Origin of the sequence: Mesorhizobium sp. C395A (genome assembly GCF_030323205.1) — a bacterium.
In the GTDB taxonomy this organism is placed as follows: domain Bacteria; phylum Pseudomonadota; class Alphaproteobacteria; order Rhizobiales; family Rhizobiaceae; genus Mesorhizobium.
Window position 1 is genome coordinate 1,802,001 of record NZ_CP100473.1, and the last position, 444,660, is coordinate 2,246,660.

General features: G+C 62.1%; 445 protein-coding genes, 9 tRNA genes, 5 pseudogenes and 1 riboswitch (2 of these 460 running past the window's edge). Of the genes and pseudogenes, 173 read left to right on the forward strand and 286 right to left on the reverse strand.

Features of this window, described 5'->3' with window-relative positions; genetic code table 11:
• Nucleotides 1–64, reverse strand: the start of a protein-coding gene (locus tag NLY37_RS08870; RefSeq protein ID WP_023738834.1) for a Crp/Fnr family transcriptional regulator. Its footprint begins 623 nt before the window's first position; the window shows 64 of its 687 coding nt (coding positions 1–64); its start codon is at nt 62–64; its stop codon lies off the left edge, out of view.
• A gap of 509 nt (nt 65–573) precedes the next feature.
• Here NLY37_RS08870 and NLY37_RS08875 point away from each other — a divergent pair.
• Together NLY37_RS08875 and NLY37_RS08880 are read left to right on the forward strand one after the other, a co-directional pair.
• A complete protein-coding gene (locus NLY37_RS08875; RefSeq protein WP_286442145.1) occupies nt 574–2,838 on the forward strand; it encodes a DNA/RNA non-specific endonuclease in 2,265 nt (754 codons plus the stop codon).
• A gap of 190 nt (nt 2,839–3,028) precedes the next feature.
• The gene (locus NLY37_RS08880; RefSeq protein ID WP_023741215.1) at nt 3,029–3,358 is read left to right on the forward strand and encodes a hypothetical protein; all 330 of its coding nucleotides are present in this window, start codon (nt 3,029–3,031) and stop codon (nt 3,356–3,358) included.
• Nucleotides 3,359–3,396: 38 nt separating this feature from the next.
• Here NLY37_RS08880 and NLY37_RS08885 read toward each other — a convergent pair.
• A tRNA-Val gene (locus NLY37_RS08885) sits at nt 3,397–3,471 on the reverse strand.
• 128 nt (nt 3,472–3,599) lie between these two features.
• Nucleotides 3,600–4,283 carry a phosphoglycolate phosphatase gene (locus NLY37_RS08890; protein ID WP_023741216.1) on the reverse strand — a complete coding sequence of 228 codons (684 nt, stop codon included), beginning with the start codon at nt 4,281–4,283 and terminating at the stop codon, nt 3,600–3,602.
• A gap of 155 nt (nt 4,284–4,438) precedes the next feature.
• On the opposite strand from NLY37_RS08890, the gene rpiA reads away from it, so the two are divergent.
• From rpiA to gor, 3 genes are all read left to right on the forward strand, one after another.
• Nucleotides 4,439–5,170 carry a ribose-5-phosphate isomerase RpiA gene (rpiA, locus tag NLY37_RS08895; RefSeq protein WP_023741217.1) on the forward strand — a complete coding sequence of 244 codons (732 nt, stop codon included), beginning with the start codon at nt 4,439–4,441 and terminating at the stop codon, nt 5,168–5,170.
• Entirely contained in the window at nt 5,157–5,774 is a 618-nt protein-coding gene (locus NLY37_RS08900) for a DUF2059 domain-containing protein (protein ID WP_023668979.1), read from the forward strand. The genes rpiA and NLY37_RS08900 overlap by 14 nt, the downstream gene beginning before the upstream one ends.
• A gap of 124 nt (nt 5,775–5,898) precedes the next feature.
• Nucleotides 5,899–7,290 (forward strand): glutathione-disulfide reductase, encoded by a 1,392-nt coding sequence (gene gor, locus NLY37_RS08905; RefSeq protein ID WP_023691326.1) that lies wholly within the window; start codon nt 5,899–5,901, stop codon nt 7,288–7,290.
• 74 nt (nt 7,291–7,364) lie between these two features.
• Here gor and mgtE read toward each other — a convergent pair whose 3' ends face one another.
• Together mgtE and NLY37_RS08915 are read right to left on the reverse strand one after the other, a co-directional pair.
• The gene (gene mgtE / locus NLY37_RS08910; protein ID WP_023741218.1) at nt 7,365–8,732 is read right to left on the reverse strand and encodes a magnesium transporter; all 1,368 of its coding nucleotides are present in this window, start codon (nt 8,730–8,732) and stop codon (nt 7,365–7,367) included.
• Between the two features lie 290 nt (nt 8,733–9,022).
• Complete coding sequence (locus NLY37_RS08915) at nt 9,023–10,909, reverse strand: ABC transporter ATP-binding protein/permease (protein WP_023741219.1); 1,887 nt, start codon at nt 10,907–10,909, stop codon at nt 9,023–9,025.
• A 633-nt stretch (nt 10,910–11,542) separates the two neighbouring features.
• Between NLY37_RS08915 and NLY37_RS08920 the strand changes: the two genes are divergently transcribed.
• Complete coding sequence (locus tag NLY37_RS08920; RefSeq protein ID WP_198024927.1) at nt 11,543–11,950, forward strand: hypothetical protein; 408 nt, start codon at nt 11,543–11,545, stop codon at nt 11,948–11,950.
• Nucleotides 11,951–11,956: 6 nt separating this feature from the next.
• On the opposite strand, the gene NLY37_RS08925 is transcribed toward NLY37_RS08920, so the two are convergent.
• Nucleotides 11,957–12,637, reverse strand: a complete 681-nt coding sequence (locus tag NLY37_RS08925; protein ID WP_023702256.1) for a DsbA family oxidoreductase — start codon at nt 12,635–12,637, stop codon at nt 11,957–11,959.
• Nucleotides 12,638–12,686: 49 nt separating this feature from the next.
• A complete protein-coding gene (locus NLY37_RS08930) occupies nt 12,687–14,507 on the reverse strand; it encodes an extracellular solute-binding protein (protein WP_023726575.1) in 1,821 nt (606 codons plus the stop codon).
• 260 nt (nt 14,508–14,767) lie between these two features.
• Here NLY37_RS08930 and NLY37_RS08935 point away from each other — a divergent pair, with 260 nt between their 5' ends.
• Nucleotides 14,768–15,391, forward strand: coding sequence for an invasion associated locus B family protein (locus tag NLY37_RS08935; protein WP_023668972.1), 624 nt, complete (start codon nt 14,768–14,770; stop codon nt 15,389–15,391).
• 81 nt (nt 15,392–15,472) lie between these two features.
• Here the strand turns inward: NLY37_RS08935 and hspQ are convergent, their stop codons facing one another.
• On the reverse strand, nt 15,473–15,796 hold the full coding sequence (gene hspQ, locus NLY37_RS08940; protein ID WP_023668971.1) for a heat shock protein HspQ: 324 nt from the start codon (nt 15,794–15,796) through the stop codon (nt 15,473–15,475).
• A gap of 224 nt (nt 15,797–16,020) precedes the next feature.
• Between hspQ and NLY37_RS08945 the strand changes: the two genes are divergently transcribed.
• Complete coding sequence (locus NLY37_RS08945; protein WP_023741221.1) at nt 16,021–16,983, forward strand: AEC family transporter; 963 nt, start codon at nt 16,021–16,023, stop codon at nt 16,981–16,983.
• Here NLY37_RS08945 and NLY37_RS08950 read toward each other — a convergent pair.
• A complete protein-coding gene (locus NLY37_RS08950; protein ID WP_023741222.1) occupies nt 16,960–18,171 on the reverse strand; it encodes a UbiH/UbiF family hydroxylase in 1,212 nt (403 codons plus the stop codon). The two genes, NLY37_RS08945 and NLY37_RS08950, sit on opposite strands and share 24 nt — an antisense overlap.
• A 95-nt stretch (nt 18,172–18,266) precedes the next feature.
• Here NLY37_RS08950 and NLY37_RS08955 point away from each other — a divergent pair, with 95 nt between their 5' ends.
• From NLY37_RS08955 to NLY37_RS08990, 8 genes are all read left to right on the forward strand, one after another.
• Nucleotides 18,267–19,154, forward strand: coding sequence for a DUF2182 domain-containing protein (locus tag NLY37_RS08955; protein WP_023741223.1), 888 nt, complete (start codon nt 18,267–18,269; stop codon nt 19,152–19,154).
• A gap of 14 nt (nt 19,155–19,168) precedes the next feature.
• Nucleotides 19,169–19,783 carry a DUF1326 domain-containing protein gene (locus tag NLY37_RS08960; protein WP_023706821.1) on the forward strand — a complete coding sequence of 205 codons (615 nt, stop codon included), beginning with the start codon at nt 19,169–19,171 and terminating at the stop codon, nt 19,781–19,783.
• A complete protein-coding gene (gene pcsA / locus NLY37_RS08965) occupies nt 19,780–20,610 on the forward strand; it encodes a phosphatidylcholine synthase (protein WP_023682522.1) in 831 nt (276 codons plus the stop codon). Before NLY37_RS08960 ends, pcsA begins: the two co-directional genes overlap by 4 nt.
• 18 nt (nt 20,611–20,628) lie before the next feature.
• Complete coding sequence (locus NLY37_RS08970; protein WP_023741224.1) at nt 20,629–21,606, forward strand: quinone oxidoreductase family protein; 978 nt, start codon at nt 20,629–20,631, stop codon at nt 21,604–21,606.
• Between the two features lie 214 nt (nt 21,607–21,820).
• Nucleotides 21,821–23,398 (forward strand): ABC transporter ATP-binding protein, encoded by a 1,578-nt coding sequence (locus NLY37_RS08975; RefSeq protein WP_023741225.1) that lies wholly within the window; start codon nt 21,821–21,823, stop codon nt 23,396–23,398.
• A complete protein-coding gene (locus NLY37_RS08980; protein WP_031246009.1) occupies nt 23,395–24,519 on the forward strand; it encodes an ABC transporter permease in 1,125 nt (374 codons plus the stop codon). Before NLY37_RS08975 ends, NLY37_RS08980 begins: the two co-directional genes overlap by 4 nt.
• Nucleotides 24,519–25,439, forward strand: a complete 921-nt coding sequence (locus NLY37_RS08985) for an ABC transporter permease (protein ID WP_031246010.1) — start codon at nt 24,519–24,521, stop codon at nt 25,437–25,439. The genes NLY37_RS08980 and NLY37_RS08985 overlap by 1 nt, the downstream gene beginning before the upstream one ends.
• Nucleotides 25,440–25,489: 50 nt before the next feature.
• Nucleotides 25,490–26,557: a BMP family ABC transporter substrate-binding protein gene (locus NLY37_RS08990; protein ID WP_023682527.1), complete on the forward strand. Its 1,068-nt coding sequence runs from the start codon at nt 25,490–25,492 to the stop codon at nt 26,555–26,557.
• Nucleotides 26,558–26,695: 138 nt separating this feature from the next.
• On the opposite strand, the gene rimO is transcribed toward NLY37_RS08990, so the two are convergent.
• The 6 genes from rimO to NLY37_RS09020 all read right to left on the reverse strand — a co-directional run bounded on the left by rimO (nt 26,696) and on the right by NLY37_RS09020 (nt 32,193).
• The gene (rimO, locus tag NLY37_RS08995; protein WP_023691314.1) at nt 26,696–28,009 is read right to left on the reverse strand and encodes a 30S ribosomal protein S12 methylthiotransferase RimO; all 1,314 of its coding nucleotides are present in this window, start codon (nt 28,007–28,009) and stop codon (nt 26,696–26,698) included.
• A 139-nt stretch (nt 28,010–28,148) separates the two neighbouring features.
• Nucleotides 28,149–28,808 (reverse strand): TerC family protein, encoded by a 660-nt coding sequence (locus tag NLY37_RS09000; protein WP_023741228.1) that lies wholly within the window; start codon nt 28,806–28,808, stop codon nt 28,149–28,151.
• A gap of 278 nt (nt 28,809–29,086) precedes the next feature.
• Nucleotides 29,087–29,494, reverse strand: coding sequence for a DUF930 domain-containing protein (locus tag NLY37_RS09005; RefSeq protein ID WP_032889884.1), 408 nt, complete (start codon nt 29,492–29,494; stop codon nt 29,087–29,089).
• Between the two features lie 119 nt (nt 29,495–29,613).
• A complete protein-coding gene (locus NLY37_RS09010) occupies nt 29,614–30,540 on the reverse strand; it encodes a glycosyltransferase family 2 protein (RefSeq protein WP_023741229.1) in 927 nt (308 codons plus the stop codon).
• Nucleotides 30,540–31,760, reverse strand: coding sequence for an FAD-dependent oxidoreductase (locus NLY37_RS09015; RefSeq protein ID WP_198024928.1), 1,221 nt, complete (start codon nt 31,758–31,760; stop codon nt 30,540–30,542). Before NLY37_RS09015 ends, NLY37_RS09010 begins: the two co-directional genes overlap by 1 nt.
• 43 nt (nt 31,761–31,803) lie before the next feature.
• Nucleotides 31,804–32,193, reverse strand: a complete 390-nt coding sequence (locus NLY37_RS09020; protein ID WP_023741231.1) for a sugar 3,4-ketoisomerase — start codon at nt 32,191–32,193, stop codon at nt 31,804–31,806.
• A 431-nt stretch (nt 32,194–32,624) separates the two neighbouring features.
• Between NLY37_RS09020 and NLY37_RS09025 the strand changes: the two genes are divergently transcribed.
• Nucleotides 32,625–33,350 (forward strand): hypothetical protein, encoded by a 726-nt coding sequence (locus tag NLY37_RS09025; protein WP_286442159.1) that lies wholly within the window; start codon nt 32,625–32,627, stop codon nt 33,348–33,350.
• Between the two features lie 347 nt (nt 33,351–33,697).
• Here NLY37_RS09025 and NLY37_RS09030 read toward each other — a convergent pair whose 3' ends face one another.
• Nucleotides 33,698–33,889 (reverse strand): DUF3606 domain-containing protein, encoded by a 192-nt coding sequence (locus NLY37_RS09030; protein WP_023668952.1) that lies wholly within the window; start codon nt 33,887–33,889, stop codon nt 33,698–33,700.
• 186 nt (nt 33,890–34,075) lie between these two features.
• Here NLY37_RS09030 and NLY37_RS09035 point away from each other — a divergent pair, with 186 nt between their 5' ends.
• On the forward strand, nt 34,076–34,237 hold the full coding sequence (locus NLY37_RS09035; protein WP_023691300.1) for a hypothetical protein: 162 nt from the start codon (nt 34,076–34,078) through the stop codon (nt 34,235–34,237).
• Nucleotides 34,238–34,374: 137 nt separating this feature from the next.
• On the opposite strand, the gene NLY37_RS09040 is transcribed toward NLY37_RS09035, so the two are convergent.
• Both NLY37_RS09040 and NLY37_RS09045 read right to left on the reverse strand, forming a co-directional pair.
• Nucleotides 34,375–34,464, reverse strand: a tRNA-Ser gene (locus NLY37_RS09040).
• A gap of 209 nt (nt 34,465–34,673) precedes the next feature.
• Nucleotides 34,674–35,204, reverse strand: a complete 531-nt coding sequence (locus NLY37_RS09045) for an MgtC/SapB family protein (protein WP_502882103.1) — start codon at nt 35,202–35,204, stop codon at nt 34,674–34,676.
• Between the two features lie 244 nt (nt 35,205–35,448).
• On the opposite strand from NLY37_RS09045, the gene NLY37_RS09050 reads away from it, so the two are divergent.
• The 7 genes from NLY37_RS09050 (at nt 35,449) to NLY37_RS09080 (ending at nt 42,964) form a co-directional block, all read left to right on the forward strand.
• Complete coding sequence (locus tag NLY37_RS09050) at nt 35,449–36,654, forward strand: septal ring lytic transglycosylase RlpA family protein (RefSeq protein WP_023701721.1); 1,206 nt, start codon at nt 35,449–35,451, stop codon at nt 36,652–36,654.
• Nucleotides 36,655–36,756: 102 nt separating this feature from the next.
• Nucleotides 36,757–37,923 carry a D-alanyl-D-alanine carboxypeptidase family protein gene (locus NLY37_RS09055; protein WP_023741232.1) on the forward strand — a complete coding sequence of 389 codons (1,167 nt, stop codon included), beginning with the start codon at nt 36,757–36,759 and terminating at the stop codon, nt 37,921–37,923.
• A 72-nt stretch (nt 37,924–37,995) separates the two neighbouring features.
• Nucleotides 37,996–38,670: a dTMP kinase gene (gene tmk / locus NLY37_RS09060; RefSeq protein ID WP_023741233.1), complete on the forward strand. Its 675-nt coding sequence runs from the start codon at nt 37,996–37,998 to the stop codon at nt 38,668–38,670.
• Nucleotides 38,667–39,722 carry a DNA polymerase III subunit delta' gene (locus NLY37_RS09065; RefSeq protein WP_023730621.1) on the forward strand — a complete coding sequence of 352 codons (1,056 nt, stop codon included), beginning with the start codon at nt 38,667–38,669 and terminating at the stop codon, nt 39,720–39,722. The genes tmk and NLY37_RS09065 overlap by 4 nt, the downstream gene beginning before the upstream one ends.
• 90 nt (nt 39,723–39,812) lie before the next feature.
• Nucleotides 39,813–41,363, forward strand: coding sequence for a methionine--tRNA ligase (metG, locus tag NLY37_RS09070; RefSeq protein WP_023730622.1), 1,551 nt, complete (start codon nt 39,813–39,815; stop codon nt 41,361–41,363).
• Nucleotides 41,363–42,151, forward strand: a complete 789-nt coding sequence (locus NLY37_RS09075) for a TatD family hydrolase (protein WP_023734018.1) — start codon at nt 41,363–41,365, stop codon at nt 42,149–42,151. Before metG ends, NLY37_RS09075 begins: the two co-directional genes overlap by 1 nt.
• Nucleotides 42,152–42,154: 3 nt before the next feature.
• A complete protein-coding gene (locus tag NLY37_RS09080; RefSeq protein ID WP_023741234.1) occupies nt 42,155–42,964 on the forward strand; it encodes an MBL fold metallo-hydrolase in 810 nt (269 codons plus the stop codon).
• A gap of 23 nt (nt 42,965–42,987) precedes the next feature.
• Here the strand turns inward: NLY37_RS09080 and NLY37_RS09085 are convergent, their stop codons facing one another.
• From NLY37_RS09085 to NLY37_RS09135, 11 genes are all read right to left on the reverse strand, one after another.
• Nucleotides 42,988–43,263, reverse strand: a complete 276-nt coding sequence (locus NLY37_RS09085; RefSeq protein WP_245270798.1) for a GNAT family N-acetyltransferase — start codon at nt 43,261–43,263, stop codon at nt 42,988–42,990.
• Between the two features lie 85 nt (nt 43,264–43,348).
• Nucleotides 43,349–43,633 carry a hypothetical protein gene (locus NLY37_RS09090; protein WP_245270801.1) on the reverse strand — a complete coding sequence of 95 codons (285 nt, stop codon included), beginning with the start codon at nt 43,631–43,633 and terminating at the stop codon, nt 43,349–43,351.
• A 446-nt stretch (nt 43,634–44,079) separates the two neighbouring features.
• Nucleotides 44,080–44,409 (reverse strand): hypothetical protein, encoded by a 330-nt coding sequence (locus tag NLY37_RS09095; RefSeq protein ID WP_023668943.1) that lies wholly within the window; start codon nt 44,407–44,409, stop codon nt 44,080–44,082.
• Complete coding sequence (locus tag NLY37_RS09100; RefSeq protein WP_023741235.1) at nt 44,406–44,555, reverse strand: hypothetical protein; 150 nt, start codon at nt 44,553–44,555, stop codon at nt 44,406–44,408. The genes NLY37_RS09095 and NLY37_RS09100 overlap by 4 nt, the downstream gene beginning before the upstream one ends.
• 44 nt (nt 44,556–44,599) lie before the next feature.
• Entirely contained in the window at nt 44,600–45,520 is a 921-nt protein-coding gene (locus NLY37_RS09105; protein WP_050594108.1) for an alpha/beta fold hydrolase, read from the reverse strand.
• A 52-nt stretch (nt 45,521–45,572) separates the two neighbouring features.
• Nucleotides 45,573–46,349 (reverse strand): DUF8605 domain-containing protein, encoded by a 777-nt coding sequence (locus NLY37_RS09110; RefSeq protein WP_245270815.1) that lies wholly within the window; start codon nt 46,347–46,349, stop codon nt 45,573–45,575.
• A gap of 106 nt (nt 46,350–46,455) precedes the next feature.
• Complete coding sequence (locus NLY37_RS09115; RefSeq protein WP_023728025.1) at nt 46,456–47,232, reverse strand: pyrroline-5-carboxylate reductase; 777 nt, start codon at nt 47,230–47,232, stop codon at nt 46,456–46,458.
• A gap of 23 nt (nt 47,233–47,255) precedes the next feature.
• Entirely contained in the window at nt 47,256–48,134 is an 879-nt protein-coding gene (locus tag NLY37_RS09120; RefSeq protein ID WP_023741238.1) for an aldose 1-epimerase family protein, read from the reverse strand.
• 174 nt (nt 48,135–48,308) lie between these two features.
• The gene (locus tag NLY37_RS09125) at nt 48,309–49,025 is read right to left on the reverse strand and encodes a Bax inhibitor-1/YccA family protein (protein ID WP_023741239.1); all 717 of its coding nucleotides are present in this window, start codon (nt 49,023–49,025) and stop codon (nt 48,309–48,311) included.
• Nucleotides 49,026–49,063: 38 nt separating this feature from the next.
• Nucleotides 49,064–49,840: an anti-sigma factor family protein gene (locus tag NLY37_RS09130; protein WP_023741240.1), complete on the reverse strand. Its 777-nt coding sequence runs from the start codon at nt 49,838–49,840 to the stop codon at nt 49,064–49,066.
• Nucleotides 49,837–50,370, reverse strand: a complete 534-nt coding sequence (locus NLY37_RS09135) for a sigma-70 family RNA polymerase sigma factor (protein ID WP_023741241.1) — start codon at nt 50,368–50,370, stop codon at nt 49,837–49,839. Before NLY37_RS09135 ends, NLY37_RS09130 begins: the two co-directional genes overlap by 4 nt.
• A gap of 175 nt (nt 50,371–50,545) precedes the next feature.
• Between NLY37_RS09135 and NLY37_RS09140 the strand changes: the two genes are divergently transcribed.
• The 3 genes from NLY37_RS09140 to mazG all read left to right on the forward strand — a co-directional run bounded on the left by NLY37_RS09140 (nt 50,546) and on the right by mazG (nt 53,198).
• Entirely contained in the window at nt 50,546–50,983 is a 438-nt protein-coding gene (locus tag NLY37_RS09140; protein WP_196813731.1) for a DUF3592 domain-containing protein, read from the forward strand.
• Between the two features lie 129 nt (nt 50,984–51,112).
• Complete coding sequence (locus NLY37_RS09145) at nt 51,113–52,297, forward strand: amino acid aminotransferase (protein ID WP_023741242.1); 1,185 nt, start codon at nt 51,113–51,115, stop codon at nt 52,295–52,297.
• Nucleotides 52,298–52,373: 76 nt separating this feature from the next.
• A complete protein-coding gene (gene mazG / locus NLY37_RS09150; protein ID WP_023688462.1) occupies nt 52,374–53,198 on the forward strand; it encodes a nucleoside triphosphate pyrophosphohydrolase in 825 nt (274 codons plus the stop codon).
• A 6-nt stretch (nt 53,199–53,204) separates the two neighbouring features.
• On the opposite strand, the gene hflX is transcribed toward mazG, so the two are convergent.
• The 8 genes from hflX to dusB all read right to left on the reverse strand — a co-directional run bounded on the left by hflX (nt 53,205) and on the right by dusB (nt 63,353).
• A complete protein-coding gene (gene hflX, locus NLY37_RS09155; RefSeq protein ID WP_023688461.1) occupies nt 53,205–54,596 on the reverse strand; it encodes a GTPase HflX in 1,392 nt (463 codons plus the stop codon).
• Nucleotides 54,597–54,842 carry an RNA chaperone Hfq gene (hfq, locus tag NLY37_RS09160; protein ID WP_006202172.1) on the reverse strand — a complete coding sequence of 82 codons (246 nt, stop codon included), beginning with the start codon at nt 54,840–54,842 and terminating at the stop codon, nt 54,597–54,599.
• A gap of 145 nt (nt 54,843–54,987) precedes the next feature.
• A complete protein-coding gene (locus NLY37_RS09165) occupies nt 54,988–55,848 on the reverse strand; it encodes a D-amino-acid transaminase (RefSeq protein ID WP_023710527.1) in 861 nt (286 codons plus the stop codon).
• A gap of 102 nt (nt 55,849–55,950) precedes the next feature.
• Entirely contained in the window at nt 55,951–57,312 is a 1,362-nt protein-coding gene (ntrX, locus tag NLY37_RS09170; RefSeq protein ID WP_023668929.1) for a nitrogen assimilation response regulator NtrX, read from the reverse strand.
• The gene (locus tag NLY37_RS09175) at nt 57,302–59,590 is read right to left on the reverse strand and encodes a sensor histidine kinase NtrY-like (protein ID WP_023741243.1); all 2,289 of its coding nucleotides are present in this window, start codon (nt 59,588–59,590) and stop codon (nt 57,302–57,304) included. The genes ntrX and NLY37_RS09175 overlap by 11 nt, the downstream gene beginning before the upstream one ends.
• A 144-nt stretch (nt 59,591–59,734) precedes the next feature.
• Nucleotides 59,735–61,192, reverse strand: a complete 1,458-nt coding sequence (ntrC, locus tag NLY37_RS09180; protein WP_023701735.1) for a nitrogen regulation protein NR(I) — start codon at nt 61,190–61,192, stop codon at nt 59,735–59,737.
• Complete coding sequence (locus NLY37_RS09185; protein ID WP_023706549.1) at nt 61,189–62,334, reverse strand: two-component system sensor histidine kinase NtrB; 1,146 nt, start codon at nt 62,332–62,334, stop codon at nt 61,189–61,191. Before NLY37_RS09185 ends, ntrC begins: the two co-directional genes overlap by 4 nt.
• Nucleotides 62,331–63,353, reverse strand: a complete 1,023-nt coding sequence (gene dusB, locus NLY37_RS09190; RefSeq protein ID WP_023741244.1) for a tRNA dihydrouridine synthase DusB — start codon at nt 63,351–63,353, stop codon at nt 62,331–62,333. Before dusB ends, NLY37_RS09185 begins: the two co-directional genes overlap by 4 nt.
• A gap of 139 nt (nt 63,354–63,492) precedes the next feature.
• Here dusB and NLY37_RS09195 point away from each other — a divergent pair, with 139 nt between their 5' ends.
• Both NLY37_RS09195 and NLY37_RS09200 read left to right on the forward strand, forming a co-directional pair.
• Entirely contained in the window at nt 63,493–64,716 is a 1,224-nt protein-coding gene (locus NLY37_RS09195; protein WP_023741245.1) for a bifunctional 2-C-methyl-D-erythritol 4-phosphate cytidylyltransferase/2-C-methyl-D-erythritol 2,4-cyclodiphosphate synthase, read from the forward strand.
• Nucleotides 64,713–65,222, forward strand: coding sequence for a CinA family protein (locus NLY37_RS09200; protein WP_023696095.1), 510 nt, complete (start codon nt 64,713–64,715; stop codon nt 65,220–65,222). The genes NLY37_RS09195 and NLY37_RS09200 overlap by 4 nt, the downstream gene beginning before the upstream one ends.
• On the opposite strand, the gene NLY37_RS09205 is transcribed toward NLY37_RS09200, so the two are convergent.
• From NLY37_RS09205 to eno, 11 genes and pseudogenes are all read right to left on the reverse strand, one after another.
• On the reverse strand, nt 65,198–65,659 hold the full coding sequence (locus NLY37_RS09205) for a type II toxin-antitoxin system RatA family toxin (RefSeq protein WP_023710532.1): 462 nt from the start codon (nt 65,657–65,659) through the stop codon (nt 65,198–65,200). The two genes, NLY37_RS09200 and NLY37_RS09205, sit on opposite strands and share 25 nt — an antisense overlap.
• 19 nt (nt 65,660–65,678) lie before the next feature.
• Nucleotides 65,679–66,635: pseudogene (lipA, locus tag NLY37_RS09210) on the reverse strand (lipoyl synthase); the annotation flags it as partial.
• Between the two features lie 126 nt (nt 66,636–66,761).
• Nucleotides 66,762–67,019 carry a GlsB/YeaQ/YmgE family stress response membrane protein gene (locus tag NLY37_RS09215; RefSeq protein ID WP_023668920.1) on the reverse strand — a complete coding sequence of 86 codons (258 nt, stop codon included), beginning with the start codon at nt 67,017–67,019 and terminating at the stop codon, nt 66,762–66,764.
• Nucleotides 67,020–67,121: 102 nt separating this feature from the next.
• Nucleotides 67,122–68,570: a dihydrolipoyl dehydrogenase gene (gene lpdA, locus NLY37_RS09220; RefSeq protein ID WP_023741246.1), complete on the reverse strand. Its 1,449-nt coding sequence runs from the start codon at nt 68,568–68,570 to the stop codon at nt 67,122–67,124.
• Nucleotides 68,571–68,592: 22 nt separating this feature from the next.
• Nucleotides 68,593–69,234 (reverse strand): SGNH/GDSL hydrolase family protein, encoded by a 642-nt coding sequence (locus NLY37_RS09225; protein ID WP_023741247.1) that lies wholly within the window; start codon nt 69,232–69,234, stop codon nt 68,593–68,595.
• Nucleotides 69,231–69,650: a hypothetical protein gene (locus NLY37_RS09230; protein ID WP_023668917.1), complete on the reverse strand. Its 420-nt coding sequence runs from the start codon at nt 69,648–69,650 to the stop codon at nt 69,231–69,233. The genes NLY37_RS09225 and NLY37_RS09230 overlap by 4 nt, the downstream gene beginning before the upstream one ends.
• A 14-nt stretch (nt 69,651–69,664) precedes the next feature.
• Nucleotides 69,665–71,086: a pyruvate dehydrogenase complex dihydrolipoamide acetyltransferase gene (locus NLY37_RS09235; protein ID WP_023741248.1), complete on the reverse strand. Its 1,422-nt coding sequence runs from the start codon at nt 71,084–71,086 to the stop codon at nt 69,665–69,667.
• 18 nt (nt 71,087–71,104) lie between these two features.
• Nucleotides 71,105–72,526, reverse strand: coding sequence for a pyruvate dehydrogenase complex E1 component subunit beta (locus tag NLY37_RS09240; RefSeq protein WP_023696091.1), 1,422 nt, complete (start codon nt 72,524–72,526; stop codon nt 71,105–71,107).
• Nucleotides 72,527–72,541: 15 nt separating this feature from the next.
• Nucleotides 72,542–73,588: a pyruvate dehydrogenase (acetyl-transferring) E1 component subunit alpha gene (gene pdhA, locus NLY37_RS09245; RefSeq protein ID WP_023682559.1), complete on the reverse strand. Its 1,047-nt coding sequence runs from the start codon at nt 73,586–73,588 to the stop codon at nt 72,542–72,544.
• Between the two features lie 195 nt (nt 73,589–73,783).
• On the reverse strand, nt 73,784–74,107 hold the full coding sequence (locus NLY37_RS09250) for an FtsB family cell division protein (RefSeq protein ID WP_023706543.1): 324 nt from the start codon (nt 74,105–74,107) through the stop codon (nt 73,784–73,786).
• A 138-nt stretch (nt 74,108–74,245) separates the two neighbouring features.
• Nucleotides 74,246–75,520: a phosphopyruvate hydratase gene (gene eno, locus NLY37_RS09255; protein ID WP_023706542.1), complete on the reverse strand. Its 1,275-nt coding sequence runs from the start codon at nt 75,518–75,520 to the stop codon at nt 74,246–74,248.
• Nucleotides 75,521–75,829: 309 nt separating this feature from the next.
• Between eno and NLY37_RS09260 the strand changes: the two genes are divergently transcribed.
• Entirely contained in the window at nt 75,830–77,197 is a 1,368-nt protein-coding gene (locus NLY37_RS09260) for a glycoside hydrolase family 19 protein (RefSeq protein ID WP_198020369.1), read from the forward strand.
• Nucleotides 77,198–77,306: 109 nt separating this feature from the next.
• The gene (locus NLY37_RS09265; RefSeq protein WP_023668910.1) at nt 77,307–77,429 is read left to right on the forward strand and encodes a hypothetical protein; all 123 of its coding nucleotides are present in this window, start codon (nt 77,307–77,309) and stop codon (nt 77,427–77,429) included.
• A 66-nt stretch (nt 77,430–77,495) separates the two neighbouring features.
• Here NLY37_RS09265 and NLY37_RS09270 read toward each other — a convergent pair.
• The 7 genes from NLY37_RS09270 to NLY37_RS09300 form a co-directional block, all read right to left on the reverse strand.
• A protein-coding gene (locus NLY37_RS09270) for an IS3 family transposase (protein ID WP_502882082.1) occupies nt 77,496–78,850 on the reverse strand; the annotation gives its coding sequence in 2 pieces (ribosomal slippage) (nt 77,496–78,371 and nt 78,374–78,850; 1,353 coding nt in all).
• A 90-nt stretch (nt 78,851–78,940) separates the two neighbouring features.
• Entirely contained in the window at nt 78,941–79,306 is a 366-nt protein-coding gene (locus NLY37_RS09275) for a PRC-barrel domain-containing protein (RefSeq protein ID WP_023668909.1), read from the reverse strand.
• An 84-nt stretch (nt 79,307–79,390) separates the two neighbouring features.
• Complete coding sequence (locus NLY37_RS09280; RefSeq protein ID WP_023668908.1) at nt 79,391–79,594, reverse strand: dodecin family protein; 204 nt, start codon at nt 79,592–79,594, stop codon at nt 79,391–79,393.
• Between the two features lie 97 nt (nt 79,595–79,691).
• Nucleotides 79,692–80,570: a 3-deoxy-8-phosphooctulonate synthase gene (gene kdsA / locus NLY37_RS09285; RefSeq protein WP_023706540.1), complete on the reverse strand. Its 879-nt coding sequence runs from the start codon at nt 80,568–80,570 to the stop codon at nt 79,692–79,694.
• Nucleotides 80,567–81,439 (reverse strand): VOC family protein, encoded by an 873-nt coding sequence (locus tag NLY37_RS09290; protein ID WP_023743027.1) that lies wholly within the window; start codon nt 81,437–81,439, stop codon nt 80,567–80,569. Before NLY37_RS09290 ends, kdsA begins: the two co-directional genes overlap by 4 nt.
• A 55-nt stretch (nt 81,440–81,494) precedes the next feature.
• Nucleotides 81,495–81,785, reverse strand: coding sequence for a Dabb family protein (locus NLY37_RS09295; protein WP_023696086.1), 291 nt, complete (start codon nt 81,783–81,785; stop codon nt 81,495–81,497).
• Nucleotides 81,786–81,899: 114 nt separating this feature from the next.
• A complete protein-coding gene (locus NLY37_RS09300; RefSeq protein WP_023688440.1) occupies nt 81,900–82,034 on the reverse strand; it encodes a hypothetical protein in 135 nt (44 codons plus the stop codon).
• Nucleotides 82,035–82,293: 259 nt separating this feature from the next.
• Between NLY37_RS09300 and NLY37_RS09305 the strand changes: the two genes are divergently transcribed.
• Complete coding sequence (locus NLY37_RS09305) at nt 82,294–83,544, forward strand: SAM-dependent methyltransferase (protein ID WP_023743028.1); 1,251 nt, start codon at nt 82,294–82,296, stop codon at nt 83,542–83,544.
• 60 nt (nt 83,545–83,604) lie between these two features.
• Here NLY37_RS09305 and NLY37_RS09310 read toward each other — a convergent pair whose 3' ends face one another.
• Nucleotides 83,605–85,584 carry a bifunctional 2',3'-cyclic-nucleotide 2'-phosphodiesterase/3'-nucleotidase gene (locus NLY37_RS09310; protein ID WP_023743029.1) on the reverse strand — a complete coding sequence of 660 codons (1,980 nt, stop codon included), beginning with the start codon at nt 85,582–85,584 and terminating at the stop codon, nt 83,605–83,607.
• A gap of 141 nt (nt 85,585–85,725) precedes the next feature.
• Nucleotides 85,726–86,991 (reverse strand): NAD(P)/FAD-dependent oxidoreductase, encoded by a 1,266-nt coding sequence (locus tag NLY37_RS09315; RefSeq protein ID WP_023743030.1) that lies wholly within the window; start codon nt 86,989–86,991, stop codon nt 85,726–85,728.
• 181 nt (nt 86,992–87,172) lie between these two features.
• Here NLY37_RS09315 and NLY37_RS09320 point away from each other — a divergent pair, with 181 nt between their 5' ends.
• A complete protein-coding gene (locus NLY37_RS09320; RefSeq protein ID WP_023743031.1) occupies nt 87,173–87,838 on the forward strand; it encodes a 5-formyltetrahydrofolate cyclo-ligase in 666 nt (221 codons plus the stop codon).
• Here the strand turns inward: NLY37_RS09320 and NLY37_RS09325 are convergent.
• Nucleotides 87,835–88,308, reverse strand: a complete 474-nt coding sequence (locus NLY37_RS09325) for an Lrp/AsnC family transcriptional regulator (protein ID WP_023668897.1) — start codon at nt 88,306–88,308, stop codon at nt 87,835–87,837. The genes NLY37_RS09320 and NLY37_RS09325 overlap by 4 nt on opposite strands.
• 155 nt (nt 88,309–88,463) lie before the next feature.
• On the opposite strand from NLY37_RS09325, the gene ald reads away from it, so the two are divergent.
• Together ald and NLY37_RS09335 are read left to right on the forward strand one after the other, a co-directional pair.
• The gene (ald, locus tag NLY37_RS09330) at nt 88,464–89,579 is read left to right on the forward strand and encodes an alanine dehydrogenase (protein ID WP_023688436.1); all 1,116 of its coding nucleotides are present in this window, start codon (nt 88,464–88,466) and stop codon (nt 89,577–89,579) included.
• A gap of 274 nt (nt 89,580–89,853) precedes the next feature.
• Nucleotides 89,854–91,089 (forward strand): outer membrane protein, encoded by a 1,236-nt coding sequence (locus NLY37_RS09335; protein ID WP_286442187.1) that lies wholly within the window; start codon nt 89,854–89,856, stop codon nt 91,087–91,089.
• A gap of 388 nt (nt 91,090–91,477) precedes the next feature.
• Here NLY37_RS09335 and NLY37_RS09340 read toward each other — a convergent pair whose 3' ends face one another.
• The 5 genes from NLY37_RS09340 to NLY37_RS09365 all read right to left on the reverse strand — a co-directional run bounded on the left by NLY37_RS09340 (nt 91,478) and on the right by NLY37_RS09365 (nt 95,497).
• Nucleotides 91,478–91,945 carry a DUF1203 domain-containing protein gene (locus NLY37_RS09340; RefSeq protein WP_023743033.1) on the reverse strand — a complete coding sequence of 156 codons (468 nt, stop codon included), beginning with the start codon at nt 91,943–91,945 and terminating at the stop codon, nt 91,478–91,480.
• Between the two features lie 258 nt (nt 91,946–92,203).
• A complete protein-coding gene (locus NLY37_RS09350) occupies nt 92,204–92,767 on the reverse strand; it encodes a GNAT family N-acetyltransferase (protein ID WP_023682574.1) in 564 nt (187 codons plus the stop codon).
• A 5-nt stretch (nt 92,768–92,772) separates the two neighbouring features.
• A complete protein-coding gene (sseA, locus tag NLY37_RS09355) occupies nt 92,773–93,624 on the reverse strand; it encodes a 3-mercaptopyruvate sulfurtransferase (RefSeq protein ID WP_023691267.1) in 852 nt (283 codons plus the stop codon).
• Between the two features lie 95 nt (nt 93,625–93,719).
• On the reverse strand, nt 93,720–94,463 hold the full coding sequence (locus NLY37_RS09360) for an alanyl-tRNA editing protein (protein WP_023743034.1): 744 nt from the start codon (nt 94,461–94,463) through the stop codon (nt 93,720–93,722).
• Nucleotides 94,463–95,497, reverse strand: coding sequence for a cysteine synthase A (locus NLY37_RS09365; RefSeq protein ID WP_023672785.1), 1,035 nt, complete (start codon nt 95,495–95,497; stop codon nt 94,463–94,465). The genes NLY37_RS09360 and NLY37_RS09365 overlap by 1 nt, the downstream gene beginning before the upstream one ends.
• 214 nt (nt 95,498–95,711) lie before the next feature.
• Between NLY37_RS09365 and NLY37_RS09370 the strand changes: the two genes are divergently transcribed.
• Together NLY37_RS09370 and NLY37_RS09375 are read left to right on the forward strand one after the other, a co-directional pair.
• Nucleotides 95,712–96,533, forward strand: a complete 822-nt coding sequence (locus NLY37_RS09370; protein WP_023743035.1) for an SDR family oxidoreductase — start codon at nt 95,712–95,714, stop codon at nt 96,531–96,533.
• Nucleotides 96,534–96,602: 69 nt separating this feature from the next.
• The gene (locus tag NLY37_RS09375) at nt 96,603–97,583 is read left to right on the forward strand and encodes an alpha/beta hydrolase (RefSeq protein ID WP_023743036.1); all 981 of its coding nucleotides are present in this window, start codon (nt 96,603–96,605) and stop codon (nt 97,581–97,583) included.
• 94 nt (nt 97,584–97,677) lie between these two features.
• Here NLY37_RS09375 and NLY37_RS09380 read toward each other — a convergent pair whose 3' ends face one another.
• Nucleotides 97,678–99,114: a DEAD/DEAH box helicase gene (locus tag NLY37_RS09380; RefSeq protein WP_502882104.1), complete on the reverse strand. Its 1,437-nt coding sequence runs from the start codon at nt 99,112–99,114 to the stop codon at nt 97,678–97,680.
• Between the two features lie 406 nt (nt 99,115–99,520).
• Between NLY37_RS09380 and NLY37_RS09385 the strand changes: the two genes are divergently transcribed.
• Together NLY37_RS09385 and NLY37_RS09390 are read left to right on the forward strand one after the other, a co-directional pair.
• Complete coding sequence (locus NLY37_RS09385; RefSeq protein ID WP_023743038.1) at nt 99,521–101,053, forward strand: acyl-CoA carboxylase subunit beta; 1,533 nt, start codon at nt 99,521–99,523, stop codon at nt 101,051–101,053.
• Nucleotides 101,054–101,059: 6 nt separating this feature from the next.
• Nucleotides 101,060–102,130: a M48 family metallopeptidase gene (locus tag NLY37_RS09390; protein ID WP_023743039.1), complete on the forward strand. Its 1,071-nt coding sequence runs from the start codon at nt 101,060–101,062 to the stop codon at nt 102,128–102,130.
• A gap of 25 nt (nt 102,131–102,155) precedes the next feature.
• Here NLY37_RS09390 and NLY37_RS09395 read toward each other — a convergent pair whose 3' ends face one another.
• Both NLY37_RS09395 and NLY37_RS09400 read right to left on the reverse strand, forming a co-directional pair.
• Complete coding sequence (locus NLY37_RS09395; RefSeq protein ID WP_023714168.1) at nt 102,156–104,156, reverse strand: hypothetical protein; 2,001 nt, start codon at nt 104,154–104,156, stop codon at nt 102,156–102,158.
• The gene (locus NLY37_RS09400; protein ID WP_023743040.1) at nt 104,153–105,706 is read right to left on the reverse strand and encodes a bifunctional ADP-dependent NAD(P)H-hydrate dehydratase/NAD(P)H-hydrate epimerase; all 1,554 of its coding nucleotides are present in this window, start codon (nt 105,704–105,706) and stop codon (nt 104,153–104,155) included. Before NLY37_RS09400 ends, NLY37_RS09395 begins: the two co-directional genes overlap by 4 nt.
• Before the next feature lie 384 nt (nt 105,707–106,090).
• On the opposite strand from NLY37_RS09400, the gene NLY37_RS09405 reads away from it, so the two are divergent.
• Nucleotides 106,091–106,429 carry a P-II family nitrogen regulator gene (locus tag NLY37_RS09405; protein WP_006205430.1) on the forward strand — a complete coding sequence of 113 codons (339 nt, stop codon included), beginning with the start codon at nt 106,091–106,093 and terminating at the stop codon, nt 106,427–106,429.
• 58 nt (nt 106,430–106,487) lie between these two features.
• Nucleotides 106,488–107,897, forward strand: a complete 1,410-nt coding sequence (glnA, locus tag NLY37_RS09410; protein ID WP_023672775.1) for a type I glutamate--ammonia ligase — start codon at nt 106,488–106,490, stop codon at nt 107,895–107,897.
• Nucleotides 107,898–108,034: 137 nt separating this feature from the next.
• Here the strand turns inward: glnA and NLY37_RS09415 are convergent, their stop codons facing one another.
• The gene (locus NLY37_RS09415) at nt 108,035–109,075 is read right to left on the reverse strand and encodes a glutamine synthetase beta-grasp domain-containing protein (RefSeq protein ID WP_023743041.1); all 1,041 of its coding nucleotides are present in this window, start codon (nt 109,073–109,075) and stop codon (nt 108,035–108,037) included.
• Between the two features lie 316 nt (nt 109,076–109,391).
• Here NLY37_RS09415 and NLY37_RS09420 point away from each other — a divergent pair, with 316 nt between their 5' ends.
• Nucleotides 109,392–109,589: a DUF2735 domain-containing protein gene (locus tag NLY37_RS09420; protein WP_023743042.1), complete on the forward strand. Its 198-nt coding sequence runs from the start codon at nt 109,392–109,394 to the stop codon at nt 109,587–109,589.
• Nucleotides 109,590–109,683: 94 nt separating this feature from the next.
• On the opposite strand, the gene NLY37_RS09425 is transcribed toward NLY37_RS09420, so the two are convergent.
• The 39 genes from NLY37_RS09425 to rpsL all read right to left on the reverse strand — a co-directional run bounded on the left by NLY37_RS09425 (nt 109,684) and on the right by rpsL (nt 138,138).
• On the reverse strand, nt 109,684–111,570 hold the full coding sequence (locus tag NLY37_RS09425) for an MFS transporter (RefSeq protein WP_023743043.1): 1,887 nt from the start codon (nt 111,568–111,570) through the stop codon (nt 109,684–109,686).
• Between the two features lie 178 nt (nt 111,571–111,748).
• On the reverse strand, nt 111,749–112,540 hold the full coding sequence (locus NLY37_RS09430) for an ATP12 family chaperone protein (RefSeq protein ID WP_023743044.1): 792 nt from the start codon (nt 112,538–112,540) through the stop codon (nt 111,749–111,751).
• A gap of 11 nt (nt 112,541–112,551) precedes the next feature.
• Complete coding sequence (locus NLY37_RS09435) at nt 112,552–113,409, reverse strand: DMT family transporter (protein ID WP_084559035.1); 858 nt, start codon at nt 113,407–113,409, stop codon at nt 112,552–112,554.
• 62 nt (nt 113,410–113,471) lie between these two features.
• On the reverse strand, nt 113,472–114,452 hold the full coding sequence (locus NLY37_RS09440) for an RluA family pseudouridine synthase (protein WP_023672769.1): 981 nt from the start codon (nt 114,450–114,452) through the stop codon (nt 113,472–113,474).
• Between the two features lie 133 nt (nt 114,453–114,585).
• Nucleotides 114,586–114,960 carry a fluoride efflux transporter CrcB gene (gene crcB, locus NLY37_RS09445; RefSeq protein WP_023688419.1) on the reverse strand — a complete coding sequence of 125 codons (375 nt, stop codon included), beginning with the start codon at nt 114,958–114,960 and terminating at the stop codon, nt 114,586–114,588.
• 24 nt (nt 114,961–114,984) lie between these two features.
• A complete protein-coding gene (locus NLY37_RS09450) occupies nt 114,985–115,815 on the reverse strand; it encodes an aspartyl/asparaginyl beta-hydroxylase domain-containing protein (RefSeq protein WP_023743046.1) in 831 nt (276 codons plus the stop codon).
• A gap of 182 nt (nt 115,816–115,997) precedes the next feature.
• Nucleotides 115,998–117,308 (reverse strand): replication-associated recombination protein A, encoded by a 1,311-nt coding sequence (locus tag NLY37_RS09455; RefSeq protein WP_023714163.1) that lies wholly within the window; start codon nt 117,306–117,308, stop codon nt 115,998–116,000.
• 47 nt (nt 117,309–117,355) lie between these two features.
• A complete protein-coding gene (locus tag NLY37_RS09460) occupies nt 117,356–118,849 on the reverse strand; it encodes a DegQ family serine endoprotease (protein WP_023743047.1) in 1,494 nt (497 codons plus the stop codon).
• Nucleotides 118,850–119,047: 198 nt separating this feature from the next.
• Nucleotides 119,048–119,479, reverse strand: coding sequence for a 50S ribosomal protein L17 (rplQ, locus tag NLY37_RS09465; RefSeq protein WP_023691248.1), 432 nt, complete (start codon nt 119,477–119,479; stop codon nt 119,048–119,050).
• 101 nt (nt 119,480–119,580) lie between these two features.
• A complete protein-coding gene (locus NLY37_RS09470; protein ID WP_023682599.1) occupies nt 119,581–120,591 on the reverse strand; it encodes a DNA-directed RNA polymerase subunit alpha in 1,011 nt (336 codons plus the stop codon).
• 102 nt (nt 120,592–120,693) lie between these two features.
• Nucleotides 120,694–121,083: a 30S ribosomal protein S11 gene (gene rpsK, locus NLY37_RS09475; protein WP_006205444.1), complete on the reverse strand. Its 390-nt coding sequence runs from the start codon at nt 121,081–121,083 to the stop codon at nt 120,694–120,696.
• A 127-nt stretch (nt 121,084–121,210) separates the two neighbouring features.
• On the reverse strand, nt 121,211–121,579 hold the full coding sequence (gene rpsM / locus NLY37_RS09480) for a 30S ribosomal protein S13 (RefSeq protein WP_006205445.1): 369 nt from the start codon (nt 121,577–121,579) through the stop codon (nt 121,211–121,213).
• 211 nt (nt 121,580–121,790) lie between these two features.
• Nucleotides 121,791–122,399, reverse strand: a complete 609-nt coding sequence (locus NLY37_RS09485; protein ID WP_023714162.1) for an adenylate kinase — start codon at nt 122,397–122,399, stop codon at nt 121,791–121,793.
• Nucleotides 122,396–123,736 carry a preprotein translocase subunit SecY gene (secY, locus tag NLY37_RS09490; RefSeq protein WP_023672761.1) on the reverse strand — a complete coding sequence of 447 codons (1,341 nt, stop codon included), beginning with the start codon at nt 123,734–123,736 and terminating at the stop codon, nt 122,396–122,398. Before secY ends, NLY37_RS09485 begins: the two co-directional genes overlap by 4 nt.
• A 257-nt stretch (nt 123,737–123,993) precedes the next feature.
• Nucleotides 123,994–124,464, reverse strand: a complete 471-nt coding sequence (gene rplO / locus NLY37_RS09495) for a 50S ribosomal protein L15 (protein ID WP_023672760.1) — start codon at nt 124,462–124,464, stop codon at nt 123,994–123,996.
• Nucleotides 124,465–124,486: 22 nt separating this feature from the next.
• On the reverse strand, nt 124,487–124,684 hold the full coding sequence (gene rpmD / locus NLY37_RS09500) for a 50S ribosomal protein L30 (RefSeq protein ID WP_006205449.1): 198 nt from the start codon (nt 124,682–124,684) through the stop codon (nt 124,487–124,489).
• Between the two features lie 24 nt (nt 124,685–124,708).
• Nucleotides 124,709–125,272, reverse strand: coding sequence for a 30S ribosomal protein S5 (gene rpsE / locus NLY37_RS09505; RefSeq protein WP_006333394.1), 564 nt, complete (start codon nt 125,270–125,272; stop codon nt 124,709–124,711).
• A 154-nt stretch (nt 125,273–125,426) separates the two neighbouring features.
• Complete coding sequence (rplR, locus tag NLY37_RS09510; protein WP_023682602.1) at nt 125,427–125,786, reverse strand: 50S ribosomal protein L18; 360 nt, start codon at nt 125,784–125,786, stop codon at nt 125,427–125,429.
• Between the two features lie 140 nt (nt 125,787–125,926).
• Nucleotides 125,927–126,460, reverse strand: coding sequence for a 50S ribosomal protein L6 (gene rplF / locus NLY37_RS09515; protein WP_023682603.1), 534 nt, complete (start codon nt 126,458–126,460; stop codon nt 125,927–125,929).
• A gap of 41 nt (nt 126,461–126,501) precedes the next feature.
• Nucleotides 126,502–126,900 carry a 30S ribosomal protein S8 gene (gene rpsH / locus NLY37_RS09520; protein WP_006205453.1) on the reverse strand — a complete coding sequence of 133 codons (399 nt, stop codon included), beginning with the start codon at nt 126,898–126,900 and terminating at the stop codon, nt 126,502–126,504.
• A 12-nt stretch (nt 126,901–126,912) separates the two neighbouring features.
• Nucleotides 126,913–127,218 (reverse strand): 30S ribosomal protein S14, encoded by a 306-nt coding sequence (gene rpsN / locus NLY37_RS09525; RefSeq protein WP_010909282.1) that lies wholly within the window; start codon nt 127,216–127,218, stop codon nt 126,913–126,915.
• Nucleotides 127,219–127,245: 27 nt separating this feature from the next.
• On the reverse strand, nt 127,246–127,845 hold the full coding sequence (gene rplE, locus NLY37_RS09530) for a 50S ribosomal protein L5 (RefSeq protein WP_023672755.1): 600 nt from the start codon (nt 127,843–127,845) through the stop codon (nt 127,246–127,248).
• Nucleotides 127,838–128,152: a 50S ribosomal protein L24 gene (gene rplX / locus NLY37_RS09535; RefSeq protein ID WP_013531428.1), complete on the reverse strand. Its 315-nt coding sequence runs from the start codon at nt 128,150–128,152 to the stop codon at nt 127,838–127,840. The genes rplE and rplX overlap by 8 nt, the downstream gene beginning before the upstream one ends.
• Before the next feature lie 12 nt (nt 128,153–128,164).
• Complete coding sequence (rplN, locus tag NLY37_RS09540; RefSeq protein WP_006205457.1) at nt 128,165–128,533, reverse strand: 50S ribosomal protein L14; 369 nt, start codon at nt 128,531–128,533, stop codon at nt 128,165–128,167.
• A gap of 72 nt (nt 128,534–128,605) precedes the next feature.
• The gene (gene rpsQ / locus NLY37_RS09545; protein ID WP_010909280.1) at nt 128,606–128,845 is read right to left on the reverse strand and encodes a 30S ribosomal protein S17; all 240 of its coding nucleotides are present in this window, start codon (nt 128,843–128,845) and stop codon (nt 128,606–128,608) included.
• An 11-nt stretch (nt 128,846–128,856) separates the two neighbouring features.
• On the reverse strand, nt 128,857–129,057 hold the full coding sequence (rpmC, locus tag NLY37_RS09550; RefSeq protein ID WP_006205459.1) for a 50S ribosomal protein L29: 201 nt from the start codon (nt 129,055–129,057) through the stop codon (nt 128,857–128,859).
• 13 nt (nt 129,058–129,070) lie between these two features.
• On the reverse strand, nt 129,071–129,484 hold the full coding sequence (gene rplP / locus NLY37_RS09555) for a 50S ribosomal protein L16 (protein ID WP_006205460.1): 414 nt from the start codon (nt 129,482–129,484) through the stop codon (nt 129,071–129,073).
• A gap of 26 nt (nt 129,485–129,510) precedes the next feature.
• Complete coding sequence (rpsC, locus tag NLY37_RS09560) at nt 129,511–130,236, reverse strand: 30S ribosomal protein S3 (RefSeq protein ID WP_023672753.1); 726 nt, start codon at nt 130,234–130,236, stop codon at nt 129,511–129,513.
• Nucleotides 130,236–130,625, reverse strand: coding sequence for a 50S ribosomal protein L22 (gene rplV, locus NLY37_RS09565; RefSeq protein ID WP_006205462.1), 390 nt, complete (start codon nt 130,623–130,625; stop codon nt 130,236–130,238). Before rplV ends, rpsC begins: the two co-directional genes overlap by 1 nt.
• A gap of 2 nt (nt 130,626–130,627) precedes the next feature.
• Complete coding sequence (rpsS, locus tag NLY37_RS09570; RefSeq protein ID WP_006205463.1) at nt 130,628–130,906, reverse strand: 30S ribosomal protein S19; 279 nt, start codon at nt 130,904–130,906, stop codon at nt 130,628–130,630.
• A gap of 16 nt (nt 130,907–130,922) precedes the next feature.
• Nucleotides 130,923–131,756 carry a 50S ribosomal protein L2 gene (rplB, locus tag NLY37_RS09575; protein ID WP_023706515.1) on the reverse strand — a complete coding sequence of 278 codons (834 nt, stop codon included), beginning with the start codon at nt 131,754–131,756 and terminating at the stop codon, nt 130,923–130,925.
• Between the two features lie 23 nt (nt 131,757–131,779).
• Nucleotides 131,780–132,073, reverse strand: coding sequence for a 50S ribosomal protein L23 (locus tag NLY37_RS09580; RefSeq protein WP_023672751.1), 294 nt, complete (start codon nt 132,071–132,073; stop codon nt 131,780–131,782).
• Nucleotides 132,070–132,690 (reverse strand): 50S ribosomal protein L4, encoded by a 621-nt coding sequence (gene rplD, locus NLY37_RS09585; RefSeq protein ID WP_023672750.1) that lies wholly within the window; start codon nt 132,688–132,690, stop codon nt 132,070–132,072. Before rplD ends, NLY37_RS09580 begins: the two co-directional genes overlap by 4 nt.
• Entirely contained in the window at nt 132,690–133,418 is a 729-nt protein-coding gene (gene rplC, locus NLY37_RS09590; protein WP_023682606.1) for a 50S ribosomal protein L3, read from the reverse strand. The genes rplD and rplC overlap by 1 nt, the downstream gene beginning before the upstream one ends.
• Before the next feature lie 61 nt (nt 133,419–133,479).
• Complete coding sequence (gene rpsJ, locus NLY37_RS09595; protein ID WP_010909272.1) at nt 133,480–133,788, reverse strand: 30S ribosomal protein S10; 309 nt, start codon at nt 133,786–133,788, stop codon at nt 133,480–133,482.
• A 69-nt stretch (nt 133,789–133,857) separates the two neighbouring features.
• Nucleotides 133,858–135,033: an elongation factor Tu gene (gene tuf / locus NLY37_RS09600; protein ID WP_023723394.1), complete on the reverse strand. Its 1,176-nt coding sequence runs from the start codon at nt 135,031–135,033 to the stop codon at nt 133,858–133,860.
• A 65-nt stretch (nt 135,034–135,098) separates the two neighbouring features.
• Nucleotides 135,099–137,189, reverse strand: coding sequence for an elongation factor G (gene fusA / locus NLY37_RS09605; RefSeq protein WP_023667430.1), 2,091 nt, complete (start codon nt 137,187–137,189; stop codon nt 135,099–135,101).
• Between the two features lie 30 nt (nt 137,190–137,219).
• The gene (gene rpsG / locus NLY37_RS09610) at nt 137,220–137,690 is read right to left on the reverse strand and encodes a 30S ribosomal protein S7 (protein WP_008875664.1); all 471 of its coding nucleotides are present in this window, start codon (nt 137,688–137,690) and stop codon (nt 137,220–137,222) included.
• Between the two features lie 76 nt (nt 137,691–137,766).
• Nucleotides 137,767–138,138, reverse strand: coding sequence for a 30S ribosomal protein S12 (gene rpsL / locus NLY37_RS09615; RefSeq protein WP_006333356.1), 372 nt, complete (start codon nt 138,136–138,138; stop codon nt 137,767–137,769).
• A gap of 484 nt (nt 138,139–138,622) precedes the next feature.
• Here rpsL and NLY37_RS09620 point away from each other — a divergent pair, with 484 nt between their 5' ends.
• Entirely contained in the window at nt 138,623–138,904 is a 282-nt protein-coding gene (locus NLY37_RS09620) for a transcriptional regulator (RefSeq protein WP_023713029.1), read from the forward strand.
• Between the two features lie 106 nt (nt 138,905–139,010).
• A complete protein-coding gene (locus tag NLY37_RS09625; RefSeq protein ID WP_023713030.1) occupies nt 139,011–139,946 on the forward strand; it encodes a Gfo/Idh/MocA family protein in 936 nt (311 codons plus the stop codon).
• A 46-nt stretch (nt 139,947–139,992) separates the two neighbouring features.
• On the opposite strand, the gene NLY37_RS09630 is transcribed toward NLY37_RS09625, so the two are convergent.
• From NLY37_RS09630 to tuf (NLY37_RS09705), 16 genes are all read right to left on the reverse strand, one after another.
• The gene (locus tag NLY37_RS09630; RefSeq protein WP_023743050.1) at nt 139,993–140,658 is read right to left on the reverse strand and encodes an O-methyltransferase; all 666 of its coding nucleotides are present in this window, start codon (nt 140,656–140,658) and stop codon (nt 139,993–139,995) included.
• Between the two features lie 78 nt (nt 140,659–140,736).
• Nucleotides 140,737–144,933, reverse strand: a complete 4,197-nt coding sequence (rpoC, locus tag NLY37_RS09635) for a DNA-directed RNA polymerase subunit beta' (RefSeq protein WP_023667434.1) — start codon at nt 144,931–144,933, stop codon at nt 140,737–140,739.
• 147 nt (nt 144,934–145,080) lie between these two features.
• Nucleotides 145,081–149,217 (reverse strand): DNA-directed RNA polymerase subunit beta, encoded by a 4,137-nt coding sequence (gene rpoB / locus NLY37_RS09640; RefSeq protein ID WP_023686024.1) that lies wholly within the window; start codon nt 149,215–149,217, stop codon nt 145,081–145,083.
• Nucleotides 149,218–149,465: 248 nt separating this feature from the next.
• Nucleotides 149,466–149,843 carry a 50S ribosomal protein L7/L12 gene (gene rplL / locus NLY37_RS09645; RefSeq protein WP_023667436.1) on the reverse strand — a complete coding sequence of 126 codons (378 nt, stop codon included), beginning with the start codon at nt 149,841–149,843 and terminating at the stop codon, nt 149,466–149,468.
• A gap of 54 nt (nt 149,844–149,897) precedes the next feature.
• Nucleotides 149,898–150,416: a 50S ribosomal protein L10 gene (gene rplJ / locus NLY37_RS09650; protein WP_023667437.1), complete on the reverse strand. Its 519-nt coding sequence runs from the start codon at nt 150,414–150,416 to the stop codon at nt 149,898–149,900.
• A gap of 374 nt (nt 150,417–150,790) precedes the next feature.
• A complete protein-coding gene (gene rplA / locus NLY37_RS09655) occupies nt 150,791–151,489 on the reverse strand; it encodes a 50S ribosomal protein L1 (RefSeq protein ID WP_023667438.1) in 699 nt (232 codons plus the stop codon).
• Nucleotides 151,490–151,493: 4 nt separating this feature from the next.
• Nucleotides 151,494–151,922: a 50S ribosomal protein L11 gene (rplK, locus tag NLY37_RS09660; RefSeq protein ID WP_006333334.1), complete on the reverse strand. Its 429-nt coding sequence runs from the start codon at nt 151,920–151,922 to the stop codon at nt 151,494–151,496.
• 172 nt (nt 151,923–152,094) lie between these two features.
• A complete protein-coding gene (gene nusG, locus NLY37_RS09665; RefSeq protein ID WP_006333333.1) occupies nt 152,095–152,622 on the reverse strand; it encodes a transcription termination/antitermination protein NusG in 528 nt (175 codons plus the stop codon).
• A 27-nt stretch (nt 152,623–152,649) separates the two neighbouring features.
• The gene (secE, locus tag NLY37_RS09670; protein WP_023667439.1) at nt 152,650–152,853 is read right to left on the reverse strand and encodes a preprotein translocase subunit SecE; all 204 of its coding nucleotides are present in this window, start codon (nt 152,851–152,853) and stop codon (nt 152,650–152,652) included.
• 491 nt (nt 152,854–153,344) lie between these two features.
• The gene (locus NLY37_RS09675; protein ID WP_050588468.1) at nt 153,345–153,812 is read right to left on the reverse strand and encodes a hypothetical protein; all 468 of its coding nucleotides are present in this window, start codon (nt 153,810–153,812) and stop codon (nt 153,345–153,347) included.
• Between the two features lie 73 nt (nt 153,813–153,885).
• On the reverse strand, nt 153,886–154,347 hold the full coding sequence (locus NLY37_RS09680) for an Hsp20 family protein (RefSeq protein WP_023667441.1): 462 nt from the start codon (nt 154,345–154,347) through the stop codon (nt 153,886–153,888).
• A 125-nt stretch (nt 154,348–154,472) separates the two neighbouring features.
• Complete coding sequence (locus NLY37_RS09685; RefSeq protein ID WP_155924168.1) at nt 154,473–154,655, reverse strand: hypothetical protein; 183 nt, start codon at nt 154,653–154,655, stop codon at nt 154,473–154,475.
• Nucleotides 154,656–154,774: 119 nt separating this feature from the next.
• A tRNA-Trp gene (locus NLY37_RS09690) sits at nt 154,775–154,850 on the reverse strand.
• 160 nt (nt 154,851–155,010) lie between these two features.
• Nucleotides 155,011–155,493 (reverse strand): group II truncated hemoglobin, encoded by a 483-nt coding sequence (locus tag NLY37_RS09695; protein WP_023743052.1) that lies wholly within the window; start codon nt 155,491–155,493, stop codon nt 155,011–155,013.
• 198 nt (nt 155,494–155,691) lie between these two features.
• Nucleotides 155,692–157,326, reverse strand: coding sequence for a COG3904 family protein (locus NLY37_RS09700; protein ID WP_023743053.1), 1,635 nt, complete (start codon nt 157,324–157,326; stop codon nt 155,692–155,694).
• Between the two features lie 148 nt (nt 157,327–157,474).
• On the reverse strand, nt 157,475–158,650 hold the full coding sequence (gene tuf / locus NLY37_RS09705) for an elongation factor Tu (protein WP_023723394.1): 1,176 nt from the start codon (nt 158,648–158,650) through the stop codon (nt 157,475–157,477).
• Nucleotides 158,651–158,962: 312 nt separating this feature from the next.
• Here tuf (NLY37_RS09705) and NLY37_RS09710 point away from each other — a divergent pair, with 312 nt between their 5' ends.
• Complete coding sequence (locus NLY37_RS09710) at nt 158,963–159,850, forward strand: DMT family transporter (protein WP_023681464.1); 888 nt, start codon at nt 158,963–158,965, stop codon at nt 159,848–159,850.
• A 65-nt stretch (nt 159,851–159,915) separates the two neighbouring features.
• Here the strand turns inward: NLY37_RS09710 and NLY37_RS09715 are convergent, their stop codons facing one another.
• Entirely contained in the window at nt 159,916–160,173 is a 258-nt protein-coding gene (locus NLY37_RS09715; RefSeq protein WP_023688411.1) for a GlsB/YeaQ/YmgE family stress response membrane protein, read from the reverse strand.
• Nucleotides 160,174–160,303: 130 nt separating this feature from the next.
• Here NLY37_RS09715 and NLY37_RS09720 point away from each other — a divergent pair, with 130 nt between their 5' ends.
• Complete coding sequence (locus NLY37_RS09720; protein WP_023741371.1) at nt 160,304–160,780, forward strand: YidB family protein; 477 nt, start codon at nt 160,304–160,306, stop codon at nt 160,778–160,780.
• Here the strand turns inward: NLY37_RS09720 and NLY37_RS09725 are convergent.
• Entirely contained in the window at nt 160,777–161,664 is an 888-nt protein-coding gene (locus NLY37_RS09725) for a helix-turn-helix transcriptional regulator (RefSeq protein WP_023741372.1), read from the reverse strand. The genes NLY37_RS09720 and NLY37_RS09725 overlap by 4 nt on opposite strands.
• Nucleotides 161,665–161,762: 98 nt before the next feature.
• Between NLY37_RS09725 and NLY37_RS09730 the strand changes: the two genes are divergently transcribed.
• The gene (locus NLY37_RS09730) at nt 161,763–162,152 is read left to right on the forward strand and encodes a VOC family protein (protein ID WP_023688409.1); all 390 of its coding nucleotides are present in this window, start codon (nt 161,763–161,765) and stop codon (nt 162,150–162,152) included.
• A 16-nt stretch (nt 162,153–162,168) separates the two neighbouring features.
• On the opposite strand, the gene NLY37_RS09735 is transcribed toward NLY37_RS09730, so the two are convergent.
• A tRNA-Gly gene (locus tag NLY37_RS09735) sits at nt 162,169–162,242 on the reverse strand.
• 28 nt (nt 162,243–162,270) lie between these two features.
• Nucleotides 162,271–162,355 (reverse strand) — tRNA-Tyr (locus NLY37_RS09740).
• Between the two features lie 210 nt (nt 162,356–162,565).
• On the opposite strand from NLY37_RS09740, the gene rlmB reads away from it, so the two are divergent.
• Nucleotides 162,566–163,417 (forward strand): 23S rRNA (guanosine(2251)-2'-O)-methyltransferase RlmB, encoded by an 852-nt coding sequence (rlmB, locus tag NLY37_RS09745; protein WP_023681467.1) that lies wholly within the window; start codon nt 162,566–162,568, stop codon nt 163,415–163,417.
• Nucleotides 163,418–163,460: 43 nt separating this feature from the next.
• On the opposite strand, the gene NLY37_RS09750 is transcribed toward rlmB, so the two are convergent.
• From NLY37_RS09750 to gcl, 3 genes are all read right to left on the reverse strand, one after another.
• The gene (locus NLY37_RS09750) at nt 163,461–164,348 is read right to left on the reverse strand and encodes a 2-hydroxy-3-oxopropionate reductase (protein WP_023741373.1); all 888 of its coding nucleotides are present in this window, start codon (nt 164,346–164,348) and stop codon (nt 163,461–163,463) included.
• Between the two features lie 199 nt (nt 164,349–164,547).
• A complete protein-coding gene (gene hyi, locus NLY37_RS09755; RefSeq protein ID WP_023741374.1) occupies nt 164,548–165,345 on the reverse strand; it encodes a hydroxypyruvate isomerase in 798 nt (265 codons plus the stop codon).
• 26 nt (nt 165,346–165,371) lie between these two features.
• Nucleotides 165,372–167,153 carry a glyoxylate carboligase gene (gene gcl, locus NLY37_RS09760; RefSeq protein WP_286442218.1) on the reverse strand — a complete coding sequence of 594 codons (1,782 nt, stop codon included), beginning with the start codon at nt 167,151–167,153 and terminating at the stop codon, nt 165,372–165,374.
• Between the two features lie 204 nt (nt 167,154–167,357).
• Here gcl and bhcR point away from each other — a divergent pair, with 204 nt between their 5' ends.
• Together bhcR and NLY37_RS09770 are read left to right on the forward strand one after the other, a co-directional pair.
• Complete coding sequence (gene bhcR / locus NLY37_RS09765) at nt 167,358–168,176, forward strand: HTH-type transcriptional regulator BhcR (RefSeq protein ID WP_023681470.1); 819 nt, start codon at nt 167,358–167,360, stop codon at nt 168,174–168,176.
• A gap of 47 nt (nt 168,177–168,223) precedes the next feature.
• Nucleotides 168,224–168,586, forward strand: a complete 363-nt coding sequence (locus NLY37_RS09770; RefSeq protein ID WP_245270859.1) for a hypothetical protein — start codon at nt 168,224–168,226, stop codon at nt 168,584–168,586.
• A 76-nt stretch (nt 168,587–168,662) separates the two neighbouring features.
• On the opposite strand, the gene NLY37_RS09775 is transcribed toward NLY37_RS09770, so the two are convergent.
• The 3 genes from NLY37_RS09775 to NLY37_RS09785 form a co-directional block, all read right to left on the reverse strand.
• Nucleotides 168,663–168,971 (reverse strand): BA14K family protein, encoded by a 309-nt coding sequence (locus NLY37_RS09775; protein WP_023667455.1) that lies wholly within the window; start codon nt 168,969–168,971, stop codon nt 168,663–168,665.
• A 202-nt stretch (nt 168,972–169,173) separates the two neighbouring features.
• Nucleotides 169,174–169,386 carry a hypothetical protein gene (locus NLY37_RS09780; protein ID WP_023741376.1) on the reverse strand — a complete coding sequence of 71 codons (213 nt, stop codon included), beginning with the start codon at nt 169,384–169,386 and terminating at the stop codon, nt 169,174–169,176.
• 127 nt (nt 169,387–169,513) lie between these two features.
• A complete protein-coding gene (locus NLY37_RS09785; RefSeq protein WP_023695307.1) occupies nt 169,514–169,681 on the reverse strand; it encodes a hypothetical protein in 168 nt (55 codons plus the stop codon).
• 158 nt (nt 169,682–169,839) lie between these two features.
• Between NLY37_RS09785 and NLY37_RS09790 the strand changes: the two genes are divergently transcribed.
• A tRNA-Thr gene (locus NLY37_RS09790) sits at nt 169,840–169,915 on the forward strand.
• Between the two features lie 152 nt (nt 169,916–170,067).
• On the opposite strand, the gene NLY37_RS09795 is transcribed toward NLY37_RS09790, so the two are convergent.
• The 3 genes from NLY37_RS09795 to NLY37_RS09805 all read right to left on the reverse strand — a co-directional run bounded on the left by NLY37_RS09795 (nt 170,068) and on the right by NLY37_RS09805 (nt 171,208).
• Nucleotides 170,068–170,394: a hypothetical protein gene (locus NLY37_RS09795; protein WP_023706971.1), complete on the reverse strand. Its 327-nt coding sequence runs from the start codon at nt 170,392–170,394 to the stop codon at nt 170,068–170,070.
• Between the two features lie 75 nt (nt 170,395–170,469).
• On the reverse strand, nt 170,470–170,688 hold the full coding sequence (locus NLY37_RS09800) for a hypothetical protein (RefSeq protein WP_023741377.1): 219 nt from the start codon (nt 170,686–170,688) through the stop codon (nt 170,470–170,472).
• 331 nt (nt 170,689–171,019) lie between these two features.
• Nucleotides 171,020–171,208 (reverse strand): hypothetical protein, encoded by a 189-nt coding sequence (locus NLY37_RS09805; RefSeq protein ID WP_031246063.1) that lies wholly within the window; start codon nt 171,206–171,208, stop codon nt 171,020–171,022.
• Nucleotides 171,209–171,374: 166 nt separating this feature from the next.
• On the opposite strand from NLY37_RS09805, the gene NLY37_RS09810 reads away from it, so the two are divergent.
• A complete protein-coding gene (locus NLY37_RS09810) occupies nt 171,375–172,025 on the forward strand; it encodes a hypothetical protein (RefSeq protein ID WP_023741379.1) in 651 nt (216 codons plus the stop codon).
• 147 nt (nt 172,026–172,172) lie between these two features.
• On the opposite strand, the gene NLY37_RS09815 is transcribed toward NLY37_RS09810, so the two are convergent.
• A complete protein-coding gene (locus tag NLY37_RS09815) occupies nt 172,173–172,394 on the reverse strand; it encodes a DUF768 domain-containing protein (RefSeq protein WP_023741380.1) in 222 nt (73 codons plus the stop codon).
• A 74-nt stretch (nt 172,395–172,468) separates the two neighbouring features.
• Between NLY37_RS09815 and NLY37_RS09820 the strand changes: the two genes are divergently transcribed.
• The 5 genes from NLY37_RS09820 (at nt 172,469) to NLY37_RS09840 (ending at nt 175,602) form a co-directional block, all read left to right on the forward strand.
• The gene (locus NLY37_RS09820; RefSeq protein WP_031246066.1) at nt 172,469–172,732 is read left to right on the forward strand and encodes a hypothetical protein; all 264 of its coding nucleotides are present in this window, start codon (nt 172,469–172,471) and stop codon (nt 172,730–172,732) included.
• A gap of 221 nt (nt 172,733–172,953) precedes the next feature.
• Nucleotides 172,954–173,187: a hypothetical protein gene (locus NLY37_RS09825; protein WP_033003015.1), complete on the forward strand. Its 234-nt coding sequence runs from the start codon at nt 172,954–172,956 to the stop codon at nt 173,185–173,187.
• 284 nt (nt 173,188–173,471) lie between these two features.
• A complete protein-coding gene (locus tag NLY37_RS09830) occupies nt 173,472–174,005 on the forward strand; it encodes a J domain-containing protein (protein ID WP_023740342.1) in 534 nt (177 codons plus the stop codon).
• Nucleotides 174,006–174,237: 232 nt separating this feature from the next.
• Nucleotides 174,238–174,486: a hypothetical protein gene (locus NLY37_RS09835; RefSeq protein ID WP_023740341.1), complete on the forward strand. Its 249-nt coding sequence runs from the start codon at nt 174,238–174,240 to the stop codon at nt 174,484–174,486.
• A 372-nt stretch (nt 174,487–174,858) separates the two neighbouring features.
• A complete protein-coding gene (locus NLY37_RS09840) occupies nt 174,859–175,602 on the forward strand; it encodes a hypothetical protein (RefSeq protein WP_156933915.1) in 744 nt (247 codons plus the stop codon).
• Between the two features lie 166 nt (nt 175,603–175,768).
• On the opposite strand, the gene NLY37_RS09845 is transcribed toward NLY37_RS09840, so the two are convergent.
• Nucleotides 175,769–176,074: a hypothetical protein gene (locus NLY37_RS09845; RefSeq protein WP_023741382.1), complete on the reverse strand. Its 306-nt coding sequence runs from the start codon at nt 176,072–176,074 to the stop codon at nt 175,769–175,771.
• A gap of 456 nt (nt 176,075–176,530) precedes the next feature.
• Nucleotides 176,531–177,397 carry an ATP-dependent DNA ligase gene (locus NLY37_RS09850; RefSeq protein WP_023741383.1) on the reverse strand — a complete coding sequence of 289 codons (867 nt, stop codon included), beginning with the start codon at nt 177,395–177,397 and terminating at the stop codon, nt 176,531–176,533.
• Between the two features lie 115 nt (nt 177,398–177,512).
• On the opposite strand from NLY37_RS09850, the gene NLY37_RS09855 reads away from it, so the two are divergent.
• The 3 genes from NLY37_RS09855 (at nt 177,513) to NLY37_RS09865 (ending at nt 178,228) form a co-directional block, all read left to right on the forward strand.
• Entirely contained in the window at nt 177,513–177,701 is a 189-nt protein-coding gene (locus tag NLY37_RS09855) for a DUF3606 domain-containing protein (RefSeq protein WP_023708231.1), read from the forward strand.
• 110 nt (nt 177,702–177,811) lie between these two features.
• The gene (locus NLY37_RS09860) at nt 177,812–177,958 is read left to right on the forward strand and encodes a hypothetical protein (RefSeq protein WP_023740336.1); all 147 of its coding nucleotides are present in this window, start codon (nt 177,812–177,814) and stop codon (nt 177,956–177,958) included.
• Between the two features lie 57 nt (nt 177,959–178,015).
• On the forward strand, nt 178,016–178,228 hold the full coding sequence (locus tag NLY37_RS09865; protein WP_245270923.1) for a KTSC domain-containing protein: 213 nt from the start codon (nt 178,016–178,018) through the stop codon (nt 178,226–178,228).
• A gap of 256 nt (nt 178,229–178,484) precedes the next feature.
• Here NLY37_RS09865 and NLY37_RS09870 read toward each other — a convergent pair whose 3' ends face one another.
• Together NLY37_RS09870 and NLY37_RS30760 are read right to left on the reverse strand one after the other, a co-directional pair.
• Complete coding sequence (locus NLY37_RS09870; RefSeq protein WP_023741384.1) at nt 178,485–179,240, reverse strand: Crp/Fnr family transcriptional regulator; 756 nt, start codon at nt 179,238–179,240, stop codon at nt 178,485–178,487.
• A 781-nt stretch (nt 179,241–180,021) separates the two neighbouring features.
• Nucleotides 180,022–180,255 (reverse strand): glycosyl hydrolase 108 family protein, encoded by a 234-nt coding sequence (locus NLY37_RS30760; RefSeq protein ID WP_348626549.1) that lies wholly within the window; start codon nt 180,253–180,255, stop codon nt 180,022–180,024.
• On the opposite strand from NLY37_RS30760, the gene NLY37_RS09880 reads away from it, so the two are divergent.
• A complete protein-coding gene (locus NLY37_RS09880) occupies nt 180,198–180,470 on the forward strand; it encodes a hypothetical protein (RefSeq protein WP_023741386.1) in 273 nt (90 codons plus the stop codon). The genes NLY37_RS30760 and NLY37_RS09880 overlap by 58 nt on opposite strands.
• 660 nt (nt 180,471–181,130) lie before the next feature.
• On the opposite strand, the gene NLY37_RS09885 is transcribed toward NLY37_RS09880, so the two are convergent.
• From NLY37_RS09885 to NLY37_RS09920, 8 genes and pseudogenes are all read right to left on the reverse strand, one after another.
• Complete coding sequence (locus tag NLY37_RS09885) at nt 181,131–181,505, reverse strand: VanZ family protein (protein WP_023709574.1); 375 nt, start codon at nt 181,503–181,505, stop codon at nt 181,131–181,133.
• A gap of 734 nt (nt 181,506–182,239) precedes the next feature.
• On the reverse strand, nt 182,240–182,482 hold the full coding sequence (locus NLY37_RS09890; protein ID WP_156933916.1) for a hypothetical protein: 243 nt from the start codon (nt 182,480–182,482) through the stop codon (nt 182,240–182,242).
• Nucleotides 182,483–183,897: 1,415 nt separating this feature from the next.
• Nucleotides 183,898–184,308, reverse strand: a complete 411-nt coding sequence (locus tag NLY37_RS09895; protein ID WP_023741388.1) for a TadE/TadG family type IV pilus assembly protein — start codon at nt 184,306–184,308, stop codon at nt 183,898–183,900.
• Complete coding sequence (locus NLY37_RS09900; protein WP_031246067.1) at nt 184,298–184,738, reverse strand: TadE/TadG family type IV pilus assembly protein; 441 nt, start codon at nt 184,736–184,738, stop codon at nt 184,298–184,300. The genes NLY37_RS09895 and NLY37_RS09900 overlap by 11 nt, the downstream gene beginning before the upstream one ends.
• 4 nt (nt 184,739–184,742) lie before the next feature.
• Nucleotides 184,743–185,948, reverse strand: coding sequence for a pilus assembly protein TadG-related protein (locus NLY37_RS09905; RefSeq protein WP_348626550.1), 1,206 nt, complete (start codon nt 185,946–185,948; stop codon nt 184,743–184,745).
• A gap of 607 nt (nt 185,949–186,555) precedes the next feature.
• Complete coding sequence (locus NLY37_RS09910; RefSeq protein ID WP_031246068.1) at nt 186,556–186,747, reverse strand: hypothetical protein; 192 nt, start codon at nt 186,745–186,747, stop codon at nt 186,556–186,558.
• A gap of 1,313 nt (nt 186,748–188,060) precedes the next feature.
• Nucleotides 188,061–188,150, reverse strand: a pseudogene (locus tag NLY37_RS09915) (KTSC domain-containing protein); the annotation flags it as partial.
• 444 nt (nt 188,151–188,594) lie between these two features.
• Nucleotides 188,595–189,326, reverse strand: coding sequence for a hypothetical protein (locus NLY37_RS09920; RefSeq protein ID WP_023741392.1), 732 nt, complete (start codon nt 189,324–189,326; stop codon nt 188,595–188,597).
• Nucleotides 189,327–190,371: 1,045 nt separating this feature from the next.
• On the opposite strand from NLY37_RS09920, the gene NLY37_RS09925 reads away from it, so the two are divergent.
• The gene (locus tag NLY37_RS09925; protein WP_023741393.1) at nt 190,372–190,941 is read left to right on the forward strand and encodes a recombinase family protein; all 570 of its coding nucleotides are present in this window, start codon (nt 190,372–190,374) and stop codon (nt 190,939–190,941) included.
• A gap of 22 nt (nt 190,942–190,963) precedes the next feature.
• Here NLY37_RS09925 and NLY37_RS09930 read toward each other — a convergent pair whose 3' ends face one another.
• Nucleotides 190,964–192,493: an anti-phage dCTP deaminase gene (locus tag NLY37_RS09930; RefSeq protein ID WP_033003016.1), complete on the reverse strand. Its 1,530-nt coding sequence runs from the start codon at nt 192,491–192,493 to the stop codon at nt 190,964–190,966.
• Nucleotides 192,494–192,546: 53 nt separating this feature from the next.
• On the opposite strand from NLY37_RS09930, the gene NLY37_RS09935 reads away from it, so the two are divergent.
• Both NLY37_RS09935 and NLY37_RS30765 read left to right on the forward strand, forming a co-directional pair.
• Nucleotides 192,547–192,723, forward strand: coding sequence for a hypothetical protein (locus NLY37_RS09935; protein WP_156933918.1), 177 nt, complete (start codon nt 192,547–192,549; stop codon nt 192,721–192,723).
• A 292-nt stretch (nt 192,724–193,015) separates the two neighbouring features.
• A complete protein-coding gene (locus NLY37_RS30765; protein ID WP_198024935.1) occupies nt 193,016–193,462 on the forward strand; it encodes an NUDIX hydrolase in 447 nt (148 codons plus the stop codon).
• Here NLY37_RS30765 and NLY37_RS09940 read toward each other — a convergent pair.
• The 16 genes from NLY37_RS09940 to NLY37_RS10010 all read right to left on the reverse strand — a co-directional run bounded on the left by NLY37_RS09940 (nt 193,409) and on the right by NLY37_RS10010 (nt 206,028).
• Nucleotides 193,409–193,954, reverse strand: a complete 546-nt coding sequence (locus NLY37_RS09940; RefSeq protein ID WP_023741395.1) for an AAA family ATPase — start codon at nt 193,952–193,954, stop codon at nt 193,409–193,411. The genes NLY37_RS30765 and NLY37_RS09940 overlap by 54 nt on opposite strands.
• Entirely contained in the window at nt 193,948–194,286 is a 339-nt protein-coding gene (locus NLY37_RS30770) for a DUF3850 domain-containing protein (protein WP_084558935.1), read from the reverse strand. The genes NLY37_RS09940 and NLY37_RS30770 overlap by 7 nt, the downstream gene beginning before the upstream one ends.
• Entirely contained in the window at nt 194,276–196,417 is a 2,142-nt protein-coding gene (locus tag NLY37_RS09945) for an NAD(P)-binding protein (RefSeq protein WP_198024937.1), read from the reverse strand. The genes NLY37_RS30770 and NLY37_RS09945 overlap by 11 nt, the downstream gene beginning before the upstream one ends.
• A gap of 323 nt (nt 196,418–196,740) precedes the next feature.
• Nucleotides 196,741–197,319 carry a hypothetical protein gene (locus NLY37_RS09950; protein WP_286442238.1) on the reverse strand — a complete coding sequence of 193 codons (579 nt, stop codon included), beginning with the start codon at nt 197,317–197,319 and terminating at the stop codon, nt 196,741–196,743.
• Nucleotides 197,320–197,347: 28 nt separating this feature from the next.
• Complete coding sequence (locus NLY37_RS09955; RefSeq protein ID WP_084558936.1) at nt 197,348–197,593, reverse strand: HGGxSTG domain-containing protein; 246 nt, start codon at nt 197,591–197,593, stop codon at nt 197,348–197,350.
• The gene (locus NLY37_RS09960) at nt 197,502–198,125 is read right to left on the reverse strand and encodes a hypothetical protein (RefSeq protein WP_023741398.1); all 624 of its coding nucleotides are present in this window, start codon (nt 198,123–198,125) and stop codon (nt 197,502–197,504) included. Before NLY37_RS09960 ends, NLY37_RS09955 begins: the two co-directional genes overlap by 92 nt.
• A gap of 29 nt (nt 198,126–198,154) precedes the next feature.
• A complete protein-coding gene (locus tag NLY37_RS09965) occupies nt 198,155–198,394 on the reverse strand; it encodes a DUF6074 family protein (protein ID WP_156933920.1) in 240 nt (79 codons plus the stop codon).
• A 129-nt stretch (nt 198,395–198,523) separates the two neighbouring features.
• On the reverse strand, nt 198,524–198,700 hold the full coding sequence (locus tag NLY37_RS09970; protein WP_023741400.1) for a hypothetical protein: 177 nt from the start codon (nt 198,698–198,700) through the stop codon (nt 198,524–198,526).
• Nucleotides 198,697–199,602 carry a helix-turn-helix domain-containing protein gene (locus NLY37_RS09975; protein WP_023741401.1) on the reverse strand — a complete coding sequence of 302 codons (906 nt, stop codon included), beginning with the start codon at nt 199,600–199,602 and terminating at the stop codon, nt 198,697–198,699. The genes NLY37_RS09970 and NLY37_RS09975 overlap by 4 nt, the downstream gene beginning before the upstream one ends.
• Nucleotides 199,603–199,794: a hypothetical protein gene (locus NLY37_RS09980; protein ID WP_023741402.1), complete on the reverse strand. Its 192-nt coding sequence runs from the start codon at nt 199,792–199,794 to the stop codon at nt 199,603–199,605.
• On the reverse strand, nt 199,791–200,030 hold the full coding sequence (locus NLY37_RS09985; RefSeq protein ID WP_023741403.1) for a helix-turn-helix transcriptional regulator: 240 nt from the start codon (nt 200,028–200,030) through the stop codon (nt 199,791–199,793). Before NLY37_RS09985 ends, NLY37_RS09980 begins: the two co-directional genes overlap by 4 nt.
• Nucleotides 200,031–200,329: 299 nt before the next feature.
• Nucleotides 200,330–201,673, reverse strand: a complete 1,344-nt coding sequence (locus NLY37_RS09990; protein ID WP_023741404.1) for a tyrosine-type recombinase/integrase — start codon at nt 201,671–201,673, stop codon at nt 200,330–200,332.
• A 338-nt stretch (nt 201,674–202,011) separates the two neighbouring features.
• Nucleotides 202,012–202,539, reverse strand: a complete 528-nt coding sequence (locus NLY37_RS09995) for a DUF2569 family protein (RefSeq protein ID WP_245270208.1) — start codon at nt 202,537–202,539, stop codon at nt 202,012–202,014.
• Nucleotides 202,540–202,706: 167 nt separating this feature from the next.
• Complete coding sequence (locus NLY37_RS10000; RefSeq protein WP_023741406.1) at nt 202,707–203,399, reverse strand: TetR/AcrR family transcriptional regulator; 693 nt, start codon at nt 203,397–203,399, stop codon at nt 202,707–202,709.
• Between the two features lie 69 nt (nt 203,400–203,468).
• Complete coding sequence (locus tag NLY37_RS10005; RefSeq protein WP_023741407.1) at nt 203,469–204,896, reverse strand: amidase; 1,428 nt, start codon at nt 204,894–204,896, stop codon at nt 203,469–203,471.
• A gap of 97 nt (nt 204,897–204,993) precedes the next feature.
• Nucleotides 204,994–206,028 carry an extracellular solute-binding protein gene (locus tag NLY37_RS10010; protein ID WP_023741408.1) on the reverse strand — a complete coding sequence of 345 codons (1,035 nt, stop codon included), beginning with the start codon at nt 206,026–206,028 and terminating at the stop codon, nt 204,994–204,996.
• A 285-nt stretch (nt 206,029–206,313) separates the two neighbouring features.
• Between NLY37_RS10010 and NLY37_RS10015 the strand changes: the two genes are divergently transcribed.
• From NLY37_RS10015 to NLY37_RS10025, 3 genes are all read left to right on the forward strand, one after another.
• The gene (locus NLY37_RS10015) at nt 206,314–209,289 is read left to right on the forward strand and encodes a caspase family protein (protein WP_156933921.1); all 2,976 of its coding nucleotides are present in this window, start codon (nt 206,314–206,316) and stop codon (nt 209,287–209,289) included.
• Nucleotides 209,290–209,733: 444 nt separating this feature from the next.
• Nucleotides 209,734–210,501 carry an NAD kinase gene (locus tag NLY37_RS10020; protein WP_023681482.1) on the forward strand — a complete coding sequence of 256 codons (768 nt, stop codon included), beginning with the start codon at nt 209,734–209,736 and terminating at the stop codon, nt 210,499–210,501.
• A 192-nt stretch (nt 210,502–210,693) separates the two neighbouring features.
• Nucleotides 210,694–212,307 carry a DEAD/DEAH box helicase gene (locus NLY37_RS10025; protein ID WP_031196539.1) on the forward strand — a complete coding sequence of 538 codons (1,614 nt, stop codon included), beginning with the start codon at nt 210,694–210,696 and terminating at the stop codon, nt 212,305–212,307.
• Nucleotides 212,308–212,473: 166 nt separating this feature from the next.
• Here the strand turns inward: NLY37_RS10025 and NLY37_RS10030 are convergent, their stop codons facing one another.
• Nucleotides 212,474–213,367 (reverse strand): LysR family transcriptional regulator, encoded by an 894-nt coding sequence (locus tag NLY37_RS10030; protein ID WP_023715781.1) that lies wholly within the window; start codon nt 213,365–213,367, stop codon nt 212,474–212,476.
• Nucleotides 213,368–213,486: 119 nt separating this feature from the next.
• On the opposite strand from NLY37_RS10030, the gene NLY37_RS10035 reads away from it, so the two are divergent.
• The gene (locus NLY37_RS10035; RefSeq protein ID WP_023741410.1) at nt 213,487–214,371 is read left to right on the forward strand and encodes an NmrA/HSCARG family protein; all 885 of its coding nucleotides are present in this window, start codon (nt 213,487–213,489) and stop codon (nt 214,369–214,371) included.
• A gap of 47 nt (nt 214,372–214,418) precedes the next feature.
• Entirely contained in the window at nt 214,419–214,688 is a 270-nt protein-coding gene (locus tag NLY37_RS10040) for a DUF2798 domain-containing protein (protein WP_023667468.1), read from the forward strand.
• A 237-nt stretch (nt 214,689–214,925) separates the two neighbouring features.
• Here the strand turns inward: NLY37_RS10040 and NLY37_RS10045 are convergent, their stop codons facing one another.
• The 4 genes from NLY37_RS10045 to NLY37_RS10060 all read right to left on the reverse strand — a co-directional run bounded on the left by NLY37_RS10045 (nt 214,926) and on the right by NLY37_RS10060 (nt 217,977).
• Nucleotides 214,926–215,534 (reverse strand): hypothetical protein, encoded by a 609-nt coding sequence (locus tag NLY37_RS10045; RefSeq protein ID WP_023715783.1) that lies wholly within the window; start codon nt 215,532–215,534, stop codon nt 214,926–214,928.
• A 235-nt stretch (nt 215,535–215,769) separates the two neighbouring features.
• Nucleotides 215,770–216,420: a YiaD family glycine zipper/OmpA-like lipoprotein gene (locus NLY37_RS10050; RefSeq protein WP_023667470.1), complete on the reverse strand. Its 651-nt coding sequence runs from the start codon at nt 216,418–216,420 to the stop codon at nt 215,770–215,772.
• Nucleotides 216,421–216,570: 150 nt separating this feature from the next.
• On the reverse strand, nt 216,571–216,939 hold the full coding sequence (locus NLY37_RS10055; RefSeq protein WP_023667471.1) for a GFA family protein: 369 nt from the start codon (nt 216,937–216,939) through the stop codon (nt 216,571–216,573).
• 147 nt (nt 216,940–217,086) lie between these two features.
• Nucleotides 217,087–217,977 carry a LysR family transcriptional regulator gene (locus NLY37_RS10060; RefSeq protein ID WP_023741411.1) on the reverse strand — a complete coding sequence of 297 codons (891 nt, stop codon included), beginning with the start codon at nt 217,975–217,977 and terminating at the stop codon, nt 217,087–217,089.
• A 103-nt stretch (nt 217,978–218,080) separates the two neighbouring features.
• Here NLY37_RS10060 and NLY37_RS10065 point away from each other — a divergent pair, with 103 nt between their 5' ends.
• Complete coding sequence (locus tag NLY37_RS10065) at nt 218,081–218,950, forward strand: NmrA/HSCARG family protein (protein WP_023741412.1); 870 nt, start codon at nt 218,081–218,083, stop codon at nt 218,948–218,950.
• A 54-nt stretch (nt 218,951–219,004) separates the two neighbouring features.
• On the opposite strand, the gene NLY37_RS10070 is transcribed toward NLY37_RS10065, so the two are convergent.
• The 5 genes from NLY37_RS10070 to NLY37_RS10090 form a co-directional block, all read right to left on the reverse strand.
• Nucleotides 219,005–219,400 carry a hypothetical protein gene (locus NLY37_RS10070; RefSeq protein WP_023667474.1) on the reverse strand — a complete coding sequence of 132 codons (396 nt, stop codon included), beginning with the start codon at nt 219,398–219,400 and terminating at the stop codon, nt 219,005–219,007.
• 287 nt (nt 219,401–219,687) lie between these two features.
• The gene (locus tag NLY37_RS10075) at nt 219,688–220,107 is read right to left on the reverse strand and encodes a GFA family protein (RefSeq protein WP_023738930.1); all 420 of its coding nucleotides are present in this window, start codon (nt 220,105–220,107) and stop codon (nt 219,688–219,690) included.
• A 117-nt stretch (nt 220,108–220,224) separates the two neighbouring features.
• Nucleotides 220,225–221,356, reverse strand: a protein-coding gene (gene prfB / locus NLY37_RS10080) for a peptide chain release factor 2 (protein ID WP_155922402.1) whose coding sequence is annotated in 2 segments (ribosomal slippage) — nt 220,225–221,289 and nt 221,291–221,356 — 1,131 coding nt in all. Because the reading frame shifts where the segments join, the coding sequence is not laid out codon by codon here.
• Nucleotides 221,357–221,486: 130 nt separating this feature from the next.
• Nucleotides 221,487–223,943, reverse strand: coding sequence for a penicillin-binding protein 1A (locus NLY37_RS10085; protein WP_023805260.1), 2,457 nt, complete (start codon nt 223,941–223,943; stop codon nt 221,487–221,489).
• 213 nt (nt 223,944–224,156) lie between these two features.
• Nucleotides 224,157–225,416 carry an N-acetylmuramoyl-L-alanine amidase gene (locus NLY37_RS10090; RefSeq protein ID WP_023741413.1) on the reverse strand — a complete coding sequence of 420 codons (1,260 nt, stop codon included), beginning with the start codon at nt 225,414–225,416 and terminating at the stop codon, nt 224,157–224,159.
• 647 nt (nt 225,417–226,063) lie between these two features.
• Between NLY37_RS10090 and NLY37_RS10095 the strand changes: the two genes are divergently transcribed.
• Entirely contained in the window at nt 226,064–228,982 is a 2,919-nt protein-coding gene (locus NLY37_RS10095; protein ID WP_023715788.1) for a ribonuclease E/G, read from the forward strand.
• Nucleotides 228,983–229,075: 93 nt separating this feature from the next.
• Here NLY37_RS10095 and NLY37_RS10100 read toward each other — a convergent pair whose 3' ends face one another.
• Entirely contained in the window at nt 229,076–230,005 is a 930-nt protein-coding gene (locus NLY37_RS10100; protein ID WP_023715789.1) for a glutaminase, read from the reverse strand.
• Nucleotides 230,006–230,016: 11 nt separating this feature from the next.
• Nucleotides 230,017–231,165 carry a pyridoxal phosphate-dependent aminotransferase gene (locus NLY37_RS10105; RefSeq protein WP_023715790.1) on the reverse strand — a complete coding sequence of 383 codons (1,149 nt, stop codon included), beginning with the start codon at nt 231,163–231,165 and terminating at the stop codon, nt 230,017–230,019.
• A gap of 152 nt (nt 231,166–231,317) precedes the next feature.
• Here NLY37_RS10105 and NLY37_RS10110 point away from each other — a divergent pair, with 152 nt between their 5' ends.
• The 6 genes from NLY37_RS10110 (at nt 231,318) to aat (ending at nt 236,667) form a co-directional block, all read left to right on the forward strand.
• Nucleotides 231,318–232,730 (forward strand): M48 family metalloprotease, encoded by a 1,413-nt coding sequence (locus tag NLY37_RS10110; RefSeq protein ID WP_023691221.1) that lies wholly within the window; start codon nt 231,318–231,320, stop codon nt 232,728–232,730.
• A 58-nt stretch (nt 232,731–232,788) separates the two neighbouring features.
• On the forward strand, nt 232,789–233,592 hold the full coding sequence (locus NLY37_RS10115) for a DsbA family protein (RefSeq protein ID WP_023667484.1): 804 nt from the start codon (nt 232,789–232,791) through the stop codon (nt 233,590–233,592).
• A 150-nt stretch (nt 233,593–233,742) separates the two neighbouring features.
• On the forward strand, nt 233,743–234,177 hold the full coding sequence (gene aroQ, locus NLY37_RS10120; RefSeq protein WP_023667485.1) for a type II 3-dehydroquinate dehydratase: 435 nt from the start codon (nt 233,743–233,745) through the stop codon (nt 234,175–234,177).
• 26 nt (nt 234,178–234,203) lie between these two features.
• Complete coding sequence (gene accB / locus NLY37_RS10125; RefSeq protein ID WP_023681496.1) at nt 234,204–234,668, forward strand: acetyl-CoA carboxylase biotin carboxyl carrier protein; 465 nt, start codon at nt 234,204–234,206, stop codon at nt 234,666–234,668.
• Nucleotides 234,669–234,678: 10 nt separating this feature from the next.
• A complete protein-coding gene (gene accC, locus NLY37_RS10130) occupies nt 234,679–236,022 on the forward strand; it encodes an acetyl-CoA carboxylase biotin carboxylase subunit (protein ID WP_023681497.1) in 1,344 nt (447 codons plus the stop codon).
• Nucleotides 236,023–236,049: 27 nt separating this feature from the next.
• A complete protein-coding gene (gene aat / locus NLY37_RS10135; RefSeq protein WP_023688381.1) occupies nt 236,050–236,667 on the forward strand; it encodes a leucyl/phenylalanyl-tRNA--protein transferase in 618 nt (205 codons plus the stop codon).
• A gap of 42 nt (nt 236,668–236,709) precedes the next feature.
• On the opposite strand, the gene NLY37_RS10140 is transcribed toward aat, so the two are convergent.
• From NLY37_RS10140 to NLY37_RS10150, 3 genes are all read right to left on the reverse strand, one after another.
• Complete coding sequence (locus NLY37_RS10140) at nt 236,710–237,093, reverse strand: hypothetical protein (RefSeq protein ID WP_023667489.1); 384 nt, start codon at nt 237,091–237,093, stop codon at nt 236,710–236,712.
• 75 nt (nt 237,094–237,168) lie between these two features.
• Complete coding sequence (locus tag NLY37_RS10145) at nt 237,169–237,720, reverse strand: DUF2155 domain-containing protein (RefSeq protein WP_023741414.1); 552 nt, start codon at nt 237,718–237,720, stop codon at nt 237,169–237,171.
• A gap of 115 nt (nt 237,721–237,835) precedes the next feature.
• Nucleotides 237,836–238,234, reverse strand: a complete 399-nt coding sequence (locus tag NLY37_RS10150) for an NADH:ubiquinone oxidoreductase subunit NDUFA12 (RefSeq protein ID WP_023667491.1) — start codon at nt 238,232–238,234, stop codon at nt 237,836–237,838.
• A gap of 323 nt (nt 238,235–238,557) precedes the next feature.
• On the opposite strand from NLY37_RS10150, the gene panB reads away from it, so the two are divergent.
• The 4 genes from panB to NLY37_RS10170 all read left to right on the forward strand — a co-directional run bounded on the left by panB (nt 238,558) and on the right by NLY37_RS10170 (nt 243,225).
• Nucleotides 238,558–239,388 (forward strand): 3-methyl-2-oxobutanoate hydroxymethyltransferase, encoded by an 831-nt coding sequence (panB, locus tag NLY37_RS10155; RefSeq protein ID WP_023741415.1) that lies wholly within the window; start codon nt 238,558–238,560, stop codon nt 239,386–239,388.
• 11 nt (nt 239,389–239,399) lie between these two features.
• Nucleotides 239,400–240,257: a pantoate--beta-alanine ligase gene (panC, locus tag NLY37_RS10160; RefSeq protein ID WP_023741416.1), complete on the forward strand. Its 858-nt coding sequence runs from the start codon at nt 239,400–239,402 to the stop codon at nt 240,255–240,257.
• Nucleotides 240,258–240,481: 224 nt separating this feature from the next.
• The gene (locus tag NLY37_RS10165; protein ID WP_023741417.1) at nt 240,482–241,642 is read left to right on the forward strand and encodes a helix-turn-helix transcriptional regulator; all 1,161 of its coding nucleotides are present in this window, start codon (nt 240,482–240,484) and stop codon (nt 241,640–241,642) included.
• A 182-nt stretch (nt 241,643–241,824) separates the two neighbouring features.
• Nucleotides 241,825–243,225, forward strand: coding sequence for an ArnT family glycosyltransferase (locus NLY37_RS10170; RefSeq protein ID WP_023741418.1), 1,401 nt, complete (start codon nt 241,825–241,827; stop codon nt 243,223–243,225).
• 16 nt (nt 243,226–243,241) lie between these two features.
• On the opposite strand, the gene NLY37_RS10175 is transcribed toward NLY37_RS10170, so the two are convergent.
• The 4 genes from NLY37_RS10175 to NLY37_RS10190 all read right to left on the reverse strand — a co-directional run bounded on the left by NLY37_RS10175 (nt 243,242) and on the right by NLY37_RS10190 (nt 246,776).
• The gene (locus NLY37_RS10175; protein ID WP_023741419.1) at nt 243,242–243,730 is read right to left on the reverse strand and encodes a GNAT family N-acetyltransferase; all 489 of its coding nucleotides are present in this window, start codon (nt 243,728–243,730) and stop codon (nt 243,242–243,244) included.
• A 4-nt stretch (nt 243,731–243,734) separates the two neighbouring features.
• The gene (gene gatB / locus NLY37_RS10180) at nt 243,735–245,234 is read right to left on the reverse strand and encodes an Asp-tRNA(Asn)/Glu-tRNA(Gln) amidotransferase subunit GatB (protein ID WP_023715796.1); all 1,500 of its coding nucleotides are present in this window, start codon (nt 245,232–245,234) and stop codon (nt 243,735–243,737) included.
• A gap of 204 nt (nt 245,235–245,438) precedes the next feature.
• Nucleotides 245,439–245,870 (reverse strand): CBS domain-containing protein, encoded by a 432-nt coding sequence (locus tag NLY37_RS10185; protein WP_023667498.1) that lies wholly within the window; start codon nt 245,868–245,870, stop codon nt 245,439–245,441.
• Between the two features lie 138 nt (nt 245,871–246,008).
• Nucleotides 246,009–246,776 (reverse strand): rhomboid family intramembrane serine protease, encoded by a 768-nt coding sequence (locus NLY37_RS10190; protein WP_023741420.1) that lies wholly within the window; start codon nt 246,774–246,776, stop codon nt 246,009–246,011.
• Between the two features lie 400 nt (nt 246,777–247,176).
• Here NLY37_RS10190 and NLY37_RS10195 point away from each other — a divergent pair, with 400 nt between their 5' ends.
• The 3 genes from NLY37_RS10195 (at nt 247,177) to NLY37_RS10205 (ending at nt 249,451) form a co-directional block, all read left to right on the forward strand.
• Nucleotides 247,177–247,812: a PAS domain-containing protein gene (locus NLY37_RS10195; RefSeq protein WP_023741421.1), complete on the forward strand. Its 636-nt coding sequence runs from the start codon at nt 247,177–247,179 to the stop codon at nt 247,810–247,812.
• A gap of 124 nt (nt 247,813–247,936) precedes the next feature.
• Nucleotides 247,937–248,554 carry a PilZ domain-containing protein gene (locus NLY37_RS10200; protein ID WP_023667501.1) on the forward strand — a complete coding sequence of 206 codons (618 nt, stop codon included), beginning with the start codon at nt 247,937–247,939 and terminating at the stop codon, nt 248,552–248,554.
• Between the two features lie 288 nt (nt 248,555–248,842).
• Entirely contained in the window at nt 248,843–249,451 is a 609-nt protein-coding gene (locus NLY37_RS10205; protein WP_023681509.1) for a transglutaminase-like cysteine peptidase, read from the forward strand.
• 244 nt (nt 249,452–249,695) lie between these two features.
• Here NLY37_RS10205 and NLY37_RS10210 read toward each other — a convergent pair whose 3' ends face one another.
• Nucleotides 249,696–250,223 (reverse strand): gamma carbonic anhydrase family protein, encoded by a 528-nt coding sequence (locus NLY37_RS10210; RefSeq protein ID WP_023741422.1) that lies wholly within the window; start codon nt 250,221–250,223, stop codon nt 249,696–249,698.
• Nucleotides 250,224–250,308: 85 nt separating this feature from the next.
• Entirely contained in the window at nt 250,309–250,677 is a 369-nt protein-coding gene (locus NLY37_RS10215; RefSeq protein WP_023741423.1) for a DUF6949 family protein, read from the reverse strand.
• Nucleotides 250,678–250,787: 110 nt separating this feature from the next.
• On the opposite strand from NLY37_RS10215, the gene NLY37_RS10220 reads away from it, so the two are divergent.
• Entirely contained in the window at nt 250,788–251,513 is a 726-nt protein-coding gene (locus NLY37_RS10220; protein WP_023741424.1) for a hypothetical protein, read from the forward strand.
• 289 nt (nt 251,514–251,802) lie between these two features.
• On the opposite strand, the gene NLY37_RS10225 is transcribed toward NLY37_RS10220, so the two are convergent.
• Together NLY37_RS10225 and cysE are read right to left on the reverse strand one after the other, a co-directional pair.
• Nucleotides 251,803–252,006: a DUF3126 family protein gene (locus NLY37_RS10225; RefSeq protein ID WP_006200852.1), complete on the reverse strand. Its 204-nt coding sequence runs from the start codon at nt 252,004–252,006 to the stop codon at nt 251,803–251,805.
• A gap of 256 nt (nt 252,007–252,262) precedes the next feature.
• Nucleotides 252,263–253,111 (reverse strand): serine O-acetyltransferase, encoded by an 849-nt coding sequence (gene cysE, locus NLY37_RS10230; RefSeq protein WP_023667506.1) that lies wholly within the window; start codon nt 253,109–253,111, stop codon nt 252,263–252,265.
• A gap of 133 nt (nt 253,112–253,244) precedes the next feature.
• Here cysE and NLY37_RS10235 point away from each other — a divergent pair, with 133 nt between their 5' ends.
• The gene (locus NLY37_RS10235) at nt 253,245–253,859 is read left to right on the forward strand and encodes an HD domain-containing protein (protein ID WP_023741425.1); all 615 of its coding nucleotides are present in this window, start codon (nt 253,245–253,247) and stop codon (nt 253,857–253,859) included.
• Here NLY37_RS10235 and NLY37_RS10240 read toward each other — a convergent pair.
• The 6 genes from NLY37_RS10240 to NLY37_RS10265 form a co-directional block, all read right to left on the reverse strand.
• Nucleotides 253,856–254,356 (reverse strand): GNAT family N-acetyltransferase, encoded by a 501-nt coding sequence (locus NLY37_RS10240; protein WP_023741426.1) that lies wholly within the window; start codon nt 254,354–254,356, stop codon nt 253,856–253,858. The genes NLY37_RS10235 and NLY37_RS10240 overlap by 4 nt on opposite strands.
• Nucleotides 254,357–254,395: 39 nt before the next feature.
• On the reverse strand, nt 254,396–254,737 hold the full coding sequence (locus tag NLY37_RS10245; protein WP_023741427.1) for a hypothetical protein: 342 nt from the start codon (nt 254,735–254,737) through the stop codon (nt 254,396–254,398).
• 43 nt (nt 254,738–254,780) lie between these two features.
• Entirely contained in the window at nt 254,781–255,152 is a 372-nt protein-coding gene (locus tag NLY37_RS10250) for a hypothetical protein (RefSeq protein ID WP_023741428.1), read from the reverse strand.
• 56 nt (nt 255,153–255,208) lie between these two features.
• Nucleotides 255,209–255,976: an alpha/beta fold hydrolase gene (locus NLY37_RS10255; RefSeq protein ID WP_023741429.1), complete on the reverse strand. Its 768-nt coding sequence runs from the start codon at nt 255,974–255,976 to the stop codon at nt 255,209–255,211.
• 10 nt (nt 255,977–255,986) lie between these two features.
• Entirely contained in the window at nt 255,987–256,559 is a 573-nt protein-coding gene (locus NLY37_RS10260) for a DUF192 domain-containing protein (protein WP_023691205.1), read from the reverse strand.
• 113 nt (nt 256,560–256,672) lie between these two features.
• The gene (locus NLY37_RS10265; protein ID WP_031193130.1) at nt 256,673–257,269 is read right to left on the reverse strand and encodes a cold-shock protein; all 597 of its coding nucleotides are present in this window, start codon (nt 257,267–257,269) and stop codon (nt 256,673–256,675) included.
• A gap of 357 nt (nt 257,270–257,626) precedes the next feature.
• On the opposite strand from NLY37_RS10265, the gene NLY37_RS10270 reads away from it, so the two are divergent.
• Nucleotides 257,627–258,067, forward strand: coding sequence for a VOC family protein (locus tag NLY37_RS10270; RefSeq protein ID WP_023667513.1), 441 nt, complete (start codon nt 257,627–257,629; stop codon nt 258,065–258,067).
• A gap of 133 nt (nt 258,068–258,200) precedes the next feature.
• The gene (locus NLY37_RS10275) at nt 258,201–258,494 is read left to right on the forward strand and encodes a DUF2218 domain-containing protein (RefSeq protein ID WP_023681521.1); all 294 of its coding nucleotides are present in this window, start codon (nt 258,201–258,203) and stop codon (nt 258,492–258,494) included.
• Nucleotides 258,495–258,599: 105 nt separating this feature from the next.
• Here the strand turns inward: NLY37_RS10275 and NLY37_RS10280 are convergent, their stop codons facing one another.
• The 3 genes from NLY37_RS10280 to ilvA all read right to left on the reverse strand — a co-directional run bounded on the left by NLY37_RS10280 (nt 258,600) and on the right by ilvA (nt 261,252).
• Complete coding sequence (locus tag NLY37_RS10280; RefSeq protein WP_023706612.1) at nt 258,600–259,304, reverse strand: outer membrane protein; 705 nt, start codon at nt 259,302–259,304, stop codon at nt 258,600–258,602.
• Between the two features lie 149 nt (nt 259,305–259,453).
• The gene (locus NLY37_RS10285; protein ID WP_023715802.1) at nt 259,454–259,999 is read right to left on the reverse strand and encodes a DUF1697 domain-containing protein; all 546 of its coding nucleotides are present in this window, start codon (nt 259,997–259,999) and stop codon (nt 259,454–259,456) included.
• Nucleotides 259,996–261,252 (reverse strand): threonine ammonia-lyase IlvA, encoded by a 1,257-nt coding sequence (gene ilvA / locus NLY37_RS10290; RefSeq protein ID WP_023715803.1) that lies wholly within the window; start codon nt 261,250–261,252, stop codon nt 259,996–259,998. The genes NLY37_RS10285 and ilvA overlap by 4 nt, the downstream gene beginning before the upstream one ends.
• Before the next feature lie 124 nt (nt 261,253–261,376).
• Here ilvA and NLY37_RS10295 point away from each other — a divergent pair, with 124 nt between their 5' ends.
• The 3 genes from NLY37_RS10295 (at nt 261,377) to NLY37_RS10305 (ending at nt 265,250) form a co-directional block, all read left to right on the forward strand.
• The gene (locus NLY37_RS10295; protein WP_031203691.1) at nt 261,377–262,780 is read left to right on the forward strand and encodes an aminopeptidase P family N-terminal domain-containing protein; all 1,404 of its coding nucleotides are present in this window, start codon (nt 261,377–261,379) and stop codon (nt 262,778–262,780) included.
• A 99-nt stretch (nt 262,781–262,879) separates the two neighbouring features.
• The gene (locus NLY37_RS10300; RefSeq protein WP_023681526.1) at nt 262,880–263,953 is read left to right on the forward strand and encodes an alpha/beta hydrolase; all 1,074 of its coding nucleotides are present in this window, start codon (nt 262,880–262,882) and stop codon (nt 263,951–263,953) included.
• A 133-nt stretch (nt 263,954–264,086) separates the two neighbouring features.
• Nucleotides 264,087–265,250 (forward strand): alpha/beta hydrolase, encoded by a 1,164-nt coding sequence (locus NLY37_RS10305; RefSeq protein WP_023714234.1) that lies wholly within the window; start codon nt 264,087–264,089, stop codon nt 265,248–265,250.
• A 22-nt stretch (nt 265,251–265,272) separates the two neighbouring features.
• On the opposite strand, the gene ade is transcribed toward NLY37_RS10305, so the two are convergent.
• Nucleotides 265,273–267,084: an adenine deaminase gene (gene ade, locus NLY37_RS10310; protein WP_023741430.1), complete on the reverse strand. Its 1,812-nt coding sequence runs from the start codon at nt 267,082–267,084 to the stop codon at nt 265,273–265,275.
• A gap of 261 nt (nt 267,085–267,345) precedes the next feature.
• Between ade and NLY37_RS10315 the strand changes: the two genes are divergently transcribed.
• The 5 genes from NLY37_RS10315 to NLY37_RS10335 all read left to right on the forward strand — a co-directional run bounded on the left by NLY37_RS10315 (nt 267,346) and on the right by NLY37_RS10335 (nt 271,333).
• Complete coding sequence (locus NLY37_RS10315) at nt 267,346–268,197, forward strand: alpha/beta fold hydrolase (protein WP_023681529.1); 852 nt, start codon at nt 267,346–267,348, stop codon at nt 268,195–268,197.
• Between the two features lie 127 nt (nt 268,198–268,324).
• Complete coding sequence (locus NLY37_RS10320; RefSeq protein WP_023681530.1) at nt 268,325–268,987, forward strand: outer membrane protein; 663 nt, start codon at nt 268,325–268,327, stop codon at nt 268,985–268,987.
• A 128-nt stretch (nt 268,988–269,115) separates the two neighbouring features.
• Nucleotides 269,116–269,201, forward strand: a tRNA-Leu gene (locus tag NLY37_RS10325).
• A 747-nt stretch (nt 269,202–269,948) separates the two neighbouring features.
• Nucleotides 269,949–270,140, forward strand: coding sequence for a hypothetical protein (locus NLY37_RS10330; protein ID WP_023667524.1), 192 nt, complete (start codon nt 269,949–269,951; stop codon nt 270,138–270,140).
• Between the two features lie 944 nt (nt 270,141–271,084).
• The gene (locus NLY37_RS10335) at nt 271,085–271,333 is read left to right on the forward strand and encodes a hypothetical protein (RefSeq protein WP_023695401.1); all 249 of its coding nucleotides are present in this window, start codon (nt 271,085–271,087) and stop codon (nt 271,331–271,333) included.
• On the opposite strand, the gene NLY37_RS10340 is transcribed toward NLY37_RS10335, so the two are convergent.
• The gene (locus tag NLY37_RS10340) at nt 271,330–272,193 is read right to left on the reverse strand and encodes an ATP-dependent DNA ligase (RefSeq protein WP_023667527.1); all 864 of its coding nucleotides are present in this window, start codon (nt 272,191–272,193) and stop codon (nt 271,330–271,332) included. The two genes, NLY37_RS10335 and NLY37_RS10340, sit on opposite strands and share 4 nt — an antisense overlap.
• Nucleotides 272,194–272,279: 86 nt before the next feature.
• Here NLY37_RS10340 and NLY37_RS10345 point away from each other — a divergent pair, with 86 nt between their 5' ends.
• Together NLY37_RS10345 and NLY37_RS10350 are read left to right on the forward strand one after the other, a co-directional pair.
• Nucleotides 272,280–272,501 (forward strand): hypothetical protein, encoded by a 222-nt coding sequence (locus NLY37_RS10345; RefSeq protein WP_023681532.1) that lies wholly within the window; start codon nt 272,280–272,282, stop codon nt 272,499–272,501.
• Between the two features lie 724 nt (nt 272,502–273,225).
• Nucleotides 273,226–273,414, forward strand: a complete 189-nt coding sequence (locus NLY37_RS10350; RefSeq protein ID WP_023688348.1) for a hypothetical protein — start codon at nt 273,226–273,228, stop codon at nt 273,412–273,414.
• A gap of 372 nt (nt 273,415–273,786) precedes the next feature.
• Here the strand turns inward: NLY37_RS10350 and NLY37_RS10355 are convergent, their stop codons facing one another.
• The gene (locus tag NLY37_RS10355; protein WP_023741432.1) at nt 273,787–274,758 is read right to left on the reverse strand and encodes an ATP-grasp fold amidoligase family protein; all 972 of its coding nucleotides are present in this window, start codon (nt 274,756–274,758) and stop codon (nt 273,787–273,789) included.
• 90 nt (nt 274,759–274,848) lie between these two features.
• Nucleotides 274,849–275,427 (reverse strand): NUDIX domain-containing protein, encoded by a 579-nt coding sequence (locus tag NLY37_RS10360; RefSeq protein WP_023741433.1) that lies wholly within the window; start codon nt 275,425–275,427, stop codon nt 274,849–274,851.
• 144 nt (nt 275,428–275,571) lie between these two features.
• Here NLY37_RS10360 and NLY37_RS10365 point away from each other — a divergent pair, with 144 nt between their 5' ends.
• The 4 genes from NLY37_RS10365 (at nt 275,572) to NLY37_RS10380 (ending at nt 277,715) form a co-directional block, all read left to right on the forward strand.
• Nucleotides 275,572–276,669: an NADH:flavin oxidoreductase/NADH oxidase gene (locus tag NLY37_RS10365; protein WP_023734433.1), complete on the forward strand. Its 1,098-nt coding sequence runs from the start codon at nt 275,572–275,574 to the stop codon at nt 276,667–276,669.
• A gap of 16 nt (nt 276,670–276,685) precedes the next feature.
• Entirely contained in the window at nt 276,686–276,961 is a 276-nt protein-coding gene (locus tag NLY37_RS10370; protein WP_023734434.1) for an SH3 domain-containing protein, read from the forward strand.
• A gap of 176 nt (nt 276,962–277,137) precedes the next feature.
• Nucleotides 277,138–277,416: a DUF982 domain-containing protein gene (locus NLY37_RS10375; RefSeq protein WP_033003030.1), complete on the forward strand. Its 279-nt coding sequence runs from the start codon at nt 277,138–277,140 to the stop codon at nt 277,414–277,416.
• 59 nt (nt 277,417–277,475) lie between these two features.
• On the forward strand, nt 277,476–277,715 hold the full coding sequence (locus NLY37_RS10380; protein ID WP_023667535.1) for a DUF2188 domain-containing protein: 240 nt from the start codon (nt 277,476–277,478) through the stop codon (nt 277,713–277,715).
• Nucleotides 277,716–277,832: 117 nt separating this feature from the next.
• Here NLY37_RS10380 and NLY37_RS10385 read toward each other — a convergent pair whose 3' ends face one another.
• Together NLY37_RS10385 and NLY37_RS10390 are read right to left on the reverse strand one after the other, a co-directional pair.
• The gene (locus NLY37_RS10385; protein ID WP_023734436.1) at nt 277,833–278,105 is read right to left on the reverse strand and encodes a hypothetical protein; all 273 of its coding nucleotides are present in this window, start codon (nt 278,103–278,105) and stop codon (nt 277,833–277,835) included.
• A gap of 4 nt (nt 278,106–278,109) precedes the next feature.
• Entirely contained in the window at nt 278,110–279,171 is a 1,062-nt protein-coding gene (locus tag NLY37_RS10390; RefSeq protein WP_023741434.1) for an alpha/beta fold hydrolase, read from the reverse strand.
• A 173-nt stretch (nt 279,172–279,344) separates the two neighbouring features.
• On the opposite strand from NLY37_RS10390, the gene NLY37_RS10395 reads away from it, so the two are divergent.
• The 7 genes from NLY37_RS10395 to NLY37_RS10425 all read left to right on the forward strand — a co-directional run bounded on the left by NLY37_RS10395 (nt 279,345) and on the right by NLY37_RS10425 (nt 283,710).
• Nucleotides 279,345–280,085 carry a competence/damage-inducible protein A gene (locus NLY37_RS10395; protein ID WP_023734438.1) on the forward strand — a complete coding sequence of 247 codons (741 nt, stop codon included), beginning with the start codon at nt 279,345–279,347 and terminating at the stop codon, nt 280,083–280,085.
• A gap of 98 nt (nt 280,086–280,183) precedes the next feature.
• Complete coding sequence (locus tag NLY37_RS10400) at nt 280,184–281,017, forward strand: universal stress protein (protein WP_023741435.1); 834 nt, start codon at nt 280,184–280,186, stop codon at nt 281,015–281,017.
• A gap of 87 nt (nt 281,018–281,104) precedes the next feature.
• Nucleotides 281,105–281,605, forward strand: a complete 501-nt coding sequence (gpt, locus tag NLY37_RS10405; RefSeq protein ID WP_023667540.1) for a xanthine phosphoribosyltransferase — start codon at nt 281,105–281,107, stop codon at nt 281,603–281,605.
• Between the two features lie 206 nt (nt 281,606–281,811).
• Nucleotides 281,812–282,309, forward strand: a complete 498-nt coding sequence (locus NLY37_RS10410) for an NUDIX hydrolase (protein ID WP_023667541.1) — start codon at nt 281,812–281,814, stop codon at nt 282,307–282,309.
• A 185-nt stretch (nt 282,310–282,494) separates the two neighbouring features.
• A complete protein-coding gene (locus NLY37_RS10415; RefSeq protein WP_023741436.1) occupies nt 282,495–282,815 on the forward strand; it encodes an ArsR/SmtB family transcription factor in 321 nt (106 codons plus the stop codon).
• Nucleotides 282,812–283,276, forward strand: coding sequence for an SRPBCC family protein (locus tag NLY37_RS10420; RefSeq protein ID WP_023688339.1), 465 nt, complete (start codon nt 282,812–282,814; stop codon nt 283,274–283,276). The genes NLY37_RS10415 and NLY37_RS10420 overlap by 4 nt, the downstream gene beginning before the upstream one ends.
• A 20-nt stretch (nt 283,277–283,296) precedes the next feature.
• Complete coding sequence (locus NLY37_RS10425) at nt 283,297–283,710, forward strand: GFA family protein (protein ID WP_023741437.1); 414 nt, start codon at nt 283,297–283,299, stop codon at nt 283,708–283,710.
• A gap of 43 nt (nt 283,711–283,753) precedes the next feature.
• Here the strand turns inward: NLY37_RS10425 and NLY37_RS10430 are convergent.
• The 6 genes and pseudogenes from NLY37_RS10430 to NLY37_RS10455 form a co-directional block, all read right to left on the reverse strand.
• Nucleotides 283,754–285,560: pseudogene (locus tag NLY37_RS10430) on the reverse strand (ABC transporter ATP-binding protein).
• A 388-nt stretch (nt 285,561–285,948) separates the two neighbouring features.
• Complete coding sequence (locus NLY37_RS10435; protein WP_023741438.1) at nt 285,949–286,359, reverse strand: GNAT family N-acetyltransferase; 411 nt, start codon at nt 286,357–286,359, stop codon at nt 285,949–285,951.
• Nucleotides 286,360–286,429: 70 nt separating this feature from the next.
• A complete protein-coding gene (locus NLY37_RS10440) occupies nt 286,430–287,380 on the reverse strand; it encodes a diacylglycerol kinase catalytic domain-containing protein (RefSeq protein ID WP_023741439.1) in 951 nt (316 codons plus the stop codon).
• A 13-nt stretch (nt 287,381–287,393) separates the two neighbouring features.
• A complete protein-coding gene (locus NLY37_RS10445; RefSeq protein ID WP_023741440.1) occupies nt 287,394–288,278 on the reverse strand; it encodes an SPFH domain-containing protein in 885 nt (294 codons plus the stop codon).
• 32 nt (nt 288,279–288,310) lie between these two features.
• Nucleotides 288,311–289,990, reverse strand: a complete 1,680-nt coding sequence (locus NLY37_RS10450; protein WP_023741441.1) for an NAD+ synthase — start codon at nt 289,988–289,990, stop codon at nt 288,311–288,313.
• Between the two features lie 117 nt (nt 289,991–290,107).
• Entirely contained in the window at nt 290,108–290,809 is a 702-nt protein-coding gene (locus NLY37_RS10455; RefSeq protein ID WP_023741442.1) for a DNA-3-methyladenine glycosylase I, read from the reverse strand.
• A 91-nt stretch (nt 290,810–290,900) separates the two neighbouring features.
• Here NLY37_RS10455 and NLY37_RS10460 point away from each other — a divergent pair, with 91 nt between their 5' ends.
• Both NLY37_RS10460 and NLY37_RS10465 read left to right on the forward strand, forming a co-directional pair.
• A complete protein-coding gene (locus NLY37_RS10460; protein ID WP_023691179.1) occupies nt 290,901–291,464 on the forward strand; it encodes a DUF1003 domain-containing protein in 564 nt (187 codons plus the stop codon).
• Nucleotides 291,461–292,069: a DedA family protein gene (locus NLY37_RS10465; RefSeq protein ID WP_023741443.1), complete on the forward strand. Its 609-nt coding sequence runs from the start codon at nt 291,461–291,463 to the stop codon at nt 292,067–292,069. The genes NLY37_RS10460 and NLY37_RS10465 overlap by 4 nt, the downstream gene beginning before the upstream one ends.
• Before the next feature lie 3 nt (nt 292,070–292,072).
• Here NLY37_RS10465 and NLY37_RS10470 read toward each other — a convergent pair whose 3' ends face one another.
• The 3 genes from NLY37_RS10470 to NLY37_RS10480 all read right to left on the reverse strand — a co-directional run bounded on the left by NLY37_RS10470 (nt 292,073) and on the right by NLY37_RS10480 (nt 293,558).
• Nucleotides 292,073–292,660: a hemerythrin domain-containing protein gene (locus NLY37_RS10470; protein ID WP_023741444.1), complete on the reverse strand. Its 588-nt coding sequence runs from the start codon at nt 292,658–292,660 to the stop codon at nt 292,073–292,075.
• A 43-nt stretch (nt 292,661–292,703) separates the two neighbouring features.
• Entirely contained in the window at nt 292,704–293,063 is a 360-nt protein-coding gene (locus NLY37_RS10475) for a diacylglycerol kinase (protein ID WP_023741445.1), read from the reverse strand.
• Between the two features lie 75 nt (nt 293,064–293,138).
• Complete coding sequence (locus NLY37_RS10480) at nt 293,139–293,558, reverse strand: GFA family protein (protein WP_023741446.1); 420 nt, start codon at nt 293,556–293,558, stop codon at nt 293,139–293,141.
• Nucleotides 293,559–293,895: 337 nt separating this feature from the next.
• Between NLY37_RS10480 and NLY37_RS10485 the strand changes: the two genes are divergently transcribed.
• From NLY37_RS10485 to NLY37_RS10495, 3 genes are all read left to right on the forward strand, one after another.
• A complete protein-coding gene (locus tag NLY37_RS10485; RefSeq protein WP_023741447.1) occupies nt 293,896–294,966 on the forward strand; it encodes a GGDEF domain-containing protein in 1,071 nt (356 codons plus the stop codon).
• A gap of 104 nt (nt 294,967–295,070) precedes the next feature.
• A complete protein-coding gene (locus tag NLY37_RS10490) occupies nt 295,071–295,469 on the forward strand; it encodes an MbcA/ParS/Xre antitoxin family protein (RefSeq protein WP_023681556.1) in 399 nt (132 codons plus the stop codon).
• A complete protein-coding gene (locus tag NLY37_RS10495) occupies nt 295,429–296,199 on the forward strand; it encodes an RES family NAD+ phosphorylase (RefSeq protein WP_023741448.1) in 771 nt (256 codons plus the stop codon). The genes NLY37_RS10490 and NLY37_RS10495 overlap by 41 nt, the downstream gene beginning before the upstream one ends.
• A gap of 59 nt (nt 296,200–296,258) precedes the next feature.
• Here NLY37_RS10495 and NLY37_RS10500 read toward each other — a convergent pair whose 3' ends face one another.
• Nucleotides 296,259–297,632 (reverse strand): class II 3-deoxy-7-phosphoheptulonate synthase, encoded by a 1,374-nt coding sequence (locus NLY37_RS10500; RefSeq protein ID WP_023741449.1) that lies wholly within the window; start codon nt 297,630–297,632, stop codon nt 296,259–296,261.
• A 272-nt stretch (nt 297,633–297,904) separates the two neighbouring features.
• Here NLY37_RS10500 and NLY37_RS10505 point away from each other — a divergent pair, with 272 nt between their 5' ends.
• The gene (locus NLY37_RS10505) at nt 297,905–298,513 is read left to right on the forward strand and encodes a hypothetical protein (protein ID WP_198024938.1); all 609 of its coding nucleotides are present in this window, start codon (nt 297,905–297,907) and stop codon (nt 298,511–298,513) included.
• Here the strand turns inward: NLY37_RS10505 and mfd are convergent.
• Together mfd and NLY37_RS10515 are read right to left on the reverse strand one after the other, a co-directional pair.
• A complete protein-coding gene (mfd, locus tag NLY37_RS10510) occupies nt 298,510–302,001 on the reverse strand; it encodes a transcription-repair coupling factor (protein WP_023741451.1) in 3,492 nt (1,163 codons plus the stop codon). The genes NLY37_RS10505 and mfd overlap by 4 nt on opposite strands.
• Nucleotides 302,002–302,011: 10 nt before the next feature.
• Nucleotides 302,012–302,299, reverse strand: a complete 288-nt coding sequence (locus tag NLY37_RS10515; RefSeq protein ID WP_023735327.1) for an FAD assembly factor SdhE — start codon at nt 302,297–302,299, stop codon at nt 302,012–302,014.
• A gap of 313 nt (nt 302,300–302,612) precedes the next feature.
• Between NLY37_RS10515 and recG the strand changes: the two genes are divergently transcribed.
• Entirely contained in the window at nt 302,613–304,721 is a 2,109-nt protein-coding gene (gene recG, locus NLY37_RS10520) for an ATP-dependent DNA helicase RecG (RefSeq protein ID WP_023741452.1), read from the forward strand.
• Here the strand turns inward: recG and NLY37_RS10525 are convergent.
• The 4 genes from NLY37_RS10525 to NLY37_RS10540 all read right to left on the reverse strand — a co-directional run bounded on the left by NLY37_RS10525 (nt 304,673) and on the right by NLY37_RS10540 (nt 310,457).
• Nucleotides 304,673–305,431 (reverse strand): DUF502 domain-containing protein, encoded by a 759-nt coding sequence (locus tag NLY37_RS10525; RefSeq protein ID WP_027050381.1) that lies wholly within the window; start codon nt 305,429–305,431, stop codon nt 304,673–304,675. The two genes, recG and NLY37_RS10525, sit on opposite strands and share 49 nt — an antisense overlap.
• A gap of 92 nt (nt 305,432–305,523) precedes the next feature.
• Nucleotides 305,524–307,347 carry a glutamine--fructose-6-phosphate transaminase (isomerizing) gene (glmS, locus tag NLY37_RS10530; RefSeq protein WP_023729847.1) on the reverse strand — a complete coding sequence of 608 codons (1,824 nt, stop codon included), beginning with the start codon at nt 307,345–307,347 and terminating at the stop codon, nt 305,524–305,526.
• 195 nt (nt 307,348–307,542) lie between these two features.
• Entirely contained in the window at nt 307,543–308,916 is a 1,374-nt protein-coding gene (gene glmU / locus NLY37_RS10535; RefSeq protein ID WP_023710620.1) for a bifunctional UDP-N-acetylglucosamine diphosphorylase/glucosamine-1-phosphate N-acetyltransferase GlmU, read from the reverse strand.
• Between the two features lie 791 nt (nt 308,917–309,707).
• On the reverse strand, nt 309,708–310,457 hold the full coding sequence (locus tag NLY37_RS10540; protein ID WP_023710621.1) for a cytochrome c biogenesis CcdA family protein: 750 nt from the start codon (nt 310,455–310,457) through the stop codon (nt 309,708–309,710).
• 218 nt (nt 310,458–310,675) lie between these two features.
• Here NLY37_RS10540 and NLY37_RS10545 point away from each other — a divergent pair, with 218 nt between their 5' ends.
• The 8 genes from NLY37_RS10545 to rpmG all read left to right on the forward strand — a co-directional run bounded on the left by NLY37_RS10545 (nt 310,676) and on the right by rpmG (nt 320,041).
• A complete protein-coding gene (locus NLY37_RS10545; RefSeq protein WP_023704549.1) occupies nt 310,676–311,053 on the forward strand; it encodes a COG4315 family predicted lipoprotein in 378 nt (125 codons plus the stop codon).
• A 316-nt stretch (nt 311,054–311,369) separates the two neighbouring features.
• Nucleotides 311,370–314,033, forward strand: coding sequence for a type I DNA topoisomerase (gene topA / locus NLY37_RS10550; protein ID WP_023741453.1), 2,664 nt, complete (start codon nt 311,370–311,372; stop codon nt 314,031–314,033).
• 4 nt (nt 314,034–314,037) lie between these two features.
• Nucleotides 314,038–316,344, forward strand: a complete 2,307-nt coding sequence (gene rnr, locus NLY37_RS10555) for a ribonuclease R (RefSeq protein ID WP_023741454.1) — start codon at nt 314,038–314,040, stop codon at nt 316,342–316,344.
• On the forward strand, nt 316,344–316,796 hold the full coding sequence (locus NLY37_RS10560; RefSeq protein WP_031194788.1) for a DUF983 domain-containing protein: 453 nt from the start codon (nt 316,344–316,346) through the stop codon (nt 316,794–316,796). The genes rnr and NLY37_RS10560 overlap by 1 nt, the downstream gene beginning before the upstream one ends.
• Nucleotides 316,797–316,883: 87 nt before the next feature.
• Complete coding sequence (locus NLY37_RS10565; RefSeq protein ID WP_023741455.1) at nt 316,884–317,624, forward strand: NUDIX hydrolase; 741 nt, start codon at nt 316,884–316,886, stop codon at nt 317,622–317,624.
• A gap of 79 nt (nt 317,625–317,703) precedes the next feature.
• Nucleotides 317,704–318,879, forward strand: a complete 1,176-nt coding sequence (locus tag NLY37_RS10570; protein WP_023681570.1) for an MFS transporter — start codon at nt 317,704–317,706, stop codon at nt 318,877–318,879.
• Between the two features lie 116 nt (nt 318,880–318,995).
• Complete coding sequence (locus tag NLY37_RS10575; protein WP_023741456.1) at nt 318,996–319,451, forward strand: YqfO family protein; 456 nt, start codon at nt 318,996–318,998, stop codon at nt 319,449–319,451.
• A gap of 422 nt (nt 319,452–319,873) precedes the next feature.
• Entirely contained in the window at nt 319,874–320,041 is a 168-nt protein-coding gene (rpmG, locus tag NLY37_RS10580) for a 50S ribosomal protein L33 (protein ID WP_006201775.1), read from the forward strand.
• 409 nt (nt 320,042–320,450) lie between these two features.
• On the opposite strand, the gene NLY37_RS10585 is transcribed toward rpmG, so the two are convergent.
• Both NLY37_RS10585 and NLY37_RS10590 read right to left on the reverse strand, forming a co-directional pair.
• Nucleotides 320,451–321,824 (reverse strand): PleD family two-component system response regulator, encoded by a 1,374-nt coding sequence (locus NLY37_RS10585; RefSeq protein ID WP_023741457.1) that lies wholly within the window; start codon nt 321,822–321,824, stop codon nt 320,451–320,453.
• Nucleotides 321,825–321,848: 24 nt separating this feature from the next.
• A complete protein-coding gene (locus NLY37_RS10590; protein ID WP_023667574.1) occupies nt 321,849–322,220 on the reverse strand; it encodes a response regulator in 372 nt (123 codons plus the stop codon).
• A 239-nt stretch (nt 322,221–322,459) separates the two neighbouring features.
• Between NLY37_RS10590 and NLY37_RS10595 the strand changes: the two genes are divergently transcribed.
• Complete coding sequence (locus NLY37_RS10595) at nt 322,460–322,759, forward strand: DUF3572 domain-containing protein (protein WP_023681573.1); 300 nt, start codon at nt 322,460–322,462, stop codon at nt 322,757–322,759.
• Entirely contained in the window at nt 322,756–323,409 is a 654-nt protein-coding gene (locus tag NLY37_RS10600; protein ID WP_023741458.1) for a hypothetical protein, read from the forward strand. Before NLY37_RS10595 ends, NLY37_RS10600 begins: the two co-directional genes overlap by 4 nt.
• A 25-nt stretch (nt 323,410–323,434) precedes the next feature.
• Here NLY37_RS10600 and NLY37_RS10605 read toward each other — a convergent pair whose 3' ends face one another.
• Nucleotides 323,435–324,964, reverse strand: coding sequence for a DUF2125 domain-containing protein (locus tag NLY37_RS10605; protein ID WP_023741459.1), 1,530 nt, complete (start codon nt 324,962–324,964; stop codon nt 323,435–323,437).
• Nucleotides 324,965–325,062: 98 nt separating this feature from the next.
• A complete protein-coding gene (locus NLY37_RS10610; protein WP_023710630.1) occupies nt 325,063–325,638 on the reverse strand; it encodes a GNAT family N-acetyltransferase in 576 nt (191 codons plus the stop codon).
• A gap of 67 nt (nt 325,639–325,705) precedes the next feature.
• On the opposite strand from NLY37_RS10610, the gene NLY37_RS10615 reads away from it, so the two are divergent.
• The gene (locus NLY37_RS10615) at nt 325,706–327,034 is read left to right on the forward strand and encodes a DNA polymerase IV (RefSeq protein WP_023741460.1); all 1,329 of its coding nucleotides are present in this window, start codon (nt 325,706–325,708) and stop codon (nt 327,032–327,034) included.
• A 6-nt stretch (nt 327,035–327,040) separates the two neighbouring features.
• Here the strand turns inward: NLY37_RS10615 and NLY37_RS10620 are convergent, their stop codons facing one another.
• The gene (locus NLY37_RS10620) at nt 327,041–327,547 is read right to left on the reverse strand and encodes a hypothetical protein (RefSeq protein ID WP_023741461.1); all 507 of its coding nucleotides are present in this window, start codon (nt 327,545–327,547) and stop codon (nt 327,041–327,043) included.
• A 181-nt stretch (nt 327,548–327,728) separates the two neighbouring features.
• On the opposite strand from NLY37_RS10620, the gene NLY37_RS10625 reads away from it, so the two are divergent.
• Nucleotides 327,729–328,610: a DMT family transporter gene (locus tag NLY37_RS10625; RefSeq protein WP_023741462.1), complete on the forward strand. Its 882-nt coding sequence runs from the start codon at nt 327,729–327,731 to the stop codon at nt 328,608–328,610.
• Nucleotides 328,611–328,617: 7 nt separating this feature from the next.
• On the opposite strand, the gene NLY37_RS10630 is transcribed toward NLY37_RS10625, so the two are convergent.
• From NLY37_RS10630 to NLY37_RS10645, 4 genes are all read right to left on the reverse strand, one after another.
• On the reverse strand, nt 328,618–329,421 hold the full coding sequence (locus NLY37_RS10630) for a potassium channel family protein (protein ID WP_023741463.1): 804 nt from the start codon (nt 329,419–329,421) through the stop codon (nt 328,618–328,620).
• A 153-nt stretch (nt 329,422–329,574) separates the two neighbouring features.
• Nucleotides 329,575–329,973: a nuclear transport factor 2 family protein gene (locus NLY37_RS10635; RefSeq protein WP_023741464.1), complete on the reverse strand. Its 399-nt coding sequence runs from the start codon at nt 329,971–329,973 to the stop codon at nt 329,575–329,577.
• A gap of 169 nt (nt 329,974–330,142) precedes the next feature.
• Complete coding sequence (dnaE, locus tag NLY37_RS10640) at nt 330,143–333,670, reverse strand: DNA polymerase III subunit alpha (protein ID WP_023741465.1); 3,528 nt, start codon at nt 333,668–333,670, stop codon at nt 330,143–330,145.
• Between the two features lie 262 nt (nt 333,671–333,932).
• Nucleotides 333,933–335,945: an acetyl-CoA carboxylase biotin carboxylase subunit gene (locus tag NLY37_RS10645; protein WP_023741466.1), complete on the reverse strand. Its 2,013-nt coding sequence runs from the start codon at nt 335,943–335,945 to the stop codon at nt 333,933–333,935.
• A 237-nt stretch (nt 335,946–336,182) separates the two neighbouring features.
• Here NLY37_RS10645 and NLY37_RS10650 point away from each other — a divergent pair, with 237 nt between their 5' ends.
• The 6 genes and pseudogenes from NLY37_RS10650 (at nt 336,183) to NLY37_RS10675 (ending at nt 341,057) form a co-directional block, all read left to right on the forward strand.
• On the forward strand, nt 336,183–337,310 hold the full coding sequence (locus NLY37_RS10650; protein ID WP_023681583.1) for an S-(hydroxymethyl)glutathione dehydrogenase/class III alcohol dehydrogenase: 1,128 nt from the start codon (nt 336,183–336,185) through the stop codon (nt 337,308–337,310).
• Between the two features lie 122 nt (nt 337,311–337,432).
• Nucleotides 337,433–338,001: pseudogene (gfa, locus tag NLY37_RS10655) on the forward strand (S-(hydroxymethyl)glutathione synthase).
• Between the two features lie 64 nt (nt 338,002–338,065).
• The gene (locus tag NLY37_RS10660) at nt 338,066–338,539 is read left to right on the forward strand and encodes a YaiI/YqxD family protein (protein ID WP_023695438.1); all 474 of its coding nucleotides are present in this window, start codon (nt 338,066–338,068) and stop codon (nt 338,537–338,539) included.
• Nucleotides 338,540–338,559: 20 nt separating this feature from the next.
• Nucleotides 338,560–339,252, forward strand: coding sequence for a DUF1345 domain-containing protein (locus tag NLY37_RS10665; protein WP_023741467.1), 693 nt, complete (start codon nt 338,560–338,562; stop codon nt 339,250–339,252).
• Nucleotides 339,253–339,388: 136 nt separating this feature from the next.
• Entirely contained in the window at nt 339,389–340,264 is an 876-nt protein-coding gene (locus tag NLY37_RS10670) for a cytochrome b/b6 domain-containing protein (RefSeq protein WP_023691148.1), read from the forward strand.
• A 1-nt stretch (nt 340,265) separates the two neighbouring features.
• The gene (locus NLY37_RS10675; protein ID WP_023667591.1) at nt 340,266–341,057 is read left to right on the forward strand and encodes a molybdopterin-binding protein; all 792 of its coding nucleotides are present in this window, start codon (nt 340,266–340,268) and stop codon (nt 341,055–341,057) included.
• A gap of 151 nt (nt 341,058–341,208) precedes the next feature.
• Here NLY37_RS10675 and NLY37_RS10680 read toward each other — a convergent pair whose 3' ends face one another.
• A complete protein-coding gene (locus tag NLY37_RS10680; protein WP_023710640.1) occupies nt 341,209–342,210 on the reverse strand; it encodes a hypothetical protein in 1,002 nt (333 codons plus the stop codon).
• A 199-nt stretch (nt 342,211–342,409) separates the two neighbouring features.
• A riboswitch (glycine riboswitch) is annotated at nt 342,410–342,496 on the forward strand.
• A 149-nt stretch (nt 342,497–342,645) separates the two neighbouring features.
• Here NLY37_RS10680 and gcvT point away from each other — a divergent pair.
• From gcvT to gcvP, 3 genes are read left to right on the forward strand one after another with little or no spacing between them, the layout of a single operon-like run.
• Nucleotides 342,646–343,746 (forward strand): glycine cleavage system aminomethyltransferase GcvT, encoded by a 1,101-nt coding sequence (gene gcvT, locus NLY37_RS10685; RefSeq protein ID WP_023741468.1) that lies wholly within the window; start codon nt 342,646–342,648, stop codon nt 343,744–343,746.
• Nucleotides 343,747–343,751: 5 nt separating this feature from the next.
• Nucleotides 343,752–344,120, forward strand: coding sequence for a glycine cleavage system protein GcvH (gene gcvH, locus NLY37_RS10690; RefSeq protein ID WP_023688297.1), 369 nt, complete (start codon nt 343,752–343,754; stop codon nt 344,118–344,120).
• 17 nt (nt 344,121–344,137) lie between these two features.
• A complete protein-coding gene (gcvP, locus tag NLY37_RS10695; protein ID WP_023741469.1) occupies nt 344,138–346,948 on the forward strand; it encodes an aminomethyl-transferring glycine dehydrogenase in 2,811 nt (936 codons plus the stop codon).
• A gap of 12 nt (nt 346,949–346,960) precedes the next feature.
• On the opposite strand, the gene NLY37_RS10700 is transcribed toward gcvP, so the two are convergent.
• From NLY37_RS10700 to cpaB, 11 genes are all read right to left on the reverse strand, one after another.
• Entirely contained in the window at nt 346,961–347,728 is a 768-nt protein-coding gene (locus NLY37_RS10700) for a GGDEF domain-containing protein (protein WP_245270869.1), read from the reverse strand.
• An 8-nt stretch (nt 347,729–347,736) separates the two neighbouring features.
• The gene (locus NLY37_RS10705) at nt 347,737–348,129 is read right to left on the reverse strand and encodes a hypothetical protein (RefSeq protein ID WP_245270871.1); all 393 of its coding nucleotides are present in this window, start codon (nt 348,127–348,129) and stop codon (nt 347,737–347,739) included.
• Nucleotides 348,130–348,270: 141 nt separating this feature from the next.
• The gene (locus NLY37_RS10710; RefSeq protein ID WP_023681594.1) at nt 348,271–348,741 is read right to left on the reverse strand and encodes a hypothetical protein; all 471 of its coding nucleotides are present in this window, start codon (nt 348,739–348,741) and stop codon (nt 348,271–348,273) included.
• A gap of 132 nt (nt 348,742–348,873) precedes the next feature.
• The gene (locus NLY37_RS10715) at nt 348,874–349,704 is read right to left on the reverse strand and encodes a PA3715 family protein (protein ID WP_031246090.1); all 831 of its coding nucleotides are present in this window, start codon (nt 349,702–349,704) and stop codon (nt 348,874–348,876) included.
• 131 nt (nt 349,705–349,835) lie between these two features.
• On the reverse strand, nt 349,836–350,801 hold the full coding sequence (locus NLY37_RS10720; protein WP_023681595.1) for a type II secretion system F family protein: 966 nt from the start codon (nt 350,799–350,801) through the stop codon (nt 349,836–349,838).
• Nucleotide 350,802: 1 nt separating this feature from the next.
• A complete protein-coding gene (locus NLY37_RS10725; RefSeq protein WP_023704530.1) occupies nt 350,803–351,768 on the reverse strand; it encodes a type II secretion system F family protein in 966 nt (321 codons plus the stop codon).
• A 4-nt stretch (nt 351,769–351,772) separates the two neighbouring features.
• The gene (locus NLY37_RS10730; RefSeq protein ID WP_286442322.1) at nt 351,773–353,194 is read right to left on the reverse strand and encodes a TadA family conjugal transfer-associated ATPase; all 1,422 of its coding nucleotides are present in this window, start codon (nt 353,192–353,194) and stop codon (nt 351,773–351,775) included.
• Nucleotides 353,191–354,405 (reverse strand): CpaE/TadZ family protein, encoded by a 1,215-nt coding sequence (locus NLY37_RS10735; protein WP_023667601.1) that lies wholly within the window; start codon nt 354,403–354,405, stop codon nt 353,191–353,193. The genes NLY37_RS10730 and NLY37_RS10735 overlap by 4 nt, the downstream gene beginning before the upstream one ends.
• A 44-nt stretch (nt 354,406–354,449) precedes the next feature.
• Nucleotides 354,450–354,716 (reverse strand): hypothetical protein, encoded by a 267-nt coding sequence (locus tag NLY37_RS10740; RefSeq protein ID WP_023741470.1) that lies wholly within the window; start codon nt 354,714–354,716, stop codon nt 354,450–354,452.
• A 4-nt stretch (nt 354,717–354,720) separates the two neighbouring features.
• Complete coding sequence (locus tag NLY37_RS10745; protein WP_502882105.1) at nt 354,721–356,166, reverse strand: type II and III secretion system protein family protein; 1,446 nt, start codon at nt 356,164–356,166, stop codon at nt 354,721–354,723.
• Nucleotides 356,167–356,199: 33 nt separating this feature from the next.
• A complete protein-coding gene (gene cpaB, locus NLY37_RS10750) occupies nt 356,200–357,105 on the reverse strand; it encodes a Flp pilus assembly protein CpaB (protein WP_023681601.1) in 906 nt (301 codons plus the stop codon).
• 257 nt (nt 357,106–357,362) lie between these two features.
• Between cpaB and parE the strand changes: the two genes are divergently transcribed.
• Together parE and NLY37_RS10760 are read left to right on the forward strand one after the other, a co-directional pair.
• Nucleotides 357,363–359,417 (forward strand): DNA topoisomerase IV subunit B, encoded by a 2,055-nt coding sequence (gene parE, locus NLY37_RS10755; RefSeq protein ID WP_023741472.1) that lies wholly within the window; start codon nt 357,363–357,365, stop codon nt 359,415–359,417.
• Between the two features lie 101 nt (nt 359,418–359,518).
• On the forward strand, nt 359,519–361,588 hold the full coding sequence (locus tag NLY37_RS10760) for an FUSC family protein (RefSeq protein ID WP_023741473.1): 2,070 nt from the start codon (nt 359,519–359,521) through the stop codon (nt 361,586–361,588).
• Nucleotides 361,589–361,592: 4 nt separating this feature from the next.
• Here NLY37_RS10760 and NLY37_RS10765 read toward each other — a convergent pair whose 3' ends face one another.
• Nucleotides 361,593–362,714, reverse strand: coding sequence for a DUF2336 domain-containing protein (locus tag NLY37_RS10765; RefSeq protein ID WP_023741474.1), 1,122 nt, complete (start codon nt 362,712–362,714; stop codon nt 361,593–361,595).
• 109 nt (nt 362,715–362,823) lie between these two features.
• Here NLY37_RS10765 and NLY37_RS10770 point away from each other — a divergent pair, with 109 nt between their 5' ends.
• Nucleotides 362,824–363,318, forward strand: a complete 495-nt coding sequence (locus tag NLY37_RS10770) for a MaoC family dehydratase (RefSeq protein ID WP_502882106.1) — start codon at nt 362,824–362,826, stop codon at nt 363,316–363,318.
• Complete coding sequence (locus NLY37_RS10775; RefSeq protein ID WP_023741476.1) at nt 363,318–364,193, forward strand: HpcH/HpaI aldolase/citrate lyase family protein; 876 nt, start codon at nt 363,318–363,320, stop codon at nt 364,191–364,193. Before NLY37_RS10770 ends, NLY37_RS10775 begins: the two co-directional genes overlap by 1 nt.
• Here the strand turns inward: NLY37_RS10775 and NLY37_RS10780 are convergent.
• Together NLY37_RS10780 and NLY37_RS10785 are read right to left on the reverse strand one after the other, a co-directional pair.
• Nucleotides 364,190–366,091, reverse strand: coding sequence for a CASTOR/POLLUX-related putative ion channel (locus tag NLY37_RS10780; protein WP_023741477.1), 1,902 nt, complete (start codon nt 366,089–366,091; stop codon nt 364,190–364,192). The genes NLY37_RS10775 and NLY37_RS10780 overlap by 4 nt on opposite strands.
• A gap of 108 nt (nt 366,092–366,199) precedes the next feature.
• Nucleotides 366,200–366,784 carry a nitroreductase family protein gene (locus NLY37_RS10785; RefSeq protein WP_023741478.1) on the reverse strand — a complete coding sequence of 195 codons (585 nt, stop codon included), beginning with the start codon at nt 366,782–366,784 and terminating at the stop codon, nt 366,200–366,202.
• A 165-nt stretch (nt 366,785–366,949) separates the two neighbouring features.
• On the opposite strand from NLY37_RS10785, the gene NLY37_RS10790 reads away from it, so the two are divergent.
• Together NLY37_RS10790 and NLY37_RS10795 are read left to right on the forward strand one after the other, a co-directional pair.
• Nucleotides 366,950–367,912 carry an RgsD C-terminal domain-containing protein gene (locus NLY37_RS10790; RefSeq protein ID WP_023735302.1) on the forward strand — a complete coding sequence of 321 codons (963 nt, stop codon included), beginning with the start codon at nt 366,950–366,952 and terminating at the stop codon, nt 367,910–367,912.
• Nucleotides 367,913–368,068: 156 nt separating this feature from the next.
• Nucleotides 368,069–368,959, forward strand: coding sequence for an ankyrin repeat domain-containing protein (locus NLY37_RS10795; RefSeq protein WP_023741479.1), 891 nt, complete (start codon nt 368,069–368,071; stop codon nt 368,957–368,959).
• 84 nt (nt 368,960–369,043) lie between these two features.
• Here the strand turns inward: NLY37_RS10795 and NLY37_RS10800 are convergent.
• Nucleotides 369,044–369,981, reverse strand: a pseudogene (locus NLY37_RS10800) (lysophospholipid acyltransferase family protein).
• Between the two features lie 85 nt (nt 369,982–370,066).
• Complete coding sequence (gene thrS / locus NLY37_RS10805) at nt 370,067–372,040, reverse strand: threonine--tRNA ligase (protein ID WP_023667614.1); 1,974 nt, start codon at nt 372,038–372,040, stop codon at nt 370,067–370,069.
• A gap of 207 nt (nt 372,041–372,247) precedes the next feature.
• On the opposite strand from thrS, the gene NLY37_RS10810 reads away from it, so the two are divergent.
• Nucleotides 372,248–373,084, forward strand: a complete 837-nt coding sequence (locus NLY37_RS10810) for an SAM-dependent methyltransferase (protein ID WP_023741480.1) — start codon at nt 372,248–372,250, stop codon at nt 373,082–373,084.
• Nucleotides 373,085–373,097: 13 nt separating this feature from the next.
• Here NLY37_RS10810 and blaOXA read toward each other — a convergent pair whose 3' ends face one another.
• Both blaOXA and yidD read right to left on the reverse strand, forming a co-directional pair.
• Nucleotides 373,098–373,913 (reverse strand): class D beta-lactamase, encoded by an 816-nt coding sequence (gene blaOXA / locus NLY37_RS10815; RefSeq protein ID WP_023695454.1) that lies wholly within the window; start codon nt 373,911–373,913, stop codon nt 373,098–373,100.
• Between the two features lie 158 nt (nt 373,914–374,071).
• Nucleotides 374,072–374,440: a membrane protein insertion efficiency factor YidD gene (gene yidD, locus NLY37_RS10820; RefSeq protein WP_023695455.1), complete on the reverse strand. Its 369-nt coding sequence runs from the start codon at nt 374,438–374,440 to the stop codon at nt 374,072–374,074.
• A gap of 371 nt (nt 374,441–374,811) precedes the next feature.
• On the opposite strand from yidD, the gene NLY37_RS10825 reads away from it, so the two are divergent.
• Nucleotides 374,812–375,747, forward strand: coding sequence for a LysR substrate-binding domain-containing protein (locus NLY37_RS10825; RefSeq protein ID WP_023710655.1), 936 nt, complete (start codon nt 374,812–374,814; stop codon nt 375,745–375,747).
• On the opposite strand, the gene tolA is transcribed toward NLY37_RS10825, so the two are convergent.
• Entirely contained in the window at nt 375,744–376,139 is a 396-nt protein-coding gene (tolA, locus tag NLY37_RS10830; RefSeq protein WP_156933737.1) for a cell envelope integrity protein TolA, read from the reverse strand. The genes NLY37_RS10825 and tolA overlap by 4 nt on opposite strands.
• A gap of 60 nt (nt 376,140–376,199) precedes the next feature.
• Complete coding sequence (locus tag NLY37_RS10835; protein ID WP_023741481.1) at nt 376,200–376,646, reverse strand: iron-sulfur cluster assembly scaffold protein; 447 nt, start codon at nt 376,644–376,646, stop codon at nt 376,200–376,202.
• A gap of 241 nt (nt 376,647–376,887) precedes the next feature.
• Between NLY37_RS10835 and folE the strand changes: the two genes are divergently transcribed.
• The 3 genes from folE to NLY37_RS10850 all read left to right on the forward strand — a co-directional run bounded on the left by folE (nt 376,888) and on the right by NLY37_RS10850 (nt 379,073).
• Nucleotides 376,888–377,523 carry a GTP cyclohydrolase I FolE gene (gene folE, locus NLY37_RS10840; protein ID WP_023667622.1) on the forward strand — a complete coding sequence of 212 codons (636 nt, stop codon included), beginning with the start codon at nt 376,888–376,890 and terminating at the stop codon, nt 377,521–377,523.
• Between the two features lie 35 nt (nt 377,524–377,558).
• Nucleotides 377,559–378,017: a phosphoribosyl-AMP cyclohydrolase gene (gene hisI, locus NLY37_RS10845; protein ID WP_023741482.1), complete on the forward strand. Its 459-nt coding sequence runs from the start codon at nt 377,559–377,561 to the stop codon at nt 378,015–378,017.
• An 84-nt stretch (nt 378,018–378,101) separates the two neighbouring features.
• The gene (locus tag NLY37_RS10850) at nt 378,102–379,073 is read left to right on the forward strand and encodes a patatin family protein (RefSeq protein ID WP_023667624.1); all 972 of its coding nucleotides are present in this window, start codon (nt 378,102–378,104) and stop codon (nt 379,071–379,073) included.
• 15 nt (nt 379,074–379,088) lie between these two features.
• On the opposite strand, the gene recJ is transcribed toward NLY37_RS10850, so the two are convergent.
• From recJ to NLY37_RS10870, 4 genes are all read right to left on the reverse strand, one after another.
• Entirely contained in the window at nt 379,089–380,873 is a 1,785-nt protein-coding gene (gene recJ, locus NLY37_RS10855) for a single-stranded-DNA-specific exonuclease RecJ (protein WP_023741483.1), read from the reverse strand.
• A gap of 249 nt (nt 380,874–381,122) precedes the next feature.
• Complete coding sequence (locus NLY37_RS10860; RefSeq protein ID WP_023695460.1) at nt 381,123–382,436, reverse strand: homoserine dehydrogenase; 1,314 nt, start codon at nt 382,434–382,436, stop codon at nt 381,123–381,125.
• Between the two features lie 50 nt (nt 382,437–382,486).
• Nucleotides 382,487–383,704 (reverse strand): LL-diaminopimelate aminotransferase, encoded by a 1,218-nt coding sequence (locus NLY37_RS10865; RefSeq protein ID WP_023741484.1) that lies wholly within the window; start codon nt 383,702–383,704, stop codon nt 382,487–382,489.
• A gap of 90 nt (nt 383,705–383,794) precedes the next feature.
• The gene (locus NLY37_RS10870; RefSeq protein ID WP_023681616.1) at nt 383,795–384,205 is read right to left on the reverse strand and encodes a hypothetical protein; all 411 of its coding nucleotides are present in this window, start codon (nt 384,203–384,205) and stop codon (nt 383,795–383,797) included.
• A 97-nt stretch (nt 384,206–384,302) separates the two neighbouring features.
• Between NLY37_RS10870 and phaC the strand changes: the two genes are divergently transcribed.
• From phaC to NLY37_RS10885, 3 genes are all read left to right on the forward strand, one after another.
• The gene (phaC, locus tag NLY37_RS10875; RefSeq protein WP_023741485.1) at nt 384,303–386,138 is read left to right on the forward strand and encodes a class I poly(R)-hydroxyalkanoic acid synthase; all 1,836 of its coding nucleotides are present in this window, start codon (nt 384,303–384,305) and stop codon (nt 386,136–386,138) included.
• A gap of 360 nt (nt 386,139–386,498) precedes the next feature.
• Complete coding sequence (locus tag NLY37_RS10880) at nt 386,499–387,620, forward strand: D-Ala-D-Ala carboxypeptidase family metallohydrolase (protein WP_245261149.1); 1,122 nt, start codon at nt 386,499–386,501, stop codon at nt 387,618–387,620.
• Between the two features lie 324 nt (nt 387,621–387,944).
• Nucleotides 387,945–388,019: transfer RNA gene (locus NLY37_RS10885), tRNA-Glu, on the forward strand.
• A gap of 145 nt (nt 388,020–388,164) precedes the next feature.
• On the opposite strand, the gene NLY37_RS10890 is transcribed toward NLY37_RS10885, so the two are convergent.
• From NLY37_RS10890 to NLY37_RS10900, 3 genes are all read right to left on the reverse strand, one after another.
• Nucleotides 388,165–388,833, reverse strand: a complete 669-nt coding sequence (locus NLY37_RS10890) for a DUF2161 domain-containing phosphodiesterase (RefSeq protein WP_023705981.1) — start codon at nt 388,831–388,833, stop codon at nt 388,165–388,167.
• Nucleotides 388,834–389,165: 332 nt separating this feature from the next.
• A complete protein-coding gene (locus NLY37_RS10895; protein ID WP_023681621.1) occupies nt 389,166–389,441 on the reverse strand; it encodes a DUF6074 family protein in 276 nt (91 codons plus the stop codon).
• A gap of 146 nt (nt 389,442–389,587) precedes the next feature.
• The gene (locus tag NLY37_RS10900; protein WP_023688240.1) at nt 389,588–389,884 is read right to left on the reverse strand and encodes a DUF982 domain-containing protein; all 297 of its coding nucleotides are present in this window, start codon (nt 389,882–389,884) and stop codon (nt 389,588–389,590) included.
• 279 nt (nt 389,885–390,163) lie between these two features.
• On the opposite strand from NLY37_RS10900, the gene map reads away from it, so the two are divergent.
• The 4 genes from map to NLY37_RS10920 all read left to right on the forward strand — a co-directional run bounded on the left by map (nt 390,164) and on the right by NLY37_RS10920 (nt 393,258).
• A complete protein-coding gene (gene map / locus NLY37_RS10905; protein WP_023681623.1) occupies nt 390,164–390,997 on the forward strand; it encodes a type I methionyl aminopeptidase in 834 nt (277 codons plus the stop codon).
• A gap of 113 nt (nt 390,998–391,110) precedes the next feature.
• On the forward strand, nt 391,111–391,878 hold the full coding sequence (radC, locus tag NLY37_RS10910; protein WP_023741486.1) for a RadC family protein: 768 nt from the start codon (nt 391,111–391,113) through the stop codon (nt 391,876–391,878).
• Nucleotides 391,879–392,067: 189 nt separating this feature from the next.
• Entirely contained in the window at nt 392,068–392,466 is a 399-nt protein-coding gene (locus tag NLY37_RS10915) for a RidA family protein (protein WP_023705984.1), read from the forward strand.
• A 171-nt stretch (nt 392,467–392,637) separates the two neighbouring features.
• Nucleotides 392,638–393,258 (forward strand): isochorismatase family protein, encoded by a 621-nt coding sequence (locus tag NLY37_RS10920; RefSeq protein WP_023705985.1) that lies wholly within the window; start codon nt 392,638–392,640, stop codon nt 393,256–393,258.
• A gap of 25 nt (nt 393,259–393,283) precedes the next feature.
• Here NLY37_RS10920 and NLY37_RS10925 read toward each other — a convergent pair whose 3' ends face one another.
• Entirely contained in the window at nt 393,284–394,198 is a 915-nt protein-coding gene (locus NLY37_RS10925; RefSeq protein ID WP_023667658.1) for a LysR family transcriptional regulator, read from the reverse strand.
• Nucleotides 394,199–394,358: 160 nt separating this feature from the next.
• Here NLY37_RS10925 and NLY37_RS10930 point away from each other — a divergent pair, with 160 nt between their 5' ends.
• The 7 genes from NLY37_RS10930 (at nt 394,359) to NLY37_RS10960 (ending at nt 400,807) form a co-directional block, all read left to right on the forward strand.
• Nucleotides 394,359–395,000, forward strand: a complete 642-nt coding sequence (locus NLY37_RS10930) for a glutathione S-transferase family protein (RefSeq protein WP_031246092.1) — start codon at nt 394,359–394,361, stop codon at nt 394,998–395,000.
• Nucleotides 395,001–395,132: 132 nt separating this feature from the next.
• Nucleotides 395,133–396,059, forward strand: a complete 927-nt coding sequence (locus tag NLY37_RS10935; protein ID WP_023705987.1) for a DMT family transporter — start codon at nt 395,133–395,135, stop codon at nt 396,057–396,059.
• 226 nt (nt 396,060–396,285) lie between these two features.
• Nucleotides 396,286–397,170: a cytochrome c oxidase subunit II gene (locus NLY37_RS10940; RefSeq protein WP_023667661.1), complete on the forward strand. Its 885-nt coding sequence runs from the start codon at nt 396,286–396,288 to the stop codon at nt 397,168–397,170.
• A 22-nt stretch (nt 397,171–397,192) separates the two neighbouring features.
• Nucleotides 397,193–398,962, forward strand: a complete 1,770-nt coding sequence (gene ctaD / locus NLY37_RS10945; RefSeq protein ID WP_023741488.1) for a cytochrome c oxidase subunit I — start codon at nt 397,193–397,195, stop codon at nt 398,960–398,962.
• Nucleotides 398,959–399,663 carry a cytochrome c oxidase subunit 3 gene (locus NLY37_RS10950; protein WP_023741489.1) on the forward strand — a complete coding sequence of 235 codons (705 nt, stop codon included), beginning with the start codon at nt 398,959–398,961 and terminating at the stop codon, nt 399,661–399,663. The genes ctaD and NLY37_RS10950 overlap by 4 nt, the downstream gene beginning before the upstream one ends.
• A 13-nt stretch (nt 399,664–399,676) precedes the next feature.
• Nucleotides 399,677–400,399, forward strand: a complete 723-nt coding sequence (locus NLY37_RS10955) for a heme-copper oxidase subunit III family protein (protein ID WP_023667664.1) — start codon at nt 399,677–399,679, stop codon at nt 400,397–400,399.
• A 9-nt stretch (nt 400,400–400,408) separates the two neighbouring features.
• The gene (locus NLY37_RS10960; RefSeq protein WP_023741490.1) at nt 400,409–400,807 is read left to right on the forward strand and encodes a cytochrome C oxidase subunit IV family protein; all 399 of its coding nucleotides are present in this window, start codon (nt 400,409–400,411) and stop codon (nt 400,805–400,807) included.
• Nucleotides 400,808–400,869: 62 nt separating this feature from the next.
• On the opposite strand, the gene NLY37_RS10965 is transcribed toward NLY37_RS10960, so the two are convergent.
• The 3 genes from NLY37_RS10965 to NLY37_RS10975 form a co-directional block, all read right to left on the reverse strand.
• A complete protein-coding gene (locus tag NLY37_RS10965) occupies nt 400,870–401,691 on the reverse strand; it encodes a DUF2189 domain-containing protein (RefSeq protein ID WP_023741491.1) in 822 nt (273 codons plus the stop codon).
• A gap of 179 nt (nt 401,692–401,870) precedes the next feature.
• On the reverse strand, nt 401,871–402,803 hold the full coding sequence (locus NLY37_RS10970; protein ID WP_023741492.1) for a heme o synthase: 933 nt from the start codon (nt 402,801–402,803) through the stop codon (nt 401,871–401,873).
• Between the two features lie 152 nt (nt 402,804–402,955).
• Complete coding sequence (locus tag NLY37_RS10975) at nt 402,956–403,336, reverse strand: c-type cytochrome (protein WP_023667668.1); 381 nt, start codon at nt 403,334–403,336, stop codon at nt 402,956–402,958.
• 271 nt (nt 403,337–403,607) lie between these two features.
• Here NLY37_RS10975 and NLY37_RS10980 point away from each other — a divergent pair.
• Nucleotides 403,608–404,947, forward strand: a protein-coding gene (locus NLY37_RS10980) for an IS3 family transposase (RefSeq protein ID WP_502882107.1) whose coding sequence is annotated in 2 segments (ribosomal slippage) — nt 403,608–404,084 and nt 404,087–404,947 — 1,338 coding nt in all. Because the reading frame shifts where the segments join, the coding sequence is not laid out codon by codon here.
• A gap of 64 nt (nt 404,948–405,011) precedes the next feature.
• On the opposite strand, the gene tig is transcribed toward NLY37_RS10980, so the two are convergent.
• Nucleotides 405,012–406,487 (reverse strand): trigger factor, encoded by a 1,476-nt coding sequence (gene tig, locus NLY37_RS10985; RefSeq protein WP_023741495.1) that lies wholly within the window; start codon nt 406,485–406,487, stop codon nt 405,012–405,014.
• 350 nt (nt 406,488–406,837) lie between these two features.
• Here tig and NLY37_RS10990 point away from each other — a divergent pair.
• Nucleotides 406,838–406,920 (forward strand) — tRNA-Leu (locus NLY37_RS10990).
• A 101-nt stretch (nt 406,921–407,021) separates the two neighbouring features.
• On the opposite strand, the gene NLY37_RS10995 is transcribed toward NLY37_RS10990, so the two are convergent.
• From NLY37_RS10995 to NLY37_RS11005, 3 genes are all read right to left on the reverse strand, one after another.
• Entirely contained in the window at nt 407,022–408,470 is a 1,449-nt protein-coding gene (locus NLY37_RS10995; RefSeq protein WP_023741496.1) for an aromatic amino acid lyase, read from the reverse strand.
• A gap of 75 nt (nt 408,471–408,545) precedes the next feature.
• Entirely contained in the window at nt 408,546–409,127 is a 582-nt protein-coding gene (locus tag NLY37_RS11000) for a GDYXXLXY domain-containing protein (RefSeq protein WP_023741497.1), read from the reverse strand.
• The gene (locus NLY37_RS11005) at nt 409,124–410,236 is read right to left on the reverse strand and encodes a DUF2157 domain-containing protein (RefSeq protein ID WP_023741498.1); all 1,113 of its coding nucleotides are present in this window, start codon (nt 410,234–410,236) and stop codon (nt 409,124–409,126) included. The genes NLY37_RS11000 and NLY37_RS11005 overlap by 4 nt, the downstream gene beginning before the upstream one ends.
• A gap of 234 nt (nt 410,237–410,470) precedes the next feature.
• Between NLY37_RS11005 and NLY37_RS11010 the strand changes: the two genes are divergently transcribed.
• The 3 genes from NLY37_RS11010 to trmFO all read left to right on the forward strand — a co-directional run bounded on the left by NLY37_RS11010 (nt 410,471) and on the right by trmFO (nt 412,734).
• Entirely contained in the window at nt 410,471–410,611 is a 141-nt protein-coding gene (locus NLY37_RS11010) for a DUF1127 domain-containing protein (RefSeq protein WP_006335194.1), read from the forward strand.
• A 51-nt stretch (nt 410,612–410,662) separates the two neighbouring features.
• The gene (locus NLY37_RS11015) at nt 410,663–410,806 is read left to right on the forward strand and encodes a DUF1127 domain-containing protein (RefSeq protein ID WP_023667673.1); all 144 of its coding nucleotides are present in this window, start codon (nt 410,663–410,665) and stop codon (nt 410,804–410,806) included.
• Between the two features lie 515 nt (nt 410,807–411,321).
• Nucleotides 411,322–412,734, forward strand: a complete 1,413-nt coding sequence (trmFO, locus tag NLY37_RS11020) for a methylenetetrahydrofolate--tRNA-(uracil(54)-C(5))-methyltransferase (FADH(2)-oxidizing) TrmFO (RefSeq protein WP_023741499.1) — start codon at nt 411,322–411,324, stop codon at nt 412,732–412,734.
• Nucleotides 412,735–412,762: 28 nt separating this feature from the next.
• On the opposite strand, the gene NLY37_RS11025 is transcribed toward trmFO, so the two are convergent.
• The 5 genes from NLY37_RS11025 to yajC all read right to left on the reverse strand — a co-directional run bounded on the left by NLY37_RS11025 (nt 412,763) and on the right by yajC (nt 418,176).
• Nucleotides 412,763–413,581: a phytoene/squalene synthase family protein gene (locus tag NLY37_RS11025; protein ID WP_023741500.1), complete on the reverse strand. Its 819-nt coding sequence runs from the start codon at nt 413,579–413,581 to the stop codon at nt 412,763–412,765.
• 25 nt (nt 413,582–413,606) lie between these two features.
• A complete protein-coding gene (locus NLY37_RS11030) occupies nt 413,607–413,996 on the reverse strand; it encodes an Mth938-like domain-containing protein (RefSeq protein WP_023667676.1) in 390 nt (129 codons plus the stop codon).
• Nucleotides 413,997–414,007: 11 nt separating this feature from the next.
• The gene (gene secDF / locus NLY37_RS11035; RefSeq protein WP_023741501.1) at nt 414,008–416,560 is read right to left on the reverse strand and encodes a protein translocase subunit SecDF; all 2,553 of its coding nucleotides are present in this window, start codon (nt 416,558–416,560) and stop codon (nt 414,008–414,010) included.
• Between the two features lie 218 nt (nt 416,561–416,778).
• Nucleotides 416,779–417,774 (reverse strand): SecDF P1 head subdomain-containing protein, encoded by a 996-nt coding sequence (locus NLY37_RS11040; protein ID WP_023741502.1) that lies wholly within the window; start codon nt 417,772–417,774, stop codon nt 416,779–416,781.
• 54 nt (nt 417,775–417,828) lie between these two features.
• On the reverse strand, nt 417,829–418,176 hold the full coding sequence (gene yajC / locus NLY37_RS11045) for a preprotein translocase subunit YajC (RefSeq protein ID WP_023741503.1): 348 nt from the start codon (nt 418,174–418,176) through the stop codon (nt 417,829–417,831).
• 271 nt (nt 418,177–418,447) lie between these two features.
• Here yajC and NLY37_RS11050 point away from each other — a divergent pair, with 271 nt between their 5' ends.
• Nucleotides 418,448–419,323: an ATP-binding protein gene (locus NLY37_RS11050; protein WP_023741504.1), complete on the forward strand. Its 876-nt coding sequence runs from the start codon at nt 418,448–418,450 to the stop codon at nt 419,321–419,323.
• Between the two features lie 100 nt (nt 419,324–419,423).
• Here the strand turns inward: NLY37_RS11050 and NLY37_RS11055 are convergent, their stop codons facing one another.
• From NLY37_RS11055 to NLY37_RS11115, 13 genes are all read right to left on the reverse strand, one after another.
• Nucleotides 419,424–420,923, reverse strand: a complete 1,500-nt coding sequence (locus tag NLY37_RS11055; RefSeq protein ID WP_023667682.1) for a peptidoglycan DD-metalloendopeptidase family protein — start codon at nt 420,921–420,923, stop codon at nt 419,424–419,426.
• Nucleotides 420,924–421,247: 324 nt separating this feature from the next.
• Nucleotides 421,248–421,901, reverse strand: coding sequence for a protein-L-isoaspartate(D-aspartate) O-methyltransferase (locus tag NLY37_RS11060; RefSeq protein ID WP_023667683.1), 654 nt, complete (start codon nt 421,899–421,901; stop codon nt 421,248–421,250).
• Between the two features lie 26 nt (nt 421,902–421,927).
• Entirely contained in the window at nt 421,928–422,689 is a 762-nt protein-coding gene (gene surE / locus NLY37_RS11065; RefSeq protein ID WP_023710683.1) for a 5'/3'-nucleotidase SurE, read from the reverse strand.
• Nucleotides 422,689–423,993, reverse strand: coding sequence for a serine--tRNA ligase (gene serS / locus NLY37_RS11070; protein WP_023667685.1), 1,305 nt, complete (start codon nt 423,991–423,993; stop codon nt 422,689–422,691). The genes surE and serS overlap by 1 nt, the downstream gene beginning before the upstream one ends.
• Nucleotides 423,994–424,102: 109 nt before the next feature.
• Entirely contained in the window at nt 424,103–424,978 is an 876-nt protein-coding gene (tatC, locus tag NLY37_RS11075; protein ID WP_023688219.1) for a twin-arginine translocase subunit TatC, read from the reverse strand.
• A complete protein-coding gene (tatB, locus tag NLY37_RS11080) occupies nt 424,975–425,715 on the reverse strand; it encodes a Sec-independent protein translocase protein TatB (protein WP_023741506.1) in 741 nt (246 codons plus the stop codon). The genes tatC and tatB overlap by 4 nt, the downstream gene beginning before the upstream one ends.
• Before the next feature lie 86 nt (nt 425,716–425,801).
• Nucleotides 425,802–426,023: a twin-arginine translocase TatA/TatE family subunit gene (locus NLY37_RS11085; RefSeq protein ID WP_023681650.1), complete on the reverse strand. Its 222-nt coding sequence runs from the start codon at nt 426,021–426,023 to the stop codon at nt 425,802–425,804.
• Nucleotides 426,024–426,203: 180 nt separating this feature from the next.
• Nucleotides 426,204–426,971 (reverse strand): SMC-Scp complex subunit ScpB, encoded by a 768-nt coding sequence (gene scpB, locus NLY37_RS11090; protein WP_023667689.1) that lies wholly within the window; start codon nt 426,969–426,971, stop codon nt 426,204–426,206.
• A complete protein-coding gene (locus tag NLY37_RS11095) occupies nt 426,968–427,768 on the reverse strand; it encodes a segregation and condensation protein A (RefSeq protein ID WP_023667690.1) in 801 nt (266 codons plus the stop codon). The genes scpB and NLY37_RS11095 overlap by 4 nt, the downstream gene beginning before the upstream one ends.
• Before the next feature lie 174 nt (nt 427,769–427,942).
• Nucleotides 427,943–428,962: a beta-N-acetylhexosaminidase gene (nagZ, locus tag NLY37_RS11100; protein ID WP_023741507.1), complete on the reverse strand. Its 1,020-nt coding sequence runs from the start codon at nt 428,960–428,962 to the stop codon at nt 427,943–427,945.
• Nucleotides 428,963–429,095: 133 nt separating this feature from the next.
• A complete protein-coding gene (locus tag NLY37_RS11105) occupies nt 429,096–432,506 on the reverse strand; it encodes an SPOR domain-containing protein (RefSeq protein WP_023741508.1) in 3,411 nt (1,136 codons plus the stop codon).
• 103 nt (nt 432,507–432,609) lie between these two features.
• A complete protein-coding gene (gene argS / locus NLY37_RS11110; protein ID WP_023739016.1) occupies nt 432,610–434,373 on the reverse strand; it encodes an arginine--tRNA ligase in 1,764 nt (587 codons plus the stop codon).
• 62 nt (nt 434,374–434,435) lie between these two features.
• Nucleotides 434,436–435,650, reverse strand: a complete 1,215-nt coding sequence (locus NLY37_RS11115) for a deoxyguanosinetriphosphate triphosphohydrolase (RefSeq protein ID WP_023716245.1) — start codon at nt 435,648–435,650, stop codon at nt 434,436–434,438.
• A gap of 76 nt (nt 435,651–435,726) precedes the next feature.
• On the opposite strand from NLY37_RS11115, the gene erpA reads away from it, so the two are divergent.
• The 4 genes from erpA to NLY37_RS11135 all read left to right on the forward strand — a co-directional run bounded on the left by erpA (nt 435,727) and on the right by NLY37_RS11135 (nt 437,645).
• Nucleotides 435,727–436,074, forward strand: coding sequence for an iron-sulfur cluster insertion protein ErpA (erpA, locus tag NLY37_RS11120; protein WP_027050337.1), 348 nt, complete (start codon nt 435,727–435,729; stop codon nt 436,072–436,074).
• Nucleotides 436,075–436,078: 4 nt separating this feature from the next.
• Nucleotides 436,079–436,471: a VOC family protein gene (locus NLY37_RS11125; RefSeq protein WP_023681658.1), complete on the forward strand. Its 393-nt coding sequence runs from the start codon at nt 436,079–436,081 to the stop codon at nt 436,469–436,471.
• Nucleotides 436,472–436,479: 8 nt separating this feature from the next.
• Nucleotides 436,480–437,274, forward strand: coding sequence for an exodeoxyribonuclease III (gene xth / locus NLY37_RS11130; protein ID WP_023688213.1), 795 nt, complete (start codon nt 436,480–436,482; stop codon nt 437,272–437,274).
• Between the two features lie 71 nt (nt 437,275–437,345).
• Nucleotides 437,346–437,645: a hypothetical protein gene (locus tag NLY37_RS11135; protein ID WP_023741509.1), complete on the forward strand. Its 300-nt coding sequence runs from the start codon at nt 437,346–437,348 to the stop codon at nt 437,643–437,645.
• 199 nt (nt 437,646–437,844) lie between these two features.
• Here the strand turns inward: NLY37_RS11135 and NLY37_RS11140 are convergent, their stop codons facing one another.
• The 4 genes from NLY37_RS11140 to NLY37_RS11155 form a co-directional block, all read right to left on the reverse strand.
• Nucleotides 437,845–438,669 carry a tetratricopeptide repeat protein gene (locus tag NLY37_RS11140; RefSeq protein ID WP_023714413.1) on the reverse strand — a complete coding sequence of 275 codons (825 nt, stop codon included), beginning with the start codon at nt 438,667–438,669 and terminating at the stop codon, nt 437,845–437,847.
• Nucleotides 438,656–440,380, reverse strand: a complete 1,725-nt coding sequence (ilvD, locus tag NLY37_RS11145; RefSeq protein ID WP_023741510.1) for a dihydroxy-acid dehydratase — start codon at nt 440,378–440,380, stop codon at nt 438,656–438,658. Before ilvD ends, NLY37_RS11140 begins: the two co-directional genes overlap by 14 nt.
• Nucleotides 440,381–440,648: 268 nt before the next feature.
• Nucleotides 440,649–441,902 carry an OmpP1/FadL family transporter gene (locus NLY37_RS11150; protein ID WP_023741511.1) on the reverse strand — a complete coding sequence of 418 codons (1,254 nt, stop codon included), beginning with the start codon at nt 441,900–441,902 and terminating at the stop codon, nt 440,649–440,651.
• Nucleotides 441,903–442,262: 360 nt separating this feature from the next.
• Nucleotides 442,263–444,660, reverse strand: the 3' portion of a protein-coding gene (locus NLY37_RS11155; RefSeq protein ID WP_023741512.1) for a valine--tRNA ligase. 386 nt of this gene lie beyond the right edge of the window; 2,398 of the gene's 2,784 nt are visible here — the last part of the coding sequence; the start codon falls outside the window, past its right edge; the stop codon is at nt 442,263–442,265.

A 444,660-nucleotide genomic window follows, 5' to 3' on the forward strand; every position in this document is an offset into this window, starting at 1 on the left:
GCTTTGGATCGATGCGTGCCAGGCGCGGCAGATCGTTTCTGTCGTTAGGGCCGCCAAAAGCCATGTTCCAAATTCCCAATTGCCGCAATCGGCGAAGTTTAAGGCCCGAAGTCTAAGGCAAGAGTGCACCGCGTCAAAGGCCGGCGTTCATCCCTTGCGATTACGCCTTGTAAAGGCTTGGCGCCGTGGTCGCGCCCAGTGCCTGGCTCGTGCCGGGCGGAAAGCCGCCTGCACGCGCGGCGAGAGGAGCCGCGCGTGCAGGCGCCAACTGATAAAAATGGATAGGTGATAAAATTTCTGTAAAACCGAGCGGCCGCAATGCCCTTCCACCCGTTGCGATAGGTGGGCGCAAACAGCGTGAGCGTCTGTGACGGAGATCACATACGGCATCGCTGAAATAATGCGAACGTCATACATCGCGCGAGCGACTGCCGGCAAAGAGACATGCCGACGTTGCGCTCCGGTCATCTTCGACGCAAATTGATTTGTTTCTTTGCCTGCCGGTCAGAATTGCGCCGGTCTAAAATCTGGCAATACAGTTCTTTTACTTCGACAGGACCTTTGGGGGCGACTATGCCGGTCAGCAGAGAGCAGCGAATCCGTCAATATCTCGATCTCGTCACCGGGGGCGAGGGGACTGAATCGGTCCTCGGCAACATGGAGAAGATGGCAGGCGGCGCTCTGGAATCCCTTGCGCCTGCGGAAGCCGGCAAGACGGAGGCGGCGTTTGAATCGGCGCGCGCTGGCATGGAGAGCCTCGCGCGCGGCGCCGAAGTCGCGCCCGAGCAGCTTTCCGATCTGGAAGCCATAATCATCCCGGAGTTGCGGCCGGTCTATGACATCAAGGATGGCACCTTTACGACGCTGACTTTCGACGGCGCTCCGACACCTGGCCATTCCCTGTGGACGAAGCTTACCAGCGAGGCCGCATTGAAGCAGCGCATCGAAGCCGCCCTGCCGGCGATCGGGCGTATCGAACTGTTGTGGAACACCAATATCCCTTACGGCGGCACGGGCTTCGTCGTCGGCCGCAACCTGCTGATGACCAACCGTCATGTGGCGCAGATATTTGCGGACGGCCTTGGCGACCGCAATCTGCAATTCATCAACGGCCGCGCCGCCGGCATCGACTTCAAGCGCGATTCGGCGGCGGGAAACGTCTTCAAGATCCGCAATGTCCGGATGATCCATCCCTATTGGGACATGGCGATCTTCGAAGTCGAAGGCCTGCCCGACAACATCACGCCGCTGTCGCTCGCGGTCGCCGACGCGCGCGATATGCTGCGCCAGGAAGTCGTCGCCATCGGCTATCCCGCGTTCGACAATCGCAACGCGGTCGATGTCCAGAACGAGCTCATGCGCAATCGTTTCCAGGTCAAGCGCCTGCAACCGGGCATGCTGCAGGGCGGCTTCGATACGGAGAGTTTCGGCAAGATCGTCAGCGCGGCGACACATGATTGCTCGACCACTGGCGGCAACTCCGGCACCGCCATGATCAACCTCGCCACCGGCGAGGTCGTGGCGCTGCATTTCGCCGGCCGCTATCTCGAGCGCAACTACGCCGTGCCCACCGGCGCGCTCGCCAAGGACCAGCGTGTCGTCGACCTCGGCCTCAATTTCGCCGGCGCCGCCAGCGGCGGCCCAAACGATTGGGGCGCATGGTGGAACAAGGCGGACAGCGGGTCGCCGGCCGAGGGCGTAAACCTGGTTGAAGTCGGCGGCGTCCAGCAGATCCCGGGCGTCGCCACCCAGACGCCTCCATCCGGAGGCGTCGTCGTTTCGCCGGGCGGCAGCGTCACCTTCGAAGTGCCGTTGCGCATCACCGTCTCGCTCGGCGCAACGCCTGCCCATGAAGCGGTCACGGAATCGGTCGAGCTCGAAGCGGCCAAGCCGACCCCTCCAGGCGGCGCATTCGTTCCCAAAACGGTCGCGGACTATGCCGGCTATAAGGGCTACGATGAGAAATTTCTCTCTGGCGGCACCAAACTCGCGCCGGTCGTTGTGCCCATGCCTGAGGCCACCGACCTCTCCGTGCTGGCGCCGCTCAAGGCCGGCGGCACGCAACTCGACTACCAGAATTTTTCGCTCAAGATGCACGCCAAGCGGCGGCTGGCGCTGTTCACCGCCTCCAACGTCACCGAGGAGAGCAATCTGCGCGAGCCGGAAAAGGGCCGCAACTATTCGCGCGGCGGCCTGTTCAGCGAGCGCTGGTTCCCGGATCTGCGGCTCGACGACAAGTACCAGATCCCCGACGTCTTCTACACCCAGGATCAGGGCGCCTTCGACAAGGGTCATATCGTCAGGCGCGATGACGTGGCCTGGGGCAGCACCTTCGAGCTGCTGCTCAGGGGCAATGTCTGCTCCTTCCATGTCACCAACTGCTCGCCCCAGGTCGAAGGCTACAACCGCTCCGACAGCGGCGAGAAGAACTGGGGCGATCTTGAGAACCACGTCCTGTCGGAGGCGGCGAGCGAGCGGCTTTGCGTCTTCGCCGGGCCGGTCCTCGCCAAAGACGACCGGACCTTTGCCGGCAAGGGTCCCAAAGGCACCAGTCTTCGCGCGCTAGTGCCGCGCCGCTTCTGGAAGGTGGTGGTCGCCCGCGTCAGTGACGGCATCGCCAGTTATGGCTTCGTGCTCGAACAGGATCTGTCAGACACGGAGCTGGAGTTTGCCGTCTCCGACGAGTTCATCGGCGCCATGTACCCGCTAACCGAAATCTCCGAAATGACCGGCATCACCTTCGACAAATCGATTGTCGACGCCGACCAGTACGAAACGGTTCGTGGCGGCGAAATTGCAACGCGGGCGGGATCACGGAGACGAAAGAAGAAGGCTTAGGCTCGCGCGGCGCTGCGATGTCTTGCAGGGAACACCATGACCGAATGGACGCAATCCAAGCCGACCTCCCTGCTGCCGGCCACGCGCCCCCGAGCGGTACCAATTAGCGCCAACACAGCGGAGATCTGGATCAGCACATAGCTGACGGCGAGCCGGGCACCGGAAAGAAGTCGTTCGTCAAAAAGCCGTGATGCAGCGCTTCAAGATAGCGGCAATAATACGGGCTGGTTTTCATCGGGGTTTTTACATGCCCACACGTCACGCCATCATGCTTGCACTTGCAGCGCTTTCCATTCCTGCCGTCTCAATGCCGCCGCAGAAGGCGCAGGCACTGGAGCCTGAAAAATACACTGTCTACTGCGCCAACGACCACATCGAGGTCTCATTCTGGGAGATTGAGCAGATGAAGGTGCGGAACGGATCCGATGTCTGCCAATTCCAGAGCTACACGAGCTACTCAAGCGCGTTGAACTTTGCGCAGAAGAATTTTGGTGGGGAAGGGGCGAGTTGCAGCTGCTAGGAGTGCTGGCTTGGAGTGTGCTGTTCCGGGAAAGAAAATGGTGGGCGATGCAGGGATTGAACCTGCGACCCCACCCGTGTGAAGGGTGTGCTCTCCCGCTGAGCTAATCGCCCGCTCGTTGCCCGAAGGCCAAGCGAGCCGCGATATAAGAGAGGCATGCGGTTGAAGTCAAGGCGATGCGCCTGCCTTCTACGCCTGAAATAGGCAAGGGCGGACGCTGCCGCGCAATCGCCCGTTTCGCTCAGCCGGCCGCAGCTGCAATCAGCCGTTCCGCCAGGTCGAGCGTCAGCGCGTCGAAATGCGAAATCACCGCCGACGGCTCGAATTCTCTGACATGGCGGTCGGTGTAGCCGAAATCGACGGCGACCACCGGAATGCCGGCGGCCTTGGCGGTGTCGATGTCGGTCTGCGAATCGCCGACCATCAGCGCATGATGCGGATCGCCGCCGGCGAGCCGGATGGTCTCGGTCAGATGGCGCGGGGCGGGCTTGCAGAAGGCGAACGTGTCCTGGCCGGCGATCGCGGCGAAATGCTTTGTCAGGCCGAGCGCCTCGATCAGCGCTTTCGAATTCGCCTCGTATTTGTTGGTGCAGATGGCAAGTAGATAGCCGGCCGCCTCGAAACGGGCGATCGCCTCGACCACGCCGGGGTAGGGGCGCGACTTGCCGGGGATGTTGAGCGTGTAGTGGTCGAGGAACAGCTTGAGCAGCCGGTCGTGCTCCTCCACCGCCAGCGACTTCTGCTGCGCGGTATGCGCGCGCTCGATCATCACCCGTCCGCCCTGGCCGACAAAACGCCGGAAGCCGGCCTCGTCGACAGCGGCAAGCTCGCTGGCGGCAAGGCTGTGGTTGAGGCTGTCGAGCAGGTCCGGCGCCGTGTCGATCAGCGTCCCGTCGAGGTCGAACACGATGATCGGTTGGGTCATGGCCTGTCCTGTGGCTGATGCATTGCAGGCAGGCGATAGCGGCTGCGCTTCTTTCAGGCAAGCCGGTGCGAGCCAAAGTCTTTGACCCTGCGGGCAAAAGTGCTAGGAGCGCGCATCCAGAAAAATCAGAACCAAGCCAAATCCCCGGGGCGAGCATGGATGCGAGGCAGTTGAAGGTCGAGGCCGCGCGGGCTGCCCTTGCCCATGTCAGCGACGGCATGCGCATCGGCATCGGCACCGGGACGACGGCCGACGAATTCGTGCGGCTGCTGGCCGAAAAGATCGCCGCGGGCTTGACCGTCATCGGCGTGCCGACGTCGGAGCGCACTGCAGCCCTTTGCCGCGAACTCGGCGTGCCGCTGTCGACGCTTGAGGAAACGCCCGAGCTCGACCTCACCGTCGACGGCGCCGACGAGATCGACGCGGCGCTGACGCTGATCAAGGGTGGCGGCGGCGCGCTGCTGCGCGAGAAGATCGTCGCGGCGGCATCTCAGCGCATGATCGTCATTGCCGATCGCTCGAAGATGGTCGACACCCTTGGCCGGTTTCCCTTGCCGATCGAAGTCAACCGGTTCGGCCTGTGCGCGACCGAAATCGCGGTCGCGGCAGCGGCCAAAAGTCTCGGCCTTTCCGGCCCGGTTACATTGAGGATGACGGGGGGCCAGCCTTTTGTTACAGACGGCGGCCATTTTATCCTCGATGCATCTTTTGGCCGCATTCCGGATACAAGAGCGCTTTCTAATGCTCTCCATGCCATTCCTGGTGTGGTCGAGCATGGTCTTTTCATCGGGCTGGCGTCAGCGGCCATCATCGCCGGCGGCGACGGCATCCAAACCGTCCATGCCGCCCGAAAACCAGGGAGTTCTACCGATCATGATGTTGCATAACCGGGTTCGCAATCTTTGCGCCGTTCTGGCGGCTTCGGCCGTTTTCGCCTTCTCCTCCCCGGCGTTCTCGCAGGAGATCACGGAATCGCATCTGAAGGCGGCACGGGCGGCGGTCACGGCAATCCACGCGACCGACTCGTTCGACAACATCCTGCCGCAAGCGGCGGCCTCGCTCGAGCAGCAGCTTATCCAGAAGAACCCTGATATGCAGGAGCTGATCGGCAAGACCGTCAGCGAAAAGGCACTGGCGCTGGCCTCGCGCCGTGCCGATCTGGAGAAGGAAGCAGCGCTCGCCTATGCCAAGGTGTTCTCCGAGAAGGATCTCACCGACATCGCCGCCTTCTACAATTCCGATGCCGGCAAGAAGCTGCTCGACAACGGCCCCAACGTGACGCGCGAACTGGTCAAGGCCGCCGACATCTGGCAGAACGGCCTGGCGCGCGATCTCGCCCAGCAGGTCGGCGAAACGCTGGCAGCCGCCGCGAAGGCCGCTGCTCCGGCCGCGCCTGCGCCGGATAACGCAACTGCCCCCGCCGATGGCGCTGCACCTGCCGACGGCGATGCGCCCGCAGACGGTGACCAGCCGGAAGCGCCGAAGAACTAAGACGTCTGATTTCGCCACCGGCATCCTTGCCGCTGGACCAGAAAGCCCGGTGGAAACCGGGCTTTTCTTTTGGCTTCATGCAGCCTACCTGTCTCAAACATTTCTTGGGGCAAGGAACAGCAGCATGGCCGGTTACGACTACGATCTCTTCGTCATCGGCGGCGGCTCCGGCGGGGTGAGGGCGGCGCGCGTGGCGGCAGCGCTCGGCAAGCGTGTCGGCATCGCCGAGGAATACCGCTATGGCGGCACCTGCGTCATCCGTGGCTGCGTGCCGAAAAAACTCTATGTCTATGCCTCGCAATTTCCCGAGCATTTTGCCGACGCCGCCGGCTATGGCTGGACGGTGCCGGAGGCGAGCTTCGACTGGCCGACGCTGGTCGCCAACAAGGACCGCGAGATCGCCCGTCTGGAAGCGATCTACGAAAAGAACGTGAAAGGCGCCGGCGGCGAGACGTTCCACTCGCGCGCCATGCTGGTCGACCCGCATGTCGTGCATCTCCTGGGCGATGACCGCACCGTCACCGCCGACCAGATCCTGATCGCCACCGGCGGCCGGCCGGCGCCGCACCCGGCGCTGCCCGGTCACGAGCATTGCATCTTTTCCAATGAGGTTTTCGACCTCAAGCAACTGCCGAAGGCGATCATGATCGAGGGCGGCGGCTACATCGCCGTCGAATTCGCCAATATCTTCCATGGCTTGGGCGTCGACACCACGCTGGTCTATCGCGGCAAGGAGATACTGTCGCGCTTCGACATGGACCTGCGGCACATGCTGCACGAAACCATGGAAAAGAAGGGGATCAAGATCCTCTGCCACGCCGTGTCGGAATGGGTCCGCAAACGGCCGGACGGCAGGCTGGATGCGTTGGTCACCGGCGGCAAGGTGCTGACGATCGACCAGGTCATGCTCGCCATCGGCCGCCTCCCAAACACCGAGAATATGGGCCTGGAAGGCGTCGGTATCGAGCTCGGCATAACCGGCGCCATCGTTGTCGACCAGTATTCCCGCACCAACATCGACAACATCTGGGCGATCGGCGACGTCACCAACCGCGTGCAGTTGACGCCTGTGGCGATCCACGAAGCCATGTGCTTCATCGAGACCGCATTCAAGGGCAATCCGACCGCGCCCGACCACGACACCATTCCGACCGCCGTCTTCTCACAGCCGGAGATCGGCACCGTCGGGCTGTCCGAGGACGATGCCGTCAAGCGCTACTCCGATATCGAAATCTACCGCGCCACATTCCGGCCGATGCGGCACACGCTGTCGGGCCGCGACGAAAAGATGCTGACGAAGCTGGTGGTCGATGGCGCCACGCGAAAAGTGCTCGGCGCGCACATCCTCGGGCCGGACGCCGGCGAGATGGCGCAGTTGCTCGGCATTCCGCTGAAGGCCGGCGTCACCAAGGATGATTTCGACCGCACCATGGCCGTCCACCCGACGGCAGCGGAGGAACTGGTCACCATGTACAAGCCCACCTACCGCGTGAAGAACGGCGTGCGGGTCGATTGACGCCCGCGCGCTCGATCTTGAAGAACCCCCCATGGCAGCCGCTGTTGCCACCGCGATGGGAGGCCTGAAGCTTATTACAACAAAGTGCCGCGCAGGATGACCAGCGCCACCGAAAAATAGATCACCAGGCCGGTGACATCGACCAGCGTGGCGACGAACGGCGCCGAGGCGCTCGCCGGATCGAAGCCGATCCGTTTCAGCGCGAACGGCAGCATCGACCCCGACAGCGAGCCGAAGGTGACGATGCCGACAAGGGCTGCCCCCACGGTCGCCGCGATCAGCGGCCAATGCGGCCCATAATCGTAGAAGCCCATATACTGCCAGAGCGCGATGCGGCAGATGCCGACCACGCCAAGCATGGCGCCGAGTACCAGGCCGGTTGGCAATTCGCGCAACGCCACCCGCCACCAGTCGCGAACGCCGATCTCGCGCAGCGCCAGCGCGCGAATGACGAGCGAGGTCGCCTGCGAACCGGAATTGCCGCCCGAGCTCATGATCAGCGGGATGAACAGAGTGAGCACGATCGCTTTTTCCAGTTCGCCTTCATAGCTTTGCATGGCATTGGCGGTCAGCATCTCCGAGATGAACAGCGCGCACAGCCAACCGCCGCGCTTCTTGATCATGGCGAGAAAGCTCATCTTCATGTAGGGCTCGTCGAGCGCCTCCATGCCGCCGAAGCGATGCGCGTCCTCGGTCGTCTCCTCGATCATGGTGTCGATGATGTCGTCGATGGTGACGATGCCGAGGATCTTGCCATCGTCGACGACGGGAACCGCGAGCAGGTCGTATTTGGAGATCGTCTGCGCCAGTGTTTCGCGATCGGTCAGCGGCGTCACCGTCACCGGGGCGCGATCCGGCGCCACCGACAGGATCGGATCGTCCGGCTCGCCGGTGATCAGCCGGCGCAGGCCGGTCGAGCGCACCAGCACATGCGTGTCTGGATCGACGATGTAGATGGCGTAGACGGTCTCCCGCGTCCGCTCCACCTTGCGGATGTAGTCGAGCGTGAGCCCGACGGACCAGTCCGACGGCACGCTGACGAATTCGGTCGTCATGATCGAGGCGGCGCTGCCTTCGGGATAGCCGAGAATGGAAAGCAGCGTTGCCCGCAGCGGCGGGACCAACCCGCCGAGCAGCTCGGAGCGCGCCGGTTCGTCCAGTTCGCGCAGGATATCGGCGGCGCGGTCGACCGACATGGCGGTCAGGAGCTTGCACGCCTTGGCGCGCGGCAGCGCCTCGGCCAGATCGGAGGCGCCGTCGAGTTTAGGCTGGTCGAAGATCTCGACCAGCCGCTCGAACGGCATTTCGCAAAGCAGTTCTATCGCGGTATCGCGAGATTCCCGGTTCAGGGCCTCGACGACATCGGCGACGTGATCATTGGCAAGGATACGCGCGATAGCGACGGCATCGTCGCTTGCTACGACGGGGGTAAATTCGTTCATGGCTCACTCCTCGCCGTCCGGCGGGACGTGAGCCGTTAGAGGTCACATCGAGGCGGACGGCGGTTGCGTTCGACTACTGTCGCCAGGCATGGCGCGGTGACCTTTCTGCTCGCGGGTTCGAGTTGGAATTCAGCGAGCGGGCGCAACATAGGAGCGCATCTTGGCGAGTCAATCGCGGGAGTGGCGGAAAACAGCCGGGAGCCGGCCCAATCGCGAGACTGTGATGATTATTGAAGGGGGAGGGAGCGAGTGCCCCGCCGCCAGTGGCGGAACGCGCTTCGGCGTGGCTGCTATTTCTGCTTCAGCCGGCGTGAAAAACGCATCCATTTGTCCTCGACCGGCCGCGGCTGCGTAAGGATGGTGGTGAGCTCGCGCGGAAGGTTCGGAACAAGCGGCCTCTTGGTGGCGACGCCGTCGGCGATCGCGACCACGCTGTGATAGAATTCCTCGCCCGAGGCCGAACGTGGCGGCACCGCCTCGTGCATGATGCTGATCACCGTGACATCGGGGCAATTGTCCTTGATCGCCTGGTGGAAGGCGATCTTGCCTTCGGGGTCGAGCGCGCCGGTCGCTTCGTCGAGGAACAACAGTCCCGGTTGCTGCAGCACGATGCGGGCCACAACCAGCTTCTGCTTCTGGCCGCCGGACAGCAGCTGCTCCCAGATCTTTCCCTCGCGGCTTTCATCGGCCATGTGTTCGATGAAATCGCCAAGGCCGGCCTTATGCAGGGCTGCCGCGACCTGCGCATCGCCATAGTCGTCCTCGGAGCCGGGCAGGCACACCAGCTGCTTCAGCGACACCTGCTGCAGCTTGACCTCCTGGGCGGCATAGAAGCTCCTCACACCGTCAGGGAAGACGATGGTGCCGCGGCCATAAGGCCACAAGCCGTTGATCGCCTTGATCAGCGAAGTCTTGCCGCAGCCGGATTCGCCCTTGAGGAATGCCCACTCGCCGCGCCGAAAGCGCAGATTGGCTGCGCTCAGGAACGGCGTGGCGTCTTCACCCTGATGCGCCAGTTCAAGCTTCTGGATGGTCAGGCCGAAGACCGGGTTCTGGCTGGCATAGTGGAAGTCGGAACGGCCGGTCTGGCTGTAGAATTCCTGCGGCTGTTGGACGTTTTCAATGGCGTGCGCCAACTCGATGACGCGCTGGCTGTTGGCCCGCAAGGTGGCGAGACTCGGCATGACATGGATGAACCAGGAACATTTGCTGATCAGCGCGTTGACCTGCTCGGAACCGGTTATGTAGCCCTTGAGGTCGACGCCGTTGTGGATGAACGGCACCAGACCAGGTCCGTAGGCGACAACTTTGGCCCCGACGAAATTATAGACCGATTCGAATCCCGCATAGAGGGTGTTGACGATGTTGAGCTTCGACCAGGTGGTATCGATATCGAGATAGAGCCGTCCATGTATCGTCTTTTGCACGTCTTCGCCTTGCGACGCCGACACATGGAAACTGCGGCGCAACAAAGTGATCAGCTCGCTGCGATAGGTGCCTTCGGCCTTCTGCATCCTGACGTTGAGCCACTCCAGCATTCCGCCGAGTTTGATCGCGATCCAGGTATTGACGGGCACGTAGATGGCAACCGCCAGCAGAGCGAGGACGGCGCTGCCATAGCTGCCGAGGGCATCCAGACCTTTTACCTCCACGGAATTCGCCAGCAAAGCGCCGCCGACAAAATAAAGTGAGGTGAAGACGCCGAAGACACCTTGGGCAAGCCCGATGGCGCCGCCCGCCATGTCTTTGATGGATTCCTGCACGCGCTGATCGATGTTGTCGGGCGCTGGCGCATCTGGCGAGCCATTCTGAGCGTGGTAGTGAGTATGGTTGGTATCAAGCAGCGCCGCATTGAAACGCGCGTTCAACCAGGCGCGCCATTTGCGATGCAATGTCGCCGATACAAATTTGCAGGCGCCTATGATTCCGATGTCCTTGAACACGACCAGCAGCACAAGCAGGCCGGCATTGGTAAGCACTGATTCAAGGGGCGTGGTATTCGCGGCGTCGTGGAAAAAAGCGATTGAGGCTGCCAGTTCGCCCGCCAACACGGTAAACCAGACGTCGGCCTTGCTCGACAGGGCTATGATGAGTGCGAGGACGACGGTGAGAGCCCAGGCCTCTCTCCACCGGTCCGAGAACCAGTAGGCCCGCATCAGTCCCCAGAAGGTCCGCATCGACGATACTGGCGTCAGGGGCGACGGCCCGGCGGGGGCGTCGCGGTTCCAAAGTGCCGATATTGAACGTCGCGGTCTGTCGACCCGAATCACAATCCCGCCCAAACCTTTTTTAGTTTTGTTACGGATAGTAACACCAATTGATCATTTTCTATGAATTTTATCCCGGCGAATGTGAAGCAGCCCACCGGCCGTTGCCATGAGGCAACAGTTGGTGCTGCGAGATCGCCGTCGTTGGGTCAAATTTGTCCTTTGTTTCAATGTGTTGCGAGAACGCTCAGATGTGCGAATATATTCCACTGAGGGAAAGCTCATACACGGCTTTGTGACCAAAAGGCCTGCCCGTCGGCCGGTTTTCCCACCGCGCGCTAACCGGATCGCCCGAAAAATTGCCGTCCGTGATCGCCCCAGGCCGCCCGAATCATTTCACCGGCCATCATGGTTGGGCACGCAAGATCGTCGCTCCTGCACGGCGACTGCTCATGAGTTGGCCCACGCTTTTTAGCTGCAGCTGAACACCGTTTGACAATCAAGCGCACTGGAATGAACCTTGCCGGGCACTGTCGGCACCGATGCATGTCCGGTCCCCAACAAGGAAGCTCCCCAATGCTTGCACGCGCAGCCGTTCCCGCAATGGTGACGCTCTTTGCCTGGCTGCCTCTTGCGCATGCCGTCAGCCAGACCATTCCGGCAAGCGCCGAAGGGCAAATTGAGTTCAATGGGCCGTCCGGCAACATCGGCTGCATCTACACGCCGAAGGGCGGCACCAGCACCTACGAGCCACAGGATGGCGGTCCGGAACTGAGCTGTTCGCGAGTCGAGCCCAGCTACGTCACCGTGATCCTTGGGCCGAACGGCCCGGCGACATTGATCAAGAATCCGGGAGAGCAGGGCTGCTGCAGCGATGTCGCGAAGCTGGCCTATGGCAACAGCTGGAGCAAAGGGCCGTTTACCTGCCAGTCGTCAACCAAGGGACTGACCTGCACGGGCAGCAACGGGCATGGCTTCTTCCTCAGCAAAGCCAAGGTGACGGTGAAATAACTTCGGTCAGCCGGCCTTTTCCAGCTCGCCCTTGGCCTTTGCAGCCGCGACCTGGCGGATGGCATCAGTCAGCGTCTCGGCGTCCTGCGCGCCCATGACGGCGTATTTGCCTTCGAGCAGGAAACACGGCACGCCGGTGATCCCCATCCGCGATGCCGTGGCGATTTCTGTGCGCACCTCCTCGACGTCGGCATCGGTCGGCAACAGCGTTTCGACCACGGCAGCGTCCATGCCTGCCTCGCGGGCGGCATCGACCAGCACGGCGTGGTCGCCAATATTGCCGCCTTCCTCGAAATACAGCTGGAACAGCCGGCGCACGAGCCGGTTCTGCACGGCTTCACCGGCGGCACCGGCCCAGCGGATGACACGATGCGCGTCCAGCGTGTTGGCGGCGACCTTGATGGCGTCGAAAGCGAAATCGATGCCTTCGGCTTCGCCGAGCGGCTCTATGCGGGCATGCATCTGACGGATGCGCTCGTCGCTGCCGAATTTGGCCAGCATGTATTCGCGCCGGTCCTTGCCCTCGAGCGGGATGGTCGGGTCGAGCTGGAACGGCCGCCAGCGCACATGAACCTCAACGTCGCCGGCAGCGGCAATCGCTTTATCCAGCCGCTTCTGGCCGACGAAGCACCAGGGGCAGACGACGTCGGAAACCACGTCGACCGTAATGGAATTGTCATCGCTCATCTTGATCTCCTGCAGCCGAGCGTTTTACCGAGCATGATCTCGGCTACGCTCAGTTCGGCTTGCGCCACCATGTCGGCCATTGATAACCGAATATGGGTGTCTTTTTGGGATGATCCAGGTAATTCCAGTAAGCGAGCCATTGCTGCGCGTTGTACTGCATCGGCACCATGTAATTGCCGGAGATCAGCAATCGGTCGAGCACGCGCACGGCGGCGACATAGTCTTCCTTGGTCCGTGCTCTCAGCATCGCGTCGATCGCCGCGTCGACCGCCGGATCGGCGACGCCGGCCAGATTGAATGAACCTTCTCTTTTGGCCTCTGAAGAACCCCAGCGAAGGTTCTGCTCCATACCGGGAGACAGCGAGTTGCTGAACCCGCTCGACCCGACAAGAACCTCAAAGTCGAAACGCTGCTTGCGCGACTGGATCTGGTCGGCCTCGAGGCTGCGGATGGTCACCGCGATGCCGATCTTTTCCAGCGAGCGCTGATAGATGGCGGCAAAGCGTTCCTCGTCCTGCGAGGCCGTCAGGATCTCGAAACCGAACGGGTTTCCCTTTGGGTCCAGCAGGACCCCGTCCTTGACGGTGTAGCCCTGGCTCTTCAGCAGGTCGAACGCCACCTTCAGCACCTTACGGTCCTGGCCGGTGCCGTCATTCACCGGCGGGCGCCAGCTGCCGTCCATGACATCGGCCGGCACGCGGCCGGGGTAGGGCGCCAGCAGCGCCTTTTCCCTGTCGCTGGCGGGATGGCCGAGCGCGGAAAGTTCGGAATTCTGCCAGTAGCTCATCGTGCGCGTGTACTTACCGCCGAACAGGTTCTTGTTGGCCCATTCGAAGTCGTAGAGCATGCCGAGCGCGCGCCGCACCTCCGGATTGGAAAACTTCTCCAGCCGCGTGTTGAACAGGAACCCGGTCACCACGGGCGGTATGCCGGTGTCGAAGGTCTCGGCGATCACCTCGCCGCGATGAAAGGCGGGAAAATCGATATCGCGCTCGCGCTTGACCGGATCGCCCTCATCGTAAATGGCGCAGATGCCTTTCTTGAACGCTTCCGTCTTGGCATTGGCGTTGAGGAAGTACTCGATGGTGATCTGGTCGTAATTGTCGAAGCCGCGCTTGGAAGGGATGTCCTTGCCCCAGTAATTCGGATTGCGCTTGAAGACGATGCGCTGTCCCGGCTGCACCTTGTCGATGGTGTAGGGACCGCTGCCGATCACCGGCTTCAGCGTCGTCTTGTCGAAGGTATCCTTGTTGAAGGCGTGCTTTGGGATGATCGGCGTCAGCGCGATGATCAAGGGGGTCTCGCGATTGGCCTTGTCGTTGAAGGTAAAGCGCACGCTGTGATCGCCGGTCTTTTCGAGCTTGGCGATCAGGCTCATGCGATCCCTGTAGGGCGGGCGGCCCTTGTCGGTGAAGACATCGTAGGTGAACAGCACGTCATCCGGCGTCACCGGCTCACCGTCCGACCACTTCGCATTTGGATTAAGGTGGAATTCGATCGATTTGCGCTCCAGGTCCATATCGGCGCTGTCTGCGAGCAGGCCATAGAGGGTGAAGGCCTCGTCGTAGTTGCGCATCATCAACGGCTCGAAGACGAGATTGCCGAAAATGAGGTCCTGCATGCCGCGCGCCGTGGTGCGCAGGCTCTTCAGGATGAACGGGTTCAGATTGTCGAAGCTGCCGACGACGCAGTAAGTGATGTTGCCGCCCTTGGGCGCATCGGGATTGACGTAGTCGAAATGCTGGTAGTCGGCTGGCAGCGCCGGCTCGCCCTGCATGGCGATGGCATGTTTCGGTTCCGACATCGCCACGCCGGGTGCAAAGGCGAAGAACGAGATTGCGGCGATCAGCCAAACAAGAATGCGGCCCATGACCGTCTCCTTACTGGGCGGCTTGATGATTCGGAGTGCACCCTAACATGGCGCCGCGGCGCTCCGGCCAGATACATCAATCCAAATCGCACGACCCAAATTGCGAGGCCAAGAATTGCAGGCGGCGGGCTGGATTCGGCTGCTCATGCAGTGTAACACGCGCTCCGAAGTCATTCTGTTGCCTCAATTCGGCAACAGGTAGCAGGACCACACGGCGCGAAGAAGCCGGTCCCGGGATCATTTGAGAGGAAATGCACGACATGACGAGCCTGAACAGCAACGCATACCGCCTTTCGGTCCTGGCCGCGGGCGTGGTCGGCTTTCTGGGCGCCGGACTTCCCACCGCTTCGGCACAGCAACAGATTCCGCAGGGTTGGTTCAAGGCCTGCACCAAGCAGGAAGATGTCGACATCTGCAATGTCCAGAACATCATCACTGCCGGCAACGGCCAGTTCGTCACCGGCGTCAGCCTGATTGAGTTGAAGGGCAAGGTAAACCGCAAGGTCTTCCAGGTCACGGTTCCCCCAGGTCGCCTGGTGCCCCCCGGCATCGCCCTGCAAATAGACGCCGGCAAGGCGACGAAGCTGGATTATGTCATTTGCTTCGCCGACCGTTGCGTTGCCGAAGTGCCGCTGACCGACGCGCTCGTCGCTTCCTTCAAGAAGGGACAGGCGATCACGCTGACCTCGATCAACTTCCAGAGTCAGCCAAATCCAATCAAGGTTGCCTTGACCGGCTTCAGCGGCGCCTTTGACGGCGCGCCGCTGCAGCAGTCGGACATCGAGGACCGGCAGAAAAAACTTCAGGATTTCGTCGTCAAGAACAACCAGGACTTCGCCAAGAAGCTCAAGGACGAGCAGGCCAAGGCCAAAGCCGCCAACTAATCGCCGGGACAGATACCGGAGCGACAAAAAGCGGGGTCATGCCCCGCTTTTTTGTTGTCGTCACGTCGATGCAAGGTGATGTCAGTGTCTCGACTGGCGTTTCGGCTCGTAGCGTCCATCCGGCCGCTTGTCGAACATCTCGCCGATCTGCGGATGACGGACCGGCTCACCTGATTGGTCCTCGAGCAGGTTCTGCTCGGAGACATAGGCGATGTATTCGGTTTCCGAATTCTCGGCGAGCAGATGGTAGAACGGCTGGTCCTTGCGCGGCCGCACGTCGGCCGGGATGGCTTCGTACCATTCGTCGGTGTTGGCGAATTGCGGATCGACATCGAAAATGATGCCGCGGAACGGAAACAGCCGATGACGAACCACCTGTCCGATCGAAAATTTGGCCGTTTTCATCATACTCACCACTAAGCCTCTAGAGCGCCCGGCGTCCCCTCCAATGTGCGAAGAGCGCTCTAAGGCTTTGAATTTACACACACCGTGGCCCAAAATCGAGCCCGACTTAGGTCTGGGATCAGGCTTTATTTGGCGCAGATGGCGTGTCAGTTCAATGCCGAAGCGCTTGACGCCCGATGAAGCTACGGGCTAGCCCGGTCCCGGGGTTTCGGGCCAGGGCAAAAATGTCTGACATTGTCGGTCTTGTTCTTCCGTTCTTCGGGCTGATTTTCATCGGCTTTCTGGTCGCGCGCATGACCAGGCAGCCGCTGGAAGCGCTTGGCTGGATGAACACCTTCATCGTCTATGTCGCGCTTCCTGCCCTGTTCTTCCAATTGCTGGCCCGCACGCCGTTCGAACAGTTGACCGAATGGCGCTTCATCTTCGGCTCGGTATTTTCCACCTACACGATCTTCTCGATCATGTTCGTATGGTCGGTGACGGCGTCGCGCGGCGAGATCGCCCAGTCGACGATCAAGGCGCTGGCCGCGGCCTACGGCAATATCGGCTATATGGGGCCGGGGCTGGCGCTGCTCGCCTTCGGCGAACAAGCGGCGGTTCCCGTCGCGCTGATCTTCTGCTTCGAAAATATCATGCATTTCGCCATCGCGCCGATGATGATGGCGCTGTCGGGCGACGACAAGACATCGCCGTGGCGGCTCATCCTCGGCGTAGTCAGGAAAATCGTCCTGCACCCGTTCATCATCGCGACCGCGCTTGGCGTCGGCGCCGCCTATCTCGGCTTTCACCCACCGCAGCCGGTGGATCGCCTGCTTGAATATCTTTCGCGGGCAGCCGCCCCTTGCGCCCTGTTTGCCATGGGCGTGACGCTTGCGCTCCGGCCGCTCAACCGCGTGCCGCATGAGCTGGCGTCGATCGCGGCGCTGAAGCTGATCCTGCATCCATCGCTCTGCTACGTCGTGCTGAGCTGGATCGGGAACTTTTCCGAAATCTGGGTTTTTTCAGCCGTGCTTTTGGCGGCATTACCGACCGCAACCAACGTCTTCGTCATCGCCCAGCAATATGGCGTCTGGGTGCAACGCGCCTCGGCCAGCGTGCTGATCACCACCTGCCTCTCGGTGCTGACGGTGACCGGGCTGCTCTACATGATCCGCCACGGCATCTTACCGCCGGACCTGTTTCCCTGAACCGCCGGTAAGCGCCGCAAAGCCGCTGCCCGGCCTCAAGCCTTCGCGCATGAAAAAGGCGCGCAGCCGCGCGAAACTGCCGAGCACATTGAGGCCGGCGCTGCGTGCCATCTGCGCCGGCAGCATGTCCGAAAGCAGCGACATGTTGAGCAGATTGACCGCGCCGGAACGCGCCAGAATGTCGGGACGGCGCCTGGAATCATAGGCGGCCAGGGCCTTCGCGGCGCCGGGGTCGCCGCGATTTTCACCAGCGATTCCAATCAGATCCTCGATGTCCCTGATGCCGAGGTTGAGACCTTGGGCTCCGATCGGCGGGAACACATGTGCAGCCTCGCCGACCAGCGCCACCCGGTTTTGCGCGAAGCGCCCCGGTGATGCCGCTGAAAGCGGGTAAATTTGTCGGCCGGGCTCGACCGACACCCGGCCCAGCATCGACTGCATCTGCTGCTCGACGCGCTCGGAAAGTGTCACGTCATCGAGTGCGGCGAGGTCCTTCGCCGTCTCCGGTTTCACCACCCAGACGAGGCTGGAGCGGTTGCCGGGCAACGGCACCTGGGTGAACGGCCCGGTCTCTGTGTGGAACTCGGTCGAGGTGAAGCCGTGTTCGCTGCGATGGCCAAAATTCAGCACCAGCGCCGCTTGGCGGTAGGATCGCACCGAGGCCACTATGCCTGCCGCCTCGCGCGCCGGCGACAGGCGCCCATCGGCAGCGACCGCAAGCGCGGCCGAGACTTCGCGACCATCAGTCAAGACGGCATGCGCCTGATCGGCGTCCAGACGCCAACTCTCGACCATCGACGTCAGCCATTCGATGCCGGGATGCGCCGCGACAGACTTGGCCAGCGTCGGGTTCAGCGCACTGTTGGGCAGGTTGAGCCCGAACTGCTCCTCGCCGATCTCTATGGCGCGAAAAGTCACCACCGGGCTGCGGATCAGCCGGCTGGTCGCATCAACGATGCGCATGACCTTCAGCGGCGCGGCCTTCGGCGCAAGTTCGGCCAGCACGCCCAGCCGATCGAGAACCTTGAGAGCAGGGTTCATCAGCGCCGTGGTCCGGCCATCGGGCCCGCCTGCTTCGGGTCCGACCAAGGTTACCGGAAAGCCCGCCTCGGCGAAACCGAGCGCCGCGATCAGTCCGGCAGGGCCGCTGCCGGCTACCAGTATCCGTGCTGTCTCGAGATGATCCAAATTGGACTTCCAGTTTGCGATGCAGGTGTCTACCCATGGATATAGGTCAGACCATGCGGCTTGATCAACGCGGCGATTAGGCTCATTCGGTTGTCATGACCGGCCAGCAGGACGATTTCAGCCATCTCGACCGCGCCGGCCGCGCCACGGCAAGCCTGGCCCGCAGCCCCCGCCTGACGGTCAACATCGCCATCGCCGGCGGCATTCTGCTCGCCTGGTTCATTCTCGGCGCCATGGCGATCCGCGGCGCCGAAGGCCGGCTCCCCGGCGTACCAGGCGATGTGGTCCTGCGATATCTGCCGCAACTGCCGCTGCCGGATGTCCTCGACCGCTTCTTCGGCATGTGCCTGACGCCCGCACCACTTGATGCCGGCGGCGCACCGGTTCTGGCGCTGATCGTAATGTGGTTTTTGATGGCCGTGGCGACGATGCTGCCGTCGGCGGCGCCGATGATCCGTACCTATTGTGAAATCACCGACACCGCCCGCATCAAGGGCGAGCCGGTGGCCCACCCGCTGGTCCTGGTCGCCGGCTACCTCTCGACATGGCTTGTCGCCTCTATCGGATTCGCGGTGCTGACATTGATCGTCCACGCATTTGCGTCTTCCGGGCGATTGCTCGATCCGGTGAGCGGCCTTGCCGCGGCGGCCGCGCTGCTGGTTGCCGGCCTCTACCAGTTCAGCAGCCTCAAGCAGGCCTGCCTGACAAAATGCCGGAACCCGTTCTCGACACTGTTTTCCAACTGGAGCGCGGAGCCGGGTGGCATCTTCCGGCTAGGGCTGAAGCAGGGCCTGTGGTGCCTCGGCTGCTGCTGGGCGCTGATGCTGGTGATGTTTGCCGTCGGCGCGATGAACGTGTTCTGGATGGCGCTGATCGGCCTGTTCACCTTGATCGAAAAACAGACCACCGGCAGCCTTCCAACCCGAGCGGCCGGTGCGATACTGCTTGTCTGGGCAGTCGCCCTGCTAGTAGTCTCGGCATGACGGGGGATAATTCTATGGCAGAGCAAGGCTGGGCAATGAAAGGAGAGCTCGTACTCTCCTGCAATTGCACGGTTTTTTGTCCTTGCGTACTGTCGCTTGGCAGCCATCCGCCGACGGAGGGTTATTGTCAGACCTGGGCGGGCTTCCGCATCGACGCAGGCCATTTCGGCGAGGTCGACCTGTCCGGCCTCAATCTCGGTCTGGTCATGGAAATCCCCGGCTATATGAGCCGCGGCAACTGGACCGCAGGCCTGTTCATCGACAAGCAAGCCTCCGTCTATGCGGTGAAAGCGCTGACCAGGATCTTCACCGGGAAGGCCGGCGGAACCACCGCGCTGTTGTCGATCCTTGTCGGCAAGTTCCTCGGCGTCGAGCAGGTGCCGATCACCTACGAGACGCGTGACAAGACCCGTATTTTCCAGATACCGAAGATCATCGACGGGGCGGTCACACCGATTCCCGGCAAGGATCGCGAGAAGGATACCGTGATCGGCAACTCGGAATACTGGATCGCGCCGGAGATCATCGTGGCCAGGTCCGACAAGAGCAAGATGCGGGCTTTCGGCCGCAACTGGAACTTTGCCGGCCGCTCGGCCGAAATCTGCAAACTGGATTGGCGGGGCCCGTGAGCAAGAACACAACGGCCAGAAACGCCGCCAAAAAGATCACCGACCGGATTCCGAGGCCGAAGAAAAAGGTCACCTGGCCGCAGGCGCGGGCATTCTCGGTGCATCTGTTGACCGCGTCTGGCTCGTTCCTGGCCTTCCTGTCGCTGGTGGCGGCAAGCGAGCAACGCTGGACGGCGATGTTCTGGTGGCTGGGGCTGGCGCTGTTCGTCGACGGCATAGACGGGCCGATCGCCCGCAAGCTCGAGGTCAAGGAGATTTTGCCGACCTGGTCGGGCGAACTCCTCGACAACATCATCGACTATGTCACCTACGTGCTGATCCCGGCCTTCGCACTCTACCAGCGCGGCTTCATGGGCGAAGGGCTGTCGTTCCTGTCGGCGGCCATCATCGTGGTGTCCAGCGCCATCTATTATGCCGACACCGGAATGAAGACGAAGGAGAACTTCTTCAAAGGCTTTCCGGTCGTCTGGAATATGGTCGTGTTCACGCTGTTCGTCATCGAGCCCGGACAGTGGGTGTCCTTCGGCGTCGTCGTGGCGGCCGGCATCCTGACCTTCGTGCCGATCAACTTCATCCATCCCGTGCGGGTGGTGCGGCTGCGGCCAATCAATCTTGGCATGACGCTGCTCTGGTGCGCTTTCGGTGCGCTGGCGCTGGCGCAGGCGGCCCTTGCCGCCTTCTACGACCAGATCGGCGTTTTGGGCGAACAGGTCGGCGTCTTTACCAAGGTCGGCATCACCATCACCGGACTTTACCTCGCCTGCATCGGCGGTATCATGCAGTTCTTCCCCAAACTCGGCGCCAAGCCGGACACTAAGAAAGCCTGACCGCAGGAAAGCCCACAAATGTCCAAAGCAATCCGTATCCACGCCCATGGCGGTCCGGAAGTCCTGACCTATGAAGACGCCGATCCGGGACAACCCGGCGCCGGGCAGATCCTGGTCAGGCACACCGCGATCGGCCTCAATTTCATCGATGTCTATCACCGCATCGGCCTCTATCCGCCGCCCGGCGGCTTCCCGCTGATCCCGGGCGGCGAGGCGGCAGGTGTGGTTCTCGAGGTCGGCGCAGGCATCGACTGGCTGAAGCCGGGCGACCGCATCGCCTATGCCGTCAATGTCGGTGCCTATGCCGAACAGCGCATTGTCGCCGCCGACCGCGTGGTCAAGGTACCGGACCGCATCAGCGACGAACAGGCCGCCGGCATGATGCTTAAAGGCATGACGGCGGAGTATCTGTTGCGCCGGACCTTCAAGGTGAAGGCAGGCGACACCATCCTGTTTCATGCCGCCGCCGGCGGCGTCGGGCTGATCCTGGGACAATGGGCAAAACATCTCGGCGCCACCGTGATCGGCACGGCAAGCTCAACCGACAAGATCGAGCTCGCCAAGGCGCATGGCTTCGACCATGTCATCAACTACAAGGAGCAGGATTTCGTCGCCGGCGTCGCCGCCATCACCGGCGGCAAGAAATGTGACGTCGTCTACGATTCGGTCGGCAACGACACATTCCCGGCCTCGCTCGACTGTCTGAAGCCGCTCGGCATGTTCGTCTCTTTCGGTCAGTCCTCTGGACCGATCCCGCCATTTTCGATGTCGCTGCTGGCGCAGAAGGGCTCGCTGTTCGCTACCAGGCCGACGCTGTTCGTCTACAACGCCAAGCGTGAAGACCTCGAAATCTCCGCCGCGGCATTGTTCGATGTGGTGTTGAGCGGCGCGGTCGAGATCAAGATCAACCAGCGCTATGCGCTGAAGGACGCCGGCAAGGCGCAAGCCGATCTCGAAGGGCGCAAGACCACGGGTACGACAATACTGATCCCCTGACGGAGGTTTGCCTTCCTTTCAGTGCTTTGCCGCGGCGCCCACGCACTGTTTGCACGAAAACCGGTCGGTCGGTTTGTTGTGCGAAACGGGCCTATCTTTACCCCTTGAGTTTCCGCTGAAATTCTTGAAGCTCTTTCAAGGTGGGTGCTGCTTTCGCACGAGAGCGGCCAGCGCATACGATGTTGGCGGGAACACAGAACATATCCGGAACCGGATGGGAGGCACTGTGAGTGCAGATCATGACGGAGCGAACCTGCTTGAGGTTCGTGGCCTGACCAAGATATTCGGCACGCTGACGGCGTGCGATCATATCGACCTCAACATCGCCAAAGGCGAGATACACGCGCTGCTCGGCGAAAACGGCGCCGGCAAGTCGACGCTGGTCAAGATGCTGTTCGGTTCGCTGGAGCCCAATTCCGGCGAGATATTCTGGAACGGCGAAGCGGTGCGGATCACCAGTCCGGGCATGGCGAAGAAGCTCGGCATCGGCATGGTGTTTCAGCACTTTTCGCTGTTCGAGGCGCTGACCGCGGCCGAGAATATCGCTCTGTCTCTGGATGACGGCTCACCGATCAGCTCGATCGCGGCCAAGGCGAGGGCGCTTTCCTTCAGCTATGGCCTGCCGCTCGATCCGGACTCGCTTGTCGGCGATCTCTCGGTCGGCGAACGCCAGCGCATCGAGATCATCCGCTGCCTCTTGCAGACGCCGCAGCTCATCATCCTCGACGAGCCGACCTCGGTGCTGACGCCGCAGGAAGCCGACAAGCTGTTCGAGACGCTGGAGCGCCTGCGCTCCGAGGGCAAATCCATCCTCTACATTTCGCACCGGCTGGAAGAGGTCAAACGCATCTGCGACCGCGCCACCGTGCTGCGTCACGGCAAGGTCGTCGGCCATTGCAATCCGCGCGAGGAAACCGCTTCGTCGCTGGCCCGCATGATGGTCGGCACCGAGGTGAAAGCCGTGGTGCGCGCGCCTGCCGAAGGCATCGAGACTGCAGCGCCGCTGCTTGAGATCCGCGCGCTCAGCCGCAAGCCGGCGACGCCGTTCTCGATCCCGTTAAAGGCCATCAATCTCACCGTGCGCGCCGGCGAGGTCATCGGCATTGCCGGTGTGGCCGGCAACGGCCAGGGCGAGTTCTTCGAATCCGTCTCCGGCGAGGTGCTGCAGCAGGACGCCGCTTCGGTGCGCATTCGCGCCAAGGATGCCGGCGCGCTCTCGATCACCGGCCGGCGGCTGATGGGCGCCGCCTTCGTGCCGGAAGAACGTCTCGGCCATGGCGCGGCACCGCGCATGAGGCTTTCGGAAAACCTGCTCCTGTCGCGCCACGCCACCGACGGCAAGGTCTTCGTCGGTACCGGCGGCGCGGTCAAAAGCGCGGCGGTCTATGCCGCCGCCCAGCGCATCATCGTGGCGATGGATGTGCGCAAGAGCGCGCCCGATCCGGAAGCCGCAGCCCTTTCGGGCGGCAATCTGCAGAAATTCATCGTCGGCCGCGAACTCGACCGCAGTCCTGCTGTCATGGTGGTCAACCAGCCGACCTGGGGCGTCGACGCCGGTGCCGCTGCCCACATCCGCCAGGCGCTGATCGAGCTGGCGCGCAGCGGCTCGGCTGTGCTGGTCATCAGCCAGGACCTCGACGAGCTGTTCGAAATCTCGGACGCGATCGCGGTTATGCACAATGGCGAATTGTCGAAGCCGCTGCCGATCGCCGACGCCACCTTCGAAAAGATCGGCCTGTTGATGGGCGGCGCCGAGCCCGGCCACGCCGAACATGTTCTGGAGACCGCATGATGCGCCTCGAACTCGTCAAACGCCCGCAGCGCTCAATGCTGTTTTCAGCGCTGTCGCCCTTCATCGCCTTCGGCCTGACGATCATCGCCGGCGCCATCATGTTCGCGCTGCTCGGCGTCAACCCGTTGAATGCATTCCAGATCTATTTCATCGAGCCGATCAGCCAGGTCTGGCAGCTGCATGAACTGGCGATCAAGGCCGCACCGCTGATCCTGATCGCGGTCGGCTTGTCGGTCTGCTACAAGGCCAACATCTGGAACATCGGCGCCGAAGGCCAGTTCATCCTCGGCGGTATTTTTGGCTCGGCCATTCCGGTGCTGTTCCCTGGCTTCGAAGGCCCGTTGGTGCTGCCGCTGATGCTGTTGTTCGGCATGGTCGGCGGCGCCGCCTACGCAGCAATCCCGGCTCTGCTGAAGACACGCTTCGGCACCAACGAGATCCTGACCAGCCTGATGCTGGTCTATGTCGCCCAGCTCTTCCTCGACTGGCTGGTGCGCGGCCCCTGGCGCGACCCTCAGGGCCATGGTTTTCCGCAGACGATCCAGTTCAACGACTCGGCCGTCCTGCCGGAACTGATGCCGGATGCCGGCCGCGCCAATTGGGGTTTTGTCTTCGCGCTTATCGCAGCCGTGCTGATCTGGGTGCTGATGAGCCGCTTGCTCAAAGGTTTTGAAGTCCGCGTGCTCGGTTCCAGCCCGAGGGCAGGGCGCTTCGCCGGCTTCGGCCTCAACCGCATGGTGTTCTTCGCCTTCCTGCTCTCGGGTGCCCTGGCCGGGCTTGCCGGCATCTCGGAAGTCTCCGGCGCCATCGGCCAGCTGCAGCCGGTCATTTCGCCCGGCTACGGCTTCACCGCCATCATCGTGGCGTTCCTCGGCCGGCTCAATCCGCTTGGCATTGTTGCCGCCGGCCTGGTGCTGGCGCTGACCTATCTCGGCGGCGAGGCGGTGCAGAGCGCGCTGGGTATCTCCGACAAGGTGGCGCGCGTGTTCCAGGGCATGCTTCTGTTCTTCGTGCTCGGCTGCGACACGCTCATCCACTACCGAATTCGCCTGGTCGGCGTTGCGCTGGCAAACGGCGCGGCGAAACTCAACGCTGCGCCGAAGTTGAAGGAAGCCCGCTGATGGACATCACCGTCAACATCCTTTTGACCATCGCTACGGCGGCGACGCCGCTTTTGATCGCGGCCATCGGCGAACTTGTGGTCGAGCGCTCCGGCGTACTTAACCTCGGCGTCGAAGGCATGATGATCATGGGCGCCGTCGGCGGTTTCGGCGCCGGCTATCTCACCGGATCGCCGTGGATCGGGTTGCTCGCGGCAATCGCCATGGGAGCGGTGTTCTCGCTGCTCTTTGCGGTGATGACGCTGTCGCTCGCCACCAACCAGGTGGCGACCGGCTTGTCGCTGACGCTGCTTGGCCTCGGCCTGTCCGGCATGATGGGCACCGGCTTTGTCGGCCAGCCCGGTGAAAGACTGCCAAACCTGTACATTCCGGTGCTGACCGACATTCCCGTGGTCGGCCGGCTGCTGTTCGGCCAGGATCCGATCTTCTACATCTCGATCGCGCTGACGGCGGCCGTCATGTGGTTTCTGTTCAAGACCCGCACCGGGTTGACGCTGCGTTCGATCGGCGACAGCCACACATCGGCGCATGCGCTCGGCATCAAGGTCATCCGCTACCGTTATCTCTCAGTGATCTTCGGCGGCGCCTGCGCCGGACTTGCTGGCGGCCACCTGTCGCTGGTCTACACGCCGCAATGGGTGGAGAACATGTCCGCCGGCCGTGGCTGGATCGCGCTGGCGCTGGTCGTCTTCGCCTCGTGGCGGCCATGGCGGGTGCTGGCCGGCGCCTACATCTTCGGCGCGGTCTGGATCGGCCAGCTTCATGCACAGGCATTTGGCATTCCGGTGCCTTCGCAGCTGCTTTCTTCTCTGCCCTATCTGGCAACTGTCGTGGTTCTCGTTCTAATCTCGCGCAACAAGCGTCTGACGATGATGAACACGCCGGCTTCCTTGGGGCAGCCATTCGTTCCGGATCGTTGACAACAAAAACAAACGGGAAGCTCCAAGGCTAAACTCAGAGAGGTAACACAATGAAAAAACTGCTTATTGCCCTGATGACCACGACCGCCGCCATGTCACTGGCGGCGTCCGCGCAGGCCGCCGACAAGTTGAAGGCGTGCTGGGTCTACACCGGCCCGATCGGCGATTTCGGCTATTCCTACCAGCATGACCAGGGCCGCCTCGAGGTGGAAAAGGCGCTCGGCGACAAGGTCGAAACCGCTTACCTCGAGAATGTCTCGGAAGGTCCCGATGCCGACCGTGCTTTCGAACGTCTGGCGCGCGAAGGCTGCAAGATCATCTTCGGCACTTCCTTCGGCTTCATGGATCCGGAAGTGAAGGTCGCCAAGAAGTTCCCCAAAGTGATGTTCGAGCACGCCACCGGCTACAAGACCGCTGACAATCTCGGCATCTACAATGCGCGCTTCTATGAAGGCCGCTACGTGCTCGGCCAGATCGCCGCCAAGGAATCGAAGGCAGGGGTCGCCGGCTATATCGTTTCCTTCCCGATCCCCGAAGTGGTGATGGGCATCAACTCCTTCATGCTCGGCGCGCAGTCGGTCAACCCGAACTTCAAGGCCAAGATCGTCTGGGTGAACTCCTGGTTCGATCCGGGCAAGGAAGCTGACGCGGCCAAGGCACTGTTCGATCAGGGCGCCGACATCATCGTTCAGCACACCGATTCCACCGCTGCCTTGCAGGTGGCGGAAGAGCGCAAGCTGCACGGCTTCGGCCAGTCCTCCGACATGATCAAGTTCGCGCCGAACGCGCAGCTGACCTCGCTGACGGACGAATGGGGGCCGTACTACATCAGCCGCGTTCAGGCAGCGCTCGACGGCACCTGGAAGCCGGACAATGTCTGGCTCGGCATCAAGGACGGCGCCGTCAAGCTGGCGCCCTTCACCAACATGCCGGACGATGTGAAGGCGATGGCCGAGGCAACCGCCAAGAAAATCGCAGATGGCTGGAACCCCTTCACCGGACCGGTCGCCAAGCAGGACGGCACGCCGTGGCTCAAGGACGGCGAAGTCGCCGACGACGGCACGCTGCTCGGCATGAACTTCTATGTGAAGGGCGTCGACGACAAGTTGCCGCAGTAAATATCGGAAACGCAAAGGAGAAGGGGCGCCGCGCGGCGCCCTTTTTCATTTCGCGGGCTGCACGCTTCGACTGCGAAACCGCGCCGAGGGCTGTGCCAAAAATCCGAGGGCGCCGGGAGGCGCCCTTTTTGGTAATTTCTAAACCGCCGAGCCGTAAAGGTCGTAGGCGTCGGCGCGGTCGATCTTGACCGTGACGATGTCGCCTTGGCGCAGCGGGCGGCGCGACTGGATATGCACCGAACCGTCGATCTCGGGCGCGTCGTATTTTGTCCGGCCCTTGGCAGACGTGCCATGCGCCTCGTCGATCAGCACCGGCAGGCGCTTGCCGACCTTCTTGGCCAGCTGCGTCGCCGAGATCTTCTGCTGGCGCTGCATGAAGCGATGCCAGCGCGCTTCCTTGATCTCCTGCGGCACCTGTTCGAGGCCGAGATCGTTGGAGCGGGCGCCGCGGACCGGCTCGTATTTAAAGCAGCCGGCGCGATCGATCCTGGCCTCGTCCAGCCAGTCGAGCAGCATCTCGAAATCCTCGTCGGTCTCGCCGGGGAAACCGACGATGAATGTCGAGCGTATCGCCAGATCCGGGCACACCTCGCGCCAGCCGCGAATGCGCTCCAGCGTCTTTTCGCCATGGGCTGGACGGCGCATGTTCTTCAGCACCTGCGGCGAGGCGTGCTGGAAGGGGATGTCCAGATAGGGAAGGATTTTTCCATCCGCCATTAGCGGGATGACATCGGCGACATGCGGGTAGGGGTAGACATAGTGCATGCGTACCCAGATGCCGAGCTTGCCCAGCTCCTCCGAAAGGTCGAGGAATTTCGCCCGCACTTCGCGGTCGCCGAACATCGACGTCTGGTACTTGATGTCGATGCCGTAGGCGCTGGTGTCCTGCGAGATGACCAGCAGTTCCTTGACGCCGGCCTTGGCCAGCTTCTCGGCCTCGCGCAGCACATCGGCCGCCGGGCGCGAGACGAGGTCGCCGCGCAGTGCCGGAATGATGCAGAAGGTGCAGCGGTTGTTGCAGCCTTCGGAAATCTTGAGATAGGCGTAGTGGCGCGGCGTCAGCTTGACGCCTTGCGGCGGCAGAAGGTCGATATAGGGATCGTGGCTGGGCGGCGCCGCCTCATGCACCGCGGCCATCACGCTCTCATAGGCCTGCGGGCCGGTGATGGCGAGGACGTTGGGGTGCTTCTCTCGTATGACGTCCGGCTCGGCGCCGAGGCAGCCGGTGACGATCACCCGGCCGTTTTCCGAAAGCGCCGAACCAATGGCGTTGAGCGATTCGTCGCGGGCCGAATCGAGAAAGCCGCAGGTGTTGACGACGACAAGGTCCGCGCCGTCATGCTTGCGCGCGATCTCATAGCCTTCGGCGCGCAGGCGCGTGATGATGCGCTCGGAATCCACAAGCGCCTTCGGGCATCCAAGGCTGACGAAACTGACGCGAGGCGCAGACATGAGAAACATTCCGGGTTTTTCGGGATCGGCGGCCAGTACCACACTTATTGCGGCATTGGTATGGGCAGCGGCTGCGGCGAACGCGACCACTGCCTCCGGCAGATACCCGTAGTATACAGAAGCTGTAGGACCGGCAGAGTCAGCTCACCACAGGACTGACATGCGGCCAGACCTCGACAACGCCGCGATAGACCATATCGATCGCGACGTAGAGAATGATCAGCAGGCCGACATAAGCGATCCAGCGGTGGCGGTGCAGCAGCTTGGCAATGAAGCTCGCGGCCAAGCCCATCAAGGCGATCGACAGCACCAGGCCTATGACAAGCACCGGAAAATGATCGCGCGCCGCACCGGCGACCGCCAGCACATTGTCCAGCGACATCGAAACATCGGCGACGACGATCTGCAGGGCCGCCTGGCCGAGCGTCTTGCGCGGCGCCTTGCCACCCACCGTTCTGTCGCCGTTGAGGTCGGAATCGGACAGCGCCTCGGTCGCCTCGAACTCGTCGGCATGCGACGTCCGCAGCTCGCGCCACATCTTCCAGCACACCCACAACAAAAGGATGCCGCCGGCCAGCAGCAGGCCGACAATGGCAAGAAGCTTGACGGTGACGGCGGCAAACAGGATGCGCAGCACAGTCGCCGCCAACACGCCGATCAGGATGGCTTTCTTGCGCTGCTCGACCGGCAGACCGGCGGCGGCAAGGCCGATGACGATGGCATTGTCGCCGGCAAGCACCAGATCGATGGCGATGACCTGGAGGAGGGCCGTCATGCTTGCAGCGCTGAAAATGTCCATCGACCGGAGCCCCTTGCTGTATCGGCGTGTTCGTCGTCGGATATGCCGACGCCCTAACGTGTATGGTTCCCGCGCGTCAAGAGACTGCCGGCGCAATTCCAGGAAAAGTGCGTAGCGGTTTTCCGTCCGGAATCATGCAAAAACAAAGAGTTAGAGTGGGTCAGCTGCTCTATAAGTCAGCTGCTCTATAAAAAGCTGAACCGCTCTAACGGCCGACGCTGAAAGCCACGGGAATAGGGAAGGTCGTTCTGCCTGAGAGAATTCTGGTCGCAGCGAATTCAGTCGTAGAGATTGTACTTCGCCCAGTCGGCTTCCGGAATCTCGTCGCCGATGCGGTAACGGAACTGCAGGACCTCCATATGGTCAGGCGCCGTCTCGCATTTGAACTTCAGCCGGTACCACTGCCCCTTGCTGCGGAAGGCAGCGCCCGGGCTGCGGATGGCATCGGCCTTCATTTCCGGCGTCGCGAAGGCGTAGGCGACGACGCGGTCTGCCTTGTACTTGTGGTCGTCATGGCTGATGCGGTCGAGCACTTCGGCGTCGCATCTCTGCTCCAGCCGGGTCTCCGGGTCGAGTTTCAGCAGGCCGGCGCGCAGGGCGGCGTCCATCGCGTGGGCGGGCCAGGCCAGCGTCACCGAGGCCAGAGCCGCAAGGAATAGTTTTTTCATGGGCGGGAGAACGACCATAACTCGCGTGAAAAATCAACCGGAGTGCCATTTTGGGGCAGCCGGATATGCGCGGAAATCGCCGTTGGCCGGGCAGGGTGTTTTGACGCAGCCGCTTTGATACGTCGCCGGCGCCATTCTTATTTGTCCGGGCTGCCATGCACCGATTGCCTGTTTCGCCATCTTTGCGCTTCTCGCGATCGCGGCACCCACCGCCACGGCCGCAAGGCGATATAGACAGCGAGGAAGGCTCTTTGTGCAAGGCCGGCCTCGCTGTGCCAGACCTCCCTTATCCCCGCCGCCCGCAAGGCCCTTCGTTGGGTGCTGTTGCGGTCCCAGCGCCGGCTGATGCTGCCCGCCCGGTAGTATTTGTGGCAGAGCACTTGCGGCACGCGGACAAAGCCGCCGAGCAGCGACAGATGCAGAAGCCAGGTCCAGTCGGCGCTGAATTCGCCTTGGGTGTTGGGCTTGATCCCGCCGCTACGGTGGAACGCCCAGGCCCTGAATATCCCACGATTGGGAACCCACCATCCATGCGGCTGGCGCGCCATCGCCCGGCCACGCGCGAAACCGTCCTGCAAGCCCTCCAGCAGGTCGAACTTCCACGTGGCACTTTCGCCGCTTACTTCGATCACTTCGACATCGCTGAACGACAGTACGGCCTCGGGATTGGCATCGAGCGCCCGCACCAACGCCTCGATATAGGTTGGATCGATGACGTCGTCATGGAAGGCAAAGAACATCAATTCGCCGCTGGCATTGGCCATCAGATCGTTGGAATTCTTCAGCCATCCCAGGTTTTTGTCCCGGCGCAGGATACGGACATCGTCGCGGCCGCCGGCGAAGGCCGAAACGATCTCGAATGTCGCGTCGGTCGAATTGTCCTCGCCGACCAGGATCTCGATATTGTCCCAGGTCTGCGCGGCGAGGCTGTCCAGCGTACGCGAAATGAATGCCGCCGAATTGTAGCATGGCACCAGCGCGGTGACCTTCGGCCGCCAGCCGGATCGAAGCTGGACTTGTTTCTGCGCTACCTGCTTCGCGCCGCCCTGTTCTGTCTCACCCATCATTCGATCCCGCAGATTTGCCGCGCCAGCCTGTCGGCAAGCCACGGCGCCGTCGAATATTTACCTGTGTCGACCGAGATGTAGTTGCCCAGGCGGTTGACCCCGAATTGGTCGCGGCGATGGATCGTGGCTTTCGGGTCGCTGAGCGAACCACGCCCTTGCGCAAACACGAAGCCGCCGCGCGCCTCAAGCTCCTCGGCATCGTCGAACATGCTGGAAACACTGGGCACCAACCGGGCGAGCGTGGCGCGAAGGTCGCCGATGAACCGCTGTCGTGCGTCGGCATCGAGCGCTTGCGGCGTTTCGATCGACAATTCGCCACTCTCCGCAAGCAACCCGCTCGGGTACCAGGAGAGATAGAAGTTGCGCCCGTCATAGTTTTTTATGTCGCCGAACGGGCCAAGGGCGACGACCGCGCACGGCACATCGACAGGCTGGCTGGTGCGGCCGAACAGGCAAAGCCGGTAGCGGTGCGACCATCCGGGAACCGGCTCGATGCCGGCCGTGCGGTCGACAGCCAGCCGCCCCTCCCATAGGCAATTGACGACGATGTCGAACGCCTCGCTTTTCTCGCCTGCGACCGCCACGCGCCATTTCCCGTCAATTGCATCCACCGGCTGTGCCGACAGGACTTTGGCCGCCATTCGCAAGCTGATGTTGGGTTCACTCCGAAGCACGGCGCAAAGCCGGTCGGCAACCCATCGCGTGTTGACGGATCGCTCCGGCACCTGGAAGCCGCCGACGATCTGGTCCGAGTTGGTGACATCGGCCAATTCAGTTTTGGAAAGCCGATTCGATCGCGCCGCCGATACGTCGGCAAGGTAGCTGGTGGCGTCAGCGTGGCTGCGCACCAATACATCCACACTTTCAAAGATCGCCCCCAGCGCCTCGACAGCGACGATCGAGTTGCGATGGACCAGATAAAGATCTTCCGAAAAGGTCGTGTGCGTTTCCAGATTGCTTCCGATCAACTCGGAAACAAGCCTGCCGAAACGCAGTCCTCCCGAAAGCAGATGCCGGGCGGTCAGCAACGAGGGATCGTTCCCGTAGAGATAGCCGAGATGAATCTTGCCCTCGTTCCAACGGCTGGCGCAGGCCATCGGCTCGCTCTCCTTGTCGAAGAGGGACACCGCGTAGCCTCTGCGGGCCATCATGAGAGCGAGGCTGGCGCCCATGATGCCGGCGCCGAGAATAGCCATTCTGCCGCGAGGCGCTGTCATGTCCTGGCGCGCATCGCGGCCTCTCCTTTCGCGATGAGTGTCATCAGGGGTTCGATACGTAGTCTTCAGGGTCGTATTCGGTATCGCAGAAAACCAGCAAAGCCGGGTTCTCGCCTTCATAGGTCTGCAGCGCCCACACCGCGGCATCGACCAGCACCGCGCGGTTCGATGCGGTGAGCGTCAGCCGTTCGACCTGTTCCTGGTAGCGAAATTCGATGCCGATCTCGCCCGACAGCTGCATCATCAATTGCCGGCCCGAGCCGTGTGCATGTCCGCCCCGCGACGTGCCGCGCGGCGCGGTGACGATGAACGCCCGCACGGCTTGGAAATTGTAACCGCTGAACTCGATAGCGGTCAGCATTCCCCTGGGATCGCTATGTAACGAAGTGGGGATCTCGGTGACCTTGCCGCCAAAGAACGTTCGATGCTGCATAACGTAAGCCCGCCAGATGCCGGTCGAAATTTTACCTCAGACTAGCGCTTATATCAAAAGACAGGGAATACAACCACTTAGGCGGTGTTTGGGAACACTGCAGCGGATCGATGTCGAGCTCGGCCTCAGGCCGATAGGTGCCGACTACCGAAGGTCGCCGCGCCGTCACGACTTCTGAGTCGCGGCCGAAACCACGGCTTAAGACCTTGGTCCGAGCGGTCTAGGACCTTTGAGTTCGGAAGGCCGGCCGGTTCCAAGGAGGGTGATCTACTTCAGCAATTTCAAAGAGTTATGCTGGTTGGCGTTTCGCCGGCCGGCCGCTTCGTTCTCGCAATGAAAACACATCTATATCTAAGTTTACCCTTTGTGTTAGCGATTCCTCATGTTGCCCGCTATAGCGGTTAGTGGCGGTGGCAATCTCGGAGGTAGTTATGACATCCCGAAAGACCCTTTTTGCTGCATTTGCGGTGTTCTCGCTTCTGGTGTCGCCGGCCCTGGCTGCTGCTGGTGGCAACGGCCATGGTAACGGCCATGGCAATGGTAACGGCAATGGCAATAGCGGAGGAAACGGTAATGCTGGCGGCAATGGCGGAGGCGGCGGTTCGGTCGGCAAGTCGGCATCCGCCAAGGGCCAGGCCCCTAAGGGCCAGGTCGCCAAGGCCGCTACCCCTTCTGTGTCCAAGGAAAAGAATATCCATGCCAAGCTCGGCCGGTTGAACTCGCTGCAGCGCAACGCCAACGCCTTTATGCACTCCAAGAGCAAGAACTTCGCTGGCGTGCAGGCTTTTGTGACACAGTCGGCAATAGCCAAGAACGCTCAATCGGAGCTCGATGCTGCTAATCAGGCGGTTACCGACGCCAAAGCGGCGCTCGACGCGCTGAATGCGAAAGCGGCTGACCCGAATACCCTGCCCGAAGATGTCCCGACGCAGGCCGACCTCGATGCAGCACAGGCAGCGCTCGATGACGCCACCCAGGATGCGGCCGCTGCTCAGACCGCCGCCACAGCTGCCGCTGCCAACGTCCCATCGATCGATGCAGCCCTTGCCCAAATGGCCAACAAGCCCGTTGACCCTGAGGTGACAGATTGGGCCAATAACGTACTTGCCGACAAGATCGACCAAGTAGCCGCCAAGCTGGCGCCGGCCGCGCCTTAAGGCCCTATGCGGCGGCAGCGATCCAATCGACGATAAGCCGTCGGGTCCGCCCGGCGGCTGCACCTTTCTCGCCTATCTGCAGCGTTGGTCCCAATGCAGGTCCGAGATTCTGGTCATGGCTATTTTGCGAAATCTCCAGCCGGGCCGCCGTCCTCAAGGCTGAATTCATGCGTGCTTCGCGCATCTTCATCGACCACACGAAACCAATGCTCCTGAAGCGCTCTAGGCGACACCCTTTGGCCCGTGACCTTCTCTACCGCAGATAACGGATCATCGGCGCTCGTGGCCTGAGTTGAGACACACTCCTCTCCATGCCACTCTTCCACCTGGTACTCTGGCATGCCGGCCTACCTACCGCTCCCCAGAGCCTTCGCTTCCCGCTCCAGCGTCTCGCGTCGGTTGCCGTGCTTCGCGATCAATTCCTTGACCTGCTGCGGGGTGATGCCGGCCTTGGTGGCGAAATACTCGACTTCATAATCCTCATCGGCAGAGACGCGGTCCCGATCGCGGAAGTCCGTCTTCGTTTTGTCGTCGGCCATTTGCTTTGCTCCTGGTTGAATGATCAACCGCAACGTGCAGCCGCAGCCTTTTGTTGCAGCGGAGCCCGGATTTCCGAAACGGTCACATGGGAAAACGGCCCTCAGTCGCAGGAGGTGCTGGTGTTGCTGTAACTTTGAACGGAACGGTTCTTCTCCTTGACGGTTGTGACGTGAAGGAGATGCCTCATGTTTGAAAGTGTGATGTGGTTGATCGTCGTTGCTGGTGGGCCACTGTTGCTGGCCCTATTGATGGCATACGTTCTTATGACCCGACGCCACCGTGGTCCTGCAGAACGCATGGAAAGCGACCGCGCGACCAAACGGCTCTATCGCCAGGACGAACGTTGATCCTGAGGCTGGCGCAACGTTTGCGCTCACGCTGGTCCGCTGCCTCGCGGTGGCAGGCTTCTTCGTTTTAGGAAGTTTGGAATAACTAGGGAAAGATTTGGCCCTCTTTGAAAATACAGACACGGTAGCCAAATATCTGGCGGAGGGAGTGGGATTCGAACCCACGGTGGGCTTGCACCCACGCCGGTTTTCAAGACCGGTGCCTTAAACCGCTCGGCCATCCCTCCAACGTGACTTTTCAATCATCTAGGAACATCAACCGACCCAGTGAACGACAGTTGGTATCGAATGATACCTATCCTTCCGGACCAGCTTGCGGTTCATTTCTCTAGAGCGTTGCCCATCGCCAAGTCAACCATCGGCGCTGCCATGGATAATAGGGGGTGGCGTTCGTACCCGAACGGAGCTGCGAACCCGTTTTCGAAGGAGCCGGGATCTAATTGCGATCCTTGCTGCCGACCTGCACAAGTTGCAGAAGACCCAGCACGACAAGTGCGAGCAAGGTAGCCAAAGCCGCGATCTGCCAGAACCCGAGCCCAACCGCCAGGCCTATGGCGCCTGCCAGCCACATGCCCGCCCCAGTGGTAAGCCCTTGAACCTCGCCCTTGGAGAAGAAGATCAAGCCCGCGGCCAGAAATGCCACGCCGGCAGTCGTGGCTTCGATCAAGCGGATAGGATCAATGGCGATTTCCTGACCATCGAAGACGTGAAGATGAGTAATCTCGATCGTGAGGATGGCAATTAGAGCCGTCGCAACACAGACCAGGGTGTGTGTCCTCAATCCGGCCGGTCGGTTACGCCATTCGCGTTCGATCCCAACGATGGAGCCAAGGACGGCCGCGAGCAAAAGCCTGGCTGAAATTACGGAAAAGGGCAGCCACGTCTGTTGCCCGAAACGTTCAATGAATTCATCCATGAGGCGCAGAACGTATCTCGGGTCGGTCGGTTCCAGGCAGCCGCGCTTCATGCCACAGGTTCACTTCCAGACTCCAAAGGACAGAGGTCTCGGATGCCTCCTCACAGGCGCCCGGCCAGCCCGGGACCTGGCCGCCACATTCCTGCCCGGTTCCGGACACAATCGATTAATACGCTGATAAACAATTCCTGCGCACAAGGGATGGGGATTGGCGCGTCGCAGGCATTGCTCATCTGGCTCCGCCGAAATTCTAGAAGCGGCGCCTGTGTCGAGACGGTAGGGGACATCGGAAAACATGCAGACCACGACGCATCGGCGTCTTCGTCGCGCTCCTGCTTTGGTGTTGTGCGCTCTTTCGGCTGCGTTGCTGGCCGCGTGCGCGTCACCGCAGTCCGAGCCGAAAGCCATGGTCTACAAGAAGCCTCGCTCGAAGGAATATTTTGCCGAGACCGAGTACGGTGTGAAGGCCAGCCCGCGCGTTCAGTACATGCGGCGCGGCGGCGGCCGCGACCAGTTGGGCAAGCCTTATCAGGTGCGCGGCAAGTGGTATTACCCCAAGGAAGACAAGCGCTACGCCAAGGTCGGTCTCGCCTCCTGGTATGGCGATGCCTTCCACGGTCGTCTCACAGCCAATGGCGAAGTCTACGACATGACCCATCTGACCGCGGCGCATCCGACCATGCCGCTGCCGAGCTATGCCCGTGTCACCAACACCGAGACCGGAAGCTCGGTCATCGTGCGCGTCAACGACCGCGGCCCCTATCACGAGGGACGCATCATCGATGTCTCGGAACGCGCCGCGCAAATGCTCGACTATGCCAAGGTCGGCACGGCCAGGGTCAAGGTGGAATATATTGGCCGCGCACCGCTCGACGGCGACGACGACCAATATCTGGTCGCCTCCTACCGCCCGGGCAACCGCCCGGACCCGTCCGATGGCTTGCCGACCGGCGTCATGGTGGCGATGAACGGACCTTCGCCGAGCCTATCTGTTGGCGCACCCCCTGCCGTAGTGCCGTTTCCTGGTCAGTTGACGAATTCCGACACACAGCCAGTGATGTCGATGCAGGCACCGGCCTCAAGCGATGTGACGCTGCCTGAATTCGGGCCGATCGTGCCTCAGCGCCCGGAATCGCCCTTTGCCGTGGCTTCGCTCTCCTATGCGGATGAGCGCGTACAGCGCGCCGACGTCTTTGCAGCGCTTGACGACCAGGGCATGTCGCCAGCCGACATCCTGCAATCGTGGAAGAAATCCAACCCGCAGGCATCGCCTGCCGTTTCCGACTATGTCGCCGCCGGATCCTTCGACGATGCTGCCGAGGCAAAGCGGGTGGCTGCGGCTCTCGAACCGTTCGGCAGGACCGAAATCCAGAGCACCGAACTCGACGGCAATGACTGGTACGCGGTCAATCTCTATCCGGATGGCCATGGCAATGTTGACGACCTCTTGCGCGCGGCATGGTCGCATGGCGCGCCGGACGCGCTGGCTGTGCGCAACTGACCAACAAAGGCACGCCGGTTTTGTCATTGCGCGGTTGATCCGCCGGGAAGAAGCCTGATAGCGTTGCGGCAAGTTTCTGCCGGCTAACAGTCGAGCCTCTTCATGCGATTTCGCCTTTTCCACCCTTTTGCCGGGCTTTTTGGCCTTGGCTTCTTGCTTGCCGCGCTGGTTCCGGCCAACGCGCAGCTTTTCGAGACCAAGGCGACGCAGGCTTTCATGATCGATGCCGAAACCGGCACGGTGCTGTTTTCCAAGGATGCCGACCAACCGATCCCGCCGGCCTCGATGGCCAAGCTGATGACGATGGAGATGGTCTTCAACGCCATCAAGTCGAAGCGCATGAGCCTCGACGACACCTTCGTGGTTTCGGAAAATGCCTGGCGCAAGGGCGGTGCGCCTTCGGGAACGTCGACCATGTTTGCCAAGCTCAAATCGGCGATCCGGGTCGAGGATCTGATCCAGGGGGTCACCATACAGGCCGCCAATGACGGCTGCATGGTGCTGGCCGAAGGCATGGCCGGTTCGGAAGAGAATTTCGCGGCGCAGATGAACGATCGCGCGCGCCAGATCGGGCTGCCGAAATCGACATTTGTCAATTCCACCGGCCTGCCGGCCGACGGCCAGCAGACGACGGTGCGCGAACTGGCGCAGCTTGGCCTGCATATATGGCGCGAATATCCGGATCTCTATCTCTATTACGGCCGGCCCGATTTCACCTGGAACAAGATCTCGCAAAAGAACCGCAACCCGTTGCTGGCCATGGGCATCGGCGCCGACGGAATGGCGGTCGGGTCGAGCGAGACGGGCGGTTTCGGCATTGTCGGCTCGGTCAGCCATGACGGGACGCGGGTGATCGCCGCGATGAGCGGATTGGCGAACGATCGCGAGCGGGCCGAGGAAGCGCGCAAGCTGCTCGAATGGGGCGTCCGCTCCTTCGAGAAGACCGAGATTTTCGCCAGCAACGAAGTGGTCGGCGAGGCCCAGGTGTTCGGCGGCGCCAAATCCAGCGTAGCGCTGAAGGCAAAGGCGCCGATCGACGTCCTGCTGCCGATCGCCAACCGCGACAAGCTGACCGCCAGGATCGTCTATCAGGGGCCGGTATCGGCGCCGGTGGAGGAGGGGCAACCCGTCGGCGCGCTGCGCGTCTGGATCGGCGATACGCTGAGCCAGGAAACGCCGCTTTTCGCCGCCGAATCGGTTGGCGTCGGCACACTGCCGCAACGCGCGTTTGATGCCGCCAGGGAACTGGCCGTAGGCTGGCTGCGTTGAACTCCTGCGGCGTGGACCTTTTCTCAGGCGCGGACTAAGACACCAGCGCAAAGCAGGACAAAGGCCTTTCGATTGGCAAGCGGATTTTTCATCACCTTCGAAGGCGGCGAGGGCGCCGGCAAGTCGACGCAGATCGTGCGGCTGGCCCAGAAGATGCGCGCCAAGAAATACGATGTCCTCCTCACCCGCGAACCCGGGGGGTCACCCGGCGCCGAGGCGGTCAGGCATGTGCTCCTGTCCGGCGCCGCCGAGCCGTTCGGGCCGAAGATGGAGGCGCTGCTGTTTGCCGCCGCGCGCTCCGACCATGTCGAGCAGGTCATCCGGCCGGCGGTGGAGCGCGGCTCCATCGTGCTTTGCGACCGTTTCCTCGATTCGTCGCGCGTCTATCAGGGCGTCACCGGCGGCCTCGATCCGGCTTTCATGGAAGCTCTGGAGGAGGTCGCCATCAACGGCATGATGCCGGACATGACGCTGATCCTTGACATTGACCCTGCCGAGGGCTTGCGGCGCGCCGCCGCGCGGCGTGGCGCCGAGGACGGTCCGGACCGCTTCGAAAAGGAGACGCTGGATATCCACCAGCGCCGCCGTGACGCCTTCCTGGCGATCGCAGCCGCCGAGCCGGACCGCTGCATCGTGATCGACGCGTCGGCGCCTCCCGCTACGGTGGAGGATGCCATCACCGCGGTGGTGTTCGCCGCACTTGAGGCGAGGGCGCCCGCGCGCAACCGACAGGCGGCGCCCGCATGATCTTCGAACGCATCGCTCCCGAGCAGCACGACACGCTGGACGGTGTACCGGAGCCGTCCGAGACGCTGCGCCTGGTCGGCCATGAGCAGGCGGCCGCGATGCTCGCTGCCGCCTATCGCTCGGGAAAACTGCCGCATGCGTTGATCTTTGCCGGGCCGGTCGGCATCGGCAAGGCGACGCTTGCCTTTCACTTGGCGCACCATCTGTTGAAGCATCCGGCCTTCGACCAGGCGCCGGATGTGTTTGCCGTTCCCGATCCGGCCTCACCGCTGTTTCGCCAGATCGCCACCGGGGCGCATCCCGGCGTGCTGCATCTGACCAGGCCGCTGAACGACAAGACCAAGAGCTTCAAGACGGTCGTCACCGTCGACGAGATCCGCAAGGTCAACCGCTTCCTGTCGCTGACCTCGCATGACGGCAGCTACCGGGTGGTGATCGTCGATCCGGCCGACGACATGAACACCAACGCCGCCAATGCCTTGCTGAAGAACCTTGAGGAGCCGCCGAGCCGCACGCTGTTCATCCTCATCGTGCATGCGCCGGGCAGCCTTTTGCCGACCATCCGCTCGCGCTGCCAGATGGTGCGGCTGACGCCGCTCGATGCCGGCAGCCTGATGAGCGTTCTGGAAACCGTCGAGCCGCCGCCACCTTCCGATCCTGCCGCGCGCGCGGCACTGGCGGAACGGGCAGGGGGCAGCGCCCGCAATGCGATCCTTCTGACCCAATATGGCGGGCTGGAGATTGCCGGCACGCTCGACGCCCTGGTCACGTCGGGCAAGAGCGACATCGCCGGCGCCTATCGCCTTGCCGAGGCCGTCGCCGGCCGCGACCAGGCGATCCAGTTCGACATCTTCAACCGCCGCGCGCTCGATCTGCTCTCCACCGGCGCCAGTGAAGCCGCGCTGGCTGGGGATCTCGCGCGGGCGAAAACGCTGTCCGACACTTGGCACGAGGCGCTGAACGCCATATCTGAGACCGATACCTACAATCTTGACAAGAAGCAGCACGCCTTGACCATGATCGACCGCCTGAATTCCGCAATGCGAATGTGACCGGTTTCGGCATTGGGGCGGGATGGCAATCGCCGTCTCGATGCGATATCCACCGCTCACATTCATTCGGCCATTCATGACGGTTAATTCATGTCACGCGACACATTCTACATCACGACACCAATTTTCTATCCGAACGGCAAGCCGCATATCGGCCACGCCTATACGGTCATTGCGACCGACGCGCTGGCCCGCTTCCAGCGCCTGGACGGCAAGGACGTGCTCTTCCTCACCGGCACTGACGAACACGGCCTCAAGATGCAGCAGACGGCCGAGAAGGAAGGCATAACGCCACTCGCGCTTGCCGACCGCAACTCGGCGATCTTCCGTTCGATGACAGAGGTCCTGGGCGGCTCGAATGATGATTACATCCGCACGACGGAACCACGCCACTACGAGTCGTGCCAGGCGATCTGGAAGGCGATGGCGGCCAATGGCGACATCTATCTCGACCGCTACAGTGGCTGGTATTCGGTCCGCCAGGAAGCCTATTTCGAAGAGAGCGAAACCACCCTCGGCGACGACGGCGTGCGCCGCGAGCCGCTTGGCTCGCCGGTCGAATGGAATGAGGAGGAAAGCTACTTCTTCAGGCTTTCCGCCTATCAGGACAAATTGCTTGCGCTGTACGAAAGCCAGCCCGATTTCGTCGGTCCGGCCGAGCGCCGAAATGAGGTGATGAGCTTCGTCAGGTCCGGCCTCAAGGACATCTCGGTCTCGCGCACGACCTTCAATTGGGGCGTGCCGGTGCCGGGCGACGACAAGCATGTGATGTATGTCTGGGTCGATGCCCTGACCAACTACATCACCGCTGCCGGCTATCCCGACACCAAGGCCGAGCAATGGCGCTACTGGCCGGCCACGCACATTATCGGCAAGGACATCGTCCGCTTCCATGCCGTCTACTGGCCGGCTTTCCTGATGTCGGCCGGCATCGAACTGCCGAAGCGCGTCTTCGCGCATGGCTTCCTGTTCAACCGCGGCGAGAAAATGTCGAAGTCGGTCGGCAATGTCGTAGACCCCTTCACCATGGTCGAGCATTACGGCCTCGACCAGGTGCGCTATTTCTTCTTGCGTGAGGTGCCATTCGGCCAGGACGGCAGCTACAGCCATGACGCGATCGTCAACCGCACAAATGCCGATCTCGCCAACGGTCTCGGCAATCTGGCGCAGCGCTCGCTGTCGATGATCGCCAAGAACTGCGGCGGCGTGGTGCCGCATCGCGGCGAGCTGACCGAAGCCGACAGCGCGATCCTCGACCAGGCGGTGGAAGCGCTGGGTACCGCGCGCCAGGCGATGGCGGAACAGGGCATCCATCTCGCGTTGGCGGCGATCTTCGGCGTTGTGGCGGAAGCGGATCGCTACTTCGCCTCGCAGGCGCCCTGGGCGCTGAAGAAGACCGATCCGGCGCGCATGGAAACAGTGCTGTGGACGACCGCCGAACTGGTGCGGCGCGTGGCATTGCTGTGCCAGCCCTACATTCCGGGGTCGGCCGGCAAGCTGCTCGATCTGCTGGTGGTGCCGGCGGACAAGCGTGACTTCGCGCATGTCCATGCCGACTATGCGCTGGTGCCCGGCACGGCGCTGCCCGCGCCGGAGGGCGTGTTTCCGCGTTATGTCGAAAACCCTGAGGCGAGCGCCTGATGCTCGTCGACAGCCATTGCCATCTCGACTTTCCGGATTTCACCGAGGAGCGGGCGGCCATCGTCGCCCGCGCAAAGGCTGCCGGTATAGGTCACATGGTGACCATCTCGACCCGCGTGAAGCGGTTTGCGCAAGTGCTTGAGATTGCCGAGAGTTTCGACGAAATCTATTGCTCGGTCGGCACCCATCCTCACAATGCCGGCGAAGAGCTGGATGTGACGGCTGAGGACCTTGTGCGCCTGTCCGCGCACCCGAAGGTGGTGGCGATCGGCGAGGCCGGGCTCGACTATTTTTACGACAAGGCGCCACGCGATGCGCAGGCGCAGGGTTTTCGCACTCATATAGCAGCTGCGCGCGAGACCGGGCTGCCGCTGGTAATCCATTCGCGCGATGCCGATGACGACATGGCTGCCATCCTCGAAGACGAAACAGGGAAGGGCGCCTTCCCCTTCATCCTGCATTGTTTTTCGTCGGGGCGACGGCTGGCAGAGGTCGGCGTGGCGCTTGGTGGCTATGTGTCCTTCTCGGGCATACTGACCTTCAAGAACTCCGCCGATTTACGAGCCATCGCAGCCGATGTGCCGCATGACCGGCTGCTGGTCGAGACCGACGCGCCGTATCTGGCGCCGGTGCCGTTCCGCGGCAAACGCAACGAGCCGGCCTACGTCGCGCATACAGCCAAGGTGCTGGCGGAGACGGTCGGCGTTGGCGAAGCCGAGATCGCGACGCTGACGACGGCGAACTTCTTCCGGCTGTTCGGCAAGATGCCGCGGCCCGCCGGGCTCTGACGCATGAGCGACCGGCTGCGCCTCACCATCCTCGGCTGCGGCTCGTCACCTGGCACGCCGCGCATCACCGGCGATTGGGGCAATTGCGCCCCGGCCAATCCGAAAAACCGGCGTACACGCTCAGCCGCGCTCGTCGAGCGGATAGCAGCCAACGGCGCCAGAACCACGGTCGTCATCGACACCGGGCCTGATTTCCGTGAGCAGATGCTGATGGCGGCCGTCCGGCGCATCGACGCCGTCGTCTATACGCATCCGCACGCCGACCACATCCACGGCATCGACGATCTGCGCGGCTACGTGCTGGAGCAGCGCCATTTGATCGATGTCCATGCCGACCAGCCGACCATGCTCAGGCTGCGCGAAGCGTTCGGCTATTGCTTCGAGACGCCGTTTGGCAGTTCCTATCCGCCGATCGTCAGGCCGCACATCATCGATCACCTAAGGGCGGTGACGATCGAAGGCGAGGGCGGTGCCCTCACCCTCGAGCCGCTGCCGCAGATCCATGGCGACATCATTTCGCTCGGCTTCCGCATCGGCGGGCTGGCCTACTGCCCCGATATAAGCGACTTCCCGGATGCCACCGCCGAGCGGCTGCGCGGCCTGGAAATGCTGGTCATCGATGCCTTGCAGTACCATACCCATCCCAGTCATCTGTCGCTCGGTCAGGCGCTTGGCTGGATTGAAAAACTGGCGCCGAAACAGGCCGTGCTGACGCATATGCATGTGCCGCTCGACTATGCCACGGTGAAGGCCGAGGTGCCGGCCAACGTCACTCCGGCCTATGACGGCATGGTGATCGAAATTCCTTTATGAGACAGCATGATACGAGCAGATCTTTATAAGGACGTTCGGTTCTTCGGCGCGAAGATCAGCAGCGTTCCAATCCGCTCATAGCCCATGCGGGGATAAAGCAGCGCTCCGGCACGCCTCGCCAACAGCATCGAGCGCCGCGACCCATGCGCTTTGTCGTCATGCAGCATTTTGGCCATCAGCGCCTGGCCGATGCCTCGACGCCGGTGCGAAGGCTCGACAAACATTGCCGAGCACCATGTGGCGCCGACGGCGTCTATGCTGCGCACACGCCCGACGATGGCGTCGCCATCGAGCGCCACATACTGGCGAAACGGCGCATCGTCGCCGAGTTGATCGTCTGGAAGTGGCCGCCTGCGTATGACCTTTCCCAGTTGTGCAGCGCGTTCAGCCCGTCCTCACGCGTTCGATAGAGACGATTGCTGGCGGGTCTGGAATTTGGCGCAGCGACTGGACGAAAAAGCCTTCCGTCCGCAGCAGCCGGTAGCCGAGCGCCTTGTAGGCAGTTCGCGTCGGTTCGTCCTGGCCGTCATTCGCGATCACGACCGAAACGGCAAAGCTTGGCCGCGCATGCTGCCGCACGATGGCATCGGCTTCCTCGGCGGCGACGTCATGGACGATCCATTCTTCGCCACGGTAGTCGCGTGCATTCTTGCGCTCGGCATCGCGCATCAGCCACAAGGGTCCGACGCGGCTGGCCTCGTAGGGAAAGGAACGTGTCGGTGCTGAAGCCGTGCACGAACACTTCGATCGCCGCTTCGATGTCACGCTTTCCTGTCGTCATCGACTCAGCGTAGCGTTGGCCATCGGCTCAAGGCAACACGCGTCGATCATGCCTGAAATCCGCGTCATTTCCCAGCTGCAACCTTGATGCATAAGTTCCATAATCTATCTTATGCGACTTTCATATGTGGCTGCTGCTTCCATTAGGGGCGTGCCAATATACGCCCTGCTGACTGAGATGCGGGCCGGCGGCTCTGATTGCTTGGCGGGAAGAACGTTGACGAAGCAGTGGCGAAATGAGTTGGCGTGGTCTTCATTTCTCAAGGGATGGCGCCTTTCGCAAAGGCCTCGACTTCCTGCTCGACCGGCCCGCGCCGGGATAACGAACAGGAGCGTCATCCCGAAAAGCTTTCCAGGAGGCCGCTGAAGGCTGCTGCGATTGCAACAAGATGGAAGACGCCAAGGGCCAGCCATCTGGAGCCGCCGGCGCCCGCAACAAATGCCCCATAGGCAGGAAACTGCAGCGCAGCCAATCCGATGGAAAGGCTGGTGATCGTTGTGTTGGTCAAAAGCGTTGCCAGCATGGGGACCGGATAGAGAAGTCGCGCCAGCACATAGTCGCCATGCCCGGCCCCGGCCGAATAGAGCGCCAGGAAAAAGGCGACCGGCGTGACGCCGAGGCCGACAAGGAACCCTGCCCGCGAGGAGAATTTTGGCGACGTCATCTGGCCATGGCCATGGCGGCCGGTGGGTCGCGGTCGTCAGGCGCGAGCTTGGACGAAGTGACAAGCAGCTTCTCCTGATCGGCCCGCGACTTCGGCTCGATCGCGATTTGCAGCAGAGGCCAGGGCGCGGCAGACTTTTCCATCATGACGCCATGGTTGCAGATCGATCCGATGACCGCAACGGAGGGGTCTACGCCCGGCCGGCCGCCCTGCCCGTCCCTTTCGCTTCCTGACTGTGGACGCGCGCCAGAAAATCGCGCACCAGCGGAAGCGCCTCATCGAAATGGGTTTCGAGCAACCAGTGGCCGGCGCCGCCGATGAGATGAAGTTCTGCTTCCGGCAAATCGCGCTGGTAGGCATGCGCCGATTGCGCCGGCATGTAACCATCCTCGGGACCCCAAACGATGAGCGTCGGAGGTTGGTGCTCGCGCAGAAAGCTCTGATAGCGGGGGAACCAGCCGAGGTTCGCCTCCAACTTCTCCATCAGGTTGACCGCGAGCCGCCGGCGGATCGGCGTGTCCATCAAAGGCCAGTGGAGTTTCCAAAGATCGGGAGGCACGCGCTCGGCTACAGCGTCATCCACCTCTCCGACAAACTCGTGCCGGAAGCCCTCCTCGCTTACCGCCTCTTCCAACGGCCGATGCTTTTCGGGCGTCTTCTCATTCCAATAGGCTTTTATGGCGGCGTATTTCGGCCCGAGAACGTCCTCGTAGATGTCACCGTTCTGGATAATGAGTGCGGCGATGCGCTCGGGATGTGCGATGGCGTGGCGCAGTCCGATCTGAGAGCCATAATCGTGCAGCCAGAGCGCATAGCGCGACGTGCCGAGCGCATCGGCGAAAGCTGTCAGAAGCCCGGCATAGGCATCGAAATCATAGCCAAAGTCCGACATTTCGGGCGTGCCGCTGTAGCCAAAGCCGGGAAAGTCCGGCGCGAATGTATGCCAGCGATCGGCAAGTGCCGGCATCAACCTTCGGAATTGATAGGACGAGCACGGATAGCCGTGCGGCAGCAGGAGGACGGGAGCATCAGGCGGGCCGTCTTCGCGATAGAAGATGCTGTTTCCGTCAACGTCGATCCGGCGATGTTGCAATTCTACCTCCTTGCTCAAAGCTTGCCCGCCACTTTGTTTACGGCGCTCCGGCAAGAAGGTTCCCTTGAAGTCAGGGCGTGACGGCTTCCGGCTCTCCATTGCCCGACAGGATCTGCAGCGTTCCGCGCGTGGCGTTGCGGAACGCATCGTCGAAACTGACGCCACGTACCTGCCAGCGATAGTCCTTGTCCTTGAAGCTGAGCCGCCAGTCGCCGACCCAACCCAGCGCTTCCTGGCGCCATGCCAAAGTGCCGGCAAGCAGGGCGTCCCCATCCAGCGTGTTGGCCACGTCGGCGAGCGCGACGTCGGACGGCCGAGGCAACTCCAGCGGCAAACCGGTCCGGTGCGCCGCGTCCGCCAGCGCAACGCGCATATCCGCCGCAAGCTCGCCGCCGCCATCGCGCACCAGCGTGAAGCCGTCGCCTTTCATCGGCCTTACATCCAGCAGTGCGACGATTTTTGGCCGCGGCACCGCCCACGGTTTGCGCCCGAGCGACGCCAGCAAGGCATCGATCTTGTCCGGGTCGAAATCGGCGGTGATGTAATGCGGCCGGTCATGGGTGCCCTGCTCGTCATGCGGCGGACGGTTGTTGAGCAGGTCGCGGTAGCCGACACCAGTGACATAGTCGCTTGCGTGCCGACTCATGTCCGCAACACGCGGGTCGCCGATCAGCCGCGGGTCGCCGGAAACCTTGACCAGCACCTCTTCAAGGCACGGCGCCAGGCCCCACGCCCGGTTCTCCTCGCCAGTGCCGCTGGTCACCGATTGCGCGCGGTAGAGGCTGGCGCGGTCGATGTCGGCGGCAGCGACCGGAAAGACGATCAGCATAGCCAGCACCGCTGTCACAAAGCCCAATTTCAAGCATCCATGCATCCTCCGACCCTCCCGAACGGTCCGGAACATCCGGTGGAGCCATACTCCTGATCATCAGGGAATTTCAAGGTACCGCCCATCAAGGCGTATCGCCGACGATGCGCCGGTGTACGCCGTCCAGGCTCTCGGTGAGCGCCTCGAACACGTTTCGCGCCGTGAGTTCGCGAAGAACTTGTTCGTTGATGCCGCCGCGCGTCGCATAGTCCTGCGCCAGATGCATGAAGTCGGCATCCGGCGACATATCAGGAGCGCATCCCAAGGCTTTGAAAAGCGAGGCGATGTAATCGCGCCCCTTCCCTTCCTCCACGCCATTCCTCTTGAGCCAGCTGTTAATCGTATCGAGATATCTAAAGTAGCTGGCATAGGTTGCGGTGGCCACGCTCAACGCGTTGAATTCGGCTGGGTTCTCGACCTCGATCACTTTCCCCAGATTGCCGAACAAGGCAGCGACAGTGGCATCCGGCGGGCAGATGATCGTTGCCCCCAGCCGGTGGGCGATCATCGGCATGGGCAGCGCTTTCGTCACCTGGTGCGCGGGTGCGGTCAAGCGGGCAATCTCCTCGCGCGGCAGCGTGGCGATCAAGCTGATGAGGTGATGCTCGCGCCGAAACCGCAAACCCGGCAGGACGTCATGCGCAATTTGCGGCCGGACAGCCAGCATGACCAGGTCGCATTGATCGAGAACCGCCTGATTGTCATCAGCGATACGCACATCCGGATAACGGGCTGCCAGCTCTGCGGCGATCTCTTCATTGCGCGGCGACAGCAGCACGGAGACGGAGTTATCCGCGACGGATTTGAGCCCGCTGACAATGGCCGCTGTAAGGGCACCCGTGCCGATGAAGCCAAGTTTCATCGCGCCTGTCTCTGGTTCATCGGTCACAGCGGCGCATGCTCGAGCCGTACCTGATAGCTCAGCACGCGCTTTTCACCGGGCGCGATCAGCATCACGCCCGGCTTGTCAGCGAACTCGCCATCGAAATCCACGGGGCTGGCAAGCCCGTGCCAGGGTTCGATGCACAGGAACGGAGCGCCGCCCGGCTTCGACCAGATGCCCAATTCCTTAAAACCCTGCCACGACATCTCGATCGCCGCACCGTTCGCGGCGGCATAGCGCACGCTGGTGCTGGCCGGCCGGTCGAGGATCACGGCGTCTGCCTCGAACAGCTGTTCGGAAAGCGCCAGCGTTTTGCCTTCGATGGGCGTCGGCTGTGGTGCAGCCACCACCAGGCCATCCTTCAGCCGGCGGATCGGCGCCGGCTCGTCCTGGGCAAAGGTCAGGTGGTAGTCGGTCTTGGCGAGCCCCGGCTGCAATGGCCAATTGAAAGCCGGATGTGCACCGATGGAGGCTGGCAGCGTCTCGTCGCCGGCGTTGTCAATCTCGAAGCTCACACCAAGTTCGCGACGCTCGAGCGTGTAGGTGATGGCAAGGCGAAAGGCGAACGGATAGCGCGTGCGTGTATCGGCATCGTCGGTCAACACCAGCGTGCAGGATCGGGGGCTCGCGTCAGCCCACACAAACGGCTTGTCGCGCGCAAATCCGTGCTGCGTCAGGGGATAGACCTGGCCCCGATGGCGGAGCTGGTCGCCCGCCAGCCGGCCGACGATCGGAAACAGCACCGGCGAATGCCGCCGCCATTCCGGCCCGGCCTGCCACAAAAACTCCAGACCCTCGGCATTGCGCAAGGAGACGAGCTCGGCCCCCTGCCCGACAATGGTTGCCGAGATGCCGTCGCCGTGAAGCGTCACTTGTTCCATGCATTCTCGCGGAAAGCTGCGTGCGAGCGGCAGGTTAGCAAAAGCCCGCATGGACTCAAGGGCGCAGCGACATCGCGCTGATAGCGGAGCGATGTCTCCACGCCAAAACGACAGTGGCCGGAGATTCTCCTCCGGCCACTGCGAGATCGAGATTGTTGCCTTGCTACGGTTCGACTATTCGCGTTCGCCGGTGAAGTTCAGCAGCAGCTGGAAGATGTTGACGAAGTTCAGGTAGAGCGACAGCGCGCCGAAGACGGCGAGCTTCTGCTGCGATTCCGCGTCGAAATTCTCAGCATACTGTTCCTTGATCGTCTGCGTGTCCCAGGCGGTCAGGCCAACGAACACCGCGATGCCGATCACCGAAATGGCGAACTGCAGCGCGGTCGAGCCAAGGAAGATGTTGACGACGCTGGCGATCACCACGCCGATCAGGCCCATGATCAGGAAGGACGAGAACTGGGTCAGATCGCGCTTGGTCGTGTAGCCGTAGAGGCTGGTGGCGCCGAACATGGTGGCGGTGATGAAGAAGGTGCGCGCGATGCTGGTGCCGGTGAAGACCAGGAACACCGAAGCCAGCGACAGGCCCATCACCGCGCAGAAGGCCCAGAACATCGCCTGGGCGCTCGCCGCCGACATCGTCTGCATCTTGAACGAGAACAGCAGCACGAAGGCGAGCGGCGCCAGCATTACCACCCATTTCAGCGGGCTGGAAAAGATCGGCACGTAGAGGGCCGGCGTCGAAGCGACCACCATGGCGACGATGCCGGTGACGACGAGGCCGATGCCCATGTAGTTATAGACACGCAGCATGTGGCTGCGCAGGCCCTCGTCATAGACGGTGCCGGCGCGCGCGCCAGTGCCCATGCGGTATCCGAGGTCAGGGGTATTCATGCGGGTTCTCCTTATGTGGTCTCAGTAAAGCGTCTGGATCAGTAAAGTGTCTTGGCAAGCGTCTCGGCGGCGCGGTCGAGGTCGTGGACATCGCTGCGCGCGACGACCGCGTACGCGACCTCGCCGATCTGGAAATAGGCAGAGGAGATGTCGCCGGAGGGCGCGATGGCAGGCTTGACCACGTCGAAGGTTCCGGGCCGGATCGCAAACAGCGAGACCAGCCCCATATCCTTCGTCTCCAGCGCCACCTCGACGCTCGGCCCGAAGCGCGACGGATAGATCTGCACGTCGCGGACCTTCCAGTCCTTGGGCAGCGATGGCATGACGATTGCGGTGGCGGCGCGGATTTCGTCGCCATTGTAGTTGGGCGCCTCCAGCTGCGAGGGCATCGCCTCGCGCATGAGCGTCGTCTTGTGCGCCCGGATCGCTTCTTCGACATAGGCGGGCGGCGGCGGCGAAGCCACGACCTTGGTCACCAGCAGCGGCCCGAAGAGGCCGTTCGCCAGCCAGCCGGCAGCGACAAAGACGGCGACCGCGGCCGCCCGCTGCAGCACGGCGAAGACGCGGCGACTGGCCAGCCCCCTGCCCAGCCGGCGCGCGACTTCAGTCGTCGCCGGCCGCGCCATGCCTGTGGAAGCAGCCAGCGCCAGGCGCAGTTCGTCGCGCGTCCTCAAGTCGGACATCACCCGCGCCGCAGCCTCCGGACGAGCCGACAGGAACGCCTCGACCTCGATGCGGCGCGCGACATCCAGCTGGTCGTCGACATAGGCGTCGAGATCGGTATCGGTCACCGGGTCCCGCAACAGGTCGGTCATGACGGGTCTCCCACGATCCTCAGATGGCTTTTGGCCGGCGAAGGTGCAGCGTTTTCCATCTCGCGCAGTGCTGCGCGCGCCCTGCCGATGCGCGACATCAGCGTGCCCAGCGGCACCTCGCTGGCGTCGGCGGCCTGCTGGTAGGAAAGGCCCTCGATGGCGACCAGATGCAGCGCCGAACGCTGCTGCTCCGGCAGACTGAAAAAGGCCTCGCGCACCTGCGCCAGTCGCACGGAATGTTCCTGAGGCGCCGGGGTGCTGGCATCGGTGAGATAGCCGGCCTGCTCGACACGCGCTGCTTCCGACCGGCGCGAGCGCATCTTGTCGATGAAAGCGTTGTGGACGATCGACAGCAACCATGCCCGCAGATTGCCGCCCGAGCGGAATGTGTCGCGCCGCTCGTAGGCGCGCACCAGCGCATCGTGCACCAGATCCTCGGCGTCAGTGCCGTCGCGCGTCAGCGAGCGTGCGTAGCGCCTGAGCGAACCCAGCTGTCCGACAATATCGAAGCGTGGCATCGACCGTTTCATGCCCCGTTTACGAAACAGGCGGGGATCTTAATCCATCGCCACCAAAACTTTTTTGCGTCGCCACAATAGGCATCATGCAATCAGAAGTCCGCTGCGCACTTACCCATCTCCCGTGCGGCAGATGTTTGCTTTATGGATGAAGTCTAGCCTTATCCGTCTGTCCCAGGAGCAAAAGATGGCCAATGGTAGTCGTGTAACGGGTTTTGCAGCGTTGCCGGTCGTCGGCAGGGTGTTCATCATCTTTGGCATTGTCGGACTGATCGCTTCCGGCGTGCTGGCCATCGTCGAGATGTACGGCCCTCGTACCGCTTCGGCGACAGGCAGGATTGTCGCCGCCGAATACAATCCCCGCATCGAGTTCTCGACCGCCGACGGCACCGTCATCCGCTTCAACAATGCCGTCCACAGCTCGTTCTGGGGTGATGGCGACAGCGTCCCTGTCGCTTACGACCCAACCAATCCGCAAAATGCCTCCGTCGACAGCTTCGCCGGACGCTGGTTCCTTGCCGGGCTGGCCGGCATGCTCGGCGGTTTCTCCCTGCTGACCGGCATCGGTCTCGCCGTGATTGGACGGGTGCTTATCCGGCGGATTGGAATGAACCCGTCGCCATAGCCGCCGACCCCTGCCGTACAGACAAAGCTTGGCGTAACGGTCCAGTAAGCTAGCGGACTGGCGCAGATGGAAGCACTGGCGAAACGCGGCCGCTTTGCGTATTACTCCGCCGCCATTGGAGCCGTATTGATGTTCGAGACCCTGCAACCTGCCCCGGCTGACAAGATCATCGCCTTGATCGGCCTCTATCGCGCCGATCCGCGCCCCGGCAAGATCGATCTCGGCGTCGGCGTCTACAAGGACCGCGACGGCAGGACGCCGGTCATGCGCGCCCTGCGCGAGTCCGAGAAGAGGTTGCTGCAGGACCAGGACACCAAGACCTATCTCGGCCTTGCCGGCGACACCGGCTTCAACACGGCGATGGTCAAGCTGGCCTTCGGCCCCGCCGCCGACATGACGCGCATCCGCGCCGCGCAAGCGCCGGGCGGTTCGGGCGCGCTGCGGCTGGTGGCGGAGCTGTTGAAGCGGACCCGCCCCGACGCAACCGTCTGGCTGTCGGACCCGACATGGCCGAACCACCCGCCGGTGATGCGCGGGGCCGGCCTCAAGGTGCGCGATTATCCCTATTTCGATGCCGCTTCCGGCGCGGTGCGCTTCGACGACATGCTGGCAACGCTTGGCGCAGCCGAGCCCGGCGATATCGTGCTGCTGCATGGCTGCTGCCATAACCCGACCGGCGCCAATCTCGATATCGCGCAATGGGCCAGCGTCGCCGATCTTGTCGTCGAGCGCGGGCTGTTGCCCTTTGTCGACATTGCCTATCAGGGCTTTGGCGAAGGCCTCGACGCCGATGCCGCCGGCTTGCGCCTTCTCGCGGCCAAGGTGCCTGAAATGGTCGTTGCCTCGAGCTGCTCGAAGAACTTTGCCGTCTACCGCGACCGCGTCGGCGCGGCGATGATCCTGGCGAAGGATAGCGCGCAAGCCGATGTCGCGATGAGCCAGATGCTGGCGGCGGCGCGCGCCATGTATTCGATGCCGCCGGACCACGGCGCCGCCGCCGTGCGCATGGTGCTGGCAGATGATGGCCTTCGCGCCGACTGGGAGGCGGAGCTGGAGGAGATGCGGCTGCGCATGCTGAGGCTGCGGGTGCAGTTCGCCGACGCGCTGCGCCGGCAGTCCAACTCCGACCGCTTCGACTTCATCGCCAGCCATCGCGGCATGTTTTCCAGGCTTGGCCTGACCGAGGCGCAAGTCGAGCGGCTGCGTGCCGAGTATGGCGTCTACATGGTCGGCGACAGCCGCATCAACGTCGCCGGCCTGCCCGAGGACGGCATGGATGACCTCGCCAAGGCGGTTGTGTCGGTACTCGGCTGAAGCTCGCTGTGGACAATCTCCCCTTTCCGGCTGACGCCGTTGGCCGCACGACAGGCAGCGGGATAGCATTCGCCGCATGAAACCTTCGCGCGACATTTCCCGGCTGATCGAGATCATGGCGGCGCTCAGGGCGCCGAAGACCGGTTGTCCCTGGGACATCGAGCAGGATTTCTCGACCATCGCACCCTATACGATCGAGGAAGCCTACGAGGTGGCAGACGCCATTGCGCGCGGCGATCTCGACGATCTGCGCGACGAATTAGGCGATCTCCTGCTGCAGGTCGTCTACCACGCGCAGATGGCTGAGGAAGCCGGCGATTTTGCCTTCGGTGATGTGGTCGAGGCCATCACCACCAAGATGATCCGGCGCCATCCGCATGTCTTCGGCGACGAGAAGGCGCGCAGCGCCGGCATGGCAAAGGGCATGTGGGAAAAGATCAAGGCTGAGGAAAAAGCCGAAAAGCGAAGTGCGCGCCTCGCCCGCGGCCTCGACCCCGAAGACCATGGCAAGGGTTTCCTGGACAGCGTGCCCGTCGCCCTGCCCGCTTTGACTCGTGCGCTGAAGCTGCAGGAAAAGGCAGCGCGTGTCGGTTTCGACTGGAGCGAGGCAGCACCCATCCTCGACAAGATCGAGGAAGAGATCGGCGAGCTGCGCGAGGCACTGGCTAAGGGCGAAACGGCTGAGATCAAGGACGAATTCGGCGACATGCTGTTTGCCGTCGTCAATCTGGGGCGTCACCTCAAGCTCGATTCGGAAGCGGCGCTTAGCGGCACCAACGAAAAGTTCCGCTCGCGCTTCCACTATGTCGAGCGCGCGATCGATGCATCGGGAAGCACGCTCGAAAAAGCCACGCTGGACGAGATGGAAGTGCTCTGGCAGCAGGCCAAGGGCGTGAAATAATCAGGCTTACTGCCTGTTTTTGCGGTGCAATCGGCTTTCGATCTCTTGCCGGGCGGTGTGCGTGGCCTTGAGTGCGATGGTCGCGCTGCCATCCTCATTGTCTACCCGCGAAACGACGTCGCCATTGCGGTATAGCCAGTCGACAAGGCCGAACTGCGGCGGTTCGATCGTCACCGTCAATTCCTCGAGTTCGCCCGACATCCTGGTCTCGATCAGCGCCTTCAGCGCATCGATGCCTTCGCCGGTGACCGCCGAGATGGCGATCGGCGGCGCCTTGTTGGCGTCAGTGCCGTCGGCGAGCAGGCGCTCCCGGTTGCCGTCGTCGAGAAGGTCGACCTTGTTCCACACTTCGACGACGCGCTTGGCATCGCCGGCATCGACGCCGAGATCGGCGAGAATGCGCTCGACGTCCTCGGCTTGCGCTGCGGTATCCGGATCCGAAATATCGCGCAGGTGGATGACCAGATCGGCCTCGACGACCTCTTCCAGCGTGGCGCGGAAGGCGGCGACCAGATGCGTCGGCAGGTCCGAAATGAAGCCGACTGTGTCCGACAGGATGATCGGCGTGCCGTGCGGCAGGCGCACGCGGCGCAGCGTCGGGTCGAGCGTTGCAAACAGCATGTCTTCGGCCAGCACGTCGGCCCCGGTCAGCCGGTTGAACAGCGTCGACTTTCCGGCATTGGTGTAGCCGACAATCGCCACCACCGGGAACGGCACCTTCTTGCGCTTGGCGCGGTGCAGGTCGCGGGTGCGGCGCACCGTTTCCAGCTCATGCTTGAGCTTGATGATTTTTTCCTGCAGCTGCCGCCGGTCCGACTCGATCTGGGTTTCGCCGGGGCCGCCGAGGAAGCCGGCTCCGCCGCGCTGGCGTTCAAGGTGGGTCCAGCTCCGCACCAGGCGGCCCTTCTGGTAGTTGAGATGGGCAAGTTCGACCTGCAGCGTGCCCTCCTTGGTCCGCGCGCGCTCGCCAAAAATCTCCAGGATCAATCCGGTGCGGTCGAGCACCTTGGCATTCATTTCTTTTTCGAGATTGCGCTGCTGCACCGGCGTCAGCGGATGGTCGACGATGACCACCTCCGCGTGACCCTCTTTGACGATCTCGGCGAATTCCGCGACCTTGCCGCTGCCGAGCAAGGTTGCCGGGCGTGGATCGTTGACGGTGACCACCGCCGTGTGGATCAGATCCAGGTTGATGGCGCGGGCAAGGCCGACAGCTTCGTCGTGGCGCGCATCCGCCGAACGCGTCAGCCGTGGACGGTTCGTTTCGTCATCGTTGCGCTGATGCCGGGTAAGCACCGGCACAATGACAACCGCCCGGGTCGGACCTGTGGCTTCCGTCCCGGAATTATGTGCTGGTTTCCCGCGGACGCCGCGGTCCGCGTCTTTTTCACGTGCCAATCAGGCGCCCTGGCTTTCCTCGCCATCGAACATCTGAACCGGCTGGCTCGGCATGATCGTGGAAATGGCATGCTTGTAGACGAGCTGGGAGTGGCCGTCACGGCGCAGCAGAACACAAAAATTGTCGAAGGAAGTGACCACGCCGGTCAGCTTGACGCCGTTGATGAGAAAGATGGTGAGTGGATTTTTGCTCTTGCGAACAGAATTCAGGAACAGGTCCTGAAGGTTTTGCGATCGTTCCGCCATTGTTCTTGTCTTTCGCCGATCCCCTTCGGTTTGCAGGCTAATGCGCCAAATTAGCGGGCACATGTCAAGCTTGCAAACACCCCCTTGCCGTCAGTAGCGACAAGCAGAACGAGATATATTGATGTGCAGTCCGTCTGTGCGGTTATCAGGCTGGACTTTTTTCCGCAACGTCAAAAAAGGCTTGCCGCAATGAAAGTGTTATCGAACCGGGGTGCCCATTGGCGACCGCGGCACCGTCGATTGCCACGACCGGCATGGCGATTGTCGTTGCCGAACTGATGAAAGCTTCTCGCGCAGCCTTGGCTTCAGTGACTGAAAAACCGCGCTCCTCGATCGTCAACCCGAGCTTTGCCGCCACTTCGAACATGGTCGTGCGGGTGATGCCGCGCAGGATGCCATGCTCCGCCGGCCGGGTGACCAGAACGCCGTCCCTTGTAACGATCCAGGCGTTGGACGAGCCGCCCTCCTTGACGTTGCCATCGGTGTCGACGAACCAGGCCTCCTGGGCGCCGGCCTCCTTGGCCTTCTGCTTGGCCAGTACGTTGGGCAGCAGGCCGGTGCTCTTGATGTCGACCCGGTCCCAACGGTTTTCCGGCACGGTGATGACCTTGATGCCCGCCTCGGCTCGCTTGGCGGCCGCCGCCGGGTCGGCCTTTCTGGCCGTAATCACCAGCGATGACGGTGTATCGGCGGGGAAAACGAAGTCGCGGCTGGCAACACCGCGCGTAACCTGGACATAGACCAGGCCGTTGACGACGTGGTTGCGCCGGACGATTTCGCGCAGAAGAAGCGGCAGCACACCCCTGGTGACCGGCCAGTCGATCGACAATTCGCTAAGGGAGCGGCTCAGCCGGGCAAGATGGCGCGGCATGTCGACGATAAAGCCCTGCGCCACCTCGCAGACCTCGTAGACGCCGTCGGCGAATTGATAGCCGCGATCCTCGATATGCACGGCAGCGTCGGCATGGGCGACATAGCGCCCGTTCACATAGGCAATGCGCGGCATGGGTTATCCCTCAGAACAGTCTCGCTATTTCTAGGCGATTCCGCCGCTGCCGTAACCGGCAATTGCACGGGCCACGGCCCGCTGGACCAACAACAATGGGGATCAGACCCCCAGCGACTTCAGTTTCCGGTGCAGCGCCGAGCGCTCCATGCCGATGAATTCCGCCGTCTTCGAGATGTTGCCGCCGAAACGGTTGATCTGGGCGATCAGATAGTCCTTCTCGAACTGTTCGCGCGCCTCGCGCAGCGGCAGCGCCATGATGTGCTGGTCGGACTGGTTCGGCGTGCGCGGCATGACATCGCCGATCTCCGACGGCAACAGGTCGGCGGTGATCGGCGCATCGATATCGTCGCCACGCGCCAGGATCATCAGCCGTTCGACATTGTTGCGCAGCTGGCGGACATTGCCCGGCCAGTTGTGCGCCTGCAGCACGGCAAGCGCATCGTCGCCGATGCGGCGCGGCTTGATGCCGGCCTGGCGAGCGATCTGCTTCATGAAATTGTCGACGAGATAGGGAATGTCCTCTCGCCGCTCGGCCAGGCCCGGCACCATGACCGGAACCACCGCCAGGCGGTGATAGAGGTCTTCGCGAAAACGGCCGTCGGCGATCATCGCCTCCAGGTTCTGCGAGGTCGAGGAGATGATGCGGACGTCGACCTTGACCCGCTTGGTGCCGCCGACCCGCTCGAACTGCTGTTCGACCAGCACGCGCAAAATCTTGTTCTGCGTCTCGCGCGGCATGTCGGCCACTTCGTCGATGTAGAGAATGCCGCGGTGCGCCTCTTCAAGCGCGCCGACCTTGCGCTCGGTGCCGTTCGATTCGGTACCGAACAGCTCGATCTCCATGCGCTCGGGCGTGATGTTGGCCGCGCTCAGCGTCACGAAGGGCGCGCCCTTGCGCGTCGACAGCGTGTGGATGGCGCGCGCGGCGAGCTCCTTGCCCGAGCCGGACGGACCGATGATCATGACGCGGCTGTTGGTCGGCGCCACGCGCTCGATGGTCTGGCGCAGCTGGCTCATCGCCGACGACATGCCGATCAGGTCGAAGGTTTCGCCGCTGCGCTGCTTGAGGTCGGACACCTCGCGCCGCAATTTCGAGGTTTCGAGCGCCCGCTCGGCGATCAGGATCAGCCTGTCGGCCTTGAACGGCTTCTCGATGAAATCATAGGCGCCGCGGCGGATGGCCGACACCGCTGTCTCGATATTGCCGTGGCCGGAGATCATCACCACCGGCAGGCTCGGATGCATCGTCTTGATCTCGTCGAGCAGCGCCAGCCCGTCGAGGCGCGAGCCCTGCAACCAGATGTCGAGGAAAATCAGCCGCGGCGCCCGGTCGGCGATTGCCGCGAGCGCGCTGTCGGCATCGAATGCCGTGCGGGTTTCATGCCCTTCGTCGCTCAATATGCCCGCGACGAGTTCACGGATGTCTTCCTCGTCATCGACGATGAGAATATCAGACGCCATTACCGACCTTTTCAGTTTCTCGTTCGTGTTCCGTTTCGCCTTGACCGCGTGGCGGCGCGGTTGCGGCAGCTGGCGGCAGGATGATCGAGATCATCGCGCCGCGTCCACCGTGGAAATCCGCGGGCGCATCGTGCAATTCGAGCCGCCCGCCATGGTCCTCCACGATCTTCTTGACGATGGCGAGACCGAGCCCGGTGCCCTTCTCGCGCGTCGTCATGTAGGGCTCGAGCAGCCTTTGGCGGTTCTCGCGCGGCAAGCCTTTGCCATTGTCGATGACGTCGATTCTGATCGCGCCATTCTGCCGGGCAGCTTGAATCCGGATTATGCCGTGCGAACCGTCCTTTTGTTCCAGCCCGTCAATCGCCTCGGCCGCGTTCTTGATGACGTTGCCGAAAGCCTGCGCCATCAATCGGCTATCGAACGTGCCCTTGAGCGGCTCGTTGCCGAACACGCGTTCGAAAGCAATGTCGGCGCGACTGACTTCGACCAGGAACGACGCCTCGCGCAGCGATTCACGCAGATCGATGGCTTTCATCTCGGGCTTGGGCATGCGGGCGAAAGCCGAGAACTCGTCGACCATGCGGCCGATATCCTCGACCTGCCGGATGATTGTGTCGGTGCACTGGTCGAAAATCTCGCGGTCCTCGGTGATGACCTTGCCGAAGCGTCGCTTGATGCGCTCGGCCGAGAGCTGGATCGGCGTCAGCGGGTTCTTGATTTCATGTGCGATACGCCGCGCCACATCCGCCCAGGCAGACGAGCGCTGTGCCTGGACCAGATCGGTGATGTCGTCGACCGTCACGACGTAGGATTTCTCCTCCTCGCCGTCGTCGCCGGCCTCGATGGTGATCTGCACGTTGAAGGTACGCTCGGCGCCGGTGCGATAGAAGGTGACCTGCTCGCGATAGACCGGCTTGCCGGATTTGCGGCCGATCTCGAAGACACGGCCGACATGCGGCAGCACGGCGGACAGGTTCTGCCCCAGCGCCGCCGTGGCCGATATGGCCAGCATCGTTTCGGCCGATTTGTTGACGATGGAGACGATGCCGTAGGGATCGACGCCGATGACGCCGGCGGTGACGCCGGCCAGCACCGCTTCCGAGAAACGACGCCGTTCGTCGATCAAATCCTTGGCCGACAGGATCTCGTTGCGCTGCGATTTAAGCTCCAGCAGCATCTTGTTGAACGTATCGCCAAGCGAGGCGACATCGCCGTCGGAAGGCCGTACCGGCACGGCGACATCGAGATTGCCGGTCGCAACCTCGTCAGCCGCGCCGATGAGCTGACGGATGGGCCGCACCAGACGGTCGGCCACCGCTATGCCGGTCCAGATGGCCGACAGGATGATGATCAGCGTCAGCGACAGATAGGGCAGCGCAAACGCCACCTGCGACGTCCGCCTGTTGTCTTCCAGGCCGCGATATTCCGCGGTATTGGATTGGACGATCGCCCGTGCCTTGATCACTTCGGGGTCGACGAGGCGATTGGTGTAGAGATAGAGGCCTTCGATCTCGCGCAGCTTGATGATGGCGCCCATGATGTTGCGCGTCTTCGGCTCGATCAGCACCGGCTTGCCGTCGGCCGCACTCGCCACCGCGCCCTCGGGCGGTGCCGGCATGGCGAAATTGGCATCGGTCTGGGCACTCACGACAAAGGAGCCGTCTTCCCTGACCAGCGCCGCATGCACCAGGCTTCTGCCGACGGCTTCCTTGTTCATCAAGTCGAGAAAGCCGGTTCGATCGAGGCCATAAAGCGTGCGCGAGGCGTCGAGATCGTAGGCCATCGACAGCGTCGTGCCCTGAAGATTGCGAGCGTTTTCCTGCACATAGGCGTCAGCGATCGACAGCGACGAGTTGACGATCGCCTTGGTGCGGATCTCGAACCAGCGGTCGAGGCCGATATCGAGCGTGATCGAGGCAATGATGGCCACCATGATGGCGGGGATGGCGGCGACCAGCGCAAACATCGTCACGATGCGCACATGCAGCCGCGAGGCCGCCTTGCCGTGCCGGCGCGCCATGGTGATGCGATGCACCTCGCGGCCGACGAGGGCAATCAGCGCCAGCACAAATAAGGCATTGGCCGCAATCAGCGTCAGCGTTGTGTTTGCGTCTGGCGTGATCGGCGTGGCGCCGACAAGAATCGCAAACGAGATTGCCGCCGTAACCAGCGCGCCGGCAATTGCCACAACGCCAGGCAACGCAAGCAGCCGCCGTCCATCCCTCTGGCCGGATCTGCTGAAAAGCGGTTCGTTTGATGTCAGAGCTTGCGAAGCCATGTCGCCGTCTAAGAGCCAGTGATTGCGTTGGATGTATGCAACGCATTGTGGCGATTATGCAACAAGTGTGGCCGTGACGGAAATCTTTCGGCCGCCGATCCCCTGAAAAGGGGATGACCTCGCGTCACTTCGGGCAGCAGGCGCTCATGGTCTCGACGATTTGTAGACGTTGACGCCCAGCTCGCGAATCTTCTTGCGCAACGTGTTGCGATTCAAGCCGAGCAATTCGGCCGCCTTGATCTGGTTGCCGCGCGTTGCCGTCATGGAAGCGAGCACCAGCGGATATTCGACCTCCGACAAGATGCGTTGATAGAGACCTGCCGGCGGCAAATCACCGGCGAAAGAGGCGAAATAGCGCTGCAGGAAGTGCTCCACCGCCTGGCCGATGGACAGATCGTCCGGGATCAAATTGCCGCCGCCGGGAACGACCGGCCTTTCGCCTGTCTTCAGTTCGGCTTCGATGATTTCGGCTGATATTTCGTCCTGCGAATAGAGCGCCGCAAGCCGGCGCACCAGGTTTTCCAGCTCGCGCACGTTTCCCGGCCACGGATAGCGCTTCATCAATTCGATACCGCCGGTCGAAATGCGCTTGGTCTGCAAGCCTTCGCTGGCGCCGATCTTGAAGAAATGCCGCACCAGATCGGGAATGTCTTCCGACCTCTCACGCAAACCCGGCAGCCGAAGCGGCACGACGTTCAGGCGATAGAACAGATCCTCGCGGAAAAGCCCCTGGTTGATCAGCGTGCGCAGATCCTTGTTGGTGGCGGCGACGATGCGCACATCGGTCTTGATCGGCGTGCGCCCGCCGACCGTGGTGTATTCGCCCTGCTGCAGCACGCGCAGCAGCCGCGTCTGCGCCTCCATCGGCATGTCGCCGATCTCGTCGAGGAACAGCGTGCCGCCCTCGGCCTGCTCGAAGCGGCCTGTCGAGCGGTTCTGTGCGCCGGTGAAGGCACCCTTCTCATGACCGAACAGTTCCGATTCGATGAGGTCGCGCGGGATTGCCGCCATGTTGATGGCGACGAACGGACCGCCTCGGCGGCGGCCATATTCGTGCAGCGCGCGCGCCACCAATTCCTTGCCGGTGCCGGACTCGCCCGAGATCATCACCGTCAGATCGGTCTGCATCATGCGCGCCAGCATGCGGTAGATGTCCTGCATGGCGGCCGAGCGGCCGACCAGCGGCATGGCGTCAGGCTGTTCTTCCGGTCGCGTATCGATCTTCGGTCGGCGCGGCTCTGACAGCGCACGATTGACGATGTTGAGCAGCTCGGTCAGGTCGAACGGCTTCGGCAGATATTCATAAGCACCTGTTTCGGAAGCACGAATCGCCGTCATGAAAGTGTTTTGCGCGCTCATCACGATGACCGGCAGCTCCGGCCGGGCCTTCTTGATGCGGGGCAGCATGTCGAAGGCGTTCTCGTCCGGCATGACAACGTCGGTGATCACCAGATCGCCCTCGCCCGCCGCCACCCAGCGCCACAGCGTCGAGGCGTTGGAGGTCACGCGCACCTCATGGCCGACGCGCGACAGCGCCTGATTGAGCACGGTGCGGATGGCCGCATCGTCGTCGGCGACGAGAATATTGCCGCGAACCGTCATTTGCGGTCTCCTTCGCCTTCATCATCGGCAGTGTCGATGGGTGTTTCTTTCCAGGCCGGCATCAGGATTCGGAAGGTGGTGCCGCGCGGCGTCGAATCGCATTCGATGATGCCGCCATGCTCGCCGACGATTTTCGCCACCAGCGCCAGGCCGAGCCCCGAGCCGTTCGGCTTGGTGGTGATGAACGGATCGAACAGGATCGGCAGAATGTCTTCCGAAACGCCCGAACCATTGTCGCGCACGCAGAATTCAAGCGGCAGCGACACGCGGTCCTGGGTTCCGGGAACGGACACGCGGATGCCCGGCCTGAACGCGGTCGACAGCACGATCTCCCCCTGTGGGTCGCCGCCGATCGCCTCGGCAGCGTTCTTGACCAGGTTGAGAAACACCTGGATCAGTTGGTCGCGGTTGGCGAAAACCGGAGGCAATGATGGATCATAGTCCTCCAATATCCTGATTCTCTTGGCAAAACCGTTCTTCGCGATTGCCTTCACATGGTCCAGCACGACATGGATGTTGACAGGATAGCGGTCAATCGGCCGCTCGTCGGAAAACACTTCCATGCGGTCGACGAGGGAGACGATACGATCGGTCTCGTCGGTGATGAGGCGGGTCAGCGCGCGATCCTCGTCGGACGCCGAGAGTTCGAGCAGCTGTGCGGCGCCACGTATGCCGGACAGCGGGTTCTTGATCTCATGTGCCAGCATGGCGGCAAGGCCGGTGACCGAACGCGCGGCACCCCTGTGTGTCATCTGCCGGTCGATCTTGTCGGCCATCGAGCGTTCCTGGAACATCACCACGATCGAGCCTGGGAATTCCGGCACCGGCGCGACATAGAGATCGACGACCTTCTCGATGCCGAGACGCGGCGACGACACGTCGACACGGTATTCGTTGACCGGCGCACGGCGCTCGCGCACTTGGTCGACCAGCTGCAGCAACGGGCTGCCGAACGGGATCAGCTTGGAGAGTGTGTTGCGGGCAAGCATGTTGGCGCTGGAGCGGAAGAAGTCTTCCGCGTCGGCATTGGCGTAGGTGATGAACCCGTCCGGATCGACCATGATGACCGGACGGCGGATGGTGTTCAGCACGATACTGGCGGCATCCGCCATGTCGGAGCTCGGTGTGACGGTGGCGTTCATGCGGCGCTCCGCAAGGGCGTGGCTTCGCCGGAAAACACCTCATGCAGCAAGGCAATGACGCGGGCGGGTTCGAAAGAGGTGAGGATGGCTTTCCGCCGCTCATCGGAAACGCCAGCAGAGTGGCGGTCGAGATACCAGCCGAGATGCTTGCGCGCCTGGCGCAAGCCGCTTTCGACGCCGTAAAGCGTCAGCATGTCTTCGTAGTGGGAAACGATGTAGTCCGCCATGGCTTGCGGGCTTTCCGGCACGCCGGAGGGCGCGTCGCCCGCAGCCGTTGCCGCGATGTGGCCCGCCGTCCATGGCGCGCCATAATGCGCGCGGCCGATCATCACCGCGTCGGCGCCCGACTGTTCAAGGATTTCGGCGGCCTCCGCGGGCGAGCCCACATCGCCATTGGCGACGACCGGGATCGAGACGACGTCCTTGATGCGGGCGATGGCGCCCCAATCGGCCTTGCCTTGATAAAACTGGCAGCGCGTGCGCCCATGCACGGTCACCATTTTAACACCGGCCTCTTCGGCGCGGCGCGCCAAGACGGGTGCATTGAGCGCATTGTCGTCCCAGCCGAGCCGCATCTTGACCGTGACCGGCACCTGGACCGCGCCGATCACCGCTTCGATCAGCGACAGCGCGTGGTCGAGATCGCGCATCAGCGCCGAGCCGGCATAGCCGCCGGTCACCTTCTTGGCCGGGCAGCCCATATTGATGTCGATGATGTCGGCGCCCTCGCCGGCAGCGATGCGCGCGCCCTCGGCCATGTGCTCGGCCTCGCGGCCGGCAAGCTGGACCATATGGACGGGCAGCCCGGAATGACGGATGCGCAGGTCGCAGCCGGCCCTGCCCTTGGCAAGCTCGCCGCTCGCCACCATTTCCGACACGACCAGGCCCGCGCCATGCGCGTAGGTGCGCTGCCGGAACGGCTCGTCCGTTATTCCCGACATGGGCGCGAGGAAGACGCGGTTGCGGATCGTCACGCCGCCAATGTCGAGCGGCGAAGCCAATTTTGTCACTTCAGGCATGCACAAAAACCAAGCATATCGGATTGCTGCACATTCTCTAGCCATAAGAAAGGCATTGTGCAACGCGCAATGACGTCACATTGCGGCGCATTTGGGAAAATGCTGGCCTTCGCCATAAGCCGCGACTAAGCCTCTCGGCATGACAGACGCAAGCGAAAAACCGGCCGAGGCGACGACCGACAAGGTCGGCTTGGTCATCGTTGCAGCCGGCCGCGGCGCGCGTGCCGGACAGGCCGACGGGCCGAAGCAATATCAGCGCATCGGTGGCCGTGCCGTCATCGCGCGCACGCTGGAGACTTTCCTGGCGCATCCCGGAATTGGCCCCGTCGTCGTCGCCATCCATGCCGATGACCGCGCGCTTTTCGACAAGGCAGCCGGCCTGTTCGCCGAGCGGGTTACCGCCGCGGTCGGTGGCGAGTCGCGCCAGGCATCGGTCCGGCTCGGCCTGCTTGCGCTGAGGGACCGTGCGCCCGGCCGTGTCCTTATCCATGACGCGGTGCGGCCCTTTGTCGACGCGGCCCTGATCGACCGTACCATCGCCGCCATTGGCGAGCGCCAGGGCGCGCTGCCCGCTTTGCCCGTCGCCGATACGCTGAAGCGCGAGTCGGCGACCGGCATGATCGAGGAGACGGTGCCAAGGGCCGGCCTTCATGCCGCGCAGACGCCGCAAGGCTTTCCGTTCTGGCCGTTGCTCGCCGCGCACGAAAAGGCCCATCATCTCGGCAAGACGGATTTTACCGACGATGCCGCGATCGCCGAATGGGCGCATATTCCGGTGAAAATCGTTCAGGGGTCGCCGGACAACGTCAAACTGACCTGGGCAAGGGATATTGCGATGGCGGATCAGCGGCTTACTGGCGAGCGTTTTCCAGACATTCGCACCGGCAATGGCTATGACGTGCACGCTTTCGAGGCCGGCGACCATGTCACCCTGTGCGGCGTCGCCATTCCGCACGGCAAGAAGCTTTCCGGCCATTCGGATGCCGATGTCGGCCTGCACGCGCTGACCGATGCGCTGCTCGCCACTTGCGGCGCCGGCGACATCGGCACGCATTTCCCGCCTTCCGATCCGCAATGGAAGGGCGCGGCGTCAAAGATCTTCGTCGAGCATGCGGCCAGGTTGGTGCGCGAACGCGGCGGCCGCATCGCCAATGCCGACATCACGCTGATCTGCGAGGCGCCGCGCGTCGGCCCGCATCGCGAGGCCATGACCAACGCGTTGTCGGCGATGCTGGGCATTTCCAGCGATCGCATCTCGATCAAGGCGACGACGAACGAGAAACTCGGCTTTGTCGGCCGCGAGGAAGGCATCGCCGCCATCGCCACCGCCAGTGTCGTCTTCCCCGGGGAGGTTCCCGCATGAACAACAGCGATCTTGCCAACGCCCTGCTCCAGGTCTGCCAGCAACGCGGCATCATGCTGGCGACGGCCGAGAGTTGCACCGGCGGCATGATCATCTCGGCACTGACCGACATTGCCGGCTCGTCCGCTGTCGTCGATCGCGGCCTCATCACCTATTCCGATGAAGCAAAGATGGAGATGCTCGGCGTCTCGCCCGCCACACTCGAGGCGCATGGCGCCGTCTCGCGCGAAACGGTTCTGGAGATGGCGGAGGGCGCTCTGGCCCGCTCGCGCGCCGGGCTTGCGCTTGCCGTCACCGGCATTGCCGGCCCAGGCGGCGGCTCGCCGGAAAAACCGGTCGGCCTCGTCTGGTTCGGAGTTGCCCTAAGAGGTGGGCCGGTGGCTGCCGAGCTCAATATGTTTGCCGACAATGGCCGCGACTTCATCCGCCGCGAGACGGTCAAGCATGCGCTGGAGATCGGCCTGCGCGCGCTGGGCGACACTCATGAGATGGGCGTCGTTCCGTAGATGACGTCCGCACGTTTTTCGAACGCTTCGGAAAACATGCGGAAGGCGCGATCGAACATTGTGCCCATCAACACGCCGAGGATACGGCTCTTGAACTCGTAGTCGATGAAGAAGCGAACGTTGCAGCCGCCGCCGTCGGCCGGCTCGAAGCGCCAGATATTGCTTAGATATTTGAACGGCCCATCGATGTATTTGACGTCGATTGTGTTCTCGTCCGGCTTCAACAGAACCTGCGTCGTAAAGGTCTCGCGGATCGCCTTGTAGCCAATGCTCATATCGGCGAGGAGAATGGTGCGGCCATCACGCTCCTTGCGAGAGCGCACCGTCAGCGCCTCGCAAAGCGGCAGAAATTGCGGATAGGTCTCGATATCGGCGACCAGCGCAAACATCTGCTCCGGCGTGTGGGCAACGCGGCGTGTGGCTTCGAATTTCGGCATTGAAGCAGGATTTAACTGGCTTTTTGAGCTGCGCCTCACGCGCCGCCCGCAGCCTGGCGAAATCGTCACCGGCATGATGCGAGGAGCGCGTCAGCGGGCTCGACGCCACCAGCAGGAAACCCTTGGTCTTGCCGATCGTCGCGAAGGAGTTGAACTCCTCCGGCGTGACGAAGCGGATCACCGGGTGGTGTTTCTTCGACGGCTGCAGATACTGGCCAATGGTCATGAAGTCGACATTGGCCGAGCGCAGGTCGTCCATCAGTTGCAGGATCTCGTTGCGCTCTTCGCCGAGGCCGACCATGATGCCGGACTTCGTGAAGATCGACGGGTCGAGCTCCTTGACCCGCTGCAACAGCCGGATCGAGTGGAAATAGCGAGCACCCGGCCGCACCGTCAGGTAGTTCGACGGCACGGTTTCGAGATTGTGGTTGAAGACATCGGGCTTGGCCGCCACGACGATCTCCAGCGCGCCCTCCTTGCGCAGGAAATCGGGCGTCAGGATTTCGATCGTGGTCAAGGGCGTCGCTGCTCGGATCGCCCGGATAACCTCGGCGAAATGCTGCGCGCCGCCATCGGCGAGATCGTCGCGGTCGACCGAGGTGATGACGACATGGGTCAGCCCCATCTGCTTTACGGCATGCGCGACACGCGCCGGCTCATCGGCATCGAGCGCGGTCGGAATGCCGGTGGCAACATTGCAGAACGCGCAGGCGCGCGTGCAGATCTCGCCCATGATCATGAAGGTGGCGTGCTTCTTTTCCCAGCACTCGCCGATATTGGGGCAGCCGGCCTCTTCGCACACCGTGACCAGCTTGTGCGACTTCACGATCTCGCGGGTTTCGGCATAGCCCTTGGACATCGGCGCCTTGACGCGGATCCAGTCGGGTTTGCGCAGCACGTCCTGATCAGGCTTGTGCGCCTTCTCGGGGTGCCGCAGGCGCGGCGCGTTGGCGATCGTGTCGAGGACGGTGACCATCTCAAACCTGACTTGTTGCGTCTGCCCGTCGGCATTCGCCCTTCTGACGTCATCTAGGACTTTTCGGTGCAAAGAAAAAGGCCGCGGCGGCGCATGCCGCCACAGCCTTTTTCGCATAGCGGTAGTCTAGCGGCGTATCAGCCGCCCGGCAAAGATCAGCAGGCAGGCGCCGATGAAGCCGGTGATCAGGTAGGCGAGCCAGCCGACACCGAAGGGTTCGATGTTGAGCGCCCTGAGAATTGCGTTCAGCACCACCGCGCCGACAATGCCCATAATGATGTTCATCAAGACGCCGGTATTGCTCTTCATGACCATCTCGGCCAGCCACCCGGCCAAACCGCCGATGATGATGGCCGCAATCCAGCCCACGCCATTCACGTCCATATGCCAACTCCTCCAGTGTCAGGTGAAAATGCATCCGGAAACGAACTATCTTGCCGTAAGGTTCCTCCGGCCCATGCGTCTGAGTCTCGCGGCAGCAATTTATCACGCGTTGAGCGCACGGCCATAGGCATCGAGCACGCTTTCCTTCATCATCTCCGACAGCGTCGGATGCGGGAAGATGGTGTGCATCAGTTCTTCCTCGGTGGTCTCCAGGTTCATCGCCACGACAAAGCCCTGGATCAGCTCCGTCACCTCGGCGCCGACCATATGCGCGCCGAGCAGCTGGCCGGTCTTCTTGTCGAAGATGGTCTTGATGAAGCCCTGGTCCTCGCCAAGCGCGATCGCCTTGCCGTTGGCGCCGAACTGGAAGCGGCCGACACGAATGTCCTTGCCTTCGGCCTTGGCCTTGGCTTCGGTCAGGCCAAGCGAGGCGACCTGCGGGTTGCAATAGGTGCAGCCCGGGATCTTCAGCTTGTCTGTCGCATGCACGCCGGGGAAACTGGCGATCTTCTCGATGCAGACCACGCCCTCATGCTCAGCCTTGTGAGCCAGCATAGGCGGCCCGGCGACATCGCCGATGGCGTAGATGCCGGGCACATTGGTCTTGCCGTAACCGTCAATGACGACACAGCCGCGATCCGTCTTCACGCCGAGCGTCTCGAGGCCGAGATTCTCGATATTGCCTTGCACGCCGACGGCCGAGATCATGCGGTCGGCGGTGATCTTCTCGACCTTGCCGTCCTTCATCTCGACATGTGCGGTAACCGAGTTGGTGCCCTTCTCGACCTTGGTCACCTTGGCCTCGAGGATGATTTTCATGCCCTGCTTCTCGAACTGCTTCTGCGCGAATTTCGAGACCTCGGCATCCTCGACCGGCATCACCGCCGGCAAAAGCTCGACCACCGTCACCTCGGCGCCCATGGTGCGGTAGAAGGAGGCGAACTCGATGCCGATGGCGCCCGAACCCATGACCAGCAGCGATTTCGGCATCTCCTTCGGCACCATCGCCTCGAAATAGGTCCAGATCAGTTTGCCGTCCGGCTCGATGCCGGGCAGCGCGCGCGGCCGGGCGCCGGTGGCGAGAATGATGTGCTTGGCGGTATAGGTCCCCTCGCCCTTGACGCCCTTCGGCACCGGCGGCTGCGGCTCCATCGGTTTCTTGGCGGTCTTGGAAACGACGATCTCACCGGGCTTGGAGAGCTTCGCCTCGCCCCAGATGACGTCGACCTTGTTCTTCTTCATCAGGAAGGCGACGCCGCCATTGAGCCTCAACGACACTTTGCGCGAGCGGTCGACGACAGCGGCCGCGTCGGCGCTGACCTTGCCGCCTTCGAGCTTCAGGCCGTAGTCCTTCAGATGGTCGGAATAGTGCATGATCTCGGCCGAGCGCAGCAGCGCCTTGGTCGGGATGCAGCCCCAGTTGAGGCAGATGCCGCCGAGATGCTCGCGCTCGACGATGGCCGTCTTGAAGCCGAGCTGGGCGGAGCGCACCGCCGTAACATAGCCGCCGGGGCCTGAGCCGATGATTATGACGTCGTAGGATTCAGCCACGGGGTTTCTCCCTGATTTTTCTCTAGAGTTCCAGCATCACGCGCACCAATGGCGCCAATGCCTCACCTATATTGCGCGTGTTTTCCGTGTCGAGATGGACCCCATCGATCGGTGTGGTCTCGGCTACGGTGCCGGCATCGAAAAAGCCGCAGCCGGCCTCGTCGGCGAGCGCGGAATATTGCGGCGCCAGCCGCTTCGAGGCCTCGTCGCCGCCGGCAAACATTTCCTTGAATTCGGCATTGTCGGTGCGGCTGACCGCGGGTGGCGCAACGATCAGGATTTGCGGCGCGGCCCAGTCGAACGGATAATCGTGGCCGCGTACGATGTCGATCAGCCGCTGCACGCCTTGCTTGGCCGCGACCGGATTGCCGTGGATCCAGGGCTTCATGTCGTTGGCGCCAAGCATGATGATGATCAGGTCGAGCGGCGCATGGCTGGTCAGGATCGTCGGCAGCACCTTGGCGCCATTGCGGTCCGCACCAGCCAGGTGATCGTCGAAAGCCGTGGTGCGGCCGTTCAGACCTTCGGCAATGACTTCGATATCATCGTCGCCCAACGCCGCCTTGAGCACGCTCGGCCAGCGATCTTCCAGCGCATGACGCCCGAGGCTCGCCGCGTCATAGCCCCAGGTCAGGGAATCGCCGTAGCAGAGGATCGTCTTCATGCACCCGCACCCGCCTCCGCCCTAAGCCCGCGCCGCACGCGCCATCCCACGAACAGCCACTGCACGATAACCGTGGCGATGCTTGGCAAAAACAGACCGGCGACAACGGGGAGATCGCCCGACCACTGGGCTTTGCCAGGCGGCTGCGAGAAGGTCCAGGCAATCAGCCCGATTCCGGCCAGCACGAACAACGAAACCCCAACAAGCCCCGTCAGGTTTATCGCCCTTTGCGGGTTTGGCACGAACTGCGCGATGAAAAACGCCACGGTCGCAACGATGGTGACCAGCGCCGAAACCATGAAGACCAGGATGTATTCGGAATTCGCATTGGTGACGATTGCCAGCCACAGCGCCACCAGCCCGCCGGCCAGGCCGGAAAGGATCAGGGCGAAAAGGCTGGTGACGAATTTCCGCACAGCCTTTTTCCTTCCTAGACCAGCATGCCCATTGGATTTTCGATCATGCGCTTGAAGGCGACCAGAAGTTCGGCGCCGAGCGCACCGTCGACGGCGCGGTGATCGGTCGACAGCGTCACCGACATGATATTGGCGATTCTGATCTCGCCATTCTTGACCACCGGCCGCTGCTCGCCGGCACCCACCGCCAGGATCGTCGCATGCGGCGGGTTGATGACGGCGGCAAAGTCCTTGATGCCGAACATGCCGAGATTGGAGACAGCCGTCGTGCCGCCCTGATATTCCTCAGGCTTCAGCTTGCGGCTGCGGGCACGGCTCGCCAGATCCTTCATCTCGTTGGAGATAGTGGACAGTGTCTTTTCGTCGGCGTGGCGGATGATCGGCGTGATCAGGCCGCCGGGGATCGACACGGCAACGCCGACATCGGCGTGCTTGTGCTTGACCATGGCGCTTTCGGTCCACGACGCATTGGCATCCGGCACCGCCATCAGCGCCATCGCCATCGCCTTGATCACCATGTCGTTGACAGACAGCTTGTAGACGGGCACTTCGCCCTTGTCGGTCTTCTTCATCGGAGCCGCCGCATTGATCTGTGTGCGCAGCGCCAGCAGCGCATCGAGCTCGCAGTCGAGCGTCAGGTAGAAATGCGGGATGGTTGTCTTGGCCTCGACCAGGCGGCGCGCAATGGTCTTGCGCATATTGTCGTGCGGGACGAGCTCATAGGACCCTTCGGCAAACAGCTTCAGCACCTGTTCGTCCGACATCGCCTTGGGTGCCGCAGCCGGAGCCGCAGGTGCCGGAGCGCCGGCAGGTGCGGCTTTCGCGGCCGGTGCAGCCTTGGCGCCACCGCCGGCAATCGCCGCCTCGACATCGGCCTTGACGACACGGCCATGCGGGCCGGTGCCGGTTACGGCGGACACGTCGACTCCGGCATCCTTGGCGATGCGACGAGCCAGCGGCGAAGCGAAGGTGCGCTCGCCTGACGATTGGCTGATCTCCCCCTTTGTGGGGGAGATGGCCGGCAGGCCAGAGGGGGGCGCGACAGACTGAGAGGTCGGCGGGGCAGCGCCCCCCTCTGTCGACTTCGTCGACATCTCCCCCACGGGTGGGGAGATTGACGCCTTATCCTGCTTGGCATCGGCTTTCGCGGGCGCGGCATCGCCGCCGCCCTTTGCCGCTGCACCTGCATCCTCGCCTTCGCCGGCGAGAATGGCGATCAGCGCATTGACCTTCACGCCTTCGGTGCCGGCCGGAACGACCAGCTTGGCGACCGTGCCCTCATCGACGGCCTCGACTTCCATCGTCGCCTTGTCGGTCTCGATCTCGGCGATCACGTCGCCCGGCGAAACCCTGTCGCCTTCCTTGACCAGCCACTTGGAAAGATTGCCCTCTTCCATCGTGGGCGACAGCGCCGGCATGGTGATGTTGATTGGCATGATGTCCTCCCGACCGGCTCAGCGATACGTGACGGCTTTGACCGCCTCGATGACCTCGCCGACATTGGGCAAGGCCAGCTTTTCGAGGTTCGCCGCATAAGGCATCGGCACGTCCTTGCCGGCGATGGTGATGACCGGCGCATCGAGGAAGTCGAAGGCGCGCTGCGAAACCTGGTTGGCGATGTGGTCGCCGACCGAACTTTGCGGGAAACCTTCTTCGACCACGATCAAGCGGTTGGTCTTCTTCACCGAGGCAATGACGGTGTCGAGGTCGAGCGGACGGATGGTCCTGAGATCGATGATCTCGGCATCGATGCCCATGCCGCGCAGCTCGGCTTCCGCCTTGATGGCATAGGTCATGCCGATGCCGAACGAGACGATGGTGACGTCCTTGCCCTGCTTGTGAATGCGGGCCTTGCCGATCGGCAGCACGAAATCGTCAAGCTTCGGCACGTCGAAGGACTGGCCGTAGAGGATTTCGTTTTCGAGGAAGATGACCGGGTTCGGATCGCGGATCGCTGCCTTGAGCAGGCCCTTGGCGTCGGCCGCCGTATACGGCATCACCACCTTTAGCCCGGGAATATGGCTGTACCAGGCGGCATAGCACTGCGAATGCTGGGCGCCGACGCGGGCGGCAGCCCCGTTCGGTCCGCGGAACACGATCGGTGCGCCCATCTGGCCGCCCGACATATAGAGCGTCTTGGCGGCGGAGTTGATGATCTGGTCGATCGCCTGCATGGCGAAGTTGAAGGTCATGAATTCGACGATCGGCTTCAGGCCCGCCATCGCCGCACCGACGCCGACGCCGGCAAAGCCATGCTCGGTGATCGGCGTGTCGACCACGCGGCGCGGCCCGAATTCCTGCAGCAGGCCTTGCGTGATCTTGTAGGCGCCCTGGTATTCCGCGACCTCCTCGCCCATGACGAAGACATCGCCGTCGCGGCGCATTTCCTCGGCCATGGCATCGCGCAAGGCCTCGCGCACCGTGGTCGAGACCATCTCGGTGCCGGCGGGAATATCGGGATCGGCCGCAGGTTTGGCCGCCGGAGCGGCGGGAACTGCCTTCGGAGCCTCGCCGGCATCCTGGGGAGCCGCTTTCGAACCTTCCTCGGCTGCATCGGTCCGCTGACCGCCAGCGGAAACGGCATCCTGGGTGGAGGCAGGCTTGCCGCTCTTTTCGACATCGCCTGCACTTTCGCCGTCCTGCAGCAACACGGCGATCACCGCATTGACCTTGACGCCTTCGGTGCCGGCGGGAACCACGATCTTGCCGATCGTGCCTTCATCGACGGCCTCGACTTCCATCGTCGCCTTGTCGGTTTCGATCTCGGCGATGACATCACCGGCGACGACCTTGTCGCCCTCGTTCTTCAACCACTTGGAAAGATTGCCCTCTTCCATGGTCGGCGAGAGAGCGGGCATGAGAATTTCGATCGGCATGTCCTTGCCCTCCCGTTACAATACGATGTCGGTCCAGAGCTCGGACGGATCCGGCTCTGCGTCGTGCTGGGCAAATTCGGCAGCGTCGGCGACGATGTCGCGGACTTCCTTGTCGATGTTCTTAAGCTCGTCCTCGGTCGCCCACTTCTTGGCCGTCAGCCGCGCCTTGACCTGCTCGATCGGATCATGATCCGAGCGCATCTTCTGCACTTCTTCCTTGGAGCGGTATTTCGCGGGATCCGACATCGAGTGACCGCGATAGCGATAGGTCTGCATCTCGAGGATGATCGGACCGTTGCCGGCACGGCACCATTCGGTCGCCTGATCGCCGGCGGATTTGACCGCACGCACATCCATGCCGTCGACCTGAATGCCGGGAATCTTGAACGAGGCGCCGCGATGCGAAAAATTGGTTTCGGCCGACGAGCGCGACACCGAAGTGCCCATGGCGTAGCGGTTGTTCTCGATGATGTAGATCACCGGCAGCTTCCACAGCGAGGCCATGTTGAAGCTTTCATAGACCTGACCCTGATTGGCAGCGCCATCGCCGAAATAGGTCAGCGACACATTGTTGTTGTCGCGGTAGCGGTTGGCGAAGGCGAGACCGGTGCCGAGCGAGACCTGCGCGCCGACAATGCCGTGGCCGCCGTAAAAATGCTTCTCCTTGGAGAACATGTGCATGGAGCCGCCCTTGCCCCTCGACAGGCCACCACGGCGCCCGGTCAGCTCGGCCATGACGCCGCGCGGGGAAAGTTCCATCGCCAGCATGTGGCCATGGTCGCGATAGGCGGTGATCATCTGGTCGCCGTTGATCAGCGACATCTTCATGCCGGTGACGACCGCTTCCTGGCCGATATAGAGGTGGCAGAAGCCGCCGATAAAGCCCATGCCGTAGAGCTGGCCGGCCTTTTCCTCGAAGCGGCGGATAAGCAGCATGTGCCGGTAGGCGGCAAGCTCCTCGTCCTTGGTGAAGTCAGCCGGCTTGGGGGCGGAAAGCCCCGTTGATTTGGCGGACGTCGATTTAACGGATTTGGCAGGCGCTTTTTTGGCGGCGGTGGCCATGCATCACTCCCTGTTGGCGTCTCTTTGCGGACACTAAAGCAGACCATGTCTGCTCCGGGGAGGATCAGCTCCTCCCCACCGATTGGAGGGAAGCTAACATGCGAGACCGCGTTTCGCCATGCAGAAAAATGCATGGCTGGCATGCGCCTAAACGCCCAGAATCATTAGAGATAACAGCGATTAACTGAAACTTGGTTATTTCGAATTGGCCGGCAGCATGACGGTGATTTCATCGGGCTGGGACAGATTGAGCGCCCGGCGTGCCTGCTCGTCGAGCATATCCTTTTCAAGCGTACCCTCATGCATCAGCTGGACACGCCGCTCCAGATCGACCCGGCGCGCCTTGATGGCATCGTACTTGGCCTGCAATTCGATGGTCTGCGCTTCGAGCTGATATTTGGAATTGATGCCGAACTCGCCATGATAGGCATGGAAGCCGAAATAGGCCAGGAACGCCACGCAAAGGGACGGGATGATCAGCCGGCCGGTGTTTCTCTGCTTGTGCTGGCGTGTCCACATGGTCGCAATCCTTTGACCGCCATTTGTCGCTCGATTGTGCTTAATGGACGGTTACGGACAGGTGCATTAGCCAGCGGCCGCAACGAAAAAGGGCGGGAAAATCCCGCCCTTCCATCGTTTTCGCCAGTTCGGCAGAATTTAGGCTTTGACCACCGACTTGCCAGCGTAGCGCGCCTGCTTGCCGAGCTCTTCCTCGATGCGGATCAGCTGGTTGTACTTGGCCATGCGATCCGAGCGCGACAGCGAACCGGTCTTGATCTGCCCGCAATTGGTGGCGACGGCGAGGTCGGCGATGGTCGAATCCTCGGTTTCGCCCGAACGGTGCGACATGACTGCGGTGTAGCCTGCCTTATGCGCGGTCTCGACAGCGTCGAGCGTTTCGGTAAGCGAGCCGATCTGGTTGACCTTGACCAGGATCGAATTGGCGACACCCATGCGGATGCCGTCGCGCAGCCGCGCCGTGTTGGTGACGAAGAGGTCGTCGCCAACCAGCTGCGTCTTGTTGCCGATCAGGTCGGTCAGGTACTTCCAGCCCTCCCAGTCGTCCTCGGCCAGGCCGTCCTCGATCGAGATGATCGGATAGTCGGCGGCAAGCTTGGCCAGGTACTTGGCCTGCGCCTTGGGATCGCGGGTCCTCTTCTCGCCCTCATAGACGTAATTGCCGTCCTTGAAGAATTCGGTCGCCGCACAGTCGAGACCAAGCGCGATCTCCTCGCCCGGCTTGAAGCCGGCCTTCTCGATCGATTCCATGATGAAATCGAGCGCCACCGGCGCACTCTTCAGATTGGGCGCGAAGCCGCCTTCGTCGCCGACATTGGTGTTGTGGCCGGCATCCTTCAGCTTCTTGCGCAGCGTGTGGAAGATTTCGGAGCCCCAGCGCACGCCTTCGCGCAGCGTCGGCGCGCCGACCGGCAGGATCATGAATTCCTGGAAATCGATCGGATTGTCGGCATGCGCGCCGCCGTTGATGATGTTCATCATGGGCACCGGCAGCAAATGCGCCTTGGTGCCGCCGACATAGCGGTAGAGTGGCAGGCCGGCGGCTTCCGCTGCTGCCTTGGCGACCGCCAGCGAAACGCCGAGAATGGCGTTGGCTCCGAGCCGGCTCTTGTTGGGCGTGCCGTCGAGCTCGATCATGGTCTGGTCGATGTGGATCTGGTTTTCGGCTTCCATGCCGCCGATCGCCTCGAACAGCTCGCCATTGACGGCCTCGACCGCCTTGAGCACGCCCTTGCCGAGATAGCGGGCGCCACCGTCGCGCAGTTCGACGGCCTCATGCGCGCCGGTCGACGCGCCCGACGGCACGGCGGCGCGGCCCATCGAGCCGTCTTCGAGAACGACGTCGACCTCGACGGTCGGATTTCCACGGCTGTCCAGGATTTCACGCCCGACAATGTCGATGATGGCGGTCATTGCGATGTCCCCGATTGATCGATTGAAAGCGTCGCGCCCCTCTTAGCCAAAGTGCCGCAAAAGGCAATCAGGAATGGCATGAAATAATAGTGACGATCGCCCCATGCGCTCAGGCCGTGGGGCATGGGCGACGCCATCTGAACGCAAACAGCCCGCCCAGACGTCATATGTCTGGCGCGGCATGGGGTGGGTGCCCCGCCCCTGCGGCAATGCCTTTGTCACGAAACCAGGCGGCACACAAACTCCACCCGATGCTTCAAAAGAGGCTACCGCCAACGTGACAAACTTCACAATGCAGAGAATTCGAAGATGTTAGGGTCACATCTACAACGCGAACTATTTGGCGACCACAGTGAAATCAACAAACTTGAACTCTTTGGGGAGGCGGCAATGGCAGCGATTTCAGGTACTGGCTGGGAACTTCTTATTAGTCGCCAAGTCGAGCATACGAGGGGCACCAGACGCAGGACAGTTGGTACCTATAAAGTCTTTCACAACGGCACGGCAGTAACGGGTCTATCGGGGTTCGTGTGTGAATCTCGCGGCCCAGGCGACAATTCCAAAGAAGACAATGGCAGGCGCATCGAGCCCGGCACCTATCCACTGGCGACGCAGGCCGGAGGCAAATATGTGACCATCGGCTACACTGGCGGCAAGACGCCACCCAAACCTGGACTCGAACTGCTGAAGACCAACAAGCGCACCGAAATCCTGATCCATCCGGGCGTCAATTTCCTGTCCAGCGTCGGATGCATCAACCCGACGAAGAAGGTGAGCGGTCCTCTTTCCGACATGGATTTCACGGAGAGCCGGACACGCGTAATCGCCCTCATCGACGATCTGAAAACCTTTGCCGGCGGTGGCTTCCCGAAAAGCAACGGCAAGCGAATTCCCAATGCTTCGGTGGTCGTCGAAGGCGAACCGGTGCTGTCGACCGAGAGTGTCGAGAGCGTGCTCGAAGCCGTTGCGGGCGATCCGAGCAAGGGTTTGCCAGCAGCGGTCTTCCAGAAATTCTCGCCCAGACCGGCAAGCGGTTCCAAGCGAACAATCTATGACGGTTACATCGGCGCCTTTACCTCCGAAAAAGGCCTCAAGACACTTGGCGATCATGGGGTGTGCAACAACTATGATCGGCTGATGCATTTCTTCGCTCAAGCGGCGATGGAAACCGGTGGCTTCACCCTCATTCGCGAATCCCTGACCTACACGACCGTGGCGGCAATCCGGAACGCATGGAGGTCGCGAGCCGCGGGCAAGACCGATCAGTGGATCGGGGACAACCTGCTGCGCAAGCCGCAAGCCCTGGGCGACTGGGCCTATGGCGGCCGCATGGGCAATGTGAAAGGAACGTTGGACGGCTTCAATTTCCGCGGCGGCGGCACGTTCCAGACCACCGGGCGCGACGCGTACACGGCCAAGGGCAAGCTCGCCAAGGTTGACCTCGCCAATCATCCTGAACTGATCGAGGATCCGCAGACTTCGCTGCTCGCAGCTTGCGCCGAATGGAAAGGGTCAGGCTGCAATGCCTTTGCCGATGCCGGCCTGATCAAAAAGATCTCGCGCGCGATCAACGTCGGCAACGCCAATTCCGCCACGCAGGCCAATGGCGAAGCGGATCGGATCGCCTGGCACGAAAAGGTTTTCAAGGCGGTGAAGAATGCCGGACTCCTCGGCTGAGCATGCCTCGGATCACGTTCGACAACACCACGTCATCATAATTCAGAGATAACAATCTCTGTGTCGACTAGGATGGTGATGCGCGGGGCGAAACAGGAGGAGTTTCGCCATGTCCGAGTTGAGCGGTATCGTGAGTTTGTTCCTGATCGCGGCGGCGTTCCTGACGTCCTGCGATACGCAGCAGCCGCCAAGGGCGGCGACGCAGCTGTCCACGTTTCATGCGGCAGAATAATTTAGAAACTGTCGGGTTGCACTGAAAAGGCCCCCGTTTTGAACTGACCCCATAAAGTTGGACGGTTCATTGAGCTGGTAGGTTTAAGGGCTGGTTCCTGTATTGCACAGGGGCCAGCCCTTTCAGTTTCAGTTTGATGCGGCGGTGGTTGTAGTAGTCGATGTAGTCCGTGATGGCGTCGTCCAGGCTTTGAACGGTGTCGAAGGTTCCGGGATGGAAGAGCTCGGATTTGAGGATGGCAAAGAAGCTCTCCATTGGGGCGTTGTCGAGGCAATTGCCTTTGCGTGACATGCTCTGTTGAAGGCCTCTGGCTTCCAGCCTGCGTTGGAATGCCGACATTTGATACTGCCATCCCTGATCGGAATGCAGGATCGGCCGTTCGTCCTCACCAAGCCGGGCGAGGGCTTTGGTCAGCATATTGTCCACCAGTTTGAAGCGTGGCCGCCGCGCCGTCTCGAACGCGACGATCTCGCCATTGTAGAGGTCCATGACCGGGGACAGGTAGAGCTTGTCGCCGGCCAGGCTGAACTCCGTCACGTCGGTCACCCATTTGCGGTTAGCCCGGTCGGCGCCGAACTTGCGCTGCAACAGATCGGGAGCGGTCCGCCCAGCCTCGCCCCTGTAGGAGCGATACTTCTTCGGCCTGACCAGCGACTTCAATCCCATCCCGGCCATCAGGCTCTGGACGGTCTTGTGGTTGACGCGCCGGCCCAACCGGTGCAGTTGCGCAGTCACCCGGCGATAGCCGTAGCGACCCTTGTGGCTGTCGAAGATGGCCTTGATCGCCGCCTTCAGCGCCGCATGGCGGTCCGAGCGCTTCGCTGCTTTCTGTCTGTAATAGAACGTGCTGCGCGCAAGCTTCGCCAGCTCGAGCAGCCCCTCAAGCGAATGCAACGGCCTTAACGCCTGGACGGCTTGCGCTTTTTGGGCGCATGTCCCTGCGTTAAGGCCTCCAGTTTTTTTAGGTAGTCGTTCTCCATCCGCAGATGCTTCAGCTCAGCCAGCAGTTCTTCGCGGCTTTTGGCCTCGTCACTGGCTGCAACAGGCACTGCGGGGGACGGCGGCTTTGACATGGGTCGTCCTCTGGGACGTGGGCCGAGCGCCTCTATCCCGCCCGCATGATAGCGCTTCTCCCAGCCCGTCAGGCAACTGGCATTGCGGATATTGAACAATGCAGCCGTCTGCCGATACGACAGACCTTCCTCCCACATCCGCTCAAGCACCGACAGCCTGAACGCCGCGTCATAACGATCGTACTTGGCAGATAGCCCGGCATCTCCATGGGCCTGGTACAACGCAACCCACTTGCGAACAGTGGCCGCATCAACGCCATGCATTGACGCCGCGCTCGCGTAGCCCTCATCCTCGCCTAAATAGATGTCGACAACCGAGCGCTTGAAACTCTCGCTGTATTTGGACATGCAAAACCCCCGAAGGTTGTGTCCAACTTTCGGGGGTCAGTTCATTTCGGAATTCGGGGGCCTTTTCACGTCAGGCGTCAGCGCAGCTGATCAATGCCAATACGGCGTGACCTTGTAGTAATCATAGGAAGCATCACGCGCGGCCTCGCCATCGGCGCCGGCCAGTTCATTGATCGAATAGGCGGGTGCTGCCTTCAGCTGCTCCTTCGAGAACGGCACGACATAGCCGCCCTTGTCCTCGTCATAGTCGAGGCTCGCCCACGGAATGGCGTGATACTTCTCGCCAATGCCGAGAAATCCACCGAACCCGATAACCGCGAACATGATGCCGTTCGACGTCTTGTCGAGCATGATGTCCTCGATGCTGCCGATGCTCGTGCCTTCGGTGTTGTAGACCGACGTGCCGATGACGCGCGAAGCGGCGATGGCTTCGGTGTGGCCTGTCTGGGTGGTCATGGCTGCTGCTCCTCATGTCGTTGATCGATACTTTGACAATGAGGGGCGCGGGCGAAAGTTCCCGTTTTTTCGAGCGGCGGGCGGTTACTCCGCGAGGATGAACGTCACCTTCATGTTGACGCGATAGGCCGCGATCCTGCCGTCCTCGACGACGATCTTCTGGTCCTGGATCCAGGCGCCTTCCACGTTCTTCAGGGTCTTTGAGGCGCGCTCAATCCCCTTCTCGATGGCGTCCTGAAAGCTCTTTTTCGACGACGACGTGATTTCGGTGACGCGGGCGACGGACATGGCTTCCTCCTGCCAAGACGCTCATTTGCAGCAGCGAGCCTACAGCCGGCTTATGCCTTCCACAAGCAGGGCAGCGCGCGCGCCATCGCCGAATCCATCAGCCTCGGTTCAGGTCAGCAGCATTCTTGGCGATGCGGTCGAATGCCATCAGTCTTTCGAGCAGCGCCGGCATGTCCTTCAGCGGCAGCATGTTGGGCCCGTCGGAGGAGGTCGAATTGTCGGGATCCTGGTGGGTCTCTATGAACACGCCGGCGACGCCGACGGCAACGGCAGCCCGCGCCAGCGTCTCGACAAAGCGGCGCTCGCCACCGGAGGAACCGCCCTGCCCGCCCGGCTGCTGCACCGAATGGGTGGCGTCGAAAATCACCGGCGCGCCGATCTCGGCCATCACGGGCAAAGCCCGCATGTCCGACACCAGCGTGTTGTAGCCGAAGGAAGCGCCGCGCTCGGTGGTCAGCACATTGGGGTTGCCGGAGCCGGTGATCTTGGCCACCACGTTCTTCATGTCCCAGGGCGCCAGGAACTGCCCCTTCTTGACGTTGATCACCTTGCCGGTCTTGGCCGCGGCGACCAGCATGTCGGTCTGGCGCGACAGGAAGGCCGGAATCTGCAGCACATCGACATGGTGCGCTACGATCGCGCACTGCTCCTCGGTGTGGACATCGGTCAGAATGGGAAGCGAAAACGCCTTGCGCAACTCGTCGAACACCGGAAGCGCCGCGTCCATGCCGGCGCCGCGCGTTGCCGACAGCGAGGTGCGGTTGGCCTTGTCGTAGCTGGTCTTGTAGACGAGGCCGATGCCGAGCTTGCCGGTCAGTTCCTTCAGCGCGCCGGCCATGTCGAAAGCGTGCTGGCGCGATTCGAACTGGCACGGGCCGGCGATCAACGCCAAGGGCCCGCTGTTGTCGAAGACGACGTTGCCGACGGTTACCGACGAATTCGGCGCCATCGAATTAGGCCCTTGCGGCTTGCTCATGGGGTCTCCCGGAAGGTGAAAGCCGCGCCCTGTCCGGATGCCGGCTGCACGACGATTTCGTTGCCCGCTATATCGTGCCCGACGGCGTTGTCTGCAAGCAGCCTCGCGACAGCGCCGACACTGCGGGCCGAAAAGACGATCGCGGCGAAGCGAAGGTCCGTCGGCGCGCCAGCCGACATGCCGAAGCGCTCAGCGAAAGCCGCGGGCTTGAGAACGCTCAAACGCGCGTTCGCCAGGTCGAACGCCGTGCTGCTCCTCTGCCTCGAACCCGTCGCTGTCTCGATCAGGTGGCGCTTTTCGGATGGCACGCCGCTGACCGCAACGATTTCGGCAATGCCGGTCACGCCATTGGCATGAGCCTGCAGCGCCGCACGGTCGATTTGAGGGGCGTTGATCCGCTCGCAAGCGAACAGAAAGGCGTCCATCGTCTCGGCGCCGGCGGCGAAAGCCAGTTTGAACGAGGCCATGTCGCTCTTTCCGGCCGTGTCGGTGAAGGCGCGGGAAAAGCTCAGTACGTCTCCCGCCGACAGGCCGGCTTTGATAAAGCGCGCATGGTCCGCATCGGCATCGTCGGTGGCCAGCACCACGGCGGAAAAGCCCTCATCGCCCAGCCTGGCGCGATAGAGCCGGTCGCGCGCGACAAAGACATTGCCGCCGGCGATCGCACTCGCTGCCAGCTGTTCGTTCCCAACCGCCAGCGGTTCGAGATAGGTGCCGTCGGCAAGGAAGACGCAGCAATTTTCGGTGCCGAAGGGATGAATGCCGGTTGGCGCGACGATGAAGCCAAGCGATGTCAGCCGCGCCCGCGCCACGGCGAGGCTCGCCGTCGGCAGCACCAGATGGTCAAGCGGATGGGTCGTGCTGGTCATGCCGGCGCGGTGTGCATCATTCCCGAAATTGGTTCAAGGCCTCTTGCCGGCCCGATCAGGCCGTCGCCACGATATCGGCCGAATAGCGCAATTCGCGCAAGGGTTTGACCCGGCTGGTCGTCTCGGCATAGAGCGGGTGCGCCTTGTATGCGGCAAGCGCGGCATCGTCCTCGAACTCGGCATAGACGACCACGTCGATCGCATCCGACAGCGGATCGACCTTGGTGTTGAGCGTCACCTCGAAGAGGCTTGAATGCGGGATCTTGCCCAGTGTGAGCAAGCCCGTGCGCACGGCCTCGACATCGTCCTTGCGCCGCGCGCTGAAGAAAACGATATGCCGGATCACGCCTGCCTCCACGTTCGATTTGCGGCATGTTTTGTGTGAGCGGGACCGTCGCGTCAACCGCCACGATGTCGCGCCCGGCAATGCCGGCAGGCGACTTTGCAGAGGCGCAAAAAGCTAGGCTTTGCCGGTGACGTAGCGCACGACGCGCGACATCTCCCTGACCGTCGTGTCGAGATAGCGGCCCTGATTGTAGAGGCCGTCCCAGATCAGGAAAAAGGCGATGGCGACGATGACGATGACATAACGCATGGCTGAAACTAACGTATGTGGCTGTTCGTAACCATAGCGATTTCGCCGAGGGCCGCGCTCTCCCGCGGATTCTGGCCTCAGGCCGGCAAGCTGGGCCAGCGCCGCACGAAGCTTGCCTCTTGAAGTTTCGGCCAATGCCATGGAAGATTGTGGCGAAAATTCACGCGGGCAGCGGCATTCGCGCCTGGCGAATGAAAAGTGGAGGATGTGGGGGCCGGCAGATCTTGCGCCGCCCCGCGGAAGTCCAGGGGGGTGTGAGATGGCTGTCAGGGAATACAAAGGCATCGGCGACGCCATCAGGCTGGACGAACTCAATTTCGCCGAGATGGTCAAGGGCCTGCCGGCCAAGGCGCGCATGGTGCTGTCGGCGGCGATGAAATTGCCGCGCGGTTCGCTGAAGGTGAGGATGCCGGATGGCCGGGCGGTGCTTGTCGGCGGCAATGGACCCGGGCCGGATGCCGAACTGGTGTTGAAGAACTGGCGCCTGCCCGGCCGTGCCTTTTCCGGCGGCACCATCGGCGTTGCCGAATCCTACATGGACGGCGACTGGGAAAGCCCTGATGTAACCAGCTTCCTCGAATTGTTCGTCGTCAACTCGGCCGTTGGCGAACGCATTGCCGGCGGCGCCAGCTGGCTCATCAACACGGTCCAGCGCATCCGCCACTGGTTCAACGAAAACACCCGCACAGGCTCGAAGCGCAACATCTCGGCGCATTACGATCTCGGCAACGCCTTCTACAAGCAATGGCTCGATCCCAGCATGACCTATTCGTCGGCGCTCTATGCGACCGGCGCCAACGACCTGGAAAGCGCTCAGGCCGCCAAATACCGCGCGCTGGCCAAGGATACGGGTATCGGCAAGAAGGACCATGTGCTCGAGATCGGCTGCGGCTGGGGCGGTTTTGCCGAATTTGCCGCGCGCGAGATCGGCTGCCGCGTCACCGGCCTGACCATCAGCCGCGAACAGCACGATTTCGCCAAGGCGCGCATCCAGAAGGCGGGACTGTCTGACAAGGTCGACATCAAGCTGCAGGATTACCGAGACGAAACGGGCACTTACGACCGCATCGCCTCGATCGAGATGTTCGAGGCGGTCGGCGAAAAATATTGGCCGGTATTTTTCGGCAAGATGAAGGCATGCCTGAGGCCCGGCGGCACCGCCGGCCTGCAGATCATCACCATCAACGAGGCCGCCTACGACACCTATCGGGCGCGGCCGGATTTCATCCAGCGCTATGTCTTCCCAGGCGGCATGCTGCCGACGCCGTCGATCCTGAAGACGCTGGGCAGCGACCATGGCCTTGCCCATCTGCGCGAGCGCGTCTTTCCGGACGACTATGCCCGCACGCTTGCCGAATGGCGCAACCGCTTCTGGGCGTCGTGGGAAAAGATCGTCCCGCTCGGCTTCGACGACCGCTTCAAGAAGCTTTGGGAATTTTATCTCCACTATTGCGAAGCCGGCTTTAGAGCCAGCTACATCGACGTGCGCCAAGTGGTCTACAAAGCCTGATCCGAAGCGTGATTGAGCGGGCGTATGCCCGCTCGTTTTCCCTGTTAGCTGCACGTTGCCTCAAAGCAGGATGCGATACTTCGCAAACCCGGATTCGCCCTCGCCGGCCGGCTCGATCTTGAGCGATTTCACCCCAGATATGAAATCCTTCGCTTTGGGGCCGGTCTCGAACACGACGCTGGTGCCGGGCAGCGGCGTGAACGACCAATTGTCGTCGGCCGAGGGGTTGATCGTGCCTTCGCTGACGACGTAGCGCACGATCACGTCGCGGTTGGTGTCCGGCGCCTCGTAGATGATCTTCGAGGCATTGATGTCGGGGAAATTGCCGCCACCGCCGGCGCGGTAATTGTTGGTGGCGACGACGAATTTCGCTGCCGGATCAATAGGCTTGCCGTCGAAGCTGAGGCCGACGATGCGGTTCGAGCCGGCATTGGCGACGCCACCCTTGGCATCGTATTTCGGCGGCTGCGACAGGTCTATTCCGTAGCTGACGCCATCGATCACATCGAAATTGTAGGACGGGAATTCGGTGTCGATGAGCGCCTGGTCGGCCTTGCCCGGCTCGATCTTCCTGAAAATGCCGGCCGACATTTCCAGCCATTCCTTCACTTGCGCGCCGGTGATTTCGACGGCGCGCACCGTGTTCGGATAGAGATAGAGGTCGGCGACGTTCTTGATGGCGATGTCGCCCACCGGCACGTCGGTATAGTAGTCGGCGCCGTTGCGCCCGCCGGCCTTGAAGGGTGCTGCCGCCGACAGCAGCGGCACATCCTTCCACTGCGTGCTTTTTAATATGTCCTTGAGGTACCAGCTCTGCGCCTGGTTGACGATCTGCACCGACGGATCGTCGGCGACCAGCGCGAAATAGGAATAGAGCGGCGCCGAGGTCTTGCCGACCGGTCGGCGGACATAGGCAAGTGTCGCCTCATGGTCCGCCTTGAGCGCATCGACGACGCGCTGGTCGTCCGCCACCGTCGGCTTGTTTGCCTTGTCGACGCGCTCGTAGATCGGCCTTGCCTCAGATGTGGCCGAGGCTACGCGCCATTTCGATCCGTCCCGTTCCAGAAGCAGATCGATCAGTCCCATATGCGAGCCCCAGAAACCGCCCATCACGGCGGGCTTGCCCTGCAGCGTGCCTTTCTCGGTGTCGACGCCTTCGAGCGCCTGAAAATCCTTCTTGCCGGGGAAGACCAAATGCTGATGGCCGGTGAACACCGCATCGATGCCTTCGACGCCGGCGACGAAGAAGGAGGCGTTCTCCATGCCGTCGCCCTGCTTGATATCGATGCCGGAATGCGAGAGCGCGATGACGATGTCGGCGCCCTCCTCCTTGATCTGCGGCACCCATGCCCTGGCCGCCTCGACGATGTCGCGCGTCCTGACATTGCCTTCCAGGTTCTTCAGGTCCCAGACCATGATCTGCGGCGGCACGAAGCCGATGATGCCGATCTTGATCGGCTGCTCGACGCCCGACCCGTCCTTGATCTTCTTGTCGAGGATGACATAGGGCTTGAGGTAGAGCTTGTCGTCGCGCGGGTTGGCGGCAAGCTCGGTGCCGCGGATCAGATTGGCGCAGACGAAGGGGAAATTGGCTCCGCCCAGCACCTTGTCGAGGAACGACAGGCCGTAATTGAACTCGTGATTGCCGAGCGTCGAGCATTCATAGCCCAGCAGGTTCATGCCCTTCATGATCGGATGCAGATCGCCTTCCTTGAGGCCCTTCTCATAGGCGATGTAATCGCCCATCGGATTGCCCTGCAAAAGATCGCCATTGTCGATCAGCATCGCATTGGTGGCTTCCTTGCGCACCGCCGCGATCAGTGAGGCCGTCCGCGACAGGCCCATCGTGTCGTTGGCTTTGTCTGCGTAGTAGTCGTAAGGCAGCACATTCACATGGATGTCGGTGGTCTCCATGATCCTCAGATGCGCCTGATTGGCCTGCGCGCGGGCGGAAAACGGATGGAGCATGATCAGCGCCCCGCTGGCGGCCGTACCGGCAAGAAAACTACGGCGGGAGACGGGGTAATTGAGATGCGGCATTGGTTTTCCTTCCCAGCGACGTGACAAGATCCCAGCCCCGAGCGGAAGCTTCGCGCCGAAAACCGGCCATGTCCATCGGGAAGTCAGTCGATCAGCTAAAGGTGACGGTTGGATGAATATCCTTGGCCGCGGTTGAGAACCTCAGCCCTTGTCATCGTCGCCCTGGGTGATCAGCCGCGCGCTGCGCTGGCCGGTGAAATAGATCCATAGCCAGCTAAGCGACACCGAGAGCCGGTTGCGAAAACCGATCAGGAAGTAGATATGCGCCACGCCCCACAGCCACCAGGCAAGCCATCCCGTGAGCTTGATCGAGCCGAAATCGATCGCGGCTGCCCACTTGCCGATCGTCGCCAGGTCGCCGGCATGTTTGTAGCGGAAAGGGCGCGGCGCGCTATCGCCGGCCAGCCGCGCCCTGATCGTCGCGGCAACATGCTTGCCCTCCTGCTTGGCCGAGGGCGCCACGCCGGGCACCGGTTTGCCGTCCGGCCGCAAGACATGCGCGGTGTCTCCGATGACGAAGATTTCAGGACTGTTCGGCACGGTCAGATCGGGCTCGACCATTGCCCTGCCCGCCCGGTCCACCGGCGCGCCCAGCCACTCTCCCGCGGGTGAAGCCGCCACGCCGGCGGCCCACAGGATGGTTCGCGCCGGCAGATGCGTATCGCCAAAGACGACGCCTTCGGCATCGAGGCGCGTGACGGCGCGGCCAAGCTCGACCGTGACGCCCCGCCGCTCCAGCGCCTTGCGCGCATAGTCGGACAGCTTTGGCGCGAAATTGGCTAGGATCCTGTCTCCGGCCTCGACCAGCACCACACGCGCCTCACGCGTGTCGATGTTGCGGAATTCGCCGCGCAGCGTTTCATGCGCGAGTTCGACAATGGTGCCGGCAAGCTCCACGCCGGTCGGGCCGCCGCCGACGATGACCAGTGTCAGCAGTGCCTGGCGCTTGGCCGGATCGGTCTCGCGCTCGGCCTGCTCGAAGGCGAGCAGGATGCGCCGGCGAATGGTGGTTGCATCTTCAAGCGTCTTCAGCCCGGGCGCGAAAGGCTCCCATTCGTCGTGGCCGAAATAAGCATGACGCGCGCCGGTGGCGAGCACCAGCGTGTCGTAGGGAACAGAACTGCCGTCCTCAAGCAGCACGCATTTGCCTGGACGGTCGACGCCGGTGACGTTGCCGAGCAGGGTCGTCACGTCCTTGCGCTTGCGCAGCAGATGACGGATCGGCCAGGCAACTTCCGAGGTCGCCAGCGAGGTGGTCGCCACCTGGTAGAGCAGCGGCTGGAAAAGGTGATGGTTGCGCTGGTCGATCATGGTGATGCGCACGGGTGCGCCGGCCAGCGCCCGGGTGAGTTCGAGACCGCCGAACCCTGCGCCGACGACAACGACATGATGGCTGGTTTCACTCATCGCATTCACCCCTGTTTGTCTCCCTTTATCTAGTGATTTTTGTGCACCGCAACAATGTCGCGGCGCGCTAGACTGCCGCGCGTAAGGCTGCCCAGGACTCGTCGCCGGATGTCGCGAATGCCTATGTCGGCAAGCCTGGACGGGTATAGCCTTGCAGGGGCTGGAACCACGGGAGTGAAGCATGGCCAACGACGATGACAAAGATGGCAAAGGGCGGGCGCAATATTCTTCGCCGCCTTGCTTCATGCACGAACTCGATCCGGAATTTCGCGCGCCATTGACCGACTGGACCGATGTGCGCCGTTGGCGCAAGGCCGAGCGCGAGCGTCTGATCGCGGCACGGTTGGCGGTTTCGGCCGATGCGCGGGTGGCGATGTCGCGGGCTATCACCGAAGGCCTCGACGCGGCAATCGGCGACATTGCCGGCCGCATGGTCAGCCTCTACTGGCCGTTTCGCGGCGAGCCGGACCTGCGGTCGTGGATGGCGTCGATCAACCAGCGCGGCGGCCGCACGGCACTGCCCATCGTGATCGAGAAAGGCCAGCCGCTGATCTTCCGCGCTTATGTGCCTGGCGACCGGCTGGAAAAAGGCGTCTGGAACATCCCTATCCCCGCCGAAGGCGACCCGGTGCTGCCCGACATCGTCATCTCGCCGATCGTCGGCATCGACCCGCGAAACTACCGCCTGGGCTATGGCGGCGGCTTCTTCGACCGCACGCTGGCTGCCATGCCGTTCAAGCCATTGGTCATCGGCGTCGGCTACGAACTGCAGCGCATAGCCACCATCTACCCGCAGCCGCACGATATTCCGATGGATAGGCTGGTGACCGAGGCTGCTCAGGGCTAGGCCAGTTCCGGCTTCATGCCCATCGCCGTGCGATCGACGATCTCGCGCAGGGCAAACGACGAATTGATCTTGGTCACGTGCGGCATCGCCGACAGCCACTCCTTGTGGATGCGCTCATAGTCGACCAGATCCTTGGCGGCGATGCGCAGGATATAGTCGTATTCGCCCGACATCAGGTGGCAGGACAGCACATTGGGGCAGCGCTTGATCGCCGCCTCGAAATCCGACAGCGTCTTTTCGAATTGTCCCGACAGCGATATGTGCACGATCGCCGTCATCTGGTGGCCGAGCGCTGCATTCGAAAGCCGGGCGTGATAGCCGCGGATGGTGCCGGATTTCTCCAGATTGTCGAGCCGGCGCGAACAGGCCGACTGCGACAGGCCGACCCTTTCGGCGAGCGCCGCATTGGGTATGCGGCCATCCTTCTGCAGTGCCTCGAGAATGGCGATATCGATCCTGTCGAGCGGCATTGCTCGTGATTCCTGCGAAACTTCCTTGATTTCGCGCAACGATTATCGAAACGCGTGACCCCGCGCAAGCGCATTCGCAAACACCTGCGCAACGATTCGTGGTTCACTCGCTTGATACAGGGAACGAGCCCGAAGGGCCGGATCAGGAGAAGACTATGCGCGTCGGCTGCCCCAAGGAAATCAAGAACCACGAATACCGAGTCGGCCTGACGCCGGGCTCCGTCCGCGAATATGTCGCGCATGGCCATGAAGTGCTGGTCGAAAGCGGCGCCGGCGCCGGCATCGGCGCCGATGACAATGCCTACCGCGCCGCCGGCGCCACCATCGCCAGGACCGCCGCCGACGTGTTCGCCAAGTCGGACATGATCGTCAAGGTCAAGGAGCCGCAGCCCAACGAATGGGCGCAGCTGCGCGACGGTCAGATCCTCTACACCTATCTGCACCTGGCCCCCGATCCGGAGCAGACCAAGGGCCTGCTCGCGTCCGGCGTCACCGCAATCGCCTATGAGACCGTAACCGACGACCGCGGCGGCCTGCCGCTCTTGGCGCCGATGTCGGAAGTTGCCGGCCGCCTGTCGATCCAGGCCGGCGCGACCGCGCTGCAGAAGGCCAATGGTGGCCGCGGCGTGCTGCTCGGCGGCGTGCCCGGCGTACTGCCCGGCAAGGTCACGGTGCTCGGCGGCGGCGTCGTCGGCCTGCATGCCGCCCGCATGGCGGTCGGCCTCGGCGCCGACGTCACCATCATCGACCGCTCGATCCCGCGCCTGCGCCAGCTGGACGACCTCTTTACCGGCCGCGTCCACACCCGCTACTCCACAGTCGAGGCGCTTGAGGAAGAATGCTTCTCGGCCGACATCGTCGTCGGCGCCGTGCTCATCCCGGGTGCTGCTGCACCCAAGCTGGTCACTCGCGAAATGCTGTCGGGCATGAAGAAGGGCTCGGTGCTGGTCGACGTCGCTATCGACCAGGGCGGCTGCTTCGAGACTTCGCACGCCACCACCCATGCCGAGCCGACCTATGAGGTCGACGGCGTGATCCATTACTGCGTCGCCAACATGCCGGGCGCCGTGCCGGTGACCTCGGCGCACGCGCTCAACAACGCGACGCTGCATTATGGCCTGCAGCTGGCCGACAAGGGCCTGAAAGCGCTGGTCGACGACCACCATTTGCGCAACGGCCTCAATGTCCACAGGGGCAAGATCACCAATCGCGCCGTCGCCGAAGCACTCGGCTATGAGCTGGTCGAACCGAAAGTGGTTCTGGCTGCCTGACAGACGCCTTAATCGACTCAAGCAGTTCTGCCTCCCTCACCCGCCGGTTGCGCCGGCGGGTTTTTTATTGGCCGCGTGCTCACAAATTGCGGGCTCTAAGGCAACATCACGGCGAAACGGCCCGGCTTGGCGGTGCTTTTGCCTGCCGATGTGGCATTTTTGTCATTCCAATATTGGCGAGCGTCCTGTTAGAACACGGACGGGTTTGTTCTTATGCTAAGGGGCTAAAATGTTCATCTCTGCTAAATCCGTTCTTCTCGGGGCCGTTTCGGCAATGGCTTTGATATCGGTAGCGCATGCCGCCGATGTTGTGCAGCCGGTGGAAGAACCTGCCGGTTTCAACTGGAGCGGCGCCTATGTCGGCATCGGCGGCGGCTTCGGCGCCACCGTGCATCGCATCAGCGTCGACCCGGTGATCGACTTCAACGGGATCGGCGGCAACGGCGTGTTTGGCGAAATCACCGCCGGCTACGACTATATGGTCTCCGAGCGCTTCCTGCTCGGTGGCTTCATCGACGCCAACATCGGGAATATCGGTCCGTCGATCAGCCTTCCGGGCGCTGATATCGACCTGACGAACGCTTATGGCTTCGACGTCGGCTTGCGCGCCGGCTATCTCTTGAACCCCGATACGCTCGGCTATGTGCTCGGCGGCTACACCTGGAACCATTTCAAGCTCGAGGGTTCGGGCTTTGCCGACGGTCTCGATTTCACGGAGAACCGTGGCGGCTATGTCGTCGGCGTTGGCATGGAAACCGTGCTGCGCGGCAACTGGACGATTAAGACCGAGTACCGCTACGCCAACTATGGCGACGACTCGGTGGCTGACCTCGGCATTATTGGCGGCCCGGGAACCTCTCTGGATGTCGAGCCATCCAGCCACACCTTCCACATCGCGGCCAACTACCGCTTCGGCGCCCAGAATGGCGGCGGGGCCTCGTTTGCTGCTCCGACCTACAACTGGACCGGCTTCTATGTCGGCGGCGCGCTTGGTGCCGGCACCGTGGTGCATGACCTGACGCTCGCCAGCGCCCTCGAATTGGATGGCATCGGCGGCGAAGGCGTGTTCGGCGAGGCGAGCATCGGTTACGACCATGATTTCGGCGGCTGGGTCGCCGGCGTTCTGGTCGACGCCCGCTATTCCGGCATACGCTCGAAGCTGGACATTCCGGGTGGGTCGATCAAGGGCGATGCCGACTATGGCTTCGATGCCCTGGCCCGCATCGGCGCCAAGGTCAACGAATCGACGCTGGCCTATGTCCTCGGCGGTTACAGCTGGCAGCATTTCGACCTGCATGCCTCCTCGCCCGTTGGCGACATCGTCGACTGGGGATCGAGCGGCTTCTCGGTCGGTGGCGGCCTGGAAACGGCCGTTTCCAGCAACATGACGCTTGGTCTCGAATACCGCTATTCGCAGTATGAGAAAGAAGATTTCGGCTCGGGCGGCTTCCTCACCGACGAGCCTTCCTTCCAGACCGTTCGCGTCGGCGCGAAGTATAAATTCAACTAAACGCCGCACACACACGGCGAAGGCCCGTCGGTCAATTCCGGCGGGCTTTTTCTTTGCGCAAAATTCCTGGCGCCGGAATTGAACAGGCTGGCGGACATCAAAAAAGCGGAGCCAAAGCCCCGCTTCCTCGGTCATCGAGATCCCCGCCGGTTCATCCGCGGTCGGCAATCCATCGACGCTGGTCTTTTACCGAGAGAATGCGACGGGAGTACGACAAGTCCCAACCGCCATCGGCGTGCGTCGCCATGCCGGCGAGGATCGCGATGCTGTGTGAAGTGCTTCACATCCGCAATTCGAAAAGCATGCGCAGACAGGGATGCCAACTTGACGGATCGAGCCGTCACACGGTTCCCAACTGCCCGCCAGACCACCGGCGGGCATCTTTTTGTCAGAAACGCTCGATGCGGCACTGATAACAATTGTTGCGCGCCGAGCGGACGTGGACATAGGCGATGTCAGCGCGCTCAAACAGCGTCTCTGCCCGCGCCGCAATGCCGCCAGTCGGAATGACGCCGCCGCTGCCATAGACGATGCGGTCATCCGCACCATAGCCGCGCACGATATAGTCGCTGCTCTCAAGCATCTCTGGAAGCGCTTCTGTCTCGGCTGCGCGTTCGCATTCCTGCGCATGCAGGAAGATCGGTCCTGTCTCGGCGTAAGGCTGCAACGCCGGAAACGGCCGATAGGCCATGATCAGATAGCCATCGCCTTCGGCGACGTTTCTCAGGCAATGCCGGCACGGCACCCCGTCGCCATCTGAAACGTTCCGCTCCGGCGTTTGCCCGTAGGCGTCCGGCCCGCCGCGCTGCAGCGCTCTCACATCTTCTGTCGGCAAGGCTTTGAACTGGACGGTCATGGCTAAATCTCCGGTGTGGTTGACCGGAAATTATGCCCCCGCCGAGGTGCTTCCCACCCGATTCCTGTCAACTGTCAGCAGCCCGGCCAGTCTCAGGCCGGACTGCTTCGGCATTGGGCAGGTCCCGCGCCGGCTCAGCGGATGAAATCGTCGAAGCGGCGCAGCATCACCCGGCGCCTGCGCCAGTTCTCGTCCTGGGTCCGCACGAGCAGGAATTCCTCGCCATGAACGGTCGGTTCGGCCTTCAGTCGGAGAAAGTCACGGCCGCATGACGCTGGCCGAGCGCTCGGCGAACGACAGCGGATGCACGGTCTCCTTCTTTTGCGCCACCGGCGCAAAACCGAGCTTCTGGTAGAGCGGCAAGGCAGCCGGATGGTCGAGCGTGCAGGTCTGCACCGTTACCCGTTTCGGCCCATACGACCATGCTGCGGCAATCGCCGCACCGAGGAACCAACGGCCGATGCCTTGCCCGGTCGCATGTTCCATCATGCCGAAATAGGCGAGCTCGACTTCCTCTGGCAAATGCGGCTTGAGGTCGAAGAAACCGGCCGGCGCGCCGTCGAGATAAAGCACCCTGATGTCGCGGTCCTCGCGGTGGATCCCGGCGGCAAGCTCGTCATCGTCCAGCCTCAGCACATTGACCCAATGCCATTTGCGCCCGACCCGATCCATCAGATAGCGATAGAAATGCAGCGGAATGTCCTTGGTCCTGAGCAGCGCGATCTGCCTGTTGTAGGGCAAGGGCGGCGAATAGGCCGGCGGCACATGCATTTCCAGAAACGTGACCGTGACCTCGATGTCGTCCAGCGCGCCATTTTCCATCGCCATCATTCCTTGCCCGTCACCACGGGCGTGTCTGCCAGCCCGCCCCATTCCGTCCATGAGCCGTCGTAGAGCCGGTTGTCGGTGTGGCCGAGCGTCTCCAGCGCCAGAGTGACGACAGCCGCCGTGATGCCGGAACCGCAAGAGGTGACGACCGGTTTCGACAGATCGATACCGGCATCCTCAACGGCCTTGCGCAACTGGTCCTTCGACAACAGCGCGCCATCCTGTGACAGCGCCGAATAAGGCAAATTGTGCGCGCCGGGCATGTGGCCGGAGCGAACACCCGCGCGGGGCTCTGGCTCGGCGCCGGTGAAGCGGCCCGCGCCTCGGGCGTCCGCAATCTGGCTCTCGCCAGTCTCGACGATGCGGCGCATGTCGGCAAGGCTGGCGACGCGAGCGGCATCGAAATCGGCATGAAACACATTCGGCGCGATCTTGGTCGGCTCCGCCGTCACCGGCCGGCCCGCCGCCTTCCAGCGGTCGAAGCCGCCGTCGAGCACATAGACCTGGAACACGCCCATGACGCGGAACATCCACCAGGCGCGCGGCGCCGAGAAGAAACCCGGACCGTCATAGACGACAATGGTGTCGTCGGCCGAAATTCCCATGGCGCCTACATATTGCGCGAAATGCTGTGGCGAGGGCAGCGTGTGCGGCAGCTTGGCATCAGGATCGGAGGCCGCATCATGATCGAAGAATCGCGCACCCGGAATATGCGCAGCCTCATACTCGGCGCGCGCATCGCGCTTCTGCGCCGGCAGATACCAGGATGCATCGACGATCGTCAGGCCGGGCTCGCCAAGACGGCTCTGCAACCAGTCCGCATCGACGGTGAAAGGGCTGTCATCGGCCATTGTTCTTCTCCTGCTCCGCCTTGGCGAAGCATTGCTTCCTGTTGACCATGATCTTCCCCGAAAACCCGCTTCCACTTTTCGGGATCATGGTTCGTTCAAGCTACCGGCATTGGTCCGAAGCGAATGCGAAAACGCCGGTTTTCGCGGCCCTTCTTCTCGATCTTGCCGATATGGATTTCACCGACTTCGCCGGTGCTTTTGACATGGGTGCCGCCGCAGGGCTGGCTGTCGATCGAAGCGTTGTCGCCGATGCAGACCAGGCGGATCTTGCCGGTGCCGGCGGGCGGCCGGACATTCTTGGATTTCACCAGGCCAGGATTGGCTGCCAGTTCCTCGTCGGTGATCAGCCTGACGAAGATCGGATGATCGGCTCGCACCAGCTCCATCAGCCCGGCGGTGACGTCTTCCCTGGTGAAGCCGGCATCGGGAGCGTCGAAGTCGACGCGGCTGTCATCTTCGGAAACCGCAGCACCGGTAATCGGAAACGGACAGACTACGGTGAGCAAATGGCAAGCTGCGTGCATGCGCATCAGGAGATGCCGCCGCTCCCAGCCGATGGCGAGTTTCACCTGCTCGCCGACCTCGGGTGCCGGTTGCTCCGGCGCTGGCACATGGATGATCTCGTCCTTGGTCTCGCCGGTGATGGTGGCGGCAATGGCGATGCGGCTGCCGTCGGCGCGCTCTAATGTGCCGGTATCGCCAGGCTGGCCGCCCGATGTGGCATAGAAGATGGTCCGGTCGAGAATGATGCCGCCGCGCTCGTTGATGGCGACAACGGTGGCGTCAGCCGCTCTGAGATAGGCGTCGTCGCGAAACAGCGCTTCTGTTCTGTGCGCCATCAGGCGACCTTCTCATACGGCACCGGAATTGTGCTGCGCTCATCCATCCAGCCCGGCACCGGCAGGTTCTTCTCGCGCAGGAATTCCGGGTTGAACAGCTTCGACTGGTAGCGCGTGCCATAGTCGGCAAGGATGGTCACGATGGTGTGGCCGGGGCCAAGCTCGCGCGCCAGCCGTATCGCGCCGGCAATGTTGATGCCGGTCGAACCGCCGACGCACAGGCCTTCTTCCTGGATCAGGTCGAAGACGATCGGCAGCGCTTCCTCGTCCGGCACCTGGAACGAGAAGTCCGGCGTGAACCCATCGAGATTTGCCGTGATGCGCCCCTGCCCTATCCCTTCGGTGATCGAGCTGCCGTCGGACTTCAATTCGCCACTGGTGTAGAAGGAATAGAGCGCCGCACCCAGCGGATCGGCGAGCGCGATCTTGACGTTGCTGCTCCTGGCCTTCAGCCCGAAGGCGACGCCGGCCAGCGTTCCGCCCGAACCCACCGCCGAGACGAAACCGTCGACCTTGCCGCCGGTCTGCGTCCAGATTTCTTCCGCCGTGGTGCGGATATGGCCGTCGCGATTGGCAACGTTGTCGAACTGGTTGGCCCAGATCGCGCCGTTCGGCTCCGACCTCGCCATCTGCTCGGCCAACCGCCCCGACAGTTTCACGTAATTGTTGGGGTTCTTGTAAGGCACCGCCGGCACTTCGATCAGCTCGGCGCCAAGCAGCTTGATCGTGTCCTTCTTTTCCTGGCTCTGGGTGTCGGGAATGACGATCACTGTGCGATAGCCCAGCGCCTTGGCGACCAGCGTCAGGCCGATGCCGGTATTGCCTGCCGTGCCCTCGACGATGACGCCGCCCGGCTTCAACAGCCCGCGTTGTTCGGCGTCGCGGATTATGAACAGGCCGGCGCGATCCTTGACCGACTGGCCGGGGTTCATGAACTCGGCCTTGCCCAGGATCTCGCAGCCGGTCTGCTCCGAGGCCTTGTTGAGGCGGATCAGGGGCGTGTTGCCGATCGCTTCGATCACAGAACGGGGCATCCGGGATTCCTTATGTAGCTGCGGCGAGACCCTAGAAACCCGAAGCGTGCGTTTCAAGGCAAGAATTCGCCTGGTCCAGTCGCATTTCGGGCACTGCAATCTCCCGCGGCCGGACAACGCGCGATGACGATCATTTCAACCAGTACGGAAAAGCGCTCTTTTCATTCGATTTTTTCACCGCTAGAGCACTAATGACAGATCGGCAGGGCGCAGAATGACACTTTACCGGGCCAACCCGAAGCACGGCGTCGCCTGGATAACCGGCGGCAGCAGCGGCATCGGCCGTGCGCTGGCCAAGGACCTCGCGGCAAAGGGCTTTGTCGTCGCGGTCACCGCACTCGACGGCGACCCACTCGACGCGCTCATCGTCGAGACGGCGCAGATGCCGGGACGTGTCGTGGCCTACCCTTGCGACGTCATCGATGAGCCGCGCATGGCAAGCACGGTGGCGGCGATTGAAAAGGAGCTCGGGCCGATCGTGCTCGCCGTCTTCAACGCCGGCAACTACATCGCCACGCCCGGCGAAGACCTCAGGGTCCGCGACTTTCGCCAGACCTTCGAGGTCAACTATTTCGGTATCATCAATGGCCTCGTCCCGCTCATGGAGCGCATGCGCATCCGTGCGCGCGGCCATATCGTGCTTGTCGGATCGGTTACCGCCTATTTCGGCTGGCCGACCACGGCGGCCTATGGCGGCTCGAAGGCGGCGATCAACATCTTGGCCGAGTCGCTGAAATACGATTTCGACAAGATGAATGTCCGGATCCAAGTGATGAATCCGGGCTTCATCGACACCCCGCTGACGGAAAAGAACATGCTGCCGATGCCGGGGCTGATGCCGGTCAACCGCGCCTCGCGCCGCCTGCTGCGCGGCATCGAGCATGGCGGCTTCGAGGTTACCTTCCCTCACCGGCTGAGCTGGGGGCTGAAGCTGCTGGCACTGCTGCCAAGGCCAGTCTGCCGGTGGTTCATCAGCACGGCGACCCGCTGGACAGGGCGGCCGCTGAATTTCGACCGCAAGCCGCCGAACGAATAGCTGTCCACAGCCCGGCTGTTGCCTGACTGCACCGGCCGCCATAGCTTTAGAATTGTCGTAGAGTCTGAGATGGGGCGGCGGATCGTGCTTGCGGTGCTGGGCGTCGTCATCATCCTTGTCCTGGCCTTCCTGCTTGGTCCGCGCGTTCCCGTCGACACAACCATCAGATTCGACCCCAAGGTGATCGGCGACGATCCGCAAGCGTATATTGCGCGCGAAGAGGCTGCCGTGCCCAACGTCCGCGACGGGCTCGAGAAAGAAATCATCTGGGCCGATCCGATGGTTCACGCCAGGACGCCATTGGCGATCGTCTATATCCATGGCTTTTCGGCATCGAAGGGCGAGGTTCGCCCGCTGGCCGACGAGGTCGCCGACCAACTCGACGCCAACCTTTTCTACACCCGCCTCACCGGTCATGGGCAGGACGGCGCCGCTATGGCGCAAGGCAGCGTCAATGCCTGGATCAACGACTATGAGGAGGCGCTCGCCATCGGCCGGGCCATCGGCGACAAGGTGATCGTCATCGGCACCTCGACCGGCGGCTCGCTGGCGGCATGGGCGGCGATTGAGCCGGGTGCATCGGACGGCGTCGCTGCAATCGCATTCATCTCGCCGAATTTCGGCGTCAGGGCTTCAGGCGCCGAGCTGCTGACCCTGCCCTGGGGCAGGCAGATCGCCGAGTTCGTCGGCGGCAAGGAACGCAGCTTTCCGACCCGCAACGCGCTGCACGAGAAACTCTGGACGCACATATATCCAATGGCGGCCGTGCTGCCGATGGCGGCGCTGACCAACCTTGCCTACGGAGCGCCTGTGGAGAAGGCAACCATACCGGCGCTGTTCATCTTCTCGGATTCCGACAAGGTGGTGCGCCAGGATCGCACCCGCCAAATCGCCGGCCGCTGGGGCGCACCGCATGAACTGGTGCCCGTCGACGACAATGGCGATCCCGACGACCACGTCATTGCCGGCGACGCGCTGTCGCCCTCGACCACGGCATTCCTGGCGCAGCGGATCGTCGTGTGGGTTCAGGCAATTACCGGGCAGCCCTAAACGAAAAAGGACGGCCGAAGCATTGCCCCGGCCGTCCTCATATTCAATCGTCAGCAATCAAGCCAGGCTCGACGAGCCTGACCGGTTCGTCTGATCAGGCAGCCCGCGCCGCGGGCCGCTTGCCGCCGAAGCGGCGCTTGTTGTTGCCCTTGAAGGCCTTGGCGCCTTCCGGCTTGCGCTCGCTTGCACCCGCAAAGGCCGGCTTGTCACCAAAACGCTTCTTGGCGAAGCCGTTGTTCTGGCCACCGGGCCGCCTGCCGTCGCGACGGCCATTGCGGTCGTTGCGATCATTGGCGGGCTCGAAGCGCTCGTTCTTTTCGGCCGGATTGCGCACCGGATCCGGGCTGCCGAGATGGTCGGCAACGATCGGCAGCTTGCTGCGGATGATGCGCTCGACCTGACGCAGCTTGCTGTTTTCGGAAGGATCGCAAAGCGTGATGGCGATGCCGTCCATGCCGTTACGGCCGGTACGGCCGATGCGGTGGACATAGCTTTCGGCCTCATCCGGCAGGTCGAAATTCACCACATGGCTGATGCCGGGAACGTCGATGCCGCGCGCCGCGATGTCGGTCGCCACGAGAATGCGCACCGAGCCCTCGCGGAAATCGTTGAGCGCCTTCTGGCGGGCGTTCTGCGACTTGTTGCCGTGGATGACGGCGGCCTTGAAGCCGTCGCGTTCGAGGTCCTTGGTCACCCGGTCGGCGCCATGTTTGGTGCGCGAAAAGATGATGACGGACTTCATCGCTTCGTCGGCGAGCATCGTCGACAGCACCTGGCGCTTCTGCTTGGTGCGGGCAAAGACAACGCCCTGTACGATTTCGGCAGCAGCGGTGCTCTGCGGCGCGACTTCGACGCGGATCGGGTTCTTCAACAGGCCCTTCGCCAGTTCGGCGATTTCATTGGGCATGGTGGCCGAGAACAGCACCGTCTGACGGTCGGGCGCGGTCGCCTTGGCGATCCGCTTGACGTCGTTGATGAAGCCCATGTCGAGCATGCGGTCACCCTCGTCCAGCACCAGCCATTTGGTGTCGGAGAGAATGAGGTCGCCCTCGCGCACCAGGTCGGTCAGGCGGCCGGGCGTGGCGATCAGGATGTCGACGCCGGGCGCAACCTTCTTCACCTGGCTGAAGCGCGAGACGCCGCCAAGCACGAGAGCGGTCGAGACATGCGCGCCCTTGGCGAGGATCTTGATGGTGTCCTCGATCTGGACGGCGAGTTCGCGCGTCGGCGCCAGGATCAGCGCACGGGTGGTCTTGGCTCGGCGCTTGGTGCCGAGCGCGATGATCTTCGACAGGATCGGCAGCGCGAAGGCAGCGGTCTTGCCCGAGCCGGTCTGGGCGATGCCGAAGATATCACGGCCTTCCATCTGCGGCGGGATCGCCTGCGTCTGGATCGGCTTCGGCTGGGTGAAGCCGGCGCCATGCGTCGCCTTGAGCAGCGCGCCCGTAATTCCAAGGGCTGCGAAACCGGTGAGCTCCGCAGTGTTGCCGGTCGAGATAGCGTTACCGGCTGAGGTGTTTTCGTTGGTCAAAATAGTCTTCTTTCACGCGGTCTTGGCCGCAAATATCGATGGCGGCAGGGCGCAACCTGCCGTCGAAAATTTGATATGAAACGACAAGGCGGGCGGACGGAAACGTCCACTCGGCTGCGCTGTCGTGCCCGCAGGCGTCATGCCACGGGACTCTTTCGCCACTTCGTGATGTATCGGAAAGAGGGGCCGATATACCGGAAAGAGGGAAAACAGACGCAACCAGTCTCATTTGTCGAGAAGGCCGGAATCTCCGGCCCAAGCGCCTATGGGCTGCATATGGCTGAGTTCGCTCCGGAATACAAGGGGCCACATGTTGCAGCGCAATAATCGAGGCCGAAAGCGGCGCTTGCACACGCCTGCAGGCATCATTACCACAAATGCAGCTTCCATTTCTGGAGACCGAGCGATGAAGGATGTGCTGAAGGAACTCGAGCGCCGCCGCGAGATCGCCCGCATGGGCGGCGGCCAGACCCGCATCGACGCCCAGCACAAGAAGGGCAAGCTGACGGCGCGCGAACGTATCGAGGTCTTTCTCGACGAAGGCTCGTTCGAGGAGTTCGACATGTATGTCGAGCATCGCTCGACCGATTTCGGCATGGAGAAGACCAAGATCGCAGGCGATGGCGTCGTCACCGGCTGGGGCACGGTCAATGGCCGTCCGGTCTATCTCTTCGCCAAGGACTTTACCGTCTTCGGCGGCTCGCTGTCGGAGGCGCATGCCGAAAAGGTCATCAAGGTGCAAGAGATGGCGTTGCGCAACCGCGCGCCGATCATCGGTCTCTACGATGCCGGAGGCGCCCGCATCCAGGAAGGCGTGGCGGCGCTTGGCGGCTATGCCGAGATCTTTCAGCGCAACGTGCTGGCCTCCGGCGTCATACCGCAGATTTCCGTGATCATGGGGCCGTGCGCCGGCGGCGACGTCTATTCGCCTGCGATGACCGACTTCATCTTCATGGTGCGCGACACCTCTTATATGTTCGTCACCGGGCCGGATGTGGTGAAGACCGTAACCAACGAGACGGTGACGGCCGAGAGCCTTGGCGGCGCGTCCGTCCACACGACCAAATCCTCGATCGCCGATGGCGCCTACGACAATGACGTCGAGGCGCTGTTGCAGATGCGCCGGCTGGTCGATCTGCTGCCGGCGTCCAACACGTCGGAGCTTCCGGAGGTCGAATGCTATCAGTCGGTCACCGACCATGATCTGTCGCTCGACCGGCTGATCCCGGACAACGCCAACAAGCCCTATGATATCAAGGAGTTGATCCTCAAAGTTGCCGACGAAGGCGACTTCTTCGAGATCCAGCAGAACTTCGCCAAGAACATCGTCACCGGGTTTGGCCGCGTCGAGGGCCGTACCGTCGGCTTCGTCGCCAACCAGCCGATGGTGCTGGCCGGCGTGCTCGATTCCGACGCAAGCCGCAAGGCGGCGCGCTTCGTGCGCTTCTGCGACTGTTTTTCCATTCCCATCGTCACCTTCGTCGACGTGCCGGGCTTCCTGCCCGGCACCGCGCAGGAATATGGCGGCCTGATCAAGCATGGCGCGAAACTCCTGTTTGCCTACGCCGAGGCGACCGTGCCGAAAATCACGGTCATCACCCGCAAAGCCTATGGCGGCGCCTATGACGTGATGGCCTCAAAGCACCTGCGTGGCGACATGAACTATGCCTGGCCGACGGCGCAGATCGCGGTGATGGGGGCGAGAGGCGCGGTCGAGATCATCTACCGTAAGGATATCGGCGACGCCGAAAAGATCGCAGCCCACACAAAGTCTTACGAAGACCGCTTCCTGTCGCCCTTCGTCGCCGCCGAACGCGGCTATGTCGACGAGGTGATCATGCCGCATTCGACCCGCCGCCGCATCGCGCGGGCGCTGCGCATGCTGCGCAACAAGGACATGCAGAATCCCTGGAAGAAGCACGACAACATCCCGTTGTAACATCCAATGTCGCGACTGATCATCAGCGCCGGTCGGCGGTTTGGCAGGTTCACGGTCCTGTTTTTCGTTGTTCCCGCTCTCATCATCTTCTGCGTCTGGATGTCCCTGCTCGACAACCATCCAATCTGGTTTATCGCCAGCGGCTTCGTCGTCATGCCGATCGCCACCACGGCCTTGGCATTTCTGTTCGGCACATTGTTTGCGGGCTTCCGACGCAGCAAGATCAAAGGCGTCAGTGAAGCAGAAGCGCCCGGCCTGTGGGCGCTGTGGCGGAGCGTCGCCGGACCGCGCCGTGCTGCGCGCACGGTTGTCATACTAGAGGGCAACCTGAACGCCAGCGTGCGCGAAGAGCGCACGCTTCTCGGCCTTCTCGGCAATCGGCTGTTTCTAACCATTGGCATCCCTCTCCTCGCAGTGACCGATGAAAGAGCGCTTGCCGCGATCCTTGCCCATGAGGACGCGCATGTGCGCAACAAGGATACCAATGGCAGCCTCAATCTCGCTGAGTTCGAAAACGGTTTCGGATTTGTCTTCGAGTATGCCCCGCCCGGAACCACGATCACAGGCAGCCTGCTCCACGCCGCTATCGGCTGGCTGGCGCAATCGTTCGAGCGGGAAGAAATCCGGCTTTCGCGCGAAGCGGAGATCAAGGCAGATCGACACGCGGCATCCTCCGGCGACGCCGAGCACGCCGCACGCGCGCTGTTGCTTCTTGCCACGGCAGACGTGCATTTCACGGAGACGGTCTATGACCCTTTGCAGCATGAATTGCGAGGTGCTTTGCGTCCGCCGCGAGCGCCGCTCGAGCGCGTGCTGGAAGCTGCCGGCCAGCTGCGAGAACCCATTTGCCTCAATGTTTGCGCCCGCAAGGCGTGGGCAAGCCCGGATGACGCAAAGTCTACCCATCCATCATGGGCTCAACGGCTGGCGGCGCTTGGCTACACGGAGCCGCCCGACCTGGACCCGATCGCCGTGACCGCGCTCTCGACGCTGCTGAACTCGAGCGTAGCACAGCGGCATATTGCGGAATTCGACACCAAATGGACTGCGCGGATGGAAGACTATCTCCAGCGCTGAACTGGTGGTCGCCCAACTCGCAGGCTCACTCCTCTTCCGCCGCGCCGAACCCCGCATCCCTGGGGGCGCTGGTCGCGGTCGCCCAAGGCGTTGCGTGGTTGTCGATGCGCATCTGGAAGATGAAATAGGTCGGCGAGCAGTAGCCGATGCCTTTTACCTTGTCGGCGCCCGGCGTGTCCGGCGGCAGCGACTGGCACATATAATCCTCGCGGCAGAAATGATCGGCCGAACAGGCGGGACGGTTGCCGCGGTTGACCGCGCCGCCGAGGCACTGGTCGAAATTGTTGGTGGCGACGCAGGTGTCGAATTTCTTGCCGCCGACCATGCCGCAAATTTCCGATGGCATCGGCTTGCCCGTCTTGAAGGCGGCGAAGCTGCGGTCCTTGTCGTCGCAGGCGCGATAAGCGATGCCTGCCGGTACGCCGATTTTCGGTGGCCGGCAGGTGTAGGCGGTCCGCGAAAGGGTCGGCGCAAAAGCGGCGAACTGGCCGGTGATCTTGTAGCGGTCGTTGAACGGCTGAGACGGGTTGCTGGAGATCGACCCGGTCAGGCAGGGATGGCCCGAAAACATCTTTGGACTGTCCTTGGGCAACAGACATTGCGCCAGCGTGGTGCGCACGCCTGAGGCCGTCGCCAGCGGCGTGCAGACGGTGCCGCCACCGCATTGCCAAGTCGCGCCGAAGCGTTTTGCATCATCCGGCATCAGGCACGGCATCGCGATCTCGGCCGGGGCGTAGCCGACATCGCCGGCATCGGTCCATGTCGCCGGCGGCGCGAAGGACAGCGGCCGGTAGCGGTTCGGCTCCTTGCCTTCTTCCGTCGCGCGCAGCCAGGCCTCACGTCGCGGAATCTCGGCATGGAGATGCGGCGAGATGCCGACCTCGATCCGGTTGAGCGGCGACGTCGTTTTGTCGTCGAGGCCGATGAAGTGAAAGCCGGCCGTCGAGCCTGCCTGGTGGCAGCCCTGGCAGGCGCCATTGTCCAGCCGCTCGACCAGCGCCTCCGGTGTCCGCACCAGTTTCAGCGCCGCATAGTCCAGGCCGGCGAAATCCGCTGGCTGGAACAGCGGCGTGAACGGATGGTTGGCCCGTCTCGCGCTGCCGAAGGTCGACCACGAGATGATTTTCTTCGCCAGGAATTCGTCGGGGATTTCGTAGACGCCGAGATCGACGGCCGCGACATTGGCGCTGACGTAGTCGGCGAGCCTTTTCTTGAGTGCAGCATTGTCCGAGAGCCGCGCAACGTCAGGCGTATTCTCCAGCGGCTTCTCGCTGATGGCAGCGCCATCGATGCCGAAGATCCGCATCAGATAGGCCGCCTGCCCGCCGAACTCGGTCTCCTGGCCCGAGGGAAAGCGCACCACTTGCGCGTTGAGTTCGAGCTGTTTGAAAGTCAGTTCCTCCGGTGCCAGCGGCCCGCCGACCAGCCAGCCGGCATCGACGTTTTCGTCGATCTGCGGTGTCCAGCGCCCGGCAACGCCGACGCAGCCGCCATCGGCATCCGGCGCCACGCTGTAGACGGCGTTGAAATTGAATGGCAGCCGCGATGCCAGAACCTTGCCGTTCTTGCGGAAACTGTAGGCCAGGCGATAGACAAAGCGCACCTCGCCACAGCTCTTGTCACCTTGCAGCGCGGTGAAGTCACGCCGGTCCAGCCGGTTGACGACGCCGACCAGGCGGAAGCGCGCGGCCTCGGTCTTCAGCCAGCGCATATCCATGATGCGGCCGACATTGCCGTCGGTCACCTCGTAGAGCGTGCGCCCGCCGGCCTTTATCTCGGCCCGCAGCGTGGCAATATCGGTCGCCACCATGTCGACAACGGCACGATAGGCCGGCACCTCACTGTAGAGCGTCTTCAGATCGTCCGCGCCGTCGACGGCGAAAATGCCGGCGAAGCCAAACCCCTTGGCATCGAGGGCGGCGAGCACCGCCGGATCGTCGACGATGGTCACCGGCTGCTCAGCGCGCACGCCATGCGAGGCGAACAGCGCGATGATGGCTGCAATGGCGAGCGCGAAACGCTTCATCCGATCGGCACCTTCTGCCGTGCCTCGACAAGTTCACGCAGCACCGGCACCAGCGCCAGCGGCAGATCCTCGGCGATCAGACCCGGTCCGAAGCGGCTGCCGGCCTCGGCATGGATCCAGACCGCTGCGCAGGCGGCCTCGAATGCCTGCATGCCCTGCGCCAGCAGCGCGGCGACAATGCCCGCCAGCACGTCGCCGGAACCGGCGGTGGCGAGCCATGGTGCACCATTGGCGTTGATCACCGCGCGGCCGTCCGGCGCCGCGATGACGGTGTCGGCGCCCTTGTAGACCATGATGGCGTTGGCTCGTTCAGCGGCTGCGCGCGCCTTGGCGAGTTTCGACTGCTTCTTGTCCTTCGCGATGTCGGGAAAAAGTCTGGCGAATTCGCCTTCATGCGGCGTCAGCACCAATACCGGCGCCAACGGGAGCAGCGCGGCGTCGAACAGGGCCTGAGGCTGATGCGCCAATGACGTGATGGCGTCAGCATCCAAGACAATGGCAGGGCGCTGAATTCCGAATGAACTCGTCGACGTGCGGTTTAGGTCAGCGACCGTCGCGATCAATTGCAACGCGAAATCCCCCACTTTGGGTTTCGGCCCGAGCCCTGGTCCGAACACAAGTACTTCGGGGTGCCTCGCCGACAAAAATTCCTGCACTTCCTCCATCGAACCGGCCTCGCGCAGCATGATCGATGTCAGATGCGCGGCGTTTACCTGCATGGCATTTTCAGGCGAGAGCACGGTCACCGCCCCTGCCCCGGCTCTGGCTGCAGCCATCGCCGACAGCCGCGCCGCACCTGTCGCGCTCGGCCCGCCGGAAAAGACGCTGACGTGGCCGCGCTTATACTTATGTGTATCGACCGCCGTTTTCGGAAAACAGTATAGCCAGAAGTCAGGCGTGTTCTCGAACGTCTTGATCTTGAACTCATCGACGATCGCATCCGGAATGCCGATATCGGCGACGATGATCTCGCCGCAGAGGCTGCGCCCCGGCATCAGCAGATGGCCGGGCTTTTTCCGCACGAACGTCACCGTCACGTCGGCCTTGAAATAAGCGTTGCTCAAGCCGGTCTCGCCCGACACACCAGAAGGCAGATCGATTGACACCACAGGCACGCGCTCCGCCGCGGCCAATCCTGAGACGGCAGAGGCATGCAGGGATATCTTCTTCGACAATCCCGCACCATAGAGCGCGTCCACGACGACTTCACCCGGTTCCGGGTAGCAGTGTCCGATGTGCTCGACCGGCAGATTGCAGGCCTCGGAAGCTCGCGCCGCATCACTCCCGGGCTTCTGCTTGCCTTCGGCCCAGAGCGTCACATTCACACCAGCCTCGGCCAGCAACCGCGCTACAACATAGCCGTCGCCACCATTATTGCCGGGGCCGCACAGCACGTGCACGCGGCTTGCTGCGGGATAGCGTGCCAGGACCACAGCAGCGACCGCTTCGCCGGCGCGCTGCATCAGGCCATAGCCGTCGAGCGGACCGGCCGCGATCGCCAGCCGGTCGACCTCGCCCATCTCGGCCGGCGACAGGACTTCATTGCTCATGGATTGCCGATCCCGCATTTCGTTCAAGGCCGACCCTTTGTCCCTATCGAGCATTGTCCAGTTTCGGATTCGAAGCAAACGGCCAGGTGCTGCGTTGGCGTGCGGCCAATCCTTTCGCAGACTGGTGCCACGGATCCGCGCGGGCCTGCAAAATGCGCAATCTGCCTAATTATCGTGCAGACGCCCGAAGCGGCAATGTGTAGGCTTCGGGCAGCTTTGCCGCAGCCGAAGCAGAGGATGACGCGAATGTGCATCCCGGCGCGGCGCGGCATTGGAATTGCGCGAAACCGCTTCGCGTGGGCTGAAATTGGCACAGTTCGTGCTTGATGGAGGCGCAAGCGGGGCGCACAACCCGTTTTTTTGGCAGTGGAGGCCACTTTTTACATGAAAAAGATCGAAGCGATCATCAAGCCGTTCAAGCTAGACGAAGTGAAGGAAGCGCTTCAGGAGGCCGGTCTGCAAGGCATTACCGTGACCGAGGCCAAGGGCTTTGGCCGCCAGAAAGGCCATACCGAACTCTATCGCGGCGCCGAATATGTCGTCGACTTCCTGCCCAAGGTGAAGATCGAAGTCGTGCTGGGCGACGACGCCGTCGAAGGCGCCATCGAAGCCATCCGCAAGGCGGCGCAGACCGGCCGCATCGGCGACGGCAAGATCTTCGTCTCCAACATCGAGGAGGTCGTTCGCATCCGCACCGGCGAAACGGGGATGGACGCCGTCTGAGCTTTCTGATTTCAGATTAACGTCTCCTCGAAACGTCATCACACAGGGAAGAAACGACATGACGACAGCCAAAGACATCATGAAGCAGATCAAGGACAACGACGTGAAATTCGTCGACCTGCGCTTCACCGATCCGAAGGGCAAGCTGCAGCACGTGACGATGGATGTCATCGAGGTCGAGGAAGACATGTTCGCCGACGGCGTCATGTTCGACGGCTCCTCGATCGCCGGCTGGAAGGCGATCAACGAGTCCGACATGGTGCTGATGCCCGATGCGGACACCGTCCACATGGATCCGTTCTTCGCCCAGTCGACCATGGTCATCCTGTGCGACATTCTCGATCCGGTCTCCGGCGAATCCTACAACCGCGATCCGCGCGGCACTGCCAAGAAGGCCGAGGCCTACATGAAGGCCGAAGGCATCGGCGACACCATCTATGTCGGCCCCGAAGCCGAGTTCTTCGTCTTCGACGACGTCAAGTACAAGGCCGATCCCTACAACACCGGGTTCAAGCTGGACTCGACCGAACTTCCGTCCAATGACGACACCGACTACGAGACCGGCAATCTCGGCCACCGCCCGCGCGTCAAGGGCGGCTACTTCCCTGTGCCGCCGATCGACAGCGCGCAGGACATGCGCTCCGAAATGCTGACCGTGCTCGCCGAAATGGGCGTGCGCGTCGAAAAACACCATCACGAGGTTGCCGCTGCCCAGCACGAGCTCGGCATCAAGTTCGACACGCTGGTCCGCAACGCCGACAAGATGCTGATCTACAAATATGTCGTGCACCAGGTCGCCAACGCCTATGGCAAGACGGCCACCTTCATGCCGAAGCCGATTTTCGGCGACAACGGCTCGGGCATGCACGTCCACCAGTCGATCTGGAAGAACGGCAAGCCGACCTTCGCCGGCAATGAATATGCCGGCCTGTCGGAGTCGTGCCTGTTCTACATCGGCGGCATCATCAAGCACGCCAAGGCGATCAACGCCTTCACCAACCCGCTGACCAACTCCTACAAGCGCCTTGTGCCTGGCTATGAAGCCCCGGTGCTGCTCGCCTACTCCGCGCGCAACCGTTCGGCCTCCTGCCGCATTCCGTTCGGCTCGTCCCCGAAAGCCAAGCGCGTCGAGGTCCGCTTCCCCGATCCAGGCGCGAACCCCTACCTCGCTTTCGCCGCCATGCTGATGGCCGGCCTCGACGGCATCAAGAACAAGATCCACCCGGGACAGCCGATGGACAAGGATCTTTACGATCTGCCGCCGAAGGAACTGAAGAAGATTCCGACCGTCTGCGGTTCGCTGCGCGAAGCGCTGCAGAGCCTCGACAAGGACCGCGGCTTCCTGAAGGCCGGCGGCGTCTTCGACGACGACCAGATCGACTCCTACATCGAGCTCAAGATGGCCGAAGTGATGCGCTTCGAAATGACCCCGCATCCGGTCGAATACGACATGTACTATTCGGTCTGAACGATTAGCCTCAGCGACAAGGAAAAACCCCGGCGTCAGTTCAGACGCCGGGGTTTTTGTTTGACCAATAGCAGACCGTAGACGTGATAGCAGCAGGCTACGGCGCAGGCTTACGAAGCCTGCGCCGCTATAGATGCTTAGGCGGCCGCCGAAACCTGCGCGCTGGTCGCAACCTCGGCGATGGTCTTCAGGATCTGCGAAGCGATCTGGTAGGGGTCGCCTTGCGAATTCGGGCGGCGGTCTTCCAGGTAGCCCTTGTAGTCATTGTTGACGAAGGAATGCGGCACGCGGATCGAGGCGCCGCGGTCGGCGATGCCGTAGCTGAAGCGGTTCCACGGCGCGGTCTCATGCTTGCCGGTCAGGCGCTTGTCGTTGTCCGGGCCGTAGACGGCGATGTGGTCCATCAGGTTCTTGTCGAATTGAGCCATCAGCGCTTCGAAATAGGCCTTGCCGCCGACTTCGCGCATATAGGCGGTCGAGAAGTTGGCGTGCATGCCCGAGCCGTTCCAGTCGGTGTCGCCGAGCGGCTTGCAGTGATACTCGATGTCGATCTCGTATTTTTCGGTCAGGCGCTGCAAGAGATAGCGGGCCATCCACATCTGGTCGGCGGCCTTCTTGGAGCCTTTGCCGAAAATCTGGAATTCCCACTGGCCCTTGGCCACTTCGGCGTTGATGCCTTCATGGTTGATGCCTGCTGCGAGGCAGAGGTCGAGATGCTCCTCGACGATCTGGCGCGCGATCGGGCCGACATTCGAATAGCCGACGCCGGTGTAGTACGGACCCTGCGGCGCCGGACAGCCGCTCTCGGGGAAGCCGAGCGGACGGCCGTCCTTGTAGAAGAAATACTCCTGCTCGAAGCCGAACCAGGCGCCCTCGTCGTCGAGGATGGTGGCGCGCTTGTTGGACACATGCGGCGTCACGCCATCTGGCATCATCACTTCGCACATCACCAGCACGCCATTGGTGCGGGCCGGATCGGGGAACACGGCAACCGGCTTCAGCACGCAATCGGAGCTATGGCCTTCGGCCTGCTGCGTCGAGGAACCGTCAAAGCCCCACAGCGGCAGCTGCTCGAGCGTCGGGAACTCGGCGAAGTCCTTGACCTGGGTCTTGCCGCGAAGATTGGGGACCGGCGTGTAACCATCGAGCCAGATATACTCGAGCTTGTATTTCGTCATTCTAGAGCCTCTCGTTGCTTGATCACCGAACCTGGATGACGCCGGCGCGCCGAGCCATCCAGCAGCCCAGCTGCCAAGCCAATAAAATGCAAATCGTGTGCCACTTCAGTTGGTCAGGGTGCGGCAAAATGCCCTTTCATGCCGGTGACGAAGGCAAGCCGCCTAAGCAATGCGCCCGGATCGATCAAAGGCAGAATTTGCTTAAATAACAGGCAAATGGCGATCTTTCTTTAGGCATCTTGCCTAAATGGATTGCAGGACTTACCTTGATGGAAAGATGAATCGAAGAGCCTCTCCAGAAGAAAGGAGACCGACCATGGAAATCACCTCAGCCCGTCCGTCGGCCAAAATCCTGATGTTCCCGGTGGCAGCGCGTGCGGGTGCCTCAAATTTAGGCGTAAAGGCCAAGTTTGCGGCAGAGCTTGCTTCGCTGCGCGCTCAGCCGCTTGACCATGGCGAGGCTTGGTATCATGAGGCCGCCATTGCGGACGCCGAACAGCCTCGCAAGAGCTAGGCGTCTTCCGCGCTGATAGATCGAACAGGCCCACAAATGAAAAACCCGGCGCGATCGCTCGCGCCGGGTTTTTTGTATGACACAGACCTGTCGGCTACTGTTTGGTATGCAGGTCGGTGCCGAGCGTATCCCTGACGAAGATCATGCCGATGATCAGCGACATTGCCGCGATCACCACCGGATACCAGAGCCCGTAGTAGATATCGCCCTTGTAGGCACTGAGCGCGAACACGATCGCCGGGAGGAAGCCGCCGAACCAGCCATTGCCGATGTGGTAGGGCAGCGACATGCCGGTGTAGCGGATGCGGGTCGGGAACATCTCAACCAGGATCGCCGCGATCGGCCCGTAGACCATGGTCACGTAGAGGACCAGGATGAACAGGATGCCGATGACCTTGGCCCAGTTGACCTGTGCCGGGTCGGCAAACATCGCAAACGCACCCGCTGCCGGAATGCTGTAGACAGTCACCTCGGTGGCGCCGGCTGCCTCATCCTTGGTCAGCACCTTGTCCTTGATCGCCTGCTCGGTCGGGACTGCGGTCTTTTCGCCTGCGCGGATGGCTGCCGCGTCGAGCTTCAGTTCGGGGTTGGCCGCGACAAAGGCGTCGAGCTTCTGGTCGGCAACCTTGGCGGCAGCACGCTTCAGCGGATAACCACCATCCTGCAAGGCAATATTGATTGCCTTGCCGAAGGCTGCCTCTTTGGCCTTCAATTGATCGCCAGCCGCGACCGCGTCATAGGATTCAGCTGTCTCGTTGCCGATCTTGACTGTAGCAGGCGTTCCAGCCGCTGCCGTCGTCACGACGTCATAAGGCACCGAGTTCTTGCTGAGAAAGGCGGTCGCGATATCGCATGACGTCGTGTATTTGAAAGTGCCCGTGGGGTTGAACTGGAATTTGCAGTCGCCAGGCGCGGCGGTCACAGTCGCACGCGTTGTCTGTTGTGCCGTTGCCAGAGCTGGATTAGCCGCCCAGGTCAGCGCCTTAAACAGCGGGAAAGTGGTGACGATCGCCAGCGCAAGACCGGCCATGATAATCGGCTTGCGGCCGATCTTGTCGGAAAGCCAACCGAACACGACGAAGAAGATCGCGCCTACCGCCAGCGCGATGGCGACCATGATGTTGACCGACTGCGCGTCCACCTTGAGCACATTGGTAAGGAAGAACAGTGCGTAGAACTGGCCGTTGTACCAGACCACGGCCTGGCCGGCGGTGAGGCCGAAAAGCGCCAGCAGCGCAATTTTTGCATTCTTCCATTGGCCGAAGGCTTCCGACAAAGGCGCCTTGGAGCCCTTGCCCTCTTCCTTCATACGGACGAAGGCCGGCGATTCCGAAAGCGTCAGGCGAATCCAGACCGATATTGCGAGCAGGATGGCCGAGAGTAGGAATGGAATGCGCCAGCCCCAGGCCGCGAAATCCTCCTTGCTCAACGAATTCTGCACGGCCAGGATGATGATCAGCGACAGGAACAGGCCAAGCGTCGCTGTCGTCTGAATCCACGACGTATAGAAGCCACGGCGATCGTCGGGTGCATGTTCGGCGACATAGGTCGCGGCACCGCCATACTCACCGCCGAGCGCCAGGCCCTGCAGCATGCGCAGCCCAACCAGGATGATGGGCGCCGCGATGCCCCAGCTCGCCGAACCGGGAAGCAGGCCGACCAGGAAGGTCGACAGGCCCATGATCGTGATGGTGACGAGGAATGTGTATTTGCGGCCGACGAGATCGCCGATACGGCCGAACACCAGCGCGCCGAACGGCCGCACGAGGAAGCCGGCAGCGAAAACCAGCAGCGTGAAGATGTTGCGCGTCCCCTCCGGATAAGAGGCGAAGAATGTGGTGCCGATTGCGGCCGCCAATGCGCCGTAGAGATAGAAATCATACCATTCGAAAACCGTGCCGAGCGAGGAAGCGAAGATGACTTTCTTCTCCTCCCGCGTCATGCCGCGGCTGCTTCCGCCGGCGGTCGATGCCAATGCCATTGAACTGTCCTCCCGTGAATCGTCTGCCTTCGACGCTGGGCGTCATCGTCGGCGTTCCCTCCGAACGCGACTCGAACCCGACATCGGCGTAAAAAATGACAGAAAGCGACCGCCGGAGGCAGACAGACCTTGGATTTATGACTTTGGTATTAGGTGCAGTGCGGCAAAAGGCCGAGGATCAGGTCTTCAGCGCATCGAGCAGGCCGACGGCCGCCATCATGTCGCGTTTGCGAGCCGAGCGGCGTGCGACAGCCTCGGCATCCTGGCCCCAATGCTCGATCTGCCAGTCCTCGTCGACATGGCCGGCGGCCCAAGCCGCATCGCCATCGAGCGCACCGTAATCGACCGCCAGCGCCAGCAGCGCCGACCCGGTCAGCGAAGTCATGACATGGATTGCAGCCAGCCGCAGCGGCTCGGCACGCTGGGCAAGATGGGCGCCGAGGACGGCGAGGCTTTCGCGCGGCTGCTCGACATGGATGATGCCCTCGGCGAGGTTGAACCGAGCCCCTAATGTCGCCCTCGCCCAGTCGATCACCGGATCCCAATGCTGGTTCTGCCGCTCGACCAGCCCCTGCGGCGCGTCGGCGCGGTAGCAGGTCAGATCGGACGAGGCGAAGCGCAAGACGTCCTCCAGCACCGCCTGCGGGTCGCTGGCGACGCCGTCGATGGCGGTGTTGACCAGACGCAGCACCGGCATCGTGACCGGGTCGATGGTCTCGCCCTGTGCAGCGAACTCATTGGCGACCAGGGCGGCGGCGTTTTCGGTCGGCAGCGCCAGCAGCGCCTTGCCCGGCGTGCGCACCGGCTTGCCGTCGAGATGGACGGCAAAACCGTCTTCCACAGCTGCGACCGACACGTCCTTGTAGAAGCGCTTCGGCAGGTGCGTCTTCATCTGGATCTGCGCGCGGCGCACCGGATCCGGATCGGACAGATGCTTTCCCGCTTCGAGGTCGTTGAGGATGTCACGCATGGTCGAACTTTCTATCCAGGTACCTGCTTGCGCGCCGGCCGGTTGACGATGATCAGGCCGACAGCGATCAGCCCAAGCGCCACAAAGATCCTGGTCGTCGGCGCCTCGCCCAGAATGATAGCGCCGCAGAGGACGCCGAACACCGGCGACAGGAAAGCGAAGCTCGACAGGGCCGATGCCGGATAGCGCCTGAGCAGCCAGAACCACAGCACATAGGTGAAGGCAACTATATAGAGCGACTGGAACAGCAGCGCCAATGTCGGCAAGGCACTGACCGCGCGGATCGGCGGGCCGGCGAAAGGCAGAACCAGGACACCGACAATGGCCGCACCGGCCAGCTGATAAAGCAGCAATTTCTCGGCACTGGTCTCGACCAGTTTCGAACGCTTGATGACGATACTGGTCGCCGCCCACAGAATACCGGAGCCGAGGCTGAGCAGATCGCCCATCAAGGTCACGTCGGTGCCGCCGGCAATCCCGTCTGAAAACACCGCCACCAGGCCGCAGAAGGCGAGAACGAGCCCGCCAAGCTTGCGCGCGTTGATACGCTCACCGAGCAGGAAATGGCCGCCGATCAGGACCCAGAACGGCATGGTGTTGACCAGCAGTGTGTTGCGGGCAACGGTCGTGTATTCCAGCCCGATATAGAGGCACAGGAACTCGACGCCGAACAGCACGCCGACGATGATGCCGGCGACAAGCGACCCGTCGGCCTTAAACAGCCTGATGCCGCGCAGCCAGCACCAGCCGAGCACACAGAGCCCGCCAATGATCGAACGTGCGATCGAGACGAAAACCGGATCGAAGCCGGCATAGGAGATCTTGGCGGCGACGTAGTTCAGCCCCCAGGAAAAGGTCAACCCGACCATGATGGAAGCAGCCGCCAGATCGACCGCATCGCGGCGATCCAATACCGAGGCAACGGCCAATGTCAGTCCTCCGCGCTGGCGTCGTCGAAGCCGATCAGGTTCCAGCTCTGGCGCATATGCGGCGGCATCGGCGCGGTGACGTCGATGACGCCCTTGTCCGGGTGCGGAATGACGATGCGGCGCGCATGCAGATGCAGGCGGTTCTGAATGCCGCCCGGAAAGTCCCAGTTGGTGTCGGCCTCGAAATATTTGGGGTCGCCAAGGATCGGGCAGCCGATATAGGCGGCATGAACGCGCAGCTGGTGGGTGCGGCCAGTGTACGGCTCCATTTCCAGCCAGGTCATCGTCTGGGCCGCCTGCTCGATGATGCGATAGTAGGACACGGCGTGGTCGGCGCCCTTTTCGCCATGGGCTGCCACGCGCACGCGGTCGCCGTCCTCGGTCGGTTCCTTGATCAGCCAGGTCGAGATCTTGTCCTCACGCTTGGGCGGGACGCCCTTGACCAGCGCCCAATAGGTCTTCTTGGTCTCGCGCGCCCGGAATGACTCGGAAAGCTTCATCGCCGCAAGCCTGGTGCGGGCAACCACCAACACGCCCGACGTGTCGCGGTCGAGCCGGTGCACCAGGCGCGGCTTCTCGCCCTTCTGGCTGCGCCAGGCCTCCAGCATGTCGTCGACATTGCGGGTGACGCCCGAGCCGCCTTGCACCGCCAGGCCCGCCGGCTTGTTGAAGACGAAGACTTTTGGATCTTCGTGGATCAGCATCTTGGCCAGCACATCGGCGTCGCCCTGGTTGCGGATCGAGTAACCCGTAAGCGCACTCTCGCCCTTCTTGTCGACCTCGAGCGGCGGCACACGCACCACCTGGCCGGGCTCGACACGGCTGTCGGCCTTGACCCGGCCGCCATCGACGCGGATCTGGCCCGAGCGCAGCAACTTCTGCAGATGGCCAAAGCCGAGACCGGGGAAATGGGTCTTGAACCAGCGATCGAGCCGCATGCCCGCCTCGCCGGCCTCCACCGTGATCTGTTCTACGCCTGCCATGATTTTCGCTTTATCCGTTTCTAGCGCGTGACCCCGAAAATCTACTCCGGCTTTCGGAAAGGATCATGCGCAAGATCAAAGTTTCTGCAGCGCGTCCAGAGGATGCGGCGTGCTCCAGGTCGGGGCAATAACACTATGAAACGGTTCTTGCGAGCCAAAGTCCCAGAAACAGGGCGATAATGGCGCCAACGACGCTGGCCAGCGCATATCCCAACGCCGGCAGCGTCGCTCCGCGCTCCCACAGGGTCGCGAAATCGAGCGAAAAGGCGGAGAAGGTGGTGAAGCCGCCAAGGATGCCGGTGGCGACGAACAGCCGGAGCTCATTGGAACCGCCGCGCCGCATCAGCGCGGCGATGAACAGCCCCATGGCAAAGGAGCCGACGATGTTGATCGCCATCGTCCCCCAGGGGTAGTTGGGGCCGACGAGGCGCAAGGCGCCGATGTTGGTAAGGTGGCGGATGCCGGCGCCGATGCCGCCGCCGACCACAACGAGAAGCAGATTGAACATGCCCAATCCCTTCAGGCCAACGCCTCAGGTCGTCTCGACCTTCTTTGCCTTGCTCGAGCCGATCATCTTCCAGTTCTTGTAGAACATGGAATTGATGCGCTCGACGGTGACCGAAACGATGGCCAGAAGTCCGGCGATGAAGCCGGGGAACGGCGACGGGCGGATGATGTCCATGAACACGCAGTAGCGGCGTCCGTCATACTCGTTGACCGAGCGGTGCAGCAGCGTGTCGTCGAAAATATAGAGTGGGTTGTCGTGCCAGTAATTCCTGGCGCCGTTGCATTCGACGAAAACCTCTGCCTTCACCGGCAAGAGATTGTAGAGGATGCGCAGGCTGAGCCGCAGCGGTCCGAAATGCCAGGAAGTCGATTCCTTGCCTCTGAAGACAGACACGGCAATGGTCTTGATGTATTTGAAATCCTTGTTGAATTCTGCGACATTGTCGATCCGGTGCTTGCCGTACCACTGATAGACATACATGCCGCGACGACCGGTGCCGAAATTGGCGTCGATATCGGCGATGATCTCGTCCTTGCGCGCCTTGAAGACGTCAAGAACCTCGTTGACCTCGCGCTGATAATCGGCAGGAAACTGCTCCAGCTTCCACACACCCGGGTTGCGGTAGCAAACGAGGTCCACCAGCAGATTGAAGGGCGACAGCAGCCAGGTGAAGATGCCATTGCCGAGGAAATAGCCGCGCAACAGCGACAGATCCTTGCCGGCGTTGCGCAGCACATCGATCAGGCCGCAGACGATCCAGATCGTGGTCAGGATCGGAATGAAATAGAAGCCGAGCGCGAGCAGCGGGACAGCAATCACAGCCTGGCGAAGCGTCTTGCGAAGGGATTTTGTCATTTCTGTTCGCGCGGCGCGCTGTCCCCGTTCCGAATTATCGCCCGTCCTGGCAGCCTCCCGGCCGAGTCATGCGACGTGATAGGGCTTTTTGTCATGCGGTACAATCACACTGCTGTGACTGGCGGGGACAGAATTTCAGTTCATCGCGGGCAGGCCGAGTTCGTCCCGTTTGTCCCGCGCGCCTATTTTTCCCGCTCGCTGCGCAGCTTTGCCCAATAGTCCAGCCGTTTCTTGATATCGCGCTCGAAGCCGCGTTCGGGCGGATCGTAAAAGATCTGCCGGCCCATCTTTTCGGGGAAATAGTCCTGGCCGGAAAAGGCATCGGGCTGGTCGTGATCGTAGCGGTAGCCGGCGCCGTAATCCCCCTCTTTCATCAGCTTGGTCGGCGCGTTGAGGATGTGCTTGGGCGGCAGCAGCGAACCGAACTCCTTCGCCGCCCGCGTGGCTGCCTTGAAGGCGGTATAGACGGCGTTGGATTTGGGCGCGGTGGCGAGATAGACGGTGGCCTCGGCGAAGGCCAGTTCGCCTTCGGGCGAGCCGAGGTAGTCGTATGCGTCCTTGGCGGCGTTGGCGATAACCAGCGCCTGCGGGTCGGCCAGCCCGATATCCTCCATCGCCATGCGCACCAGCCGGCGGCCGAGATAGAGCGGATCCTCGCCGGCGTCGAACATGCGGGCAAGATAATAAAGCGCCGCGTCCGGATCGGACCCGCGCACCGACTTGTGCAGCGCCGAGATCAGATTGTAGTGACCGTCCTGGCCCTTGTCATAGATCGGCGCGCGGCGCTGCACGATGCGCTGCAACCCTTCGGGATCAAAAACCTCGCCGGGTTTGGCGGCGCGCCAGACTTCCTCGGCCAGCGTCAGCGAGGCCCGGCCGTCGCCATCGCTCATGCGGATGAGCATCGCCCGCGCCTCGTCGTCGAGCGGCAGCGCCCTGCCCTCCGTCTCCTCCGCCCGCGTCATCAGTTTGGCGATGCTGTCCTCGCCCAGCGAGTGAAACACCAGCACCCGCGCTCGCGACAGAAGCGCGGCGTTCAGCTCGAACGATGGATTTTCGGTGGTGGCGCCGACCAGAACAACTGTTCCATCCTCCATGACCGGGAGGAAAGAGTCCTGCTGGGCACGGTTGAAGCGATGGATCTCGTCGACGAACAGCAGCGTCTGGCGGCCATTGGTGCGGCGCAGCTTCGCTGCTTCGAACACTTTCTTCAGGTCGGCGACGCCGGAAAACACCGCCGATATCTGCTCGAAAGCAAGACGGGTCTCGCCGGCCAGCAGCCGCGCAACGGTAGTCTTGCCGGTGCCGGGTGGCCCCCAGAAAATCATCGAGCCGAGCGAACCGGAGTTGATGAGCCGCGTCAGTGCGCCGTCGGGGCCGGTCAGATGCTCCTGGCCGACGACCTCGCCAAGGTTTTTCGGGCGCAGCCGATCGGCCAAAGGCCGGCCGGGCGGCGCTCTTTCCGGTTCATCGACGCTGAACAGATCGGCCATCTAGGTCTTCTGGTTGGAGCACGATCCTCAGAAATGGGAAGATCGCCTCAGTAACGCAACACCTGGCGCAGTATCTGCCCGCCGCGCTCGACGGTAAAGCGCCACCAGCGCGTATCCTGCTGGGCAAGCTGCGCCAGTGTCGCCGCCGTATCGACGGTGGTGCCGTTCACCTCGCGCACGATGTCGCCGGGCTGGAAGCCGAAATCGGCAGCCGGCGAATCGCGGTTGATGTCGACCACGATGACGCCCTTGAGGTCGGTGCGCAGGCCAAGCCGCTGGGCGAGCCTGGGCGACAGTTCCGCGACCTTGGCGCCGGAGAATGGGCTGCGGCCATGCAGCGTCACTTCCGACGCCTTGGCGCCTTCCGGCGCGCGCTCCAGTGCAATCTCCATCGTCGCCTGCTGGCCCTTGCTCAGGATGGCGAAGGTCGCCTTGGTGCCGATCGACAGGGTCGCCATGCGGTAGTCCAGCGCCTCGATGCCTTCGACGGTCGTGCCATTGAGCTGCAGCACGACGTCGCCGGGCTTCAGCCCTGCCTTGGCCGCCGGTCCGGCTTCCTCGACCGACGACACCAGCGCGCCGGTCGGCTTCTCCATGCCAAGCGATTCGGCGATCTGCGGTGTGACCGCTTCGAACTCGGCGCCTATATAGGGCCGCTCGAAGAAATCGAGCCCGGCCTTGGCCGCGTCGGCGAAGGCGCGCACCATGTTGGCCGGGATGGCAAAGCCGATGCCGATCGAGCCGCCGCTGCGGCTGTAGATGGCGGTGTTGATGCCGACCAGCTGGCCGCCCATGTTGATCAGCGCGCCGCCGGAATTGCCGGGATTGATGGCGGCGTCGGTCTGGATGAAGTAGCCCGAATCCGAAACGCCGATATGGCTGCGGGCAAGCGCCGACACGATGCCGCTGGTGGTGGTCTGGCCGACGCCGAACGGATTGCCGATGGCCAGCACCAGGTCGCCGACCTCGAGCGCGTCGGAATCGCCGATGGCGATCACCGGAAAGGGCTTGTCGGAGTTGATCTTGAGCACGGCGAGGTCAAGCGTCTCGTCCTTGAGCATGACCTTCGAGGTGAATTCGCGCCCGTCGGCGGTCGCGACCTTGACCTCGTCGGCATCCTTGATCACGTGGAAATTGGTGACGACGACGCCGCTTGGATCGACCAGCACGCCCGAGCCGAGCGATGATTGCGCGCGCGGCTGCGCGCGGCCGAAGAATTCCTCGAAGAAAGGATCGCCGTCGAAGGGCGACGTGACCTTGGCCGTCTGCGAAGCATAGACATTGACCACCGCCGGCGCCGTCTGCTTGACCAGGGGCGCAAACGACAGCTGTACCTCTTCGCGGCCGAACGGCACGCGCTTGTCGGGACCGGAGGTGCCGTTCTCGCCTTCGACGCCATGCAGGAGGTCGGTCAGCACATCGGAGAGCCCCGGATCGGCTGGCTTGGCGGCGTCCTCGGCCAGAGCCTGCCTGACTGTCGGCGCGGCTGCGAACGCCATCATGGCGAAGAGCAGAACAAGAGACAGTCGGTTGGCGCGCATTCGCGAATCCTCCAAGGCAAGTTCGGGGGCATTGTCCCGACGATTGTGCAGAATGAAAGGCTAATGCACTGAAATGCGGCGATTGTCGTGCAAAAGCACTTGGCCGGCAGGCAAAAAAAGCCCGGCGAAGCATGCCCTTGCGACAATGCAAAAAAGGGGCCCGAAGGCCCCTTGAAAGTCATTTGCGAAAACCGAGCCTTATGCGGCAGTGGCTTCCTCGTTGGCGCCTTCGGCTTCGAGGCGGGCGCGGTCGCCGGCGCCCTTGGCGTCGGTGTCGCGGTCGACGAACTCGATGACCGCCATGGCGGCATTGTCGCCGTGGCGGAAGCCCGCCTTCATGATGCGCAGATAGCCGCCGTTGCGGTCGGCGTAGCGCGGCGCAATCGTGTCGAACAAACGCTTGACGACGCCTTCATTGCCGATCTGGGCAATGACCTGGCGGCGCGCATGCAAGTCGCCGCGCTTGCCGAGCGTCACCAGCTTCTCGACGATTGGACGCAAATCCTTCGCCTTCGGCAGGGTGGTGACGATCTGCTCATGTTCGAGCAGCGACACGGCGAGGTTGGCGAACATCGACTTGCGATGGCTAATGCTTCGGGCGAAGCGGCGGCCTTTAAAACCGTGGCGCATGGCTCTTTTCCTTCAGTTGTTCAAGAGGCCACGGCCTCTGATGGTTTTCCGCATGACCGTCGGATCGAGCGGCCCACGCCGCCGATCCTTGGACTTCATGCTCAATATTGGTCTTCGTAACGCTTGGCGAGGTCTTCGATGTTTTCCGGCGGCCAGTCCGGCACTTCCATGCCGAGGTGCAGGCCCATCGCCGCGAGCACTTCCTTGATCTCGTTCAGCGACTTGCGGCCGAAGTTCGGGGTGCGCAGCATCTCGGCTTCGGTCTTCTGGATGAGATCGCCGATGTAGACGATGTTGTCGTTCTTCAGGCAGTTGGCCGAACGCACCGAAAGCTCGAGTTCGTCGACCTTCTTGAGCAGCGCCGGGTTGAAGGCAAGCTCGGTGACGGCCTCGGTGGCGACTTCCTTCTGCGGCTCGTCGAAGTTGACGAACAGGCCAAGCTGGTCCTGCAGGATGCGGGCGGCGAATGCCACCGCGTCCTCGCCCGAGATCGAACCGTCGGTCTCGATGGTCATGGTCAGCTTGTCATAGTCGAGAACCTGGCCCTCGCGGGTGTTCTCGACCTTGTAGGAGACCTTCTTGACCGGCGAATACAGGCTGTCGACCGGGATCAGGCCGATCGGCGCGTCTTCGGCGCGGTTGCGGTCGGCCGGCACGTAACCCTTGCCGGTGTCGACGGTGAATTCCATGCGGATTTCAGCGCCCTCGTCCAGCGTGCAGATGACGTGGTCGGGGTTGAGGATCTCGACGTCGCCAACCGTCTGGATGTCGCCAGCCAGAACCGCACCCGGGCCCTGCTTGCGAACGACCATGCGCTTGGGACCATCGCCTTCCATGCGGATGGCGATTTCCTTGATGTTGAGGACGATGTCGGTCACGTCCTCACGCACGCCGGCAATCGACGAGAATTCATGCAGAACGCCGTCGATCTGCACGGCGGTGACAGCCGCACCGCGCAGCGAAGACAAAAGCACGCGGCGCAGCGCGTTGCCGAGCGTCAGGCCGAAGCCACGCTCGAGCGGCTCGGCGACCAGCGTGGTCAGCGTCTTCTTCTTCGACGAGAACTCGATCTTGTTCGGCTTGATCAGTTCCTGCCAATTTTTCTGGATCATGATGCTTTCCTTCCGTTGACCCGCCACCATCCAATCGTGGCGGGCGACCTGGAGTGCCGTGGAGGAGCGCCTTGAGGCGCTCACGCGGCGTTCGGTAATGTCTTAGACGCGGCGCTTCTTGCGCGGGCGGCAGCCATTGTGCGGGATCGGCGTCACATCACGGATCGAGGTGATGGTGAAGCCGGCCGCCTGCAGGGCGCGAAGCGCCGATTCACGACCGGAGCCGGGTCCGCAGACCTCGACTTCGAGCATGCGCATGCCGTGTTCCTGGGCCTTCTTGGCGACGTCTTCGGCAGCCATCTGGGCGGCGAACGGGGTCGACTTGCGCGAACCCTTGAAGCCCTGGGCACCGGCCGACGACCAGGCAATGGAATTGCCCTGCGCGTCGGTGATGGTGATCATCGTGTTGTTGAAGGTCGAATTGACGTGGGCAACGCCCGACGAGATGTTCTTGCGTTCGCGACGGCGAACACGAGCGGCTTCCTTGGCCATGATAGTCCTTTCAGTTGATCTCTACACCGCCGTAATGCCAGCGGCTCCACCTTTGAAAGCGAGTAGTGAGCAGGGACCAGCGAATAGGGAACCCCTACTCGCTAATGGCTACTCGCTATTCGCTCACTTACTTCTTCTTGCCGGCAATCGACTTGGCCGGGCCCTTGCGGGTGCGTGCATTGGTGTGCGTGCGCTGGCCGCGAACCGGCAGCGAACGGCGGTGACGCAGACCGCGGTAGCAGCCGAGGTCCATGAGACGCTTGATGTTCATCGACACTTCGCGGCGCAGGTCGCCTTCGACCTGGTAGTCGCGGTCGATGGTCTCGCGGATCTGCAGCACTTCCGCGTCGGTCAGCTGGTTGACGCGGCGCTCGGCCGGGATGCCGACCTTGTCGACGATCTCCTGGGCGAACTTCTTGCCAATGCCGTGAATGTACTGAAGCGCAATGACGACGCGCTTGTTGGTCGGAATGTTGACGCCGGCTATACGAGCCATATTCTTCTCTTCTCCATGTGGGACCGGCCGGCCTTCAAAAAAAGGCATGCGCGGCGCTGTTCAAATTACCCCGCGTCCGGTGGAGGCCGGCCCTTGCGGGAGTTCCCTAGTTTCAATGCGGCTGCCTTGCCCTTGCGGACAAGCAAGCCTCATGCCTGATAGGAAGACGGGCCGCCATAACCCAGCGAACCGTTCCAGTCAAGCGCAATCTTTACTTTACCGTAACGGTCTCCCGCGTCACCGCCGCGAGCAGCGCTTCAATCTCCGCCGTCACGGTGTCGACAGGGGCCATGCCGTCGACACTCCTAAGCGAGCGTTTGGCATAATAATAGCCGATCAGAGGCGCGGTCTTCTTGTAATATTCCCGCAGGCGCTCTTCGAACACCACCGGATTGTCGTCCTTGCGCACCGGCTGTCCGGCGGCCTTGGCGTCGTCGGCGCGCTTGACGATGCGGGCGACCAGCGCTTTGTCGTCGACGACGAACTCGATCACGGCATCGAGGTCAATGCCGCGCTCGGCGAGCATCGATTCAACCGCATCAGCCTGCACCAGCGTGCGCGGATATCCGTCGAGGATGAAACCGTTGGTGCAATCGGGCTGATCGATGCGCTCGGCCACGATGGCGTTGACGATGGCGTCGGAAACCAGCTCGCCGGCATCCATCACCGCCTTGGCGCGCTTGCCGACTTCGGTGCCGGCCTGCACGGCCGCCCGCAGCATGTCACCCGTCGACAGCTGCGGTATGCCGTATTTTTCTACCAGTCTTTGTGCTTGCGTCCCCTTGCCCGCTCCTGGCGGCCCAAGCAATATCAATCTCATCTGGCCTTCTTCCCCCCGCGCAGCTTCGACTTCTTGATCAGGCCCTCATACTGGTGCGCGATCAGGTGACCCTGGATCTGCGCCACCGTATCGAGGGTTACACTGACCACGATCAGAAGCGATGTGCCACCGAGGTAGAATGGTACGCCAGTCGCCGAAATCAGGAACTCGGGCAGCAGGCACACCAGCACCAGATAGATGGCGCCGACGACGGTGATGCGCGTCAGGACATAGTCGATGTAATCGGCGGTGCGCTCACCCGGACGGTAGCCCGGAATGAAGCCGGAATGCTTCTTGAGCTGGTCGGCGGTGTCCTTCGGATTGAACACGATGGCCGTGTAGAAGAAGGCGAAGAACACGATCATTGCCGCATAGAACAGCATGTAGAGCGGCTGGCCGTGGCCGAGCGAGGCGAGCACGGTGCTTGCCCATGCCGGCAGGTTTGTCGTCTGCGAGAAGCCAGCGACCGTTGCCGGCAGCAAAAGCAGCGACGACGCGAAGATCGGCGGAATGACGCCCGACGTGTTGAGCTTCAGCGGCAGATGCGAGGTATCGCCCTGGAACATGCGGTTGCCGACCTGGCGCTTCGGATACTGGATCAGCAGGCGGCGCTGCGCGCGCTCGAAGAACACGATCAGCGCGATGACGATGATGGCCAGCACGATGATCGCGAGTATCAGCCCGGTCGATAGGGCGCCGGTGCGGCCGAGCTCCAGCGTGCCGGAGATGGCGCGCGGCAGGCCGGCGACGATGCCGGAAAAGATGATCAGCGAAATGCCGTTGCCGATGCCGCGGGCGGTGATCTGCTCGCCCAGCCACATCAGGAACATGGTGCCGCCAACCAGCGTGACGACGGTCGAGATGCGGAAGAACATGCCGGGATCGTTGACGATGCCGTTGCCGCCTTCCAGGCCCACTGAAATGCCGTAGGCCTGCACCAGCGCCAAGAGCACCGTGCCGTAGCGCGTGTACTGGTTGATGACCTTGCGGCCCTGCTCGCCTTCCTTTTTCAGCGCTTCCAGCGACGGAATGACCGAGGTCATCAGCTGCATGATGATGGAGGCTGAGATGTAAGGCATGATGCCGAGCGCGAAGATCGCCATGCGCTGCACGGCGCCGCCGGCGAACATATTGAACATGCCGAGCACGCCCTTGGCCTGCGAAGAGAAGGCCTGCGCGAATGCATCCGGATTGATGCCGGGCAGCGGGATATAGGTGCCGAGGCGATAGACGAGCAGCGCGCCGACGGTGAACCAGATTCGCTTCTTCAGGTCCTCCGCCTTGGCGAAAGCCGCAAAGTTCAGATTCGAGGCTAGTTGTTCAGCAGCCGAAGCCATGCCTGATTCTCCGCTAGAGCATGATGCCGAAAAGTGTGAAGCGGTTTTCGGACAACGTCATGCGCTACTTCTTTGATTTGTATGTCACGCTCGATGCCCGCAGCTCAGGCGGCGCGTGGCACCGAAGCTCACGAGATAAGCTCCGGGCTCTAAACATGCAAGCGGCCGCGTTGACGCGGCCGCCTAATTGATTGGATCAAAGCGCAATCGTGAACAAAAACGGATACCGTTCCTGCCGGCCGCGCTTCAAATTGCCGTTACTCCGCTGCCGCTTCCGGCAGCTTGACCGAACCGCCGGCCTTTTCGATCTTCTCGATCGCGGCCTTGGAGGCGCCGGCGACGTCGAAGGCAAGCTTTGCCTTGAGCTCGCCGTCCGAGAGGATGCGCACGCCGTCCTTGACGCGGCGGATGACGCCGGCGGCAACGAGTGCCTCGGCCGTCACGGTCGCCTTGGCGTCGAGCTTCTTGGCATCGAGCGCCGTCTGGATACGAGCCAGCGACACGACGACAAAGCTCTTGGCGAAGATGTTATTGAAGCCACGCTTCGGCAGGCGCCGATAGAGCGGCATCTGGCCGCCCTCGAAGCCGTTGATGGCAACGCCGGAGCGCGCCTTCTGGCCCTTGACGCCGCGACCGCCGGTCTTGCCCGAGCCGGAGCCGATGCCACGGCCGAGACGCTTCTTGGAGTGCGTCGCGCCGTCCTTGTCACGCAGATCGTTGAGTTTCATCTGGGTTCTCCTGCGCTTTTGCTCAGCCCTCGTCCACGACGCGGACGAGATGCTGGACGGCAGCGATCATGCCGCGCACCGAGGGAGTGTCCTCCAGCGTGCGCTGCTTGTGCATCTTGTTGAGGCCGAGGCCGACCAGCGTTGCGCGCTGTTCCTTCGGGCGGCGGATCGGCGAACCGATCTGCTCAACGGTGATGGTCTTGGTTGCTTTCTTGGCCATGGTCAAAATCCCTGGTCAGATCGACTATTCTTCAGCCGCAACGGCGGTGCCGCGGCGGGCCTGAAGGGTCGAATACTTGATGCCGCGCGCAGCAGCCACATCCTTGGGATGCATCTGGCTCTTCAGCGCGTCGAACGTGGCGCGAACCATGTTGTAGGGGTTCGACGAACCCATCGACTTGGCGACCACGTCATGCATGCCGAGCGTCTCGAAGACAGCGCGCATCGGGCCGCCGGCGATGATGCCGGTACCCTGCTTGGCAGCGCGCAGCAGCACGCGTCCGGCACCCCAGCGTCCTTCGACGTCGTGGTGCAGCGTGCGGCCAGAGCGCAGCGGCACGAAAATCATGTCGCGCTTGGCCGACTCGGTTGCCTTGCGGATCGCTTCCGGCACTTCGCGCGCCTTGCCGTGACCGAAGCCGACGCGGCCCTTCTGGTCGCCGACGACGACGAGTGCTGCAAAACCGAAGCGACGGCCGCCCTTGACGACCTTGGCGACACGATTGATGTGGACGAGCTTGTCCACCATGCCGTCATCGCGTTCTTCACGATCGCGGCCGCGGCCGCCATCCCTACGTTCCTGTGCCATATCCTGTTCCTTGTTTTTTTCCGGAAGCACGGTTGCTGATAAGATCCGGTGCGCCTCTTTGGGTCACCGGGGGCGAACTATTTTTCCTTGCATGATCTTGTCCGAAAAGTCTGCAACTTTTTGCTGCGCTGACCTTCGGTTCGGGATCAGGCAATTAGAAGCTCAGACCGCCTTCACGGGCAGCCTCGGCCAGCGCCTTGACGCGGCCGTGATAGATGTAGGCGCCGCGGTCGAAGACGACTTCCTTGACGCCGGCCTTCGAAGCGCGCTCGGCGATCAGCTTGCCAACAGCGGCTGCTGCCTCGGTGTCGGCGCCGGTCTTGAGCGAACCCTTGAGGTCCTTCTCGAGTGTCGATGCAGCCGCGATGGTATGGCCCTTGGCGTCGTCGATGACCTGCACGTAGATGTTCTTCGACGTGCGGTGAACCGAGAGACGCGGACGTTCGCCGGCGACCTTCTTGATCTGGCGGCGGACGCGCTGCGCGCGGCGCTGGATGGATTCCTTGGTAGCCATGATAGTCTTCCTTGCCTTCAAAAAACGGGGGCCGCCATGTGCGGTAGGCGAAAGCGCCACCCGCGACCGCTCCCCGCGGCGTTAAACTTCTTTGGCTTGGCCTTTTCCGAAAAGTCTGCAACTTTTCGGGGCCAAGCCTACTACTTCTTCTTGCCTTCCTTGCGGACGATCTTCTCGCCGGCATAGCGGACACCCTTGCCCTTGTAGGGCTCGGGACCGCGATACTCGCGGATCTCGGCTGCAACCTGGCCGACCTGCTGCTTGTCGATGCCGGTCACGGTGATTTCCGTCGGCTTCGGCACAGTGATCGTGATGCCGGCCGGCGTCTCGTAAACGACGTCGTGGCTGAAGCCAAGCGCGAGCTGCAGGTTCTTGCCCTGAAGTGCCGCGCGATAGCCGACGCCGGTGATCTCGAGCTTCTTCTCGAAACCGTCCTTGACGCCCTGCAGGATGTTGACGATCTGCGTGCGCGACATGCCCCACTTGGAGCGGGCAGTCTTGGTCTGGTCGCGCGGCTGGACAGCGATTTCGCTGCCTTCCATCTTGACCAGCACTTCGTCGTTCACCACGAACTTCAGCTCGCCCTTGGGGCCCTTCGCCGTCACGGTCTGGCCGTTGACGGTCGCGGTCACGCCCTGCGGCAGCGAAACGGGTTTCTTTCCAATACGAGACATTTGGTTGTCCTCGTCACTTCTCTTGTTTCAGGTCTGCCGAATTAGAAAATCTGGCAGAGGATTTCGCCGCCGACATTCTGTTCGCGTGCTTCGTGATCGGCCATCACGCCCTTCGGCGTCGAAAGGATGGCGATGCCGAGGCCGTTGGCGACGTGCGGGATCGACTTGGCCGAAACGTAAACGCGGCGGCCAGGCTTCGAGACGCGGGCGATTTCGCGCACGACCGGAGCACCGTCGAAATACTTCAGCTCGATTTCGATTTCGGACTTGCCGTTGTCGAAGTCGGTCTGGCTGTAGTCGCGGATATAGCCTTCAGCCTTCAGCACGTCGAGGACGCGGGTACGCAGGCGCGAGGCCGGCGTCGAAACGCTCGACTTCTTGCGGCCATACGCGTTGCGGATGCGGGTCAGCATATCGCCGAGAGGATCGCTCAATGACATGTTATGTCCTCCTTACCAGCTCGACTTGACCAGGCCCGGGATCTGGCCGTTATTGCCGAGATCACGAAGCGCGATGCGCGATACTTTGAGCTTGCGATAATAGGCGCGCGGACGGCCGGTAACTTCGCAGCGGTTGCGGATGCGGATCTTGGCCGAGTTGCGCGGCAGGGCAGCAAGCTTCAGCTGAGCGCGGAAACGCTCTTCCATCGGCTTGGACTGGTCCATGATGATCGCCTTGAGCGCTGCGCGCTTGGGACCGTACTGGTCGGCAAGCTTGCGGCGCCTGTTGTTCTTCTCGACTGAGCTGGTCTTTGCCATTTCAGATTTTTCCTTTTCTCGCTGCCGTTACTGGCGGAAGGGGAAGTTGAAGGCCTTGAGCAACGCCCTGGCTTCGTCGTCCGTCTTCGCAGTCGTACAAACGATGACGTCCATGCCCCAGATCTGATCAACCTTGTCGTAGTTGATCTCCGGGAACACGATGTGTTCCTTGATGCCCATGGCGTAGTTGCCACGGCCATCGAAGCTCTTCGGATTCAGTCCGCGAAAGTCGCGGACGCGCGGCAGTGCGATGTTCACGAGACGGTCGAGGAACTCGTACATGCGTTCCTTGCGCAGCGTGACCTTGGCGCCGATCGGCATCTTCTCGCGGACCTTGAAGCCGGCGATCGAATTACGGGCGCGGGTGACGACGGCCTTCTGGCCGGCGATCATCGCCAGGTCTTCGGCCGCGATCGAAGGCTTCTTCGAATCCGCGGTCGCTTCGCCGACGCCCATGTTCAGCACGATCTTGTCGATGCGCGGAACCTGCATCTCGTTCTCGTAGCCGAACTGCTCCTGCAGCGCCTTGCGGATGGTCTCGTTGTAGACCTGCTTGAGGCGCGGCGTGTTCTGGGCCTTGGACTGTTTGCTTTCAGCCTTGGGCTTCGTGGTTTGAGCCTTAGCCATTGATGACTTCTCCCGAGCGCTTGGCGACGCGCACCTTCTTGCCGTCCTTCTGGAAGATGAAGCCGACGCGGGTCGGCTTGCCATCCTTGGGGTCGGCCAGCGCGATGTTCGACAGCTGGATCGGCGCTTCCTTGGTGATGATCCCGCCCTCTTGGGACTGGGACTGCTTCTGGTGACGACGGATCATGTTGACGCCGCGCACCAGCGCGGTGTCTTCCTTCGGCTGAACCGAGAGGACTTCGCCCGAACGGCCCTTGTCCTTGCCGGCCAGCACGACGACCTTGTCGCCTTTTCTAATCTTTTGCATTGGTCCGGCTCCTTACAGCACTTCAGGCGCGAGCGAGATGATCTTCATGTGGTTCTTGGCGCGGAGTTCGCGCGGAACCGGTCCGAAGATACGCGTGCCGATCGGCTCTTTCTTGTTGTCGACGAGAACGGCCGCGTTCTTGTCGAAACGGATCACGCTGCCGTCCGGGCGGCGGATGTCCTTGGCCGTGCGAACCACGACCGCCTTCATCACATCGCCCTTCTTAACGCGGCCGCGCGGAATGGCTTCCTTGATCGACACCACGATGATGTCGCCTACGGAAGCGTATTTCCGCTTCGAGCCGCCCAGCACCTTGATGCACATGACACGACGGGCGCCGGAATTATCCGCGACGTCGAGGTTTGTTTGCATCTGAATCATGACTGGCCGCCTTCTTCTCTTCTAACGGGACGGGCTCAAAGCCCCTCCCCGGTCTGTCCAAAATTCGGTTTGTTACGCCTGGTCCGAAGACACGACGATCCAGCGCTTGTCCTTGGAAATCGGCTTCGATTCCTGGATGAACACCTGATCGCCGACCTTGTGGGCGTTGTTCTCGTCGTGCGCCTTGTACTTCTTGGTCATGCGCACGGTCTTCTTCATCACGGGATGCGTGAAGCGCCGTTCGACCTTGACGACTACCGTCTTCTCGTTCTTGTCGCTGACGACAGTGCCCTGCAGAATGCGCTTTGGCATGATTTTCGTCCTTAAGCCTTCTTGGCCGCGGACTTTTCCGCAGCGATGGTCTTGATACGCGCAATGTCCTTGCGAACCTGCCGCACGCGCGCGGTCTTCTCGAGCTGGCCGGTGGCCTTCTGGAAGCGCAGGTTGAACTGCTCCTTCTTCAGGCTGGCCAGATCGTCGGTCAGCTGGTCCTGGGTCTTCGTCCGGATGTCTTCGGCTTTCATGATCAGCCCGTCCTTATTCTGCGATGCGCTGTACGAAGCGCGTCCTGACCGAGAGCTTGGCCGCGCCGAGACGCAGCGCCTCACGGGCGGTTTCTTCGTTGACGCCGTCGATCTCGAACATGATGCGGCCCGGCTTGACGCGCGCCGCCCAGTAATCGACAGCGCCCTTGCCCTTGCCCATGCGCACTTCGGTCGGCTTCGACGTCACCGGCACATCAGGGAAAATACGGATCCACACGCGGCCGGCACGCTTCATCTCACGAGTGATCGCGCGGCGGGCCGCCTCGATCTCACGCGCGGTGACGCGGTTCGGTTCAAGCGCCTTCAGCCCGAAACCACCGAAATCCAGGTTGGTGCCGCCCTTTGCGGTACCATGGATACGGCCCTTGAACTGCTTGCGGAACTTTGTGCGCTTTGGCTGCAGCATCGTTCTAACTCCAAATTCCTAAATAATCAGGCGTTTTCGCGACGACGACCGCGTTCGCGATCACCACCACCGCCATGCGCAGCATCACCCTCGGTCGCGCGACGCTCCGAAGCCATCGGATCGTGCTCGAGGATTTCGCCTTTGAACACCCACACCTTGACGCCGCAGATGCCGTAAGCCGTGTGCGCCTCGGCCGTGCCATAGTCGACATCGGCGCGCAGCGTATGCAGCGGCACGCGGCCCTCGCGGTACCATTCCATGCGCGCAATCTCGGCGCCGCCGAGACGGCCGGCGCAGTTGATGCGGATGCCTTCGGCGCCCAGGCGCATGGCCGACTGAACGGCGCGCTTCATGGCGCGGCGGAACGCGATACGACGCTCGAGCTGCTGGGCGATCGACTGGGCGACCAGGGTCGCGTCGATTTCCGGCTTGCGCACTTCAACGATGTTCAAGTGCGTCTCGGACTTCGTCATCTCCATCAGCTTCTTGCGAAGCTTCTCGATGTCGGCGCCCTTCTTGCCGATGATCAGGCCCGGGCGCGCCGCATGGATGGTGACGCGGCACTTCTTGTGCGGGCGCTCGATCACGACCTTCGAAATCGCAGCCTGCTTGAGTTCCTTTTCAAGATATTTGCGGATCTTGATGTCCTCATGCAGCAGCTTGCCGTACTCGCCGGTGTTCGCGAACCAGCGCGAATCCCAGGTGCGGTTGATGCCGAGGCGCAGACCGATCGGATTGACTTTCTGGCCCATTATGCGGCCTCCCCTTTTTCTTCGACTTCACGAACGACGATCGTGAGGTGCGAGAACGGCTTTTCGATACGGCTGGCGCGACCGCGGCCACGAGCATGGAACCGCTTCATGACGATCGACTTGCCGACATAGGCTTCCGCCACGATCAGCGCATCGACGTCGAGGTCGTGGTTGTTTTCCGCGTTGGCGATCGCCGATTCCAGCGTCTTCTTGACCGTGCCGGAAATCCGCTTGGCCGAGAATTCGAGATCGGAAAGCGCTGTCGCGACCTTCTTGCCGCGGATCAGCGCGGCAACCAGGTTCAGCTTCTGCGGGCTGATACGGATCGTGCGCAGAACGGCGCGCGCTTCGTTGTCAGCAAGCCTGCGCGGAGCTTTGGCCTTGCCCATGATTATTTCCTCTTCGCCTTCTTATCCGCGCCGTGACCGTAATAGGTCCGGGTCGGAGCGAATTCACCGAACTTGTGACCGACCATGTCCTCGTTCACCGAGACGGGAACATGCTTCTGGCCGTTGTAGACACCGAAGGTGAAGCCGACGAACTGCGGCAGGATGGTGGAGCGACGGCTCCACATCTTGATCACCTCATTGCGACCACCTTCACGAACCTTGTCCACCTTCTTGAGAAGGTAGCCGTCGATGAAGGGGCCTTTCCAAATAGAACGAGTCACTTGGCGTTACCTCTTCTTAGCTCTTGCGCTGATGGCGCGAGCGCAGGATGAACTTGTCGGTCGCCTTGTTGGACCGCGTCTTCTTGCCCTTGGTCGGCTTTCCCCACGGGCTGACCGGATGACGGCCACCGGAGGTGCGGCCTTCACCACCGCCATGCGGATGGTCGACCGGGTTCATGGTCACGCCGCGATTGTGCGGGCGCTTGCCGCGCCAGACCGTGCGGCCGGCCTTGCCGTCGTTGATGTTGCCGTGGTCGGGGTTCGACACGGCGCCGACGGTGGCCATGCAGGAGCCGTGAACGACACGCTGCTCGCCCGAGTTGAGGCGCAGGATCGCCATGCCCTGGTCGCGACCGACCAGCTGGCCATAGCCACCCGCCGAACGTGCGACCTGGGCACCCTTGCCCGGCTTCAGCTCGATGTTGTGGACGATCGTGCCGACCGGCATCGAGGCCAGCGGCATCGCATTGCCTGGCTTCACGTCGACCGATTCACCGGCCACGATCTTGTCGCCGGCGGCAAGGCGCTGCGGAGCGATGATGTAGGACAGCTCGCCATCGTCATACTTGATCAGCGCGATGAAGGCGGTGCGGTTCGGATCGTATTCAATGCGCTCGACCGTGCCGACGACGTCGAACTTGCGGCGCTTGAAGTCGATGATGCGGTACGAACGCTTGTGACCGCCGCCGATGAAGCGGGCCGTGATGCGGCCGTGATTGTTGCGGCCGCCCGACTTGGTCAGGCCTTCGGTCAGACCCTTGACGGGCTTGCCCTTGTAGAGGCCCGAGCGGTCGACGATGACCAGCTGGCGGGTGCTCGGCGTTACCGGGTTGAATTTTTTAAGTGCCATGTTTGTTGTCCTCGCGGCCTAGCTCAGAGACCCGTCGCGACGTCGATCGACTGGCCGTCGGCCAGTGTCACAATCGCCTTCTTGACGTCGCTCTGGCGGCCGATCGTGCCGCGGAAGCGCTTGATCTTGCCCTTGCGGACAAGCGTGTTCACGGCCGTAACCTTGACGCCAAACAGCGCTTCGACAGCGGCCTTGATTTCCGGCTTCGACGCCTTCTTGGCGACGTTGAAAACAACCTGGTTGTTCTCGGAAGCCATGGTCGACTTTTCGGTGATCGCCGGCGAGACGATCACGTCGTAATGACGGAGGTCGGTCATTTAAAGCGCTCCTCGAGAGCCTCGACGGCGGCCTTCGAAAGGACCAGCGTGCCGCGGCGCAGAATGTCGTAGACGTTGATGCCCTGGATGGGCAGCACGTCGATGTTCGGGATGTTGGTCGCCGCCAGCTTGAAGTTCTGGTCAAGCTCGGCACCGCCAATCACCAAGGCGTTGGTCAGGCCCAGTGTCGCGAAATTCGCGATCAGCGCCTTCGTCTTGGCCTCGGTCAGCTTCAGCTCGTCGATGATGATGATCGACGCGCTCTTGGCCTTGGCCGAGAGAGCATGCCGCAAGCCCAGAGCGCGCACCTTCTTCGGCAGATCGTGCTCGTGGCTGCGAACGACCGGGCCGTGGGCCTTGCCGCCGCCGCGGAACTGCGGAGCGCGTGCCGAATGGTGACGGGCGCGGCCCGTACCCTTCTGCTTGTACATCTTGGCGCCGGTGCGCGCGATTTCGGCGCGGCCCTTGGCCTTGTGCGTGCCCTGCTGGCGCTTGGCCAGCTGCCAGCGCACGACGCGCTGCAGGATGTCCTCGCGCGGATCAAGGCCGAAAATCTCCTCGGAGAGTTTCACCTTGCCTGCGTCCTTGCCGCCAAGCGTTGTGATCTTGAGATCCATTATTCTGCTCCCTCTGCGGCCGGAGCCTCGTTCTTCGCGCCACTCTCGGCTGCAACGGCGCGGATCGCGGCAGGCTTCGGCGCATTGGCCGGCAGTGCCACCTTGGCCGCATCGCGGACCAGGATCCAGGCGCCCTTCGATCCGGGAACCGCACCGCGGATCAGGATCAGGCCGCGATCGGCGTCGGTCGAAACGATCTCGACATTCTGTGTGGTGACGCGGGTGTCGCCCATGTGGCCAGCCATATGCTTGCCCTTGAACACTTTGCCCGGGTCCTGACGCTGGCCGGTCGAACCGTGCGTACGGTGCGAAACCGAGTTGCCGTGCGTCGCGCGGCCACCACCCATGTGGTGGCGCTTGATGACGCCCTGGAAACCCTTGCCGATTGTCGTCCCCGTCACATCGACCTTCTGGCCGGCGACGAAGTGCTCGACGGTGATCTCGGCGCCGACATCGATCATGTTGTCGGCGGAGACGCGGAACTCGGCGACCTTCGCCTTCGGCTCGACGGAAGCGGTCGCGAAATGGCCGCGCATCGCCTTCGACGTGTTCTTCACCTTGGCAAGGCCAACGCCGAGCTGGACGGCGGTATAGCCGTTCTTCTCCTGCGTGCGCTGAGCCACGACCTGGCAGTTCTCCATCTGAAGAACGGTGACGGGAACATGTTCCCCGGCATCATTATAGATGCGGGTCATTCCCACCTTCTTTGCAATCACACCTGAACGCATCGGTTCAATTCCTTTAGAGTTCCGGGCCAGGGGCACCGCCCCTTACCGCGCTCTCATTCCCTTAGAGCTTGATCTCGACGTCGACACCGGCGGCCAGATCGAGCTTCATCAAAGCATCGACCGTCTGCGGGGTCGGATCGACGATGTCGAGCAGACGCTTGTGCGTGCGCATCTCGAACTGCTCGCGGCTCTTCTTGTCGACGTGAGGCGACCGGTTGACCGTGAACTTTTCGATCCGCGTCGGCAGCGGAATGGGGCCGCGGACGTTTGCTCCGGTGCGCTTGGCCGTCGACACGATTTCTTTCGTCGAGGCGTCGAGCACGCGGTGATCAAACGCCTTCAGGCGGATGCGGATATTCTGTCCGTTCATGCGTCACTTCCTTGTTCTGGCGCGGCGCGGGCAAATCCTGCGCCCGCGACAGATCGGTTTAAGTCCAAATTACTCTTTGATGGTGACGACGATGCCGGCACCGACGGTGCGGCCGCCTTCACGGATGGCGAAGCGCAGCTTCTCTTCCATGGCGATCGGCACGATCAGCTCGACATCGACCGTGATGTTGTCGCCGGGCATAACCATTTCCGTGCCTTCCGGCAGCGACACGATGCCGGTCACGTCGGTCGTGCGGAAGTAGAACTGCGGACGGTAGTTGGTGAAGAACGGCGTGTGACGGCCACCTTCGTCCTTGGTCAGGATGTAGGCTTCGGCCACGAACTTCTTGTGCGGCTTCACCGTACCGGGCTTGGCCAGAACCTGGCCGCGCTCGACGCCTTCACGATCAACGCCGCGCAGCAGCGCGCCGATGTTGTCGCCGGCCTGGCCCTGATCGAGCAGCTTGCGGAACATCTCGACGCCCGTGCAGGTCGTCTTGGTCGTCGGACGGATGCCGATGATTTCCAGTTCCTCGCCGACCTTGACGATGCCGCGCTCGACGCGGCCGGTGACGACCGTGCCACGGCCCGAGATCGAGAACACGTCTTCAATCGGCATCAGGAACGGCTTGTCCAGCGGACGAACCGGCGTAGGGATGTAAGCATCGACCGCAGCCATCAGCTCGCGGATCGCATCTTCGCCGATGGTCTTGTTGGAATCTTCGAGTGCTGCCAGCGCCGAACCCTTGACGATCGGAATGTCGTCGCCGGGGAACTCGTTCTTCGACAGAAGCTCGCGAACCTCGAGCTCGACCAGTTCGAGCAGCTCGGCATCGTCGACCTGGTCGACCTTGTTCAGGAACACCACGATCGACGGCACGCCGACCTGACGGGCAAGCAGGATGTGCTCGCGGGTCTGCGGCATCGGGCCGTCGGCGGCCGACACAACCAGGATCGCGCCGTCCATCTGCGCAGCGCCGGTGATCATGTTCTTCACATAGTCGGCGTGGCCGGGGCAGTCGACATGGGCGTAGTGGCGCGCTGCCGTCTCGTATTCGACGTGCGCCGTCGAAATGGTGATGCCGCGGGCCTTCTCTTCGGGCGCCGCATCGATCTGGTCGTAGCGCTTGTATTCGCCAAAATACTTCGTGATCGCCGCCGTCAGCGACGTCTTGCCATGATCGACGTGGCCAATCGTGCCAATGTTCACATGAGGCTTGTTACGCTCGAATTTACCTTTTGCCATGTGATGTCTCCAATCTGCTCGCCCGTACGGGCCTTGAATTAAGTTACCGATGCAACCCGCTGGGGTTACGCGTATTTCTTCTGGACTTCCTGGGCGACCGCGGTCGGCACAGGCTCATAGTGATCGAACTGCATCGTGTAGGCCGCGCGGCCCTGGCTCATCGAGCGCAGGTTGTCGACGTACTTGAACATGTTGGCCAGCGGCACCATCGCGTTGATGACGACAGCCACGCCACGCGCTTCCTGGCCCTGGATCTGGCCGCGACGGCCGTTCAGGTCGCCGATGACGCTGCCGACATAGTCTTCCGGCGTCACGACTTCGACCTTCATGATCGGCTCGAGCAGCTGCACGCCAAGCTTGGGTGCGGCTTCACGGAAGCAGGCGCGGCCGGCGATTTCGAAGGCCAGAACGCTGGAGTCCACATCGTGGTAAGCGCCGTCGATAAGCGTCGCCTTGACGCCGATCATCGGGAAGCCCGCGAACGGACCCGACGACATGACGCTGTTGATGCCCTTTTCGACACCCGGGATGTATTCCTTGGGAACCGCACCGCCGACAATCTTGGTCTCGAACTCGAACTCCGAGCTTTCCGGGTTCGGTTCGAACACGATCTTGACGCGAGCGAACTGACCGGTACCGCCGGTCTGCTTCTTGTGGGTGTAGTCCTGCTCGTGCCTGCGGGTGATGGTCTCGCGGTAAGCCACCTGCGGCGCGCCGACATTGGCCTCGACCTTGAACTCGCGGCGCATGCGGTCGACGATGATGTCGAGGTGAAGTTCGCCCATGCCCGAAATGATGGTCTGGCCGCTTTCCTCGTCGGTCTTGACGCGGAATGACGGATCCTCGGCGGCCAGGCGGTGAAGGGCGAGGCCCATCTTTTCCTGGTCGTTCTTGGTCTTCGGCTCGATGGCGATCTGGATGACCGGATCGGGGAATTCCATGCGCTCGAGGATGACCGGGTGCAGCGGATCGCTGAGCGTGTCGCCGGTGGTCGTGTCCTTGAGGCCAGCCAGAGCGACGATGTCGCCGGCAAAGGCTTCTTCGACGTCGGCGCGCGAATTCGCATGCATCTGCAGCATGCGGCCGATGCGCTCTTTCTTGCCCTTGACGGTGTTATCGACCGAGATGCCCTTGGTCAGCTTGCCCGAATAGATGCGGGCAAAGGTCAGCGAACCGACGAACGGGTCGTTCATGATCTTGAAGGCCAGCATCGACAGCGGCTCGTTGTCGTCGGCATGACGCTCGATCTCGGCGTCGGTCTTGGCGTCGACGCCCTTGATGGCGGGAACATCGGCCGGCGACGGCAGATATTCGACGACGGCGTCGAGCAGCGGCTGCACGCCCTTGTTCTTGAAGGCCGAGCCACAGAACATCGGGTAGAACTTGACCGCGATGGTGCCCTTGCGGATCAGGGCGCGGATCTCGTCATTCGACGGCATCTTGCCTTCGAGGTAATTCTCGAGGGCCGTCTCGTCCATTTCGACGGCGGCTTCGATCATCTTCTCGCGGTATTCTTCGGCCCGGGCCTGAAGGTCGGCCGGGATCTCGACGACGTCCCAGGCAGCGCCCAGCGTCTCGTCGCGCCAGACCAGCGCGTTCATCTCGACGAGATCGACGACACCCTTGAACTCGGTCTCAGCGCCGATCGGCAGTTGCATGACGACGGCATGCGCACCAAGACGCGAGCCGATCATCTCGACCGAGCGGTAGAAGTCGGCGCCGATCTTGTCCATCTTGTTGCAGAAGATCATCCGCGGAACTTTATACTTGTCGGCCTGGCGCCAGACGGTTTCCGTCTGCGGCTCGACACCGGCATTGGCATCGAGCAGCGCAATGGCGCCGTCGAGCACGCGCAGCGAACGCTCGACCTCGATGGTGAAGTCGACGTGCCCGGGAGTGTCGATGATGTTGAAGCGGTACATCTTGCCGCTGCGACCCTTCCAGAAGGTCGTGGTGGCGGCGGACGTGATGGTGATGCCGCGCTCCTGCTCCTGCTCCATCCAATCCATGGTGGCAGCGCCGTCGTGGACTTCGCCGATCTTGTGCGACTTGCCCGTGTAATAGAGGACGCGCTCGGTGGTCGTCGTCTTGCCGGCGTCAATATGCGCCATGATACCGAAATTGCGGTAGTCTTCGATTTTGTATTCGCGGGCCATCGTGGATGCCTTCTCAGTCTCGTTCGCGCTTTACCAGCGGTAGTGCGCGAAAGCGCGGTTGGCTTCTGCCATCTTGTGGGTGTCTTCACGCTTCTTCACGGCGGTGCCGCGGTTATTGGCCGCGTCCATCAACTCGCCGGAGAGGCGGTCGACCATGGTGGTCTCGTTGCGGTTGCGCGCAGCTGCAATCAGCCAGCGGATCGCCAGGGCCTGGCGGCGCTCGGGGCGCACATCGACCGGAACCTGGTAGGTAGCGCCGCCGACGCGGCGCGACCGGACTTCCACATGCGGCGCGACATTGTCGAGCGCCTGATGGAAGACGGTGACCGGCTCCTGCTTGGTCTTCGACTGAACCTGGTCGAGCGCACCGTAGACGATGGTCTCGGCAACCGACTTCTTGCCGTCATACATGACGGCGTTCATGAACTTGGTGACGATCAGATCGCCGAACTTCGGGTCCGGATTGATCTCACGCTTTTCTGCACTGTGACGACGCGACATGGCTTTTGTCTCTCAATCTCGTAGCCCGACGCATTCAAGCAGCGCCAGGGCCGGAAAATCTTACTTCGGACGCCCCTTACTTCGGACGCTTGGCGCCGTACTTCGAACGGCGCTGCTTGCGGTTCTTCACGCCCTGCGTGTCGAGCACGCCGCGGATGATGTGGTAGCGCACGCCCGGAAGATCCTTGACGCGGCCGCCGCGGATCATGACCACGGAGTGTTCCTGAAGGTTGTGGCCTTCGCCGGGGATGTAGCCGATCACTTCAAAGCCGTTGGTCAGGCGGATCTTGGCCACCTTGCGCAGTGCCGAGTTCGGCTTCTTCGGCGTCGTTGTATAGACGCGCGTGCAGACGCCCCGCTTCTGCGGGTTCTGCTGCATGGCCGGGACCTTGTTGCGCTTCACCGGCGCAATGCGCGGCTTGCGGATCAGCTGGTTGACGGTAGGCATTAAACCCTCTTGTCTCTCAATTCCGTGTCTCGCCCGGTCAGGGCCGCTCAAAGCGCCAATTCCATACGCAAATTCGGGCCATAAACCGCGCCTCGCGGTCCTGCCCGAACAAAATGCAGAGGAAGCGGGAACCGCTTCATGCGCGCCGGAAATGTCTTTTCGCTCGTAAAACGAACCCTGTTTGAGGCAAACTCCAAAGCGTGTCGCTTCGGAAGGGAGAGCCTCACATCGGTTCTGACTGGGCGGCTTCTACTCGCAAGACCGTGAACCGTCAACCCCGGCACGCCAAATATTGCGCGCTGACGACGGCTTGGCAGCCATGTGAAAGACGCATGTAATTTTCTTTCTTCATTTTGCAAGGCAGAGGAAGAAAGTGACCCGCGCTGACCGGCTTTTGGCTGTCATGCGCGGGTTCTTCATGGCAAAAGGCGCCATGGACAGCGCAAATCCCCTCGCCCGCACCCGTCTCAAAAGGAATCAGCCCGTGAACGACAATGAGGAGCGCCCGGTCACCATCATCACCGGCCGCGTCTGGAAAAAGAAGGGCGGCAAGCCGGAAGGCGTGCATGTGATGCTGGTCGCGCCCGACGACGATTCGGCCGTGCGCCGGGCGCTCGAATCGCTCGCCGCCGAAGGCTATGCCGAAGCTGAGCTCGACCAGATCGGCGATATGGAGGGCGTACCCGACGAGGAGCCGCATCTGTCGGCCTTCCAGGGCGCGCTCGAAGGCGAAGTGTCGATCGTTACGTTCGAGGTTCCGCTCTGAGCGTCGCCGGCTGCTTGCGCCTGTCACCGCGCCGGCTTGCCCGGCACCGGTTCTCTGCTAAGAACCGGGCGACTTAACCAGCCAAATTCGTATCCGCGGAGTTCCCATGCCCTCGAACAATGGTCCCATCAAGCTCGGCATCGTCGGCGTCGGCAAGATCGTGCGCGACCAGCATCTGCCGGCAGTGGCGAAGGATGCGGACTACCGCCTCATCGCCGCCGCCAGCCGGCACGGCAAGGTGGACGGCATCCCGAATTTTCCGACCATTGAGGCGATGCTCGACGCGGTGCCGGAACTCGAGGCCGTGTCGCTGTGCATGCCGCCGCAGTTCCGCTACGACGCGGCACGCACGGCGCTGATTGCGAAGAAGCATGTTTTCCTGGAGAAGCCGCCGGGCGCCACTGTCAGTGAGGTCGAGGACCTGAAGCGGCTGGCGGCAGCCAATGGCGTTTCACTGTTCGCCAGCTGGCATTCGCGCTACGCGCCGGCAGTGGAGGCCGCGCGCGCCTTCCTGGCGTCCGCCAAGGTCAACTCGGCCGCCATCGTCTGGAAGGAAGATGTCCGCCGCTGGCACCCGAACCAGGATTGGATCTGGGCGCCGGGAGGTTTCGGCGTCTTCGATCCCGGCATCAACGCACTGTCGATCGCAACCCACATCCTGCCGGCGATGTTCATCACCTCGGCCGTCCTCGACTTTCCGGAAAACCGCGCCTCGCCTGTGGCGGCCCACGTGACCTTCCGCACCTCGGATGGGTTGCCGGTGACCATGGAGCTCGACTGGCTGCAGACGGGACCACAGAGCTGGGACATCCGGGCGGACACCGACAAGGGCAAGATGGTGCTGTCCGGCGGCGGCACCAAGCTCGCCATCGACGGCAAGTTGGTTCACGACGAGCCGGAGGCCGAATATCCCCAGCTTTACCGGCGCTTCGCCGAAGTCGTACGCGACGGCGTCTCCGATGTCGATTTGGCACCCCTGCAGCACGTGGCCGACGCCTTCATGCTCGGCAAGCGCAATGTGGTGGAAGCGTTCTTCGATTGAGCGATGAGTTCTGCCGGACCGCAGTCCGGACACTCACCATGCAGCCTTACTCGACGATCGCAATCGCAAAGCCGTCATAGCCTTTGGCGCCGACGGTCTGGATGGCGGTGCCGTCCAGGCGCTTGTCGCCGCCGATGAAGGAAAACGCACCGCGTGCGCCTTCGACATAGGCGTCACGGCCATCGTCGTTGAGCACGGTGCCGTCGCGGATGACGTTATCGCAGATGATGACCGTCCCCGGCCGCGACAGGCGCATGGCCCATGACAGATAATTCGGGTTGTTCGGCTTGTCGGCGTCGATGAAGATCAGATCGAACGGACCGGCATTTTCGGCAGCCAGCGTCTCAAGCGACTGAAGCGCGGGGCCGATCCTGAGCTCGACCTTGTCCGACACCCCTGCCCGCTCGAGATTCGAGTGCGCGACTTTTGCATGATGCGGCTCGAGTTCGAGCGTCACGATCTTGCCGCCGACGGGCAATCCCCTTGCCATCCAGATGGTCGAGTAGCCGCCGAGCGTGCCGATCTCCAGCACCTTCCTGGCGCCGCTGATGCGGACCAGCAGCGACAGCAGCTTGCCCTGCGCCGGCGATACGTCGATGGCCGGCAGGCCCTCGTCGCGGTTGGCCGCAAGCACCGCTTCGAGGATGGGATCCGCCTCGAAGAGAGAGGAAACGATGTAGTCGTCGACGTCAGTCCATACCTTCTTGCTCATGTTTTCCTCGATCCGATTAGGGTCAAAACGCGGAAAGGGGCCACTTGGGCCCCTTTCCTTCTTCTCGTCCTGCCGCGCTTACTGCGCGGCGTTGACCATGTCGGTCAGCATCGGCTCGGCGACCTCGACACCGGAGGCCTTGCGGCGCTCGTCGATGATCAGTTCGTCGCGCGAGGTGGCGATGCGCCGGATCTGGCTCATCGTGCCGCCGGTACCGGCCGGGATCAGCCGGCCGACGATGACGTTTTCCTTCAGGCCCTGCAGCATGTCGGTCTTGCCGGCAACCGCAGCTTCGGTCAGCACCCTGGTCGTCTCCTGGAAGGAGGCGGCCGAGATGAAGGACGGCGTCTGCAGCGAGGCCTTGGTTATGCCCAGCAGCACCGGCTGGCCTTCGGCCGGCTTCTTGCCGTCCTCGACCAGGCGCTCGTTGACCTCTTCCAGTTCGATCACGTCGACGTGGTCGCCCGGAATGTAGGTCGAGTCGCCCTGCACCGTGATCTCGACCTTCTGCAGCATCTGGCGAACGATCACCTCGATGTGCTTGTCGTTGATCGACACGCCCTGCAGACGGTAGACTTCCTGGATTTCGTTCACGAGGTAGGAAGCAAGTGCTTCCACGCCCTTGATCGCCAGGATGTCGTGTGGCGCCGGATTGCCGTCGAGGATGTAGTCGCCCTTCTCGATGACGTCGCCGTCCTGGAGATGGAACGGCTTGCCCTTCGGGATCAGGTATTCGACCGGCTCAAGCGTCGAGTCATGCGGCTCGATGATGATGCGGCGCTTGTTCTTGTAGTCGCGGCCGAAGCGGATCGTGCCATCGATCTCGGCGATGATGGCGTGATCCTTCGGACGACGTGCCTCGAACAGTTCGGCAACACGCGGCAGACCGCCGGTGATGTCCTTGGTCTTGGCGCTTTCCATTGGGATACGCGCCAAAACGTCGCCGGGACGAACCTGCGAACCCGGCTCGACCGAAAGAATGGCCTCTACCGAGAGCAGGAAGCGGGCGTCGCCGCCCTTCGACAGCTTGCCGACCTTGCCCTTGGGGTCAAGGATGGCGATCGCCGGCTTGAGGTCGTTGCCGCGTGGCGTCGAGCGCCAGTCGATGACCTCGCGCTTGGTGATGCCGGTCGATTCGTCGGCCGTTTCCTGAACGGAAATGCCGTCGACCAGATCCTCGTACGACACCTTGCCCTCGATTTCGGTGAGGACGGGGCGGGTATAGGGATCCCATTCGGCGATACGCTGGCCGCGCTTCACCTTGTCGCCATCGTCCACGAAGATGCGCGAACCATAGGTAAGGCGATGCGAGGCACGCTCCTTGCCGGCTTCGTCGAGGATCAGCACCGCCATGTTGCGGCCCATGACCATCTGCTGGCCGTCCGAGTTGCGCACCACGTTGCGGTTGCGGATCTCGACCTTGCCCTCATACGAGGCTTCAAGGAACGAGCTGTCCACCACCTGCGCCGTACCGCCCATGTGGAAGGTACGCATGGTGAGCTGGGTGCCCGGCTCGCCGATCGACTGCGCCGCGATGACGCCGACGGCTTCGCCCTGGTTGACCGGAGTGCCGCGGGCAAGATCGCGTCCGTAGCAGACCGCGCACACGCCGATCCTGACCTCGCAGGTCAGTGCCGAGCGAATGCGGACCGACTGCACGCCGGCCTTTTCGATCTTTTCCACGTCACGCTCGTCCATCAGCGTTCCGGCCTTGACCAGAACCTCGCCCGAAACCGGGTGCGTGATGTCGTCGAGCGAGGTGCGGCCCAGCACGCGCTGACCGACCGAAGCGACGACCTGACCGGCATCGACGATCGGCTGCATGGTGAGGCCCTTGTCGGTGCCGCAATCCACGGAGTTGACGATGCAGTCCTGCGCCACGTCGACCAGACGACGGGTGAGGTAACCCGAGTTCGCCGTCTTCAAGGCGGTGTCGGCCAGACCCTTGCGGGCGCCGTGGGTCGAGTTGAAGTACTCGAGCACGGTCAGGCCTTCCTTGAAGTTCGAGATGATCGGCGTCTCGATGATTTCACCCGAGGGCTTTGCCATCAGGCCGCGCATGCCGGCGAGCTGACGCATCTGGGTGGGCGAACCACGCGCACCCGAATGCGACATCATGTAGATCGAGTTCATCGGCTTTTGACGGCCACTGTCCTCGAACTCGACGGCCTTGATGCGGGCCATCATCTCGTCGGCGACCTTTTCCGAGCACTTGGCCCAGGCGTCGACGACCTTGTTGTACTTCTCGCCCTGAGTGATCAGGCCGTCATTGTACTGCTGCTCGTATTCCTTGGCCAAAGCTTCGGTGTCGGAAACCAGCTTGATCTTGGCGTCCGGGATCAGCATGTCGTCCTTGCCGAACGAAATGCCGGCGCGGCAGGCGTGGCTGAAGCCGAGGGCCATGATGCGGTCGCAGAAAATGACCGTCTCCTTCTGACCGCAGTGGCGGTAGACGGTGTCGATCATCTTGGAGATGTTCTTTTTGGTCATCTCCTGGTTGGCCGTCTCGTAAGGCACATTGACGTTCTTCGGCAGCAGCTCGCCGATGATCATGCGGCCAGGCGTGGTGTCGTAGATTTTCGACACGACCTTGCCTTCGGCGTCGACCGTGCGGAAACGACCCTTGATCTTGGAGTGCAGCGTCACCGCCTTGGTCTCGAGCGCGTGCTGGAGTTCGCCCATGTCGGCAAACACCATGCCTTCGCCCGGCTCGTTCTGATTGACGATCGAGAGATAGTAGAGACCCAGGACCATGTCCTGCGAAGGCACGATGATCGGCGCGCCGGAAGCCGGGTGCAGGATGTTGTTGGTCGACATCATCAGCACGCGGGCTTCAAGCTGCGCTTCCAACGAGAGCGGCACGTGAACGGCCATCTGGTCGCCGTCGAAGTCGGCGTTGAAGGCCGTGCAGACCAGCGGATGCAGCTGGATCGCCTTGCCTTCGATCAGGATCGGCTCGAACGCCTGGATGCCGAGGCGGTGCAGCGTCGGCGCACGGTTCAAGAGCACCGGATGCTCGCGGATGACCTCGTCGAGGATATCCCAGACTTCCGGACGCTCCTTCTCGACCAGCTTCTTGGCCTGCTTGACGGTCGAGGAGAACCCCTTGGCGTCGAGGCGGGCGTAGATGAACGGCTTGAACAGTTCGAGCGCCATCTTCTTCGGCAGGCCGCACTGGTGCAGCTTGAGCTCCGGACCGGTGACGATGACCGAACGGCCCGAATAGTCGACGCGCTTGCCGAGCAGGTTCTGGCGGAACCGGCCCTGCTTGCCCTTCAACATGTCCGACAGCGACTTCAGCGGACGCTTGTTGGCGCCGGTGATGACGCGGCCGCGACGGCCGTTGTCGAACAGCGCATCGACGGCTTCCTGCAGCATGCGCTTTTCATTGCGCACGATGATGCCGGGGGCGCGCAGCTCGATCAGCCGCTTCAGACGGTTGTTGCGGTTGATGACGCGGCGATAGAGATCGTTCAGGTCGGACGTCGCGAAACGTCCACCATCCAGAGGAACCAGCGGGCGCAGGTCCGGCGGGATCACCGGAACCACCTTCATGATCATCCATTCCGGACGGTTGCCGGACTCCATGAAGTTCTCGACGACCTTGAGCCGCTTCAGATACTTCTTCTGCTTCAGCTCGGACGTGGTCGAAGCCAGTTCCGAACGCAGGTCGCCGGCGATCTTCTCCAGGTCCATGCCGGCCAGAAGGTCATGAATGGCCTCGGCGCCGATCATGGCGGTGAACGAATCCTCGCCATACTCGTCGACGGCGATCATGTACTCTTCCTCGCTGAGCAGCTGGTGCTCCTTCAGCGCGGTGAGGCCAGGCTCGGTGACGATGTAGTTCTCGAAGTAGAGGACGCGCTCGATGTCCTTCAGGGTCATGTCGAGCAGCGTGCCGATGCGCGACGGCAGCGACTTCAGGAACCAGATGTGAGCGACAGGTGCCGCCAGCTCGATGTGGCCCATGCGCTCGCGGCGAACGCGCGACAGCGTGACTTCGACGCCGCACTTTTCGCAGATGACGCCCTTGTACTTCATGCGCTTGTACTTGCCGCATAGGCATTCATAGTCCTTGATCGGGCCAAAAATGCGCGCGCAGAACAGACCGTCACGCTCCGGCTTGAAGGTGCGGTAGTTGATGGTCTCCGGCTTCTTGATCTCGCCGAACGACCAGGACAGAATCTTCTCAGGGCTGGCGAGCGATATCCGGATGGAATCGAACACCTGCGCCGGCGCCTGCGGATTGAAGAGATTCATGACCTCTTGGTTCATGCCGTTCTCCTTTTCGGGGTCCTCGAAAACCCCTTGCATCTAACGCGGGCCAAATGCCCGCTGAGTGGTCGGCCCACTGGCCGTAGAATTTGTCGCATCCGGTCGCGGCGTTCCGCGACCGGATGTCTTGCTTACTCGGCCGCGCCCCTATTCGGCAGCATCTGGCAGCCGGACAGGGTTGTCGTCGAGCTTGGTGTTCTCCAGCTCGACATTGAGGCCGAGAGACCGCATTTCCTTGACGAGCACGTTGAAGCTCTCGGGAATGCCGGCCTCGAACGTGTCGTCGCCGCGCACGATCGCCTCGTAGACCTTGGTGCGGCCGGCGACATCGTCCGACTTCACCGTCAGCATTTCCTGCAGCGTGTAGGCGGCGCCATAGGCTTCCAGCGCCCAGACCTCCATTTCGCCGAAGCGCTGGCCACCGAACTGCGCCTTGCCGCCCAGCGGCTGCTGGGTAACGAGCGAGTACGGACCGATCGAACGCGCGTGGATCTTGTCGTCCACCAGGTGGTGAAGCTTGAGCATATAGATATAGCCCATCGTCACCTTGCGATCGAACGGCTCGCCGGTGCGTCCGTCATAGAGCTGCGACTGACCGCTGGTGTGCAGGCCCGCCTGCTCCAGCATGATGTTGATGTCGACTTCATGCGCGCCGTCGAACACCGGTGTCGCGATAGAGACGCCGCGGCGCATCTGCTCGCTGAGGCGAACGATGCTCTCGTCGTCATATTCGCGGACCGGCTCGTTGCGGTCGTTGGCTGGGATGAAGCTCTCGAGCGTCTTGCGCAACGGCTTGATGTCTCCAGCCGTCTTGTACGCGTCGATCAGCTCGCCGATCTTCTTGCCCATGCCCGCGCATGCCCAGCCCAGATGCGTTTCCAGGATCTGGCCGACATTCATGCGGCTCGGCACACCCAGCGGGTTGAGCACGATATCGGCATGCGTGCCGTCCTCGAGGAAAGGCATGTCCTCGACCGGAACGATCCGCGACACGACACCCTTGTTGCCGTGACGTCCCGCCATCTTGTCGCCCGGCTGCATCTTGCGCTTCACGGCCACGAAGACCTTGACCATCTTCATGACGCCCGGAGGCATTTCGTCGCCGCGCTGGACCTTCTCGACCTTGTCCATGAAGCGCTGCTCGAGCGCCTTCTTGGAATCGTCGTACTGGCCACGCAGGGCTTCCAGTTCGCTCTGGAGCTTTTCGTTCTCCACCGCAAACTGCCACCACTGCGAACGCGGATACTCGTCCAGCGTGTCCTTCGACAGCTTCGAGCCCTTCTTGAAGCCCTTCGGCCCGGCAATGGCTTCCTTGCCGACGAGAACGTCGGAAAGGCGCGAATAGACGTTGCGGTCGAGGATCGCCTGCTCGTCGTCGCGGTCCTTGGCGAGGCGTTCGATCTCCTCGCGTTCGATCGCCATGGCGCGCTCGTCCTTCTCGACGCCGTGGCGGTTGAAGACGCGCACTTCGACGACTGTGCCGAAGGTGCCCGGAGGCATGCGCATCGAGGTGTCGCGAACGTCGGACGCCTTTTCACCGAAGATGGCGCGCAGGAGCTTTTCTTCCGGCGTCATCGGGCTTTCGCCCTTCGGCGTGATCTTGCCGACCAGGATGTCGCCCGGCTGCACTTCCGCGCCGATATAGACGATGCCGGCTTCGTCGAGGTTCTTCAGCGCTTCTTCCGAAACGTTCGGAATGTCGCGCGTGATTTCCTCCGGTCCAAGCTTGGTGTCGCGGGCCATGACCTCGAATTCCTCGATGTGGATCGAGGTGAAGACGTCGTCGGCCACGATGCGCTCGGAGAGCAGGATCGAGTCCTCGTAGTTGTAGCCGTTCCACGGCATGAACGCGACCAGCACGTTGCGGCCGAGCGCCAGATCGCCGAGCTCGGTCGACGGACCGTCGGCGATGATGTCGCCCTTGTTGACGCGGTCGCCCATGCGCACCAGCGGACGCTGGTTGATGCAGGTGTTCTGGTTCGAACGCTGGAACTTCATCAGCCGGTAGATGTCGACGCCCGACTTGCCGGGATCGAGATCTTCCGTGGCGCGGATGACGATACGCGTCGCGTCCACCTGGTCGACGATGCCGCCGCGGCGGGCGCCGATGGCGGCACCCGAGTCACGGGCAACGATCGGCTCCATGCCGGTGCCTACGAACGGCGCTTCGGCGCGCACCAGCGGCACGGCCTGACGCTGCATGTTGGAGCCCATTAGCGCGCGGTTGGCGTCGTCGTTCTCGAGGAACGGGATCAGCGCCGCGGCCACGGACACCATCTGCTTGGGCGACACGTCCATGAGATCGACGTTTTCGCGCGGCGCCATCATCACTTCGCCGGCGCTGCGGCAAATGACGAATTCGTCGACGAAACCACCATTCTTGTCGAGCTCGGCATTGGCCTGCGCAACGTGGTGCTTGGACTCTTCCATAGCGGAGAGATAGACGACCTCATTGGTCAGCTTGCCGTTGACGATCTTGCGGTACGGGCTTTCGATGAAGCCGTACTTGTTGACGCGCGCGAAGGTCGCCAGCGAGTTGATCAGACCGATGTTCGGGCCTTCCGGCGTCTCGATCGGGCAGATGCGGCCGTAATGCGTCGGGTGCACGTCGCGCACTTCGAAGCCGGCGCGCTCGCGGGTCAGACCGCCCGGGCCAAGTGCCGACAGGCGGCGCTTGTGGGTGATCTCCGACAGCGGGTTGGTCTGATCCATGAACTGCGACAGCTGCGAGGAACCGAAGAACTCGCGCACGGCGGCAGCCGCCGGCTTGGCGTTGATCAGGTCCTGCGGCATCACCGTATCGATCTCGATCGAGGACATACGTTCCTTGATCGCGCGCTCCATGCGCAGCAGGCCGACGCGGTATTGGTTCTCCATCAGCTCGCCGACAGAACGCACGCGGCGGTTGCCGAGATTGTCGATGTCGTCGATCTCGCCCTTGCCGTCGCGCAGTTCGACCAGCGTCTTGACCACGGCCAGGATGTCATCCTTGCGCAGCACGCGCACGGTATCCTCAGCCTTGAGCTCGAGGCGCATGTTCATCTTGACGCGGCCGACGGCCGACAGGTCGTAGCGCTCCGAGTCGAAGAACAGCGAGTTGAACATGGCTTCGGCGGTTTCAAGCGTCGGCGGCTCGCCCGGGCGCATGACACGGTAGATGTCGAACAGTGCGTCCTGGCGGCTCTCGTTCTTGTCGACGTTGAGCGTATTGCGGATGTAGGCGCCGACATTGACGTGGTCGATGTCGAGAACCTTGATCTCGCTTTCGCCCGTGCCGAGCAGCACCTTCAGCGTCTTTTCATCGATCTCGTCGCCGGCTTCGAGGAAAATCTCGCCGGTGCCGTAGTTGACGATGTCCTCGGCCAGGTAATTGCCGAGCAGATCCTCGTCGGTCGCCTTGATCGCCTTCAGACCCTTTTCGCCAAGCGCCCTTGCCTGGCGGGCGGTGATCTTCTTGCCGGCCTCGACGACAACTTCGCCGGTGTCGGCATCGACGAGGTCGCCAACGGCCTTCAAGCCGCGGAAACGCTCGACGTTGAACGGGATGCGCCAGTGGTCGCCGGCGCGCTTGTAGGTGATCTTGTTGTAGAAGGTCGACAGGATTTCTTCGCCGTCCATGCCGAGCGCCATCAAGAGCGACGTCACCGGAATCTTGCGGCGGCGGTCGATGCGGGCGTGCACGACGTCCTTGGAATCGAACTCGATGTCGAGCCACGAACCGCGATAGGGAATGACGCGCGCCGCAAACAAAAGCTTGCCCGAGGAGTGCGACTTGCCCTTGTCATGGTCGAAGAAGACGCCCGGCGAACGGTGCATCTGCGAGACGATGACGCGCTCCGTGCCATTGACGATGAAGGTGCCGTTGAGCGTCATGAGCGGCATGTCGCCCATATAGACGTCCTGCTCCTTGATGTCCTTGATCGACTTTGCGCCGGTATCCTCGTCGATATCGAACACGATGAGGCGCAGCGTCACCTTGAGTGGCGCGGCATAGGTCAGGTCGCGCTGACGGCATTCGTCAACGTCGAATTTCGGTCCTTCGAACTCGTACTTCACGAACTCCAGCATCGAGGAGCCGGAGAAATCGGAGATCGGGAAAACTGACTTGAAAACGGCCTGCAGTCCCTCGTCCGGACGCCCACCCTTGGGCTCCGCCACCATCAGGAACTGGTCATAGGATGCTTTTTGAACCTCGATAAGGTTCGGCATCTCCGCAACTTCCGGAATCTTTCCGAAGAACTTGCGTACGCGTCTGCGGCCATTGAAAGTCTGGGTCTGGGCCATCGTCGCTCCTTAGCTATAAACTCGGGGCGAGCCTCGCCGCGGCTCACCTTGCATGCGCGGCCACCTCGGCGGCGGCCCCTGATCTGTTTCCCGCCGCCTGGCGGCGACGGCTAAAACGGGAGAAAACCCGTTTCCTGAAGGCCGGTTTCGGCCCTCAGGAAAGAGGTTCTCGTACATCTCGCGCTACGCATCCTCCCCTCTGATGAAGGGAGTGGCGGACGGCGCGAGGCCGCCCGCCGCTTTTACGCTTACTTCAGGTCGACCTTGGCGCCGGCTGCTTCCAGCTGGGCCTTGAACTTCTCAGCGTCAGCCTTGGAAACGGCTTCCTTGACCGGCTTCGGAGCTGCTTCGACCAGATCCTTGGCTTCCTTGAGGCCCAGGCCGGTGATGGCGCGGACTTCCTTGATGACGTTGATCTTCTGAGCGCCTGCCTCAGTGAGGACGACGTCGAATTCCGTCTTTTCCTCAGCCGGAGCAGCAGCAGCGGCAGCGCCGCCGGCAGCGGCAACCGCCACCGGAGCAGCAGCCGAAACGCCCCACTTTTCTTCCAGAAGCTTCGACAGCTCGGCCGCCTCGAGGACGGTCAGCTTCGAAAGGTCGTCTACGATCTTTGCCAGATCAGCCATTGTTGTATTCCTTCATCAGGTTCGAACGTGTGTTTGTGATAGCGAGGAACGGCCTCATGCCGCCTCGTCCTTCCGGGCGTAAGCGCCGATGACGCGCGCGACCGAAGCCGCTGGCGCATTGACGATCTGGGCGATCCGGGTTGCCGGCGTGGCGATCATGCCAACCAGCCTGGCGCGCAACTCATCGAGCGACGGAAGTGTGGCGAGTGCCTTCACACCGTCGGCGTTGAGCGAGGTGGTGCCCATTGCGCCGCCGAGAATGACCAACTTGTCATTTCCCTTGGCGAAATCGGACGCGACCTTCGGCGCCGCAATCGGATCCTCCGAATAAGCGATCAGCGTCTGTCCCTTGAACAGGTCGATGATCGATGCGGAGTCCGTGCCCTGAAGAGCGATTTTGGCGAGACGGTTCTTCGCGACTTTGACGGTGCCACCGGCAGCGCGCATTTTCGACCGAAGGTCGTTCATTTGCGCGACGGTGATACCGGCGTAGTGGGCCACGACGACTGAACCAGCGCCTGCAAAAGCACCATTCAGGCCCGTGACGAGTTCGCGTTTTTCCGCTCTGTCCACTGCCTATCTCCAGTTGACCCCTGCCCCGCTAGTGGGACAGGCGTCGGGTTGCCTTTTTGCCGGCCGGGCCATCCATTACAGATCTCCCGAACGACGCTCGAGGATCCTGCCCCCTTTCGCCACATCGACGGCAAGCCGGAGATGCGCAGACAAAAGGCAAACACGGTTCGAACCTTTCATTGGAGCTTGTCGCTCCGTTGTCCGGTTTTCACCCGTCTCATGCAGGCCCAATTCAATTAAGGCTTCTGGGCCGCCTGCAATCTCGGACAGGATGTCCGGAAGCCTCTCGACTTCCGGTACCGAGCCGCCGACAAGTCGGAGGCCCGGAATTCACTTGCGGATCAGCGCCTTGGCAGCCGATCCAGATGTTCGTATCAAGACGCTGCGAGCGTCGAGACGTCGAGCTTGAGGCCCGGGCCCATCGTCGAGGTGACCGACACCTTCTTGACGTAGTTGCCCTTGGCCCCAGCCGGCTTTGCCTTGGTCACGGCATCGGCGAAGGCGCGGACGTTTTCTTCCAGCGCCTTGACGTCGAACGAGACCTTGCCGACGCCGGCATGAACGATGCCGGCCTTCTCGACGCGGAACTCGACAGCGCCGCCCTTCGATGCCTTGACGGCGGCGGCGACGTCGGTGGTGACGGTGCCGACCTTCGGGTTCGGCATCATGCCGCGCGGGCCCAGCACCTTGCCCAGACGGCCGACCAGCGGCATCATGTCCGGCGTGGCGATGCAGCGATCGAAGTCGATCGTGCCCTTCTGGACGATGTCGACCAGATCCTCGGCACCGACGATGTCGGCGCCGGCGGCGCGAGCCTCATCGGCCTTGCCGCCACGTGCGAACACGGCGACGCGGACAGAGCGGCCGGTGCCGTTCGGCAGGTTGACCACGCCGCGGACCATCTGGTCGGCATGGCGCGGGTCGACGCCGAGGTTCATCGCAACTTCGATGGTCTCGTCGAACTTCACCGTCGAACGGTCCTTGAGCAGCTTCAGCGCCTCACCAAGGGCATAGGCCTTGTTGGGGTCGATGCCGTCGCGGGACTTCGATACACGCTTTGCAATCTTTGCCATGATCTCAGCCCACCACTTCCAGACCCATCGAGCGGGCGGAGCCCTCGACCATGCGCATGGCCGCCTCGACGTCGTTTGCGTTCAGATCCTTCATCTTCTGTTCGGCGATGGCGCGCACCTTGTCGCGACCGATCGTGCCGGCCTTGATCTTGCCCGGCTCTTTCGAACCTGACGTCAAGTTCGCCGCCTTTTTCAGGAAGTAGCTCACCGGCGGCGTCTTCATGACGAAGGTGAAGGACTTGTCCTGGTAATAGGTGATGACGACCGGGATCGGCGATCCCTTTTCCATTTCCTGGGTCTGCGCGTTGAACGCCTTGCAGAATTCCATGATGTTGATGCCGCGCTGACCAAGTGCCGGGCCGATCGGCGGAGACGGCGTAGCCGATCCCGCTTTGACCTGGAGCTTGAGCTGGCCTGCAATTTTCTTAGCCATCTCTTTCCTGCCTTTATCTCATGCCGGCCCCAGTATCGGGAACACCGGCGGTTGCAGTCTGGTGGTGCGGTCCGCGCGGCCGGCTAAAGCCGCATTCGCCTCCCACCCGTTCATGGCCGCGCGCTTTCCGCGCCGCCTCCCCTTGCCGGCGAACCGGCGCAGGGTTTTCGGATCAGCCCTTTTCGACCTGTCCGAATTCCAGATCGACCGGCACGGCGCGCCCGAAGATCGAAACTTCCACCTTGAGCCGCGCCCGCTCCTCGTCCACTTCCTGGACGAAACCGTTGAACGAGGCGAACGGACCATCCGAAACGCGGATCGCCTCGCCGATCTCGAAAGTGACCGAGGGCTTCGGCCGCTCGACGCCTTCCTGAACCTGGTTCAGGATGCGCTGCGCCTCGGCTTCGGTGATCGGCACCGGCTTGGAGTCACCGAGGAAGCCGGTGACCTTCGGCGTGTTCTTGACCAGCGAGAACACCGCATCGGTCAGATTGGCCTTGAGCAGCACATAGCCCGGAAAGAACTTGCGCTCGGCATCGACCTTGCGGCCGCGGCGGATTTCGACGACCTTCTCGGTCGGCACCACGATCTGCTCGATATCGGCGGACAGGCCCTTCTGCTTGGCCTTGTTCTCAATGTCCTCGGCGACCTTCTTTTCGAAGTTCGAATAGGCGTGGACGATGTACCAGCGCGCGGTCATTTCAAGACTTCTCCGTAATCGCCGGACTTAATGGCCGAGGCTCAGTAACCGCTCGATCGCGTAGCCCATAGCCACGTCGGCGGTGAAGAAAAAGATCATCGCGATGACCGCGAATACGAGCACCATCACCGTCGAGATCATCGTCTCCCGGCGCGACGGCCAAGTCACCTTGGCGGTCTCCGCGCGGACCTGCTGGAGAAAGACGAAAGGATTTGTGGTTTTCGAAGCCATATGCCGCTCTGTCTTCAAGACCCGTTGGCCGGGTCTCCTGGATGATCCCGCTGGCCGGGACGTGCCGCCTGGGTTCAAGTCGGCACCGAATCAGCGCCATTTCGCCCATGCAAATCGGACGCGTAAAGCCGGCTTCCCAGCTCCACGCGTCGCGTGTCTGTTCTGTCTACATAAAACCGATTCTTGATCCACGCAAGTGGCAAGTGTCCGCTTTATGACCAAACGCCGCCTCGGAACCATCCAGTCGTCCCGTCCCGGCTATCGGGGCCTTATGCCTCAGTTCACCCAATATGGCAAGCCGCCTGCCGTTTTTCAATGCCAGACCCTAATTCCGGAGGGTGCATCCGGAAGATCAGGCACGTGATTACAAGTTCCAGGAAATGGCGTTGGGGACGAACCTGCGACCTGCTGTTTTGGAAACCAAATGAAGCGCACGCAAGATTGGAATCCAGCTGCCCATGCCGAGGCAGCTGGATCTACCCAGGGTTAGCTCAGGCGCAGGCGAGTTCGACTCCGGCCACTGCGCCGATTCCGCGTGGCGGGCGTGGGCGCGGCGCGATCACTGCCGGGCACGGGGGCGGGTCGTCGTCATCGTCGGGGCCGAAAGAACGGCCCCGACGCCGCCAAGCCTTGAGAACGCTGCGGCGCGAGGAGGGTCGCCAAGGCAGCACCCGGCCTGAAGTCTCTTTCCCCAGCGTGGGTTTCTCATCCAGAGCCTTCAACGCACTCAGAATCTGGTCGACAGGGATTACCGTGCCGTTGTCCAGGCGGCGCAAGGCAGGCTGGTTTTCCACCGCGCAGGCATCGGACGCCCACGAGGAAAGCAGTGCCCGCTTTTCTCCACTGCTGAGGCGTGGATGGTTGATGACGTTGTCTGGATTGTCGAGCAGGCACAAAGAAGTTTCAATTTTGCCCGAGCGTGCCGCAGAAAGTGTCGGTGTCTCGTAGAAGTTGTCCATCTCCATTCTCCGCAATCTGGGCCTCCCGGCCGAAGCCGGGAGGCGGACCGCAGGGATAACTGAATCGATACGATCAGGCCGCTTTGCGGGTGCGTTCCGTATCCTGGGCGATCTGCTTGCCCACCTGGGCGTCGCCGGCCCCGATGCTAATGCGGCGCGGCTTCAGCTCTTCGGGAATCTCACGGACGATGTCGATGGTCAGGAGACCGTTCTCAAGGTTTGCTGCCTTGATCTTCATGTGGTCGGCAAGCTTGAACGTCTGCCTGAAACTGCGGTAGGCGATGCCCTGGTGCAGCAGCTGGCGTCCGCTCTGGTCATCAGCCTTCTGGCCTGCCACGACCAGTTCGGGTCCATGCTGGGTCAGCTCAACCTCATCCTGGCTGAAGCCCGCGATGGCCATCGAGATACGGTAATCGTTCTCGTCGACCTTCTCGATGTTATAGGGTGGCCAGTCGGGCCGCGTACCATTGTCGGGCATGTCGAAAAGACGGTCAAAACCGACGGTGCTGCGATAGAGAGAGTCAAAGGTTCTCATAGCCACATCCTCCTTGAAGCAACATGGGTACAAGGGCGCCGCCAGCAGCGCCGCCTTTTGCCAAGCCAATCGGCCTCGGCGGGAAACGAATTAGGAAGGGCTGAAAACCGGTTCAAGAGCCCTGTTCAAAAAAATTCCAGTAGCCAGGCCAGCATCCCGCTTCCAATAATTCGCAGCCGCTGAAAAGCAGCTGGCGGCAGCAAAATAGGCCTATTCTGAATGTGAACGCAAATGGCAATTGGCTCGCCAATGGCAGTTGAATCAAGGAAATTGGTTCGTGGAAATACGCCGACTTCGGCATTGCGCATCAGCGCTCTCGCTCTGCGCATGCCTTCGGAACGTCGCTCGTCGAGTGCGCGGCTTCAGCCCAACCAAACGAGGAGCCAAAACAAGGCGTTTCTAAAATGCCGGATTCCAACGAGGAAAATGGCACGGGCAGCAGGGCTCGAACCTACGACCTGCGGTTTTGGAGACCGCCGCTCTACCAACTGAGCTATGCCCGTACGCGCGTTTCAGCGCAGGCGCTTCCTAAAAGCTTCCGGGCGCGCTGTAAAGAGTTGTCTGACGCGCTTTCAGATCCTTTGCCGGAAATCCGGATAGGTGATGACCAGCCCGTCCCTGCCTATGTCGATTTTTCGCCTGCCTGAAGCCGCATGCCGGCGCTCAGCCCCCGGCCGGCGGCTTGTACGGCCCGCCCGGCACGCCCCAGCCCCAGGCCGGCATCGGTTCGGTCTGCGGGTCGCAGGTCTCGCCGAGGGTGGAATTCATCCTGGCAAGCCGTGAGCCCCATTCGACATAGCCCATGAAGGCGGAACGGAATTCGGGATCGTCCGGCAACCCGACCGCATCGGCGGCATCGGCAAGCAGGCTGATCCAGCGGCGGCGCTGTTCCTCCGTCAGATGCTTGCCCAAGTGATGCATGACCATCTCGCGATGGCCGCCATGCTGTTCGCTGTAGGTCTTGGGTCCGCCAAAAACTTCGCCGATGAAGGCCGCGACATGCGCGGGATGATCCGGCGACATGTGTTTGAACACCGGGCCGACCACCGGGTCGCGCGACACCTTGTCGTAAAAGGTTTCCGTCAGCCGGTTGAGGGCTTCGATGCCGCCGGCCCATTCGTAGAGTGTCGGGATGTCCTGGCTCATTGTCGATCCTCCGCCAGCCCGGCGCCGGCACGAAGATAGCGGAAATCGCACCCTGCTCAACCTGCCTCGACGGCGAGTGTGAACCCGCCGCCCTACAATTTGGCGGGGCGATTCGGCGTGATGTCGCTTGCCGGCGTCGCCTTCCTCGGCTCCAGCACGCCCATCCGACCCCTTTCGCTTCCATGAGGATAGGCACGATCAGCCATTGGACGACGGCACCACGCGGCAATTCTCAGGTTTCGGCGCCGATTTGCAGATGCTGGACCCCGTCAGCGCATCCACCGACTGGCGCTCGGTTGTCAGGCCGACCTTCAGCATCATGTCGGGTTCGAGCTGGCGCTCGACCGAACTGCCCTGGAGCGCCCTGAACAAAGCGGGGCTGATCGCCATCTCGTCGAGGTAGGACTTGACCGCCTGCTTCTGCCCCATCAGATAGAGGCTGAGCCGCACCTGGGTACCGACAAGCCGCCTGGCGCCACCGGCCAGCATGAGCGCGCAAGCCGAATCGCAGTCGCCGTCGCCATCGACGCTCAGCCCGGCATAGGCGCCTTCCCTGGCCAGGCAATTCCACTCTGCCGGGTCGCAGCCGACGAAATCGGTGCGGGCAACGGCAACGTCGAGCTTCTTTTCATGGATGATCCGGCCCGCCGCCAGGGCGCCGGAGAGGTCGCCGCCTCGCGAGCTGATCACCACCGGCAGCCGCCGGTTGCCAAGCGTGGCGAGCAATTGGCTGAGTTTCTGCGGCGTCTGGGGCGTAATCGCGCCTTGCGCTGCAATCCATTCCGGGCAGTCGGGATTGCAGAGCGGGTTGCTGCCGCGAACCACGACAAAGCGCATGCCGTCATCGTGCGGCGCGCTCTCCGGCTTCACCGGCAGCGGCGCAGCCTTTGCCACATCCGGCAGGCCGCCGGCTGGCTTGTTCGCCGGTATTTCCCGGCAATTCGGAGCCGGAAGGTCCAGCCTGCACAGGCTTGCGCTGGTCAGCAGATCTGCAGCGTCTTCGCTGGTGACCAGCTTCATTGTCAGCATGTCGCTGAGGTCGATCTGCTGGATGTCGCTGGCCGGCGTGCTCTTCATCGTCTCGATGATGCTGAGGTCGACACCCATCTCCTTGAAATAGGCGGACAGCTTGCGCTCCACCCCCTTGCTCATCTCGTAGGTCTTGTAGCTGCCGGTGTTCTTGCGGCTGACGACCTTCTTGCTGATGACCCGCTTCTTGCCTTTCACGATCCGGTAGCGGACCTGATATTGCACGTTCATCTGCACGATCGTGGTGGTGATCTGGTGGACGCCGAGATAGGCCAGCGGCCCGACCAGGCGCCTGGTGCCGCCGGCCAGCATCATTGGACAAGCGGATGCGCAATAGCTGCCGAGCACATAGGGGCTGCCGATATAGTGCGCGCCTCTGGCGTCGTTCTCCTTGCAGTTTTTCACCCCTGGCTCGCAGCCGACGAACCAGGTCCTGCCGACCGCGATGTCGAGCTTGTTCTTGCGCATCATCCGGCCCATGGCGATGGCTGCATCGACATCGCCGCCGGGAGAGTTGATGACGATCGGCAATTTGCGGCCGCCGAGCGTTTTCAGGGCAGCCTTGAGCAGCGCCGGCGACTTGGCCGATATCGCACCCTCGGCCGATATCCATTCCGGACAGCTCGGCTCACAGCCCGCCGCGTCGCTGCGCACGACGACGAACCGCATCGGCGGATCCGGATCCGGCTCTGAATTTTTTGTCTCGGCCGCCAAGGCGGCAGTGCCCATGGCAAACATCGACACCAGGCAGATCAGCCCCAGTGCCCACCATGACCGACTATGCAAACGGTGCTGTGGAACCATCCGACCAAGCCCTCAATGCAATCTATACTGTAGAGGCTCACAGACTTGCAACAGAGATTGGGACCCCAAAACAGGCACATCTGGCCAACGAAAAAGGGCGGCCCGAGGGCCGCCCCTATCCGTTTCGATCCGGCGATGCCGGGCTCGATTACTCTTTGATGGTGACGACGATGCCGGCACCGACGGTGCGGCCGCCTTCACGGATGGCGAAGCGCAGCTTCTCTTCCATGGCGATCGGCACGATCAGCTCGACATCGACGGTGATGTTGTCGCCGGGCATAACCATCTCCGTGCCTTCCGGCAGCGACACGATGCCGGTCACGTCGGTCGTGCGGAAGTAGAACTGCGGACGGTAGTTGGTGAAGAACGGCGTGTGACGGCCACCTTCGTCCTTGGTCAGGATGTAGGCTTCGGCCACGAACTTCTTGTGCGGCTTCACCGTACCAGGCTTGGCCAGAACCTGGCCGCGCTCGACGCCTTCACGATCAACGCCGCGCAGCAGCGCGCCGATGTTGTCGCCGGCCTGGCCCTGATCGAGCAGCTTGCGGAACATCTCGACGCCCGTGCAGGTCGTCTTGGTCGTCGGACGGATGCCGATGATTTCCAGTTCCTCGCCGACCTTGACGATGCCGCGCTCGACGCGGCCGGTCACGACCGTGCCACGGCCCGAGATCGAGAACACGTCTTCGATCGGCATCAGGAACGGCTTGTCCAGCGGACGAACCGGGGTCGGGATGTAGGCATCGACCGCAGCCATCAGCTCGCGGATCGCATCTTCGCCGATGGTCTTGTTGGAATCTTCCAGAGCAGCCAGCGCCGAACCCTTGACGATCGGAATGTCGTCGCCGGGGAACTCGTTCTTCGACAGAAGCTCGCGAACCTCGAGCTCGACCAGTTCGAGCAGCTCGGCGTCGTCGACCTGGTCGACCTTGTTCAGGAACACCACGATCGACGGCACGCCGACCTGACGGGCAAGCAGGATGTGCTCGCGGGTCTGCGGCATCGGGCCGTCGGCGGCCGACACCACCAGGATCGCGCCGTCCATCTGCGCGGCGCCGGTGATCATGTTCTTCACATAGTCGGCGTGGCCGGGGCAGTCGACATGGGCGTAGTGGCGCGCTGCCGTCTCGTATTCGACGTGCGCCGTCGAAATCGTGATGCCGCGGGCCTTCTCTTCGGGCGCCGCATCGATCTGGTCGTAGCGCTTGTACTCGCCAAAATACTTCGTGATCGCTGCCGTCAGCGACGTCTTGCCATGATCGACGTGGCCAATCGTGCCAATGTTCACATGAGGCTTGTTACGCTCGAATTTACCTTTTGCCATAGTCTCTTTCCTTGGACGGCCTTGACCTTCAGTTCAGTCGAATGCGGGGCGATTAGCGACTACGGCCGAAAAACACAAGTGCCTTGTGGCCGGGTGCGCTGTCCACTCGGTGCGAACCGATGATCCGATTGCGGGATGTGGCGCTGATATAGGAACGCGCGAGCGGAAATGAAATGGGGGCTGCGGGCTCCAGCACCTGTTTGCTATTCCCGCCCATGTCCTGTCCCGCCCATGTCCTGGCCTTTGCCTGCCGGATGTGCAGCCAGCGCCTGGCCCATTGCCGCTACGGCGGCGGTCTGATTTGGTTGCCCCATGCAATTCATACCGACCTCCATACGCGGCCCGCTGTTCATGATCGTTTCGACGGGGTCGTACCTCGTCAACGACACGATGATGAAACTCGCGACCGCGGGCTTGCCGTCCTATGAAGTGCTGTTCCTGCGCGGGGTCGCGGCCACGCTATGGGGCATGCCGCTGCTGTTCCTGCTGGGCTATGGCAGGCAGATTCCATTGATCTTCGACAAACGCGTGCTGCGCCGCAACCTGCTCGAGCTGGCGGCCATCCTTTGCTACGTCGTGGCGCTGGCCAACATGCAGATCGCCGATTCGACCGCGCTCGGGCAGATCACCCCGCTTTTGATGCTGGTCGGCTCCTCCATCCTGTTCGGCGAACGGATCGGCGGCGTGCGCATGGCGCTGATCGGGCTTGGCTTCATCGGTGCGCTCATGGTGGCCCAGCCGACCATGCAGGGCATCTCGGTCTATGCGTTGCTGGCGCTCGGCAACGCGGCATTGGCGGCGGCGCGCGATCTTGCCGGCAGGCGGGTCGCGGCCGAGGTGCCGGGCATGATCGTCGCCATTTCCGCCGTCGTGGTGGTGCTGATCGGCGCGGGCGCCGCGCATCTCGTTTCCGAGCGCTGGGTGATGCCGGAAGCCCGGCACCTGCTGCTCATGGCCGGCGCCGGATTTTTCCTGATCTTCGGCCATTTCTTCATCTTCATGGCCTATCGCGTCGGTCCCACCGGCGTCGTGGCGCCGTTCTACTACTGCTTCACCGTCTGGGCGGTCATCTCAGGCGTTCTGGTGTTCGGCCAGTTCCCGAATGCCCTGGCGGTCTGCGGCATCCTGCTGGTGGTTGCGAGCGGGCTGACCATCGTCTCGCTTGATGAACGCAAGCGCAGGCTGACCGTCGTCGCCTGACCTTCAAGTCAACGCGTCGAAGCAGGTTTGGCCGTCCTGCGGTCAGCCAGTCGGCAGACTAGTGCCTAAAGCGTTCGCTTGCCGGAGAACTGGTGATAGGCCCACAGCACGACCACCGCGCCGATGATGGCGACGATCAGGCTCCAGATGTTGAGGCCGGTCACGCCCGTGGCGCCAAAGGCGCTGAAGATCAGCCCTCCGACGATGGCGCCGACAATGCCGAGCACGATATCCATGATCAGGCCCTGGCCGGTCTTGTTGACGATCTTGCTGCCGATAAAGCCGGCGATGACGCCGAGGATGATCCAGCTGATAATGCCCATTTTTCCTCTCCATTCCCCGCCCGCCGATCATGGTCACATGATTGTCAAAAGCTCAAGCCAACTTGAAATTCCGCCCGCATGGTCCATTGTAGCCGGCGGGACGGGCTTGGTCGTTATGGAGGATTGACCTATGGGACTCTTTGACAACGCCGTACCCGGCGGCAACATCACCAAACCGCTGATGATCGCGCTCGGCGCGCTTCTGGTGGGAAAGATGCTGAGCGGCAGAAGCGCCGAACAGACGAGTGCCGGAGAGACGGGCGAACCCGCTCAGCCTCAAACGCCAGCCCCCACCGGAACCACGGCCTCCAGCGACGGCGGCCTGCTCGGCGGACTGGGCGGACTGCTCGACAAGCTCAAGAATGCCGGCCAAGGCAATGTCGCTGACTCCTGGGTCGGCACCGGACAGAACCAGCCGATCAACGCCAATGATCTCGGCAAGGCGATCGGCCCGCAGGTCATTCGAGAGATCGCGCAAAGGACAGGACTGGACGAGCAGGAGTTGCTCAAGCAATTGTCCACAGCCCTGCCCGGCATTGTCGACAGACTGACGCCGAACGGACAGGTGCCGCAGCAACACCAGGTCGCGTCCGCCTTCAACAGCTAGACTTCTGCGCCTGCATCACGCGCAAACACGCCCGGCACCGCCTTGCGGCTGTCGGGCGTTGCTGCGACCAGCGCCGCGAACCGCCTGGCAGTCGACGCATCGACCGGCGTGTAGACGGAAACCGAGAAATCACTGTCGCGGCCGCCCGGCTGCAGCGTGGCGAAATCGAACGACATCGCGCCGGCGACAGGGTGCCGGATGGATTTCCGCCAGATCGGTGGCTCGGCGATGTCGCGGCTGTTCCAGCACGTGGCGAACGCTTCGCTTGCCGCTTCCAGTGACGAAACCAGCGCAGCCAGCACCGGATCGCGAGTCATGGCGACAGTGGCAAGCCGGAACTGCGCCGCCGCCGAGCGCGAAACCTCCGGCCAGTCGACAAAGCGCTGCCGCCATTCCAGGTCGAGAAACAGCCGGGCGAGCAGGCTGCCGGACCACTCATCATCCGTCTCGAAATCCCCAAGCAGCACCGCCGCCGGATGGTTACAGGCGACGACCTGCCAGTAGCGATTGACGACATATGCCGGGTGCGGCGCCAGCCCGTCGAGCAGGCTGAGCAACGGCGCGCTGGGCAGGCCTTGCGCGCCGAGCCGGTTTCGCCAATCGAGATCGGGCCGCGCCAATTGGAAGAGATAGGCCTGCTCCGACCGGCTCAGTCTCAGCACCCGCGCCAGCGAGCGAAGCACCTGCGGCGACGCGTTCACCTCCCGTCCCTGCTCGAGCCAGGTGTACCAGGTGGTGCTGATCCCCGCCTCGGCGGCGACCTCTTCGCGCCTGAGGCCCGGCGCCCGGCGGCGGCCATTGGCGCCATCGATCCGCGGCAAGCGGTCCCGCCGCTCGCGCAGGAAGCGGGCAAGCTCATCGCGCCGTGGGCCGTCGTATGGCATGCAGTCACCTCCGATACCAGTATAAGCTATAGTCTTGTACTACTTTAAAGGAAAGCTAGGTTGCGGGCGACCGAACATCAGCCCACGGGACTTCGACAATGAACGCGCTCAATGAAATCCGTCAGATCGACTACACCGTCATCTTCGCCCGCGACATGGCCGCCATGCGGCACTTCTACGGGGATGTGATGGAATTTGATCTGCAGCGCGAACTCGGCGACAGGTGGATCGAATATCGGGTCGGCCCGAACACGCTGGCCTTGACCAGCCTCGGCATGATGTTCAACGACACGCCGCAGCAGCGGGATGCGCTGTCGCTGCAGCTGGCATTCCGGGTGGCGCCGGAGATGGTCGCTGCTTGCGCCGAGGCGCTTCAGGCCAAGGGCGTGCAGCCGGTCCTGCCGCTCACCGACCAGGAATGGGGCCACAGGACAGTGTTCTTCCGCGATCCGGACGGCAACGTTGTCGAGATATTCGCTGAGATCTGATGCGGAGTGGGGAGTTTGGAGCGGGTAGCGGGAATCGAACCCGCATATTCAGCTTGGAAGGCTGCTGCTCTACCACTGAGCTATACCCGCATCGTCCTCAAGGTTCGCGGGCTGGCAGTGGTGGAGAGGGTTGGATTCGAACCAACGTAAGCTAAGCTAACGGATTTACAGTCCGTCCCCTTTAACCACTCGGGCACCTCTCCAGCCTGCCGTCGAAGCCTTGCAACGAGGCATTCTCGCCGATCAGGTCGAAACCAGGGTTTTGTCCGAAATCAGCGAAGCGCCTTATGGCGGCAAGGCCAGTGGGTGTCAACCGCACCGCAAGGCAAAATGCGCTGATTTTGACAGCTCACCCGGCAAGCCGGCTTTCTGCCTGTATCCATGGCCCGGCGACGCGGCTATAGAAGCCGGCCATGAGCAATGACAACACGTCCAAGACCGCCAAAGACACCCACTACGCCAAGCTGCGTCGCGCTCATCGCGACGAGAAGGCCGGCGGCGCGCCTGCCTTCCGGCCGCGCCAGCCGGTGCCGCCGGGCGAGAACGCCGCCGACGGGCTGGTGCGGCTTTATGGCCTGCACACGGTGCGCGCCGCGCTCGACAATCCGCGCCGGCGGATCAGAAAGATGTTGGTGACGCGCAATGCCGCCGAGCGGCTGGCGATCGCCGACCTCGCCGCTTTGCCGTTCAAGGCCGAACTGGTCGAGCCGAAGGACATCGACAAGATCACCGGTTCGGACGCCGTCCACCAGGGCGTGCTGATCGAGGCCGAGCCGCTGAAGCCCAAGCGCCTTGACGCGCTCGGCGATACCAAACTGGTGCTGGTGCTCGACCAGGTCACCGACCCGCACAATGTCGGCGCCATCCTGCGCTCGGCGGTCGCCTTCGGCGCCGGTGCGCTGATCACCACGGCCCGCCACAGCCCGCAGGAATCCGGCGTGCTGGCCAAATCCGCCTCCGGCGCGCTGGAACATATCGACCAGGTCGAGGTGAAGAACCTCGCCGACGCGCTGGAACAGCTGCACGAAGCCGGCTTCCAGACCATCGGCCTCGATTCGGACGGGCCGGCCGAACTCGAAACGAGTTTTTCAGGCGAAAAGATAGCCCTGGTGCTCGGCGCCGAAGGCAAGGGCCTGCGCCAGAAGACGCGCGAGACGGTGACGACACTCGCCCGCCTCGACATGCCCGGCGCCATCCGCTCGCTCAACGTGTCGAACGCCGCGGCGGTGAGCCTTTATGCGGCACGGAAGTTCCTTGGAAAGTGAATAGTGAATGCTGAATGGAAAGCGTTCTTACCGTCACCGTTCACTATTCACCCACTTCATGCCCCGCCATCCGCTCCAGCGCCCGCACCAGCGCCGAATGATCCTCTTTCGCCCCGCCATTCGCCGCGCACGAGTTAAACAGCTGCTGCGTCGTCGAGGTGTTGGGCAATGAGACGCCGAGCGCCTTGGCGCCTTCCAGCGCCAGGCTGAGATCCTTCTGGTGCAGTTCGATGCGGAAGCCCGGCGCGAAGGTGCGCTTTATCATGCGCTCGCCATGCACCTCGAGGATGCGCGATGCCGCCAGCCCGCCCATCAGCGCCTGCCGGACCTTGGCGGGGTCGGCGCCGGCTTTTGCGGCAAAGACCAGCGCCTCGGCGACCGCCTCGATGGTCAGGGCTACGACGATCTGGTTGGCAACCTTGGTGGTCTGGCCGACGCCGTTCGGGCCGACAAGCGTGACGTTCTTGCCCATCTTTTCGAACACGGGCTTGGCGCGCTCGAACGCCTTGTCCTCGCCGCCGACCATGATGGTCAGGGACGCCGCCTTTGCGCCGACCTCGCCGCCCGACACCGGCGCGTCAAGATAGTCGCAGCCGAGATCGTTGATTTTCTTCGCGAAAACCTTGGTCTCGATCGGCGAGATCGAGCTCATGTCGATGACCAGCTTGCCCTTGCTCAGGCCGGAAGCGACACCGTTCTCGCCGAACAGCACCTCGGCTACCTGCGGCGTGTCTGGGACCATTGTGATGATGATATCCGCGGCCTTGGCCACTGCCGCGTGGCCGGTGATGCTTCTCAAGCCCTTGGCGACGAGATCGGCCGGCGGCTTCGAGCGGTGGTCGCTGGCGATGACGGTGTAGCCGGCATCCAGCAAATGCCCCGCCATCGGCGCGCCCATGATGCCGAGACCGATGAAGCCGATGGTTTCCATTGTTTTCTCCTTTGTTGAGGCTGAGTTCCTTCGCGCCCCCATCTCCCCCACTTGTGGGGAGATTGGCAGTTTCGGCGCCTCGCTCACCCTGCAATGTTGGGGAGCGAAAGCCGGGATGACGTCCGATCTCCCCACCTGTGGGGGAGATGGCCGGCAGGCCAGAGGGGGGCGCGAAGGAACGCGACTTCAATCGTAACAGCTAAGCCGCGGCACTCCCCTGCCCGTTAAGCTCCCGAAACCACTCCAGCCCGGCCTCAGTCCCCGCCTTCGGCTTGTATTCCGCCCCGACCCAGCCGGAATAACCAATCCGGTCGATATGCTCGTAGAGGAAGGGATAATTGATCTCGCCCGTCCCCGGCTCGTGACGGCCGGGATTGTCCGCAAGCTGGATATGCGCGATGCGGCCGAGGTTGGCCTCGATGGTACGGGCGAGATCCCCCTCCATGATCTGCATGTGATAGATGTCGTATTGCAGATAGAGGTTCTTCGAACCGACGCGCTCGATCAGCGCCAGCGCCTGCTCCGAATAGTTCAGGAAGAAGCCCGGGATGTCACGCGTGTTGATCGGCTCGATCAAAAGCCGGATGCCGGCCTGCTCCAGCTTCTCGGCCGCAAACGCCAGGTTTTCGGCAAAGGTATTTTCCAGCACCGAACGATCCACGCCCTGCGGCGCGATGCCGGCGAGGCAATTGACCTGCTCGCAGCCCAGCGCATGGGCATAGCTGATCGCCTTGGCGATGCCTTGCCGGAATTCCGGCACGCGGTCGGGTAGCACCGCGATGCCGCGCTCGCCCTTGCCCCAGTCGCCGGCCGGCAGGTTGAAAAGCACCTGGTTCAGGCCGTTCTTCTTCAGCCGCGCCGCAACGATCTCGGGCGCATGATCATAGGGGCCGATATATTCGACGCCCTTGAAGCCGGCGCGGGCGGCGGCATCGAAACGGTCGAGGAAATCGTGCTCGCCAAAGAGCATCGACAGATTGGCTGAAAAACGCGGCATTCTTTTTCTCCTTCTTCCCGCCAATCTTAATCGAGCAACACGATGGCCGTCGGCGCATCCTCATGGCTTTCGGCAAGGTCCTCGAATTCGGTGATCTTGTCGATTTCCGTGCCCATGGAAATGTTGGTGACGCGTTCGAGGATGAATTCGAGCACCACCGGCACCTGGTATTCCTTCATCAGCCGCTGCGCTTCCTTGAACGCGCCGGCGAACTCTTCCGGCTTGCGCACCCGCACCGCCTTGCAGCCCATGGCTTCGGCGACCGCGACATGGTCGACGCCGTAGCCGGCCTCCGGATCGTTGGAGCGGTTGACGTTCTCGAAGGCGAGGCTGACCTCGAAATCCATCGCAAAACCGCGCTGCGCCTGGCGGATCAGGCCGAGATAGGCGTTGTTCACGACGACGTGGATATACGGCAGTTTGTGCTGTGCGCCGGCCGCCAGTTCCTCGATCATGAACTGAAAATCATAGTCGCCCGACAGCGCCACGATGGTGCGATCCGGATCGGCGGCGCGCACGCCAAGCGCTGCCGGCAGCGTCCAGCCGAGCGGGCCGGCCTGGCCGCAATTGATCCAGTTGCGCGGCTTGTAGACATGCAGGAACTGCGCCCCGGCGATCTGCGAGAGGCCGATCGTGGTGACGTAGGTGGTGTCGCGGCCGAACGCCTTGTTCATCTCCTCATAGACGCGCTGCGGCTTCAGCGGCACCTGCTCGAAATGAGTCTTGCGCTTCATCGTCTTCTTGCGGGTCTGGCATTCCCTCGCCCAGCCCGACCAGTCGCGCAGCTTTCCTGCCGTCTTCCATTCGGTGGCGACGTCGAGCAGCATCTTTAGTGCCGCACCGGCGTCCGAGACGACGCCGAGATCCGGCGCGAACACCCGGCCGATCTGGGTCGGTTCGATGTCGACATGGATGAATTTCTTGCCCTTGGTGTAGACATCGACCGAACCGGTGTGGCGGTTGGCCCAGCGGTTGCCTATGCCGAAAACGAAGTCGGCTTCCAACATCGTCGCATTGCCGTAGCGATGCGAGGTCTGCAGCCCGCACATGCCGGCCATCAGCCGGTGGTCGTCGGGGATCGCGCCCCAGCCCATTAGCGTCGGGATGACCGGCACGCCCGTTATCTCGGCGAATTCGATCAACAGATCCGACGCATCGGCGTTGATGATGCCGCCGCCGGCGACGATCAGCGGCTTTTCCGCGGCATTGAGCATCGCCAAGGCCTTTTCGGCCTGGGCGCGCGACATTGCCGGCTTGAACGGGACCAGCGGTTCATAGGCATCGATATCGAATTCGATCTCGGCCAATTGCACGTCGACCGGCAGGTCGATGAGCACCGGGCCCGGTCGCGACGAGCGCATCAGGTGAAATGCCTTCTGCAGCGCCATCGGCACGAGATAGGGCTCCATGACCGTGACCGCCCATTTGGCGACGGGTGCGGCTATGGCGGCGATATCGACCGCCTGGAAATCCTCCTTGTTGAGCCGTGCCCGCGGCGCCTGACCGGTGATGCACAGGATCGGGATGGAGTCCGCCGCCGCCGAATAGAGCCCGGTGACCATGTCGGTGCCGGCCGGGCCCGAGGTGCCGATGCACAGCCCGATATTGCCGGATTTGGCTCTCGTGTAGCCTTCGGCCATATGCGAGGCCGCTTCGACGTGACGAGCCAGGATGTGGCGGATCGAGCCCCTCGCCTTCAGCGCCGAATAGAACGGATTGATCGCCGCGCCCGGCACACCGAAGCCGCAGGAAACGCCTTCCTTTTCGAGAACGAGAACCGCTGCATCGACAGCGCGCATCCTGGCCATGTCCAGCCTCCTCAAGATTGTTGGTTGGTTGACAATGCCAGTGTCGTTTTCATTCTTCAATTTTTTCAGAATAATTTTTCATTTCGAGAAAACCGCTTCTAAATACTGATTCCCCTAGGTTTTTCGTTTTCCATGAATCCGGCCATCAAAATCGATGAAAAAGTTTTTCATTGCGATTTCGGCGAAACCGGCGACAATGCCGCCATGGAAACCAGCGAAAAACGCCAGCGCGGCCGGCCGCGCGCTTTCAACGGTCCGTCCGAGGCCGGTTCTGTACAGTCGCTGGACCGGGCCTTGCGCATCCTGGCCATCGTCGCTGAAGGCAGTGGCCTGTCGCTGAGCGAGATTTCAGCGCGTAGCGAGCTCGCGGCGTCCACCGCCTACCGCATGCTGACGACGCTGCAGAACCACGGCATGGTCGAGTTCGATACATCGGACCAGCTGTGGTCGATCGGCGTCGAGACCTACCGCATGGGTGCCGCCTTCCTGCGCCGCCGCAAGCTTGTCGACCGGGCCCGCGTGGTCATGCAGGAATTGATGGAGAAGACCGGTGAAACCGCCAATCTCGGCGTCGCCGAGGACGATTGCGTCGTTTTCGTCAGCCAGGTCGAGACCCATCAGGCGATCCGCGCCTTCTTCCGCCCGGGCACGCGCAGCTCCTTCCATGCCTCGGGCATCGGCAAGGCGGTGCTGGCGCAGCTCGAGCCGGAACGCGTCGCCGCCATCCTGCGCAAGTCGGGCCTGCAGCGCTTCACCGACAAGACGCTGTCCGACATTTCGGCGCTGGCCCATGACCTGGCTGTCATCAAGCACCGCGGCTGGTCGGTCGACGACGAGGAGCGGCATCCCGGCATGCGCTGCGTGGCCGCCGCCATTTTCAACGAGTTCGGCGAGCCGATCGGCGGTGTCTCGGTCTCCGGACCGACGGTGCGGGTGACGATGGAGCGGCTGGACGAGATCGGGCCGCTGGTGCGCGACGCCGCCGCTGAGGTGACGAGGATGATCGGCGGGTTCCGATTATAATGCGGAGAACGCTTCAGCTTTTGCTCGCCGCTTCACTGTGCGGATGCGTGGCGACGGTGCCCGAGCCCGCCCCTGTCTCCCAGCAAGTCAGCGAGATTCCGATCTCGCTCGCTTTGGAGGAGACAATCACGATCGGCATTCGCCAGCATTTACATGATCCTGTATCCGCCAAATTCGGGACGATGCGTGCCGGCGAGCGAACGCTCGACGGCCGCCGCGAAATCCTGGTCTGCGGCCATGTCGCTGCAAAGACGTCGTCCGGTGGTCATACAACAGACCAACCGTTCGCCGCCAAGATCTATCCGGATGAAGGAAGCAGCTTCGAACTCATCGCCACGGGCGATCAATCGCAGAATGCGAGTGTTGCCCGCATCTGCCGTGCAGCGGGATTGCCGATCTCCGAACCGTAGCCCGCACCGCGGCGCGCTCAAATCAGGAAGGAGGGGCTGCGTACAGCCCCTCCTTTCCGTGTGGGGGTGCCTCCTCCTAAAGGCGGCAATAGTGGCGGTAGCCGTCATAGCCGACATAGGTGTCGGAGTACGGATCGTAACTGGCGTAGCGGTTGGCGCAGCGGCGGACGTGCCAGGAGCCACCCTCGTCGTCGACATAGACGGTGCGGGGCTGCTGGTTGAGCAGGCTGCCGAGCACGAAGCCGCCGACGCCGGCGGCGATGCCGATGCCGATTTCGCGGTTGTGGTGATGGCTGTGGGCGGCCGACGGCTGGACGGTGCCGACCAGCGAGGTGGCGGCGACGGTGCTGGCGATGAGGGCAGAAGCGATTTTGCGCGTGAACATGACGATCTCCTTGTTTCGTTGCGAGAGGCGATCCATCCGCCTCTTGATCATCTGTCGTTTCGGCGCGGAAAAAGGTTCGAAAGAATTTGGGATTTTCTTGAAGGCCGGAAATCAGCCGATGGAAACCAAGATCTGATCGATCGAGCGCTCAACGCAAAAAAGGGCGGCCGAAGCCGCCCTTCCGCGAGGCAGGTCGTCTCGCTCAAAGGAAGATGATCACCTTGCCGTGGTGATGATGATGCTTGTGGTGATGGTGCTTGTGGTGATGGTTCCACCACCACCAGGGCTTGTCGTGGTGCTTGTGATGATGGTGGTGATGATGGCTGTGAGCGGAGGACGACTGCACGGTACCGGCGAGCGCGCCGGTGGCGACGAAGATGGCGACCAGGCCCGAAGTAAGACTGCGCTTCAACATGATGATCTCCTTGATCGAGGCGACCATTCGCCTCTGGAGATCAGTCGCGGTGACGTGGTGAAAGGTTCGAGGTTTTGAGCGAGTAGTGAGTAGTCAATGGTCCGAAAGGCGTTTGCCCATTCACCATTCACCCCATCCCAGTCACATGCCGCAGCCAAAACGCCATCGCGATAAAACCGACGATGGCGGCGATGCCGGTCCAGTCGACATTGGCGCTCTTCACGTCCCTGATGAGCTTTACCGCAAGCAGCCAGGCAATGACGACAAGCGGCAGGATGATGACAAGTCTGATCATGCGACACCCCGTTCGATGCGTTTGCACCTGAGAGATATGTAGGGATCGCATTGGCGGTTTTCAGCATGGCGGCCCGCCCACCTCGGCGGGGTCCCTTAGCGATCGAAAACGGAGTTTTGTCTTTACTGGCGCGGCAAATATGCTAACCGGAGCGCCGTGCCCTTGTAGCTCAGCTGGTAGAGCAGCGGTTTTGTAAACCGAAGGTCGGCGGTTCGATTCCGTCCGGGGGCACCAGCAAAATCAACACGTTAGCGAACATTCCCTTAGCGTCATCCCGCTGACAAATCCGCTCTGGGTAACAAATAGGGTAACAAAAAGCCCGACACCGTGAGGCATCGGGCCAGTCTGGAAACCCTATTCTTGGTCACTTTGACCAAGAACCGACGTTAGAGGGACGCCAGCACTTCCTGCGATTTCAGGTCATCGCCCCACATCACCGTTTCGCCGTAGGTGTCCGGGCATGGCTCTGCGTCGGCGCCTTCCTCGTCGTCGGCGTTGTCTAGCTCCAGATCATCAAGGCAGCCAAGCGACGGCTCGTCGTCTGCCGTTTCCTCCAGATCGCAATCCGCCTGCATGAGATCCAGTGCCGTTATCAGGCTCATGGCACGGTCCAGGAGGTCGTTGAGTCGCTTCTCGACGGACTGGCGCCAGACGCGCGGGTCTGTTCCCCTAGGCATGCCGTAGGGCTTTAGAACGCGAATGTGGCCGGTCATGACACGCGTTCCTGATCGAGGAACGCCAGCGCCGTCATCATTTCATCACGGTGCCACCGGCTCGTTTCGCCGGCATCAAGCAATGTTTGGAAAAGGCGGTTGGAGGCTTGCGCTGTAGGCATCGTGTGCCGCGCTCAGGGCGGCCAGCGCTGCCTGCCACGCCTTGATCTTCTCCATCAGATCGGACGGGATAGTTGCGGGCGGCGCCAGCGCTACAGCGCCCGCTATGGCCGGAAGCGAGGCCAGTCCGACCAGCAAATGCCGCCGGTCGCTGGTTGTTGCCTGTGATGTCATGTTGAAATGTCCCCAGGAAGGGCTGTTCAGGCCCGCATGGCGAGCAGCGCCAGACACTTGCCTGGAAGACAAGCCGAACGCCTTTAAGGTTTCCCTCTGGACATAGCGTCCGCCCCCGGCCATAAAAGCCGAGTTGGACGCCCGCCAAGGCGCTCCACATGCGTCTAGGAAGCCTGTCAGGGCATCCAAGTTTCGCTTTTTCGGTGAAGCCGCCCCGCCAAGGGTTGCGCCGCCGTATTCCAGGTCCGGGTGTTCAGCCCACGGACACACTTTGCTTATTCGCTGATTTCGTCAAGCACGCGCTTCGAAGGGAGGCTGCTTGCGTTCGCGCTCATCTGGCGCGATGCTTGTTCACGGGGGGAAGTATGCTCATCGCACTTGTCGCATTGGCGTCTGGTTTAAGCGTGACCGTCGATTCGCTGATGATCGACAATCGGCGCCACATCGCCAGTGCCATCGCTCGTGTCACAAACTCCGGCACGAACGCCTTCGACTCTGTTTTCGTCAGTTGCGCATTCATGGATTCCGCCGGGAGGGCTGTTCAAGTAGGCGGTGCTCTCCTCTCCAACTTGGCACCTGGAGAGACGGCGTTTGGATCGGCTGACGTCGACACCTCACTGGTAACAGCGCCTATAGCGAGCGCATCCTGCCGAATTGGCCTGACGCAGCCATAGGAATGAAGTGAAATGACCGATCAGATTTACCAGTTTGCTTTGCAAACTCTCGGATCTTTTCTGCTATATGGTGGCTCCATCGCCGCCGCTGCCTACGCAATTTTTCGGTTCTTCGGCGAGCCTTGGCTGAAGTCGAAATTCGACAAGCAGCTCGAAGCGCTGAAGAGTGGCCAAGAGCAGGAATTGGAACGGCTGCGCTTTCGGATCAACACATTGTTCGATCGTGCGACTAAGCTCCATCAGAGTGAGTTTGAAGTTCTGCCGGAGATGTGGAACCGGCTAGTCTGGGCTCACAACGCCATCGGCGCCTTTACCAATGAGTTCCAGCAGTACCCCGTTTTGGATCGCATGAGCGACGTGGAGCTTGACGAGTATTTACACGGTACGGCACTGAAGGCATCCGAAAAGGATGCAATTCGGCAATCGGGCCGAAAGACAAACGAATACATCAAGAGGATCTTCGGCCACCGCTGCGTAGACAGCAACACTGCGCTACGTGATTATGCGGTCTACCTAGATGCCCGGCCAGGTTGTCGGCGGTGCCGGCCGCTTCATTCCCTTCCGAGGCCGCTGTGCTCGTCTTCTGGACTCTTTGGTGAAACAGTCGCATCCTCTCTTCGGGGAAGAGGGGGGGCGTGGACAAATACCGGTACGACGATCTGATCGCTGGCTAAAGCGAACCGGTGCCAGGCAAAACCGCGTGCCTCCTGATGGCCGGCATGGGCGAGAGTCTTTTGGGCATGACGATCTCCGTTGAAGGGGTCGCCTCAACGAAGGATTATATTCCTCACTGGACCTGGACGGCAAGGGTTATTCGGCCAAGCTGCCTTCCCGGTGGTGCATCGCCTCGAAGATGACCTCATAGACGCTGCCGACCTCCTCCTTGATCTCGTCGGCACCGATTTCCTCACGCTCCGCAGATTTCATCATTTCGTCAGCGAGGTCGCTAACCGCCACTGGATCATCAGTCATTGCGTTGGGCAGGTGCTCTGCCATCCACCGATCGAGAAAGTTGATGCCGCGTGTGCTCATCAGCCGATAAGTTCAAAGGCGCATATTAGGTTCCGCTACTTGACCCCTGAGACGGCCGCACCAGACTCCAGTGCATGGCTAGTGGTCTCAAGATCGGCGATGAGGTGGCGATCGACGCCACCATTATTCGACGCGTCACTGACGACAGGATCAGCGTGTCGATCCCGACCTACGGATTTCCGCATTCCGTTCGGGATAGCACCACGAAGGTGGTCAAAGGTCAGACCATCGAACTGATCGGCAGCATCACACGGGTCGAGAAGGACGCCGTAACGATCAGCCTGGGTGGCCCGGTGGTGACGGTCGCGCTTGATGTTGTGCGGCTGGTGAAGCTCTAGCTTTCCCGACCTTACCGCCCTAACGGCTGCTTCGAAAGCGGGTCTCTCGGATCATTGCCAACTACATGGCCGGGATAAAAGATGAGGCCGAACTTCTCTCGCCAACCGGCCCTGCGCATCGGGTGATTGGTCGTCGTGCATGACTAGTGTTCTTCCCTCACCGTCTCAAGCCGCGAGCCCGAAATCGGTTCCGGAACATTTTAGCTCAAACGCATGTTTCAATGGTTATGAAGATCGAAGCCGACGAATGCCGGGCAGCGTTGACGCTCATCCGGCGCACAATCGAGGACCACTGCCCGCCCGGCGTGCTGCCTAGCGAGGAAGCGGTGAACGGTCTCTATGGGCCGGGGCTCATGGATGAGGCGGAAGCGCTGGCGGCTGCCATCGTCGCAACGATCGACCAGATGCAATTGCGCGTGATGACGAAACCGCCTGACCGCGCTGCCCCATTATAGGACGGCGCGGTCAAACCCCAACCTTGGCTGCGCAGGCGGCTTCGGCATTGAGTTCCACCCCTAACTCCGGCCGGCGCTGATCAGGCAATCTCCCACTGCGGCGCCGGCCATTTTCGTTGCACCCCGCGCGGGAGTCGCCTTGGCTGACGTCCATTAGCTCCCGCTCATCTTGACCCCGGGCGCAATGTATTGTCCGTATATGAACTCGACGAGTGAGGGCACTGCATCGCCATGTAGGCGGTCGGCCCTCGCGGCTGTCGAGCGATGTTTGAGGGAGCAGCGCATTGTTCGTCGATTACTACGAACTCTTGGAGATCAGCCCAAACGCCAACTCGGAGACACTTGAGCGAATATTCCGCTACTTTGCGATGCGCTATCATCCCGACAATCAGCAAACTGGAAACGAAGCCCGCTTCAGCGAAATAGTAGAAGCACACAACGTCTTGAGGGATCCCGTTAAGCGCGCCCAGTACGATATCTCCTATCGAGAGCATGCCGGTGAGCGGCTTAAATTGGTCGAGGAGGCAAGCGACCCCAAAGGGGTCGAGAAGGATGCTTTGGTCCAGGCCAAACTGCTTTCGCTGCTCTATGTGAAGCGCCGCCAGGATGTCGGCAATCCGGGCATTGGCGACGTCGAAATCGAACGGTTGTTAGGCTGTCCACCAGAGCATCTGGAGTTTCATCTCTGGTACATGAAGGCAAAGGGATGGATTGCAAGAATTGAGAACGGGACAATCGCGATCACGGTTGAAGGCGTCGATCGCGCCGATTCCGAACTGCGTCGCGATACCAGCATTCGGCTCCTGAGTAGAGAATAGAGAGGGTATCTGCCCAAGATTCCGCAAGGAGCCTCGCGCGTCATTTTGCCGAGACCAGATAGGCTGAGGAAATAGGGTCTTCGGTGGCCGCTTGCGGACGGGGCAATGAGGATCATGCTGACGCTGGTCCTATCGCTTCCCTCGAAGTAGGCCAGCGAGCCCTATTGTGAGGCAGTCCGGCATGTAGGATTGTAGTCCTCGTTGCGGCGACCCCCTCAAGCGGAGATCGCCAATGGCCAGAACCAAACCTTCCGAACAGCTTTCCCGGGCTGAAATCGAGCGCTTCATCGCGGCAGCCGAAGCGCTGCACAAGAGCATCGTCGGGCCGCTCCTGGCGTATCACAGCGAGCACTACCAAGCTCTACGTGAGGTCCATCGACCGCTGTTGAAGTCGGTTCAGACCATTACCGGCAAGAGGGCGCCATTCATCCAGCCGAACATGACAGGACCGGCACAGCCGCGGGAGAAGCCTCCGGGCTAGTTCTCCTCGTGGAAGTCCTGCAGTGAGGCGTGGCGGAGGTCCTCCTCGCCGCGCAGGTGCTTCACAGCTCAAACTCATACGGGCACTCGGGAAGGGACCGAGTTTAAATCGGGTTATGGTTGCAGCGCGGATTAGACCATCAGGCTTAATTGCTGCGCTGTCATTCTGCGGGTAGGATCGGGGTGTGGTTAATGCCACTCTCCAGTGTGGTCGGCACCGTCACGTCACCCAACTGTAGCGTTGCCCCCGACAGCGCCGACCACGCTCAATGTTGGCCGATTAGGCCGGGGCCTCCCCTGTACGAAACCGTACCTTTGAACCTCCTTTGCAAAAAAAGAGTGAATAAATCCCTTCGCCGGAAGGGAGGCCGCGATGGATCTAAAGCATTTAGAAACCGCACTAATGTCAGGCGAGAATTTTCTCGAGCAAGCGCTCATCCAACCTTTTTTCGAAGGCCTGTTGGATGTTGGCGCCGAGGTGAAGTGGTGTTTTATCTGCGGCGCTTCGATCACTTGCTTGAGAGCGTGTATTCGCATGCGTCAAAGACTACCTTACGGGCCCCATCGAAGTCGCGGAATATCAACTCGATTTCCAGGAAATCCTGCGACCGTTTGTTGCGGCACTCGGCGCGATCGTGTTGTCGTTCGACCATACAACGCCAAATTTTGGCCCGGCGAGCCGATCGGCCAGGATTTCTTCTCTGCGATTGGCTTGCCTCATCTCTGGGGCGCCATGAGAAAGCCGGCCGGCCCGATCAACGAAAGCCTGTCACGGCCGGAAATATACGTGCTTTCAGTGACTGAAGGTATTGCTGAAAAGCAGCGCCTGATGGACCACTTCCGAGCCCGGCCCTTCGCGAATTGCGGCAGGGCCAAGTTCTTCCGGTCACCCGATTTTCGCGTTGACTTCAACCTGAGATATTTGGTTTTGAACTCTGGCGTTGCTGCCCTCAATGGCGGGGTGGACATCACCGAATTTCTCGATCTGGCCAACGTCGACGATGATCCACATTGGCAAGCATTGGACCCGAACGACCCTCAAATAGTCGACTATCTTGAAACCTTCAGGGCCAAGCATTCGGACTCAGACGGTGGGATTGATTGGGAAGTGCAGTGAAGATCGCGATGGAGCGGGATGCGGCGCGGTAATCGGGCGGAAACACTTACCCAACCGTAGGGTAAGGGCCGCTATCTAAAAGCCCGCCAACCTTTCGGTGGGCGGGCCTCCAGTGTCGGAACTGGAGAGTGTCATGTCGACAGCTCCGGCACTTGCGAACGATTGGTTAGTGGCGCCAGATCAGCAGGCAGAGCTGGCGCAGGTCACGATCATAAGCGCCCCGGCTCTCGATCACGTCGATGCAGCGCTTCTTGAACCGAGTGATTTCGGCGCTCGACATAGCGTCGACAATGCGAGTCAGATCCGTATTGGTCGGATTGTCGGGGGACTCGGTTCCGACAGTGGCACCGCTCGTGCCAATGAGTGCAGTGGTTCCGTCGTCGCCAACTGCGGCGTTCGCCGGCATGCAAAGATTTGCGAGAACGGCTCCAATGGCCATGCTTCCCACCAGGATATCAAAGATCTTTGTCATAATGCGCCTCCAAGGCTGTCAGCCCATTTTTCAAACCAAGGCCGGCGGTGTTTTAGCTCGCAACCAGCGGGACGGTGTGGTCGTTGAGTGATTGATTGGGTATTGATCGAAAAACGGGAACGCGATCAGATACGCGTATCGGCCGTAAGATGTGCCATGCGGAAACCTCCGCTGTCGGCATTAATTATGATCGTGACCACGACATCCTCCAAACCAGATCCGGGTGAAGATGCTGAAAGACATAGCTCATTAGAAGCACGAATAGATGAATGAATGTCTAAAAACTCCACACCTATTCTTGGCAATGACAGTGACGAAGTGAATTGTGTTAGGCGTTCTTAGCCGTGTTAACCGTTGACAAGCGTGAGGCGAGTTCCTGCGGTATCGCGTTCAGCTCCGCCTTTGCGGCGTTAGGATGCGCGCCTCTCGCAAAAGCGATGACCAGTTGTGGAGCTGCTATTTGTTCTCCTCGCGGAAGTCCTGCAGCGATGCATGCCGCAGGTCATCCTCGCCGCGCAGGTGCTTCACACGACCGATCAGCCCTGGCTTGATCCATTGCGTCGCTGGCCGCTTCATGATGCCCTTGGGCGCCGTGCCTGGGTGCTCCTGGACGCGTTTCCATAGCCTCTCGCGCATTTCCCGGTTCAAGGTGACGAACGCGCTGCCGACATAGCGCCCTGTGCCCCGCTCGGCCATGAGAGCGAAAGCCGGCTTGCCAGCTTCACGCTCGACGCCGAGCAGATCGAACTCGTCAATCGCATAGCACTTGGCCTTCAGCCAGTTGGTCGACGGACCGCTTCGGTATTTGCTGCCCTTCCGCTTCGACACCATGCCTTCATGTCCGGCCTGGTCGAGCAAGTGAAAGATGGCCTTGGCTTCCCCCGGCAAGGGCTCGCTGAACTGAATATGCCCGCCGGGCCCGATCATGCTGGACAGGATCTCGCGCCGCTCCTCCAGCGCCATGTCTCGCAGATCATGGCCGTTAAGGTGAAGCAGATCAAAGGCAACAAAATACAAGTCGTGCTGCCGGCGGGTGATAGCTCTGCGCAGCGCTGCGAAGTCCGAAAGGCCCTTGTCGTTCAGAACGACGATCTCGCCGTCGACAATGGCGCTTTCGGCACCAAGGCGCTTGGCCTCTCTCACCATGTCGCGATATTTTGCCGTCCAGTCGTGGCCATTGCGCGTATAAATGCGCGTGCCGACTTCATCAATGATCATCTGCGATCGGTAGCCGTCGAACTTGACTTCGTGGGTCCAGCCTTCACCCTCGGGAGGCTTCTCCACAAGGGTCGGCATCAACGGCTCGATGAACTTCAAACGCATGTACTGACCACCCTCCGGCGATTCAATAAGATGAAGCTAAAATAGTTGAATCAGCCTCTTGGGTGCAACAAACACGTCAACTCGGCGTTGCGGGATGAGCGAAGGAGGAATCGATATGGCCGACGACAAGAGCAAGCGGGATTTTCGTGATCGGGACCGTGTCTCGGCCGATGAGGATTATGAAGTTGAATATTTCGCAACAAAGACCGGCATCACACCCCAGCAGGTCAAAGAGCTGATCGCGAAGCACGGCAACCAACGCGAGACTTTGGAGCGGGTAGCCAAGGCGCTGCGGAAACAATGACCAAGCTGTCTGATCTCGGCAGACCACTAATCGGGCACCGACATGAAGGCCCGCCCGCGAGCGAACTCGCGCATTTCCTCCCTTGCCCTGTTTGCGGGCAACAGATTGATATGCGCGATTTTCGCCAGGTCACGCCGATCAGGGCGGCGCGGGAAGCGACAGAGCGCGACGTCACTCTGCGCACCAGCGAGCCCATCTGGATCAGGGTTGCCGACGAAAAGCGCGGCCACATATTCGAATACAGTTTCAGCCTGTAGGTGGCGATCCAACTCGGCTACTGAGTTTTTGAATGGCATACCATGCCGTCGACCTAGATACGCAAGTTCGACTATGACCCGAACACCAGGGTTCTCTCGGTTTGGTTTGTAGCGAGCGGGAAGAAATACGAGTTTTTGGACGTACCTGCTGAGGCGTTTGCCGCGTTCAAAGCTGCCTTTGCCAAGGGCGTCTATTTTAACAGCCACATCCGGAACCGTTATGCATTCCGGCTCGCGCCAGGCAGGCGCGAACTTGCAAATCTTCCATGATAAACGGCGAATGATAAAAAGCCCGCTGACGTCTGGCGACGCTGCAGGGATGGCCCGCGCCTGCTTCGGAGGCTGCGCGGGCCGACCATGACGAGTGGAGAGGACATCTTGGTCACCGGCACGGACCGCTGAAGAACGAGCCAGCTGTGGCCAAACAGCCTCAGAGCGGGAATGTTCCCGCCTGACGCAAAAACACCCGTGGCTCAGCCGGCGGGCTCTGTTTCAGGGGCACTGTGCACGGGCGCGGCGTCTGCCGTCAATGCAGTTTGCCGACTAGCCGAGCGTATTCGGCTTCAGCCCTGCCATAGGACCCATCAGCCAGCGCAATTAGACGCGCGCGATCAAGGATGACGACCTCTCCTCGCATCGATCGTATCAGACCTTGGCCCTCCAAGGTTTGCAGCGCTATGGTGACGCCGGGCCGCCTGACACCGAGCATGACTGACAAGAACTCGTGCGTAATCGCAAAGCGGTTCCCGTCGACGCGATCATCACACATCACCAGCCATCTTGAGAGCCTGTCGACGATGTTCATCCGGGCATTGCCGAGAGCGGTGAAGCTTGCCTGGAGGTGAAAGTAGTGAACGTAGCGGAGCAGAAAAGTTCGCAGGGTTGGGCTTGTCAAAAGCGCCTTGCTGAAGAGGCCCGCGTCTATACCAAAGGCTCGGGCTTCTAATTGCACGTAGCAATCGTGCGTTGATCGGTCATCGCCCATGACGAGCGCTGAGCCGGTCATGCCCTCACAACCAATGATTCCGATCTCAGCTTCGATACCAGGCCGCAGCTCGCCCACCACTGACCCGAGACCGCTCTCGAAGAAGTACACGGTGCTGATTGGTGACCCCGCCACTTCGAGATGCGTCTTCAGCCCAAGGGAGACGCTTTCGAAATGAGGTTGCAGCAATGCCAAATCTGCCGAGCACATTCGAAGCAGCAGCGAATTGCGATAGATCGAATTTTGGCCGGTGTCGCGTTGCGCGGCAGTGTGAGTTTGTGAACTGGAGTCTGTCATAGCTCCCTCTCCCTATTGGGGGCGGAAGCATGTTGATCGCTCACAGCCGACGGACGCCCTTGGAGTTGCCGTCGATGGCACACTCTATGCCTGCGGACCGCGGATGTCCCATTCTTAATTTAATTGCATTGATCGGCCCGAGCCAACCTTTGGCGCGCCCGCGCTAAGACTGCATTCAGATGCTCCAGGAATTCGTCATCACTTTTCGTTGACAAACCGCGTTGTCGAACGCGAGTGACAATGCGCTCCTGGAGTGAAACCGCTGTCTCATAGTGGTCCACGATCAGCTGATATGAAGCGTTCACTGGGGCGGATTCGAAGAGCTGAGCCATTGTGGCAATGTAGTTCCAAGATGATGAGAGTCGATGCGGCCGCTGCTTTGCGTAACAATCGTACAATGTGCTCAAGAATGTGCGGTTACCTGATCTATACGGCCTATCCGGAGGTGGTGTGGAATTCTGCTGACTTAGCAGCACGGATAGAACTCGTGATCCGCCACGCAGCACGCGCCAGATAGGCCAAGAGGGCGTAACTAGCGACGCGAGCGCCGCCGCTGCGATGCAGTGAGCCGAATGCGCCGAGGCCCATCAACTTCCACAGGGTCACCTCGGCAGTGGCCGCCTCACCCCGGCCATGTCTTCGCTGAAGGATTTCACCGCGTCTTCAGCCTTGGCAAAACGCTGCACCAGCTTGTCGGTCTTGGCGTACATCTTCGATCGGCTGGCGGCTGGGCGCTGCTCGGATTGCTCGTAAGAGAGCGCGGCTCAAGCATCGCTGTCGTTTAATGTCGCGCCGGATCTCGGTTGCGTCTCGCTGAACGCCCTCCATGGACGCCCTTCATCGTTGGGCCACCAGGGTCTTTCTTGTTGTCTGAATAGCCGCCTTCGCGCGTGAGCACCTTGGCAGGCGCTTTCTTTTCGCGCGAAATTGCCACCGTTTTAAAGCGGGAGGGTCGGGATGCAGGTTTTCGATGACATCGAGGCGCTGCTGGATGCGGGTGAAGCCTCGACGGCACTTAAGGAAGTGCGGGCGCTGGTGCATCAATTTGGGCGCGGGTCCAGTGTCTTGGCGGGCGCGATCGACGACCTCATTATCGACCTGTCGACGCTATCATTCGTCGCCGATGCTTACGGAGACCGTATCGCAGAGGCGGCGAGCATGCTGGCTCGAAAAAGACTATTGAAGACCAAGTTGCTCGCACCTCGTCAGAACGTGGAAGCGGTCAGCTAGAGATTGGTGGTCGCTACCAGAAACGTGTCGACCTGCTCGGTGCTCCGAGCGCATCGAAACCTCTCGCCATCATCGGTTCCGTATGGACGAAAGAGCCTCCTGACCTTGCGACCAGATGAAAGCTTGGACTTGCGGCAGACCGCAAGCAGTTGGAGCTTGAATTGCCGACACACTCTCAGGAACCGTTGCCGGGATCGCACTCCATTGGTCGTCGGCCCAGATCCGGCGCGCCTCGCTTAAGGTGCCGGTCGAATATGGCCAGCTTCTCTTCGTAGCCGAGCCGCACTCTGGACCTGCAGCTATCGCATTTGAAACCGGCAATCGTTTTCAGCCAGGATCCCCTTCTCACCATAGGGCGTGAACAGGAGGGGCATTGGAATTCTAAAGGTACGTCGCGCAGTTCATTTGATAGAGGCACTGTGCATGTTCTCCTCAGCGGCACGGCCACTGCAACAAAGTACAAGGAGAAATGTTTCCGGGTTCGGCCATTTGCTCGAAAGAATCGGACCTAAGTCTAAATGGTGAGCGGCCCTGAAACCCATTCGCCTTGGTGTCGGCCTTTGCGTCGGAAATTGAAAATAGCGAGGGTTCGAGGGCGGCCCCGGGCGTGAGGCTGGCAAGTGGGCCAAGACGGCGGCGGTAAGGCGGAGCCTGTGGCGATCAAATAACCGGTTCCCCTAGAATCTCCTTTAGCCAGCTCATGGTTCTCAGCCCGTATGCCATTCCGGCGCAGTCGGCAAACCAGTCGAAGACGCTCATGTCACGCCCTGTGACGCATTGAAGGATTTCGATCGCTGCGCCCGTTAAAGCAAGTAGAACCGCCAGCCGGACCACCTGTTGGGGCCAGCCGAGGCTACCCAAAGCCGACAAGGTGGCGAACGCAGCGGCGTGGTTGAGCTTGTCGTGATGAGACGTAAAGGCCAATCCGAGGGCGTGCAGCAGGTGGTCTGGCAATAGGGCGAGCAACAGGACGACTGCCAACGTGGAGAGAAAGGCAGCCCTTGCCATGCTCTGATAGAAGCTCGACTGCGGCAATCTATTCGTAGCACTCCCGGTTCCTAGTTCTCGCTTCCGATACTGGTGCACTAGGCAGAGCTCCAACCTGCATCTGAGCTACGAGCGCGAACAACTGGCATGCTTAACAGGCCTCCTGATGTCATCAGCAAGTTCCATGAAACAGCCTATGTCACTCTGGATGGTTCCATAGGGCGCTGCGAATGTCGCCCTCCATTGTGATGAGGCCGAGGGTTTCCTGCCGAAAAGGCGCGGCGGAATAGGCGAGCCATTGGTACCGCTTGCGCGCAGGTGCGATGCGTATCATGCCGGGCACGGCTGGGCGGGAGCGGAACCTCTTTCCAGCCTTGGCCCGGCTGTCTGTGCACCCTGATGTTGGGCAGCCGGGCCGACGCCCTTCTGAATTCAATTATCGCCGGCGTCGCGGCTAACAGACGAAACCGTTGCTAGCCTGGTTCATTCCTGCCTTGGTGATCTCGCCTTTACAAATTCCAATCCTGGACGGTAAGGCAGCAGCGGCCACTCGCTGCTGTCCAATCAACAAGCTCCAAACCTCAGGTTGCGCTTATATACGAAAAAGCCGGCCACCTTTCGGCAGCCGGCCAGTGCAAACAAGGAAGTGAACGTTGCACTGATGGGGCAGTGCACCGTCCGAAGCGTTTCCAGCCGACAATGTTCCACCGACGAGACAACAAGGAAGGCTTCACCGCCAGCGCACATTCCCTTAGCCGCGCTGTCTTGCCATCGGCTAGTCTCTAAAGGCCTTTAACCAGCCACGGATTGGTGTCGTATCCGAGGCGCGGCTTTTCCGGCGTTCCACCGGCCGGCAATTTGGCGGTTCCGGTCGGCCTGCAGTCCAGCTCGAGCACCTGCTTCTTGGCAGAGTGCTTCGTAGAGCAAAGGTCCGTGGCGTCACTCACCACCACCTTCTTCTCCTTGGCCACAGCGACACCAGTCCCAGCGATCACGATCGCCGCGCAAAACACAGCTAATCTCATCATACCCCCACCGTTGCTCCTCTCCAAAAACGCTGAGCATGACGTTACGGCACATTTAAATTAGCGCAAGCGAATATTAGCTGCCTAGTCCCCTTCACATCGGCTCTGGTCGCCTCCCCCTTGCTGCTGCGCCTTGCGAAACCGGGAGCGCGATATGGTGGGATGGGCGCATGCCTGCTCATGATCGGAGGTCCGATGTTCATGACTTGAGCTCGACATGGCAGAGGGCTGCAACCGTCAAGTTTCCCAAGTCGTCGTGGCGATGAACGATCGCGTCGAGGATCGCTTACTAAGCGGCGTTTACTAGGTTCCGCTGGTCTAGCCCTACGCGATCACACCATAACCACGTGATGACAAATCAGCCATGTGTGTGGCGCGGCGGGCCTGTTTCGCTTGTGGCCGGCGCCTACCCACCCGGGTTCCCCAACCATGGGCGTCGGCCATTTTCGTTCTCTCAGCTATTATAGGGCTTTGCTATCGGCCTATGTGTTGGCCTTGGATGGCGAGATCGCGGTTAGATCACCTCGTTCGTTTGGATGTTTCGCTGGCGTTGGGAGGAGGCGCATATGTTCGCCAGCCGGCGGATACCACACCGCCCCACCGGTCAGGCCCAGCGCGCCCGCTGCAAAGTCCCGCAGACGGCTGCTGGGCCGCTGGCGGGCAGCGGCTACTTGCTGATGATCCAATCCACCAAGCCAGTTTCGATCAGCTCGCACCCAGTGAAATCGCGCACCAGGGCCTTGGCTAAATCACGTTATTGACACTCAGGCGTACCCGTTTCCCCTACTAGGGCTCGGAATGCAGAGCGGAAAACGTCGGCTTGAAACGCGGAGACGGCAACAGTAGACGGGTCGGTATCTTCCCAGCCTAGCGCCACGTCGCGACGACGTTGACGAAGGCGCTTCAGAAGCTCGCGTGAGGCTCGGATGGCCCTGCGCGATTGATCCATGTCCCAGCGAAATGTGGCGGGTTCCGCCATGGACTTCTGGCGCATGAGCAGGTGGCCGTAGTGGCTGATCGAGCGATATCTATGGGCGTTGCAACCATCGCAGCCTCCCAGGCAATGGCAAACGACACATTAATAAGCTCGCCGAAACTCTCTCTGCAATGATGTTGTACGAAATTGACCAACCCGCACCTTCAGTGATGCCGGGCCGCTACTATCCTCGCTCATGTTCTGTCATCGCAATGAAGGACGACATCTCCGAGCACCCGTAGCACACCTGTTGCATGGAAAAAGCTGTAGGCGTTTATAGGTGCCCGGGCACTCCGCCATTAGTTTGCGTTGTGGCGCGGGACAAAGCAGGTTTCCTCACTCAGGCTGACTACCGTGAAGCGGGGCACAAGCCCGATTTAGACGCATTGCCTTGGGAAGCTGAATACAGGGCCGCCAACTCAACCAAGCCGGCCGTATCCTAGCTGGCAACCAGGGGCACCGTGACGGTCGTGGCGTAATTTATCGGATACTGGTCGAAATACGGGAAAGCGATGACGAAGGCATAGCTGGCGGTCAGATGCGCCATCTTGAAACCGCCGCTGGCAGGGTCGGTCGCGATCGTCACAATGACGTTCTTCAGACCCAGGTTCACCAATTTCTGCGTGGCGATAGCCTGGATGTCGCTCTGCGAAAGCGTGTTGTTCAGCTGCAGCGCCCGAGAAGAAGTCTCCAGCGTGTAGCGAACGGTCGACACGGCATTCATGGCCCAGCCGAAGGCGAAGATTCCGAACAGGAGCATGATCAGGAAAGGCGCGATCAAGGCGAATTCCAGCCCGGCTGCGCCGGAGCAGTCACGGCGCCACCTGGATCCGATCCTTTCAGCGGACACGGATCACCTGCTGATGACTGATCGCGCGCGGGTTTGGGAAGACACCGAAGTTAAACGGGGGCACCCAGGTGCCCGTCGCCGTTATCTGGACGAAGACGGTCGGCAGCTTCGTTCCGCCGCAAATGGTGGTCGCATCCACGACCGTGGCGCCGCACAAATAGGAGCGGACCAGTACGACCGCGGCGTCCTCGGGCTTGTCGTTCCAGCTCGAAAGCGCGACCGCCTGCGTTCCGGTGTCATTGGACGCGCCGGCCATTACGAGATTGGCCGCGGTTTTAACGCCCGCGCGCATCTGCAGGTAACTCGTTACGTAGGACCAGCCGTCGGCGATGCCGAGGCAGACGAGGCACAGGATGGGCAGCAACATGGAAAACTCCACGGCAGCTATCCCGGATTTGTCCAGGACAATGCGCAAGGTCCGCCCACCCATCCCGCTACTCGACGAGCTGAACGGATTGCGTCGCCGGAATGTCGTCCATCCCGAGGCCTTTGCAGTTCTGCTTGATCGTCGTACTGCCTGACCACTGGATGGTGTCGGCGACGACCTGAGTGCAGCCGCCGTTCCCGGAGAAGTTGCCAAGGTAGTTGACCTGCTGCCTGGGAAAATAGATGGCGCCGGTCAAAAGCGAGTCCGCGGTGCCATTGAAGGTGCTCTGCGCCGCAGTCCCGGTCCTGTCGCCGTAGAACAGCACGCCGGAATAGGTTCCGGATGTCGGCGCGCTCAGCGTCACCTTGGCGTTGCCGTTCATGCTGACGGTGTTGCTGCCTGCCATGAAGATGGTTACCCCGCTGCCCGCGACGACCGCGTTGGCGTTGACCTTCATACCACCCTGCACGACGTAGACGCCGGGCTGCAGGGTGACGTTGCCGCTGAGGCTCATGCCGCTGCAGTAGGTGCCAGGCTGGAGTGTTTGCGACGTCTTGTTGCCGTTGACAGACTTGCACGGGTTCCCGGCCGTCGGCGTCGCCAGGCTGGAGAAAGGGTCGGCTGCCGGCAAGGCCTGGGTGATGTTGGACTTGCAGACCGTGGTCGCTGGATTGTTCAGCACCATGCCGCCGACCGTGATCAGGCAGTCGGCCTTGAGCACCGCCGAGCCCTGCGTCTTTATGGCGTCCGAGGCAATCGAGTCCGACATGACCGAACAACCGGTGAGGTTGACGGTGGTGTTGCCGGAAAAGAGCGCAGCCTGGGAGGCCGACTGACTAAGCGCCAGCACGCAAGCCTTGGAAGCGTCATTGATCAGCGCCACCGCCCTTGCCTGTTCGGCAACGGGCGCCTGGTTGAAAATCGCCGTGAAGTAGCGATCGAGGTTCTGCTTGACGATGACCTCCACCGCCTTCTTTGCGGTGTTCGGGCCGGACAATGGCGGCGTGTTGACCTGGATCGTGCCCGGCGTGGCGAAATTGTTCGAAGTCGCGGACTGCGTGGCGGCGGCGATGATGGTCGGGTTGTCGGAACCCGCGACTTTCTCGAGCGCACCGGCATAGGCCGCGGCATCGGCAACGGCCTGCAGCTTAAGGCTGCTGTAATACCAGAAGGATGTCTCCATACCGAGGCCGGCGCCGCCAACCACGACCGGCAAGGTGAAGGCAACGATGACGGCAACGTTACCGTTCGTGGCGCGCCTTAGGCGGCTCAAAGCAAACCAAATCCGGGTGAACGCGTTGGATGCCATATGTATTAGAAACCACGAATAGATAAACGAATGTGTAAAAAACCCATTCCGATTCGATGGAAGTCCGACCTGCCAGACGAAACAGGTGTGCTGCAAATCCTCCTCGCCTCGCATGTGCTTCACGCGGCGTCATTACTACGGCCAATGGAGGCGCATTGCTGACCGGCAGCTTTGGGTCGCAATCTGACCGTCCGTGATTGGGAGCCACATGGCTGCGCGGCTGTTCCGCTATTGAGCCTCGACAGGAGTCCTAGATCCGCACACACGCGTATCTTGGGTCGATCGCGCTTCGCTCATGCGCCAAATTGCCAGGTCGTGAGTTCGGACAGCGGAAGCATTCTCCTCATGGGTGTGGCTTGTCGAGCAGAAGATTTCACGATCACCACCGTAAGCAAGTTTCGGGATGACAGCTTCGTGTTGATCCCGCTGCTCGGCAGCGTCTGCGGTGAAGTCTCCGTTTAGCGGCTTACCCGGATATGACGGCAATGCAGGAGATCGGCAATCTCCTGTTCAAGCACATCCATGGGCCATCACCGTCGCGGCCCTGAGGTTACCCAGCCGCAGGAGGGTCCTAAAGCCGCACAACCTTGTCGAGATGTAGCCGTATCCGCTGGCCTTCAGCGAAGGACAGCGCAAACGATTCCAGGTCGAATGAGCGTGTAATTTCCTGGTCGGTCTCTATGATGCGCACGACCCATTCGCCACTGGCTCCGACCACTTCCACGCGAGGCAACGCCTTGCGGATTGGCACCACGTTGCTCATCACATCCTCCCTACGAAAAGCAATGGCAAGTCGATTTAAGACCCTGGTAGTCGGCAGTTCAATAACAAATGGTTTTTCGGATCGGACGAACCACCCTGGATGGGCAGTACGAAGCCGGGCGAATCACACCTCAGTCAGGCGAACCCTCCCGGGAACCTTCCGTGAGATAGCCTCTGCTTTAGGTCGTTGGCATTCAGGATGGCCGCCAGTTCTTCGGCATACTCGATGTCGGGAAGGTCGACAGATGGGTGGCCCGCTACAATAGCCGGCAGCCCGGTGAACACGTCGAATACCGTCCACGTCCCATCCGGTTCCCGCCTTACGCCGTACCGCAGAGTTGCCATGAGAGGATGCTAATGGAAGCCGCGAATATATGGTACAAAAAATGCGAGCGGGCGATCGGGCAACAGGCACGCCTTTCCGGAACTTTTGCCGCTGCGACGGGTTCGGTCGGGCATGACCAGAATAGCCGACCTCGGACCGCCCATGCCCGGCAAGCCACATGACCTGACTGGGAAGAGCATTTCTATGCGCGCCCCATTTGCGCGCAAAAGGTAGACCGTCGCGATTTCCGCGGAGTGATGTGGCACGAGCAACCGGTCCACCAGCCGCTGGAATTCGACGCCTAAGAGCACAGCACAACCCAACTGATCATCGCTATCGAAGCAGCGTTTGTGGGGCGGCCGCTTGTAGGCGCATGGTGGCTAGATGACCCGAATACGGGTGGGATCGGATGGCATCGGAACCGATCCTTCGCATCCCCCGTTATCGAATGGAAGGGACATTACTTGTCATTAGGAGATGAAGAATGAAACGGCTTCTTTTTGCCACTGCCATGATGGCTGTTTCCAGCGGGCTTGCGTTCGCGGGGACGACAGGGACAACAGGGACAACGTCGAGTGGCTCCTCCACTACCACAACGATGCCGACGACAGATAACAACACGGATTCGACCACAACGAAGTCGACCAATTCGAACTCAGCGAAGGACTGTGCGCCGGGCCAGCAGAGTGGCAGTGCCAAGCAGGCCGCTCCTGGTCAACAGGATGACACCAGTGCCCAGTCCGCAGCCCCTGGACAGATGAAAACGACTGCCGAAGGTTGCTAATTGTGCCGGGAGAGGCCGGTTTGCACCGGCCGGAATGGATGCCTCCGCTGCCGACCGGCGGCAACGGTCCGGCCTGCGCGCCCTTCGATCAGCGCGGGCCGTTTTTCGGAAAGTACCTCCCTTAATCGTCCAACGAGCCTGCAGCCTTTTCTTGGGCGAGTCGGATCTTGGGCGAGTCGGATCTTGGGCGAGTCGGAATGCATAGTTAGTTGCGGATGTGATTGTTGAAATAGCGGCCCTTGGCGAAGGCAGATTTGAACGCGACAAATGCCTCAAGCGGCACGTCCAGGAAATCGTATTGCTTCCCCCTTGGCTCAAAACCAGACCGAGAGAACCCTGGTCCGGGTCAATAGTCGAACTTGCGCATCGAGGTCGACGGCATGGTGCGTTTCAAGAAACCAGCGTGAGCCGTCGGCCAGCCGGGTATGGACCGCCCTACGGGCTGAGCTGTATTCGAAGATGTGGCCGGGCGTAGAATGACGTCGCGTTCCGTCGCTTCGCGCGCCGCCCTGATCGGAGTTTTCGCGTTGACGGTGTGGGTGGCCGTCACGGCATCGCATGCCATCTCCTCAACACGGTATTTCGGCACTTTTGTTCCTACGCGTCGGTAGCGACTCCGCTTGTTTAGGGTCGCCCTCAAAGAGGAGAATAAGGTGGCAAGCTCGTCGTCGCCCTGCCGCCGGGGGTGTGACCCGGCGGCTTGCACGTTCGACTAGGGTCGTTTCAGCGCTGACCGGTCTTACGGCGTTGGCGCAGGATCCTGTTTGGAAGCCATCTCGTCGATCTTCTCGGCAAGCACGCCATTGGCCCATTCGGTGACCTCGGCGTCTACCGGCTTGTTGGCCATATCGGCGAGCGCGTCATCCAGCGATGGGACGGCGGCAGCAGCATCGGCCGCCGCTATATTGGCCGCATCGAGCGCCGCCTGCGCTGCATCGATCTGCTCTTGGGTCGGGACTTGGTCGGCCGGAGTATTCGGGTCGTTCAATTTGGCGTTCAACGCGTCGACTTCGGCTTGGGCGGCATCTACCGCGGCTTGGGCGCCCTTGGCGGCGGCCGAAGCTGTCACATAAGCCTGAATGCCGGCGAATTTCTTGCTCTTGGAATGCATATAGGCGTTGATATTGCGCTGCAGCGAGTTCAGCCGGCCAAGCTTGGCGTGAATGTTCTTTTCCTTGGGCGTCGCGGCGACCTCAATGTCGTCGACGGCGACCTGGTCGTCGGCCGAGGCCTTCTTTCCGGCGTGAGCCGATGCCGACTTGCCGTGCGAAGCGCTGTTGCCGGACTTCCCGCCGCTGTTGCCGGACTTGCCGCTATTGCCGTGACCACCGCCATTGCCGTGACCACCACCATTGCCATGACCACCACCGTTGCCGTGACCACCACCGTTTCCACCCGCGCCAGCGAAAGCAGGAGCGGTCACTAGCGCAAGCGCGGCAAGCGCTGCCAACAGCGTTTTTCGGGATGTCATGGTACCTCCTCAGGCGAATAGCCACCTCGACGATTCGTTATAGAGCGGCTTATAAGAGTTTCCTAATCCGACTGAATGAACTTTAGATAAATGCTTGTTGCAATGAGCGACTGACGACTGCGAAGCTCTTTGTAACCGTCTGAATTTTAACAAAAAATTCGGAGTCGCAGACCCTATCGGCCTTTTGCGCGACTGAAGTCCCATACCGATCGGACCTTGGTCGGGCGATGCACAACTGCGGAATGCTTGCGGCATTGCGGAGTATGGCGTCACCATGTGGCTGCGACTGCGCAATGTAGACAACTCGCCGGGCGAAGACCCCAACTACCTCGAGCCCGGCGAGCCTTACACCTGATCAGAGTACGCGATCAGGACCGGGGATCAGCCGGCGAAAGATGTGGGTGCAATATGGGTGCCAAACTATTCGTCCCAAATTGGGACCATGCTGCGGCCGGCAAGCTGCGCTTAGGTCTCATAAAAGGCTTAGGCGCTGGCATCGGAAATGGGGATCGCTGGTTAGATCGCTTCCTTCCTCCGTTTGTATGATTCGTTGGCATTGGCAGGCGTGCGCATATTGTTTGCTGGCCGGCGCTGAGTCTCACCGGTCGGGCCCAGCGGCCCGCCCGCCGCAAAGTGTCCCCCCGCGACAAAGGCTGCTTGGCCGTCCTAGCGCCGATCTGCTCCGGCAATGGCCGCGTCAATGCCCGCTCGGCTCCAGCAACAGCTTCATCCTTGGTTGCGACGGTTCCGCGCGCGCCGCCGTCATCGAGCGAATCTTACTCGCCTAACCCGGATCGTGCCGCGTCCGCTTTCCGGGACGCACGGATCTATGCTCAATAGCTAATGTCAGGAGCGTACCTGAATTGGTCCTCGAGCCGAGATAGCGCGTTAGTCGACACACGACATTGCGATGTCCAGAAATCGACCGTTTTCCGCACAGCTGGCACAAGGGCATGTAATTCTTCAATCGAACGGCTTATTGTGTCCGGAAATCATGTAAGGAAATCTATTGTGCGGATAACGTTCTTCGCTTAGAATCCCGAGCATGCTGATAGGGTACGCACGCGTCTCGACGAACGACCAGAACCTCGATTTGCAACGCGATGCTCTGAGCAAGGCTGGATGCACCAAGATCTTCGAAGAGAAGAAGTCCGGGCGTGCCGGCACGAAGCGTCCAGAGTTCGACGCCGCCCTCGCCTACCTCCGGCCGGATGATGTTCTTGTCGTCTGGAAACTCGATCGTCTTGGCAGATCGCTCGTGGAGATGATGCGGACGATTGACACCCTTCGGCGCCAAGAGATCAAGTTTCTCAGCCTCACAGAGCAGTTCGATAGCGAAACGGCACACGGCCGTTTCGCGTTGCAGATGCATGGCGCAATGGCTGAATACTTCCTTGATCTGAACCGGGAACGGACGATGGAGGGACTTAAAGCTGCATTGGCTCGCGGGCGTAAGGGCGGCCGTCGAAAAAAGATGACTGCTTTAGATGTTGAGGTTGCCACCGCCTTGCTGAAGGAGCGCGCAATTCCCGTCGCGGAGGTTGCTAAAAGGATGCGGGTTTCACGAACGACTTTTTACTCCTATTTTCCATCCGCACGCTCGAAGCAAGGTTAGGATCCGCGCCAGAATTTTCAAGTCAAGTCTCGGAGGCTTCGATCAAGGCCGAGTTATCCGTCACTGATTTGAAGGCGCTCATCATCGTATCCGCCACGTAACCTTCTAGCTGAAGATAAAAGGGGAATTTAATGTCGCAGACCGGAGCTGGCTCGCCGTCCTTGTATTGTTCAAATTTGCCAACATCCTTTTTGCGTTTGGTCCGCTCAAAAAGCTCTCTGTATCGTCGGGGCGATACGCCATGAAAATGGTGAAACTGAACGGCTGGATAGGACTGATACCGTCCACGATCGCTACTCTCGACCTGAAGCGAATCTGAATGCAGATCCGAGGCTAGGCTTTTCGGATATGGTTCCAAGAATATCACCTTGCCGATGCCCGCTGATACAATGTGCTTGGCGCACATATGGCACGGAAACGTCGTGCAATATAAGGTCCCATCCCTGACCGAATGGCCCAACCGTGCAGCGTCCGTAATTGCAGACATTTCTGCATGGACGATGCGACCATACTCAAGCGCGTCCATGAATTGTGAATCGAGAACTTTTGCGTTCTCAAGGACATCATTAACGCTACGGCTTGGATCTATGAGCTTGACCAGTTCTGACAATATTTCCTTCTTCCGCTGGTCATTCGAATCGTACTCCCTGACATACTCTCTGTCGTCATGATCTTCGTCGTGCCAATAGGTGCCGCCAGTAGCTTTCGGCACCTCGTTCGAACCCAACGCCAAAATTTCGCCTGTTGGGGAGAAAACAGCCGCTCCCACTTGGCGTGATAAATCCAGCGTCCTAAGCGCAGCCGCCTTCGCCAAAAACATCCCATATTCTACTCGCGTTGGAGAAATGGAGTTTGAACCGAATAGAAGTTCGCAAAAACGATCAATTTGCTTCTGCACCGATTGCTCGGCGTCGGTGTTGATGATGAAATCTGCGTCATGAAAAATCTTGGATACCCTCTGACCGTGAGCGTGCCCAAGTTCATGTTCATCTGCCTGGGTTAGGGCCTCCGCTTTGTCGCGGAAGCGGCTAGGTCCAGATGTGTTGTCATCACTTGCAAATCTGCGAGACAAATAGTCGACTCTAGCTCCTCTCCGAGAGTAAACCGAAACTTGGTAGAAGAGATCGCCATAGACAGATCTCAAAAGGTCGATCTCCTCTTTCCGCTTAAATTGATGGAGAAGGTAGACAACCTTACTGAATTCATCAACGCCACGCCGCGCGGGGACTCTAAGGCGTCGCTTTATGACGCGCATTACAGTCGCTGAAGCTAAAAAGGCGTTATCGGCAAAGCGCTCCCGGAGCTGATCTCCGTAAGCGATGTGGGACTCATATCGCTCATAAAGTGGTATTTTTTTGAGCGGCTTGATGGGTTCCACGTATTTTTGAAAAACGGAAAAAACGTCCGTGACCTTCACTTCAACGACGTGATAGCCGCGCCGTTCAAAATGAATTCGAAAATTTGAAAGAGACTGTCCGATTTCAGCGCCCATGGGCGCAACGAAACCGATAAAAATTTCAGGAAATTTAATTCGCTTAATTGTCGCACCCACGAACCATCCCCCCAGATGTGTGTTATCATTTAATCGGAAGCAAGGAGGCGACAATGGCTGGAATGAACCCTGAAAGGAAGACCCAGGATGCAATCGAACAAGCCAATCGGAAAATGCTTCAAGAACACGATAAACGCTTGGAAAAATGGCGCAAAAGTCGCTTGAATTTCATAGAACGTGATAGAGAAACAATTTATCGAAATGAGACGTCTGCCACAGCGCACGATTAGAATCACTTCAAATCGAATTGCCGGCGAAAGCCCGCTTGAAGCGAACTTATCGTTAAAGCGGTCCTATCGTTCAATCGCTTAGCGAGTCTCAATTTACCCCGACCCCCGGCAATATCGAAATAAGTTGCCTAACTTTGATTGTTAGTCGATTGCCTCCTTTTCTCGGCGCGAATTCGACGATCGTGTGATTCTAGGAGAGGTGCGCCTCCAGTCGCTCAGGAAATTTGGGCCGGCTTAAATGCTTCATCGGACCGGTAGATCTATTATGAGGGATTGAAGGAGCTCCCAGTTGGTGAGATGGATATACAAAGTCGGTTTGGCTGCGGAGCGGAATGGCCGCCTCCTGGTTGCGCGCAAGCGCGGTTCCGGCATCTTTATCTTGCCGGGTGGCAAGCCGGAAGGAGACGAAAGCGATCTTCAAACGCTTTCCCGAGAGATTCACGAGGAGCTAGGGTGCGGAATTGAAAAGCTGAACCTAAGAGGTATCTTCACTGATGTGGCAGCAGGAACTTCGGACGCGGTTGTCGTCGTTCGGCTCTACTCGGGGCAGTTGGTGGGAGATCCACACCCATGTTCAGAAATTGAAGAACTTGCTTGGGTCGACATTAGGAGGCCAACCCTGAGGTTAGCGCCAAGTATTAAGAATGGGATTCTTCCATTCCTTCGTAAAAAAGGGAGGAGTAGTTCACGCGCGCAGAGAATCGATGATGCGCAGCAAGGCGCGCTCAAGATCGTCTAGGGAGCCGTCGTTAATAATCCGGTGTTCTGCCGCCGCCATGACGCCGGCCAGACCTAGGTTACTCATTTCGAACTCGTCACGTTTCGTCAGGGCATCAGCATCGAGAGGGCGCAGCGCCCTTACCGCGAGACGACGTTCTCGCTCGGGTTTCGCCGTTTCAACCGCAATCCGAACAACTCGGTCACAACGCTCTAGGTAGAACTGGTACTCTTCTACGCAGTAAATTGCGTCGACCAATGCATTACGACCCGCGGAAATGATGCCGTTTATGGTCGGGAAAGCGAGTTGGGCGAGCACCGCCATGCCGCCAAAAGCCCGCAGCTCTTCTCGAACCAACCGTTCGTTCTGCGGCGTCGCCGCCATACCACGGCGCGCCACTTCCGCGGTTACAAAGGAACCGACGTAGATCCTCGCGCCTTCGCCAAGACGTTCAAGAATCTCAAGTGTTGTTGTTTTGCCGGCTCCGGCCAAACCGCAAACTGCGATTAGCATAGGGGTAAAGCGTCGGAAAGAAGCGAGATGCTGAGTATACAAAACTCAGGATTGAGCGCTTGCTCTGACAGAGCACATGGCATATCTGCCGAAGTGATATATGTGATAACTGCACGCTGCGACTGTCCCGTGTACTCGCCCCGATCAGGATCAAACTCCCGCAGTAACAGCCGGTCGCCAGAGCGAAATTCTCGATCCGTAGCGCGTCGAAGATCGTGGCGCTTCTCTCCACGCGCAATCGCAGCGAAAAACTCGGGCCAACATTTAAGATCGTGGGTCACTGCCCGTACGCCGGCAGGTGCGTTTTCGGTTCGTTGTGCCTTATGGAGCATCGACCAAATTCCTAGCTGATTGTGTTGTGGACTTCGTACTCACAGGCGCAAGGTCTGAATGATCGTAATTTAGCACGAATTCATCCGTGGTCGATGGCGGTTTCACGTTGCTAACAATCTCCAACGCATTCGTTCCGGTGTCAGACTTTGCAGCACTCACCACCGCGTTACAGACTCTTCCTGGCGCAAAATTTCGAACTCGTCCAAGAGCGGATCCGTCTGCGGCATCGATGGCACGGACAGCGCTTTCGACGATGAGGGCAAGCTCCGCGAGCTCGGTGTCCTTTAACCAGAAATCAGCATCTCGACTGTCGAAATAAAGAACGGCAGCGACCGGACTAGGGGCGAAATGCTTGTTGTCCGGCTGGATAACCGGCATCGCAAAAACGAAACTGACGTCCTCTCGCATTTTGCGAGCAACTGATCCGAGCTGCAGTTGCTCCATACCGATTTGGATATTCTGCCGGGCTATCCCACGTGGTGTACGAACGATTTTGCGGGTCTGGTATGCCGCTCCGATAGTCAGCGCCGAGGCGACAATAGTGCGTCCGGCAGTGGCCGACGCATCAAGCAGCCCCTTGCCCACATAGTCACAAGCCTGCTGAAGTAGGTCGTCACCATTCAAGGACAGCGTGCGATGCAGAGTCACGCGAAAGTGTTCTGCATTCGGACGCATGCGCGAGATGGCACCGGCGATGCTTCCACTAATAGTGGTTGCCAACAGCGCGGTAGGACCTGGCAGATACTCTTTCCGCCATTGGCGGCGAGCATCGTCTGTCGTCTGGTTTGCGTTTGTTAAGGTGCCCTCGAATCCAAAGTATCCACCTGGCCAATGGCTTCTGGCCTGCTGTAGGCCATAGGAGTCTGGGTCCGTCTTGCGTCGCTGAGCGATCTTATCATGCACCTCAGGGGGCAACGATTTGCCGATCTGCGCTAAAGGTTTCACGCCGTGCCGTCGGACGACTTGGTTTCTAGGGATTCCAAACCGAGCGGAGATAGCGCGTTCCGACTCCGTTGTAGGCGAGAACCCACCGCAACGGTAAAGTAGATACACGAGCAGCGCATTCTGGAAGGACATTCCGCTGTTGTTAGGCTCTAACAGGTCGGCAACGTTCCGCACTTTCAACTGCAGCACAACATCAGTGTCACGTCGCAACCGATGGCTGAGCTCGTCCACGACCGCGGCCATATCCTTTTCAAACTCAGCACCCGAACAAACGAGCCTCTCAAATTTGTCGAACAGCCCGGTCTCGTCTTGCAGGAATTCATTTCTGAGATCGCGTAACCGCTCCAACAGCAAACCGCGACCTACGAAGAGTTCGTCGAGAATGCGATCCTGACGAAACTGTGAGATTCTGATACGGAGTAGGTCGATCATAGCCCCGTCGCCCTGCCCCGATAGGAGGTATGTGCGACGCGCCTCTTCCAGATTTGGCTGCCCAAGCGTCTCATTGCGCCAATAGGATGGTTCTCCCGCTTCAAGACCGAACCCCACAGAGAGTACGACCGCATCATAGGTTTCCGACATCCCCTGCGCTGCGCCTTCGCCAAGGATGCGCCCGTCGGTCGCGTGGCGTTCTTCTCCTACCCATTCAATTCGGGCTTTCCGGCTGTCGGTCGACGATCCCGTGATTTGAAGATGCCTAGCGTTGCAGAACACCCGGAGGTGTTCACGGTCAGCAGCGATTTTCGCCCATTCACCAAGCACTTGTACAACGACATCCGAGGAGCGCGCAGCCGTCCAATTTAGAATAGGAAGCATCGCCGCTGCGGCCTCACTTCCCTCCTTTGGCCAATCGTAGATATGAGGATGAAGCCACCGAGTGTCGCTACCTTGCTGTAAAGGAAGCAGGGAGTCTCGTTGCTCGAACACGTCAATTGCGGCAACGGAACCCTTTCGTAGGAGGGCGGCGGCAAATGTGAGCCCTGCGAAGCCGGCACCGACTACCGCAACGCGCGATGTTGTGGTGGTCCTGGTGGGCACTATTTCAGTTTCGATCATCGCCCAAGCAAGGTTCAGCGCACGGGTTTGTTGTGCCAACACGGTAACGCGTCTATCAAATGAGCCGATAAGGTACAGCGGCGGTTTTTCTGTAAGCCGATGCGCGCTGATCATTTCCGCAGTTGTCAATCGCGGTACTGTTGCCCTGTTCCGGGTATCAGCGCCCCGATTGGCGGTGGCGTGAGCGACCAAAGATTGAGGATGAATGTGCGACATTTTGCCATTTCGCGCAAAACTGAAAGATAGTTTGCTAGCCGATCGCCTTCAGGACGTCGAGTGGTTTCGTCCAGCTTGAACAGCTTAGTGATTTACCGGATGCATTTTCGTATTAGCCTGTCCAAGCAGCGATAAGGACAATCGTGAGGGTATAAGATCTAAGCAGCAGTCAAAAGCGAATATGCCTCCTACAAATGTTGCCGGTTGGTTGCTTCGGATTCGACCATCGTAGAGTGCTACAAAAGCCCGGTGAGCCGGTCCATTAGGTGCAACATCCCAATTTCCAGAATATGTTCGTAGTGATCGAACTTTGCCTCAGCGTTGTCATATGTTCGCTGCCGCATCCATTTCGGCCTCGGCGGAAAGTCCCACTCGTCAGGATCGAACGAGCCGATTAAACAGAGGCGCCCGCGGATCTTAGCTTGTCCACGATGGGCTCTATCCGTCTGATCGAGAAACTGAGACTGATATGCGACCTGTCGATCCCAATGTTTCTTCGACGCAAAGCTGGCGGCGCCGGGCGGCATCCAGAGCACCGAGACGGGTATGTGCCGACGCGGGCATGCGAAGTACCACTGATGGCCACCGAAGTGTCGCGGCATTGGCCATAGGAGTATCCGCTGCGTTTCGCCATCAATGCCGATATGCAACCAGCCATTCTCGGGATCGCTCATGTCGGCCGAGATTGTGGCGGTTGCCCGTTGTTCACAGCTATAGCCATCTGTCCAGCAAACTGAGGAGCACCGATAAGAACCAGGCGTTATGACGTCACTTCGGATCAGTCGGTTCATGTCGAGCTTGAGCCCGGCTTCCAACGTCGCTCGTTGACGATATCTGGACATGTCACTCGACCGCTTCAATGGTCTCGTTAATTTCCGCGAGAAGCTGGCGAAAACGCCGACGTCCGGCCATTGCCTCAGCCGAGTATCTCCCATGCTTGAAAGCGTTGCTGTTGCCTTTCGGCGCTCCGGGAGATTTCCCGCCGTGCAACCTACACCTACCGTTGGGCATTGCCGGTGATTTGCACGGGTTGGCTGACCTCGTCCTCGCGCCGCATCGTGGGCTGGAATGCATCTGAAAGCTTTGCATGGGGTTGATCCTCGATTTGGTTGGTGGCCCCTCCCCCCTCCTGCGCGGAGTTTACATTCCCAACGACCGCTTGCCCGCCAGAATGGACGTGCACATGCTCGACCGTCACCCTCTGCTGACCTTTGCCCCGATGTCGGTTCAGTGCTTCCAGTAGCGTCGCATAGGTACGCGACAGCTTGTTTGCTTGGCTGAGGTTTTCCTTACGGCTTTCAAAAGTCTGATCGCCAATCATCGCACGCCTATAGCATTCCATCGCGGCGTTGTGGGCTGCGATCGCTTGAGCAGCTAGCATTCCTTCCAGTTCGTCTCTTGGGGCGATACCCATCAGGGCCGCAACCGTAGCAGTTAATTGCTTGTCCCGTTCTTCAGCGCTTGAATTCTTTAGCCAGAGAGCGTGGATGGCCTGGTTGGCGATCAGGTTGTTCCAGACATCGGATTTAGATCCACCAAGGCTATGCAGACGACCCGGCGGTGCGTCGGGGTCGACCTGAAGGGTAACCGCGTTGTCTCTGCACTGCTTAATGGCGGTCATGTGCCCACACTGTTCGGTCGGAGATACAGTCATGCCGCGTCGCCATCGTTCTGGACCAGTCGCCCGCTGCACTCGCCTTGCAATGGCGCCGATGTGCGACCGGAATTCAGATTCTGCCCCCCCTTGGTGAGCTGCCCGACAAGGGCTGCCGCTGTCTGGCGCCGATAGTGGTCAGCGCCCTTCCCTTTCAGGTTGGCCAGGGCTTTCGCGGCCTTTCGAATTTGTCCAACGCGCCGGCGCATGTGGGAACAGATCACCTTGTCAGGCATGTTCAGCCTCAATTGGCCGATTGCCACGTAAGCCACTGTTTCTGCCGGAGGGCGTTCTAGCAACTGCCGCTTGGTCGGTTGGCACGGCGGCGTAGTCAAATCGCCGTCCGAGTGTCACATGGTTTTCAATCATGCTCGCCTCAGCATCGGAACGATGTGAGGCGTATTGTTCGGCTGCTGCATATGCCGTTCGCGCCACATGCGTTTCGCGAGACCGGGAATGGCACTGATAATCTTCGCGGTCGGCCGCGTTGCTGCCCATGCGAAGAGGTCGAGTTGGGCCGTATCGTGCTTGCGCTTTTTCATGCCGCGTCTTGCCTCCGTTGACCTCGAACAATGGCCAGGGTCAGCCGCCCGGTTGCGAGCAGCGTCCTCATTCGTTGCAATGTGAGCGGACCGAGCCCGACGTCGGCGAATAGATTCGACATCATCGCGGCCAATTCGTCTTCGCTGGATGGCGAGGGGAACGGGATGTGCAGATCGTCGGATTTTGCAGCCGCATACCCGTTTTCAGAAACAGCGTTGCTGTAGGGTTCTTCCCCTTCAAAGCTAATAACTACTTCAGGTGTTCTCCTAAGGTGTTTGCCCGACATATTTGTCTGTTCGGGAGGGGACACAAATGTCGGCTCGACAACAGCTCGACCCGACATATTTGTCTGTTCGAGCGATGCCCTTTCACCTTGTTCTCGTTCGGCCTTCCTCTGATCGCGCAGGTGGTCCTGGTAGTCATCGATTCCCTTCGTGACCTGGGCATTGGACAGGAAGACATAGCGATTTGACTTGTTACGGTTGTAGCGCTTGATGTCGATCCATTCGCAATGCTTGAGAGCTTTGACAGCGCGATCTGCTGTCTTCGCATCCTTGAAGCCCAAGGCGTCGGCAATCGTTTGATATGAAGGGTTGCACTGGAGCGTCGAGGCGTTGACGCATTGCAACAAATAGGTGGCCGTGTTCTTGGCTGAAGGGGTCATCTCCTTACGATGGTCCCGCAGGATCCAATCGATCATGTCCAGCTTGGCACTCGTAAATGCGCTGATCTCGGCGGCGGTCGGCTTATCGGGGTTCCGCGGCGTCGGCAGCGCTCCTCGAGAATCTTCGATGGTCATCCTGGGCGCAATTTCCGTTGGAATGGCCGGGCACTCGGCGGCGGAAATCGCATCGAATGCCCGCTTCAATTCCTGGATTGGAGATTTCTTCCTGATCTCCATTCAGCCGGCCCTCCACATCGCCAGATTGTGCTGTGCCTCAGAGGCCTGTTTTGGGCTAAGGCCGTGATGGCGCAGTGCTGGTATAGCAGCACCCCCGATATGGCGCGGAGTTTCCGACAAGAAGCGAATGCCGCGCTCGACACTGGCGCTGTCACAGGCGGCGTGGTCGTCGCTGTAAAGGCCGGTCATCATGCCACCGCCTTAACGGATTGTGCAGACTCCCAGGCTTCGATGTCGGCAAGGCGCCAATAGCGATAGCGCCCGATATAGAACGGCTTCGGGAAGCCCAGCGTCTCGTCCTTCACCCAGCGCCAGAGCGACATCGACGAGACGCCGTAGCGCCGCCAGACTTGGCCGGCGGGAAGGAACTCGGACTTCGGATTATTTTGTGTGTTGCTTGCTGCTGCAGTCTGGGGCATAAAAACCATGCGTGAGGAATCCTTGCGCAAAGGGGAGACACACCTTTCGGGTGTGATTTCTGATTAAAAAACAGCCGGGCAGCTTTCCTAGGGCGAAGCCCGGCTGTTTCAATTTCCGAACCAAATCAATCAGCTCGTTAGCTCACACGTTACTAATGTGTGATTCGGCGTGCAAGCACTGCGTTCCTTAATTGTTCTTCAATACCCGGTTTCCACAGCGAACTTGCACCAAACGACACCAAACGACGCCAAGTTCACGAAACGACACGAACTTCCGGGAAAAGTTACGAAGATTTTCTGTGGACAAACTAGGCGAGCGCCTGCGGGAATGGCACCACATTTTGCGCCGCCTTGGCTTCTACAAGCTCGATGACGAACCGCCCCCACACGTCGAGCGAGGCCCGCTTCTCGTCGGCGTAGTCATCAACCTGGTAGATCGCGGCTATGCCCCGAAACGAACCGGACTTGTGGTTGAGTACCTTCTCCGTCACTTCCATCCGCACGCCTAGGCGCTGCATGCCAGCGGCAACGGTGCGGCGGATGTCATGCAGTGTCCAATCGGCAATCTTTGTCTCGCCGGCACTCTTGGCCATGAGCTTGTCGACGCGCAGTTTCATCCTGGAGAAGCCGCTGATGGGGCTTTCGCCGCCGGTGGTGAAAACATAACCCGCCTTGCTCTTGATGCGTGGCACGGCGCGCAAGATCGCTAGAGCCTCCTTTGACAGGGGCACCACATGCGGCTCGCCATTCTTCGACCGCGCTGCCGGGATGGTCCATTCGGCAGCCTCCATGTCGATCTCGCCCCATGTCATCTCTGCAACCTCGGAGCGGCGCTGTCCGGTCATGACCAACAGTTGCAGGAACAGCCCGAACGGCCCCCGGCCCGCTGCGCCGTCATAGGCTTTGCAGGCCTGCCACAACCAGCGCAGTTCATTGTCACTGGAGCCGGGGACTTCCTTGCGCCGCGTCAGGATGCGGTTGCGGCTGTTGTTCTCCTCGGACGGCGCCTGTAGGTCCGTCATTGGCGATGCTGTCAGGATGTCCTTGCCAACTGTCCAGTTGAAGAACTTGCGCAGCTCCGCAAATGTGCGGTTGGCGCCGATCGGCGCCGTGGCGGCGAGCTTCTCCAGATGCTCTCTGATGTCGCGGCGGGTGACGTCCTGAATGCGCTTGTCGCCCCACAGGCCGACAGCGCGCTCAGGATTGGTGATCCACTCTCCATCCTGTAGGCGCATACCTAGGAGCCGCGCCTTCTCGGTCTCACCCCGGCGCTTGAATGCATACTCTTTGAGGTAGCGTTCGACCACGGTCTGGAACTTGTCCCGGTCCTCGTCCTTCACCTCTCGCTTCGCGGCCTGCTTTTCGGCACCGGGATCTTCGCCCCGGCGAACGCGATCTAGTATGTGCGCTGCTTCCCGGCGGATGCGGGTCAACTCTTCGCCGGCAGCGTCGGCGTCGTCACCGAAGAGAGAATTGCCAAGTGTGACCTTTTTCGGGATGCCGGAGGCCCGGTAGCGAACTGCCCAGGATTTCCGGCCGGTAGGCTGGATCACGAAATAAAGACCAGTCAAAATCCCGTCTGCAATTTCCCGTCGCTTGGAGGGGTCAGCCTTCAGCTTGAGAAGAGACGCCGCCGTAAGTGCCTTTGCCATGTCCGATCCCACTGGGTAACATTGGGGTAACAAAATGCGCGTGTTATGCTCCGTTACCCGATGTTGATAGCATATGAAAACAAACGCCGCGAAGCAAGGCAGCGCAAGGCTTTGAACAGGATTGGATGTTCGGTCTTGTTAGGCGCCGTTACCCTGAGTTTCAGGTTTTGTAAACCGAAGGTCGGCGGTTCGATTCCGTCCGGGGGCACCACCCTTCGCTCTTCGAGCTTCGGGTGGCAGGCCACTCGAAGCTCGTTAGTCGAAGGAGGACTGCCGACGGTTCTTATTCGGCGGAGCTGGCAGCACGACATCAGGCCAACTCGCAGCCGTCGGACCTTCTAGGAAAATGTCGCAGCCTGTATGGCCGCCGTATCGCCGAACGTGTTTCTCACCCTGACCGACCTGTATACATAAGCGGCCCAGATCCCTGTGACTATGAAGGATGCCAAAGGTGTAACCAGAGCCCCTCCGGCAAGCAAACGGTTTACCGGGACACCAAGCACAGTCGATATCCAAACTGTGTCCAGTACGAATAAGAGAGGGATCGCGAACCACAGACATATGAACAGCTGCGGAAAGCGGTGGCTTCGCCGCAGCATCGAAACAAGCACGACCAGCTGAAGCATCAGAAATGCCAGATTGAGGGCTGCCTCGCCATAGATGGCCAAGGCCCCGTTGGGCACTGTAACAAGCTGTTGGTAGGTTTTGACCAGACTGGCCATATCGACAAGTGTGCGCAACGGCAAAAGGGACAGACTGATCGCCAGCAGGATCAGCCAGCCGCCGAACCCCACGAGGTCATCTGGGCTCTGTGAGGATTTGCGCGACGACCGGACGGCGAAGAAAACCGGCACACCAATCAGCAACAGAAGTATCGCCCAATGCCACATCTACCCACCCTCGAATGCATCCTTAGGTTGTTTAAATCGCACCTCTGGATTGTGCAAGCATTTTTACAGAGATCAAGGCATCGTAGAGATTTTCGGGTTTAGGTTTGCAGAGGACGCTTTCCGTCGCTCGCAATGGCCGCATCTCACCCCAAGGAGTCAAAATGCCGCGGAAAGGCCTCGTGCAGCAGGAGCAGCATGGTCTTGCGCAGCACGTCGGTGTCGCGGCTGGACGGGTTGAGATGGTCCCAATACCAGGCGCCGTGAACCAGATAATTCAGGCTCTCCGACAGCGTGTCTATGTCGACGCCGGTGTAACCGCCGCTGCGCGAAATCTCGATCAGCAGTTCGCGCGCTTCGGCCGTGTAGGCGAGATCGCTGGGCAGGCCTATCTCGTTGTAGATCTGCATGCTCTTGCGGTCGCTGGAGAACACGACGAAGACGGAAACCCATTTCGGATGCTGCCGGGCAAAGCGCTGCGCGCAGTCGACCGCGCCCAACACCCGCTCCACCGGCGACAGGCCGGGCGCCCGCACCAGCGTCAGCCACAGCGCGTCATATTGGTCGCTGAGATATTGCAGCACGGCTCGGAACAGGTTCTCCTTGCTGCGAAAATGGAAGACCACCAGTGCGTTGGACGAGCCGACATGCCCGGCAATGCGCTGCATGGTGACGCTGGCCAGCCCCTCCTCCGCGATGAGCTCGATGGTGGCGTCGATGATGCGCTGGACGCTCGCTTCGCCGCGCTCGCGCCGGCGGTCCTTGGGCGCGGCGTCGTTCGCCGCACCCTTGGCCGCCTTGCTTTTTCCCGCATCCGGAGTGGCTATGCGTTGCGCCATTGTCGTCAGGCCTTTCCCCGGCGGCCGAAACATCCCGCCGCTGCCTTGGCATGCCGGCGCCCTGCGGACTCACAGCGCCGGGCGTGTCCCGGCATTCGTGTACCACTGACCACGAGCCGTCTCATAGGCCATACCCGCCCGGAACACGTCAGCGTCGCTATAGGCGGGGCCGACAACCTGGATGCCTGTCGGCACGCCGTTGGCGGCGCGGCCCGACGGGATCGACAGAACCGGGCAGCGGCTCAGCATGTTGAACGGCGTCGTCATCACCCAGCCCAGCGACGGGTTCACCTCTCGTCCATTGATCTCGACCTTGCCTTTGGTCTGATCGAATTCCGCCGGCACTGCGGGAAGCGCATTGGTCGGGCAGATCAGCACATCGTATTTTTCCAGCAACGGCCCCAGCGTCTGGTACATCCTGGCCGCCACGTCCAAAGTTGCGACAAAGTCCGTGGCCTTCGACTTCTGGCCGTCCTGCGCAAACTGCCTGGCATAGCTGGTCATGTCCTTGCCGTGCTTGGCGAGCAGCGGCGACAGCGAGGCGCCGAAGAGATGTTCGAGATAGGCCATGCCGGCCTTGAGCACCTCGTCGCCCCAGCCGAGGTTCACCTCCTCGACGGTGGCGCCGAGCGAGCGGAACACATCGCAGGCAGCGAGCGTGTTCTTGCGCACGTCCGCATCCACCTCGAAGGACCCGAGATCCATGGAGAATGCGATCTTCCAACCCTTGATCGGCTTGTAGTCGAGCGGCAGGCGCAGTTTCGGGCGCAGCGTGGCGATGTCGAGCGGGCTCGGCCCGGCCATGACGTTCTGCAGCAGGATCGCATCCCCGACGTTTCGGGCCAAGGGCCCGGTGTGGCAGTAGAAATCGAGATTGAACGGCGGCTCATCGGGATTGCGGCCGTAAGGCGGCTTGAAACCGACCAGGCCGCAGGCCGAGGCAGGGATGCGGATTGAGCCCGCTATGTCCGAGCCGGTTGCGATCGACGACGTGCCGGAGGCCAGCGTTGCCGCCGAACCGCCCGACGAACCGCCCGGCGTGAAATCCGGGTTCCAGGGGTTGCGCGTGACGCCCCAGCGCTTCGACCAGGTATAACCGGCGCAGCTGAATTCCGGCGTCGCCGTGCGGGCATGGACGATGCCGCCGGCCTTCATGACACGCTCGTTCATCGTCGAGGTATGGCCGCCAAGCGCGTCCCCGGACAGCAGCGACCCATGCGAGGTCGGCTTGCCCTTGATGTAGCTCTCATCCTTGATGCCGATCGGCAGGCCTTCGAGCGCACCAGTCCTGGCGCCCTTGGCGTATTTCGCCTCGGCTTTTCTGGCGAGATCCATCGCCTCGTCGAAATGCGTGAAGGTAAGGCAATTGATCGTCGCCTTGGTCGCCTCGGCGCGGCGGATGGTGGCCTGCATCAGTTCCACAGGCGACAGTTTCTTCGCCTTGAACAGCCGCAACGCCTCGCTGGCCGGCATGTAGCAAAGGTCGAGATCGGACATCGAAAATCTCCCGCGGCGGCTTTACGGCATCTGGCATTGGGGATGGCCGAGCCGCGATGCGCGGCCCGATGTTGGTCAGCTTCGGCCGGCGGCGCTGCTATTTCTGCAGATCGGTCCAGATCCTGGTGTAGAGCGCCTGGACGTCGGCGGGACAGGCCGGCATGAATTGGCCCTTGTCGGCAAATTCGGCCGGAACATCCACTTCGGGCGCGCCCTTCATATCGGCCGGCAGGAAGGGCTCGGAGCCCTTGATGCCATTGGCGTAGTGCGCGAAGGCCGAGATCATCGCTGCATTCCTCGGGTCCATGATGAAATTCTGGAAGAGCTTGGCGTTCTCGACGTTCTTGGCATCCTTGAGCACCGCGACATTGTCCATCCAGATTGGAAAGCCCTCCTTGGGATAGCCGTAGACGATCTTGTCGTTCTCCAGCCGCTCGCGCAGCGATATGCCGTTCCAGTTGACGCCGGCGGCAATGTCGCCCCTGCCGAGACCGTCAACGGCAGCGTAATCGAGCGACAGCCATTTCGCTTTCGCCTCGATGAGCTTGTCATGCACCTTCTTCAAAAGCACCTTGTCGTCGGTGCAGTACTTACCGCCCTCATAGGCAATGGCGAGGAACATGATGTCCCCCATTTCGGGCACGACATTGATCTTGCCGACTAGTTCCGGCGGCGGATCGAGGAAAATCGCCGAGGTGTTCGGATCGCCCGCATAGACCGATTTGTTGACCGAGATGCCGGTCGTGCCCCATTGCCACGGCACCGAATATTTGCGGCCGGGGTCGAACGGCACGTCGACCCATCTCGGATCGACGTTTCTAAAGTTCTCCATCGTGTTGGGATCGGTTTCCAAGAGCAGGCCTTCGCTGATCCAGATCGGCATCACGCTGGCCGATGGAACGACGATGTCATAGCCGGAAGCGCCCTGGCGGACCTTGGCCAGAGCCGTATCGTTGGAGTCGTAGTCGGTGACGGTAACCTTAACCTTGTAGGTTTCCTCGAACTTCTTGATCAGGTCCGGGCTGGTGTAGTTGCCCCAATTGTAGATTTGGAGTTCGCCCTCGGCGTGGGCAATGCCGGTCATCGCCAGCAGCGCCAGGCCGAGCGCCGTCGCGGTCGATTTCAACTGCATGCTTATGTCTCCCATTGTTGGGACCGGCGGGATTGCGCCTCGAGTCCCTAAGTTCCCTTCGTCCTGGTGATCATTCACCGGCGAATGCCGGCTGACCAACTCGGTATGTCGGGCAACGGTATTAATTACTAAACATACAGTCAATATCTTTTAGCGACACAACTGCATCATCGGCACCGGCAGTGCGCCGGCGAAGCCGACATGATATGGTCAAGGTTGGGCCATTGATGAATTGGGGCAAGCCGTGGCGTGAGCGCCGCAGCCTGCAGGGCTTGGATCACGGTCATGCGCCTTTTTCTGGCGGTCGTGCTGCTGATGACCATGGCGCTCTTCTCCGCTGCGCGCGGCGAAGAGCGGATAGCGCTGGTTGTCGCCAATCCGGCCTCTGAGGGCTCACGGACAATCGTCAACGCCGACCTCAGTGCCGAACTCGTTGCAGCGACACTACGATCGCTTGGCTTCACCGTCCGGCAGGTGTCGGATGGCGACCGCGCCGATGTCGCGCGCGCCATGCATGATTTCGCCCAATCCCTGGCCAATCCGGACTCCGTCGGCATCTTCTACTATGTCGGCCACACCGCGCAGGCCAACGGCAGGAACTATTTACTGACGCGCGGCACCCGGATCGATTCAAAGGAAACGGTCGACCAGACGGCATTGCCCCTCGATCTGTTCATGCAGGCGCTCGAGGCAACCCCGACATTGAAGGTGGTTCTGCTCGACAATCCCGGCGATGGCCACAACCCTACTTCCGGCGTGATGCAGGGTCTGGCGGCGGTCAATCCCCTCACCCACGCCATCGTCGCTCTGTCGGCCAAACCCGGAACCGTTGCACTGGACGAAGCCCGCCCCGTCACCGTATTTGCCGATGCGCTCACCGCTGCGCTGGTCAAGCGCGGCGCGGACATAGCCATCATCCTCGCCTCGGTCAGGCAAACCACTATCGACAAAACGTCAGGCGCCCAGTGGCCATGGATGTCATATGGCCGCTCGGCAGACGCTGCCTTTGTGCTGACGCCGGACCAAGTGGCCGGCGCGGCACCGGCGCTGCCGCTTGTGCCGGAACCGGCACCGCCGGCGATGGCGAGCGGCGGCTACATCTCCCGGAGTGGGGGTTGGCAGCCTGACGGCAGCGACTACGCCGATGACAGCGGTCAGGAGCCCTACCCCATGGACGTTGCACCGGGCTCCGGCAGTCCCGATGCCGCGATGGGCGACAGCGCCAATGAGGCGGCGCTCTACGAGGAATACAAACGCCAGGAACAGCAGCGCCAATTGCAGGAAGAGCAGGCTCGGCAACGATACGAAGAGGAAAAGCAACGTCTTGAAGACGCGGCTGCGGCCGCTGCCCAGAACAATCTCGGCGGGACCTATCCGCAGGATGGCGAAGCCACCGGCGCCGAACCGCCCCCCGATAAGGCAAGGATCCCCCCTGAGGATGGCATGACATCGGCCCCGCCACCCACGACCGGCGCCGAAAGTCCGCCGGAGGCGCAGGCGCCACCGAAACCAGCGCCGCCGCCCATCGACCAGGCGCAAAGCCCTCCTTCCGGCGGCGCCCTTCCACACCCCGAGACGGGCGCTGTCAAGGTGGTGCGCCATCCAACCATCGATGCGCCGGATGAGATTGTCGCCGGCGAGACGGTGACCGTTTCGATCGCCCTTACCGAAGAGCAATTCACGCCCGAAGTGAAGGTGAAGGCAGCGCCGGGCTCGTCGGTGACGGAAGATGGCGCCCTGGCCATGGCGATGCCGGCAGGAGCCGAGCAATGGCCGATCGACATCGATCTGTTCGCCTCCGGCTTCGATCTCACCGACGGCGGCAAATGGAGCCGACGGACGACGCTCTACCGCCAGGGCGACAGCGACTTCGTCCGCTTCGACGTCAAGGCGCGGCCGATCGCCAAGAACAGCAAGCCGTCCCAGTTCATCGCACGCATCTACAGCGCCGGGAGGTTCCTCGGATCGGCGTCGCGGTCCGTTGTCATCCGTCGCACAGCGCCTGTCGAGGCAGCCGCTCCGAGCGCCACAGCCGAACGCTCCGCAGCACCTGCCATGCTGATGCTGGCCGCTACACCGCCGCAACCGGCGGTGACAGGCGATGTCACGCTTGGCGGCGCGGGCGGCGATGACGTTCCCGATCTCGACGTGACCATCCTCTATGACGATCCGAGCGGGCTGGGTTCGGGGCAGATCATCATCCATTCGCCGCATCTGGCCGGTCCGGTGACCGATACGTTCTCGACGCCACCTGAGATGGCGGCGTGGCTGGACTCCGAATACCGCCGCCTGCTGCAGCTCGGCCTGAGCTTGCGCGGGGCCGTTTCGCTGCAGCAGCCTGCCGCAAGCAGCGATCCGGGGACGCAAAAGCGCTTTGTCACGCTCGCCGCCGAAGGTTTTGGCGATGCGCTCTACCGCGACTATGTGCCGAAAGCGTTCAAGGACGTGTTCTGGTCGCTGCGCGGCAAAGGCGAACTGCATTCGATCCAGATCACCTCGAACAGCCCGACGCTGCCCTGGGAATTGATCCGCCCGCGCAGCGCCGACGGCGCAACCGCCGACGGTTTTCTCGGCATGGGCTACCGGCTGGCCCGCTGGGCTCCGCGCAGCAGTGCCTCACAGGTCGACAACCCGCTCGACCGCATGACCTTCACCGGCGTCGCGGCCGTCGCGCCCTCCTATGTCGACAAGCAGTCGCTGCGCTTTCAGCAGGACGAGCTCGCGGCACTGAGCAAGCTTGCCGGCTACCGCCGCTTCGATGGCGATTTCATCTCTTTCGAGAAACTGGTCGGCGAAGTCTCGACCGGTTTCATTCATTTCTCCGGCCATGGCGAGGTCAACAAGCCGAGCAGCGGCCGGCCGGTCTTTGCCATCGATCTCGTCGATCAGTCGCTCGACCCGGATACATGGGCTGCGTTGGTCGCGACCGCGCATGGCAAGGGCAATCCGTTCTACTTCTTCAACGCCTGCGACACAGGCCGTTCCCAGATGCTCGGCGGCTTCGTGCAGGGCTGGGGTCCGGCGGTGTTGGCGGGCGGCGCTTCCGGCTTCATCGGCGGCATGTGGCCACTGACCGACCGCGCGGCAGCGGCCTTCTCGACCGATTTCTATGGCGGCATCAGCACGCGGATCAAGGACGGGCCGGTCTATCTGGCCGAGATCCTGCAGGATGTCCGCAGAGAATTCTACCAGACCGGCGATCCGACCTATCTCGCCTACACATTCTACGGCAACGCCAATCTGAGGATTGTCGGGCAGTAGGCGACGGATCGTCGTTGGCGGATTGGCTTCGCCTACAATGCGTTTTGCGGGCATGGCACGCCGGCGCCGCCGCAGCGTGAGGCCATCGGCCTGGAGCTCATGTCTTCGGACTGCCGCACAAGCTCCGCAAAGAGAAGGGCGAAACTTCCCATCACAAGGAAGACGATAATCAGGCGTGTCACCGGCAATAGACAGGTCTCGACTGGCTAGCCCCCCAGCCACCCATCCTCTGTCGGCTAACATGATCGATCAGGCTTTACGAGTGCTTAAGCTCGCACTTAACCATCACATTCGCCGTTCCGGCGACATGAAGCGCGAGCCGCCGATTTCGTTTCGCCGCGGCCGCAACTGGCCCGGACGATGCCTCCCTTTGCAGATGCGCTTGCCCATGCTACCCCACGCAACCGCCGCCGACCGCCATCGGCCGACCGCCATCGGAATGTCATGAGCAAAGCCAATCTCGCCTTCGTCTCCTCCGACACTGCCGATGCCAAGGCGGCGATGGAGAGCCTGTCGGCCCGCTATGGCCAGGCATCCTTCGACGACGCCCAGGTGGTGGTGGCACTGGGTGGCGACGGCTTCCTGCTGCAGACCTTGCGCGACACGATGAGCACGGGAAAGAAGGTCTACGGCATGAACCGTGGCACCATCGGCTTCCTGATGAACGAGTACCGCGTCGGGGGCCTCACCGAGCGCATCGCGGCCGCCGTCGCCGAAACGATCCGCCCGCTGGAAATGCTGGCGTTGACGCATGAGGGCGAGACGGTTTCGGCACTCGCCATCAACGAGGTGGCGCTGTGGCGTCAGTCCTACCAGACGGCAAAGATCCGCATCACCGTCGACGAGCAGGTCCGCATCGAGGAACTGAACTGCGACGGCGTGATGATCGCGACGCCGGCCGGCTCCACCGCGTACAATCTTTCGGCGCACGGGCCGATCCTGCCGCTGGATGCGCCGTTGCTCGCGCTGACCCCGGTCAGCCCGTTCCGGCCGCGCCGTTGGCGGGGTGCCTTGTTGTCAAACAAGGCGACCGTACGCTTCGATATTCTGGAGTCGGAAAAGCGCCCGGTGAACACCGCCGCCGACCACACCGAGGTCAAGGCGGTGGCTTCCGTAACGGTCCGCGAATCGCCGACTGCGACGGCAACGCTGCTGTTTGATCCCAACCATTCGTGGAACGAACGCATTCTCGCCGAGCAGTTCCGCTATTGAGCCGGCGCAAAGAGTGACTACCTAATTAAGCATCGCGATTAAGCTTACGTTTTCACAATCGTGCCAATCCCGCCCGTTTCTGTTGACAAATCGCGGGCTTGCGCCTAATCGCAATACCAATCTTGCAGGCACGCTGTGCTTGCCGCGACGGATGCCGTTGCGCTTCCCCGAACCAGCCAAAGACAGCAACTCTTGTCCTCAGACACCACGACCGCTCTAGAAGCGTTGACCTTTTCAGACCTCGGCCTGTCGCCCAAGGTCCTTTCCGCAGTCACCGATGCGGGCTACACCGTGCCGACGCCGATCCAGGCTGGCGCCATCCCGCATGCCTTGCTCGGCAAGGATATTCTGGGCATAGCACAGACCGGCACCGGCAAGACGGCTTCCTTCGTGCTGCCGATGCTGACCCGCCTCGAAAAAGGCAGGGCCCGTGCCCGCATGCCGCGCACGCTGATCCTCGAGCCGACGCGCGAGCTCGCCGCGCAGGTCGAAGAGAATTTCATCAGATACGGCAAGAACCACAAGCTCAACATCGCGCTGCTGATCGGCGGCGTCTCCTTCGACGAGCAGGACAAGAAGCTGGAGCGCGGCGCCGACGTGCTGATCGCCACGCCCGGCCGTCTGCTCGATCACCGCGAGCGCGGCAAGCTGTTGCTCAACGGCGTCGAGATCCTCGTCATCGACGAGGCCGACCGCATGCTGGACATGGGCTTCATCCCCGACATCGAGCGCATCTGCGAGATGATCCCGTTCACCAGGCAGACGCTGTTCTTCTCAGCGACCATGCCGCCGGAGATCACCAAGCTCACCGAGAAGTTCCTGCATGCGCCGGTGCGCGTCGAGGTTTCCAAGGCGGCATCCGCTGCCACCAACATCATCCAGCGCCTGGTCAAGTCCGGCTCCAAGCCGTGGGACAAGCGCGAGACGCTTCGCAATCTGATAAAGGCCGAAGACGCCGAGCTGAAGAACGCTATCATTTTCTGCAACCGCAAGGTCGAGGTCGCGGAGCTGTTCCGCTCGCTGCTGAAGTATGATTTCGACGCCGGCGCCCTGCATGGCGACATGGACCAGCGCGCCCGCATGCAGATGCTGGCCAATTTCCGCGATGGCAAATTGCGCTATCTCGTGGCGTCCGACGTCGCCGCGCGCGGCCTCGACATTCCCGACGTCAGCCACGTCTTCAACTACGACGTGCCGATCCACGCCGAAGACTATGTCCACCGCATCGGCCGCACCGGCCGCGCCGGACGCTCGGGCAAATCCTTCACCATCGCCACCAAGTCCGACACCAAATACATCGACGCCATCGAGCGGCTGATCGGCAACAAGATCGAGTGGCATGACGGCGACCTGTCGACCGTGGTCGCCAGCGAAGGCGGCGAGGACGAAGCGCCCCGCCGTGGCCGTGGCGCTCCGCGCCGCGCCGGCCGCAAGGACGAGGACCGCAAGGCCCATGATCGTAAGGAGGGTGGCGAGCGCAAGCCGCGCGAACGCCATGCCAAGCGCAGCGACGACGCGCCAGCGGCAGATGCCGCGCGCGAGGAACAGCCGGTGGTAGCCGAAGCCGCGGTCGCCGACATCGGCGAACGGCATCAGCGCAAGGAAGCGATCCGCTCCGAAAACAGCGACCGCAAGGTCTCCGATCGCAACAACGAGAACCGCGCCCCGGAACGCGGCGACACAAGGCCGCAGCGCGCCAGCAACAGCCGCCCTGCCCGCGGCAACAACCGCGGTGAAGACAATGACGGCACCGTCGGCTTCGGCGACGACATGCCGGCCTTCATGAAGATCGTCGCCAAGGTCTGATTCCATGAGCCGCGGCGTCCCGAGGACGCGCGGCTTTCCTGGACGCGATTGGGATGCGAGATCTGGAGCCCGCTCAGGATCAATCAGCGCCATGCGCGGTAATCGCAAGACAGGCTCGATCTGCCCGATCTCTTCCGGCCTGGAGCGCTTCAAATACCCGTCGATGCTACAGGCTTTTGAGTTCCAGGCGGGATGCCAATAAATCCAGAAATGCCCGAACCTTGGCCGAAGATGACCGGCCTTCCTGCCACAAGGCATGGATCGGCACCGGTGCCGGCTCGAATTCCGTCAAAACCAGTTCGACGAGACCGTCGTCGACCAAATGTCTTATCTGCCACAGAGGCGAGAAGCCCAAACCCAGTCCGTGGATTGCGGCGGCATAGACCGAGGTCATCAGATTGGAGCGAAAAGTGCCTGCGACCTTCACGGTCCGGGGTTTCCCGTCGATCTGAAACGTCCATTCACCTGGACGCTCGTTAGCGGTTCTGATGATGCAACTGTGCTCACTCAGCTGGAAGGGATGGGCCGGCCGGCCACACCGCGCGAAATAGGAAGGCGCGCCGAACACAACGCGCCGCAACGCCCCCAGGCGTTTGGCTTTCAATTTGGAATCCGGCAAATCGCCGATGCGTATTGCCAGGTCGAGACCTTCGGCGCCAAGATCGGCAAATCCATCGGAAAGTTGAAGATCGACCTCGACCCGGGGAAATGTCCGCATGTATTCCGCGATGACAGGCATCAGGACGTTCGGGCCAAACAGAACCGGCGCCCCGATGCGCAGGACGCCTGCCGGCTCCGATCGTTGATTGATCGCCTGAAGTCTTGCGTCGTTTATTTCGTCAACCGCGGGTTTGATCCGGTTGAAAAAGGCTGCTCCGACTTCACTCGGTGTCGAGCGACGCGTTGTCCTGTGGATCAGCTCGACGCCGACTGATTCCTCCAGTGCCGCCAGGGACCGGCTGACCGACTGCAGCGAGCGGTTCAGCCGATGTGCGGCAGTCGTCAGACTTCCATGCTCGACGATCGCGATGAAAGCCTCGAAATCGTCCATCCGGCTCATGTATTCTCCCGATCTTCGACATAATATATCGCAAAAACGGGTAATTGTAACGACAATTGCGACGTCGTACCTCTCTGCAAGTTGTCCCGCGAGGACAGGCTTGATGGAAGGGAATCGTCATGCAAGTAGCCAATCCAACTGTTCTGGTCGTTGGTGCCACAGGCCGAGTTGCGGGACTTGTCGTGCCTGAACTTGTCCGACGCAATGCCAATGTTCGAGCGCTCGTTCGCGACCCTGCGAATGCCGAAAAGGCCAGGAAGCTAGGGGCATCCGAGGTTGCGACAGGAGATTTGCGAAATCGTCAGAGCCTCGAAAGGGCGGTCGAGGGCGTCGACGGCGTCTTTCACATTGGGCCGGCTTTTGCTCCCGATGAAGCAGCCATGGGCGTTGCCATGGTTGAGGCCGCCACGCGAGCAGGAGTTCGAAAGTTCGTCTTCTCGTCGGTGATCCAGCCTACCAATACGCGACTGAAGAACCATGCCAGCAAGGTGCCTGTCGAGGCTGCTCTCTACTCGACAACGATGGAATATACGATTCTGCACCCTGCCAATTTCATGCAGAACCTCGCAGCGGCCTGGCCGTCCGTCGTTGAACATGGTGTTTTCTCGGAACCGTTTCCAAAGACGGCGAAGCTGGCCCGCGTCGACTACCGCGATGTCGCTGAGGTGGCGGCGATCGCCCTAACCGAAGCGCGATTGTCCTACGCGACCCTCGATCTGTGCGCTGACGGCATGCACAGCCGGGAAGACATCGTTGCGATGATGAGTGAGGAACTTGGCCGACCCATCTCTTCTGGTGAGCCGACATTTGGCGAGTGGGCGGCCGAGGCACGCCTTCCCTACAATGAGCGCCAAATGCAGGTGCTGGCCAAAATATACGCCCACTACGCCCACTATGGCCTTGGTGGGAACAGTCTGACATTGCGCGCCGCCCTGGGCCGCGAACCGCGTTCGTTGCGCGGCTTTATTCGAAACCTTGCCCAGCAAATGGCGCAGGCCGCCTGACTGCGCCCAGCCGCGCATACTTCCACTTTTCGAGAAGGAGATATTTGATGCGACCGTCATCCCACAAGGTTTTGAAATCGAGGAAGCTACCGGCCTCTTACAATGCGCTGGTAATGCCATTCGTACTTTCCATCCTGATGTCGTGCATTGTTTCCGCGGTAGCGACGCTGATCAATGCGGGCTGGACAACCGGTTTCGTGGCGACCTGGCCGTATGCATGGGGAGCATCATGGCTAGTGGGCTTTCCAAGTCTGCTGCTGGTCTTGCCGATCGTGCGCCGTATCGTTGCGGCAATTGTCGATCAGCCGACCTCGTAGGCCTTGATTACAGAGTCCGACATGCCAAACAAGAACGGCCCTTGCGGGCCGCTTCTACCTTCGACTGACGGCTCGCAGCGCCATTGTCGGCTTCCGCGACCAGATACCCGTCTTCAAGCGGGCAGCCTTCATGCGCGCCGGCCCTCATGCCGATCGTCCTCCGAGCCCGATCCCGAGCGCTCTCAAATGCAGCCGGCCAGCTTGCACTCTTGGCACGCTCCTATCCTGGCCCGTCCGTCACATCGGGCCGGGCATCATCTTGGTCGGTTTTTCCAGCATCGGAAACTCTGCCTTGCTGCATTTCACGTTCGGGTTGGTCGGACTGAACATGCCGTTCGGATTGTCTCTGAACAGCCAGGCATGAAGGTCGTAGTGGACGAACTCCCTCGGAATGAGCGGATAGTGCCCTTCCATCGGTCCCATGAAGGTCTGGCCAAATAGTTTTGGAGGTTCCTTGGTGTCCGGCGTCAGGGGCACCAGCCATTCCACGCCAACCAATCTCAAGCCTTTCTTGGTCGGCTCGTAGATCAGCACATTGGGGCGCATCGGATCGAGTTTCTGACCGACACTCGGGACGTTGACGAAATGGATGCCCATAGCGCCCTTCGGATAGTCCATTGCGCCCTCGATCCTGTCCCCGCTGTAATAGACGCACCCGACAGTCGACAGATAAAGGTCGCGGACGGCGACCGTGTAGTCTTCATATTTGGCGAGCGATTTCTTCAACGCTTCGATGTCGGCTTTGTTGGCGTCCTCGGCTTGAGCCGTGGCCGCTGCGCACCAAGCAGAGACCAGACCTGTCAAAATGAGGACGCCGCAACGCCCAAAACGAGCTGTTCTTGTCATGCATTCCTCCCAGATTTCCTTATCTGGCCGTGCAGGACCGGGGCCGACTAAGTGACTGCGCGGCCGTTTGTACCGCCCCATCCCCTCTGGAACCGCACCAATGCTAATCCCTTCCAAGGCCTCCGGAAAGGGATTATTAGAAATCTCTAATGCGTTAGACCTTTTGGCGGACCACAGGAGCCCAAAAAGAAAGCGGCCCTTGCGGGGCCGCCTTCGCATTTCGATGCCGAACAATTCAGGTCAGCGGCGAAAGCTGGATCTCGACGCGCCGGTTCTGCGCACGGCCGGCCGCCGTTCCATTGGACGCGATCGGACGGGTCTTGCCGAAACCGGTGACGGCGAAGCGGCGCGAATCGACACCTTGGCCCGAGAGATAGTTGGCGACCGCCAATGCACGGCGCTGCGACAGATCGAAATTGTGTTCGTCGCCGCCGGTCGAATCGGTATGGCCGAACACATCGACCGTGGTCTGCTTGAACTTCTTCAGCACCAGCGCAACCGAGTTCAGCACCTGGTAGAAGCCAGGCTTCACCGCATCCTGGTCGACGTTGAAAGTAATGTCGGACGGCATGTTGAGGATGATCTGGTCGCCGGTGCGGGTGACGCTGACGCCGGTGCCTTCGAGCTGGCGGCGCAGTTCAGCCTCGTTCTGGTCCATGGTCGCGCCGATGGCGCCGCCGGCCAGCGCGCCGATACCGGCGCCGATCAGCGCGTTGCGGCGGTCATTGCCGCCGGCAAGCAGGCCGAGGCCCGCGCCCGCCAGGGCGCCAAGGCCGGCGCCGGCTGCGGTGTTCGAAACCTTCTGCTCCCCGGTGTACGGATCGGTCGTGGTGCAGGCACTCACCAGCACAGCCGTCGCAACGGCGACGAGCACAGTCTTTTTCATAGAATCGTCCCTCTCCAAAGCGCGGCCTTTGCGGCTCGCGCATATAAGCCCTTCTCCGGTCTTGTAACATGAAATGCGGCGAAAAACCGAGCGGCGAAAGCGGCTTTTCCCCGCTCGCGCCACTCTTCCGCTTCGGTGGCTGGTGCTGGCCTACCAGAGGTTCTTGCCGTCAATGACGACCACCTCGACCTTATCGAGGTCGAAATCGTCGAACAGCCGCGAATTGACTGATATCTTGGGATTGTCGAAGTCCGGTTTGCCGGTTGACCAGTCCGGTGTTTCGGTGAAGGTGCCGCAGCCGCAAATGGCGCAGAACCCGTGTTTGACGGTCTTCGATCCCCATTGATAGAAGGAAACGTTTTCCGGCGAGCTGGTGAGCTTGAATTGCGACGGAACGTAGTAAGCCCACAGCGAACCGCGCTTGGAGCAGAACGAGCAGGTGCATTGTGTTACCGTCTCGGGCGCCTGCGAAACCTCGAACGTCGTCGCCTTGCAATGACAGCTGGCCTTGATGGTCATGAAAAGCTTTCCTCTCCGTTGCCCGCCACCCATGCGGCAAGGCACCATAAAGGACGGCTCCTGACAACTGTCTGTCAGCAGGCTCCGGTCGACCGAGCCGAGCGGCGCTCTGGCTGAAGCAGGCCCCTCGTCACCTCCCAATCGTCGTCACCTGCCGATATAGGCGGCCAGTTCGTCCGGCGTCCCGTTTGGGAAAGCCTGTTTCAGAAAATCCAGGAACGCCGACACGCGCGCGCTGAGCAGCCGCCGCGACGGGTAGAGCGTCCATAGAGAGATCTCCGGGCCGTCGATATCCCCCCAATTCACCAGTGTGCCGTCAGCCAGGTCGTGGGCCACCAACGAAATGGGAAGCCGTCCTGCGCCGATTCCGGCTCGCACCGCATCGCGGACCATGATGAGTGTCGACAAGGCGAGGATCGGCTCGATTCTAAGTGTTGCCCGGCCACCTGGTGTCTTCACCTGCCATGTTTGCCGCTCGCCTGTCCCGCGCGCAACGCCAGGAGCGGCGAGCCCATCGGTCGGGCGAGGAAGGTCCGGGCTCGCGACGACGACCAGGCGGTCGCGGAGAAACGCCCGTCCGACCAGGCTTTCATCGGGATCCGGATTGACCCGGATTACCAGATCGTAGCCTTCCTCGATCATGTCGACATGCCGGTCTTCGGTGGTCACTTCAAGCCTCACCTCAGGATACCTCAGGGCAAATCCCGCAGCGATCCTCCCCATTGCAGTCTGCGAAAAATGCAAAGGCGCGCTGATCCGCAATCTGCCCTTGGGTCTCTGACCGCCCGAGGCAATCGCCGATGCCGTCTCGTCCAGCTCGGCAAGCAACGCCCCCGTCCGCTCGAAGAGCGCCCGTCCTTCTTCGGTCAGCTTCAGGTTACGCGCACCCCGTTCGAACAGACGCAGATCCAGACTGCTTTCCAATTCGCCAACGCGCCGGGACAACGTTGCCTTCGGCCGGCCGGTGGACCTTGCCGCTTTGCCGAAGCCGCCATGGCGAGCCACGAGGTTAAAATCGGCAAGGGCTAAAAGATCCATGACTGTCCCACCAGTGAGACGACGTGTCTAAAATTGCCGTCTACTGGGCTCTTTGTGAGCCACACATATTGGGACTGTCAAGCAACCCAACAGGAGAAATTCCATGACCATTCTCGTTACCGGCGCCACCGGCAATATCGGCCGCCAAGTCGTCGAACAGCTCGCCAAGCGCGGCGCCGATGTGCGTGCTCTCGTGCGCGATCCGTCGAAAGCCAGTTTTCCGGCAGGCGTATCGGTCGTGCAAGGCGACTTTCTCGATGTCGATTCGCTGCGCAAAGCCATGTCTGGCGTTTCCACGCTGTTTCTCTTGAACGCCGTGGTGCCGGACGAATTCACCCAGGCTTTGATCGCCTTGAACGTCGCCCGATCGGCCGGCATCGAGCGGATCGTCTATCTCTCGGTAATCCACGCTGACGTCTATGTGAACGTGCCGCATTTCGCGGGCAAGTTCGGCGTCGAGCGAATGATCGAGCAGATGGACTTCAAAGCTACGATCTTGCGCCCGGCCTACTTCATCCAGAACGATCTGACGGTCGAAGACGTCATCACCGGCTACGGTACCTACCCAATGCCGATCGGCCCCAAGGGTCTCGCCATGATCGATGCCCGTGATATAGCCGAGGTCGCCGCTCTTGAGCTGCTGCGTCGCGAACGGTCCAAGGAGCCGCTTGCGTTCGAGAGGATCAACCTCGTCGGTCCGCAGACATTGACCGGGACGGATATTGCCGCAATCTGGTCAGACGTACTCGCCCGCCCGATCAGCTACAGCGGCGACAATACGGAGGGTTTTGAGCAAAATCTCAAGCAGTTCCTGCCCGCCTGGATGGCCTACGACATGCGCCTGATGGGCGAGCGCTTCTTCACCGACGGGATGCTGCCCGAGGCCGGCGACGTCGAGCGCCTGACGGCACTTCTGGGTCGCCCACTGCGCCCGTATCGCGACTTCGCCTCAGCACTCGCTGCTTCCGTCTGACGCAAGCGCCTTCAGCACCAAGGCCGGCCTTCCGATGAGAACTGCCAACAGAACTCAGTAGGAACGCGGTGGCACGAACAGGCAGATCGTCTTGCCTGCGTCGAGGCCGGCCTGATGCGCGCACCAGTGGAAATCGCCGTCGGGTGAGTCCTTGACCCGCTTGTCGCTCATCGGAACGACCTCCCCCGTTCCGGCGATGACATAGCCCTCCGGCTTTTCCAGCACCTCGCCGGTATGGGTGGTGCGGCAGTCGTAGTTTGCGCAGCAGGCGAAGGGATAACTCCAGCCTTGCGGCTTCGCCGCCGTAGGCTTGGCGTCATGGGCGAAGGCGGGTGCGGTCAGCACCGCCGCAAGCATCGCGATTGCAAAGATCGGGGTCACGAACAAGGAAAACAGGAGTCGGCCAGCCGGTTGAACGGCTCTGGCCGATCGGAGAGTGGCAGCAGACATGGAAGCGTTCCTTTCAAACGAGCATCAAGCGTTTCGCTTGCCCGTTCCCGGAACGTGTCTTCCCAGTGGCCGGATCGTCAGGTCGCAGATATGCCGCGTCCGGCCATAAATGCTTTTTCTCTTCCAGCCCTCGGATGCTGGGCTGATTCCTAGGCTGGCGCAAGAAGTTGCTGCGCGAGGCCGCACATCTACGCCGCTATCTGCAACCGCTGACGAGATCCAAGGCCAGGCTCAACTCCCGGCAGACGGGCATCGAAACAACGGGATTGGCCGAATGTGGTTCCAGCCTATACTTCGCCTGGACCGGCGATCACATGCCCTTCATATTGCGGCAAGTCGTCGGCGATGGTGAACCATGGCGCTTTGGAGCCGACGAAGATGTGCGCGGTCGGCCGGATCGTCGGATCGTCGACCAGCGTGCCCATGGCGACATGGACATAGGCGCCGTCGCGGACCAGCGAATACAGCAACGAGCCGCAGCGGCTGCAATGCGCATCGTGGCCGCTGTCATCGCCGAAATGGATGAGCCCGTGATGCCCTTCGGCAAGGGCAAGTTTCTCGCGCTCGATGCCGGCGAAGGGCTTGAAGGCGGAACCTGTGGTGCGCCGGCAGTTCGAACAATGGCAGATCGCGGCATAGACGAACTCGTCCGCCACTTCATACTGGACCGTGCCGCAAAAGCATTTGCCGGTGAGCCTGCGACTCATGGTTCCTCCTTCGCTCCCCCGCCAAGGGATGTTCTTATTCAAGTCAGCCGAGTCGAAAGTGGCGGAAGCGCAGGTACATCCATTCGCAGGCCGGCCTCAGCTGAATATGAACATATCCTAGTCGAGGTCGGCCACGGCTTCACCGGCACCGCCCTCGATGCGCTGCGACAACGAGGCTTCCATGAAGTCGTCGAGGTCGCCGTCGAGCACGCTCGACGGGCTGGTGCTCTCGACGCCGGTGCGCAGGTCCTTCACCAACTGGTAGGGCTGCAGCACATAGGAACGAATCTGGTGACCCCAGCCGATGTCGCTCTTCGACGCTTCTGTGGCATTGGCCACCGCTTCGCGCTTCTTCAGCTCTTCCTCGTAAAGGCGCGAGCGCAGCATTTCCCAGGCCTTCGCCTTGTTCTTGTGCTGCGAGCGTTCGGCCTGGCAGGCAACCGCGATGCCGGTGGCGATATGGGTGATGCGAACCGCCGAGTCCGTGGTGTTGACGTGCTGGCCGCCCGAACCGGATGAGCGGTAGGTGTCGATGCGTACATCCGATTCCGAGACGTCGATCTCGATCCTGTCATCGACGACCGGGTAGACCCAGACGCTGGAGAAGGACGTGTGGCGGCGCGCATTGCTGTCATAGGGTGAAATGCGGACCAGGCGATGAACGCCCGACTCGGTCTTCAGCCAGCCATAGGCATTGTGGCCCTTGATCAGGAGCGTGGCGGACTTGATGCCGGCTTCTTCGCCGTCATGGACTTCCAGCACCTCGACTTTGAAACGACGACGCTCGGCCCAGCGCGTATACATGCGCAGTAGCATCGAGGCCCAGTCCTGGCTCTCGGTGCCGCCGGCGCCGGCATGGACTTCGAGATAGGTGTCGTTGGCGTCGGCCTCGCCCGACAGCAGCGTCTCGACCTGGCGGGCCTTGGCCTCGCCCTGCATCGAGCGGAGGGCTGCTTCCGCCTCGGCGATCACGCTCTGGTCGCCCTCTTCCTCACCCAGTTCGATCAGGCCGATATTGTCTTCCAGCGCCTGAGTCAGGCTTTTGACGCCGGCGATCCCGTCTTCGAGGCCTTGGCGCTCGCGCATCAGCTTTTGCGCTTCCAGCGGATCATTCCAGAGGCTGGAATCCTCGGCGCGCACGTTCAGGTATTCAAGCCGTTTTATGGCCTGATCCCAGTCAAAGATGCCTCCTCAGCAGGGTGATCGCCTGCCTGATCTCGTCGACAATATTCTGCGTTTCCGCGCGCATGGCTGGTTGTTCTGTCCTGTTTTCGAAGTGGCGCTTGGGTCGGCGCGATACATAGGCACGGCATTGCTGCCTGTAAAGCGAAATGGGCCGGCTCAACAAGCCAGCCCATTCGACGTAAAAAATCAGGTCGTCAGTAGAGTCCGCCGCCGGGTGCCTGGATGGCTTCCGTTGCCTGCGGCGATAGCGGTCCGCCGGCGCCGTTGGACCCGTCGGCGCCCATGCCGATCACCCAATAGCTGTCGGCGGGGCCGGTGCCGGGCTTGAAGGCTTCGATGATGGTGCCGGGATCGCCCGACGCGGCACGCATGCCGGTCTTGCGGTTGATGGCGACCAGGTTCATGCCTTCCGGCACCTTGAAGTCGACATTGGGCGTGCCGTCCAGCGCAACGCGCATGAAGTCCTTGAAGATAGGCGCCGCCAGACCACCGCCGGTGGCGCCATGGCCGAGACCGCGCGGCGTGTCGTAACCCATGTAGAGGCCGACGACGAGGTTCGGCGTATAGCCGATGAACCAGGCGTCCTTCTCGTCATTGGTCGTTCCGGTCTTGCCGGCGATGTGGCGGCCAAGCTCGGCGATGGTGGCGCCGGTGCCGCGCTGGACCACGCCTTCCATCATCGAGGTGATCTGGTAGGCCGTCATCGGATCGAGCACCTGCTCGGAATTGTCGACCAGTTCCGGTTCGGGCTGGTTGTTCCATTCGGGCGCGTTGCAGCCTTCGCAGCCGCGCTCGTCCTGCTTGAACACGGTCTTGCCGTAGCGGTCCTGGATGCGGTCGATGAGCGAGGGTTTGATCGACTTGCCGCCATTGGCCATGATCGAATAGGCCGACACCATGCGCATCACCGTCGTCTCGCCGGAGCCCAGCGCCATCGGCAGATACGGCGCCAGATGGTCGTAGACGCCGAACCTCTCGGCATATTCCACCACCAGCTTCATGCCCATGTCGTTGGCCAGCCGCACCGTCATCAAATTGCGCGACTTTTCGATGCCGGAGCGCAAGGTCGCGGGGCCTGCCACCGTGCCGTCATAGTTCTTCGGCGTCCAGGTCGTAGTGCCGCTCTGGATGGTGATCGGTCCGTCCATGATCACCGAGGCCGGCGTATAGCCATTGTCGAGCGCGGCCGAATAGACGATCGGCTTGAAGGACGATCCCGGCTGGCGCATCGCCTGCGTGGCGCGGTTGAACTCCGACTGCGCATAGGAGAAGCCGCCGACCATGGCCAGCACGCGGCCGGTATGTGGATCCATGGCGATCAAGCCGCCCTCCACCTCCGGCACCTGGCGCAGCGTGTAGGCGCCTTCCGACCCTTCGTTCTTCTGCACGAAGATGACGTCGCCGGGCTGCAGTACATCGGCCGGAGACTTGGCCTTCACCGTCTTGCCATCGACCACATGGCGCATGGCAAAGCTCATGTCTTCCTTGCTGACGGCGCCTTCGATGCGTTCCTTGACGATATCGCCCGAAATCTGCCGCGTCGGCTGCAGGCCGATGGAAAGGCCGGTCGCCGAGCTGTCGAGCACGACGGCAAGCGACCATTCCGGCACGTCTTCCAGCCCCTTGACGTTGCCCAGCGCCACGCCCCAGTCGCCGGAGGCATCGATGTGCGTCACCGGTCCGCGATAGCCGCGCAGCGTGTCGTATTTGAGCAAGCCGTTCTGCATCGACTTGCGGGCGATGAGCTGGATCTTCGGATCGAGCGTCGTGCGCACCGAAAGGCCGCCCTCATAGAGCGCGTTCTCGCCATAGCGCGAGATGATCTGGCGGCGCACTTCCTCGGTGAAATATTCACCCGCAAACAGATAGGAGCCGTTACGACGCGGCGTCACGCCGAGCGGCTCGGCCTTGGCCTTGTCGCCTTCCTCGCGCGTCACGTAGCCGTTCTCGACCATCTGGTCGATGACCCAGTTGCGGCGCTCGATGGCGCGGTCGGCATGCTTGAAGGGATGGTAGTTGTTGGGCCCCTTCGGCAGCGACGCCAGATAGGCGGCTTCCGCGACCGTGAGTTCGTTGACCGACTTGTCGAAATAGGTCAGTGCCGCGCCCGCAACGCCATAGGCGCCGAAGCCGAAGAAGATTTCGTTGAGATAGAGCTCAAGGATGCGGTCCTTCGAATAAGCCTGCTCGATGCGGAAGGCCAGGATCATCTCCTTGATCTTGCGCTCGTAGGTCTGGTCCGAGGACAAGAGGAAGTTCTTCGCCACCTGCTGGGTGATGGTCGAGGCGCCGACCTGGCGCCTGCCCGAACCCAGATTCTGCAGGTTGACGTAGATGGCGCGGCCAAGCCCGGTGATGTCGATGCCGGGATGGTTGTAGAAATTCTTGTCCTCGGCCGACAGGAACGCCGCCTTGACCCGGTCCGGAACCGCCTGGATCGGCAGATAGAGCCGCCGTTCGCGCGCATATTCGGCCATCAGCGAGCCGTCGGAAGCATGGATGCGGGTCGTCACTGGCGGCTCGTACTTGGCCAGGACCTCGTAGTCGGGCAGGTCTTTCGACAGATGGCTGATGTATATCGCCACGCCCGCGGCGACCATAAGCGCCAGCGTCGTGCCGATACCAAAGAAATAGCCGATAAGACGAATCATGCCCGCTCCAGTCCGAGGTTCGGGAATTTCCTAGACGAAGGCGCCTTTCGCGCAAGCCTTCGCAACTGTCCCGATCCGTGATGGAAAACCCATGTCGCCACCATGTGGGCAAAATACGGCAGTGCCCGGTTTCGGCATCCCCCACCGGAAATAAAAGCGCCTGGTGTTGTCCCCGTGCAACGCTGCCTCCGGTCGTGGGCGGCGGCGACCATCTCAGCCTCCGGTTCCCGTTCCCATCTTGGCGGAGGCAAACAGGGCGACGGCGTTGGTGATGCTCTGCGCCGCCTTGCCGCGCCAGTCGGCGTCGAGCAGTTGCGCCTCATCCTTGGCGTTGGAGAGATAGCCGAGTTCGACCAGCACCGACGGCACATCGGGCGCTTTCAGCACTTTGAAGCCGGCCGAGCGCTGCGGGTTGTTGATCAGGCCGACGCTGGTGGACAACTGGCCGACCAGAGTGTGGGCAAAGCTCATCGAGAAATTATGCGTCTCGCGGCGGATCAGGTCGATCAGTATGTCGGTGACTTCCTTGTTGTCGTCCTTGATCACCATGCCGGCGAACTGGTCGGAGAGGTTTTCGCGGTCGGCAAGCGCCTGCGCTTCCGGGTCGGATGCCTTGTCGGAGACGGTATAGACGGTGGCGCCTCTGATACCCTTGACGCTGATCGTGTCGGCATGGATCGAGATCAAAAGGTCGGCCTCGTGCTGCCGGGCGATGCGCACGCGGTCATCGAGCCGCAGGAACTCGTCGGTATCGCGCGTCATGAACACGTCGTAGTTGCCGACGGCGGCGAGCTTGTCGCGCAGTTCGGTGGCGAAGGCCAGCGTCACGTTCTTCTCGATGGTGCCGTTGAGGCCTTCGGCGCCGCCGTCGATGCCGCCATGGCCGGGATCGATGACGATGGTGAAGCGATGGCCGGGATTGGAGATCGGCCCGGTGCCGACCCTCGAGCCCTTGTCGGTGGAGACGGTCGAGCCAGTGGTCAGCGCCTGGTTGGCAAGGGCTTCGTCGAACTCGCGGTCGGAGGCTGCCGACATGTCGATGGCGATGCGATAGCCTGCGCCGTCCTCGTTCTTGAGCACCTCGAGCTTGTCGACCGAGAACGGCCCCTTGCCGGTCAGGATCAGCCGCGATCCCTCGCCCTGATCGCCATAACGCACCGCTTTGACCAGGCCGCGGGCCTTGGCGTCCTTCGCGCCAATGGCGAATCGGGTGCGCGGCAGGTCCACGACCAGCCGGTTGGGGCCGCGCAGCAGGAACCATTTGATGTCGGGCTCGCGGTCGAAATCGATGACGATGCGCATCTTGGTTGCGTCGCCGGCCATCTTGTAGGCGGTGGCGCCGAGTGGCGCATCGGCGGCGCGTGAAACCGGCGCAAAAGCAAGGCAAAGCGCCAGCAGCAACAGCACACCGGCAGCGCGCAGGAAACGGCCTGCACAGCCATGGCCCTTGTCTGTGATGCCCGCCAGTCCCATTTCTTTGCAGTCGCTCCCGGTTTGGCGCTTGCGCCCGCGTGGTTGGTCGAAATGCCGGTCAGGCCGCAGACTCGATTAACGATTGGTATCCAGAGAAGGTTAACCAAGCCTTTTCATTGAGGATTAAGGCCTGTGCTTCCGTTACGGCACTGCTTTTTGCCGGCATCCGAAATCGGGGTTGCCTTCCACCCCGTCAAATCATAAAAGCGATGGTGGATCACTGCAATCCTGGAACCGCTTCTCCCGCAGCTTCCTGCTACAGGTCAGATGAAAGGCGGCTCCTTTCGCTCCAGCGAAAAGGCTTCAGGTGATCGCGACGAATTTCGCAGGTGTGCGCCCGTGGCGGGGGAATCGCCTGCGTGAGGAAAACGGCCGGGGTTGTTCCCGTGCCGGCTCTGTATGAGCAAACAAGCTGGTCCGGTTCGTCCGGGCTTTGGTTCAAAAGGTTCTGCTGGTGACGATGGCTTCAAGCGCAATCATGGAAAGGTCCGCATCAAACCGCGCCATTGTGGCTGCGGGCGGCACCGCCATGGCGCTCAAGCGGCGTCCGGCGGACATTCAGACATCCGGCACCCACATCCCAGACACGCAGCAGCGGGCTTTGCCTCGCAAGCTGCGGCTGACGGCTGCCGGGAGGAAACGAAATAATGCCCAACAAAATGCTGATAGACGCCTCCCACCCGGAGGAAACACGCGTTGTCGTTATCCGCGGTAACCGTATTGAAGAATTCGACTTTGAATCTCAGGACAAGAAGCAGCTCAAAGGAAACATCTATCTCGCCCGCGTAACGCGCGTCGAACCTTCCCTTCAGGCAGCCTTTGTCGAATATGGCGGCAACCGTCACGGTTTCCTCGCCTTCAGTGAAATTCACCCCGACTATTACCAGATCCCGGTCGCCGATCGTCAGGCTTTGCTGCGCGCTGAAGCGCAGGAAGCCGAGGACGAGGAGAACGAGGACAATGACGGCGACGACCGCCAGAGCCGCGATCGCGGCCGGCGCGGCCGCCGGCGCGGCGGCAAGGGTCGTGAGCGAGGCGAACACAAGCGCGACGCCGGCGCCGATGATGAAAACGGCGAACATGGCGATGCCGGCAGCGATGCCGTCTCCGAAGCGCCTGCTTCCGAGCATGCCGCGGCCAATACCGCCGGGCATGACGATCATGCCGGGCATGGCGACAGCGAAGCCTCCGACGCCGAGACATCCGCGACCGAACCGTCGGAAGGCGGCCCGACATCGATCGCGGCAAGCGTCGAAGCGGATGTGATCTCCGAAGCTGTCCCTGCGGCGGAGCCGGGTGACGAAAGGTCGTCCAGCGAGGCAAGTGGCGAAGCCACCTCCGAGGACAATGACCGCGGCATGCTGGAAGAGGTGCAGTCCTCGCATCCGGACGACCACGAGATCGAATCCGTAGGCGCCGAGGATGCGCTGGAAGAGGTGCGCAGCCGCCGCAAGCCGGTGCGCCGCCAGTACAAGATTCAGGAAGTCATCAAGCGCCGGCAGATTCTGCTGGTGCAGGTGGTCAAGGAAGAGCGCGGCAACAAGGGCGCGGCGCTCACCACCTATCTGTCGCTTGCCGGCCGCTATTCCGTGCTGATGCCCAACACCGCACGCGGCGGCGGCATTTCGCGCAAGATCACCAGTGCGGTCGACCGCAAGCGCCTCAAGGAGGTCGTTGCCGATCTCGAAGTGCCGCAGGGCATGGGCGTCATCCTGCGCACCGCCGGCGAAAGCCGCACCAAGGCGGAAATCAAGCGCGACTACGAATATCTGATGCGGCTTTGGGAAAACGTCCGCAATCTGACGCTGCAATCCACCGCCCCTGCCCTCGTCTATGAGGAAGGCAGCCTGATCAAGCGCTCGGTGCGCGACCTCTACAACAAGGATATTGACGAGATTCTTGTCTCCGGCGAGGAAGGCTACCGCGAGGCCAAGGATTTCATGCGCATGCTGATGCCGAGCCACGCCAAGGTGGTTCAGCCGTTCCGCGACACGACGCCGATCTTCGTGCGCAACGGCATCGAGGCGCAGCTCGACCGCATGCTGCAGCCGCAGGTGACGCTGAAGAGCGGCGGCTACATCATCATCAACCAGACCGAGGCGCTGGTCGCCATCGACGTCAATTCGGGCCGCTCCACCAAGGAGCACTCGATCGAGGACACCGCTCTCCACACCAACCTTGAAGCGGCGGAAGAAGTCGCCAGGCAATTGAGGCTGCGCGATCTCGCCGGCCTGATCGTCATCGACTTCATCGACATGGAGGAGAACCGCAACAACCGCTCCGTCGAGAAGCGGCTGAAGGATCACCTCAAGAACGACCGAGCTCGCATCCAGGTCGGCCGCATCTCGCATTTCGGCCTGATGGAGATGTCGCGCCAGCGCATCCGCGCCAGCGTGCTGGAATCGACCATGAAGCCCTGCCCGCATTGCGGCGGCACCGGCCATGTGCGCTCCGATTCGTCGGTGGCGCTGATGGTGGTGAGGGCGATCGAGGAATTCCTGCTCAAGGATTCGCGCAGCCACATCACGGTGCGGACCCCGGCGGCGACCGCTCTCTATGTGCTCAACCACAAGCGCGGCACGCTGGTGGAACTCGAAAGCCGCTTTGGCCTGACCATCACCGTCGAGGCCGATGATACGGTGGGTGTGCAGCACTACGCGATCTTCCGCGGCGCCATTGCCGAAAAGCCGGAAGGCTTTGTCGAAGCGCGAACCTTCCCGGCCTATGTCGAGCCGGAAGAGCCCGAGGACGAGATCGTCATCGAGGAGGAAGACGACGAGGTTGTGGTACAGGCCGAGCAGCCGCGCCAGGCGCAGCCGCAGTCGCAGCAGCAGCAGCCGAGATCGGCTGAGGACGGCGAAGGCCGCGATCGCAAGCGTCGCAAGCGCCGCAGGCGGCGCGGCGGCAAGGATCGCGAACGCGAACATGGCGATCGCGAGCATGGCGCCGAAGGTGCTTCGGTTTCGGCGGCAAGCGACGACTTTGCCGCTGAACCAGGCGGTGACGATGCAACACAGCAAGACGAAGCCCAGGTTGGCGCCGTCGAAACGGTGGAAGCATCAGATGACGCCCAGGGCAAGAAGCGCCGTCGCGGCAAGCGCGGCGGCAAGCGCAATCGTCGCGAAGACGGCACGGAGACCGAAGCCGGCGAAACCGCCTCGGTGGCCGAGGCCGCTGAAGTCGGAACGGCCGCAAGCGAGCCCGTAGCAGCCGTAGCGGTTGAAGAAGCAGCGGCTCCCGCCGCGGCGAACGACGACGCTCCAGCCGAAAAGCCGAAGAAGAAGCGCGCTTCAAGGGCAAAGAAGGCTGTGGTGGAAGTCGCCGATGAGACGGCGGCCGAGGCTGCACCGGAAGCTGCCGTCGAAGCAGCCGCCCCCGCTGCGGCCGATGCCGCCACGGAAACGACCGTCGACGACGAGCCCGCCAAGGCTCGCCCGTCACGGCGCAAAGCCGTGGCCGCGGATACCTCCGCGGTGCCGGTGGTTTCCTCCAGCGTTGCCGACGAGGCAAAGGCCGAGGAAAAGCCGAAGCGCGCCGGCTGGTGGCAGCGGAAGGGCTTTTTCTAAGCTATTCAGCCGATTAAGATAGGTTCCTGACAAAAATCCCGCGCCGTTCAAACCACGGCGCGGGATTTTTTCATGCGCGAATGGCGGAAAGCATCAGGGGGCGAAAATCGACCAGTTCATCATCCTGGCCAGTTTTTCCAAGGCGATCGACCCCAGCTTGGAATTGCCGTTGGCGTTCAAGCCCGGCGACCATACGGCGAGTGAAGCCACACCCGGCACGATCCCCAATATGCCGCCGCCGACGCCGCTTTTGCCGGGAATGCCGACACGGAAGGCGAAATCGCCGGAACCGTCATAGTGGCCGCAGGTCAGCATCATGGCGCCGATGCGCCGCGCCCGCTCGGCAGACACCACGGAGTGCCCGGTTGCCGGGTTTCTGCCGCCATTGGCGAGGAAGCGGCCGGCCAGCGCCAATTGCCGGCAGCTCATGGCGATGGCGCAATGGTGGAAGTACACGCCCAGCGCCAGCTCCGGTGCATGGTGGAGATTGCCGAAGGATTTCATGTAGTTGGCAAGCGCGAAGTTGCGATAGCCGGTGGCGCGTTCGGAAGCCGCGACCTCGCGGTCGATGATGATCGCTTCGTCATCGGCAAGGAACTGGATGAAGCGCAGGATTTCGCCGATCGCCTCGCGCGGCTGGTGGCCGGCAAGCAGTATGTCGGAGACGACGATGGCGCCGGCATTGATGAACGGATTGCGCGGAATGCCGTTCTCATGCTCGAGCTGCACGATCGAGTTGAACGGATTGCCCGACGGCTCGCGTCCGACACGCTGCCACAGCGCGTCGCCGACATTGCCGAGCGCCAACGTGAGCGTAAACACCTTGGAGATGGACTGGATCGAAAACGCCTGGTCGGCGTCGCCGGCGACCAGCACGCGGCCGTCATTGGTCACGGCGGCAATGCCGAATTTCTTCGGATCGACCTTGCCGAGCTGCGGAATGTAGGTGGCGACCTCGCCGCGATCGGAGCGCTCGGCCATCTCGGCGGCGATGTCGGCCAGCGTTTGTTCAAGATCCGGCATGCTCGTCCCCGCTATTTCAGCCAGCGCTCGATGCGCGCCATCGCATCGACCATGTCGTCATGGCTGCCGGCATAGGAAAAGCGCATCGTGCGGTGTCCTGCCAGCGGATCGAAATCGCGACCGGGCGTCGCCGCCACATGCGCTTCGGCCAGCATTTTGCGCGCAAAGGCCATGCTGTCATTGGTATGCCGGGTGACATCGCAGAAAGCGTAGAAGGCACCGTCCATCGGCGCCGCCAAGGGAAATCCGAGTTCCGGAAGGCGCCGCATCAACAGCTCGCGGTTCCAGGCATAGCGCGCCTTCACTGCTTCCAGCTCTTCCGCCGCCTTGAAGGCTTCGATCGCCGCGATCTGCGACAGTTCCGGCGGCGAGATGTAGAGGCTCTGGGCGATGCGTTCGATCGGCCTCACCAGAGCTTCCGGCAGCACCATCCAGCCGATGCGCCATCCGGTCATGCAATAATATTTCGAGAAGGAATTGATCACCGTCACGCCTGAGCCATGGGCCAGCGCCGTGGTGTCGGGCGCGGCATAGGCCAGCCGGTGATAAATTTCGTCCGAAATCACCGCGATGCCGAGTTCTTCGGCTGTCCGCACCAGTGCCGACAACTCGTCGACGGGAATGACCGCACCTGTCGGATTGGCCGGGCTGGCGAACAACACACCCTTCAGCGGTTTTTCCCGGTGCGCCGATTTCAAATGTTCGGCATGAAGATAGGCGTCGCTGCCGAGCTCGATCTCGACGATCTGGATACCGAGCGCGGCCATGATGTTGCGGTAGGCCGGATAGCCGGGTGCTGCGATGGCGACGCGGTCGCCGGGATCGAACATCGCCAGGAATGCCAGATTGAAGGCGGCCGACGATCCCGTGGTCACGGCGATCCGGTTCGGCGCGACATCGATCCCGTAATGGTCGCCATAATGCGTGGCGATCGCCTTGCGCAGATCCGCCAGACCGAGTGTGTCGGTATAGCCGATGCGTCCGATCCTCAGCGCATTTGCGGCTGCTTCCCTCACGCCCACGGGCGCCGGATCGGATGGCTGGCCGACGGCCATGGAGACGACAGGCACGCCCGTCGCCTTCAGCCGGTTGGCTTCGGCCAGAATGTCCATGGCGTGAAACGGCTCGACTTCACCGCGGCGCGACAGCGAAACTACCATTTGACCTCAATCTTTCCGTCCGGCCCGCCGCTCAAAGCCATCAACCGGCGGCAGCGCCGCACAAATGCCCGATTGATGTGAGGATCACAAGTTCGCCTAGTTTCGGTGCCGTGACTTTTCATCGTTCGCGCGCTCGTTTACCAGTGGACCTCATGCTGAGCCGACCCAAATCAACGATGTCCAAATCTTCCATCGGGAAGACAGCGCGCGGCTTCGCGACGCTTTTGCTTGCCGCCGCCGTCGCTGTCACCGGCTCGGTGACGGCCTTCGCCCAGGCGGTGCCGGTCGTGCGCGATGCCGAGATCGAGGCGCTGGTGCGCGACTATGCGCGGCCGATCTTCAAGGCGGCCGGTCTTGCCAATGACGGTGTCGATATCGTTCTGGTCAACGATCAGAGCTTCAACGCCTTCGTTACCGGGCGCCGGCTGTTCATCAACACCGGCGCGCTGATGCAGGCCGAAACGCCCAACGAGATCATCGGCGTCATCGCCCATGAGGCCGGCCACATCGCAGGCGGCCATCAGCAGAAATTGCGCGACCAGCTCGAGCGCGCCAAGACCATGGCCATCATCGCCACGCTGCTTGGCGCCGGCGCCATCGTTGCCGGCGCCACCACCAACAGCCGCGGCCTTGCCGGCGCCGGCATGGGTGTCGCCGCGGGCGGCGGCGAGATGGCGCAGCGCAGCATTCTTGCCTACCAGCGCACCGAAGAGTCGACCGCCGACCGCTCTGCCATCACCTATCTCAATGCCACCGGCCAGTCCGGCATGGGCATGCTGAAGACCTTCGCCCGCTTCCAGAGCGCGCTGTCGCTTTCCGGCACGCAGGTCGATCCCTACCGCATCAGCCACCCGATGCCGCAGGAGCGCATCGCCAATCTCGAAGTGCTGGTCAAGCAGAGCCCTAACGTCGACAAGGTCGATCCGCCGGCACTGCAGCAGCGGCACGACATGATGCGCATCAAGATCGCCGCCTATATGGGCGGCCAGGCCGCCGCCACGCGGCTGATCCGGAAAGCCCCGGGCAGCCTCGCCTCGCGCTATGGCGAAGCGCAGATGGCCTATCTCTACGGCAATCTGGGTGCGGCGCTGACCAAGGCCAATGCACTGATCAAGGAACAGCCGAAGAACCCCTACTTCCAGGAAATGCGCGGCGACATACTGATGAAGGCCAACAAGCCCAAGGACGCCGCGGACGCCTATGCCAAGGCGGTCAGCCTCGATCCGGTGAGGTCGGGCCTGTTGCCCGTTTCCCTCGGCCAGGCGCTGATGGCCATCGGCACGCCCGACTCGCTGAAGAAGGCGGTGGTGCAGATCAACAACGGTCTCGGGCGTGACAAGGAAAACACGGTCGGATACCGCTATCTCGCCCAGGCCTATGGCGAGCTTGGCAACATTCCGGCGGCGGAACTCGCCACCGCCGAGGGCCACTTTTATTCCGGCGATTACACGAATGCGAAAATTTTCGCCATGCGCGCGCAAAAAGACTTGAAGCGCGGCGAGCCCGGCTGGATTCGGGCGCAGGACATCATAAACTACAACCCTTCAGGCAAACTCAAGAAATGAACCTTCCGGTCGCCCGCGGCGACTAGGATAGACCGGAACCGGTAAAGAGGATGAGACGATGAACAAGGCAATATTGCTCGGCACGACGGGAGTGGCGGCTGCTCTTGCCATGCTCGCTTTCGGGTTCGTCGCCGGCAGTCCGCAGGTGGCCAAGGCCGGCACGGCGCAGACCGTGCAGACCGCCTCTGCCGACACCAAGATCGATCGCACTGAGGTCGAGGGCATTATCCGCGACTATCTCCTGAAGAACCCCGAAGTGCTGCTCGAAGTGCAGGAGGCGCTCGAGGCCAAGCAGAAGGAAGAGCAGCGCATAGCCAGCCTCGGCGTCATCGAGAAGGCCAAGTCCGAGATTTTCAACTCGACCTTCGACGGCGTCGTCGGCAATCCGAAGGGCAAGGTCACCATCGTCGAATTCTACGACTACAATTGCGGCTTCTGCAAACGCGCCATCGACGACATGCAGGCTCTGACAAAGGCCGATCCGGAGCTGCGCTTCGTGCTCAAGGAATTCCCGATCCTCGGGCCGGATTCGCAAAAGGCCAGCGTCGTCTCGATGGCTTTTCACCTGATGCATCCGGAGAAATACGGCGAGTTCCACAACGCCCTGCTCGGCGGCCAGGGCCGCGCCACCGAGGCGGCGGCCATCAAGGTTGCGCTGTCGCTAGGCGCCGATGAGGCGAAATTGCGCGAGAAGATGAAGGACCCGACCATCACCGAGGCCTTCTCCAAGACCTTCGACCTCGCCAACAAGCTGGCCATCACCGGAACGCCTTCCTACGTGGTCGGCAATGAGGTGGTGTTCGGGGCGCTCGGCCAGGAAGTGCTGGCTGAAAAGATCGAGGCGGCGAAAGCCGCGCTCTGATCTTGCACGCGAGCCTATTTCTCACGGGCACATTTCCGCCTGTTGTGGACAGTGAAAGATCGCACTTGTGCTCTTTCCGCGGGCGGCTATGCCCATTATAGAAGGCCCTGCGCGCCGGCTTGAGGCCGGCGTCGGAAAAGGTCGGCATTTTTGAAAACGATTTTCGTCCTGAACGGCCCCAACCTGAACGCGCTCGGCAAGCGCGAGCCGGGCATCTATGGCGGCAAGACGCTTGCCGCGATCGCCGACGACTGCAAGCAGGCGGGCGCCGCGCTTGGCCTCGAGATTGATTTTCGCCAGTCGAACCATGAGGGCGACCTCGTCGACTGGATCCAGGAAGCCGGCGACAAGGCAGCCGGCATCGTCATCAATCCGGGTGCCTACAGCCACACCTCGATTGCCATTCACGACGCCATCCGCGCTGTCGCGCCGCTGCCCGTCGCCGAAGTTCACCTCTCCAACATCCACGCGCGGGAACCATTCCGCCACGTCTCCATGGTCGCGCCGGTCGCTGTCGGCATGATCTGCGGGTTCGGGCCGCTTGGCTACTCGCTGGCGCTGCAGGCGCTGGCGGCACGCCTATGACCGGCCCACAAACAGAAGGCTCGAAAATGTCGATAAAGAAGACCGGTGTTGACCAGCAACTGATCCGCGATCTGGCGGGCATACTGAACGACACCAATCTCACCGAGATCGAAGTCGAGCTCGGCGACCTGAAGGTGCGCGTATCGCGCCAGGCGCCGGCCGTCCACGCCATCGCCGCACCGCAGGCCGGTTATGCTCCGGCAGCGCAGCAGCCCGCGGCGGGCGCGGCTGCCGCACCAGCAGTGGCCGATCCGTCCAAGAACGCGGTCCCCTCGCCGATGGTCGGCACCGCTTATCTCGCGCCCTCGCCCGACGCCAAGGCCTTCATCGAAGTCGGCCAGAAGGTCAAGGAAGGCCAGACGCTGCTGATCATCGAAGCGATGAAGACGATGAACCAGATCCCTTCGCCGCGCGCCGGCACGGTGACGGCGATCCTGTTCGAGGACGGCCAGCCGGTCGAGTACGGCATGCCGCTCGTCGTGATCGAGTAGAGCGGGCCGGATGTTCCAGAAGATCCTCATCGCCAACCGCGGCGAAATCGCGCTTCGGGTGCTGCGCGCCTGCAAGGAACTCGGCATCCAGACCGTGGTCGTGCATTCGACCGCCGACGCTGACGCCATGCATGTCAGGCTCGCCGACGAAAGCGTGTGCATCGGTCCGCCGCCGTCGCGCGACAGCTATCTCAACATCCACCAGATCGTCGCAGCCTGCGAGATCACAGGCGCCGATGCCGTGCATCCGGGCTATGGCTTCCTGTCGGAAAACGCCAAGTTCGCCGACATTCTCGCCGCCCACAACATCACCTTCATCGGCCCGTCGGGCGACCACATCCGCATCATGGGCGACAAGATCGAGGCCAAGCGCACCGCAAAGCGGCTCGGCATTCCGGTTGTGCCGGGCTCCGACGGCGCCGTCACCGATCAAAAGGAAGCCAGGCGCATTGCCGCCGAGATCGGCTATCCCGTGATCATCAAGGCATCGGCAGGCGGTGGCGGGCGCGGTATGAAGGTCGCCCTTACCGAGGCTGACCTTGAGATCGCCTTGCAGACAGCGAGCACGGAAGCGGGAGCCGCCTTCGGCGACGATGCCGTCTACATCGAGAAATACTTGGAAAAGCCGCGCCACATCGAGGTGCAGGTATTCGGCGACGGCGCCGGCCGCGGCGTGCATTTCGGCGAGCGCGACTGTTCGCTGCAACGCCGCCACCAGAAAGTCTGGGAAGAGGCGCCCTCGCCGGCCCTTAACGCCGAGGAGCGCGCCCGCATCGGCAATATCTGTGCCAAGGCCATCGCCGACCTCGGCTACTCCGGCGCAGGCACCATCGAATTCCTGTACGAGAATGGCGAGTTCTACTTCATCGAGATGAACACGCGGCTGCAGGTCGAGCATCCGGTGACGGAGGCGATCACCGGCATCGATCTCGTCCACGAACAGATCCGCGTTGCCTCCGGCGGCGGGCTTTCGGTGCGCCAGGAGGACATCAAGTTCAACGGCCACGCCATAGAATGCCGCATCAATGCCGAGGACCCGCGCACCTTCACGCCTTCGCCAGGCACGATTACACATTTCCACACGCCTGGCGGTCTCGGCATCCGCGTCGATTCCGGTGTCTATTCCGGCTACAAGATCCCGCCCTATTATGACAGCCTGATCGGCAAGCTGATCGTGCACGGCCGCAACCGCGTCGAATGCATGATGCGGCTACGGCGGGCGCTCGACGAGTTCGTCGTCGACGGCATCAAGACGACGCTGCCGCTGTTCCGCGACCTGGTCGGCAATGCCGATATCGCCAATGGCGACTACGACATCCACTGGCTGGAAAAGTATCTGGCCAAAGAGGAATAGCGCCCGACTTGCCGCTATGATGCCGCGATGACCCGTCCTTACGCTCCCGGCTATCGCATTCCGACCGACCTGTTGCTCAAGGCCTATGCCTCGGGCGTCTTCCCGATGGCCGAGAGCGCTTCCGACCCGGAAGTGTTCTGGGTGCGGCCGGAGACGCGCGGCATCATACCGCTCGATGGCTTCCACACGCCGAAGAGCTTGAAGAAGACGATCCGCAAGCACCCGTTCGACATCCGCTTCGATTTCGATTTCGAGGCGACGATCGACGGCTGCGCCGAAAAGCGCGAGGAGCGCCGCTCGACCTGGATCAACGCGCCGATCCGCGAAGCCTATATCGAGCTGCACCGTCTGGGGCACTGCCATTCGGTCGAGGCATGGCGCGAGGAACGGCTGGTCGGCGGCCTCTATGGCGTCTCGCTCGGTCGCGTGTTCTTCGGCGAAAGCATGTTCGCCCGGGAAACCGACGCGTCCAAGACCTGCCTGTATCATCTGGTCGAGCGGCTGAAGGCGCGCGGCTTTGCCCTGCTCGACACGCAATTCACCACCGAGCATCTCAAACGCTTCGGCGCGGTCGACGTGCCGCGCGTCAAATACGAGAAGATGTTGGCCGACGCGCTGAAGGGCGAAGCCGTTTTTTATCCCTGACCGGAGACCGAGCGGCCGAGCCGGCTCGACCGGTGAAAGGGGTCAGCCCTTCGCGGTTTCCATCGGCGTCTGCGAATGGAACATCATCTTCCAGCCGTTGACACGATGAACATAGCCGGTGCTGACCAACGCGGCGTAGGGCTCGCCGTTTTCTCGTGTCGCATGAGCCTCATAGGTCAGCATGATAATGTCGCTGCCGGGCTCGATGATACCCTTGAGGTCGATCTGAAGGTCGCGCCAGCGGTTGGGCTTGGTCGCGGTCTTGGCCAGATCGGCATTGTCCATTGCCTGTGCCATCTCAGGAAATGCTACCAGGCATTCTGTGTCGACATTGGCGGCGTAGTAAGCTTCGTCGCCCGTCCAGAACCCCTTTTCGAGTTCGAGCAGGTCGTCTTTGCTGGCCGTGATCCGTTTGCTGTCCGACATCAGAATATCCTCCAAGCGCGCAAATGCGCGGTCGTCCATGGCCCAACGCATGGTGGCCATGACGGTTCCGGAGGATCAGTTGGTGTTGGTCGCGTCAGGCTCCGTGGGGTCCGGCTGTTCGGCGGCCGGAGCAGCGGCGGGCTTTGGCTTGGACGTGTCGACCTTGGGCGTCTCGGCATTGGCCGCGTCGGGCGGCGGCACATCCGACTTCTGCTTGCAGCCCTTTAGCCAGACGTCATAGACGGCGTGCTCGACGGCGTTTAGGCCGGGGCTCTCGGCGAACATCCAGCCGGTGAAGATGCGGCGGATCTTGCGGTCGAGCGTGATTTCGTCGACTTCGACGAAGGAATCGGTCTTCGGCTCTTCATTCTCCGGCCGCGAATAGCAGATGCGCGGCGTCACCTGCAAAGCGCCGAACTGCACGGTTTCGTCGATGTAGACATCGAAGGTGATGATACGGCCGGTGATCTTGTCGATGCCGGCAAATTCGGCGACCGGATTGGTGATGCGATCGGAGATTGCGGGTGCTGCCGCAGGCGCCTGCGCCGCGGCAAACGCTGTCGGGAACATGGCGACAGCGGCAATTGCCGCCAGTCCGGCCATCGATGTCAGGCTGAAAATGTTCATGCGGAGATACCGGTGGTTTGGGCCCGGGTGATTCTGTCACGCCCAAGGCTATTCGCCGTTGTCATATCAGCAAGCAGCTAAACGCCAATTGTGGCGACAAAGGACCGGCCGGCGGTCAAGAACCAGGCGTCCACGCATCGTAGTCGCCCGTCACCTGCGGACGGTGCTGATTGGTGAGCACGGAACCCTTTGGGCGATAAGCCGCCGGTGTTCCCGTGAGGTTCGGCTCATGCGCCTTTTCCCATTCGCGCGGCCGATAGTCATCGCTTGGCGGCGCCACATCGACGCGGTGATGCATCCAGCCGTGCCAGCCCGGAGGGATCGCCGACGCCTCCGAATAATTGGCGTAGATGACCCAGCGGCGGGTGCGGCCTTCCGAATCGACGCCGCCTTCGTAGTAGACGTTGCCGGCCCCATCCTGGCCGACCTTGTTGCCGTGGCGCCAGGTGTGGAAACGGGTTCCCAGCGTCTGGCGGTTCCACCAGGTGAAAAACTGCAGAAGGAAAGTTTTCATTCAGATCCTCGCGGGCGCGCGGCGGTGGCTGTCCCTGCTTATGGCGTCAGGCCTTGGCGAAGGCAAGGGTTTTGCGGCGCCTGCGGCACTGACGGCATGCCGAAACGCTCGGTCATTGGCCGATCCATTTCGCACCTGCGAACCGACGCTTGCCAAGCCGGCTGCGTCTTCCTAAAGCTCTCATCGCCCGGCGCTGCCGCATGACCCCGAAAATCGAAATCGATTTTCGGAAAGGATCATGCGCAACCCAAGTGCTACAGCGTCCTTTGCGCGTCCACGGGACGCGCGGCGCTGTAGTCAACGCCGGCTGCGGGAGGTGAGGAATGGCCTTAGCTGTCGCCAGGATCAGTGCGGAGACAATACGCGCCCGCAAGGGCGGCGTGCCGGTCGTATGCCTTACCGCTTACACCTATCCCGTCGCCCGCCTGCTCGACGATCATGTCGACCTTCTCCTGGTCGGCGACAGCGTTGCCATGGTGCTGCATGGCCACAAGACCACGCTCGGCGCCTCGCTGGAGATGATGATCGCCCATGGCCAGGCCGTGATGCGCGGTTCATCAAAGGCCTGCGTGGTGGTCGATATGCCGGCCGGCAGCTACGAGACTTCGGCCGCGCAAGCCCTTGCCTCGGCGCGCCGCATCTCTGAGGAAACCGGCTGCCAGGCGGTGAAGCTGGAAGGCGGCGTCGAAGTCGCCCTCCAGATCGCGGCAATCGTCGCGGCCGGCATTCCAGTGATGGGCCATATCGGCTTGCAGCCGCAATCGGTGGAAAAGGACGGTGGCTACAAGATCAAGGGCCGCACGCCGGAGAATGTGGCCGCGCTCATGCGCGACGCCGACGCGGTCGAGAAAGCCGGCACGTTTTCGCTGGTCATCGAGGGCACGGTCGAGACCGTTGCCGCCGACCTTACCCGGCGCATTGCCATTCCCACCATTGGCATCGGCGCCAGCCGCGATTGCGACGGCCAGATCCTGGTCATCGACGACATGGTCGGCCTGACGGTCGACCGGGTGCCGAAATTCGTCAAGGAATACGCCGATTTGCGCAGCGCGGTCGCCGATGCCGCGGCCCGCTACGCAGCGGAGGTGCGCAGCCGCACCTTCCCCGGGCCGGGCCACGTCTTTTCAGCCGCAAGCGACAAGGACAAGGCATGAACCGGCCCCCCATCAGCCAGCCGCTCGTCGTCGACACCGTGCTTGGCCTTCGCGCGCAGATCCGCGACTGGCGGCGCCATGGCCTGACCGTTGCCATGGTGCCGACCATGGGCGCTTTGCATGACGGCCATATCTCGCTGGTCAGGGCCGCGCTCGCAACGGCCGATCGCTGCGTCGTCTCGATCTTCGTCAACCCGGCCCAGTTCGCCCCCACTGAAGATCTCGACAAGTATCCGCGGCAGCTGGCCCGCGATCTCGACCGGCTGACCGAGGCCGGCGCACAGCTTGCCTTCACGCCTACGGTTTCCGAAATGTACCCGGCAGGCTTTGCGACGAAGATTTCGGTCGGCGGCCCGTCTTCTGGTCTGGAATCGGATTTCAGGCCGACCTTCTTCGAGGGCGTCGCCACGGTCGTGGCCAAGCTCTTTCTGCAAGCCCTGCCCGACTACGCCATCTTCGGCGAAAAAGACTACCAGCAGCTTTGCGTCGTCCGAAAGCTCTGCCGCGATCTCGACCTTCCGGTGAACATCGTCGGCGCGCCTACCGTGCGCGATGCGCACGGCCTCGCAATGTCGTCGCGCAACGCCTATCTCGACGCCGCCGAACTCGACGTCGCGCGACAGCTCAATGTCATCTTGCGCCAGACGGCGGCAGCGCTCGCGGCCGGTGCCGATGAAAACGGCGTGACCGGTAAAGCCACTGCCGCGCTTCTCGAGGCAGGCTTCGACAGCGTCGACTATGTCGCCGCGCGCGAGAGCGTGACGCTCACCTCGTGGCGGCGTGACGGCGATGGCCGCCTGCTTGCCGCGGCGTGGCTTGGCAGAACCAGGTTGATCGACAATGTGGAAGTTTCCTCATTTATTCCCTGAAAAATTCCAATTCCGTTCACTTTGATTTGTATCGCAGAGCGGCCCGAGTGCTCTTAGACAACGGCTCAACAGGCACGTTCTGGCCAGCCCGTAGGCGCTCACAATACACCGAACCCCGCTGTGAGACGTTTCACAGACGTAACCAAGCCGGCTATGTTGTGTGCGACCTCAGGCGGAGACAGTGTGTGACCTGCCACTACGCTGCAATCCTTACGAGGCTCTACGTGTCTGTCCAGGCCAACATATTCGGTCGCGCCCTGCCGCAGATCGTCGAAGCGATTTACGATTCGATTGCCGATGTCGGCCGTTGGCCATCGACGCTTGAATCAATCTGCAAATTGGCGCTCGGCCGGCTTGCCATGCTGGCGGTCGTCGATACGGCGAGAAACTCGGCCCGGTTTTCGACTTCCTGCGGCGATCCGGTCCTGCTTGAACCGCTGCAGCGCGATTACGCCTGCGAGGTGCCCTTTTTCAAGGCGGTGCCGAAGATGGAAGTCGACATACCGTTGACCGTCGACAGCGTCTACGCCCTGCAAGGCCCTGACGCCCGCCAGAACTGGCTCGAAAGCCGCATCGTGCGCGAGTGGGTGGAACCCAACCGTCTCGACGATTTCTTCTGGGTGGCGCTGATGAAGCAGCCGGCGCGCACCGGCACGCTGATGGTGGTTACCGATAAGGACAGGCCTCAGATTTCAGCCAGCGATATCGACCTGATGTCCACGCTCGCCCCCCATGTCCGGCGTGCGGTGACCATCGGCGACCTGTTCGAGGCCGAGCGGCGCAAGGCCGACGTCTTTCGCTCGATCCTCGAGAGCCTCGACCATCCGGTGCTGATCGTCGCCGACGATATGCAGATCATTTTCGCCAATCCGGCAGCCGAAGCCCTGCTCACCGAAACCGCCTCAGTGTCCTCGGTGCGCGGCCAGCTGTCCTTCGCTTATGCCAACGCCAACACCGCCATCGGTCGCGCCGTCCAGCTCGGCACGCGCGACGAATTCGCGCTCGGACCGTCCGGCATCAACATTCCGCTGGTGAAGGCCATGTCTCCGGCGGTGGCGCATGTCATGCCTCTGGCGCGACGCGACATTTCGGCCCGCATGTCGCCGCGCGCCGCCGCGGCCATCTTCATTGCCGCCGCCGGCGCCGCATCAGTGCCGGCGCTGGAAGCGATCGCTGCGCTGTTCGGACTGACCGCAGCGGAAAAGCGTGTCGCCGGCCATGTCGCCGCCGGGCTGACACGGCGTGAAATCGCGGCTGCCAGCGGCGTCTCGGACGGCACCGTCAAATCACAGCTGGCGACGATCTTCGACAAGACCGCCACTGGCGACCAGCGAGAGCTGGAACTCCTGATGCGCGAATTGACGCCGCCGCTGCGCTCGGCCTGAAGCCATACTCGGAGCCAATCGTCAAATTTTTCAACTATTTGCCGGTACGCAGGCGTAATCCACAATACCAAGCCGGCATCGTTGCAATTCGGCCAAAATCATGGTGCGGTTCTGCTCCGGTCCGGAGACGGTGCATCGTGCACGACCGGACGTGGAAACCATTTCCTGGGCGGTCCCCGAACTTGATACCGACACGAATTGAACGGCTGCTGCCTTACCTCTTCCTGCTGGCCCTGCTTTGCATCGCGCTCGCTTTCCGTCCGCTACTGCCGGTCGATGAGACGCGCTATCTCAGCGTCGCCTGGGAGATGTATCTCGGTGGACATGTCTTCGTACCGACGATGAACTTTGCGCCCTATCTGCAGAAGCCGCCGCTGTTGTTCTGGCTCATCGATGTCGTCTGGAACATCTTCGGTGTGAGCCGCGCGGCGGCGATGCTCGTCATCTTCGCCGCCTCGTCGCTGGTCATCTGGCTGACCACGCTTCTGGCCAAAACCCTGTTTCCCGAGCGCCAGGACATCGCCAACCGCATCCCCTGGCTGGTGGCCGGCAGCACCGTCTTTGTCATCTATTCGACCCTGATCCTGTTCGACATGCTTTTGACGGCCTGTGTGGTCGCCGCACTGCTGTCGTTGCTGGGCTTCGCCAGGACCGGCAACCGCTGGCAGGCGGTGCTGGCGGGTCTGTTCATCGGGCTCGGCGTGCTGGCCAAAGGCCCGGTCGTGCTCATTCACATCGGCGCGCCCGTCCTGCTCTATCCCCTCTGGCGTGACCGGCGAGCCGGCCTTGCCCCTTTACAGTTCTTTGCGGGAGCCAGCCTGGCAATTCTCGCCGCCATTGTCCCGGTCGCCATATGGCTGGCGCCCGCGACCATCCTGACCAAGGGCAGTTTCGTCTACGACCTCGTCTGGAACCAGTCGGCAGGTCGGGTTACCGGAAGCCTGCACAATTCGCATGGCCGGCCGTTTTACTTTTACCTGATGCTGTTGCCGCTCATGTTCGTGCCCTGGGCCTTTATCCCCCCGGTGTGGCGGCTGAAGCCGGCTGCCCGGATACGCAGCCTGATCGACACGAAATCCCCGGATCTGCGTGCCCTGCGCCTGCTGTCGTTCTCGTTCATTGCGGTGCTGCTGGTCTTCAGCGCCATATCCGGCAAGCAGCCGCACTATGTCGTGCCGGCACTACCGTTCGCGACCATTCTGCTGGGCTACTTCATGGCCGAGATTTCAGTCGCCAGGCTGAGGGCTACGGCCTTTGTCATGCTTGCCCTTTTCGCCGTCGGCCACGCCGCCGCCTCGGCAACCGTGTTCAAACGCTACGATCTCGCGCCGCTGGCGAGCTTCATCGACGAACGAAAGGACGCGGACTGGGCCGTTGCATTCGACTATCAGGGCGAGGTCGGTTTCCTTGGGCGAATAGAGAAGCCATTCGAGAACGCCGACAAGCCTGAGGAATGGCTCAAGTCTCATCCCGGTGGCTACGTCATCGAAAAGCAATCGAAAGATCCGGGCACATCCGAACAGATCGCCTTCCGGCAGCCGGTGGAACGCGGCTATTTGGTCGTGCTGAAGGGACAGCACTGAACGTTTCGTCGGACGCCTATCCCAGCGGCTTCTCGAAGATCAGCGCCGGCAACCCCGAACCGCCGCCGCAATCGGCTGTGCTGCCGACCGGCAAAAATCCCTTCGAACGGTAGAAGGCGATGGCCGGCACGTTGGCCTCTTCCACCTCGACCCGCAACCTGTTCGCCTCGGGAAAGCTGGCTTCGACCTCGTCCAGCAAGGCCTGGCCGATGCCTTGACGCTGGCAGGCCGGCAGTACATAGAGCTGGTTCAGCAGCACGATCTTCGCATCCGTCGTTGCGGCGGCAAAAGCCATGCCGCCGATACGCTTGCCGTCATCGGCGACCAGGAATTCCGAGTTCGGCCTTGTCAGCCGCGCCTTGAGCGAGGCGATCGAATGCCAGTCGTCGGTAATTTCGATCACCCGCTGGGCGCCATAGATCGTGTCGTAGGTTGCGTGCCAGGTTTCGACCAGCAGCGCGCGGACAGCGGCAAGGTCACGTTCGCTGGCGGTGCGGACGAACATTGTTCTATTCGATACCGAGCTTGGCCTTGACCAGATCGTTGACCGCCTGCGGGTTGGCCTTGCCGCCGGTGGCTTTCATCACCTGGCCGACGAACCAGCCGGCCATGGTCGGCTTGGCGCGAGCCTGCTCGACCTTGTCGGGGTTGGCGGCGATGACTTCGTCGACCGCCTTCTCGATGGCGCCGGTGTCCGTGACCTGCTTCATGCCGCGGCTTTCGACCAGCTGGCGCGGATCGCCGCCCTCGTTCCAAACAATCTCGAACAGATCCTTGGCGATCTTGCCGGAGATGGTGCCTTCCTTGATCAGGTCGATCACGGCACCGAGCTGCTCCGGTGTTACAGGAGCATTTTCAATGTCCTTGCCGGCCTTGTTAAGCTGGCCGAGCAGGTCATTGATGACCCAGTTGGCGGCAAGCTTGCCGTCGCGGCCCGAGGCCACCTGCTCGAAATAGTCGGCGATCGGCTTTTCCGACACCAGGATCGAGGCGTCGTAGGTCGACAGGCCAAGTGAAGAGATCAGGCGCGCCTTCTTGTCGTCGGGCAGTTCCGGCAACTCCTTGGCCAGCGCGTCGACATAGGCCTGATCGAATTCCAGCGGCAAAAGGTCGGGATCGGGGAAGTAGCGGTAGTCATGCGCCTCTTCCTTGCTGCGCATCGAGCGCGTCTCGCCTTTGACGGCGTCGAACAGCCTGGTCTCCTGGTCGATCTTGCCGCCATCCTCGAGGATGGCGATCTGGCGGCGCGCCTCGAACTCGATGGCCTGGCCGATGAAGCGGATCGAGTTGACGTTCTTGATCTCACAGCGCGTACCGAATTCGCCGCCGGGCTTGCGAACGGAGACGTTGACGTCGGCGCGCATCGAACCTTCGTCCATGTTGCCGTCGCAAGTGCCGAGATAGCGCACGATGGTGCGCAGCTTGGTGACATACGCCTTGGCCTCGTCGGCGGAGCGCATGTCGGGCTTGGAGACAATCTCCATCAGCGCTACGCCGGAGCGGTTGAGATCGACATAGGACATGGTCGGATGCTGGTCGTGCATCGACTTGCCGGCGTCCTGCTCCAGGTGCAGGCGCTCGATGCCGATCTCGATGTCCTCGAACTCGCCCTGCCGGTCGGGACCGACCGAAATGACGATCGTGCCTTCGCCGACGATCGGCTGCTTGAACTGCGATATCTGGTAACCCTGCGGCAGGTCGGGATAGAAATAGTTTTTCCGGTCGAACACCGACTTGTGGTTGATCTGCGCCTTCAATCCGAGGCCGGTGCGGATCGCCTGCTTGACGCATTCCTCATTGATGACCGGCAGCATGCCGGGCATGGCCGCGTCGACCAGACTGACATTGGCGTTGGGCGCCGCGCCGAAAGTCGTCGACGCCCCGGAAAACAGCTTTGCTTCCGAGGTCACCTGCGCGTGAACCTCGAGGCCGATGATGATCTCCCAATCGCCGGTGGCGCCGGGGATAAAACGTTTGGCGTCGGGCGTGCGGGTATCGATAAGGGTCATGGTGGCCTGCGCTTTTGGCTCGCGAAAACTGCGATTTTCGTGATTTGGGTAATCGGTCTTCGCTAGTGCAAACCGCTTCGCGAGACAAGCGCCCAAAGCAGCGCAGAGCAGCGGGTTGGCCTTTTCAGCCCCTTTCGGCCGCTCTACAACCAATAGAATGAACGCCGCCGGCCGGCATTCCCGGTCGGCGGTTTCTTCGTCAGGTTAGGCTGTTGCGATGTAGGCCCTGATCTCGTCGGCCTCGCGCTCGACATCCTCGATGCGGCGCTTGACCACGTCGCCGATCGACACGATACCGTCGAGCAGCCCGTCCTTTTCCACCGGCAGATGGCGGAAACGGCCTTTGGTCATGATCTCCATCACCTCGTTGACCGTGTGGTTCTCGTTGCAGATCTTCACTTTCGGCGTCATCGCCGAGCGTACCGTTATATCAAGTGCGGCAGCGCCTTCCCTGGCGACGACCCGCACGATGTCACGCTCGGAAAGGATGCCGACGATCTTGCGATCGCCATTGGTGATGACCAGTGCACCGATCTTGTGGTCGGCCAGGATTCGAATGGCTTCGCTGAGCTTTACGTTCGGCCCGAGCGTGAACACGTCATGGCCTTTTCTCTCGAGAATTGCCTTAACCGTCATGGCGTCCTCCTCCTCCTGCTTGGCTAGCCAGCTCCCGCCCTGACCGGCTTCACATAAGAGTGAACATCGTGCGCCGTGATCGGTTGCTTTTCAAGTGTGCCAGTGGGGTGTGCCAGTGGGGTGCGCCAATAGAGTGCGCTAGTCGGGGGTGCGCTGGTCGTCGGGGATCTCCCATTCAGGCCCCCGCCAGCGCCGGTCGAACCAGCGCAACCCGAAGAAGCCTGCGACGAGGCCGCCAATGTGCGCTTCCCAGGCGATCTGGCCGGGCTCTCCGAGCCCGAGACCGTAAAGGCCGGTGGCGAGATTGATGACCATCCAGGCGCCGAGAAAATTGACGACGCCGCGCATGCGCAAAACGATTGCGATCGGCAGCACGGGACCGGCAAAGGCCGCCCTGCCGGAGGAGCGGTCGGTACGGAACCCGAAGCGAGCCGCCGCACCCATCATGCCCGATATCGCCCCGGAAGCGCCGACCAGCGGTGCTTCGCCGTATGGATGGACCGCCCAGAACAGCACCACCGCGGCCAGCCCGGTGGCGGCGAAAAACAAGGCGAACCAGAACCAGCCGAGACGGTTGGCCAGCGGCGACCCGAAGGCGGCCAGCGCAACCATGTTGATGGCAATGTGGGCAACGCCGCCATGCATGAAGGCATAGGTGAAAGGACGGGTGAAGAGGAACCAGTCGAAACCGTATTGGCCGGTATAGAGGACCGGAATGAAGGCGCCATCGGTGAGCAATGTTATCTGCTGCTCTTCGGTCAGCACATATTGCTGCAGCAGGAAGACGGCGACGCAGATGCCGATCACCGCCAGCACCACCGGTGGCAGGTTGAACACCGGCTCGCGGCGCGGCGGCGGCGCCTCCGCGGTCTGTTCGGTCTCCAGGGGGCCGGCCGGTTCGCTCATATGCTCTGATCCAGGGATTTGCGTGTCGCGAGCATCTAGGCCATGCCCGGACAAATCACAAACTACGAATCACAAAGCGCGAATCACAAACCGCGAATCAAAAAGAAGCCGTCCAAGGTTTCCCTTGAACGGCTGGTCGAGCCCCCTGCTCCCCTAAAACTATTGACCGAAGTGCTGTTGGTCGTCGCGAAACGACCGCTTCTGGAGTGGTTTTGGTGTGCCATGGCGAGCCTGTGCGCGCAACGTAAACCACTTGTTAACCTTAACGTCCCCGACCCGTGAACAAGTCTTAACGACGCTGGCACGCATCCTGCTCCGGAACGCATGTAGGTCATCGGAGGGCGCCCTTTCTGTTCACCGATGGGACCATCAGACGGCAGAATGCGCGGAGTTTCATAGCATGAACCAGAACGGATCAATCGCGCTGTTCCATTATTGGAATCGCCTGCGTCATGGACGTCCTGCCCCAAAGCGTTCGGAAGTCGAACCGGCCGATATCAAGGCGCTTTTGGCCGACACCTTCATCCTGGAAAGGGATACGCGCGGCGAAGCGGTGTTCCGGCTTGCCGGCACCAGGCTTTGCGCCGGCTACGGCCGCGAGCTCAAGGGGTTTTCGTTCCCCTCGCTATGGCGCGAGAAGGACCAGCGGCTGGTGTCGCGCCTCATTCACAGCGTTTTCGAGCAGAAATCCGTGGTGCTGATCACTTATGAGGGGTTCAGCCGCAGCGGCCGGTCCAACCACTTCGAGTTGCTTGCGCTGCCGCTCGACGGCGGCGTCGAGAACCCGCGCTGCCTCGGCGTCATCAGCGCCGTGGAAAAGCCGTTCTGGCTGGGCGCCGACCCGATCACCGACGCGCTGATCGACGCCATCCGGGTCATCGATCCCGACAAGGAACCGATGTTCCTGAAAAACCGGCCGGAAATATCCGTTCCGTCGTTGGCTCCCGAACTCGAAGCGCCGGAGACCATCCCGGCGCTCGGTCGGTCGCGCCGTATCCGCCACCTCGTCGTGTTCGACGGCGGGCGCGAGCAATAGTCTCCAAGCCGGCGCTAATCTTAACTATCGGCGACCCACTTTTCTCCTTTGTTAACCTGCTTGGCTGTAGTTTTGGCCGAGATTCCACGCACGACGCGGGAATGCCAACGGGGTGTAGGCAGTCATGAGGTCAGCGGCGGTCGAATACGCGCCGTCCCGCGCCGAAAGGCGTAACTTTCAGCGCGTCCGGGTCAAGATCTACGGGCGCTTCATGCTGGAGGACCGCACCGAACACCCTTGCCAGGTCGTCGATATGTCACCGGGCAATGTCGCGTTGCGCACCGAGCGCGTCGGCATGCCGGGCGAAAAAATCATTGCCTATATCGATCATATCGGCCGCATCGAGGGCGTGGTGACGCGCACTTCGCAGGACGGCTTTGCCATGACCGTCATTGCTTCGGATCGCAAGAAGGACAAGCTTGCCGCGCAGTTGACCTGGCTCGCCAACAAGCATGAACTCGACCTGCCGGAAGACCGTCGCCACGAACGCGTAGCGCCGCGCAACCCGACAAGCGTCCTGCAGCTCACCGACGGGCGCCAGTATCAGTGCCGCATCATCGACCTGTCGCTGTCGGGCGCGGCGGTCGAGATCGACGTCAAGCCGGCGCTCGGCATCCAGGTGATGCTGGGCACCATGCGTGGCCAGGTGGTGCGTCATTTCGAGGATGGCGTCGCCATCGAATTCGCCGTCATCCAGCGCCCCGAAACGCTCGATTCCGAGTTCAACGCCCCGCGCGCCTGAACGATCGGCAACAGGCAGCAAAAACGAACCGGCCCTGCGCGGCCGGTTTTTTGTTGCCGGCGTTCCGCCTGCCTCTCCAGCTTGTAGCGGCACGCAGCAAATCCACGGCTCCACCCGGAAATCCGCGCCCCGACATCGCGGTTTTACGCCGAGATCTGAACGATTTTATATTAAAATAGGTTAAATTTTACGCGTATTCTATTGAGCTTTTACTCAATGTCTACTTCGGGTTTTTGCGTCAAATAAATCCAGCGCTGTCATTGTCTCCTCAAACGGGGAGACTGACCAATGGCGAAGATTTGGGGCAAGCTGTTGCTCTTGGCAATGGCGATGCAGCTTTCCGCTTGGGGAACGGCGCAAGCAGCAGGACCGGCCTACATGCACACTGGCGGCCGCACGACACAGCCGGTCGGTCACTACGAATTCTGCCAGAAGCTGCCGCAGGAGTGCGCTCAGCGCACGCCGAAGCAGGCACCGGTCGAACTGACCCGCAAGCTGTGGGCGGCGATCGTCGACGTCAACAATTCGGTCAACACCCGGATCGTGCCGCGCACCGATATGGAAATGTGGGGTAAGGAAGAGGTCTGGTCCTATCCCGACAGCGGCTTCGGCGACTGCGAGGACTATGCGCTGGAGAAGCGCCGCGAATTGATGGCGCTCGGCGTTCCCGCCGGCAATCTCTTGATGACCGTGGCGCGCCAACAAAATGGCGACGGCCACGCGGTGCTGACCGTGCGCACCAGCCTCGGCGAGTTCATCCTCGACAATCTGGAGTCCAAGGTGCTGTCCTGGACCGACACCGACTATACATACCTGAAGCGCCAGTCCGACCAGAATTCCGGCGTGTGGGTGACGATCAACGACGGCCGCGCCGACGCGGTTGCCAGCGTCCGCTAGGACGCCATCACAGAGGTCAAGCACATCGAATAATGCGACGTGCCTAACGAGAAAGCCCGGTCGAGTCCCCACCCTCCCCGTCCCCAACGATCGGGTTTTAAGGAGCCGGCCCCGTCCCCGGGCCGGCTCCACCATTTCAGACCATGATCCCGAACCGAAGGACCGCGGCAGCGAAAAGTGAGAACCGGTTTTTGCTGCGCTGACCCGCCGTTCGGAAAAGATCATCGCCAAACAGGAATAGAGTTCAGGCCTTCTTCAGCCCGGCCTTGAAGCGCTTGCCGTTGGCGACATAGTGCGCGGCCGAGGCGCGCAGCCTGGCGACAGCGGCATCGTCCAGCGTCCTGATCACCCGCCCGGGCGAGCCGACGATCAGGCAATTGTCGGGGAACTCCTTGCCTTCGGTGACCAGTGCGCCGGCGCCGACCAGGCAATTCCTGCCGATCCTGGCGCCGTTGAGCACGATGGCGCCCATGCCGATCAGGCTGTTGTCGCCGATCGTGCAGCCATGCAGCAAGGCGCGGTGGCCGATCGTGCAACCCTGCCCGATCGTCAGGGGAAAACCGGGATCGGTGTGCATCACCGTGTGTTCCTGGACATTGCTGTCGGCGCCGATGACGATCGGCTCATTGTCACCGCGGATGACTGCGCCAAACCAGAAGCCGGCATTGCGACCGACGCTGATGTCGCCGATCAAGGTCGCATCGGGCGCGATCCAGTTGCTGTCGGCATCCTCGAAACGGGGCGATTTTCCGTCGATTGCATAGGTCGGCATTTGCAGTCTCCGATTCGTCGCAGGCCGGGACAAACCCTAGAACAATCCGAGGAAAACCGCGTGCCGGTTTTCTCCCGCAATTGCCTCAAGGCAAATACCGCGCCAGCGATTCCACCAAAAGCTGAAGCGCACCAGGAGAGCTGATGCCCCAGGAGGCAATGGCGATCAGCACGATGCCCAGCACCAGCGCCCAGGCGATCACCGTGCAGCCGCAGGACATCAGCATGAGCGTGGAAATGCGGCCTTCGCGCCGCGCATCGAGCGCATCGTTGGCGAGCATGAACGGCCCGGCGCAAGCGGTCGTGGCCAGCGAGCGCAGGATGTACGCCGGCGACACATAAGGCTCGGCAAAGGCAAGCCGGCGGCCCGCCGCCAGTTCCATCACGGACCCAGCGAGCCCGCAGGCGGTGAGCCCGACGGCAAAAGCGAAGAGAACGGGTAGCAGCAGGCTCATCTTTACCTTCCGTTTACCATGAAATCGCACAGTCGCGTCCAGCGCAGCAAGAGCCATGCCGCGGCATGTGTGCCGCCCAGGGACAGACGGCGGCGACTATGGGGATTGCGATGAAGCAGGCAGCGACCGCCGAAGAGTTCAACGTCGTCGATTCCGTGCTGATGAAGCGGGTGTTCTATGCCTTTGCCGCACTGGCGCTGCTGTCGCTGGCGATCAGCCTTGGCGGAAAATGGTTCGGCCGCTCGATCTCCATGGCCGGCTACACCGACGACACCACAGTCCACAAGGTGGTGATCGGCAACAATGTCATTGCCGTACCGGCCAACGCCATCCGCTTCCTGCAGGCGCGCCGCGACGGCATCGCTTCGCGGCTCGACCTCTATCTGCGCTATCCCGAAATGGACGGCTACAGCGAAGCCGCCCGCGACGATTTCAACCACACGGGGGCCGCCAAAAACATCATCTTCCTGTCGTTCGAGCCGCAGATGATGTCGCGCGACATGAGCGGCCGTTTCGCACCGATCTACAGCGCGCTCATCAGCCAGCCCGGCGTGCCCGGCCCCGGCGGCACGACGATTTACGGTTTTACGGAAAAATCAGGCTATCTCAACGAGGTGCTTGCGGTCGCCGGCCGGCCCGGCAAGGACCCGTTCGTCGCCCGCTGCCTGAGCGGACCGAGCGCTGAGGAATCGCTGGCGCCCTGCGAGCGCGACATCCAGGTCGGCGACAGCCTCAGCCTGACCTACCGCTTTCCCCGGGAGTTGCTGGGCCACTGGCCGGCGCTTGACGCCGCTATCGTCGCCGAGGCCACGCGCGTCCTGAAGACGGGGCGCTAGCCTGCCTCTGTTCGGGCGAAGCGAAGCGGCGCAGAAGTTTACGAACGTTGGCGGGACAGCACCCCCCTCTGTCCTGCCGGACATCTCCCCCGCAAGGGGGGAGATTACGCCCCCATCACTGCTTTCGCCAATTATCGAGGTTGCAGAAGAAGAGCCGAGGAACTGCCGATCTCCCCCCTTGCGGGGGAGATGTCCGGCAGGACAGAGGGGGGTGGGAAGGATCGCCGAGGCTTGCTCTTCATCTCCCCACTTCGTTGGAGATAGGCAACTCCGATCCCCAGTTCCGCGATCAGGCCAGATCGATGTCGAGGATCGCCATCGAGAAATTATAGTCGCCGTCGTCCTCGTCCTTGAAGACGATGCCGAGGAACTCGTCGCCGACATAGACCTCGGCCGAATCTTCCTTGCGCGGCCGCGCCTTCACCTCGAGTTTGGGATTCTGGAAGACGCGCTTGAAATAGGCGTCCAGCTTTCTGATTTCGTCCGGCTTCAAAAGTCTTCTCCGATCGTCGGGCTTGCTCGTTGGAACGCGCTTCTGGCACGTCGACAATGGCGATGTAAAGGCAAGCCGGCTGGATAGAACGCGAACCCTGGGGCCGGATGATTTCAGGTCGAATCCGAATCCGCCTCTAAATCAAGGAGGTAGAGCATGATGTCGTCCGAAAACCGCCTCACACTTTTCGGCATCATGCTCCAGAGGCAACGGCGCCGGCAACCGGACTTCAGTCCGGCGCGCCGGGTGTTGCAAATCAGATGTCGAAGCTGACGACCTGGTCCATCGATTGCGACGGCAAAAGCTGGTCCATCTGGCGCGAAGGCTGGTCGCAGCCGGTCTCGCCGACGACGCGGGCCGGTACGCCGGCAACCGTCTTGTTGTGCGGCACCGGCGACAGCACGACCGAGCCTGCCGCGATCTTCGAGCAATGGCCGATCTCGATATTGCCGAGAATCTTGGCGCCGGCGCCGATCAGTACGCCGTAACGGATCTTGGGGTGACGGTCGCCGCCGGCTTTGCCGGTGCCGCCCAGCGTCACGCCATGCAGGATCGACACATCGTCCTCGATCACCGCCGTCTCGCCGACGACGAGGCCGGTGGCGTGGTCGATGAAGATGCCCTTGCCGATGCGGGCGGCCGGGTTGATGTCGGTCTGGAACACCGAAGACGAGCGGCTCTGCAGATAGAGGGCGAAATCCTTGCGGCCCTGATTCCACAGCCAATGGGCCAGCCTGTGCGTCTGGATGGCATGGAAACCCTTGAAATAGAGCACTGGCATGATGAAGCGGTCGCAGGCCGGATCGCGGTCGTAATAGGCCTGGATGTCGACACGCACGATCGACGACCATTCCTTGTCGTCGGCCAGCATCGACTTGAAGGTCTGGCGGATGAGGTCGGAACCGATGTCTTGATGTGCAAGCCGCTCGGCGAGCCGATGGATGACAGCTTCCTCCAGGCTCTCCTGGTTGAGGATGGTCGAATAGAGGAACGCCGCCAGAAGCGGGTCGCGGTTGACCGCTTCCATCGCCTCGTCGCGGACCGAACGCCAGATCGGATCGACCGGCTGGACCATTGTGGGGCGGGAAATGCTGATGCTGTTCATCGACGTCTTGTCCTGCGTCCTGGCCGCTTGCCTATTCTCCGGCGGCACATATAAGCCAGATCATAGCACGATTGAACTCAATTTTCCTTAGTGCTCGGTGAAATGGATTTGGTTCACGGAAATTCAAGCCGCCATGGAAAACGAACCCTTGATCGACGCTCCGCTGAAACGCGCGCTCTCCGCGCTCTATCAAGCTCCGGATCGCCACTATCACAACCTCGCCCATATCGAGGCGTTGCTGGCGCTGGCGGACGAATATCGAGCATCGCTGCATGATTCCGGCGCCGTCGAAGCCGCAATCTGGTTCCATGACGCCATATATGACAGCCGCGCCAAGGACAACGAGGCCAGGAGTGCAGCACTTGCGCAGGACAAACTTGCCGCCCGCACCGATCCGGAGCGCCTCGGCCGCATCGCGGCGATGATCGTCGCCACTGCCACGCATGAACTGCCCAGCCTTCAACCACGGGGCCTTGCCGATGAGAACTCCCTGCGCGACGCAGCGCTTTTCCTCGATATGGACCTGGCGATACTGGGTGCGTCAGCCGACGCTTTCGACGCCTATGAACAAGCGGTCCGACGCGAATATGGCTGGGTCGAGGAGCCTATGTGGCGCGCCGGCCGCGGCGCGATTCTCAAGACTTTCCTCGCGCGCCAGCATATTTTTCACACGCAGGAATTCCGCCACAGGTTCGAGCCCCAGGCCAGGCAAAACCTGGCGCGGTCTCTAGAAACGCTCAAATCCTAATCCGGAAATGTCTCCATGCGCTGCGCATAGGCTTTGAAACCGGCGCGCCTGTAGACCGATTGCGCGGCCGGATGGTCGTATGTGTCGTTATGAAGCCAGACCCTTTGCGGCGCCCGCGACCAGATGGCGCGAAGCGCCTGGTCGAGCAGGAACGGGCCGAGCCTGCGACCCTGGAAGGCGGGAACCAGCCCGAAATGAACCAGCTCGACCTCAGGTTGGCCGACGCCGTTGAATTCGCACAGACCAGCGGCCTCGCCCTCGACGCGCAGCACATGGATATGTGTCGAGGGCAGCGCCAGCAGGCGCTCGAGGTCTTCCGCCGGCATGCGCAGCCGGTGGTCCCACTGCACCGGCTCGCCGACAGCGCGGTAGAGGTCGATGTAAGCGGCGCAGTCCAGCCTTTCCGGCGCCACCGTGGTCGCTGCTGCAGGGCTGACGCGTGCAGGCGCCAAATCGCGCGGGCGCATCTCCATGTAGGTGACGAGAAGATCAACCAAAGCGGCACCGCCTCCGGCTGCAAGCCAGACGAAGATCGATCACCTGAAGGCGCCAACGGACTTGGTCGCCGCCCAAACAAAGAACAGGCCGATCACCAACGACAGCCCGTTGAGGAGGATACCGACGATGCCGAGGACATGATTGTCGTTTGAACGTCCCAGTGCCATCAAGCCAAAAACCACGCCGGTGATGTGCGCCAGCGGCGCCGCAACGAGAAACACCAGCAGAAAAACCCCGCCGAGGACGTTTTGAGCGGCCAGCGACGCCTCGCCTGGCATCAACGCCAGCGTGACCACCGCCGCAAAATCCATTGCGAACGCCAGCAGGGCCAGGATCACCGAGCGTTTGCCGAAGCTGCTCCGCCCCACCACGCCGGGCATTGCTATCGTGCTTCTTCCCCATCCGGCCATTACTCGTCCCCGATCAGGTGAAAGCGCCTATCGTCGATGCCATTGCCACAAGCAGGAGGAAGCCAACCGCCAGGGAGCCGCCGTTGAGCAGGATGCCGACGACCCCAAGCACGCGGCTATCGTTCGAACGCACCAGCGCCATCAGCCCGAAAATCAATCCGGCAATATGCGCCAACGGCCCTGCCAGCAGGAAAACCGCCATGAAGAAACCCGTGGCGATGTTCTGGGCACGCTCGGATGCGTGGGTCGGAAGCGCCACCATTGTGGTCAGCGCCATCACACCGGCACCGAAGGCGAGCAGCGCCAGGATGACGGAACGCTTGCCGAACTTGCTTGTCACGACGGCGCCCGGCAGAGCGTCGGCGCTTCTTCCCCATTGTGCCATTGTTTGCCACCCCTCGCCGGCCGCCCAATCCATATCGCCCGAAAATCGCTTACCGGTTAAAGCGGATTTTCGGCATAAAACTCCAAAACCCGCTGCTTGAAGGTCTTGTCGCCCACAGCCAGCATATGGTCGCGGCCGTCTATGTGAAACACCTTGGCGTTCGGCATCAGCGCGGCGAGCTCGTCGGGCGAGCCGCCAATATCGTCTGTCGTCCCGACCGCAATCAGCGTTGGTTGGGCGATGCGCGTCATGTCGTCTTCGCTGAGCAGTTCGCGCGACGTGGCGATGCAGGCGGCCAGCGCGCGGCGGTCGCTGCGCGTCTGATCGGCAAAGGCGCGAAACGAGCGACCGCGCGGATGGCTGGTGGCGGCCGGATCGTTGGCCAGCAGCGCCTCGGCGATCGGATCCCAGTCGCCGACGCCGTCGACCATGCCGATCCCGAGCCCGCCGAAGACCAGCGTCGCCACCTTGTCGGGATCCGACAGTGCCAGGAACGCCGCGATGCGCGCGCCCATCGAATAGCCCATGACATGCGCGCGGCCGATGCCGAGATGGTCGAGCAGGGCCGCCGCGTCCGAAGCCATTTTGGCCGGGGTGTAGTCGGCCTCGTCATAGCTTTTCGACGACGAGCCGTGGCCGCGATTGTCGAAGGCGATGGCGCGATAGCCGGCATCGTTCAGCGTCTTGAACCAGCCGGGCGATACCCAGTTGACATAGTGGCTGGAGGCAAAGCCGTGGATCATCAGCACCGGATCGCCCGCCCCCAACGCCGGCCGGCGGTCGAGGAAGGCGAAGTCGAACCCGTCATGGGAGAAGAATTGCATCGGGAGCGGCTCAGCCGGCGCCGGGCGTGGGCGCGTTGCCCTTGTCCGATGGCGGCATGCCGGGGCCGGACACCGTGCCGACGGCCGGATGGCGCAGCAGATCGCCATGGTCGATGCCGTTTTTGGCGGCGGTGCCGGCCTTGAGCTCCAGCACGAAGCGCACTGGCACACCCGGCGAGATGACTGCATCGGACAATGGAGTGCCGTGCTTGACGGCCCGCACCTTGCCGTCCTGTCCAACAAAGATCAGGTCGAGCGGCATCGGCGTGTTGTGCATCCAGAAGCCGACCTGCTTCTGCATCTCGAAGACGAACAGCATGCCATGATTGTCGGCCATATCCTGGCGATACATCAGGCCGGCCTCGCGTTCCGAGTCGGTGTCGGCGACTTCGATCGAAAAGGATTTATCGCCCCCTTTCGTCGCCACGACCAAGGGTGTCGGATCGACGGGAAGGATCATCGCCTGACCGCCGGCGATCGTCTGCTGGGATGCGGTCGGCTGCCCGGAATAGAAGTAAGCGCCTGCGGCTACCGCAACGATGACGCAGAGCGCGCCCGCTGTCAGCCAGTTCCTGTACGCCATTGGAAATCCTCGACCAAAGACCATGATCCCTAAAAGTGGTCTCAGGTATTCGGATAAGATCGTGGTGAAACCAAGAAAAACGCCGTCCTGACTTCCTCAGGAAGGCTCGCGTCCTAATGCGCGACCGGCAAGGTGCCCATATCGGGGTGAATCTCGGCAGCCATGAGGCCCTTGTCACCGCGTCCGAATCGCACCAGCACGACCTGTCCGGGCCTGAGCTCGGTGATGCCATAGCGGCGCAGCGTCTCCATATGGACGAAGATATCCTCGGTGCCCTCGCCGCGCGTCAGAAAGCCGAAGCCCTTGGTGCGGTTGAACCACTTGACCAGCGCCCGCTCGAGCCCGCTTTCCGGCGTCACCGCCACATGGGTGCGCTGTTCCTGCATCTCGGCCGGATGGACCGCCGTAGTGGTGTCCATGGACAGCACCCGGAACGCCTGCAAACCACGGTCGCCGTGCTTGACAAGGCACACGACACGCGCGCCCTCCAATGCAGTCTGAAAACCGTCCTTTCGAAGGCAGGTGACATGGAGGAGGATGTCGCCCGAAGAACCGTCATCGGGAAGTATGAAACCGTAGCCCTTGGCCACGTCGAACCATTTGATGGCGCCGGCGATTTCGACAAGGTCGGCGCTATCGCCGCCACTGTCACTCTTCAGGGCGTCGTCAAGGTTCTCATCCCGCCTCGTGAAAGAGGCCTTATCCCCCATAAGAACGCCCCCTTTTTTCAAGAAAACCGCAAGTGATTCTTGACATTAGATTAACACCGCCGCTTCCGGGGTGTGCAAGACCTGCCGTGCCTTTTTTCACGGTTGAATACAGGAATAGCTGACTTGTTGTTTGCCGGCGTCGCTGCCGGCAGCAATGACGATCCATCAAGGCGGTCAACCGGTCGGCAATTTGCAAGGGATTTTGCCGAAATCGGCAACCACTTGTGTTCGACGCTTTTGTCAGAGCAATCTGATTTTTCCAAAACCGGTGATCACTTTTCCAGTCCGATGCTCGTTGCCCTCCGGCGGGGTGGACCTTATGTTGCCTCGCAACCCAAACATCCCCGAGGAAATCCCATGCGCTACCTCCACACAATGGTCCGTGTCGCCGACGTCGATGTCTCGCTTGATTTCTACTGCAACAAGCTCGGCCTTAAGGAAGTGCGCCGCTACGAAAACGAGCAGGGCCGCTTCACGCTGATCTTCCTCGCCGCCTCCGAGGATGTAGAAAGCGGCATCACTGAGAAGGCGCCGCTGATCGAACTGACCTACAATTGGGATCCGGAGGAGTACAAGGGCGGCCGCAATTTCGGCCATCTCGCCTATGAGGTCGACGACATCTACGCCACCTGCCAGCATCTGATGGACAATGGCGTCATCATCAACCGGCCGCCGCGCGACGGCAACATGGCCTTCGTCAAGTCGCCGGACGGCATCTCCTTCGAACTGCTGCAGAAGGGCCCGGCCAAGCCCAAGGCCGAGCCGTGGGCATCGATGCCGAACACCGGCACCTGGTAGCGATCACGCCATCTTGAGCGAGGCGGCCGCGCCGACAAGCCGGCCGCCTTTGCCATTTCGACCAACGGCACCTATTTACCTGCCTGTCGCGCCAGCCAAGCAAAGCCAGTGCCTCATCCAGGAGAATTCGTTCATGCCGACCAGCCGTGCCGATGTCACCACCGCATATGCCAGCCGCTATTTGCAGCAGCTGTGCAAGCACTGGGCGCACAAATTTCCCGTCGAGTTCGATCCAAACCACGGCACCATCGATCTGTCGCTCGGCCGCACGGTTCTCGATGCCGATGCGGCAGCGCTGCATATCACGGTGTCGACGGATGAAAGTGGATCGCTGGAGCGCATGGAGAGCGTCGTTGCCGATCACATCAAGCGCTTTGCCTTCCGCGAGGAGCTGACTTTCGAGTGGAAGCAGGCTCCGGCGACCTGATCTGCTGTCAGCCGCAACGCCGAACGCCGGAAGCTGCCAGCCCCGGACAACGTTATGGCGTCACTTGGTTGCGACGCCATCTGAATTGTCGGAACGACGGATCGATCAGAACTTGTAGTTCAGGCCGATCTTGATCGTATGGGCGTCGATCTTCACCCTTGCGTCGTTGCCCTCGATATCTGTCAAACGGACCTTGCCGAAGTCGAAGTACTGGTATTCCAGCTTCGTGGTCCATTTGTCGGCGAAGGCCCATTCGACACCGCCACCGATCGTATAGCCGAAGCGGCCTCCGCTCCTCGATGCGCTGCTGTCCGGGTCGGGCACCCCGTCAAAATCGAAAGTATCGCCATAACTCAATTTGTAGTGAGTCGCCGCCGCGCCGCCCTTGGCGTAGATCAGCAGCCTGTCGGTGGCGTAGCCCAGACGTGCCGTCAGATCGCCATAGACGCCCAGTTTCGCCGATCCGAAATTGTCCGGCTCTTCGACGATAGTCCTGTCGCCGTCGAGGCCGAGATAGCCCAGATCGGCTTCGACGCCATAGACGAATGCTCCGGACTGCCAGTTGTAACCGGCCTGAACACCGCCGAGGAAGCCGTCGGTATCGACGTCATGGGTCTGACCAAGCTCCTCGTCGAAGAAGGAATCCGTCTGGTCGACCGCGTCACCGCGTCCCCAGCCATAGCCGGCGTTGATGCCGACATAGCCACCCGACCAGACAAACCCTGCCGGCACGGTCTCAATCACGTCGGCGGCGAACGTCGCGCCGCAAGCCGAAATCAGGAAAGTGGATGCGAGAAGCAGACGTTTCATGAAACTCCCCAATGCAGTCGGAAAGAGCATAGCACAGACATGCAGTATTCATTAAGCTGCCCAGGCCGGAAAATCGGAAATTGTTGCAGAAAAACAACTGTTTAGCCGAGACTAATTAGCATCGCAACCGCAACGCAGATCTAAGCGATTCAAAGCGAACGCGCCATCTGCAGCAGCGCCAGCACCGACCGCCAGTTGCGCGCGGTGCCTGGCACTTTCAGAACGCGTGGAATGAGGTTGGCAAACACTGATTTACCCAGCCCGTCTGGCGCCTTGAGGTAGAGCACGTCGCCCTTGACCTCGAAGCTTTCCGGGCCGGTGCATTTTTCGGCAAGCCTGGCGATCTCGTCCGCCGTCGGCTGGCGCTCCAGCGTGTAGGCGTGAAGCTTGGTCGGATCGCCGGCGACTTCCGGATAAGGATTCTCCTTCACCAACCGTTCGAACCAGGAGAGATCGCGCACCATGATGCGCGAGTGAAAGCCCCATTTTTTCTCGAAGGCCGCCTCTATCTGTTTGGTCAGCGTGGCGGCGTCGCCCTTCTTGGTCCGGAACACGACATTGCCGCTCTGCACATAGCTGGCGACATCGGTGAAGCCTAGCGCCTCGAATAACGCCCGCAACTCCGCCATCTGGACGATGCGGTTGCCGCCGACATTGATGCCGGAAAACAGTGCGACGAAGACAGTACCGCTCATATGATGAACCCGGCCAGGGTCTCGTTGTCGGTGATGTCCTGATAGTGCACGCCCTCGGCCTCGAAATTTGCCCTCAGCAGATCGAAGTTACGCCGGTCTTTGGTTTCGATGCCGATAAGCACAGAGCCGAAATTGCGTGCCGATTTCTTCAGATATTCGAAGCGGGCGATATCATCGTCGGGACCGAGCAGTTCGAGGAAGTCGCGCAGCGCGCCCGGCCGCTGCGGAAAGCGGATGATGAAGTATTTCTTCAGCCCCTCGAAGCGCAGCGCCCGCTCCTTCACGTCGGGCAGCCGCTCGAAATCGAAATTGCCGCCCGACACCACCGCGACGATGGTCTTGCCGCGGATTTCCTTGCGCGAAAAATCCTTCAACGCGTCGATCGCCAAGGCACCGGCCGGCTCCAGCACCACACCTTCGATGTTGAGCATCTCGATCATGGTGGCGCAGAGCCGGTTCTCAGGGATCAGCCGCACCGCCTGAGCGGCGAACTCCTTGAGGTGGCGCAACGGCTCGCGGCCGATCTCGGCCACCGCCGCGCCGTCGACGAAATTGTCGACATTGGCGAGCCGGACGCGCTTGCCGCTGGCGAGGCTCTGATGCAGGCTCGGCGCACCGGCCGGTTCGCAAAAGACGTAGCGCGCGTCACGTTGCTGATCGGCGAAATAGTGCGTCACCCCCGCGGCCAGGCCACCGCCGCCGACCGGCAGCATGATGATGTCGGGCATGCGCGCGCCTGGCATCTGGTCGGCGATCTCATAGGCGACCGTCGCCTGCCCCTCGATAATATCCTTGTGGTCGAAGGGCGGCACCATATGCGCGCCGGAACTTTCGGTGAATTCGAAGGCGGCGCGGTAGCAGTCGTCGAAGAAGTCGCCGACCAGCCTGATCTCGACGAAATCGCCGCCGAACAGCCGCGTCTTGTCGATCTTTTGCTGCGGCGTCGTCACCGGCATGAAGACCACGCCCTTCTTGCCGAAATGGCGGCAGACGAAGGCAAAGCCTTGCGCATGGTTGCCGGCCGAGGCGCAGACAAACAGCTCGGCCTCGTTGCCTGCGGCCAGTGCCTTGCGGAAAAAGTTGAAGGCGCCGCGGATCTTGTAGGAGCGCACCGGCGAAAGATCCTCGCGCTTCAAGAGCACCCGAGCCCCCGTCTTCTTCGACAAATAGTCGTTTTCCTGCAGCGGCGTTTCGGGAAAGATCTCGCGGATCGCGGCTGCGGCGGTGGCGACACGGGAGGAGAAACTGTTCATGGCGCCGTCACCTCTGGATCGAATGGTTCGAAGGCGAAGCCTATTGCACAATTCGCCGTTTGCAGCCACCGATGCGGCGCGGCCGCTTTGGCGCGCCAGCAGGAAATCCATTGGAGCCATCTTCATGCCTGTTTCGGCTGTCGCCCTGAAGACCGTAGACCTTCCTGAATTCGGCGAGCCAACAGTGATGCCGCTAGTTCAGCGGCGGACCTACGAAGCGCGCATCGAGGCTCTGCTGGCGCGCGGCGCCGAGGCCGGGCTCGACGCCTTTGCCGTCTATGGCGACCGCGAGCACGCGGCCAATGTCGCCTATCTCAGTGGTTACGATCCGCGTTTCGAGGAGACGCTGCTGGTCATCGTTCCCGGCAGCCAGCCAAAGCTTCTCGTCGGCAATGAGGGTTGGGGCTATGCCGAAATCTGCGACGGGCCTTACGAGCGCGTCCTTTACCAGACCTTCTCGCTGCCGGCGCAGCCACGCGACCGCTCGGCCTCTCTATCCGACACGCTTGCCGCCTGCGGCCTGAAGGCCGGCCAGAAGATCGGCGCAATCGGCTGGAAGCCGTTCGGCCCCGGCGATGGCGGCTTTGGCGAGACGACGCTCGACCTGCCGTCCTTCATCGCCGATACGCTGCGCACACTGGCCGGCGACAGAGGCGCGGTGGTCAACGCCGCCAACCTGTTGATGAACCCGTCCGACGGCCTACGCGCCATCAACGAGGCAGACCAATTGGCGTCCTTCGAATTCGCCGCGACCTTTTCCTCGCAGGGCCTGCGCAACGTGCTTAGGAATATCGAGCCCGGCATGAGCGAATTGCAGGCCGCGCGGCTGATGGGGATCAACGGCCTGCCCCTGTGCTGCCACCCGATGCTGTCCGCCGGCAGGCGTGCGCCCTACGGCTTGCCTAGCCCGCGCCTCGACATCATCAAGCGCGGCGATCCCGTCACCATGGCCTATGGCATCCAGGGCTCGCTCAACGCCCGCGCCGGCTTCCTGGTCGAGAGCGCGGCCGAACTGCCGCGCGAGATAAGCGACTATGTCGAACAGCTGGTAGCGCCCTATTTCGCCGCCGTCGTCGACTGGTACGAGACCATCGGCATAGGCGTTGCCGGCGGAGCGCTTTGGAAAGCCGTGCATGACCGCATAGGCGACCCGTTCTTCGGCGTCTCGCTCAATCCCGGCCATCTCGTCCATATCGACGAATGGATGCATTCGCCGGTGTTTTCCGGCTCGGACATCAAGCTGCAATCGGGCATGGCGCTGCAGGTCGACATCATTCCGGCGACCGGAACCAGCTATTTCACCACCAACATCGAAGACGGTATCGCGCTTGCCGATGAGTCCCTGCGCGAGGAGATCGCGGCCCGCTATCCCGAGGCATGGCGCCGCATCGAGGCGCGCCGCGCCTTCATGGGCGATGTGCTCGGCATCAGGCTCAAGCCCGAGGTATTGCCCTTCTCCAACATCCCTGCGTTCCTGCCGCCATTCTGGCTTTCGCGCAACAGTGCGATGACCGTGGCTCGACGCTGACCACATTTCGGCTGGACACGACTTACTTCTGCCGCACTCTCACTGTCCGGGAGGTGCCGCGGGGTATATGGGCCTTTTGGCCGGAGTGGAATTTTTGACGTGCGTTTGAAGACGATTTGCATTCTTGCACTTGCCCTGTTGATCGCCGGCTGCGGCGGCCGCAAAACCGAGGAACTGCTCGGCAGCGCCGTCATGTCCACGCCGGTGACCGAAATCTCAGGCAATCACTCGATCTTCATTGCCACCACACGCAAGAAATCCGACGATCCCAACAAAGTTTTCGACGGCGAACGCTCGGCGACGCTGAACTACGCCCGCGTCACCGTCACCGTTCCCGGCACCCACCAGACCGGCCAGATCGAGCGCCGCTCGCGCGGCAGGTCCAACGACCCGGCGAAGTACTTCATGGCCTCCGAGGTCGTCGGCTACGATGCGCAGCCGAAATTCTCCAGTGCGCTCAATGCCGACATCGCCGCGCGCGGCGGCCGCGTCATGGTCTTCGTGCATGGCTACAACACCGGCTTCGACGACGCGGTCTACCGCCTGACCCAGATCGTCCACGATTCCGGCTATCCCGGCACGCCGGTGCTGTTTTCCTGGGCATCGGGCGCCAGAACCACCGACTATGTCTATGACAAGGAAAGCGCCAGCGCCGCCCGCGATCAGCTGGAGGTGACATTGCGCATGCTGCAGCAGTCCGGCGCGCGGCGCATCGACATCGTCGCCCACTCGCTCGGAACCTGGGTGACCATGGAAACGCTGCGCCAGATGGCCATCACCGGCGACCGCGATCTCGGCGGCAAGCTCGGCGATGTCGTGCTGGCCTCTCCCGACATCGACGTCGACGTCTTCAAGAGCCAGATGCGCCGCTACGGCAAGCCGGACAAGCCGTTCATCCTGCTGCTCTCCGACGACGACCGGGCGCTGCGGCTCTCAGGCCTGATCGCCGGCTCGCGGCCACGCGTCGGCGACTACAAGGATGCCGCCGACCTCGCCGCTTATGGCGTCACCGTGGTCGACCTCTCCAAGGTCAAGGGAGGCGACAGCTTCAACCACACCAAATTCGCCGACAATCCCGAACTGGTGAAGATGATCGGCCAGCGGCTGCGCGAGGATGACGGCTTTGCCAGCGACCAGACGGTGACCGACCGTATCAGCGCGCTCGGACAATAAGGCTGTCGCCTTGCGGCGACCGTCGCTGCGTGAGGTCGCGAATGCCGCTCGGCCCGATCACTTTCAACTGGACCGGGCCGGTCTCTGCCTCTACGACATTGAAATCGGCGCCAATGCGCCAGCGGGAGCCCGCGTGAACGAGCGTTGGAAGACTGTCCTGGTCCTTGCGTTCGCGCTCGCTGCCGCCGGCTGCGTCGGCCCGAACACCCATGACCTGTTGAACGAGACGACGGTTTCGGTGCCTGCCTCCGACATCGCGGCCACCCACGAAATCTTCGTCGCCACCACCCGCAAGCAGGCGACCAAGGACCCACGCCAGGTGTTCGATGGCGATCGCTCGCTGACCACCAGCTACGCCCGCGTCGACGTCACCGTGCCGAAGGTCCACCAGGTCGGCGCCATCGAGCGCGCCAAGGGCTCGGCAAATTCGAACCCGGCCAAGCAATTCACCGCCACCGACGTCGTCCACTATGGCGACGCCTCGCAATTCGCCAAGGCCGTCGGCGCCAACATCGCCATGAATGGCGACCGCGCGCTGGTCTTCGTCCACGGCTTCAACAACGGCTTCGACGATGGGGTCTACCGGCTGACGCAGATCGCCCACGACACCGAATATCCGGGTACGCCGATCTTGTTTTCGTGGGCTTCGAGCGGCAAGACCACGGGCTATATCTACGACAAGGACAGCGCCAACGCCGCGCGCGACGACCTCGAGGCGACGCTCAGGATGCTCGCCAAGACACGGGTCAAGAGCATCGACATCATCGCGCATTCGATGGGAACCTGGGTGACGATGGAAGCGCTGCGCCAGCTGGCGATCACCGGCGACCGCGATCTCGACGGCAAGCTCGGCCGTGTCGTCCTGGCATCGCCCGATATCGATGTCGACGTCTTTAAGAAGCAGATGATCCGCTACGGCAAGCCCGACAGGCCGTTCGTCATCCTGCTTTCCGCCGACGACCGTGCTCTGCGATTGTCCAGCCTGATATCCGGCGACAAGCCGCGCGTCGGCGACTACGGCAACGCCGCCGACATCGCCAGCTACGGCGTCGTCGTGGCCGACCTCAGCCAGATCAAGGGCGGCGACCGCCTGAACCACGCCAAATTCGCCGACAACCCGTTCCTGGTGCAATTGCTCGGTGACCGTCTGCGCGCTCCAGCCGGCCTGGCATCGGACGAACCCACGCAGGGCCAGATCGACAATCTCGGCCGAGGCCTCGGCAAGGCAGTCGGATCCGTCGCCGAGATCATCATCACCACGCCATTCAAGGTGCTGACCATCGCCACCGGCGGATGAGAGCCAAGCACCGGGGCTGATCTCAGATAAAAAGATCGACCTTCTGGAACGTCGTCACGTCGATCAGGCCGACATCGGAAATCCTGAGCTCCGGAATGACGACCAGCGCCAGCAGCGAGTGCTGCATATAGGCGTTGTTGAGCGAGCAGCCCATCTTGCGCATTGCTTCGGTCAGTTTCTCGGCCTTGGCCGCCACGATTTCGGCGCGCTCGTCCGACATCAGCCCGGCGATCGGCATTTCGACCAGCGCAAGCTCCTTGCCCTTCGAAAACAGCACCACGCCGCCACCGACCTCGCCCAGCCGGTTGACGGCCAGCGCCATGTCTTCCTTGTTGGTGCCGACGCAGATGATGTGGTGGGCATCATGTGCGACGCTCGACGCCATGGCGCAGTCGCCCATATAGCCGAAGCCGGAGACGAAGGCATTGGTGACGCCTCCGGTGCCGCGGTGGCGCTCGACCAGCGCGATCTGGCAGATGTCGTTGCGGCGGTCCATGGCGACCAGCCCGTCCTCGACCGGCAGGTCGGCCTCCAGCGCCCGCGTCGGCGCCTGGTTTTCGATCACGCCGATGACCCGCACCCGCACCTCGTTGGCGCCCTTGGGCGCCGCAATGTCGAAATCGCCTGGCTTCAGCTTCTTGCCGAGCTTGACGGTGTTCTTCGCCGATTTGGGGTAATCGTAGGCCGGAATGTCGATCTCGAGCTTGCCGCCCTTGGCCAGCCTGATACCGCGGCCATAGACCTCGTCGATGGTCATGGCGGCAAGATCGGAGACGATCAGCAGATCGGCCAGCCGTCCCGGCGCGATCGAGCCGATCTCGCGCTCCAGCTTGAAATGCTGGGCGGTATTCAGCGTCGCCATCTGGATCGCCGTCACCGGCTTCAATCCCTGTTGGATGGCGTGGCGGACCACCCGGTCCATATGGCCTTCATGCACCAGCGTGCCGGAATGGCTGTCGTCGGTGCACAGGATGAAGTTGCGCGGGTCGAGACCGCTCTCGGTCACCGCCTTGATCTGCGAGGCAACATCGTACCAGGCCGAGCCCAGCCGCAGCATTGCCTTCATGCCCTGGCGCACACGGGCGATTGCGTCCTCGGCGCGCGTGCCTTCATGGTCGTCCTCCGGCCCGCCGGCGACATAGCCATGGAACGGCAGGCCGAGATCGCGCGACGCATAGTGGCCGCCGACCGTCTTGCCGGCCTTGATCGTTGCGGCGATCTCGCCCGACATGACCGGATCATTGGCGATGACGCGGGGGAAATTCATGACTTCGCCGAGCCCGATGATGTTTTCCCAGGTCATCGCTTCCGCGACATCGGCGACCGTCAGTTCTGCCCCGGCATGCTCCAGCCCCGGCGCGGACGGCACGCAGGACGGCATCTGGACATGGATGTTGATCGGCATGGCGACGGCCTCGTCATGCATCAGCCGCACGCCGGGCAGACCCAGCACATTGGCGATCTCGTGCGGATCGATGAACATGGAGGTGGTGCCGTGCGGGATGACGGCGCGGCAGAACTCGGTCACCGTCACCATGCCGCTCTCGACATGCATATGCGCGTCGCACAGGCCGGGCACGAGATAGCGGCCGCCGGCATCGACCACCTTGGTGCCCTGGCCGATCGCATGGCTGGCATTCGGCCCGCAATAGGCGAAGCGGCCGCCTGAGATTGCGATGTCGGTGCCGGCTATGATTTCGCCGGAATGCACGTTCACCCAGCGGCCGTTTCGGATGACGAGGTCGGCCGGCTTGCGCCCCGTTGCGACGTCGACCAGATGCGTCGCCATCTCGGTCCAGGGCTTGGGTTTCGTCGCCGACGGCTGCTTGGCCATGAAAGACTCCTGTTTGCCCGACTGTGCCAAGCCGGCAAGGTTTTGGCCAGCGATCACGGACGAAATCCGCTTGATGAGAATTCGCCCGGGCGGATGCGCCGCACCTGCTCACCCCGAGGGCAGGCATCAGCGGTGCGGTCATTCAGTTTGGCTTGTGCCGCCACTTATGCTACCATTCTGGCTATGGTGCTGATTTGCGCCGACGACCCGCCGCGAGGCGGGTTTTTGTTGTGATGAGCCCGAAACTCCTGAGGTGAAGTCATGATCCGGTTCCTGAAAGCATTCGCCTTCGTCACCCTGTTCCTGATCTCGTCCGGCTTTGCATCCGCCGAGGAGCGTTGGCAGACCTTGCCGGAGCCGGCGGCGATGCCCAAACCGGATCAGAGCGGATATGCGCCGGTCAACGGCATTCAGATGTACTATGCCGTTTTCGGCGCCGGTGATCCGATTCTCCTGATCCATGGGGGCCTTGGCCATGGCGACATCTGGGCAAGCCAGGTGGCGACGATGTCCAAGACGCACATGGTGATCATTGCCGACAGCCGCGGCCATGGCCGTTCTACCCGCACCGAGCAAGCTTACGGCTATGACCTCATGGCGTCGGACTATCTTGCGCTGCTCGACTATCTCAAGATCGACAAGACCGCTCTTGTCGGCTGGAGCGACGGCGGCATTATCGGCATCGACATCGCGCTGCATCATCCGGAGCGGCTGACACGGCTCTTTGCGCAGGCCGCCAACGTCACCACCGATGGCGTCGATCCGGGTGTGCTGACCAACAAGACCTTTGCCGCCTACATCGACCGCTCGGGCCGCGACTACAAGAAACTGGCGAAGACTCCCGACCAGTACGGTGCCTTCGTGGCGCAGATCAGCCACATGTGGGAGTCGGAGCCGGCCTGGACCAAGGAACAGCTCGGCAAGATAACCACGCCGACCGCGATCGTTGCCGGCGACCATGACGAGGCGATCAAGCGCGAACACACCGAATACATGGCCTCCGTCATTCCGGGCGCCAAGCTCATCATCCTGCCCAACGCCAGTCATTTCGCCATGCTGCAGGCGCCGGACGAATATAGCCAGGCGGCGCTGGACTTCATCGACGCCAAATAGCGCCCCCAGCTGAGCACCCAGCGCAGCAACGGGTACATTCCGATTGTTGAACAATGGGTTCCGTTTTGCGGCGAATAGGATTACCTTCCGGCAAGACGCCTTCTGAACCGCCTTTTCGGAGAACTCGATGCGCTGTCTGACCATTGCCAGTGCCGGATTTCTGATTGCTCTGGCCGGGCCGGCATTCGCCGCCGACCCGATGGCGGTGCCGATGACCGAACCAGGCTTCGACTGGACCGGCTACTATGCCGGCCTGCAGGCCGGCTACGGCTGGGGCCAGTCCGACATATCAGTGACGGAAGGCGCGCCGTTTTCCATCGCGCCCGACATTGACGGCGGTTTCGTCGGGGGCCATGTCGCCGGCCTGTGGCAGTTCGACCAGGCAGTGCTCGGCGCCGAGGCGGAGCTCAATTATTCCGCCGTCGACGGTACGGCCGTATCAGGCCTTGGAAGCACATTCCGCACGGACATCAAGTGGTTCGGATCTGTCGACGCCAAAGCGGGCTTCGCCATGGACCGCGTGCTGGTCTACGGCGTCGGCGGCGTCGCCTTTGCCGGCATCGAAACTTCGCAAGTCGCGGGCGCGTCGTTCGCCGGCACACGCACGAATGTCGGCTGGACCTTGGGCGCCGGCGTCGACTATGCGCTGACCGACAAATTCATCGTCGGCGCGCAATATCGCTATTATGATTTCGGCTCCGAGCACTATGACGTAGCGGAACCCTTCAACGATCGCGATCAGGATGTGAAGCTGAACGCGGTCGGTATCAATCTCAGCTACAAATTCTGAGCCTTCTCGGCGACTGAGATTTTGGCAACAACCAACTGTTTTGCCATCACGAACCACCTTTCATGAGTCCGACACTCGGCAAAAGATGGCTTGACGGGTTTTCGCTGGCGTCTGAAAAGGGCTGGCCTGCGGACGTGGCGGAATTGGTAGACGCAAGGGACTTAAAATCCCTCGATCTCTGATCGTACGGGTTCGATTCCCGTCGTCCGCACCATTTGAAATGCTTAGGATTTGTTCTGTAAGAACTCACTGGCTACCATAGAAAAGGCTGACGCGGGTAGCAACTGAAGAGGTTTAACACTCTTGCTGGAATACCTGCTGCAACACTCCTGTCGGTAGCGACCGACCGCGCGGGCCAGGTCAAGGCACTCCCTTAGGAGCCGGCTGGGGCCGCAGCGGCCTTAACCCGGTGGGCATGCTCCGTCGCGATTTTAAGAAGAGTTGCGGCCGTTTCCTGTGGCGTCCAACCTTGCGCTTCTGACGCAGTCACCAAGGCCGCAAACGCGGCTTCTAATGCGACTTCACAGTTCACCCCACGGTCTGGGCTATCCTCTGGCAATATCGGGGGTTCGACGGATTGGGACATGGTGACTTCTTTCAAAGGGGAAAACCCGCCGCCCCAGCCTTTTGCCACTTGAAAATTTCAGCAAAGGATCATTCCAGCTATCAGCAGCGTGATTAGAACTGACAACGGCACGGCCAGAAGACCGACCAACTCAACATTTCTTGTGTTTTGTCGCTTGTCCATCTTCGTCGCCCGCATGTCGTTGGCTTTGGCATCTTGCCGTCAACGTGCAGCTGTTGGAACCAACCACAAGTGCCGCTGATCGGAGATTCAGTCGGTGCTGCATATTAGCAACACATTGTGGAACGATCGGGCGGCATCAGCCAATTGCTTTTGAATGCGCTTGCACTTGCTTCGTACGATTCCGTACAGTTTCCCCCATAGGGGAGGCGGCCGATGGACCATGACGAGGAAGGCTACAGCATTGACGCCTTCGATTTCGATGTGGTGTGCGAGACCTTCAGGAGATCCGTTCGGGAGTTGAACCTGGCTGAAGAGCATTGGGTAGACCACGCGAAGGCGCTGCTACGGGAATTCACCGACAGCGCACCTGATGACGACATGATTAGCCGGATCGTCGGGCGCTAGTGGCCTATACAGCGGTAGTTGGTTAGAATCGTACCCCGGTCCTGCCACGGAAACCTTTTCCAAGGTTTGCCGCGTCATAGAGGCATCACAGAAGCTCCTGGAACAGATTGCCCAGCGCGGAGGGCCCTATAACGAAAAAGCTCGCCACCGTGAGGCAGCGGGCAGTTTTGGGAGAAACAGAAATGGGAACAATGGACCCCCGAATTGCCAACGGGCCATCGCCAATGCCGTCAGAGAGCCCTGCCTGGACGTGTGGCGTCCTGTCCGGCCCTCGCCATTGATTTCGTCGGCAAGCTTGTCTTTGGCCTCGTGATAGGTCTTGAAGTTGGCATCGGGATGGCAATCGCCGGCTGCCAAGGAGGCCGGCCGCTGGCCGACCCATCAGTTAGGCGTCCGTAGCCAGAGCGTTATAAAGCAGCAAACACGCCAGGATAGGAACGGCGCTGCCTAGCAGCTGGTCTGCCGTGAGGCCGGAAAAATAGACAAGATGAAACGTCACCATCGCTCTACCAATCACGGTTCGGAACACTGCCGAATTAACCGTTGGCCGACGCTAATGTTCCGCTCTGGACTCACTACCGCTTTGGAAGAATCCTGCATCAGCGCCCCGCCGACCTTGATCTCAACGTCCGTGCCACAAGGCTTTCCTTCGTTCGCATGGTTCGCAGAGATTAGCACGATCGCATACTCTCATCTCATCCGGCGTCGTCTCCCTCACAAAGCAGCGCCGGTAAGGCTCGGCGACCTTCTTGTTTGTCCGTGTGCCAAAGGAGGTCGCCGGGCCTGCCGCTGCTCATCTTTGCTGGTGGTTGCTCCTGATGGCTGCGCTTGGCGCCGTCGCCCTACTGCTACCTGCGGGGTAAGGCCGGCGAGCCCTCTTGTCAGGCAGTCCGGCATGTAGGATTATAGTCCTCGTTGCGGCGACCCCTCAATGGAGAGCGCCAATGGCCAGAACCAAACCTTCGGAACAACTTTCCCGGGCTGAAATCGAGCGCTTCCTGGCGGCAGCCGAAGCGCTGCACAAGAGCATCGTCGGGCCGCTCCTGGCGTACCACGGCGAGCACTACCAAGCTCTACGTAAGGTCCATGGACCCCTGTTGAAGTCGATCGAGACCATCACCGGCCAGAGGGCGAAGTTCATCCAGTGGAACGGGACAGGACCGGCACAGCCCCGGGACAAGCCTCCGGGCTAAGTCTCCTCCCGGAAATCCAGCAGCTTGGCATGGCGAAGCTTCTCCTCGCCCTTTAGGAACCGCACGCGGCCGACCAGGCCCGGCTTTAGCCATTCGGCCTTGTCACTCTTGAGCCCTTTCGGCGCCGGCCCGCCAATCTTGCCTTGCACGCGGTCCCATAGGCGCTGGCGCTTGTCCGCCTTGAAGGTGACGAAGGCGCCGCCGGCATAGTGGCCTTTGTCGGCCATCAGCACCATGGCAGGCTTGCCGGCCTCGCGCTGCACGCCGATGATGTCCATCTCCTTTTCGGCATAGCACTTGATCTTGCGCCAGTTCGTCGTCGGACCCGACCGATACTTGCTGCCCTTCCGCTTTGAAACGATACCTTCAAGCCCAGCCTGGTCGACCAGGTGAAAGACGGCGTCGCCAGTGCCCGGCATCGCTTCGCTGAACTGAATTCGGCCGCCGTCCGGGATCAACGCCCGGAGTATCTCGCGACGGTCTTCCACCGGCGTGTTCCGCAAGTCATGCCCGTTCAGGTGCAAGAGGTCGAATGCTAGCAGATACAGATCGCGCGAAGGCTTGCGGCTGGTCGCGGCTGATTGATGCGCATGGAAGTCGGATAGGCCAGCCTCATTGATCGTAATGGTCTCGCCGTCGATGATGAAGTCTTTCGCCTCGATCGCTTCCGCCTCACCGGCAAGTTGGATGTAGCGGCCCGTCCAATCATAACCGTTCTTGGTGATCAGCCGAATCCCGTCATCATCCTTGATGACCTGGGTGCGGTAGCCATCGAATTTGATCTCATGAATCCAATCATCGCCCATCGGCGGCGTGTCGACCAGTTCGGGTTCCATGGGCTTGATGAATTTCAGACGCATGCACTGACTCTCAGAACTGCGACTTCAATTAGCAATTGCTAAATTAGTTCCGGAACATTTTAGACGAATTGGATGTTTGAAGGGCTATGAAGATCGAAGCCGACCAATGCCGGGCAGCGCTGACGCTCATCCGGCGCACAATGGAAGAGCACTGTCCTCCTGGCGTGCTGCCGAGCGAAGAGATGGTCAATGGGCTCTATGGTCCGGAACTGATCCATGAGGCGGAAGCCATTGCCGCCGGCATCGTCGCAACCATTGACCAGCTGCAATTGCCCGTGATGAAACCGCCGTCCCCTAGTATCAAATAGAGACCGACACAGGGAAGGTCGCTTGGCCGCCCGATCGTGGGCTCGCAACGACCGGCGAGGCGATGCCGGCCCCACCAAGGGTTACAGCCCCTCGACCAGCAGCGAAGGCGGCTCGCGGCAGTGCAACACCCGAAGTGTTTCGAGACGACGATGGCCACCGAGCGTAGCCAGCGCGCGTTGTGCTGCACAAGGACCGAGGCAGCGGCACGGCCGCCCGGGCTACTCCAAAGGCGGCTCTTCGCTCTGTGGAGCCAAAACGGTGATATCCATCCTGGCGATTGTCGATGCGGCGCGCCCCTGGGCTCCAGAATCCGTGTCGCCACTTTCTGCCGCCATTGCCCTGGCGCGATGTCCTACGCTGTCTGCGCTTTTGCCTGGCGCAAATCCTTCGCCCGGTTCTGTCTTTGCGGGTTTCGGTCGAGTTTCAGCTGCCTGCCGATGTTGGTTTCCAATCGCCGAGACCATCGATACCCCCCCTTGATGAGGCCGCGACTGTACCTGTCAAGGCTGTAGCGAGGCTGATCACTTAAGTGGTCGGGTTGCGCCCGCTCGTCGTGGCCCTCCGATCACTGGGCTCTCGATGCCTTGGCGCTCGCGGACGTCTGGTCGGGTGGGAAGTTCAAACTCAGCCGCCCTTTGCGGCACCGGCTTCGCCCGACAATTAGGAACGATTTCGCCCGCCATGTGTTACGCAATCATGAATCTCGCGGATCCCGGATCAACAATGGCAACCGATCTTTTCACGATGCAACTCGCTGATGCTCAGCAGCGCATCAAACAGACCGAGTTCGCGCTGGTACTCAGCGAGAAAATGGTGGCTGAGAACCTCGCTTTATCCAGCAGGATACGATCGGCGAGGCGGCGTGTCCTGAAGGCCGGAAGGCCTCTGGCGACAGTCGACTCAACAAGCTGAAAGAGTTCTTCAAATGATCTCGACCCAGTCGGGACGTGGGAGAGCTTGCCGGCAACCTTAGCGGTAATCGGCCGAGTCGCAGCAGGAAGCGCGCCGAAAACTTGCTCGATGAAGACTGCGGCGTCGCTATGACACTCGCCTTGTGTTGCCGAATCCGATCTGCGCAAAGGCGCGTGGTCGAGACCAGGCAGCGGCTCACGAAGATTAATCCCAGCAGGGCAAATTGACCGCTACGGCTCAGTTGAGGCAGCACTTCGAAATCACGGCTATTGACCTGCTGAGCTATCAGTTTCTCTCGATCTCTAATCGTATGGGTTCTCCGCACCACCCTTCGCTCTTCGAGCTTCGGCGTGGCAGGCCACCGAGTAGCCGTCAAACGTCGAGATAGCCGGCGGCGACCAGCGTTGCCTTATATCGTTTGGCAAATCGGCTGGGCAAACGACTGAGGTAAGCTGACGCGCCAATATCCCAATGCGCGCCCAGTTCGCGGTCGAAGGCAGCCGGATCGAATTGCAGCAAGCCGCTGCGTGGGTAGACCGTGAATTCTCCGAAGATCGGCTCCCCCTCCTCCTCGTAGAAATCGACACGCACCATGTCGAACTCGCTGCCGAGCGCCTCGGCTGCCTCGATCATCCGCGCCAGGCTCTTGGGAGGGGGAATTTCCAGGCTCGAGTCGATCGCGCCCTGGACGATGTTCAGCGGGCGCCAATCGCGATCCAGGTGGGCGGTATTCTTGACCGTGGAACGGAAGGCGACGACGACAATGTAGGCGACGTGGCCAGCCAGCACACAGAATTTGTAGTCGACCGGGTCATAATCCTGGTCCTTGCCGACAAGCGCTTCGACGAAAACCCGCCGCTCTATGTGCGCATAGCTGCGCTCCAGCTTGCGGGCGCCATAGGTTTGGCCAAGGTATTCCGTCATCTCGGCAATGATCGCCTCCCGGTGGGCGTTGGCCGGATCGCGAACGATGACATTCATGGCGCAACCGTGGTTGCATTTGACGGCGTAGGGGATTTTCAAGTCATCGAAAGGGATCTGGAGCGGATCGTCGCCCTGCCACAGCACCTCCGGGATGGCGAGCCCGGGAAGCCGCTCCCTGACGATTTCCTTGGACTTGAGCTTGTCGAGAAGGCCGGTAAAGCGAGGATCGTCATCGAAAATCTTGCGCCAGTGGATCTTTTCCGTGAACGTCACCGGGGCTGCAAAATTCGGCAGATGCCGCATCCGCTCAAGGAAACGCTGGGTCAACCGGCGGTAGCGGACAAGCAGCGCGGCGTTCAGCAAGATGAGAGATGCCCGCGCGCTGTTTCGCTTCAGCCATGCCTTTGCGCCACGCGCCATTCCGGTGTCCTTGCAACTTGCGCAACTTCATCCGCGAAGTGGACGTGCCACCCTGCCCGCAGCAGTGAGGCACGTCGAGCTTCGCCGGAGCTAGCCCTTCATCGGGTACAGTTTCAAATGCTGGATCAGGATGATCGTCTTGGCGTCGATGATGCGGCCGTCTGAAATGCCGGCCAGCGCTTCATCAAGCGGCATTTCCAGAACCTCGATGTCCTCGCCCTCGTTGGCCGCCCCGCCGCCGGCCGAGATGCGGTCGGCGGGTGAATAGCGCGCCACGAAGAACCACAGCCGTTCGGTGACGCTGCCCGGGCTCATATAGGGGGAAAACAGCCGCTCGATGTTCTGTAGGCGATAGCCGAGCTCTTCCTCGGCCTCCTTGAGGATGGCGGTTTCGGGATCGTTTTCGTCGAGCAGGCCGGCGCAGGCCTCGATCAGCGGTTCGCGGTGGCCGGTGACATAGGCGGGGTAGCGGAACTGCCGCACCAGAAGCACCGTCTGGCGCTCGGGATCGAAAGGCAGGATCACCGCGCCGTCGCCACGATCGTAGGTCTGGCGAATCTGCGTCTCCCACTGCCCGTCTCGCCGACGGTAATCGAGAACGGTCTTCTTCAGGACCGCCCAGTCGTCGGACAGGACTTCCTCCGAGCGGATGCGGATACGATCTTCCATGATGAGCTCCAAGCTGTCGGCGCCATGGCGTAACCGCGAACGGTTTTGCGCGCAACCGAAACGGCGAAGCTTTCACCGCCTCGTGTCTGGTGCCGGCAACTGCCATCGCCTAAATAGCTGCAGTCCCTCTCCGGAGTTTTTTTGATGACCGCAGCGCTTTTCCAGCCGATCGCCCTCGATGGCCTGACCTTTCCGAATCGTATCGCGGTGGCGCCGATGTGCCAGTATTCCGCCGAAGACGGCTCGGCCAGCGACTGGCATCTCTATCACTGGATGAACCTGGCGATGTCGGGCGCCGGCATGGTCACCGTCGAGATGACCGACGTCGAACGGCGCGGCCGCATCACCCATGGCTGCCTCGGCCTCTATTCCGACGACAACGAGGCGGCCGCCCGGCGCACGCTGGATGCAGCAAGGCGCGTCGCCGCGCCGGAAACGAAATTCGGCATTCAGCTTGCCCATGCCGGCCGCAAGGCCTCCAACCGAAAGCCCTGGGAAGGCGGCGGCCCATTGCAGCCGGGCGAGGATCCCTGGCAGACCGTCTCGGCCTCGGCCATCGCCTATGACACCGGCTGGAATGTGCCGCATGCGCTGGAGGAGGATGAAATCCTGCAGCTTATCGAGCGCTTCACTCAAGCCGCGAGGCGGGCCGAGCGCGCCGGCTTCGACTTCCTCGAGTTGCACGCCGCGCACGGCTATCTGATCTTTCAGTTCCTGTCGCCGCTTTCCAACCAGCGCACCGACCGCTGGGGCGGCTCGCTGGAAAACCGCATGCGTTTCCTCATCGAGATCGCCAAATCGGTGAGGAAGGCGGTTCCAAACCTGATGCTTGGCGCCCGCCTGTCGGTAAAGGACTGGGTCGATGGCGGTTTCGAGGTCGCGGACGCGATCGAGGTGGCCAAAGCCTTGAAGGCGCTTGATGTTGCCTATCTCTGCTGTTCGAGCGGCGGCAATTCTCCGTTGCAGAAACTGCCGACCGGCCCCGGCTATCAGGTGCATCTGGCCGAAGCGGTGCGCAAGGGCGCCGGCATCCCGACACGGGCTGTCGGCCTGATCGACGATCCCGCGCAGGCAGAGGCGATCGTCGCCGACGGCCGCGCCGACATGGTCGCGCTGGCCCGCGCCTTCCTCGCCGATCCGCGCTGGGGCTGGCGCGCCGCCGCCACCTTCAGCGAAAAAATCCATCCCGCGCCACAGCTTGCCCGCTCGGTGACGACGATGCAGCATTGGATGAGGGGCTGAACAGGCTGCGCCGACGGTGGTCGCGCTGTCGTTCGCCGCGTCGTCTCCGGTCGGCGCGCAATATTGCGAAGGCACGGTGCACGGCCTGTCCAGGCACTACGATCTCGATACCGGCAGCGGGTTTCTCGCTGTGCGCGCACGGCCGAACTTGTCGTCGCGCATGATCGGGCAATTGTTCAATGGCGACCACACCGAGATTTTCGACCGCCGCGGCAACTGGTACCAGGTCGAAATCGGCGGACGGACCGGCTGGGCCAACGCCCGCTGGCTGCGCAACGACTGCGGTTACTGAGACCAACGATTGCGGTTGCTGAGACGCCAATGCATGTCGCCCAAAAGTGGGACCCGGTTTTGGGACAACGACATGCATTAAACAGAAATCAAAAGCGCGTCGCAAACGCGACGCGACTTTTGGGCGCAGGCTGACGGCCATTTTTGCAACCATATTGGCTGCTTTGCGTTGCGGCCATCATGGATAACAAACCTTTTGAAACCCCGGTCGTGGTCGAACTCGGCCATGTCGGCAAATATCGCCAGATCCGCAGCACCCAGGAAGCGGCGGAGTGTCTGATGACGGTGTGGCCGCTCAACCGCGGCCCGCGCCATCGTGATGCTCTCGACACTTGCCTCAAAGTGCTGGAAGGTTATCGTTCGACGGCCGATGCACGCAGGGCTTTGATCGAAGCGGCCAAGGAATCGGAAGTGCTGGTTCCCGAAGACCGGCTGCCAGACGTCAAATTGCATTGAAGCCCAAATTGCATTGAAAAACGGGCCGCATTGAGCGGACGGACGAACCGGAGGATTTCATGGCGAAGCTGACTTACAAGATCGTCGAGCATGACGGGGGCTGGGCCTACAAGGTCGGTTCGACATTCTCGGAGACATTCCCGACCCACCAGGATGCGCTGCGCGCCGCCGAGATCGCCTCGGCCGAACAGCAGATCGCCGGCGCCACGGACGGCATCCAGTATGAGGATGCCGAAGGCAAGTGGCACGACGAACTGGCCGACGGCCGCGACCGGCCGCAGACCGAAGTTTCCGACTGATCCTTGCCCCTCAGCTTTCGCTGCCGGCCGTGGATGCTCGCCTAAGCAATTCCCTTGGGAATTGCGTCAAAACAAACAGGCGGGACATCCTGCCGGTCAGTCGAAGCCGCGGCTTGGTCACTTGCCGCAATATTGATCGTTCACGTTGGGCCTCACATTTCCGTAGGGTCCTGACGGGTCGGAGGCGCACGGCCCCGTAGCGCCGCCATAGCCTTTGCTGCCGTCGGCATTGATGCTGCCGGTGGTGCTCTGGTCGACGGTCGATGACTGCTCGTTCCCGAACGGCCACCAGCTGTGATCGTTGGAATACCTGCCGTCCGATGACTGCGCCATCGCCGATGTGGCAAGACCGATCGTCAGGACGGATGCTGCAAAAACTTTCCTGTACATTGAATTACTCCGTATCTGCCGCCTTGGGTGCGACACGGGGTAAACCGGATATCAGCCGAATGGTTCGGTGAAATTGTTGTGAGGCTGTGGTGAGGTCTTGGCCGGCGAATGCCCGCTCGGCAATGCGCTTGATGAAGGCGATGACGCGGTCCGGCGCGACGAATTGCGGCATGTGGCCGAGGCCTTCGACCGTCTCGAAATCGAGCCCTTCGATCCTGTCCTTCATCGGCTCCCCATGTATGCGCATGGCGATGACGCGATCGGCTGTCCCGAAGAAAATCCCGGCCGGCATGGCGATCTCTCCATAGCGCTCTTCGATGCGGCCAAGATCCTGTTCGACCGCCACGAAATCGGTGGAGGTCGCATGGAAATGGACAGGCCGCAGCCCGAGCCATCCGCCGCCATTGACCATATAGTCGGCGGGAACGGCCTGCGGCGAGAAGATGAACTCCAGTGTCTGCCGCGCATATCTGAGGCTTGTTGGTATCGCGACGGTGTAGGCCATGATCCAGCGCCAAAGCCGCGAACGGATATAGAGCAGGCCCGCTTTCTCGCGGACGCCGGCTTCCAGATGCGTCAGCGGCGCCAGCAAGGCGATGCCGGAAATCGCGCCGGGATGCTCCAAGGCCAGGGTCAGCGCGACGGCGCCGCCCAGGGAATGCCCGACCACAAGCGGCCTTTCCAGCGCGAGCGTTTCGATGAAGCGCCTTATGATCTCGGCCTGCTCAGGCAAGCGGCCGGTGGCTCCTTTGGCCCGCACCGAATAGCCCGATCCCGGCCGGTCGAGCGCGATTAGCCGGCAACCGGGGCCGAAGCGGTTGAACAGCGTGTGCTGGAACTGATGAAGCTGGGCGCCAAGTCCGTGCACGAACAGGATCGGCCGTCCCTCGCCCGTTTCGACATAATGGATGCGGCTGCCGCCGATCTCGACGAAGTTTCCGCTGGCCGGCACCAGCCTTTCGGCCTTGGCGGCAATCCAGAGCGTTGCCGCGACCAGGCAGGCTACGATGACGAGAGCCAGCACGGACAGGCCGGCAACAAGCCACAGCAGAATCGATACCAGCATGTTTCACCCGGGAGCGGACCGGCGCGCACCATCACCCACTGACGAACGCTCGGCAAGGCAGATGGCGGCTTGTGTCGGCATTGCCGCCAGTTCGATGTCGCGCTATCTCAGGCGACCTTCTTTCTGCCTCAGGCGACCTTGTCTGCCAACGGGCCTGTTTGCCGGAGCCTTCCATGCCTGAAATCGTCACTGCCGCCATGCTTGTCATCGGCGACGAGATTCTGTCCGGCCGCACCAAGGATAAAAATATCGGCCACCTCGCCGACATCATGACGGCCATCGGCATCGACCTGAAGGAAGTGCGGATCGTTCCCGACGAGGAGGACGAGATTGTCGCTGCGGTGAATGCCGTGCGCGCCCGCTACACCTATGTCTTCACCACCGGCGGCATTGGCCCAACGCATGACGACATCACCGCCGATTCGATTTCCAAGGCTTTTGGGGTGCCGTGCGAATACGACGCCAAGGCCTATGCCATGCTGGGCGAGAGCTATGCCGCGCGCGGCATCGAATATACCGAGGCCCGCAAGCGCATGTCGCGCATGCCGCGCGGCGCCGACCATATCGACAATCCGGTCTCCGTCGCGCCCGGCTTTCGCATCGGCAACGTCCATGTCATGGCCGGCGTGCCGGCGATTTTCCAGGCCATGCTCGACAATGTCGTGCCGACGCTGAAGGCCGGCACCAAGATGCTGTCGGCCACCGTCCATTGCCCGTTCGGCGAAGGCCTGATCGGCGGTCCCCTGGGCGACATCCAGAAGGCGCATCCCGACACCGTCATCGGCTCCTATCCGAAATATGGCGACGGCAAGTTCTGGACGGAGCTGGTGGTCCGCGCCCGCGGCCAGGAGGCGCTGGATTCGGCACGCAAGGACGTCGAGGCGATGGTGGCCGGCTTCACCGCCGCCAAGTGACCCTGGGTTCGCGGACCATCGCCGGGCCGGAACCAAGCACCGCACTCCCACGTTTTCCCTCGGGCGCAGCACGCGCTGGCAGATTTGAGGGATTTCGCATGCGCTTCAAGACCATCGTCGCCATATTGCAGAACGAACAGGACGCCGAACGCGTGCTCGACTGCGCCATCCCGCTTGCCGACCGGTTCGAGAGCCATCTCATCGGCATCCATGCCGAAGCGCTGCCCGTTCCCTACACCTCGGCAACCGGCTTCCCCGACACCGAGTTCCTGCAGGTCTCCGCCGACATGAACCGCGAGCGCGCCGAGAAATTGCAGGCGCTTTTCGTTCGGCGGATCGAGAATTCCGGCCTTTCCTTCGAATGGCGCAGCCTCGAGAGCTTTTCCGGCGACAGCGCGCTGACGGGTATTTCCAGCGTGCGCGCCGCCGATCTGATTATTGCCGCGCAGCGCGAGACCGGGGGCGACACGAGCGCCGATGTCGACACGCTGGTTTACGATGCCGGCCGGCCAGTGCTGGTGGTGCCGCATGAGGGGCCGTTGGTCACCACATTCAAACATGTGCTGCTGGCCTGGAACGGCAGCAAGGAGGCGGCGCGTGCCGCCTTCGACGCGCTGCCCTTCATCATCGAGGCCGAAAAGACCGACATTCTTGTCATCGATCCGCCGGATACGCTGGATGACAACCCGGAAGCCGCCGGCGCCGAGATCGCCGCGGCACTCTCCAGGCATGGCGCAACGGTCAGCGTGTCGGTGCAGAAATCGGGTAATGCTTCGGTCGATGACGTCATCCAGACCCGGATCGCCGAGACCGGAGCCGACCTTCTGGTGCTCGGCGCCTACAGCCATTCCTGGCTGCGTCAGCTTTTGTTCGGCGGCGTCACGCGCACCGTGTTGCGCAGCGTGCCGGTTGCGGCCTTTTTGTCGCGGTAACTCCACAGACTGGCCCCGCCCTTGCCAATGCCCTGACTTTCCAGTTAATTCCGCGCGCATTCCACAATGTTGCGCGCGGAGTGCAGAATGTCCCTTCCCGAAAAAGCCTTTCCGGTCTCCTGGGACCAGTTCCACCGCGATGCCCGGGCGCTCGCCTGGCGGCTTGCCGGCGCCAACAAGGGTCAGTGGAAGGCCATCGTCTGCATCACCCGTGGGGGCCTGGTTCCCGCTGCCATCATCTCACGCGAACTCGGCATACGCGTCATCGAGACGGTCTGCGTCGCCTCCTATCACGACTACACCAGCCAGGGGCAATTGCAGGTGCTGAAGGAGATCACGCCGGCGCTGCTCGCCGATGATGGCGCGGGCGTGCTGATCATCGACGACCTCACAGACACCGGCAAGACGGCAGGCATCGTGCGCGCCATGATGCCCAAGGCGCATTTCGCCACCGTCTACGCCAAGCCGAAAGGCCGGCCGCTGGTCGACACCTTCATCACCGAAGTCAGCCAGGACACCTGGATCTACTTTCCCTGGGACATGGGTTTCACCTACCAGAAGCCGATCGCCGACGATCACGCCGGCTGATTCGCGCCAGCCCCATTTCTGCCCAGACGGCCAAACCCGCCCCGTCTGCTATGAAAACAGACACTGGAAGGCACATTATTCTGTCGAATCGACGCCTGTTGGCGGATTGGACGGTTGGTGTGATGTTTTTTACTTTTAAGACTTACACTTGTCGGTAAGATTCATACGGCGGCTAACGATTCTGAGGGCTGGGGTAGCTTTCACTGATGCTGACGACACCGGCGACACACGACCATCTGGCTGAAAGGGTCCGCAAGCTCTTCGGCACTTCGCCTTGTCGCCTGCAGGTTGCCGCTTTGCCATGGCGCAATAACGAAGACGGCGTCGAGATCATGCTGATCACCAGCCGAGACACCGGGCGTTGGGTGCTGCCGAAGGGCTGGCCCGAGGCCAGGGAGCCGCTCTGCGAGGCAGCGGCGCGCGAGGCGGGCGAGGAAGCCGGATTGCGTGGCAAGATTTCGCTTTTCGAGGCCGGTCGTTACTTCTACGCCAAGGCCCTCGCGTCCGGCGAGGAAGTCCCTTGCGAAGTGCTGGTGTTTCCGCTGCAGGTCGAGCACGTTGCCGACCGCTGGAAGGAAAAGCGCGCGCGCACCCGCAAATGGGTCAATGGGGCCGAGGCCGTACGCATGGTCAACGAGCCGGACCTCTGCCAGATCATCGCCCATTTCTGCGCCGATCCCGACAAGTTCGTCGTTAGAGCGTAGCTCACAGCCACCGCTGCATAGTCCTGCGCGCCCGCACCGGTTCTTGCCCCGATTCCGGGCTCGGTGCTTCGCTCCGCGCGCCAGCAATCCGACACTATAAATCCCTCCCCTTCAGGCCAAGCTTAGCCATAGCTTGACATGCAGGCGTTTACCTGCATATTGTGTCTTCAAGATGAGTGAGACCAATGGACGCCGACAAGGTTTTCAAAGCGCTGGGCGACCCGACCCGCAGAATGCTGCTGGATCTTCTGTGTGAGAAGAACGGCCAGACGCTCGGCGAGCTTTGCCAAAACCTCGACATGGCAAGGCAATCCGCGACCCAGCACATCGATCTTCTGGAGGCGGCCAATCTGATCAGCACGGTCAAGCGTGGCCGCGAGAAGCTGCATTTCATCAACCCCGTGCCGCTGCACGAAGTCTACGAGCGGTGGGTGCGAAAATTCGAACGGCAGCGGCTGAGCCTGCTGCACGACCTGAAACAAGAACTCGAAGGAGACGACCAATGACCCGGGAAACCACCAGTTTTGTCTACGTGACCTACATCAGATCGACGCCACAAAAGGTGTTCGAAGCCATCACCAGGCCCGATATCGCCAAGCGCTACTGGGGCCACGAAAACGTCTCCGACTGGAAGCCCGGCTCGAAATGGGAACACATCCGCGCCAATGACGAACGGACCGTCGAACTCGTTGGCAAGGTCGTCGAAATCTCGCCGCCAACTCGGCTGGTCATGAGCTGGGCCAACGCCTCGCAGGCCGACGATCCGACCAAGCACAGCCAGGTGACGTTCGCCATCGAGGAATACGACACCATGGTCAAGCTGACCGTCAGCCATGACGAGCTCGAAGCCGGCAGCGGCATGGCCAAGGGCATCAGCCAGGGTTGGCCGGCCGTGCTGTCCAGCATGAAATCCTTCCTCGAAACCGGCACAGGCATCGACCTGTTCGCCAAGCCGAAATCGGCCTGAAGCAACCGCGGAGAACGATGATGACCAAGCACTTTACCGGCGGCTGCGCCTGCGGCGCGATCCGCTATGAGGCCCGCGGCGAGCCGATCTTTCAGAACCACTGCCAATGCCTCGATTGCCAAAAGCGCAGCGGTACTGGCCATTGTTCCTATGTGACCTTCGGCCGGCGCGCTGACGTAAAGATCACCGGCGAGCCGAGCACATGGCGGATGATCGCCGACAGCGGCAATGAAAAAGCCCAGGCCTTTTGCCCGACCTGCGGCACGCCGGTCTACGTAACGTTCGTCGCCATCCCGGAGGTGACGGCTATCCAGGCCACGAGCCTCGATGATCCCGGCCAGTTCGACCCGCAGGCGGTCACCTACACCGTGCGCGGCCACGCCTGGGACACGATCGACCCAGCGCTTCAGCCATTCGAGCGAATGCCTGGATGAACCAGGCAGAGCCCTATCCCTCGGATAGGGCTCTGCGTTCAGCTCAGATCACCAGGCCCTTGGTCAGTTCCAGCGCCTGCCGCTCGAACAGGCGGCGGTAGATGCCGCCCTTCAGCCGGATCAGCTCGTCATGCGAGCCTTCCTCGACGATCTTGCCACGGTCGAACACGAGCAGCCTGTCCAGCGCCCGCACCGTCGACAGACGGTGCGCGATGACCAGCGTCGTGCGGCCAACCATCAGCCGCTCCATCGCCTGCTGGATCAGCACTTCCGATTCCGAATCGAGGCTCGATGTCGCCTCGTCCAGGATCAGGATGCGCGCATCCGCCAGGAAGGCGCGTGCGATCGCCACCCGCTGGCGCTCGCCGCCCGACAGTTTCACGCCGCGTTCACCGACCAGCGTGCCGTAGCCCTTCGGCAGGCCGGTGATGAAGTCGTGCGCGCTGGCGAGCTTGGCGGCATGCTCGATCTCGGCCTGCGTGGCGTCCGGACGGGCATAGGCGATGTTTTCCGCCAGCGAGCGGTGGAACAGGATGGGCTCCTGCTGGACGATGGCAATCTGCGCGCGCAGCGACGCCTGTGCAACCTGGGAGATGTCTTGGCCATCGATCAGGATCCTGCCGCCGCTGACATCATAGAGACGCTGGATCAGCTTCACGAAGGTCGTCTTGCCCGAGCCGGAATGGCCGACCAGTCCGACCCGCTCGCCCGCCGCTATCTCCACCGAAAAGTCGCGGTAGAGCGGCAGGCGATGGCTACCATAGTGGAAGGTGACGTTATCGAAGGCGATGTGGCCATGCGTGATCCGGATCGGCTTGGCGCCGGGCTGGTCCTCGATGCCGAGCGGTTGCGACTGGAAATCGACCAGTTCCTCCATGTCGTTGACCGAACGTTGCAAATTGCGGATATGCGTGCCGATGTCCCGGAGATAGCCCTGCAGCACGAAGAACGAGGTCAGCACGAAGGCGACATCGCCCGCACTTGCCTGGCCCCAGGCCCACAGCATCAGCGACAGGCCGATCACTGCCGTCCGCAGCACCAGCAGCATGGCGCCTTGCGTCGTGCCGTTGATGGTGCCGCGCACCCAGGTGCGGCTGGTCCGCGCGCGCCATTTGGCGACGACCTTGGCAAGACGCGTTTCCTCGCGCGTCTCGGCGCCGAAACCCTTGACCACGGCATTGCAGCTCACCGCATCGGCAAGCGAGCCGCCAAGCCGCGTATCCCAGCTGTTGGCGAGCCGTGCCGCGGGCGCGACATAGCCGAGCGACAGCAGCGCCGTCACCGTGATGAACAGCACCGAGCCGACTGCCACGACCAGCCCCATCAGGGGCCAGAACCAGCCGAGCAGCAACGTCGAGCCGACCAGCATGGCGACCGATGGCAACAACGCAATCAGGATGGTGTCATTGAGCAGGTCGAGAGCCCACATGCCGCGCGTGACCTTGCGCACCGTCGATCCGGCAAAGCTGTTGGCGTGCCAGTCGGTTGAGAAGCGCTGCACGCGATAGAACGCGTCGGCGGCGATGTCGGCCATCATCTTCAGCGTCAGCTCGACAATGCCCATGAAAGCCAGGTTGCGCAGCACCACCGCCGGTCAGCGCCAAAGCGATGAGCGCGAAGAACGCCGCCATTGCCGCATTCCACGCGACATCGTCAGCCAACGCACTACTGGCGACGGCGTCGACCAGCCGGCCGGAATAGAGCGGCGTCAAGACGTCGGCCAGGGTCGACAGCAGGAAGCTGCCCATGATCAGCGAAAGCCGCCACGGCTGGCGCCGCCAATGGCTGAGCGTGAAGCCAAGAACGCTGCGAAAGGCGCTCGCGCGCAGATCGATTCGGAAACGAGCCATGATGTCATCCGGGCGCAAATCTGCCCGGTCCCGGTAAGGTCTGAAATTGAAAACCGCGCTGGGCAATTCGCCCGGGGCTGCGGAGGTTCGGCATAGGTGGCGGCGCGCCCGATTTGTCGGGTGGCGACCGGCATCGGCAGAAGCCTGTGCTCGACCCGGCATCAGTGCGAAGGACAAACCTTCGCCGGACGCCAGGTGAGACCTAGGCTTCGCGGCCTCGCATTACCATGTGAAATACTGCCATTCGGACCTCCCGCAAGACACTTGCGGAGTGGTCCTTATAGAGACGCCATGAAGGATCGCCAAGGCCAGGCACGTGGCAAAGCTTAACTGGTCCAACCAGTGAGGTTATTTTGCAACAACAGCCGGCCAACCCCCCGCCTGTGCCTCATTCCGGGTTGCGATCGAGGCGCATGTAGCGGCCGTCGGTCGATCCCTTGAAGCCCAGCTTCTCATAAAGGCCATGCGCGTCACTGGTCGACAGGCTCCAGTGCGAGACCGTGCTGAGTTCAGGGTGGTCGATGAGCGCCCGCACCAGTTGCGTGCCAATGCCTTGGCCGCGATGCTGCGGCCAGATGATGATGTCGGCGAGATAGGCAAACACCGTACGGTCGGTGATGGCCCGGCCAAAACCGACTTGGTTCCCGTCGATATAGGCCGCGGTGCAGAACGAGTTGGCAAAGGCGCGGCGATGAAAGTCATCGCTGCGGCCGGCGCCCCAATAACTCGCCCTCAACAGATCGGAGGTCGCCCGGAAATCGATCCGTGACATGTCGAAGCTGATTTCACAGTCGGGCACGGTGCCTCGCAAAGAATGGAGGGCGGCCGAATTCAGTCCGGCCGGTGATTTGGCTGCCCACGTGGCGCGCTTATGGCACCACGAGATAGGCCTTCTGGTCGGCGATCGCGATGGTCACGTCGGTGCCGGAATTGAACTCGACGAAATCGAGCTCCATCCCGTCGCTGAAGATGACGCCGCCCCTGCTCTGCCGCGAAGAAACCACCAGCGGCCGGTCGCGGGTGATGACGCCATGCACAAGCGACACGCCGGTCGTGTTGCTCGGAAACGGTTCGCGCACCGAAAAGAACAGCTGTTCGCCTTCGCGGTCATAGCCTTGCGGCGGCACGGTCGGCACGGAGTTGTCACCATAGGCCGCAGCCAGTCCCGCGGCGCCCGCAATCACCGAGCGCAGCCAGCCGGTAGAGCCGGCGCCGGTCGAAATGATGATGCCGCTCGACGACTGGCGCTCGGTCCTGCCGCCATAGGTCAATTCGTAGCGCGCCGAGACATGCGTCGAGGCGCCAACGAACAGATCGTTGAAGGCGATTAGCCGGCGTCCGTCATTGGAGCGCGCTTCGGCCATCACCACCGCCTGGCGCTTCGCCTTGCCGGCGATCGTCAGGCCGAGGACCTTTTCGGTATCGTCGGCATTCCACGGCAGCAACACGCCGTCGAAAAGCGCCGGGTTCGGGTTAATGCCGATCAGCGGCTGGTACGGGAGGTACTTCGCGGTGTTGGACACCAGCCCGTCCTGACCGAGCGCGATCACCGCGTCGGAGCCGAATTCGAACTGCGGGACCAGTTCGCGGTCGAGCCGCAACTGCTTGAGGCCTTGGGGAAGCGAACCCATCACCTGGTCGAGCGCTTGGTGATAGGCGTCATGCGCTGCCTTGACCGGGTCGAAATCCATGCCGGCCTGCCGGAGGTAAAAGCGCGCCTGTCCCTGCGTGTTGAAGCGCGTCGTCAGCTCCTCGAGCTCGGTCTTGCGGGTGACGACGATCACCCGGTCGATCGGCCTGCCGCTCTGGTCGCTTGCCACCCGTGCTTGCCTTTCAGGACCCGGCTTTCGGCGTGGAAAGCTGGCTGAGCGCGCTGGTGAGCATGTCAGGCGTGATCGACAGATTGCCGACCGAACCGCCCTTTTCCGCCCAGGCCTTGAAGGCCATCGCCGTCAGCACGTGGGCGGGCGCCGACGAATAGACGGTCAGTTCCAGCTGCTGCGCCTTGGCTTGCGCCTCGGCAAGCGTCAGCTTGTTGCGCGCTTCGGTGTCGACCAGCAGCTTGTTGCGTTCGGCAAGCTCGATTTCGGTCGCCAGTTCGCTCTGCTTGATCTCGCGCTCCTTCTCGACGCCCCAGGCACGGCGCCCATAGATCGCGGCATCGGCCTGGCGCTGCAGCGCCTCGCGATATTCGGTCTGGAGCGCCTTGCGGATCTCCGGCGTCGGCTGGACCGAGGTGATGTGGACCTCCTCGATCGACAGGCCGGCGGTTGCCGCAATCGGATCGTTGCGCAGGAGTTCGGCGAGATTGCCGCCGAGCTTGGTCACCTCGGCCAGCGCCTGCTCCAGCGTCATGCTCGAAACCACCGCGCGGGCGCGGCTCTGTATCGCAAGCACCAGGCGCTCGGCGATCTTCTCCCGGCCGTCGCCGACGACGTCGGCACGGCTGAGCTTGGCGCTGAAATCAAAACCTTCGGCTGCCTTGAGTGGATCGATGATGCGGTAGCTGACCGACCCCTGGATTGCCAGATCCTGGAAATTCGCCGTCGTCTCGGTGAAGATGAAAGGGTTGTCGAGCGACGTCACCGGCACCATGGCGATGGTGGTGCCGAACGTCCTGTACCAGAAGGAGATGCCGCGCCCCTGCTCACGGACCTTGCCGTTCTTGAAGCGCAGGATGTGATATTCAGGCGTTCCCTTGAAATAGCTGAAAAACATGAAAGCCCCAAGGTTCTCTAATTAAACGAAGTTCAGCCGCGATCCCTGAAACGGTTGGTGATGGGATAGCGGCGGTCGCGGCCAAAATTCTTCCGGGTGATCTTCACACCCGGCGCCGCTTGCCGGCGTTTGTACTCGGCAATGTAGAGCAAATGTTCGACGCGCGTCACCGTCGCCCGGTCGTGGCCGCGCGCGACGATGTCGTCGACGCCCATTTCGTTCTCGACCAGGCATTCCAGAATGTCGTCCAGCACCGGATAGGGCGGCAGCGAATCCTGGTCGGTCTGGTTCTCGCGCAATTCCGCCGACGGCGCCTTGTCGATGATATTCCTGGGGATCACCTCGCCTGAGGGACCGAGCGCGCCCGGCGGCACATGGCTGTTGCGCCAGCGCGACAGCGCATAGACCTGCATCTTGTAGAGGTCTTTTATCGGGTTGAAGCCGCCATTCATGTCGCCATAAAGCGTGGCGTAGCCCACCGACATCTCGCTCTTGTTGCCCGTGGTGACGACCATCGAGCCGAACTTGTTGGAGATCGCCATCAGGATCGTGCCGCGCGCGCGGCTCTGCAAATTTTCCTCGGTAATGCCTTCCTTGGTGCCCTCGAAAAGCTGCGTCAGCGTATGCAGAAAACCCTCGACCGGTTCGAAGATCGGCACGATGTCATAGCGGCAGCCAAGCGCACGGGCGCAATCCTCGGCATCCTTCAGCGAATCCTCCGAGGTATAGCGGTAGGGCATCATCACCGCCCGCAGCCGCTCCTCGCCGAGCGCATCGACGGCCAATGCGGCGCAGATCGCCGAATCGATGCCGCCGGAGAGACCCAGCACGACGTTCTTGAAGCCGTTCTTGTTGACGTAGTCGCGCAGGCCGAGCATGCAGGCGCGGTAGTCCGCCTCCTCGCGCTCGGGGATTTTCGACATCGGCCCTTCCGAGCAGACCCAGCCGTCAGCTGTGCGCTTCCACTCGGTGACGGCAAGCGTTTCCTCGAACTGGCTCATCTGGAAGGCGAGAGACTTGTCCGCATTTAACGCGAAACTCGCGCCGTCGAACACGAGTTCGTCCTGCCCCCCAACCTGATTGGCGAACAGAAGCGGAAGACCGCTTTCGATGACCTGGCGCAGCGCTACTTGATGGCGCACATCGAGCTTGCCGCGATAATAGGGCGAGCCGTTCGGCACCAACAGCAGTTCCGCCCCACTCTCAGCCAGCGTTTCGCAGACGCCGAAATCGTTCCAGATCTCCTCGCAGATCGGGATACCGATCCGCACCCCTCGGAAATTGGTGGGGCCGGAGATCGAACCTTCCGAGAAGACACGCTTCTCGTCGAACTCGCCATAGTTCGGCAGATCAACCTTGTCTCGGGTCGAAAGGATTTTGCCTCCGTCGAGCACAGCGACCGAATTGTGCTTGCCCTTCTCGCCCTGCCGGGGGAATCCAATGATGATGCCGGGACCACCATCCGCAGTTTCGCGCGCCAACTCGTCTGTTGCGTTTAGGCAGCCCTCCAGAAAGGCCGGCTTCAGCACCAGATCCTCCGGCGGATAACCGGAGATGAAAAGTTCCGTGAACAGGATGAGGTCGGCACCTTGCCGGGCTGCATCCGCCCTCGCCTCACGCGCTTTGGCGAGATTGCCGGCGATGTCACCGACGATCGGGTTCAACTGGGCAACGGCAATGCGAAGCGTGTCAGGAGCGGTCTTCTTGGTCATGCTTGCGGTTTAGCGCGGCAAATTTGCCCCGGCAATGGCGTTCGTTAGGACCACCCCGGACTGATCGAATTCGATCATGTCCCGGACCGATCTATTTCGATCGTGTCTAGTCCGCCATTATTCGCGTAGCGCCTCCGGCGAATGGTTCTCTCCGATCGACATCGCCAGAATGCGCGAAATGTGCCGGCGCGGCAGGCCGGTTTCCTGCGCCCATTTGTTGATCTGCGCCTGGATCTTGTCGAGATCCCTCTTCGACGTCGGACTTTCGGCGATGTCGAGGCCGGCGTCACGCAAAGCCGCGACGATATCGGCCGAGATGACGAAGGCGTCCCATTGCAGCCAGCGCAGGAAATACTGGCCGGTGTTGCCGCCAAGCCGGCTGCCATGCTTGCCGAGATACGCCATCAGCCCGACCTGGTCGTCGTCAGGCCACTCCGCGAGGAATTTGCCGAAACCGCCATGTTCCTTCGACACACGCTCAACGAAGGCGGCGTTGTCGCGGACGGATTTGATCTTCTGCGGGTTGCGCACAATGCGTTGATCAGCCGTCAGGTCGTGCCAGAAGTCATCAGGCTGAAACAACAGCCGTTTCGGCTCGAAATGGAGAAACGCGTCCTCGAACCCAGGCCATTTCTGTTCGATAACGCGCCAGACGAAGCCGGCGGCAAATACCCGCTCGGCCATCGTCGACAGGATGCGATCGTCCGTAATGTCGGCAATCGCAGCATTGTCAGGCGCCGGTCCGAGCAGCGAGGTCAGCACCGCGTCGCCGCCTTTGCGTTTTGCTGCACGGGCGCGAATCTTCGCGAAATCGGGCATCCTGCATCCTCGCGCCGCGCTTTTGACGAAACGCCATCTTCCTATATGCAAACGAGGCTGCCAAGCCGACGCTTTTCCTATGGAGACATCCATGCACAAGACCGTGCCAGAACTGGCCAACCGCTGGCTGAAGCGAACGCCGGAGGGCCTCAGCGAGCTCGAGCGGCGGGTGTTGCAGAGCACTGTCGACCGCAAGCCCATCTCGCAGGATATCAACGACAGCCTCACCGGCCTTCAGGGCGCCGGCGACCGGATCGCCGATGCCATTGCCCGCATCGGCGGCTCGTGGACGTTCATCCTGTCCTTCATTGCTTTCCTGGTGCTGTGGATCGGCGCCAATTGGTGGCTGCTCGGGCGAGACTCGTTCGACCCCTACCCCTTCATCTTCCTCAACCTGGTGCTGTCGATGATCGCCGCCTTGCAGGCGCCGGTGATCATGATGTCGCAGAACCGACAGGCCGCGCGCGACCGCATCGACGCCGCGCATGACTATGAGGTCAACCTCAAGGCCGAGATCGAGATCATGGCTCTGCATGAAAAGCTGGACGAACTGCGCCACAGCCAGATCATCGGCGTGCGCGAGGACATCGCGCGCCTGGCCGAACAGGTGAACCGCATAGACGAAAAACTGTCGGGCCGGCAAACCTCTCAATGACCTGGATCGTCCATCACCTCATCGAGCAATACGGGTTGATCGCGGTTTTCCTGGGCTGTGTCGCCGAAGGCGAAAGTGCGGCCATCCTCGGCGGCTTCTTCGCCCATCAGCATGTCTTCATCCTCTGGAAGGCTTTCCTCGCGGCCGCCATTGGCGCCTTCGTCGGCGACACGTTTTTCTTCATTCTCGGCCGCAGCTTTGCCGACCATCCCAGAGTGCTGAAACTGAAGGCGAGGCCCGGCTTCAACCACGCCTACCGTCTCGTCTCGTCCCATCCCAACATATTCGTCCTGTCCAACCGCTACATCTATGGCCTGCGCCTGGTCGGCGGCATCGCGGCCGGTTTCGCCAGCATTTCGGTAGCGCGCTTCGTTATCCTCAACGCGGTGTCGTCGCTGGTCTGGGCGGCTTTGTTCTGCGGCATCGGCTACGTCTTCGGCGTCGGCGCCGAGCAGATGATAGGCAAGGCACTGCTCCATCACGAACGGCTGCTGATCGCGCTTGCCATAGGTCTGGGCGTCGCCATCCTTGCCTGGCTCATCGCCCGCACCGTCGCCGGCAAGGAGCGCGCCAAGGACGCCCGCGACAGCGAAACCATATCGTAAGGTTCAGTCGTCGTCCTCGACCAGAGCCCGGTCGCCGCGATCGAGGATCAGCGGGATGATGAGATCTTCCTCGTCGGCCAGATGCCGCTTCAGCATGGCGATCAGCCGGCTGTTCTCGTCCGCATAGGCGTCGGCGGCGAAGCGCTGCCTGTCCTCGCTCTCCTCGAGCGTGCGGATGAAGGCGTTCGCCGTCTCGGCGTTGCGCTCCAGCCCCTCATGAATGGTGTGATGGTCGGCATCGAGGATTTCGAAGCCGCGCTTCAGGCGCGGCTCCGCCTTGGCGAAAGCCGGGAAATATCGGTAGTCCTCGACATTGTGGTGGCCGTCGAGATTGCCGAGAAAGTGGTTCAGCCGCGGCGCGAACCAGCGCGCGAAATCCGGCGCCGTCAGCCTGCCTTCGCGATAATCGCCAATGCCGTTGGTGAGCATGCCGCCCAGCTCTCGGAACATGTCGTGCCGCTGCAGCCACATGTTTGCCATGCCGTGGATGTTGGCGTGGCCCTGCCATGTCTCGCGCGGATATTTTTCCGCCAGCCAGCGCAGGTCTTCCGGCAGGCCGGCTCTTTCAAGCAGCAGAAAATTGGCTTCCACGACGTCAGTCTCCTTTGGTGACTAACATATGGGAGCGTTCAGATCAGATCGGTAGTCCCGTGATGCGCTCGATGAGGGCGATTCCCCAGACGCCGGTGACGATAATAACCGAAATCAGCACCGCCAGCGAGCCGCAGTCCTTGGCGAGCTGGATGTCGACGTTGAACTCCCGACTGAAGGCATCGCAGGCTGCCTCGATGCCGGTGTTGAGCACTTCGACCATGATGAGCAGCAGCACCGCGCCGATCAACAGCGCGTAGCCGCGCCACGAGACCGAGACGAACCAGCCGAGCGGCAGCGCCAGCACCAGCAGCATCAGTTCCTGCTGAAATGCCCTTTCGCTGGCGGCGAGCTTGCGAAAGGCTCGCACAGAATTGAAGTAAGCACCGATCAGCCGCTGCATGCCGCATCCCCTTCGAATCACCGGCAGGGGATATCGCAATGGCTGGATCAAGGGAATAAGGCAGCCGCCGCAAAATCACTCCTCCGCAACCTTGATCGTCGGCGTCGACTTCTCGAACTGCGGCAGTCCATCGTCGATCGTATAGTAATCGCCCTTGTCGCCGACAAAGATGTGGCATTGGCCTTCGAGCCCGGTCGGGTTGTCGAACGATCCGGCCAGAACCGAGACATAGGCATCCTGACCCGGCTTCCAGAACAGCACCGAGCCGCAGATCTTGCAAAAGCCGCGCTTGGCGAAGGAAGACGATTCGTACCAGCTGATGTTGTCGGCGCCGGTTATCGTGATGTCGCCGTCGGCGACGTTGGTTGCAGCGTAAAAATGCCCGCTCTGCTTGCGGCACTGCGAACAGTGGCAAAAAATGACGCCGCGCAACGGCCCTCGCGTCTGGAAACGCACTGCTCCACACAGGCAAGATCCGCTGTGGTTGTTGCTCATCCCTGCCTCCACCGTCCATCGTTCACGGGTTCGCCGCTGGCCGAGAGGATTTCAGTTTTGCCGCAGCCGGGCACCGGCAAATGCGACATGGGGTGGGCGTGTTCGGACCTGACCTCAGGATCTTTGCAAGCATTGCTGTAGCCTGCAGCAGAATGGGTCCCGTTACCTGGCGGGACATTAAGAAAACTTTAGCGCCGGCGCATCTATGGTTGTGCCAAGCGAATGTCGCGATCGGGGACGTGTCTTTCGCAGGATGATCCGAAATACGGCTGGCACTCTCCGGTCGGCGGCATCTCGCACGGTCTGCGATGGTTCCCAGAGGCAGAGTGAACAGAACATGCAGCCGGCAGCCGTCCAGACCGACCGAAACAGCGACATTGCAACAGCCGTTGTGGCGACCATGCGTCAGCTCGGTGTGCTTGGCCTGCCGCGCAATTACGAAATCTTCTACGAAGCACTGAAAGGCACCAACCGCGAACTCGGCCTGGCCGTCGTCGCGCTCGGCAACCAGCCGACGCAGGACGATCTCGACCGCATCGGCCGCGCTTTCTTTGCTCAGCATCACGGTCCCGGCATTGTCGAGCAGGCGCGCGACGTGCTGGCCAGGGAACTCGAGGACATCGCCTTGCTGCTGCGCAGCGAACGCAGCCATATCGAGAAATACGGCAAGATCCTCGATGAGACGTCAAGCGGCCTCGCCAACCGCAGCCTGCTTTCGCAGGATCTGCTGCAGAAGGTCGCCAGCGCCATGGCGGCGGCCACCAACTCGACCCTCGACCACGGCAAGCAGGTTGCAACCACGCTGAGCGACAAGACGGCGGAACTGGAGAGCGTCAAGTCGAAGCTTGAGGAGTACAAGCGGCTCGCCGACACCGACCCCTTGACCCATATCTGGAACCGCCGCGCCTTCGACAAGCAAATCACGGCGATTTACACCTCCAACAAGGGGATCCTGTTCAACGCCCTGATCCTTGCCGACATCGACCATTTCAAGGGTGTCAACGATCGCTACGGCCACCCGGTCGGCGACAAGATCATCCAGATCGTCGCTGAAATCTTCCAGACCAGCATCCGTGAAGACATGTTCGTTGCCCGCACCGGCGGGGAGGAATTCGCGCTGATCGTCAAGGGCGCCAGCGAGGATACCACTTACGAGATCGCCGAACGCATCCGCGTGCTGATCGAACAGACGGCGTTCACCAGCAGCCAGACCGGCGCCAATTACGGCACGGTAACCGTTTCCATGGGCATCTGCATGGCTTCCGAAGCGGAAAGCCCGGAGGATCTTTACACCAAGGCGGACCGGGCGCTCTACCGCTCCAAGGTTGGCGGGCGCAACCGCGTCACCCGGCACTCGACAATGGCCGGCCGCACCGGCAAGAACTGGCTGCTATACAAGAAAGACTGACGCTTCGGCGTGCAGCCAATTCCCGGGCACAGGCAAATTTATCGGATCCCGCCTCTTTCCATATGAATTTCCGTGGAGTATATTTTCCATGGAAAGAGAGAGCCATGTCTGTTACACAACCCAATGCTGCCGCCCCTGATCTGACCGCGAAGGCGGCCGAAAACGCGGTTCTGACCAAGGCCACGCTGCGCGCCGCCGAACTCTTGGATATAACCGCCAGGGTGCTTGCGTCGATCATCGGCGTCTCGGAAGCCACGGTTTCACGCATGCGCAGGCAGGAATTCCTGCTGGAGCGCGGCACCAAGCCGTTCGAACTCGCGGTGCTGTTCGTGCGGCTGTTCCGTTCGCTCGACGCCATTGTCGGCGGTGACGAGACGATAGCCCGGGCATGGCTGAAGAACGCGAATACCGCGTTCGATGGCAGCCCGCTTGAAAAGATCCTCACCATTACCGGGCTTGTCGATGTCATTGCCTATCTGGACTCCCGACGCGCTCTCGTCTGAAGCCGTCCGGCTCGACGGCAAATACTGGCGCATGGTCGAGGCGCAGCACCGCGTCTCGACGCTGAAGATCGTCGACACGCTGGACGAACAGGCGCTGCTCGAGGATCTGATCGAGGAGACCAAGCCGCAAATCCCCATGGAATGCCGGCATCTCCACTATCTCCTGGCGACGCCCTTCCGCTACGGCTCGATCTATCCCTACGGCTCGCGCTTCCGCCGCGCTGGCCGCACCCTGGGTGTCTACTATGCCGCGGAGACGATCATGACGGCGGTCGCCGAAATGGCCTTCTACCGCTTGTTGTTCTTCGCCGATTCGCCCGACACGCCATGGCCGCACGACGCCGCCGAATACACCGCCTTCGCCGCCGCGATCCGCACCGACAAGGCTGTCGACCTCACGCGGCCGCCACTCGACCGCGATCAGGCTGAGTGGACGCATCCGACCGACTACGCCGCCAGCCAGGCGATTGCCGATGTCGCGCGTGAGGCTGGGTTGGAGGCGATCCGCTACCGTTCGGCGCGCGACCCGAAGGGCGCCAACATAGCGCTGCTGGCATGTCGCGGCTTTACCAAGGCCAAGCCGCTGGAGCCGCACACATGGCGCATCCGGCTGGGCTCGTTCGGTGTCCAGGCGATCTGCGAGTTTCCGGAAAGGCGCCTCGAGTTTTCCAGAGCCGCCTTTGCCAACGATCCCCGGCTTAACGGCCTGCGCTGGGAACGTGGCCGCTGATCGAAACGAAAAAAGCGCGGGATCTCCCCGGCGCTTTCCACTTCAACCTGAAAACGGGTTCAGCCGTTAGCCACCTGCTTGTGCTGCACCGGATGGCTCTTCTTCAAGAGATCCGACACCAGGAACGCCAGCTCGATCGCCTGGTCGGCATTGAGGCGCGGGTCGCAATGGGTGTGATAGCGGTCCTGCAGCTCCTCGGCGGTGATGGCGCGGGCGCCACCGGTGCATTCGGTGACGTTCTTGCCGGTCATCTCGACATGGATGCCGCCGGGATGCGTGCCTTCGGCGCGATGCACCTCGAAGAAGGTCTGCACTTCCTTGAGGATGCGGTCGAACGGGCGCGTCTTGTAGCCGGCAGCCTCGATCGTATTGCCGTGCATCGGGTCGGACGACCACACGACGCTGCGACCTTCCTTCTGCACCGCGCGCACCAGCTTCGGCAGATGGTCGGCGACCTTGTCGGAGCCGAAGCGGGCGATCAGCGTCAGCCGGCCCGGCTCGTTCTCCGGATTGAGCAGGTCGATGAGCTCCAGCAGGCCGTCAGTCGTCAGCGACGGGCCGCATTTGAGGCCGAGCGGGTTCTTGATGCCGCGGCAATATTCGACATGCGCATGGTCGGGCTGTCGGGTGCGGTCGCCGATCCAGATCATGTGGCCCGACGTTGCGTACCAGTCGCCGGAGGTCGAATCGACGCGGGTCAGCGCCTCTTCATAGCCGAGCAGCAGCGCCTCGTGGCTGGTATAGAAGTCCGTCTCGCGCAGCGCGTAATTGGTCTCCGAGGTGATGCCGACGGCCTTCATGAAGTCCATCGTCTCGGTGATGCGGTTGGCGAGCATGCCATACTTCTCGCCCTGCGGGCTGTCGGACACGAAGCCGAGCATCCAGCGATGCACGTTCTCCAGGCTGGCATAGCCGCCTTGGGCGAAGGCGCGCAGAAGGTTGAGCGTCGCCGCCGATTGCCGGTAGGCCATCTCCTGGCGAGCCGGGTCGGGAATACGCGACTTGGGGTCGAACTCGATGCCGTTGATGATGTCGCCACGGTAGCTCGGCAGCGTCACCTCGCCCTTGGTCTCATTGTCGGAGGAGCGCGGCTTGGCAAACTGGCCGGCAACGCGGCCGACCTTCACGACCGGCTGCGCGCCGGCGAAAGTCAGCACCACTGACATTTGCAAAAATACACGGAAGAAGTCGCGGATGTTGTCCGCGCCATGTTCGGCGAAACTCTCGGCGCAATCACCGCCCTGCAGAAGGAATGCGTCGCCGGCAGCGACAGCCGCAAGCTGCTTCTTCAGCTTGCGCGCCTCACCTGCAAAAACCAGCGGCGGAAAGGTGGCGAGCTGGGCTTCCGTGTTCTTCAGCGCGCCAAGGTCCGGATAGGCAGGAACCTGCTTGATCGGCTTTGCTCTCCAAGAATTCGGCGACCATTTCGTCATCGCTGCACCCAAACGCTCTTTCCAGCAGGGCTTTTGCCCGCCATTCCCACCCCATATGGGGATCGCGGCTCCATACACGAAGCCGATTTCCTATTCTAGACCGGAATTCAAGCGCTGGCGAATGATGGGGAGCATCATGCCGCGACCCACTTTGGCTTCTTATCTTCGCGACGGCTGTGCAATATCGCTTGGTGTCAGAATCGATCCTCACCGATCTAGTCGCGCCGGTCATCGTCCGCCGCGCAACAATTCGCCATGGAGTCCCTATGTCCGTGTCCGCCTACCTTGACCGCGTGCGCCGCGAGCAAGGCCTGTTGACGATCGACGAGGTGGTTGGCCTGTCCGAGCGCGGCAACGTGATCTACGACCCCTACTCCACGCTGATTTCCGCACGCGCCGTCATCGAGCGAGGCAACGTCTTCTTCCCCGGCGTCTACCTGTTGTGCACCGACAGTGGCACGCTGGAGATCGGCGACGCCAACATTTTCCACGCCAACACGCTGTTCGAAGCATCCGCCGGCGCAATCCGCGTCGGCTCACGCAACCAGTTTGGCGAAGGCGGTTTTAGTGCAAAGGCCAACAGGCCGGGAGCCTCGATCGTGATCGGCGATCAAGGCCGCTATCTCAACGGCGCGGCGGTCTTCGGCGAAACGGTGCTGGGTTCAGGCAGCCAGCTTCTCGGTGCAATCGCGGTCGACAGTTGCCGGCTGGCACCGGGCGGTAGTTTTCGTGAGCCCGACCCCGACCGCCGGGCCGGATTGCTGAAGGGCGCCGGCGCCGCGCGCGGCTTCACCGTGCCTGCCGGGCACGTCATCGTCGGCGCCGGCACGTTCTCGGCATCCGACCTGCAGTTGCAGTCGAATTTCCATCCGAAAGTCTAGGCGGCCACCAGCCGCGCCAACTGGGTCATGACGACAGCCGAGCCCGCCAGACGCTTCTCGGCTGTCGGCCAGTCGCGGATGAAGACCACGCTGTGGTCGGCCCTGATCTTGGCCAGCGAGCCCTGTTCGCCGATGTACTTGACCAGCCCGACCGGGTTAGAAAACTCGCGCTTGCGGAAATGGATGACGACGCCCTTGGGGCCGGCATCGAGCTTTTCGACATTGGCTCTGCGGCAGAGCGCCTTGATGAAGACGATCTTGAGCAGATGTTTTACTTCCTCCGGCAGCGGACCGAATCGATCGATCAGCTCGGAGCCAAAGGCGTCGATTTCCTCCGTATTTTCGAGATCGCCAAGGCGCCTGTAAAGCGCCAGCCTGAGCTGCAGGTCCGGCACGTAGCTTTCCGGGATCATGACCGCCGTGCCCACCGCGATCTGCGGCGACCAGCCGCCATCCTGCACCTCACCGGAATCCTTCACCTCGGCCACCGCCTCCTCCAGCATCTGCTGGTAGAGCTCGAAGCCGACCTCCTTGATGTGTCCGGATTGTTCTTCGCCGAGTAGATTGCCGGCGCCCCTGATGTCGAGGTCGTGGCTGGCGAGCTGGAACCCGGCGCCAAGCGTGTCCAGCGACTGCAGCACCTTCAGCCGGCGCTCGGCCGTGTCGGTGAGCTTGCGGTTGGCCGGCAGCGTGAACAACGAATATGCCCGCACCTTGGAACGGCCGACGCGGCCGCGCAGCTGGTAGAGCTGCGACAGGCCGAACATATCGGCGCGATGGATGATCAGCGTGTTGGCGGTCGGAATGTCGAGACCGGATTCGACGATCGTGGTCGACAACAGCACGTCGTACTGGCCGTCATAGAAGGCGTTCATGATGTCGTCGAGTTCGCCGGGCGGCATCTGGCCATGGGCCACCGCCACCTTCAGCTCCGGCACGGATTCCCTCAGGAAATCATGGATTTCGGCGAGATCGCTGATACGCGGCACGACATAGAAGGAATGGCCGCCGCGATAGCGTTCGCGCAGCAGCGTCTCGCGGATGACCAGCGGATCGAAGGGCGAGATGAAGGTGCGCACCGCCATACGGTCGACCGGCGGCGTGGCGATCAGCGACAGTTCGCGCACGCCGGTCAGAGCCAATTGCAGAGTGCGCGGGATCGGTGTCGCCGACAGCGTCAGCACATGGACATCGGACTTGAGGTCTTTCAGCCGTTCCTTGTGCTTGACGCCAAAATGCTGCTCCTCGTCGATGATCAAAAGGCCGAGATTCTTGAACGAGATCGCGGACCCAAGCAGCGCGTGCGTGCCGATGACGATGTCGACCTGGCCCTCGGCGATGCCTTTCTTGGTTTCCGCCAGTTCCTTGGCGCCAACCAGCCGCGAAGCCTGGGCGACGCGGATCGGCAGGCCGGAGAAGCGCTGCGAAAAGGTCTTGAAATGCTGGCGCGACAACAGCGTCGTCGGCACCACGACCGCGACCTGGAACCCTTCCATGGCAGCGATGAAGGCGGCGCGCAGCGCAACCTCGGTCTTGCCGAAGCCGACATCGCCGCAGATCAGCCGGTCCATCGGCTTGCCGGCACCAAGGTCGTCCACGACGGCATCGATCGCGCCCTGCTGGTCGTCGGTCTCCTCATAGGGAAAGCGCGCCGAGAATTCGCCGTAAAGCCCTTCCGCCGGCACCATGGGCGGCGCGGTACGCATCTGGCGCTCGGCGGCAATGCGGATCAACTGTCCGGCCATGTCGAGCAGGCGCTTCTTCAGCCGCGCCTTGCGCGACTGCCAGGCGCCGCCGCCGAGCTTGTCCAGCGTCGCCTCGGCTGTGTCAGAGCCGTAGCGCGACAGAAGCTCGATGTTTTCCACCGGCAGGAACAGCCGGTCGTCGCCGGCATAGTGGATTTCCAGGCAATCATGCGGCGCGCCGACCGCCTCGATGGTGCGCAGGCCGATAAAACGGCCAATGCCGTGATCAGCATGGACGACGATGTCGCCCGCCGACAACGACGACGCCTCGGCGATGAAATCCGACGCGCGCTTCTTGCGCTTCGAGCGCCGGATCAGCCGGTCGCCCAGAATATCCTGTTCGGCGACGACAACCAGCTGTTCGGTCTCGAAGCCGGATTCCAGCGGCAGCACCGCAAGCGCCGCCTGGCCCGGCTCGAGTTTTTCCGCCTCGGCCAACGTCGCCACCGGCACCAGATTGCCGAGATGATGCTCGGCCAGGATCTGGCCGAGCCGATCGAGCGATCCTTCGGTCCAACCGGCGACGATGACCCGCCGGCGTGCCGCGCGCTCGTCGGCAATATGCTTCACCACGACGTCGAAGACGTTGGCGTTGGGGTCGGCACGTTCCTCGGCGAAGCTGCGGCCGTGGCGCGAACCGCCATGGAACACCTTCTTGGCCCCGACATCGGGCGCGTCGAAGGCGGTGAAGTCGATGGCTTCGCGCGGTCCGAGGGACGCCACGAGGTTTTCCGGCGAGAGATAGAGCAGGTCCGGCGCCACCGGCTTGTACGGCACGGCGTCCTTCAACGCGGCGTCGGCCTGTTTGCGGCGCGCTTCGTAATGGTCGAGGATCAGCGTGTGGCGTTCTGCCAGCGCCTCATGCGCCAGGTGGTCGAAGATCACCGGCGCATCAGGCAGATAATCAAACACTGTCTCCAGCCGCTCGTAGAACAACGGCAACCAATGCTCCATGCCGGCGAAGCGCCGGCCCTCGCTCACCGCCGCATAAAGCCCGTCGTCACGCTGCGGTGCGCCAAAGGCTTCGATATAGGACCGGCGGAAGCGGCTGATGGTTTCGGGGGTCAGCGCCACTTCACTCATCGCCTGCAGCGCCATCGACTTGCGCTGGCCGGTGGTGCGCTGCGTGGCGGCGTCGAAGACGCGGATCGATTCCAGCGTGTCGCCGAAGAAATCGAGCCGCAGTGCTTCCGTCCAGCCGGGTGCGTAGAGGTCGAGGATGCCGCCGCGCACGGCGAATTCGCCGATACCGCGCACCGTCGGCACTCGCTCGAAGCCGGAAATCTCCAGCCGGGACACCAGCGCGTTCATGTCGATCTGGTTGCCGGGCTTTGCGTGGAAAGTCTGCGCTTCGACCAGATCGGCCGGCGGAATGCGCTGCAGCAGCGCATTGGCAGTGGTCAGGATGACCGCGCGATGCGGCTTTTTTGCCAGCGCGATCATCGCCGTCAGGGCGTCGAGCCGCTTGGCAGCGGCATCGGAGCCTGGCGAAACGCGGTCATAGGGCAGGCAATCCCAGGCCGGCAACTCCAACACCGGCAGGCCGGGGGCGGCAAAGGTCAGCGCCTCGATGATCGACGGCAGGCGCTGGCCGTCGCGCGCCACGAACAGCACCGGTTTGTCAGGCGCAATCTCATGGATCGCCTGCACCAGCGCAAAGGCTTCGTAGCCGTCGGCAACGCCATCGACGATGAACTGGCCGGCGCGGCCTTTCGGCAGGCCGATTCTGGGAATGAGGCTCATGGTTGCACGTTTAAAATGTCATGGTCCGGCGCGATGCCAGGATCTTTTGCAGGACGGCACAGTCGATATTCCCGGGAACCGGGCGTTCGCCGGTGACCATGGGCAGGAATTCGGTGTCGGGGATGTCGAGGAGCCTTTCATATTGGTCGATTTCATCGCCGGTCAAGGCGCCGATCTCGTTGTCGGCAAACGTACCGAGGATAAGGTCCATCTCGCGCATCCCGCGATGCCAGGAGCGGAACAACAGCTTGCGGCGCCTGATATCCAGCCCCTCGCTTGATCGTTTCGTTCCGGTCATCTGCCGCATCCTTGCTTGGTGCGGCGCATATAGCGTGGATAGAGGGCGGTGTCAGCCTTGCAACGCACGGGTGGGCGGCTAAACATCCCGGGTGTGAAGAACACTCCTGACAACGCTGGTGCCGGACACCGCCCGCACTTCACCCTCCCCCTTGTGGGGAGGGTCGGCGAGCACGCTTCGCAAAGCGAAGCGAGTGAGACGGGGTGGGGGTGCGGCGCTGACCTACCGACTTCCTCGAAAGTTAGCCGCGCACCTACCCCCATCCCGCTCCGCTTCGCGGATCGACCCTCCCCACAGGGGGGAGAGTGAAGCCATGCGCCCCTCCCTCCTCGACCCTCTCTTCGTCCCCATCACTTCGCTTGCCGGCGTCGGCCCCAAGGTTGGCGCTCTGATCGAGAAGGTGGTGGCGGCCGATCTCGGCGAACGGCCGGCGCGCGCGGGCGGCCTGTTGTTCGTGCTGCCGCACACCGTCATCGACCGTCGCAATCGTCCCGGCATCGCGCTTGCGCCTGCAGGCGCCATCGTCACACTCGACGTGCGCATCGACCGCCACCAGCCGCCGCCGCGCGGCAACCGGTCGGTGCCTTACCGCGTCTATGCCCATGACGACACCGGCGAGATCGGGTTGACCTTCTTCCACGCCCATGCCGCCTATCTTGAAAAAGCGATGCCGGTGGGCGAGCATGTCGTCGTCTCCGGCCGTATGGAATGGTTCAACGGCCGCCCGACCATGGTCCACCCCGACCATATCGCTTTGGCAGGTGACACTGAGAGCCTGCCGCTGGTCGAACCGGTCTATCCGCTCACTGCGGGCCTGTCCGGAAAAGTGCTGCGCCGCGCCATCGGCCAGGCGCTCGGCCGGCTGCCGGAATTGCCGGAGTGGCAGGACGCTGCCTTCATGCGCAAGCAGACCTTTCCGGCCTTTGCCGACGCGCTCGCCCGGGTCCACTATCCCGCGGACCCGATCGATGTCGCCATCGAGGGGGTGGCATGGCGCCGCCTTGCCTATGACGAGCTTCTCGCCGGCCAGGTCTCGCTGGCATTGGTGCGGGCAAAAGTGCGCCGCCTGTCGGGCCGGCCGCTCATCGGCGACGGTCGCATCGTCGAGAAACTGCGCGCAGCCCTGCCCTATTCATTGACCGGCAGCCAGGAATTCGCGCTTGCCGAAATCAATGCCGATCTGGCCGACCCCGAGCGCATGCTGCGCCTGCTGCAAGGCGATGTCGGCTCCGGCAAGACGGTGGTGGCGCTGCTGGCCATGGGGCGCGCAGTCGAGGCCGGTGGCCAGGCGGCATTGATGGCGCCGACCGAGATCCTGGCGCGCCAGCATCTGGCGACGATCACGCCTTTGGCCGAACAGGCCGGCCTGCGCGTCGCCATCCTCACCGGCCGCGAAAAGGGCCGCGAGCGCGCCGATACGCTGGCGGGCCTGGCCAGCGGCGACATCGACATCGTCGTCGGCACCCATGCGCTGTTCCAGGAAACGGTGACCTATCACGACCTCTTGCTTGCCGTGGTCGACGAGCAACACCGCTTCGGCGTCCACCAGCGGCTTGCCATCACCGCCAAGGGCGACGCCCCGGACATGCTGGTGATGACGGCGACGCCGATCCCGCGCACTCTGGTGCTGACCGCCTTCGGCGACATGGACGTCTCCAAGCTGACGGAAAAGCCGGTTGGCCGCCAGCCGATCCGCACCGTCACGCTGCCACTGGAACGGCTGGACGAACTGGTCGGTCGCATGCTGGACGCGGTTGCCGACGGCCAGAAGATCTACTGGATCTGCCCGCTGGTCGAGGAATCCGAAGAGATCAAGTTGATGTCGGCCGAGGACCGTTTTGCCTCGCTGCAGCGCTTGTTCGGCGATCGCATCGGCCTCGTCCACGGCCGCATGAAGGGCGCCGAAAAGGACGAGGCGATGCGCGCGTTCAAGGCCGGCGAAACCCGCATCCTGATCGCCACCACCGTCATCGAGGTCGGCGTCGACGTGCCGGACGCCACCATCATGGTCATCGAGCATGCCGAACGTTTTGGCCTGGCGCAACTGCACCAGTTGCGCGGCCGCGTCGGCCGCGGCGACAAGCCTTCTTCCTGCGTGCTGCTCTACAAGGACCCGCTCGGCGAAACGGCCAAGCGCCGGCTGTCGGTGATGCGCGAGACCGAGGACGGGTTCCTGATCGCCGAAGAGGATCTGAAGCTGCGCGGCGAAGGCGAATTGCTCGGCACCCGCCAGTCCGGCACGCCGGGCTTCCAGGTGGCGCGCATCGAGGTGCACGCCGACTTGCTCGAAGCAGCCCGCGACGATGCAAGGCTGATCCTGTCGCGTGATCCGGAACTACAGTCTGAGCGCGGCGAGGCGCTGCGGCTGCTGCTCTATTTGTTCGGCCGCGACGAGGCCGTGCGGCTCTTGCGTGCCGGCTGAGCCAAAGCACCAAGCGGCGGGTTGGCGAGATCTCCGTCGATCGGCTGGCCGTTCATCGTCACCATTTTCGGCTTGACTTCGGGCGCCACCAGCCCGGCCGAGACGATCAGCCTGGCGCCGTCCTCAATCGTCATGTCGAGCAGCACGATGTCGGATTTCGGCACGTACATCAGGAAACCGGTGGTAGGGTTCGGCGTGCACGGCATGAACACGGCGATCATCGGGTCGCCTGCATGGTCGAGCTTCTGGTTGATCTCGGTTTCCTTCTCGCTGGCGACGAAGACCAGCGACCAGACGCCTTTTCGCGGATATTCGACCAGCCCGACCTGGCGGAACATATCGCCCTTGTTCGACAGCACCGTCTGGAAAATCTGCTTCAGCGAACCGTAGATGCCGCGCACCAGCGGCATACGGCCAAGCAGCCGTTCGCCGAAATTGACGATGGCGCGACCGACGATGTTGGCGGTCATGAAGCCGATCAGCGTGATCAGCACGAGCGCCACGATCAGGCCGAAGCCGGGCACCGGAAACGGCAAATAGGTGTCGGGGCTGTAGCGCGCCGGAATGTACGGCTTCACCCAGGAATCGACCCAGCCGACGAACGACCAGGCGATATAGGCGGTGATCGCCAGCGGCGCGCAGACGATAAAGCCTGTGAGGAAATAGTTCCTCAGCCGGGTCATGCCTGAAGTTCTGGGAGCATCGGACATGGTTCACCGGGGACGCGGGTTGCAGCGCCACACTAGTGAAGCGGACGGCGCTTTGGAACTGCGAAGTTTTTTAGACCCCCGATGAGCGCCGACTACTCCACCGTCACCGATTTCGCCAGGTTGCGCGGCTGGTCGACGTCCGTCCCCATGAACACGGCGGCGTAGTAGGCCAGCATCTGGATCGGCAGCGCATAGATGATCGGCGAGATGATTTCCGGCACGTCGGGCAGGATGATCGTCTCCATCGTCTTGACGCTGACCTGCGCCGCGCCCTTGGCGTCGGTGATCAGGATGATCTTGCCGCCGCGCGCCGCCACTTCCTGCATGTTCGACACGGTTTTTTCGAAGATGCGATCATGCGGCGCGATGACGATGACCGGCATGTTCTCGTCGATCAGCGCGATCGGCCCGTGCTTCAGTTCGCCCGCGGCATAACCCTCGGCATGGATGTAGGAGATTTCCTTGAGTTTCAGCGCGCCTTCCATGGCCAGCGGGAAATTGGTGTCGCGTCCGAGATAGAGCACGTCCTTGTAGCGCGAGATTTCGCGCGCGATGCGCTCGATCTGCTCTTCGAGCTTCAGTACCTGGTTGGCGTAGCGAGGCGCCTCCGAAAGAGCGCGCACCAGCGTCTTTTCCTCATCCTTCGAGATCGTGCCGCGCGCCACACCCGCACGCACCGCCAGCGAGGCCAGCACCGAAAGCTGGCAGGTGAAAGCCTTGGTCGAGGCGACGCCGATCTCCGGCCCGGCCAACGTCGGCAGCACGACGTCGGATTCGCGCGCCATGGTCGATTCGCGCACATTGACGATGGCGCCGATCTTCATGCCCGCCTTGCGGCAATAGCGCAGCGACGCCAGCGTGTCGGCGGTTTCGCCCGACTGCGAGATGAAGAAGGCCGCGTCATCAGCCGATAGCGGCATTTCGCGGTAGCGGAACTCCGAGGCGACATCGATGTCGACCGGCAGCCGCGCATAGCGCTCGAACCAGTATTTGCTGATCAACCCCGCGAGATAGGCGGTGCCGCAGGCCGAGATCGCCAGCCGGCCGATCTTGGCAAAGTCGAACGGCAGTTCCAGCGGCTTCGACACGCCAGAGACGAAATCGACATAGTGCGCCAGCGTATGCGAGATCACCTCGGGCTGTTCATGGATTTCCTTTTCCATGAAATGGCGGCGGTTGCCCTTATCGACCATGAAACTGGTCGATAGTGATTGCTGGCGCTTGCGGGCAACCTCTTTGCCGTCGATGTCGAAGATGGTGACGCCATCGCGGCGCACCACCGCCCAGTCGCCGTCTTCAAGGTAGGTGATGGAATTGGTGAAGGGCGCCAGCGCGATGGCGTCGGAGCCCAGAAACATCTCGCCATCGCCATGGCCGACGGCCAGCGGAGGGCCATTGCGGGCGCCGACGATGAGGTCCTCGTCGCCGGTGAACATGATGGCCAGAGCAAAGGCGCCTTCCAGTCGCTTCAGCGCCTGATGCGCCGCCTCGATCGGCTTCAACCCTTTGGCGAGTTCGCGCGCCACCAGGTGCGCCACGACCTCGGTGTCGGTCTGTGACGAGAAGGAATAGCCGTCGCGGATCAGTTCGTCGCGCAGTTCGGCGAAATTCTCGATGATGCCGTTGTGGACGATGGCGACGCCGTCGGAAAAATGCGGATGGGCGTTGGTCTCGTTGGGCACGCCATGCGTGGCCCAGCGCGTGTGGCCGATGCCGATCGTGCCATTGAGCGGCTCGTCCTTCAGCCGGCGTTCGAGGTTGATCAGCTTGCCTTCGGCGCGGCGGCGGCCAAGCCGGCCATGCTCGACCGTGGCGACACCGGCCGAGTCATAGCCGCGATATTCCAGCCGCTTCAGCGCATCGACGATGAGCGGCGCGACCTGGCTCTGGCCGACAATTCCGACGATACCGCACATATGCCTGCCCCCAATTCCCGCTGGAAAACCAGTCCCGATGGAAAACCAGCGCTATCTAGGGATTGCCGGCCCGCCGCGAAAGTCACTTTGCGTTTCGTCTGCTGTAACGGAACGCTTCTCAACCCGATGCACTATGACACACCGCTCTTGCAATCCGGTTACCGCAATTCCTCGGTTGTTCAATTGCTTCGGCGGTTAATGGTCGGTGCCGGCCTTTTTCTTCGCCGCTGCGGCAGACGCGAAGCGCTCGCGCAATTCCTTGCCCTTGCCGGGAATGGTCTTCTGGCGGGCGCGGCCGAAGGCCAGCGCATCGTCCGGCACGCTTTCGGTTATGACGCTACCCGAGGCGATGTAGCCGCCCTTGCCGATCGTAACCGGCGCCACCAGCGACGAGTTCGAACCGATGAAGGCGCCCTCGCCGATGTCGGTGAAAAACTTCGAGTAGCCGTCATAGTTGCAGGTAATGGTGCCGGCGCCGATATTGGCCCCCGCGCCCACACGGGCATCGCCGATATAAGTCAGATGATTGACCTTGGCGCCTTCCTCGATGACCGCCTGCTTGACCTCGCAGAAATTGCCGACCTTCGCCTTGTTGCGAAGATCGGCACCCGGCCGCAGCCGCGCGAACGGCCCGACAACGCAGTTGGAGGCAATGGTGGCGCCTTCGATGTGGCTGAAAGCGTGGATCTTGGCGCCGGTTGCAATTTTCACGCCCGGTCCGAACCAGACATTGGGCTCGACGATCGTATCGGCGCCGATTTCGGTGTCATGCGAGAAATACACGGTTTCCGGCGCGATCAGCGTTACGCCCGACCGCATGGCCTCGTAGCGCCGGCGCACCTGCCAGATGCCTTCGGCCTGCGCCAGTTCGGCTCGGTTGTTGATGCCGAGCGCACTCTCGAAGCTGGTTTCGGTGGCAACGACATCGAGCCCTTTCGCACTGGCGATCTCGACGATGTCGGTGAGATAGAACTCGCCCTTGGCGTTCTTGTTGCCAACCTGGTCGAGCAGGTCGAGCGCATGCTTGCCCGCCACCGCCATCATGCCGGCATTACAGAAGCCGATCTTCTTTTCCTCGGCGGAGCAGTCCTTCTCCTCGCGGATGGCGGTGAGCTTGCCGCCCTTTTCGATCAGCCGGCCATAGCCGGTCGGGCTGGGCGGGCGGAAGCCGATCACCACAACAGCCGCGCCATCGGCAAGCTTTTGCCGCGCGGTCACCAGGGCTTCAGCGTCGATCAGCGGCGTGTCGCCGAACATCACGAGAATATCGTCATAACCCTTTGATATCGCATCGCCCGCAGCCAGCACGGCATGCGCAGTGCCGAGCCGCTTCTCCTGCACGAAGGTCTCGGCCTTGGGCGCGAACTTCGCGGCCGCCTTGCGCATATCATCGGCGCCATGGCCGATCACCAGCGCCTGGCTGGCAGCACCGGCTGCCTCGGCCGCTTTCACCACATGGGCGACCATCGGCAGTCCGGCGATCTGGTGCAGCACCTTCGGCATCGCGCTCTTCATGCGCGTGCCTTCACCGGCGGCGAGAATGACGGACAAGCAGGATCTGGTTTGCATGTTGGGAGTTTCCGAGGACCGAGATTCGTTGCAGTCTTAGCACCGGAGGCATCGCGGTCCAATGCGGCTGAATTTCGGTAGAAACCTAACAAAGACCCTTGGCGGTCGTCAGGTAAGTATGGTCATCCGCAGGAGACAGAAAGTGCTTTGGGGATGAATACCCAGATTTCGTTCCCGCGAGCTGTCAGTTGGGCCTTTCGGTCCGATTTCGACAAACGGCGGCGATTTGAGTTGGAGAATTCGCCTGCTTTTGACGAGATTGTAGAGCGAATATGCAAGGAAGCCGCTTCAAGAAAGATAGATGCGTCTGTAAGGCCCGGGAACCGAGCCGAATTATTCGGGTGTCATCGCGCTGGGTTTTGTTTGCGGGTTAAGCCAACGACCTTTGACATTTTCTTTAATAGCCCCACGGGTTTGCGAGCTCAGTATCTAGTTCATCCTGATCTTGGACAGGCGGCAAACTGCGTGTTGATCGCGGCTCTCAGATTGCAGTTGCTTGATGCCTATAAGAAGGAATCGCTACCGATTGCGCATAAAAATTGGTCAATCGACAACTCCATCGACGCAACATCGGCAAGGATATGGCGATACGAGTTGGTCTCTACCGCACCCAAACACGATCTTAACATCCCAGGGTGGGACGGACATGGATCGTCCGCCCCAATGGGAGAATGCTTAGTTGTAAATGGTGCGTGGATCGACTCGGATGGCCAGGAGGTAGTCATTCCGGAGAAGATCGGACGGCGATTTGAAGTGCACAGAAGCGGATATTCCTAGGGTCAAGCCCAGCCCTACCCCAGCCGGCCCAGCACCGGAAAATTCTCCAGCAGCCAGTAGGACACCGTCTGCACGCCGCCGGTGAGAAAGAACACCCCGGCGACGACCAGCAGCGCGCCGATCGCCTTTTCGACGCGACCGAGATGGACGCGGAACCTGCCGAGGAAGCGCATGAAGGCGCCGGAGAACAGGGCAGCGATCAGGAACGGAATGCCGAGGCCAAGCGAATAGGCGGCGAGCAGCAGCGCCCCCTCGCCCACCGTCTCGCGGCCGCCGGCCAAGGTCAGGATCGGCCCCAGCACCGGGCCGATGCACGGCGTCCAGCCAAAGGCGAAGGCCAGCCCCATGACATAGGCGGCGACCATGCTGGCAGGCTTGCCCTGCGACTGAAAGCGCGCCTCGCGCGACAGAAGTGGTATGCGCAGGATGCCGAGGAAATTCAGCCCCATCAGGATGATCAGCACCCCGGCCGCCATCGCCAGCGGCTCCTGCCAGACGCGCAGCCAGTGGCCGATGGTCGAGGCGCCGGCGCCAAGCGCCACGAACACGGTGGAGAAACCGAGTACGAAGGCGAGCGAGGAATAGATGAGCGCGCCGCGGGCGCCGGCCTTGGCCGTGACGCCGGCATCGTCACCGCGAAAATCGTCGACCGACACGCCGGCCATGTAGCAGAGATAGGGAGGCACCAGCGGCAGCACGCAAGGCGACAGGAACGAGATCGCCCCCGCTCCGACCGCGCTGACATAGCCGATGTCCAATGGCATTCCAGAACTCCAGATTCCTTGGCGCCGGTATAGCGGTGCAAAACCGTGTTCGCCAATCACCATCGTGTGGCATTTGGCTACACATACGGTCCGGCCGGACGAATTGTTACCGACCAATCCCAAGTTGACCAAGTCGGGGAAGAAATGCCCCTCGCCGAGCGTTCACACAGCGAAGCCGCGATTTCTGCGCGCTTCGTCGGATCACCAGGGAGATTTCCATGAAAAGCATCACTGTCGGCCTGGCCGCCCTTCTGCTCAGCACCGCCGCATCCTTCGCCGCCGAAGCGTGGAAGGAAGCCGATGTCGGTGGCACCAAGATCTACACCGATGCCAATGGCATGACGCTCTATACCTATGACAAGGACGAGAAGGGCAAGACCAACTGCTACGACAAATGCGCCACCAACTGGCCGCCGCTGAAGGCCGAGGACGGCGCCAAGGCGGACGACGAATGGACCATCGTCGACCGCACCGACGGCACCAAGATGTGGGCCTATGACGGCAAGCCGGTCTACACCTTCATCAAGGACAAGAAGGCCGGTGACATCACCGGCGACGGCGTCGGCGAAGTCTGGCACATCGTCAAGGCCGACTGATCGTCCGAACCTCTATCCCGCACCCCATCGGCGGGACTCGGCTGGCCGCCGGCTCCAAGCGACCCGGCGACCAGTTCGGCATTTACGCGCAGCACGAACTAGTCGCGGCGCCTTTCCCGGTGGCTCGAAACACGAACCGTCCCAGACAGAAATTTTGTGATCTTCTCCATACACTCTAAGAGTGTATTGCGGCACACGCCTCCGCATTTTGGCCGCTTGCCCTTGACCGATCGCAAAAGCGCGGCCATGTGAGCGACCAATTGAATGCGTCACGCAGCGGAATTCTTCTGCCGCCCCACAGCTGATATGAGACCTCATGGACGTCGTCGTCGTCGAATCGCCGGCCAAGGCAAAGACAATCAACAAGTATCTCGGCAAGAACTTCAAGGTTCTGGCCTCGTTCGGCCATGTCCGCGATCTGCCGGCCAAGGATGGTTCGGTGCGTCCCGACGAGGATTTCGCCATGTCCTGGGCGGTCGACACCGCGTCCGGAAAGCGTCTCACCGACATCGCCAACGCGGTCAAGGATGCCGATGGCCTGATCCTCGCCACGGATCCGGATCGCGAGGGCGAAGCCATTTCCTGGCACGTGCTGGAGGTGCTCAAGCAGAAGCGCGTGTTGAAGGACAAGCCGGTCAGCCGCGTCGTCTTCAATGCCATAACCAAGTCGTCGGTGCTGGAAGCGATGGCCAATCCGCGCCAGATCGATGCACCATTGGTCGATGCCTATCTGGCTCGCCGCGCACTCGATTATCTCGTCGGCTTCACGCTGTCGCCGGTGCTGTGGCGCAAATTGCCGGGCGCCCGTTCGGCCGGCCGCGTCCAGTCGGTGGCGCTGCGCCTGGTCTGCGACCGCGAATCCGAGATCGAGCGCTTCATCCGCGAGGAATACTGGCAGATCGCTGCCCTCCTCGGCACGCCACGTAACGACAGCTTCGAGGCGCGGCTGACCGCGTTCGAGCGCAAGAAGCTGCAGAAGCTCGACATCGCCAGCAAGGCGCAGGCCGACGATATCAAGGGCATGCTCGAAGGCGCGACCTTCAAGGCTCTGTCGGTGGAAGCCAAACCGACAAGGCGCAATCCTGGCCCGCCCTTCACCACTTCGACGCTGCAGCAGGCGGCATCGTCGGGCCTCGGCTTTTCGGCGACGCGCACCATGCAGGTGGCGCAGCGCCTCTATGAAGGCATGGAGATCGGCGGCGAGACCACCGGCCTGATCACCTATATGCGAACCGACGGCGTGCAGATGGCGCCGGAGGCGATCGACGCCGCCCGCGACACCATCGCCAAGGAATTCGGCCCAAGATACCTCCCGGAAAAGCCGCGCCAGTACACAGCCAAGGCCAAGAATGCCCAGGAAGCGCACGAGGCGGTCCGCCCGACCGATTTCATGCGCACGCCGGCTTCGGTCAGGCAGTATCTCGATTCCGACCAGCTGCGGCTTTACGAATTGATCTGGAAGCGCGCCATCGCCAGCCAGATGCAGTCGGCCGAGATCGAGCGTACCACGGTCGAAATCGAGGCGGTCAATGGCGCTCGCACCGCGGAGCTTCGCGCCGTCGGTTCCGTCGTTCGCTTCGACGGCTTCATCGCCGCCTACACCGACCAGAAGGACGACGACGCCGAAGACGAGGAAAACCGTCGTCTGCCCGAGATCCGTGCCGGCGAGCAGCTGGCCCGTCAGGCGATCAATGCCACCCAGCACACCACCGAGCCGCCGCCGCGCTACTCCGAGGCGTCGCTGATCAAGAAGCTGGAAGAGCTCGGCATCGGCCGTCCGTCGACCTACACCGCGATCCTGAAGACGTTGGAAGACCGTGACTACGTCAGCATCGACAAGCGCCGGCTGGTGCCGCAGGCCAAGGGCCGGCTGCTGTCGGCTTTCCTCGAAAGCTTCTTCGAGCGTTATGTCGAATATGACTTCACGGCCTCACTCGAGGAAAAGCTTGACGAGATTTCCGACGGCAAGCTCGCCTGGAAGGACGTGCTGCGCGACTTCTGGAAAGACTTTTCCGGCGCGGTCGCCGACATCAAGGAACTGCGCGTCACCGACGTGCTCGATGCGCTGAACGAGGAACTGGCGCCGCTGGTGTTCCCCGCGCGGGAGGATGGCTCGAATCCCCGCATCTGCCCGAAATGCGGCTCCGGCAATCTGTCGCTGAAACTCGGCAAGTTCGGCGCCTTCGTCGGCTGCTCCAACTATCCGGAATGTTCCTTTACCCGCCAGCTCGGCGACGCCGCCAACCCGAATGGCGAGAATGGCGGCGGCGAGGACGGCACCAAGGTCCTCGGCAACGATCCCTACACGGCAGAGGAAATCACGCTGCGCTCAGGCCGCTTCGGTCCTTATATCCAGCGCGGCGACGGCAAGGAAGCCAAGCGCTCCAGCCTGCCCAAGGGCTGGACGCCCGACTCGATCGACCATGAAAAGGCCTTGGCGCTGCTGTCGCTGCCGCGCGATATCGGCAAGCATCCTGAATCCGGCAAGATGATCTCCGCCGGGCTTGGCCGCTATGGTCCATTCGTTTTGCATGATGGCACCTATGCCAATGTCGACAGCATAGAGGATGTGTTCTCGATCGGCCTCAACCGCGCTGTCACCGTGATCGCCGAGAAGCAGCTGAAGGGCAAGGGCGGCCGCAATGGCGGCACCGCGGCGGCGCTGAAGGAACTCGGCGACCATCCCGATGGCGGCGGCAAGATCGTCGTGCGCGATGGCAAATACGGGCCCTATGTCAACTACGGCAAGGTCAACGCGACACTGCCCAAGGGCAAGGATCCGCAGTCGGTGACCGTCGAGGACGCGGTGGCGCTGATTGCCGAGAAGGAAGCCAAGGGCGGCGGCAAGAAGCCGTTCCGCAAGGCGGCAGCCGCCAAGGCCCCCACAGCCAAGAAAACCACTGCCAAAACAACCACTGGCAAGAAAACCACAGCCAAGAAATCGGCGACCAAGAAGCCGGCGGCGAAGAAAAAGGGATAGCAGCGTGGCGCGCAGGATCACCGGTAGAAGCCACGGCGATCCGCGCACCGCCGACACGAGGGCCAAGGTCAAGGACGACTACAGGCCTTCGCGTGACGAAATCCTGCGCTACATCGCCGAGAACCCCGACCGCGCGGGAAAACGCGACATCGCCAAGGCGTTTGCCTTGCGCGGCGACGACCGCATCTGGCTGAAGGACATCCTGCGCGACCTGCAGGACGAAGGCATCCTGACCAAGGAGCGCAAGCGGCTGGCCCGTGTCGGCGCCTTGTCGCATGTCGCCGTACTCGACATTTTTGGCCGCGACGGCGACGGCATCCTGCTGGCGCATCCTGCCGAGCCCGTAGGCACCGGCGAACCGCCCGTCGTCTCGATCCGCGTCTCGCGCGGCGGCAATGGCCCGCAGCCGGGCATCGGCGACCGTGTGCTGGCCAAGACCTTCCCGACCGACGATGCGACCGGGCCTGCCTATACCGGCCGCGTGATGAAGATTTTCGAGAAGCGCACCGATGCCGTGCTCGGCGTGTTTCGCATCCTTCAGGACGGCACCTTCCGCATCGAGCCGGTCGAACGTCGCCAGCCCGAACTGATCGTCGACAAGGAATTCCAGAACGGCGCCAGGAACGGCGACCTTGTCGAGGTCGAGCCCGCGCGGGCCTCCCGGTATGGTTTGCCGCGCGCAAAAGTGCTGGCGGTGCTGGGCTCACTGACCAGCGAAAAGGCGGTCTCGATGATCGCCATCCACGCGCACGACATTCCGCATATCTTCCCGGCCGACGTCATCGCCGAATCCGAGGCGGTAAAACCGGCGACGCTTGCTCACCGCGAGGACTGGCGCGACCTGCCGCTGGTGACCATCGACCCGGCCGACGCCAAGGACCATGACGACGCCGTCTTCGCCACGCCCGACCTCGACGAGAAGAACCCCGGCGGCGTGATCGCCACGGTGGCGATCGCCGATGTTGCAGCCTATGTCCGCTATGGCACCGCACTCGATCGCGAGGCGCTGAAACGCGGCAATTCTGTCTATTTCCCCGACCGCGTCGTGCCGATGCTGCCAGAGCGCATCTCCAACGACCTGTGCTCGCTGCGCGAAGGCCAGGACCGTCCCGCGCTTGCCGTGCGCATGATTTTTGCCGCCGATGGCTGCAAGCTGCGTCACACCTTCCACCGCGTCATGATGAAATCGGCGGCAAAGCTCGCCTATCCGCAGGCCCAGGCCGCGATAGACGGCCTTCCTGACGACAAGACCGGCCCGATCCTCGATACGGTGCTGAAGCCGCTGTGGGACGCCTACGCCATCCTCAAGCGCGGCCGCGATGGCCGCCAGCCGCTCGAGCTTGATCTGCCGGAGCGCAAGATCCTGCTCAAGCCGGACGGCACCGTCGACCGCGTCATCGTCCCGGAGCGGCTCGACGCCCACAAGCTGATCGAAGAATTCATGATCCAGGCCAATGTCGCCGCCGCCGAAACGCTGGAAGCGAAGAAGCAGGCGCTGGTCTACCGCGTCCACGATGCGCCGTCGCTGGCCAAGCAGGAATCGCTGCGCGAGTTCCTGCAGACGCTCGGCCTGTCGCTGGCGCGTGGCGCGCAGATGCGGCCCGCCCAGTTCAACGGGATTCTCGAGCGCGTGCGTGGCGCCGACAATGAGGGGCTGGTAAACGAAGTGGTGCTGCGCTCGCAGAGTCAGGCCGAATATTCGCCCAAGAACATCGGCCATTTCGGCCTCAACCTGAAGCGTTACGCGCATTTCACCTCGCCGATCCGCCGCTATGCCGATCTGATCGTGCATCGCGGGCTGATTGCCGCATTTGGGCTCGGCCCTGGCGGGCTGACGCAGGACGAAGAGACGCGGCTGGAAGACGTCGCGGTGCTGATCTCCGGCACCGAGCGCCGCGCCATGGCGGCCGAGCGCGACACCGTCGACCGGCTGATCGCTGCCTACCTCGCCGAGCGCATCGACGACCGCTTCGACGCCCGCATTTCGGGCGTCACCAAATCGGGACTATTTGTCCAATTGCCGCAGTTTGGCGCAGATGGCTTCATCCCGGTGTCAAGTCTGGATGGCGATTACTATATATATGACGAAACCGCGCGATCGCTGTTCGGAGAACGCACCGGCAAGGGCTATCAGCTTGCCGACCGCGTCGAGGTTCGCCTGATCGAGGTGGCGCCTATGGCCGGCGCGATGCGTTTCGAGATGCTGACCGACCCGAAGCCCCTGCCCGGCTCCAAACGGTCGTTTCACAAGGCAAAAGGCCGCGCCCGCGCGTCGCAATCGCGCCCGGGGTCGCGCGGCAGGAGACGATAATGGCAAGCGAAATGGGAATCCAGAAGCAGGTTTTCGGCGGCGAACATCATTCGGGCCGAGTCGCCCGCCCGCTGTGGACGGCGATGAAGCGCGGCGCCCTTGGCCGCTGCCCGCATTGCGGCGAAGGCAGGTTGTTCGCCGGCTTCACCAAGAGCGTCGACAAATGCGCCGTGTGCGGTGAGGAGTTCCACCACCACCGTGCCGACGACTTGCCCGCTTATCTCGTCATCGTCATTGTCGGCCACATCGTTCTCGGCGCCTTCATGGGCGTCGAGGCGACGTCGACGCTCTCCATGTGGCAGCACATCGCCATTTGGGTGCCGTTGACCATCGTGCTGTCGGTCGCTCTGCTGCAACCGGTCAAGGGCGCCGTCATCGGACTGCAATGGGCGCTCTATATGCACGGCTTCGGCGGCGAAAAAGACGGCACCGAGCCGCATCCCGGAACCTAGTTTGCGTCAGGGCAATGTCGCCTGGCGCAACATGCCGACCGTGAAAGGCCACTTTCGTTTGCCAGAAGTTTCCGCTAGGTCCTGCGCATGGAAGGTATGACCAAGGCGGAAGTCAGCAGGATGGACCGTGGCGCGGCCGCCCACAGCGGCCTGCCCATACGCCCGCGCGATGCCGCCACCCTGATCCTGCTCGACCGCGAGGGCGACGAGATTCTGGTGCTGATGGGCCGGCGCCATGCAGGCCACGCCTTCATGCCCGGCAAGTTCGTCTTTCCCGGCGGCCGCACCGATTCGGCCGACAGCCGCATTGCCGTTGCCACCCCATTGCTCCCGGAGGAAGAAGCCAGGCTGACTGCCGGCGTCGGCCGCATCAGCCCGTCGCGGGCCCGTGCCATCGCGCTCTCGGCCATCCGCGAGACTTATGAGGAAGCCGGCCTGCTCATCGGCAGCAAAGGCTCGTTCGCAACCGACAAACGCGACTGGCAGGGCTTTGTCGAGCACGGCGTCCAGCCTTCGCTGGCGCCGCTGCGCTTCATCGCCCGCGCCATCACCCCGCCCAATCGCGTGCGTCGTTTCGACACCCGCTTCTTCAGCGCCTGGCGCAGCGATGTCGCCGTGGAACTGCCGGGTGGCGGCCCGACCAATGAGCTGGAAGAACTGGTCTGGCTGCCGCTTGCCAAGGCCAGAGAGGCCGATATCCCCGACATCACCCGAACGATCTTGCAGGAGCTGGAGACGCGGCTTGCCGACGATCCGCGCCTGCGACCCGGTGGGTCCGTGCCGTTCTACCGGCTTTTCCGCAACCGCTTCGTTCGCGAAATTCTTTAGAGCAATTCCAGGAAAAGTGTGACGCGGTTTTCCGTCCGGAATTACGCAATATCAAACAAACAGAGTATTCAGGCATCACATGACGGTCGATACCCAGCAAGAGGGCGACGAGCGCGTACATTGGCTACCTATGATCGCCGCGATCTCGTCGATCAGCGTCGTGGGCATCGCCATAGGCCTCGGCATGCCGCTGCTCAGCGTTATTCTCGAGAGCCGCGGCCACTCGGCATCGATGATCGGCCTCAACACCGCGGTCGCCGGCCTCGCCTCGATCGCCGGCGCCCCGCTGGCCACGCCGCTGGCGATGCGCTTCGGCGTCGCCTGGACGATGATCGCCATGATCGCCGCCGGCGCGCTCGCCTTTGTCGGCTTCCACTTCGCGCCGGACTTCTGGATGTGGTTCCCACTACGCGTCGTGCTGCACATCGCGCTGACGGTGCTGTTCATCCTGTCGGAATTCTGGATCAGCACCTCGGCGCCGCCGCGCCGGCGCGGCCTGGTGCTCGGCATCTACGCCACAGTGCTGTCGCTCGGCTTCGCCGCCGGGCCATGGATCTTCGCCCATATCGGCAGCACCGGCTTCTTGCCGTTTGGCGTCATCATCGTCCTGGTCGCGCTGGCCGCAATCCCGGTGCTGGCCGCACGGAATGAAAGTCCCACAATCGTGGTTGACGGCGAAACCAGCAACTTCCTGCGCTACATCTGGCTGGTGCCGACAGCGACCGCCGCCGTGCTGGTGTTCGGCGCCGTCGAGACCGGCGGCTTTGCGCTGTTCCCCGTCTATGGCAACCGCATCGGCTATTCCGAGGCGGATGCAGCCCTCCTGCTCACCATGATCGGCCTCGGCAACGTGCTGTTGCAGATCCCTATCGGCATGATCAGCGACCGCGTCTCAGACCGCCGCTATCTGCTTTTGGCCTGTGCCACGGTCGGACTTGCCGGCACCATCTTCATGCCGTTCTTCGCCGGCAATTGGCACCTGATGGCGGCGCTTCTGTTCGTCTGGGGCGGCGTGGTGGCCGCCATGTACACGATCGGCCTTGCCCATCTGGGCTCGCAGCTCTCCGGCCATGAACTGGCCTCGGCCAATGCCGCCTTCGTGCTCTGCTACGGCGTCGGCATGGTGCTTGGCCCGCAGGCGATCGGCATCGGCATGGATGCCTTCGGGCCCTCCGGCTTCGGCTGGTCGCTCGGCCTGTTCTTTGCCGCCTATATCGCCTTGGTCAGCGCCAGGCTGGTCCGCAAGATCTGGTAGCCTGTCCGTCGCCAGCCTGCGCAATCCTGACGGGATGTCGCCGCTGCTGACAGAACCGTGTCAGGAGACCTCAGCTAAAAGGGTGTCCCAAAAAACCCGAGTTTGAGGATACGGCGATGATCGACAGCGGCTTTGAAACCACATCTCTGCGCATGACGCTTCTGCTGCTTGTCAGCTTCCAGGCCCCGGCAGCCGATGTCGACCGCATCATGGACGCCGTGGTCGCGATCGCGCCGCTGGCAATGGGCAAATACGACCGCAACGCCTATCAAACGGCGCACGGCATCGAACGCTACCGACCGCTGGAAGGTGCAGCCGCCGGCGTCGAAACCGAACTGCGCCGCCGCCCCGGCACCGTCGAGGTCTCGTTCGAGTTGCCCGACGACCAGGTGCTCGCCGCCTGCGTCGTCGAGGCGATTTTCCAGGCGCATTCCTACCAGGAGCCGGTGATCCGCATCCAGCCGATCCTCGCCAGCCGCTCCAAGGGCCTGGACGACCGCGCCAATCCGAATCGCTGGTGGAACACCACCGGGGACTGGAAGAAAGCGCTTCCAGTTAAGGAAGAAGCCTAGAAATCCGGCCCCGCTGAGGGGAAGCACCGGCCTTACCTTCTCCGTTGTGAGGTGAGAAGCGGTCCGTAGCGGACGAAAAGCCAATTGCGTGGTTTTTCGAGATTCGAATGCCCTGAGCCTGCGAAGAGTTGGGCGCGGGTGACCAATCCACCCTGCCGAACCAGCGCCGCTTCGCAGCGTCGCGGCATTCGCCGGCCTATAGCCATGCTGTCCGTCTCATCCTCAGCCTCCATCGGGCCGATGATAAAACCGGACAACTCATGTGCTACCTAATCCGGACAACTCATGTGCTTACGACACGGCGGCCGCGCCGGGCTTGACTTTCCGGGCACGTTCTTTATGTGTCGCGCCAAGTTTCCCGCGTCCGGGTGTTTTCCCCCGCTCCAGCGGCCAAAACCCCACGAACATAACGGACTGATACAATGGCCAAAGCCGCAAACATCAAGATCAAGCTTCTGTCGACCGCCGACACCGGTTTCTTCTACGTGACCAGCAAGAACAGCCGTACCAAGACCGACAAGCTGTCGTTCCGCAAATACGACCCGGTCGCCAAGAAGCATGTCGAGTTCAAGGAAACCAAGATCAAGTAATCTGGTTTTCATACGCTCTGTCAAAAGCGCCGCCCCTTCGGGCGGCGTTTTTGATTCAAGGCCCCGAAAAGCCAGAACCCTCCGCTGTTTGGCGCGAAGTGCTCATCTCATTTTTTGGCAAAAAAGGGGGCCGGTCGGCGTATGGCAGCGGTACGAGGAGGCCACTATGTGCCAGCGCCGGCCGGCCGACCCCACGGACCCAGGAGATGCGGCGGACCTGAGCATCATGGGGTATTCGGCGAAGCGATGCGGCTGTCTACCCTCGTGCCCGCATCGCCCTTGTTCTTGCACCGCACATTTGCGCAACAATGTTTGAAAATCAATAGTTTCTTAACCAAGCCTGCCGAATCGCTTGGATTAAGGTAAATTCCTAACCCTGTCCGATTGCCTGGATAATCGGTGGTCTAGCCTACGCTGCCTTGGCGACGACCCGGTTGCGGCCGCCACTTTTGGCTTCGTAGAGCGCCACGTCGGCACGTTTCATCAACGCCGCGACCGTGTCCGCGCCCTTCAGAACCGATGACACGCCGACGCTGACCGTGACTTCGATCGCCTTGCCGTCAGGACCGATGGCAAACGGCAGCTGGGCGATTTCGGCGCGAATGCGCTCGGCAACCTTCTCCGCCACCGTGCCGTCCGTGTCCGGCATCACAACGACGAATTCCTCGCCGCCGAAGCGGCAGGCAAGGTCGATGCCCCTGACGTTCTTGCGCAGCCGCCTTGCGAACTCGCGCAGCACATCGTCGCCGCCATCATGGCCATGCGAGTCATTGACGGTCTTGAAGCGGTCGAGATCGGTGATCATCACCGACAGAGGCCGCCGCCGCGCCACGGCGCGGTCGAACAGCGTCTGCAAATGGCTGTCGAGGTAGCGGCGGTTGTGCAGCCCGGTCAACGCGTCGGTCACCGCCATCTCGATGGTCTGGGTGACACTGGCGCGCAGCTGGTCGTTGTAGCGCTTGCGGCGCACCTGCGTGCGCAGCCGCGCCGTCAGCTCCTGCTGGTCGATCGGCCGCATCAGATAGTCGTTGATGCCGAGCTCGAGGCCTCTGATGATGCGGCCCTCCTCGCCTTCGTCGGCAATCAGGATGATCGGCAGGAAGCGGGTGCGGTCGAGCGAACGCAATTGCGAACACAACCGCAGCGGATCGAAATCGGTAAAACCGGTCGAGATCAGCACGCACTCATAGGGCGCCTCGGCGGCCTGGAAGAAGCCGGCATGCGGATCGGTGGCAATGTCGAGCTCGGCGCTGCCGCGCAGCATGTTCTGGATGCGCTCAACCGACGATTTGCGCTCGTCGATCAACAGCACCTTCAGCGTGGCGTCCTCCGACGCGAAGCTGCGGCTCAACAGCGCCTCGATGCCGATGTTGCGGGTGGTCGATGCGCGCAGCCGCAGCTCGTCGGTCAGCGACTTCAGCCTGACCAGGCTCTTCACCCGCGTCATCAGTTGCAGATCGTTGACCGGCTTGGTGAGAAAGTCGTCGGCGCCTGCCTCGAGGCCGCGCACCCGGTCGGCAACATGGCCCAGCGCGGTCACCATGACCACCGGTATATGCGCGGTCGCCGGATCGCTTTTCAGCCGCTTGCAGACCTCGAACCCGTCCATGCCGGGCATCATCACGTCGAGCAGCACGACATCGACCTTGCCGTTTTCGCAGGTCTCGATCGCGTCCGGCCCGTTGGAGGCCGTCAACACCTCGAAATATTCGGCCAGCAGCCGAACCTCGAGAAGTTTGACATTGGCAGGAATGTCGTCGACGACGAGGATCCGCGCGGTCATGTCACAAGGCTCCGGCTGAAGGCATCAGGCATCACCGAGATAGGATTTGATGGTCTCGATGAAACGCGGCACCGAGATCGGCTTGGAGATGTAGGCCTCGCAACCGCCCTGGCGAATGCGTTCCTCGTCGCCCTTCATGGCGAAGGCGGTGACGGCGATGACCGGAATGGAATGGAGGTCGTCGTCCTCCTTCAGCCATTTCGTCACTTCCAGCCCCGACACTTCGGGCAGCTGGATGTCCATCAGGATCAGGTCGGGCCTGTGCTGGCGCGCCAGATCGAGCGCCTCGAGCCCGTTGCGCGTGCGCACCGTTTCATAACCGCTGGCTTCGATGAGGTCGCGAAAGAGCTTCATATTGAGCTCGTTGTCCTCGACGATCATGACCTTCTTAGGCATCGATTTCCCGTCCCGGCCAGGCTTCTGCCCGAAGCCCTGCCGCTATGCGCCCTTGTCGAAGCACACCAAACCCTCGCTCACTCTTAAGGCAATATGATTGACGAAATGGAAACCCGAAGCGGCAAAAGCCATTCGGATTCCACCTCGAAAACCACATTGGATCGGGGCTGTGGCTTGCCGCAGGCGACGCTTGCGATTACTGCGGAAAAGAGACTCATTTCCGCAACGAGAAAGTAGTGATGGCAAACGCAGCGTCAATGCGCGAGGAAGCGGAAACCATTGCCGTGAAGGCACTGGGCTTCGTCGCCGCCGACCCCGAACTCCTGCCGCGCTTCCTGGCCCTCACCGGCATCGAGGCGTCCGCCATCCGCCGCGCCGCGGCCGAACCGGGATTCCTTGCCGGCGTGCTGCAGTTCATGCTTGCCCACGAGCCGACCTTGCTGCGCTTTGCCGAGGAAACCGACACGCCCCCGGCCGCCATCGGCAAGGCGTTGCGGGCGCTGCCTCTTGGCGGCGACGACCATGAGCATTCGATATGAGCGACGATCCCGAGACGGCACGCCAGATCGCCGAACTTGCAGCCGACGACCGGCCTCTGCTGATCCTCGATGTCGACGATGTCGTGCTCGAATTCATCCGGCCGTTTCCGCATTTCCTGAAATCGCGCGGCTTCGGCCTGACCCTGGCCTCCTTCCGTCTCACCGGCAACATTGCCGAAACGGCGAGCGGCCGGCTGATCGAACAGCCGGAGGTGACGGCACTTCTCGGAGATTTCTTCGATACGCAGGCCGACTGGCAGAGCGTTACCGACGGTGCCGAACAAGCGCTTGCCAGCCTCAGCGACCGCGTCGAGATCGTCCTTTTGACCGCCATGCCGCACCGGCATCGCGCTGCGCGCCGCGCCCATCTCGATGCGCTCGGGCTGCCCTACCCGCTGTTGACCACCGAGATGGCCAAGGGACCGGCGGTGGCGAAACTGCGCGGCAAGAACGGCCGGCCGGTGGCCTTTGTCGACGACCAGCCCGCCAATCTTATCTCGGCGCGCAATTCCGTCGCCGACGCGCATCTCTTCCACCTGATGGCCGACAATTCGCTGCGCGCCTTCATGCCGCCGGTGCCCGACGACATCATCTCCGTCGAGGACTGGCGCGATGCCGCGCCGAAGATCGCGAGCGCGCTCGGGCTTTAAGCCCAAGCGCCTCCAAGCTTGGCGATCAAGGCTGCAGCTTCGCCCCTGCTCCGCCATTGTTGCCCTCGCCAGGGATCGCATCCTGATCGGTGTTGTCTTCCACGACCGGATCCGGCCCCTTCAGCATGGCGCCGTTGACCGTCACCGACCCATCGTGCCTGGCGTTGATCACCCATTCGATACGGCCATCCGGCAGCGTCTTGGCAAATCCCTTGATGGCCAAGGCGCCGGTAAAAGCCTGTGAGGCCTGCGGGTCGGTCTTCGCCGCCTCCTGCAGGCTTGCCACGATCTTGTCGTAGCCGGTCACGTCGATCGTCACGTTGGCATCGGGCTTCTCGCCATCGGGAAACGTCATATCGCCCTCCAGCCCGATTTCGGCACCGCCGCCCTTGACCGTGCTGTGGCCGATGAGGATCTTGGGGCCGTTCGCCAGAAAATCTTTCTTCACGCCGTCGCCGAAATCCGCCGAAAGCGGCGGGTTGTTGTTGAGATCGAAGGCCTCGATAGCCTTCTTGGCCATTGTGTCGAGATCGATGTTGGCCCCACCGAAATTGAGGTCGATGTCGGTGGGCAACAGCGCGACGCTCCAGGCTGGAACAAGATTTTGCGGTATCGAGAGCCCAGACGCTTTGATCCCGTAGCTGATCGTCCCGTTGCGCGAGACACCGTCCATGCCGAAGGCGATGCCGAGTGTTGCTGCGCCGAAACTGCCGATCGGGCTGCCGACGCTGAAATCCTTGAGACTGTAAGCCCCATCAATCCGCTCCCATATCGGCAGCGCGGTCAGAAGATGCGACTTGAGCTCCGCCTGATCGGCTTTCAGTTTCGCCTCGTCCTCATTGGCCACGGCGAAAGCCAACAGGTCCAGAATAGGCTTCGTGCGCAGCCCCTTGCCTTTCGCGTCGACCGAAAATTCGGGCGACTTGACCGTCAGCGGGATTTTCTGCCCGCTGTTGGGGTGGTCGATCGTGATGACCTCTGCAAAATCGGCAAACGTCTGAACCATGCTAAAATCGACACCGCCATTTGCGCCCTTGGTAGCGCTCATTGTGGCGGTTCCAGCACCAGAACTCATCTCCGTGCGCTGCCTGGCGTCCTGCGACGTCATATTCATGCCTTCAAGTGACGACGTGGCGCTGCTGAAAGCCGCCAACTCGGGATCGTAGACACCAACGAACTTCCCGCCCTTGATAGACATCTTCATGCTTTGCGGCCCCTGAGGGCCGTTGAACTCCATCGACCCTTCCGGCGCCAGATTGCCTGAGACATCCCACGCGCCATCGCTGCGTGGTTTGGTCAACAGCGTATAAGGGGTGAGATCGAGCTTCAGGCCATCCTGTTTTGCCAAGAGTTCCACGACGGGCTTGAAATCGAATGCGAGCTTGTAGGCGTCGCCTTCGACCGAGACCTTCAGAAATCCGATCTCGAACGGCTTCTTGCTGAAATAGCGCGCCAGATTGTCGGTAAGCTGCTTGGCGCCCTCGCTGTCGACCGTCTGCCCAAGCGCCGGCGCACTGCAGGCTAGAAGCAAAGCGAATGGCAAAACGCGCTTCATATCGATCCTCCACTTTATTGCAGTCGTCAAAACCGCTTCTACCACTGGTAGGAAAATACCATCACAGCCGCAAGACAAGACCTATGGATTGCTGCCGCCTACAGCACAAGCCGCATCAGCGGCCGGCCGGCCTTGCGTTCGAGGAGCCGCTCGAAGCCGGCCTTTTCGAACACACGCGACGAGCCGACGAACAGCCCGATCGAACGCGAATCGCGCGACACGTCGATCGGACACGCCTCGACCAGCCGCGCCTTGTTCTGGCGGGCAAAAGCGATGCCGCCCTCGACCAGGCGGTGGCTGACGCCCCGGCCGCGCGCGCTGGCGCGGATGAAGAAGCAGGAGATGGCCCAGACGCCGGGATCTACGGCGTCGGTTGGATCGACCGGCGCCGAGCCCCGGCCCCGATTGTTCCATTCGGGCACGTCGGCGCGTGGACCGATCTGCATCCAGCCGACCGCCTGGCCGTCCTCGAAGGCCAAAAGCCCCGGCGGCGGCCCGGCCTCGATACGCGCCTTGATATGATCCTTGTTGCGCTGCTTGTCGCTGGCCCGTCGGACCGCCGGCGCCATCCGGAAATGCGTGCACCAGCAGCCGTAACAGGCGCCCTGCTTGCCGAAAAGATCCTCGAAATCCGCCCATAGGTCAGGCGCCAGCGGCGCTATGGTGGTGCTCATGAGTTCTCTCCCGGCTAACCGCTTGTGGCGGCTTCCGTCCTGACGTACCATTGCATCTGTTCTCTTTATGTTCGCAGCGATGGCGGCCCCTGTCAACAATCCCGAGCACGGTTTTTGCCGCGACTGCCTGACCCTTCAGCGCAGCGATACCAGGCGCTGTGAGCGTTGCGGCAGCCCTCGACTCACCCGCCATTCCGAGCTCTACCAGCTGCATCTGGCGCATATCGATTGCGACGCCTTCTATGCGGCGATCGAAAAGCGCGACAATCCGGCGCTGAAGGACAAGCCGCTGATCATCGGCGGCGGCAAGCGCGGCGTCGTCTCCACCGCCTGCTACATCGCCCGCATCAAGGGGGTACGCTCGGCAATGCCGATGTTCAAGGCGCTCGAAGCCTGTCCGGAAGCGGTCGTCATCCCGCCCAATATGGAGAAATACGTCCGCGTCGGCCGCGATGTCCGCGCCTTGATGCAGGCGCTCACGCCGCTGGTCGAACCGCTCTCCATCGATGAGGCGTTTCTCGACCTTGCCGGCACCGAGCGCCTGCACGGCATGCCGCCGGCGGTGGTGCTGGCGCGCTTTGCGCAGACCGTCGAAAAGGAAATCGGCATCACCGTTTCGGCCGGCCTTTCCTACTGCAAGTTCCTGGCCAAGGTTGCCTCCGATTTCCGCAAGCCGCGCGGCTTTTCGGTGATCGGCGAAGCCGAGGCGCTGGGTTTCCTGGCCGAACAGCCAGTGACGCTGATCTGGGGCGTCGGCAAGGCTTTTGCCGCAACGCTCGAACGCGACGGCATCCGCAGCATCGCCCAGTTGCAGCGCATGGAGCGCGCCGATCTTATGCGCCGCTATGGCGTGATGGGCACCCGGCTCTACCATCTCTCGCGCGGCCAGGACGACCGCCGTGTCGATCCCGACCAGGATGCGAAAAGTGTGTCGGCCGAAACCACTTTCGACACCGACATAGCTGAAATGGGCGAACTGGTTCCAGTGCTGAGGGGATTGTCGGAAAAGGTCTCGGCGCGGCTGAAGAAGTCAGGCATTGCCGGGCGCACCGTGGTGCTGAAGCTGAAGACGCAGGATTTCAAGCTGCGTACCCGCAACCGCCAGCTCGGCGACCCGACCCGGCTGGCCGACCGCATTTTCCAGACCGGGCTCGAGCTGTTGCGCAAGGAGGCGGACGGGACAAAGTACCGGCTGCTTGGCATCGGTGTCAGCGATCTCTCGGATGACGAGAAGGCCGATCCGCCCGATCTCGTCGACGTCGGCTCGCGCAAGCGCGCCATGGCCGAAAGCGCCATCGATACGCTGCGCGACAAGTTCGGCAAGAAGGCGGTGGAAACCGGCTACACCTTCGGTAAAGGCCGCAACCCCAACCCGCCGGAGCCGATCGAGGAGTGAGACGGCTTAGATACGCTTGAGATCGATGCGGCTCGTCACCACGCTCTTGCCGGTTTTCGGATCGACGTCGGTAACGGTCAACCGCATTCCGTCGCCGCTGGTTTTCTCCACCGTCAACCGCGCCTTGCGATCGCCATTGACCTCCGCCGCCCAGCGAATGCCGAGACTGATCGCGTTCCCGGAACGGCTGCCGGCGAGCTGTGCCGGCCCGGTGCGCGACCCGACATAGACGCCAGTATACTTCGCCCCGCGGGCCTTCAGATTGGCGCTGATGGCGCGCGTCACCACGACAAGACCACGGCAATTGCCGTCAAGCGACAATGAACTCGAGGTCGCGTCGGAATTGAAGGTGCAGGACACATTCACCGTCGGTGCGTCGGTGGTGACCTTGACTGTCCCCTTGCCGGAGAAATTCCCTTGCAAGGAGCTGAGAAAATTCGCCTCGTCGGCATCGGCCGTGGCGCTTGCAGTTAGCAGGCAGCCGGCTAGCAGAAACCGCGCGAATGATTTCATCGGAATCTCTCCCCCGTTGATGTTGAAGAACGATGCCTCAAGCAATTGGCCAATACCGGAACCAACGCCTGCCGTTGCGTCAGGTTCCACTTCCGGCATGGCTGTTTTTGCTACGGTCTGGCCCAGTCGAATGCGTCGCCTAACGGTTGCGATAGAAGTCCCGGCTTGCGACATAGCGCCTATGGCACCTTCCCCATCGATCCCGAAAGCCGCGTTCTGGATGGCGCTGTCGATCGCCTCGTTTCTGGCGATGTCAGTCGCTGGCCGCGCAACCACCGCCGAGCTCAACGTCTTCCAGGTGCTGGAACTGCGCTCGGTCATCGGCTTCTTCATCCTGTTGCCGCTGGTGCCGATGAGCGGCGGATTCGCCGCAATGCGCACGCAGCGCCCGTTGGCCCATATCGCTCGCAATGTCATCCACTATACGGGCCAGGCGGCATGGCTCTATGCGCTGACGCTGATCCCGCTTGCGGTGCTCATATCGATCGAATTCACCACGCCGATCTGGACCGCGATCCTGGCGGTGACCTTTCTTGGCGAAAGGCTCTCCCGCCCGAAAATTGCGGCGGTCGTGCTTGGCCTGATCGGCGTGGTGGTCATCGTTCGCCCCGGCGTCGGCTCCATGGATCCGGGTCACCTCGTCGTTCTCGGCGCGGCCGTGTGCTTTGGCGTATCGGTGGTGTTGGTCAAGTCGCTGACCCGCACGGACAGTGTCGTGCGCATCATCTTCTGGATGCTGATCATCCAGTCGGTGGTCGGCCTGATCCCGGCGCTTTATGAATGGCGCAACCCACCGCTCGAACTCTGGCCATGGATCCTGCTGATTGCCTTCACCGGCATGTCGTCGCATTTCTGCATGGCGCGTGCCCTCACCTATGCCGACGCTACGGTGATTTCACCGATGGATTTCCTGCGCGTGCCGCTGTCGGCGCTGATCGGCTGGCTGCTCTACCGCGAACAGATCGACATCTTTACAGCCGGCGGCGCCCTGCTGATCCTGATGGGCAACCTGCTCAACCTGCAGCGCAAGGCGCCAAAGCAGGCCGAGGTCGCGGCCTCGTAGCGGTCGGTCAATTCCCCTCATCCGGTATGTTGAGAAGATGCCCGCAGGCCTTGCAGTGCACGGCGTCCGGCTCATGCCGTTGCAGTCCGCACTGCGGACAGGGAAAGAACACCTTGGCGGGTCGAAAAATCGCCGTCGCCAGTCTGACGAACAGCGAGATGCCGATGATCATGGTGGCGATCGCGGTCAGCTTGCCGGCGATCCCCGGCAGCACGATGTCGCCGAAACCGGTCGTCGTCACCGTGGCAACGGTGAAATACAGCGCATCAATGTAGTTTTCGAGGCCGGCGCCGGTGCGGAAGAAGAAGGTGTAGACGAAGCCGGTGATGACGAACAGGAACGTCAACAGGTTGATGACCGCGTGGCCCGCCTCGCGCCAGGGCCTCAAGCCACGCATTTCGAAATGCCGCCACAGCGACCCGCTGCGCGACAGCGACCACAGCCGCAGGATGCGCAGGAACGCCAGATTTGCCAGCGCCGTCGGCATCAGCAGCGTCAGAAGGATGAAGACATCGACCCAGGATGTCGGCTGTTTCATCAGCCGCAGCATGTCGTTGGAGGCTAACAGCCGGGCAATCAGGTCGGCGGCGACCAATGCGGCGACGGTATAGTCGAGCCACAGGAATGACGGCTTGTCCTGGAGCACCGGCGTGGCAACGAAGAAGGCGATGATGGCGAGGTCGATGATGACCGCCACCAGCTGAAACCGGAACGCCGCCGGCGTGCGTCCGTGATAGAGCTTGCGCAGCCGGTCACGCAGCCGCGCCATCGCTGAGCTTTGCTGCAATCCGTCCTTCTCGGCTGCTTTCATCACCAAGTGCGTAACTGTCCCAGCCGGGGCCGTCTAGAGCATGATCCCAAAAAGTGGGTGCCGGTTTTTGGAAAAGATCATGCTCCAACAAAGGGTTAGATCATGATGAGATTTCAACCGAATCTCATCATGATCTAATGGCCCCGGTGATCCTCAGCCCTCCACCACCTTGCCGTCCGGCCCGACGAGGCGCCAGGCCGAGGCGGTGTCGTAGACGAACCGCTCCTCCGCAATCCGGTCACCACGCCAGCGCTGCAGGGCCACCTCTTCCAGCCGGCGCACGGTGCCGGCCTTGTCGACACGGTCGAAGGTCCAGCGGATGGCGACATTGTCGCCATCGACCAGGAATGTCTGGACAGGATGGGTGTGCATCTTCTCGATCCGGTCGAGTGCTGCCTGCTCATGCGCCATCAGTGTTTCATTGCCGCGCCGCGGGACGCCGAGATTTTCCTGCATGGTGGCATCGTCATGGTAGAAGTCGGCGATCGCTTTGACGTGGCTGCCTTCGACCACCTCCTTGAGGAAGGCTTCGACGCGTTCGCGGCTGGGCATGATTGTGCGTTCCTGTGAAGTTTCTGCTCAACGCATGTGGTTCAAAGGAAGGTCAGGTCAACCACGCCCCGCACGCTGGCCCTATCGGCTGCAATGTCAGGCCCAGAGCATCTTTAGGCCGTGATGCACTGGCCGACGTCGATGCGATTGCCGTGTATATCAGCGCAGCCTAGACGAGCTCGACTTCGACCACACCCGGCACCGCGCGCATGGCCGACGCGATCTGCGGCGAGATGCGGTAGCGGTTGGGCAATTCGATCTCGATCTCGCCCTGCGCCTCTTCTTTGATGACGATAATGCTTACCTGACTTTCCCCACGCTGGGTAAGCTGCGATTGAATCGCCGACGCAGGCCCGTCATTTCGAACGAAGATGCGCAGCGCCTTCTGGATACGGCTGGCCTCATCCTCCAGCGACTGCACCGTCTGGATGCGCAGATTGACCCCTTCGGGCCTATCCTCGGCCGAAACGGTGATCACCACCGAACGTCCGGGCTCGAGCAGATCGCGATACTGCGCCAACCCTTCCGAAAACAGCACGGCTTCATATTGGCCAGATGTGTCGGAAAAGGCGATGACGCCCATCTTGTTGCCGGTTCGGGTCTTGCGCTCCTGCTTGGTGGTGACGGTGCCGGCGAGCCGGCCCGCGGCGGCACCGCGTTTGACCGCAGCCGAGAACTCGCCCCAGTTTTGCACGCGCATCTTCTGCAGGGCCGCCTTGTACTCGTCGAGCGGATGCGCCGAAAGATAGAAGCCGACGACCTGGAATTCGCGGTGCAGCCGGTCGGCGGCAAGCCACGGATCGGTCTGCGGCAAATTGAGCGCCTGCTGCTGCGCGCCGAGCGACGCGCCGAAAATGTCGTGCTGGCCCGAAATGGCATTCTGCTGCGCCAGAGAAGCCAGCCCCATCATCCGTTCGACGCCGGCCATCATCTGGGCGCGGTCGTGGCCGAAGCAGTCGAGCGCGCCGGCCATGATCAGGCTTTCGAAGACGCGCTTGCCGACGATCTTGGGATCGACCCTTTCACAGAAATCGGCGAGATTCTTGAACGGCTTTTCGCCGCGCATGGCGACGATGTGCTCGACCGCAGCGTCGCCGACGCCCTTGAGGGCCGCCAGCGAATAGTAAATGCGGTTCTCGCCGACCTCGAAATTGCGGAAGCTGGTCATCACCGACGGCGCCACCACCTCGATGCCGAGACGCAGCGCATCCTGGCGGAAATCGGCGAGTTTGTCGGTATTGCCCATGTCGAGCGTCATCGACGCCGCCAGGAACTCGACGGGGTAATGCGCCTTGAGATAGGCGGTCTGGTAGGACACGACGGCGTAGGCGGCCGCGTGCGATTTGTTGAAGCCGTAGTCGGCGAACTTGGCCAGAAGGTCGAAGATGAAGTCGGCCTGCGGCTTGCCGACGCCGCGTTCGACCGCACCGGTGACGAAACGCTCGCGCTGCTTGTCCATTTCGGCGCGGATCTTCTTGCCCATCGCGCGACGCAGCAGATCGGCTTCGCCGAGCGAATAGCCCGACAGTTCCTGCGCGATCTGCATCACCTGTTCCTGGTAGACGATGACGCCTTGCGTCTCCTTCACCAGATGGTCGATCTTGGGATGGATCGATGCCATCTCCTCTTCGCCATGCTTTCTGGCGTTGTAGGTCGGGATGTTCTCCATCGGGCCGGGACGGTAGAGCGCCACCAGCGCGATGATGTCCTCGATGCAGTCGGGCCGCATGCCGATCAGCGCCTTGCGCATGCCGGCACTTTCCACCTGGAACACACCGACCACTTCGCCGCGCGACAGCATGGCGTAGGTTTCAGGATCGTCGAGCGGGATCGTCGCCAGGTCGATCTCGATGCCGCGCCGGCGGATCAGCTTCACCGCCGTCTCCAGCACCGTCAGCGTCTTCAGGCCGAGGAAGTCGAATTTTACGAGCCCGGCCTGCTCGACATATTTCATGTTGAACTGGGTGACCGGCATGTCGGAGCGCGGATCGCGGTACATCGGCACCAGTTCCGACAAGGGCCGGTCGCCGATGACGATGCCGGCGGCGTGCGTCGAAGCGTGGCGGTAGAGCCCTTCCAGCTTTTGCGCCATATCGAGCAGCGTCTGCACGATCGGCTCCTTCTCGGCCTCCTCGGCAAAGCGCGGCTCGTTGGCGATGGCATCCGCCAGCTTGACCGGATTGGCCGGGTTCTGCGGCACCATTTTGGAGAGCTTGTCGACTTGGCCGTAAGGCATTTGCAGCACGCGGCCGACGTCGCGCAGCACCGCGCGCGCCTGCAGCGTACCGAAGGTGATGATTTGTCCCACCTGGTCGCGGCCATATTTCTGCTGGACGTAGCGGATGACCTCTTCGCGCCGATCCTGGCAGAAGTCGATGTCGAAGTCGGGCATCGACACGCGGTCCGGATTGAGGAAGCGCTCGAACAGCAGCGAGAAGCGCAGCGGATCGATATCGGTGATGGTGGTGGAGTAAGCGACCAGCGATCCGGCGCCCGAACCACGGCCCGGCCCGACCGGAATGCCTTGCGCCTTCGCCCATTTGATGAAGTCGGCCACGATCAGGAAGTAACCGGGAAATTTCATCTTCTCGATGATGGAGAGCTCGAAATCGAGCCGCTCGCGGTATTGTTCGACCGTGTAGCCGGCGGTGGGTCCATGCGCCGCCAGCCGGGCGTCGAGACCTTCATGGGCCTGCCGGCGCAGTTCATCGGCCTCCGCTTTCAGCGCCACCTCATTGTCGGCGACATCGCCGCCGGTAAAGCGTGGCAGGATCGGATTGCGGGTCTTGGGATAGTAGGAACAGCGCAGCGCGATCTCGACGGTGTTGTCGATCGCTTCCGGCAGGTCGGCGAACAGCCGCGCCATATCGGCCTGGCTGCGCAGGAAATTGTCCGATGTCAGGCGGCGGCGGTTGTCGGCGGCAACGACGGACCCTTCGGCAATGGCGATCAGCGCGTCATGCGCTTCATAGTCGTCGCGGGCGGCGAAGAACGCCTCATTGGTGGCGACCAGCGGCAGATCATGGATATAGGCAAGGTCGACCGATGATTTCTCGATAGCGCGGTCATAACCGGAAACACGGTCCAGTTCGACATAGAGCCGGTCGCCGAACAGCGCCTTGAGTGCCAAAAGCCGCGTCTCGGCAAGATCTCGGCGATCCTCCTTCAGCGCCCGGCCGATCGGGCCGCGCGGCCCGCCGCTGAGGCAGATCAGGCCATCGCTATGGCCTTCCAGCATTGCTGACGTCAGATGCACGGGCTCGCCCGGCGGCGTCTCCAGATAGACCTGGCTGACCAGCCTGACCAGGTTGCTATAGCCAACCTCGGTGGCGGCGAGCAGCACCACGGCGTTCATCTCCGGCCCGTGGCGGCGGCGGTCGCGCTGTGCGTCGCTCGTCTCGCCGGAAAAGGCGAGATCGATCTGGCAGCCGATGATCGGCTGGATGCCTTCCTTCACCGCCTTCTGGGCAAATTCCAGCGCGCCGAACAGATTGTTTGTGTCGGTGACTGCGATTGCCGGGCACTCGTCCTTGACGGCATGACCGACAACGGCGGCGACCTGCAAGGCGCCCTCGAGCAGCGAATACGCCGAATGCACGCGCAGATGGATGAACGGCCGCGCCGGCGCCTCCGGGCGCGCAGCAGCGAGCGCTGCTTCGCGCCTCAGGGGATCGCGTGGAAGTTTGTCATCCGCCATGATGTTTCAAATTGCTCGAAGGGCTTTGAGTCGATGGAGATGTATTGTCCCGGACCGGGCGATGCCAGTCCAGCACAAATGACCACCGACCACAGGCTTCCGTACCCAGCCGCACGGCTCAGAGATTGTTTCTGAAATTCGCTCTGGCGAGTCATATGATGGTGGTTTCGAGAACCGGAGCGCAGCGGCCATTGGTCCGTGAGCACGGGAAGCGCAGAAACCGCCTTCAGATGGCCGCCGGAGTAGAATTTCCAAACAATCTCTAGGCGAACTCCATGATCACCGCATCCACAGCCAGGCTGTCACCCGGCTTGGCGTTGAGCTTCGACACGACAAGATCGCGGTCGGCGCGCAGCACGTTTTCCATCTTCATCGCCTCGACCACGGCCAGCGTCTCGCCGGCCTTGACCTCCTGCCCCTCGGCAACCGCGATCGACACGACCAGGCCCGGCATCGGGCAAAGCAGCATCTTGGACGTGTCCGGCGCCACCTTCTCCGGCATCAGCCTTTCCAGTTCAGCCGTGCGCGGCAGCATGGCGCGTGCCCTCACCGACATGCCTTTCCAGGCAATGCGCAGGCCGTTCGGCGCCGGCCTGATCTGCGCCGTGACCTTGCGGGCACCGACAGTGCCGCGCCAGATGAGGTCGCCCGGCCGCCAGTCGGACGCCACCGTCAGCGCTTTGCCGCCATCGACCGACAGATCGATTTCCATCGGAATGGAGATCATGCCCTCGATGATCGAAGCCTGGAGATAGTCGTCGCCGAGCTTCACCACCCAATCGCGCTTGAGTGCGCCCGAATGCGGCGCCAGCCGCCCGCCCAGCCGGTCGAGCCGGTCGCGGCGCAGAAGCTCGACCGCGGTGGCGATCGCCGCCAGCACTGCCTTTTCATCGCCATTGGGCACGATCGGCGCGAAGCCGTCAGGATATTCCTCGGCGATGAAGCCCGTCGATATCCGCCCCTCGCGCCAGCGCGGATGCTGCATCAGCGCCGCCAGGAATGGAATGTTGTGCTCGATGCCGTCGACGACGAAACTGTCCAGCGCTTCCGACATGGCGTCGATTGCCGCCAGCCGTGTCGGCGCCCATGTGCAGAGTTTTGCCACCATCGGGTCATAGAACATCGAAATCTCGGAACCTTCGGTGACGCCGGTGTCGTTGCGGATGACGATGTCGCCGAACGTGCCCTCCTCTGGCGGCCGGTAGCGCGTCAAACGGCCGATCGAGGGCAGGAAATTGCGATAGGGATCCTCGGCATAGAGCCGGCTTTCCACCGCCCAGCCGTTCAGCTTGACGTCGCTCTGCTCGATCGCCAGCTTCTCGCCGGCGGCGACACGGATCATCTGCTCGACTAGGTCGATGCCGGTAACAAGCTCCGTCACCGGATGCTCGACCTGCAATCGTGTATTCATTTCAAGGAAATAGAAGTTCTTTTCAGCATCGACGATGAACTCGACGGTGCCGGCGCTCTGGTAATCGACCGCCTTGGCCAGCGCCACGGCCTGCTCGCCCATGGCCTTGCGCGTCCTGGCATCGAGGAATGGCGACGGCGCCTCCTCCGCAACCTTCTGGTTCCGGCGCTGGATCGAGCATTCGCGCTCGCCGAGATAGAGGGCGGTGCCATGCGCGTCGGCCAGCACCTGGATTTCGATATGACGCGGATCGACGACGAACTTTTCGATGAAGACGCGGTCGTCGCCGAACGAGCTTTTCGCCTCCGAGCGCGCCCGGTCGAAGCCGTCGCGCACTTCCGACTGGCTCCAGGCAATGCGCATGCCTTTACCGCCGCCGCCGGCCGAGGCCTTGATCATCACGGGATAACCGATCTCGCCGGCGATCTTTTCGGCATGGTCGGCATTTTCGATGACACCAAGCCAGCCGGGAACCGTCGACACCTCAGCGGCCTTGGCGAACTTCTTCGATTCGATCTTGTCGCCCATCGCCTTGATAGCCTTGGGTTTCGGACCGATGAAGACAATGCCCTCAGCCTCAAGCGCTTCGCAGAAGGCGGCCCGCTCCGACAGAAAACCGTAGCCGGGATGCACGGCCTGCGCGCCCGTCTCCTTGCAGGCAGCGATGATCTTTTCAGGCAGAAGATAGCTTTGCGCGGCAGGCGATGGCCCGATATGCACGGCTTCGTCGGCCATTTCGACGTGCAGGGCGTCGCGATCGGCGTCGGAATAGACCGCTACGGTGGCAATCCCCATCCTGCGCGCCGTCTTGATGACGCGGCAAGCAATCTCGCCGCGATTGGCGATCAGGATTTTCGTGAACATCGAAGGCGTTTCCTCGGTCTTTCGTCCTTCTTATGGGCTTCGGCAGCCGGGCTCAAGCACCGCCGGCAGCGCACCCATCAAGACACTCCCTGCCCGCCAGGCCCGTGCCGAGGGGCGAAGGTTGGGCTCGCCGACGACTGGGCCAAGATTTGCGCCATATTTGGTCGCCAAATCGGGTTGAAACAGTATAAAAACCCTGAAAGCCTGAAGACCAATCGCCTTGGGAGGAATTGCCTAATGAAAACCCGCGCCGCTGTCGCTGTCGCCGCCGGAAAGCCGTTGGAAATCATGGAGGTCGACCTCGACGGACCGCGCGAAGGCGAGGTGCTGGTCGAGATCAAGGCGACCGGCATCTGCCACACCGACGAGTTCACCTTGTCGGGCGCCGATCCCGAAGGCCTGTTTCCGGCAATCCTCGGCCATGAAGGCGCTGGCGTTGTCGTCGATGTCGGCAAGGGCGTCACCTCGGTCAAGAAGGGCGACCACGTCATCCCGCTCTACACGCCGGAATGCCGGCAGTGCCCATCCTGCCTGTCGCGCAAGACCAATTTGTGCACCGCCATCCGCGCCACGCAGGGCCAAGGCTTGATGCCCGATGGCTCCTCGCGCTTCTCGATCGGCAAGGACAAGATCTTCCACTATATGGGCTGCTCGACCTTCTCCAATTTCACCGTTTTGCCCGAGATCGCCGTCGCCAAGGTCAACCCGGACGCGCCCTTCGACAAAATCTGCTACATTGGTTGCGGCGTCACCACCGGCATCGGCGCGGTCATCAACACCGCGAAGGTCGAGCAAGGCGCGACTGCTGTCGTCTTTGGTCTCGGTGGCATCGGCCTCAACGTCATCCAGGGCCTGAAGCTCGCCGGCGCTGACATGATCATCGGTGTCGACCTCAACAACGACAAGAAGGCATGGGGCGAGCGCTTCGGCATGACGCATTTCGTCAATCCGAAGGAGATCGACGGCGACATCGTTCCTCACCTCGTCAACTTGACCAAGCGCGGCGCCGACCAGATCGGCGGCGCCGACTACACATTCGACTGCACCGGCAACACCAAGGTGATGCGCCAGGCGCTGGAAGCCTCGCATCGCGGCTGGGGCAAGTCGGTCGTCATCGGCGTGGCCGGCGCCGGCCAGGAGATTTCGACCCGGCCGTTCCAGCTGGTCACCGGCCGCACCTGGATGGGCACCGCCTTTGGCGGCGCACGCGGCCGCACTGACGTGCCGAAAATCGTCGACTGGTACATGGACGGCAAGATCCAGATCGACCCGATGATCACCCATTTGCTGAAGCTTGAGGACATCAACAAGGGTTTTGATCTCATGCATGAGGGCAAGTCGATCAGGAGCGTCGTCGTTTACTAAGTGCGATCAGCAAAAGTGGCGCCCGGTTTTGCGTCCGATCGCACACCAAACCGAGGAAGAACAAGCCGCCGACCGAAGGGCCAGCGACTGAAGTTGCACAGGTTCAACAAGGGAGGAAGACAATGCCTGAGAAACTGCATCCCAAAATCGACAATGGCTTGCCAAAGGAGAGCGCAAGCTTTGCCGGCGGCACGCTGGTCTGCGCCTGCACCAGCAAGCCGGTGAAGGTGACGGTCAAGGGCCAGATCGCCCACAACCATGCCTGCGGCTGCACCAAATGCTGGAAGCCTGACGGCGCGGTGTTCTCGGTCGTGGCCGTAGCCGGCACCGGCGATGTCACAGTCACCGAAAACGGCGACAAGCTGAAAGTGGTCGACCCCTCGGCACTTATCCAGCGTCACGCCTGCACCGGCTGCGGTGTCATATGCACGGACCGGTCGAGCGCGACCATCCGTTCAAGGGTCTGTCCTTCATCCATCCCGAGCGCTTCCAGGAAGACGGCTGGTCACCGCCGGGCTTCACCGCTTTCGTTTCGTCGATCATCGAATCCGGTGTCGACCCCAAGCGCATGGACGGCATCCGCGGCCAGTTGAAGTCGATGGGCCTCGAGCCCTATGACTGTCTCAACCCCGGCCTGATGGATTACATTGCCACCTGGACGGCGAAGAAGTCGGGCGCGCGGCCGGCCTGACAGTACGAGATTTCTGGCATGGGGCCGGGTAACATGCCGGCCCCATGTCCGTTTTGGAGAGATAATGCCGGCACCCGCCATCTACGTCGACGCCGACGCCTGCCCGGTGAAAGCCGAGGTCGAGAAGGTCGCCGAGCGCCATGGCGTGGTCGTCACCTACGTCTCCAATGGCGGGCTGCGTCCGTCGCGCGATCCGATGATTCGCAACGTCGTCGTCTCTAAAAGCGCCGATGCCGCTGACGATTGGATCGTCGAGAACGCAAAACCCAACGACATCGTGATCACCGCCGACATCCCGCTTGCCGCTCGCACCGTGGCGCTCGGCGCGCATGTGCTTGGGCCAACCGGCCGGCCGTTCACGCCGGAGACCATCGGCATGGCGGTTGCAATGCGCGATTTGAAGCAGCATCTGCGCGAAACCGGCGAGAGCAAGGGCTACAATGCCAGCTTTGCGCCACAGGATCGCTCGCGTTTCCTGGGTGAGCTCGACCGTATCTTGCGGCGGGCTCTGAAATCCGTCACACCCGACCAGACGTGAGCATCATCCGAGGTCGGGCTATGGCCGACACATCGCCGAATAACCCCTTGCAGCGGCACAAGCAGTTCTTTGTGTCGCTAGCCGTCGGTCTGGTCGTATTTGCCGCGGTATTGCCTTTGATTGGATCGCTCCCCGTCTCCACGCGGCTTGCTTATTCGATCTCGATTGCCGCCGATTCCTTCTTCGTCGTCTTCATCGCGCTCGTCATCGCCAAGATGCCGCTGCTGTCCGGCCGCTATCTCAGCAAGAACGCGCGCGAACTGGACCTCCCAGTGCTGGGCATCTTTGCCATCACGCTCGGCATCGTCGCCATGGCCATTGTCCTGCTGTTCCTTTTGATCAATCACAAGGATCGCGACCCCATCGAACTCGGCTTCGCCATGCTGTCGATCCCGCTTGGCTGGTTCACCATCCATGCCATGGCCGCCCTCCACTATGCGCATGTCTACTGGATGGACGGCGACGCGATCGATGCCGAAACCAAGAAGAAGATACCGGTCGGCGGCCTCGATTTTCCCGGCAGCAAACGGCCGGACGGTTGGGACTTTCTCTATTTCGCGACGGTGATCGGCATGACCGCGCAGACCGCCGACACCGCGATCACGACCTCGCATATGCGCCGCGTGGTGCTTGTCCATTCGATCCTGTCGTTCTTCTTCAACGCCGTCATCGTCGCCGCCGTCGTCAATCTCACGGTGAGCCTCGGCAATTGAGTATCCGTGCCCGCGATAAACCCGTGCCCGTAATAAAAACGTGACCGCATGAAACATCGCTTTCGATAGCGACGTATTGGGAGGACAAGGACGAGCGCGGCCATCCCAGGATCGCGCAGCCGGAGGCGAGGAAAAGATGGAAACCATTACCATGAGTCAGCCCGGCGCAGGCGTCGATGCCGCCTCAACGAAGGATGCGACGCTGATCTACCGGCAATCGCGCTGGACCCGCCTGACGCACTGGCTGTGGGCGATCTCGCTGTTCTTCTTGCTTTTGTCCGGCCTGCAGATCTTCAATGCCCGGCCGCAGCTCTACATCGGCAAGCAATCCGGCTTCGAGTACAACAACACCGTCTTTGCCATCGGCGCCGAAAACACCGCCACCGGCCCGCGCGGCTATACCGAAATCTTCGGCCATCGCTTCGACACCACAGGCGTGCTCGGCTGGTCGGGCCCGGCCCGGCAGCAAACGTCGCGTGCCTTCCCGTCCTGGGCGACAATCCCGTCCTATTACGATCTCGGCACCGCCCGCGTTGTGCATTTCTTCTTCGCCTGGATACTGACAACCACCTTGGTCGTCTGGCTGGTCGCCAGCCTGGTCAACGGCCATCTGCGCCGCGATCTGGCGCCGCGCCTTGACGATCTCAAGCGGCTGCCGCAGGACATCATCGAGCACGCCAAGCTCAGGTTCCACCACACACGCGAATACAACACGCTGCAGAAAATGGCCTATGGCGGCGTACTGTTCGTGCTGTTGCCACTCATGATCATCACCGGCCTTGCCATGTCGCCGAGCATGAACTCGGTGCTGCCCTGGCTCAACGAACTGCTCGGCGGAAGGCAGACGGCGCGCACCATCCATTTCACGGTGATGGTGCTGCTGGTCGGCTTTTTCATCGTCCATATGATGATGATCCTCGCCGCCGGCCCGATCAACGAACTGCGCTCGATCATCACCGGCTGGTACCGCACCGATCCGCCAAGGCATGGCGACACCGAGAGGAGTGCGTGAGATGGCCAAATTCCAGATCAGCCGCCGAAAGTTCCTGACGGGCGCCGGCCTCGGCGTTTCCGGCATCATGTTGTCGGGCTGCGATGCCTTCGACAGCCAGCTCGGCATGGGCGACGGCCTGCGCAGTTTCCTCGAAAACGCCAATGGCCTGACCTACCGCGCGCAACGCTGGCTTGCCGGCCGCGATGCTCTGGCGCCGGAATTCACCGAGGCCGACATCCGCCAGCCGCAGCGGCCGAACGGCGTCACCGCGCCCGACGATGACACCTACAAGGGCCTGCTCGCCAACAATTTCGCCGACTGGCGGCTGGAGGTAACGGGCCTGGTCGAAAAGCCGCTGTCGCTCAGCCGCGAGCAGTTGGAGAACATGCCGAGCCGCACGCAGATCACCCGCCACGACTGTGTCGAAGGCTGGAGCTGCATCGCCAAATGGACCGGCACCCCGCTGTCGCTGGTGCTCGACCAGGCTGTGGTCAAGCCGCAGGCCCGCTATGTCATGTTCCACTGCCTCGATACGATCGATCGCAGCCTCTCCGGGGAAATCAAATATTACGGCACCATCGACCTGATCGATGCCCGCCACCCGCAGACGATCCTCGCCTACGGCCTCAACGGCAAGCCGCTGCCGGTCGAAAACGGCGCGCCGCTGCGCGTGCGCGTCGAACGACAGCTCGGCTACAAGATGCCGAAGTATCTCTACAAGATCGAGCTCGTCGACAGTTTTGCCAATATCGGCGGCAGCCGCGGCGGCTATTGGGAAGACAATGGCTATGACTGGTATGGCGGGATTTGATGGCCTCGCATTCTGACCGAGCACGATCTGACTCCGGCCGAACCGAGCTTGCCTGAGGAAGCCGGTTTCGAGCGCGTGGCCGAACTTGGCGATTGGCCTGAAGACACTCCAATATCGTCCTCTGCAAAACGGTCGCAGAAAACGGCGCGGCTTAAGCAACCTTGTCGAGCAGTGGCTTGAGCGCCGGATGTATCTCCGGCGAGGCGAGTTTGATCAGCGTCAGCAGCGCGCGTTCATTGTCACGCAGCGGGCGGTCGGTGCCGATGCGATCGGCCAGCCATTTCGCCTCGCTGGCGTCGATCGTCTCGGCGCGGCGCGCGAGTGCCTCGGCGGCACGGTTCTTCGACTCCCATTCGGCCTCGATATCGCCGGGCGAACGATAGGCTTCCATGATGCCGGCCAGGCCGCCCGACACCATGCGGCTGAAGAAGCCACCAATTTCGGGCTCGACCTGGTCCAAGAAACTGTCACGACGCAGCGCCACATCGCGCGTCGGCGCTTCGTAGCCGGCCGAACACATGACGAAATTGGCGAGCGCCTTGACGAACAGGTCGTTCCAGGACGGGTCGTTGTGGGCCGCTGCGGTCTGCTCGTTGATCTGGAACAGCACCTCGGCCTCAACCCGTGTGATGGCGATGTTACCGTCGCCGCCATAGGCATGGAGAATGCGGCGCAACAGATCGACCTCTGCCTTGGCGACCAGCCCGGGAACCAGCGCGCCGCCGAGCATCAGTGGTCCCTTGCCGTCGACCACCGCGTTGGCGACCTGCTCGAGCGCATAGGCGGAGAGCCGGCCGGGCGATGATTTCGCCCTTTCCAGCACATGCACCAGCAGTTCCAGTTCGGTCACACTGTCGACCATTCCGTCGCGCGAGATGGTCTGGATCAGCCAACCGGCATTGTCTTCAGAGATATAGCCTGCCGGCTTTTCCTGGTGGACGATGTAGTCGGTAACGGCCTCGACGAAGAATTCAGGCCATTGCGGGCATTTGTCCGTCGCTGTCGCATCGAGCGCGAACAGTGCTTCAGCCTCGCCGCGCGTCACCACGCCGTCGGCGAACACTTCGCGACGCAGCATGACGACATCTTCCGCCGTGATGCGGTCCTTCGAGGCCAGCCCCGCCACCGGCGCGCTCCCGATCCGTTCGCCCATCTGTCAATCCCCATCCGCCGTGCCCAACGCAATTGCCGGCCAAACCGTCAGCCCAGAATATCGCCATTGTCTTGAAAAACCGGCAAACGGCGTGGTTAGCGACGACTGTAAAGACGACGCGCTTTACGTGTCGCTGGCAGGTGACAAGGTGTCGCCGACAAGCTATGGATGGCGCGTCGAGGGCTTAAGTTTTGAGTCCTACCTGTTTGCGGGAGAGAGCAGCGCGAGCTGCCGCCGAAGGGGAAATCGCCCGAAATCTCTCAGGCAAAAGAACCGTAGACGGGAAAGACACTCTGGAAAGTCGGGGCTTGCCCCCGCGCCGAAGGTGTAAGCGTCGCCGACAGAGTTCCGGTTGCGCGAGTCTCTCAGGCTTCAGACAGAGGGGCACGGACTGGTCGCCAGCAGCGGCCGATTGCGTGCGACTCTGGAGATGACATGACGGGCGACGACACCAAACACCTTCCTCTCGAAGATCTGCACACCGCCGCCGGCGCACGCTTTGGCGCCTTTGCGGGCTGGTCTATGCCGCTGATCTATCCGGCCGGCGTGATGAAAGAGCACCTTCACACCCGCGAACATGCCGGCCTGTTCGACATTTCGCATATGAAGCTGTTCGCTGTCAGCGGACCGGGCGCTGCGGCACTGCTCAACCGCGCCAGTCCGCTCGATGCCGGCGCGCTTGAGATTTCACAGTCCAAATATACTTTCTTCCTCAACGAGGCCACCGGGATCATCGACGATCTTATCGTCACCCGGCTCGGCGCCGAGCGCTTCATGGTGGTCGCCAACGCCGGGAATGCGGTCGAGGACGAGAAGCATCTGCGTGCGCTGGCCGCGGACTTCGACGTCAAAGTCGATGCGCTCGACCGCGTCTTCCTGGCGATCCAGGGGCCGGAAGCCTGGGCTGCCTTGTCCCGCGCCGGCATCGAGACCGGCTCACTCTTGTTCATGCATGGCATCGAGCCTAAGCAAAACTGGTTCATGAGCCGCTCCGGCTACACCGGCGAGGACGGCTTCGAGATCGGCCTGCCGGAGGCGGATGCGCGCGCTCTGGTCACGAAACTGCTCGAGGACGAGCGTGTGTTGTGGATCGGCCTTGCTGCCCGCGACTCGCTGCGGTTGGAGGCCGGCCTGTGCCTGCACGGCCAGGACATCACGCCGGAGATCGATCCGGCGAGAGCCGGCCTGATGTGGGCGATCCCCAAAGATCTCCGCGCCGGCGGGTCCTTCATCGGCGCCGATGCGCTGCGGTCCATCCTGGAGCGCGGGCCGTCGCAAAAGCGCGTCGGCCTGAAGCCGGACGGCCGCCAGCCGGTGCGCGCCGGCGCTGCTTTGTTCGATGCCGACGGCGATCCGGCCGGCTACGTGACATCAGGCGGCTTCGGCCCGTCGGCCGGCCATCCCGTCGCCATGGGCTATGTGTCAACGGCCTTGGCCAAGCCGGGCACGAAACTGTTCGCCGACGTTCGCGGGACGAAAATCCCGGTGGATATCAGTTCCTTGCCCTTCACTCCTCATCGCTACCGCAAAGGATAATTCCGATGGCAAAAACCTATTTCACACAAGATCACGAATGGCTGAGCGTCGAGGGAGGCATCGCCACCGTCGGGATAACCGACTATGCGCAGGAACAGCTTGGCGATCTCGTCTTCGTCGAACTGCCTCAAATCGGCACCAAACTCAGTAAGGGCGACACCGCCGTGGTCGTCGAATCCGTCAAGGCGGCATCCGATGTTTATGCGCCGGTTGACGGCGAGATCACCGACGCCAACGGCGCGCTGTCCTCGGACCCGTCGCTGGTCAACTCCGCTGCGACCGGCGACGGCTGGCTGTGGAAGATGAAGCTCGCCGACGAAGGCCAACTCGCAGGCCTCATGGATGAGGCCGCCTACAAAGCCCATATCGGTTGATATCAGGACCTATTGCCATGAGCGCAGCACTTACCCCCTTCTCGGCCCGCCACATCGGTCCTGATGTAAACGATGTCAGAGCCATGCTTGCCGTGATCGGCGTTCCCTCTGTCGAGACGCTGATCAGCCAGGCTGTGCCGCAGTCGATCCGCCTCGATCTGCCGCTGACCCTTCCCGCGCCGGCGAGCGAAGCCGAAGCGCTGGCCGAATTGTCGGCGATCATGGCAAAAAACACGGTGCTGAAGAGCTTCATCGGCGCCGGCTATCACGGCGTCCACGTGCCGCCGGTCATCCAGCGCAACCTGTTCGAGAACCCGGCCTGGTACACCGCCTATACGCCCTACCAGGCCGAGATCAGCCAGGGCCGCCTGGAAATGCTGTTCAACTTCCAGACCCTGGTCACCGAACTGACCGGCCTGCCGGTGGCTTCGGCTTCCCTGCTCGACGAAGCGACGGCGGTGGCCGAAGCGGTCGGCATCGCGCTGCGCCATCATGGCGACAAGCGCACCAAGGTAGCGCTGGCCGGCACGCCGCATCCGCAGACGCTGGACGTCGTGCGCACCCGCGCCGAGCCGCTCGGCATCGAGATCGATGGCGAGACCATCGACGACAACACCGCCGCCCTGCTGGTCTCCTGGCCGGACACGTTTGGCGTCTATGGCGACCACAAGGCGGCGATCGAGAAGGCTCGCGCCACGGGCGCCGTGGTCGTCTTCATCGCCGATCCGCTTGCGCTCACGCTGACCGAAGCGCCGGCCAGGCTTGGCGCCGACATCGCCGTCGGCCCGATGCAGCGCTTTGGCGTGCCGATGGGCTTTGGCGGCCCGCACGCCGCCTATTGCGCCGTCTCCGACAAGCTGACCCGGCTGATGCCCGGCCGCCTCGTCGGCCAGTCGATCGACAGCAAGGGCCGTCCCGGCTATCGCCTCGCCCTGCAGACGCGCGAACAGCACATCCGCCGCGACAAGGCGACCTCCAACATCTGCACCGCGCAGGCGCTGCTTGCCAACATGGCGACGGCCTACGCGATCTGGCACGGCCCCACTGGTTTGCAGGCGATCGCAGCGCGCATCCATGAGCTCGCCAACCGCCTCGCAGCAGGCCTGAAAACCGCCGGTGTTTCCGTGCTCGGCTCAAGCCGTTTCGACACGGTGACGGCCGAAGTGAAGGGCAAGGCAGATTCGATCGCCGCTGCCGCTGAAAAAGGTGGCCGGCTGCTGCGCGTCATCGATGCCGACCGCATCAGCATCGCCTTCGACGAAACCTCGACCGAGGCGGATCTCGAGGCTATCGCCGCCCTGTTCGGCGCCAAGTCCGGCGCTACTGAGGCCGGCGCGATGCCCGGCAAGCCGCGCGGCAAGGAGTTTCTGACCCAGCCGGTTTTCCGCGAAAACCACTCCGAGACCGACATGATGCGCCTGCTGCGCAGGCTAGCCGACAAGGATTTGGCGCTCGACCGCACCATGATCCCGTTGGGCTCCTGCACCATGAAGCTCAACGCGGCGGCCGAAATGACGCCGGTCAGCTGGCCTGAAGTCGCCAACCTGCATCCCTTTGCGCCGGCCAGCCATTCGGCCGGCTATCGCGCCATGGTCGGCGAGCTGGAAGGCTGGCTGGCGCAGATCACCGGCTTCGACGCCGTCAGCCTGCAGCCCAATGCCGGCAGCCAAGGCGAATATGCCGGCCTGCTCGCCATCCGCGCCTATCACCGTTCGCGTGGCGAAGGCCATCGCACCATCTGCCTGATCCCCCAGTCCGCGCATGGCACCAATCCCGCGAGTGCGGCGATGGCCGGCATGAGCGTCGTCGTCGTGCGCTGTCTGGAGGACGGCAATATCGACATGGACGATATGCGAGCCAAGGCCAACGAGCATTCCAAGAATCTCGCAGCTCTGATGTTCACCTATCCCTCGACGCACGGCGTCTACGAGGAAGGCGCGCGCCACCTGTGCGCTCTCATCCACGAGCATGGCGGCCAGGTCTATTTCGACGGCGCCAACCTTAACGCGCTGGTCGCGCTGGCGCGGCCCGCCGATATCGGCGCCGATGTCTGCCACATGAACCTGCACAAGACCTTCTGCATCCCGCATGGCGGCGGCGGTCCGGGCGTCGGTCCGATCGGCGTCAGGGCGCATCTGAAACCCTATCTGCCGGGTCATGTCACCGAAGGTTCGGCGCATGCCGTGTCGGCCGCACCGTTCGGCAGCGCTTCCATCCTGCCGATCACCTGGATGTACATCCGCATGATGGGCGCCGCCGGCCTGAAGCAGGCGACGGAGACGGCGATCATCTCGGCCAATTATGTGGCGACGCGGCTCGCGCCGCACTTCCCGCTTCTCTACAAGGGCAGGCACGATCGCATCGCGCATGAATGCATCCTCGACACGCGCGTGCTCAAGGAGAGCGCCGGCATCAGCGTCGACGATATCGCCAAGCGGCTGATCGACTACGGTTTTCACGCGCCGACCATGTCGTTCCCTGTCGCCGGCACGCTGATGGTCGAGCCGACCGAATCCGAGCCCAAGCGCGAACTCGACCGGTTCTGCGAGGCGATGATCGCTATCGCCGGCGAGGCAGCGAAAGTGGCGAAGGGCGAATGGCCGCTCGAGGACAACCCGCTGGTCAATGCCCCGCACACGGCGGCCGAAACCCTTGCCGGCCAGTGGACTCACCCCTATTCGCGGCTGGAAGCGGCCTACCCCGCCGGCGATGTCGACAAAGCGGCCAAATACTGGCCGCCGGTCTCGCGCATCGACAATGTCGCCGGCGACCGCAACCTCGTCTGCTCCTGCCCGCCGCTGTCGGAATATCTCGGCGCCGCCGAATGACACTCTGGCCTGTCAGGCTGAACGCAAGGCCGGCCCATCGGCCTTGCTTACCCGGTTCAGCACAAGCACGCGGTTCCGCCCCGCGTGCTTGGCCGCGTAAAGCGCTTTGTCGGCCTCGGCCAGGACGTCCTCGAGGCTGCTGCCGTCTTCCTTGCCAAAGCCGATGCCGCCGCTGACGCTGCTGCGCAACGGCCCGCGCGGCGTCGGCACCACTTCCGTGCCGAAAGCGACGCCGATCTTGCTGGCGAGGTCATGGGCCTTGTCTTGCGGCATCCGCGACATGACCAGCGCGAACTCCTCGCCGCCCAGCCGAAAGGCGTCGACGCCAACTCGATCATATTTCTTGATGATTGCCGCGAAGCGGCACAGGACCCGGTCGCCGACCGGATGGCCGTAGACATCGTTGGTCCGTTTGAAATGATCGAGGTCGAACATGGCGATCGACATGAACGGACCGAAGACGCGCTCGCCATAGAGCGAGTTCAAGGCACGCCGGTTCATCAGCCCGGTCAACGGGTCGGTCAAAGTCTCGGCCTTCAGTTCGATCTGTGCCTGAAGATGATGCAGCGACAGCGTCAGCGCGCCGAGAGCCGTCATGCAGGCGACCGCCACGACCGAATTCAACCGCTCGGCCCAATTGTCGGGTGCGACGCCGAGCACCCACTGGCCCTTAACCAGAAGCACGGCGCCGCAGAGCCCGAAGGATACGCCGCAGACGCCGCTTAGCGCCGAAACGACCAGCAGAATGCCGCGATCCTGACCGCCCTTGATCCAGAACATCACCCCGATCAGGCGAGCAGCACTGTTACCGTCGTATAGGTGAGGATGAAGCCGACACCATCGAAACCGAGATAGGTCACGCCGGCGCAGACAGCCATCGCAAGCAGGGCCGGCAGGACAGCGCGACTGTAGTTGCGCACACCGAGATATTGCATGGCCGAAAGTGAAAGCGCCAGGAAACCGAGGCTGAGCAGCGCCAACGCTGCCTGACAAAGCAACGGAGTGGGCTCCCTCGTGTAGCGCCAGAAGACGATGACGTGGGCGACAAGGACGAGAATGCCGCACGCCACGGTCAGCACGAAGCGTGCACGCGGCGCCGTGAACCAGATCACAAACATGGTGACGCTCAGGCATGTGCCCGACAGCGCAGCCGCCAGCAATAGCGAACTGAAATCCAGCATGGATGAGCGGCAACCTTTGGGATCTTCGATTTGTGGCGCATCATAGGCATGCAACCGGCCGGAGATACCGTTTTCGGCCGGTTTTCAAAGCAACCTACCGACAGGGTTTACAAAGCGTCGACTGCCGTCCCGCGAAGAGTCTCAGCCCTTGTTGAGCAGCGCCAGATTGGCGTTGATCACGCTCGGGTCGGCCATTCCGGCCCTTGCTTCCATGAGCAGCGCCCTCGCCTTCTTCTTGTTGCCGCGCAGCAGCTGCGAATAGCCCATATTGTTGACAATCTGCGGCTTGCGCCCGGCAACCTTCAAAAGCTGGTCGTAGGCGCGGTCGGCGAAGTCGAAGCGGCCGAGTTCGTCATAGGAGGCGGCAAGCCCCATCCATCCCTCGGCACTGTCGGCCTTCAGTTCCACGGCCTTGCGGAAATGCTGTTCGGCAAGGCCGTAATTGGCCTCGCGGAACTGCGCCTTGCCTTGCGCAAGGTCGGAGGTGCTGACGTCTTTTGCCACCGGTTGGATCGACGTGGTCTTGGTCTTATCGACGTTCTCAGTCGTACAGCCGCTGACCATCAAGACGGCCGCTAGCGCGGCCATTGCCGTGAAAATTCTGTGACGCATGCCCCTGGCCCCAATCGCCCGATTTAGCGGGTCGTTCTTCAGGAGGCAGACTACAACAGGGCAATTAAACTTCAGTGCTGAAACGCCCCTAAAATTTGGTTTCGGGCACACCAGCCATTAACCAGCCGAGGGCTAGTCCGGCTCCATCGACTTGAGCCCCGCCGGAAACTGATAGCGGCTGCCGTCATAGCGCAGCCGGTAGGTTCGTTTCATGGACCTTCCGGGATGGGACTGGCACTCGCCATTCTTGTCGACAGACGGATTGTCGGTGTCCAACCGCTCGAACACTGTGATGTCGTGATAGCCGTGATGTCTCGCCGGGCTCATCGCCAGGCTGACCCGGCTGGATTGAAAGGATCCTGCGCAATTGGTGTCGCCTTCGCCGCCAAAGCCGGCCACGATGATGCCGTCGAGCACCAGGCGCAGATCACCGCCGTCAAGGGCATAGAGCCGCAGGTCGGTTTCGCTGAAGGGATTGGGCCGCGAATGGCTCGCCATTTGGATGCGCAGGCCAAAGCCGGTGACACCGGGCGCCAGGCCATAGCGGCCGGTATCGAATTCGACCTTGTTGATGCCGATGGCATCATCGGTCATCAGCCCGGGCTGGAGCAGGCGCTGGCGCACCTGCCGGGTCTTCCTGTCGACGACCAGAAGGTCGACATCGCCGACATGCCCGTCGTCGCTGGATTGGCTGCTGTCGATGAGCGGCACCGCGACCAGCAACAGATCGTCATGGGCAGGCCATATCTTGCAGACGAGGCCAAACGGCGTATCCGGGAGCGTCACGGCGATGCTGGTATGGGGTTCGAGCGTGAACGAGGCGCCGTCTGCGCTCTTTTGGGCCCTGGGATAGGCCTGTTGCACCAGGGCGGCAGCATCGCCGCAATCGTCGGCCGCGGCCGAGGCCGGCGACAGACTGGTGGCGGCCAGGCCGAGGAAAGCGGTGCACAAGACTATTCGCATGGACGGCTCACTCATTTTGCTTTGCGGATTTTGCCGAAGGAGAGCGACCAAACCGGCCGGGTTTCGACATCCAGATGAAGCGTAGTTGGAGTGAGTAACCGCAAGAAGCCGCCGGGCAATCCCCTAGGTATCTACTGAACCGCCGTCATTTTGACGATGATCGGGATGACGGCGATCATCAGCACCACCGGCAGGATGCACACCACCACCGGCACCGACATCTTGGCCGGCAAGGCATGTGCCTTCTCCTCGGCCAGCGACATGCGCTTGTGGCGCATTTCGTCGGAGAACACGCGCAGCGCCCCGGCAAGGCTGGTGCCGAGTTCCTTCGACTGCTGCAAAAGCGTGGCGAAGGAGCGCACCTCGTCCAAGCTGAGGCGGTCGGCGAGCGCCTTCAAGGCATCATCGAGGCTGCGGCCGGCCCTGAGTTCCAGCGACACCAGCTGCAGGTTTTGGCTCAGCGACGGATAGGTCTTGGCCAGTTCCTTCGAGACCCGCTCGATGCCTGCCTCCATGCTCATGCCCGCATCGGAGCAGACGATCATCAAATCCATGAAGTCGGGAAAGCCGTTGCGGTATTCGCGCATCTTTTCCCGCACCTTCTGGCTGAGCACCAGGCCGGGCACGAAATAGCCGGCGGCTCCCGACAGGATGATGAAGGTCCAGCGGCTGGTCGCGGTGGAATCGGCGCTGCCCATCCAATGGTTGACCAGGAACGCGCCGATCGTTGCGCCCACCAGGCAGGCGAAGCGGATCAGGAAGAATGTGCCGATCGCGCGCGGCTCCATATAGCCCGCCTGGATCAGCTTCATACGCAACCGGGCGACATTTTCCGGATCGCTCTTGGCGTAGAATTCCTGCGCCCGCTTCACCGCCTTCTCGCGCACGACGCTCTGGTTCTTCTTCGGCGCCGCCTCGGCCTGTTGGGGAGTCTTGCTGTCGTCGATCTTGAGCCGGCGCTTGAGATCGTTGCGGTCGCCTTTGGCTACCACGAGCGGCCATGCCACCGCGCTGCCACCCAACACCAGCAGCAGCGCGGCTACCGGCATCAGCGACGTCGGCGCCAGCGATGCAAGAAACTGGATCATCTGCTCCATCTCAGAACCGGAAGTTCGACATCTTGAACATGATGATGTTGCCCAGCATCAGCCATGTCACGGAACCGCCCAGCAGATACCACGTCTTCGGTACATCCCAGACGCTCTGATAGAATTGCGGCATCATCACCATGATGGTGGCGAACAGCAGTGCCGGCACCGCCGTCAGGATATAGGCCGACATACGACCCTCAGTCGAAATGGCGCGCACCTTGCGGCGCAGCTTGCCGCGTTCGCGGATCGTCGTCGACAGCCCGTCGAGGATCTCGCGCAGATTGCCGCCCGAACTCGTCTGGATGGAAACCGCGGTGACGAACAGCGGCAGATCCTCCTGGCCGACGCGGTCGAACAGTGAATTCAGCGCAGAAACCAGGTCGGAACCATAAGTCACCTCGTCGGAGATAACGCCGAATTCGGTGCCGATCGGATCGGACATCTCGCGCGACACCATCGAGATCGCCACCGGAACCGGATGCCCGGCCTTCAAGCCGCGCGTGATCAATTCCAGCGCCTCCGGCAACTGCACGCCGAAACGCTTCACCCGCCGGGCACGCTTGGAACGCAGCACAATTACCGGCAGCAGCGCTGTCAGCACCACAAACAGCAAAATGGCGAGCAACAGCGGCAGCCCGTACCAGAGCGCGACGAGCATCATCGCCAGCGCCACGCCCGTCGTCATCGTCAGGAATTTCGGCAACGGCATCACCATGCCAGACTGCGTGCGCAGCGCGCGAAAACGGTCGGGCGAGAAGAATGACGTGCCGGAATCGAGGCCGCGTTCCTTGCGCAGCTGAATCAGCACCTGTTCCTGGCTGATCTTGTTTTCCTGCAGCCTCATGCGCCGGTTGATGGCCAGGCGCTTGTCGCTGCGGCCGGCATAGAGCAGATAGCAGCCTTCGGCGATCATGATGCCGGTCAGCGCTGCCGCGGCATAAACGACATAGATCGGGCTGAAATTCTCGAACACCCGGCTACTCCTGCGGCCGGCCGGGTTCGAAATATTTGCCGGGGAATTCAATGCCCATATTGCGCAGGTCCTCGAGGAAACGCGGGCGAATGCCGGTCGCCTCGTAGTGACCGAGGATCTTGCCGTCGGCCTCCATGCCAGTGCGCACGAAGCGGAATATCTCCTGCATCTGGATGACGTCCCCTTCCATGCCGGTCACCTCGGCGACGCTGGTCACCTTGCGCTTGCCGTCCGACAGTCGCGTCAGCTGGACGATAAGGTCGAGCGCGCTGGCGATCTGACTGCGGATCGACTGCACCGTCATCGGCATGCCGGTCATGCCCAGCATCTGCTCGAGGCGTGAAATGGCGTCGCGCGGCGTGTTGGCGTGGATGGTCGCCATCGAGCCTTCATGTCCGGTGTTCATCGCCTGCAGCATGTCGAAGGCCTCCTCGCCGCGGCACTCGCCGAGGATGACGCGGTCGGGGCGCATGCGCAGCGCGTTCTTGACCAGGTCGCGCTGCTTCAGCTCGCCATGACCTTCGATGTTGGCGGGGCGCGTTTCCATGCGCGCGACATGCGGCTGCTGCAGCTGCAGTTCGGCCGCGTCCTCGATGGTGATCAGCCGTTCGTCTTCCGGAATGAAGGCCGACAATGCGTTGAGCATCGTCGTCTTGCCGGTGCCGGTGCCGCCCGAGATGATGGTCGTCTTGCGGGCGTGGACTGCAGCCGCCAGCACCTCGGCCATGTTCTGGGTGATGGCGCCGAACTCGACCAGCTTGTGCAGGCCGAGCTTGTTCTTTGAAAACTTGCGGATCGACACCAGCGGCCCGTCGACGGCGACCGGGCGAATGGCGGCGTTGAAGCGCGAGCCGTCGAGCATGCGGGCATCGACCATCGGCTGCGATTCGTCGACCCGGCGGCCGACGGCGGCGACGATCTTGTTGACGATGCGCAACAGGTGCGCCTCGTCCTTGAATGGGATATGGACCTGCTGCAGCTTGCCCCGTTTTTCAACGAAGCAGTTCTGGTGGCCGTTGATCAGGATGTCGTTGATGTCGGGGTCCTTGAGCAGCGGTTCCAGCGGGCCGAGGCCGACCATCTCATCGACGATGTCATCGACCAGCGCTTCAAGTTCGACGGTGTTGATCGCCATACGCTCCTGACGGGTCTTTTCCGACACGAACTCCTGCACCTGCCGGCGCATCTCATCCTTGGGCAGGCGCTCCAGCGCGACCAGGTTGATTTCCTCGAGCAGCAGCCGGTGGATGCGCACGCGGGCATCGAGCACCTTGTTGGCGCTTTTTCCCGGTGTTGTCTCCGGCTTCGGCGGCAAGGCCTTGCGGTTCGTCGGGATGACCACGGCGTGATGCGCGACCGGCGCCGCCTCGGCCGGCTTCAGCGCGCGGACGCCACGGTTCTGCAGGGTCGAGAAGCGGCTGGTCATCCGGCTTTCCTCTTCAGGAGGCCCCTGCCGATGCCGAACAGCGAGCGCGATTTCTCCGGCGTCACCACGGCTTCTTCCGGCAGGATGATCCTCTTCAGATCGTTGACGACATTGGCGTTCGGGTCGATCTCATGCAGCGGCACGCCGCGGTCGACAGCTTCACGCACAAGCCGGTAATTGTTGGAGATGCCGCCGACGAAATGCTCGCCCAGGATTTCCTGGACATCCGCCTGCTTGATGCCGTTGTCGAACATCTTCTGCTCGAAACGGTTGACGATCACGTTCGGCTTCACTTCCTTGCCTGCCGTCTCGTAGACCGCCTGGATCAGCCGCTGCGTATGGCGCAGGCACGGCACCGTCATTTCGGCGACGATGTAAAGCTTGTTGGAGCCAAGCAGCACCGTTTCCGTCCACGGAAACCAGGTGCGCGGCATGTCGATGACGACGTTGTCGAAATAGGCCGAGACGAGATCGAGCATGCGCACCACGACGTCGGTCTTAAACGAGCGCATTTCCGACGGATGCGTTGGCGCCGCCAGCACGCAGAGCCCGCTCGCATGCTTGGACAGCATCACATCCAGCAGCTGACGGTCGAGGCGCTCGGGCTGGTTCTCGATTTCGGTGATGTCGAAGCGCGGCTCAAGGTCGAGATATTCGGCGCAGGCGCCTTGCTGGAAGTTGAGGTCGACCACGCAGGTCGACGCGCCGCGCGTCACCGAATGATGCAGCTGGAAGGCGGTCTGCAGCGCCAGCGTCGTGGTGCCGACGCCGCCGGCGGCCGGCATGAAGGTATAGATCTGCGACTCTGTGTTTTCCTCGCGCCCCGGCCCTTGCAGCGCGCGCACGACCGACCGCACCAGATCGGCGGTGGTGATCGGCTTGACCAGGAAATCGGCGACCTGGAGCTGCACCAGGATACGCACTGCGGCTGCGTTGAATTCCTGGGTGACGACGACCACCGGAACGCGGCCTTCAAGCCGGCGCATGATGCGCTGCAGCGACTCGATCTCTTCCAGCTTTGCCGCATCCATGTCGACGATGAGCGCGCCGAAATCGGCTTCCTGGACCTCGCCGCGCAGTTCGGTAATGTTCTTCTCGACGGTCGAAAGCTGGATCACCTCCGAGGCCGCGAACGCGGTGCGCGTATCCTGCGCAAAGGTCCGGTCGCTGGACACCAGCAGGATCTTCTTGGTCTTGATGCCGCTTGCCATTTTGTCAGCCTGTCAGGTCATTCCCGGTCAAATCACCGGGCAAATCAATCGGTTGTCGCTGTCGGTTGCACGGCCTTGGCAGCAGCAGCCTGGTCGGCGGCGTTGACTGCCGCCTCACTGCGTTGCGCCGGCACCAGCAGCCTGGTGTTCTGGACGCCGTATTTCCAGGGATCGACCATCTGCATGGCCGTATTGGCAGCCTGTGCGTTGCCGGCCGCCATCGTCGGTCCCTCGGAGCGGATATAGTCGTCGCTGGTGCAGCCGCTGGCGAGGCCGGCGAGCAGCAGGGCGATGCATGGTCGCAAGCGCATGGCTTCAATCCTTCGGCAGGTCGAGGAAATGCCCGACGGTGGTGACCGCGGCCGGCTGTGCCGTGCTGCCGCTGGCCATTGCCACCGCACGATTGGCGTCGGACGATTTCACTTCCTCGGTGTTGTTTAGGAAATAGTCGACATTGCTGGCCGGCTGCGTGCCGTCGGTCGGCTCGAGCAGCTTCTTCGACGGATCGACCGGCTTGACCAGATAGGGGGTGACGATGATCACCAGATCGGTCTCGCGCCGCTGATAGGATTTGGAGGAGAACAGCGAGCCGAGCACCGGCAGCTTGCCAAGGCCGGGAAGACGCGACGTGGTGATGTCGTTCTGTGACTGCAGCAGGCCGGCGATCATGAAGCTCTGGCCGTTCTTCAGGTCGACCGATGTTCTGGCGCGGCGCACGATAAAGCCCGGCACCGAGATATTGCCGATACTATAGGAGGCCGAAGCATCGATCGAGGACACTTCCGGCGCGATGTCGAGGCTGACCAGCCCGTCCTTGAGAACCGTCGGCGTGAAGTCGAGGCTGACGCCGTATTTCTTGTAGCTGACGGAAATCTTGCCATTGTCCTCGGAGACCGGGATCGGGAACTCGCCGCCGGCGAGGAAGCTTGCCGTCTGGCCCGAACGGGCGATCAGGTTCGGCTCGGCCAGCCGCCGGGCGAGACCACGTTCCTCTAGGGCCTTGATGGCGACGTCGATCGACAGGCCGTTGGACAGCAGCCGGCCGATGATCTCGCCATTGCCGGCTCCCGGCACCGAGCCCGGCTCGATGGTGACGTCGCGCCCGCCAATGCCGTAAGCAAAATTGGCGCTGTATTTGGCGCCGAGATCCTGTCCGGCCTGGCGATTGATCTCGACGAAGCGGACGTTGAGCTGAACCTGCTGCGAGGACGAGATGTTGACCGAATTGATCACTTCCTCATTGCCGGAGAAACGGCTGGCGATCTTGCTTGCCTTCTCGGCGGCGACCGCGTCATCGGCCTCGCCCGACAGCACGACGCGGCCATTGGCCGAGCCGACCTTGATCTTGGCGTCCGGCACGCTGGCGCGAATGGTGCTGGCCAGCTGGTCGGTGTCCAGCGTCACCTCGATGTCGACGGTGCCGACCAACTGCTTGTTCTCGTCGAACAGTGCGATGCCGGTGGTGCCGAGATTGTTGCCCAGCACATAGAAGGATTTGTCGGTCAGCGGATTGACGTTGGCGATCTCCGGATCGCCGATGACGATCTGGTAGAAGGCGGCATTGGTCATGACCGTCTTCGGCTTGCCCTTGGCTACCTTGATCGACGCATTCGTTGTCGACGAGACATGGACGATATCGTTGTCGGCCTTGGCTGGCGCACTGAGGCCGAGCATTGCGGCCGCGGCGAGGCAAGCCCCCACCGCAAGCGCCCGCATTGTGCGCAGCCCTTTCGTCGTCTGAAATGCATGAAGTCCCGACATCTGTCCCGTCCTTCGCCCGGTCCCCACCGGCAGTTATTGCTGGTCCCGCGCAGGAACCTGGTATTCTTCGACCTGCGTGCCGCGCGTCACGATGATCGTCTTGAATTTCGGCTTCTCAGGCTCCTTGGTCGCGGCAGTGAACAGCGCGCCGGCAGCGGCCTGGACGCCGGAGGCGACCGATCCGCCGAAGGACGAGATGGTGGTGACGCCGTCCTTGGCGGCACCACCGTCGGCGGCCGAGCGGAGCGACAGCGACAAGGTGCCGACGGTGCGGGCAAGCGCCACTTTCTGCGCGCCTTCGGTCGTCACCTCGATGGTCACGGAATTGGCGATCTGCGGCGTGGTCTGGCGCTCGTCGGCGCCCTGTCCGACGGTCAGCACCTTGGCGTCGGAGACGACGATCTCGGAGGTAACGGTCGATCCGGCAGCGCCCTGCGCGTTCTTGGCCACTTCCTGGATTTCGCCCGCATCGCGTGTCAGCACCACGTCGACCCGGTCGCCCGGCATGACGAAGCCGCCGACGCCGGCGATCTCGTCGGTGCGGATTGTCACCGCCCGCATGCCGGGCGTCATCATGTTGGACAGCGTCGCGCGGCCGTTCGGCCCCGACAATTTGCTGATCAGCACCGGCTCGTTGATCTCGATCGGCGACAATACCACGCGGCTGCCTTCGGCGAGCAATGCATTGACTGTGGTGAACGCGCCCTGCGGCACCGAATCCTCGGACCATGGGATTTCGCTGAGCTGCGCCCGGTCAAGCTCCATGCCGTAACGCAGCGGCGCATTGGCCACCACGATGGTCTTGAAGACGACCTTGGGGACGGCGGGCGCCGGGATCGACGCCGTTTTCTCTTCGGCATCGGCCTTGGCCTGGCTTTTCACCCAGAAATCCGCGGCAAAGATTGAAATCGCGCCGAAGACGGCAGCGATGCCAATCATCGTTATGGCCTTGCCCCTCACAACCAACCCCTGACTCTCGTGGTCTTTTGTTTTGTTGGGGCGACGCTAGGCCGCTTTGTTAAAGATTCAGGAATCCCAGCGGCTCCGCACGGACCTATTTCCGCCGGCTTGGTTATCGAAAGGTTTTAGGATAAGAAGGGGTTAATCCCCGAACGTAACAGGAACTTCCGTCGCTTGGCGCCGAAAAGCGTGGCAGTATCGACGGGTGATTCGCGGCACCGGATTCTATGGCAGGCATGGACGACAACAACGATCTTTTCGGCAATCTGGAAAAGCAGCCGCAACCGGCTCGGACACCTTCGCGCCCGGCCGACCCGCTGGTGCAGGCCACGAAGCGTCCTGCCGCGACCAAGGACGGCAGCGAGGGCTATAGCGCCGCCGACATCGAGGTGCTGGAGGGGCTGGAGCCGGTGCGGCGCCGTCCCGGCATGTATATTGGCGGCACCGACGACAAGGCGATGCACCATCTGTTTGCCGAGGTCATCGACAATTCGATGGACGAGGCGGTCGCCGGCCATGCCACCTTCATCGATGTTGAGCTGTCGGCCGACGGGTTTCTGACCGTTACCGACAATGGCCGCGGCATCCCGGTCGATCCGCATCCGAAATTCAAGAAGCCGGCGCTCGAAGTCATCATGACGACGCTGCATTCGGGCGGCAAGTTCGATAGCAAGGTCTATGAGACCTCCGGCGGTCTGCACGGTGTCGGCGTCTCGGTCGTCAATGCGCTGTCGGACCATCTCGAAGTCGAAGTCGCGCGCGGTCGCCAGCTTTACCGCCAAAGGTTCTCGCGCGGCGTTCCGGTGAGCGGGCTGGAGCAGCTCGGCGAAGTGCACAACCGGCGCGGCACCAAAATCCGCTTCCATCCCGACGAGCAGATTTTCGGCAAGGGCGCCGCCTTCGAGCCGGCGCGGCTCTATCGCATGACCCGCTCGAAAGCCTATCTGTTCGGCGGCGTCGAGATCCGCTGGAGCTGCGACCTATCGCTGATCAAGGAAAAGGACCAGACGCCGGCCAAGGCGGAGTTCCATTTCCCCGGCGGCTTGAAGGACTATCTCAAGGCATCGCTCGGCGATGATTTCCAGGTGACCCGCGAAATCTTCGCCGGCAAGAGCGAAAAACAGGGCGGCCACGGCTCGCTGGAATGGGCGGTGACCTGGTTCGGCGGCGACGGCTTCGTCAACTCCTACTGCAACACCATCCCGACCGGCGAAGGCGGCACGCATGAGGCCGGCTTTCGCAATGTACTGACGCGCGGGCTTCGCGCCTATGCCGACCTGGTCGGCAACAAGCGCGCCTCGATCGTCACCTCCGAAGACGTTATGATCTCGGCGGCCGGCATGCTGTCGGTTTTCATCCGCGAGCCGGAATTCGTCGGCCAGACCAAGGACAGGCTGGCAACGATCGAAGCCATTCGCATTGTCGAGACCGCCATCCGCGATCCCTTCGACCACTGGCTGGCCGACAATCCGCAGGAAGCCTCCAAGCTGCTGGAATGGGTGATTGCGCGCGCCGACGAGCGGGTGCGCCGGCGCCAGGAAAAGGAAGTGTCGCGCAAGAGCGCGGTGCGCAAGCTGCGCCTTCCCGGCAAGCTCGCCGACTGCACGCAGAACGCCGCCGCGGGTGCGGAACTGTTCATCGTCGAAGGCGACTCGGCCGGCGGCTCGGCCAAGCAGGCGCGCGATCGCGCCAGCCAGGCGGTGCTGCCGCTGCGCGGCAAAATCCTCAACGTCGCCAGCGCCGGCAATGACAAGCTCGCCGCCAACCAGCAGATTTCGGACCTGATCCAGGCGCTCGGTTGCGGCACGCGCTCGAAATACCGCGACGAGGATTTGCGCTACGACCGCGTGATCATCATGACCGACGCCGACGTCGACGGCGCTCACATAGCCTCGCTGCTGATCACCTTCTTCTACCAGGAAATGCCGAACCTGGTGAATGGCGGCCATCTCTATCTGGCGGTGCCGCCGCTCTATTCGATCCGGCAAGGCGGCAAGGTTGCCTATGCCAGGGACGATGCGCACAAGGACGAGCTGTTGCGCACCGAATTCACCGGCCGCGCCAAGGTCGAGATCGGCCGCTTCAAGGGCCTGGGCGAGATGATGGCCGCGCAGCTCAAGGAAACCACCATGGACCCGAGGAAGCGCACGCTGCTCAGGGTCGATGTTATCGACGCCGTGGCGGCGACCAAGGATGCTGTCGACGCGCTGATGGGCACCAAGCCGGAAGCCCGCTTCCGCTTCATCCAGGAACGCGCCGAATTCGCCGCGACGGAAGTGCTGGATATCTGAGCGCCGGCCAACTCTTCGTTTTGACGCAGTTCGGGCGGAAAACCGTTTCACACTTTTCCTGGAACTGCTCTAGCCTGCGCTTCCGATACGGAGACCAGTTTGTGATCTGGGCGCGGCTGAAGAGCTACTTCGAAACTAGTTTGGCGGGCCTGACGCAGCCGACGCGCTCGGATTGGATTTTCGCCCTGCGCACGGTTTCGGCCGGTCTGATCGCGCTTCTCGCTGCTTACGCGCTAAAACTCGACCACCCGCAATGGGCGATGATGACGGTCTTCATCGTCGCCCAGCCGGTCGCCGGCATGGTGCTGGCGAAAGGTTTTTGCCGGTTGCTCGGCACGCTGGCCGGTGGACTTGCGGCGATCGGCATAACCTCGGTTTTCGGCACCCATCCCTGGCTGCTGGTCACGGCGCTGTCCGTCTGGATTGGGCTGTGCACGCTGGTTTCGTCGCTGCTGCGCAATCCGGAAGCCTATGGCGCCGCACTTGCCGGCTATACCGCGATGATCATTGGGCTGCCGGCTTTCGGCCAGCCGCATGTGATCGTCGATCTCGCTGTCGCGCGCTGCGCCGAGATCGTGCTCGGCATCGTCTGCGCCGGCCTGACCAGCCGGCTGATCCTGCCCAAGCTGGCCGCTGACGCCATCATCTCCAGGCTGAAGCGCAGCATCCTCGACCTTGCAACCTATGCAGGCGGCGCTTTTTCCGGCGGCGACCCCGCGACGCTGGCCGGCCTGCACCGCAAGCTGATCAGCGACGCCCAGATGCTGGCCGAGATGCGCGCCTATGCCCGGCTCGAAGCACCGAGCTTCGCCACCCGCGCCCATCCGGTCCGCCTAACCATCGGTCAGCTTCTCTCGGCGCTGTCGGCGGCGCGCGCGCTGCATTCGCATGCCGCGCCGAAAAACGCAGCGCTCATTCCGGTACGCTCCGAACTGCAGTCGTTGGTCAGCGAGCTGGCAGCGACGCCCGAGGCGCTGGACGACACGTCGCCCTGGGTGACGCGGCTCGACGCGATTGCCGGCAAGGCCCGGCAAATGCCCGACGCCTCGACCGATCAGGGCGACGACAGGGTCGGCACCATAACCCGCCTCACCATCGCCGCCGATTTCGCCGAAGCCTTCAAGCAGGTGCTGCGCGGCCTCGACGCCCTGCGCGCACCGGTGACGGGCCCCAGCCGGAGCAACAGGCAGCCGCCTGCGCTGGTGGTGCACCGCGATTATCCCGGGGCTTCGCGCAATGCCATACGCGCCGGCCTTGCCACATTGGCGGTCGCCGCCTTCTGGCTGACGACGAAATGGTCCGACGCGGCCGGCACCGTCATCCTCGTTGCCGTCGTCTCCAGTCTTTTCGCCGCGCGGCCTGACCCGGTGCGGGTGTCCTGGGGCTTCTTCAAGGGAACGCTGCTGGCTTTGCCCTTTGCCTTCCTTGTCGGCCAGGTCGCGCTGCCTGCTTTGCCCGGCTTCGGCTGGTTCACGCTGTTTGTCGTGCCGATCCTGGTACCGACGGCGCTGGGCATGGCCAATCCGCGCACCGTCGGCGTGGCGACGGCCTTTGCCATCAATTTCCTCGCCTTCCTCAGCCCGCATCAGGCGATGACCTATGCCCCAGGCCCGTTCTTCGCCGGCTCGGCGTCGGTGCTGGTCGGCATCCTGCTGGCCATCGGCGTCTTCATCGTGGTGCTGCCGGTGGATCCATGGCGCGCGGCCAACCGCATCGTGCGCGCCATGCGCGAGGATCTGGCGCGGCTGTGTCTGCACGAGCGGGTACCGCGGCGTTCGGCCTTCGAGAGCCTGGCCTATGACCGCATCAACCAGCTGATGCCGCTCTTGCAAAATGCCGGCAGGAAAGGCGATGCGATTCTGGGCGGCGGGGTCGCCGCCGTTACCGTCGGCCTTGAAATCCTGCGTCTGCGCGCCGCGCAGCAGAGCCCGTCCACTCCTTCCGACACCGCGCTCTCGATCGCCAATTTCCTGCGCGGCCTGGCGCGTGAACTGCTCTTTCGCGCACCAGGCGATCCACAGACAGCAACTGTCACTGTGGCCCGGCAATATGCAGCCAGCCTTTCAGAGCGCAGCGGCGGTGCGGATATGCTGCAGATCGCAGCCTCGCTGCGCATCATCGCCGCCGCGATCGAGGATTTCCCGGATTTCTTCACCAGGGACCGTGGCTAGGGCGTCAGGCCGCGGCTATCGCCAGCGCATGCCCGCGCGCGTTTTCCCGCAGCGCGTCGAGATGGATCGACTTGACCAGGCCGGCGAGATCGCCCTCAGTGGATTGACCTCCGAGTTCCTTCAGCATCAGCCAGCTGACTTCCTGCACGCCGGCGAGGCGCTTGCCGTTGGCGACTTCGCGCCAGATTTTGAGCGCGCGCAGGATGATGCCATGGGTGGAAGCGGCAAGGCCGGCGCTGCGGAACAGCGCCTGCAACGCAACGTCCTGGCCGCCGGCGAGCAAGGCCCGCACCCGCTGCTCCGACTGCTGGCTGAGCGCGACCAGGGCCGAGCCGAAAAAGTCGACCTTGCCGTGGGCAATGGCACGGATGATGAAACTTGCGGTCAGGTCGCCGCGCAGGCGCAGATGTTCGATAAGTGCCGCATGTTCCTCAGTGCGCGTGCCTTCGACCAGCCGCACCGAAGCCTTGACGCAAGCATCGCGCGTGACCCGCTCGGCTCTGGCCGCCCCCATCAGCGCCATCACCAGCGGCGAAGCCTTCAGCGTTTCGCCGAGCTTGACCAGCAGCATGTGCCGGCAGTCGGCCGGCAGCCGCACATCCCTGACCATTGCCTCGCGCAAATGAGCGATATGGCCATGCCGCTCGGCCATGCGGCGGAAGCTGAGCGACGCGATATCGGCGCCGTCATTGGCGAGCAGCGCCGCACACGCTTCCGGTTCGCCGATCTCGGCGATCGCCGCGGCAACCGCCATCGAAACGACCGGCCGGTCGGCGATCAGTTTTTGCGTCGCCTTGTGCCCGGCCGCGACGCGGTCGATCAGGTCGGCGTCCGTCAGCAGCGGGGAGCGCGCCAGCACCAGGGCTGCCACTTCCGGCTGATCGGAGGCAAGCGCGCTGATGATCTGCAGCGGCGCGTGATGGCTCATCGACAGCGCTTCGGCCATAGCCAGCCGCACCTTCGACGAGGCGTCGTCGAGCAGCAGCGTCAGCGCCGCTTCGGCCGCGCAACGGTCTTCGAAAGGCAGGTCGGAATTGACGTAGGCGCGGGCCAGCGCGCTCGCCGCCGCGGCGCGCTCCGAAACTCTCGCGGTGTAGATCCATTTGAGAAAATGCGAGACAACCATACTGCCTGCTACGCCCCTTGCCGGAAAGCTTCCGGCCCCAGGAATGACCCTAGGCAGAAATGGTTTACGAACGGTTCACCATGTTTATTAACTGGCTTGCGAGCGCTGGATGCAGCGCCTATCAACCGTCAGGCAGCGGAGGAGAAAAACGATGCCCGGGCTTTATCTCGAAGAGTTCGTCGTCGGCCATGTCTTCCGGCACACGCTGCGCAAGACCGTCACCGAAAGCGACAACATGCTGTTTTCGGTGATGACACTGAACCCGCAGCCGCTGCATATCGACTTCGACTTCGCCGCCAAGAGCGAATGGGGCAGACCGCTGGTCAATTCGCTGTTCACGCTCGGCCTGATGATCGGCATTTCCGTCAATGACATCACCGTCGGCACCACAATTGCCAATCTCGGCATGAAGGAGGCGGTGTTTCCGCACCCGGTCTTCCACGGCGACACCATCCGTGTCGAAACGACGGTGATCTCGGTCAGGGACTCGAAGTCGAAGCCGGACCGCGGCATCGTCGAGTTCGAGCATCGCGCCTACAATCAGAGCGACGTACTCGTCGCCAAATGTATGCGCCAGGCGATGATGATGAAAAAGGCGGCCTGATGCGCTCGCTGCTGTTTGTGCCCGGGGATTCCAAAAAGAAACTGGAGAAGGGTTTTGGCGCCGGCGCCGACGTGGTCATCGTCGACCTTGAGGATTCCGTGGCGCCACAAAACAAGCCGTCGGCACGCGACATCGCAGCACGCTTTATTGCCGGCAACAGGCAGCAGACAAGCTCCGCCATCTATATCAGAGTCAACGACCTATCGACCGGGTTGACCGACAATGATCTGGCCGCCCTGGTTCCGGTCAAACCCGACGGCATCATGCTGCCGAAGTCGAACAGCGGCCAGGATGTCCAGCAGCTATCCGTAAAGCTCCGCGTACATGAGGCCGAAAACGGATTGCCGGATGGCGCGATCAAGATCCTGCCGATCATTACCGAGACCGCTGCTGGGTTGCTGGCCGCCGCGACCTATGCCGGGGCAAGCGCCAGGCTTGCCGGCCTCACCTGGGGTGCCGAAGATCTGTCGGCGGCGATCGGCGCGCAGGCTGCGCGCGACGACAACGGCCGCTACACCGATGTCTTCCGCCTTGCCCGCACCATGACCATCCTTGCCGCCGGCGCAGCTGAAGTCGCGGCGATCGACACGGTTTTCCCCGCCTTTCGTGACATGGCCGCCTTCGAAACCGAATGCACGGAGGCCGAGCGTGATGGTTTTACCGGCAAGATGGCGATCCATCCGGCGCAAGTGCCGGTCATCAACGCCGCCTTCACGCCATCGGCCGAGGCGGTCGAGCGCTCGCGGGCCATCGTCGCGGCCTTCGAGGCGGCCGGAAATCCTGGCGTGGTCGGCATTGACGGCAAGATGTATGACCGGCCGCATCTCAGGCTCGCCGAACGGCTTCTGGCTCGCGCCAAGGCAGTCGGGGTTTAGTCCCGCGCCAGCACGATGACCCGGTCCTCAGGCAGGTAGGCCAGCGCTTGCGACTTCAACGGGTTGACGGTGACGCCGCCCAGCGCCCGCTCATCACTCTGCGCGGCGCGAACGCGCCGGTGCCCGATGGCGATCTCTCCGCGCAACCGCGCCGATTCCGCGATCGTCCAGAACGTCACCGGCTGGTCGATGGCGACATAGTCGCCGACCGGACGCATGTAGATTTCGGAGCCCTCCTCGTCGAGCAGGTCATCGAAGATCGCGGCGAGATGCTGGTTCTCCGATGCCTGCGCCAGCATCAGGCTGACCAGCCGGTTGCTGACGACGAAGTCATCGGCCTTGGTCACCGCCGCCAACTCGCGGTTGCGCACGTCGATCATTTCGCTGACAATCGAGATATGCGTGCCGGCATCGTCTGCGATTTTGCGCAAATGCAGCAGCGTCACCAGCGTGCGCGTATCGGCGGGCTGCGCTGCCATGGTCTCGCTGTAGCCGAGGACGAGCACGTGGTCGTAGGAAGGCACGTCGAGGCTTGCCAGTGCTGTGCTGCTCGACGTGTCGGTGATCCGGCAGGAAACCGACAGATTGTCGCCGACGACCGGCAGCCCGGCAACTTCCTGTTCGAGGCCTGGCGTATCGGCGGCGATGGTCAGGATCGAACCAGGCGCGACATAGCGCGACAGTTCATAGGTTATGATCGGACCGCGCCGGTTCCAGCCAAGGATCAGCGTGCGCTCCGGCTTCGCCTCGATGGGCTGATGGCGAAGAATCGCCGCGGCATCGATCTTGGCTCCGGCGCTTCCCAGCTTGATGGCGGCATCGTCCTCGGCAATGATGATGGCGCGCATGTCCTTGCCGATTACCAGCTCCGACGGCGGGTTGAGATTGACGCGCCCCTGCTGGTCGCAGAGCCCGATCAGCGTGCAATGCTCATACGCCATCACTGCCTCGCCGAAGGTCTTGCCGGTGAGATCAGGCTGCTCGGTCGTGTAGATTTCGCAGCCGTCGAAATCGAGCAGCTCCGAATAGACGCCGCTGAGACCCGACTGCCGGCTCGAATGCACGACGATGCGCGAGATCAGCTGGTCGGCCAGGACAAGCTGTACCTCGGCCCCGCCGACGACGCGGGCGACCTCGGCGTTCTTTCCGTCGCGGATCTCGGCGGCGATGTTATAGGGCGCCGTGCGCCGGTTCGGGTCGTTGGCCAGCGCCAGCACCGTCTTGATCACCTGCGAATCCGGGTCGTCGCCGTCCGGCGACAGCACGATGATCGAGCGCGAGGTCTGCGGGTTGACGATGGCCAGATCGTAGAGGTCGGTCGGGTCGCCGCTGCGGCAGATGATGCGTGTATTGCCCAGTCTGCCGACTTTGGCGGCGATCTCGTCCTCCATCGCCACCTTGTCCATATTGGCCATGACGACAATGCGCGGATGGCGGCGGCTGGCATTGGCAATGACGAGTTCAGAGATGACGTCGAAGATCGACGGCGACCAGTTGAGGATGATGGTGTGGTCGCTCTCCAGCACCCGCGAACGACCCTTGCGCAATTCATCGAGCTTGCTGTCGACGCCGGCGCTGAGCACGCCGATGAGGGCCGACACGACGAAAATTCCGGCAAGCGTGACAAACAGCATGACGAGACGGAAGGCCCAGCCGGTGTCGCCGCCCATCGTGCCGGAATCGAGCGTGCGCATCAGCGATTCCCAGAATGCTTCGAAGAAGTTCAACGGTTCGCCGCCCTCCGGCGCAATGCGGGTCACCGCAAGGAAAGCCGCGGCGGCAATGATGATCAGCAGCGAAGCAACGGCGAGCCAGCCGATCAGCGCGATCGGGCCGGCGGCCATGCTCTTGTCAAACCCGTAGCGCAGCCGGGTTCCCAGCGAGTCTCGTTTCTTCATGTCGCCGGCAACCCCCAATATTCCCCATGGTCGATGCGCCGACCCCAACGCATCGCCGAAGCCGCTGTCTTAGCCTGTGTTTAAATAAAGGGGAATCGCTTTCGGGTGTCAGCCGTTCCACGGCCCCTCATAATCGGCATAGAGCTTTGCCGGATCGGGTCGCGGCCGTTCCGGCGCCGGGCCCTGGTAGGAGCCGATATGGATAAAGCCGACGACGCGCTCCTGCGGCGCCAGCCCCAGGATCGCCCTGCCCTCGGCCACATCGGAATACCAGTTGCTGATCATGTTGGTGCCATAGCCCAGCGCATTGGCTGCAATCATCAGGTTCAGCGCCGCCATGCCGCCGGACAGGAACATTTCCCATTGCGGGATTTTTGGATTGTCCTTCGGAACCGACACCACGCCGATCACCAGCGGCGCGCGGGAAAACCGCGCAAGCTCCTGGTTGCGGCGGTTTTCCGGCAGCGGCCCTTCGCGCTGTTCGGCGAGCGCCGCCAGCTTCCTGCCGATCTCGACGCGCGCCTCGCCGCGATAAACGATGAAGCGCCACGGCTCCAGTCGGCCGTGATCGGGCACACGGCTTGCAGCCGCGATCATGGTCGCGATATCGCCATCGCTGGGCGCCGGTTCCTTCAATTCAGGAATCGGTGCGGAGTTTCGGGTCAGCAGGAAGTCGATGATCGGCGACGCCATGGGGGCCAGGTCTCCTAAAGCACTCGATTTTGAGCTGAAGCGCGCCATTGCGGATCGGGGCGGCTCGGGCATTGGCGCGGGCGCGCCGGACGAAAGAACCTGTTGCCAAGGCGGTCGGACTCTTAAGCCTTGAAATTGCCACCGCCTTGGGCTTCAACGCAAGGCATGTTTGAGGGGACATCGCGCCTTTTCCTGATTTGGCTCGCCGTAGCGCTGTTTGCGCCGGCCTCGATGGCCATGGCGCAGAATGCCGACGGCATCGGCAATCTGAAACTTCCCGATATTTCGAGCTATGCGACGCCCAAGGGCGAGACGCCGCTGGCGCTCAGTGGCGGCGGCGCCATAACGCTGTCGGCGCAGTTGACCGACAAGGGCGCCGACATCACGCGCGGCATCGTCTGGCGCGTCTTCAAGCCCGAGGCCGCCGGCGACGGCAAGCTGCCGATGGTGGCTTCCGCGCATGGCGGCAGCGCCGTGTTCCAGCTCGAACCCGGCAGCTATCTGGTCCACGCCTCATACGGACGCGCCGGCGCCACCAAGCGCATCACCGTCGGCAAGGACGCCAGGCGCGAAAGCCTGGTGCTCGATGCCGGCGGCCTCAAGCTCGACGCGGTGCTGTCGGGCGGCGTGCGTATTCCGCCGAAAAAACTGCGCTTCTCCATTTATGAGGGCACCGCCGAGGCCAATGGGGACCGCGCTTTGATCATTCCCGATGTCGAGCCGAACAGCGTCGTGCGGCTCAACGCCGGCGTTTATCATGTCGTCTCCACCTATGGCGCGGTCAATGCCGTTATTCGCTCCGACATCCGTGTCGAAGCCGGCAAGCTGACCGAAGCCACCGTCGAGCATCGCGCGGCGGAGGAGACCATGAAGCTGGTGCGCGAGACCGGCGGCGAGGCCATCGCCGATACATCCTGGTCGCTGCTCAACGAATCCGGCGATCCGATCAAGGAGGCCGTCGGCGCCTTCGCCTCGATGGTGCTGGCCGAAGGCCAATACACCATCATCGCCAAGAACCGCGACCGCATCTACCAGAAGGATTTCACCGTGGTCGCTGGGCAGAACCAGGAGATCGAGGTGCTGGCCACCGAGGCGTCGGCCATCGATCCCGAGGAAGGCGCCGACTAGGTTGTGGACTCATAAGCCCGAAGCCACAGCCGGACGGATCGACCTTGCGATTCGTTTCTAGGCACCGGTTGGAGTGGCCACGATCCGGCATTCGTGGTATGTTTTTGCGGCCTTGAAAGCATGACCCGTACCGCAGTTTGCCTTGGGAGATGCCAAATGCGCATGTCCTTGCTTTTCATTCCACTACTGCTTGCACCGATTGTATCGCATGCCGCCGGCATTCACGACGCCGCCATGAAGGGCGATGTCGCGGCGATCACGGCAGCGCTCGACGCTGGTGCCGGCGTCGATGAGAGCGACGGGCGCACGACACCACTCTATCTTGCGGTCAAAGGCGGTCATTTTGCAGCGGCAAAACTGCTCATTGAACGCGGTGCCGACGTCAACGCCGTCCCGGACCCGCGTTTGGGTCCTGCCCTTATTCTGGCTTTGGCAAAACGCAGGACCGATTTGATCAATCTGTTGCTGGACGGGGGCGCAAATCCAAATTCGAAGCGCAGCCGCGAAAACGCTATCCACATCGCGGTCAATCTCGGTTGCCTCGATTGCGTGAAAGCACTGGTTGAGGCCGGCGCGGACGTGAATGCGAAGACAAAGGACGGCAAGACACCGCTCCATCTGGCAAAATTCAAGGGGCAACGCGAAGTTGCTGACTATCTCATGTCGAACGGCGTCGTGTTGCCAACGCCAGCTCCGATCTCGATGAAGTTGGCTGCTGCCGATGTCGAGAAAGGCCGAACCTACTTCACACACGTGTGCCACGGTTGCCACAATGCCGAGCCACAGGGAGGGATCAAAACGGGACCGAACTTATGGGGCGTCGTCGGCCGCGACAAGGCATCTATGGCAAATATGCGTTACTCCGACACCTTGCTGGCCTTAGAGGGTGTATGGACGTACGAGGACCTGAACAAATATCTGCTTGAGCCCATGCTCACCACGCCGGGTGTTTACATGGAGGTGCCTGGCGTCCCGGACGAGACCGAACGGGTCAACCTGATCGCCTACTTGCGTACACTCAGCGACAAACCGCTCCCACTGCCCTAGGAGCTATTGAGCAAAAAGGCCGAGGTTGTCGAAAATTTGACCGACTGAACGTCGTTTATGAGTACACGCCCTAGTTAGCGTCTCTCAGGCTGCCTTGCGCATACGGCGCGGCAGGAAGTGGACGCGGCTGCGCGGTGCGTCGGGCGCCAGATCGAAGACGCCGCGATGAAGGCGATCAAGCAAGGTCTTGCGGTCGCGCAGCGGCTCCAGCTCATCCCAGCGCAGTACGTTGCCGACGCGAACGTCGATCGCTTTGCCGGACAGCCGCCGAATTCGCGGATGAGCATTGAAAGGCGCAACGTCAGCGACGCCTTGCCGACGAATTTCGCCAGCCTTCCTTCGCGCTCCCCCATGTTCATCGGGCCGCTGACCAGATGGAACAGCCGGCCGTTCTGCCCGGAAAAATGCATCGGCACCACCGACGCCTTGGCGTCCTGCACGAGGCGCGCCGGAAACATCTTCCACGGCAGGTCGCGCGCCCGGCCAAAGCCTCTCGGCGCGGTGGCGACGCCGCCGGCCGGAAATACCACTATGGTGACGCCCTCTTTCAACAGCCGCACTGCCTCGTGGCGCACCGCCATGTTGTTCTTCACCGCGTCCTTGGTCTCGGAAAAGTCGATCGGCAGCGAGTACGGTTCCATTTCGCGGACCTTCAGCAGATCCTTGTGGATCATGACGCGGAACGGACGCCCGAGCTGCTCGACCAGCGACAGCACTGCAATGCCGTCGCCAATGCCGAACGGGTGGTTGGCGACGATCACCAGCGGCGTGTCCGGCAGCCCCGCCGGCGGCCACCGATCGGTGCTGCGCACCTTGACGTCGATCAGCTCCAGCATGCGGCTGAACACCCGCTCGCCCGTCGGCGCCACCTGGCGGCGCCAGAAATCATAGAGCGCGGCATACCGGTCGCGCCCCGACAGACCTTCAATGGAATGGATGAACCAGCGCGTCAGCGCCGGCTGGCTCGCATTGGCGTAGGAGAGTTCGGGAAACGGCCTTTCCCGTATCTTCAGCTTGAGCATGGGGGCTCGTTACAAGGTTGGCGTGACAGGCATGTGAAAATGGCGGTGGATCGCTCCACCGCCATTTCTCCGAAATATTGATTCCTCAGGCCGCGCTGCGCCTTCGGTCGGGCGAAACAGCCTCGTCGGAAAGCAGCTTCAGCGCGTCGGCCAGCTTGAGCGATTCCTGATCGCGCGAGCCAAGCCGGCGGATGTTGACCGTCTCCTCCTCCGCCTCGCGCTTGCCGCAGACGAGGATCACAGGAACCTTGGCCAGCGAATGCTCACGCACCTTGTAGTTGATCTTCTCGTTGCGCAGATCCGGTTCGGCCAAAAGTCCTGCCGCCTTCAACTGTGCGACAACCTTTCGCGCATAGTCGTCAGCATCCGAGGTGATCGTCGCCACAACCACCTGCAGCGGCGCGAACCACAGCGGGAAATGGCCGGAATAATGCTCGATCAGGATGCCGAGAAAGCGTTCCATCGAACCGCAGATGGCGCGATGCACCATCACCGGCTGCTTCTTTTCCGAATCCGAACCGATGTAGAAGGCGCCAAAGCGTTCCGGCAGATTGAAGTCGACCTGCGTGGTGCCGCACTGCCATTCGCGGCCGATCGCGTCCTTCAGCACATATTCGAATTTCGGCCCGTAGAAAGCGCCCTCGCCCGGATTGATCGAGGTCTTGATGCGGTTTCCCGAGCGCGTCCTGATTGTATCCAGCACGTTGCCCATGATCGCCTCGGCATGATCCCAGGCCTCGTCGGTGCCGACGCGCTTATCCGGCCGCGTCGACAGCTTCACGCTGACATCGTCGAAGCCGAAATCGGCGTAGGTCGACAGGATCAGATCGTTGATGCGCAGGCATTCCGCGGCCAGCTGCTCCTCGGTGCAGAAGATGTGCGCATCGTCCTGCGTGAAGCCGCGCACGCGCATCAGCCCGTGCAAGGCGCCGGACGGTTCGTAACGATGCACATTGCCGAATTCCGCAAGTTTTACGGGCAGATCGCGATAGGATTTCAACCCATGCTTGAATATCTGCACGTGGCCCGGACAATTCATCGGCTTCAGCGCGAACACGCGGTCGTCGTCGGTGTCGTCGCCGGCCACCGTCACCTTGAACATGGCATCGCGATACCAGCCCCAGTGGCCCGACGTCTCCCACAGGCTCTTGTCGAGAACCTGCGGTGCGTTGACCTCCTGGTAGCCCTGCTCGTCGAGGCGGCGGCGCATGTAGTTGACCAGATTCTGGAACATCTTCCAGCCCTTGGCGTGCCAGAAGACGACGCCCGGCCCCTCTTCCTGGAAATGGAACAGGTCCATCTCGCGGCCGAGTTTGCGGTGGTCGCGCTTCTCTGCCTCTTCCAGCATCGTCTGGTAGGCATCGAGTTCAGCTTGCTCGGCCCAGGCCGTGCCGTAGATGCGGGTCAGCATGGGGTTGTTCGAATCGCCACGCCAATAGGCGCCGGCCACCTTCATCAGCTTGAAGGCGTTGCCGATCTGCCCGGTGGAGGCCATGTGTGGGCCGCGGCAGAGGTCGAACCAGTCACCCTGGGAATAGATCTTGAGATCCTGGTCTTCGGGAATGGCGTCGATCAGCTCGAGCTTGTAGCGCTCGCCCTTCTCGGCAAAGACCTTTTTCGCCTTGTCGCGCGACCAGACTTCCTTGGTGAACGGCTTGTTACGCGCAATGATCTCGCGCATCTTCTTTTCGATCACCGGGAAATCGTCAGGCGTGAACGGCTCGTTACGGGCGAAGTCGTAATAGAATCCGTTCTCGATCACCGGCCCGATGGTCACTTGCGTTCCCGGCCACAGTTCCTGCACGGCCTCCGCCAGCACGTGTGCTGCATCATGACGGATGAGCTCCAGCGCGCGCGGATCGCTGCGGGTGATGATCTCGACCTTGCCGGACTTGCCAAGCGGGTCGGAAAGATCGCGAACGGTGCCGTCGATGGCATAGGCGACAGCCTTCTTGGCCAGCGACTTCGAGATCGATTCGGCGAGGCCCGCACCGGTCATCGCCGCGTCATAGTCGCGGACGGAGCCATCGGGAAATGTCAGGGAAACGGAATTCAGCATCGGGTATCTCCTATCCAGTCCCGCAAACGAGCGCGGGTGGTCGTGGTGTGAAGCCGGAGGCATCCGGCAGCGGGCGGGTTTTAGAGGCCACGCGGCATCAGGTAAAGAGCCGTCGTTGGCGCAGCTGTCAGGAAATGGCGCGACAGATGTCGCAGGCCAGTCGCACAGGCTTGCGAATTTCCCCGACACGAGGTTGGAATCCCCGGCATGGAAGACGCAAAATCCAGCCGAACCGCCTTGGGCGTCGCGCGCATGCGGGCCCTCCACCAGTTCTCGCAGCAGGCGGCGCTGTTTCGCGACCCATATGCGAGTGCGATACTGGGCGATGCCGCACCGACGGTGCAGGAGCTCGAGCAGGAAGGTGAGCGCAGCCGGCGCATGCGCCTGTTCGTGGCAGCGCGCGCCCGCCTCGCCGAGGACTGGCTGGCTGCGGCGGTGCGCCGGGGCGTCCAGCAAGTGGTGGTGCTCGGCGCCGGCCTCGACACTTTCCCGCTGCGCAATCCGTACCCTGATGTCGCGGTGTTCGAAGTCGATCACCCGGCGACACAGGCCTGGAAACGGAAATGCATCGCCGATGCTGGTCTTGCCGAACCGCGGGCCACCATGTTCGTGCCGGTCAACTTCGAGCGCCAGCGCCCCGCGGATGGCCTGGCATCGGCCGGTTTGCGGCAGACCGAGCCCAGTTTCTTCATCTGGCTGGGTGTCGTTCCGTATCTGAGCCAGGACGCAATCTTCAGCACCCTGTCCTGGATTGCCGGCATGCCCGGTTCGGAGGTCGTCTTCGACTACAGCGAGCCGGCCGAGAACCGCGATGCGGCTGGACAGGCTGCCCTCTCTTTCCATGCGGCGCGCGTCGCCGCTGCCGGAGAGCCCTGGATCAGCTTCTTCATGCCCGCGGCACTGGCGCAATCGCTGCGCGAGCTCGGCTTCGATGAGATCGAAGATCTGGAAAGCAGCGACATCGCCGCCCGCTTCTCCAGGACGCCAAAGGCGGAGACAAGGAATTCCGGCGGCCACATCCTTCGTGCCCGCCGGAGCACTTGAAGCTAAAGCAAGTTCACTTCACCAGTTGCGGCAACTCCCTCAGTAACGCCGCGCGTGTCGCCGGGCCTTTCGGCATGTCGATCGGCTTGGTGTCGACGACCAGCCGGGCGAAGACGATCCGGCGGCCGCCCTTTTCGGCCCAGCCGACGAACCAGCCCAGCGCGCGCTTGTCCTTGCTGTTTCCCAGCCTGGTGCTGCCGGTTTTGCCCCGCACCGTCCAGCCGCCGGCCTGGAAAGTCGGCAGGATGGCTCGGGTCATCTCATGCGCCTTGGCAGAAACCGGCATCTTGCCGGCGAGCAGCTGGCGCAGGAAGGCTGTCTGTTCGACCGGCGATATCTCAAGCGAGGAATTTATCCAGGATTGCGTGAGCCCGTTGTCCTTGTCGGCATCGCCCGAGACATCCATGTTGCCGTAGCCGAATTTCGAGACGTAGAGGGCAAAGCTTTTTGCGCCGAGCCGGCGCACGATCTCGCGCGAATACCATACGATCGAGTCGCGCTCCCAGATCGTCGGGTCGACGGCCTTGTGGTCGCGCTTCACGGCGTTGAACTCAGGCTTGTAGTCCCAGCTCGGTGTATGCGCGTCGCTGAGGACACCGCTGTCGTAGCCGATCAGCGCCAGCGGCACCTTGAAGGTCGACGCCGGGCTGACGCGTTGGTCGCAGACGCCGCTTTGATAGAGCGTCTCGCCGCTCGCCGCGTCCTGGATAAGCGTGCAGGCGAAATCGCCAAGCGGCGCCGATTGCGCCCGCATCGGAAATCCCAGAAACCAGGCCAGCAGGAAGAGGACCGCGGCAATGATGAAGGGATGGGTTTCGATCCGACGCATGTGGGCTCTCCTGGGAATGAACAGGAGCCGCTTAGCGAAGTGTCTTGGCTCGATTTTGACTCAAATGCGCAGTCTTTGTGCAGGCCGTTGTTAACCCTACCGGATCGTAAAGAAATGCCGCCCTGGCGATCTATATCAGGGACCCAGCGCGTCCGCCGTCAGGCCTCGCCGCGCTTCCTGCCGATCTGCCAATAACGCCATGGCGTGAACCAGACGTAGCTCGGAGCGAGCACCTCCGGCACGCGGTCGACACCATGCGTTCCGAACGGCCCGCAGCGCAGCACGCGAAAAAGCCCCATCCAGCCGCCGGCCCACAGGCCATGGCGGGCGATTGCCTCATGCGCGTATTCGGAACAGGTCGGCAGATGCCGGCAGGAATTGCCGACAAAGCCGGACAGCGTCAGCTGGTACAAGCGCACCAGCGACGTGCCGAAAATGCGGCCGGGTGTTTTGCGCCAGGGACCGGGCCAGTTGCGCCCGCGCCGGGTCTGTCCGGCGGCATGCACATGCCGATGCTGGTCGCCCACCGCAGTCTCTTTCCGAACGCGACCCGAAACCGGCTTCCGGGTCAGCTTGCGTTTCCAAACCGATAGATGTGAGCTTCGGCCGGCAAACGCAATCCTCTTCACTCGCCTCTTTGTCGGCTTCAGGGTCGCGAGCGGCGAAAGGGATGCCGCTCCGCTGGAGCCGCCCAGCGGGTGGCCGGCCTTTGCTCGGTGCGCTGCACATGATGCTGCCTGTCGCCATGCCACTGAAATGTCGCGATCCGCATCACATCGCAAAAGATTTCCAGTAACTGGATCATGGCCGCATCTCCTTTGAGACGGATTAGACGCCCGCTGGCCTTCGCCTTCAAACGAGTATAATTTCCGGTTCAGATAACTTCGGGTTATGCGAAATGAAGCGCGGACGGCTGCCCCTGACGGCATTGCGAAGTTTCGAGGCAGCCGGCCGGCAATTGAGCTTTAGCCGGGCCGCCGAGGAGCTGTTCGTCTCCCAGGCCGCCATCAGCCGGCAGATCCGCGAACTCGAGCAGTTCCTGCGCCAGCCCTTGTTCCACCGTCATCACCGTCGCGTCGAGCTGAGCGAAGCCGGCCAGCGCCTGCTCGATCAGTTGGTCAGGAGTTTCGACGACATCGACAGGCTGCTTTCGGACCTGGTGGCGGCCCCGGCGCAGTCGGTGGTTCGCGTCAGCGTCGAGCCGTCGCTGGCCTCTGTATGGCTGTTGCCGCGGCTCAACCGCTTCAGCCAGTTGCGGCCCGATATCGACGTTTCCCTCGAAGTCGACCCAAGGCCGATCGAGTTCCGCAGCGATCAGCCCGAACTCGCCTTGCGCTTCAGCGCGCGCGCCACCTCATGGCCGCGCAGCGAGGCCGAATGGCTCGCCTCGACCGTCGATTCACCGGTCTTGTCGCCGGCCTTGCTGGCATCGGGCCCTGCCCTCGAAAAGCCGCTCGACCTTGCCCGCTACACGCTGTTGCACGAGGAGAATCGTCAAGGCTGGGCGCGCTGGTTCGAGGCAGCCGGCGTGGCAGCCGACACCATTCCGGCGCGCGGCCCTATGCTGGCGGATGTGTCGCTGTCGAAGCAGGCGGCCCTGCTCGGCCACGGCGTGGCGCTGGGCGACCTCTTGCAGATCGGCGAGGAGATTGCATCCGGCGCGCTGATCAAGCCGTTCGACATTGATGTCGCATCGGGCGCCTACTGGCTGGTCGGCAGGAGTTTGAAGGACCTGGCGGAGCCGGCCAAGGCCTTCGCCGACTGGGTGAGAAGCGAATTTGCCGAAAGCAGACGGGCGCAGCAAACCAAGAGCCGCCTGACCGGCCTCAGCTAATTTGGCTTCTTGCGGAATTTTTCGAGGGCTTGGTCGAGCTCCTTCGCATCGATGCCCAGAGCCCTGTCCGAAGTATCCTGTCCCGGGTCGAATGTCAGCACGACATCACGCCACAGATCATAATGGGCCGTATAGGATGTCAGCCTGGAAAATGGTGCGCAGCGCGAGATGGCCCGGACAGCGGCCTCGGCAACCTTGTCCGGCGTCGGTGGCGCAGGGCTGAGGATTTTTGGCGGACCGGCGAGCGAACCGTCCTTGTTCAGGCTGAACTGGACGCGGACTATGCTGTGGGCGTCTACAGGTATGCTCCAGCAGAGCTGGATGGCCTTCTTGAGATACTCGCCGATATCGCGCTGGACCGCCACGTCCGCCCGGCTCGCGCCGCTGCTCAACGCAACTGCGCCAGCAAGGCTCGCGGCGAACACCAGGCTTTGGCGATCAAATGGCAAGGGTCACGCCGCTTGTTCGGCGCGTTTCTTCTCGATCTGACCGATGGCATCGACGACCGCATCGAAGGTCAGCATGGTCGAGGCATGGCGCGCCTTGTAGTCGCGCACCGGCTCCAGATATCTCAGATCGGCAAAGCGGCCTTGCGGCGGCGCGCCGTTTTCCTTGAGCATCTTCAGCACGGTGTCGCGCACCGCCCGCAATTCGTCGGCGCTGGCGCCGATGACATGTTGAGCCATGATCGAGGACGAAGCTTGGCCGAGGGCGCAGGCCTTCACGTCATGAGCGAAATCGGTGACGACGCCATTGTCCATCTTGAGGTCGACGGTTACCGTCGAGCCGCACAATTTGGAATGAGCCTTGGCGCTCGCATCCGGATGATCGAGCCGGCCTATGCGGGCGATGTTTCCGGCAAAACCCAGAATTTTCGCATTGTAGACGTCGTCAATCATATTTTTCCAATCCGTCGCCGCCAAGCGAACAGCGATTGCCGCTGTGGCGTCTTTCATTCGCTGCGCACGACCATATATAATGCTGGCAGTCGGGTATCGACAAGGCAACGCAGAGCCATCGTCCTTGCCCATTTCGTTCACGCCGCTTGCGGGCTGGAAACCGGGCGAGTTTTCAGCACCCGAAAGGTCGTGGTCCGTTCAACTCGTTCCTCCTGAGAGAGGAACTACGGGAGACGCCTTTATGGATGCCGTCATCAAGAAAATCATGCCCCCTTCCGACTATCTGGACAAGCCGGTCACCGACAGGCCGAGCGAAGCCGAGGTCGAGGCCGCCGTGCGCACGCTGTTGCGCTGGACCGGCGACAATCCGGACCGCGAGGGCCTGATCGACACGCCCAAGCGCGTCACCAAGGCCTTTCTCGAAATGTTCAACGGCTATGACATGTGCCCGGCCGAAGAACTCGGCCGCACCTTCGAGGAAGTCGCCGGCTATGACGATCTCGTCATCGTCAGGGACATCCAGTTCCACTCGCATTGCGAGCACCACATGGTGCCGATCATCGGCAAGGCGCATGTCGGCTACCTCCCGGACGGCAAGGTCGTCGGCCTGTCCAAGATCGCGCGCGTCGTCGATATCTTCGCCCATCGCCTGCAGACTCAGGAGGCCATGACCGCACAGATCGCCGGCGTCATCCAGGACGTGCTCAATCCGCGCGGTGTCGCCGTCATGATCGAGGCCGAGCATATGTGCATGGCCATGCGCGGCATCCGCAAGCAGGGCTCCACCACGCTGACCTCGACCTTCACCGGCGTGTTCAAGGACACGCCCGAGGAACAGGTCCGTTTCGTCACCATGGTGCGCGGCCTCGGGGCGTAAGCCCCTCGCCGGCATCGCTAGATCAAGGACCGGCGATGTCGGCACTAACATTTCCCAACGCTCCATCAGACAAGAAGGCCCTCGAAGAAGGCGCGGTGTTTTCCCCGCGTTTCGATGCTGCCGGGCTGGTCACCGTCGTCGTCACTGACGCCGCTGACGGTATGCTGCTGATGGTCGCGCATATGAATGCCGAGGCGCTGGCGCTGACGCTCGAAACCGGCATCGCGCACTACTGGTCGCGCTCGCGCAGCACGCTGTGGAAGAAGGGCGAAACATCAGGCAATTTTCAGACCGTCGTCGAGATGCTCACGGATTGTGACCAGGACGCCATATGGTTGCGCGTCAAAGTGTTGGGCCACGACGCAACTTGTCACACCGGCCGGCGTTCATGTTTTTATCGGACGGTGGGGCTAATCGGCGGCAAGGCAACGCTTGCCGACGATGGCAGCACGCCGCTGTTCGATGCGGAAAAAACGTATCGGAAGCCCGCGTGAACCATTCAACAGTCGCAAACCACTCATATTCACTATTCTCAAACGTCCTTCCTGTAGAACGGACGCGGGACAAGGGAGATCATGATGCTCGAGTGGGCGTCATTGCGTAGCAGACCGGACGTGCGGGAGGCCAATGGCCCCTCATCGTCCGGCGGCGTGCCTGACCCGCAACCCGCGGGCAAGACAGGCATTTCGCTCGCGCTGGGCGGCGGCTGCGCACGCGGCTGGGCGCACATTGGCGTGCTGCGCGCGCTCGACGAAGCCGGCATCGAAGTCTCGATGATCGCCGGCACCTCGATCGGCGCGCTGGTTGGCGGCTGCTATCTCGCCGGCAAGCTGGACGAACTCGAGGAGTTCGCCCGCAGCCTGACCAAGCGGCGCATCTTCGGCCTGCTCGATCTCAATCTGCGCGGCAGCGGCCTGTTCGGCGGCATGAAACTGGACGTCAGGCTGCGCGAGCACATGGCAGGCATCCGCTTCGAGGATCTGACGAAACCCTTCGTCGCCGTTGGCGCCGAAATTCGCACCGGCCATGAGATCTGGCTGTCCAGCGGTTCGCTGATCACCGCGATGCGGGCTTCCTATGCGCTGCCCGGCGTGTTCGAACCGGTGAATTGCAACGGCCGCATTCTGGTCGACGGCGCGCTGGTCAACCCGGTTCCGGTTTCGGTCTGCCGCGCCTACGAGCAGCCGCTGGTCGTCGCGGTCAACCTTCACTACGATCTGTTCGGCCGCGCCGCCGTCATCAAGCACAGCGCCGGCGAACTGCTCATCGAGAAGGACGCGCCCCGGCCAGGCCAGGCCAGCCCCGACCACCAGCCGCACCAGAGCCGTCTCGGCATCACCGGCGTCATGGTCGAAGCCTTCAACATCATCCAGGACCGGATTTCACGCGCAAGGCTGGCGGGCGATCCGCCCGACATGTCGCTCCAACCGAAACTCAGCCATATCGGCTTGACCGAATTCCACCGCGCGGATGAGGCGATCAGCGTCGGTTACCAGGCGACGATGGCGCAGATCAGCGAGTTGAAGCGGCTGCAGACGGTTCTCGCTTAAACCAAATCGGCAATGTCAGGCTTTGGCCGCATCGGTGATGCGGAACTGCACCGTGCGGTTGCCGTTCCAATAATTCCCCGACAGCGAGCCGGCTACATGGATCGTGTTGCCCCTGTTCTTGAACAGGAATTCGCCCAGCGCGGTATCGACGGATCGAAAGGCGATGCCCTGGATGCGGCCGCCGCTTTCCGACTGCAGATCAGCCCGGATGTGGTTGGTGCCGACGGCCCGCGCGTCGGCCAGCCGATGGCGCGGCAGCGCGAACACCGGCGCGACATGGCCGGCGCCGAAAGGCCCGGCTTTTTCCAGTGCATCGAGCAAAGCAACCGTCGCACCCTCGGCGGCGAGCGCGCCGTCGACGGCCAGACTTTCTTCGTCCTGCAGCCGGAACACTTCGGCCGCCGCGCGCTCCTCGAAGAAAGCACGGAGTTCGCCGAGCTTGGCGCGTTCCACCGTGATGCCGGCGGCCATGCCGTGGCCGCCGCCCTTGACGATCAGCCCGGCATCGGCGGCTGCGCGCACCAGCCGTCCGAGATCGAAGCCCGACACCGAACGGCCGGAGCCGGTGCCGATGCCATTGGCGTTGAAGGCGATGGCGAAGGCCGGCCGCCGCGCATGGTCCTTCAGCCGCGAGGCGATCAAGCCGACAATGCCGGGATGCCAATTGGTGCTGGCGGTGACGATGATGGCCGGCCCGTTGCCGCCGGCAAGTTCGGCGTCAGCCTCGGCGCGCGCCGCTGCCAGCATCTCCAGTTCCATCTGCTGGCGTTCCTGGTTAAGCCGGTCGAGTGTCTCGGCAATGGTCCCGGCCTCAACCGGATCGTCGGTGGCGAGCAGCCGGCTGCCAAGTGCTGCATCGCCGATGCGGCCGCCGGCATTGATGCGCGGCCCAATCAGATAGGCGAGATGAAAGGTGCTTATCGGCTCACCGATGCGGGACACCCGCGCCAGTGCGGCGAGCCCCTCATTCTTCTGCTGCCGCGCCATCTGTAGCCCCTTGACGACGAAAGCGCGGTTCACGCCGATGAGCGGCACCACATCGCAAACCGTGGCCAGCGCCGCCAGGTCGAGCAACGACAACAGGTCCGGTGGCGCTGCGTCGGGCAATCGGCTGCGCAGGACCCTCGCCGTCTGCACCAGAGTGAGGAAGACGACACCGGCGGCGCACAGATGGCCTTGCCCGGAAAGGTCGTCCTCGCGACTGGGATTGACGACCGCGGTCGCCTCCGGCAGCGGGCCGCCGACCTGATGGTGGTCGAGCACCACCACATCGGCGCCTGCGGCCTTGGCGGCGTCGATGGAGACAGCGCTGTTGGTGCCGCAATCGACGGTGACGATCAGCGTCGCGCCGCGCGAGACCAGTTCGCGCATAGCCTCCGGATTGGGGCCGTAGCCCTCGAAGATGCGGTCGGGAATGTAGATCTCCGAAGGCACCGAGAAATGCGTCAGGAAGCGCTTGAGCAACGCCGAAGAGGCGGCGCCGTCGACATCGTAGTCGCCGAAGATTGCCACCTTCTCCTTGGCCATGACCGCCTCGGCGATGCGGGTCGCAGCCTTGCCCATGTCGGTCAGCGAAGCCGGATCCGGCAACAGATTGCGAATCGTCGGATCGAGGAAGCGCTCGGCCTGGTCGGCGGTGACGCCGCGCCCGGCGAGCACGCGAGCCACAATGTCGGGCACGCCGTGGCCCTGCGCTATGGCCAGCGCAGTCATGTCCTGCCGCTCGCTCAACCGGTGTTCCCAGGAAACACCGGTCGCCGACTGCCTGACATCGAGGAAGAAGCGTTTGTCGCCCGTCATAGGAGGCGTAGTCTACAGATTGTCATTTCCGGCAATATGCGACGGTTAAACAGGAAAGTCTCAACTTTTCCACCTCCTGGTGACGCGCCTTGATCTCGCGGCTCACGCCTCCGCCAGAACCCGATGATGACTGGTGGGTTCGACCTGAAATCTCAATCCGGCTCCAAATCAAAGAGAGAGAGCATTATGGCGTCCGAAACCACTTTTCAGCAGCAGCATCAATCGGTTAAAGGAGAAAAATGACTTGGCCTAGCCCGCACGCTCGATGCGGATAACCTGCGGCTTGTCTGTGAGGTGGCCGTCCTTGGTGATGCCGTCGACAGCCTTGCGCACCGCTGCTTCCGTCGTCTCGTGGGTGACCAGGATCACCGTCTTTTGCGCGTCGGTCTCACCGCTGACGGCATGCTGGACGATCGATTCCAGCGAAATGTCGTTGTCGGCCATGCGCTTGGCGATCGCGGCAAAGACGCCGATGCGATCATGCACGGTCAGTCGGATGAAATAGCCGCCGGCATGGCTGCGCATCTGCGCCTTCTTGTAGGGCCGCAGTTCCTTGGCCGGCAGGCCGAACACCGGACCGTGCTGGAAGCCCGGCCGGCTCTTGGCAATGTCGGCGATATCGCCGACCACGGCGGACGCGGTGGCGTTGCCGCCGGCGCCGGGGCCGGAGAGCAGCAGCTCGCCCAGAATGTCGGTTTCGATGGCCACCGCATTGGTCACGCCATGCACCTGTGCGATCACCGACGCGGTCGGCACCATGGTCGGGTGCACACGCTGTTCGATGCCGCTGTCGGTGCGCTGCGCGACGCCGAGCAATTTTATCCGGTAGCCAAGGTCGCCCGCGGCGCGGATATCGGCCTGGCTGATATTGGAAATGCCTTCCATGTAGATGTCGTTGGCGGCGATCCTGGTGCCGAAGGCCAGGCTGGTCAGGATCGACAATTTATGCGCCGTGTCATGGCCCTCGATATCGAAAGTCGGATCGGCTTCGGCGTAGCCCAACCGTTGCGCGTCCTTCAGGCACTCGTCGAAGGAGATGCCCTCGGCCTCCATGCGGGTCAGGATGTAGTTGCAGGTGCCGTTGAGGATGCCGAAAACGCGGGTGACCGAATTGCCGGCCATCGCCTCGCGCATCGTCTTGATGACCGGGATGCCGCCGGCAACTGCCGCCTCGTAGTTGAGCAGCACGCCCCTCTTCTCGGCGATTTCGGCAAGCGCCACGCCGTGCTTGGCCAACAGCGCCTTGTTGGCGGTGACGACATGACGTCCGGCTTCAAGTGCTGCCTTGACCGACGCGCGCGCTGCCCCTTCGTCGCCGCCGATCAGTTCGACGAAGACGTCGATATCGGCGGCCTGCGCCATCTTGATCGGATCGTCGAACCATTTGGCGGCGCTGAGGTCGACGCCACGGTCGCGCTTGGGATCGCGCGCGGAAACGGTCGTGACGATGACATCGCGTCCGCACTGGCGCGTCAGCTCCGCTGCCTTGTCGCGCAGCACGCGCGCCACCGAGGCGCCGACCGTACCCAGACCCGCAATTCCAACACGCAACGCTTCAGCCATGCCCGGCGACGCCCCTCAAAAAATCTACTCGAATAAGATGTGCGGCGACTTTAGCGATGCGCGGCGAGCGGCACCACATTGTTCGGCTGCTTGGCGCTGGACGCCAGGAAGCGCTTGATGTTGCGCGCCGCCTGCCGGATCCGGTGCTCGTTCTCGACCAGCGCGATGCGGACGTGATCGTCGCCATGCTCGCCAAAGCCGATGCCCGGCGCCACCGCCACGTCGGCGTGCTCGATCAGGAGCTTGGAAAACTCAAGCGAGCCGAGATGCTTGAACGGCTCCGGGATCGGCGCCCAGGCGAACATCGAGGCAGCCGGTGCCGGAATGGTCCAGCCGGCGCGGCTGAAGGCGTCGACCATGACGTCGCGGCGCTTCAAATAGACCTCGCGCACTTCGGCGATGTCGGCGCCGTCGCCATTCAGCGCATGCGCCGCCGCCACCTGGATCGGCGTGAAGGCGCCGTAGTCGAGATAGGACTTCACCCGCGTCAACGCCGAGATCAGCCGCTCATTGCCGACGGCAAAGCCCATGCGCCAGCCGGGCATGGAGAAGGTCTTCGACATCGAGGTGAACTCGACGCAGACATCGATGGCGCCCGGCACTTGCAGCACCGAAGGCGGCGGATTGCCGTCGAAATAGATCTCCGAATAGGCAAGGTCCGACAGGATGATGATGTCGTTCTTCTTGGCGAAGGCGACCACGTCCTTGTAGAAATCGAGCGAGGCGACCAGCGCCGTCGGGTTCGACGGATAGTTGAGGATCAATGCCAGTGGCTTCGGGATCGAATGACGGACACCGCGCTCGAGCGCCGGGATGAAGCCGTCATCCGGCTCGACCTGCAGCGAACGGATGACGCCGCCCGACATGATGAAGCCGAAAGCATGGATCGGATAGGTCGGGTTGGGGCACAGGATCACGTCGCCCGGCGCGGTGATCGCCTGCGCCATATTGGCGAAGCCTTCCTTCGAACCGAGCGTCGCCACCACCTGCGTGTCGGGATTGAGCTTCACGCCGAAACGGCGCTGATAATAGGCGGCCTGGGCGCGGCGCAGACCTGGGATGCCGCGCGAGGAGGAATAGCGATGCGTGCGCGGATCGCGCACCACTTCGCACAATTTGTCGACGATCGCCTTCGGAGTCGGCAGGTCGGGATTGCCCATGCCAAGGTCGATAATGTCAGCGCCGCGCGAACGGGCGCTGGCCTTCAGCCAGTTGACCTGCTCGAACACGTAGGGCGGAAGCCGGCGGACCTTGTGAAATTCTTCCATGTCAGTTCCAGACGATTTAAGATTGGCTTTAGCACAGTTGGCTTGGCTAGGCGCCCTTGGCAAAGACCGCTTTCGGCGCGCGATATAGCCTTATTTGCAGGTAGGGTCGAGGGCGGGATCGCATTTGGCTTCGATCTGCTTCAGCGTGTCCTTGCCATGGTTCTTCGCCAGCGAATTCAGCGCCGCCGGGCTGGTGGACGGGGCACCGCCGCCGCCCTTGGCCACTTGCCCCTGCTGTTCGCCCTTCAACTGGGCAAGCTTGGCCTGCGTCTCCTCAGGGGTGAGTTGCTTTGCCGCCACCTGCGGTGGGATGTTGAGATTGGGATAAGAGCCGGTGTCCTGCGCGCCCTGGGTCAGGCCGACATTCATCCCGTTGCCGGTGTTGGCGCTCGTGCAGCCACTTGCCGCCAGCAGCCCTGGCGCCAGACAGGCGATTGCAACCGCGACGCGGCAAAAGCGGCCTGCCCCCGAAAAAATGGTCTTGCCGGTGTTAATCGTCATATTGTTTTCCTGGCAGCCGGGGTACAGCGCATTGGACCCGGTCAGATGTCCCATGATAATATGTCAAGAAAACGCCTCGGGAGGAACCCCGCGAGCCATGTCCAAAACACCTGATTCGAGCAAAGCGGAAGATGATCAATCTTCGACCGTCGAGCAATATCTGGTGAAAGACCCGGAACGCTTTGCGTTGAACATGGCGCGCATGGTCGAGCAGGCCGGCAAAGCCGCCTCCGCCTGGGCCGAGCCGCGCGAAAAGGGCGAGGTGCGCGATCATGTCGCCGAACCCGTGGTCGACATGGTCAAAACCTTTTCCAAGCTCAGCGAATATTGGCTGGCCGACCCGCAACGCGCGCTGGAAGCGCAGACGCGGCTGTTCGCCGGCTACATGACGGTCTGGGGCAACGCCATCCAGAAGGTTAGCCCGAATGCCGAGGCGCCCGAAGATGCGGTCAAGCCCGAGCGCGGCGACAAGCGTTTTCAAGACCCCGAATGGGGTCGCAACGCTTTCTTCGATTTCCTCAAACAGGCCTATCTCGTCACCTCGCGCTGGGCGGCCGACCTGGTCGAGCACGCCGAAGGCCTCGACGACCACACCCGCCACAAGGCGAGCTTCTACGTCAAGCAGGTGTCCAATGCCATCTCGCCGTCGAACTTCATCCTGACCAATCCGGAGCTGTTTCGAGAAACCGTCGCCTCGAATGGCGAAAACCTGGTGCGCGGCATGAAGATGCTGGCCGAAGACATCGCCGCCGGCAAGGGCGACCTGAAGCTGAGACAAGCTGACTATTCGCCCTTCGAGATCGGCAAGAACGTCGCGACATCTCCCGGCAAGGTGGTCGGCCGCAGCGATGTCGCCGAAATCATCCAGTACGATCCGACGACGGAGACGGTGCTCAAGCGCCCGCTGCTGATCTGCCCGCCCTGGATCAACAAGTTCTACATCCTCGATCTCAACCCGCAAAAGTCCTTCATCCGCTGGGCGATCGAGCAAGGCCATACCGTGTTCGTCATCTCCTGGATCAATCCCGACGAGCGGCACGGCGCCAAGGGCTGGGAAGCTTACATACGGGAAGGCCTGCAATACGGCCTCGACATGATCGAGAAGGCGACCGGCGAGAAAGAGGTCAACGCCATCGGCTATTGCGTCGGCGGCACGCTGCTGGCGGCCGCACTCGCACTGCTGGCACAGGAAGGCGACAACCGCATCAAATCGGCGACCTTCTTCACCACGCAGGTCGACTTCACCCATGCCGGCGACCTGAAAGTCTTCGTCGACGAGGACCAGGTGGCAGCGGTCGAGAAATCGATGAACGAAAAGGGCTACCTCGACGGCACCAAGATGGCGACCGCCTTCAACATGCTGCGCTCGGGCGACCTGATCTGGCCGTATGTCATCAACAATTACATGCGCGGGAAGGATCCCCTGCCCTTCGACCTGCTCTACTGGAACGCCGATTCCACCCGCATGGCGGCTGCAAACCACTCCTTCTACCTGCGCAACTGTTATCTCGAGAACAATCTGACGCGTGGCGTGATGGAACTCGCCGGCCGCACTGTGTCGCTGGCCGACGTCACCATCCCGGTTTACAACCTGGCGTCGAAGGAAGATCACATCGCGCCGGCCCTTTCGGTGTTTCTCGGCTCGCAATATTTCGGCGGCGACGTCGAGTTTGTGATGGCTGGTTCCGGCCACATTGCCGGTGTCGTCAACCCGCCGGCAGCCAAGAAATACCAGTACTGGACCGGCGGCAAACCGACGGGCGATTTTGACCAGTGGCTCGCCTCGGCGGTGGAGCATCCCGGCTCCTGGTGGACGCACTGGCAGCACTGGATCGAAACCCAGGACGACACCCTCGTTCCGGCCCGCAAACCGGGCAAGCATATGAAAACCCTGGGTGATGCCCCCGGCACCTATGTGAAGGTGCGCGTGTAAGGGCCGGCACCTTTTGCAGGTGCCTGTGTGTAACGGAATGTAATGTCTGGTGAGTTGACGGGCCGGCAAAACGGGGCGAAATGGTGTCGTCAACCTTCAAGAAGCCTCAATTGGCCTCCAACGAGCAAATAATTCAGAGGCTTGCAGAATTGACACAAGTCTCGTTTCCGGTTTGGGAACACAAGGTTATTGGATGTGAACGTTTCGACGCCGCACCAATAGCAGGCCGACCGGACACCGAGGGGGAATTTAGTTTTGAAATCAGTAGGATCGCGTCTCGCGGGGAGAGAAGGTCGCACTATAGCGGCAGCGCTTTTCTCCGTGCTTCTGGCGTCCTGCACCTCCGCTGGCGACCCCACAATGTCCGTCGGCATGCCTGGCTACAACGCGACCGCTTCTGACATCTCCGCGGCTTCCGGCGCCAGCCCTGCGGCGCCGGGCGATTCGACCGTGCAGGTCACATCCACCGGGCCGCAGATGATGATGACGGCAGCGGGCGATGCGACACTGCCCGAGCAGGTCGCCTATGTGCCGGTGGCCAAGCCCGGCACCGGCTTCCCGGTCAATGTTCCCGCCGGCTCCGAAACCATTGTCGGCCAGACGCCGCAGTCGCTGCAGCAGTCAGCACAGACCGCGGCCGCAACGGACGCCGTGGCGCAGAAGATCGCCGCCGCCGATGCCGGCGTGACCGCACCGAAAGCGACGGCAGCGGCACCCGCGACCAACGAGGTCTACGTGACCGCCGCGCCCCAGCAGATCGACACGCCGAAGAAGGGCTTCCTGGCCTCACTGTTCAGCACCACGCCAGCCTCCGCGGCACCTGCTCCGCTGGTCAACTCGCGCTCGGGCGAACAGCCTGCGGTTGCTTCCCAGAAGGCCGTCCCGGCAAAGCCGATCATCACGCTAGCGTCAGCCAATTCCGCCGACAAGCCCTTGCAGCTTGCCTCGCTTGGCAACGAGAGCAACCACATCACCGGCAGCGATGCCTTGCCCGGCGTGCGCCAGACGGCGCTGTTCGAGATCAAGCGCAAATCCGGCCTCGACGACGAAAGCGACGTCGACCTGAACGAGGACGAGGGTTCGGGCGGCGCCTATCAGGTGGCCTCCGCCGCCGGCCTCGCCCGGCTGGCGCCCAATGGCCTGTTGAAGCAAAACGAGAGCGTCGACGTCGCCTGCCTGAAGCCGTCGCTGGTGCGTGTGCTGAAGACCATCGAAGGCCATTACGGCCGCAAGATGATGGTCACATCAGGCTACCGCGACCCGGCCCGCAACCGGCGCGCCAACGGCGCCAAGAATTCGCTGCACATGTATTGCGCCGCCGCCGACATCCAGGTTCCCGGCGTCTCCAAATGGGAACTGGCGAGCTACATCCGAACCATGCCCGGCCGCGGCGGCGTCGGCACCTACTGCCATACCGAATCCGTTCACGTCGACGTCGGCCCCGAGCGCGACTGGAATTGGCGCTGCCGCCGGCGGGGGTAGCATCCCCATTCGGCAAACGGGCCGAGGGGCTGTTAGCAGCCCGCCGTTTTTTCCGATTACCTATCAGCGACGTTCGAGATTAGCCGAGGCACCCGCGACTTCGTCATCCTATGGCGAAGCAAGGAGCGCAGCGACGCAGCGCAGACGCGAGGATGACGACTGCGCGGCGCGTTCGTCCAAAGATGTGCAACGACGCGAGGCCAGAAAACCTGCGCTGGCTCACCAAACTGGCCGTTTTCGCCCCTCTTGAAAAAAGTTTCCGCATCTGGCGGCTGATGGGTTGCCGGTTGGCAACAACGCAATTATAAGCCGCTTCGTCTGAGCGCGCCCATCGTCTAGCGGTTAGGACACCGCCCTTTCACGGCGGTAACAGGGGTTCGATTCCCCTTGGGCGTACCAGATCTTTCAGGAAAACAAGAAGCCTCGCGGCAGCCGCCGAACTAGCAGCGGCTGGAACGGTGGCGCGGCGAATCGGTTGAAACGGCGAACAGCGGCTGCCGTGCCGAGGTTTCCCTCGGCGCCTGCTCGCGGCAATCTCCGGCACTCACCCTTGGTCGTGCGCTACCTGCGGCCAGCGCTGTAACGCCGCGTGGCCACCCTCGGTCAGCGCGTAGACGCCGCGCTCGGCCCTGGCGAACCAGCCATAGACATTGTCCAAGAGGATGCTGGGCGCGCGTGGCGAAATCGCTTTCAGATCGCGCGGGCGTTTCGGCCCGTCGGTCATGGCTGCGGCGCAGGCCAGCGCATCCTGCCGGTAGGCGGTCATGATCGGCGCGCGCGAACCGCCGCCGACCACCGGATCGCCGCGCCGGCGCCGGTGTTCCTCCATCAGCCGGGAGCGGCGCTTCGGATCGCGGCGCGGCGGCAGAGCCGCCGGGCTGAGCAGCAATTCGACCTCCCCCTTGCCGCTGACAGCCAGAAGCCCGAAGCCGAGCCGCCGGCACAGCGCGCGAAAACGGCGGTCGTGCTCGCGGCCCTTGCCACGCGCCGACATGCGCGCCGCCAGCCACACTTCGTCGCATGCCGCGGCGCGATCGACACCTTGCAGCACCAGTTCGAGGTTGAACTGCAATTTCAGTTCGCAGATGACCAGCACAGGCGGCTCGCCGTCGCGCACCGCCACGATATCGCAGTGGCCGACTTCGCCCTTGACCGTGAACTCCAGGCTCTCGAGAAACCGCTTCACCGGGATGTAGAGAGACGTTTCCTGCATCGCGCAGGCATAGCCGATTCGGATCGGGTCGGCACAGGGATGGCCGAGAGGCCGACGCCTTGCGCTAAACCGCGTCGATCCCACCATCTGCAAAAGCCATCCGTCAGGCAGGTCTCCGGCATGATAGTCCCGCCATAGCGCTCGACGATTTCCTTGGCGATGACCGACGTCGCCAGGGCCGAGCGCGACCAGTATTTCATCGCCTGTCTCGCGTTCAACAAGGCGCTCGCCGTGGCTGGGACGGCACAATCGACAGCGTAGGACCCGAGATCCGTCGACGCCAAGACCGGTCCACGGTTGGCCACACAATGATGAGCGCGTGTGTTTTGAGGCTAGGGGCGGGTGCGCGTCCGGCGCTGCCCCGGTGCGGCATCGTCCGCCTTGAAATGCATCTCGTCCTGGACCGCGGCAAAAAACCGACGGACATCGTTGGCCGCCGAAGCCGCATCGCAGCCGGCCGCGACCGCCTTGTCGAGGAGTTCGCGCGCCGTGGCCTTCCAGAACGACGTGGCCGTGTCGCCGTGCAGTCTGCCCAGCCTTGCGGCGACCTCGCGCACCAGCACGGTCTGCCGATCTAGCGGGAAGGTACGCACATTGGCTGAGGACATGTTCTGCACCATGAAACCGACGCAACGAATCAGACGCTGCTCTATCGCTCATGCCTAGCTGTGAAGTCGGAAACGGAACCTTAACGCCGCGGAGTCCGCGCCGATTGGAACGAGTCGGTTGGCCGGCCTCCAGGCCAAGCAGAACTCTAGACCCTCAGGCCCCTCGCCTCGCCGGCGCGCTTGGCCGTAACCATCATGTCCCTGGCCAGCAGGCCACTGACCCGGCAAAACGCCATGAAGGCGCGCCATGCGTCCTCAGTCCTGACCACATCCACCGTGGCGCCGAAACAGGCATTGAACGCCGCTTCATAGACCTTGCCCTGTCGCTTCTTTGGCCAGTCATGCAGGATATCCAGCGCCTGTTCGACGCTGTATATTTCCTCTACCGGCAGCCCGGGCGCGGGCGCGATGCGCACCGGCACCTCGAATTGCAATCTGTCCATTCTATATCTCCCGAACTGGCGTCGACCACAGCAACGCCGTTCGTCGTCAAAAGTTGCTTTGGCTGCTTTTGCGCGAAAATGTGTCGTCAGTGCGATCTCGGCATTCGGAGGAGATCGCGCACCTGGATGTCATCTGAGCGGCCGCGCAAGCCAGGAATATCGCCAGTATCAGTCCATTGCCGGCAGTTCTTCCTTGAACCTTGCGGCTTGCAGTGCCAAATCTGGGGAAATTTTCTAACGGGCTGATATGCGCCGCCCGCTTACAGGCAAACGGACACTATGGTCACCTATCTCGACGCCGCCACGGCACCCCTCAGGAACACCGGCCAGATCCGCCTCTACGGCGAAGAAGGATTTGCCGGCATGCGCAAGGCCTGCGATCTCACCGCGCGCTGCCTTGATGAACTGGTGCCGATGGTCCAGCCGGGTGTCACCACCGAGACCATCGACCGTTTCGTCTTCGAATTCGGCATGGACCAAGGCGCGCTACCGGCGACGCTCAACTACCGCGGCTACACCAAATCGTCCTGCACCTCGATCAATCACGTCGTCTGCCACGGCATTCCAGACAACAAGCCGTTGAAGGATGGCGACATCGTCAACATCGACGTCACCTACATCCTCGACGGCTGGCACGGCGATTCCTCGCGCATGTATCCCGTCGGCACCATCAAGCGCGCCGCCGAACGCCTGCTCGAAGTCACCCACGAGTGCCTGATGCGCGGCATCGCGGCGGTCCGGCCTGGCGCCCGCACCGGCGCCATCGGCGCCGCCATCCAGACCTATGCCGAGGCCGAGCGCTGCTCGGTGGTGCGCGATTTCTGCGGCCACGGCGTTGGCCAGCTGTTCCACGACGCACCCAACATCCTGCACTATGGCACCGCCTCGGAAGGCGTCGAGATGCGGCCGGGCATGATCTTCACCATCGAGCCCATGATCAATCTTGGCCGGCCGCATGTGAAAGTGCTGTCGGACGGCTGGACGGCGGTGACGCGCGACCGCTCGCTGTCGGCGCAGTACGAACACACGATCGGCGTCACCGAAACTGGCTGCGAGATTTTCACCCTGTCGCCAAACAAGCTCGACCGCCCCGGCCTGCCGCCGGTCAGCTGAAAACAAGATCGCCTCAAGCCGCAGCTTTGAGGCGCCGTCGCCGAAAAAACTCGACCGCGCGCTGCTTACCGCTCTAATCTGCCGTCGAAGCCTTCGGGGAGTGTGGGGGATGGATGGGGAACAGCGGTGACGACGAACGGGGGTTCTTCTCCGAGCGGTGGCTTGAACCACCGGCGAAGGACAAGGCACCAAGAGACAAATCGACGGAGAAGCCACACTATCACGGCCATCGCGACCGATTGCGCGAGCGCTTCGTTGCCGGCGGCGCGGACGCCCTGCCCGACTACGAACTTCTCGAACTGCTGCTGTTTCGCCTGATCCCGCGCGTCGACACCAAGCCGATCGCCAAGGCGCTTTTGGCGCGCTTCGACACTTTTGGCGAAGTGCTTGGCGCACCGGTGGCGCTGCTGCAGGAGGTGAAGGGCATCGGCCCCGCCGTGGCGGTCGACCTGAAGGTGATTGCCGCTGCCGCGCAGCGCATGGCGCGGACCGAGGTTCGCGACCGCGAGGTGCTGTCCAACTGGACGCAGCTTCTTGCGTACTGCCGCTCGGCGATGGCGTTCGAGAACCGCGAACATTTCCGCATCCTGTTCCTCGACAAGAAGAACGTGCTGATCGCCGACGAGGTACAGCAGGTCGGCACCGTGGACCACACGCCGGTCTATCCGCGCGAAGTGATCAAGCGCGCGCTGGAACTGTCGGCCAGCGCCGTCATCCTGGTGCATAACCACCCTTCCGGCGATCCGACACCATCGCGTGCGGACATCGAAATGACCAAGCAGATCATCGACAGCGCCAAGCCGCTCGGCATCGCCGTCCACGACCACATCATCATCGGCAAGAAAGGCAACGCCTCGATGAAGGGCCTGCTGCTGATCTGAGCCTGATGGGCGCCGGTGCCGTCATCCCAAACGCCACCGCTCGCGAGCCAATCAGCAACATTCCGGCTTGGCTCAAACGCCCACGCTTGCGGTGTCGAAGTGATATTGCGACGGAAGCGCCCGCTTCGGCGACAATGTGGTAGACCCGCGAATGCGAAGCAGCCACAGCCATTGCAGGAGATCTATTCAATGACGCTCGAATGCATAAATCCAAATGATCTGCCGATTCCGGAAATGTACTCCCAGGTCGTCGTTGCGACAGGAAGCAAGCTGGTGTTCGTCTCGGGCCAGCAGCCAGAAGACATACACGGCAAGCTCGTTGGCCACGGTGATTTCGCAGTCCAGGCGCGCCTGACGTTCGGAAATCTTGGCCGAGCGCTTGCTGCCGCCGGCGCTCGGCCCGAGCAAGTCTGCAAGATCACGATCTACATCGTCGATTACAAACGCGACGAACACGTGCCCATCATCGAAGCGGCCCAGATCGAGCTGTTCGGCGATCACAAACCAGCAAACGTGGTGGTCGGGATAGCAGTGATGTCTCCCGGCTACCTGATAGAGATCGATGCGATCGCGGTCATCGACCCGTAGGCCAAGCGAGGACGCGTCAAGTCGCGAAACCAATCCCGGAACTCGCTGCGAGATCGCCACGACCTTGATCTCTCCATCCATCCACGATCACATCGTCATCGGCAGGAATTGCGATGTCTCGATTAAGAGCCTGCTGCTCACCTGATCAACGTCGGAAACAGGAAACACGCAATGCCCCAGCCCGGCGACGAACCATGGCCGTTCGACAAGCAACGCGCAGCCCTCCTGGTCATCGACATGCAAAGCGACTTCGTCGATGAGGGCGCCGTCATGGAAGTGGCCATGGCCCGCCATCGCATTCCGGCGATGCGGCAGGTGGTCGAGCTTTGCCGCGCGCAAGGCGTCCCGGTGATCTACACCCAGCATGTGCTCAGCGACCATTTCGATATCTCGCCGCTGGAAACCAGCTACCAGCCGAAGCTGAAAACCAAAGGAATGCGGGAAGGCAGCGCCGGCGCCGAAATCGTCGCCGCGCTTGCGCCCCTGCCCGGCGATGTCGTCATCAAGAAGCACCGCTACGACGCCTTCCACAACACGCAGATCGAGACGGTGTTGCGCAACATCCGTGGCGCAGGCCGGGTCGACACGGTGATCATCATCGGCACCGTGACCAGCATCTGCTGCGAATCCACCGCGCGGAGCGCCTTCATGCGCGACTACAAGGTGGCTTTCATCAGCGACGCCAATGGCGGACTGGACGAGCCATCGCACAATGCAACCCTCGACATCATAGGCAAGGTGTTCGGGCGCGTGATGACCGTCGCAGAGCTTGGGAGCTTGTTGCGGAGCTGAGCCCGCGCGTCAGCTGGCGTGCGTCTCAAGCTCCGGCGCCGAGCCTGCCCTCAAGAAGGTCGCGCCGCTGCTGCAATTCGCCGGAGACGAATTTGGTGAAGGCGTGGACGCGCGCCGTGCGGCGCAAATCGTCGTGCACCAGCACCCACAGCGCCGAGCCAATCTCCTCGATCAGCCCTCCGACCCTTACAAGCCCGGGCAGGCTGTCGCCGAGATAACAGGGCAGCGCCGCAACCCCGATACCGGCGCCCGCCGCATGCGACATCGTCACCAGGGAATCGGCGCGCATGGCGATCTCGACATCGGGCAGCGACGACCGCATCCAGCGGGCGACGCCGGTGTTGGCTAGGCTGTCGTCGGGCGCGATCCAGCGCAGCGCACCCAATCTCGGCTCCGGGGGTAGCGTTTCGGCGTAGGAACGTGTCGCGTAGGCGGCGAAGGCGACGCCCGAAATGCGCCGGCCGACCAGGATTTCCTGCGGTTGCGACACCGGCCTGATCGCCACGTCTGCATCCCTTTGCGTCAGGTTGGCGATGGAATTCTGCGTCATCGCCTCGACCCGTATGCCGGGATGGAGCTTATGAAACGCCGCCAGGATCGGCGGCAGCACCGACGCCATCAGCGTGTCGGTGGTGGTGACCCGCAACCTGCCTTCGAACCTGAGATCCTGCCCCGACAGTTTGCGCGCCAGTTCATTGACCGTCTCGGCCATTGTGCGTGCCGCGCCCAGCAGTTCCTCGCCGCCCGCGGTGAGGGCATAGCCAGTCGGCAGCCGATCGAAAAGGCGGATACCCAGCCGCGCCTCGAAGGCGTTGACGCGCCGCAGCACAGTCGTGTGGTTCACGCCCAGGATCCGAGCCGCCGCCGCCAGCGAAGCGCCATCGGCGACGGCCAGCACCATGCGCAGATCTTCCCAGTCGATATCGCGTGAGCTGTGCATTCTTGCAGAAAGATAAAAGAAAGCGCTGCGCTCTGCGAGCCAAAATGACGCTTCGCTGTGCAAAAACGCAGAGCAAGCGGGCGAATCGGCATGTCGATCTGCGCATGCACGCACGCCATATGGAGTCCGACGACAAAAGAAACAGTCGCGGAGAAGAGCCATGACGCCGATAGAACTCTACACCTGCCAGACACCCAACGGGCACAAGGCCTCGATCATGCTGGAAGAGGTCTGCCTGCCCTACTCGGTCCGCTTGGTCGACATCGAAAGGGGCGACCAGACCAAGCCTGATTTCCTGGCGCTCAATCCCAACAACAAGATCCCGGTGATCGTCGACCGGGACGCCGGCCGCACGGTCTTCGAATCCGGCGCCATCCTACACTACCTGGCGCGACGGTCGGGCAAGCTTCAGCCGGTGGGCGCGCAGGAGGCGGACGATACGCTGACCTGGACCTTGTTCCAGGCGGCCCATGTCGGCCCGACGCTTGGCCAATTGTGGAATTACAAAATCTTCGCGCCGGCAAAAATCCCTTACGTGATCGAGTGTTTTGAGCGCGAAACCGGACGTGTCTTCCGCGTTCTCGATAGCCGGCTAAAGCACCATGAGCACATTGTCGGCAAAAGCTACGGCATCGCCGATGTGATGACATGGCCATGGATCAACGCGGCCGTCAGCAAGCTCGGCCTCAGCCTCGATGACACACCAAACCTGGCGCGCTGGTATGCGGCCATCGGCCGCCGCTCCGCAGTTGTCAGAGGGATCGCTGTTCCCGCCCTGCCGGAAGCGTCAGCGACCGCTTAGATCATGATGAGATTTGGTTGAAATCTCATCATGACCTAACCCTTTGTTGGAGCATGATCTTTTCCAAAAACCGGCACCCACTTTTTGGGATCATGCCCTAGCCGCCGCACCCCGCATTCAAGGAATACGATCGTGGAAATCCTCTTCATCCCTCTGGCGCTTGTCGCCGGTGGCCTGCTCGCAGTGCAGGCTGGCGCCAACGCCCAACTTTCAAAGGCGGTCGGCTCACCCTTTGCCGCGACCACGCTTCAGCTCGCGGTCGGCGCCATCGTGCTGTTGTCGATCACGGCCCTCACCGGAACGACACCGGCTCTGCTTGCCGTTCGGCAAGCCGAATGGTGGCATGCGATCGGCGGCATGGCTTCGGCCTTCTACGTCGTTTCGACCATTCTTCTGTTCCCTCGCCTTGGCGCCGTCGTGTCCGTCGGGCTCTTCATCGCTGGGCAGATGCTTGCATCCTTCGCCCTCGACACGTTCGGCTGGCTCGGGATCCCCGAAGCCGGACTGCGAGCCGGGCCTGCCTTCGGCATGCTCGTCTTGCTTGCCGGGGCTGCCCTCATCGTTCTGGGACAGAAGGGCGCGGCCGACAATACCGCATCCTCAAGACCAGGGTGGATCGGACTGGCGCTGCTGGCAGGCGCCGTGCTTCCAGTGCAAGGCGCTGTAAACGCCTTGCTTCGGCACGACCTTGGCGGCGCGCCGTTTGCGGTCGGCACCATCTCGTTCCTGGTGGCGATGCTGGCCATGGCCGCGGTGCTTCTGATCGCGCTTGCCCTGACGAAGACGCCCCGCCCTCGCCTCGCCGGCCTGTCGTCGATGCCCTGGTGGGGCTGGCTCGGAGGTTTTGCCGGCGCCACCTATGTCACGACCGTGTTCACCGCCATCCCCGTCATCGGAGCGGCAGCTGCCGTCAGCCTGACGGTGGCCGGCCAGCAGGTCGCCGGCATCTTCGTCGACACCTTCGGCTGGTTCCGCCTGCCGCAGCGGCTTGTCTCCGGCATGCGGCTCGCCGGCGTCGTGCTGCTTTTGGCCGGCTGCATCATCATCAAGGCGCTTTGATCCCGCTGGAACAAGGCAAGCCGAATCAAACCAGCCCCTGCCCTCCCTGATTTGGGGTCAGGTGTCGCTCCGGCGTCACCAACGAAGCAAGGTCCGGGCGCCGCAGAAGCAATTTTTCGCTCCTTCCACAACCGGCTCTAGAATTTCGATCGCAAATCACGCATGATGCACTTGGTATTTTCCCGGGACGGCTTCGCGCCCCCTGAAATACCGGGAGGAACGGGACATGCCCATAGTGGTTGTACTCGTTTTGATCGTCGTGGGCTCGGTGTTGTTCCACTTCCTGAGCCCATGGTGGTGGACTCCGATTGCCTCGAATTGGGACTATATCGACAACACCATCATCATCACCTTTTGGATTACCGGCGTCGTCTTCGCCGCAGTCGTCCTATTCATGGCCTATTGCGTTTTCCGCTTCCGTCACCGCGAAGGCAACCAGGCGGCCTACGAACCGGAGAACAAGCGGCTCGAATGGTGGCTGACGATCGTCACCGGAGTGGGTGTTACCGCCATGCTGGTTCCCGGCCTGTTTGTCTGGAGCCGGTTCGTCAACGTTCCAAGCGACGCAACCGTGGTCGAAGTCGTCGGCCAGCAATGGCAGTGGAGCTTCCGCTTGCCCGGCAAGGACGGCAAACTCGGCACATCCGACACCCGCGACGTCACCGCTGAAAATCCGCTGGGCGTGATCGCCAAGGATCCCAGCGGCCAGGACGACGTCGTGGTCGAAGCGGCCGACCTGCATCTGCCGGTCGGCAAGCCGGTCAAGATGCTGCTGCGCTCGATCGATGTGTTGCACGATTTCTACGTTCCGGAATTCCGCGCCAAGATGGACATGATACCGGGCTCGGTCACCTATTTCTGGTTCACCCCCACCAAGACCGGGACCTTCCAGGTTCTGTGCGCCGAACTGTGCGGCCAGGGGCACCCGATGATGCATGGCATCGTCATGGTCGATACCGAGCAGGACTATGTGGCCTGGCTCGACCAGCAGCAGACGTTCGCGCAGTTGTCGGCGCCGCAGCAGACGGGCTCGGTGGAACAGGCGCCGGGCAACGCGACGGCGTCAGCTCTAGAAGTTGCGGCAAAACTCGAAACTGTCGGGTCCCGCTGAAGGGCACGGAGGTGCTCCGCCTATGGTCGATATCACGCCTGCAGATGCCGTCCCGCCCGCCGAAGTCGCGGAAATGGAGCTTTACCATCCGCACAGCTGGTGGACGAAGTATGTCTTCTCGCAGGACGCCAAGGTCATCGCCATCCAGTATTCGGCGACCGCAACGGCCATCGGCCTGGTCGCGCTGGTGCTGTCCTGGCTGATGCGGCTGCAGCTCGGCTTCCCCGGCACGTTCGATTTCATCACCCCCGAGGCCTACTACCAGTTCATCACCATGCACGGCATGATCATGGTGATCTACCTGCTCACGGCACTCTTCCTCGGCGGCTTCGGCAACTACCTGATCCCGCTGATGGTCGGCGCCCGCGACATGGTCTTTCCCTATGTCAACATGCTGAGCTACTGGATCTACCTCCTTGCCGTGCTGGTTCTGGTGTCGAGCTTCTTTGCGCCCGGCGGACCGACCGGCGCCGGCTGGACGCTCTATCCGCCGCAAGCCATCATGACCGGCACACCTGGCGGCCAGGAATGGGGCATCATCCTGATGCTCGTCTCGCTGATCCTGTTCATCATCGGCTTCACCATGGGCGGACTGAACTATGTCGTGACGGTGCTGCAGGCCCGCACGCGCGGCATGACGATGATGCGCCTGCCGCTGACCGTCTGGGGCATCTTCACCGCCACCATCATGGCGCTGCTCGCCTTTCCGGCGCTGTTCGTCGCCTGCGTGATGATGCTGCTTGACCGCGCGCTTGGAACCTCCTTCTTCATGCCCGCGGTTGTCGAGATGGGGGAACAGCTACAGCACAATGGCGGCAGCCCGATCCTGTTCCAGCATCTGTTCTGGTTCTTCGGCCACCCGGAAGTCTACATCGTGGCGCTGCCGGCCTTCGGCATCGTCTCCGATCTGATCAGCACGCATGCGCGCAAGAACATTTTTGGCTACCGGATGATGGTCTGGGCCATCGTTGGCATCGGCGCGCTGAGCTTCGTGGTCTGGGCGCACCACATGTATGTCAGCGGCATGCACCCCTATTTCGGCTTCTTCTTCGCCACCACGACACTGATCATCGCCATCCCGACGGCGATCAAGGTCTACAATTGGGTGCTGACGCTGTGGCGGGGCGACATCCATCTCACCATACCGATGCTGTTTGCCATGGCTTTCATCGTCACCTTCGTCAATGGCGGGTTGACCGGGCTGTTTCTCGGCAACGTCGTCGTCGACGTCCCGCTGTCGGACACGATGTTCGTCGTCGCTCACTTCCATATGGTCATGGGTGTTGCTCCGATCGTCGTCATCTTCGGCGCGATCTACCACTGGTACCCGAAGGTCACCGGCCGGATGCTGAACGAGACGCTCGGGCGGTTCCATTTCTGGGTCACATTCCTCGGCGCCTACCTGATCTTCTTTCCCATGCATTACATCGGCCTGATGGGCGTGCCGCGGCGCTATGCCGAACTGACCGACGTGACGGTCATGACGGAGTCGGCGCATCACCTCAACTCGTTCATCAGCATCATGGCGTTCGTCGTCGGCTTCGCCCAGATCGTGTTCCTGTTCAATCTTATCTGGAGCATCCGCCATGGGCGCGAGGCCGGTGGCAATCCATGGCGAGCCACGACACTCGAATGGCAAACACCGCAGACGCCACCGGCGCATGGCAATTTCGGCAAGGATCTGCCGATCGTCTATCGCTGGGCCTATGACTACAGCGTGCCGGGCGCCAAGGAGGATTTCATTCCGCAAAACATGCCGGGCACCTTCGGCCCCTCCAGGGAGCCGGCATGAGCGTCATCCTGGTCTTCCTGCTCGTGATCGCCGGCTTTGCCGGCTGGTGGCTCTCGCATCAGCGGCTGATGACGAAACCATGGCTCGAGCAAGGTGTGGCAGGAGATTTTGTCGCCTTCGACCGATTGAGCCTGCCCACCGCCAAGATCGGCCTCGGTGTCTTCCTCGCCGTCGTCGGCTGCCTGTTTGCGCTGTTCACCAGCGCCTACTTCATGCGTATGGCGCTGTCGGACTGGCAGCCGCTGCCCATCCCACGCCTGCTCTGGCTCAACACCGGCATGCTGGTGCTGAGCAGCATCGCGCTGCAATGCGCCTCGATCGCGGCGCGCAAGCGCCAGATGGACACGGTCAGGCTCGGCCTTGCTGCGGCTGGGCTCACCGCGATCGCCTTCCTCATCGGGCAGCTCATGGCATGGCGGGACCTGACCGCCGATGGCTATTTTCTGGCCTCCAATCCGGCCAACAGTTTTTTCTACCTGATAACCGGGATGCACGGCCTGCATATCGTGGGAGGGCTGGTGGGCCTGGGCAGGACAACCGCCGGCGCCTGGAACGGCGCACGGCCGGAACGGCTTCGCCTCAGCGTCGAATTATGCGCCATGTACTGGCATTTCCTGCTTTTCGTCTGGCTCGCCATCTTCGCTCTTTTAGCCGGCTGGGCCGCGACGTTCATCGATATTTGCCGGCAGTTGCTGACCTAGGAGGTCGAGGAGCATGGCAGAAACGACACTGACGCATACCGGCCAAACGGAGACGCGGCCCGCAGGCTGGCAAGGCATCGCCGCCGACTGGTCCTCGGATCAGCGCGCGTTCAAGAACGTGTCCTGGGGCAAGGCCATGATGTGGATCTTCCTGCTCAGCGACACCTTCATCTTCGGCTGCTTCCTGCTCTCCTACATGACCGCGCGCGTCTCCACACGTGTGCCGTGGCCCAATCCGAGCGAGGTCTTTGCGCTTCGCATCGGCGGTTCGGACATTCCACTGATCCTGATTGCCATCATGACCTTCGTGCTGATATCGAGCAGCGGAACGATGGCCATGGCGGTCAATTTCGGCTATCGCCGCGACCGCCGCAAAACCGCAATCCTCATGCTTCTGACGGCAGCGCTAGGAGCCACCTTCGTCGGCATGCAAGCCTTCGAATGGACCAAGTTGATCACCGAAGGGGTACGGCCGTGGGGCAATCCCTGGGGCGCGGCACAATTCGGTTCGACTTTCTTCATGATCACCGGCTTCCACGGCACGCATGTGACGATCGGCGTGATCTTCCTCATCATCGTGGCGCGAAAGGTCTGGCGTGGAGACTATGACGTCGGACGTCCCGGCTTCTTCACCAGCCGCAGGGGTCGCTACGAGAACGTCGAAATCATGGGGCTCTACTGGCATTTCGTCGACCTGGTCTGGGTCTTCATTTTCGCATTCTTCTATCTTTGGTGAGAGGCTGACATGGCTGAAGCAACCGCAAACGGCCTCGGGCAACACGCGCTGCACTCTGATCATGCGCATCAAGGGCCACCGACCGGCGTCGCGGAGGTTCATCAGGAACATCCGATCAAGCTCTATCTGGTGGTCTGGGCATGGCTGTTCATCCTCAGCGCCTGCTCCTACATGGTCGATTATCTCGGCATCCACGGCTATCTCAGATGGTCTCTGATCCTGATCTTCATGATCCTCAAGGCCGGGCTGATCGTCGCCGTGTTCATGCACATGGCCTGGGAGCGGCTGGCGCTGACCTATGCGATCATCCTGCCGCCGCTTCTGATATTGGTGTTCGTGGCGATGATGCTCTTCGAAGCGGACTACACGCTTCTCACCCGGTTGTCCTTCTTCGGACCGGGGCCCTGACGCACAGCTTCATCTCCGGTCAAAGACCGGAGATGAAGCTTCCCATCAGCTGATCTGCGGGGTCAGAGGCCGACCGTCCTCGCGGACGATGGCGGCTCCACAACCTTGCGGTAGACATGCCAGGTGGCGTGACCCAGGATCGGCAGCACGACCGCCAGCCCGGCAAACACCGGCAGCGAGCCGATGATCAAGGCGACGGCGACAATCAGTCCCCAGACAGCCATGGGGATCGGGTTCGCCAGCACAACTCGCACCGAGGTGTGGATGGCTTCGTAGGCGCCGACGTCGCGGTCGAGCAACAATGGGAAGGCGACGACCGTCGTGCACAACACCACCACGGCGAAGACGAAGCCGATGGCGTGCCCCAGGACAATCAGAGACCAGCCGCGTCCGGTGGCAAATATTTCATTGATGAAGCCCGAAATCGATGCAGGCGGAGCCGGGCCGAAGAGATATTCGTAGAACACCTGCGCCGCCAAAAGCCAGGCGATGAAGATTGCAACCAGCATGATCCCGACTGCGGCGATGGCTGGCAGGGCCGGAGAATTCCTGACCTCGAACGCGTGCGTCCAGGAGGTGTCGAGCCCGGCTTCTCGTCTGCGGCTGATCTCGTAAAGGCCGATCGCCGCGAATGGACCGATAAGCGCAAAGCCGGACACCAGCGGAAACAACATCGGCAACGCATTGGCACCCGAAGTCCAGGCAGCGAGCACCACGCCGACAAGCGGATAGATCAGGCAGAGAAAGACGATGTGCGACGGTTTGACCATAAAATCGTCAACACCGCGCTTGAGCGCATCGAAAAGATCGGAAACACTGATTTTTCGGATTTTGGTGTGTTCCAGCGTTTCGCTGGCGCCTGCAATCACGTGAAAACTTGTCATGCCCGTTCCTCCAGACCAGGTCCGGCAAGGTCGCGGTATCACGGTGCTGCCGTTCTGCATGACTGGCCACGCGAACCGCGACCTGCACCGCAATCAATATACTCCATTGACTGGAGCTTGTCGCCCGTTCTTACAAAAGGCTCCCGGAAGGCGAAGTTTCCGAACACAGCGTCATGCCGTCACCCTCCGGCTGACATGAACGCGCGCATCGCGATGGTATCGGCAAGCAGCACGGCAAAGATCGCGAAAAGATAGAAGATCGAATAGGCAAACAGCGCCTTGGCCGGCTTCATCTCCTTGTCGAGGATGACCAGGGCGTTCCAGGCATGCCAGATGAAACCCGCGCCCAATGCAGCCGAAACAATCCCATAGACCCCGCTCGTGAATCCGAGCGCCCAGGGCAGCACGCCGGTCGGTGCCAGGAGCAGTGAATAGGCGAAGATCTGCCTTCTGGTCGAGGCCTGGCCGGCCACGTTCGGCATCATCGGGATGCCGGCAGCGGCATAGTCGCCGGCCTTGAACAGTGCGAGCGCCCAGAAATGCGGCGGCGTCCACAGGAAAATGATCAGGAACAGGATGAGGCTTTCAATGCCGATGGCGCCGGTGGCCGCCGCCCAGCCGATCATCGGAGGAAGGGCACCCGCCGCGCCGCCGATGACGATGTTCTGCGGCGTCGAGCGCTTCAGCCACATCGTATAGATGACGACGTAGAAAAAGATGGTGAAGGCCAGCAGTGACGCGGCAAGCCAGCCCACCAGCACGCCGAGCGTCATGACCGAAAGTGCGGAAAGCACCAGGCCGAAGCCGAGCGCTTCGCCCGCCGTGACGCGGCCCGACGGAACCGGCCGCTTTGACGTGCGCGACATCAGCGCGTCGATGTCGGCGTCGTACCACATGTTGAGCGCGCCGGCCGCTCCCGCTCCAACCGCAATCGCACCTATGGCGATCACGGCGATGACCGGGTTCATCGCGCCGGGCGCCACCATCAGACCGACGAAGGCGGTAAAGACGGCAAGGGCCATGACCCGAGGCTTCAAGAGCGCAAAGAAATCACTGGCCGTCGCTTCCGAGAGGCGGACGCCGGTATCCTTGAGGCTTTCCTTGACCGACATTTGAGACGACCATCGATGGAAACCGGGCAGCCTAGAGCATTCCAGGAAAAGTGTATGCGGTTTTCCGTCCGGAATTGCGTAAGAACAAAGAGATCGAGCGGATCGCCGTTTCCGTGAAACGGTGAAACGCTCTGGCCGGCCGAAGAGCCAGGTTACGGGGAAAATTGCTTCAGATAGGCGATGACGTTGGCGACGTCCTCGTCCTTCTTGAGGCCGGGAAACGCCATCTTCGTCCCTTTGACCATTGCCTTGGGGTCGTGAAGATACGTCGTCAGTGTCGGCTCATCCCATTTGACGCCGGATGTGCCGGCCGCGATCATGGCTTCGGAATATTTAAAATCCGGATGCGTGCCGGCCGTCCGGCCGATAACGCCATGCAACGAAGGGCCTATCTTGTTGGTGTCTTGGTCTGCGACGTGGCAGACCTTGCATTTGGTGAAGACCTTCTCGCCCGCCGCAGCGTCCTGTGCCCGCGATGGATTGGCGATGAAAGTTGCAACGGAAACGACGGCGAAAAACGCAACCAAGCGCATGGCATTCCTCCCTGATCGTCAAATTTGCCTCAGACGGTCCGCACATGCCGGTAGCACCAGCATGCGCCCTGCACGGCAGAATAGATTCTCCGCTTCTCCCCAGATGGAATTGCGCCACCTGTGTACCACAGAATCTGGCCGGTAGGTAGAACAGGTCGACCGTACAAAGGTTCAGGTGGGCTGCGGTGGCTCAAGGCACATCCGCCACAACGAAAAAGGCCGCCTCGTGAACTGACCCCCGAAAGTTGGACACAACCTTCGGGGGTTTTGCATGTCCAAATACAGCGAGAGTTTCAAGCGCTCGGTTGTCGACATCTATTTAGGCGAGGATGAGGGCTACGCGAGCGCGGCGTCAATGCATGGCGTTGATGCGGCCACTGTTCGCAAGTGGGTTGCGTTGTACCAGGCCCATGGAGATGCCGGGCTATCTGCCAAGTACGATCGTTATGACGCGGCGTTCAGGCTGTCGGTGCTTGAGCGGATGTGGGAGGAAGGTCTGTCGTATCGGCAGACGGCTGCATTGTTCAATATCCGCAATGCCAGTTGCCTGACGGGCTGGGAGAAGCGCTATCATGCGGGCGGGATAGAGGCGCTCGGCCCACGTCCCAGAGGACGACCCATGTCAAAGCCGCCGTCCCCCGCAGTGCCTGTTGCAGCCAGTGACGAGGCCAAAAGCCGCGAAGAACTGCTGGCTGAGCTGAAGCATCTGCGGATGGAGAACGACTACCTAAAAAAACTGGAGGCCTTAACGCAGGGACATGCGCCCAAAAAGCGCAAGCCGTCCAGGCGTTAAGGCCGTTGCATTCGCTTGAGGGGCTGCTCGAGCTGGCGAAGCTTGCGCGCAGCACGTTCTATTACAGACAGAAAGCAGCGAAGCGCTCGGACCGCCATGCGGCGCTGAAGGCGGCGATCAAGGCCATCTTCGACAGCCACAAGGGTCGCTACGGCTATCGCCGGGTGACTGCGCAACTGCACCGGTTGGGCCGGCGCGTCAACCACAAGACCGTCCAGAGCCTGATGGCCGGGATGGGATTGAAGTCGCTGGTCAGGCCGAAGAAGTATCGCTCCTACAGGGGCGAGGCTGGGCGGACCGCTCCCGATCTGTTGCAGCGCAAGTTCGGCGCCGACCGGGCTAACCGCAAATGGGTGACCGACGTGACGGAGTTCAGCCTGGCCGGCGACAAGCTCTACCTGTCCCCGGTCATGGACCTCTACAATGGCGAGATCGTCGCGTTCGAGACGGCGCGGCGGCCACGCTTCAAACTGGTGGACAATATGCTGACCAAAGCCCTCGCCCGGCTTGGTGAGGACGAACGGCCGATCCTGCATTCCGATCAGGGATGGCAGTATCAAATGTCGGCATTCCAACGCAGGCTGGAAGCCAGAGGCCTTCAACAGAGCATGTCACGCAAAGGCAATTGCCTCGACAACGCCCCAATGGAGAGCTTCTTTGCCATCCTCAAATCCGAGCTCTTCCATCCCGGAACCTTCGACACCGTTCAAAGCCTGGACGACGCCATCACGGACTACATCGACTACTACAACCACCGCCGCATCAGGCTGGCCCCTGTGCAATACAGGAACCAGCCCTTAAACCTACCAGCTCAATGAACCGTCCAACTTTATGGGGTCAGTTCACTCGAGGGCGGCCTTTTCTGATCTTGTCGTCAGGCGCTTATTCGGCGTCCTTGGCGGCCTTCTTCTTCGGGGCTGCCTTCTTCTTAGGCTCATCCGCGTCATCGGCCTTTTCAGCCTTGTCGGCCTTCTTGGCAGCGGCCTTCTTCGCCGGCTTGGCCTTGGCGGTATCGCCCTCTTCGTCGTCAGCCATCAGCTCTTCCTTGCTGACCTTGACGTCGGTGACCGAGATCTGGCTGAGCAGATGGTCGACGACCTTCTCCTCGAACATCGGCGCGCGCAGCGTGTTCAGGGCTTCCGGATTGCTGCGATAGAACTCGAAGGCTTCCTGCTGCTGGTTGGCCGGGTAGCGGCGCACCTGCTCGAACAGGCCGCGCTGCAGTTCCTCGTCGGAAACGGTGACGCCGGCCTTCTCGCCGATCTCGGCCAAAACCAGGCCGAGACGCACGCGGCGCTCGGCAAGCCGCAGATATTCGACGCGTGCCTCTTCTTCCGTCGTCTCCTCGTCGGCGAAGGTACGGCCGGCGGCTTCGAGATCGCGGTTGACCTGGGTCCAGATGTTGTTGAACTCGGCATCGACGAGCTTCGACGGCGCCTCGAACGAATAGGCCGCGTCAAGCTGGTCGAGCAGCTGGCGCTTGACCTTCTGGCGGGTCATCGAACCGAACTGGTTCTCGATCTGGCCGCGCACCACGTCGCGCAGGCGCTCCAGCGATTCCAGGCCGAGATTCTTGGCCATTTCGTCGTTGATTTCCAGCGCGCCGGGCTTGGACACTTCCTTGACGGTGACGTCGAAGGTGGCTTCCTTGCCGGCCAGATGCGCTGCCTGGTAGTTTTCCGGGAAAGTGACGGTGACCTGCTTCTCGTCGCCGGCCTTGGCGCCGATCAGTTGGTCCTCGAAGCCCGGAATGAATTCCTTGGACCCCAGAACCAGCGGCTGGTCGGTGCCGGCGCCGCCGGAAAAGGCCTCGCCGTCGATCTTGCCGACATAGTCGATCGAAACGCGGTCGCCTTCGGCGGCCTTGCCGGTCTTCGGCTCGAAGCTTCGCGCCGATTCGGCAACGCGCTGGACCTGTTCGTCGATCTCGCTGTCCGGCACTTCGAATACCTGGCGCGTCACCTTGATGTCGGAGAAATCCTTGATCTCGATCGCCGGGATGACCTCGTAGTTGAGGCGGAATTCGAAGTCGGCGCCGCCGGCCAGGATCTTCTCGGCCTCTTTCTCGTCTTCCGTCATGATCACTTCAGGCTGCATGGCGGCCTTTTCGCCACGCCCCGTGATGATCGAACGGGTCGAATCGTTGAGGATCTCGTTGACCACTTCGGCCATGAACGACTTGCCGTAGACCTTGCGCAAATGCTGCACAGGCACCTTGCCGGGACGGAAGCCGTTGATGCGGACCTTGTTCCTGGCGTCGGACAGCCGCGCCATCAGCTTGGCTTCCATATCACCGGCCGGCACGGTGATCTTGATCTCGCGCTTGAGACCGGAGTTGAGCGTTTCGGTGACCTGCATCGTAAAACCTTTATCTTCACCAAAGAGGCTGCCACGGCGTCTTGCCGTACAGCCTGCCGGTACAATCTTGCCGGGAATGGCTTTTGGCACGGAACCTGGGGATTTGACCGAAATTACGGCTCAAATTCTTCCAAACTGCGTTCCAAGATGTGAATAAGTTCTTGTTTTTCCTACTTCTTATCACATTCTGCAGAAGCGGATCGGCGCGTCCCGTCACATTTGACACGCCTTTTGTCACAGGCGAGGCCAATTTTCAACCATCTTCGCGTTGCAGCGAATGACCGCCCCAACGGTCGACATTTTCGCACCGACATTGACAGAATGATGGCTACATGGGATTGCCCGCCAACGCGGGTATGGCGGAATTGGTAGACGCACCAGATTTAGGTTCTGGCGAGAGATCGTGGGGGTTCGAGTCCCTCTACCCGCACCACCCTTCGCTCTATCGAGCTTCGGGTGGCAGGCCACCCAGGAGCTTGATAAAGCGAAGGGTGTCCTCCGAAGCCGTGGCGTAGGAGGACTGGCGGCGACGGCCTACACTTCAAACACTTGACCGGTAAACCACTCCGCCAATTTCGCCAGCTCCGGCCCCAGCACCCGGTCGGCGTCGACCGGCGGCACGATCTTCCTGATATCCGCGACAAAATCCTGCAATGCCGGCGGCGCGGCGCGTTCAGTGACGTGCAGCGCCTGCGAGGCGATCATGGCCAGCATCGCCATCGCCGCATCAAGGCAGCGTCCGGCGGTCGCCTCCTTGGTCCAGGCGAAGAATGCCGTCGTGGCGACGTCGTCCTGACCGGCGCCCGCCGATTCGGTGCCCGGGATGAAGGTGCGCTGCGCCGCGAGCTTGGCCTGCTCGAGATAGCCGGTGATCGCCATCGGGACATAGCCGACATTGCCGTGGCCGTCGCTGTCGGCCCAGTGGCGCCCGGTCATCAACAGATCGGGCAGCAGCGACACCTTGCCGTTCAGCAGTTTTGAGGCGTGGCGGTCGCAAAGCAGGCAGAGATCGGCCCAGATCGCCGCCAGATCGTCTAATGCCGGCGTCGCAATGGCATTGTGATAGCCGCCGGTGGAGATGCAGCGTCCGAGCGGGTGCGCGGCGTCGGGCGGGATATAGACCGGATTATCCGAGATCGAGGCAAGCGAGACGGTGGCCGCCTGCTCGGCGCCGGTCAGCGCCCGGTGCGCATGGCCGAGCACGCGCGGCACGATGCGGTAGCTGACCGGCGCCTGATAGTTGCGCCGGCCGTCGCCGGCGCCAACCAGGTATTGCCGTAACCCTTGCAAGGCGGCCGCTTCGTGCGCGTCGCCCCACAGCCCGTCGAGCGCGGCATCATAATGCTCGAGCGGCGCACGAAAGGCTTCGATCGACAGCGCAAACACCTTGTGCGCCATCGCGACGCGACGGCGTGCGGCAAGTGCTGCGTCCGCCACAAGGGCGGCAGCGCAGGGCGAGCCGTTGATCAGCGAGCCCCGCTCCTTCACTTCGAGCTCCAGGCCAGCGGTAAGCTCGGCAAACAGCGGATAGAGCGCCAGAATCTCGCCGGCGCCGCCCTGCCCCTGCGACGGCACCACCGGCATCGGGCCGCCGTCGAGCATCGCCGCAACGGCTAGCGCGATGCGCGGCGTGGTGGCGGCATTGCCTTCGATGAAATTGGTCAGCCGCGCCAGCACGATCGCCCTTACGACGCGCTCGGGCAATGGCTCACCGAACGATGTGGCGGCAGCAAAAGCCTTGATGCGCGCATGGCGGTCGCGCTCGTCAAGTTCGAGCTTGCGGCTTGCCAGCTCGCCCATCGCGGTGGTGACGCCGTAGATGACCGGCGGCGGATCGGACTCAATGAGTTTCAGGAACGAGGCGCGGCATTCGGCAATGCGTTGCAAGGCCTTGTCGCCGATTTCGACCGTGTCGTTTCTCCAGGCGACGCGCAAAACGGCATCGAGATTGATATCTTCGCGCGTCGTCACCGTAATCGGCATTGTCTTCGCCCGTCTGGTTTGCATGAGGGCGAAGCGATCGATCGTTGCCGAAATCCATGCCCTGGGTAATGTCTTCTAGTAGAGCGGTTCCTCAAACAATGTCTTGTCGCCGTCCATCAGCGCCTTGATCTGTGCCTGGCCACTGGCGGCGAGCGCGACGCGCACGCCGAATGGCCGCACCCGCATGTCGTTCTGGATCGCCATGCCCTGGCCCTCAGGTAGGTAGAAGCGGTCGATGCCGTATTGCGGTGCGATCGTAGATTCGGGATCAAGCGTCCAGCCCGGCGCGACCTGGCCGACAATATCGGCTTCGTCGGCGGTCGCCGGCGTCGGAGCCTTGCCGAACCAGGCCGTGGTCGCATGCCAATAGCCGTCGGCACCCGGCTTCAGCCGGACCACGATCGGCGTGTTCTCGCTCACGAGCTGGCCGGCCGGGATGTTGGCGATCAGCTTCACCGGCAAGCGCGATATTTCATAGCCGAGGATAATATAGTCGCCGCGCAGCAGATCGCGCGGATCGACCGGCTCGACTTTCAGCAAGACCTCCTTGCCGTTGCGCAGGATCGCCGCGCGGCCGGCGATGATCCAGCTCAGGAAGCCGATCTGGACGAGCGCCAGGACCAGCGCCGAGATGACAAGTTTCTTTCCCGACATCATGCTGCCGCTCCTTCCGGGGCCTTCATGCGTTTTTCCACACGGATGATGACGAGAGCCAGCATGCCGAACAGCACTGCGGCAGCCAGGAAGAAGCCGGCCGTGCCGAGCATCGTCTGCAAGGTCACGACGTAGATAATGGCGAGCTCGAAGGCAAAGCCGGCATAGGCAACCCAGCGCAGCCCCCTGCTCTCGCGCCCGCCCAGCATGATCGCCGCGGCAATGCCGGCCAGCGCGATGACCGACGCAATGGCAAAGCCGTTGCTGAAGGCGTTGTCATCGCCCAGTTCGATCTGCATCATCGCCAGCCCGGTGAGAAAGCCGGTCAAGGCGTGCAAAGGCAACCGCCCGCCGAGCTGCAAGATCCGGTCGGCCGGCCCGGCGGCGAAGATGGAAACCGCAAACAGCAGCGCCGACACCGCGACCAGAGGAATAGCCAGGGCGAGCGTGTTCTGGTCCAGGCCGCGCACCGCGATATAGAAAATGACCGAGAGAATGATCAAGTGGCGTGCCGGCTGGCTACGCGTCCAGAATGAGACGACAAAAAGCACCGGCGCCATCACGACGAAGAAATCCGGAAATACGGGGCGGTCATAAAAGTCGAACGCGCGCACGAACAGCCAGGCAATGGATATGCCGACGGCAGCGACCGTCAGCGGGTTCGAGCGCAACGCCACCGCGGCAAGTGCCGTGCCGATGCCCCAGGTGACGATGGCCGAGGCCTCGTCGCCCGTGAGATGGTACATCTGGCCGATCAGCGCGATCGATCCGCCGAAGGCCGCGGCGGCCACGATCCACAGCGCCTCGCCGATCGCCGCATGGTCGCGCATCTTCAACACCGCGCCGCCGACATAGCCGGCGAGAATGACGGCAAACAGTGTGGCGACCCGCACCAGCCGCGGGATGGCGTCCCAGTTGGCGGCGACGAAGAGCAGGATCGCGGCGCCGAACAGCAGCGCCGCCATCATGGCCAATATAGTGCCGAAGCTCAGCGATTTGCGCTCGTTTGCGTCGATGTCGCGCTTAAGCGCATCGGCCGTCTTTGCGTCGATCAGGCCAGCCTGCAGCCACCGCCCGATATCGGCCCTCGCCCGCGACGAATAGCTCGCCATGCCGCTTCTCCCCCAGATTGGTCTTTCTGACAGCCGATCCGCTCAAATCGTTGACGCAACGTCATTTTCCGATTCGGGTTTCTTCATGACGAAGCGTGAATGCGCGTTAATGTTGCATTGCACAATTTGCATTGCTGCCATGCGCCAACAGCACTTTTAAATCGATATAACCCAGCCTATTTACTGTTCGTACACAAACGGAATGATCCGAAGAAAGACGAAACGAGCACTACCATGAACCTGATCCGCAACTACCGCAACTGGCGCCGCTACCGGGACACCGTCTCCGAGCTGAGCCGCCTGTCGAACCGTGAACTGACCGACCTCGGCATCAGCCGCAGCGACATCCACTACGTCGCCCGCAAGGCGGTCTAATCCTCTTCGGATCGCAAATGGTCCGAACCAGTTTTGAAAAAGAGAACGACAATGAACCTGATCCGCAACTATCGTAACTGGCGCGTTTACCGCGACACCGTTACCGAGCTGGGTCGCCTTTCGAACCGTCAGCTCCATGATCTCGGCATCGTCCGTGACGAGATCAAGATCATCGCCCGCAGGGCGACGATCTAACAAGAATTTGCCAGGGTCGACCTCCTCCCCGACCCTGACGGATACGGTCAGCCTTCACCTCCTCCCGAGGGTTGACCACCAAAACGGCGCCCGCCGCACCTCCTCCCGCGGCGGGCGCTGTTTCCAAACCGAACGCAGTTCGTCTTTCCGAAGCGAACGCTAGTTCGTCTTCAAAGTGAACGCAGTTCGTCTTCCAGGGATTTCGCCTCCCTCGATCCGGCGAAAAGAATTTCGTCAAAGCCGACCTCCTCCCCGGCGATGACGAATACGGCCGATCCCCACCTCCTCCCGAGGATCGGCCCCAAAAACGACACCCGCCGCACCTCCTCCCGCGGCGGGTGTTGTTGTTTTGGGGCAGGCTTTTCAATTGCGCATGCAGTCGATCGAGGCGCTTTACGCCGCCATCAGACCGTCGCCGCGGACATAAGAAAGTCGAGCTCCGTCGTTGCACGACAATGACCCACGCTCGCACCGGCCAATTGCAAACGGCGCGCCAAGCGATTATTCCGGCGCTCATGAGCAAAAATCCAATCCACATCGTCGGCGGCGGCCTCGCCGGCTCCGAAGCCGCCTGGCAGGCAGCGCAGGCCGGCGTTCCCGTCATTTTGCATGAGATGCGGCCGGTGCGCGGCACCGATGCGCACAAGACCGATGGGCTGGCCGAACTCGTCTGTTCCAATTCCTTCCGCTCCGACGATGCCGAGAACAATGCCGTCGGCCTGCTGCATGCCGAAATGCGGCTGGCCGGCTCGCTGATCATGAGTGCTGGCGACGCCAACCAGGTGCCGGCCGGCGGCGCGCTGGCCGTCGATCGCGACGGCTTCTCCGACGCGGTGACGAAGAAGCTCGAAGCCCACCCGCTGATCACCATCCAGCGCGAGGAAGTGCCGGGCCTGCCGCCGGCGGAGTGGGACCAGGCGATCATCGCCACGGGACCGCTGACCGCGCCGTCGCTCGCCCAGTCGATTGCCGAGGCAACCGGCGCCGACGCGCTGGCCTTCTTCGACGCCATCGCCCCGATCATCCATTTCGACACGATCGACATGTACACCTGCTGGTTCCAGTCGCGCTACGACAAGGTTGGGCCCGGCGGCACCGGCAAGGACTACATCAATTGCCCGATGGACAAGGACCAGTATCTCGCCTTCGTACAGGCGCTGGTCGACGGCCAGAAGACCGAATTCAAGCAGTGGGAAGGCACGCCCTATTTCGACGGCTGCCTGCCGATCGAAATCATGGCCGAGCGCGGCGTTGAGACGCTGCGCTACGGGCCGATGAAGCCGATGGGGCTGACCAATGCCCACAATCCGACGGTAAAAGCCTATGCCGTGGTGCAGCTGCGCCAGGACAATGCGCTGGGCACGCTCTACAACATGGTCGGTTTCCAGACCAAGCTGAAGCATGCCGAGCAGGTGCGCGTCTTCCGCACCATTCCGGGCCTGGAAAACGCCGAGTTCGCCCGTCTCGGCGGCCTGCACCGCAACACCTACATCAATTCGCCGACCTTGCTCGACGCCTCGCTGCAGCTGAAGTCGCGGCCGGGCCTGCGCTTTGCCGGCCAGATCACCGGCTGCGAGGGCTATGTCGAGAGCGCGGCGATCGGCCTGCTCGCCGGCCGCTTCGCCGCCGCCGAGCGGCTCGGCCACGCGCCATCGCTGCCACCGCTCACCACCGCCTTCGGCGCCCTGCTCAACCACATCACCGGCGGCCACATCGTTTCCGACGACGAGCTGGGCAAACGCTCGTTCCAGCCGATGAACGTCAATTTCGGCCTGTTCCCGCCGGTGGAAGCACCGAAGACCGAAGGCAAACGCCTGCGCGGCAAGGACAAGACGGTGGCCAAGCGCCACGCGATCACCTCACGCGCGCGGGCAGATTGTCGGGAGTGGCTAGGGCTGCCGGCGCAAACATCGGAAGCTGCTGAATAGCCAAGTCTCAGAGTCCTAACGCGATCGACTAACTCGCTGGCCAACCGCGCGTTGCGCGCCTGAGCAACAGCCAATGCCGGCGCAGAGCCGAAAGCCGGGCTGCGCCACCAAGCGGCGAGCGGCCATTGGCCATCTTGCCGAGATAGGCGCTGGTCAGCGCCAGCGGCAGGAACGCCGGACGCAGCGTTTCCGGAAGTGCGGACGCCCCTTGCTCGAAAGCGCGGAGATGCTCCTGCGCCAATGCAATCATCGCAGCCACCGCGCGCTGAGCGCCGGGGCCGCCGTCGCCGCTGACGAACTCCTCCGGCGACGAGCCGGCCGCGGCAAGGATATCCGCCGGCACGAAGCATTGCCCGCGTCGGCGATGCAGCGGCAACAGCAGCAACAGGCCGGTCATCGCCTGGGCGCAGCCGGCCCTGCCCGCCAGTTCGGCAAAGCGCGGCGCCTCAATGGGATCGAGCACCATCGCCGCCAGCTGGATCAGCGCGGCCGCCGTCTCGCCGCAATATCCCTCGAGATCGGTGCGCGACGGCATCGGATCGTCATAGAGGTCGAAGATGCGGGCCTCGAGCATGTTGCGAAAGGCAGTTTTGGGCAGGCCATGGGCAGAAATCGTCGCCTTCAGCGCATCGGCGAGCGGGTTGCCTGTGGCTGCGGCTTCAGCAGCGATGACATCGCGCCACCATTGCAGCCTCACTTCGCCCGGCAATGCCTCGTGGATGCGGTCTCGGACAGACGCAATCTCGGCATTGAAGGCGTAAAGCGAAAACAGCGCCGCGCGCTTGTTGGCCGGTGCATAGAGTGCGCTGACATAGCGGTCATGGTCGCCGGCGCGCACCGTCTCCATGACGATGTCAGCTGTATCGGTCACGTCAGTCGACGGCGATCAGCGCCGCGGCCACGGCGCGGTCTTCGGCAAGCAGAACATTGTAGGTCCGCACCGCTGCCCCCGTCGACATCGGGTCGGAGCCAATGCCAGCCGCCTTCAGCGCCGCCCGAAGTGCTGCCGGCAAGGGCCGCAAATCCTTGCCTGTGCCGACCAGCAGGATCTCGACCTTGTCGGCCTCGGCCAGCAGCAGGTCGAAATCCGCCGCCGTCAGGGCCAGCGGATCGGCCGGCTCCCAGCCATGGATGCCGGAGGGCAGGCACAGAAGCGAGCCGCGATGCGACATGTCGGCGAAGCGGAAGCCGCCATTGCCGTAGGCTTCGATCGGCGCCCGTCCGGGGAAATGCGCCTCGCGGATGACGATGCCTTTTGCCACCAGCGCAGCCGTCAGGTCGCCATGGCCTTGCCGCCACCAACCGGCTTCTCCTCATCGGCGCTCGCTCCCTGCGGCCTGAGCCTGAACAGGATCAGCAAGGGCGCTGCGATGAAGATCGACGAATAGGTGCCGAAGACGACGCCGAACAGCATCGCCATGGTGAACGAGCGGATCACCTCGCCGCCGAACAACACCAGCGCCAGCAGCGCCAGGATGGTCGTGACCGAGGTCAGCGTCGTTCTCGACAGCGTCTCGTTGATGGCGTTGTTCAACAATTGCGGCAGCGGCATTCGCTTGTATTTTCGCAAATCTTCTCGAACACGGTCATAGACGACGATCGTGTCGTTGAGCGAATAGCCGATAATGGTCAGGATCGCCGCCAGCGAAGACTGGTTGAATTCGAGCCCGGTGATGACGAAGAAGCCCAGCGTCATCACCACATCGTGCACCGTCGCCACGATGGCGCCGACCGCGAACTGCCATTCGAAGCGGAACCAGACATAGACCAGGATGCCGATCAGCGCGATGATCATGGCAATCGTGCCTTGCTTGGCCAGCTCGCCCGAAACGGTGGGACCCACTACCTCGACGCGGCGAAAATCGTAATTGTCCTGGAGCTCGCCGCGCACCTTGTCGATGACGGTCTGCTCGGCGTTCTCGCCGCCATCCTGGGTGCCGACGCGGATCAGCACGTCGTTCGGCGCGCCGAATTGCTGGACCTGCACTTCACCGATGTTTAGCTCCGACAGCCGGCTTCTGATATCGCCAATATCGGCGTCGCCTTGCTTGGACTGCACCTCGATGATCGAGCCGCCCTTGAAGTCGATGCCGTAATTGATGTCGACGGTCATGAACAGCACGACCGAGAGGACAGACAGCAGGCTGGACAGTGCGAAGGTCCAGCGGCGGATGCCCATGAACGGGATTTTCGTGCCGGCCGGAACGAAGGTCACCGGCGCACGCGGCAATTCCTTCGGACGCGCGCGGCGCAGCCAGATCGACACCAGCAGACGGGTGAAGGTGAAGGCGGTGAACACCGTGGTCAGGATGCCGATGGCATAGGTGATGGCGAAGCCCTTCACCGGTCCGGTGCCGAGATAGAACAGCACGACCGTGGCAATCAGCGACGTCACGTTGGAATCCACGATGGTCGCCAACGCCTTGGTGAAGCCTGTGTCGATCGACTGGATGACCGAACGGCCGGCCCGTCGCTCCTCGCGGATGCGCTCATAGATCAGCACGTTGGAATCGACCGCCATGCCGATGGTCAGCACGATACCGGCAATGCCGGGCAAGGTCAGCGTCGCGCCAAGCAGCGACAAAACCCCGACGATCATCGCCACGTGCACGGCGAGCGCAATGTTGGCGAGGAAGCCCAGAAGTCCGTACGCGACGAACATGAAGGCGACGACGAGAATGGAGCCGATGATGCCGGCGACCTTGCCGGCATGGATCGAATCCTGGCCGAGGCCCGGGCCCACCGTGCGTTCTTCGATCACGGTCAGCTTTGCCGGCAACGCACCGGCCCGCAGCAGCACGGCGAGGTCGTTGGCGCTTTCGGCGGTGAAATTGCCTGAAATCTGGCCGCTGCCGCCGAGGATCGGTTCGCGGATCACCGGCGCCGAAATCACCTGATTGTCGAGGATGATGGCGAACGGCTTGCCGACATTCTGCTGGGTCGCCTGGCCGAACCGTGTCGCACCGCGCGAGTTGAAGACGAACGAAACCACCGGCTCGTTGTTTCGGGAATCATAAGTTGCGGTGGCCTTGGCAAGATCCTCGCCGGACACGATGACGCGATTTTCCACCAGATACGGAACCGGCGGATCGTCCTGCGAATAAAGCACCGAGGAGCCTGCCGGCGGGCGGCCGTTCAGCGCATCCTGCACCGACATCGAGGTATCGACCATCTGGAAGGTCATCTTGGCGGTCTGGCCGATGATCTCCTTCAGCCTTTGCGGATCCTGCAGGCCCGGCACCTGGACGAGCACACGATCGTCGCCCTGGCGCTGCACGATCGGCTCGGTGGTGCCGAGTTCGTTGACGCGACGCTCGACGACTTCGATCGACTGCGCCAATGCGGCTGAGGTGCGGTATTTGATGCCGGCGTCGGTGACGGTGAATTTGAGCAGCCCGGCTTCGGAATCATCCAGGGACATTTCCTGGATGGAGCCACCGGTGAACAGGCCGGCGGCGACCGGATCGGTCAGCGGCTTAAGCGCCGTCTTAGCGGCATCGATCTGGGTTGGATCGGTGATGCGCACTTGTACGGTCCTGCCGGTGCCGCCAAGGCCGGTATAGCCCACCTTGGCATCGCGCAGCAGCGTGCGGATCTCGTCGCGCGTCGTTTCCAGCTGCGCCTTGACGAGATCATTCTGGTCCATCTGCAAGAGGATGTGCGAACCGCCCTGCAGATCGAGACCAAGCGTCATCTGCCGCTTCGGCACCCAGTTGGGCAATTGCGCCAATGTGCTGGCCGGGAAGAGATTTGGCGCGGCAAGGATGAATGTGACGGCCACGGCGATCCAGATCAGGATCATCTTCAGGCGCGAAAAATACAGCATATGGCGTTGTCCGTCAGGGCGTACTGGCGGATCGTTCCGCCGACAATTCGGTTATTTCTTGGCGTTCTTATTTGCCACCGGCTCGCCCTTAACCCGCACTTCGCCGATTGTCGAGCGCGCTGAGGTCAATTTGGCGCTGCCGCCGGCAGCGGTTTCGGCGTCAATCGCCTCTGTCGGTTCCCATTCTAATTCTGATCACCGCCGGGCGCTATCGTGCGCTACTCGACTATTTTCAATTGTGCAGGCATCGGTCCGGAACGCAAAAGCAAGGCCAGATCATCGGCGTTCTCCTTGGTGAGGTTGCCCGATATCTGGCCGCGGCCGTTAAGAATTGGCTCGCGGACGACTGGCACCGAAAGCACTTGGTTGTCGAGGATCATCGCAAATCGCTTGCCGACATTCTGCGAGGTCGCCTGCGCAACGCGTGCCGTTGCCCTGGAATCGAAGGTGAACGAAACCGCCGGCTCATTTGTGACGGAGTTGGGAGTCGCCTGAGCATTGACAATGTCGTCACTGGAAACGATCGTCCGGCTCTCAACCAGATAGGGAACCGGTGGATCGTCCTTCGAATAAACCACCACCGAGCCAGCGGGCGTCCGGCCATTGATCGCATCAGCGACCGGCATCGACTCATCAACCCACTGAAAGGTCAGCATTCCGGTTCGGGTGAGAATTCTCCTCAGCCTTTGCAGATCCGCAACGCCCGAGGTCCGGACCAGCATACCGTCTTCGCCCTCTGGCTGAACTACTGGGTCGGCAACACCAAGATCACGCAGGCGATTCTTAATGACCACGATCGACTGCGCAAGCGCGATCGAAATCCGATACTTGATGCCTGTGTCTGTTACCTTGAACTTGAGCAACGCTGCTCCGGTATCATCCAGGATCATTTCCTGGACCGGACCAGCGCTGCCAAGGACAGGATCAGTCACCGCCTTCAATGCCATCTTGGCCGCGCCGACCTGAGCGGCGTCGGTGATATGCACCTGAACGGCCCGACCCGATTTAGCGAGAGCAGTATAGCCGATCCTTGCATCGCGCAGCAGCGTCCTGATTTCGTCACGCGTCGCCTCCAACCGGCGATCGATCACATCGGTCGCGTCCAATCGAAGCAGCACGTCCGGGCCGGCAGCGTGAAGACTGGGCGCGTCGACGAGCATTGTGGCGATAGCAAGCCAGATCAGGATCATTTTCAGGCGCGAAAAATGGACCATACGCCGTCTTTTGTCAGAGCTCTGCCCGCGGATCGCTCCGCTTGGGAAACTGGCTTACTTCTTGGCGTTCTGGTTGGCCACCGGCTCGCCCTTGACCCGCACGTCGGCGATCGTCGAGCGCAGCGCCGTCACCTTGGTGCCGCCGCCAAGGTCGATCTCGAGTTCGTGGTCGTCGATCACCTTGGTCACCTTGCCGACGAAGCCGCCGCCGGTGATGACCGTGTCGCCACGGCGCACGGCCGAGATCATCTCCTGGCGCTTCTTCAACTGGGCGCGCTGCGGCCGGATGATGAGGAAATACATGATCACGAAGATCAGAACGAACGGGAGTATCATGCCGATATCCCCGAACGGACCAAGCGGAGTTCCGGTAGCTTGGGCGTATGCCGGTGTGACGAACATCAAGAACTCCTGGTTACGAAGAAGGCCGTAGGGCGGCCTCGCCAAATTTGGCCGGAATATAGTGGGTAAAGTTACCAATGCAACTGCGCGGCCGGGCTTTCAGCTGCTTTTCCGGCCGGTTGACCCGTGTTAGAGCATGCTCCCGGAATACGGGCGTGGTTTTCGCAAAAGATCATGCCCAAACAAAAGCTTGGAGCCAGTTTCTATCTCGCCCGGATCAAGACGATTTCGGCCCCTACGCACGTTCGTGCGGAAACATAAAAGACGAGACATGACCGACAGCACCATCGAGGCCCTGAACCAAAAGCTCGACCGCCTGATCGAGGCGGTCACCCGCCTCGCTCCGCCGCCAGTGCCGCAGACCGATCTTGCCGTGGCCGATTGCTTTGTCTGGCAGGCCGATCCCGGCTATCTCGAGCCGGTGCGCAAGGTCAACCGCGTCGACATCGGCCTGATCCGCGGCGTCGACCGCGTGCGCGACATTCTGGTCGACAACACGGAACGCTTCGCCGCCGGCCATGCCGCCAACAATGTGTTGTTGTGGGGCGCGCGCGGCATGGGCAAATCCTCCCTGGTCAAGGCCGTGCATGCGCAGATCAACGCCAGGGCAAAATCCGACCCGCCGCTCAAGCTGATCGAGATCCATCGCGAGGATATCGACACGCTGCCCAGGCTGATGGGCCTGCTGAAGGCGGCGCCGTTTCGCTTCATCCTGTTTTGCGACGACCTCTCCTTCGACCATGACGACACCTCCTACAAGTCGCTTAAGGCAGCCCTTGAAGGCGGCGTCGAGGGCCGCCCGGCCAATGTCATCTTCTACGCCACGTCGAACCGCCGGCACCTGTTGCCGCGCGACATGATCGACAATGAGCGCTCGACCGCCATCAACCCGTCCGAGGCGGTCGAGGAAAAGGTTTCACTGTCCGATCGTTTCGGCCTGTGGCTCGGCTTCCACAAGTGCTCGCAGGACGAATATCTCGACATGGTCAACGGCTATGCCAGCCATCACGGGCTCACTATCGACCCGGAGCAGCTGCGCGCCGAGGCGCTGGAATGGGCAACGACGCGCGGCAGCCGCTCGGGCCGCGTCGCCTGGCAGTTCACCCAGGATCTGGCCGGCCGGCTCGGCAAGCCGCTGAACGACTGATTGATTTCCGTCAGGTCACTGAAAAAGCCCGCCCCTTGCGGAGCGGGCTGAGCCGGCGGGCCGGACTGGAGGTCAGACGGCCTGCAAAACGTTTATTGTTCTATTCGAGATAGCCAGAGGGGTCGACCGGGGCCGAGTTCTTGCGCACTTCGAAGTGCAGTTTCGGTGAGTCGGTGGTGCCGCTCATGCCCGACAGCGCGATTTCCTGGCCGCGCTTGACCTTCTGGCCGCGCTGCACCTCGATCGACCTGGCGTGGCCATAGACGGTGACCAGCCCGTTTTCGTGGCGCACCAGCACCGTATTGCCGAATTCCTTGAGGCCGTCGCCGGCATAGATGACCACGCCATTCTCGGCCGCCTTGACCGGCGTCCCCTCAGGCACGGCGATGTCGACGCCATCCTTGCCGCCACCAAAATTGGAGATGACGCGGCCACGCACCGGCCAACGCATCTTGCCGATGCCGGTGGCATCGGGCGCAACAGCATCGTCGTCCTCGGCCTGCTGGATAACCTTGGCGTCCTTCTTCGGCGGCGTGTAGGTGGCGAGCGTCTCCGTCGGCTTTGCCGCCGGTTGGGTGGTCGCGGTCGTCACCGGATCAACTTTGGCCGGCTTGGCGCTGGCGACCGTTGCAGTGCCACCTGCCGGAACCTTCAGCGTCTGGCCGATCTTGAGCAGGCCGTCTTGCATGCCGTTCGCCTGCTTCAGCGCCACGACGCCAACGCCGGTCTTCCTGGCGATGGAGGACAGGCTGTCGCCCGACTGGACCGTGTAGGTGCCCGCGCCGGCTTTTGGCGCGGCCGAGGCAGTCTGCGCCGGCTTGTCGGTCTTCGGCTTGTTCGCTGCCGAAGCGTCAACCTGCGCGGCGGACTTGCCGTCCTTGAGTTTCGGCTGCTGCGGCAGTACGGCGACCTTCTCCGGCGCCGGCGCCTTGGGGCTGTTTGCCGGCTTGCCGTCGGCAAGTTTCGGCTCTGTCCCCTTGCTTGAATAGGCATAGGCCGGGATGACCAGTTTCTGACCGGTCTTCAGCCCCTTGGTGGCGCTCAAGCCGTTGACCTTCATGATCACGTCGGCGGGCACATGATAGCGATGAGCGATGCCGGAAATGGTCTCGCCGTCGCTGACCACGATCTCGGTCGCATGCGGCGTACCAGCCGCAAGTGGTTTCGGATCGGAGTCACCGGCATTCTTGAACGGCCTCGCCGGCTGGACGGTGCCGGTAGTCGTTCTGTCGACATGCGGTGCCGGTGCAAGCGCCGGCGCGGAAGCGGTGCGCATCGGAGCAGCTTTGGGCGCGCTCGGCGGCGGCAGCTGCTGGACGGTGACTGGCTCCAGGCTGGAGCGGCTGACCGACTGGTTATGGCTGCCATCGACAGGTGCCGCAGCGATCGGCTCGGCCGCCACATCGCCCGGATAGGGCTGCGCAGTGCTCTGCTTGTCGATGATGGCACGCTGATTGTTGGTCGAGGAGGTGAAGACGTCGTCGACACCATTGAACCGCGAGACTTGGGAGCTACACCCCGCCGCCACTCCGGCTAGCATGAGGACAGCGCAGCCCCGCGACAGAGTACGCCCGTTTGCCTTCAAAACACTGAATTGCATCGCACTAACCCGCACAGACCCGGTACACACTGGTCATGATTAAAGCGCGTTAATGTTACTGGCGGGTTAACCCCATAGAATCAGACGCAAATTTTCTTAAAACATTTTCGAACGCGCCGAAGGTGCGTTGAGATTCAGGTCAGGCCGAGTCGAAAATGACAGGTTCTGAGAACCGGCCTACGCCGGCCGTAGCCTTCATAGAGCGGAGGCATTTATGACGGCTTCGACCGGCGAAGGCCGGAGCGGAGCGTACTCAAACATGTGAGCACCGGAAGCGCAGGAACCTGCCATTTGCAGGCCGGCCTCACATGAATATCAGCGCACCTAAATAACCGCCGCGACGCTGCGCAGGATCGGCTGCAGGCGCACGGTGCCGATATCCTCGCGCTCGAAGCGGCTGCCGACCTTGGTCAGCTTGGCCAGCACCTGCTCGCCCTCCTCCGGCCCGATCGGGGCAATGACGATGCCGCCGCTCGACAATTGGTCGAGCAGGAAGCGCGGCAGGCTGTCGAAAGCCGCCCAGGCTACGATGCGGTCGAACGGCGCTTCATTGGCAAGCCCGTTGGAACCGTCGGCCTGGCGCACGATGACATTGCCGATGCCGAGCGCCTCGAAGCGTTGCCTGGCCTGCTCGGCCAGCGTTTTGTAGCGGTCGACGCTGACGATGCGCGCCGCGAGCCGCGACATCACCGCTGCCGTGTAGCCCGAGCCGGTGCCGATCTCCAGCACCCGGTTGCCGGGCTCTATTGCCAAGGCCGCAATCACCGCCGCCTGCAGATCGGCGCCCTCGATCGCCTCGCCGCATTCGATCGGCAGCATGCCGTCCGACCAGGCGATGGAATGGAACTGGCCGTTGAGGAAGCCGCGCCGCGGCGTCGCCTCGAAGGCTGCGATCAGCGCCTTCGGCACCGCGCCTTGGCCGCGCAGGCGCAGCAGGAACGCGGCAAAACCCTCGCGATCGTCGAGCGGCAAGTTCATGCCAGAACCTTCTTCATGCGAACACCTTATTCAGACAGCGCCTTGGTCAGTTGGTCACGGATCTCATGCGCGGTGAGGTCAAGCTGCAGCGGCGTCACAGACACGAGCCGGTTGCGCAGAGCATGGAGATCGGTGCCCTGCTTGCCCTCGACCGGCTCGCGGCCGAAGCGCAGCCAGTAATAAGGCAGGCCGCGCCCGTCGCGGCGCTCGTCGACCCACAGGCTGTGCACCAGCTTGCCCTGCGACGTCACGACGGTGCCGGCGACCTCGTCAGGCAGGCAGTTGGGAAAGTTGACGTTGAGCAGCACGCCGTCCGGCAGCGGCATGGCGACAAGCTTTTTCAGCAGCGCCGGCGCCAGCGCTTCGGTGGTCTCGTAGGGAACGACGCGGTCCTCGCCGACATAGGAATAACCCTGGCTGAGTGCGATCGAGCGGATGCCGAGCAGCGCGCCTTCCATGGCGCCGGCGACGGTACCGGAATAGGTCACGTCGTCGGCGATGTTGGCGCCGGAATTGACGCCCGACAGGATCAGGTCCGGCGCGCCTGGCAGGATCTTCTTGACGCCCATGATGACGCAGTCGGTCGGCGTGCCGCGCACGGCGTAGTGTTTCTCGCCGATCTTGCGCAGCCGGAGCGGCTCCGAGATCGACAGCGAGTGCGCGTAGCCGGACTGGTCCTGCTCCGGCGCCACGACCCAGACATCGTCCGACAGCGTGCGGGCGATGCGTTCGAGCGACGCCAGGCCCTCGGCATGGATGCCGTCATCATTGGTCAGAAGGATGCGCATTACTTCGATTCGATCTTCGCCAGACCGCCCATATAAGGCCGCAGCACTTCAGGAATGGTTACGCTGCCATCCTCATTTTGGTAGTTTTCGATGACGGCAATCAGCGCACGGCCGACAGCGGTGCCCGAACCGTTCAGCGTGTGCACAAAGCGGTTGCCCTTGCCATCCCGGTCCTTGTAGCGGGCATCCATGCGCCTGGCCTGGAAGTCGCCGCAGACCGAGCAGGACGAGATTTCGCGATAGGCGTTCTGGCCGGGCAGCCAGACCTCGATGTCGTAGGTCTTGCGCGCGCCAAACCCCATGTCGCCCGTGCACAGGACCATGGTGCGGAACGGCAGCTCCAGTCGCTTCAGCACCTCTTCCGCGCACTGCGTCATCCGCTCGTGCTCGGCGAGCGAAGACTCCTGGTCGGTGACCGAGACCAGCTCGACCTTGTAGAACTGGTGCTGGCGCAACATGCCGCGCGTGTCGCGGCCGGCGGAGCCCGCTTCCGAGCGGAAGCACGGCGTCAGCGCCGTATAGCGCAGCGGCAGCTTTTCATGGGCCGTGATTTCTTCGCGCACCAGGTTGGTGAGCGGGACCTCGGCGGTTGGAATCAACCCGAGCCGGCCATCGCCATGCTGCACGAAGAACAGGTCGTCCTCGAATTTCGGCAGCTGGTTGGTCCCGAAAAGCACTTCGTCGCGCACCATCAGTGGCGGGATGACTTCTTCATAGCCATGCTCGGTCGTGTGCAGATCGAGCATGAACTGGCCGATGGCGCGCTCCATCCGCGCCAGCCCGCTCTTCAGTACGGTGAAGCGTGATCCCGACAGCTTTGCCGCCCGCTCGAAATCCATCATGCCGAGCGCTTCGCCGATCTCGAAATGCTCCTTCACCCAGTTCGGCCGGGTCGGCACCTCGCCGACGATATGCTTGACGACATTGTCGTGCTCGTCCTTGCCGACCGGCACGTCGTCGAGCGGCACATTCGGCAGCACCGCCAGCGCATCGTTCAGCGTCTTGTCGAGCTCGCGCTCGCGCGCCTCGCCATTCTGGATGAAGGTCTTGATATCGCCGACTTCGGCCTTGAGCTTTTCGGCAAGTGCCGTGTCGCCCGAACGCATGGCGTTGCCGATCTCCTTCGAGGCGGCGTTGCGGCGTTCCTGCTTGGTCTGCAGCTCGGTGACGTGCTCGCGCCGCGCTTCGTCCTTCTTGATCAGCTCATCGACCGTGGACTGCGCCTCGTCAGCCGACCACGAGCGCTTGGCCAGCGCCTCGACAAGGGCCTTCGGGTTGTCGCGAATCCATTTGATATCAAGCATGGTTGGTCGTCCTCGAGCTAAGGCCTGAGGGCGTAAACCGCATCCTTCATCGATGCAAGATGGCGGCTGTCGCGTTTTTCCGCTAACGCGGATACCCGAACGCGACAGCCTATGAAGGAGCCTGCTTTGAGGACGCGTCCGCCGCCTTTTCGGCCACGGCTTCGGCGGCTTCCTGCTTCTCGCGCGCCAGCTTCTGCTTGACCTGATCGCGCTCGATCAGCCGGGCCGCCCAGATCGACACCTCGTAGAGCAGGATGGTCGGGATGGCCAAACCGATCTGGCTCATCGGATCAGGCGGCGTCAGCACCGCCGCGACGACGAAGGCGATGACGATCGCCCATTTGCGCTTCTCGGCCAGCGCCTTCGACGACAGCATGCCGACGCGCGTCATCAGGCTGGTCACCACCGGCAGCTGGAACACCAGGCCGAAGGAGAAGATCAGCGTCATGATCAGGCTGAGATATTCCGACACTTTCGGCAGCAGCGAAATCTGCACCTGGTCGTCGGTGCCGGCCTGCTGCATGGCGAGGAAGAACCACATCACCATCGGCGTGAAGAAGAAATAGACCAGCGACGCTCCCATCAGGAACAGGATCGGCGATGCGATAAGGAACGGCAGGAAGGCGTTGCGTTCGTTCTTGTAGAGGCCTGGCGCGATGAATTTGTAGATCTGCGTGGCGATCAGCGGAAAGGCGATGACCATGCCGCCGAACATGGCGAGCTTGACCTGGGTGAAGAAGAATTCCTGCGGCGCCGTATAGATCAGCTCGACCTTGTGCGGATCGAGCCCGGCCCACTGCGTGGCCCACTTGAACGGAACGACCAAAAGATTGAACAGCTTCTTGGCAAAGAAGAAGCAGACGAGGAAGGCGACGAAGAAACCGCCGATCGACCAGATCAGCCGCCGGCGCAGTTCGATCAGATGCTCCATCAGCGGAGCCGACGACTTCTCGATCTCGTCCTTTTCGCTGTCCGTAATGCTCACTTGGCGGCCCCCGCCGTCTTCTTGGACGCGGGCTTCGTGGCCGGCGCAGGCTTCGGCTCAGCCTTTGCGACTGCCTTCGGTGCAGCAGCGTGCTTGGTGGCGGCTTTTCCAGGTGCAGCCTTGGCGGGCGCCGCTGACGGCTTGGCCGCAACCTTCGCCGCAGGCGCCGGCTTTGCCGGTGCTGCCTTGGCTGCCGCTGTTTTGGTTGCCGGGGCCTTTGATATCGCAGCCCCCTTGGCGCGCGCGTTTCGTGGCGCTGCTGTTGCTGCAGCCGGTGTCACCACCGCCTGATCGGTCATCGCCGGAAGGATCGGCGCCGCCGGCGCTGTTTCCGGTCCGTTGACACCCGGCATCACCGTCGCGCCGTTCTTGAGCGGCTCGGCCGGCTGTGGTGTTTCTGCCGCGGGCGTTGAGGGGTCGACGGCGGGCTTCGGCTTCATCACCGCATCGACGCCGGAGCGAACCTCGGCTGCCGCCTGTTCGAACGGATTGAGCTGCTTGCGGATTTCGGCCGCCGGATTGAGGCCGCGCAGCGTATCGACAGACTTCTTGACGTCGTCGAGCTCGGCTTCCTTCAACGCCTCGTTGAACTGCTTCTGGAAGTCGGAGGCCATGGCACGCAGCTTCGCCGTCGTGCGGCCGAAGGTGCGCAGCATATTGGGCAAATCCTTGGGTCCGACGACCACGATCATGACGATCGCGATCACCAGCATTTCGGTCCAGCCGACTTCAAACATGGCAATCAGTTCCGACTAGTGCTTGTCGCCCAAAAGTGCGAAGCGGTTTTGGGACAACGACTTGCACAAAAGCAACAACCTTCGGCTCAGCTCTTGCTGGCCTTTTCCTTCACTGCCGAAACGGTCTCGTCCGGGCGGTGCTCGACGGTGCGCTTGTCTTCGGCGGTATCGTCGTCGGCCATGCCCTTCTTGAAGCTCTTGATGCCCTTGGCCATGTCGCCCATCAGCTCGGGAATCTTGCCGCGGCCGAACACCAGCAGCACGATCACCAGCACGATCATCCAGTGCCAAATCGAAAATGAACCCATTGTAACTCTCTCTCGAATGTTTTCCCTGGCGATGATCTATGCGTTTTCGCGTTGGGATTCAAACACAACAGCGACAAAGTTTATGAAGGCGCGGCTTATGTCACGCATTTTCGGCAAAGCCGCCCGCTACCAATCGGCGCATCTACCGCAGCAATGCAGCTTTTTGACAGCGGCTTGCGGTCAATCTTCCGTGACGCGCGGCGTCAGCAGGCCGAGTTCCTCGAGATCGATGTCGGTCAACGCATCCTCGTCTTCGGTCAGCGCGTCCGGATCGGCTGGCGGCAACGGGATGGCGAAATTCGACGGCATGCGGCCGGAGAGCAGCCCTGCCCCCTTCAGTTCGTCCATGCCGGGAAGATCGCGGATCTCCTCCAGTGCGAAATGGTCGAGGAAAGTGTCTGTCGTGCCGTAGGTGACGGGACGGCCGGGCGTGCGGCGGCGGCCGCGCATGCGCACCCATTCCGTTTCGAGCAGCGTATCCAGCGTGCCCTTCGAGGTCTCGACGCCTCTGATGTCCTCGATCTCGGCGCGCGTCACCGGCTGGTGGTAGGCGATGATCGCCAGCACTTCGAGCGCCGCGCGCGACAGCTTGCGCTGCTGCACCGTGTCGCGGCTCATCAGGAAGGCGAGATCGCCGGCGGTACGGAAAGCCCAGGCATCGCCGACCCGGACCAGATTGACGCCGCGCCGCGCATAGATCTGCTGCAGCTCAGCCATGGCAGCGGCAATGCTGATGCCGTCGGGCAATCTGGCTGCGAGCTGCTTTTCGCTGACCGGCTCGGCGCTGGCGAACACGATCGCCTCGGCCATGCGTATGGCTTCGGCCATGTGCAGCCGTTCGCCAGGATTCAGAAGCAGGGTATCAGTCGGGTCCTGGGCGATAATGCCCTCCTCGGTCTCTTCTTCAACCTTGAACGGAATGACCGAAGCGTTGGCGCGTTCGCTCATGATGCCACCTCGACTGCCTTGATTGGCTGCGCGCGGCCGCGCAGATAGAGCGGCGCGAACACCTGGTCCTGCCGCATCTCGATGCTGCCTTCGCGCACCAGTTCCAGCGACGCCGCGAACGAGCTGGCGATCGCGGTACGCCGTTCGTCCGGGCTGGTCAGGTAATTGATCAGATAGCTGTCCAGCGCCGTCCAGTCGCGCAGCGAGCCGATCAGCCGGGTCAGGATATCGCGCGCATCCTTGAGCGACCACACGCCACGCCGGGCAATTGTCACATTGGTGATCGCCTGCTTCTGGCGCTGCTGCGCATAGGCGGTGAGCAAATCGTAGAGCGAGGCCGAATAGGCGTTACGCTTCTCGACGATGACCATTTCAGGCATGCCGCGTGCAAACACGTCGCGGCCGAGCCGGTTGCGGTTGACCAGCCTTGCCGAGGCGTCGCGCATGGCCTCCAGACGCTTCAGCCGGAACTGCAGCACCGCGGCCAGTTCCTCGCCGCTTTCGCCTTCCTCGCCGGGCTGCTTGGGGATGAGGAGCTTCGACTTGAGGAAGGCCAGCCACGCCGCCATCACCAGGTAGTCGGCGGCAAGCTCAAGCCTCAGCGCCCTCGCCGTCTCGACGAAGGTCAGATATTGCTCGACCAGCGCCAAGATGGAAATCCGCGACAGATCGACCTTTTGGTTGCGGGCGAGATGCAGCAAGAGGTCGAGCGGACCTTCGAACCCGGCGACGTCGACGACCAGCGACGGGTCGCCGGTGACCCGTGAATCGTCGTTCTCGGCCCACAGACGGTCCATCGGTGCGGCCTTCGCAGCCTTGCTGTCCAATGTTTCCGCCACTTGTTCCTTTACCTCTGGTTAGAGCATGATGCCGAAAAGTGTGAAGCGGTTTTCGGACGACATCATGCTCTCTCTATCTAATTTAGAGACGGATTCAGATTTCAGGTCGAACAGACCTGAAATCATCCGTCTCTAGGCCACCGCATCGAAATAGGTGGCAAACTCGGCGCGTATCTCGGTTTCGTCGGCCCGGTCGCGATCCCTTGTATAGGTCAGCGCCCGGTTGGCGCGCTCCAGCGACGTCCCTTCAAGTCCCGTGGTTCGCGATGCGATGCCTGCCATCTCCTCGAAAACGCCATTGCAGTGAAGGACCAGATCGCAGCCCGCCGCAAGGATCGAGGCCGCCTTTGTCGGGAAATCCCCAGAAAGTGCCTTCATCGAGGTGTCGTCGCTCATCAACAGCCCGTCGAAGCCGATCTCGCGGCGGATGATCTCGTCGATGACCTTGCCTGAGGTGGTCGCTGGGTTGTTCGGATCGATGGCGCTGTAGACGACATGCGCCGTCATCGCCATCGGCAGATGGCTAAGCTCGCGGAACGGGGCGAAATCATGCCGCTGCAGGTCGCTCAGCGAGGCATCGACCACAGGCAGTCCGAAATGCGTGTCGGCAAAGGCGCGCCCGTGACCCGGAATGTGCTTCATGACCGGCAGCACGCCGCCCGACATCAGCCCTTCCGCCGCCGCGCGGCCGAGTTCGATGACCGGGCGCGGCTCCTTGCCATAGGCGCGCGCGCCGATGACGTCGCTGGCGCCCTCGATCGGCACGTCCAGCACCGGCAGGCAATCGGCAGAGATACCGTAGCGTAACAGGTCGAAGGCATGCAGCCGCGCCATCAGCCAGGCAGCGCGGGTGCCGGCATCATGGTCCTTGCGCCACAATGCACCGAGCGCGCCGCCGGCGGGATAGTTCGGCGCCAGCGGGGGCCGCAGGCGCTGCACCCGGCCACCTTCCTGGTCGATGAACACCAGCGCATCGGGGCGCCCGATACAGTCGCGCATTTCGGCGACCAGATCGCGGATCTGCTCGGTTTCGCCGATGTTGCGCGCAAACAGGATGAAGCCCCACGGGCATTCATTGCGATAGAAACGGATTTCTTCGCGGGTCAGCGATTTCCCGGCACAGCCGAGGATCATGGATTTTGATTCGGTCATTCCGCCAGTTTAGGGCTTCGCGCCGCCAAAGGGAATCTCCCCGGACGGCAAGCGCCTCAACCTCTCGCCCATCCACATGAAAAAGCCGGCGCGACCCTTGGGAACGCGCCGGCTCTGATAGTTGGATCCGGCCTTACCGCGACACGAAGCAGTTGCCGCCAGCAGCCTTGTAGCTGGTGCACAGATTGATCGCATCGTTGCGCGACTGCGCAGGCACCCGGACACGGTAGAAGGTGCCCTTGCCGGCGATCTCCGCCTTGACGATGTTGGCGGTGCGACCGGCGAGCACATTTCCATAGCGGCGCTGCAGGTCGGCGTAGTTGGCCTGGGCGCTTTCGACCGTCGGCTGCGAAGCGATCTGCATCGACCACGAACCGCCCGATGTCGAAGCCGTCGCCGGAATGGAGGCAACCTGGTCGGGCTTGACCTCGCCGACCACGTCGACCGGCTGGTCGGACGGGCGCTGCGGCGCCACGGCAACCGTCTGCGGCGTGTTGGCGGACTGGGTCTCAGCCTTCGGCGCAGCCGCCGGCTTCACCGGCTTGGCGGTCTCGGCACTTGCCTGGTCGCTATTTGCCTGATCGACAGGCGCCACGGTGCCGGTCTGCTCGGCATCGGCCGAAGGGGCGACGTGCTGCGGCGCCGGGTCAAGCGGCTCAGTCGCCGCAACCTGCGGCGCGGCCGGCGTCGAGTCCTCGCGGGCCACCAACGAGCCGTCGGGCTTGACCACCATGGTCCGAACCTTGCGCGGGGCAACGGCGACGGTATCGGGGTTCTTGTCGGCTTCCTGCAGCACCTGCGCGATGCGGTCCTCGGACTTTGGCGCCGGCGCGACAGCCGCGTCGGGGTTGCCGGCAGCTTCGGGGTTGCCGGCAGCGTCGGGGCCTGGGGCAGCGCCGGTATCGTCGGGCGACAGATCGACGACGCGGCTTTCAGGCTCCTGCGCCTTCACATCGACCGGCTCTTCGGTGTTGGTGACCAGCTTCTCCTGAACCGGCTCGGCCGGCTTGGTGCCCTTGGCGACCGCATCATAAACCTTGTTGTCCTGGTTCGGCACCACGGCGCCGCCCGGATTTTCGGGCTTGACCTTGATCGGCCTGTTGTCGGCTTTGACAATGACCGGCGCATCGCTGCCGCCCTTGCCGCCGTACGACAAGGCGAAGGCGCCAAGACCGCCGGCAATCGCCACCGCAGCAACGACCCCCGCGACCAGCAGGCCGCTCCTGCGCGGCCGTGCGGCTTCCTGCTCGGCGAGGCCCGGCACCGCCATTGCCTCGTCCAGATCCGGATCGTAGTCGAGTTCATCGACCGCGAAATCGTCGGCCTGCGAAACCGGCTGACTGCCGGGCAGATCGTCCATGTCAAAGCCGCCAGCGGCATCGGCGTGGTGAGCTTGCGTGGCTGCAAGCACTTCGGCTGGCCGCGCTGCATAGGCGCGCTGGTCGAGCTCGTGGCCCGAGCTGAAGCCGGAACTGTAGGAATCGTCATCATAGCCGGCACTGCGTGCGGCAGTGGGCGATGCCACTTCCACCGCGTTCATCTCGTTGAGCATGCCGGCGAATTCGGCGTCGATGTCGTCATAGGCGGCCGGCTCGTCTTGCTCGAAGCTGAGTTCTGGAATGTCGAGGTCGTCGGCAATCGCCACCACACGCTCGGGCACATCGATCGTCTCGACATCCGGCATCTCGGCGTGAGGCGGCGCCTGGCGCGATGGCGTCGGCGCCACATAGGCAGCAGCTGCAACCGACTGGTCGCGATAGGTTGGCGCTGCTGTTGGCGGCGTGGACGGCTTTTCTGCAAAAGAAGCTTGCGGCTGCGCTGCAAAAGAAGGTTGCGGCTGCGCTGCAAAGGAAGGCGGGGCCGGGGTGGGAGTCACGCGGCTCCACGAACGCGCCGGCTCCGGCGGCGTCGAGCGCCAATCGCCAGAGACCGGTGCTGCCGTGTCCTTACCGAGATCGATGCCCTTGGCGAGCGCCGCATCGAAGGCGTGATCATTGAACTCGATCTCGGGCTCATGGCCCTCAAGTTCGCCGGCAAGCAGATCGTCGAAATCGGAATCGTCCGCCTGGGCCTCCTGAGGAGCCGGCGCGTGTTCGTCCAGGTCCCACTCGAGATTATCGACCGGAGCGACTGGCGTCGCGACGGACCGCTGCACCGGGGCAACCGGCTCATAAGTCCTGGTGGGCTCGATGGCGGCAGCCCTGGTGGGCTCGGTGACGACCGGAATCGGCGCGACTGGCGCCGGGCGTGGTGTGGTCATGGCGCCAAGCAGCGCGTTGAGTTCATCTTCCAACGTCCGTTCGTTAGCGACCGGAGCGGCCGGGGTCGCCATATTGGTAGGCGCCACATAGGCTGGTGCGACCGGAGCTAGCTGAACCGGAGCGAGTGCGGTCTCGGCTACCGGCTCGTGATCGGCAAGCGCATCATCGATGCTCAGATCGAAATCGTCGAATGCTTCGTGCGCAGTCTCATGAGAGGGGCTGGCCTCCACGGTCCAGGCCGGCGTCTCGTCCACTTCCGGCGCATCCATCTCAACCGGCGCGCTGACCTGCAGATCGCTCTCTTCCGGATCCTCGGCCTCAACAGGCTGAGCCTCGAAAGCCTGCGGCTCGAAATGCTCGGCTGCAAAATCCTGGGCTGCAAAATCCTGAGCTGCAAAATCCTGGGCCGCAAAGTCCATGTCGACATCGGCCATCGCGTCATCGAAATGACCCGCAAAATCCTCGTCGGCAACAGTGTGGTCGGCGACTCCGACGGCGTCGAAGGTATGGATCGGCGCCTCGGCTACTGGCGCGGCATACTGGTCCTGCGCCGGCGCAGGACCGTCCAGCGTCAGCTCGTCTTCCAGCGACATCGAGACGGCATTGTCGAAATCATCGTCGAACGCGAGATCGTCGGCAGTCGCAGCAGCAACCTGGGCGACATCTGCGGCATGGGCGACGGTCGCATCGTCATCGAGCAGCAACCCCTGCTCGAGCGAAGCGGCAAGCTCGTCATCCATCGGCAGGTCGTCTTCGAGCGGCGATACGTTTTCCAGCGAGCTGGCGACGGCATTGTCGAAATCATCGTCGAATGCAGCTTCGTCGAATGCGGGCTTGGCAAACGAAGGTTCGGCAAACGAGGGTTCAACGGGAGCAGCCGCAGCCTGCGGGGCAGCGCCGAAATCCAGATCGGCGGCATCGTCGAAGACGAAATCATATTCCAGCGAAGCAGCCAGCGCATCATCCATCGCGGCATCGGTGGTTTCGAAAGCCGGCTCGTGAATCTCGGCAGCAGAGTCGTAGGGTTCAGCGGCAGGCTGGTGAACCTCGGGAGCTGGCTGGCTGGCCTCCATGGAACCGACTTCATCGCCGAATTCGCCCATCAACTCCTTCTCGAGGTCGATGTCGAAATCGCCCTCGTCCGCAGCCGTCTCGACGGCTGGCGCCTGCGGCTTGACCGGCTGGCGCGGATCGAAACCCATGATCCTGGTCAGTTCAGCGAACGGATCATCTTCGGCGATGTCGTTGTTGTCGGCTACTCTCAGCTGGGTTCTGTCTGCCATTATTGTTCCCGAACTCGCACTCATTCGGACGCCATGGACGTCGCGTAGGGTTGGCCCTTACCAGCGCAATGTGGGCAAATGGTGACAGGTGTTTTAGTTAAACCTAACGCATCTCAGTGGGCGCATCAGCCCCAATCAGCGTCAGGCCGGAAGTCAAAACATCCGAAACAGCCTGCACCAGCCCTAGTCTGGCATGAGTCAATTGTCGGTCGTTAACCTTAACAAAACGTAAGTCGGGATTCTCGGTGCCCCGATTCCAGTGTCCATGGAAGGTGGAAGCCAGATCGTAGAGGTAGAATGCCAGCCGGTGCGGCTCCAGCGCAAGGGCCGCGGATTCGATCAGCCTTGGATATTCAGCCAGCTTCCGGATCAGGCCGATCTCGCCCTCGTCGGTGAGCGACGCCGAGGCCGCGGCCAGGCTGTTGCGGTCGAAATTGGCCTCGCCCAGTTGCTCGCTCGCCTGCCGGAACACCGAATGACAGCGCGCCGAAGCGTACTGCACGTAGAACACGGGATTGTCCTTGGACTGTTCGGTGACCTTGGCGAAATCGAAGTCGAGCGGCGCGTCGCTCTTGCGGTAGAGCATCATGAAGCGGATAGCATCGCGGCCCACCTCCTCCACCGCTTCGCGCAAGGTCACGAAGTCGCCCGACCGCTTCGACATCCGAACCGGTTCGCCATCGCGAAACAGCTTCACCAGATTGCACAGCAGCACCGTGAGTTGCAGCTTCAGATCATCGCCTGCAATCGCCCGCGCCAGCGCTTCCAGCCGCTTGACGTAGCCGCCATGGTCGGCGCCCAGCACATAGATCAGGCCGACGAAACCGCGGTCGACCTTGTCCTTGAGATAGGCGACGTCGGCGGCGAAATAGGTGAACGAGCCGTCGGACTTGACCAGCGCCCGGTCCATGTCGTCGCCGACCGCCGTCGAGCGGAACAGCGTCTGCTCGCGGTCTTCCCAGTCGTCCGGCTTCTCGCCCTTGGGCGGCGGCAGCTTGCCCTTGTAGATATGGCCCTTCAGCGTCAGATCGTTGATCGCCGAGCGGATCCTCCTGGCATTGTCGGCATGCAGCGTGCGCTCGGAGAAGAAAACGTCGTGATGGACATTGAGCAACGCCAGATCCTCGCGGATCATCACCATCATGGCGTCGATCGTGCGGTCCTTGACGATTACCAGCGACTCATCGTCGGGCATCTGCAAGAGCTTGCGGCCAAATTCGGCAGCCAGCGCCTGACCGACCGGCACAAGGTAATCGCCGGGATAGAGACCGGCCGGTATCTCGCCAATGTCGTCGCCCAGCGCTTCGCGGTAGCGCAGGAAGGCCGAACGCCCGAGCACGTCGATCTGCGCGCCGGCGTCGTTGATGATGTATTCCTTGGTGACGTCATAGCCGGCGAAGGCCATCAGATTTGCAAGCGTGTCGCCGACAACCGCGCCCCGGCAATGGCCGACATGCATCGGCCCGGTCGGATTGGCCGAGACATATTCGACATTGGTCTTCTTGCCGCCACCAATGGTCGAGCGGCCGTAGTTTTGCCCCTCGCCCAGCAGCGCAGTCAGATGTGCCTGCCAGAAAGCGTCCTTGAGCCGGAGATTGACGAAGCCGGGACCGGCGACGTCGGCTTCGGCAACATCGGCGTCGCTGCGCAGCACTTCCACCAGCCGCTCGGCCAGCGCGCGCGGGTTCTGCCCGGTGGGCTTGGCCAGTACCATCGCCGCATTGGTGGCGAGATCGCCATGGCTGGCGTCGCGCGGCGGCTCGACGGCGATGCGCGACAGGTCGGGCGAAACGCCATTACTGTCTTTCAAATCAAGCGCTTCGACGGCTTTTGTGATTCGCGCGCTGAAATCGGCGAAGATGTTCATGGGTCTTGCTCTGGCGGACTGTGCAGGGGAACCGGCTCATTGGCCGGCAAATCGCGCCCGCCCTAGCTTAAATCGGGCGTATGGTCAAACAGACGGCGGTGTTCCTTCAAGGCGTAGGTATCCGTCATCCCCGCCAGGAAATCGGCGACGCTGCGCGCCTTGATGCGGTCCTCCGCCCGGTCGAGCCCCTCCCGCCAGCCGTCCGGCATGGCGCGCGGATCGGCGAAATAGACATCGAACAGGTCGCGCACGATCTGCTCGGCCTCAGTGCGAACGCGCATCACCTCGTCATGCCGGTAGAGATGCTTGTAGAGAAAGGTCTTCAATTCCTTCTCGGTCGCCGCCACGTCAGCGGAAAAGGTCACCATCGTTTCGCCCGCCGCCCGCACCGCTTCGGCGCTGTCAGGCTTGATGCGCTCAAGATTGGCGGTGGTGGAAACAATGACATCCTCGACCATCATCGTGATCTGCCGGCGCATCAGCTCATGGCCGGTGCGCACATCGTCCAGGCCCGGATAGCGCGCGCGCACGCTTGCCAGGATCGATCCCGGCAGCGCCACCGTTTCCAGCATGTCCAAGGTCAGGAAGCCGGAGCGCAGGCCGTCGTCGATGTCATGGGTGTTGTAGGCGATATCGTCGGCGATCGCAGCACATTGCGCCTCGATGCCGGCGAAATGGTCGAGTTCGAGGTCGTGCAGCTCGGAATAGTCGCGGATCGCCTGCGGCACCGGGCCTTTGAGCCCTTTTCCCTTGGCATCTGTCAGCGGCCCATTGTGCTTGACCAGCCCTTCCAGCGTTTCCCAGGTCAGGTTTAGCCCGTCGAACTCGGCATAGCGCCGCTCCAGCCGCGTCACCACGCGCAGCGACTGCGCATTGTGGTCGAAGCCGCCCCATTGGGCCATCCGCTCGTTCAGCGCGTCCTCGCCGGTATGGCCGAACGGCGTGTGACCGAAATCGTGCACCAAGGCGACCGCCTCGGCCAGATCCTCGTCGCCGCGCAGCGCTCGCGCCAGAGCCCGCGCAATCTGCGCGACCTCGATCGAATGCGTCAGCCGGGTGCGATAGTGGTCGCCTTCATGGGCGACGAACACCTGCGTCTTGTGCTTCAGGCGGCGGAACGCGGTGGAATGGATGATGCGGTCGCGGTCGCGCTGGAATGGCGTGCGAGTCGGGCTCTCGACCTCGTCATAGAGCCGCCCGCGCGACCTGGCTGGGTCGCTGGCATAGGCCGCGCGCGGCCGATAGCCGAACCCAATGTCGCCAAGCTCATTTGTCATGGCTGATGCCGCCGCAGTTGACTTGCCCCTTCCCGCTTCATACCTATCATGTGAAACCGAAAGCAAGGTGACGCCCATGGGCGCTGATGCCAAGACTGCCATGAAAGTCGAGATGACTGAGTCCGCCGCCAGGCGGATCGCGAAAATCGTCTCTGGCGAGGCCGGCAAGACGGCGCTGCGCGTCTCAGTAGAGGGCGGCGGCTGCTCCGGCTTTTCCTACAAGTTCGACCTGGTCGATACGCGCAATGACGACGACGTCGCCATCGAAAAGGACGGCGCCACCGTGCTGATCGACGATTTGTCGCTGGTCTATATGGGCGGCTCGGTGATCGACTTCGTCGACGATCTGATGGGCCAGTCGTTCCAGATCCGCAACCCCAATGCAGTCGCCTCCTGCGGCTGCGGCACCAGTTTCTCCATCTAGGCAGATGTCCGGCGTCGGCGCGGTCCGTCAGGTCGCACTGTCGGCCGGGCGCGACCTCGACGTCACGCTGGCCTTCTGGCACGATGTGCTCGGCCTCAGCGTTCATGCCCGCTACGATCCGCCGGGCATCGCCTTCATCATGGCCGGTGATATCAGGTTGCTGTTCACCGATGGCGTTCCGGCCGGCACCGTCTATCTCGATATAGCCGGGCTCGAAGCCTTCCACGCCGAGGCGAAAGCGTCCGGCGTTCCCTTCACCGCACCGCCGGCGCTCGTCCACAACGACACCGAAGGCACGTTCGGAACGGCGGGGGAAAGCGAGTGGATGGCCTTTCTAAAGGACCCGGCAGGCAATACGATCGGGCTTGTCGAACGTCTTTCGCCCGAACATCCCTGAGGCCGCCCATGAAAATCGTCACCTGGAACATAAACGGCATTCGCGCCCGCATCGGCAACCTCACCCACTGGCTGAGCGAAAGCCAGCCCGACATCGTCTGCCTGCAGGAGATCAAATCGGTCGACGAGCAGTTCCCGCGCGCCGAGATCGAGGCGCTTGGCTACAACGTAGAAACCCATGGCCAGAAGGGCTTTAACGGCGTCGCCCTGCTGTCAAAACTTCCGTTCGACGAGGTTATCAGAGGCCTGCCAGGCGACGAGACTGATGAGCAGGCGCGCTTCATCGAGGGCGTGTTCTCGACCGACCAGGGCGCGCTGCGCGTCGCCTCGCTCTATCTGCCCAACGGCAACCCGGTCGATGACGAGAAGAAGTTTCCCTACAAGCTGGCCTGGATGGAACGGCTGCATCGCTGGGCCGAGCAGCGGCTGCTTCTGGAGGAGGCGCTGGTGCTGGCCGGCGACTACAATGTCATCCCCGAGCCGGTCGATGCGCGCTTCCCCGAGAACTGGCTTGGCGATGCGCTGTTCCAGCCGCAGACCCGGCAGGCCTTCCGGCGGCTGAAGAATCTCGGCTTTACAGAGGCGGTGCGCGCCGTCACCGATGCGGCCGACGTCTACACCTTCTGGGACTACCAGGCCGGCGCCTGGCAGAAGAACAACGGCATCCGCATCGACCATCTGCTGTTGTCGCCCGAAGCGGCCAACCGCTTTTCCTCGGCCTCGATCGAAAAGCATGTGCGCGCCTGGGAAAAACCTTCCGACCACGTGCCGGTGGCGATCGATCTGGCGCTGCTGCCGGCCTGATATCAGCCGAAACCCTGATATCGCCACAATCGCGCCATTCAGTCAGAGATCAGCATGGCGGCTGGGGTTCCATGGCACTACGATTCCTCCTTTGCCCGATCGGCCTGGCATTTGCCATGGCCTCCCCTGCCGCGGCACTTGCCGACCAGCAGTGCCTGGCCAATGGCAAGTCCTACCAGGTCGGCCAGGTCACCTGCCTGACGGTTTCAGACAAGAGCCATCTGGCCCGCTGCGACCTGGTGCTCAACAACACCTCATGGACCAAGATCGGCGACAGCTGCCCCGACAGCACGATGAAGCCGCATCTGCACGTCACGCCGATCTCGGTGCCGGTACACAGAGCGGCGCCGGCGGAACTCACCGAGAACTGATGGATGTGAGCTAATCTCCCCCTTGAGGGGGAGATGGCCGGCAGGCCAGAGGGGGCGCGAAGAAAGGCGACCTTTCGGTCAAACAAGCTCACCCTCTCAGTCCAACCCGGGCAAACTTTAGTCAACTGAAATGCCAGCGGGACAGCGCCCCCCTCTGCCCTGCCGGGCATCTCCCCCACAAGGGGGGAGATTGGCAATTTCACTGGTCGTCACCACCCTTGGTGAGAAGATCGTCGGCAAGCGAAATCGCCGTGCGGCGGTCGGCTTCGCCGGCGGCGGCAAATGCCTCTTCCTGCATGCCGCGGATCCACGGCTGGTCGCTCGGCGAGGCGCGTTCGAGCGCGGCGGTCATCATGGCCAGACCGCGCACGATCTTGCCGCTCTGGAACAGAAGATTGCCAAGCGTCGCCTGGGCGCCGGCATGGCCTTTTTCGGCGGCGAGTTGGAACCAGCGGCCGGCCTGCTTGACGCTGGCCTTGACGCCGCCCTCGCCCTTCAAAAACATCTGGCCCATCTCGAACTGGGCGTTCGGGTTGCGGTAATTGGCGGCCGCGCGCATGTAATATTCCTGCGCCGCGACCTCGTTTTCCTCGACCGGGCTGCCGGGGATACCTGTCCGGAGATAGTCGCCCAGCGCCACCAGCGCGTCGGAGACATAACTTTCCTCCGGCGATCCAGGTTCGACATCCTGATCGACGATCTCGGAGAAGAATTTGAAGGCCGCATAGTCGTCGCGCGTCACGCCGTCGCCTTCGGCGTACATGCGCGCGAGCTTCCAGGTGGCGCCGATCTGGCCGTTCTCGGCGGCGTATTTATAGGCCTCGACCGCTTGTTCCTTGTGGCCGCTCTTGTAAGCGGAGAAGCCGAACTGGAACACGGCCCATGGGCTCGATTGCGGCTTCACGCCGGTCTTGTCGTCGAACACCTTGTCGTCGAAGGCCATGGCCTGGCCCACGGCGCCAAAGATCGCAACAGCGACCAGTGCCGGAAGGACAGACGACCTCAACAACTCAGATATCCGCATAGCAATGTGTTTCTTTGGCACCGCCCGGATGGGTGACCGCGCCGTCGCGGGCGGGCCCTACCGTCTGTGCGTATTTCCAGATCGCGCCCGACTGATAGTCGGTCGTGCGCGCCTTCCAGGCCTTCGCCCGCGTTGCCAGTTCGGCCTCGGACAGGTCGACCGCGATCCTGCCTTTGGTTGCATCGATCGAGATCACATCGCCGTCTTTCAAGAGCCCGATCGGGCCGCCAACGGCAGCTTCGGGCCCGACATGGCCGATGCAGAAACCGCGGGTCGCGCCCGAAAAACGACCGTCGGTGATGAGGGCGACCTTGCCGCCCATGCCCTGGCCGTAGAGCGCCGCCGTCGTCGACAGCATCTCGCGCATGCCCGGGCCGCCGCGCGGACCTTCGTAACGGATGACGAGAACCTCGCCTTCCCGGTAGTTGCGGTGCGTGACCGCCTCGAAACATTCCTCTTCCGAATCGAAACACCGTGCCGGACCTGAGAATTTCAGCTCCGTCATGCCCGCGACCTTCACGATCGCGCCTTCGGGGGCAAGGTTGCCCTTCAAGCCCACGACACCGCCGGTTTGGGTGATTGGTCGGTTGGCGGGACGGACCACATCCTGGCTATCATTCCAGGCAACATGCTCCATGTTTTCGGCCAAAGTACGGCCAGTCACGGTCATGCAGTCGCCATGGAGATAGCCGTGGTCGAGCAGCGTCTTCATCAACAGCGGAATGCCGCCGGCCTCGAACATGTCCTTGGCGACATATTTGCCGCCCGGCTTGAGGTCGGCGATGTAGGGCGTCTTCTCGAAAATCGCGGCAACGTCGAACAGGTCGAACTTGATGCCTGCCTCATGCGCGATCGCCGGCAGGTGCAAAGCCGCATTGGTCGAGCCGCCGGTGGCCGAAACCACGGTCGCCGCATTCTCCAGCGCCTTCAGCGTGACGACGTCGCGCGGCCGGATGTTCTTGGCGATCAGCTCCATGATCTTTTCGCCGGAGGCGAAATTGAAGCGGTCGCGCATCTCGTAAGGCGCCGGCGCGCCGCAGGAGTACGGCAGCGCCAGGCCGATCGCCTCGGCGACGGTGGCCATGGTGTTGGCTGTGAACTGGGCCCCGCAGGAGCCGGCGGACGGACACGCCGCCTGCTCGATCTCGAGCAGTTCGGCATCACTGACCGTGCCGACCGAATGCTGGCCGACTGCTTCGAACACGTCCTGCACAGTGATCTGGCGGCCGCGATAGGAGCCCGGCAGGATCGAGCCGCCATAGATGAAGATCGACGGCACGTTGAGCCGCACCATGGCCATCATCATGCCGGGCAGCGACTTGTCGCAGCCGGCAAGGCCGACCAGCGCATCGTAGCAATGGCCGCGCATGGTGAGTTCGACCGAGTCGGCGATGACATCGCGCGATACCAGCGACGACTTCATGCCCTGGTGGCCCATGGCGATGCCGTCGGTGACGGTGATGGTGCAGAATTCGCGCGGCGTGCCGTTGGCGGCCGCGACGCCTTTCTTGACCACTTGCGCCTGGCGCATCAGCGAGATGTTGCAAGGCGCCGCTTCGTTCCAGCAGGAGGCAACGCCGACCAGCGGCTGCGCGATCTCGGCCGCCGACAACCCCATGGCATAGAGATACGAACGGTGCGGCGCACGCGCCGGACCGACGGTCACATGGCGGCTAGGCAGCTTGGCCTTGGAGATGACTTTGGCGTCCATTCTCTTCCTTGCCGCGGGCGGTGCGGCCTGCCCCATCGCCGAGCCTTCTGGCGCGTGTCCCGAGACAAATTCGAGGTGCGCCGGGTTTATGGCGGGAAATGGGCAATTTGGTCGAGCGGGACCGTAGCGCGGGGGTTGGTCGGGAACTGTTGCCAAAACGTCACAATTACGAGAGGTGAAAGTGATGCGACAGATTTGCAGCGCTAACTTTCACCCACAAAACAAAAGGCCGGGCAACGCTCAGCCTTTTATTATAATTTTCAGAGCCTTAGAACTTGATCTTGACGCCGCCCGAAATGGCCGTGACCAAGTCGTTTCCGAAATTGTAGCTGACATCGGTGCCGGCCTGGTAGCCGTTCTCGTCTGTCAAAGTTCCTGAGTGACCGCTGGTCAGCACACCGATCGCGCCGGCCAACCGCACTTCGATGTTGGCGGTTGGCGTGTAAGCGACGCCGCCACCGAGTGTCCACGTGTCGCTCTGGGAGCCAACGCCGTGCGAGGTACCACGATCCCACGAAATCTGAGCTGCGCCGCTCCACTGCTCGTTGAACTTGTGGCCAATGCCTGTGGTAACCGTCCAACCGTCACGGTACATCAGATCTAGCGACGTCAATCGCACCGGAGTCGGAGAGCCGAGCCCCGGAGAGATCGACGTACAAGCTGCCAGCCCCTTAGAAGCTTGCGAGCAGATAGGAATGCTCTGCAACACGCTCCAGTTGACCCATTTGACGGACCCGAAGGCAAGCCAGCCGGGTGCGATACCGGATTGGAGCTTGAATTCCAACGAATCTGGCATGGAGGCATTGCCATATATGTCTATCGGCTCGACCCCTATGCCGACCTTCGTCAAATCAAGCGTGCCAGAGAGATTGTCGAGCTTTACTTGCGAATTATAAACAAGGCTTGCGCGCAGCGCTATCTCAGGAATTTCGTAAGCAAGGCCGGCACGCCAGCCCCAGCCAGTGCCTTTGAGGTCAACGCGACCCGTGCCGCCGAAATTGGGCACCAGTGGCGACACAAGGCTTTCCTTGAAACCGTAGACTTCCTGGTAGAACACACCGCCGATGAAGCGAAGCTGCCCCTTGCCGGCATCCATCTTGTAGGAGCAGGTGCCGGCGTAGTTATTACTCTTGATGTCGGTTTCCATGTTGGACTGCGCGCCGGCCCAAAGGCCGGGAGCCGTATGCGCACCCCAAGGCTGTGAATAGTCGACCATACAGTCGACACCCTTGACCACCTCGGCCCTGACGCCGATGCGTGGCACCCAGTAGCTCTCGCTGTCTTTCGCCGTGCTGCCCAATGCCGACACGTTGCCATCTGAATTATCTGTGTCCACCGCATTCTTGAGCTTGCGCTCCGGCATGACATACGTCGCTTCGGCTTCGGTGGCGAAGGGCGCCGGATCGAAAAGAAGGTCGACGTCGTAGCCACCGCGCTCGATGCCGCCGGCATGCACGGAACCAATCAAACCCAGCGAAAAACACCCCGCCCCCAGCAGTGTTTTCAAACGCAAATTGCTCATGGATGTCCTCCCCGAAATACTAGTGCGTCAAGCTAGAACCAATTCGGGTTAACGGCGCAACAATGAATTCGAATAGCGTACATGTACACTCTTGCGGACCGCATTTCGAACACAGTGGCGGCCTGGCCGGTAGGTTCGAAAATGACCATTTGGGCGGCAGACCGGGGAACAAATCAGGTAAAACCGCTCAAAACAGCACCCAAAACCAGCTATTTTGCCGGCATTCTGCCCCATTGTTACATTATGGCAACAATGAGGTCGAAACTTTCCGTTTACGTCAATATTAACGTTACGGAACGCCTATTTTTCGAGCAAAAAGAACCTTCGCGAAGCGCTGCAAGCGTCTCGCGAATCCGGCCGTCAACCGGCGTCGCGCACCCTGGTCAGCGCCACCGAAAGCTTCTCCTGCTGATCGCGGTATTCGTCGAGTTTTTCGCGCTCGGCTGCGACGATCTCTTCCGGCGCGCTGGCGACGAACCGTTCGTTCGACAGCTTCTTGTGCAGCCGCGCAATTTCCTCGGTCACCTTGGCCAGTTCCTTCTGCAGCCGCGCCGCCTCGGCGGAGAGATCGATCAGGCTGCCGAGCGGCAGGCAGATCGTCGCCTCGTTAAGCACGATCTGGGCCGAGCCCTTGGGCGCGGCGTCCTGCAGCGAGATGTCGCCGACCCGCGCCAGCCGCTTGATGGCGGACGCATGGCGTTCCAGCCTCTGGTGAGTCTCGGCGCTGGCGCCGACCACCACCAACGGCGCGATCGCCGCCGGCGGCACGTTCATTTCCGAACGCACGGAGCGGATGCCGGAGACCAGATCGACCAGCCAGTTGATGTCGGCGGCCGCATCGGCGTCCTCGAAGTCGGGTGACGGCCAGGCAGCGTGGCACAGCAGCGTTGCGCGCGTCCTGCCCTCGCCTGCCGTCTGCGCCCACAACTCCTCGGTCATGAACGGCATCATCGGATGAAGCAGCTTGTAGATCTCGTCGAGCACGAAGGCGACGCAGGCACGGCTTTCGGCCTTGGCAGCCTCGTCCGTGCCCATAAACACCGGCTTCAGCAGTTCCAGATACCAGTCGCAGAACAGGTTCCAGACGAAGCGGTAGGCGGCGCCCGCTGCTTCGTTGAAGCGGTAGCCGGTGATGCCCTCGGTGATCGCGCGCGACGCCCTGGTCAGCTCGGTCAGGATCCAGCGATTGACCGGCAGCTTGGCGTCGTTGAGCCAGAAATCGTCATTGCGCGCGACCTCGTTCATCTCGGCAAAGCGTGTCGCGTTCCACAGCTTGGTGCCGAAATTGCGGTAACCGGCGATGCGCGCCGGATCGAGCTTTACGTCGCGCCCCTGCGCCGCCATCACCGTCAGCGTGAAGCGCAGTGCATCGGCGCCAAACTCGTCGATGAGGTCGAGCGGATCGATGACGTTGCCTTTCGACTTCGACATCTTCTGCCCGTTCTTGTCGCGCACCAGCGCATGCACATAGACGGTGTGGAACGGCTCCTCGTGCATGAAATGCAGGCCCATCATCATCATCCGGGCGACCCAGAAGAAGATGATGTCGAAACCGGTCACCAGCACGTCCGTCTGGTAATAGGTCTTCAGCTCCGGCGTGTGATCCGGCCAGCCCAGTGTCGAGAACGGCCACAGTGCGGACGAGAACCAGGTGTCGAGCACATCCTCGTCGCGGCTCAGGATTTCGCCCGGCTTGAAGGTCTCGAGCTTGTCCTCGACCCAGGCCTTCCACGGGCCTTCCAGCGCCAGATAATATTCAATCGCGGCGCCCAGCGCCTCTTCCTCGGTCTTCTCGACGAAGACCCGGCCGTCCGGCCCGTACCAGGCCGGGATCTGATGACCCCACCACAGCTGGCGTGAAATACACCAGGGCTGAATGTTCTCCATCCAGTCGAAATAGGTCTTTTCCCAGTTCTTCGGCACGAAGTTGGTACGGCCTTCACGCACCGATGCGATCGCCGGCTTGGCGAGCTCGGCGGCGTTTGCATACCACTGCTCGGTCAGAAACGGCTCGATCGGCACGCCGCCGCGATCGCCATGCGGCACGGCGTGGCGATGCGGCTCGATCTTGTCGAGGAAGCCGCCGGTCTCCATCAGCTCGACGATTTTCTTGCGCGCGACGAAACGGTCGAGACCGTCGAGCTCGTCCCAGACGGCCTGACGCTCCGGCGTCACGTCGAGCCCGGCGAGAAAATCCTCATTATCCCTGAGCGTTATTGCCGCCTCGATGGTCAGGATGTTGATCGCCGGCAGCTTGTGGCGCTTGCCGACCTCGAAATCGTTGAAGTCGTGCGCCGGCGTGATCTTGACCGCGCCGGAACCCTTTTCCGGGTCGGAATACTCGTCAGCCACAACCGGAATTTTCCGGCCGACGATCGGCAACACGACATTCTTGCCGACCAGATGCCGGTAGCGCTCGTCGTCCGGGTGCACGGCGACTGCCGTATCGCCCAGCATCGTCTCGGGCCGTGTCGTCGCCACGGTGATGAATGTCCCAGGATTTTCCGGATCGAAAATCTCGCCCTCGATCGGATAGCGGAAGTGCCAGAGATTGCCATTGACCTCCTGCGGCTCGACCTCCAGGTCGGAGATCGCCGTCAACAGCTTCGGGTCCCAGTTCACAAGGCGCTTGTCCTTGTAGATCAGCCCTTCCTTGTAGAGGCTGACAAAAACTTCGAGCACGGCCTTGGACAGGCCTTCATCCATGGTGAAGCGTTCGCGCGACCAGTCCGCCGAGGCGCCGAGCCGCTTCAGCTGG

Excerpts from the sequence above, each read along its gene's own strand:
- phaC (WP_023741485.1), top strand. The coding sequence starts at position 384,303 with ATGTCCAAAACACCTGATTCGAGCAAAGCGGAAGATGATCAATCTTCG.
- NLY37_RS09010 (WP_023741229.1), bottom strand. The coding sequence starts at position 30,540 with ATGGGTGAGACAGAACAGGGCGGCGCGAAGCAGGTAGCGCAGAAACAA.
- NLY37_RS10575 (WP_023741456.1), top strand. The coding sequence starts at position 318,996 with ATGATCGACAGCGGCTTTGAAACCACATCTCTGCGCATGACGCTTCTG.
- NLY37_RS09125 (WP_023741239.1), bottom strand. The coding sequence starts at position 49,025 with ATGAATACCCCTGACCTCGGATACCGCATGGGCACTGGCGCGCGCGCC.
- NLY37_RS09460 (WP_023743047.1), bottom strand. The coding sequence starts at position 118,849 with ATGCGCGCCAACCGACTGTCTCTTGTTCTGCTCTTCGCCATGATGGCG.
- ntrX (WP_023668929.1), bottom strand. The coding sequence starts at position 57,312 with ATGGCGTCTGATATTCTCATCGTCGATGACGAGGAAGACATCCGTGAA.
- NLY37_RS10605 (WP_023741459.1), bottom strand. The coding sequence starts at position 324,964 with ATGAAGCGCGTTTTGCCATTCGCTTTGCTTCTAGCCTGCAGTGCGCCG.
- NLY37_RS10000 (WP_023741406.1), bottom strand. The coding sequence starts at position 203,399 with ATGGCGCAACGCATAGCCACTCCGGATGCGGGAAAAAGCAAGGCGGCC.
- NLY37_RS09205 (WP_023710532.1), bottom strand. The coding sequence starts at position 65,659 with ATGCCGAAATTCGAAGCCACACGCCGCGTTGCCCACACGCCGGAGCAG.
- ctaD (WP_023741488.1), top strand. The coding sequence starts at position 397,193 with ATGGTCGATATCACGCCTGCAGATGCCGTCCCGCCCGCCGAAGTCGCG.
- NLY37_RS09825 (WP_033003015.1), top strand. The coding sequence starts at position 172,954 with ATGGTTATGAAGATCGAAGCCGACGAATGCCGGGCAGCGTTGACGCTC.
- NLY37_RS08990 (WP_023682527.1), top strand. The coding sequence starts at position 25,490 with ATGAAAAAACTGCTTATTGCCCTGATGACCACGACCGCCGCCATGTCA.
- NLY37_RS10650 (WP_023681583.1), top strand. The coding sequence starts at position 336,183 with ATGAAAACCCGCGCCGCTGTCGCTGTCGCCGCCGGAAAGCCGTTGGAA.
- NLY37_RS09695 (WP_023743052.1), bottom strand. The coding sequence starts at position 155,493 with ATGAGCCAGGACATCCCGACACTCTACGAATGGGCCGGCGGCATCGAA.
- NLY37_RS09075 (WP_023734018.1), top strand. The coding sequence starts at position 41,363 with ATGCTCGTCGACAGCCATTGCCATCTCGACTTTCCGGATTTCACCGAG.
- ntrC (WP_023701735.1), bottom strand. The coding sequence starts at position 61,192 with ATGACGGTTCGCGGCAATATTCTCGTCGCCGACGACGATGCGGCCATC.
- NLY37_RS09975 (WP_023741401.1), bottom strand. The coding sequence starts at position 199,602 with ATGGAGATCAGGAAGAAATCTCCAATCCAGGAATTGAAGCGGGCATTC.
- NLY37_RS09785 (WP_023695307.1), bottom strand. The coding sequence starts at position 169,681 with ATGATCAGACTTGTCATCATCCTGCCGCTTGTCGTCATTGCCTGGCTG.
- NLY37_RS09960 (WP_023741398.1), bottom strand. The coding sequence starts at position 198,125 with ATGACCGCCATTAAGCAGTGCAGAGACAACGCGGTTACCCTTCAGGTC.
- rpoC (WP_023667434.1), bottom strand. The coding sequence starts at position 144,933 with ATGAACCAAGAGGTCATGAATCTCTTCAATCCGCAGGCGCCGGCGCAG.
- NLY37_RS10145 (WP_023741414.1), bottom strand. The coding sequence starts at position 237,720 with ATGAACATTTTCAGCCTGACATCGATGGCCGGACTGGCGGCAATTGCC.
- NLY37_RS10060 (WP_023741411.1), bottom strand. The coding sequence starts at position 217,977 with ATGGATCTTTTAGCCCTTGCCGATTTTAACCTCGTGGCTCGCCATGGC.
- NLY37_RS09315 (WP_023743030.1), bottom strand. The coding sequence starts at position 86,991 with ATGAGTGAAACCAGCCATCATGTCGTTGTCGTCGGCGCAGGGTTCGGC.
- parE (WP_023741472.1), top strand. The coding sequence starts at position 357,363 with ATGGACGACAACAACGATCTTTTCGGCAATCTGGAAAAGCAGCCGCAA.
- glnA (WP_023672775.1), top strand. The coding sequence starts at position 106,488 with ATGACGACAGCCAAAGACATCATGAAGCAGATCAAGGACAACGACGTG.
- NLY37_RS08925 (WP_023702256.1), bottom strand. The coding sequence starts at position 12,637 with ATGAGCGATGACAATTCCATTACGGTCGACGTGGTTTCCGACGTCGTC.
- gatB (WP_023715796.1), bottom strand. The coding sequence starts at position 245,234 with ATGACCCTTATCGATACCCGCACGCCCGACGCCAAACGTTTTATCCCC.
- NLY37_RS08975 (WP_023741225.1), top strand. The coding sequence starts at position 21,821 with ATGGGAGGCACTGTGAGTGCAGATCATGACGGAGCGAACCTGCTTGAG.
- NLY37_RS09850 (WP_023741383.1), bottom strand. The coding sequence starts at position 177,397 with ATGCGTTTGAAGTTCATCGAGCCGTTGATGCCGACCCTTGTGGAGAAG.
- NLY37_RS10645 (WP_023741466.1), bottom strand. The coding sequence starts at position 335,945 with ATGTTCACGAAAATCCTGATCGCCAATCGCGGCGAGATTGCTTGCCGC.
- secY (WP_023672761.1), bottom strand. The coding sequence starts at position 123,736 with ATGGCTTCGGCTGCTGAACAACTAGCCTCGAATCTGAACTTTGCGGCT.
- NLY37_RS09720 (WP_023741371.1), top strand. The coding sequence starts at position 160,304 with ATGGGACTCTTTGACAACGCCGTACCCGGCGGCAACATCACCAAACCG.
- NLY37_RS08915 (WP_023741219.1), bottom strand. The coding sequence starts at position 10,909 with ATGCGGACCTTCTGGGGACTGATGCGGGCCTACTGGTTCTCGGACCGG.
- topA (WP_023741453.1), top strand. The coding sequence starts at position 311,370 with ATGGACGTCGTCGTCGTCGAATCGCCGGCCAAGGCAAAGACAATCAAC.
- rpsJ (WP_010909272.1), bottom strand. The coding sequence starts at position 133,788 with ATGAACGGACAGAATATCCGCATCCGCCTGAAGGCGTTTGATCACCGC.
- NLY37_RS10210 (WP_023741422.1), bottom strand. The coding sequence starts at position 250,223 with ATGCCGACCTATGCAATCGACGGAAAATCGCCCCGTTTCGAGGATGCC.
- NLY37_RS11040 (WP_023741502.1), bottom strand. The coding sequence starts at position 417,774 with ATGGTCCATTTTTCGCGCCTGAAAATGATCCTGATCTGGCTTGCTATC.
- NLY37_RS09305 (WP_023743028.1), top strand. The coding sequence starts at position 82,294 with ATGGCTGTCAGGGAATACAAAGGCATCGGCGACGCCATCAGGCTGGAC.
- NLY37_RS11010 (WP_006335194.1), top strand. The coding sequence starts at position 410,471 with ATGAACCTGATCCGCAACTACCGCAACTGGCGCCGCTACCGGGACACC.
- surE (WP_023710683.1), bottom strand. The coding sequence starts at position 422,689 with ATGCGCATCCTTCTGACCAATGATGACGGCATCCATGCCGAGGGCCTG.
- NLY37_RS09900 (WP_031246067.1), bottom strand. The coding sequence starts at position 184,738 with ATGGGTGGGCGGACCTTGCGCATTGTCCTGGACAAATCCGGGATAGCT.
- NLY37_RS09140 (WP_196813731.1), top strand. The coding sequence starts at position 50,546 with ATGGCCAATGGTAGTCGTGTAACGGGTTTTGCAGCGTTGCCGGTCGTC.
- NLY37_RS09970 (WP_023741400.1), bottom strand. The coding sequence starts at position 198,700 with ATGAAAAAGCGCAAGCACGATACGGCCCAACTCGACCTCTTCGCATGG.
- NLY37_RS09955 (WP_084558936.1), bottom strand. The coding sequence starts at position 197,593 with ATGCAAAGCTTTCAGATGCATTCCAGCCCACGATGCGGCGCGAGGACG.
- NLY37_RS09580 (WP_023672751.1), bottom strand. The coding sequence starts at position 132,073 with ATGACCGACCTCCGTCATTACGACGTGATCGTCTCGCCGGCGATCACC.
- NLY37_RS11115 (WP_023716245.1), bottom strand. The coding sequence starts at position 435,650 with ATGACAAATGAGCTTGGCGACATTGGGTTCGGCTATCGGCCGCGCGCG.
- NLY37_RS09185 (WP_023706549.1), bottom strand. The coding sequence starts at position 62,334 with ATGAACGCCACCGTCACACCGAGCTCCGACATGGCGGATGCCGCCAGT.
- NLY37_RS09130 (WP_023741240.1), bottom strand. The coding sequence starts at position 49,840 with ATGACCGACCTGTTGCGGGACCCGGTGACCGATACCGATCTCGACGCC.
- bhcR (WP_023681470.1), top strand. The coding sequence starts at position 167,358 with ATGGAAACCAGCGAAAAACGCCAGCGCGGCCGGCCGCGCGCTTTCAAC.
- NLY37_RS10765 (WP_023741474.1), bottom strand. The coding sequence starts at position 362,714 with ATGGTTGTCTCGCATTTTCTCAAATGGATCTACACCGCGAGAGTTTCG.
- nagZ (WP_023741507.1), bottom strand. The coding sequence starts at position 428,962 with ATGACCGAATCAAAATCCATGATCCTCGGCTGTGCCGGGAAATCGCTG.
- ilvD (WP_023741510.1), bottom strand. The coding sequence starts at position 440,380 with ATGGACGCCAAAGTCATCTCCAAGGCCAAGCTGCCTAGCCGCCATGTG.
- NLY37_RS10185 (WP_023667498.1), bottom strand. The coding sequence starts at position 245,870 with ATGACGGTTAAGGCAATTCTCGAGAGAAAAGGCCATGACGTGTTCACG.
- yajC (WP_023741503.1), bottom strand. The coding sequence starts at position 418,176 with ATGTTCGTCACACCGGCATACGCCCAAGCTACCGGAACTCCGCTTGGT.
- gcl (WP_286442218.1), bottom strand. The coding sequence starts at position 167,153 with ATGGCCAGGATGCGCGCTGTCGATGCAGCGGTTCTCGTTCTCGAAAAG.
- NLY37_RS10500 (WP_023741449.1), bottom strand. The coding sequence starts at position 297,632 with ATGACGAAATGGTCGCCGAATTCTTGGAGAGCAAAGCCGATCAAGCAG.
- NLY37_RS10570 (WP_023681570.1), top strand. The coding sequence starts at position 317,704 with ATGACGGTCGATACCCAGCAAGAGGGCGACGAGCGCGTACATTGGCTA.
- NLY37_RS09310 (WP_023743029.1), bottom strand. The coding sequence starts at position 85,584 with ATGCCGCATCTCAATTACCCCGTCTCCCGCCGTAGTTTTCTTGCCGGT.
- NLY37_RS10115 (WP_023667484.1), top strand. The coding sequence starts at position 232,789 with ATGAACAAGGCAATATTGCTCGGCACGACGGGAGTGGCGGCTGCTCTT.
- NLY37_RS08945 (WP_023741221.1), top strand. The coding sequence starts at position 16,021 with ATGTCTGACATTGTCGGTCTTGTTCTTCCGTTCTTCGGGCTGATTTTC.
- NLY37_RS10460 (WP_023691179.1), top strand. The coding sequence starts at position 290,901 with ATGCACAAGACCGTGCCAGAACTGGCCAACCGCTGGCTGAAGCGAACG.
- NLY37_RS08880 (WP_023741215.1), top strand. The coding sequence starts at position 3,029 with ATGCAGCGCTTCAAGATAGCGGCAATAATACGGGCTGGTTTTCATCGG.
- NLY37_RS09920 (WP_023741392.1), bottom strand. The coding sequence starts at position 189,326 with ATGACATCCCGAAAAACGCTGTTGGCAGCGCTTGCCGCGCTTGCGCTA.
- NLY37_RS10925 (WP_023667658.1), bottom strand. The coding sequence starts at position 394,198 with ATGCACAGCTCACGCGATATCGACTGGGAAGATCTGCGCATGGTGCTG.
- NLY37_RS09890 (WP_156933916.1), bottom strand. The coding sequence starts at position 182,482 with ATGAGATTAGCTGTGTTTTGCGCGGCGATCGTGATCGCTGGGACTGGT.
- NLY37_RS09440 (WP_023672769.1), bottom strand. The coding sequence starts at position 114,452 with ATGGCAGGCGTAGAACAGATCACGGTGGAGGCCGGCGAGGCGGGCATG.
- NLY37_RS10175 (WP_023741419.1), bottom strand. The coding sequence starts at position 243,730 with ATGTTCGTCCGCACCGCCAGCGAACGTGACCTTGCCGCTGTCCGCGCG.
- NLY37_RS10915 (WP_023705984.1), top strand. The coding sequence starts at position 392,068 with ATGACGCTCGAATGCATAAATCCAAATGATCTGCCGATTCCGGAAATG.
- NLY37_RS10775 (WP_023741476.1), top strand. The coding sequence starts at position 363,318 with ATGCGCTCGCTGCTGTTTGTGCCCGGGGATTCCAAAAAGAAACTGGAG.
- NLY37_RS10400 (WP_023741435.1), top strand. The coding sequence starts at position 280,184 with ATGCGCTTCAAGACCATCGTCGCCATATTGCAGAACGAACAGGACGCC.
- NLY37_RS09730 (WP_023688409.1), top strand. The coding sequence starts at position 161,763 with ATGAACGCGCTCAATGAAATCCGTCAGATCGACTACACCGTCATCTTC.
- rpiA (WP_023741217.1), top strand. The coding sequence starts at position 4,439 with ATGGATGCGAGGCAGTTGAAGGTCGAGGCCGCGCGGGCTGCCCTTGCC.
- tuf (WP_023723394.1), bottom strand. The coding sequence starts at position 135,033 with ATGGCAAAAGGTAAATTCGAGCGTAACAAGCCTCATGTGAACATTGGC.
- NLY37_RS09725 (WP_023741372.1), bottom strand. The coding sequence starts at position 161,664 with ATGCCATACGACGGCCCACGGCGCGATGAGCTTGCCCGCTTCCTGCGC.
- NLY37_RS10480 (WP_023741446.1), bottom strand. The coding sequence starts at position 293,558 with ATGAGCAACAACCACAGCGGATCTTGCCTGTGTGGAGCAGTGCGTTTC.
- NLY37_RS09115 (WP_023728025.1), bottom strand. The coding sequence starts at position 47,232 with ATGAAACTTGGCTTCATCGGCACGGGTGCCCTTACAGCGGCCATTGTC.
- NLY37_RS11050 (WP_023741504.1), top strand. The coding sequence starts at position 418,448 with ATGACCGACAGCACCATCGAGGCCCTGAACCAAAAGCTCGACCGCCTG.
- NLY37_RS10620 (WP_023741461.1), bottom strand. The coding sequence starts at position 327,547 with ATGAAATCATTCGCGCGGTTTCTGCTAGCCGGCTGCCTGCTAACTGCA.
- NLY37_RS10495 (WP_023741448.1), top strand. The coding sequence starts at position 295,429 with ATGTCATTGCCTATCTGGACTCCCGACGCGCTCTCGTCTGAAGCCGTC.
- rpsN (WP_010909282.1), bottom strand. The coding sequence starts at position 127,218 with ATGGCAAAGACCAGCTCAGTCGAGAAGAACAACAGGCGCCGCAAGCTT.
- NLY37_RS10920 (WP_023705985.1), top strand. The coding sequence starts at position 392,638 with ATGCCCCAGCCCGGCGACGAACCATGGCCGTTCGACAAGCAACGCGCA.
- NLY37_RS10385 (WP_023734436.1), bottom strand. The coding sequence starts at position 278,105 with ATGTACAGGAAAGTTTTTGCAGCATCCGTCCTGACGATCGGTCTTGCC.
- NLY37_RS10420 (WP_023688339.1), top strand. The coding sequence starts at position 282,812 with ATGACCCGGGAAACCACCAGTTTTGTCTACGTGACCTACATCAGATCG.
- NLY37_RS10600 (WP_023741458.1), top strand. The coding sequence starts at position 322,756 with ATGAGCGACGATCCCGAGACGGCACGCCAGATCGCCGAACTTGCAGCC.
- NLY37_RS10880 (WP_245261149.1), top strand. The coding sequence starts at position 386,499 with ATGTCCGTCGGCATGCCTGGCTACAACGCGACCGCTTCTGACATCTCC.
- eno (WP_023706542.1), bottom strand. The coding sequence starts at position 75,520 with ATGACCGCCATCATCGACATTGTCGGGCGTGAAATCCTGGACAGCCGT.
- NLY37_RS10045 (WP_023715783.1), bottom strand. The coding sequence starts at position 215,534 with ATGACAAGAACAGCTCGTTTTGGGCGTTGCGGCGTCCTCATTTTGACA.
- NLY37_RS08920 (WP_198024927.1), top strand. The coding sequence starts at position 11,543 with ATGGTGACGCTCTTTGCCTGGCTGCCTCTTGCGCATGCCGTCAGCCAG.
- NLY37_RS09385 (WP_023743038.1), top strand. The coding sequence starts at position 99,521 with ATGAAGGATGTGCTGAAGGAACTCGAGCGCCGCCGCGAGATCGCCCGC.
- rpsH (WP_006205453.1), bottom strand. The coding sequence starts at position 126,900 with ATGTCATTGAGCGATCCTCTCGGCGATATGCTGACCCGCATCCGCAAC.
- NLY37_RS10865 (WP_023741484.1), bottom strand. The coding sequence starts at position 383,704 with ATGGAAGAATTTCACAAGGTCCGCCGGCTTCCGCCCTACGTGTTCGAG.
- NLY37_RS09625 (WP_023713030.1), top strand. The coding sequence starts at position 139,011 with ATGCCCTCGAACAATGGTCCCATCAAGCTCGGCATCGTCGGCGTCGGC.
- NLY37_RS09050 (WP_023701721.1), top strand. The coding sequence starts at position 35,449 with ATGCAGACCACGACGCATCGGCGTCTTCGTCGCGCTCCTGCTTTGGTG.
- NLY37_RS10085 (WP_023805260.1), bottom strand. The coding sequence starts at position 223,943 with ATGATTCGTCTTATCGGCTATTTCTTTGGTATCGGCACGACGCTGGCG.
- rplF (WP_023682603.1), bottom strand. The coding sequence starts at position 126,460 with ATGTCTCGTATTGGAAAGAAACCCGTTTCGCTGCCGCAGGGCGTGACC.
- cysE (WP_023667506.1), bottom strand. The coding sequence starts at position 253,111 with ATGAACAGCATCAGCATTTCCCGCCCCACAATGGTCCAGCCGGTCGAT.
- NLY37_RS11135 (WP_023741509.1), top strand. The coding sequence starts at position 437,346 with ATGGCACTACGATTCCTCCTTTGCCCGATCGGCCTGGCATTTGCCATG.
- NLY37_RS10365 (WP_023734433.1), top strand. The coding sequence starts at position 275,572 with ATGACCGCAGCGCTTTTCCAGCCGATCGCCCTCGATGGCCTGACCTTT.
- NLY37_RS10940 (WP_023667661.1), top strand. The coding sequence starts at position 396,286 with ATGCCCATAGTGGTTGTACTCGTTTTGATCGTCGTGGGCTCGGTGTTG.
- NLY37_RS09395 (WP_023714168.1), bottom strand. The coding sequence starts at position 104,156 with ATGAAGCGTTTCGCGCTCGCCATTGCAGCCATCATCGCGCTGTTCGCC.
- NLY37_RS09630 (WP_023743050.1), bottom strand. The coding sequence starts at position 140,658 with ATGAGCAAGAAGGTATGGACTGACGTCGACGACTACATCGTTTCCTCT.
- NLY37_RS09430 (WP_023743044.1), bottom strand. The coding sequence starts at position 112,540 with ATGCGTGACATCCTCAACGACCTCGAAGCGGGAAAGCATCTGTCCGAT.
- NLY37_RS09090 (WP_245270801.1), bottom strand. The coding sequence starts at position 43,633 with ATGCGCGATGCCGAGCGCAAGAATGCACGCGACTACCGTGGCGAAGAA.
- NLY37_RS10055 (WP_023667471.1), bottom strand. The coding sequence starts at position 216,939 with ATGACCATCAAGGCCAGCTGTCATTGCAAGGCGACGACGTTCGAGGTT.
- rplR (WP_023682602.1), bottom strand. The coding sequence starts at position 125,786 with ATGGCTACCAAGGAATCCATCCAGCGCCGCGCGCAGCGCGTCCGCCGC.
- NLY37_RS10150 (WP_023667491.1), bottom strand. The coding sequence starts at position 238,234 with ATGAAAACTTTCCTTCTGCAGTTTTTCACCTGGTGGAACCGCCAGACG.
- NLY37_RS09195 (WP_023741245.1), top strand. The coding sequence starts at position 63,493 with ATGACAGACGCAAGCGAAAAACCGGCCGAGGCGACGACCGACAAGGTC.
- NLY37_RS10560 (WP_031194788.1), top strand. The coding sequence starts at position 316,344 with ATGGCAAGCGAAATGGGAATCCAGAAGCAGGTTTTCGGCGGCGAACAT.
- NLY37_RS09840 (WP_156933915.1), top strand. The coding sequence starts at position 174,859 with ATGGATCTAAAGCATTTAGAAACCGCACTAATGTCAGGCGAGAATTTT.
- NLY37_RS09935 (WP_156933918.1), top strand. The coding sequence starts at position 192,547 with ATGGCTGGAATGAACCCTGAAAGGAAGACCCAGGATGCAATCGAACAA.
- rpmG (WP_006201775.1), top strand. The coding sequence starts at position 319,874 with ATGGCCAAAGCCGCAAACATCAAGATCAAGCTTCTGTCGACCGCCGAC.
- NLY37_RS10200 (WP_023667501.1), top strand. The coding sequence starts at position 247,937 with ATGAGGTCAGCGGCGGTCGAATACGCGCCGTCCCGCGCCGAAAGGCGT.
- NLY37_RS10860 (WP_023695460.1), bottom strand. The coding sequence starts at position 382,436 with ATGGCTGAAGCGTTGCGTGTTGGAATTGCGGGTCTGGGTACGGTCGGC.
- mfd (WP_023741451.1), bottom strand. The coding sequence starts at position 302,001 with ATGAGCCTCATTCCCAGAATCGGCCTGCCGAAAGGCCGCGCCGGCCAG.
- NLY37_RS09005 (WP_032889884.1), bottom strand. The coding sequence starts at position 29,494 with ATGGTCGTTCTCCCGCCCATGAAAAAACTATTCCTTGCGGCTCTGGCC.
- ald (WP_023688436.1), top strand. The coding sequence starts at position 88,464 with ATGCGCGTCGGCTGCCCCAAGGAAATCAAGAACCACGAATACCGAGTC.
- rpmD (WP_006205449.1), bottom strand. The coding sequence starts at position 124,684 with ATGGCCAAGAAAGCAACCAAGACCATCACCGTTGAGCAGATCGGTTCG.
- NLY37_RS09420 (WP_023743042.1), top strand. The coding sequence starts at position 109,392 with ATGGAAATCACCTCAGCCCGTCCGTCGGCCAAAATCCTGATGTTCCCG.
- NLY37_RS10215 (WP_023741423.1), bottom strand. The coding sequence starts at position 250,677 with ATGAGCCTGCTGCTACCCGTTCTCTTCGCTTTTGCCGTCGGGCTCACC.
- NLY37_RS10665 (WP_023741467.1), top strand. The coding sequence starts at position 338,560 with ATGGCCGACACATCGCCGAATAACCCCTTGCAGCGGCACAAGCAGTTC.
- NLY37_RS10195 (WP_023741421.1), top strand. The coding sequence starts at position 247,177 with ATGAACCAGAACGGATCAATCGCGCTGTTCCATTATTGGAATCGCCTG.
- NLY37_RS10825 (WP_023710655.1), top strand. The coding sequence starts at position 374,812 with ATGAAGCGCGGACGGCTGCCCCTGACGGCATTGCGAAGTTTCGAGGCA.
- NLY37_RS10090 (WP_023741413.1), bottom strand. The coding sequence starts at position 225,416 with ATGGGACTGGCGGGCATCACAGACAAGGGCCATGGCTGTGCAGGCCGT.
- NLY37_RS10610 (WP_023710630.1), bottom strand. The coding sequence starts at position 325,638 with ATGAGCACCACCATAGCGCCGCTGGCGCCTGACCTATGGGCGGATTTC.
- NLY37_RS09135 (WP_023741241.1), bottom strand. The coding sequence starts at position 50,370 with ATGAAACGGTCGATGCCACGCTTCGATATTGTCGGACAGCTGGGTTCG.
- NLY37_RS11095 (WP_023667690.1), bottom strand. The coding sequence starts at position 427,768 with ATGGACCGTCTGTGGGCCGAGAACGACGATTCACGGGTCACCGGCGAC.
- rplN (WP_006205457.1), bottom strand. The coding sequence starts at position 128,533 with ATGATTCAGATGCAAACAAACCTCGACGTCGCGGATAATTCCGGCGCC.
- NLY37_RS09280 (WP_023668908.1), bottom strand. The coding sequence starts at position 79,594 with ATGTCCGTCGCCCGCGTCACCGAAATCACGTCGTCGTCGAAAAAGAGC.
- NLY37_RS09275 (WP_023668909.1), bottom strand. The coding sequence starts at position 79,306 with ATGACCACCCAGACAGGCCACACCGAAGCCATCGCCGCTTCGCGCGTC.
- NLY37_RS09390 (WP_023743039.1), top strand. The coding sequence starts at position 101,060 with ATGTCGCGACTGATCATCAGCGCCGGTCGGCGGTTTGGCAGGTTCACG.
- NLY37_RS10105 (WP_023715790.1), bottom strand. The coding sequence starts at position 231,165 with ATGGTAGTTTCGCTGTCGCGCCGCGGTGAAGTCGAGCCGTTTCACGCC.
- NLY37_RS09685 (WP_155924168.1), bottom strand. The coding sequence starts at position 154,655 with ATGCGCAATGCCGAAGTCGGCGTATTTCCACGAACCAATTTCCTTGAT.
- NLY37_RS10140 (WP_023667489.1), bottom strand. The coding sequence starts at position 237,093 with ATGTCGGACAGCAAACGGATCACGGCCAGCAAAGACGACCTGCTCGAA.
- NLY37_RS10545 (WP_023704549.1), top strand. The coding sequence starts at position 310,676 with ATGAAAAGCATCACTGTCGGCCTGGCCGCCCTTCTGCTCAGCACCGCC.
- sseA (WP_023691267.1), bottom strand. The coding sequence starts at position 93,624 with ATGGCCGATGACAGCCCTTTCACCGTCGATGCGGACTGGTTGCAGAGC.
- rpoB (WP_023686024.1), bottom strand. The coding sequence starts at position 149,217 with ATGGCCCAGACCCAGACTTTCAATGGCCGCAGACGCGTACGCAAGTTC.
- NLY37_RS09325 (WP_023668897.1), bottom strand. The coding sequence starts at position 88,308 with ATGCCGCTCGACAGGATCGATATCGCCATTCTCGAGGCACTGCAGAAG.
- NLY37_RS09455 (WP_023714163.1), bottom strand. The coding sequence starts at position 117,308 with ATGGCCGATCTGTTCAGCGTCGATGAACCGGAAAGAGCGCCGCCCGGC.
- rpsC (WP_023672753.1), bottom strand. The coding sequence starts at position 130,236 with ATGGGCCAGAAAGTCAATCCGATCGGTCTGCGCCTCGGCATCAACCGC.
- NLY37_RS10705 (WP_245270871.1), bottom strand. The coding sequence starts at position 348,129 with ATGCTGGATTTCAGTTCGCTATTGCTGGCGGCTGCGCTGTCGGGCACA.
- NLY37_RS09435 (WP_084559035.1), bottom strand. The coding sequence starts at position 113,409 with ATGGTCGGGTTGACCTTTTCCTGGGGGCTGAACTACGTCGCCGCCAAG.
- NLY37_RS09175 (WP_023741243.1), bottom strand. The coding sequence starts at position 59,590 with ATGGCTTCGCAAGCTCTGACATCAAACGAACCGCTTTTCAGCAGATCC.
- NLY37_RS10950 (WP_023741489.1), top strand. The coding sequence starts at position 398,959 with ATGAGCGTCATCCTGGTCTTCCTGCTCGTGATCGCCGGCTTTGCCGGC.
- NLY37_RS09055 (WP_023741232.1), top strand. The coding sequence starts at position 36,757 with ATGCGATTTCGCCTTTTCCACCCTTTTGCCGGGCTTTTTGGCCTTGGC.
- NLY37_RS10380 (WP_023667535.1), top strand. The coding sequence starts at position 277,476 with ATGGCGAAGCTGACTTACAAGATCGTCGAGCATGACGGGGGCTGGGCC.
- NLY37_RS10335 (WP_023695401.1), top strand. The coding sequence starts at position 271,085 with ATGGCCAGAACCAAACCTTCGGAACAACTTTCCCGGGCTGAAATCGAG.
- NLY37_RS10795 (WP_023741479.1), top strand. The coding sequence starts at position 368,069 with ATGCGCATGTCCTTGCTTTTCATTCCACTACTGCTTGCACCGATTGTA.
- NLY37_RS09025 (WP_286442159.1), top strand. The coding sequence starts at position 32,625 with ATGACATCCCGAAAGACCCTTTTTGCTGCATTTGCGGTGTTCTCGCTT.
- recJ (WP_023741483.1), bottom strand. The coding sequence starts at position 380,873 with ATGACGGGCGACAAACGCTTCTTCCTCGATGTCAGGCAGTCGGCGACC.
- NLY37_RS10770 (WP_502882106.1), top strand. The coding sequence starts at position 362,824 with ATGCAGCGCCTATCAACCGTCAGGCAGCGGAGGAGAAAAACGATGCCC.
- rplP (WP_006205460.1), bottom strand. The coding sequence starts at position 129,484 with ATGCTGCAGCCAAAGCGCACAAAGTTCCGCAAGCAGTTCAAGGGCCGT.
- NLY37_RS09215 (WP_023668920.1), bottom strand. The coding sequence starts at position 67,019 with ATGGACGTGAATGGCGTGGGCTGGATTGCGGCCATCATCATCGGCGGT.
- NLY37_RS09020 (WP_023741231.1), bottom strand. The coding sequence starts at position 32,193 with ATGCAGCATCGAACGTTCTTTGGCGGCAAGGTCACCGAGATCCCCACT.
- NLY37_RS10835 (WP_023741481.1), bottom strand. The coding sequence starts at position 376,646 with ATGATTGACGACGTCTACAATGCGAAAATTCTGGGTTTTGCCGGAAAC.
- NLY37_RS09470 (WP_023682599.1), bottom strand. The coding sequence starts at position 120,591 with ATGATCCAGAAAAATTGGCAGGAACTGATCAAGCCGAACAAGATCGAG.
- NLY37_RS10320 (WP_023681530.1), top strand. The coding sequence starts at position 268,325 with ATGCGCTGTCTGACCATTGCCAGTGCCGGATTTCTGATTGCTCTGGCC.
- NLY37_RS11140 (WP_023714413.1), bottom strand. The coding sequence starts at position 438,669 with ATGCGGATATCTGAGTTGTTGAGGTCGTCTGTCCTTCCGGCACTGGTC.
- NLY37_RS10250 (WP_023741428.1), bottom strand. The coding sequence starts at position 255,152 with ATGGCACAATGGGGAAGAAGCGCCGACGCTCTGCCGGGCGCCGTCGTG.
- NLY37_RS10395 (WP_023734438.1), top strand. The coding sequence starts at position 279,345 with ATGCCTGAAATCGTCACTGCCGCCATGCTTGTCATCGGCGACGAGATT.
- radC (WP_023741486.1), top strand. The coding sequence starts at position 391,111 with ATGGGGAACAGCGGTGACGACGAACGGGGGTTCTTCTCCGAGCGGTGG.
- tig (WP_023741495.1), bottom strand. The coding sequence starts at position 406,487 with ATGCAGGTCACCGAAACGCTCAACTCCGGTCTCAAGCGCGAGATCAAG.
- NLY37_RS10900 (WP_023688240.1), bottom strand. The coding sequence starts at position 389,884 with ATGGACAGATTGCAATTCGAGGTGCCGGTGCGCATCGCGCCCGCGCCC.
- NLY37_RS09400 (WP_023743040.1), bottom strand. The coding sequence starts at position 105,706 with ATGAGCAATGAAGTCCTGTCGCCGGCCGAGATGGGCGAGGTCGACCGG.
- recG (WP_023741452.1), top strand. The coding sequence starts at position 302,613 with ATGCGCCCCTCCCTCCTCGACCCTCTCTTCGTCCCCATCACTTCGCTT.
- NLY37_RS09680 (WP_023667441.1), bottom strand. The coding sequence starts at position 154,347 with ATGAGAACCTTTGACTCTCTCTATCGCAGCACCGTCGGTTTTGACCGT.
- NLY37_RS10275 (WP_023681521.1), top strand. The coding sequence starts at position 258,201 with ATGCCGACCAGCCGTGCCGATGTCACCACCGCATATGCCAGCCGCTAT.
- tuf (WP_023723394.1), bottom strand. The coding sequence starts at position 158,650 with ATGGCAAAAGGTAAATTCGAGCGTAACAAGCCTCATGTGAACATTGGC.
- rplB (WP_023706515.1), bottom strand. The coding sequence starts at position 131,756 with ATGGCACTTAAAAAATTCAACCCGGTAACGCCGAGCACCCGCCAGCTG.
- pdhA (WP_023682559.1), bottom strand. The coding sequence starts at position 73,588 with ATGGCCACCGCCGCCAAAAAAGCGCCTGCCAAATCCGTTAAATCGACG.
- NLY37_RS09120 (WP_023741238.1), bottom strand. The coding sequence starts at position 48,134 with ATGGAACAAGTGACGCTTCACGGCGACGGCATCTCGGCAACCATTGTC.
- erpA (WP_027050337.1), top strand. The coding sequence starts at position 435,727 with ATGGGCGCTGATGCCAAGACTGCCATGAAAGTCGAGATGACTGAGTCC.
- NLY37_RS11055 (WP_023667682.1), bottom strand. The coding sequence starts at position 420,923 with ATGCAATTCAGTGTTTTGAAGGCAAACGGGCGTACTCTGTCGCGGGGC.
- mgtE (WP_023741218.1), bottom strand. The coding sequence starts at position 8,732 with ATGAACGAATTTACCCCCGTCGTAGCAAGCGACGATGCCGTCGCTATC.
- NLY37_RS09425 (WP_023743043.1), bottom strand. The coding sequence starts at position 111,570 with ATGGCATTGGCATCGACCGCCGGCGGAAGCAGCCGCGGCATGACGCGG.
- NLY37_RS10635 (WP_023741464.1), bottom strand. The coding sequence starts at position 329,973 with ATGCCCAGCCGCGAACGCGTCGAAGCCTTCCTCAAGGAGGTGGTCGAA.
- NLY37_RS11000 (WP_023741497.1), bottom strand. The coding sequence starts at position 409,127 with ATGATGTCGGGAAAGAAACTTGTCATCTCGGCGCTGGTCCTGGCGCTC.
- hisI (WP_023741482.1), top strand. The coding sequence starts at position 377,559 with ATGTCGGCACTAACATTTCCCAACGCTCCATCAGACAAGAAGGCCCTC.
- argS (WP_023739016.1), bottom strand. The coding sequence starts at position 434,373 with ATGAACATCTTCGCCGATTTCAGCGCGCGAATCACAAAAGCCGTCGAA.
- NLY37_RS09030 (WP_023668952.1), bottom strand. The coding sequence starts at position 33,889 with ATGGCCGACGACAAAACGAAGACGGACTTCCGCGATCGGGACCGCGTC.
- NLY37_RS11085 (WP_023681650.1), bottom strand. The coding sequence starts at position 426,023 with ATGGGTTCATTTTCGATTTGGCACTGGATGATCGTGCTGGTGATCGTG.
- NLY37_RS10785 (WP_023741478.1), bottom strand. The coding sequence starts at position 366,784 with ATGGCGTCGCCGATCATCGACTTCCTGCTGACCCGAAACTCCGCACCG.
- NLY37_RS10005 (WP_023741407.1), bottom strand. The coding sequence starts at position 204,896 with ATGTCCGATCTCGACCTTTGCTACATGCCGGCCAGCGAGGCGTTGCGG.
- panB (WP_023741415.1), top strand. The coding sequence starts at position 238,558 with ATGGCCTTAGCTGTCGCCAGGATCAGTGCGGAGACAATACGCGCCCGC.
- NLY37_RS10255 (WP_023741429.1), bottom strand. The coding sequence starts at position 255,976 with ATGCAATTCTTCTCCCATGACGGGTTCGACTTCGCCTTCCTCGACCGC.
- NLY37_RS09805 (WP_031246063.1), bottom strand. The coding sequence starts at position 171,208 with ATGAATGCGCAACTGACGAAAACAGAGTCGAAGGCGTTCGTGCCGGAG.
- hyi (WP_023741374.1), bottom strand. The coding sequence starts at position 165,345 with ATGCCGCGTTTTTCAGCCAATCTGTCGATGCTCTTTGGCGAGCACGAT.
- NLY37_RS09715 (WP_023688411.1), bottom strand. The coding sequence starts at position 160,173 with ATGGGCATTATCAGCTGGATCATCCTCGGCGTCATCGCCGGCTTTATC.
- kdsA (WP_023706540.1), bottom strand. The coding sequence starts at position 80,570 with ATGAGCAAGCCGCAAGGGCCTAATTCGATGGCGCCGAATTCGTCGGTA.
- NLY37_RS10955 (WP_023667664.1), top strand. The coding sequence starts at position 399,677 with ATGGCAGAAACGACACTGACGCATACCGGCCAAACGGAGACGCGGCCC.
- xth (WP_023688213.1), top strand. The coding sequence starts at position 436,480 with ATGAAAATCGTCACCTGGAACATAAACGGCATTCGCGCCCGCATCGGC.
- NLY37_RS10425 (WP_023741437.1), top strand. The coding sequence starts at position 283,297 with ATGACCAAGCACTTTACCGGCGGCTGCGCCTGCGGCGCGATCCGCTAT.
- NLY37_RS09045 (WP_502882103.1), bottom strand. The coding sequence starts at position 35,204 with ATGAAGCGCGGCTGCCTGGAACCGACCGACCCGAGATACGTTCTGCGC.
- NLY37_RS09225 (WP_023741247.1), bottom strand. The coding sequence starts at position 69,234 with ATGAAGACGATCCTCTGCTACGGCGATTCCCTGACCTGGGGCTATGAC.
- NLY37_RS10040 (WP_023667468.1), top strand. The coding sequence starts at position 214,419 with ATGCGACCGTCATCCCACAAGGTTTTGAAATCGAGGAAGCTACCGGCC.
- nusG (WP_006333333.1), bottom strand. The coding sequence starts at position 152,622 with ATGACCGCGCGCTGGTACATCGTCCACGCCTATTCGAACTTCGAAAAG.
- NLY37_RS09165 (WP_023710527.1), bottom strand. The coding sequence starts at position 55,848 with ATGCCGCGCATTGCCTATGTGAACGGGCGCTATGTCGCCCATGCCGAC.
- NLY37_RS09065 (WP_023730621.1), top strand. The coding sequence starts at position 38,667 with ATGATCTTCGAACGCATCGCTCCCGAGCAGCACGACACGCTGGACGGT.
- glmU (WP_023710620.1), bottom strand. The coding sequence starts at position 308,916 with ATGCAAACCAGATCCTGCTTGTCCGTCATTCTCGCCGCCGGTGAAGGC.
- NLY37_RS10780 (WP_023741477.1), bottom strand. The coding sequence starts at position 366,091 with ATGAAGAAACGAGACTCGCTGGGAACCCGGCTGCGCTACGGGTTTGAC.
- NLY37_RS09350 (WP_023682574.1), bottom strand. The coding sequence starts at position 92,767 with ATGGAAAATGGCGCGCTGGACGACATCGAGGTCACGGTCACGTTTCTG.
- NLY37_RS09775 (WP_023667455.1), bottom strand. The coding sequence starts at position 168,971 with ATGTTCACGCGCAAAATCGCTTCTGCCCTCATCGCCAGCACCGTCGCC.
- NLY37_RS11015 (WP_023667673.1), top strand. The coding sequence starts at position 410,663 with ATGAACCTGATCCGCAACTATCGTAACTGGCGCGTTTACCGCGACACC.
- NLY37_RS09360 (WP_023743034.1), bottom strand. The coding sequence starts at position 94,463 with ATGGCGCACAGAACAGAAGCGCTGTTTCGCGACGACGCCTATCTCAGA.
- NLY37_RS09675 (WP_050588468.1), bottom strand. The coding sequence starts at position 153,812 with ATGGACAACTTCTACGAGACACCGACACTTTCTGCGGCACGCTCGGGC.
- NLY37_RS10660 (WP_023695438.1), top strand. The coding sequence starts at position 338,066 with ATGCCGGCACCCGCCATCTACGTCGACGCCGACGCCTGCCCGGTGAAA.
- NLY37_RS10010 (WP_023741408.1), bottom strand. The coding sequence starts at position 206,028 with ATGCAGTTGAAATCGACCGCGACGGCGCTCGGCCTGGCGCTGCTGGCG.
- glmS (WP_023729847.1), bottom strand. The coding sequence starts at position 307,347 with ATGTGCGGTATCGTCGGAATTGTCGGCCAGAGCCAGGTCGCGCCGCTC.
- dusB (WP_023741244.1), bottom strand. The coding sequence starts at position 63,353 with ATGCCTGAAGTGACAAAATTGGCTTCGCCGCTCGACATTGGCGGCGTG.
- NLY37_RS10020 (WP_023681482.1), top strand. The coding sequence starts at position 209,734 with ATGAGCAAAGCCAATCTCGCCTTCGTCTCCTCCGACACTGCCGATGCC.
- NLY37_RS09965 (WP_156933920.1), bottom strand. The coding sequence starts at position 198,394 with ATGCCTGACAAGGTGATCTGTTCCCACATGCGCCGGCGCGTTGGACAA.
- NLY37_RS10735 (WP_023667601.1), bottom strand. The coding sequence starts at position 354,405 with ATGGCAAGCGGCATCAAGACCAAGAAGATCCTGCTGGTGTCCAGCGAC.
- NLY37_RS09235 (WP_023741248.1), bottom strand. The coding sequence starts at position 71,086 with ATGCCAATCAACATCACCATGCCGGCGCTGTCGCCCACGATGGAAGAG.
- NLY37_RS10625 (WP_023741462.1), top strand. The coding sequence starts at position 327,729 with ATGGCACCTTCCCCATCGATCCCGAAAGCCGCGTTCTGGATGGCGCTG.
- rplQ (WP_023691248.1), bottom strand. The coding sequence starts at position 119,479 with ATGCGCCACGGTTTTAAAGGCCGCCGCTTCGCCCGAAGCATTAGCCAT.
- NLY37_RS10350 (WP_023688348.1), top strand. The coding sequence starts at position 273,226 with ATGGCAACCGATCTTTTCACGATGCAACTCGCTGATGCTCAGCAGCGC.
- NLY37_RS10870 (WP_023681616.1), bottom strand. The coding sequence starts at position 384,205 with ATGACGATTAACACCGGCAAGACCATTTTTTCGGGGGCAGGCCGCTTT.
- NLY37_RS10720 (WP_023681595.1), bottom strand. The coding sequence starts at position 350,801 with ATGGAGCAGATGATCCAGTTTCTTGCATCGCTGGCGCCGACGTCGCTG.
- NLY37_RS09250 (WP_023706543.1), bottom strand. The coding sequence starts at position 74,107 with ATGTGGACACGCCAGCACAAGCAGAGAAACACCGGCCGGCTGATCATC.
- NLY37_RS10995 (WP_023741496.1), bottom strand. The coding sequence starts at position 408,470 with ATGCCGATTACGGTGACGACGCGCGAAGATATCAATCTCGATGCCGTT.
- NLY37_RS10745 (WP_502882105.1), bottom strand. The coding sequence starts at position 356,166 with ATGTCGGGACTTCATGCATTTCAGACGACGAAAGGGCTGCGCACAATG.
- secE (WP_023667439.1), bottom strand. The coding sequence starts at position 152,853 with ATGGCTTCGAAAACCACAAATCCTTTCGTCTTTCTCCAGCAGGTCCGC.
- rplE (WP_023672755.1), bottom strand. The coding sequence starts at position 127,845 with ATGGCTAAGGCTCAAACCACGAAGCCCAAGGCTGAAAGCAAACAGTCC.
- NLY37_RS09405 (WP_006205430.1), top strand. The coding sequence starts at position 106,091 with ATGAAAAAGATCGAAGCGATCATCAAGCCGTTCAAGCTAGACGAAGTG.
- NLY37_RS09485 (WP_023714162.1), bottom strand. The coding sequence starts at position 122,399 with ATGAGATTGATATTGCTTGGGCCGCCAGGAGCGGGCAAGGGGACGCAA.
- trmFO (WP_023741499.1), top strand. The coding sequence starts at position 411,322 with ATGAGCAAAAATCCAATCCACATCGTCGGCGGCGGCCTCGCCGGCTCC.
- NLY37_RS10235 (WP_023741425.1), top strand. The coding sequence starts at position 253,245 with ATGGAAAACGAACCCTTGATCGACGCTCCGCTGAAACGCGCGCTCTCC.
- NLY37_RS09940 (WP_023741395.1), bottom strand. The coding sequence starts at position 193,954 with ATGCTAATCGCAGTTTGCGGTTTGGCCGGAGCCGGCAAAACAACAACA.
- accC (WP_023681497.1), top strand. The coding sequence starts at position 234,679 with ATGTTCCAGAAGATCCTCATCGCCAACCGCGGCGAAATCGCGCTTCGG.
- NLY37_RS09985 (WP_023741403.1), bottom strand. The coding sequence starts at position 200,030 with ATGGTTTTTATGCCCCAGACTGCAGCAGCAAGCAACACACAAAATAAT.
- rpsK (WP_006205444.1), bottom strand. The coding sequence starts at position 121,083 with ATGGCCAAGGAAGCCGCTCGTGTTCGCCGTCGCGAACGCAAGAACATC.
- NLY37_RS10565 (WP_023741455.1), top strand. The coding sequence starts at position 316,884 with ATGGAAGGTATGACCAAGGCGGAAGTCAGCAGGATGGACCGTGGCGCG.
- NLY37_RS08980 (WP_031246009.1), top strand. The coding sequence starts at position 23,395 with ATGATGCGCCTCGAACTCGTCAAACGCCCGCAGCGCTCAATGCTGTTT.
- NLY37_RS09845 (WP_023741382.1), bottom strand. The coding sequence starts at position 176,074 with ATGACAAAGATCTTTGATATCCTGGTGGGAAGCATGGCCATTGGAGCC.
- NLY37_RS09880 (WP_023741386.1), top strand. The coding sequence starts at position 180,198 with ATGCAGGTTTTCGATGACATCGAGGCGCTGCTGGATGCGGGTGAAGCC.
- cpaB (WP_023681601.1), bottom strand. The coding sequence starts at position 357,105 with ATGATTGGCATCGCTGCCGTCTTCGGCGCGATTTCAATCTTTGCCGCG.
- rplO (WP_023672760.1), bottom strand. The coding sequence starts at position 124,464 with ATGAAACTCAACGATCTGCGTGACAAGGACGGCGCGACGCACTCCAAG.
- NLY37_RS10270 (WP_023667513.1), top strand. The coding sequence starts at position 257,627 with ATGCGCTACCTCCACACAATGGTCCGTGTCGCCGACGTCGATGTCTCG.
- NLY37_RS10465 (WP_023741443.1), top strand. The coding sequence starts at position 291,461 with ATGACCTGGATCGTCCATCACCTCATCGAGCAATACGGGTTGATCGCG.
- NLY37_RS10585 (WP_023741457.1), bottom strand. The coding sequence starts at position 321,824 with ATGACCGCGCGGATCCTCGTCGTCGACGACATTCCTGCCAATGTCAAA.
- thrS (WP_023667614.1), bottom strand. The coding sequence starts at position 372,040 with ATGCTGAATTCCGTTTCCCTGACATTTCCCGATGGCTCCGTCCGCGAC.
- NLY37_RS10680 (WP_023710640.1), bottom strand. The coding sequence starts at position 342,210 with ATGGGCGAACGGATCGGGAGCGCGCCGGTGGCGGGGCTGGCCTCGAAG.
- NLY37_RS10015 (WP_156933921.1), top strand. The coding sequence starts at position 206,314 with ATGCGCCTTTTTCTGGCGGTCGTGCTGCTGATGACCATGGCGCTCTTC.
- NLY37_RS10960 (WP_023741490.1), top strand. The coding sequence starts at position 400,409 with ATGGCTGAAGCAACCGCAAACGGCCTCGGGCAACACGCGCTGCACTCT.
- gcvT (WP_023741468.1), top strand. The coding sequence starts at position 342,646 with ATGACGGGCGACGACACCAAACACCTTCCTCTCGAAGATCTGCACACC.
- rplX (WP_013531428.1), bottom strand. The coding sequence starts at position 128,152 with ATGCAAAAGATTAGAAAAGGCGACAAGGTCGTCGTGCTGGCCGGCAAG.
- rplK (WP_006333334.1), bottom strand. The coding sequence starts at position 151,922 with ATGGCTAAGAAAATTGCAGGCCAGCTCAAGCTCCAGGTCAAAGCGGGA.
- NLY37_RS10730 (WP_286442322.1), bottom strand. The coding sequence starts at position 353,194 with ATGACCAGCCGCTTCTCGACCCTGCAGAACCGTGGCGTCCGCGCGCTG.
- mazG (WP_023688462.1), top strand. The coding sequence starts at position 52,374 with ATGAAACCTTCGCGCGACATTTCCCGGCTGATCGAGATCATGGCGGCG.
- rpsQ (WP_010909280.1), bottom strand. The coding sequence starts at position 128,845 with ATGCCAAAGCGCATTCTGCAGGGCACTGTCGTCAGCGACAAGAACGAG.
- NLY37_RS10205 (WP_023681509.1), top strand. The coding sequence starts at position 248,843 with ATGGCGAAGATTTGGGGCAAGCTGTTGCTCTTGGCAATGGCGATGCAG.
- rpsM (WP_006205445.1), bottom strand. The coding sequence starts at position 121,579 with ATGGCTCGTATAGCCGGCGTCAACATTCCGACCAACAAGCGCGTCGTC.
- NLY37_RS10890 (WP_023705981.1), bottom strand. The coding sequence starts at position 388,833 with ATGCAGGAAACGTCTCTCTACATCCCGGTGAAGCGGTTTCTCGAGAGC.
- NLY37_RS10110 (WP_023691221.1), top strand. The coding sequence starts at position 231,318 with ATGCTGAGCCGACCCAAATCAACGATGTCCAAATCTTCCATCGGGAAG.
- NLY37_RS09870 (WP_023741384.1), bottom strand. The coding sequence starts at position 179,240 with ATGACAGACTCCAGTTCACAAACTCACACTGCCGCGCAACGCGACACC.
- NLY37_RS10670 (WP_023691148.1), top strand. The coding sequence starts at position 339,389 with ATGGAAACCATTACCATGAGTCAGCCCGGCGCAGGCGTCGATGCCGCC.
- NLY37_RS10295 (WP_031203691.1), top strand. The coding sequence starts at position 261,377 with ATGCCTGTTTCGGCTGTCGCCCTGAAGACCGTAGACCTTCCTGAATTC.
- metG (WP_023730622.1), top strand. The coding sequence starts at position 39,813 with ATGTCACGCGACACATTCTACATCACGACACCAATTTTCTATCCGAAC.
- NLY37_RS10450 (WP_023741441.1), bottom strand. The coding sequence starts at position 289,990 with ATGACCAAGAAGACCGCTCCTGACACGCTTCGCATTGCCGTTGCCCAG.
- NLY37_RS11105 (WP_023741508.1), bottom strand. The coding sequence starts at position 432,506 with ATGGCAGACAGAACCCAGCTGAGAGTAGCCGACAACAACGACATCGCC.
- NLY37_RS10490 (WP_023681556.1), top strand. The coding sequence starts at position 295,071 with ATGTCTGTTACACAACCCAATGCTGCCGCCCCTGATCTGACCGCGAAG.
- ade (WP_023741430.1), bottom strand. The coding sequence starts at position 267,084 with ATGGCCAAGCAGCCGTCGGCGACGAAACCCAAGCCCTGGACCGAGATG.
- NLY37_RS10525 (WP_027050381.1), bottom strand. The coding sequence starts at position 305,431 with ATGTCCGATGCTCCCAGAACTTCAGGCATGACCCGGCTGAGGAACTAT.
- aat (WP_023688381.1), top strand. The coding sequence starts at position 236,050 with ATGACCCGTCCTTACGCTCCCGGCTATCGCATTCCGACCGACCTGTTG.
- rplV (WP_006205462.1), bottom strand. The coding sequence starts at position 130,625 with ATGGGCAAGGCCAAAGCTCCGCGCAGGCTTGCTGACAACGAAGCGCGC.
- NLY37_RS10790 (WP_023735302.1), top strand. The coding sequence starts at position 366,950 with ATGTTTGAGGGGACATCGCGCCTTTTCCTGATTTGGCTCGCCGTAGCG.
- NLY37_RS09080 (WP_023741234.1), top strand. The coding sequence starts at position 42,155 with ATGAGCGACCGGCTGCGCCTCACCATCCTCGGCTGCGGCTCGTCACCT.
- NLY37_RS09260 (WP_198020369.1), top strand. The coding sequence starts at position 75,830 with ATGTTAGGGTCACATCTACAACGCGAACTATTTGGCGACCACAGTGAA.
- NLY37_RS10595 (WP_023681573.1), top strand. The coding sequence starts at position 322,460 with ATGGCAAACGCAGCGTCAATGCGCGAGGAAGCGGAAACCATTGCCGTG.
- rplL (WP_023667436.1), bottom strand. The coding sequence starts at position 149,843 with ATGGCTGATCTGGCAAAGATCGTAGACGACCTTTCGAAGCTGACCGTC.
- NLY37_RS08970 (WP_023741224.1), top strand. The coding sequence starts at position 20,629 with ATGTCCAAAGCAATCCGTATCCACGCCCATGGCGGTCCGGAAGTCCTG.
- NLY37_RS10070 (WP_023667474.1), bottom strand. The coding sequence starts at position 219,400 with ATGTCTGCTGCCACTCTCCGATCGGCCAGAGCCGTTCAACCGGCTGGC.
- NLY37_RS09800 (WP_023741377.1), bottom strand. The coding sequence starts at position 170,688 with ATGACATCACAGGCAACAACCAGCGACCGGCGGCATTTGCTGGTCGGA.
- rpsL (WP_006333356.1), bottom strand. The coding sequence starts at position 138,138 with ATGCCTACCGTCAACCAGCTGATCCGCAAGCCGCGCATTGCGCCGGTG.
- NLY37_RS11025 (WP_023741500.1), bottom strand. The coding sequence starts at position 413,581 with ATGGAGACGGTGCGCGCCGGCGACCATGACCGCTATGTCAGCGCACTC.
- fusA (WP_023667430.1), bottom strand. The coding sequence starts at position 137,189 with ATGGCCCGCGAATACAAAATCGAAGACTACCGCAATTTCGGTATCATG.
- NLY37_RS09340 (WP_023743033.1), bottom strand. The coding sequence starts at position 91,945 with ATGACCGTCCAGTTCAAAGCCTTGCCGACAGAAGATGTGAGAGCGCTG.
- NLY37_RS09780 (WP_023741376.1), bottom strand. The coding sequence starts at position 169,386 with ATGTTGAAGCGCAGTCTTACTTCGGGCCTGGTCGCCATCTTCGTCGCC.
- NLY37_RS10390 (WP_023741434.1), bottom strand. The coding sequence starts at position 279,171 with ATGCTGGTATCGATTCTGCTGTGGCTTGTTGCCGGCCTGTCCGTGCTG.
- NLY37_RS10050 (WP_023667470.1), bottom strand. The coding sequence starts at position 216,420 with ATGAAAAAGACTGTGCTCGTCGCCGTTGCGACGGCTGTGCTGGTGAGT.
- NLY37_RS10630 (WP_023741463.1), bottom strand. The coding sequence starts at position 329,421 with ATGAAAGCAGCCGAGAAGGACGGATTGCAGCAAAGCTCAGCGATGGCG.
- crcB (WP_023688419.1), bottom strand. The coding sequence starts at position 114,960 with ATGTTCAATCTGCTTCTCGTTGTGGTCGGCGGCGGCATCGGCGCCGGC.
- NLY37_RS10065 (WP_023741412.1), top strand. The coding sequence starts at position 218,081 with ATGACCATTCTCGTTACCGGCGCCACCGGCAATATCGGCCGCCAAGTC.
- NLY37_RS10715 (WP_031246090.1), bottom strand. The coding sequence starts at position 349,704 with ATGCGAATAGTCTTGTGCACCGCTTTCCTCGGCCTGGCCGCCACCAGT.
- NLY37_RS09795 (WP_023706971.1), bottom strand. The coding sequence starts at position 170,394 with ATGACCGGCCACATTCGCGTTCTAAAGCCCTACGGCATGCCTAGGGGA.
- NLY37_RS08955 (WP_023741223.1), top strand. The coding sequence starts at position 18,267 with ATGACCGGCCAGCAGGACGATTTCAGCCATCTCGACCGCGCCGGCCGC.
- NLY37_RS10590 (WP_023667574.1), bottom strand. The coding sequence starts at position 322,220 with ATGCCTAAGAAGGTCATGATCGTCGAGGACAACGAGCTCAATATGAAG.
- NLY37_RS10030 (WP_023715781.1), bottom strand. The coding sequence starts at position 213,367 with ATGAGCCGGATGGACGATTTCGAGGCTTTCATCGCGATCGTCGAGCAT.
- NLY37_RS10330 (WP_023667524.1), top strand. The coding sequence starts at position 269,949 with ATGGACCATGACGAGGAAGGCTACAGCATTGACGCCTTCGATTTCGAT.
- hspQ (WP_023668971.1), bottom strand. The coding sequence starts at position 15,796 with ATGAAAACGGCCAAATTTTCGATCGGACAGGTGGTTCGTCATCGGCTG.
- NLY37_RS09365 (WP_023672785.1), bottom strand. The coding sequence starts at position 95,497 with ATGCCCCGTTCTGTGATCGAAGCGATCGGCAACACGCCCCTGATCCGC.
- rimO (WP_023691314.1), bottom strand. The coding sequence starts at position 28,009 with ATGTCTGCGCCTCGCGTCAGTTTCGTCAGCCTTGGATGCCCGAAGGCG.
- NLY37_RS11060 (WP_023667683.1), bottom strand. The coding sequence starts at position 421,901 with ATGAACTTGCCGCTCGACGATCGCGAGGGTTTTGCCGCGTTCCTGCTG.
- NLY37_RS10710 (WP_023681594.1), bottom strand. The coding sequence starts at position 348,741 with ATGCGTCACAGAATTTTCACGGCAATGGCCGCGCTAGCGGCCGTCTTG.
- NLY37_RS09835 (WP_023740341.1), top strand. The coding sequence starts at position 174,238 with ATGGCCAGAACCAAACCTTCCGAACAGCTTTCCCGGGCTGAAATCGAG.
- NLY37_RS10540 (WP_023710621.1), bottom strand. The coding sequence starts at position 310,457 with ATGCCATTGGACATCGGCTATGTCAGCGCGGTCGGAGCGGGGGCGATC.
- NLY37_RS10285 (WP_023715802.1), bottom strand. The coding sequence starts at position 259,999 with ATGAGCGGTACTGTCTTCGTCGCACTGTTTTCCGGCATCAATGTCGGC.
- gpt (WP_023667540.1), top strand. The coding sequence starts at position 281,105 with ATGTCCCTTCCCGAAAAAGCCTTTCCGGTCTCCTGGGACCAGTTCCAC.
- NLY37_RS10035 (WP_023741410.1), top strand. The coding sequence starts at position 213,487 with ATGCAAGTAGCCAATCCAACTGTTCTGGTCGTTGGTGCCACAGGCCGA.
- NLY37_RS10075 (WP_023738930.1), bottom strand. The coding sequence starts at position 220,107 with ATGAGTCGCAGGCTCACCGGCAAATGCTTTTGCGGCACGGTCCAGTAT.
- NLY37_RS09980 (WP_023741402.1), bottom strand. The coding sequence starts at position 199,794 with ATGATGACCGGCCTTTACAGCGACGACCACGCCGCCTGTGACAGCGCC.
- NLY37_RS10970 (WP_023741492.1), bottom strand. The coding sequence starts at position 402,803 with ATGTCGGTCAAGGAAAGCCTCAAGGATACCGGCGTCCGCCTCTCGGAA.
- NLY37_RS10100 (WP_023715789.1), bottom strand. The coding sequence starts at position 230,005 with ATGCCGGATCTTGAACAAACGCTGGCCGACATCGCCGCCGAGATGGCC.
- NLY37_RS10315 (WP_023681529.1), top strand. The coding sequence starts at position 267,346 with ATGATCCGGTTCCTGAAAGCATTCGCCTTCGTCACCCTGTTCCTGATC.
- rlmB (WP_023681467.1), top strand. The coding sequence starts at position 162,566 with ATGAGCAATGACAACACGTCCAAGACCGCCAAAGACACCCACTACGCC.
- NLY37_RS09335 (WP_286442187.1), top strand. The coding sequence starts at position 89,854 with ATGGCTTTGATATCGGTAGCGCATGCCGCCGATGTTGTGCAGCCGGTG.
- tatB (WP_023741506.1), bottom strand. The coding sequence starts at position 425,715 with ATGTTTGAAGTCGGCTGGACCGAAATGCTGGTGATCGCGATCGTCATG.
- NLY37_RS09095 (WP_023668943.1), bottom strand. The coding sequence starts at position 44,409 with ATGACGTCGCCAAAATTCTCCTCGCGGGCAGGGTTCCTTGTCGGCCTC.
- NLY37_RS10615 (WP_023741460.1), top strand. The coding sequence starts at position 325,706 with ATGTTCGCAGCGATGGCGGCCCCTGTCAACAATCCCGAGCACGGTTTT.
- NLY37_RS09240 (WP_023696091.1), bottom strand. The coding sequence starts at position 72,526 with ATGCCGATCGAAATTCTCATGCCCGCTCTCTCGCCGACCATGGAAGAG.
- NLY37_RS10700 (WP_245270869.1), bottom strand. The coding sequence starts at position 347,728 with ATGTTCTGGATCAAGGGCGGTCAGGATCGCGGCATTCTGCTGGTCGTT.
- NLY37_RS09925 (WP_023741393.1), top strand. The coding sequence starts at position 190,372 with ATGCTGATAGGGTACGCACGCGTCTCGACGAACGACCAGAACCTCGAT.
- NLY37_RS10515 (WP_023735327.1), bottom strand. The coding sequence starts at position 302,299 with ATGACCGGAACGAAACGATCAAGCGAGGGGCTGGATATCAGGCGCCGC.
- NLY37_RS09200 (WP_023696095.1), top strand. The coding sequence starts at position 64,713 with ATGAACAACAGCGATCTTGCCAACGCCCTGCTCCAGGTCTGCCAGCAA.
- NLY37_RS10245 (WP_023741427.1), bottom strand. The coding sequence starts at position 254,737 with ATGCCCGGCGTGGTGGGGCGGAGCAGCTTCGGCAAACGCTCGGTGATC.
- gcvH (WP_023688297.1), top strand. The coding sequence starts at position 343,752 with ATGGCAAAAACCTATTTCACACAAGATCACGAATGGCTGAGCGTCGAG.
- NLY37_RS09910 (WP_031246068.1), bottom strand. The coding sequence starts at position 186,747 with ATGAGCAACGTGGTGCCAATCCGCAAGGCGTTGCCTCGCGTGGAAGTG.
- NLY37_RS09000 (WP_023741228.1), bottom strand. The coding sequence starts at position 28,808 with ATGGACATTTTCAGCGCTGCAAGCATGACGGCCCTCCTCCAGGTCATC.
- blaOXA (WP_023695454.1), bottom strand. The coding sequence starts at position 373,913 with ATGCGTCGGATCGAAACCCATCCCTTCATCATTGCCGCGGTCCTCTTC.
- NLY37_RS10485 (WP_023741447.1), top strand. The coding sequence starts at position 293,896 with ATGCAGCCGGCAGCCGTCCAGACCGACCGAAACAGCGACATTGCAACA.
- NLY37_RS09710 (WP_023681464.1), top strand. The coding sequence starts at position 158,963 with ATGCAATTCATACCGACCTCCATACGCGGCCCGCTGTTCATGATCGTT.
- NLY37_RS10280 (WP_023706612.1), bottom strand. The coding sequence starts at position 259,304 with ATGAAACGTCTGCTTCTCGCATCCACTTTCCTGATTTCGGCTTGCGGC.
- rpmC (WP_006205459.1), bottom strand. The coding sequence starts at position 129,057 with ATGAAAGCCGAAGACATCCGGACGAAGACCCAGGACCAGCTGACCGAC.
- rplA (WP_023667438.1), bottom strand. The coding sequence starts at position 151,489 with ATGGCAAAGATTGCAAAGCGTGTATCGAAGTCCCGCGACGGCATCGAC.
- NLY37_RS10975 (WP_023667668.1), bottom strand. The coding sequence starts at position 403,336 with ATGCGCTTGGTTGCGTTTTTCGCCGTCGTTTCCGTTGCAACTTTCATC.
- NLY37_RS09810 (WP_023741379.1), top strand. The coding sequence starts at position 171,375 with ATGACCGATCAGATTTACCAGTTTGCTTTGCAAACTCTCGGATCTTTT.
- rpsG (WP_008875664.1), bottom strand. The coding sequence starts at position 137,690 with ATGTCGCGTCGTCACAGTGCAGAAAAGCGTGAGATCAATCCGGACCCG.
- NLY37_RS10265 (WP_031193130.1), bottom strand. The coding sequence starts at position 257,269 with ATGGGGGATAAGGCCTCTTTCACGAGGCGGGATGAGAACCTTGACGAC.
- NLY37_RS09145 (WP_023741242.1), top strand. The coding sequence starts at position 51,113 with ATGTTCGAGACCCTGCAACCTGCCCCGGCTGACAAGATCATCGCCTTG.
- NLY37_RS10260 (WP_023691205.1), bottom strand. The coding sequence starts at position 256,559 with ATGGCGTACAGGAACTGGCTGACAGCGGGCGCGCTCTGCGTCATCGTT.
- NLY37_RS10360 (WP_023741433.1), bottom strand. The coding sequence starts at position 275,427 with ATGGAAGATCGTATCCGCATCCGCTCGGAGGAAGTCCTGTCCGACGAC.
- NLY37_RS09990 (WP_023741404.1), bottom strand. The coding sequence starts at position 201,673 with ATGGCAAAGGCACTTACGGCGGCGTCTCTTCTCAAGCTGAAGGCTGAC.
- NLY37_RS11125 (WP_023681658.1), top strand. The coding sequence starts at position 436,079 with ATGTCCGGCGTCGGCGCGGTCCGTCAGGTCGCACTGTCGGCCGGGCGC.
- NLY37_RS09265 (WP_023668910.1), top strand. The coding sequence starts at position 77,307 with ATGTCCGAGTTGAGCGGTATCGTGAGTTTGTTCCTGATCGCGGCGGCG.
- NLY37_RS09415 (WP_023743041.1), bottom strand. The coding sequence starts at position 109,075 with ATGACGAAATACAAGCTCGAGTATATCTGGCTCGATGGTTACACGCCG.
- NLY37_RS10810 (WP_023741480.1), top strand. The coding sequence starts at position 372,248 with ATGGAAGACGCAAAATCCAGCCGAACCGCCTTGGGCGTCGCGCGCATG.
- rpsE (WP_006333394.1), bottom strand. The coding sequence starts at position 125,272 with ATGGCACAGGAACGTAGGGATGGCGGCCGCGGCCGCGATCGTGAAGAA.
- accB (WP_023681496.1), top strand. The coding sequence starts at position 234,204 with ATGTCGATAAAGAAGACCGGTGTTGACCAGCAACTGATCCGCGATCTG.
- hfq (WP_006202172.1), bottom strand. The coding sequence starts at position 54,842 with ATGGCGGAACGATCGCAAAACCTTCAGGACCTGTTCCTGAATTCTGTT.
- NLY37_RS11150 (WP_023741511.1), bottom strand. The coding sequence starts at position 441,902 with ATGAGCAATTTGCGTTTGAAAACACTGCTGGGGGCGGGGTGTTTTTCG.
- NLY37_RS10455 (WP_023741442.1), bottom strand. The coding sequence starts at position 290,809 with ATGCCCGATTTCGCGAAGATTCGCGCCCGTGCAGCAAAACGCAAAGGC.
- NLY37_RS09290 (WP_023743027.1), bottom strand. The coding sequence starts at position 81,439 with ATGACCAGCACGACCCATCCGCTTGACCATCTGGTGCTGCCGACGGCG.
- NLY37_RS08930 (WP_023726575.1), bottom strand. The coding sequence starts at position 14,507 with ATGGGCCGCATTCTTGTTTGGCTGATCGCCGCAATCTCGTTCTTCGCC.
- NLY37_RS08935 (WP_023668972.1), top strand. The coding sequence starts at position 14,768 with ATGACGAGCCTGAACAGCAACGCATACCGCCTTTCGGTCCTGGCCGCG.
- NLY37_RS10930 (WP_031246092.1), top strand. The coding sequence starts at position 394,359 with ATGACGCCGATAGAACTCTACACCTGCCAGACACCCAACGGGCACAAG.
- NLY37_RS10355 (WP_023741432.1), bottom strand. The coding sequence starts at position 274,758 with ATGGCGCGTGGCGCAAAGGCATGGCTGAAGCGAAACAGCGCGCGGGCA.
- NLY37_RS09820 (WP_031246066.1), top strand. The coding sequence starts at position 172,469 with ATGGCTAGTGGTCTCAAGATCGGCGATGAGGTGGCGATCGACGCCACC.
- NLY37_RS10345 (WP_023681532.1), top strand. The coding sequence starts at position 272,280 with ATGAAGATCGAAGCCGACCAATGCCGGGCAGCGCTGACGCTCATCCGG.
- gor (WP_023691326.1), top strand. The coding sequence starts at position 5,899 with ATGGCCGGTTACGACTACGATCTCTTCGTCATCGGCGGCGGCTCCGGC.
- NLY37_RS09015 (WP_198024928.1), bottom strand. The coding sequence starts at position 31,760 with ATGACAGCGCCTCGCGGCAGAATGGCTATTCTCGGCGCCGGCATCATG.
- NLY37_RS10445 (WP_023741440.1), bottom strand. The coding sequence starts at position 288,278 with ATGTTTTTCAGCTATTTCAAGGGAACGCCTGAATATCACATCCTGCGC.
- NLY37_RS08960 (WP_023706821.1), top strand. The coding sequence starts at position 19,169 with ATGGCAGAGCAAGGCTGGGCAATGAAAGGAGAGCTCGTACTCTCCTGC.
- NLY37_RS09860 (WP_023740336.1), top strand. The coding sequence starts at position 177,812 with ATGCGCGATTTTCGCCAGGTCACGCCGATCAGGGCGGCGCGGGAAGCG.
- NLY37_RS08900 (WP_023668979.1), top strand. The coding sequence starts at position 5,157 with ATGATGTTGCATAACCGGGTTCGCAATCTTTGCGCCGTTCTGGCGGCT.
- NLY37_RS08875 (WP_286442145.1), top strand. The coding sequence starts at position 574 with ATGCCGGTCAGCAGAGAGCAGCGAATCCGTCAATATCTCGATCTCGTC.
- serS (WP_023667685.1), bottom strand. The coding sequence starts at position 423,993 with ATGCTTGATATCAAATGGATTCGCGACAACCCGAAGGCCCTTGTCGAG.
- NLY37_RS10965 (WP_023741491.1), bottom strand. The coding sequence starts at position 401,691 with ATGACAAGTTTTCACGTGATTGCAGGCGCCAGCGAAACGCTGGAACAC.
- NLY37_RS10095 (WP_023715788.1), top strand. The coding sequence starts at position 226,064 with ATGCCCAACAAAATGCTGATAGACGCCTCCCACCCGGAGGAAACACGC.
- map (WP_023681623.1), top strand. The coding sequence starts at position 390,164 with ATGGTCACCTATCTCGACGCCGCCACGGCACCCCTCAGGAACACCGGC.
- NLY37_RS10340 (WP_023667527.1), bottom strand. The coding sequence starts at position 272,193 with ATGCGTCTGAAATTCATCAAGCCCATGGAACCCGAACTGGTCGACACG.
- NLY37_RS09035 (WP_023691300.1), top strand. The coding sequence starts at position 34,076 with ATGTTTGAAAGTGTGATGTGGTTGATCGTCGTTGCTGGTGGGCCACTG.
- NLY37_RS10415 (WP_023741436.1), top strand. The coding sequence starts at position 282,495 with ATGGACGCCGACAAGGTTTTCAAAGCGCTGGGCGACCCGACCCGCAGA.
- NLY37_RS10850 (WP_023667624.1), top strand. The coding sequence starts at position 378,102 with ATGCTCGAGTGGGCGTCATTGCGTAGCAGACCGGACGTGCGGGAGGCC.
- scpB (WP_023667689.1), bottom strand. The coding sequence starts at position 426,971 with ATGAGCGAACGCGCCAACGCTTCGGTCATTCCGTTCAAGGTTGAAGAA.
- rplC (WP_023682606.1), bottom strand. The coding sequence starts at position 133,418 with ATGCGTTCAGGTGTGATTGCAAAGAAGGTGGGAATGACCCGCATCTAT.
- NLY37_RS09370 (WP_023743035.1), top strand. The coding sequence starts at position 95,712 with ATGACACTTTACCGGGCCAACCCGAAGCACGGCGTCGCCTGGATAACC.
- NLY37_RS09320 (WP_023743031.1), top strand. The coding sequence starts at position 87,173 with ATGGCCAACGACGATGACAAAGATGGCAAAGGGCGGGCGCAATATTCT.
- ilvA (WP_023715803.1), bottom strand. The coding sequence starts at position 261,252 with ATGAACAGTTTCTCCTCCCGTGTCGCCACCGCCGCAGCCGCGATCCGC.
- NLY37_RS10895 (WP_023681621.1), bottom strand. The coding sequence starts at position 389,441 with ATGTCCTCAGCCAATGTGCGTACCTTCCCGCTAGATCGGCAGACCGTG.
- NLY37_RS10740 (WP_023741470.1), bottom strand. The coding sequence starts at position 354,716 with ATGCGCTTGCGACCATGCATCGCCCTGCTGCTCGCCGGCCTCGCCAGC.
- secDF (WP_023741501.1), bottom strand. The coding sequence starts at position 416,560 with ATGCTGTATTTTTCGCGCCTGAAGATGATCCTGATCTGGATCGCCGTG.
- NLY37_RS09750 (WP_023741373.1), bottom strand. The coding sequence starts at position 164,348 with ATGGAAACCATCGGCTTCATCGGTCTCGGCATCATGGGCGCGCCGATG.
- NLY37_RS08890 (WP_023741216.1), bottom strand. The coding sequence starts at position 4,283 with ATGACCCAACCGATCATCGTGTTCGACCTCGACGGGACGCTGATCGAC.
- NLY37_RS09700 (WP_023743053.1), bottom strand. The coding sequence starts at position 157,326 with ATGGTTCCACAGCACCGTTTGCATAGTCGGTCATGGTGGGCACTGGGG.
- NLY37_RS30770 (WP_084558935.1), bottom strand. The coding sequence starts at position 194,286 with ATGCTCCATAAGGCACAACGAACCGAAAACGCACCTGCCGGCGTACGG.
- NLY37_RS10190 (WP_023741420.1), bottom strand. The coding sequence starts at position 246,776 with ATGAGCGAACCGGCCGGCCCCCTGGAGACCGAACAGACCGCGGAGGCG.
- gcvP (WP_023741469.1), top strand. The coding sequence starts at position 344,138 with ATGAGCGCAGCACTTACCCCCTTCTCGGCCCGCCACATCGGTCCTGAT.
- NLY37_RS09450 (WP_023743046.1), bottom strand. The coding sequence starts at position 115,815 with ATGACAAAATCCCTTCGCAAGACGCTTCGCCAGGCTGTGATTGCTGTC.
- NLY37_RS09375 (WP_023743036.1), top strand. The coding sequence starts at position 96,603 with ATGGGGCGGCGGATCGTGCTTGCGGTGCTGGGCGTCGTCATCATCCTT.
- NLY37_RS09815 (WP_023741380.1), bottom strand. The coding sequence starts at position 172,394 with ATGAGCACACGCGGCATCAACTTTCTCGATCGGTGGATGGCAGAGCAC.
- NLY37_RS10220 (WP_023741424.1), top strand. The coding sequence starts at position 250,788 with ATGAAGCAGGCAGCGACCGCCGAAGAGTTCAACGTCGTCGATTCCGTG.
- NLY37_RS09300 (WP_023688440.1), bottom strand. The coding sequence starts at position 82,034 with ATGCGTTATGTCATCGTCATCGTCGCCATCGCCTTTTTCCTGATCTGG.
- NLY37_RS10475 (WP_023741445.1), bottom strand. The coding sequence starts at position 293,063 with ATGCAGCGGCTGATCGGTGCTTACTTCAATTCTGTGCGAGCCTTTCGC.
- NLY37_RS11005 (WP_023741498.1), bottom strand. The coding sequence starts at position 410,236 with ATGGCGAGCTATTCGTCGCGGGCGAGGGCCGATATCGGGCGGTGGCTG.
- NLY37_RS10410 (WP_023667541.1), top strand. The coding sequence starts at position 281,812 with ATGCTGACGACACCGGCGACACACGACCATCTGGCTGAAAGGGTCCGC.
- folE (WP_023667622.1), top strand. The coding sequence starts at position 376,888 with ATGGATGCCGTCATCAAGAAAATCATGCCCCCTTCCGACTATCTGGAC.
- NLY37_RS08985 (WP_031246010.1), top strand. The coding sequence starts at position 24,519 with ATGGACATCACCGTCAACATCCTTTTGACCATCGCTACGGCGGCGACG.
- NLY37_RS10675 (WP_023667591.1), top strand. The coding sequence starts at position 340,266 with ATGGCCAAATTCCAGATCAGCCGCCGAAAGTTCCTGACGGGCGCCGGC.
- NLY37_RS09100 (WP_023741235.1), bottom strand. The coding sequence starts at position 44,555 with ATGATGGAAAAGTCTGCCGCGCCCTGGCCTCTGCTGCAAATCGCGATC.
- dnaE (WP_023741465.1), bottom strand. The coding sequence starts at position 333,670 with ATGGCGGATGACAAACTTCCACGCGATCCCCTGAGGCGCGAAGCAGCG.
- rplD (WP_023672750.1), bottom strand. The coding sequence starts at position 132,690 with ATGGATCTCAAGATCACAACGCTTGGCGGCAAGGACGCAGGCAAGGTG.
- NLY37_RS09855 (WP_023708231.1), top strand. The coding sequence starts at position 177,513 with ATGGCCGACGACAAGAGCAAGCGGGATTTTCGTGATCGGGACCGTGTC.